Here is a 461,373-nt window from a genome sequence, read left to right as displayed (position 1 = left end):
AGCTACGGCACTTGCGTTACTTCGCCGCGGTGGCCGACACATGCCACTTCGGCCAGGCTGCGGCGTCCCTGCATGTCGCGCAGCCCGCGCTGTCGTACGCCATCCGCCAGCTCGAATCCGAGCTCGATGTCACGCTGTTCACCCGGACCACCCGGCAGGTGTCGCTGACACCGGCAGGGGAATACCTGAGGGTTCAGGCCGAACGGATCCTGGCCGGGGTGGACGACGCCGTGGACGGGGTTCGCCGAATCGCGGCCGGCCGCAGCGGGCTGGTACGTCTCGGCCTCACCGGCATCGCCGCCTTCTCGCACCTGCCGCGTATCGCGCGGGTGGTCAAGCGGGAGTTGCCGGATGTGGATCTCCGCATCTCCTCCGACATGCTCACGCCGGTTCAGTGTGAGGCCATCCGCACCGGGACTCTCGACCTCGGGGTGCTGCGTCCGCCGACAGTCGGCGAGGACATCGAGATGCGGGTCATCGACGTCGAGCCCATGGTGCTCGCGGTGTCGGTCGATCACCGCCTCGCCGTCGAGCCGGTCGTCTCCGTCACCGATCTGCGCAACGAGCCGTTCGTGATGTACGACAGCCGTGACTCCGCGGTCAACGAGGCCGCGATGAGGGCCTGTCGCGCGGCGGGCTTCGTGCCGGATCGCGCGCATGAGGCGTCCGGTACCGCGGTGCTGCTGGCCCTCGTCGCGGCGGGACTCGGGGTCTCGGTGCTCCCGGCCTCGGTGCGGTCACTACCGCTCGACGGGCTCGTCGTGCGGGATCTCGTCGACGCCGACACCGTCGAGGTCGCCCTGGCCTGGCGCGCCGGAGGCGCAGACCCCGTCATCGGTGCGGTGGCCGACGTGATCGCGGCGGCCTTCGCCATCCACCCCGGCACCGTCCGTCCCGGCACCGTCCACCCCGCTCAGGCCCGCCCGATCGATGCTGCGCTCAGCGCCAAGTTTGGAGATGGATCATGAAAATCACACGCGTAGAGGCAATTCCATTCGCGATCCCGTACGTGAAACCGCTCAAGTTCGCCTCCGGCGAGGTGTACGAGGCGAATCACGTGCTGGTGCGCGTGCACACCGATGCGGGTGTGGTCGGCGTCGCCGAGGCGCCTCCGCGCCCGTTCACCTACGGGGAGACGCAAGACGGCATCCTCGCCGTGATCAACACCATCTTCGCTCCGGCGATCGTGGGTCTCACCCTTCTCGAACGTGAGGTGGTCGCCGCCCGCCTCGCCAAGACGGTCGGCAATCCGGCCGCCAAATCCGCTGTGGACATGGCGATCTGGGATGCGCTCGGCAAAGTCCTGGGACTCCCGGTGGGTGACATGCTCGGCGGTTTCACCGACCGGATGCGCGTGAGCCACATGCTCGGTTTCGCCGAACCCGCCGCGATGGTCGCCGAAGCCGAGAAGATGGTCGAGACCTACGGAATCCACACCTTCAAGGTGAAGGTCGGCCGGCATCCCGTCACCCTCGACACCGCGGTCGTGCGCGCACTGCGCGAACGTTTCGGCGACGAGGTCGAGCTGTACGTCGACGGCAACCGTGGCTGGACCGCGGCAGAATCGCTGCGGGCGATGAGGGAGATGGCCGACCTCGACCTGCTGTTCGCCGAAGAACTCTGCGACGCAGCCGATGTGCTCGGCCGCCGGTGGCTCGTCGAGCAGCTCGACGTGCCGTTCATCGCCGACGAGTCGGTGCCGACCCCGGCCGACGTGACGCGTGAGATCCTCGGTCGCTCCGCGACCGCGATCAGCATCAAGACCGCCCGTACCGGTTTCACCACCTCGCGTCGGACCCATCACCTCGCGGAGGGGCTCGGGGTGCCGGTGGTGATGGGCAATCAGATCGACGGACAGGTCGGGACGGCTTGCGCCCTCGCCTTCGGCAGCGCCTTCGAGCTGACCTCGCGCTACGCGGGTGAACTGTCGAACTTCCTCGACATGAGCGATGACCTGCTGACCGAGTCGTTGCAGATCCGCGACGGTCACCTGCACCGGTCGACCGCACCGGGCATCGGCTTCGAGATCGACCCGGACAAACTCGAGCGCTACCGCACCGACAGCTGAACCCGAACCGCACCAATCCATTTCGTGGCAGCCCCACGAAGAACAGCAAGGAGAGATGTCATGACCACAACCGAGCACACCGACCAGGTCGCCACCGCTGCCGCTTCCGGCGCGTCCGCCACCGAGCGGTTCCACGCCGACAAGTCGCCCTTCGAGGCCGTCAAGAACACGCCGCCGGAGCGGGTGGCCACCCTCATCAACGAGGTCCTCGAAGGCGTCCACGCCACGATCCGCAAGCACAAGGTGACCTACGACGAGTACAACGCCCTCAAGGCATGGCTCATCAACGTCGGTGAAGACGGTGAGTGGCCGCTCTTCCTCGACGTGTGGGTCGAGCACGTCGTCGAGGATGTGGCGACCGAGCACCGTGAGGGCAACAAGGGCAGCATCGAGGGCCCGTACTACGTGCCGAACGCGCCCGAGCAGGGCTCCAAGGGTGCCGTGCCGATGCGCGAGAACGAGAAGGGCGATCCGCTGCTGTGGAGCGGCCAGGTCCGTTCGTGCGATGGCACCCCGCTCGCCGGTGCCAAGGTCGAGCTGTGGCACGCCGACGACGACGGCTTCTACTCGCAGTTCGCGCCGGGTATCCCGGAGTGGAACCTGCGTGCGACCTTCACCGCCGACGACGAGGGCCGCTTCGAGATCACCACGATCCGTCCGGCGCCGTACATGATCCCGACCGACGGTTCGTGCGGAAAGATGATCTCGGCAGCGGGCTGGCACCCCTGGCGTCCCGCGCACCTGCACCTCAAGGTGTCGGCGCCCGGCCACGAGCAGCTCACCGCGCAGCTGTACTTCCCCGGTGACGCGCACAACGACGACGACGTCGCCAGCGCCGTGAAGCCCGAGCTGATCCTCGACCCGAAGGAAGACGGCAAGGGCGGCTTCACGGTCGACTACGACTTCGTCCTGGATCCGGCGAAGTAATGCTGTTCCACGTGCGGATGGACGTCAACATCCCCGACGATCTCGACCCGGATGTACGTGCTGACACCGTCGCGCGGGAGAAGGCGTACTCGCAGGACCTCCAGCGCTCCGGCAAGTGGCCGCACATCTGGCGGATCGTGGGCGAGTACTCCAATTACTCGATCTTCGACGTCGAATCCAACGATGAGCTGCACACCGTGCTGTCGGGCCTGCCGTTGTTCCCGTACATGGACATCAAGGTGACGCCGCTCGCGACGCACCCGTCGGACGTCAACGCCTGACCTCGATACGGCCCTCGGGCCCACTCGGCCGGCGGGGCAGATCACACGATCCGTTCGCGCTCACTCGAAAAGGGTGAGCGCGAACGGATTTTGTGCGCTGAAGTCGTGTGTCAGCCGGCGGAGCCGAGCGTGAGAATCGTGATCTCCGGCGGCGCGAGGACGCGCACGGGCGGGCCCCAGGCCCCGGCGCCGCGGGTCGTGTACAGCGTGGTGTCGCCGACCTCGTCCAGACCGATGACCGACGGCTGTTGCAGCGGGACGAGATAGCGGATCGGCCAGAGCTGGCCGCCATGGGTGTGGCCCGAGAACTGCAGGTCGACGCCGAGGTCGGACGCTTCGACGGCTTGCTTGGGCTGATGCGCGAGCAGGAGCACGAAGTCGTCGGGCGAGGAACCGGCAAGCGCGGCAGGCAGATCCGGCTCGTACGGCTCCGGTGCGGTGGCGTCGTAGACCCCGGCGAGCTCGATGGTGGCACCGTTGCGCTCGAGCGGGACGCGGGAGTTTCTCAGCGTGCGCACCCCGTATTCCTCCCAGACGTCGAGCCACCGTCCGCCGTCGTCGGCGTAGTACTCGTGGTTGCCGCTGACCCCGAAGACGCCCAGCGGTGCCTTCAGGTCGGCGAGAGGTGCGAGGGTGTCGCGGACGTGCGGGATGGTGCCGTCGGTGAGGTCGCCGACGAGGACCACCAGGTCCGGGTGCTGCTCATTGATCTTGTCGACGACGCCGCGGGTGAACGACGCGTCGCGCGCCGGGCCGACATGGAGGTCGGACACCACGGCGATGCGCAGGCCGTCGAACTGCTCGGGTAGATCATCGAGGGTGGCGCTGACCTCGACCACCTGCGGGCGCGAGGCCTCCCACACTCCGTAGCCGGTGACCGCGAGTGCCACCACGACCACGGTCGAGGTGGCGATCCGAATCCGTCGTAGGCGGCGTCCGGCGAGCTGGGGCGTGTCCTGCACACCACCGAGGCGGCGTCGCGCCCAGCGGATCAGGTGCGCACCGAACGAGATCAGACCGATGATCGCCAAGCCGAGGAACAGGTAGAAGAAGGTCGCGAGCCAGATCAGGCCGATCGTCCCGACCGGCCGCGCCCACGACGGGTCCAGCGCGCGTCCGGACGCGAACCCGATGAGCGCGAGTGCCCACATCCCCACCAGGACGATGTCGACCACGATCGACCACGGCCGGGCCAGCGCGGTCGCGCGGACCAGCCGGCGATGCAGCCAGAAGGTGAGCAGGCCGAAGACGACCGCAGGAAACAGCGCCACGCGGGGACCCCTTGATTGTTGTGAAACGTTCGACGCCCGGGTCGGGCGGGATCGGTCCCCATTGTTCCATCGGGCGTCGTTGGTACCCTCGCGGCCATGCGCGATGTCCTGATCAGCCCGCTCGACCTGGCCGAGATGCTGCTCGGCACGCCGCCCGTGGTCCTGGACGTGCGGTGGCAGCTCGGTGACTTCGACGGTCGCGCGGCCTATCGCGAAGGCCATATCCCCGGGGCGGTCTACGTCGACCTCGACACCGAACTCGCCGCGCCTCCGTCGGGGCCGGTCGGTGGTCGCCACCCGTTGCCCGCGCCGGCAGACCTGCAAGAGGCAGCGCGACGATGGGGGATCAACGACGGCGTCCCGGTGGTGGTCTACGACGACTCGGGCAACCTGGCCGCAGCCCGCGCGTGGTGGTTGCTTCGGTGGGCCGGGGTCGCCGATGTCCGCCTGCTCGACGGCGGACTCGCGGCCTGGCGCGGCGAGGGACTGCGGACGACGACGGGCGACGGCGGCACCCCGCGTGCGGGTCGCGTGACCCTGACCCCGGATCGTCTGCCGGTGGCGACGATCGACGACGTCGCCTCGGGTCCGGCTCATCTCCTCGACGCGCGTGCCACCGAGCGGTATCGCGGTGACGTCGAGCCGGTCGATCCGCGCGCGGGTCACATTCCCGGCGCGGTGAGTGCACCGACCGCGGACAACATCGACGCAACCGGACGGTTCCGGACCGCGGACGACCTACGACGCCGCTTCGCCGGCCTCGGAGTCGACGCCGAGGCCGGCGATGTGGTGGTCTACTGCGGGTCCGGGATCAACGCGGCCCATCAGATCGCCGCGCTCGCGATCGCGGGCATCGACGCGACACTGTTCCCCGGCTCCTTCTCGCAGTGGTCATCGGATCCGGACCGGCCGGTGGCGGCGGGCGACCAGCCCTGACAGCCTCCCGTCGCCCCGCAGGGTCGTCACGGGCTACCTGAGATGCGGGCAGGGCGGGTTCTCGGCGAGCCCACACATGTTCTGATGCAGGTAGCTCGGCGCTTCGGCAGGTGCGACGTCGGCGTGCATGTTCACCAGGTTGAAGCCGAGGAAGAACACGGCGAGGATCACGTTCATCACCGCCGAGAACGCCAGGACGCGCACGACGGCCACTCCGCGGGTGATCTTGAGTCGCTCGATGCCGGCGTCGGTGATCAGCTGGTCGCCCTTGCGGCGGAACAGATACATCGACATCGACGCCACCATCACCACCGAGCCGAAGACGATGCCCTCGTACAAGGGGAACTGGTTGAGCGTGCCGGTGAAGATCGACCAGGTGTCGTTGACCCGGAGGTACGACCACAGTCCCTGGCGCTGCAGGAACTGCTCGGAGGCGGTGTCCAGGACCAGGAAGATCAGGAGCAGGGCCACGATGATGCCGGCCTTGTTGAGTCGCGGCCATCGCGCACGCGCGGCCTTCACCAGCTTGTCGATGCCGACGACGGCCAGCGGCAGGAACAGCATGTAGTCGGCCAGCTCGTAGAGGATCGGCGCCGGGGTCTCCGGGCCCTTGCTGACCCAGCCCGGCACGAACTCGCCCCAGGTGCCCATGTTGAGGAACGCCGAGTTGTACGAGAACACCGGAACCACGGCGTTGACGCCCACGTCCTGCCAGCAGGTGAGCAGCCAGCCCATCATGAAGACGCCCAGGGTGGGGAACTGCCCGTCCTTGCGGGTGCGATGCACGAGCCAGACGATCGACGCGATCACGCCGACGATGCAGATGACCTCCGACGCCCGGATGATCACCAGCGTGTGTGTGGGCACCTCGTCGGGTCCCGTCGGGATCGGGGAGAACGAGTCGGAGAAGATCCAGCGGATGAAAACGTAGGCCTGGACGGCGACGAAGACCGCGCCCAGGCGGGCGAGCCACACGATCGGCGGTGACTCCCTGGCCACGGTGACCGTTCCCGTGTCATCGGGCGAGGATTGCCCGACCGAACCCGAATCGGGTTTCTCCCCAAGTGAACTCGACATGTGATTCTCAGTCCTCCCGATGACCGGTGGTCGGTCTCATACGATTCGGATCGCGCTCTGCGGACAATTGGCGATGGCCTCTTCCGCGGCGGCCTGCTGGTCGGTTCCGATCTCCTCGGTGATCGGAGAGCTCACTCCGTCGTCGTCGAGGTCGAACAGGTCGGGGGCGACGGCGACGCAGCGTCCGTGGCCACCGCACCCGTCCTGATCGACGACGAGCTTCATCGTGCCGCCGACCATTGGATGGTCTTGTGTTGCAGATACTCTGACAGCCCGTGTGCGCCGAACTCGCGCCCGATGCCGCTGTGTTTGTAACCTCCGAACGGCCCGTCGGGCATCAGTCCGCCTCCGCCGCCGTTGACGACGACCATGCCGGTGCGGAGTTTGCGCGCAATGCCATGCGCGCGTACGGGGTCGGACGACCAGACGCCGCCGGAAAGTCCGTACGGGCTGTCGTTGGCGATCCGGACGGCCTCGGCGTCGTCGGTGAAGGGGATGACCACTCCGACGGGGCCGAAGATCTCACTCTGGGCGATCTTCATCCGGTTGTCGACACCGACGAACAGTGTCGGTTCGACGAAGAATCCCTTGTCGAGGCCGGCGGGCCGTCCACCGCCGTAGGCGATCTGGGCGCCTTCTTCCTGGCCGACGCGGATCAGCTCCTCCACCCGGGCGCGCTGTGCCTCGCGGATCAGCGGCCCCATCGCGATGGCCGGATCGGCCGGGTCGCCCACGGGGACATAATCCAGCGCCATCTTGACGCGACCGACGAGCTCGTCGTGGAGCGACTCGTGGACGAGGATGCGCGTCATCAGCGCGCACCCTTGTCCGGCGTGGGTGATGAAGCCCCCGAGCACGCTCTGCATCACCTTGTCCAGGTCGGTGTCGTCGAGCAGGATGTTCGCCGACTTGCCGCCGAGTTCCAACACCACCTTCTTCAGCGACTGTGCGCCTTGGCCATACACTTTCGCGCCCACCGTGTCGCTGCCGGTGAAGCTGACGAGGTCGACGCCGGGATGGGTGGTCAGCGCCTCACCCGCGGCGACATCGCCGGTGATGATGTTGAGCACGCCGGGCGGCAGACCGGCCGCCTCGGCGACCTCGCCGACGACCAGCGCCTCGAAGGGCGTGTAGGGCGAACACTTCAGGACGGCGGTGCATCCGGCGGCGAGCGCCGGCGCGACCTTGCACAGGTTGAGGAAGAGCGGGAAGTTGAACGGCGTGATGAGCGCGGCGACGCCGAACGGTTCACGGACGACGTAGCCCTGGCCGATGCCGTTGCCGACCATCGGGGGCAGCGGTGTCTCGAAATCGAAGGACGGCAGTACCCGGTCGACGAGATCGAGGAAGTGGTCGATGGGTGTGCCCACCTGCAAGTACTCGGCGAGCGCGCGAGTGGAGCCTGCCTCGGCGATGCTGAGGTCGACCAGCTCGGCGCGTCGACGTTGGAACTCCTCCGCCATCCGGCGCAGCACGACGCCTCGTTCGCGTACCGACATCTGGGGCCACGGGCCGTCGTCGAAGGCGGTGCGTGCCGCGGCGACAGCATCATCGACGTCGGCGACCGTTGCCTGCGGTACCGTCCCGATCACTGTCTCGGTGGCGGGATTGATCACGGTGATCGTCTCATCGCCGTGGCCGTCGACCCACTTGCCGTCGATGAAGAGCTGTCCGGTTCGCATGTGCCCCGTGTGTACATCCGACATCGCGTCGGTACCTCCCTTGCGCCGACCGGCGATCACTAGATGAGTTAGATGATTCAACCGTACAATGGGTGTGTTCATTTTCATGTCGGTTTCGGCGAAACGATGGCCGGACACGGCCGGGTGCTAGGCTGGACCAGCTCGCTGACTGGGCGGTCGGAAGGTGTGGGAATTGACCAACAACTCGTTCGACGAGGACGGATTGCCCCAGCGGATTCAGGTCCCCAAAACCGCTGAACTCATCGCGCAACAACTCCGTGGCCAGATCGTGCGGGGGATTCTGAAGCCCGGTGACATGCTTCCGCCGGAAACGGTGCTGGGGAAGCGGTTCGACGTTTCGCGGCCCACCCTGCGTGAGGCGTTCCGCATCCTCGAGAACGAGTCGCTGATCGTCGTCCGACGCGGTTCGCGCGGTGGCGTCCAGGTGGTCTCGCCGGACGTCTCGGTCGCGGCGCGCTATGTCGGACTTCTCCTCCAGATCCAGAACACCACGCTCTCCGACCTCTATGAGGCGCGCATGGTGATCGAGCCCGCCGCGGTGCGGATGCTCGCCTCGCGCCGCTCCGAGGACGACATCAAAGACCTCACCGCGGTCATCGACGAGCTCGCGGTCCTCGTCGACGCCGGTGCGGAATCGGCCGACCTCGACAAGTGGTCGACGACCGCGTTCCGCTTCCACGATCTCATCCTCGAGCGTGCGGGCAACCAGGCGATCGGGCTGATCGGCCGCGTCCTCGCCGATGTCGTCGCGACCCACATGTCACGGGTGGTGTCGCGGACGACCGACACCGACGAGGTCGCGACGCAGTTCAAGAAGACGATCCGGGCGTTCCGCAGGCTCGTCACCCTCGTCGACGCCGGCGATGCCGACGCCGCCGAGGCGCACTGGCGCCGGCACATGAACTCGGCCGCCAAGAAGATGCTGTGGGGGCGGTTCGCGACCGAGTCCGTGGTCGACCTCTTCAACTGAGCCGCCGGGGCAATCACCCGAATGGTGTAACTGATTTCACTGAATCATCTACGATGAATCGTGCGTGGCTCGCCGCTGCGCTGAACCTCACGTGGATGGGTGGGAATCATGGGAGTCGGCCTCCTCCTCGACATGGTGGAATCCGGACTGGGCGATCGGGTCGCGCTCGGGAAGGCCTCGACGGGCCTGACCCACGCCGACGTCGTCCGCACCGCGCGCGGTGGCGCCTCGGTCATCGTCGAGCAGTCGCCGTCGGAGGTCATCTACCTGGGCCGCAACGGCCCCGGCTACCCGCAGTCGTTCTTCGCCGCGGCCTGCGCCGGCGTGCCGTTCGTCCCGGTCAACTACCGGCTCGGCTCCTCGGTGCTGGCCGAGTTGATCGACGATTTCGACCACCCGCTCATCGTCGTCGAGGCGCGGTATCGCGATCTCGTCGCCGGCCGCGACCGGGTGCTCGACCTCGAGGATTTCCTCGCCGCGGCGCGGACGGCGCAGCCGCGGCCGCCCGTCGACGTCGCCGACGACGCACCCGCGGTCCTGCTCCACACGAGCGGCACGACGTCGAAGCCCAAGGTCGTGCCGCTGCGGCACGAGAACCTCCAGGCCTACGTGTTCGCCACCGTCGACTTCGCCGGCGCCGACCCCGACGAGGCCGCGCTGATCACCGTTCCGCCCTATCACGTGGCCGCGGTGGGGGCCACGCTCACCAACTTCTACGGCGGCCGCCGTGTGGTGCACCTACCCGATTTCGACTCCCGCGAATGGCTCGACATCGTTGCACGCGAATCGATCTCGTCGGCGACGGTGGTCCCGACGATGCTGGCACGCATCGTGGACACACTTGCCGGGGGCATCGCCGAGGCACCGTCGTTGCGACTGATCTCCTACGGCGGTGCACGCCTGCCGCGGCCCGTACTCGAACGCGCCATGCGCGCCTTCCCCGATGCAGGCTTCTGCAACGCCTACGGACTGACCGAGACGAGCTCGACGCTTGCCCTGCTCGGACCCGACGACCACGCCGCCGCGATCGCCTCCGATGAACCGTACATCCGCCGTCGCCTGGAAAGCGTCGGTCGCCCCGTGCCCGGTATGGAGATCGAGATCCGCGACGCGGATGGAAAACCGCTCGGCGCAGGCGAAGTCGGCTCGCTGTTCGTGCGCGGCGCACAGGTGTCGGGGTCCTACCTCGGAATCGGGTCCGTCCTGGATGCCGACGGCTGGTTCCCGACGAACGATCAGGCGTGGGTGGACGACGAGGGATACCTGTTCATCGACGGCCGCGCCGACGACACCATCATCCGGGGCGGGGAGAACATCGGTCCCGCCGAGATCGAAGACGTGTTGCTGACACATCCGGCGGTGCGCGAGACCGCGGTGATCGGCCTCCCCGACGAGGAGTGGGGCCAGCGGCTGGTGGCGGTGATCGTGCGCGACCCCGGAGCCGAGATCTCCGAAGACTCGGTGCGACAGCATGTTCGGGACAAGCTGCGTGGTTCGAGGACGCCCGACGAGGTCATCTGGGCCGACGAGCTGCCCCAGACCGCCACCGGTAAGGTGCTGCGGCGGCGCCTGGTGGAGCAGTACTCGAGATGAACACAGGAGAAGTCATGACGTTCAAACCAGGAACCCGCCTGCGCAGCCAGGTCTGCGACACCGAGATCATCGTGATCACCCCGCCGGCCGCGGAAGTCGAGCTGACCTGCGGTGGGGAGCCGGTGATCCCGGTCGGGGACGAACGGTCGGGAGCCGACATCGCACCCGGGCTCGACACCGGCACCCAGCTCGGCAAGCGGTACACCTCCGATGCCGCGCCGGGACTGGAGGTGCTCGTGACGAAGCCCGGTGCGGGCACGCTGGGCATCGGCACCACCCCGCTCGTCCTGAAGGACGCCAAGCCGCTACCGGCCAGCGACTAGGAGAACGCGACGTGAGATACGGCGAGACGAGTACTCCGCGCGACGCGGTGATCGTCGAGGCGGTCCGGACACCCATCGGCAAGCGCAACGGCTCCCTCGCGGGCGTGCACGCAGCTGATCTGTCCGCGGTGGTGTTGAACGAGTTGATGTCCCGCACCGGGATCGACCCCCAGATGGTGGACGACGTCTTGTGGGGATGCGTGACCCAGCTCGGCGATCAGTCCAGCAACATCGGCCGGTTCGCCGTGCTCGCCGCCGGCTGGCCGGATTCGGTGCCGGCCGCGACGATCAACCGGGCGTGCGGTTCGGGTCAGCAGGCGATCGAATCCGCCGCGCACGCGGTGATCGCCGGAGCGCATGAGATCGTCGTCGCCGGCGGAGTCGAGACCATGTCGCGGGTACCGCTCGGCGCCGCACGGCAGACGGGATTCCCCTACGGGCAAACAGTTCTCGACCGATATCAGACCGATGAGCTGAATCAGGGCTTCGGTGCCGAACTCATCGCCGAGAAATGGGGACTCTCGCGGCTCGTGCTCGACGAGTACGCCTCACGCTCCCATGAACTCGCCGCCGCGGCCATCGACAGTGGCGCCTTCGACACCCAGGTTGTGCCCGTCGACACCGCGGACGGGACCCTCGGCGTCGACGAAGGGCTCCGCAGAGGAACGACGCCGGAGAAGCTGGCCGCTCTGAAACCGTCGTTCCGCGACGACGGAGTCATCCACGCGGGCAATGCCTCCCAGATCTCCGACGGTGCCGCCGGGGTGGTCATCATGACCTCGGCGCGAGCAGCCGAACTCGGACTGACACCCATCGCGCGCATCGTCGCGGGATCGGTGGTGGGAGATGATCCGGTGCTGATGCTGACCGGCCCCATCCCCGCGACGCAGAAGCTCCTCGCCCGCACCGGTCTGTCGATCGACGACATCGGTGCCGTCGAGATCAACGAGGCCTTCGCCCCGGTGCCGCTCGCGTGGCTGGCGGAGCTCGGCGCCGATCCGGACCGCCTCAACCCGCTCGGCGGCGCCATCGCCGTGGGTCACCCTCTCGGCGCGTCGGGCGCGATCCTCACGACCCGGCTGATCCACCACATGCGTGACAAGGGGATCAGATTCGGCCTGCAGGCGATCTGTGAAGGCGGGGGCACGGCGAACGCCACCCTCTACGAGCTCGTCGACTGACCCACACCTGGCTTCACCGAACTGGCTTCACCGAACTTGCGTCACCGAACTTCGGGAGGAACCGCTGTGCCCACACCGTTCTACGAGTCCGACCACGCGGCTTTTCGAGAGGTCGTGCGTGATTTCGTCGCCCGCGACGTGACCCCGAACCTCGACGCCTGGGAGGAGGCCCGGTCCACCGGCCGCGAGGTGTGGAAAAGCGCAGGGGAGCTGGGCATCCTGGGTATCCGATTCCCCGAGGAGTACGGCGGCGGAGGTGTCACCGACTATCGGTTCCGGTGCGTCGTCCACGAGGAACTCGCCAGGGTCGGCGCGGCGGCACTGGGTTCGGGACTGTCGATCAACGAGGACATCGTCGGTTCGTACATCACCGAACTGGGAACCGAGGAGCAGAAACGACGCTGGCTTCCGGCGATGTCGAAGGGTGAGGTGGTCACCTCGATCGCGATGTCCGAACCCGCGATCGGCAGCGACCTCCGCGGGATGAGGACGACCGCGGTCCGCGACGGCGACGACTGGGTCATCAACGGCGCGAAGACCTTCATCACCAGCGGGTTCTCCTCCGACGTGGTGCTGACCGCGGCCCGGACCGGAACCAGGGAAGGACGGCCGCAGCTCTCGCTGATCCTCGTCCCCACCGACGTGCCGGGATTCGAGCGCGGCCGCAAGCTACGCAAACTGGGATTGCACGCGCAGGACACCGCGGAGATCTCCTTCGCCGACGTCCGGGTACCGGCAACCAATCTGGTGGGCGAAGAGGGACGGGGGTTCGCCCACCTCACCGCACAGCTGCCACTGGAACGGCTGTCCATCGCCTGGCGGGCGCTGAGCGCCGCCGAGGCGGCCCTCGACTGGACGGTCGGCTACACCCGTGAGCGCAAGGCATTCGGCAAGCGTGTCATCGACTTCCAGAACACCAGGTTCCGGCTTGCCGAGATGACCACCGAGGTGGACATCACCCGTGCGTTCCTCGAGCAGGGGGTCCACGCGCTGAACGCCGGAGAGTTCGACGCCACGCTCGGCGCCAAGGCCAAATGGTGGACCACCGAACTGCAGAACCGGATCATCAACGGCTGCCTGCAGATGCACGGCGGCTACGGGTACATGGACGAGTACCCGATCTCGCGGGCCTACGCCGACGCGCGGGTACAGACGATCGTCGGGGGGACGACCGAGATCATGAAGGAGATCATCGGCCGCGACATCGCCGGACCGGTGCCACAGAACGGGGCGACGAGCTGATGAGACTGAGCGGGAACACCTTCCTGGTCACCGGCGGCGCCTCGGGGCTCGGCGAGGCCACGGCGACCGCGATCGTCGACGCCGGCGGGCGCGTCGTCATCGTCGATCTGCCGTCCTCGGCGGGAGAGTCCGTGTCCGAACGCCTCGGTGAGGCAGCAGTTTTCGCACCGGTGGACATCACCGACGAGGACAGTGTGCGCGAGGCCCTGGACCACACGGCCGCGCATGGTCCCCTGCGGGGTGTCGTCCACTGCGCGGGACGCGGGGGTGACCGGCTGCGCATCCTCGACCGCCAGGGAGCGGCGGCACCTCTGCAGAGCTTCCGGGATGTGCTGGAGATCAACCTGATCGGCACCTACAACGTTCTCCGTCTCGCCGCGGAGCGGATCGCCACGACGGAGCCGGTGGACACCGAGCGCGGCGCGATCGTGCTCACCGCGTCGGTCGCGGCCTTCGACGGGCAGATCGGCCAGACCTCGTACACGGCGTCGAAGGCAGCCATCCACGGCATCACCCTGGTCGCCGCTCGAGACCTGGCGTCGGTGGGCATCCGGGTCAACACGATCGCGCCGGGAACCTTCGACACCCCGATGCTGGCGCGCCTGCGGTCCGATATCCGAGAGGGACTGGCGGCGTCGGTGCCGTTCCCGAAGCGGCTCGGAGCGCCCGGCGACTACGCCGACATGGCGTTGTCGTTGTTGCGGAACCCCTACGTCAACGGAGAGACGATCCGTCTGGACGGTTCGATCCGGATGGCGCCACGATGACCGGCCCGCAGGAGGTGCTGACCGAGACCCGTTCGGGCGTCCTGGTCATCACCCTCAACCGGCCCGAGCAGCGCAACGCCATGACCAAGAGCGCCGCCGAACAGATCGCCGCGGCCCTGATCCGGCTCGATGCCGACCCCGATCTGGCGGTCGGGATCTTCACCGGCGGCCCCACGACGTTCTGTGCGGGTATGGATCTCAAGCGTTTTCAGCTGGGCGAACGTCCCCTCGTGGAAGGTCGCGGCTTCGGCGGTCTGGTGCAGGCACCGCCGCGCAAACCGCTCATCGCCGCTGTCGAGGGCTGGGCGCTGGGCGGCGGGTTCGAGATGGTCCTCGCCGCGGACCTCGTGGTCGCCGGCGAGGGGGCGAGATTCGGACTGCCCGAGGTCAAACGCGGCCTGATCGCGCGAGCCGGCGGAGCCATCCGCGTGCCCCGCGTGCTCCCGAAGGCGGTGGCGCTCGAACTGTTGCTGACCGGCGAACCGATGTCTGCGGCGGCGTTGGAGAGATTCGGGTTGATCAACCGGGTCTGCCCGGATGGTGAGGCCCTGTCGGTGGCCCGCGAACTCGCGGCGGTCATCGCAGTCAACGCGCCGCTGGCAGTACGCGCGAGCAAGGCGCTCGCCACCGAGTCGCGATTGTGGTCCGACGACGAGGCCTTCGCACGACAGCTCGAGTACACCGATCCGGTGTTCGCGTCGCAGGACGCGAAAGAGGGTCCGGCGGCATTCGCCGAACGACGCGCGCCCCGCTGGACCGGACGCTGACACGCCCGTCAGCCGAGCGCGCCGCTCTCGCGGTGCGTGGTGATCTGCTCGGTGCTCAGGCCGGCCTCGAGGAGGATCTCCTCGGTGTGCTGCCCGAGCCGCGGCGCGGTTCCGCGAGGCGTCGTGGGTTCACCGTCGAAGTGGTAGGGCGGTGCGACGAGCCGGAAGCTCGAGCCGTCGTCGCGTGCCACCTCGGGAAGGTATCCGTTGTCGAGGACCTGTGTGTCGTCGTGGAGTTCGGCGACGGTCGCGGCGGCGGCCCACACGCCGGAGAAGTCGGCCAGGATGTGGCGCCACTCGTCGAGGGTGTGTTCGGCAAAGGCTTTGTCCAGCTCGGCGATGCACTCGCCGCGGTTGGTGTAGCGGGCGAGGTCGTCGGCGAATCGCTCGTCGACGATCAGGTCGACGCGATCGATCAGCGCGCACAGTTCGCCCCAGAAGCGTTGTGCCTGAAGGCAGACCAGGTTGATCCACCGGTCGTCCTTGGTGCGGTAGGCGTTGACGATCGGGTTCGGCGAGTCCGTCCGGTTCTGGCGCGGCATCTCCCCGATGTAGGGCGCCGCCGTCAGATCCGGGCTCAGCGGCCACATGCCGGTGTTGAGAAGCGAGACGTCGACGACGCCGCCCTTGCCGGTGCGTTCGCGGCGGAACAGCGCCATGCCGACAGCTCCGGCGATCGCGCTCGACCCCTGCAGGTCGTAATAGGCCGCGGGTTGCATCGTCGGACGGTCGGCGCCGGGCGGGGTGAGCTTGTGCATGGTGCCACCGGCCGACCAGGCGGCCGCGGCGTCGAATCCGCCGACATCGGTCTTCGCGCCCTTGCTGCCCCAGCCGGTGCCGCGGATGTAGACCAGCCGGGGGTTGACCGCGAGGAGGTCGTCGACGTCGACGCGGAGCTTGGTCCGTTGCTTCGGTAGGTAGCTGGTGAGGACGACATCGGCCTTCTCGACCAGTCGCAGGAGAAGATCGTGTCCGGCCTCGGTGGTGAGATCGAGTGTGATGCTGCGCTTTCCGCGATTGGGGACCTCGAGGAACGGGTTCGGGGCACCCTCTGTGCGGTTCAGTGCGTTCTGCAGGTTGCGCTGCGGGTCGCCGGTCGGGGGTTCGACCTTGATGACGTCGGCGCCGAGGTCGGCCAAGATGGCGCCGGCACCGGGCACAAAGGTCCACGCGGCGATCTCGACGACGCGGACGCCGTCGAACGGGGCTCCGGCCGTGTCCGCGGTCTCGGCCATGTCAGGACTCCTTCTCGTGGGTGCCGGTGGCGCGCAGGGCGTTCATCATCTTGACCCAGTGTGAGCGCTTCCAGCCGTCCTGGTCCTCGCCCCAGCCGATCTCGCCGTCGAACTCCCAGCGCATCAGTGCGTTGCTGCCGAGCCCGCCCTCGCACATGTGGCTCACCGAGAATCCCTCCGCGGTCATCGAACGCCCCGTCAGGTCGGTGAGGTCGACCTGCATGTGGGAGCTCCACCCCGTCTGCGGGTCACGGAAGTTCCGCATGCGCGACATGGTCTTGTCGAGGCGCTCGAACTGTCCGTCGCGCAGCAGCCAGCCGTGATTCATCGGGGACCAGCCCTGCGCGTCGCCGTCCTGCGGTCGGATGAACCCGAGGAACCCGGTCTCGGGACCGGAGTGGCCGAAGATGTACTGGATGCGTCCGCGTCCGCGCTCGCGCTCGATCTCGCGCCACCGCGGTCCGCCGGGATGGAGAACCTTGTACTCGCCGCGCAGATATTCGGGTTTCTTGCTCTGCATGTGGTGTCCGCCGCGCGGTCCCCAGGTGCGGTCACGGATGGAGTAGGAGTCTATCGGGATCGACTCTCCGCGCAGGACCAGTTCACCGACCTGATGTCCCAGTTGGTCGAGGTGGGGGCTGAACATCGCGGGCGGTTCGCCCGGGGTGAACCGCCGGGGCGGGTGAACGGCTCTGTGCTCGAACGAGATCGAGAAGTCGTTTGCCGGATCGGAGTAGCTGATGTGGTAACGCGTCAGCGGTTCGATCATCTTCACCGAGAATCCGCCGTGCGGAAACGTGATGTCGCGCAGATCGGGGTCCTCGGGCATCGGCTTGTCGGTCGCGTTGCGGTAGTAAGCGATGCGACCGAGGTCGGCGCCGCTCGGGTCCCAGACGAACACGCGCCAGGTGACGGTTCGTCGGTTGACGTCGTAGCGGGCGTGCAACCAGCCGCCGATGTGGCGTTGTGGCACGTTGAACGACCACCAGTTGGTCTCCACCCAGTACGGGTCGTCGGTGCCCGGCACGTGGTAGGTGTCGTCGTCGGGCGTGAACGGGGTGTCGGCGGTGATCTCGCTGGCGATGTGGTCGGCAGTCACAGAGCGGACGCTAGCATAGAGTTAACTGATTTAGTCTCGTTTGAGAGACTCCGTAAAACAGATAACTCATTGTGCTGTTGCCCTTGTGTCCCGTGGTGGCCACGTGCCACGATGAATTCTGTGGCGCAGCACGGTTTCGAGTGCTGTGAGCCGCCTCGGTGCGCCCCGGCGCCCGGGCGGCCGATAGCGAGGAGATGCAATGCCGTTACAGGATCACATGCAGCTGATCTCGACCGATGACCATCTGATCGAACATCCGAAGTTGTGGACGGATCGGCTCCCGGCCAAGTTTCTCGAGGCCGGGCCCAACATCATCGAGAAGGAACTCCGCCCGGGCCGTCCGCCCGCCCAGGTCTGGCGTTACGAGGACCGCATCTATCCCTACATCGGACTCAACGCGGTGGCCGGCAAGAAGCCCCAGGAGTACGGCGCCGAACCGGTGCGCTACGACGACATGCTGCCCGGGTGCTACGACCCGAAGGCCCGGATCGCGGACATGGACGTCGACGGAGTCCACGCGGCTCTGTGCTTCCCGTCTTTCCCGCGCTTCGCCGGCACCGTGTTCCTCGAGGGGGAGGACAAAGAACTCGCCCACGCCTGCGTCCAGGCCTGGAACGACTACCTTCTCGACGAATGGTGCCCGACTGCGCCCGACCGCTACATCCCGATGGTCATCCTGCCGTTGTGGGACACCGACCTGTGTATCGCCGAGATCCATCGCACCGCGGAAAAGGGTTCGCGTGCCATCGCGTTCGTCGAGAATCCGGTTCCTCTCGGGTTGCCGTCGTTCCACACCGATCACTGGGACGGGGTCTTCTCGGCCTGCGAGGAGACCGGTCAGGTGCTGTCGATCCACTTCGGTACGTCGGGCAAGCCGCCGATCACCGCACCGGAGGCGCCGATGGCCGTGATGATCGCGCTGTTCGGCTGCAACTCGATGTACGCCACCGCCGACCTGCTCTTCTCGCCGGTGTTCCACAACCATCCGAAGCTCAAGTTCGCCCTGAGTGAGGGCGGCATCGGCTGGGTGCCCTACATGCTCGAGCGCATCGACCTGACCTGGGAGAAGCACCGCTACTACCAGAACATCAACCAGACCGTCCGGCCGTCGGATCTGTTCCGCGAACACATCTTCGGATGCTTCATCGAGGACCAGCACGGTATCGACAACCGGCACGCGGTCGGAATCGACAACATCACCTGGGAATGCGACTACCCGCACAGCGACTCCAACTGGCCCAACAGCCGTAAGGTGGTCGCCGAAGCGATGCGGAACGTCCCCGACGACGAGGTCCACAAGATGGTGGAACTCAACGCCCGCAAGCTGTTCCGGTTCCCGCGGACGGATGGCTGACCCGGTGGGCGACCATGCGGGCCCGATACCACCCGAACCCGTCGACCAGATCGCCGCGGCGGACTGGACGGATCAGGACCTGCTCACACGCGATGGTGCGGGAGTGCTTCTCGACGACGAGATCGCAGCCGAACGGAAACGCGTCGAGGCCTCGAGGAGTGCCGGCGACGCGGACGCGGTGGCGGTCGGCGAGCGCCGGCTCAATCGCCTCATCGAGATCCGACGATCCCTCACCGCCGAACGGAACAATCGATGACCCTGGCCGACAGAGCCTTTGGCGTGCTCACCGACGAGGCCATCGAGCGGAGTCGCCTGCGTAACGGCGTGCCCGAGCGCATTCCGCACGCCCCGCACAACTACGAGGTGACTCCGGACGGTGTCCGTCACTTCGCCCAGGCCTACGGCGACGACAATCCGCTGTTCTGTGACCCCGAGTACGGAACGTCCACCCGCTGGGGCGGATTGATCGCGCCGCCGGCCTTTCACTACACGATGGGCGAGGATGCCGCGCCGAAGCCGGATGCGGAGACCAAGGCGTTGTTCCGGGGCGATCCGTTCGCCGGACTGGGGTCCTATCAGGCGGTGATGGAGTTCGAGTGGTGGCGTCCGCTCACCGTGGGGGATCGGCTGAACTGTCTGCGATCCCAGGTGGGCGTGGTTCCGAAGACCAGCAGCTTCGGCGGACGGTCGGCCCACGTCACGCGGGCCTTCATCTACGACAACGCCCGCGGCGAACCGTGCGTGATCCGCCGTGGGACGTGGATCAATGCCGAGCGCACGGCGTCGAAGGAGCGGAAGAAGGAAGTCCACGAGCCGTCGCCGTACACGCCGGAGCAGCTCGCCGAGATCGACGCCGCCTACGACGCCGAGGAGACTCGCGGTGCGCAACCGCGATACTGGGAGGACGTCGAGGTCGGTGAGGAGTTGCAGACCAGGGTGAAGGGTCCGCTGGTCACCACCGACGTCGTCGTGTGGCACGTCGGCTGGGGTATGCAGCTGACGCCGAACGGCGCATTCGGGCACGCCTACAAGGTGCGTAAGAAGGCGCCGGGGCTGTACCCGCCGAATGCGCTGAACATCCCCGACACCGTCCAGCGGCTGCACTGGGAACCCGAACGCGCCCGCGAGCTCGGCATCCCGACGTCGTATGACTACGGCGCCATGCGCGAGACGTGGCTGACCCACCTGTTGACCGATTGGATGGGCGACGACGGGTGGCTGTGGAAGCTGTCCGTGCAACACCGCGGCTTCAACTACATGGGTGACACCACCTGGTTGAAGGGCCACGTCGTCGACAAGCGTCAGGTGGACGGACGGGCCGAGGTCCACGTCGAACTCCACTGTGAGAACCAGCGCGGTGCCGTGACCTCACCCGCCACGGCGGTGGTACTGCTACCCACCCGCTCGGCGCCGGTCGAACTCCCCGCGCCGCCGGCAGACGATCGTGAGGGCATCCTCCACCACGAGATGGATCGGATCACCGCGCAGGGCTGAGGCCGTCCACAGAATGAGGGGAGGCGTATCGGATTCCGATACGCCTCCCCTCACTCTGTGCCCTCGGCGTCAGGGCCGCGGGTGCCCGTTGTGTGAGGAGACGCGCTTCCGGAACAGGGACTCCTGGGCCAGATTCGCCAGCAACACCTGTCCCTCGTCGTAGATCCGGCCGGTGTACAGACCCCGGCCGGACGACGTGGATTCCGGTGCGAGGTCCATCAGCATCCACCGGTTGGGGTCGCCGGGGCGGTGGACCCACACGCTGTGGTCGATGCTGGGCAGGATGCCCACCTGCTTGACCATCGGTGCCTTCGACAGTCCGGTGCACATGTCGGAGATGAACACCAGGCCGCAGATGCGGAGGTTCGGGTCGTCGGCGAGGGGTTCGGTGATCCGGATCCACAATCGGGTGGGCCAGCGGTGATAGAGGTCGCCATCGTGGGGGACTCGGACGTCGAGGTCGAGCATGCGCGGGTCCTGGGGGACCGGCGTGAGCGCGTGTGGCGGCTCGGTGGCCGGCATGTCCTCGGCCTGGTAGTCGGCACCGGGCTGGTCACGCTGGAACGACGCCGCCAGATGCAGGATGTCGACGCCGTCCTGGTGTGCCACGACGCGCCGCACCGAGTACCGGCCGCCGTCGCGTTCGCGACTGACGGTGAAGGTGATGGGTTTGGTGGCGTCACCGGGGACGAGGAAGTAACAGTGCAAGGAGTGGGCGAGACGCCCGTCGGGGATGGTCAGCGCGGCTGCCCGCAGGGCCTGCGCGGTCAGACGGCCGCCGTAGAGCCCGCGCGGATCGTCGGCGCTTGCCGGAGCGGCGACGAACACGTCGTCGCCCGCATCGACGAGGGACAAGGCCTCGGCGACAGTCGCCGCGACACCTCCGGGGGCGATGGCGGGTCCCACGACGATGTCGCTCGCCCTACCGTTGTTCCGCATCGTCATCACTCCCTGTTCTCCCGCCCGGCATCCTCACATTCCTCGGCGACGGATCAGAGCGGCAACGCCTTTGCGATCGCACCCGCGTCCACCTTCAGCTGGGAGCCGGTGACGAACCGCGACTCGTCCGAGGCCAGGTAGACGATGGCGTTGCTGACGTCGACGGGATCGACCCAGGGGACCGGAATGGCGTTGAGCACCGGGAAGGCCAGTGCCGCATCCTCTTTGCCCGGCGACTCGAGATCGGGCCGGAACATCCGGTACATTCCGTCGTTCTGCAACATGTCGGTGTCCACGTTCGTCGGATGCACCGCGTTGACGCGGATTCCGCGAGACGCCACGAGTATGGCGAAGTCGTGGACGAGCTGGGCGATGGCGCGTTTGGAGAAGCCGTAACCCGCGCCGCCGGGGCCGGTGGCCGGATTGTCGACGCTGCCGGGCGTCAGGCCGGCGACCGACCCGATGCCGATCAGCGATGCCCCGTCGCGCAGATGCGGGTAGGCGGCGTTGAACGTGTTGAGGACGCCGACGAGGTTGACGTCGACGACGTCGAGGAACGTGTTCGGCGGTGTCTGCCCGAGAGGACACACGCCGGCGTTGGCGACGACGACGTCGAGGTGTCCGAACTCCTCGACCCCCGCGGCGACGGCCTCGTCGAGGGCCGGCCGATCGCGGACATCGGCGGTGCGCACCACGATCGAGCGCCCGGTCTTCTCGACGAGCCTCACCGTCTCGTCGAGATCTTCTTGGGTCGCGAGCGGGTACGTCATGTTCTCCACCGGACGGGGTAGGTCGACACCGATGATGTCGGCGCCCTCCTCGGCGAGCCGGATCGCGTGGCTGCGGCCCTGTCCGCGTGCGACGCCGGTGACGAACGCTACTTTCCCTGCTAGCCGAGCTGACATCGGTGGCTCCTTGCGCTCCGAGTGAACGGGTTAACTCTTTTGACTATTAGACATCACGTCGCTCGGTGTCGGTGACCGTTCGACCAGAATCGGGGTCTCAGGCGGCCGAACGCTCCAGCACGTGGATGCCGCACGCCGATCCGAGGCCGATGACGTGGGCCAAACCGACACGTGCGCCGTCGATCTGGCGGTCGCCGGCCTCACCGCGCAGGTGATGGCAGATCTCCCAGACATTCGCGATACCGGTCGCGGAGATCGGATGTCCCTTGGACTCGAGGCCACCGGAGACGTTGACGGGGGTGGACCCGTCGCGCCAGGTCGCACCGCTCTCGAAGAAGTCCACCGCGCCGCCGGGTTCGCAGAGCCCGAGATTGTCGTAGTGGACCAGCTCGGCGGTGGCGAAACAGTCGTGCAGCTCCACCAGGTCGAGATCCGAGGGACCGATCCCGGCCAGCTCGTAGGCCTGCTCAGCGGCCCGGCGGGTGAGGGTGTTGACGTCGGGGAGGATCTGGCAGGCCTCTTGCCAGGGGTCGGATGTCAGCACCGACGCGGAGATCTTCACCGCACGACGACGCTGCCCGAGCGACAGCTTCGCGAGTTCGGCGTCGCTGACCAGCACGGCGGCGGCGGCGCCGTCACAGTTGGCCGAACACATCGATCGTGTGTTGGGGTACGCGATCATCACGTCGTTCTTGATCTGCTCGGCCGACATGCTCTTGGTGTATGCGGCAAGCGGATTCAATGTCGAGTGCTCATGGTTCTTCTCGGCGATGCGGGCGAACAGGTCGAGCGGGACGCCGGAGTAGTCGGCGGTGTGCAGGTACTCCATACCCACCTGGGCGAAGACCCCGGGCATCGCCTCGGTGCCGACGCGTCCGTCGAGTCCGGTCACGGCGCCGAAGCGGCCCTGCGGCGTCCACTCGTTGGCCGCCGACGGCTTCGGTCGTGAGCCGAGGAGTCCGGCGCCGGCCAGTTTCTCGACCCCGACGGCCAGTGCGTAGCGTGCCTCGCCTGCTTTGATCGCCATGACGGCCGTCCGCAACGCGGTGGCTCCGGTCGCGCACGCGTTGCTGACGTTGTAGACCGGAATCCCGGTCTGGCCGATCTGCTTCTGAAGGGCTTGCCCGAATCCGGGCGGCGCCATGATGTTTCCCGCGGTCAGCACGTCGATGTCCGACATCGTGACCCCCGCATCGGCGATCGCCGCCAGGGACGCCTCGGCCCCCAGGTCGACGACGTCGCGGTCGAGGTGCTTGCCGAACTTGGTCATGTGGATTCCCAGAATCCAGACGTTCTCCGACATCAGACCGATTCCCCCGTGTTCTCGTTGTGAGTGGGCTCGAACCCGAACCCGATTGCCTCGGTGCCGTTGTCGTCGACGCCGACCACGTGGGTCGCGAGTCTCAGGGGCATGCCCAGGGTGACGTTCTCCGGTGTCGGATCGGTGTTGATCACGTTGCCGCGCACAAAGGTTCCGCCACAATCCACGACGCCGGCCACGAAGGGCACCGGTACGCCCGGCGCGGCGAAGGAGACGATGGTGAACGTCCGCAGGGTGCCGGTGGTCGGCACGTCGACATCGATGAAGTCCGTGCCGAAGCACGACGCGCATGCGTTGCGGTGGTCGAAATACCTCGCCGCGCAGGAGGTGCACTCGTGGGCGATCAGATGGGGGGTGTCGCCGAGTACCAGGTAGTCGACGATGGGTACGGCGTTGCCGGTTGCCGGTCCGGTCGTCGGATCCGGCGGTGAGGTGACGGAGGTGGTGTCACTCATGTGTTGTTGTTCCCTTCGGGGTCAGACGTGCCGACCGCTGGCGGTCCAGAACTCGTCGCGGAGAGTGCGTTTGAGGAGTTTTCCGGTTTCGGTGCGCGGGAGGGTGTCCCGGAACTCGACGCTGCGCGGACATTTGTAGCTCGCGAGTCGCTCACGGCACCAGGCGATGAGCGCGGTGTCGAGTGAGTCGGTCTCCCGGGACGGATCGGCCGGCACCACGAGAGCTTTCACCTGCTCACCCCACTCCGGGTCCGGGACGCCGATCACCGCGGCGTCGGCCACGTCCGGGTGCGCCGACAGCACGCCTTCGATCTCGGCCGGGTAGATGTTGACCCCGCCGCTGATGATCATGTCCTTGGCACGGTCGCAGATGAACAGGTAACCGTCGTCGTCGAGGTACCCGATGTCACCGATGGTGAACGACCGCCCGCGGAAGGCCGAGCGGGTGGTCTCCGGATCGCCCCGGTATTCGAAGGTCGACGTCGCCGATTCCAGGTAGACGTTCCCGATCTCCCCGGCCGGGAGTTCGTTGCCGTCGTCGTCGAGGATGCGGATGGCCATGCCTGCCACCGCGCGCCCGACGGTTCCCGGTTTCTCCAGCCAGCGGTGGGGTTTCGCGATCGTCGCGGCACCCTCCATGCCCCCGTAGGTCTCCCAGATCACCGGACCCCACCAGTCGAACATCTGCTTCTTCACCTCGAGCGGACACGGTGCCGCCGAGTGCGCCACGACCGCCAGGCTCGACACGTCGTAACGACTGCGTACCGACTCGGGCAGGCGTAGCAGTCGGACGAATTGTGTGGGCACCATGTAGGCGGTGGTGACGCGATGCTCCTCGATCATCCGCAAGGTGTCTTCGGGGTCGAACCTGCCGCCGATCGCGAGTGCCTGGCCGACGTTGAGCGCGCCGAGATAGAAGCCCTGACAGCCGCCGTGATTCATCCCGGTGGAGACCAGGTGCACGCCGTCGAACGGCAGGAACCGGAATGCCCGCCCGAAGGTCGACATGGCGTTCGCGGCGGCTGACGGATCGAGTGCCGGGAGCGGCCGCATCACGGCCTTGGGCTTGCCGGTGGTACCCGAGGAGTACGAGATCGCCCCGCCCAGGACGCGGTCCTCGGGCATCGTGTCGGGCGCCCGCGCGATCAGGTCGTCGTAGGGCAGGAACCCGGGGATCGGGCCGCCGACAGACACGGCCAACCGGAGCGTCTCCACCTCGCCGGCCGCGCTCATCCTCTCGGCGAAGTCGGGATGGACGGCAGCCGCCGCCGCCCCCGAGTGACGGAGGATGTCGATGAATTCCGTCTGCGAGAGGGCGGGATTCAGTGCGAGATAACGAATCCCGGTCTCGGCGCACGCCAGTTGCCACACCACGGCGTCGACGTCGTTGGGCAGCGCGTAGGCGACGATGTCGCCTGCCCCGATGCCGTGGGCGCGAAGTGCGTGCGCCAGCCGGTGGGCGCATCGTGCCAGTTCGCCGAAGGTCAGGGTGCGCCCGCTCGGTGAGGCGACGATGGCCGGTTGATCGGGATGATCCTCGGCGATCCACCAGATCCCGAGTCGACGGTCCCACGGGTGTTCCACGTCTACCTCCGTCGTTGCTGCGGGCCAGCACTATCAAATAGTTGTATCAGTTAAATGTATGAGTCACCAGGGCGGTTTTCACCGGTACGTGGGCGGGTTGTTGCGGCGTGGTTGGGCCCGGCGGACGTCGGCGGGCTGGTTGCCGATGTGGGTGTAGGCCATCCCGTTCTGCAGCGCGGCGCTGCGCGTGAGGTCGAGGGATTCCCAGATGGCGCGCACCGTGCCCTGGACCGCGACGGGGTTGCGGGCGGCGATCGAGGCCGCGATCTCGTGTGCGCGCGTCCGTAAGCGGTCGCGTTCGACGACCTCGGTGACCAGCCCGAGGCGCAGCGCGGTCTCGGCGGTGATGCGCTCCTCGGTACCCATGAGCGCCCAACGCAGCACGTCGCCGAGGGGGACTCCGCGGTTGAGCATGCCTATCGGCTCGAGCGCGGAGACGATGCCACCGTTGGCGTGCGGGTCGAAGAACTCCGCGTCGTCGGAGGCGATGATGATGTCGGATTCGTTGAGGAAATACTGGGCGCCACCCGCGGCCATCCCGTGAACGGCGGCCACCACCGGCTTCCACACCCGGTGGTGGATCTTCGGCGACAGGGTGACCCCGGGATCGAAGGTGTTCCACACATTGTCCTTGGCGAACCACGACGTCCCGCCCTTGATGTCGGCGCCGGTGCAGAAGGCGCGGTCGCCGTTGGCCTGGATCACCACGGCGTGAACGGCGTCGTCGTCGCGGATGGTGCGCCAGGCCCACTCGATCTCCGTGGCCATCCGGTCGTTGAAGGAGTTCAGGGCCTCCGGCCGGTTGAGGGTGATGGTCGCAACGTGGTCGTCGGAGAGCTCGTACTCGATGGCGACGAGCGGTTCGGAGATGCCTCGCGGTGTGCTCGATTCGATGAGTTCGTCAGTCACAGAACGACTCCCGTGGTCGGTGTCGTAGGGTACGCCAATTCCTCGAATGTGGTGACAATCATACAACTCAATGTACTATTGAAACCAAGACAGGGGGAGCCGAATGCGGGGAGCGATGCGTGGGGACGCCAGTCGGACCGCGCACCTGGCGACCAGTGCTCGAGACGACCGATCAGCGAGACGAGACCGTTCTGCGAGGTGCGGTCGCAGGCCCCACCTCATCGCAACGAAAGGCGAACATCCATGACCAGCGTCGCAACCCCGACGATGTCGGTGACCAACCTGGCCGATCCGGTGATGTACTACAACCCGTACCCGCGCTACGCCTACCTGCGCGAGAACGAGCCGGTGTCGCGGGTCAAGGCGCCGATGATGGTGCGCGGCACCGGATTCATGGTCACCCGGCACGCCGACGTGGTGAACCTGCACACCGACGAGCGGTTCTCCACCGACTCGATGCGCTACGGCGGTGCGGCGCGGTTCAACTGGATGCTCCCGCAGACCCTCAAACTGCTCGGCGAGACGATGGTGTTCAAGGACGATCCCGAACACAAGCGACTGCGGACCCTGGTGCACAAGGCCTTCACGCCCAAGATGATCGCCGGCCTGTCCGACCAGGTCACCTCGATCGCCACCGAACTCGCCGACGGACTCGAACGCAAGAAGGACGTCGACCTCGTCAATGACTTCGCCGTCGAACTGCCGCTGCGTGTCATCTCCTCGATGCTGGGGGTCAACGACGCCGACCGGGCCGAGTTCCACCAGCTCGTCAACCGGATGACCGAGGACTCCGGTGGCGGGCCGATCGGCATGATCCGCAGGATGCCGGTGGCGAACAAGTTGCTCAAGTTCATCCAGCACCTCGCCGACGAGGCGCGCGCCAACCCCGCCGACAACGTCATCACCGCGATCGTCGAGGCCCGCGAGGACGGCGACCGGCTGACCGACCGTGAAGTGCTGGGCATGATCTTCCTGTTGCTGCTGGCCGGACACGACACGACGTCGAACATGATCGGCAGCAGCATGCTGGCGCTGGTGCACAACCCGGATCAGCTGACCGCGCTACGCGACGACGAGGCCCTGTGGCCGACCGCGATCGAGGAACTGCTGCGCTACACGACCCCGGTGGCGTGCGCGGCGCCGCGCATCGCCATCAAGGACCTCGAGTTCGCCGGCGCACACATCCCCAGGGGCAGTCAGGTGGTCGGCATGATCATCTCGGCCAACCGGGACAAGGAGATCTACGACGACCCGGAATCCCTCGACCTGACCCGCTCGCCGAACAAGCACATGTCATTCGCGTTCGGTGCGCACTACTGCCTCGGCCATCACCTCGCCCGCCTCGAGGCCCGGGTCGCGTTGCGCACCCTGCTCGATCGGTTCTCCACGCTCGAGGTGACCGTGCCCGATACCGATCTGCGATACAAGGCGACGTTGTCGCTGCGCGGATTGAAGTCGCTGCCCATGCGTGTCGGTGTGTGAGACCGCTCATGACCCAGACAGCCCACAAAGGCGACGCCGCAGCAGATTTCGATCATCCGATCAAGGACGAGGACATCGAGGCGGCCAAGCTGCTGCTCGGCCTCGAGGCTCCGAAGAGCATCGACGAATTCTATTCCGTGGCGACACCGGACGCCCTGAAGAACTTCACCCGGGCCTATGGCGACGACAATCCCCTCTTCACCGACCCGGCCTACGGTGCGCGGACCCGGTGGGGGAGTCAGATCGCCCCGCCGATGATGCCGATCGCACTGTCCCGTAAGTTGCTCGGGGATCCGATCCCGGAGGACATCCGACAGGCCACCAAGCGACTCTTCTCCGGTGTCCACCTGTTCGTGTCCGGGCAGACCAGCGAGTGGTTTCGCCCCGTCCTGCCCGGTGACGAGCTCTACGGCTTCGGCGGGCTCGAATCGATCGAGGAGAAGACCAGCGAGTTCGCCGGGCGCTCGGTGATCCGGGTGCTGCGTACGGTGCGCGTCAACCAGCGGGCCGAGGTGGTATCCATCGACCGCGTCATCCTCATCGCGACCGAGCGCAAGAAGTCGCGTGAGCGCGGCAAGAACATGAGTATCGAACCCGCGTCGTACACCGACGAGCAGATCGCCGAGATCGACGAGATCTATGCGGCCGAAGGCCCTCGCGGAGCGCAGAAGCGGTGGTTCGACGACGTCGAGGTAGGGGAGAAGCTGCTCCCGATGGCCAAGGGCCCGCTCACGCTCACCGACGTCATCTGCTTTCATTCCGGCGGCTACGGTTTCGCCCCCTACGGCATCGCGCACGGGCGTCTCGGCTACGAGAACCGGCAGCGCAAGCCCAAGTTCTACATCAAGAACGCGGCCGGGATACCCGATGTGGCACAACGGCTCCACTGGGAGAACGAATGGTCACAGTCGATCGGCAACCCGATGGCCTACGACTACGGGGTGACGCGCGAGTGCTGGTTGACCCACTTCGTCACCGACTGGATGGGCGACGACGGCTGGCTGGTCCGCCAGCACGACGAGATGCGGAAGTTCAACTACATCGGTGACACCCAGATCATCACCGGCGAAGTCGTCGGCAAGCGAGTCGTCGACGGCACCGGCCACGTCGACCTCGAGTTCCGGGCCACCAACCAGCGGGGCGAGGTGACCGCCCCGGCCACCGCGACGGTCGCTCTCCCCAGCCGCGAGCTGGGCCCGGTCATTCTCCCGCGCCCGTCGGAAGCGTTGGAGCGCAGCGCGGTCGAGATGATGAGCCGGCACCGCGAACTCCTGTACGGGACCGGCCCGGGCGTGAAGGCCGCGCGGTGACGGCGTCGATACATGACACTGCCGACCTCGCCGAGCTGGCCGCCCGGCGGGGCGGCGTCGCGGTCGAGACCGGCACCGACGTGGTCGCCGCCTCGATCGTCGACCGTGTCGGACTGGTGATTCTCGACCGTCCCGACCGCCGCAATGCGCTGCATCCCGGGATGTACGAGGCGGTTCCGCGACTGTTGGAGGCCTTCGCCGACGACCCCGAGATCGGCGCGGTCATGATCACCGGCACGGGCTCGACGTTCTGTGCCGGTGGCGACGTGCGCCGCAAGGTCGAGAACGCCGGCGGGACGGTGGCGGAACGGGCCGCGGGACTCACCCACAACGCCCGCATCTCGACGCTCCTGCACGACATGCCCAAGGTGACGATCGCGGCGCTGCCGGGTGCGGCGGTGGGTGCGGGCCTGTCCATCGCGCTCGCCACCGACCTGCGGATCGCGGCCTCATCGGCCAAGCTGGTCGCCGGCTGGGGCGACCTCGGATTCTCCGGGGACTTCGGCGGGACGTGGTTCCTCACCCGTCTCCTGGGACCGTCGCGAGCGGTGGAGTTCCTGACCTCCGGGGCACCCATGCTCATGCCCCAGGCCCTGGAGTGGGGGCTGGTCAACCGGGTGGTGTCCGCCGGCGAGTTCGCCGGGGCGGCCCTCGACTGGGCGTCCACCATCGCGGGTGGGCCGCGTCAGGCCTGGGCCGCCACCAAGGGCAACGTGTTGCGCGCGACGTCGATGAGTTTGTCCGAAGCGCTCCCGCTGGAGAGTGAGCAGATGGTGTTATCGGGGATGACCGACGAGCACAAGGCCGCAGTCCGTGCCTGGTTCGAAAAGGCGCAGTTGGAGAAGGCGCAGGCGCGCAACCGGGAGGGTCGATGACGGCAGCGGAGGTGACCGAGAAGTCTCCCGAGAAGAAGTCGACCGAGAAGAAGTCGACCGAGCCGACGAAGCGACCTCCGAAGGGCCTGCCCGACGAACTGCGGGCCTGGATCGTCGAGGTGACCGGTGCGCAGGACATCACTGCCAAGCAGGTGCCCGGCGGTGCCAGTCGCCAGGCGTGGTTCGTCGACGCACACGGTGTGACCGGTGGTTCACTGTTTCTCCGCTATGACCCACGAGAACCCAAGCCGGGCAGCGCCTTCCATCCACTGTCGATGGAGGCCGAGATCATGGCCGCGCTGAACGACGCGGGTGCGTGCGTGCCGCGCGTCGTCGCCTCGCACCCGTCGCTTCAGGCGGTCCTGCTCGAGCGCGTCGGGGGCGAGACCTGGTTCTATCTCATCACCGACCCGGACGAGCAGGTCGTCGTGGCCAGGGACTTCATCACCAAACTCGCAGCCATCCATCGGCTCGACCCGCGCGATCTCGCCATCGCATCGTTCGGTCCGGTGAAGTCGGTGACCGAACACCTCGACGACGAACTCGCCGGCATCCGGGCGCGGATGGAGCGCAAGTCGGCGCCCGCCCCGCTGCTCGCCTTCTGCGTCGACTGGCTCGAACGCAACAAACCCACCTACGACGGTCCGCCCGTCCTCGTTCAGGGCGACACCGGTCCCGGCAACTTCATGTACGCCGACGGCGAGGTCACCGCGATCGTCGACTGGGAATTGGCTCACCTCGGCGACCCGATGGACGACATCGCCTGGCTCTCGCTGCGCAGTGCGCAGGACCCGTTCACCCATTTCCCGGACCGCCTCGCCGAATACGAGGAGCTCACCGGCACCACGATCGACGTGCAGCGTGTCTGGTACTACCGGCTGTTGGCCGAGGCCAAGATGACGACCTTCCACGGCGGTGCCGACGATCGCCGGGGTGCTCTCGTCGTCGGCTCACCCGATGCGGGGAACAACCTGATCTACGGGATGTTCCACCGCCGGTTGCTCATCGAGGCCCTCGGGCATGCGGCCGGACTGGACATGGCGCGACTCGACTTCGCGCCCCGGCCGGGCGATGCCGCGAACCAGCACGTCTTCGAAGCCACTCTCGAGGTGTTGCGTGCCGCCGCCCGGCAGGCCGGTGACCCACTCGCCGCGCGCTGGACCAAGGGTGCGGCCCGACTGGTGAAGTACCTCAAGGAATGCGACCGGGTCGGCGACGATCTCGACAGCGACGAACGCGCCGAGCTTGCCGCACTTCTCGGAGATGAGCCGGAGAGCATCGAGGCCGGGCGTGCGGAACTGGCGCGCCGCACCATCGACGGAACGGTGGACGTCGGCGACTACGTCGCGCAGATGTGGCGATCGGTCCAGCGCGACGACTACCTGATGCGCGTCGCCTCAGGTGCGCTCTACGAACGCACCTGGCCACCGCTCACCGACGAGCACCGATCGCATCCAGAGAACCGAGCCCGGGAGCAGCAATGAGCATCGCCTTGACCGAAGACCACGTCGAACTCGGTTCGGTGGTCCGTGATTTCACCATCGAGCGCAAGGTGCGCGCCGAGGCCCGTGCTCTCCTCGACGCGCCCGAGGAACAGCGCCCCACCTTCTGGAAGGAGATCGCCGACGTCGGCTGGCTCGGTCTGCACGTCGCCGAGGAGTACGGCGGGTCGGGGTTCGGCATCGCCGAACTCGTCGTCGTCACCGAAGAACTCGGCCGGGCGGTGGCGCCGGGCCCGTTCCTGCCCACCGTGATCGCCTCGGCCGTCCTCGGGTACGCCGACGCGCAGCTGCGTGGTCGGTGGCTCCCCGGGTTGGTCGACGGATCGGTCACTGCCGGTGTCGGACTCGCGCCGTCCCTCGATGCCACCGACGACGCCGCGTCCGGAAAGGCGCGTGCGGTGCTCGGTGCGCCGCTCGCGGACATACTCCTGCTCATCGCCGGTGATGACGTACTGCTCGTCGAGTCGTCCGCGAGCGGGGTGACGGTCGAGACGAAGCCCAACCTGGACCCGACCCGTCGCTCGGGGAAGGTGACGCTGGCCGAGACCCCGGTCACCCGGATTGCCGGGATCGGTTCGACAGCATTGGCACTCACGCGAACCCTCGCCGCAGCCGAAGCCGTCGGCGGCGCGCAGGACGCACTCGAGTCGGCCGTGGCCTACGCGAAGGTCCGCGAACAGTTCGGCCGGACCATCGGATCGTTCCAGGCGGTCAAACACCATTGCGCGAACATGCTCGTCGGTGCGGAGGCCGCGACCGCGGCCGTGTGGGATGCCGCGCGGGCCGCCGACGAAGGGGTGGAGGCCTTCGGCCTCACCGCCTCATCGGCCGTCACGCTGGCGCTGCCTGCGTACTCGACCAACGCGGAGCTCAACATCCAGGTCCACGGCGGGATCGGCTTCACCTGGGAACACGACGCCCATCTCCACCTGCGTCGCGCGACGGTTCTGAAGGGACTGTTCGGCGGGCAGGAGCCGGCCCGGGACGTGTTCACGTTCGCGTCGGCGGGGATCACGCGGGCCAACAGTCTCGATCTGCCGCCCGAGGCGGAGGAGCTGCGCGTGCGCGTGCGGGCCGACATCGCCGACATCGCGGCGGCGGAAGGCGAAGCCGCACAGCGGGAGAAGCTCATCGAGACCGGGTACGTGATGCCGCACTGGCCCAAGCCGTGGGGCCGCGCCGCCGATTCCGTGGAGCAACTCGTCATCGAGGAGGAACTGGCGGCGGCGGGTGTGAAGCGTCCCGAGTACAGCATCACCGGCTGGGTCATCCTGACCCTCATCCAGCATGGGACACAGGATCAGATCGACCGCTTCGTGAAGGCGGCACTGCTCGGCGACGAGATCTGGTGCCAGCTGTTCTCCGAACCCGACGCGGGCTCGGACGCGGCAGCGGTCAAGACCCGGGCGACGCGCGTCGACGGCGGCTGGAAGATCAACGGGCAGAAGGTGTGGACCAGCGGAGCCCATCTCTGCAAGCGCGGCCTCGCCACGGTGCGGACGGATCCACAAGCACCGAAGCACAAGGGCATCACCGCGGTGCTGATCGACATGTCGGCACCTGGCGTCGAGGTCCGGCCGCTGCGTCAGATCACCGGCGGGGCCGAGTTCAACGAGGTGTTCTTCACCGACGTCTTCGTCCCCGACGCCGACGTCGTCGGCGAGCCCAACGACGGTTGGACGGTCGCCCGCGCGACCCTGGGCAACGAACGCGTCAGCATCGGCGGCGGCACGGCCGGCAGTGAGGGAGCGGCGACGTACATGCTCAAGCTCGCCGAGCGCTACGCCGACGGGCTCGAGGGATCGACGGTGAAGATCGGCGAGTTCCTCGCGGTCGAGGATGCGCTGCGCCTGCTGAACCTGCGCCGGGTGGCACGCTCGGTCGCCGACGCCGGACCGGGCCCCGAGGGAAATGTGACGAAACTGCTTCTCGCCGAACACATCAGCGACCGCGCACGGTTGTCCGCCGAACTCATCGGTCCCGACGTCGCCTTCCTCTCGGGTGCGGGCAAGATGACCGGTCTCCTGGTCCTCGCGGCACGCGGGATGTCGATCGCGGGCGGTACCTCGGAGATCACCCGTAACCAGATCGCCGAGCGCATCCTCGGGCTGCCGCGCGATCCGTTGAACAAGTGACGGCGGAGAGTCGAGGGGTGCGACAGATCCCCTCGGTCGTCGACGACGACCGCGAGTACTGGACCGCCGGCGCGGACAACGTTCTGCGGTTGCCCTACTGCGCGTCTTGTTGCCGTTGGTTCTTCCCGCCGGCGCCTGCCTGTCCCGGCTGCGCGGGGCCGGCCACCTTTCGTGACACCGGCGGCACCGGAACCGTGTTCACCTTCACCGTCAACGTGCAGCGCTACCGTCCCGACATCTCCACCCCGTACGTGATCGCGTTGATCGAGCTCGACGACCAGCCCGGTCTGCGGGTGCCGGGCAACGTCGTGGGGTGTGCCCCCGACGACGTCAAGATCGGTATGCGGGTCGTGGCGGCCTTCGAGCCTGCGACGACACGAGATGAGCCGGCCGGTGAGCTGTTCGTCCCGGTGTTCACACCGACAGACCGCGGTACCGGGGCGGAGAGACCGGAGTGACGGCACAGTGACCTCCCATCCGGAACAGGACGCCATCATCGCCGGCATCGGCATCTCCGACATCGGGCGCAAAACCGGCACGCCCGGAATCGATCTCACGATGCAGAGCGTGTCGGCCGCGATCGCCGACGCCGGGCTCGAACCGAAGGACATCGACGCGATCCTCACCCTCGGAGACGTACCCGCGGACGAGACCGCACAGCAATTGCGCATCGAGCCCAAGAGACTCGGCGGCCCCTACGGTGACGCCGGGCTCCTGGCGCCGGTGCAGCAGGCCGCGGTGGCCGTCGGCGAGAAGCGTGCCCGCCATGTCCTGGTCTATCGGACGGTGCAGATGATGGGCGGGACCGTCGACCGCCCCACACGGTCCGGAGACAAGCCCCGCCCACGGCGCGACCCCCGGCCGGTGATGAGCGATGTACCGTACCTGCTTGCTGCCGACGCATATTCGGCTGCCAACTGGCTGGCCATGCACTGCCAACGCCACATGTACGAATTCGGTACAACTCGGGAGCAACTGGGTGCGATCGCGCTGAACGCCCGGGCCAACGCGGCGCTCAACCCGGCAGCGGTCTTCCGCGACGCGATGACCATGGACGACTATCTCGGGGCCCGCACCGTGTCGACTCCTTTTGGGTTGCTGGATTGCGATGTCCCGGTGGACGGTTCGATCGCGGTTGTGGTGTCTCATCGTGACCACGAATCGTCCTCGCCGAATCCGGCCATCCACGTCGCCGCGATCGGCGGGGCGAGTGGCGTCGGTGGATGGACCCAGCGAGCGGACTACCCGAAGATGGCCGCGACCGAGGCCGCGTCGAGGCTGTGGAGCCGAACCGATCTGACCCCCGCCGATGTCGACATCGCCGAACTGTACGACGGTTTCACCTTCCTGACCCTCGCCTGGCTGGAGGCCCTCGGCTTCTGTGAAGACGGCGAGGGCGGGCCGTTCGTCGACGGCGGCGGCCGGATCCGGCGCGACGGTCAACTGCCGCTGAACACCTACGGCGGGCAGTTGTCGGCGGGCCGGATGCACGGGTACTGGGTGCTGCATGAGGCGTGCACGCAGCTGCGTGGACTCGCCGGCGACCGCCAGATCCCCAAACCACCGGAGGTTGCGGCGGTGTCGGTGGGTGGCGGTCCCATCGCCGGCTGCATGTTGTTGACACGGTGACACCAGCGAGGAGACCACAGGTGACAGGCACGGCTTCCCTGCCGGACGAGATCCGGACGACCGCGGAGAACCACGGATCCACCGAGGTCGTGTTCCACAGTGCCGTGCGTCCGGTCGACACGACAACCCTCGCGGAGTTGTACGACCAGGCTCGTGCGGTGGCTGCGGCGTTGCGCGAACACGGGATCGGTGCGGGCGACGTGATCGCCGTCCAGCTGCCGAACTGGCGGGAGTGTGTGGTCTCGCATTCGGCGGCCTGGCTCCTCGGCGCCACGGTGCTGCCGATCGTCTCGATCTACGGCCCGGCGGAACTGTCGTTCATACTCCGGCAGTCGGCGGCCAAGGTGTACATCGGTCCGGGAGCCTGGCGGGGGCGGGACTGTTCTCCTCTGTTCGACGCCGCGGCCGCGATACCGACGATGCAGAATCTGTTCGTCGTCAGGGAGTCGGGCGCCGATGCGGTGCACGGCGCCGCCGACTTCGGGCGTTTGTCGTCGCATGACTTCGCCACGTTCGAGCCCTATGAACCCGGCTCACCCGCCGAACGTGCCCTGCTCGTGTACACGTCGGGCACCACCGCGGACCCGAAGGGCGTGCAGCACAGTCACACGACGCTGCTCGCCGAGGTCAGGTCCATGGAGGAACATCGCGGCCGGGGACCTGAGGTGAGCAGTCTCGCAGTCTTCCCGTCGGGCCACATCGCCGGTGTGCTGGGCATCCTGCGGATGCTGGGCCGGGGCGCGACCACCGTCCTCATGGACGCCTGGGACCCGATGGTGGCCGCGGAACTGGTTGCGACTCATCGTATCGAGTCGTCGGCCGGTGCGCCGATTCATCTGGCCGGAATTCTCGACGCCGCAGCACAATCCGGGGCCGACGTCTCCTGCCTCACCGAATACACGACGGGCGCTGCCAATGTGGCCGCGGATCTGATCCGTCGCGCAGACGGCCTGGGTGTCCGGGCATTCCGCTGCTACGGCTCCACCGAACACCCCACCATCTCCTCTGGATCGTCGGACGACCCGCTGGAGAAGCGCGCCACCACCGACGGTCGCATCACCCCCGGTACCCGGGTGAGGGTCGTCGACGACGCCGATCAGGACGTCGAACCCGGCGTCGACGGTGAGATCCTGGTCCGTGGACCGGAACAATTCCTCGGATACACCGACGCCACGCTCGACGCGACGAGCTTCGCCGACGGCTGGTTCCGCACCGGCGACATCGGACACCTCGACGCCGACGGCTATCTCACGATCACCGACCGCAAGAAGGACATCATCGTCCGCGGGGGCGAGAACATCTCGTCGAAGGAGATCGAGGATGCACTGCTGGCGCATCCCGCCATCGCCGAGGTCGCGGCCGTGGGCATGCCCGACGAACGCTACGGCGAAAAGGTGTGCGTGTTCGTCGTCCTGCGGCCCGGAGCCGGCCTCGACCTCGACGCCATCCGGGACCACTTCACCGCCCGCGGACTGGCGCGGCAGAAGATGCCGGAACGGCTCGAGGTCGTCGATACGCTGCCCCGGACTGCAAGCGGCAAGGTGCGCAAACCCGATCTGCGTACACAGATCCGGGAGCTGATCGCGCGGTCGTAGCCCCGTCGTGGCTCGTCAGCACCGCGGCGGTAATCGAAGTCGCGTGCGACATCGATCGGCAGCTGCGACGTCGACCGATGTCGCAGTGGCGGGTTGACATCGCGTGCGACATCAATCGGCTCAGGACGCCGGTGACGCCTCCCGAAGTCTGCGCCGCAACAGCTTTCCGGCTGGGGTGCGCGGCACCTCGTCGACGAAGTCCATCGACCGCGGCTGCTTGAAGCCCGCCAGGTGGATTCGAGAATGTGCGATGAGTGCGTCGGCCACCGTGTCGCCGGCGGTCACACCTTCGGCGAGTTCGACGACTGCGTGGACCCGTTCGCCCATCTCGTCGTCGGGGAGGCCGATGACGGCGACATCGGCGACCGCGGGATGCATGATGAGTGCGCTCTCGATCTCCTGCGGGTAGATGTTGACTCCTCCGGAGAGGATGAGGTCGCTGCGCCGGTCGGACAGGTACAGGTAGCCGTCGGCATCGAGATGTCCGAGGTCGCCGATGGTCTGCCATCCGCGCTGGTTGCGGGCGCCCTCGGTCTTGGCCGGATCGTTGAGGTACCGGAACTCTCGCGTGCCGGCGAAGTAGACGGTCCCGACCTCCCCGGTGGGGAGCTCGGTGCCCGCGTCGTCGACGATGTGGACCTTGCCGTAGACCGCGCGGCCCACCGATCCGGGATGGGACAACCACTCCGGCGAGGTGATGGCCGTCATCCCGTTGCCCTCGCTGCCCGAGTAGTACTCGAACAGGACCGGTCCGAACCACTCGATCATCTGCTGCTTGACCGGCACCGGACACGGCGCGCCCGCATGCACCACGAGACGCAGACTCGTCACGTCGAACAGGGAACGCACCGCGGGATCGAGTTTGAGCATCCGCACGAACATGGTCGGCACGAACTGCGCGTGGGTGACGGAGTGTTCCTCGATCGCGCTGAGGCATTGCTGCGCATCGAACGACGGCATGACGACGACGGTCGCGCCCTGACGCTGCATCGCCAGCGACCATCCCAGTGGAGCCGCGTGATACAGCGGAGCCGGGCACAGGTAGACCGTCGACGAATCGACGCCGTAGGCGGGCATCATGTGGTCGAGACCCAGCCCCGTGCCGAACGGCGGGAAGTCGTGCGTGGGTTCGATGCCCTTCGGGCGACCGGTCGTCCCCGACGAATAGAAGAAGTAGTACCCCTCGACCGGCTCGTGGGCGACAGGCGCGGCGGGCCCCTCGACGATGCTCTCGTAGTCGAGATGCCCGTCGATGGGGCCGCCGACACCGATGGCCGTCTCGACGCCGGGCGCACCCGCGAGGATCCTCGCCGCGAGGCCGCCGACGCCCGCCCCGGAGATCAGCATGCGGGCGCCGCAGTCGTTCACCACGTATTCGGCCTCGGCCGCGGTGAGGTGCCAGTTGACGGGGGTGTACATCAGGCCGCAACGTTGTGCGGCCCAGGCGACCTCGAGGAACTCGGGCCGGTTCTCCATCACGATCGCGATGTGGTCGCCCGGAGCGAGTCCCTGTGCGGCAAAGAAGTCGGCGAGTCGTACCGAACGTCGGTCGAGGTCGGCGAAGCTGACCCGTGCCGATCCGTCGGCCAGGACGATCGCATCCTTGTCGGGATGCGCGGCGGCTATCTCGCTCAGGTTCACCGGGACTCCAACAGCGCGCACAACGCCCGGTGGTGGTGGTCGGCGTCGCCGTACAGCGCGGCATCGGCGCGTGCGCGGCGGATGTAGAGGTGCAGGTCGTGCTCCCAGGTGAAACCGATACCGCCGTGTACCTGGAGAGCTTCGCCCGCGGTCTTGCAGATCGATTCGGAGACAAACGCTTTGGCAACGCTCACGGCCTTCGCGGTCTCTTTGGTCGTCTCCTTGGACGTCGAGCGCGATTCGGCATCGAGCGACATGGCCGCGTGCAGTGTGGCTGCCCTCGACGCCTGCACCCACATGCGCATGTCGGCGCACTTGTGCTTGACCGCCTGGAAACTGCCGATCGGGACACCGAACTGTTCGCGGGCCTTCGCGTACTCCACCGAGGTCTCGAGGAGATACTCGCCGACGCCCACGAGCTCGGCACACGCGAGCACGGTCATCAGCGCGAGCGTGCGCTCGATCGCCGCGCGTGTGGAGTCCGGGCTTCCGACGATTCCATCGTGATCGACGTGGACGTCGTCGAACGTGACGTCGTCGAGCTCACGCGTGATGTCGAGGGATTCGATGCGCCGGATCTTGACCCCGGACGCATCACGCGGCACGAGGAACCGCGCGGGTCGGCCGTCGAGAACCGCATCGACGAGCAGTACGTCCGCCGCGGACGCATCGGCGACGGTGACCTTCTCGCCGGTGAGCCGGTAGCCGCCGTCGGCGGAGCGCGCGCTGGTCTGCAGCGCGTCGACGGTGGGTGATCGGTGCGGCTCGGTGAACGCCCAGGCCGCCGAGGACTCGCCCCCGATCAGCTTCTCGACCAGTGCGTCGTGGCGTTCCGGCTGACCGCTGTGCAGCAGTGCGTCGAGAACCGCGACCGTCGGCATGAACGGTGACGCCGTGACGAACCGGCCGTGTTCGATCGCGACGACAGTCAAGTCGACGACGCCTTGGCCGAGGCCGCCGAGTTCTTCGGGGGCCGCGAGCGCGGACCAGCCGAGTTCTGTTCCCTGGCGCCACAATCCGGTGTCGAATCCGGAGGGCGAATCCGCGACGGCACGTGCGGCACCGGGATGACGCTGCAATAGTGAGCGCGTCGAATCCCGGATCGCACGTTGCTCGTCGGACAACTCGAAATCCATCAATCCTCCGTGGCGAAACCTGACGTAGCGATACAGTTCACTGATTGAGACACGTCACAGTGTAGACAGAACGACATCTCCCCGGGAAGGTTTCACCGTGAGACTCGGACAGGACCCCGAACTCGACGACCTCCGCAGCCGCGTGCGCGAACTCTGCGCCGGTAACGCGCCTCGACGTCCCCACAAGGCCGGGGTCCGTGCTCCCGAGGCGTCGGAGATCCCGGCGCTGCGGGAGTGGACCGCGGAACTGTACGGCCGAGCGTTGCTGGGTGTCACCTGGCCGGTCGAGTACGGCGGACTGCCCGATCCGCATCCGCGGCACGAGGCGGTGGTCTCCGAAGAACTCGCCAGGGCCGGGGCGCCGATGCCGGTCGGCGGAGGTCTGCTCGCGGCAAGTGCCATCATCGACTTCGGTACCGAGGCGCAGAAGGCCTTCTTCCTGCCACGGATCCGATCGGGCGAACACATCTGGTGCCAGTTGTTCAGCGAACCCGGTGCGGGTAGCGATCTCGCAGGCCTGCACACGCGTGCGCGTCGGGAGGGTGACCACTTCGTCGTCGACGGCCAGAAGGTGTGGACGACCAACGGGCACCACGCCGACTGGGGTTATCTGCTGGCCCGGACCGATCCCGAGGCGCCGAAACACAAGGGCATCACGGCATTTGCCATCGACATGAAGAGTCCGGGTGTTCAGGTGCGGCCGCTGCGCGAGATCACCGGGACGGCGGACTTCAACGAGATCTTCCTCGACGGTGTCGAGGTGCCGGTGGACAACGTCATCGGTGAGGAGAACAAGGGCTGGATGGTGACCACCTCCAGCCTCGCGCGGGAGCGGTCGAGCGCAGGTGGCGGCGTCACCCTGTTCCGCGCGCTCGACGACCTGGTGGACCTCGTGTCGTCGACGACCCGCGACGACGCGCGGCTGATCGACCGAGGTGAGGTGCGCCGGGAGGTCGGCCGGCTGGCGGCTGCCGTGCAGGTCAACGCGCTCCTGTCGGCGTACGGCGAGTCGCGGGCGGTCGCCGGGACCGGTGATGCCGCCGATGCTGCGCTGTCGAAGATCTTCTTCGGCGAGACGAACCTGGCGCTGGCCGAGTACGGCATGTCGGTCCAGGCGGGCGACTCCGTCCGCGTCGAGGGTGATCCCGCCGCGCTCGCCGACGGCTGGTGGCAGGACGCGTTCCTGTATGCCCGTGCGTTCACGATCGCGGGCGGAACCAACGAGGTGCTGCGCAATCTGGTTGCCGAGCGGGGACTGGGACTGCCTCGCTGAGGTGAACTGCCAGTGGCTGACCGGGGGACGGTCGGGGCAACTCGATTCGCCATTGTGACTTGCCTCTCATGGCAGAGCTGATACCGTGCAATGAGTTAGATGGATTACCCGTTTCAGGTAGCTGATCGGGTGACCACAGGTCAGGATCGGAGCTGAGTTGACCGGGGGAGACGACAGCATCGCCGCACGCCGGGCCGCACCGCGACCCGAGCCGGATTCGTCCCAGGCGGACTTTCAAACAGGCAGCGCGGCAACGGATATCGCCGACTGGTCGGCGGGGTATGTGCGCCGCCACCCCGGCCAGTCGTTCATCACCGTCGGTGAGCAGATCAAGCTGGGGATCGAGTCCTTCCGGTATCTCTTCGCCGATCTGGTGCGCGGCCGGTTCCCGCTCGAGGCATTCATCCGCGAGTCGGTGTTCATGGCGAACACGGCACTGGTGCCGACCTTCTTCGTCGCGATCCCGATCGGGGTCACGCTCGCGATCCAGTTCAGTCTGCTCGCCGGGCAGGTCGGTGCGACGTCACTGGCCGGTGCGGCCAGCGGGCTGGCGGTCATCCGACAGGGTGCCCCGCTCGTCACCGCGCTGATGATGGCGGCAGCTGTGGGTTCGGCCATCTGCGCCGATCTCGGTTCGCGCACGATCCGCGAGGAGATCGATGCGATGCGGGTGATGGGGGTGTCGCCGGTTCGTCGTCTCGTCGTGCCGCGACTGGCGGCCGCGATGGTCGTCGGCACCGCACTCACCGGCATCGTGACCTTCGTCGGATTCGTTGCCGGATACCTGTTCAACGTCTACGTACAGGACGGTGCGCCAGGCAGTTTCGTGGCGACGTTCGCGTCCTTCGCCACCGTCGGCGACATGGTCCTGACCCTGGTCAAGGCGCTCGTGTTCGGCATGATCGTCGCGATCGTCGCGTGTCAGAAGGGGTTGAGCACCAGCGGTGGACCAGCGGCGGTCGCCAACTCGGTGAACTCGACCGTCGTCGGTTCGATCATGCTGTTGATGCTGGTCAACGTGGCCTTCACGCAGATGTACGTGATGGTCTTCCCCCGGGCGTCGTTCTGATGGGCGCGTCGAGGGCGGCAGCCCCGTACTACCCGCCCGGGGTGCGGCCGCTGATCTCGGTCTATGGCTCCGTGACGAGGCCGATCCGGCTCATCGGGCACATGTTGTCGTTCCTCGGCAGGGCGATCGTCGGCATCCCGGCGATGCTGCGCCACTATCCGAAGGAGTTCCTGCGCATCCTGTCGGATGTGACCTGGGGCAACGGCTCCCTGGTGGTCGGCGGCGGCACCGCGGGCGTCATCCTCGTCCTCGGTGCGAGCGCCGGCGCCATCGTCGGGATCGAAGGGTACAACGCGCTGCGCATGCTCGGTCTCGGGCAGGCGACCGGCTTGATCTCGGCGTCGGCGTCGACCCGTGAGCTCGCACCGATCATGGCGGCCCTGGCATTCGCCTCGCAGGCCGGATGCCGCTTCACCGCACAGCTCGGGGCCATGCGGATCACCGAGGAGATCGACGCGATGGAGACCCTCGCCATCCGTTCCGTGCCGTATCTGGTCAGCACGCGACTGGTGGCGTCGGTGATCGCGGTCATCCCGCTGTTCGTGATGTGCCTGGTCCTGAGCTACGTGGTGGTCCAGGGGGTGGTCGCACTCGCGGGCGGGGTGTCGATCGGCACGTACCAGCACTACTTCCACCTGGTGATGTCCGGACCCGACATCATCTACTCGGTCATCAAGGCGGTGGTGTTCGTGTCCATCACGACGACCATCCAGTGCTATTACGGCTACTACGCGCGCGGCGGTCCCCAGGGAGTGGGCGTCGCCGTGGGACGTGCGATGCGTCTGGGTATCAGCGCGATGATCGTCGTCAATCTACTGTTGACCCTTGCCTTCTGGGGCGTCAGTTCAGGATCGAGGCTCGGCGGGTGAGCATGCGGACGATCTCTCTCGAGTCCGAACCGGGGTCACCGTCGGACACGACGTTGCTCGTGCGCGGACTGATCGGGGTCGCGGTGATCGGCATCGTCGTGGCCGCGCTGCTCCTCAAGTCGACGGGCGCACTCGACGATCGCGTGACCGTCACCGCGCTCCTCACCGACGTCGGAGACGGCATCCCGACCAAATCCGACGTGAAATTCCGCGGCAGTCTCGTCGGCTTCGTCACCGGCGTCGAGCCGGGCGCCGACGGCGGACCCAACCGGGTGACGCTCTCACTCGATCCCGCCGGCGCACAGGGCGTTCCGGACACAGTCACCGCTAGGGTGGTACCGAGCAACGTGTTCGCGGTGTCGTCGGTGCAGCTGCTCGACCACCCCGATCGGGCCGGCCGGCCGATCCAGAGCGGCGACACCGTCCAGGCGGACACCAGTCGGTCGACCATCGAACTCCAGACCGTCCTGACCAAGCTGCGTGACATCGTCGACGCCATGGGACGCGACCGCCGCGACGACACGGTCGGCGTGCTGGCCGCGCTCGCCACCGCCACCCGTAGTCAGGGGGCCGAGATCCGCACCGCCGGTGGGCAACTCGTCACCATCATGACCGAGCTGAATCGCGCCGTCGACGACGGTGAGACCCGCTCGCGTCTGAGCGAACTGGCCACGGCCATGACAGGTCTGCAGCGTTCGGCCCCCGATCTGCTCGATGCCGTCCACCACGCCATCGTGCCGATGAAGACCATCGCCGAGAAACAGGCCGCGCTCACCGATCTGCTCAGCGCCGGACAGCACACGCTCGGCACCTCGGAAACCGCGCTGGACAACAACACCGACCGGATGATCACCATCACGAGTTCGCTCGCGCCCGTCCTCGACGTCTTCGCCGACGGCGGCCCCGCCCTGCCGCCGATCACGGTCAAGATCGCGAACCTGTCCGAGAAGTTCATGACGGAGTTCTGGGACCCGGAGAAGCAGCGCGGTACAGGTCATTTCGTGTGGGCGCTCACCCCGCACCGGATGTACTCGCGGGCGGACTGCCCGCGGTACGGCGACATGGCGGGCAACTCGTGTCAGTGGGCACCGGCAACGGTCGGGCGCCCGACGCTGCCGCAGGTGCTCCAGCCGAAGAACTACCGGCCGCCGGCCGGGCTCATGGGCGGCAACGTCGGGCCCGTCGGCAGCCGTGCCGAGATCGAAGCGCTGCGGAAGCTGTTGGGGCCGGGCGCCAATGAGGTGACCGCGCTACTGCTGGGACCGCTGCTGCGCGGAAGTGACATCAAGGTCGAGAAGCCGGGACGCAAGCCCGATCAGAAGCCCGAGGGCACGCCGGGTCAGCGGCGGACGGAGGGAGGACGATGAGTTATCGCAGGTCGATCATCTGGCTGTCGGTGTTCCTCGTCGTCGCGACGATGCTGACGTGGACGATCATCAACACCCTGCGTCGCGACATCTCCGGCCCGACGTCGGAGTACTCGGCCGTGTTCACCGATGTGTCCGGACTCCGGACCGGCGACGACGTCCGGATGGCCGGTGTGCGGGTGGGTCGTATCGACTCGATCGAACTCGACGGCAACCTCGCCCGCGTCCATTTCCGCGTCGACGCCCGGCAGGACCTGAGCGGCAACACCAAGGCCGCGGTGACCTACCAGAACATCATCGGTCAGCGTTATCTGGGATTGTCGTTGGGGCAGTTCGACTCTCCCGCGCCACTGGAGCCCGGTGACGAGATCCCGGTGGACCACACCGAGCCGTCGTTCGACATCTCCGCGCTGCTGAACGGGTTCGAGCCGTTGTTCAGCGTTCTCGACCCGGACAAGGTGAACGACCTGTCGAGCTCGCTCGTCGGGGCGCTGCAGGGTGAGACCGGCGCGATCACCCGACTGCTGGCCCAGACCTCGTCGCTGGCCGAATCCTTCGCGGGCCCGGACGCATTGCTCGGCGACGTCATCACCGACCTCGGGAAGGTGCTGACCGGACTGTCCCGCCAGACCGGCGGCATCCAGGAGGTCATCGGACGGGCCCAGGAGATCTTCGAGGCGTTCGCGGCCCACCGTGAGGATCTCGTCGGCACGGCCGACGTGATGACGGAAGTGGGTGGACGCCTCGCGGAGATAGCGTCCGACACCGCGCCGTCGATGGATGCCTTCCTCACCCGGCAGCCAGGCTTTCTCGCGCATTTCGCCGAGAAGAAGCCCGAGTTCGAATACCTGGGCGCCAACGTCCCGCTGCTCCTGAAGGGCATGGCCCGCGTCAGCCAGGAGGGCAGCTTCCTCAGTGCCTACGTCTGTGACCTCAACCCCGCCGACTTCGTACCCTTCCTCACCCCGCTGGCCCCGGCGATCGTCGCTGCGGCGACGCCCGGCGGAAAGCCGAAGTACTCACCGATCTGCCAGCCATGAAGACGTCAGGGAACCGCCGCATGACCGAACGATCGCACCGGAAGCCGATCGCCGAATGGAACTCGCTCTACCTCGGGCTCGGGGGCGTAGGCGTACTCATCCTCGTCGTCGCGCTCGTCGTCGGGATCAGTGCGATCGACGTCGGCCGGAAGAACATCGAGGCCGAGTTCGCGCAGGCAGGGGAGATCCGGAACGGCGATCAGGTGACCCTCGCCGGCGTGCCGGTGGGTGAGGTCAAGGGTTCGCGCCTCGACGGCGACCGGGTCGTCATCTCGATGAACATCGACCGCGGAGTGCGTCTCGGCAACGACACCAAGGCTGCGATCAAACTGACCACGATCCTCGGGTCGCGGTACATCGCGATCACCCCGGAGGGGTCGGGATCGCTGGCCGGCGATCGGATTCCGCTGCGCAACACCCAGGTTCCCTACGACCTGCAGGAGACGATCGAGGATGCGACCACCAACTTCGAGCAGGTCGACGCAGGCGGTCTCGCCGATGCCATGACCACGTTGTCGACGCAGCTCGAGGGGGCGCCGGCCGTGGTCCCGGAGGCCATCTCCACCGCACACACCCTGTCGGAGATCATCGCGACCCGGCGCACCCAGTTGGGCGAACTGATCACCGGCGCCGAACGCGTCACCACGGTCATCCGGAATCAGGAGAGCAACATCGGATCGTTGATGGTGCAGGGTCGGAACCTGATGGTCGAGTTGACCCGCCGCCGGGACGCCGTCACCGGGATGTTCACTGCCACCACTGCTCTCGTCGCACAGTTGCACCGCATCACCGTCGTCAACCGTCCGGCGCTTGATGCGCTCATCGAGGACCTGAACGGGATGCTCGGTGCGCTCGCCCGCCACGACGACCTGCTTCGCAACACCCTGCAGGCTCTGCCGCTCCCGGTACGCAACTTCACCAACGCGACCGGATCCGGCAACTATGTCGACTTCACCGGACCCGCAGGATTTCTCATCGACTCGTGGATGTGCGCGCTGAGTGGTCGAGCCGAACAAGTCGGACGCGCAACGTATTTCGAGGATTGCCGATGAGACGACCACGTATGCGGACCCTGGTGGTGGTGACGGCTGTCGCTGTCGCGGTCGCGGCCACGGTCGCCGCGCTCTGGAACCCGTCGGCCGGCTCACACCGGATCGTGGCCCAGTTCGACAGCGCCGCAGGCCTGTACGAGGGCAACAAGGTCGCGGTCCTGGGCATCACGATCGGCCACATCTCCGACATCAGCCCCCGCGGCACGGTCGTCGACGTCACCATGGAGGTCGACGAGGACGTGGCACTGCCGCTCGAGGTGAAGGCGGTGGCGGTGTCGTCCTCGATACTGACCGACCGGCACGTCGAACTCACCCCCGCCTACTCCGGTGGGCCGAAACTGTCGGCCGATGCGTTCCTGCCCCTCGACCGCACCCGGACCCCGATCGAATTCGACCGCCTGCTCACGATGACCGACAACCTGGCCGGTCAGCTCGGCGGCGACGGCAAGGGTGGGGGACCGATCGCCGACATGCTGACAGTGACCTCGGAGTCCCTGGACGGCAACGGTCCGGCGCTGCGCGACGCACTCGGGCAGTTGTCGAAGGCCCTGCGCACCGGTGCCGATCCGAGCGCCACCCGCGAGGCGATCGTCAGACTCGTGGACAACCTCGACGTCCTCACCGAAGCCGCGGCGAACAACGACAAGACGATCCGCGAGTTCGGCGGAAGCCTCCGTGCAATGAGCCAGGTCATCGCCGATCAGCGACTGGGCCAGGGCAACACCGGCGCGAAACTCAACGAGATCCTCGCCAAGACCTCGGAACTGCTCGAGGAGAACCGGATTCCGCTGCGGAACGCGGCGCGCGACACGACCACCGTCACCCGGACGCTCTCCGACTATCAGCGCGAGCTGTCAGAGTTCCTGAACCTGACACCGATGCTGATGAACAACGCGTACAACGCGATCGACCAGCCGAACGGCACCATCCGGGTGCACACCTTCGCCGACCGGATCCTCTTCGACCAGCAGGTCCTCAAAGAGGTCTGCAACTTGGCGAACCTGAAGGACCTCGGGTGCAACACCGGCAAGCCGCAGGATTTCGGGCCGGACTTCGGGGTGACGGCCATGCTGGCGGCGATGGCGGGGGTCGGGCAGAAATGAACGCGGTGAGGCGAATTCGTTCGACGGTGGCCGCCGCCACCGTGTTCCTGATGTGTTGTGTGCTCACCGGGTGTTCGGTGGGTCTGGGACAGATCCCGCTTCCGGCGCCAGGTACCAGCGGAGACGGCTTCACGTTGACGGCGCAGTTCGACAACGCGCTGAACCTCCCGGCGAAGGCGAAGGTTCGCCTCCTGGGCGCGGACGTGGGATTCGTGGAGTCCATGGAGGTGGACAACTACCTCGCCGATGTCGGCATGCGGATCGCCGACGGTACCCGTCTACCGGACGGGACCCGGGCCGAACTGCGTTCGGCCACACCGCTGGGTGATGTGTTCGTCGCGCTCGAGCCGCCCGCCGAACCGGAGACGGGCGCCGCCCTGCTCGATGACGGCGACGTCATCCCGGCCGACCGCACGTCGGCCGGCGCGACGGTCGAGGAAGTGCTGTCGACGGCCGCGATGCTGGTCAACGGCGGCGCGATTCGCAGTCTGACCGACATCGTCAACGGCCTCGGCGAATCGCTCGGCGACGACGGGCAGCAGCTCGGAGCGCTCGTCCGGCAGTCGACGGTGCTGGTCTCCTCGCTGTCGGAGCGCACCGGCGAGATCGAGGCCGTCCTCGGCGCGGCCAGTCGGTTGGCGTCGACGGTGTCGGCGCGGCAGCAGACCATCGACTCGGCCCTCGAGGCCGCCGGACCCGCGCTGTGGACGGTGGCGAACAACACGCAGTCGATCCTGGCGACCGTCGAACAGGTCGACCGGGTCATCCGGCAACTCGGCGCGTTCCCCTCGGTGAAGGGGACCGCCGCCGGCGGGATGATGGACGACATCAACCGGATCGCCGCGTCGCTGAACGCCGCGGCCACGGCACCCGGGGCCAGCCTCGACGCGGTCAACCGCCTCCTCGGTCCGATCGTCAAACTGACCAACGCGACTTCGGGGCACACGGATGTCGCGATCTCCCAGTTCGCAATCGGCGCCTTCGACGATCCGAATCATCGCGGTGACCCGGGGTCGCGCCTCCCGGATGTTCGTGACTGGGAGCAGTTCGTCGGATCGCTGTCGCTCACATTGATGCGATTGCGGCAGCACGTCGAGCCGGGGGCTCCGCGATGAGCGCGCGCCCCGGCTTCGTCGAGACCGGAGCACGCGGCATCGTCGCCGCGGTGGACTGGGGCCGCCGTCGTCGAAACTGGTTGTCGGTGCTGGGTCTCCTGACGATTCTTGTCGTCGGTGTCGCATACCTGATGCTCGACACCCTGCAGCGTGATCCGACCGCGTCGCACATCCGCGTCGAGGTCGAACTCGCGCAATCCGGTGGCCTGCTGCCGAATCAGGACGTGACGCTGCGCGGCGTGCCGGTCGGCCGCGTCGACGCCGTGCGCATCGACGACGACGGGGTGCACGTGGTCGCCACCATCGACGCAGGAATCAAGATCCCGGCCGACGGGGAGGTCCGGGTGTCGAGTCTGTCGCCGGCCGGCGAACAGTTCCTCGACTTCCGGCCGTCCACCGATTCGGCACCGTTCATCACCGACGGGACGGTCGTGGAGGAGAAGCGCACCACCACCCCGGTGCCGATGGCCACGCTGCTGGAGAACATGGATCCTGCTCTCGCACAGATCGACACCGACCAGCTGACGCTCATCATGGACGAGCTCGGCACCGGCGAGGAAGGCGCGCAGAAGCTGCGCGACATCGTGCGAGGAGGAACGTTCCTCGTGTCGACGCTGGATTCGGTGCTGCCACAGACCGTCAATGTCATCCGCACCAGCAAGGTCGTGCTCACCACACTCGCGGACACGGCTCCCGGTCTGCGGGCGACCGCGGGCAACCTCCGATCCTCGCTCGCCGGTGTGGGTTCCATGGACGCGGGCTTCCGCCAGATGCTCGATCAGACGCCGGCCACACTGCGCGACGTCGATCAGCTGTTCACCGACAACTCGCCGACGATGGTCCAGTTGCTGGGCAACCTCGTCACGGTGTCGCAGATGGCGTACCTGCGCGTCCCGGCACTGCGGGAGTTCTTCTTCCCGACGCAGCGCTCCGGGTCGGCACTGGACGCGATCAGCACAGCTTTCCGCGACGGCGGCCTGTGGGGCAGTGTCGACGTCTTCCCGCGCGTCCCATGCGATTACGACCTTCCGCGATCGGCGCCGTCACGACCGGACTTCCCGGAGCCATTCCTCAACACGCACTGCAAGAACACCGAACTCCTTCCGCGCGGCGCGGGTGCGGCGCCACGACCGCCGGGAGACGACACGAACCTGCCGAGACCCGGCAGCGATCCCCACGCCCGAACCGACCCGACTCCGCGTGGGCCGCAGACCATTCCGACACCGTTCGGCGGTCCGGACATCCACTTCAACTAGACCATCCGTATCCGACCGAGAGGTGAGACCGTGAGCACTGCCACGACGAACAAGACGACCGGCACCAAGACGCCACGGGGCAAGGACGTCGTGAAGAAGTCTCCCGTGGGCGGGGGCGGGTCCCGACGATCCCGTGAAGAATCGGCGGTCGACGACGTCTCGACCGGGACTGCCGCGCAGACCACCGAGATCGAGGTCGGCGACGCCGAGGCGTCGGACGCACCACAGACCACGGCGAACGAGTCCACGGCGAACGAGACCACGGCGAACGAGACCACGGCGAAGAAGGCCACGCCGCGTCGACGTCCCGTGATACGTGCGGGGCGACTGGCCGGTCTGTTGAACCCTCGCCGGATCGTCGCGGTCCTCGCGATCGTCGCCCTGCTCGCCGGTGGGGGTTACGCGGGTTGGACGCTCTACGAAAACCATGCGATCAACCAGGCCGAGCAGCAGGCCGTGGCCACCGCCAAGGACTACGCCGTCACGCTGACCAGCATCGACTCCGCCAGCATCGACCAGAACTTCACCGAGGTGCTCGGCGGTGCGACCGGGGAGTTCAAGGACATGTACTCACGATCGAGTAGTCAGCTGAAGCAGATGCTCGTCGACAACAAGGCCACCAGCAAGGGCGTCGTCATCGACGCCGGGGTGAAGTCGGCGACGACCCAGCGGGTGGTGGTCATGCTGTTCGTCGATCAGTCGATCACCAACACCGCGAGCCCGGAACCGCGCGTCGACCGAAGCCGTGTGTTGATGACCATGGAGAACGTCGACGGCCGTTGGCTGGCGAGCAAGGTGGACCTGCCGTAGGCGCGTGACGCCCGTCGGCTGTGCCGGAGGAACGCGCCGGTGCCGCCTCGGCGATCGCCGAGACAGACCGGGGTGGCTCAGCAACGGGACACCGGCGGATCGCCGGCGGGCCGCAACGCCCACGAGGGCACCCAGTGCGTGACCTTCTCCTGCCGGTCCTTGGCGGTGATCGTGTAGGTCACCTTGCCGAACCAGGCCCCCCACTCGTCCCGGCCCCACTCGGTGAGCACGCCGAGGTGCACGGACCTGATCTGCAGGCCGTCGGGGTGATACTCGCCGGTGAAGTGGGGTGCGTTGGGGTAGAGGGCGCCCAGATCGATGAGCACCGCCTTGTGGCCGACCCGCACGAACGCCGGTCGGTGTGGTTGGCCGTTGTCGCCGCCAATCCACTGCATACCCACCCGGACATTTTCGCACGGATGTTCGACTGGTGTCACCTCGCGTCGACCAGGGCCGTCCACCGGGCGAATCTCGGCCGCGCGTGTGAACATGGGTGGAACGCCGTGGGAAGTGCAGGGGGCCGACGATGGATCAGTATGTGGGATGTCTGCTCGGGGGTGCGGTGGGCGACGCGCTCGGCGGGTCGGTCGAGTTCTTGTCGCGCGATGGCATCGTCGAGCGGTTCGGGGAGCCGGGCATCACCTCGTACGCGGAGGCGTACGGCGGGCTGGGCACCATCACCGACGACACCCAGATGACCCTGTTCACCGCGGAGGGCCTGCTCAGAGCATGGGTTCGTGACTGTGCGGGAGGCGTCTCCTGTTACGCCGCCATGACCGCGCGGGCATATCTGCGGTGGTTCATCACGCAGGGCGGGCACCCGCGGCACGGCGTGCTCCCGATGAGCGAGCGATCGAGCTGGCTGATGAGCCACCGGGAACTGCACAGCCGGCGTGCCCCCGGCAACACGTGCCTCGACGCTCTACGCAGGACCATGCGGCCGGGCGAACCCGCGTCGAACGACAGCAAGGGGTGCGGCGGGGTAATGCGTGTCGCCCCGGTCGGGTTGTTCGCGGCGCGCGCGGACTGGTCGCCGGCCGGCACCTTCGATCTCGGTGCCGCTCTCGCGGGGCTGACCCACGGGCACCCGTCCGGATCACTCAGCGCAGGCGTTCTCGCGGTTCTGATCCGGGACCTCGTGACCGGCGCGACGCTCGACGAGGCCCTGGCCGAGGCGAAGGCCGTCCTGCGCGTGCGGCCCGACCACGAGGAGACCCTTGCCGCGATCGAGTCGGCGGAAGCGCTCGCCGCGTCGGACTGTTCGCACCGAGAGGCCATCGCGCGACTCGGCGAAGGGTGGGTGGGTGAGGAAGCCCTGGCGATCTCGATCTACTGCGCACTCGTCGCACGGGACTTCGAGGACGGGGTGGTGATCGCGGTCAATCACGACGGCGACTCCGACTCCACCGGAGCGATCACCGGCAATCTCCTCGGTGCCCGCGACGGCGTCGGTGTGATTCCCGATCGTTGGCTCGAGCCGCTCGAACTCCGGGACGTCATCGTCGAGATGGCAGGCGATCTCCACGATTTCCTCGACTGGGAGATCGACGATCCCGACGCCACCACCGAAGCGTCGACCGCCGGGATCACGAGCGTGCGAGAGATGACGCCGCCTCGGGTGGCGGAGAAATATTCGGGGCTCCGCCCGGTGGGCTGAGCCACGCACGACCGGCGGGGTCGGCGCCGTCGGAACCATCACGGCAGGTCAGCGACCCGGCATCCGGTTGCAGAGGTGCGCAATACGGCCGCCACGACCAGGTTGCCCTCCGGTTACAGCCATCGGATTGAGTACGGCGTATGCGAACCCCCATGCGTCCTGATCCCGGAATCCGTTTGCTCTCCGGGGCATCCGGGGTCGGGTTCATCCTCGCGATCTGCGGCTCCAATGCGATGACGCCGTTGCTGCCCGGCTACATGGACACACACGGGTTCGGGCCCGCGGCGGCGTCGGTGCTGTTCGCCACGTACTTCGCCGCACTGATCCTCATCCTGCTGATCTCGGCCCGAGGTCCCCTCATCCGTCACAGCCGAAAGGTCCTGCCCATCGCCTTTCTCGCGGCGATCGTCGGCGATCTCCTCCAGATCGTGGGCGCCTCAGTGGAGTGGCTCCTCTTCCCGGGGCGGTTTCTCACCGGCGCCTCGGTGGCACTGAGTACCGGGGCCGCCGCGGCGATCATGGTCGCTGCGCGCGGCGAGCGCGGCCGGTCGTTCATCGCGTCGGGCTCACTCATCGGTGCCGGCACCGGGCTCGTCGCCGCGATCGCGATCGCGGTGTTCCTGCCCTGGCAGCTGATCACGGTGTACGCGATCCATGCCGTGGCCATGACGATCTGTCTCGGGTTCCTGTTCGCGGGACTGCGGGCGGCACCTGATCTCCTCAGGCCCGAACTCACTGCGCCCGCGAGTGATCCGCTGCCGGTCGACGACGCCATGACTCCGGCACCCTCGTCTGCGCTCACCGGTGACCTCGACGTGGCGGTCACCACCCCGCGCAAGCGTGATCCCGGCGCCTATCTCATCGGCGCGCTGGCGTGGGCGATCGGTGCGCTCGCGGTGGGGGCGATGCCCAACGCGATCCTGGCGACCGGCGCGAGCGATTCGCTCCTCGTCGCGCAGTGCGTGGGCGGCGCGTGTCTGCTGGTGTCGATGTCCGCGAGCCTCGCCGGGGTCGGCGTGCGGATGGTCACGACCCTGCCGACCGTCGGGGCCCTGCTGGTCGTCGGCTGGTCGATCGCGGTGGTGGGTCTGGTGCTCGGCCGGCTCGAGGTGATCCTGTTGGGCACGGTCATCGGCGGCATCGGACAGGCCGGTGGTTACCGAGTGGCCTTGGCCTACATCACCGTCGGACTCTCCGCGCTCGAGCAGGGCCGTGTGGCGGCACTGTTCTCCGCGTTCGCCTACAGCGGTGCGGGCGTGATGGTGGTGCTCGACGGTATCGCCGGACAGGCCGCCGGGACGGTCGGCGGGGCCATTGCGATCGGCGTGGTCTATGCGATCGTGGCCGTGATCGCGATCGGGCTGGTGGTGCGTCGGGGACGCACGGCCAGCCCACCGGCGACAGCGGTATCGGACCGGCATGAGGTCGGCTCGGCGATCTGAGAACGCGCGATCTGAGAACAACGGTCGGCGCAGGTCAGGAGTCGATGCTGCGAAAAGCCCGCGGCAGTGCCTACGTTGGAGGTCATGACCTCTCGCACCCGACCATCACCGGCACAGGCATCGTCCGTGGGCATCTCGCGACCGATCGCCTGGCTCGTCGTGGCTCTCGCAGTGGCGCAGGTCGTCGCACCGGTCGTCCCGTTCTCCGGGGTCGGTGCCTCGCCCAACGAGTCGACGACCGACCTCCTCATCACCCCGGAGGGTTACACCTTCTCGATCTGGAGCGTCATCTATCTCCTGTCGATCGTGTTCGCGCTCGCGGTGGTGTGGAAGGGCACGGTGGTGTGGAAGGGCACGCTGGGGTGGAAGAGCGGAGGCACCGGCGACGGGCGCCGGCTGCTGGTCGACCTCGGCATCGCCTTCGCGGGCGCCGCGGTGTGGATTCTGGTGTCCGCCGCGGAGTGGACGTGGGTCACCCCGATCGTGCTGACGGTCATGACCGTCGTGCTGATCGACGCCGCCCGTATCGCCGCGGGGCCCGCCGACGATTCGGCACCCGCCTGGCTGACCAACCTCACCCGCATCCTCGTCGGCATCTATGCCGCCTGGGCGACTGCCGCGGTCTTCCAGAACTGGGCGGCAGCCATCGGTGCCGACCTCGCCGATCCGCAGTCCCTCGGCTGGCAGCTGGCCATCCTGCTGGCGTGTGCGGTCTTCGGTCTGGCGGTCACCGCCGCGTTCGGGTCCGTGTTGATCGCATACCCGCTGACCCTGATCTGGGCGTTCCTCGGGATCTTCGCGACGGCGCAGGGTGAAACGCCCGCCGTCGTCGCCGTGGCGGTCGGAACAATCGTCGCGCTCGTGGTCACCACGGTGACGATCACGTTTCTCCGGAGCCGGACTCGGCCCGATCGGCCGATCGCCACGGCCTAGGCGCGCCGACCCCGTTCTCGGCTCATTCTCGGTTCGGGCGTCAACACCCCACTGGCCCTGCAGGACGCCACCTCGAACCTCGTTGCGGCCGTCAGGGAGTCCGGGCGTGACGTGGGCGCGATGGCACTGTTCATGATCATCGCCGACGAGACCGACGACGCCGCAATGGCGAAGTGGCACGACTACCACGACAACGCCGACCTCGCCGCGCTCGGGTACATGGCCGACGAGTCCGCCGCCGACGCCGGCGCCGACGACGGTTCGACCGCCAAGACGATCTCGCTGCCCGAGGGGGCGGTGAACTTCAACATGGGCACCCTGGTCGGCTCCTACGAGACGGTTGCGAAGATGCTCGATCAGGTGGCCGAACTCGAAGGGGTCAAGGGCATCATGCTCACCTTCGACGACTTCGTCACCGGCGTGGAGGACTTCGGCACCCGAATCCAGCCGTTGCTGAAGTGCCGCGGAGCCACCTCGGCCGCAGCGTGACAGCCCGGACACTCGACGTCGCCGTCGTTCAGATCGGAGAGCTCACCGAGGACATCGCGGACAACCTGTCCCGTCTTGTCGCAGCGGTCGACTCAGCCGCAACCGGAGGCGGGTCGGAAAGCGGTGGGGCAGAGGGAGGGAGAGCAGGGTCGGCGCCCGACCTCGTGGTCCTGCCCGAACTGATCACCACGCCCTACTTCTGCACCAGTCACGACACCGACCGGACGTCGTGGGCTCAGACAATCCCCGGTGACGCGACCGCACGACTGGGCGCGCTCGCACGGGAACGCCGCTGCGCCATCGCGTTCGGCACCTACGAGCGGACCGCCGACGGGACGACACACAACTCCGTCGTCCTGATCGACTCCGCCGGTGAGATCGTCGACTGGCGGACACCCGGCGGCGGGCACATGCCCGCCTACCGCAAGCTGTCGCTACCGGCGAGCAAGGTCAGTGGTGTCGACATCGACGAGAAGTACCATTTCGCGCCCGGGCCGTCACCGGCGACGGCGGAGTTGCACGGCATCCGCATCGGTTGCGTCATCTGCTACGACCGCACATTCCCCGAGTACTGGGCGGTGGCACGCGCGCTCGGTGCCGAGGTCATGCTGGCCGTGGTGTCCTCCCTCGGCTCCCGCGAAGATCTCTTTCTGGCCGAACTGCAGACGCGCGCACTGGAATCGCAGACATGGGTCATTGCCGCGAACCGCGCGGGCCCGGAGACGCTGAACGGCGCGACCGTCGACTACTTCGGACTGTCGTGCGTCATCGCGCCCGACGGTGAGATCGTGGCCCGGGCACCCGCACATCGTTCGGGAGAGACCCTGCGCGTCACCATCGACCTCGACCGCGTCGCGCAGGTACGGGCGGCGTTGCCGTTGCGGCGTGACCGCCGCGCGGACGTGGTCTCGTTGTTCGCCGACCTCACCGCCGGTATCTGTCGGTGACACAGCACTATTCATCACAGCGGCATCCACACCACCCGCAACCACCACACCGGCATCCGCATCCGTGGCGGGTCTTCGCCGCCACCAGTGTCGGTGTGATCGCGGTGTTCGTCGCCATGAGCGGACTGACCGTGGCATTGCCGACCCTCAGTCGCGAGCTGGATGCGACGCCCGCGCAGTCGACGTGGATCCTGTTGGGCTACATGGTGGTCACCACCGCGCTGATCCTGGTGTTCGGGCGGCTCGCCGACATCATCGGCCGACGTCCGCTGTATCTGTCGGGCCTGACGGTGTTCACGCTGGCCACCGCGCTCTGTGTGGTCAGTCCTACGCCGGATCGCCGGCTCTGTTCGACGGCGCGGAACTGGCCCGGTTCGTCGGCAACCTGCAGATCGCGGGCATGGTGCTCGCGATACTCTCGGCGGTGGGAATCGCTGTCTGCCTGGCATTTCCGCGCCGGTCGATGCCCGTCGCGGAACAATCCGGTGTGCCGGTGACCGCCGGGCACGAGTCGATGAAGGAGTCCGCATGACAGACACCGCCGGTTCACCGGAGACGGTGGGAGCGCCGGACCGCGCCGAGCAGGCTGCCGACTACGCCCGGGCCGGTTTCGGGCAGGAACTGCAGCCCGGGGAGCGTCCCGCTCTCGTCCTCGTCGATCCCGCGCGCGCGTACATCGACGAGGACTGCGCGCTGTACGCCGGTGTCGAGCAGAACGTCGAGGCGATGAGGATCCTGCTGGCCTCGGCCCGCGCGGCCGGAATCCCGGTCGTGGTGACCGAGGTCCGGTTGCGCGCCGATGGCGCCGACGCGGGGGTCTTCTTCCGCAAGTCCGGGGCGTTGGTCGCCTTCTGCGAGGGCAGTCCGTTCGGTGAGTTGATCGAGGGCCTCGAACCCCGGGGCGAGGAACTGCTGGTCACCAAGAAGTATGCGAGCGCGTTCTTCGGGACGAGCCTGAACTCGTACCTCAACTCGCTCCGGATCGATACGGTGTTCCTGGCGGGGTTGTCGACCAGCGGGTGTATCCGTGCGACCGCGCTCGACACCATGCAGCACGGCTTCGTCCCGATCGTCGTCGAAGAGGCTGTGGGAGATCGCGATCCGGCAATCCACCAGGCCAACCTGTTCGACATCCAACAGAAGATGGCCGAGGTCTGGTCCCTGGCGCGGACCCAGGAGTACCTCGGAGCACTGAGCCGGAGACCACCGAACCCAGGAGGGACACGTTCATGATCACCACCGTTGTCGCCGGGAATCCCAAACCCGGTTCACGCACTCTCGACGCGGCGACGAAGCTGGTCGAGTCCTTGACCGGTGCGGCAGCCGATCACATCGTCGACGTGATCGAGCTCGGGCCGGGCCTGCTCGGGTGGGGTGACGAGAAGATCGACGCCGCAGTGGAGACCGTCCGGTCGCCGGACCTGTTGCTGAAGCCGGTGCTCGTCGAACTCGGCGCCGTGTGCCCGCTGCCCGGCCTGTACCTGATCGATTCCACCTACACCACCGACACCCGCATCGCCGACTACACCGATCGGTGGGCGTCGGCGTTGCGCCGGGTGTGATCGGCGGGATGGATGCCGCACTGTGCGGCGGAGGTGATCATCCGTTCGGTGAGTTCGTGGTCGGCGCGCTCCCGGACGGGATCGGTGAGGTCGCGGTCCCACACCGGCGATCCGCCGACGATGACGGTGCGCAGGTTGCGTAGACCGCACGCCAGCACATAGGTGGCCACGGGATCCCAGATGGGGCCGAGATGCGGCGAGCGTGGGTCGACCACCAGCAGGTCCGCGAACTTGCCCACTTCCAGGGACCCCACCCGATCGGCGACCCCGATGGCCGACGCCGATCCGATCGTGTGCAGCGCAAGCACATCCGAGGGTGTGAGCAGAGCCGGATCGCTGTGCTTGCCACGCTGCAGGAACAGGCCGGTGCGCATGTTCTCGAACGGATCGGAGACATCGGTACAGGACTGGTCGTCGACGCCCATGCCGACGGTGATCGAATCCCGCAGCAGGCGAGGCACATCGGCGATCCCCGAACCCAACCGGCCGTTGGACATCGGTTGCCACACCACCGCCGACCCGGTCTCGCGCACCCGCGCCACCATCTCCTCGGTCGGGTGGACGAAATGCCCGAAGGCGAACCCGGGGCCCAGCACGCCTGCGGCGTCGTACCAGTCGAACTTGGCCTGCTGGATCTCGATCTGTTCGGCGGTCTCCACGAAATGCGCCTGGTTGGTGATCCCGTACCGGTCCATCAGGGCGCGTTCACGTTCGGCGGTTGCCGGCGACGACGACCACTGCACCGCACCGTAGACCGAGCCACCGAGATTGCGGTCCGGGTGCACGGTCTCGAGGTGCGCCATCACCGCGTCGAATCCGGCGAAGGCATCTGTCTCGTCGAGTTGTTCGTCGTCGAGCCGCACACTGGTGACGAACCGGATGCCCGATGCGTCGAGTCCGTCGACCTGCGCGGTGACGAACTCGGCGGGATGGACACGGGCCGCCTTGAGGACCGATTGTTCGTAGTCGAACTGGGAGATGACGCGCGACTGGGTGAAGTTGTACACCGAGGTGATCCCGGACGCGAGATGGTCGAGACCGCCGGCCAAGGTCATCCAGTAGATGTCGTCGATCTCGGCGCCGAGGAGCATCCGGCCGTTGAGGCTGACCCATTCGTAGAGCGGGCTGTTCGGGGCGACGCCGCGCATGCCGCCGGTGTAGATGTGGCTGTGCGCGGACACGAAACCGGGTGCGAGGAAACAACCGTCGAGATCGTGATGGGGTAGCGGGGCGTCGGCGGGCGGTGCACCCTCGCCCATGCCGGAGATCCGGCCGTCCTCGTCGACCGACAGCCAGCCCCAGAACCAGGGCACCTCGCCGGTCACCGGCAGGATCAGCGCGTTGTGATAAGTACCGGTCATCCGGGTAGTACCTCCGGGTTCCATTCTTGTGGGTTCCATTCTTCCGGATTCCGTTCATCTCCGTTGCGGGCAAAGCGGATTCGCTGCGATGGGCCGTCGGGGTCACCACGCCAGAAGGTGACCTCCTGCAGATCGACGGCGAATCCAGTCCACGTCTCCGGTGGGGTCAGATCCGCGTGGGTGTCATCGAACTCGGCCCACCGGCGCCTGCGCTCGTCCGGTGGTCGCGACGCCAGGTCGTCGTCGTTCAGCCACGCCAGCAGCTGTAGGTAGCGGTTCCGGCGTGAAAAGACCTGCCGTAACTCGCCATCGGGAGCGCGGCGGACGTCCCCGTGGGCGACGACCTGCCGGCCCTGTTCGGGCCACGCGACCGCGATCGAGGCGCGCGGGGTGTCGGCCAGTTCGGCGACCTTCGAGGACCGCGAGTCGGTGTGGAAGTAGATCGAGGTGTCGTCGGCCTCGCTGAGGAGGACGTGCCGGACCCGCGGATATCCGTCGCGCCCACAGGTCGCCAGCGCCATGAGCGGGCGAGGGGCGTCGGGTGCGGGGAGCCACATGTTCAGCAGCACCATCGGGTCGATGGAGAGCTGATCCTCGGCCGCGCAATCGGTTCCGAAGTGTGTTCCGCTGGTGATCATCGGGGGCCGACCAGGCCGGGGTCGAAGCCGGCGATCTCGGGAAGTGCGGCGACCAGGGCGTCGACGCGCTCGTCGAAGAGCTTCGCACCGGTGTCGGCGTCGGCCCCGGTGGGGTCGCCGATCACGCCGGATTCGACGAAGTCGGTGGAGAGCCAACCGAATTTGACCTGCTTGGTGAATCCGATGTGGGTGGCGTCGGCGACCGCATCGGCCACGGCAGGCACCGCTTTGTCCATGTGCACCAGGTCGGGACGAAGATGCAACATCATCGACGTCTCGGCCCAGCCCGCATGAATCCCGAGACCGCGCTCGGTGGGGCCGGGTTGCCCCGGACCCGAGGTGAAGAATGTCTGCAGGTCGAACCGTCGGCGCAGTTCTCGTGCCGCGACCTCGATCAGGGCCGAGTTGCCGCCGTGCGCGTTGACGAACAGCAGACGCCGCGCCGGGGTCTGCGCGATCGACGCGCCGATGTCGACGATGGTCTCGAACAGCGTCGAGGCGCGTAGCCAGATCGTTCCCGGAAGCCGGGCATGTTCGTCGGACTTCGTGTAGCCGAGAGCCGGTAACAACCAGACATCCTCTCCGGCAGCGGCTCCGCGTTCGACGACCGCGGCCGCGACCGCCTCGGCCACGATGAGGTCGGTGGCGAGCGGCAGGTGTGGGCCATGCGGTTCGATGGCGCCGCTCGGCAGCACCAGGATCGAATCCCGCGACAGCGCGGTCTCGATCTGTTTGGTGGTGAGCTCGGCGTATCGCCGGGTCCCACTCGCCTCTGCTTCGGTCACATCCACCTTCCTGGGTTGAGCAGTCCCTTGGGGTCGGTCCGGCGGGCCAGTGCCCGGACGCGGTCGGCGTCGAGGTCGACGTACCACTGATGTGGGGAATGCACTCCGACGCCGAGGCTTTCGAGCGCGGCGACTCCGTCGATCACCTGCTGGGGCCCGGTGAAGATCCCGTTGAGCATCCCGAACATCATCTGGTGGCCGACCTCGAGGTGCAGCATGCCGCCGTCGTAGACGGCTTCGACCTCGTCGAGGCGGCTGACCAGTGCGTTGCCGCGGACCTCCATGTGAAACCACTTGTCGGGCTGTGCCTTCTGCAACCACCACGTCGGGTGGTTGTAGGACAGCGTCGACAGTTTCACGGTCTCGGCGATACCCTCCCGGACCGCCTCGATGCGACCGCCGCCGGCGACGAGCAGATCGGTGGCCTCCTCGAGTGCCCGGGCGTCGATGATGCCGCGCACGCTCGCCCGTCCGCGGACCAGGGCGGGGTCGTCGGGTAGGGCGTCGACGATCACCGGCCCGTCCGCCGACAGCAGCCGCGGCCCTGGTTCGATCGTCGACACCCGGAACGCGGCGTCGAAGGCCTCGCGGTGGGAACCGAAACTGGCGTAGACGCAACGCCACTGCTGTAACGGTTCGACGCGCACCGAGGCGCTCACGATGATTCCGGCGACCCCGTAGGTGTGCACGAACGGTTGCGCGTCGTCACCCTCGAGATGAACGAGCTCGGCGTCGTCGGTCGCGTACACCACGTCGAGGGCATCGACGAAACCCTCGTGGTTGCGGCCGTGCACGATCGTCCCGGTGCCGGCCGAGCCGCCACCGAGGAAGCCGCCCAGCGTCGACTGCACGGTCGACGGATACATCCAGAGCTGGCTGCCCCGGGCCCAGGCGGCCTGCTCCAGATTGATCATCCGCGCCCCGGCCGCAGCGGTGATGAATCGTTCGGTGGTGCTGTGTATCTCGGTCAGGGAGGTCATGTCGAGGACGAGCCCGCCGAACCGGGGGATCACCTGCCCGTAGTTCCCGGTGCCCTTTCCCCGGGTGGTGATCGGGACGCCGCGGGCCACCGCCGCGCGGACGATGGCAGGCACCACATCGGCTGTCCGCGGATAACACACGAGATCCGGCGTCCCGAGGTCCTGCGCGGACAGGATGGGACTCATACCCGAGCCGTCCCGCCCCGCGCGCTCGAGGGCGCGGGGCAGGGACGTGATGCCGCGCGGTCCGACGATCGCGAGCAGGTCGTCGAACAGCGCGTCCACGTCGCCGGGGCCGAAGTCGGGTCGCCCGTCGTCGGTGCTGACCGCGACCACCGGCGCGGTCATGACGGCAGGCCCACCGAGGTGTCGATGAAGCGGTTGGTGGTGACCGAATCCGGTGTCAGACCGGCTGCGGCGGGGGTGCCCTGCTTGGCGAAGATCGGTCCGGTCACGTCGATGACCCGCTGGACACGAGCGGTGTCGAAGTCGCCGACGGCACCGTCGGGGCCGTTGCTCACGAGCTTCAGGTCGGCCATGGTCTGGCGGCCGTAGTCGGCGTTGCGCTGGGAGTAGACCCAGCCGGTGTCGTACTGCTCGACCGCTTCGAGGATGACCTTGTCGGCATCCTCCGGCGAGTTCATGTAATCGACGACGCCGCGCTGCAGCACGGGCACGAGCTGTTCGAGGCAGGCGGCGTTGTCCTCCAACGCGTCTGCGCGCACCGACATCGCCGACTTGTAGGTGGGGAAGCCGACCTCGTGCACCAGCTGGTATTCGACCGGCTTCTTCCAGCCCTCGACCTCCTCCTGGTAGACCTGCGGTTCGGAGCTGGCATAACCCTGCTGGGCTGTCTTGCCGCCGTCGGAGACGAAGTTGGCCGGCGTGCCGTCGTAGCTGCCGTCGACCTGCTCGGGGGAGAGGACTCCGGCTCCGGTCAGGTAGTCCATGTAGGTGGCCCCCTCGAAGTAGAGGACCCGCGCGTTGGTGGGTTTGAGGTCGCCGATGCCCTTCGCCTGCGGGTAGGTCGCCGGATCCCACATGATCATCTGCGGACTGATGTCGAGCGGCGCCATCACCCCGATCGTCGGGTTGGCCTCCGAATTCTGGATCGCCTGATCGGTGTCGACGTAGCCGAGCAGGATCTCGGGGTCGGAGTACATCTGCGAGGTCACCGACTGGAAGCCGATGGCCGGACCGCCCGCCCGGATCTCGATGTCGACGCCGGTGTACTCGCCACGGTCGAACAGCGGACCGACGACACGCTTGTCTCCCGCGCTGATCGACGGGTCCGGGCCGAGCAGCTGGTAGAGGTGGCCGTGCTCGGCCTCGGGATTCCAGTCGGTCTGGACGATGACTTTCTCGGGACAGTTCGCGCTGAGGTCGACCGGCCCGACGGCACCGGTGTACCCGGAGGATTCGGTGGCATCACCGGAGCCGCAGGCCGCGGTGAATGCGAGGGCCGCGGCCAGGACGGCGATCCCGGTGGTCTTGGACAGGCGACGCCAGGTGGGTGTGCTCATGGGACTTCCTCTTCGGTGGCAGGGATGTGAGAGACGGGGTCGGACGGCGGTCATGGAAGTACGGCGGTCAAGGAAGTACAGCGGTCAAGGAGGGGATGGGAGGATCAAGGCTGGTACCAGCGGCCGACGACACGATTGCCGAGCCAGCCGAACAGCCAGAACACGACGACGCCGAGCAGGGACGCGAGCACGATCGAGGCGAACAGTTCTTCGGCCTGCAGCCGTGACCGGTAGTTGTCGATCAGGATGCCGATGCCGGGACTGCCCTGCTTGAAGAAGAAGTCACCGACGATCGCACCGACGACCGACAGTCCCGCCGAGATCCGCAGTCCGGCGAAGATGGCGGGCATCGCGGCCGGGAACTCGAGTTTGCGCAGGACGGTGAGCCGGCTGGGATGGCGCAGTGCGAACAGATCCCGCATCTGCCGGTCGACGGACCGGAACCCGAACAGCGTGTTGGACACGATCGGGAACAGGGAGATGAGCACGCAGACGAAAACCCGTGCACTGAAGCCGAACCCGAACCAGAAGCCGACCAGCGGGACGAGGGCCAGGATCGGGATGCACTGGAGTATCACGGCATAAGGGAACAGGGCGTTCTCCATCAGCCGCGACTGCGACATGATGACGGCCCACACGATGCCGATGACCGCGGCGATCGCCAGACCCGTCAGTGCGACCGTGGCCGTGCGGCTGAGTGCTTCCCACATGGCCTGCGCGGCCGGGCCGAAGAGTCCCTCGGTGACCACCTTGTGCGGCGGCGGCATCAGGAACCGGCGGCCGGGGTCGAGGAATGCGTAGCTGACCAGGTACCAGAGTCCGATCACGACAGCCAGCACGACGAGCGGGGCGATCACCCCGCTCACCTTCCTGCGCGGCCGTTTGCGGCCCTGCGACGTCGTCGCGACGGTCATCTCGGTGGTCGACTTGTCATCGACCGGGTCGGTGGACTTCTCGGTGCGCATGGGGGCCTCGGTGTTCGGGGTGGCCCCGGTGTTCGGGGTGGTCATGAATGTGCCTCCCGCAGTGCGCGTGAGATGCGACCGGCGATGGCACCGAACTCCGGCTCGAAACGCAGGTCCGGTGAGCGTGGGAAATCGAACGGGATCTCGAACTCGTCGACGATGGTCCCCGGGCGCCCCGACATGACCAGCACGCGGGTGGACAGGAATGCGGCCTCGGCGACCGAGTGCGTGATGAACAGGCCCGCAAAACCCTTGGCGGCGAACAACTCGGTGAGGTCGGTGCCCAGGCGTTCACGGGTGAGTTCGTCGAGTGCGGCGAACGGTTCGTCGAACAGGAACAGGTCGGGGTCGAGGGTCAGCGACCGGGCGAGGGAGACCCGCATCCGCATGCCGCCCGACAGCATGTGGGGCAGATGCTCCTCGAATCCGTTGAGTCCGACCGTGTCCAGGGCGGCCCGGACACGCTCGCGGCGATCGCCGCGCGGCATGCCGTCGAGCTCGCCGAGGAGCGCCACGTTGTCGGCGACGGATCGCCACGGTAGGAGGGTGGCGTCCTGGAACACATAGCCGATGCGTTCGGCGCCGCTCTGCATATAGCCGCCGGTGACCGTCTCCAGACCCGACGACAACCGCAGCAGCGTCGACTTTCCGCAGCCGGAAGGACCGACCACACTGACGAACTCGCCTTCGCGGACGGTCAGGCTGACATCGCGGAGCGCGTCGGTGCCGTCGGGATAGGTGAGGTCTACGTGTTCGAAACCGACGAGCGGATGACCGAGTGCCGGGCGCGCGGTCGTTGTTGATGAGCTCATCATCTCTCCATCTCGACAAGGGTTGGGGCGGTGAGGTTCTGGATGCCCCGCGTGATCGCGAGATCCTCCGGGGTGGCCGTCCACGTCGTGGTCTCGGTTCGGGAGACCGGTGTCCCGTTCACGATGACGACCCGATCGGCCGGAGCAGACGCGATCACCTCGACGAGGTCGGTCCCGCGCACCGCGAGGAGATCCGCGCGGGCCCCGACAACCGGGCCTGCGGGCTCGCAACCCAGTACCGCACGCGCATTGTCGGTGACGAGTTGCATTGCGGTGTCGGGTGATTGATGTGCCGCGGTGACCAGAAGCGACACGGTCTCCAGCGGGTCGGCTCGGCCGACGGGGTTGAACGGGTCGCGGATGTTGTCGGCACCGCCTGCGACGAGGACCCCGTGGTCGCGCAACACCTCGATGGGGGTGATGCCGCGGCGTCCGGCGGACGGGCCGGTCCGGCCCTGGAGATACAGGTTGGTGACCGGCAGCGCGATGACCGACACCGACGCCCGTGCCAGGGCTTTCGCCACACGCTCGAGGTCGTCGGGTGGAAGGGTGTCCAACCGGCAGCAATGGCCCGCGGTGCGGATGCGATCGGCCGGCCAGTCGGCGACACGGTCGGCGTAGGCCTCGATGGTCAGGTGGTCACCGTCGAGGAACTCGTCGGCGTGAAGGTCGACGCCGATCTGACGGGCCTCCGCGAGATCGAGCAGGCGGGTGAGTTCGGCGAGAGGGTCGTCGGCGACGTGCGGGGCACCGCCGAGGAGGTCGGCCCCGGCGTCGAGCGCTGCCTCGATGTGTGCCGTGGGAGTGAGTGGATTGGGGAGCACGACCACCTGGATCGACATCAGGCCGCGGAGGGAGTCGCGGACGTCGACGAGTGCCCGCACGGCACGAAGGGGATCCTCGTGCGGCAGGACGTCGGCGTGCGTCCGGACCGCGGTGGTCCCGTTGCGCAGCATGGCCGAGGTGGCCGCGAGTGCGCGGCGGCGGAACGAGTCCTCCTCGAATCGGAGGCTGCCGGCCCGCCACGAGGCGATCGCGGCGGTGAGGTCGCCCGGGGGGGATTTGATCTCGGGCCAGGACAGGGCCTTGTCGAGGTGGGCGTGGGGTTCGGCCGCGGCCGCGGTGAGGACGAACCCGTTCAGGTCGAGCCAGCCGTCGGGATGGAGCGTCGCCGCCGTGGCGGGTGACACGGCGGCCACGCGTCGCACGCCGTCGGGGTCGTGGGACAACTCGATGTCGACGACCGTGCCGTCGGGTAGCGCGCCGGTGATGCCCGGCACCGCGACTGGTTGAGCGGCCTGCATCGGTGATCCCCCGTACGAACGTGAAACCCCTTGCGGGGCTGGACGGATGCGCGCCGTCGCGCCGGTCTGCGTGTCTGTGGTCCCGCTGTGGCTGGGCGGCGGGAGTGGGATACTTCGGGTACTTGTTGACCACGTCAACATCTCCGAATATAGGAATGCGCTGTTGCCGCGACGTTAACCAGAGCTGCAGGCGTGTAACCAAAATGACCGATTCTGCTGGAAGGCAGGTGATCATGGCATTGGACGAGCCGGATCGCGCTCAGGTGTCGCTGGGTGCCGAGATCCGTCGCCGGCGTAAGCACCATGGGCTCACGCTGGCGAATCTCGCTGCGCAGGCCGGTATCTCGCATCCGTTTCTCTCGCAACTCGAACGCGGCTACGCCCGGCCGAGTATGACCACGCTGGAACGTATCGCGCGCGCGCTGGACACCACGCAGGTGAGTCTGATGCTGGCGGCCGATCCGGCACGCGCGGCGAACTCCCCGGCGTCGGCGCCCGACGGCGCACAGCTGGTGCGTTCGGGCGAGGGGGCGACTCTGCCGCAGGCCGGGGACGGCGCCGGATACGCCCGTTTGCTGGTGAACGGCGATGCCGTGTTCTACCCGCAGGAACAATCGTTGAGCCGCAGGGATTACGGGGAGCACTTCCAGCACGAGCAGGACGAGTGGTTGCATGTCGTCGCCGGTGATATCGAAGTGGACCTCGGGGGCCGATTCGTCGAATTGCACAAGGGCGACAGTCTTTATTACGCTGGCGGCATTCCCCATAGGTGGCGGCTCGTCGGTTCCGACACCGCACATCTGATCGTTGTGCAGGCGTCGTCGTAGCCTCCCACTGTGGGCGTGGTTCCTGTGGCTGGGAGTCCGGTGAGAGATCCGTGTGTCGAGGAGATCTCCGATGTCAGTGTCATCCAACGGGATTCAGAATCCCATCCGAGTCCGAGTGGTGTCGCGGCGTGCCGTGACCGAACGTGTCGACGAGTTCGTCCTCGCTGGATCCGACGGTCAGGCGCTCCCGCCGTGGACGCCGGGCTCGCACGTCGACCTGGCCACCCCGGCCGGTCCGATCCGGCAGTACTCGCTGTGTTCCGAGCCCGGTGAGACGAGCACCTACCGGATCGCCGTCGAGCGTCGCGCGGACAGTCGGGGCGGGTCGATCTCCGCGCATGACGACCTGACCGCCGGATCGGAGGTCCTGATCAGCGCTCCGCGCAATCACTTTGCCCTGACACGGGCGTTGCGGTACGTCTTCGTCGCCGGCGGTATCGGCATCACCCCCATCCTCACGCTGATCGAACAGGCGGCTCGGGCGGGCCGTCCGTGGCGACTGATCTACCTCGGGCGGACGCATGCGGAGATGGCGTTCGCCGACGAACTCCTGATGCGGCATCCCGGCGAGGTCACGATCCACGAATCGGGCCGGTCCGGGCGACTCGACCTCGGTGCTGCCCTGGACGAACTGCCCAGGGGGACGGCGGTCTATGCGTGCGGCCCGCCGGCGATGCTCGACGCTGTCGCGCTGGCGTGCGGTCCGCAACCCGCGGTGGACTCGTTCACCGAACGGTTCACCGCGGCGGTGATGTCCGCTGCGCCCGACCAGGAGTTCGAACTGTCACTTGCCTTTTCGGGTGTCACGGTCACCGTTCCGGAGGATCGGAGCATCCTCGACGTCCTGGACGAGCGTGGGGTGGTCGCACCGTCGTCGTGCCGTGAGGGGGTGTGCGGGACATGTGAGGCCGGTGTGGTGAGCGGTGAGGTGGACCATCGCGACTCGATCCTCTCACCCGAGGAACGGTCCGAGAACGAGTCGATGATGATCTGCGTATCCCGCTGCACCAGTGGTCGATTGGTCCTCGAACTGTGACCTCGGTGATGCTCGACGGAGCACTTGCGGTGATGATCGACGGGTCGACGGTCACCCGGGGGCGACTCGTCGTCGCCGACGGGGTGGTGGGGGAGGAGCACTCCGGCGAGGGCGAGATCGTCGACGTGTCCGGCTGTGTCATCACCCCGGGGCTGGTCAACGCGCACCATCACCTGCTGCAGAGTGCGTTCCGGTCCCGACCGGACGCGAGGTTCCTGCCCATGAGTGAGTGGCTGGTGCGGATGGGCCGGCGCTACAACGCAACCGGAGTCGATCCGGAGCTCACCGCTGCGGCTGCCGCGGTGGGTCTGGCCGAATCCCTGCTGTGCGGGGTGACCACCGTGGCCGATCATCACCTCACCTGGCCGCGAGATCAGGATCCGGTGGAGTTGGCGGGCGCGACGATCGGCGCGGCACGGCGGGTCGGGGCCCGGTTGGTCTTCGTCCGGGGCACCGCCCGCGACGAGCCGGACGCGGCGGCCCAGTCGGTGGTCGACATCCACGACACCCATCTGCCCGATGCGCATACCGGCGTCAGCCCGGACGGGATGATCCAGCTGGCGGTCGGGCCGTCGGGGGTGCACGCGGACGGGCCCGAGACGTTCGCGGTGTTGACCGAGGCCGCGAAGCGACTGGGTCTGCGGCGTCGAACCCAGGCCAACGAGCAGATCGACGTGCAGATCGCCGCCGAAAGGTACGGCCGCCGCCCGCTCGAACTTCTCGACGAGTGGGGCTGGCTCGAGCGCGACGTCACCGTGGCGCACCTGTGCGAGATCACCGACGCCGAGATCGATCTGCTCGCGCGGTCGGGCGCGACCGCGACACACGCACCGGGATGCGACGTGCCGATGGGCTGGGGTGTCGCACGGGTCGCCGCACTGACCGCCGCCGGTGTCCGAATGGGGCTGGGCACCAGCGGCGGCGGCAGCAACGATGCCGGTCATCTGCTCGCCGACGCCCGGCTGGCGATGCAGGTCTCGGGGCTCGTCGGCGAACCCGTTTCCGCCCGTGGGTGTCTGACGATGGCCACCGAGGGGTCGGCCGCGGGGTTGGGGCGCCCGGAACTGGGGCACCTGCGGGTCGGCGCGGCAGCCGACCTGTGTGTCTGGGACTGCTCGGACGTGTTCGACGCCGGGGTTCCGGACGCACTCGACGGTCTGTTGTGGGCAGGGCCCGGCCGCCGACCACGCGACGTCATGGTCGGAGGCCGGTGGGTGGTGCGCGACGGTGAGCTGGTGACCGTCGGATCACGAACCGTGGCCGGAGAACTCGACGCTGTTCTGAAGCGTTGACCTCTCCTGGCGCGGTGGGCCTCAGTCCGCGCAGGGCGGTGCCGGCGCGTCCTCGAAGAGCGGCTTCTTCAGGGGGAGCAGGTACACGACGTCGAGTATGACCGGGACGGTCCCGAGGTTGGTTCCCTCGTGGGTGTTCACCTTGCCTGCGGGCTCGTTGATGATCTCGCCGGTCTTGTAGACCACCGGCTTGCAGTCGGCGCCGGGGTGGGTGAGGGTGCCCTGCCGGACCAGGCCGATGAGGTTGCCGTCGTGGTAGTGCCAGCCGGTGGTGCCGCCCGGCGCGATGGTGATCTCACGAACCTCCACCTGCAGACCGTCGGGGATGAAGGGCAGCAGGTCGGCGGGGATCTCAGTCTTGGCCAGCGTGACCGCCGAGATCCCCGACGGCGGTGTGGCGTCGGCAGTCGCCGGGGACAGCAAGGTGGGTGCGAGGAGGGCGGCTGATGCGGCGACCGCCGCGAGAGTGGCACGGAGGGGGAGTCTCATCGTCTGACCGTACGCGGGCGGGGCCATTTGCGCTGACCGTATTGACCGATCCTGCTTCCACACTTGTTCGACTGAGTGAACACCCGGGGTCGAAGTGGACTGTGGAGACGGACGGGGCCACCGGCGATGACCGCGGGGGATCCTTCGCAGATCCGCGCCACGACGCACAACACCCCGCCGGCGAGTCGCCCGCGGGGTGTTGAGGTCAACTACAGAGCGAGTGCTCAGGCCAGATCGAACCGATCGTTGTTGGAGACCTTCACCCACGCCTTGACGAAGTCGTTGACGAACCGTTCGGCCGAGTCGTCCTGTGCGTAGACCTCCGCCAGTGCGCGCAGCTGCGAGTGCGAGCCGAACACCAGGTCGGACGCCGTGGCAGTCCACTTGGCTTCACCGGTGGTGCGATCGGTGCCCTCGTAGACGTTCTCGTCGGCTCCCGACTTCCACTCTGTGCTCATGTCGACGATGTTCCGGAAGAAGTCGGTCGTCAGCACGCCCGGACGATCGGTGAACACACCGTGCTGTGTGCCACCGTAATTGGCACCGAGCACGCGGAGTCCGCCGACGAGCACGGTGAGCTCGGGTGCGGTGAGATCGAGCATGTATGCGCGATCGAGCAGCAGCGACTCCAGCGGGGTCTTCTCGTCGCCCTTGCTGTAGTTACGGAAACCGTCGGCACGCGGTTCCAGTACGGCGAACGACTCGACGTCGGTGCTTTCCTGCGAGGCATCGGTGCGCCCCGGCGTGAACGGCACCGTGACGGGGAAGCCGGCCTCCTCGGCAGCCTTTTCGACTGCTGCCGCGCCACCGAGGATGATGATGTCGGCCAGCGACACCTTCTTGCCGCCGGAGGCCGAGTCGTTGAAGTCCTTCTGGACCTGTTCGAGGACCGGCAGCACCTTGGCGAGCTCACCGGGCTCGTTGATCTCCCAGTTCTTCTGCGGCTCCAGACGGATGCGTGCGCCGTTGGCGCCGCCGCGCTTGTCGGTGCTGCGGAAGCTGGCCGCCGACGCCCACGCAGTCTTGATGAGCTGAGTGCGCGAGAGCACCTCCAGCAGTGTGCTCTTCAGCGAAGCGATGTCGGCGTCGTCGATCAGCTCGTGGTCGACGGCGGGAACCGGGTCCTGCCAGATCTGCGGCTCGGGGACCCACGGCCCGAGGTAGCGCTCGACCGGTCCCATGTCGCGATGGAGCAGCTTGTACCAGGCCTTCGCGAAAGCCTCCTCGAGCTGTTCGGGATGCTCGAGCCAGCGACTCGTGATCTCGCGGTAGATCGGGTCCTCGCGGAGGGCGACGTCGGTGACCAGCATGGTCGGTGCACGTCCCGGACCACCGAAGGGGTCGGGGATGGTGCCCGCGCCCGCACCGTCTTTCGCGACGAATTGCCATGCGCCGGAGGGGCTCTTGGTCAGTTCCCACTCATAACCGTACAGATTCTTCAGGAAGCCGTTGCCCCACTTGGTGGGAGTGGAGGTCCACACGACCTCGAGGCCGCTGGTGATGGTGTCCTCGGCCTTGCCCTTGCCATAGGCGGACTTCCATCCGAGACCCTGCTGCTCGATCGGGGCGCCCTCGGGCTCCGGGCCGATGAGATCGGGATCTCCCGCACCATGGGTCTTGCCGAAGCTGTGACCGCCGACGATCAGAGCCGCGGTCTCCTCGTCGTTCATGGCCATCCGGCCGAACGTCTCGCGGATGTCCTTTGCGGCGGCAACCGGGTCCGGCTTACCATCGGGGCCTTCGGGATTCACGTAAATGAGGCCCATGGTGGTCGCGCCGAGGGGCTGCGCCAGTTCCCGCTCGCCGGAGTAGCGCTTGTCGGCACCGAGCCACGCATCTTCCGGTCCCCAGAACACCTCCTCGGGCTCCCAGATGTCCTCGCGGCCGAAGCCGAAGCCAAAGGTCTTGAAGCCCATGGACTCCAGGGCGACGTTGCCCGCGAACACCAGCAGGTCGGCCCAGGAGAGCTTGGTGCCGTACTTCTGCTTGATCGGCCACAGCAGACGCCGTGCCTTGTCCAGGTTGGCGTTGTCGGGCCAGCTGTTCAACGGCGCGAAACGCTGTGCGCCTTGACCGCCACCGCCCCGGCCGTCGAAGATGCGGTAGGTCCCGGCCGCGTGCCAGCTCATGCGGATGAACAGGCCCCCGTAGTGGCCGTAATCAGCGGGCCACCAGTCCTGCGACTGGGTCATCAGCGAGACGAGGTCGGCCTTGAGGGCTTCGACGTCGAGCTTCGCGAATTCCTTCGCGTAGTCGAAATCTTCGCCGAGCGGATTGGACAGGGAGGAATGCGCGTGTAGAAGCGAGAGGTCGATCTGCTCCGGCCACCAGTCCTTGTTGGTCAGCGGCGCATGCGCTTTCGGTTTCGGCGACGATATCGCCGGGTTCTCGCTCTCGCTGTTGCTTCGCGTCTCGGCATCGGAATTCGGTGGGCGGCTGTCAGAGGTCACGACATTCCTTTCGGGTGGTGAACTTCTCGTGCTGTGATCACGGTGTGATCAGGTCGGTGTGATCAGGTGGTGGCGGTGCCGACGCAGTCCGGACAGAGGCCCCAGTAGATGACCTCGGCCTCGTCGAGCACGAAGCCGTGGTCGTCGGAGGCGGTCAGGCACGGGGCCTCGCCGACTGCACAATCGACATCGGCGATGGCACCGCATGCGCGACAGACGACATGATGATGATTGTCGCCCGTCCGAAACTCGTAGCGCGACACCGAACCTGACGGCTGAATGCGCCGGATCAGGCCCCGCTCGGTCAGGGCATGAAGGACGTCGTAGACGGCTTGCCTAGATACGTTCGGCAGCGTCTCGCGCACCACCCCGAAGATCGTGTCGGTGTCGGCGTGGGGGTGTTGGTCGACGGCGTTCATGACCGTCACCCGCGGTTGGGTGACGCGGAGTTTTGCGGCCCGGAGTTGCTGGGCATAGACCGTTGTCGGTGCCACCTGACCCACCATAGGTGCGGAACAGTCATCCCGCACGCTTTTTCTGGAATTGATCAAAACTCCGTCAGATGTCTCACGACCATCCGATGAATCGTCGCACTCCGGTACCCGCGCCCCAGCGACGGCGAAGACGGCGGAAACCCTGCTCAGGGGCCGGAGGTGGTGGCTCTTCGGACTAGAAGGGCGGTGGGTTCGCTTTGTTCCAGCGGTCCTCGGCGCGTTGTCGGCGGCGTGTGGCGGTGGCGCGGAGATCGTCCAGAGTGGTGCGTGCGGGGTGGTCGGGTGGGCGTTTGGGCACGCGTCGTCCGAAGAGGTCGCGGCCGTTGTAGGCGTTGCCGAGGAAGATGTGGCCGGTGGGTGTGGTGAACCAGGCGTGGAGGAATTCGTCTTGGTGGTCCTGCCAGCTGGTGAAGGTTTTGATGCGGTGGTGGAACCGGCACAGGGGTTTGAGGTTGCGTTCGGTGGTGGGGCCGCCGCGGCGGGGGTCGGTGTGGTCGAACGGGTCGGTGTGGTCGAGGTCGAGGTTCCACACCGGGGCGTTGCAGCCGGGGAACACGCAGCACAGTTCGCCGGCGCGTACCAGGGCTCGCAGTTTCTTCGGCGGTGAGTAGCGGAACTCGGAATCGAGGGCAGCCGAGTCGGTGTCGCCTGGCCCGGTGTTGTTGCCCGGGTCGGGGTGGGGGTGGATGTAGGTGCGGCGGGCGTCGGCGAGCAGCGAACGGGCGGTGTCGGCGTCGAGGATGCCGTGTCCGTCGAGGAATGCCGGATCGTTGTCGACGCCGACGAGTGTGGACAGGTTCACCACGATGTGGAAAGTGGCCTGCGGTGCGGTGATGGTGCTGCGGCCGTCGCAGTCGCACGACCGGGCGGCGGGACTCGTGGCGTCATCGACGTCGGTGACGGCCTCGCTGTCAGGCTTGGCATTGGCATTGGCATTGGCATTGGCATCGGCGTCGACATCGTTGTCTGCTGTTTCGGGGTCGGGTGTGGGGGTGCAGTCGGGGCAGTGGCAGGTCAGGGTGGTGGTGCCGTGGGCGAGTGCGATGAGGGCGTCGGCGCGGCGTTGGGGCAGGGTGCGGGGGTCGCCGGGGTGCACGGTGGTGGCGATGGTGGTGAGTTGGGCGTTGAATGCTGCGCCGTCGGCCTCGGTCAGTGCTCCGCTGATGCGGGCTTGGCCGGGATGGAAGCGATCGCTGCGGACGCTGATGTTGCGGTCGTCGTGGGCGCGTTGGTTGCGTCGGCGTATGGCGTCGGGAGCCCAGGTGGCGACGATGGCGTCGACCATGGTGGTGAAGCGGGTGGTCGACATGGGTGGGCGGGCGAAGATCGCTTCGGCCAGGTGTGCGTCGACGGTCTGCATCGTCTCGAGGTCGGTGATGAGCTCGGTGCGACGTACGGCGATGAGGAAACGGTGTTTGTCGATACGTCCGCAGGCCAGACCGTGGCCGGTGAACGACAATCGGTAGCGCAGGGCGTCTCCGGCGAAGATGAGTTCTTTCGCCTGGGCCGGGGTGATGGTCAGCGCGGCGCCGATTTCGGCGATGGCTTGTTCGAGGCCGTCGGGTCCGAACTGTTCGTAGGGGTCGTCGCCGGAGGCGACGCGGGTGGCGAGAGTGTCGAAGGCGTCGATGGAACGAGTTCGCCGGTGTGGGTCTCGGCACGGCGTTCGGCGTAGTCGGATGCGAGTTCGTCGTGTTTCAGGCTGGCGGCCATCATCATCCGATAGGTGGCCGAGGCGGTCAGGCCGGCGCAGTGGACGAGTACCTCGGTCAGCTCGTTTGAGGACATCTCCTCATCGGGGCGCCAGGTGGGTTCGACGGACTCGTCGACCGGATCGGCTGATCCGGTCGAGTCGATCCCCGCCCCCAAGGTCATGCCAGGAAACTACCTGATGGCACCGACAATCCTCGGCGTTCGTCGACCGAGATCCCGGGGCGGTCACCCGGCCAGGTCGAGCGTGATCCGATCCGGGTTCAGGTAGTCGCTCGGGTCGCGGAGGTAACGAACCTCGGGCCGATGGTCGATCGACGCCAGGGCGTCGAAGAACGACTTCTCCCGGGTGGTCGCAGGAGTGGCGATCACCGGGAACCAGTCGTCGTGATGGTTGGGCACGAACATTTTCGGGCGGATCGCGTCGATGTAACGCACCGCGTCTTTCAGCCCGTTGGTGATCTCATTGAAACCCTGGATCGACCCGACGTGCAGGTCTACGGGCCCGAGGCGGCGCAGGGCCGCCAGGACTGCGGGGCCGGCGGGGTCCTGGGCGACCGGTCCCACCGAGTCGTTCCAGACGATGCGCCGGTCGCCGACGTCGAACGCGTACAGGACGGCACCGCCCTCGGGGTCGCCGAGATGTCCGGCGAGCCGGCCGAGGTCGTCGGGCTGCGGCGGGTCGGTGATAAGACGATCGCTCGGCGGGATCGGGAGGAGAGGCGGCAGATCGCCCGTCGGTGCCTTCAGCTCGGAGTGAAGGTGCGTGACCGTCGTGACGCCGATGCCCTCGAGGCCGTCGTAGGTCGCGGTGGTGCCGGGGCGCGAGCCGGCGACGGCATCGCACCGGACGCTCGACGACTCCTGCCGGAAGAACGCGCAGTGTTCTGCCGAACCCACGAGGCGGGCGCCGGAGCGGGCGGCGATCTCGACCGCATCGGCCGCGTGATCGAAGTGCGCGTGGCCGATGAAGATGTGCGACGGCTTGATCGCCGCGAGCTGTGCAGGCGTGGTCGGTACGTAATTCCGGTAGACGTTCGGCACCCAGGCGTCGACGAGAAACACCTTGCCCGCCATGGCCACGGCGAAGTTCGAGACGCCGAACCAGGAGAAGATCACGCGGTCCGCGCGTACCGCCCCGGTCTGTGCGTCGACGTTGTCGGCCCCGAAGATCGCGGCCCGTGCCTTGACGAGGTCGGAGTCGGCGCGGGCAGGGCCGGCGCCCGGAAATGCGGATCCGGCGAAGACGGTGAGGAGCAGGGCGCAGACCAGAACGACGCGACGGTGCATGATCGGGAAGTCTAGGCGCGCGGGGCAACACAGAGAACGACGGCCGCCATCGGATGGATGGTGGCCGTCGTCGGTCGGTGCGTCAAGATCAGTTGTCGATGCCGACCAGTTCCTTGGCGAGTTGCGCGAAACGGATCTCGATCGCGGAGACGACGCGCTGGCGGTTCTTGTGTGCCTCCTCGTAGGCGAGGGTGACACGCAGATCGGCCGGCTTGGTCAGCTCCTTGACCGCGGCAACCGCGTCAGCGACGTTGAGGTTGACATAGCCGTCGATCGGAAGCTCTTCGGCCTCAACGGTTCCGGTGACCTCGCGGAGCTGGTGCAGCGCGTCTGCCGTGCCCTTTGCGCCGTTGTCCCGTGCGCTTTCCTCGACCGCTTCCAGGGCGGCGTCGCGTCCTGCCGCCACGGTCTTCGAGACCGCCGTGCCCGCATTGCTGACGGCGTCACCGGCGCGCGAGGCGGTCTCGGCCGCATCGTCGACCGCGCGTCCGAAACGGTTGCGCAGTGTCTCCACGGGGTCGGGGATCTGACGCGCGAACTCGGCGGTTCGGTCGATGGCCCACGACGCGCCGATCGCCGGTGCGGTGATCGCGCGTGCTGCGACACCGCTGACCCACTGGGTAGGGCCACGACGCAGGGCTGTCGGTCCGCCGAGTGCTTCTTCGGCGAGAACGGTGGTCAGCCAGTGGACCGTGGCGGTGTGGGCGTCGATCAGGCGATCTGCCAGATCGACCAGTGCGGCGTCTTCCTGTCCGGTGGCGAGTGCCTTGAGGTACGTGGCCCGAGCGACGAGCCGCTGTTCGAGGGCGAGATCGTCGAGAAGTGCCTCGTCGAGCGGCTGGGTCTGCTCGGCGAAGGTCTTGGCCGCCGCGACGACCCGGCCCAGCACGGGACTTATGACGTCGATGAGTCCGCCGCGTTCACGAAGGGCGGCCTCGATCGACGCCGCGCGCTCACGTGCATTCTGGGCGTTCTGGGTGAGTTCCTTGCGGATGGCGTCGGTACGCGCCTGTGCCTGCCGGGTCTCGGCAATCTGGATCTCGGTGTTGGTCAGCGCGAGAATTGCGCGGAGTTGTTGCTGAACGGTGGTGGTGGAAACAGTCATCGGAGTCGAGCTCCCTTCTTCCGATGTGCGAATCGGGTGACAACTCGAGTGTTGCCACAGAACGTGCAGGTCTAACCTCTGGTACGAAATCAGTCAGGTGACTGTGATGAGAAATGCTGTGGCGCAGTCGATCTCGTGAGTTGTGAGGCGGGTCACAACGAGGCCGGCCGTGGGAGGTTTGTCCGGTATCTGAACTATGGAGACCCGGCTTCACCGGTTTCTCGCGCCCGTCGGGCCGACGTGGAGCGTTTGGGTGTGGGAGTGCCGGGTAAGCCGGTGTGATGCCGATCACGACGAAGCCGAGTGCTCACCGCTGGCGGCAGGACGGCGGCCGGTGGGCATCGACGGGCGACGCCCTGAATCGCCGACGATGACGACCGGGGATGATCCGCGTGCGCGGTCGGCGTCGTGGGGCGACGCGGGGATGACGATCGCTCGCGTGGCTGCACATCTCGGGGTCCCGATCGTCGGGGACGCGGGTGTCGGGGCGGTCGTGGTGCGGGACCTCGACGACGATTCGCGGACTGTGCGCCCGGGTGACGCGTACCTCGCCATCCCCGGAAGTCGTTGGCACGGACTTGATTTCGAGAACGAGGCGGCCGCCGCAGGTGCGGTGCTCGCGATCAGTGACCGCCCGTCGTCGGTGTTGCCCAGCCTGGTCGTCGGCGAACCACGCGCTGCGATGGGGCCGCTGGCCTCCTGGTTTCACGGCGAACCGTCGCGCGACCTTCGGGTGTTCGGGGTGACCGGCACCAACGGCAAGACCAGTACCGCCCATTTCATCGAGGCCGCACTCACCGCGGCGGGTGAGTCCGCCGGTCTGATCTCCGGCGCCCGTATCCGCGGCCCCGGATACGACCTGGTACCCGAGCGCACCACGCCGGAGGCGCCGATGCTCCAGCGCACGCTGGCGACTTTCCGCCGGCACGGCGTCACATCATGCGCCATGGAGGTCTCCTCTCACGCGGTCGACCAGCACCGTGTGGACGGCACCGGCTTCCGGGTGATGGCCTTCGCCAACCTCAGCGACGACCATCTCGACTATCACGGGTCGATGGAGGCCTATTTCGCCACCAAGGCGGAGATGTTCACCGAGGCCCGCACCCAGACCGCGGTCATCAGCATCGACGACATGTACGGCGCGCGGCTGGCGGCCGGCACCGTGCCCACCACCTGGACCTGCTCTACGCGCGACGCCTCGGCAGACGTCAGCGCCGGCGGAATCCGATGCGGGGAATCGGGCACGCGCTTCACCGTTCACACTCCGCACGGCGATGCAGACCTCCACCTGCAGGTGCTGGGACCCCACCAGGTCGCCAACGCGCTGCTGGCGATCACCTGTGTGGTGGCCGACGGTGTCGACATCACCGCCGCTGCCGAAGGGATCTCCTCGGTGACCGGTGTGGCAGGACGGTGCGAACCCGTGCACGGCGGTCAGCCCTACACGGCGATCGTGGACTACATGCACAACACCGCAGGTCAGAACGCTCTACTTCCGTACCTCAGGTCGCTGGCGCGCGGGCGCCTGATCGTGGTGATCGGCGCGACCGGCGGTCGGGACCCCGGCAAGCGCGTCCCGCTGGGAGAGGTGGCTGCGCGCCATGCCGACATCGTCGTCGTCACCGATGAAAGCCCGGAGACCGAGGACCCGGAGCTGATCAGGGCGGAGGTCCTCCGGGGTGCGCGCCGTGCCGGTTCTGCGCTGGTCGTCGAAGAACCGGATCGACGCACCGCGTTCGAGCTGGCGGTGTCGATGGCCGGGCCCGGCGACGTCGTCGTGGTCACCGGACGCGGCAGTGATCCGTTCCGGCGATACGGTCCGCACGCATCCTTCTTCGACGATCACACCGAGCTCAAACGCGCCATCACCGACTCACTCGGTGAACGGATCACCTGACGAGCGCAGACACCGAGAACGTGCGCGGCATCAGATGATGTTGTAGGTGCCGTCGTCCGCGCGCGCCACCTGTCCATGTCGCTCCAGTCGCGCGAGGTGCAACTCGGCGGTACGCCGCTCCACCGCGTCGACGAAGGGGAACTGGACGTGCGGCCGGTAGACGAGCCGGTGCGCGACGATCTCCTCCATCGTGCGGGGCTGTCCCAGGAACTCCAGGAGGCGTTCGTCGCGACGATGGATGACCCGCTCGTAGGCGTCGAGCCGTGCGCGGAAGCCGTCGGCGCCGGTGACCACACCTTTCTGATGGAACGTGCCGTACCACCGCGCGTCGATCTCCCGGACTTGCGCGATCGAGGCCAGATAATCGTCGACGCTGCTGCCGAGGTCGCCGTACATCGGGCCGAACGAGGTGAGGTCGATGTCGGCGAGGTAGAGGAAACCCGTCGGCTCGACCAGGACTCCGGAGTGGCCGGCGGTGTGGCCGGGCAGGTGGATGACTGTTGCCGTGACGCCGCCGAGCTCGAAGACATGCCCGTCGTCGACACCGATGGCGTCCGGGAAACCGGGCGTCAGCGAAAAGGTGTCACCGACCTCGGCATCGACCGCGGCGCGTTGTTCGGCGGTCAGGCCGTAGTTGTCGAGGAGGACTTCGAGTGACCGCACGCCGGGAACGTCGGAGTGATGTGCGAACTTGTCCGCGCCGAAGTGGCGCAGGCCCGCGATGTGGTCCTCGTGGGCGTGACTGATCATCACGGCATCGGCGTCGACCGGGTCGTGATCGACCTCGAGTGACGGATCGATGACCAGTGAACCCGCAGATCCGCGGACCGCGACGGTGTTGCCGTAGGGGAATGCGCCGCCATGGGCCGAGGCCAGCACGGTCACCTCGTCGTAGCGTTCCTCGGCGAAGCTGGGTGCGGCGGTCACGGAAGTCTGCGTACCCGGGAAGGGGACGTGCTGTCAACGTCGCGGTCACCCCGGAGCGCGCGTCACCGGCGCTCGGTCATCATTCCCGCGGCGGCGAAGGCCACGGCGAGGGCCAGCCCCGGACCCAGCTTCGACGTGCCCACCGAACGCAGCGCCAGGGATGAGCCGACGATGTCACCGACGTCGGCGGCAACGCCGGCGCGAGACCAGGTGCGGTCATCCGGCGCGGCTTGCCACAGGCCCGCTCCCAGTGCGACATCGCGAATCCCGATACTTCTGAACAGCAACTCCGTGCCAGGGCCGGAGTCCGGTCCCAGCCACGCGTTCGCCGCGGTGCGTGGTGCCAAGAACAATGCGGACCCGATCACGATCCTGGCTGCCGCCAACCCCCGCCCGAGACTAACTCCACCCATGTTCACAGGTCTCCACTCTTCGCATTGTCGGTACACCGATGCCTCGGCTTCGCCGAGTTCCGTTGCCGATCAGACAATTTCGTCGATACGTCTCAACGGGTCCAGGGAGGCCAGACGAAAGGTTACTTAGTTGACTACGTGTTATATGTAACATAGCATCGCACACTGTGCGCCCCATCACATCGCGCCGGGTAGGTGTGCCGCCAACGGCGTCCCCCGTCATCGGCCCTGCCCGCCCGCGCCTGTCGTGGTGGCCACGCGCGTGAGTGTCGGTGAAGTCCACCGATCGCGGACGATCGTTCCCGGATCGCTGCCTCGAACACTGCGCGACAATGCGCTGGTCGATTACCTCGTGCGCGTGCCACGGCAATCGCTGGCGACTCTGGGCCGTGCCGTCGACCTGTTCGTGGAAGTCCTCGGGTTTCTCATCGCAGACGCGATCCGTCTGCGCCTGCCCATGTTGGAGACCCTCCAGCAGACGTGGTTCTTGTTGACGGTCACCGCGTTTCCCGCAGTCCTCATCGCCCTACCCTTCGGCACCGAAATCTCTGTCCAGGTGGGATCGATCGTCAATCAGGTGGGCGCCAACTCACTGGCGGGTGCGGCGAGCGGCATAGCCGTCATCCAGCAGGGCGCCCCGATGGCCGCAGGGCTGCTCATGGGCGGTGCCGCGGCCTCGGCGATCGCCGCCGATCTCGGCTCGCGAGCGATCCGGGAAGAGATCGACGCGATGCGGGTCATGGGCGTCAATCCGATCCAGCGGCTCGTGGTACCGAGATTTCTGGCCATCGTCCTGATCTCACCGATCCTCTGCGTCGTCATCATCACCTCGGCGGTACTCGCCGGTTATGTGCTCGCGGTGAACGTGAACGATGTTGTCCCGGGGAGCTTCTGGCAGTCCTTCGGTGCGTTCGCCACCGTCGAGGACCTGTGGTTCGCCATCATCAAATCGATCGTCTTCGGCATGCTCATCGTCGTCATCGCGAGCCTGCGTGGGCTGGAGGCCAAGGGTGGTCCGCGCGGGGTCGCCGACGCGGTGAACGCCTCGGTGGTGCTCGGCTTCGTCGCCATCTTCGCGACCAACCTACTGACAACCCAGGTGCAATCGATGTTCTTTCCCGGGCAGGTGGGATGAATGAGTAGTCCGAGTACCCACGGCAGCAGGTCACTGACGGTGCGGGCCGCGCGATCCGCCTTGCGAAACGTCGCCGGAATGCGCGAGGAAACCGGCAGGTGGCTCCTGTTCACGATCCAGACGATCATCACCATCCCCATCACGCTGCGCTCCTACCGCAAGCAGACGATGAAGATGATGAACAACCTCGCATGGGGGCGAGGCTCGTTGATCGTCGACGGCGGGGTCATCTCGCTGCTCGTCGTCCTCGGGGTCGCCGTGGGCATCGCCGCGGCCATCGAGGCCTACGACTCCCTCAACCTCATCGGATTCGGTTCACTGACCGGCGTCGTCGGCGCGTTCTTCAACATCCGCGAGATCGGTCCGATCATGACCGGTATCGGGTTCGCGGCCCAGATCGGTTGCCGGATGACGGCCGAGATCGGCTCCATGCGCATCGCCGAGGAGATCGACGCCACCGAAGCGCTTGGGGTGCGGTCGATTCCATTTGTCGTCGGCACACGGTTGGTCGGCGGAATGCTGTGCGTGATCCCCGGGTACCTGCTGTCGCTCGCCATCGGGTTCTTCACGTCCAGCTTCTTCGTCAAGGTGTTCAAGGGATCTCCGGCCGGAACGTACGACCACTACTTCAGCCAGTTCCTGGAACCCGTCGAAGTCTTCTACTCACTGACCAAAGCGGTCACGTTCTGTGCGGTGGTGACCATCATCCACTGCTACTACGGCTTTTTCGCCACCGGTGGTCCCGAAGGCGTCGGACGCGCATCCGGTCGTGCGATCCGGGCAAGTCTGGTCATGATCGTCGTCCTGAATCTGGTGGTGACGGTACTTCTCTGGGGTCTGAAGCCCGAACTGGTGTTCAAGGGGTGATGATGGTCTTCTCGGGTTTTCTCCACGGCTCGCCGGCGCACCAGCGACGGCTTCTCCGGCTCACCGCCGACGTCTTCGCCGTTGTCATCGTCGTTGCCTTGCTCGTCCAGTTCGTGATCCGCCCGATGTTCGACGACGGCGATGCCGGCCTCGTCGCATTCAGGATCGACACCCCCGCGGTGGGACCCGGCATCTCGGGCGGTTCACCGGTGATCCTGCGCGGTGTGGCGGTCGGCACCGTGGTCGCCGTGCACGCGACCGGTGACGGAACGCAGCAGATGGAGGTCGAGGTGAACGAGGAGATCGCCGGACAACTGGGCTCGGACCTCGACGTCGACTTCCGCCCGCAGAACTATTTCGGTATTGCCGCGCTCAACCTAGTGCCCGGCGCGAACGGCACCGACGAGCCGCTGGTGGACGGGACCACGCTACGACGCGACACGCCTGATGACTTCACCATGTCGACGATGATCGAGCAGGGATCGATTGCCGCCGAGGGTACTTTGCAACGCACCACCACGGACGCGATTCGTCGGGCCGTTGCCTACAGTGCGTCTCTGGAACCTTTCGTCAACACCATGGTTCTGGTCGCCGAGAGTGTGTCTCGCACGCAGAAGAGACTGCCCGCACACATCATCGGGAACCTGAACAGCGTGCTCGACGTCCTCCCGCCCTTCACCGACGGTGCCACGGCCGGGATGTGGGGGATCTATGACACCGACATGCTCACCGCCTCGGTCGAGGTGCAGGACGCCTGGGCCGACGCCATGAACAAGATGGCAGGGAACTTCTTCACGATCGTCGGGAACCTGCTCACCACCAACAGGGACAACCTGCTCTCGACAGTCGCGATGGCCGAGGACGTGATCGAGGTGTTCCCCGCACTCGGCTCAGGCATCCTGACCCCGGCCGGCCTCGGCACGCTGCTCGATCAGCTGGACGGTGCGTTCGATCCTGCGCCGGGCGGTGGCCGCACTGTGAAGCTCAAACTGCAGCTGGAGAGTCTGCCCGGCCTGCAGGTGCCGGTCGCCGATCTGGCCTCGATGCTCGGAGGTCGACGATGAGCCAACGACTTTCGCACATCGACCACAGGATCTGGTGGCCGCTGACCAAATTCGTCTGCGCCGCCTTGGTCGGTGTGCTGATGGCCATTCTGATCGTGAATGCCATCCGCAATCCCAGTGAGGAATCCGGGCGGGAGTACACCGCAGAGTTCGCCGACACCTCGGGGCTACACCCGAACTCCGACGTCCGAATCCGCGGTGTCCGCGCCGGCAAGGTCACCGCCGTCGAACTCGACCAGGGACCTGAGTCGACGACGTCGCGGGTCACGTTCACCCTGTCGGACGATCACCGCATCACCGAGTCGAGTTCGGCTGCCGTCAAATACGCCAACCTCGCCGGTGTGCGCTACCTCGACGTGATCGACGCAGATGCTGACGGCCGTGAGGTCGGGCATCTTCCCGCCGACAGAACGGTCCCGTCGTTCGACATCACCCGGCTCTTCAACGGACTGCAACCAGCCCTGGAGACGCTCGGCCCGGAGGAGGTCAACGAATTCACCGGCAACGCAGTCGCTTTGCTGCAGGGAGACGGGGGTGGTCTGGAACCCATGCTCGACAGCGTCGCGAAGCTCAGCAGATACGCCGCGGACAGGGAGCGTGTGATCGTCACCCTGGCCGACAACATGGCTGCGATCTCCGACTCCCTCGGGGGTAGGTCACCCCAGATCATCGAGATACTCCGGGAACTGGAGCGCCCGGTGGTCGCGTCCCTGTCCGTCCTCGACGAAATCCCCAAGGCGGCAACCTATGGTCCTCAGTTCATGGGGGCGGTGTCGGACATCCTCATCGGGCTCGGGCTCCAACCGACAACGGACTTCGACGCCCTCATCTCGGAGTCCTTCGGATCGGTGGACGACATGCTCAGATCATTTCAACTGCTGCCCACGTTGGCCAGGGGCCTCAAGCAGCTGTCGGCTTCGGAAGAAGCGGGATCGAGGTGCTCGAAGGGCACGCTGGACCTGCCCGCGCTGCAGAACCTGATGCTGAACGAGAGCGGGGTGGTGTTGTGCCGGGCCAACTGAGACGTGGGGCCGCGCGTGTTCGGAACAGCGACCTGCTGAAAGGGCTCATCGCCGTTGTCGTCGCAGCGGTCCTGGTGGCAACCGTCGGCATCCTGTACATGAATCCGCCGAACACGAAGACGGTGTCGTTCATGACGAAGGATGCGATCTCGGTCCGGGGTGGCGAGGACGTTCGCGTCGCCGGGATCTCCGTGGGAAAGGTCGAGTCGGTCGAACTCGGCGACGACGCGGTGGAGGTGGGTCTGCAGATCGGCTCCGACACCCGGATCGGCGATGAGTCCCGCGTCGAGGTGCGGCTGCTGACCGCGGTCGGTGGGTACTTTGTGACGTTGATCCCGTTGGGGGAGACGGTTTCCGGAAACACCGTCATCCCGCTGGAGCGCGTCACCGTGCCCTATACGATCGCCGACACCCTTCAGGAACTGCCCCGGGTCACCGATAACACCGAGGGCGTCCCGGTCGAGGCCACCCTGGATGAACTGTCCCGCGGGCTCGGGTCGCATCCGGACGGCATCCGTGACGCGGTAGCGGGGATGCAGACCATCGCGCGGGTCGTCGACCGGCAGAAGAAGCAGGTGGAGTCGATCCTGTCCATGGTGGGTCGATACTCCGCGACATTCGATGAGAGCCGCGCATTCGTCTCGTCTCTCATCGACAAGGCGAACATCCTCATCTCGACCTTCCACATCCATCGGGTCGGATTCAACGAAGCCTATTTCTACCTGGGGAACGTGTTGAGCCGTCTCGGTCCGATCGGCCGTTTCTACATGAACCACCGACACCAGGTTGCGGACGCCGTACAGAAGACCAGAGATCTGGCGGGCGGGCTGCGGGATGAGATGGGCGGGCTGATCGGCAACCTGGAAACGGCGCGCGATCAGCTGATGCGCTTGGTCGAGCCGGTCGACGTCGCGGTACGAGGTGGACAGTTCGAGATCGACGCCTCGAACCTGTGCCTTCCGGTCCGAGGGAGGCAATGCTGATGATCACCAGCAGGTCGGGCCGCCTGTCCGGGCTCGCGGTCGCCGCGGTGCTGGCGTCCACAACGGCGAGCTGCGGCGTCGTCGGCGACGACAATCGGGCATCCGCGACGTACTGCGCGATGATGCCGGACTCCGTCGGGCTGTACGTCGGCAATCCGGTCACCCAGATGGGGTACCAGATCGGGACGATCACCGACATCGAAGCCGGTCCCGAGCAGGTGAAGGTGCTGTTCACCGTGGACGGGGACAGGCCGATCCCGGCGTCGGTGCAGGCGGTCACCCGGTCCAAGTCGGTCCTCGCGGATAGGTCACTGGAACTTGTCGGGTCGCCGCGGGGCGTACCGTCGCTGGTGCCCGAGAGCTGCGTGCCCCTCGCGAACAGCCATGTCCCGGAGAGTATCTCCGAGGTCGTCGGTTCCGCGGCGGACCTGATCGACGAGATCGCGCCGGATGGAGATACGCGGGCGTTGCAGGGTGCGATCACCGGATTGTCGGAATCGGTCGACGGCCTGGGGCCGGACGTGGCATCGCTGATGGAGACGGCGGCGCGCGCGGCGGAGAGCCCCGAACGCATGGTCTCCGACATCGGGAAGATCATCGCGCACATGACCCCGGTCACCGACGCCACCCTCGAGAAGTGGAGGGAGGTGGCGACGATCCTGTCGAAGATGCCCGAGTCGCTGCAGATCACCGCCGACGTACTGTGGCCGGGCACCGTGCAGATGATGCACGGAATCGCGCCGTTCCTGAACATGCTCATCGACATCCAGACCAACTACGGCGAGGAGATCTGGGCCGCAGCCGATGTCGCGGCGGATGTGCTGCACGTTGCGGCCACGAACGTCGACACGATCGAGCGGGGCCTGTCGGTACTGCCGAACCTCGCGAGTACGGCGGCTCTCGCGGCGAAGGCGATGAAAGGCAGAGGCGTGGGCTTGCGGATTGCGCCCCCGGGCATCCGTGTACCGACCGGCGATCCACGTGGCACCTGTGAGCGGATCGGTGCCGGAACCGGCACCGCGTGCTCGACGGTGCCCGGAGGAGTGCGGGTCCCCTCGATGGACCTGCTGGCAATGCTCCTCGGGATGGAGGCTTCGTGATGGTGACGAACAGGCAAGCTCGCCGAGTGTCGGCTGCACGTGTCCGGGTCGTCGTGTTGTCGATGTGCATGGTGGTGGGCGTCGCCACGGGATGCACGCTGAATCCCAATTCTATTGCCTCCCAGATTCACTCGTCAGGCCCCGGTGTCGGCATCTCGGTCATGTTCACCAACGTCAACAATGTGCCCGCAGGTGCACCGGTGACATACAACGGCACCCGCGTCGGGCGTGTGGAGTCGGTGCGTCTGGAGGCAGGCGAGGTTCGGGTCGACGCGAAGGTCGACCCGGGGCTGTGGTTCGCCGACGACGTGCGGGCGGTGGTTCGTCAGGACACAGTGCTCGGTGATCCCTACATCGCACTCGAAGGCGAACCGACCAGCGAGATCATGCGCGTGGCAGGTGGTGGGTTGGTCATTCCGACCACACGCACCACGGCGCCACCTCCCCTGGAGAACACCCTTTCGGTCGTCTCCACCTTCGTCAACGGCGGCAGCATCCAGGACATGCAGTCCACCATCAGGTCGGTGAACAACACCTTCCCCGATCTCGAGCAGACCGTGGGGGTTTCGAGGATCGTCGCGATCGACACCCGAGACCTGGCCAGAAACACCGACCGACTCGATCGGATGCTGGCAGGTATGGACGCCACGGCCCGTGCGATCATCCCGAACCTGGGAAAGCTGGAGCGCATGCTCTCGCCCGACGGGCGGCCCGAGGGCGTCTACTACTGGAGGCAGCTGATGGACGTGATGAAGGAGGTCGGAGTCCTGCTGCCGAGCGTCGGATCGGTCTACCAGGGCGGTATGTGGCTGCTCCCGCTGCTGCAAGACGTGAACGGGTCGATCGACGTCATCACCGAGGGCAGTGCCGCGGTGAGCCAGAACAGCGACAAGCTGAACGCTTTCCTGTCGGACACGTTGTTCCCTTTCATCGATCGGCCTGGTGCGCGCATCGTCTCGGTGACCTCTCCGCAGGGCAAGGAGTTACTCGACGATGTCCATCGCCTGCTGAGGATGCTGGGGGCGACCCGATGAACATCCGGAATCTGGTCTCCGTGCTGGGGATGCTGACGATCGCGGCCCTCGCGCTCGTTTACATGGGTTCGATGGGCCTGTCGGTCACCGACAATGTCGGAGTGCGCACGGCGTCGGTTCAGTTGCCGCACAGCAACAATCTGGTGGTGGGGAGCCGGGTGCTGCTGCGGGGCGAGCCGATCGGCAAGGTCACCGAGGTGACGGCCGGCGTCGACGGCGTCACCGTCGAGTGGAATTACAAGGACAGCTACGAGCTGCCCGCGGCCGTCGACCTGCGGATCGACAATCTGTCGGCGCTGGGTGAATCGTATATCGCCGTGACACCGCGGCCGGGGGGCGGACGGCTTCCCGAAGGTCAGGTGCTGAGCGGCCGAAGTGTGGTGGTACCCACCACGATCGATGAATTCTCTGCGAGGTTCACGCGGTTGCTCGAACAGGTCAACGCCGACCGCGTCAACACGATCATCGAGGCGACCAACCAGGGCCTTCCGGCGAATCAGAAGATCCTCGACAACTTCGTCCGGGCGGGTTCGCTGCTGCAGTCGACCGTGCTCACCACCCGGTCATCCTTTGAGCGACTCCTGACAAATATGCAACCTCTGTTGGCGCAGGCCGAGCAGTCCGCACCCGACATCGGGGCGTCGGGAGGTCCGCTGGCAGATTTCGGAAAGGCGATGGGCGGCTTCGTCAACACCGGACCCTGGGTCACCCAGGCGGTCAATCTTCCGTCGGGAAATGACCTGTTGCCCTACGGCCTCGACATCGGCGTCGGACCGTTCCTCGAAGACGTGCTGGCCTTCCTGACCAAGGCGTCTCCGGACATCAAGATCCTGGCCGACGCAGTCCAACCGTCGGTGTCCTCGGCAGCACGGCAACTCGGCTCTGTTGATCTGAGTCAGCTGATGAAGGCGGCGATGAGCGCATCCGGAGACGGAGACGGAATCGTAGTGCGGATCGGGGAGAAGTGACCCCCACGCGGGCGATGACAGTGCCGGGCACCACGAATCGGACAAATGCTGACCAGGAGGTGGGCGTGATGGAGCGGCCAGAGACAGAAGACACTGCGGCGACCGGGGACGAGGAGGTTGTGGCTCCGAGCGAGGAGTCGAAGGATGCCGGGTCGGCACCGGTCGAGGACACCGGGGTCGACGCGTCGACGGAACCCGCGGCACACGGTGACGAGACCGAGAGTAAAGCCGCCGCGACCGGTTCCCCCCGGGCGGTGACATGGATGCGCGGGGCAACGGGCACCTGGCCGCGGCGGTCGGTGGGCCTTCTGGTGGTGTTGCTGATCGCCGCCGTCGTCGTCTTGGCGGTCCTTCTCCGGCAGGAGTCCTCGCAAGTTGCGCAGATGAATTCAGAGTCTTCCGAGAAGAACCGGGCGCAAGAGGTAGCCCTCTCGTACGCCACTGAGGCGGCGACCATGAATTACTCCGACATCGACGCCTGGAAGAAGAACCTGACCAAGGGAACGACGCCGGAACTCACCAAGAAGCTCAGCGATGCCTCGACATCCATGGAGCAGATCATTGTGCCGCTGCAGTGGTCCTCCGAGGCAGAAGGCCTGGGAGCCGTGGTGAAGTCGGCGAAGGACGGCCAGTATGTGGTCGTCGCGTTCGTCAGCGTCGACACCAAGAACGCCCAGGCACCCGACGGTGTGAAATCGACAGCGACGTACACGGTGACACTGGACCGTGACTCCGATTGGGTGATCACCGACGTCGGAGGGGTGGAGACCGCCGTCGGCGGATGAGTCCTCCCCACAGCCCTCAGGGACGTGGCACGAGTTCCCGAACCCCTGGCGCGAGCCGACGCCCCGGACGACCATCGACCCATGGCCACATCGATGGACGCCGGTCAGGCGACGTACTGGTCGGCGGTGGTGGGAGACGAGGTGATCCCGATGTCGCGTGGACCTACACCGGCCGCTGAACGACGCCGTACCGGTGCGAGACCTGCTCTGTTTCTACGACGAGCGGGCCGAGCTCAGTGTGGAACCGTGAACGTCTCTGACCTCGATCAGGCTTGAACGCGATGTGTTCCATCCTGGGAGCGGCGAGCGGTCGTTAGCGCAGTGAATACCTGATCGGGAGGTGCTTGAGTCCACCCACGAACACTGTCGCGGCCAGTTCGGGTTCACCGGCCAACTCGATCGAGTCCAGCCTCGGAACCAATTCGCTGAAAAGGCTTTTCATCTCCATTCGGGCCAGTGCGGCGCCCAGGCAGAAGTGCACGCCGTAGCCGAACGACAGGTGCTTGTTCGGGAATCGACCGACGTCGAACACGGCCGGATCATCGAAGACCTCTTCGTCGCGGTTCCCCGAAGTGTAAGCGAGATAGACAGATTCGCCCTCGGCGATGGGTACCCCGCGGACTTCGGTGTCCTCGGCGGCGGTGCGCATGAACTCTTTGACCGGGGTGGTCCAGCGGATCATCTCCTCCACCGCGATGCCCATGAGGTCCGGGTCGCGGCGCAGCCGGTCGAGCTCACCGGGGTTCTCGATGAGCGCGCGCAGGCCCCCCGAGATCGCGTCCTTGGTGGTGTCGTGACCGGCGCTGGCCACGATCACGTAGTAGCTGGCGGTGTCGACATCCGACATGGGTTCACCATCGATGAGTCCGTTGGCGATCGCCGACGCCAGATCGGCGGTGGGCTCCGCCCGTCGCGATGCGGTCAGCTTGCTGAAGTAGTCGAAGAAGTCGATGAGAGTCGCCATCCGCTCCTCGAGCGTGGTGCCTCGCTGGTATTCGGCGTCGTCGGCGCCGAACAGCTCCTGGGTGAGCTGGTGCATCCGGGGAAAATCCTCTTCGGGCAGACCGAGCAGCGACAGGATGACGTACAGCGGGAAGTGGACCGCGACGTCTTCGACGAAGTCGCACTCGGGGCCGATGTCGCGCATCTTGTTGACGTAGCGCTTGGCCAGCTCGTCGACACGTGCCTGCAGGTCGCGCATCGCCTTGGGACGGAACCAGTCGGTGCCGATGGCGCGGACCTTCCGGTGGTGCGGGTCGTCCATGTGGATCAAGGTCTGCAATCCGGCCCCGGAGTCCAGCTGCGCCTTGGCCAGATCGTCGGCCGCGGCGGTGGTCAGCACAGGTCTCGGAGCGCTCAGCCACAGGTTGTTGTCCCGCTCGATGTCCATGATGTCGGCATGTTTGGTGACCGCGTAGAACGGCCGGTACGGCGCCCGCTCGACCCGTGCCACCGGATTGTGGGCTCGTAGATGCGCCATCGCCGCGTGTAACCGTGGCTCGTCGGCGTAGGCCGTCGGATCGGCGAAGATGTTGGCTGCCTCGTCGGTGGTGCTCGTGTTCACCGGACCGTCCTTCCTCGGGGTGTGTCGCTTTCGAGTGTCGGGGATCGACGCGGCGCAGATCGGTATATCGGTGAACTCGAGTCGATCTACGCTGAGAACATGCCGTATCGGGTACTCGCCGACGGCATCGCGGTCTCGCACCTGCTGTTTCTGCTGTACGTGACCGTCGGCGGGTTCGTGGCCTGGCGATGGCCGTGGACGATGGTGCTGCATCTGGCGACCGTCGCGTGGGGGTCGCCTCGGTGTTGGTGGGAGTGGAATGTCCACTCGCCGACGCCGAGAACCGGGCCCGCCGTCGCGCCGGGTGAAAAAGGGTTGCCGCCAGCAGGTTTCATCGACCATTACCTCACCGGGGTGATCTATCCGGACTCCGCGCTCGGCGTGGTCCGCATGCTCGTCGCGGCGTGCGTCGTCGCGTGGGTGGGGCTGTGGTGGCGGTTGCCACGTAGACGGACAGGCGCCCGTCACAGGATCGCCGACTCGGGTCAGCAGCGCTATCTGTAAATGGAGCTTTCGTGCCGGTGTGGCGATTCTGGAAAAGTCGCACATTCTGAACTGCTGATCAGCGGCTGACCGGGTAATCGCGTTTCGCGCGCCACGTGGCAAGAGGCACCGTATGATTCGGCCTCATGTTGCACGCAGGCTCTCGATCCCGATGCGGCCGAACCACTTCCACGCACGCGATGTCGTCGATCGGTGCGGTGATCGCCGCCGCAGTGCTGTTGTTCACCGGGTGTGCCGTCGGAGTGGACGGCACACCCACGGCGGCACCGGCCGACCAGCAACCGGTCGCTCCGGAGCCGGTACCGACCGTCGTCGTGCTGGATGCGTCCGACTCGATGAACACCGAGGATGCGCCGGGGCGTCGGCTCGACGCAGCGCGTGAGTCCGTGATCGCTCTTGCCGACGGCCTGCCCGACGAGACGCTGTTCGGGGTGGTGGCGTTCGGGTCGCAACTGCCGGCTCGCAGTACGCCGGCCGCACAAGGGTGCAGGGACGTGACGACGGCGGTTGCGATGGGGCCGTTGAACACGAAGGACCTGAAGGGCGACCTCGGTGAGCTCCAGGCGCAGGGCTTCACGCCCATCGCCGGAGCGCTCGAGGCGGCATTCGCGCTCCTTCCCGGCAGCGGCCGGGCGTCGGTGGTGCTCGTGTCCGACGGTGAGTCGACGTGCGCGCCGCCGCCCTGCGAGACCGCCGCCGCCCTTCATCGAGCACGCCCAGAGGTCACCATCAGCGCAGTCGGCTTCCGGACCGACGACCCGTCACTGGCGTGCGTGGCCGAGAGCGGTGGCGGCTTGTTCGTCACGGCTGACAACGCGGCACAGCTGAGCGCCCGACTCGCTGCCGCGCAGAACGCGGAGGCGGCGGCGACGCGGCTGTCGCCGACCTCGCGGGCCGGGATCTCGATCGGTCAGAGTCTTTCCGACATCCGACAGGCGAATCCGACCTTCCCGTCCGCCGGGCGGAACGACGGTGATCGCACCGTCTACGTCTGGATCGATTGCGACTACGCATTCGTCGACGACGTGCTCGTCGAGATCGCACCCGGCGACCCCCCGGGCAGCGCGGGCGCGACCATCGACGGTGTCTCCCGAGGCACCCCGGGGGCACGAGCGATCGAGCTGTACGGACAACCACTCACGGACTCCGACGGGGTGGCAGTGTTCACCGGCGACACCGCCGCCGGAACCGCCTATCGGATCGGCTACGAGGGTGGCTCCACCATCTCGGAGGGGACCGTCACCTGGGTGGTCTTGTGTCGATGCCTGCCATCGACGGGCGGCTCGGACGACGGTGGACCCGAGGTGGTCAAAGTGGTCGCCGTGGACCCGGCCGGGAAACCTGTCAACGGTTTCACGGTCGGGAATACCGGCGGGCCGTGGACGTCTTCGACGACGCAGTACTGCACCAACGCGCTGGGCGCCGCGACCACCGGTGTGTACCGATGTGGAAGCACTGCGGATTCTGCGAACGCCTGCTGGCCCAGTAACGGCCGGCTGTTGTGCACCTACGACCCGTGGGCCAAGGCCCTGACCTCATACAGCTATTCGGGGTCCTTGCCGACGCTCGAGGAGCCGAGCCCGGACGTTTTCCCGTGGGCTCTGGAACTCGCCAACGGCCAGCAATGTACGGCCCGCTCCGGTGGTGCGTGGCCCATGCCCCCGCAGGGCTTCGAGTTCGGCTACAGCTGCCGGAAGGGTTCGGACTACTCCTTCGTGCTCTACCCCTCCAGCGGGTCCGAACTCTTCGACAAGTCCGGCGCCGAGTGGACGGTCTACTTCGGTGACGGTGAGTCCACGCCCGTACCCGTGGCGGCCACCAAGGTGTATTACGCGGCTGCGCAGTGACTTCTCCGGCAGCGCAGTGTTGTGGTCGGGTTCTAGTCGCTCTCGGAGTTCCGCGGCAGCACGCCCAATAGCGATGCGGTGACGGAGGTTCGGAGGGCTTCGTCCAGTTCCATGTTGAGGATGCCGAGGGCGGGTTCGTCCGCGTAGGCGGCAAGAACGCTCGGGGGTGGCGGTACGTAGGTCGACAGTGCCCCTGCCGATACCAGGATCATCAGGCACAGTTGCTCGGCCTCGGCGCCGAGTTCGGGCAGATGGTGTCGCAACAGATCGGCCATGGCCGTGAGCTTCGCCAGCGAGGAACGCTTGTGCCGCTTGACCACATCGATCGAGACGTTGCGCTCCAGGACGCCACCTTGCGCACCGAACAGGTCGCACAGCACCGTCCGCTTCGCGAGCGTCCGGCTGAGCGTCTCGGCGACCTGGTGTGCGCGAGCTTCCAGCGGCGACTCAGCGTCGACACCTGTGGCCAGCTCGTCCGTCAGTTCATCGAGCCAGCTCCCCATCGAGGCGTCCAGCAGCTCGAGCAGTACCGCTTCGCGCGACTCGAAATAGCGCAGGACGTTCGACTTGGCCAGGCCGACCCGGCGACTGAGCTCATTGAGGGTCACATCAGCGACGGGCATCTCGTCGAGCATCGAGGCCGTGGTGTCCAGGATGGCCCGGCGACGAATCTCCCGCTGCTCTTCACTACGCGCACGCTGGAAAGTCACGCTCCCACTCTAACTTGCAGACCGCCGATCCCTTGACAGTAGACCGGCGGTCTCTTAGTGTCGGACACGTAATAGACCGGCGGTACTTAAAAGGAGACATCATGACCGACAACTGGACCGAAACGGACATCCCTGATCAGAGCGGCCGGGTGGCCGTGGTCACCGGCGCCAATACCGGGCTCGGTTTCGAGACCGCTCGGATGCTCGCCGAACACGGGGCGACGGTGGTTCTCGCCGTCCGGAATGTCGAGAAGGGCAGGAAGGCGGCCGCGCAGATGGCCGGCGATGTCAGCGTCCAGGCCCTCGACCTGACGTCACTGGACTCGATCCGATCCGCGGCGGCCGACCTGCGCGACGCCCACTCGCGCATCGATCTCCTCATCAACAACGCGGGCGTCATGTACACGCCCCGTCAGACCACCGCCGACGGTTTCGAGCTCCAGTTCGGCACCAATCACCTCGGTCACTTCGCGCTGACCGGGCTGCTGCTGGACCGGCTGCTGCCGGTGCCCGGCTCCCGAGTCGTGACGGTCAGCAGCGCCGGTCACCGAATCCGCGCCGCCATTCACTTCGACGACCTGCAGTGGGAGCGCTCGTACAGTCGCATCGGCGCGTACGGACAGGCCAAACTCGCGAACCTGATGTTCACCTACGAACTGCAGCGCCGGCTCGCATCACATGGTTCCACCATCGCCGTTGCGGCCCACCCGGGTGTGTCCAACACCGAGCTGATGCGCAATGTGCCTGCCGGGCTACGCCTTCCGGTGTCCTGGGTGGCGCCACTGCTCACCCAGCAGCCCGAGATGGGTGCCCTGCCCACGCTGCGCGCCGCCACCGACCCGGATGTCGTCGGCGGGCAGTACTACGGACCCGGTGGCCGCGGTGAGATCCGCGGGTACCCCAAACTGGTCGAATCCAGTGCGGACTCCCACGACGAGGCGGCTCAGCGGCGGCTGTGGGCAGTCAGCGAGGAGCTGACCGGGGTGACGTTCGCCCTCGACCGCAGATCAGACCGTGCCACGCGGTAGCGCGCGCCGAGGTCCCAGCAGGGGGAGCATCCACTCGTAGACAGCGTCGTCGTTGAGCAAGGTGAAGTGGTGGGCGCCGCCGATGTGCAATCCGTCGTCGACCTCGAATCCGAGGTGGCGCTTCCGGTCTCGTCCACCGCCGCTGTTGGTCAGCACCAGTCCGTCGCCGACGATACGGCCGAACGGGTGGTCGGGTCGTCGGGTCACTGTCGCTGTCACGTAGAGGTGTCGTGCGCCCTCCATCAGCGGCGGGTAATCGACGGCGGGCTGCCGAAAGGCGTCGGGATCGGTGTCGCGCCAATGATCTTCGGCGACCGCCCCGTGGAAGAGATCGCGAACTCCGGCGCTGCGACGACCGAGGAGAGTTCCGAACGGGCGGCTTGTCTTCCACAAGCGCAGAGCCGATGTCGCGCGGTGGACGCCCCGTGCCAGCGGTGCGCCGAGGTGAGGGGTCCCGAGGCACACCGTCTGGCGAACCAGCTTGGGCCAGTGCGCATCGTCGGCCACGGCGCTATGGCAAGCGCTGCGGATCACCAGGCCGCCCATCGAGTGGCCGATGAGGGTCAGGTCGGTGACCGGCACCGGCCACCACGACACCAGGTCGGTGAGCAGTTGGGCGAGATCGCGGCCGTTGTCACTGATGTGCCGTCCCGAGTTGTACCGGATCATGACCTCGGTGCTGCCGAGGTCATCGGCGAGGCGCGCGCCATATGTGGGCCGGCCTCCGCGCTCCCAGGCGAACTCGGTCTCCATCAGACCGTGCAGGAACACCGTCAGGTGTCCGGTGGCCCGGGGGAAGGCCGTGGCCAGGTCGCCCGGGGTGATCGGAACGATGGCGCCGTCGACCCGGACGGCGGTCTCCGGGGCCAGCGGGGAATTCTCGGCGGTCAGTTGATCACCGATCAATCCGTCGAGGATTCCGATCGCCACGGCGCCACGCTTGGTCTCCGACGGCACGCCACCGTGGAGGAACGCCATCGACTCGGCCAGGTCGCCGACCACGTCGACGGACGACACGATCGCCGAGTACGTGGACGTGCTGATGGCGTCGTGGATCATCTGCGCGGGACGGACCCTCGGACCCCACGCGAAGCGAAGTCCGGTGAATACGGTGTCGGCCACGGATGCATGTACGTCGGCGAGCCCGGTGACCGCCTTGGCCAGTTCTTTCCGGCCCAGAGCGGCCAGTGCGGGCAGCTCGCGACTGGGCGCATGATCGGTCGGCATATTTTGAGTGTACATCTGTAAACTCAAAACCGCTGCGCGCGGCGATCGGTGCCCCGGGTATGTGCCTCTTCTGCTCTCCCTCGCCTCACCACCCGCAGAGTCGCGACCTCCGGGTCGGGTGCGCCGTGTTCCTAGCGCCACCTATCCGAAGTGGCGGAACTGCAGAGTGCGACCATTGGGTGATGTAGATCACAATAATGGCAAAGCTGAGTGGAATGCACTCAACCTTGGTGGCGTTACAGACTCCGTAGGGCTCATACTTGAGCCTGTTGGACTAAAGAGAAAGGTGCACGCGAGTGGACAGCTTCACCCCCACCACGAAGACACAGCAAGCATTGAGCACTGCTGTGCAGGCGGCGGCCAGCGCTGGCAACCCCGACGTGCGACCGGCCCACATCCTCGTGGCACTGCTCGATCAGTCCGACGGCATCGCGTCGCCGCTGCTCAAAGCAGTGGGCGTGGACCCGTCGAGTGTTCGTATGCAGGCCCAGGCATTGGTCGATCGCATGCCGACGGTATCCGGCGCCAGCTCGACGCCTCAACTATCCCGCGAATCGATCGCGGCGATCACCGCAGCTCAGCAGCTGGCCGGTGAACTCGACGACGAGTACGTCTCGACCGAACACGTCGTCGTCGGTCTGGCGACCGGCGACTCCGACGTCGCCAAGCTCCTGCACAATGCCGGAGCCACCCCGGAGCAACTCCGCGAGGCCTTCGTCGCCGTTCGCGGTAGCGCACGGGTCACCTCGGAAGATCCCGAGTCGACGTACCAGGCACTCGAGAAGTACTCGACCGATCTGACCGCGGCAGCCCGCGAGGGCAAACTCGATCCGGTCATCGGCCGTGACACCGAGATCCGCCGCGTCGTGCAGGTCCTGTCGCGCCGGACCAAGAACAACCCGGTCCTCATCGGCGAGCCCGGCGTCGGCAAGACGGCGATCGTCGAGGGCCTGGCCCAGCGCATCGTCGCCGGCGACGTGCCGGAATCGTTGCGCAACAAGACCGTCGTGTCCCTCGACATGGGTTCGATGGTGGCCGGCGCCAAGTACCGCGGTGAGTTCGAGGAACGGCTCAAGGCCGTGCTCGACGAGATCAAGGGATCGGCCGGACAGGTCATCACCTTCATCGACGAGTTGCACACCATTGTCGGGGCCGGTGCCACCGGCGATTCGGCGATGGACGCAGGCAACATGATCAAGCCCATGCTCGCCCGCGGTGAGCTGCGCCTGGTCGGTGCCACGACCCTCGAGGAGTACCGCAAGTACATCGAGAAGGACGCCGCACTCGAGCGTCGCTTCCAGCAGGTGTACGTCGGCGAACCGTCGGTCGAAGATGCCATCGGCATCCTCCGCGGCCTCAAGGACCGGTACGAGGTGCACCACGGTGTGCGCATCACCGACTCCGCCCTGGTCGCTGCCGCAACGCTTTCCGATCGTTACATCACCTCCCGCTTCCTGCCGGACAAGGCCATCGACCTCGTCGACGAGGCCGCGTCGCGGCTGCGGATGGAGATCGACTCGCGCCCCGTCGAGATCGACGAGGTCGAGCGCATCGTCCGCCGCCTGGAGGTCGAAGAGCTCGCGCTGGAGAAGGAAACCGACGCGGCGTCGAAGGAACGTCTCGACAAGCTGCGCGCCGAACTGGCCGACCAGAAGGAGAAGCTCAACGAGCTCTCCGCCCGGTGGCAGTCGGAGAAGACCGCCATCGACGCGGTCCGCGACCTCAAGGAGGAACTGGAAAGGCTTCGCGGAGAGGCCGATCGCGCCGAACGCGACGGTGATCTCGGACGTGCCGCAGAGCTGCGCTACGGCCGGGTCCCCGGCCTGGAGAAGGAGCTCGAGGCCGCGATCGAGAAGACCGGTACCGACCCCGGCCAGGACGTGATGCTCCAGGAGGAAGTCGGCCCCGACGACGTGGCCCAGGTCGTGTCGGCGTGGACCGGAATCCCCGCCGGACGCATGCTCGAAGGCGAGACCGAGAAGCTGCTCCGCATGGAAGATGAACTGGGACACCGGGTCATCGGCCAGAAGGAAGCGGTGCAGGCCGTGTCGGACGCGGTGCGTCGCGCACGTGCCGGGGTCGCCGACCCGAACCGGCCGATCGGCTCGTTCATGTTCCTCGGCCCCACCGGCGTCGGTAAGACCGAGCTGGCCAAGGCGCTCGCGGAGTTCATGTTCGACGACGAGCGGGCGATGGTTCGCATCGACATGAGCGAATACGGCGAGAAGCACAGCGTCGCACGACTTGTCGGTGCGCCTCCGGGCTACGTCGGCTACGAGGCCGGCGGTCAGCTCACCGAGGCGGTGCGGCGTCGGCCGTACACGGTGGTCCTGTTCGACGAGATCGAGAAGGCTCACCCGGACGTGTTCGACGTGCTGCTGCAGGTGCTCGACGAAGGTCGACTCACCGATGGTCAGGGCCGGACGGTGGACTTCCGCAACACCATCCTGATCCTCACCTCGAACCTCGGTGCGGGTGGCGACAAGGACCAGGTCATGATGGCGGTGCGCTCGGCCTTCAAGCCGGAGTTCATCAACCGTCTCGACGACGTGGTCATCTTCGACCCGCTGACCCCCGAGGAACTGGTGTCGATCGTCGACATCCAGCTCGGACAGCTGAAGAAGCGGCTGGCCCAGCGTCGCCTCGATCTCGAGGTGTCGACCAAGGCCAAGGAATGGCTCGGCGCACGCGGTTTCGACCCGCTCTACGGCGCCCGTCCGCTCCGCCGGCTGGTGCAGCAGTCCATCGGCGACCAGCTCGCCAGGCAGCTGCTCGCGGGCGACATCCGCGACGGCGACGTGGTGCCGGTCAACGTCAGCGCCGACGGGGAATCGTTGGTCCTCGGCTGATCGGGTAATCCGTTCTACGACAGAGGGGCCCATCCTTCGGGGTGGGTCCCTTTGTTGTGCCCGCCCGAATCCGCGAGGTTCTTCGGGGGGCGCACCGGGCTTCGGACGGTTTTGTCGGTGGCGGGGTTTACCTTGGTGGCATCACTTGAATCGCGCTGGTCAGCAGCGTGGTTCACCGGGGGAATCGGGGTCGTGGTGGCGGTGTGGACGGATCTACCGGGCGAGTTTCTCGCCGGAGTCGATCCTGCCTACCCCCACGACGACGATTTGTCGGCGGTCATGCACGGTCTGGCCGCGACGCAGCAGGGCGCCTCGTATCTGGCGTGGTCGCAGTTCCAGATGTGCACCGTCCTCTACGACCGTCTCGTACTGGCGCGCGAGAACACCGGCCAGTATGTGATGGACGGCTACGCCGACTGTGTCGCGCGGGTGGCCCGACAGGCTGCGATCTCGCGGCCCCGGGCGGAGGCGATGATCGAGTCCGCCATCGCGTTGCGCGATCGCCTGCCGGAGGTGGGCGATACGTTGCGGGATGGCATCGTCGCCGATTGGCAGATCCGACTGATCATCTCTCGCACCGAGTTGATCGGCACCGACAGCGGAGTGCTGCCCTACCTCGATGCCGAGATCGCCTCCCTGTTGCGCAACCGAAAGGGAAAGTGGGACAAGGCACGGTTGCGGGACATGGTCGACCGGTTGGTGTTCCGGCATGATCCGCATGCGGTGCGTGACCGCCGCCGCGACGGGTTGGACCGGCGCGGGGTGTGGACCCACAACTGCGACGACGGAACCGCCGAACTCACCGGGGTGATGACCGCGGAGAACGTGCGCATCGCCGCCAAGGCCATCGATGTACTCGCTGATTCGGTGTGCCGGGATGATGGCCGCACGAAGCCACATCGCCGTTCGGATGCGATGTTCGCGTTGTTGACCGGCGCCCGGTTCGAGTGCCAGTGCCCGGGTGGTGAGTGCACCGCCACCATCCCCGATCTGGACCCGGATGTTGCATCGGTCAGTACGCAGGTGGTGATCCATGTCGTCACCGACGCGTCGACTCTCGCCGGTGGTACCGGGATCGGATTCGTCGACGAGCACGGCATCATCTCCGACGAGCACGTCCGAGATCTGGCCGCCCGGGACGATGTCACGGTCAAATCGGTCACTCCCAGGCGCACCTCGCCGATCGGTGTTGTCGCCGAGACGTCCGCGGTCGTGGTGAAGTCGGCCGAGGACGACGGAGAACTCACCGGAGAGGAACGCGCCGCCGACGATGATGTGACTGTCGTCTACCCCGGCGCGCAGTCTGCTGATCCGTATCGTCCGACGACCGCGTGCGCGGAGTTCGTGCGTGTTCGAGACGGGTACTGTACCGAACCCGGCTGTACCCGTTCGGCATTCACCGCTGATCTCGACCACGTCGAGGAATACGACCGCACCGGCCCCGCCGCCGGTGGTGCGACGTCGAGTGAGAACCTCAACGCCAAATGCCGTGCGGGGCACCTGCTCAAGACATTCGGGGACTGGATCGACCTGCAGTACCGCGACCCCGACGGCCGACTGGTCACCGAGTACATCACCCCCGAAGGCGTGGTGCTACCCGGTGACGCCGAGACTCTCGAAGACCACTTCCCGAACCTCCGTCGAATCCGGTTCGAACAAGCCGCTCAGGCACCACCGACGCCCCGAACCCTGGCGCGCGAGGAGAACCCCCGCCGCACCCGCACCCGGCTGGCCGCCAAACTCGCCCGTCGGCGGGCCGAGCGTGCCCGCAACAAACGTCTACGCGACCCCGCGGACAACCCACCACCGTTCTGAGTGTGAGCGGGGGTGGGTCAGCGGACGACCTCGCGGTGACCGGCGTCGAGGGTGCTCGAGTGCGGAGACAGCTTGCTCGACCCCACCGAGATCCGTGTGATCGGCGACAGGTGGGTCGGCGAATTCGCCCGGCCATTCCAGGGGGCTGAAGGCTGGCACGACTTCGAGTCTAACCACTCCCGTGGCGCTCATGCTGGCATCATCGCGACCATGAACCGAAGGCCACCCACTGATCCCGTCGTCGACGGTGCGCGATGAGCAGGCTGGACGCGGTCGAGTTACCGGCCGGGGCGCTGAAGGATTTTCTGGCGTCGACCGCATTCGCCGAGATGCTCGATCCGGAGGCGGAACGTTCGGCGACACGCACCCCCACCGCCCGCAAGGGGGAGCTCTCCGACGTGCTGCGCGCTCTCGACGATTACGCCGGACAACGCTTCGTCGGCCGCGAACGCGCCGGCGAAGTGATCTTCGGCGGATTGGCCGGCGGGGGATTCGGGGTTCGGCCGTCGGTCGTCGACGCGGTGCTCGACATGCTGCGACCGGTCGCCGTTCCCGCGCCCGGAGCGCCCAAGCCCGTTCCGGCAGAAGCACGATCGGCACTCGGGGTGTACGTGTACGCGCTCGTCGACCCACGGGATGCAACGGTGTTCTACGTGGGCACGGGGCGCGGCAACCGCGTCTACCACCACACCGGCGCCGCGCTCGCCGGCGTCGCCGTGGACCCCTCCGACATCATCGGAGGCATTGAGCCGGAATCGGTGTCGGCAGCCACCGAAGAACGCATCCGCGACATCGACGCCGACGGGTTCGGGGTGGAGCACTGGATTCTGCACCACGACATCGACACCCTCGAATCAGCCGGTGCGGTGGCACTTTTCGTCGAACAGGTCGCGGTCGACCTCGCCACGGTCGCACGGCTGGGACTCACCAACTCACCGGCCGGGGACAGCGCCGGGACACAACGCTTCTGGCGGGCCGAGGAACTGGTGCTGCGATTCGCGGCGCCCGTCGCACCGCCGCTGCCCGAGCCGTGTGCGCTGGTCAAGGTCGACGCCGCGGCGCGGGCCGACGCCACCGCGGAACAGATCTATGAATGGGCGCGCAGCGCCTGGCGGGCGGGCCCGCACCGCACCGTCCCCGACCTACCCGTGCTGGTCTTCGCCGACGACATCATCCGCGCCGTGCACCGCGTGCACTACTGGGAGGCGTACTCCGACGCCGAGGGCAACCTCGACCCCAAACGGTGGGTGTACACCGGGGTTCCGGACCCCGACCTGGAAACCAGGTACGTGGGTACCAGTCTGCGCGAGGTCCGGGACCAGCGCGGCGGGAAGTGGAACGCGCACGGCTGGCATCCGTACGGGCAGGTGTGACGGACGCGAAAAACCTCGTCCCCCTCACGTCCCTCCGAGGGCATATTGCCCTCGGAGGTCGCTGACGGGGACGGGCTTCGACAAGCTCAGCCGGCAGAGGGGAAGCTCAGCCGGCAGAGGGGAAGCTCAGCCGGCGCTCACGTCGGCGGGACTCGGTTCAGCGCTGGGCGCTTGCCAATGCCTCGTTGAAGGTCTTGCTCGGACGCATGACCGCGGCGGTCTTGTCCCAGTCGGGGTAGTAGTAGCCGCCGATGTCGACCTGCTCGCCCTGGACCGCGTTGAGCTCCTCGACGATCGTGTCCTCGTTGGCGGCGAGGGTCTCGGCGAGCGGCGCGAAATGCTCGGCGAGCTCGGCGTCGTCGGTCTGGTTGGCCAGCTCCTGCGCCCAGTAGAGCGAGAGGTAGAACTGGCTGCCGCGGTTGTCGAGTTCGCCGGTCTTGCGCGAGGGGCCCTTGTCGTTCTCGAGCAGCTTGCCGGTGGCGGTGTCGAGGGTCTTGGCCAGGATGACGGCGCGCTTGTCGTCGAACTTCTTGCCCACGTCCTCCAGGCTCACCGCGAGCGCCAGGAACTCGCCGAGCGAATCCCACCGCAGGTGGTTCTCCTCGATGAGCTGCTTGACGTGCTTGGGGGCCGAGCCGCCCGCGCCGGTCTCGTAGAGTCCACCGCCGGCCATGAGCGGCACGATCGACAGCATCTTGGCGCTGGTGCCCAGCTCCAGGATCGGGAACAGGTCGGTGAGGTAGTCACGCAGGATGTTGCCGGTGGCCGAGATGGTGTCCAGGCCGCGGACGACGCGCTCGAGCGTGTACCGCATCGCGCGGACCTGCGACATGATCTGGATGTCGAGGCCTTCGGTGTCGTGATCGGGCAGGTACTTGTGCACCTTCTTGATCAGCTCGTTCTCGTGGGGGCGGTACGGGTCCAGCCAGAACAGGACCGGCATACCCGAGTCACGGCACCGGTTGACGGCGAGTTTGACCCAGTCCTGGATCGGGGCGTCCTTGACGATGCACAGGCGCCAGATGTCGCCCTCTTCGACGGTCTGGGTCAGCAGCACCTCACCGGTCTCGATGTCGGTGATGTTGGCCGTTCCGCCCGCGGGGACCTCGAAGGTCTTGTCGTGCGAGCCGTACTCCTCGGCCTTCTGCGCCATCAGGCCCACGTTGGGGACGGTGCCCATGGTGGTGGGGTCGAACTGCCCGTTGGTCTTACAGAAGTTGATCATCTCCTGGTAGATGCGGGAGAAGGTCGACTCCGGGTTGACCGCCTTGGTGTCCTTGAGCCGGCCGTCGGCGCCGTACATCTTGCCGCCCGCGCGGATCATCGCCGGCATCGAGGCGTCGACGATGACATCGCTGGGGGAGTGGAAGTTGGTGATGCCGCGTGCAGAGTCGACCATCGCCAGCTCGGGACGGTGCTCGTGGCACTTGTGCAGGTCGTCGATGATCTCCTCGCGCTGTGCGCTGGGCAGCGACTCGATCTTGCTGTACAGATCGGAGAGGCCGTTGTTGACGTTGACGCCGAGTTCGTCGAACAACTCGCCGTGCTTCTCGAAAGCCTCGCGGTAAAAGACCTTGACGGCGTGGCCGAAGACGATCGGGTGCGATACGCGCATCATCGTCGCCTTGACGTGCAGCGAGAACATGACACCGGTCTTGTAGGCGTCCTCGATCTGTTCTTCGTAGAACTTGATGAGCGCCTTCTTGCTCATGAACATGCTGTCGATGACGTCACCGTCGGTCAGCGAGACCTCCGGCTTGAGCACGATGGTCTCGCCGCCGTCGGTGATCAGCTCCATCTTGACCTTGCGGTCGCCGGAGACGGTCATCGACTTCTCGCCGTGGTAGAAGTCGCCCTCGCGCATGTGCGCGACGTGGGTGCGGGAGGCCATCGACCACTCACCCATGCTGTGCGGATGCTTCCGGGCGTACTCCTTGACGGCGCGCGGCGCGCGACGGTCGGAATTACCTTCGCGGAGAACGGGATTGACCGCGCTGCCCAGGCACTTGGTGTACCGGTCGCGGATCTCGCGCTCCTCGTCGGTCTTCGGGTTGCCGGGGAAGTCGGGCAGGGCGTAACCCTTGGCCTTGAGTTCCTTGATGGCGGCGAGGAGCTGGGGGACCGAAGCGCTGATGTTCGGGAGTTTGATGATGTTGGTGTTGGGGTCCTGGGTCAGCTTGCCGAGCTCACCGAGGTTGTCGGGGACCTTCTGGTCGTCGGGCAGCAGATCGGAGAACTCGGCGAGGATGCGTGCCGCGACGGAGATGTCGGTGGTCTCGACGGCGATGCCGGCCGCCCCGGCGAACGTTCGCACCACCGGCAGGAACGCGTGGGTGGCGAGCATGGGTGCCTCGTCGGTCAGCGTATAGATGATGGTCGGCTGTTCGGCGCTCATGCGATCTGTTCTCGATTCTGTCTGGGTTTGACGGCTCTGCTGACCTTGTGGGTCCGGTTTTACCGATATCACGACGGGGGTGGACTCGTGCGACATCTACCTTGATTCTGCCCTCTCGCCAGAAATGGCGAGCGGTGTGGTCTGACCTGACACTCGATCGGGAGGTGACGGAGATCACGATCATGCGGCCGCGGCCGACGTCACGGGTGGTCGGCGGCGAAAAGGGCAGCGGTGATGCCCGGCGTGATCGGGTGCTCGCGGCGAGTGCCCGCGGCTGAACCGGGACGCTGTCGTGACCCACGCGGTGGGTGAGAGGGACTGGTCCGCGATCAGGCGTGCACGAGTTCAGCCGGAGACCGGCCTCGGCCGCCGCGTCCGGGCGCTGGTCCCTGCGGCGGACCCGACCCCGGTCGGCGGACCGATGGCTGCTCCGGGTTCGGGGCGCCGATCGGCCAAAGTGCTCGTATACCTGACGAGGAGCTCAGGCAGCCGCGCCGACGGTCTGGCGGAGTCGGATGAGACCGTCGCGGATGCGCGACTTCGCCGTGGGGAGGGCGACGCCGAGGTGCTCGGACACCTCCCGATAGGTCAGGCCGTGGAAGTAGGCGAGCTCGATGGCCTGCCGCTGCAGTGGGGTGATGGTCTCGAGGCCGGTGTGGATCAGGCGGGCGATCTCGCGACGCTCCACCGACTCGCTGACCTCGTCGACCTCCCGGGAGGTCTCGGCGATGCCGTAGTTGACGGTGCGACGCGTGGCCGCCGACTCCGAGCGGACCCGGTCGACGGCACGACGATGGGCCATCGTCAGGATCCAGGACAGGGCCGAGCCGGATTTCGGGTCGTAACCCGCGGCGCCGCGCCACACGGCGAGGAAGGTCTCCTGGGTGGCTTCCTCGCTGTAACCGGAATCGCGCAACACCCGCAGCGTCATCCCGTACACCCGATCACAGGTTGCGTCGTAGAACTGTGCGAACGCATCCATGTCGCCCGTCGCCACGCGGGCGAGGAGAGTGTTCAGATCGGTTTCATTCATCACGAAACTCCTAGCCGCAGGGACGTTGTCACGCGTTCCGGGGCGAGCGGCAGGATCGGGGGTTGCCGCGGAGCTCTCGGTGCGATGTGGTCAACGCTAGGCGGGTGGAGGGCAGAAGTGACCATCACGAGACACAACGGGATGGTTTCGCAATCTACGGTAACGGAAACATAACAGCGCCGGGGTTCGCGGGCTGTGACGTTGCCGAACGGCGATGTCGCAAGGGTGGCGTAGCGTGCTCGCTGCGAGAGGAGCACCATGCCCGACGACACCGTAGTGCTTGCCGACGGCCGCCCGCGCTGCCTGTGGGCCGGGCGTGAACCGGAGACCACCTACCACGACACCGAGTGGGGATTCCCGACGTCGGGCGACACCGCGCTGTTCGAGCGCGTCTGCCTCGAGGGCTTCCAGTCGGGCCTCAGCTGGCGCACCATTCTGATCAAGCGAGACAACTTCCGGGCGGCCTTCGCCGGATTCGACGTCGAGCGGGTTGCCCGCTACACCGACTCCGATGTGACGCGACTCCTCGGTGATGCCGGCATCGTCCGGCACCGCGGCAAGATCGAGGCCTCGATCAACAACGCGCAGCGCGCCGTGGAGCTCATCGACGAGCACGGGTCCCTGGAGTCCTATTTCTGGCAGTATGCGCCGGTCGGCGACCATGTACCGGGATCGATGACGACCTCACCGCAGTCGGTCGCGCTGTCCAAGGACCTCAAGAAGAGGGGCTGGCGGTTCGTCGGACCGACGACGATGTTCGCGCTCATGCAGGCAGTCGGGATGGTCAACGATCATGCTTACGACTGCGTCATCCGCGACGAGGTGACAGCAGCGCACGAAGCGGCACTTCGCCAGAGATTGTAGACAATCCGACGATATGTCATCATTCGAGGGATGAACGCCCAGATCGGCATCGGCATGGTGTGTCCGTTCGACATGGCCCTGGATCGCGAGCTGTGGCGCTGGATGCCCGATTCGGTGTCGCTGTACTTCACGCGCACCGGATTCATCGACGCCCCGGTCGACGTCGAACTGTGCCGCGATCTGAACAATCACGCCGAGATCGCTGCGGCTGTGAAGGCGGTGTCGTCGGTGGGGCCACGGTCCTTCGGCTACGCGTGTGCATCGGGCAGCTTCGTCTACGGAATGGCCGGGGCTCTCGAGATCTCCAACTGCATGCTCGCCGCCGGCGCCGACCGGGCTGTGACCACATCGGAGGCCCTGGTCCGTGCCCTCGACACGATGGACATCAGGACGCTGTCCGTCGCGACTCCCTACACCCCGGCACTCACCGGCCTGCTGTGCGACTTTCTCGCCGAGTCCGGGCGCGGCGTCGTGGCACAGGCCGGCCTCGGGTGCGATCACGAGATCTGGACCGTCCCGTACCACGTGACCGCGGACCTGATCCGCGCCGCCGACCATCACGACGCCGATGCCGTCTTCGTGTCGTGCACCAACCTGTGGACCTACGACATCCTCGCCGACCTCGAAGCCGAACTCGGCAAACCGGTGCTGTCGGCCAACCAGGTCACCGCCTGGGCAACACTGTGCGACGCGGGCATATTCGGCGGGGAGGTCGCGCCGGCGGGATGGTCGACGACCCATGCCCAGTCGTTGTTTGCCCGTAGCATTGCCGCATGACCTCTGACGCAGCGAAGTTCGGTGAGGCCGCGACCGCGAAGTACGTGAACCTCACCACCTATCGCAAGGACGGCACGGCGATCACCTCGCCGCTGTGGGCGGCCCCCGACGGGGACCGCCTGGTCATGTGGACCGTGGCCGATTCCTGGAAGGTCAAGCGCATCCGTCGTGACCCGCGGGTCATCGTGCAGGCCTGTGATGTCCGCGGCCGAAAGGTCATCGGCGAGCCGGTGGCGGGTACGGCCGAGGTCCTCGACGAGGCCGCCAGCGACCGGGTCAAGAAGGCGATCGCCGACAAGTACGGACTCCTCGGCCGGCTCACCATCCTCGGCAGCAAGATCCGCCGCGGCAAGCACGGCAGCGTCGGGATCGTCATCACCGCTGCACCGTCGTCCTAGGTCGCCGCATCACTTCCGAATCCTCACGCGCCATCGCGTCTGTCGACTCACCGCTGCGGTGAGTCGCGTCTTCACGCTCCGGCGTTCCGCCGGCATCGGCAGCGGACCTGCCCCGGTAAAGGCGACGTCAATAACGCCGCCGCGGGCGTATGGAAAGCGTTAACGCGCGGCTTTCCGAGTACGTCCCGGGGTGATCCTGTGTCGTGCCCATCGTCGAGGTGGGCGCCCGGCGGGCACTCCGAGCGAGTGCCCGCCGGAGGGTGTGTTCGAGGAAGTGAGAGATCCGTGGCAGATCTGATGTACGTCCTGCTCGCCGTGGCGGGGTTCGCCGTGTGCGTGCTGGCCGTCCGTGCGGTCGACGTGAGGACCAAGCAGTGACCGCCGCCGGGACTATCAACGTCGTCCTCCTGGTGTCGGCGGTGGTGACGGTCGTGTTCCTGCTCGTGGCGCTCGTGTTCCCGGAGAGGTTCTGAGCCGGTGAGTACAACTGTTGCCGGGCTCCTCCAGGTCGCGGTGCTGCTGGCCGTCCTGGCCGCGGTCTATGTCCCCCTGGGTGACTACATGGCGCGGGTCCTCTCCGGAGACCGCGACCTGGCGGGCGAGCGGCTCCTGTATCGACTCGCACGGATCGATCCGCGCGGTCAGCAGACGTGGGTGGGCTATGCCCTTGCCGTACTGGGATTCTCGCTCGTCTCGTTCCTGTTCCTGTACGTGATCCAGCGGGCTCAGGGGTTCCTGCCCTGGTCCGACGGAAAGGACGGTGTAGCACCGTCGATGGCGTTCAACACCGCCATCTCCTTTGTCAGCAACACCAACTGGCAGTCCTACTCGCCCGAGATCGTGATGAGCAACCTCACCCAGATGCTGGGCCTCACCGTGCAGAACTTCCTGTCCGCGGCGGTCGGTCTGGCGGTGGCCGTCGCGCTCATCCGCGGGATCGTCAACCGGTCCGGCAACGGTCAGCTCGGCAACTTCTGGGTCGACCTGGTGCGGATCACGGTCCGAATCCTGCTGCCGCTCAGCGTCATCGTGGCCACCCTCCTGATCACACAGGGTGTCGTCCAGTCGTGGCACACCGGAGTCGGCTTCACCGCCCTCGACGGCACCGACGCGCGCAGCCTCGTCGGACCCTTCGCGTCGCAGGAGGCCATCAAGGAACTCGGCACCAATGGCGGTGGCACGCTGTCGGCGAACTCCGCCCATCCGTTCTCCAACCCGACCCCGTTGTCGAACCTCGTGGAAATCTCTGCGCTGCTGCTCATCCCGGTATGCCTCACCCGCACCTACGGGACGTTGGTCGGCGACCGGCGCCAGGGCCTGACCCTTCTCGGTGTCATGGCGACGATCTGGACGGCGATGCTCGCCGTCGTGTGGTTCTTCGAATCCCGCACCGCCGGGGCGGCTTCGCGGGCTGCGGGCGCGATGATGGAAGGCAAGGAATTACGCTTCGGAGTTCCCGGGTCGGCACTGTTCGCGGTGTCGACGACCGGGACATCCACCGGTGCGGTCAACTCCGCCCACGACAGCTTCTCCGCGGGCGGCGGCGGCGCTGTCCTGTGGAACATGCTGCTCGGCGAGATCGCTCCCGGCGGTGTCGGATCGGGACTGTACGGAATCCTGGTGATGTCGATCATCACCGTGTTCGTGGGCGGTCTGCTGGTCGGACGGTCGCCGTCGTTCCTGGGCAAGAAGGTCGGGCAGCACGAGATCACCATGGCGGCACTGTACGTACTGGTGATGCCTGCCCTGGTGCTCGCCGGAACGGGGATCTCGGTGATCCTGGGATCGACCCCCGCGGCCCAGGGCAACAGCGGCGACCCCGGCAGCCCGGGATCGATCCACGGATTCGGCGAGGTGCTGTACGCCTACGCGTCGGCGGCCAACAACAACGGCAGCGCCTTCGGCGGCCTCACCGCGACCGGCGACTGGTTCCAGTCCTCACTCGGCGTCGCGATGCTGCTCGGTCGTTTCCTGCCGATCGTGTTCGTCCTCGCGCTGGCGGGACTGCTCGGGAGACAACGCCCGCGAGCCACCGAGCTCGTCGTGGAGACAGCGGGCGGCATCGGGGGCGACAGCACGGGCGACCCGGAGAACTCCGCTCCCGGCCAGGGGGCGGTCGCCACCGCAGTCCGGACGGCGTCGTCGACGACCGGTGTGGAGACCGAGAAGAGTGTCGCCACCGAGAAAAAAGTGTGGACCGTGTCCACCCTGCCCACCCACGGGCTCCTCTACGGAACCCTGCTGGCGTCGACCATCCTGCTCGTCGCCGGACTCACCTTCTTCCCCGCCATGGCGCTGGGACCGATTGCCGAGGCGCTACTGTGACAACCCAACTCATCGACACCGACAGTGACGACAGCGACAACGGCGACGAAGGAGCCGGCACCGCGCGCGTCGGGGAACCGGCGGAACCGAACCTGGTGGCGCGCGGCGCCTTCGACATCCGGTCGCTGCTGACCTCACTGCCGCAGGCGGTGCGCAAACTGACCCCGCGTGACCAGGCGCGGAATCCGGTGATGTTCGTGGTCTATCTGGGCGCGATCGTGACCACCGTGCTGGCGGTCGTGCGACCGTCGTGGTTCGGCGCGACGGTCGCCGCGTGGCTGTGGTTCACCGTCGTGTTCGCCAATCTCGCCGAGGCCGTGGCCGAGGGGAGAGGCCGTGCCCAGGCCGACAGTCTCCGGAAGGTCAAGCGGGACACGGTCGCCCGGCGTCTGAACGAGGACGGCTCGGCGGACGAGGTTCCGGGCAGCGAACTTCGCATCGGTGACCTCATCGTCGTCGAGGCGGGTGAGCTCATCGCCGGCGACGGCGACGTGGTCGACGGCATCGCGACGGTCGACGAATCGGCGATCACCGGCGAATCCGCCCCTGTGATAAGGGAATCGGGCGGTGACCGCTCCGCGGTCACCGGCGGCACGGTGGTGCTCTCGGACCGCATCATCGTCAAGATCACGACCTCGCCGGGGGAGACATTCGTCGATCGGATGATCGCGCTGGTCGAGGGTGCCGCCCGGAAGAAGACCCCGAACGAGATCGCCCTGGACATCCTGCTGACCAGCCTGACGGTCATCTTCCTGCTCGCGGTGATCGCGGTCGGCCCGATGCAGGAGTACGCCGGGCAATCTCCCGACCCGGTCAAACTGATAGCGCTGCTGGTGTGCCTCATCCCCACCACCATCGGGGCGCTGCTGAGTTCCATCGGGATCGCCGGGATGGACCGGCTCGTCCAGCGCAACGTACTGGCGATGTCGGGGCGTGCCGTCGAGGCGGCCGGCGACGTCGACACCCTGCTCATGGACAAGACGGGCACCATCACCTACGGCAACCGCCGTGCCACGGACCTGTTCCCGGCGCCGGGCGTCGGGGTCGAGGAACTCGCCGACGTCGCCTACCGGTGCAGTCTCGCCGACGACACGCCCGAGGGGCGCAGCATCGTCGATCTGTGCCTGGGCACCTACGGTGTCGAACCGGTCGACCGGGGCGCCGGGTTCGGGGTGGTGGCGTTCACCGCTCAGACCCGGATGAGCGGCATGGACATCGACGAGTCCGGCACACGCGTCGAGTACCGCAAGGGTGCGGCCGACGCGGTGACGTCGTGGATAGCCGCCGGCTCGGGCACGGTCGAGGCCGAGGTGATCGCCGACGTCGACCGGATCGCGAGCGCAGGCGGCACACCACTGGTGGTCGGGGTCCGCGACAGTGGGGTCGGGGGTGAGGGCGGGGTCGCGCGGGTGCTCGGTGTGATCGCGCTGTCCGACGTGGTGAAACCCGGTATGGCCCAACGCTTCGCGCAACTCCGCGCGATGGGCATCCGCACGGTGATGGTGACCGGCGACAATCCGCGGACCGCACGCGCGATCGCCGCGCAGGCAGGTGTCGACGACTTCGTCGCCGAGGCAACCCCGGAGGACAAGCTGGCATTGATCCGCAGCGAACAGGCGGGTGGGCGTCTCGTCGCGATGACCGGTGACGGGACGAACGACGCCCCCGCGCTGGCGCAGGCCGACGTGGGACTGGCGATGAACACCGGGACGTCAGCGGCCAAAGAAGCCGGCAACATGGTGGATCTGGACTCCGACCCCACCAAACTCATCGAGGTGGTGGCGATCGGCAAGCAGTTGTTGATCACCCGCGGAGCGCTGACGACGTTCTCGCTGGCCAACGACCTCGCGAAGTACTTCGCGATCCTGCCGGCGATGTTCACCGCGACCTACCCGCAGCTCGACGCACTCAACATCATGGGCCTGCACTCGGCACAGTCGGCGATCGTCTCGGCCGTGATCTTCAACGCGCTGATCATCGTCGCACTCATCCCGCTCTCGTTGCGGGGCGTGCGCTATCGACCGAGCTCGGCGTCGAAGCTGTTGGGCCGCAACCTGCTCGTCTACGGCGTCGGCGGGGTCATCACGCCGTTCGTCGGTATCTGGCTGATCGATCTCGTCGTCCGACTCGTTCCGGGAATGGGATGAACACATGAACACAGTCATCACCGGCTTCGTCCGGCAGTGCGTGGCCGCCGCCGGAATCCTGCTGGCCCTCACCCTGGTCCTCGGTGTCGCCTATCCCGCTGCGGTATGGGTCATCTCCCGGGCCAACAGTTCCGGAGCGGAGGGTTCCCAGCTCGTCGACGCGCGCGGCTGTCCCGTCGGGTCCGCGCTCATCGGCCTCGATCCGCAGGTGCCCGCGGGAGAACCGGACCCGTATCTACACGCGCGCGTCGTCGGGGCCGCGGACGAACCCATGTCGACCGGGGACCCATCCGCGTCGGCGGCGACCAACCAGGGGCCGAACAGCGAGACCCTCCTCGCGAACGTCGAGGCACGCCGAACGCTCATCGCCGAACGTGAGGGGGTGGCACCGTCGGCGGTACCCGCCGACGCGGTCACCGGGTCGGGTTCCGGTCTCGACCCGCACATCAGCCCGGCGTACGCGGAGCTGCAGGTTCCACGCCTGTCAGAGGTCACCTCCAGGTCGAGCGAGGAGATCCGCTCGATCATCGCCGAGCACACGGAGCGACGTCAGTTCGGGATTCTGGGCGAGCCTCGAGTCAACGTGCTGGAGGTGAATCTGGCCCTCGGTCACACGGTGGCTCGGTGCCACACGTCATGACCGGCGATAGAATCCGCCCATGACCTCACCGTCGGGATCGGCGGCGGCCTCCCCGGCCCGCTCGCCGGGTCGGGGATCGGCCGGCCGGAACACCACCGACCGTGGACGGTTGGTGGTGTTCCTCGGCTGTGCGCCCGGCGTGGGGAAAACCTACGAGATGCTCGCGCAGGCACGGGGGCTGGTCGACGAGGGCGTCGACGTGGTCGTCGCGGTGGTCGAGTCGCACGGCCGGGTCGCCACCGCGGCCCTGGTGGACGGACTGGAGGTGGTGCCCCGGACCCTGCGGACCCATCGGGGCACCCACCTCGAGGAGATGGACCTCGACGCGGTCCTGGCCCGACTCCCTCAGGTCGCGCTGGTCGACGAACTGGCCCACACCAACGCACCGGGCTCCCGAAATGCCAAGCGCTGGCAGGACATCGAGGACCTCCGGGACGCGGGGATCGACGTCTACTCGACGATCAACATCCAGCACCTCGAGAGCCTGAACGACGTGGTGGCGCAGATAACCGGGGTGGTGCAACGGGAAACGGTGCCCGACGACGTCGTTCGCGGCGCCGACCAACTCGAGCTCGTCGACATCGATCCGCAAGCGCTGCGGCAACGCCTCTCGGCAGGCAAGGTCTACCCGGACGGACGGGTCGAGGGTGCGCTGGCCAACTACTTCCGGCAGGGCAATCTCACCGCACTGCGCGAACTCGCGCTCCTGTGGCTGGCCGACCAGGTCGACGACAAGCTCGCCGATTATCGTGCCGCGCACGCGATCACCGACACGTGGGAGGCGCGGGAGCGGGTGGTGGTGGCGATCACCGGTGGGCCGGAATCGCCGACCCTGCTGCGTCGAGCCAGCCGCATCGCCTCCCGGTCGAGCGCGGAGTTGCTGGCCGTGCACGTGGTCCGGGGCGACGGGCTCGCCGAGTCGAGCTCCCATCTCGCCGGCCTGAAGGAGCTCGCCGCCGGCTTCGGGGCACGGATTCACTCCATCGTCGGCGACGACATCCCGGCCACCCTGCTCAATTTCGCCCGCGGGGTCAACGCCACCCAGCTGGTCCTCGGCACGTCACGGCGACCGCGCTGGAAACGGATCTTCGACGAGGGCGTCGGGGCCGCCGTGGTCAGCGACAGCGGCCGCATCGACGTGCACATGGTGACCCACGACGAGACCACCCGCCGCAGTCGCCTCGACGTGCGCAACACCCGGTTCCACCGCCCGCTGAGTTGGGTCTTCGCGGTGCTCGTGCCGCTGGCGACGACCGGGGTGCTGTGGCTGGCCGATCCGTGGCTCGGTTTCACCAGCGAATCGGCGTTGTTCTTCGTCGCGGTGCTCGCGGTGTCGATGCTCGGAGGTGTTGCCCCGGCCGCGTTGTCGGCGGTGGTGTCGGGGTTGCTCCTCAACTACTTCTTCACCGAGCCGAGATTCACCTTCACCATCAGTCAGCCGGACAACCTGATCACCATCCTGGTGATGCTCGTCATCGCCACAGCAGTTGCCGCACTAGTCGATTCGGCCACCGTGCGCCGCGCTCAGGCCCAGGACGCCGCCCGCGAGGCCGAACTGCTCGCGCTGTTCTCCAGCGTGGTGCTCGGCGGTGCCGATGTGCCGGCACTGCTGGAACGGGTGCGGGAAACCTACGGTCAGCGGGCCGTTTCGTTGATCCGGCGGACCTCGCGCGCGTCGCGAGAGGTCGCGGCCGCGGTCGGTCAGTCGCCACCGGCCGGTCCGGACGAGGCGGACACCACCTGCGTGGTGCCCGGCGGGGAGTTCGAACTCTTGTTGAGAGGCCCCAGGCTGGGCGCGCGGGACCGTCGCGTGCTGGCGGCCGTGGCCAGTCAGGCGGCCGGAGCCGTGGAACGCAACGCACTCGAAGCCGAGGCCGCGTCGGCCGAGGCGCTGGCGCGAACCGATGAGCTCCGCCGCGCGTTGTTGTCGGCGGTCGGCCACGACCTGCGTACCCCGCTCGCGGCAGCGAAGGCCGCGGTGTCGAGCCTGCGCAGCGAGGATGTCACCTTCAGTGCCGAGGACACCGCGGAACTACTGGCGACGGTGGACGAGTCGGTCGATCATCTCGCCGACCTGGTGGGAAATCTGCTCGACTCATCGCGGCTGGCGGCCGGCGCCGTGCGCCCGCGGATGGACCAGACGTTCCTGGCCGAGGTGATCCACCGCGCCGCTGCCGCAGTGCATCGTCCCGGAGCGACAACCGACCTGCGACTCGACCTCGAACATGCGTGGGCCTTCACCGATCCGGGCCTGCTCGAGCGTGTGCTGGCCAATCTCGTCGACAACGCGCGACGGCACGGCGGGGGAGATGTCGAGATCACCTCCCGACTGACCCCAGACGATCCGGCGCGGTGCGTCATCCGCGTCATCGATCACGGTCCCGGCCTGCCGGAGACCGACCGGGACGAGGTGTTCACGGCATTTCACCAGGGCGGCGACACCAACGGTGCGTCCGGTGTGGGCCTCGGTCTGTCGGTCGCGAAGGGATTCGTCACCGCGATCGGGGGAGAACTCACCGCCGAGGACACCCCGGGTGGCGGACTCACGATGGTCATCGACCTACCCGCGACGGACGAGCTCGACGCGCCGTCGCGGCGCCGGGGAGCGGCGAGATGAGTGCCGAGAAGACTCGTGTCCTCGTCGTCGACGACGAGCCGCAGTTGTTGCGGGCGTTGCGGATCAATCTCAACGCTCGCGGCTTCGCCGTCACCACCGCGGCGACCGGTACCGCGGCGTTGTCGTCGGCGGCGCGGATCCGCCCCCACGTCGTGGTACTCGACCTCGGGCTTCCCGACATCGACGGACTGACCGTGCTCGAAGGGCTGCGCGGCTGGACGACGGTCCCGGTGATCGTGTTGTCGGCCCGCACCGACGCCGCCGACAAGGTGGCCGCCCTCGATGCCGGCGCCGACGACTACGTCACGAAGCCGTTCGGCATGGAGGAGTTCCTGGCGCGGTTGCGGGCTGCGGTGCGTCGTGGGGCGGTGGCGAGCGGGACGTCGGAATCGCCGGTGGTCGACGCGGGCACCTTCGTGGTCGACCTCGCCGCCAAGCAGGTGACCCGCGACGCGGCCCCGGTCCACCTCACGCCGACCGAATGGGGGATCCTGGAGCTGCTGGTGCGGAACGAAGGGAAACTGGTGTCCCAGAAAGACATCCTGAGTTCGGTCTGGGGACCGGGGTACGACGGGCAGAGCAACTATCTCCGTGTGTATCTGGCGAGTCTGCGGCGCAAGCTCGAGACCGACCCGGCCACCCCCCGACATCTCCTCACCGAGGCCGGGATGGGCTACCGGTTCGTGCGATCGTGATCGCCGACGCCGAGATCCCGCCCGGCCTGCGCAGGCAGGAGACGCTCGGACCCCGGTGGCAGGACTGGCTCGACCGACTGCCGCGGACGGCCTCCGGTGTCCTCGCGGAGTGGGAGCTGCGCCGGGAGGGAACCGAACTGTGGCACGGCTTCGAGTCGCTGGTGATCCCGGTGACCGACCGCAGCGGGTACCCGACCGTCCTGAAGCTGGCGTACGACGGTGACGACGAAGGTGCGCAAGAGGCACTGGGACTGCAACAGTGGGGCGGAGTGGGTGCGGTGCGGATGCTGCGCGCCGATCCCCGTCGTCGGGCACTGCTCCTCGAACGGTTGGAACGGCGCGACCTCACCTCGGTCGACGACGCCGAGGCCTGTGTCGTGGTCGCGGATCTGTACGGCGCCCTGCATGTCCCGGCTCCGGGACGCATGACGCACCTGACCGCGCACCTCGAGCGCTGGCTGACGGCGATGACGAGCATGCCCCGCGACGCACCCGTACCGAGACGATTTGTGGAACAGTCGCTTTCGCTGGGCAGGGACTTCCTCTCGGACGACGCGAGTACCGGTGTGGTCATCCATGGGGATCTCCATCACGAGAACGTGCTCATGGACGGAACCGGCCGGTGGCTGGCGATCGATCCGAAACCGATGTCGGGTGACCGGCATTACGAGCTCGCGCCGATGCTGTGGAATCGACTCGACCACTATCACGACCACGACCGCGACCACACCGGAATCGATGTCCGCGACGTCATCCGCCACCGCTTCCACACCATCGTCGACGCCGCCGGGCTCGACCCCGATCGCGCCCGCGACTGGGCCATCGTCCGCATGATCCTTAACGCGCACTGGGCGATCGAGGATGCGGACCGGGTGTCGAGGGCGCTCACCGCCGCCGACCGGGAGTGGATCACCACCTGCATCACCGTGGCCAAAGCGGTCATCGAGTGAACAGTGTCCCCAGTCCGGTTGCGGCGACGGAGGTCCCGGCGAGCCGCAGACCCTGCCAGGCGGTCACCTGATTGGCCGTCAGCACCGGTTTGCCGAACTCCTCCTCGAGTCCGGTGATCCATCGCGCGGTGTGGAGTGCGGTGTCCGGGACGAGTAGTGCCCGGGCGTCGTCGCGATCTGCTGCGGCCAGCATGCCGAACAGGCCGTCGCCGTCGAGGGTTCCCGCCGCGGATGCTGTCAGGATGTCGTTCGCGCACAAGGCGATCACGTCGACACCTCCGTCGGCGAGGAAGCCGATGAACCTCGACGCCAACGGTTTCGGGTACGTCGCGGCGATCGCGACGCGGGAGATGCCGAGTTCGTGGCAGGCGTCGACGAACGCCAGCGAGGTCGACGATGCGGCCAGGCCGCAGGCGTCGGAGATGTCGGCCACCTGCCGCCGCGCGCCGTCGTATCCGTGGACGAAGCTGCCGGAGGTACACGCCCACATCAGTGCCGCCGGGGAATACGCCCGGGCTCGCCGTACGCCGTCGGCCAAGCGTGTCCGTTCGCCGACGGCCGCCATCGCTTCCACGGTGTGGGCGTCGGACCCCACCTCGGTGATCACCACCGGCAAGCGGATGTCGCGCGCCGGGGAGGCCGACTCGTTCAGGACCGACTCGTTCAGGGCCGACTCGATCAGCGCGTAGTCGTCTTCGGCGGCATGACCGGGATAGAGCATCGCGACGGTGGTTGTCACTCCCACACCTCCCGGGTAGATTGTCAACAATCTACCAACCGACGACGAGGGGGCGCATGTCGGACACGGCACGGTGGCTCGGTGCCGCCGACCTCGCAGAGGCCTACCGAACGGGCGCGCTCACGCCCGAGACGGTGGCGCTCGAGCTGCTCGACCTCATCGACGAGGTCGACCCCGCGATCAACGCATACTGCCTGCTCGACCGGGAGACGACGCTGTCCCAGGCGCGGGCGTCCGGTGCCCGCCATGCGGCCGGCACCCCGCTGAGCCCGCTCGACGGTGTTCCCGTCAGCATCAAGGACCTGCTCCTCACGAGCGGATGGCCGACCCTTCGAGGCTCGCTGATGATCCGCCCGGACCAGATGGAGTGGGACACCGATGCCCCCGCCGTGGCGCGGCTGCGTGAGGCGGGTGCGGTGATGCTGGGCAAGGTCACCACCCCGGAGTTCGGCTGGAAGGGCGTCACCGACAGCCCCCGGACGGGCATCACGCGCAACCCGTGGGACAGGATGCGGACATCCGGCGGTTCGAGCGGCGGCAGTGCGGCGGCGCTCGCCGCGGGCCTGGGTCCGCTCTCGGTGGGCACCGACGGCGGTGGATCGATACGCATACCCGCCGCCTACTGCGGTGTCGTCGGGTTCAAGGCGACACTCGGGCGGGTGCCGATGTACCCGCCGAGCCCGTTCGCCCCGGTCGCCCACGTCGGTCCGATGACCCGCGCGGTGACCGACTGCGCGCTCCTGCTGGACGTCCTGAGCGGCTACGACCCGCGCGACTGGGCGGCGCTCCCGACCCCGGCGCGCAGTGCCGTCGAGGCGGTTGCGGAGGTCGGTGACCTCTCCGGCCTGCGGGTCGGCTACAGCTCCGACCTCGGCTTCGGCTCGAATGATCCTGGCGTGCAGGCCAACACCGATCGAGCCGTCTCGGTGCTTGAGCAGCTGGGTGCGACGGTGGAGAAGGTGGACCTCGGGTGGGACGACCCGGCGTGGGCCTATCACGTGATCTGGTTCGTCGGCGCCGAGGCGGTGGTGCGGGCACTGGGGCCGGCGGCAGCCGACCGCGTCGATCCTCTGCTCCTCGAGGCCCTCGAGCGCCACCGGGACATCAGTGCGGCCGACATGGTGGATGCCACCGCGCTCCGCATGGAGATGGGCACCCAGATGGGCCGCCTGCACGAGGAATTCGACGTTCTGGTGACGCCGACGATGCCGACGGTGGCCTTCGGGGCGGGACGAACCGTGCCGGAGGGCTCGTCGTCGCCCGACTGGACGTCGTGGACTCCGTACTCGTATCCGTTCAATCTCACCGGGCAGCCGGCGATCACGGTGCCGAGCGGCTTCGTCGACGGGCTGCCGACCGGCGTGCAGTTCGTCGCCGCACGTCACCGGGACATGACAGTGCTGCGCGTGGCCGCGGCGTACGAGGCCGCTGCGGGCTTCACGATGCTGGGAGACCGTCCTTGACAGCGAACTTGTCGGCACCGGAACGGTTCATCACCGTGACGCTCGAGAAACGCGGTGTGACGGCCGTGGCGAAGATGCTCGATGCGCAGGCCCCGCGCACCGCAGCCGCGGTATGGGACGCGCTACCGCTCGGCGGGCAGGTCTTCCACGGCAAATTCGCGCGGAACGAGATCTACACCCTCCTCCCGGCGTTCGCACCGACCGAACCGGGCATGGAGAACACCACGATCACGCCGATCCCCGGCGATCTGTGCTATTTCACCTTCGACGGCGTGCTGGACAACCCGGCCTACGGGTACGAGGCGGAATCCGCGCCCGCGCAACATCGGCTGCTCGTCGATCTCGCGGTGTTCTACGGCCGCAACAACCTGCTGGTCAACGGCGACGTCGGCTGGGTGCCGGGCAACGTGTTCGCCACGATCACCGAGGGGCTCGAGGAGTTCGCGGCCGCCTGCAACGACGTCTGGATGGGTGGCGCGCGCGGCGAGAAATTGTCGTATGCGCGCCACTCACGGTAAGAAAGAGGGGATGACGGTGACGATGAAGGTTGATGCCGAAACCCCGGGTCCGGACGACCCGGGGGCGAGTCAAACCCCCGTTCACCAGCGCAAACAGGGTGGATCGGCGCGTCGTCGGGTGCTCACGCCGCTGGTGCAGGAGTCGACACCGGCGATCATCGCGCGTAAGTTGCACAACGCCATCGCCAACGGCGACTTCCCGCCCGGATCCCAGCTGACCGAGTCGGGGCTCGCCGCCGACCTGGGTGTCAGCCGCGGCCCCCTGCGTGAGGCCATGCAGCGTCTCACCGCGGAAGGGTTGCTGGTGAGCCATCGCAACCGGGGACTGTTCGTCGTCTCCATGGAGGACGACGACATCCGCGACATGTACGTCGCGCGCACCGCAGTGGAACGTGCTGCCCTGCAGCAGGTGATCGCGCATCGCGAGGACGACGCGGTGCGGGCCCTGGGTGAGGCGGTCGAGGCCATGCGTGAGTTCATCGACGAGCCCAACGGCGCCGGGATGGCGGAGGCCGACATGGGATTCCACCAGACTCTGGTGGATTTCGCAGGAAGTCAACGACTTTCGCGTCTACACGAGACGATTCTCGTGGAGACGAGGATGTGCCTTCGGGCCATGCGGGGAACGTATTCCTCGGGAAAGGATCGCATCGCAGAACACCAGATGTTGGTGGACGCCATCGCCGCGGGAGATGCCGCGGCGGCAGATGCTCTGATGATCGAGCACATGGCCGATGGGTTGCGCCGCCTGATCGGTGACGGCGCGGGTGCCGGAAACCTCCAGGCGGTGAGCGGCTGATCCCCTCGGGCCGGAATGCGCACGTGGTGTAGACGTCGGCGCATCCGGGTATATGGGTCCACCGACCTCAGGTCGAAATCCGGGCGAACGGGCGCGAAGAGTCCCCGCCGCGGAGCTCGGCGTGACGAGCGAACGGCCCTACGACATTCAGGAAGCGCAGATGAGCGAACCGACCAAGACGGACACATATGAGCGGCTGGCGCCGGACCCGGAGTCTCCCGAGGGTAGGAAGCTCCTCCGCAAGGCCATCGGCGCATCGGCGATCGGCAACGCCACCGAGTGGTTCGACTACGGCGTCTACGCCGCCGCGTCTGTCTATCTGACCCAAGCCTTCTTCCCCGGTGAACTCGGCACCATCGGCACGATGCTCGGTTTTGCGATCTCGTTCGTCCTGCGGCCGCTCGGCGGCATGATCTGGGGTCCGATCGGCGATCGCATCGGGCGCAAGTCGGTGCTGGCCATGACCATTCTGCTCATCTCGGGTGCGACCGCTCTGATCGGAATGTTGCCGACCCATGCGTCCATCGGCGTGTGGGCGCCGATCCTGCTCATCACGCTCCGCGTGGTCCAGGGATTCTCCACCGGCGGGGAATACGGCGGTGCCGCAACGTTCATGGCGGAGTACGCCCCGGACAACAAGCGCGGCAAGTACGGGTCGTTCCTCGAGGTGGGCACCCTCGCGGGCTTCTGCGGCGGCACCGTGTTCGTCCTGCTTCTCCAACTGGCGCTCACCGATTCGCAGATGGATCAGTGGGGCTGGCGCATCCCGTTCCTGTTCGCGCTGCCCATGGGCCTCATCGGGCTGTACCTGCGGGCGCAGATGGAGGACACACCGGTCTTCCAGGAGCTCGAGCAGGAAGACGAGATCACCGGCACGCCGTGGACGCGCTTCAAGGACCTGATCGTCAACTACCGCCGCCCGATCCTGATCATGTTCGGCATGGTGATCGCGCTCAACATCACCAACTACACGCTCCTGGCCTACCAGCCCACCTACCTGCAGAACACCATCAACCTGAGCGAGACATCGGCGAGCGTCGTCAACACGGTCGGGCAGCTGGTCATGATCGCCCTGGTCCCGTTGTTCGGCTGGTGGTCGGACTCCACCGGCCGCAAACCCATGTGGTGGGGTTCGCTGATCGGCCTGTTCGTCCTCGCACTACCCCTCTACTGGCTGATGGGTCAGGGATTCGTGTGGGCCATCGTGGCTTTCGTGATCCTCGGTGTTCTCTACCTCCCGCAGCTGGCGACCATCACGGCCACCTTCCCGGCGATGTTCCCCACCCAGGTCCGGTATGCGGGCTTCGCGATCTCCTACAACGTCGCGACTGCCGCCTTCGGTGGTACGGCCCCGCTGGTGAACGACGCGGTCATCGAGAACACCGGCTGGAGCCTGTTCCCGGCCGTGTACATGATGGGTGCCTGCGCGGTCGGCATGGTTGCGTTGCTGTTCCTCAAGGAGACCGTGGGCTGCTCGCTGCGCGGCACCGAGATCCCCAGCAAGGAGAACGATTTCAGTTCGCTGAAGGGGCAGAAGGTGGGGACGTAGGTCAGGGTCGGGCCGGGGTCGTCCCCAGAAGCCTCAGCGCGGCGAGGGCGTAGGCCCTCGCCGCGGTGACGAGGTCGGCGATCGCCACCGACTCGTCGGGCTGATGGGCGTCGGTGTTGATGTTCCCGGGTCCCAGCACGATCGACGGGATGCCGAGGTCGCGACTGACGAAACCGCCGTCGCAGGCGGCGCTCCAGCCGCCGACGGAGGTGACGGTCCCGGCGTCGGTGACCGAACCGACCGCCGCGGTGACCAGCGGATGGTCCGCGGCGGTGGCGAACCCGGGCATCTCCATGGTGACCCGGACGTCGACGGAGATGCCGTCGGTGTCGATACCGTTGTCGCGGATGGTTTTTCGTAATTCCTCGGCGATGACGTGCGGATCCTCGTCGGGCATCAGCCGGCGGTCGATACCGAGCGAACAGGAGGGTGCGACCACCGAGATGCCCTGTCCGCCCTGGATGGTCCCCACATTCCAGGTGCCGCAGCCGAGCAGGTCGTCGAGGGACCCGGTGAGGTGCTCGCTGTCGGCACGGATGAGCTCGACGATCGCCGCCGCGGCGTCGATGGCACTGCGACCGTCGGCGGGACGGCCGGAATGGGCGGCGCGGCCGGTCACGTCGATCTCGATGTACGACGCTCCGCGGCAACCGCGAACCACCTGCAGATCGGTGGGTTCGGCGACCACGCAGCCGAGGAAGTCATGGTCGGCGGGTCGGCTCACGAAGTCGCGGACACCGAGACCGTGCTCTTCCTCGTCGGCGGTGCACACGAGGCGCACCGGACCCGACAGTTCGACGCCGAACTCGGCGGCGCGGGACACCGCGGCCATCGCGGCGACGACCGCGGCGAGACCGCCCTTCATGTCGGTGGTGCCGCGGCCGTAGAGCCGGCCGTCGTGGGTGCGCACCGTGTACGGGTCGGCGGTCCAGTAGGGCCCGGCCGGGACGACGTCGGAGTGGCCCAGGAACATCAGTCCCGGCCCGTCGCCCCCGGTCAGGGTGGCGACCAGATTGGGACGCTGCGGCGCGGCCTCGCGGACGTCCACGGTCAGGCCCAGGGCCCGGCACGACTTCTCCAGCACCGCGACGGCCGCACCTTCGGTGCCGCCCGGGTTCTCACTGGGCGCCTCGACCAGGGCGGTGGTGAGCGCGACGAGCGCGTCCTCGTCGATAAGGCCGACGATCGCCCGCTCGGCCGGACTCAGAGCCGTCGGCTCGGGTTCTGATTCACCACTCACTGCACCATCGTCACTCACCCGGCCATCTTCTCAAGACTGGCGGTGAGACGCCGCACACCTTCGTCGATCCGGTCCGGGGTGCTCGACGCGAAGCACAGGCGCATCGAGTTGCGGAAGCGTCCACCGGGCGACAGCGCAGGTCCGGGGATGAATGCGACGCCGTCGGCGAGGGCGACCTCGAACAGCTCCCGGGTGTCGATCTCGGCGAACTCCTCGCGCAGCGTCACCCACAGGAAGAACCCGCCTTCGGGGTTGGTGGTGACCACGCGGTCGCCCAGGTGACGGGCGATGGCGTCGAGCATGGCGTCCTTGCGCTCCCGGTAGAGCGTGCGGATGCCGGCGAGATGGTCTTCGAGGCCGCCGCGGGCGATGTACTCGGCGACGATGTGCTGGTTGGGCACATTGGTGCAGGTGTCCATCGCCTGCTTGCCGTTGATGAGCAGCTGGCGCAGTGACGGGTCGGCGTCGACCCAGCCGACCCGCCATCCGGGCGCCAGGATCTTCGAGAAGGTCCGCACCGAGAAGATCAGCGGGTCGCCGGGACTGAGTGTCTGGAACGTCGGGATGTCGGTGCCGGCGAAACGCAGCAGGCCGTACGGGTCGTCGTCGATGATGACCGAACCCCACGTGTGCGCCAGCCGCAGCAGCTCGCGGCGCCGCTCCTCGGACAAGGTGACGCCCGAGGGGTTCTGGAACGTGGGGATCGTGTAGATCGCCTTGGGCGTCCGGTGGGTGCGTGCGACGAGATCCGCCAGCTGGTCGACCTGCATGCCGTCGTCGTCGACGGGGACCTCGAGCAGCTGCGCACCGTAGGACAGCGCGGTGGCGCTGCCGTTGGTGTAGGTCGGTGACTCGACGATGACCAGGTCACCCGGGTCGACGAAGAGTTTGCACGCGAGGTCGAGGCCCTGCATGCCGCCGGTGGTGATCACCAGGCGGTCGTGGGTCGACGGGTCGGGCGTGGTGGCGAGATAGTCGACGAGCAACTGCAGCAGGCGCGGCTCACCCTCGGTGGCGCCGTAGGTGAACGAGGAGTTGTCCAGGATCTCGCCGGCGATCTGCCGGAACTCGTCGGCGGGTACGGCCTCGTCGGCGGGCGAACCCATCGCGAACCGCACGATGTCGTGGGTCTGCGCTGCCAGCAGCGACGTCGACGAGTCGATCATCGACCCGACGAGGTCCTTGGCCCGGCCGGCGAGCGGCAGTGTGGGGGCGCAGTGCCGGGTCGCGTGCATGGCTTCTGGTGTTGCGGTCATGTCTTTCACCTCATCTCGTCGCCCTTCGTGGCCCGTCGCCTGCGCTCCGCGCACCTGAAGGGGATCAGTGGTCTGTCGTCATTTCCGGATCAGCTCGCGGGGGAACGAGGTGAAGCACTCGACGCCGGTCGGGCTGACCCGCACCGACTCGGAGAGTTCGAAACCGTAGTTGTCCATCCACATTCCGCAGACGATGTGGAAGGTCATGTTGGTCTCCAGGATCGACTCGTCCTCGGTGCGGATGCTGATGGTGCGCTCACCCCAGTCCGGCGGATAGCCGATCCCGATGGAATAGCCCAGGCGCGAAGGCTTCTCGAGACCGTACTTGGCGAGCGTCCAGTTCCAGGTGGAGGCGAGCTCACGGGTCGCGACCCCCGGTCTGATCGCATCGAGCACGTTCTCGAGACCTTCGGCAGTGGCCTTGGCGACATAGTCGAGGTCCTTGGCCGGGGTACCCAGCGACACCGTCCGTGCGAGTGGGCAGTGGTACCGGTTGTGCGCACCGGTCAGCTCGATGACCACCGCCTCGTCCTCGACGAACGTGCCCTGGTGCCAGGTGAGATGCGGTGTGTCGGCGGCGGCACCGGTGGGCATCATCGGCACGATCGCCGGGTAGTCGCCGCCGAACTCCTGGGTGCCGGTGATCTGGGCCTGCGAGATCGCGGCCGCCGCATCGCATTGGCGCACCCCGATGTCGATGGTGTCGATCGCGGCGCGCATCGCCTCCGAACACACCATCCCGGCCTGACGCATCAGCTGGATCTCGGCGTCGGACTTCACCGAGCGCACCCAGTTGACGAGTTCGAAGTTGTCGACGAGCTTCCACTCCGGGATGGCGTTGAACAGAGCCCGATAGGCCTTGGGCGAGAAGAAGTGTGAATCCATCTCCAGGCCGACCGAACCCGCCCGCGACGCCGGTGCGATCAGGTGCCGCTGCCGCAGTGACCACGCGACCCAGTCGAACGGGTGCAGATGCGGCCGGTGCACATAATTCTCCGGATATCCGACGATCTGCTCGTCGGGCAACCACGTCGTCCGATGTGCGCCATGGGCATCCATCTCGCGCGCATAGAAGACCATCTCGCCCTCGATGGGGACGAACAGCATCTGCGGGGTGTAGAACGACCACGCGTTGTACCCGATGAGGTAGAAGATGTTGGCCGGGTCGGTGACGATGATCGCCGACAACCCCTGACGGTCCATGAGTTCGCGGACACGCGTGAGGCGGCGTTCGTACTCGCTGTCGGTGAACAGCTGAGCACCGAGGTACATGGTCTTCTCGATTCTTGTTCAGCGGCAGGGGGACAGGGACAGCGGCAGGGGGACAGGGGCGGGGGCTCGGGGACGGGTCCGGCGGTCAGGTCCGGCGGTCAGCGTCGGATCGGGCTGGCGGTGTACTTCATGTCGAGGAACTCCTCGATACCCACGCGGCCACCCTCGCGGCCGAGTCCCGACTCCTTGACCCCGCCGAACGGGGCGGCCGGATTGGACACGGCGCCGGTGTTGACGCCGACCATACCGGCTTCCAGCGCTGCCGACAGTCGAGCGCAACGGTCGACGTCCTGACTGAACAGGTAGGCCACCAGGCCCCACGGGGTGTCGTTGGCCAGCGCGACGACCTCGTCGTCGGCGGCGGGGTCGTCGGGCTTGCCCGCGTCGCCGAACGGGATGAGTGCGGCGACGGGGCCGAAGATCTCGTTGCGCACCAGGTCGGCGTCGAGGCCGACGCCGGTCAGCACGGTCGGCGGGTAGAAGCTGCCCGGGCCGTCGGGGGCTTGTCCGCCGAGTCGTACGGTGGCGCCCTTGGCCACCGCGTCGTCGACGAGCGCCGAGACCTTCGCCACGGCCTTGGGCTCGACGAGCGGACCGACCTGGACACCCTCGGCAGCGCCGTCGCCGACCCGGAGCGCGGCCATCTTGGCGGTGAAGGCCTCGGTGAACTCGTCGATCACGCTGCGGTGCACGAAGATCCGGTTGGCAGCGGTGCAGGCCTGGCCGATGTTGCGCATCTTGGCGAGCATCAGACCGTCGACGGCGCGCGGGATGTCGGCGTCGGCGCACACGATGAACGGTGCATTGCCGCCGAGCTCCATCGACGTGCGCATGACGGTGCCTGCCGCCTGGCGCAAGAGGGTCTTGCCGACCGCGGTGGACCCGGTGAAGCTGACCTTGCGGGCGAGTCCGCTCTCCATCCACTCGGTGACGACGGTCGACGGATTGCTGGTGGTCACGACGTTGAGGACACCGGCGGGCAGACCGGCCTCGACGAGGATGTCCGTGAGCAGCAGGGTGGTGAGCGGGGTGAGCTCGGCGGGCTTGAGCACCATGGTGCAACCGGCGGCCACGGCGGGACCGATCTTGCGGGTGCCCATGGCCAGCGGGAAGTTCCACGGCGTGATCAGGATGCACGGACCGACGGGCTGCTTGCTCACCACGACGCGATGCGCACCGTCGCCGGTGGTGGTGTGATCGCCGCCGATGCGCACGGCCTCCTCGGCGAACCAGCGGAAGAACTCCGCGCCGTAGGCGACCTCGCCCTTGGCCTCGGCGAGCGGCTTGCCCATCTCGGCGGTCATCACCGACGCGATCTCGTCGACGCGATCCATGATGAGTTGGTATGCGCGGTAGAGGATCTCGCTACGGCTGCGTGGAGACGTCGCGGCCCACCCCGACTGGTGCGCGGCGGCGGTCTCGAGGGCGCGGCGGGCATCGGTGGCGTCGGCGTCGGCGACCTGCGCGAGTAGTTCCCCGGTGGCCGGGTTGAGTACGTCGAACCGGTCACCGGCGGCAGCGGGCGACCACCGGCCGTCGATGAACAGATCGGTGTGGATCCGCGAGATGGCCTCGGCGGTTGCGCTGTGCGGGGCGATGGCCGTCATGATCGGGCTCCTCCGTGGTCGTGGGTGGTGGTGGTCGGTCGGTCTGTTGTGCCGGTCAGCAATTCGGCCAGGTGGAGGCCGCGGATCTCCGGCGCTGCCCTGAGCTCACCGTCGACGGTTGTGAGATGTTCGACGGCCATCGCGCAACTGAAGCCGTCGGTGATGACCGGCCGGTACGGGTCGTCGCGCAGTGCGGGAGCCAGCCCGTTCTCGGCGACGGCCATGCTCACCTCGTAGTGGCCCTTCTCGAAGCCGAAATTGCCGGCGACGCCGCAACACCCGTCGGCGACCGTGACGCGCACGCCGAGGGCCTCCAGCGCGGCGGCGCCGACGCGTGCGCCGAAGACCGCGTACTCGTGGCAGTGGGTCTGCAGGGTGACCTCGTCGGGCAGTGCGGGTGGTTGCCATCCCGCGTCGAGCAGTGTCGGTAGGTGGGTGGCGAAACTGCGGACGCGTGCGGCGACGCGGCGCGCGGCGTCGGTTCCCACGAGTTCGGGCAGATCCTTGGCGAGCGCGGCGGCGCAGCTGGGTTCGGCGACGACGATGGGACGGTCGGTGCCGTCGTCGAGGTTCTCCGCGGTGCGGCGGAGTACCTTGCGTGCCTTGCCGAGCTGGCCCGTCGAGATCCAGGTGAGGCCGCAGCAGTTGTCGGCGGTGCAACCCACTTCCTCACCGGTGGCGCCGAGGACCCCGGCGGCCGCGGTGGCCACCTGCGGCCGGAACGCGCGGGTGAATGAGTCGACGAACAGGATGACCGACGAGGCCGGGCTGACCGGGTCGAGCGGGTCGAGGTGTGTCCGACGTGCGCGCCGGGTCGCGAAGGAGGGCATCGTGCGTCGGGGATCGATACCACCCGCGTGTGCGGCCAGGCCGCCGAGCCGCGACGTCAGTGCGCGGTTGATCAGTGGGGCCGCCACGCCCGCCGCGGAGAGCCACGCCGGCATCCAGCCGAGCGAGTAGTGCGACAGCGGACGGAGCCGACGCCGATAGTGGTGGTCGAGGAACTCCGCTTTGTAGGTCGCCATGTCGACGCCGGTCGGGCAGTCGGTGGAACAGGCCTTGCAGGACAGGCAGAGATCGAGCGCCTCGGCGACATCGGTTGAGCGCCAGCCCTCCTCGACGGTCGGAGCGGTGCGGACCATGTCCTGCAGGACGCGTGCGCGGCCGCGAGTAGAGTCCTTCTCGTCGCGGGTCGCCCGGTAACTCGGACACATCACGCCGCCGGTGTCCGCGCGGCAGCGCCCCACGCCGATGCACCCCTGGACCGCGTGCACGAACGGATCGAGCAGGGGCAGCTCAGGTGTGGCGGCCGGCCCCGATGCCCGGCGCGGTTCGCCGGGGGATGAGGAGCCGTGGCCGAGATCGAAGCTGGTCGGCCACGACCGCCGCGGGACGTCGGCGAGGGCGAGGTCGGCGGTGATCGGCGGCGGGTCGATGATGCTGCCCGGGTTGAGGATGCCTGCCGGATCCCAGATGGATTTGAACCGTGCGAAGGCCGCCATCATCGCCGGGGAGTACATGATCGGCAGCAGTGCCGAACGTGCGCGGCCGTCACCGTGTTCACCGGACAACGAACCACCATGTCGGACAACAAGTTCTGCGGCGTCGTTGCAGAATCGGTCCATGACCGCGCGGCCCTGCGCGGTGCGCAGATCGAAGGTGATGCGGACGTGCATGCAACCGGCGCCGAAGTGGCCGTACATCACACCGGTGAGACCATGACGGTCGAGGAGTTCGGTGAAGTCGTCGAGGTAGTCGGCGAGACGCTCGGGGGCGACGGCCGCATCCTCCCAGCCCGGCCAGGATTCGTAGTCGTTGCCGATGCTCTCGTCGTCGGGGTCGGCCAGCCGCGACGACAGCCCTGCTCCGTCCTCGCGGATGCGCCAGAGCGCCTTGCGGCGTGCCGGGTCCTCGACGACGGTGGCGTCGATCATCCGCCCCTGCGCGCGGAGATGGTCGAGCAGGCGCTTGGCGGTGGCCGGAACGTCGGATTCCGCCTGTGCTGCGGCGCTTTCCGAATCGACGTCGATGAACAGCCACGCCGAGCCGTCGGGGAGTCCGGCGACGGTGTCGCGGCCGCGCCGGGCGGCCATGGTGGCGACGATCTTGCGGTCGATGCCCTCGATCGCCGACGGGGCGAACGGCAGGATCGCCGGTACGTCGCGGGCGGCGTCGGCCGGGGAGTGGTACCCCACGCAGAGGAGCAGCTGCGACGTGGCGACCGGCACCAGACGGACTTTCGCGGAGACGACGATCGCGCACGTCCCCTCGCTGCCGACGAGTGCACGGGCCACGTCGAAGCCGTTCTCCGGCAGCAGTTTCGCCAGGTGGTAGCCGGAGACCTGACGTGGAATGGTCTCGAGCTGGGTGCGCAGGATCGACAGGTTGGCCGCGGCCAGTTCCCGCAGCGCGCCGGAGATCTCCGCGGCGCGGGCGGCCGCTGCGGTGTCTTCCGGATCGGTGGCCCGCAGTCCGTCGCGCGTGGCGGTGAGCAGCAGGCCCTCGGCGGTGACGAGATGGAGCTCGACCACATGATCACTGGTACGTCCGTACCGCACCGAGTGATTTCCGCAGGCGTCGTTGCCGATCGCGCCGCCGATCGTCGCACGCGATGCCGACGACGGGTCGGGTGCGAAGGTGAGCCTGCCGCCGGTCGCCTCGCGGGCGTGGGCGGCGAGCGTGGTCAGCACGATGCCTGATCCGGCCACGGCCGTCGACGATTCGGCGTCGATCGAGATCACGCGGTCGAGATGACGGGAGAGGTCGAGAACGACACCCGGGCCGATCGCGTTGCCGCCCATGGATGTTCCGCCACCGCGTGCGATCACCGGTATGCCCGCGTCGTGACACCAGGTCACGATTGTCGCCACGTCCCGATCCGTGCGCGGAAACGTCACCGCCAGTGGTGCGATGCGGTAGTTCGATGCGTCGTAGGAGTACTCGGCGAGGCGCCGGGGTGAGGCGTCGGCCTCGATACCGAGGCCGGTGAGTTCGGTTGCGATGTCCACCGTGAGCAAATCTAGCGGAGTACCGCGGCGAGGGCCGCACCGAACCGGCTGAGGCCGAGATCGATCTCCTCGGCGGTCACGACCAACGCGGGGATCAGCCGGACGACGTTGGCCGCCGGTCCGCAGGTCAGCGTCAGCAGGCCTTGGTCGGTGGTGGCCTGCTGCACCGCGGTGGCCGCCACGGCGTCGGGGGCGGTGTTGCCTGCGGCATCGGTGCTGATGAACTCGATGCCCGCCATCAGTCCGAGGCCGCGGACATCGCCGATGCCGGCGAAGGGGGCACACACCTGGCGGAGGCCGGTGAGCAACTGCTCTCCGCGCACGCGGGCGTTCTCGACGAGCCCCTCGGACTCGATGACGTCGAGGGTGGCCACGGCCGCGGCGGCCGCGACGGCGTTGCCGCCGTAGGTGCCACCCTGCGAGCCCGGCCAGGCCTTGCTCATCAGCTCGGTCGACGCCGCGATCGCCGAGATCGGGAACCCCGACGCGAGGCCTTTTGCGGTGATCAGGATGTCGGGGGTCAGCCCGTCGGCGTGCTGGTGTCCCCAGAACCTGCCGGTGCGGCCGAACCCGGCCTGCACCTCGTCGAGGATGAGGAGGATGCCGTGGCGGTCGGCCCGCTCGCGCAGGCCCTGCAGGAACCGCGGCGGTGTCGGGAGGTAGCCGCCGTCGCCGAGGACGGGCTCGATGAGGAAGGCGGCGGTGTCGTTGGGGGCCACCCGCGACTGCAGGAGGTAGTCGAGTTCGCGCAGCGCGAAGTCGACGGCGGTGTCGGTGTCCCAGCCGTAGCGGTAGGCGTAGGGGAACGGGGCCATGTGGACGCCGCTCATCAACGGTGAGAAGCCCGCCGAGAAGCGGGTTCCCGCGGTGGTCAGGCTCGCCGCGGCGACGGTGCGGCCGTGGAATCCGCCCTGGAAGACGATGATGTTGGGCTTGGCGGTGGCCATCCGGGCGAGGCGGATCGCGGCCTCGACGGCCTCGGAGCCGGAGTTGGCGTAGAACACCGAATCCAGGCCGAGGGGCAGGACGCCGCCGAGACGTTCGGTCAGCTCGAGCAGCGGGGTGTGCAGAACCGTCGTGTACTGCGCGTGGATCACCTTCGCGCATTGGGCCTGTGCGGCCGCGACGACATGCGGGTGGCAGTGCCCGGTGCTGGTGACTCCGATGCCGGTGGTGAAGTCCAGATAATCGCGGCCGTCGGTGCCGTGAATCCACGAACCGAGGGCGTGGTCGACGACGACGGGCGTCGCCTGCTTGAGGACGGGACTGAGCGAGGCGATCTGGCCGGTACGGGCTCGGGTGGCGGCGCTGGCTGTCGTCATTGCTACACCGTGACGTCCGATCGTCGGATTGTCAACAATTCGACATCGGTGCAGGTGGGTGCGTGTCGACGAGGTGTCGGGCGTCGTGTGACGTGCGTCAGGGGTGGAGTTTGTCGAGTGCCGCGCTGAGATCCCGGAGGGCGTCGAGCGCCTGGCGCCAACGGTCGGCGTCGAGGATCTCCGACAGCCGGTCGGCGGCGACGCGGTGTCCCGGATCGATGGCCCGCACGGCGGCGAGACCGGCCGCTGTGGGGGCGAGGAGTCTGGCGCGCCGATGAGCCGGGTTGTCCCGGAACTCGACGAGCCCGTCCGCGGCGAGGAGGTCGGCGGTTCGCTGCACGCTCTGGCGGGTGATGCCCATCGCCCGTGCGATCGCGGCGACCGGCAGCGGTTGTCCGAGTATCGCGCCGAGGACCTGCCATCGGGTGGCGGTGAGGCCCGCGGGCTCGGCAAGGCGTTCGGCGAGTGACAGGAACTGGCCGTTGAGGCGGAAAGCCGTCAGCGCGGAGGCCGACAGCAGGTCCTGGTGTTCGGTCACCGCTCGCCCTGCAAGGCGTAGAACCCGCTGGGGTCCTGGTGGCCGTACAGCCGGTACCACGCGTCGAGGACGGCGGGCTGGTAGACGCCGAGGAGTGCGAAGACCTCGCGGGCGAAGTCGACGGGGGCGACTGCTGCCGCGGTGATGACGCCGCGATCGGTGACGGCCGGCGCGTCGACGTAGTGTGCGGCGCCCGCATATCCGGTCGGCGTGAGCTGTTCTGGTGCGTTGCTGGTGTGGCGTCGGTCATCGAGCAGGCCGCCGCGCGCCAAACCCACTGTTGCCCCGCATATTCCGGCGACCGGGACAGTGGCATCCACCCAGCGTCGGGCCGCGTCGACGAAGGCGTCGTTGGCATCCCAGATCTGTGCGCCGGGCAGGACGAGCATTGCGCTGTCGGTTGGGGAGACCTCGGCGAGGGTGGTGTCGGGCACCATCGTGATCCCGCCGATCGTGCGGACCGGATCGTGGGTGGCGCCGACGGTCACGATCCGGAAGGCCCCGGGTTCCCGCTGGTACTCGGGATTGTTGATCCCGGCTGCCACGTAGCCGAACTCCCAGTCGGCCAGTGTCGGGTAGAGGGCGAGATGGACGGTCTTCATGATGTCTCCTCCGAACAACGGATATGACAGCATCCTGTCAAAAAAGCAGGATGCTGTCAATAGCCGTTCGGGGAGTCCTCAGGCGGACAGGCGTTGCCGGAGTGTGCGCTCGGCGGCGACGGGTGCGGTCTCCCGGATGACCATCAGGCAGCACAGGCTGATCGCCATCAGCACCGCGGCGTAGACGCCGACCGGGATGACGCTCCCGGTCGCGCTGACGATGCGGTTGGCGATCATCGGCGCGAGACCGCCGCCGAGCACCGCGCCGACCTGGAATCCGATCCCGATGCCGCTGTAGCGCTGGGTGATCGGGAAGAGCTCGGCGAAGGTGGTGAGCATCGGTCCGTAGACGAATCCGGTGAGTGCGAAGCCGATGGAGATGACCGTGACGCAGGCGGTCAGGGACCCGTCCGCGGTGACCCAGAACAGGATCGGCGCGAACGCCAGGGAGGTGACCATCCCGAATCCGATCACGGGCTTGCGGCCGAGCCGGTCGGAGAGGTGGCTGCCCAGCACGACGGTGGCGGCATGGCAGGCGAGGGCCAGCGTGCTGCCGAACACGACCGGTGAGCGGTCGAAACCGCGTCCCGGATCGCTCTCGGTCAGGAACGACAGCATGAACGTGAACAGCAGAAAGGCATAACAGTTCTGGCCGACGTTGATACCGGCCGCGAGTGCGACACGGCGCCAGTTCTCGCGGAGAACCGAGAAGGCACGGGGGCTTTCCTTCTCGACCTGCCGGGACTGGACGAAGTCCGGGGTCTCGCTGATCCTGGTGCGGGTCCACACGCCGATCGCCAGCACGATGCCACCGATCAGGAACGGGATGCGCCACCCCCACGCCAGGACCTGCTCCATCGGCATCAGCAGGACGAGCGCGAACGACAGGTTGGCGAGGATGCCGCCGACCGGCGAGCCGAGGGTGACGAACGAGCCGTACAGGCCACGACGATGCGTCGGGGCGTGTTCGGCGGCAAGCAGTGCGGCCCCGCCGATCTCACCGCCCCGGGATATCCCGTGCACCATCCGGAGGAAGATCAGGATGATCGGCGCGACGATCCCGATGGCCGTGTAGTCCGGCAGGACGCCCATGGCCAGCGTCGACCCGCCCATCAACAGGAAGGCGGCCGTCAGCGCCTTGCGGCGACCGATCTTGTCCCCGAAGTGCCCGAAGATGACCGCGCCGATGGGCGCCATCACGAATCCCACTGCGAAGGTGGCGAATCCGAGGAAGGTGCCGAACCAGGGATCGTCGACGTTGAAGTAGACCTTGTTGAACACCAGCGCGGTTGCGGTGCCGTAGATCGCGAAGTCGTAGAACTCCATGATCGTGCCGGCGCCGGACGCCACGGCGACGCGGCTGGTGCGCTCTCTACGGGGCTGTTGGGCGCGTGGAACGGAAGGTTCTAGGGTTACCACGGATCACTCCTCATCGGATGGGCGAACGCCGATCGGCTTTTCGACGTTCGTGGCTGTACTCGTGGATGACTCGATTGTGTCGGACACGCCGTGAGTTGAAATAGGGAAAAGCTTTACGGCGCCACATCATTGGCAGCGTCCATTGCGCGGCCGGTCAGGGGCTGCGGTCGCTGGGTTCCTCGTGGGGTCAGATCGCCGGCGGGCGACGCTCTCTCAGTCGGTGGTGGCGAACTCCTCATGACGGGGCAGGCGTCCCAGGGCGTCGAGGACGCGGGCGAAGTCGGCGATCCGTTGCGCGCGATAGTCGTCGACGGTGTCGGCGCCGAACGTGTAAAAGCCTGCACCGTCGGCTATTCCGCGTCGTCCCGAGTTCATGTTCGACTCGACGAGCGGCGCGGGCGCGAAGCGCTCGCCGAGTTCACCACGCAGATACTGCGAGGCGTGGAACAGGGTGTCGCAGCCGCCCCAGTCGATGAACTCGAGCAGCCCCAGTACCGCGAAGCGGGAACCGAAGCCGATCCGTACGGCGGTGTCGATGTCGGCCGCGGTCGCCACCCCCTCCTCCACCATCCGGGCCGCCTCGTTCATCACCAGGGCCTGGAGGCGGGGCACGATGTACCCGGGGGAGGCTGCGCAGCGCACCGGTGTCTTGCCGACGGAGATCAGCAGGTCGCAGGTGGTGTCCACGGTTGCCGCAGTGGTTTTCGCCCCCGGGCTCACCTCCACCAGGGGCATGAGATCGGCGGGGTTGAGCCAGTGCGCGTTGAGAAATCGTTCCGGGCCCGACAGATACCCGGCGAGGTCGTCGACCAGGAAACTCGACGTCGTCGAGGCGATGGGGACCGATCCGGCGACCATGGTCTCTATCCATGCGAACGCTTCGCGCTTGACCTCGGCCACTTCGGGGACGGCCTCGAACACGAGATCCGCGGACGCCATCGGGCTCCCGGCGTCGATCCCGCCGACGACCGTGACCCGTGCGGCGACGTCGTCGAGGAGCCGGCGCGGCAGCAGGCCGAGTGTGACCTTGTGCTCGAGGGCTGCGCGGATCGCCGAACTCACCCTCCGCAGGTAAGAATCGCCGGCGTCGCCGCGGTCACGGAGGTCGACAACCGTCACCGACACGTTCCCGAAGGCCAGCGCGGCGGCGATGCCCTGACCCATGCGGCCGGCGCCGACGACGGCGACGCGGGTCGGTGTCACCGCGAGAACCCGCCGTTGAGGAAGCTCCGCATCGCCGGTCGGTCGAGCTCGGCGAGACCCAGACTCTCCATTGTCCGGCCGCCGGCCGACGCGGGACGTCCGGTCACCGCACCGGCGACGGCGAGCAGACCGTCGATGACGGGTGCGGGCACCGATGCCCACCGCGCCACCGAGCTCAGCAACGCCAGCCCGATCTCGACGTCCTCGGTCATGTACCGATGGGTCCGCAGGTCGATGTGTTCGCGCCAGTCGCCGCTGTCCGTGAGCTTCTCGTGGGCGGCGTTGCCGTACATCCATTCGTCGCCGTCGGCGGTGTAGTGATCGGCGAGCGGGAAGTGCGGGGCGGAGTAGCCCAGTGCCTCCCGGATCGCGATCCGCTCGGCGTCGAGGGCGGAGGTGACCCGTCGGATCGAGTCCTGGGTGCCCTCGTTGTGGATATCCCACGATGGGAAGTGTTCCAGCGGACCGGCATTCATCAGGATCAGCGGCGGATGGATGATCGGCCCGGCATTCATCAGGGCGCCGCTGAGCGCATCCTCGATCCGCTCCACGGCAGGGTAGACCTCGCTCAGGGCGGCGAGCGCGCGGTCGGTGTGCCGGGCCGGGAAGACGCCGGTCGGCAGGCGCGTGGCGTAGCCGCTCACCACGACGCGGGTGTCGCCGTGCTTACGGGCGAGGTAGGGGAGGGTGCCGGTCTCGGCGAACGCCACATCCGCGGAACTGCCCGCGTCGCGAACCGCCCGGGCGAACACGACCGAGCCGAAGCTGCCCGGTGGAAGGTAGACGACCTGACCGTCGCGCAGATGGGGCGCGAGCTGCCGGGCAAGCGACTCATGAGCGAAGGCGGGCACCGGTGCGACGATCACGTCGGCGTTGGACACCGCCTCGCCGATGTCGGCGAAGACCGCGATGCCCTCGCCGTCGTCGACGCGCACCTGCCGGCGGCCACGATGATCGTCGATCTCGAGGGCCCCGCGCTCGACCAGCGGCGAGAACGCCGCGCCGTCCCGCCGCCACCACGAGACGTGGTGATCGTTCTCGCTCAGTTCCGCCGCCGCGGCATATGAGCCGTGACCTCCGCCGATCACACAGACCTTCACGAACTGTCCTCCTCGATCCACCGGCCGCCACCTGCGGCCGTTAGGTGTTGGGAGGAACGTAGGAGGGCTGTCGCCGGCTGTCCCGGCGTCGGGCGATAGAGAAAAAAGATGCCCGCGTGATGCAGGATTGTTCCGTGCCGGACGCCCTCGATTATCAGATCGTTCACGCGCTGCAGGTGGCTCCACGGGCATCGTGGGGCGTCGTCGGCGACGTCGTCGGGGTCAGTGCGGCCACCGCCGCCCGGCGGTGGGAGAGGCTGGTCGACAACGGGCTGGCCTGGATCGTGACGTATCCGGGCGCCGCGTATCTCAACACGCAATGCAGTGCATTCGTCGAGGTGCAGGTGGCGTCCCGCCGTCACGCCGTCGTCGAGGGTCTCGCACGCGATCGACATGTGGCGACGATCCAGCGCACGGCGGGCGACGGTGACCTGCTGCTGACGGTCATGGTCCCGGATCTGGGCTTTCTCGGCGACTGGGTGCAGCGTCTCGCCGAGACCGACGGTGTGGCGCGTACCAGGACGCGTGTGGTCATGCGGGTCTTCGGCGAGAGCGAACGCTGGCGGGTGCACAAGTTGACCGAAGCCGAGGAATCGGTGCTCGCCGAGCACCGTCCGGTGCATCGGCCGCTCGAACACGAGCCCGACGAGATGGACCTCCGCCTGATCGCGGCGCTGACCGAGGACGGTCGGCGCTCCGCGGTCGACCTGGCCGCGGCCAGCGGCCTGAGCGCGCCGACGGTGCGGCGCAGGCTCGCCGCGCTGGTCGCCGAACGGGTCCTCTCGATCAGATGCGAGGTCGCCCATGTCATCAGCGGGTGGCCGGTCACCGCGAACGTGTGGGCCCGCGCCTCGTCGAGATCGATCTCGGCGCTGGTGGACGCCTTGGACGACCTGCCCCAGGTGCGGGTGTGCTGCGAGGTGACGGGCACGGCGAACATCCTCATGGGGATCTGGCTGCACAACGTCGGCGAACTCTCCGAGTTCGAACAGGAACTCGAGAGCCGGGTTCCCGGACTCGTCGTCGCCGATCGCACGGTGACCCTGGAGACCCCGAAAAGGCTGGGCTCGCTGCTCGACCGATCCGGGTGCCGTACCGGATCGGTGCCGGTCCTCCTGTGACCGTCGCCTGCGGGACCGGTCGCCGGAGTCGCGTGGTGCATGCCCGTTGCCCCTACGGTGGGTGGCATGAGTCCGGAATCGCCAGTGATCGCCCTGCTGAGTGCGCCCGATGTCGCCCCGCCGCCGAACCTGGCCGAGATCGAAGAGCTTGCGACGGTGCGACACTGCACGGCCGACGACCTCGGCGAGGTGCTGCCGGGCGCCGACGTACTGGTGTTGTGGGACTTCTTCTCTCGCGCACTGCGGGACAACTGGGGGCCGGCCACGTCATCCCTGCGGTGGGTGCACGTGTGCGCCGCCGGTGTCGACTCCCTGCTCTTCGACGAACTGACGGCGTCCGACGTGGTGGTCACCAACGCGCACGGTGTCTTCGACCGTCCCATCGCCGAGTTCGTCCTCGCGTCGATCTTCGCGCGGGACAAGCGGTTACACGAATCGATGGCGCTGCAGCGGGACCATGTCTGGAAGCATCGGGAAACGGTTGCGACACATCGCACCTCCGCGCTCGTGATCGGCACCGGCGGTATCGGCCGCGCCTGCGCGAAAATGCTTCGGGCCGTGGGCATCAGCGTGGTCGGCGCGGGACGCACCGCCCGTGAGACCGACCCGGACTTCGGTCACGTCATCGCGACCACCGAACTCACCGGGCACATCGGCGACTTCGACAACGTCGTCACCATCGCCCCGCTGACCGCGCAGACCTCCGGGATGATCGATGCCCGGATGCTGGCCGCGATGAAGCCGGGCGCCCACCTGATCAACGTCGGACGTGGCGAACTGGTCGACGACGCGGCGCTGGCGGACTCGCTGCGATCGGGGCACCTCGGGGCTGCATCGCTGGATGTGTTCGCCACCGAGCCGCTGCCCGCCGAGAGCGAGTTGTGGGATCTGCCCGGCGTCGCGATCTCGGCGCACATGAGTGGAGACGCACACGGCTGGCGTGACGCGCTCGCCGATCAGGCCCTGGAGAACCTGCGACGGTACGTCGCAGCGGGCGCCGAACCGCTCGCCGAGGTGCTGGTCAACGTCGTCGACAAGGAGCGCGGCTACATATCCGGAGGCGGATGACGTCACCGGGGGCCTGCCGATAGTAGGCTGTAGCGCGATGACCACCGTCTATTTCCTGATCGCCGCAGTGGCACTGCTGGGTGCGGGCGTCCTGTTGTGGCTCGACCGGCAGCGGTCGAGCGTCGCGCGGCATCAGCGTGCGGTCTGGGGCGACGAGCACGAGTTCAAGTTCCGCGAGTCGGACACCAAACTGCGCAAGGTGTTTCGCCGCGCCACGATGAACGTCGGCGACCACATCGAGGTTCAAGATGTCGCATACGGACATTACGGCGGTGTCGAAGCAGTCGTCTTCGACCTGGCCGAGACCGCGACCGTGATCGCCGTGCGCCGCTCCTCCCCGTCACCCGTCATCGTCGACCTGCGTCACGAAGACGTGCTCGCACCCGCCGAGGACGACGTGGAACTGCTCGGCGCGATGGGCCCGCGCGTCATGTTCTCCAACAATCTCGACGTCGCGCGCCGGGTCTGTGACCGCCGGATGGTGGCACTGGCCAACAAGGCGCCCGCCTTTGTCGAGGTCCTGTGGAACGAGGGCAACTGGGCGCTGGGGTCGATGCCGGTGACCAACGATCCCGCCATGCTCAACACCGGTCTCGAGGTCGTTCGACGCTTCGCCGACCTGCTCCGCGTACTGCCGCCGGCACGCGAACCCGAGGACTCACCCGACCCCCGCGATCCGCACGGACCCACGCGGGCCGAATTCGCCGACGAGAAGACCGAATCGCTGCGCGACAAGCGCCGTCGCCAGGCCGCCGAGGGCAGCTCCGCGCCTGCCCCCACAGCAGCGGGCCCGAAGACTTCCGGGGTGCCCACCTCGACACGTAAGCCGCCGCCCGCGCCGTCCGCCGGTGGCCGGGGGATGTCCCCGATGCCCGTCCGCGGGTCCGGGACCCGGTCATCGGCAGGTGCGCCCGACGAGGCACCCCGCCGCTCCGCCGACGAGCCGAACCGCCGCTCCGCCGACGAGCCGAACCGCCGCTCCGCCGACGAGGCACCCCGCCGTGATCCCGCCGGACGGCGCGATACCGGCGAACGACCGAACCGTCATCGCAGCTGATCGGCTCGCACCCGCCGGACCGTGTTGACACCGATCGCCCCACCCCGCCAGAACCATCGAGAGTGAGTTGCCGCATGTCCGAGGTCGACCCGGCCGCCCGATCGCGGCTCGCCGAACTTGTCCGAGAACTTGCCGTCGTGCACGGCAAGGTGACCCTGTCATCGGGCAAGGAGGCCGATTACTACGTCGACCTGCGCCGGGCAACACTTCACCACGAGGCCTCCCGCCTCATCGGCAGGCTGATGCGCGAGCTCACCGCGGACTGGGACTATGACGCCGTCGGCGGACTCACCCTGGGCGCCGATCCGGTCGCGACGTCGATCATGCACGCCGACGGACGCGACATCGACTCGTTCGTCGTCCGTAAGGCCGCCAAGACCCACGGGATGCAGCGCCGAATCGAAGGACCCGACATCGTGGGCCGCAACGTGCTCGTCGTCGAGGACACCAGCACCACCGGGGCGTCGCCGTCGACGGCCGTCGAAGCGGTCCGCGAGATCGGCGGCAACGTCATCGGCGTGGCCACCGTCGTCGATCGTGCGACCGGCGCCGACAAGGTCATCACCGACCTCGGCGTGCCCTACCGCTCACTGCTCGGCCTGAGCGACCTCGGGCTCGCCTGAACCCGCCGACAGTGACCGACGCGCAGACACCGACTCCCGAGGGCGGCGAGGGCATCCCCGGCCCGACCGAGTGGCAGACCGGGCAGGTCGTCGGCGTCGGCCCGTGGGCCCTCGAACATCCCGGTGAGCCCATCCCCGACGATCCGCACCTCGACGCCGAACTGCTGGAGCAGGGCGACACCCGCAACGTCGTCGACGCGTACCGATACTGGTCACGAGAGGCCATCGTCGCCGACATCGACGCCCGTCGGCATCCGCTGCACATCGCCATCGAGAACTTCGCCCACGACGCCAACATCGGGACGGTGGTGCGCACCGCCAACGCCTTCGCGGTGGCCGCGGTGCACATCGTCGGACGACGCCGCTGGAACCGTCGCGGTGCGATGGTGACCGACCGCTACCAGCACCTGGAACATCACGAGACCGTCGGTGACCTCATCGACTGGGCCCGCAGCCGGGGGTTGGCCGTCGTGGCGGTGGACAACACGCCCGGATCACAGCCGATCGAGACCGTCGACCTGCCGCGGGAATGCGTGCTGCTGTTCGGCCAGGAAGGCCCGGGAGTCAGCGACGACGCGCAACGTCACGCCGACCTGACGGTGTCGATCGCGCAATTCGGGTCGACGCGCAGCATCAACGCGGGCGTCGCTGCCGGGATCGCGATGCACGCGTGGATCCGGCAGCACGCCGATCTCGGCCGGGCGTGGTGAGGTCGGCCTCGACCGCGGCCCGCGCCTGACGGCTCTCGGCCAACTCGGCCGGCGTGTCAGCTGGGTGAGTTCTCCGACTCGTCCGACCGCGGCATCGGTGCCTCCTCGACGATCTTCTTGCGGGACCGCACGATGCGCTTGACGATCTCGCTGATGATCGGCAGAACCGAGATGAACACGATGAACAAGAAGATGTAGTCCACGTTGTCGCGGATGAACTCGATCTGGCCGAGGAAGTAGCCCAAGAGGGTGACACCGACGCCCCACGCGATCGCACCCACGGCGTTGTACAGGAGGAAGGTCGGGTAGCGCATCTTCGCCGCACCGGCGACCAGCGGCGCGTAGGTCCGCACGATCGGGACGAAACGGGCCAGGATGATCGTGACCGGGCCGTGCTTCTCGAAGAACTCGTGCGCTTCCTCGATGTAGACCTGCTTGAGGATCTTCGCATCCGGCCTGAACAGCGAGTATCCGAGTTTCTTGCCGATCCAGTACCCCACCTGGTCGCCCAGGAACGCCGCGATCGGGATGGTGACGAGCAGCACCCACAGCGGGGCGAACGGCTCGATCTCGGCCGACTTCGCGGCGACGATAAGTCCCGCGGTGAACAGCAGGGAGTCGCCCGGCAGCAGCGGGAACAGCAGACCCGACTCGATGAACACCACCAGCAGGAGACCGGCCAGCATCCAGCCGCCGAAGGAGTTGAGCAGGTTGACCGGGTCCAGGAATCCCGGCAGCAAGGCCAGGTTGGTGGTCGTGGTGGCAAGTGCGGAGTCGATCACGGGAACCCAGACTACCTGCGCGAGACGCGGCGGCAGAATCTCCGACGCGGCGAGTGAAGCTCCCGGCATGAGATGCGCGGCCGTGTGCGCGCAGGTCCGGGCCCTGAACGGCGGCCGCGCCCGGCGCTGTGGCACCTGCCATACTGGGTGAAGTCCGGCCGCGGGAAGTCCGGCTGCTCGCCACCGAAGCACCAACCGAGGGCGAGTGAACCCGAACACCAGAGCACACCAACACCCTGGAGGATTCGTCGATGCCCATAGCAACCCCGGAGCAATACGCCGAGATGTTCGACAAGGCGAAGAAGGGTGGTTACGCATTCCCCGCGATCAACTGCACCTCGTCGTCGACGATCAACGCCGCAATCAAGGGTTTCGCCGACGCCGGCAGTGACGGGATCATCCAGTTCTCCACCGGTGGCGCCGAGTTCGGTTCCGGCCAGGGCGTCAAGGACATGGTGACCGGCGCGGTCGCGCTCGCCGAGTTCGCGCACGTCGTCGCCGCCAAGTACGACGTGCTGATCGGCCTGCACACCGATCACTGCCCCAAGGACAAGCTCGACACCTACGTCCGCCCGCTGCTGCAGATCTCGCAGGAGCGCGTCGACGCGGGTCGCAACCCGCTGTTCCAGTCGCACATGTGGGACGGCAGCGCCGTGCCGCTCGACGAGAACCTGGAGATCGCCAAGGAGCTCCTCGCCAAGGCGGGCGCGGCCAACATCATCCTCGAGATCGAGATCGGTGTCGTCGGCGGTGAAGAGGACGGCGTCGAGAACGAGATCAACGACAAGCTGTTCACCACCCCCGAGGACTTCGAGAAGACCATCGAGGCACTCGGCGCGAGCGACTCGGGCAACCGCTACCTGCTCGCCGCCACCTTCGGCAACGTCCACGGCGTCTACAAGCCGGGCAACGTCAAACTGCGCCCCGACGTGCTGAACACCGGCCAGGAAGTCGCCACCAAGAAGCTCGGCCTGAGCGAAGGCGCCAAGCCCTTCGATTTCGTCTTCCACGGTGGTTCGGGCTCGCTCAAGAGCGAGATCGACGAGGCGCTCAGCTACGGCGTGGTGAAGATGAACGTCGACACCGACACCCAGTACGCCTACAGCCGCCCGGTCGCCGGCCACATGTTCAGCAACTACGACGGTGTGCTGAAGGTCGACGGCGACGTGGGCAACAAGAAGGTCTACGACCCGCGCAGCTGGTCGAAGAAGGCCGAGACCAACATGAGCGAGCGCGTCGTCGAGGCGTGCAACGACCTCAAGTCGAGCGGCAAGTCGATCGGCGCCTGAGGCGACCCCCTCACCAACAGTTCTGCCCGCATCCCTCGACAGGGGTGCGGGCAGAACTGTTTTCGGTGACCGAGGTCTTCGGCGCGGGTTCTCGGGCGGCCGGGTTCCGGCGGCCCGGGTGTCGCCGTCAGTGCGCGTCGTGACCGCGGTGTCCGGTCTTGGTGGCACTGCGTTCCCCGCGGGTGAGGGGCGGCACGTGCTCGACGGCCCCGGCGATGGTGGCGAGGGCGCCACTGGCCGACCTTGCCGCCGACGACCACCCGTGGTCGCCGCGCGCCGCGGCGTCGAGGCGATCACGCATGCGGTCCAGCGCACTGAGCGGTGCGGCGGCCACCACGTTGCCCGGCGGGCGCCGCGCCACCACGGGGTGAGGTCGTGTCGGGGCGGTGGATCGGACCACCTGCCAGTAGGTACCCAGACGGACCAGTTCGGCGGGGGTACTCACCTCCTGCAGCCGGGGCAGCAGGACGTCCTCCTCGTCGCGGACATCCTCGCGCAGCCAACGGACGATCTCGCCGAACAACCGGTGATGCTCCTCGGAGTCCACATCGAGAGTTTCGAGTGAGGTGAACAGCTCGTTGATGGTCTGGTGCTCCTTCTCGATCTGCAACGTCAGCTTCTCGCCGTCGGGCAGACGTCGGCGGATCGCAGGCCAGAGCACGGCCTCCTCCGCGAAGGCGTGTGGGAACACGAGCCGGCACAGCTCGTTGACGACGGCTGCGCGGGCCGGGCCCGACGACGACTCGGCCTCGCCGATGAGGCGGTCGAGTTCGACGTGGTCCCTCTTCTGACGGCTGAGCACACTGTTGCGCCCACCCAGTTCTTCTTCGATCTGATCGGCCAGTGATCGGCGCATGGCTCACTCCCGTGATTGCAGCGTCGGCGGACATGACCACGCCCCGCCGAGTCTCCCGCGGGTACACACGCCGGTGGGGCTCGACGTCGCGGTCATGGCGGCGGTTACCCCGCCGTCGACGGGCGAAACCGGCCCAGAGACGACCGACGGGGAGGAGATCCTTGCCTCAGGTGGGGTTGCAGACCTTCCAGTCGTCGCCCTCGCGCTGCAGGTTGAGCGTCACCGTCTCCGGACGATCGGGAGTGTTGGTGTGCACGGCGATGACCTCGACCACGGCCATCTGCCCGCCCTCGACCACACGCACCGCGTTGATCGCCTGCGTCTGGATGAGCTCGTTACGTGCGCGCTGGGCGTCGTAGGTCCGCTGGTACGCCGCCTCGTCGAAGTCGCTGTAGAAGGCGTTCAGCTCGCCGCACGTCACCGAACGCAGAGTGGAGAGGTCACCTTCGTAGAGGGCGGTGGTGTAGTCGATGGCCACGCTCGCCGCCTCGTCGGCAGGGGGAGGGCCCTGGAGCTGGTCGTAGGCGAAGATGCCGCCGATGACGGCCGCGATCACCACGACGACGGCCGCCGCGGCGACCAGCAGACCCTTGCCGCGCTTCTTCTTCGGCGGGCGACTACCCGGGATGACCTTCGGCTCGTGGGCGGTGGTCGTCCACTCGCCGGTCGACGGTGCGACCGCACGTTGGCGCTCGGTCTCGACCCGCTCGCCTTTCGACAACGTGACCGCAGGCTCGGGCGTGGTGTCGATCCGCTCATCGGTCGACGGCGAACCGGCCCGCGCGGCGGCGGCGGCCCCGGCGGCGGCCGCCGCTCCCGCACCCGCTGCGGGGATCACCGTGGTCTCGGCGTCCGACGACTCCTCGGCTTCGGCCTCCTCGAAGTCAGTGGCGTCGGAGTCAGTGGCGTCGGAGTCAGTGGCGTCGGAGTCAGTGGCGTCGGTGGCGATCGCCGCGGTGTCGGCTGTTGCGGTGTCGGTCGAGTCGGAGTCGGTGTCGGAGTCGGTGTGAGTGTCGGTGTCGGTCTCTTCGCCGGCGGGCACCGCGATCGCTGCGGTCGGTGCTTCCGCGACATCGCCGTCGCTCTCGTCACGCTCGCTGTCGTCACGCTCGCTGTCGTCACGCTCGGTGTCGTCGGTGATGACCTCGTCGGCTGATTCCGGCTCGGGTGCTTCGGAGTCGACTGCCTCGGCCTCATCACCGGCGAGGGAGTCCTCGGCGGAGTCGTCCGCCGAGTCGTCCGCGGACTCGAACTCGGATTCGATTGTGCCGGTCTCGGTTTCGACGTCGGTCCCGGCATCGGCGTCGACGGCGGCTTCAGAATCGGCGTCGGCATCGACATCGGCTTCAGTACCGGCGTCGTTCGCGGTGGCGGTGTCCGCCGCGCCGGTTTCGTTTGCGTCGTCTCCCGAGTCGGCCTGCGAGGTCACCGCGGCAGCGCCCACCGCGGCAGCGCCGGCTGCGGCGACTCCGGCGGCGACGGCGGTCCCGGTGGAGGTCTCGTCATCGTCCTCAGTCTCGACGGTCCCGGTCTCGTCGGTCTCGGTCTCGGTCTCGTCGGTCTCGGTCTCGTCGGCCTCGTCCGCGGGGGCGGGCGCCGTCGGGTCGATGTCGTCGAGGTCCTCGAGCTCAGTGAGGTCGGGGAGATCCTCGCGTCGGATCACGGTGGTCTTGGAGTCGCTGGGACCCAGCCGCGGCTTGGGGGCGGCCGCGGCGTCGTTGTCGGCGGCATCGTTGTCGGTCGGTGTGTCAGACGGGGAGTCGCCGGGGGTGTCGTCCCCGCCGAGGGGGTCGATGTCGTCGAGATCTTCGAGGTCCTCGATCGACGGCAGGTTGGCGCGGCTGATCACCTGGGTGGCGCCGTCGATGCCCCGCCCGCCCTTCGGCTTGGGTGCTGGGCGCTCGCCACCCGTGGATTCGGGTGCCCTGCTGGATTCGGGGGCACTGCTGGACTCGGGTGCACTGCCGGACGGGGACGGGTTCCCGGTCGCCTTGTCCTGATCGGTCTGGTTCTCGGCGGTGTCGTTCTGGGTGGGATCGTCCACAGCTGGCTCGCGGCCCTCTCTGCTGGTGCTCTGTGTCACGGCGTCGATGCCGGTCGGAACAGTATCGGGGGTACGACGCTCGGTGTCTGCCCCAGAAGCGGATTCGCCTCCGGGTGCCGGCGAGGCGTCGCGTCGCGGTGCCCCTCCGGGCGCGTCCCCCGCGGGTGCACTCCCGGCCGGGGTGACGTCGGTCACCGCCGGCGGGTACGACGTCGCGGGCCGGCGGGTACGACGGTCGTCGCGTGCCTGCCGCAGCGCCGACAAGGCCTTGGTGACAGCAGTTCTCGGCCCCTGAGATCCAGGCCCCGTTGATCGAGCCAAGGACTGATCACCCCTTATTTCCCCACATCGCACGACTTCGGTCCGGCCGCCAGACGCCCTCTGGCTGGTGTGAGGCGGCAGGACCGATTGCGCCCTTCACCCTAGCGAATCGCCTCCTGATCCAGCACTAGGGCGTTCGGTCGAACGGGCGCCCCCGGACGGCGCGGTGCTTGAATAGAGGGCATGACGTCTTTCGGAGATCTCCTCGGCCCGCAACCGGTACTGCTCACCGGAGACGACGACGCCGAATCGGAACTGCTCAACGGTGCCGCCCCGGCGGAGGTCGCGGCGGCGAACCCCACCGCCTCCATCGCGTGGGCGTACCTGGCCGAAGCGGCTCTCGATTCGGCGAAGTCCGGCGACAGCGTCGACATCGGCGAGGTCATCGCCGCCTACGCCTACGCCCGCACCGGCTACCACCGCGGACTGGACCAGTTGCGTCGCCACGGCTGGAAGGGTTTCGGCCCGGTGCCGTGGAGTCACGAGCCCAACCGCGGTTTCCTGCGTTGCGTCGGTGCGCTCGCGCGCGCCGCGGAACTCGTGGGGGAGGAGGACGAGCACCTGAGGTGCCTCGACCTGCTCAACGACAGCGATCCGCGGGCGGCCGCGGAGCTCGGCCTGGTGTGATCAGACCGGCTCACGCAGACATCGCCTGATGCCGGGTACCCCGAGTGCGTCGCGCCCGCGACGTGCCTTCAACTCCCTACCCGCGCCGCTGAAGAAACGCCTGCGCCGGCTGCGCGTCTCGCTGGTGCCCATCGTGCAGTGTGCGCTCGCCGCCGGAGTGGCCTGGTGGATCGCGGTCGAGGTCTTCACCCACCCCGACCCGTTCTTCGCGCCGATCGCCGCGGTCATCTCCCTCGGGCTGTCCCTGGGTCACCGGTGGCGCCGGTCGGTCGAGCTCGTCGGCGGAGTCGCGATCGGCATCCTGATCGGAGACCTCTTCATCGGTCAGGTCGGGGAGGGGGCCTGGCAGATCATGGTCGTGGTCGCGCTGGCGATGACGGTCGCGGTCTTCCTCGACGACGGGCCGCTGATACCGATGCAGGCGGCGTCGTCGGCGGCGCTCGTCGCGACGCTGTTGCCGCCGGGCGGTGTGGCCGGTTTCCACCGCGCGCTCGATGCGCTGATCGGCGGCCTCGTCGGAATTCTCGTGGGAGCGCTGTTGCCGGTGAACCCGGCGAGCCGGGCACGCAGGGATGCCGCAGGCGTCCTGGCCACGATCCGCGACGCCGCGCGCTCGCTCGCCGTCGGGCTCCGCGAAGGTGACCCGGACAAGATCACCGCGGCGCTGGAGGCGGGGCGCGGCACCCAGGCCGCGATCAACAAGATGCGCCTGGACATGTCCGGCGGCCGCGAGGTGACCCGGATCTCCCCGCTGTACTGGGGGTCCAGAATGCGGCTGGACCGGATCTCGGCCACCGCGGATCCGATAGACAACGCAGTACGCAACTTCCGGATCATCGCGCGACGCTCACTGGCCATCACGCAGCGCGGCGGTGCCGTGCAGCCGGCGCTGATCGAGATCATCGACGATCTGGCCGGCGCATTCGAGGTGCTGCGGGCGATGATGATGGCCGACCCCGGGCAGGAACCCGACCAGGCCGAAGCCGCGCGCGTGATCCGGAGCATCGTGCGCAAGGCGCGCACAGATCTCATCACGCCCAGCGAACTGTCGGAGGCGGCCCTGCTCGCCGAGATCCGGTCGCTGCTCGTCGACCTGCTGATGACCGCCGGGCTGCGCCGGTCGTCGGCGCTCGCCACCCTGCGGAGCTGACGCCGCGGGCTGCCGCGGGTAGGGCTGTTGCCACATAGGCGAATCTCCGCAGATGCCGGCCGTAACGTGTGGCAACCACATTCGCATTCGCACCCCCGGGCCCCGCTGCCGCCGCGGAGAGTCGGCGGCCGATGGCGCTCCGGCAGTGGTCCTTATTCGTCGCCTCGTGGTGGACCTCGCTACTCGGCAACCCGGTGAACTCGCTCGCCCGTATCGGCGACGCCGATAAGCGGGACCACATCGGCGACGGAGGTGTGGTGTGGGATAGCTCGGCGAAACATCTTCTCTACGCGATTGCGCGAAAAGGCACAGGTCAGGCCCGTGTCTCGTTGTTGCTCGCGATGATTGTCGGCCGGAGCTCTGTGAAGCGATGCGGCGCGTGACAGCGCGCTTGAACGGCCTCGGATGTGACCGTTGACACGTCCTCGCGTACGGTTTAACGTATGGGCGTACGGCATTTCGATCAGAATCTCGACTTCTGAGTGAGGCGTCGAACCCCCATGACAGACCTGAGCGGCGCGCCCGCGTTGCTACTTAGCGGAGGTAACTTCCTTGGATTCATCGCCATCGCCGGCGCGAGGCACGAGCGCTTCGGCGCCGCCGGTCACCAAGTCGGACAAGAAGATGCAAAGGCGTGTCGTCGTGAGTGGCGCGCTCGGGTCGGCCCTCGAGTTCATGGATTTCACGATCTACGGAATTTTGTCGGCGACGCTGTTCCCGAAGCTCTTCTTCAGTGACCTCGGCGAGACCGGAGGCCTGCTCGCGTCGTTCGCGACATTCGGCGTCGGGTTTGCGGCTCGCCCCCTCGGTGCGATCGTCTTCGGTCATCTCGGTGACCGCATCGGCCGACGACCTGTTCTGGTGACCACGCTGTTCCTGATGGGAGGCTGCTCGATCCTCATCGGCCTGCTCCCGACCGGCAAGGGCATCGCGGTCGCGGCGATCCTGGTCGCGCTCAGGTTTATCCAGGGATTCTCGTTGGGGGGCGAGATCACCGGAAATCAGATCATGGTCATCGAGCATTCGGACGAGAACCGCCGTGGCCTGATGGCGTCGTTCGTGGCGGCTGGTTCGCCGATCAGCCAGGCGGTCTCAAATCTGCTGCTGGTCGTCCTCACCGCGGTGCTGACCGAAAGCCAGTGGGAGTCGTGGGGCTGGCGTATCCCGTTCCTCGGCAGCATTCTTCTCATCGCGGTGACCTTCTACATCCGTCGAAAGCTTGATGAGACCCCGGTGTTCCTCGCCGAGCAGGAGGCCACGGCAGGTGAAGGTGCTCGACACGGTGGTGGTCTCGCCGTGCTCGCGAGTCAGCCGCTGGAGGTGTTGAAGCTGGTGCTGGTGTGGGGCGGCCCCTCGATGAGCTACTACCTGGTGTCCGTCTATGGCCTCACCGAACTGCGAGAAACCGTCGGCCTGTCGAGCAACACAACGTTCATCATCCTGTTGATCGCAAACACCATGTCCTGCTTCTGCGTCGTCGCGGGCGGCCACATCAGTGATATTCGCGGCCGCAGGCTCCCGATGTTCGCCGGGCTGGCCGGAGCGTTTGTCGGCGTCGCACTCTTCTTCCTCCTCGGGGCACACGTGAATCTCGTGGTCCTCACCCTCATCGTCGCGCTGCCGTTGTGCTCGATTCAGCTGCTCCAGGGCGTTCAGCCGGCACTCTTCGCCGAGCAGTTCCCGACCCGCTACCGTTTCGCAGGTTCGGCCATGGGCCTGCAGTGCGCGAATCTGCTCTTCGCTGCGCCCGCACCGTTCATCGCCACGGCGGTGGCAGCGTCGGCGGGGAGCAGCAGGGCGGTCCTCTGGGTCGTGCTCCCGATCCTCGTCGTCTCGATTCTCGTGATGACCACTGTTCGCGACAACTCGCAGCATGATCTGCTCGAGATCGACGCAGATGACTCCGGTGACGACGCTCCGACCGCAGAGACGATTCCTTCGGAGCGACCGACGATGTCGGCGAATACGTGATGCGGTTCGACCCGGCGCTCACGCGCTGATCCGCTCAGGCGCACGGTGCCAGCCCGGCACGGTGCGCCTGAGCGGTTCGCGCTGGTTTGCGGGTCGACGCGCGACCAATGTCAGGCCGATCTCGTGCCAGGGCAACCTAAAGGTCCAAGCCGGAGTCTCCGAGCAGACTCGATACCGGCCGCAAGGCGGTACAGAGCACTGGCTCTGTCGATCGCCGCAGAACGAACAACGGAAGGAAACTGATGAAGTCCAAGGCTGCACTGCTGATGGAGATCCCCGGGAAGTGGGAGGTCGTCGAGGTCGACATCGACGAGCCCAAGGCGAACGAGGTGCTTCTCCGGAATGTCGCCACCGGCCTGTGTCATTCGGACGAACACCACGCCACCGGAGACAGCGAGCGGCAGCACCTTCCTTACTGTGGAGGGCACGAGGGTTCGGCGATCGTCGAAGCCGTCGGTCCGGGCGTGACCTCCGTCAAGCCCGGTGACCACGTCGTCACCGCATTCGTGCCGGGATGTGGACGATGCCGTTCGTGCGCCCGCGGGATGCAGAACCTCTGTGATCTCGGCGCCCTCATTCCGACCGGCGCGATGCTCGACGGAACCCATCGGATGCATTTCGACGGGCAGGACGTCGCACAGGCATGCTTCCTGGGCACCTTCTCGCAGATGAGCGTCGTGCCCGAGCGATGCTGCATCCCCATCGGCAAGGACATCCCGTTGACGGCTGCGGCATTCCTGGGTTGCTGTGTGCCGACGGGCTGGGGATCCGCCGTGAACGCGGGCGAGGTCGCGCCTGGCGACGTCGTCATCGTCATGGGTACTGGGGGCCTGGGCCTCAACGCTGTCCAGGGGGCGCACCATGCGGGCGCGGCTCGCGTGATCGCGGCCGATCCGATCGAGTTCCGGCGTAACAGTGCGCTGTCGTTCGGGGCAACCGACGCGGTGGCGTCCATAGACGAAGCGGCCGATCTCGCGCGTTCGTTGACCGGTGGTCAGGGCGCGGATGTCGCGATCATCACGACGAGTCTCCTGAAGGGTGAGTACATGGCCCAGGCGTTCAATTCCATCCGGAAGGCGGGGACACTCGTCGTCACCGCGGTCCCCGGTCGGGACGCGGGCACTGCCATGCTCGATCTGATCCAGTTCCCCATCTTCCAGAAGCGAATTCAGGGTTGTCTGTACGGCGCGATGTCGCCGACGACGGCGGTTCCGTTGCTGGCCGATCTCTACCGCGCGGGTCGTCTGAAACTCGACGAGTTGGCCAACAGGACGTTCACTCTGGACGAGATCAATGACGGATGGGATGCGATGTACGACGGCTCGAGCCTTCGTGGTGTCGTCTTGCATGACGCGCTGTGAGTAGAACTTCTTGATCGGAGGGGCCGGCGGGTGAACGTCGGCCCCACGATCCGGTCGTGAATGCCCTGCTGGCCGCTGTCGGTACACCAACCGATGATGTTGACGCGAGGACGGTTTCGGCACCTGCCACAACAGTCCAGGTTTGCACGCAAGGAGAGGGAATGACGGAAGTGGCGATGGACAGCGGCCGGGTGCTGATCGAGGACCGAGAGGTGGACGGAGGTCGGATACGCATCCTGCGACTCGATCGACCGGAAAAGCGGAATGCGTTGAACACGCGGCTGTTGTCCACGTTGTTGGGGGCCCTCCGGGTGTCGGCGGAGGACGCGGACATCCGGGCCATCGTCCTGGCTGCGAATGGGCCAAGCTTCTGCGCGGGCGGAGATACGAAGGAATTCGCTGTCTCGCAACATGATCGGGTTGTTGCTCGCGCGAAGATCCTGGCAGACGTTCTCGAGGCTCCGAGTAAGGCAGCGATCCCCGTCGTGTCTGCCGTCCAGGGCGCGGCATCGGGTGCGGGCGCGGCGTTGGCCCTGAGTGCGGACTTGATCATCGCCGGCCCGGGGTTCTCTCTCGCCTATCCCGAACTCCCGAAAGGGATTGTGCCGTCGATGGTCATGCCCAGTGCGATGCGGCTGGGCCGAGCGCTGGCGTTTGAACTCGTGACGACCGGGCGCCCCCTCGGCGCGGCCGAGGCGGTTGCCCGTGGCGTGGTGAACAGAGCGGTGGAGACGGATGTCGTAACCGCTGCGATCGACGTGGCGGCCGGCTATGCGTCCCTCGACCGCGATGTCCTGGCGACCACGAAGCGACTGTTCATTCGGCAGGCCGCGATGGAACCGAGCGCTGGTGTGTGCGAGGGCTTTTCTCTGCTGGCGCAGACTGCCAGCGCCACCAACTGCTACGAAGACACCTCGTTTGAGAGGGTCTGAGCGGTCTTCAGCAGATCCTCTGCGATGAGTTCGGTCTTGCCCCGCATGCGTTCGGCGGGCCCGACGATCGAGAGGGCGGTGTTGACCGGAAGACCCCGGAATATCACGGGGGTGGCCACACCTGCTTCCGCGCCCTCGATGCGACTGGTTATCCGTGTCGCGGGAATTGCCTCGACCTCGCGCCGCGCACTCTCGCGCTCCGCCGGATCTCTGAACGTCCTCTCCAGGAAGGCGTTACGGCGGCGTGGCTCCATATAGGCCAGAAAGACCTTTCCGCTGCTTCGAGGCCACATGGGGAAGCGGGTGTTGGTCGGAGGTGATGCTCGGACCATCGTGTCCGGCTCTTCCTTCGCCACGTACACGATGCTGTCGCCCACGAGGGTGACGAGCAGTGCTGTCTCGCCCCAACGCTCGGTCAGCTCCTGGAGGGCCGAACGATACGCGGCCGGGAGCACGTTGTTGCCGGCCGCCAGCAGACTCGAGATCGCCGGCCCCAGAAAGTATCGACCCGAATCCTCGCGCAGGTAACCAGTCGCGACCAGACCCTTGCACAGGCCGTGGATGGAAGACTTCGGCGCGTCAATTGATATCGCCACGTCCGCCAACCTCATTCCGCTCGGCTCGCTTGCCAGAACGCGTTCGATGATGGCCATCACTCGACTGACGGTGCGATGTTCGCCCAGTGCTCTGTCGTGCCCTGCGGCTTCGCTCGACATGTGAAGGTCCCCCTAAAGGCGCCGTGTTCCAGTGTCCGACAATGCGGCACGTCGTACGGAAGGTACCACGCAGTAGGGCGAAGTCGCCGGAACCTTCTCGGGGGTCGAAAGCCCGTCTGGAGCTGTCGATTACCTCCTGGGTGTCTGTTGACCTGGGTCACACTTCATGAGTAGCATGTTCAGCATTGCGAGTGAGCGTTCGATATTACGAACGCACCTGCCTTGCTCACACGCGACCGAGACCCTGACGCTGCTATCCGCTGCGATCGAGTCCACAGATGGAAGGATTGGCTTTGACCGATATTGCGAACGACATCGAGATCGGGTCGTCGTCGGGAGCTGACGACTTCGAAGCACAGTTGAGCGAAGCGATTCAGCTGGCGAACGTCCCCACGTTGCTGCTCGTGCTGGTCCAGTTGACCGGAGACGAACAGTGGCTGAAGGCGCCGTACCTCCCGGTGCGCAGTCGCGGCGTCGACGACAACGACACCGGTGGTCTCGAGCCGTCGATTCAGGCAGAGATCCGCCGAGGCGCCTACGAAGCGATCCTCGACTGGCGCAGGACCGGAGATATCGCTGTGCCCCGCCCCTCGGCGGACTTGCTGCTGCGGATGATGGCGGTGTCGGAGGGCTCGCCCATTCCGGAGAAGTACGCGGGGATCATGGGCGCGCGGCTCGATGCGTTCATGGATCCGCGGGAGGTGTCACTTCGGGAGAGCGTTCCCGATGGCTTCAAGGCACTGATCGTGGGCGCGGGAATGTCGGGCATCTCTGCCGCTGTGAAGTTCAAGCAAGCCGGCATTCCGTTCATCATCGTCGAGAAGCAGGACGACAGTGGCGGTGTGTGGCACTCGCACCGCTACCCCGGTTGTAGCGTGGACACCCCGAGCCATCTGTATTCCTACACCTTTGACGGTGGCGACTGGAGTCGATACTTCCCTGCGCAATCGGAGATCGCATCGTATTTCCGTGGAGTGGCAGAGAAGAACGGTATCTACGAGGAAATCCGGTTCTCGACGGAGGTTCTCTCGGCGCAGTATGACGAGACCGAGCACGTGTGGACCAGCCGCCTCCGTAATCCGGACGGTAGCGAGGAAATTGTGCGAACCACGGCACTCATCAGTGCTGTGGGCGCGTTTGCCGAACCGATCATTCCGAAGATCGAGGGCCTCGACGACTTCTCCGGGCCTGTCGTCCACACCGCTCGGTGGGATTCGACGCTCGATCTCCGAGGCAAACGGGTTGCCGTCGTGGGCACCGGCGCGAGTGCGATGCAGCTGGTCCCCGCTATTGTCGACGAAGTCGAAAGCCTCACCATCTTCCAGCGGAGCCGGCAGTGGGCCGCGCCCTTCCCGAAGTTCCGCAAGCCGGTCCCCGATCCCATTCGGTTCCTGATGCGCGAAGTTCCGCTGTACCAGTACTGGTACCGACTGCGGCTCAGCTGGATCTTCGACAGCAAGACGTATCCGTCCCTGCAAAAGGATCCGAACTGGGAGGACACGTCGCTCTCGATCAACAAGATCAACGCCGGACACCGTCGGTTCTTCGAGCGATACATCCGTGAAGAGCTGGGTGACCGCCAGGACCTCGCCGATCGCGTCATCCCCGACTACCCGCCGTACGCGAAGCGCATGTTGCTGGACAACGGATGGTTCCGCACGGTGACGCGTCCCGAGGTGACACTCGTCGACAACGCGGACGATGGTATCGACCATGTCACCGCGAACGCCATCCACACGCGCAACGGCGAGATCCACGAGGTCGATGTCATCATCTTGGCAACGGGTTACAACGTCGCCCGGATGCTGTCCACGCTGCCGATCAGTGGGCGCGATGGGCTCAGTATTCGTGAAGCGTGGGACGACACCGACCCCCGGGCTTACCTCGGCACCGTGGTCCCGGACTTCCCCAACCTCTTCGTTCTCTACGGTCCCAACACCCAGCTGGGTCACGGAGGCGCATTCATCTTCGTCATGGAATGCCAGATCGACTACGTCCTGAAGATCTTCCGCGAGATGTTCGAGGCGGGTGTCTCCGAAGTCGAATGTCGCCGGGAGATCTACGAGGAGTACAACGATGCCATTCAGGAGAGGCATCAGCAGATGATCTGGACGCTCCCGAACATCACCACCTACGTGCGAAACGGCAAGGGGCGCGTCGTCGCCAACAATCCGTGGGAGCTCGTCGAGTTCTGGGAATTGCTGGGCAAGGCCGGACTGGACGACTACGAAACGGTGGGAGAGCCGGCGAGGGTGTGATCCCACCCGTGAATTGCACTGCTGCTCAGTCGATTTCGCAGGACCGCCGCAACCGAGAAAGAATGTCGCACGTGGACGAAGAACGCCAGGACTACCCAGAAATCGTCATCGAGACCGAGGTCGGCGACGACCACGTCGGTACGTTGACCTTCGAGAGGGGCAAGTATAACTATCTCAGCGCGGAGCTCCTCGGCCGCTTGGCCGAGGGGTTCGAGGAGCTCAGCGCACGCGGGGCACGTGCGATCGTGCTCGTCGGCAGAGGCCGACACTTCTGTGCCGGCGCGGACTTCGCCAGCAATGACACCGCAGCACCTGGCGCCGCCTCCTCGCCGCTGTACGAGATGGTTCCGCGGCTCTTCGCCCGGTCGCTGCCTGTTGTCGCCGCGTTGCAGGGTGCCTCGGTGGGCGGTGGCCTGGGACTCGCGCTGGCCGCGGACTTCCGCGTCGCCGGTGCCAGCAGTCGATTCGCCGCGAATTTCTCGCGTCTCGGCTTCAGCCAGGGCTTCGCGCTGTCGTACACACTGCCGCGACTGGTGGGGATGCAGCGTGCGAGCGAACTGCTGATGACAGGGCGCACCGTGCGGGGCGAAGAGGCCTTCGCGATGGGTCTCTGCGATCGCCTCGCGGCCGACGAGGCGATTGTCGACGAGGCTCATGCTCTGGCGGCGGGGATAGCTGCGGCGGCGCCGCTCGCCGTGCACGCGATCCGGGAGCGTCTGCAAGGCGACGTCGTCGCTGAGGTCAAGCGTGCGCTCGAGCGTGACTGGCACGATCAGACGACGCTCAAGCTGACCGCCGACTTCCGGGAGGGGATCGCCGCAGCCCGCGAACGGCGGGATCCCGTGTTCACCGGTTCGTAGTCACATCGCCGAGTTCAGTGAAGTCCGGCTCGCCGAGCGCAGAACGGAGAATTCGCGTATCGGCCTGCCACGGAAGTAGAGGAAACGTATGACCGCAGAGGCGATCGGGACCGACCGCGCAAGGCTCGGGTCCACAGCGACGCTCGGAATGTTCATCGATGGCGAGGAGGTCGACTCGTCGACCGGCGCGACGGGAGATGTCTTCGATCCAGGTACCGGAGAGGTGATCGCCCGGGTCGCCCGCGGCACCGCGAGCGATGTCGACCGCGCGGTGGAAGTTGCCCGTGAGGCCTTCGACGACCAGCGTTGGCGGCGGCTCTCCGGCGCCGAACGCGGCGTCGTCCTATGGCGGGTCGCCGACCTGATCGAGTCCCGTCGTGACGAGCTCTCCCGTCTGGAAAGCCGGAATGTCGGCCTCCCGATCGCCGATGCGTTCGCCATGGTCGGCGAGGCCGCGGCAGCGTTTCGCTACTACGCCGGACTCGCGGACAAGATCCATGGGCGCACGTTGGAGATCGGTCCGGCGGAGCGGCGCGTGCACTCCTATACCCTTCGGGAGCCGATTGGCGTTGCCGGGCTCATAGCTTCGTGGAACGCGCCGCTCGTCGTGGCTGCCCAGAAGATCGCGCCGGCGCTAGCCGCGGGGTGTGCATGTGTGCTCAAACCGGCATCCGAAACACCGCTGACCGCGTTGCAGCTCGTCCGAATTCTCGAAGAGGCCGGTGTCCCCAGCGGTGTGGTCAACGTGGTGATGGGTGGTGGAGAAGCGGTGGGCTCCGCCATTGCCGCGCATCCCGGAATCGACAAGGTGTCGTTCACCGGGTCGACTGCGGTCGGGAAGTCGATCGTTCACGCCGCCACGGGAAACCTCAAGAAGTTGACCTTGGAACTCGGCGGGAAGTCGCCGGTGATCGTGCTGGCCGATGCGGAGGTCGACAAGGTCATCCCCGCGGTCGCCGCCGCGATCTTCTACAACGCCGGGCAGATCTGTACCTCGGGCACGCGTCTGTACGTACACGACGACATCTACGAAGAGGTGGTCGCCGGCGTCGGAGCGGCTGGTCGAGCACTCAAGATCGGCTACGGCACCGACCCCGGTGTCCAACTCGGGCCGCTCATCTCGGCGAAGCAACTCGCCACTGTCGATGGGTACGTCCAGAGCGGTCTCGCGGACGGGGCGCGGCTGGTGACGGGTGGATCGCCGGTGGGCGGCAAGGGGTTCTTCTTCGAACCGACCGTGCTGGCCGACGTGACTTCCGAGATGAAGGTGGTTCGCGAGGAGATCTTCGGCCCGGTCATCGGAGCGATGCGCATCCACGACGTCGAAGAAGCGATCTCGGCCGCCAACGATTCCGAGTACGGCCTCGCCGCCAGCGTGTGGACGCGCGACATCGGCTCGGCGCATGCCGTGGCACGACGCCTGCGCGCCGGCCGGGTGGGGGTCAACGTGCACCGTGCGGGAGGAATCCATGTGCCGCAAGGCGGTTACCGTCAGTCCGGGTGGGGCCGTGACGGAAGCTTCGAAGGTCTCGACGCCTATCTCGAGACCAAGTCGGTTCTGGAGGCACTCGACCGCTGAGATGACGGGATAGGCCTTCGCCGATCCGCGCAAGACAACGGTGGCGCACCTCGATGAGGTGCGCCACCGTTGTCTGTCTCTGCCGCACATCCCGGCCGGCGCCGGCATCCCGTCACCGCCGTCTATGCGACCAACGCACATATGACAAACCGCCGCCCGGCGCGCATCTGGGATGCACTGCCGGGCGGCGGTTTGTCCGTGTCGACGATTCGTCGGTCAGATCGATTCCGAGCCGGGACGTTCGGGCGCCGCCTTCAGGATCGGTCGCGCAGCGTCGCTCAGGACCCACGGGAGTCCGGTGACTTCGTACTCACCCAGTGTCGGACTCTTCACAGGCTGGTAAAGGCCTGTGCTGCGGACGAATTGGTCGTCAGCGAGGTCATGAGCGGTGTGTACCAGGGAGACGGAGAGCCCTGCTGCGAGCAATGCGCGTTCCAGCGTGTCTGCATCAGGTGCCGATTGCCACGGTAGGTCGACCAGCTCGGTGGTGGTCAGCAGCTTCGGCAGGTCGTACCCGACCGTCAGCTCGAAGCGCTGCGCTTCCGACGCGTCGTTGAGGGTCACGGCGAGTAAGCGATCAGACCCGGGAATGCGAAGGAAGAATTCACGGATTTCGTTGGCGGACGAAGGAACATCAGTTGAATCCGGGTCCGCGACATCGGCGATCTGCGCACAGATCAGTTCAGCCATCGAGAAGTCCACCGAGGTGCTCGAGGTGTGATCATCCGCCAGCGACCAGGCGAGAACCCACGTCGCGATGCCCACACTCGACAGCGGGTCGGCCCAGGGTGTGCCGACGTCCGCCATCCGCCCGCGGGCGTCTCGGCTGGCCGCGACCAGTCCGGCGAACGCGTGGATGTTGTGGCCGTACGCCCGATACTCCGACCACGCGCCGGCCCTGCCGAAGCCACTCGAGGCGATTACCAACCGCGCAGAGGTATCCGCGAAGACGGACTCGCCGTCGACGCCGAGGCGCTCCGCGCGATGCCGGCTCAGGTTGTTGAGAACGACGTCGAAGGACGCGAGATCGACGGTGTCCTCCCCGTGTCCCGTGGTGACGTCCAGTGTCTCTTTGCAGAAGTTGATGTGGTTGAAATAAGCGCTCCGATTGAGCCCCGGGACGCCGTCTGCGAACGGGCCGCGGCGGCGGTAGACGTCGAGACGCTTGGGATCCTCCAGCTTCGTGACCCGCGCACCCATCGCACCGAGCCACGCTCCGGCCAGCGGGACCGCCAGGACGTGACCCGCATCGAGAATCCGCAGCGAGCCGAGCGGAATCGCCCCAGCGGCGCCATGATCAGAGTGCTTGCCGCCAACGGTTTCGACGAGGCCCGGCAATGCACGTGCGCCCGCACCGTTGACATCGAACGGCCGCCCGGCGGAGCGTGATCGCGCGATGAACTCGCTCGCGGTGTTCACCCGGGTGCAGGGGACGCCGAAGGACTGGAGTACCTGCTCGGTTTCGGCGGCGGTACGTGTCGAAAGCCATTGCTCCAGTGTGCTGTTCACCTCAGCTGAACGGTTGCGGGCCTCCTCGAGGGTGGCGATGCCGTCCAAGGCGGGGGCGAGTGCCTTCTGAAATCCTGCCCACTGATGCTGTTCGAGAACGACGACATAGATTGCGCCGTCGGCGCAGTCGAAGAAGCCCGTCGGCGCCCCGTAGCGCGAACTGCCGCCCTGATCGGGACAGTTCGATAGCGCATGTGCCATTTCGAGGGTGAGGCCGGTGGAGATGATGGCCGCTTGTGCCGACACGTCGACATGGACGGGATGGCCCTCCGTCCTCCGCGCATGCAGGCCGTGAAGCGCGGCAGCTGCCATCACGTGGCCGGCGAGGTTCAGTCCCAGTGATCCGGCAGGGACCGTCGGCGGTTGGTCCTCGCCGATTCGGCTGTGGCCCAGGATCCCGCCGGCCGCGAGCAGGGTCATGTTGGATGCGAATCTATCGGCGCGATCCGAAGACAAACCGTAGGCGGACAACGTAACCCACACCGATCGATTGTGTGCGGTCGCGTAGGCCAGGTGATCTGCGGCGCTGCCTCCGGCCCCGCAGGGAAGTGCGCACGGGCTCTGCACGCGGTCGGTGAGAACGATGTCGATCTGCTCCCATGCCGGTGCGGCGTCGTCACGCAGCGTGCTCAGGTCGTGCACGAGTGCACCGAACTGAGCCAGGACGCGTCCGGCAATTCTCACCGCGGCCGACTCGCCCGCCGTCGCGACAGCGAGCCCTTCGAGCCAGAGGTGCTCGGGCGCTTCGGACAGCGAGGCCTCGCTGTTCGTGGGGATGGTTGTTGTCATGGTGCACATGTCCTTTCGGGCTGATTCGCTGCCGGCGGTTCGGGATCGGCCCCGTTGGGCAGGAGTCCGCGGCATGACTTCGCGTCGATCCTGAAATACAGATCACGGTTTCGCGGTGTAGAGGTTCGCGTCACTTATGTTCGGTATTGAGTATGCCAGATCGATATTACGAACGCCTAGCGTTCGTTCGGCCCGAATTTCCGTGATCGTCGGGAAGCCTCTTGGAGTGGTCCAGAAGAGAACAGCCGCCCACCGAGATGGCGGGCGGCTGCGGTTTGTGCTGGTACTTCTACGATGTCGCATCCGATGCGGACAACACCGCCGGGCGCGCGACGGGGTCCAGGCCCGCGTACCGCCGGTATTGGCTGACAGTTCGGTAAAGCCCCTCTTCCATGGAGTATCGGCTGCGGATGCCGAGATCCTTCTCGGCGCGGCTGGCGTCGTATCGGCGTGCCCACGCCATGGTGGACCCGGCCGGCAGGTCGGCGTCGCTGCCCGACAACTTCATGTCGGCGTCCGGAAGGAGTTCCCTGAGGAACCCGTATGCCTCCGCGATCGGGCGGTAGTCGCCATGGGTGAGGTACGACGGAGCGCCGAGCGCGGGACCGGCCAGGGCCTGAAGGAAGGCCTCCGCGACGTCCTCCACGTAGTGGAAGTCGAGGCTCATATCCCCGAACAGGAACTCGGCTGTCCCGGACTGCACCGCAGCGTTGTGTAACGCCTCCAGGAGCCAGGTCGTACCCGATCCGCGGCCCGCTTTCACGTGTTCACCGAAGCCGTAGACGCGGCTCAGACGCAGGCCGACGCTCTCCAGCCCGAAGTTCTCGTGGTAACGCTGGGCGAGGTGTTCGGAGAACACCTTCGACGCGCCGTACACGCCGTCCGGGTCCAGGAGGCTGTCGTCGCTGATGACCCCGTCCGCCCCTTCCGAACGTGGCCCGAACACGGTGACCGAACTGGCCCAGACAACCTTGCGGAGCTTCAGCTGTGCTGCCGTCTCGAACAAGTTCACCGTTCCGCCCGCATTGACGCGTACCGCTGCGGGGGCATTGGCCTCTGAAGCTGCGGCGACCATGGAGGCGAGATGAACCACGGAGTCGACGTCATGGGCCTCGACCGTGGATTTGAGCGCATCCGGGTCGGCGATGTCACCGACGACCACGCCGACCTTGTCGAACAGGTCACCCCCCACGAGGTAGTCGAGGAAGCCGAGGTCGGGTAGGTCGGTTGTGGCCGGTTCGCCGCGACCGCCGAAGTAGCCGTAGAGGACCACTTTTTCGCCGGCGGCCAGCAGATCCCTGACAACGTAGCTGCCCACGAATCCTGTGCCCGTCACCATCACTGTCATGTTCAGACCCTTTCGCTTGCGCGGATGGTGCTTCCGTCCGCGTTGTGGGAGTTGTGTGTCGTTGCGCTGTCGTCTGCCGGCATCGCGACTGCGGCTCGGTCGACGATACGTCGCGCTTGCGCGTATACCGGGCCGTCGACCATCCGCCCCCGGAAGGTCGTGACCCCGGGGTTGTCCGCGGTTGCTTCGAGAAGTGCTCGCGCCCAGTCGAGCTGGTCCGATGACGGGGCGTACGCGCGCTGGATCACCGGCACCTGGCTCGGATGGATCGCGGCAGTCGCGTCGAAACCGACCGCGACGGCGTCCTCGCATTCGGCCTGCAGGCCTGCGGTGTCACCGATGTCCATGTGGACGCCGTCCAGGGCGAGGAGTCCGCGCGCCTTCGCGGCGGTCAGGACGCGCGCGCGTGCGAAACGGGCGATGTCGCGGAAACTGCCGTCGTCGAAGCGAGCGGAATGACCGCCCAGCCCTGCCACCAGGTCGTCGGCGCCCCACATCAGTCCGGTGACGCAGGGGGCGTCGGCGATCTCCGAGCAGCGCTCGAGGCCGAGCGGGGTTTCGATGAGGGCGATCACCGAGACATTCTGCAAGGACGAAAGGTCCTGTGGTCCTTCGGCTTTGGCCAGCATGACCGTCTCGAGACCGCACTTGGCGACCAGATCCAGATCGGATTGGTGCTGAGGGTCGCCGGCACCGTGTATGCGCACCACGGTCCGCGCGGCTTCGTAGGTTCGGGTGCGAATCAAATCGGTGACGGCGGAACGCGCGGCGGACTTGTTCGTCGGCGATACCGCGTCCTCGAGGTCGAGGATCACCACGTCGGCCACGGCAAGTGCCTTGGTGTAACGGTCGGGTCGGTCGGCCGGGCAGAAGAGCCAGCCGGGACGAGTGGGCTGGCTGGTCATGGCATCTTCCTGACGAGAGTGGCTCGAATTGCGCGGGCGACGACGTCACCCCGCTGGTTTCGAGCCGTGTGCTCGAACGTGACGACTCCGGCGTCGGTGTGCCTACGCGATTCGCGCTTCTCGGTGACCACGGTTTCGGCGTAGATCGTGTCGCCGTGGCGCACCGGCGCCGGGAACGTGACATCGGTGAGGCCGAGATTCGCGACAATCGTCCCTTGCGTCAGCTGCGCGACGGACAGGCCGACAAGGGTCGAGAGTGTGAACATCGAGTTCACCAATCGGTCGTGGAAGGGCGCGAGCTGTTCACTCTCGGCCTGGTCGAGATGCAGCGGCTGCGTGTTCATGGTCAGCGTGGTGAAGAGGACGTTGTCGGCCTCGGTCACGGTCCGGCCGGGGCGATGGTCATAGACGACTTCGGTCTCCATCTCCTCGAACCACAACCCGCGCTGCACAAGACGGCGGCGATTGTCGGTTGTGGTGTCGTTGCGCGTGGGCGCCTTGTCGTCACTCATATCGTCGGCCTCTGTTGTTGGGCATCGCCGGTTCTGGGGCCTCGCCGGGCGTGGCTGGTGGGATGCATCGACTCTCCGATCCTTGGTGTCCGCGGTCTCGAACGCTGTCCGGATGGTCGGACTGCCTAGGCAGTGGCCATCGCAACGCTGACCCGGTTGGCATGTTGACCATCACATGCTTTCACTATACCGTACAAGCATTCGTAATCGCGAACGTAGGAGGTTGAGTGATGGACTTCGAACTCACCGAGGATCAGCAGACGATCCGGCAAGCCGTAGCCGAACTCGCAGGGAAGTTCGATGACCAGTACTGGCTGGAGAAAGACGATGCGCACGAGTTCCCGACGGAGTTCTACAACGCTTTCGCGGAGGGCGGCTGGCTCGGTATCACCACTCCCGAGGAATACGGCGGCAGCGGATATGGCATCACCGAGGCCTCGATCCTGCTCGAGGAGGTGGCCGCATCCGGTGCGGCGATGAACGGTGCCAGCTCGATGCACATGTCCATCTTCGGGATGCATCCGGTGATCCTGCACGGCTCGGAAGAGATGAAGAAGGAGAACCTGCCGCGCATTGCCACCGGCGATCTGCACGTGTGCTTCGGTGTCACCGAACCCGGCGCCGGTCTCGACACCACCAAGATCACCACCTATGCGCGGCGCGACGGCTCGGACTACGTCGTCAACGGCCGCAAGGTGTGGATCTCGAAAGCCGTCGAGTCGGAAAAGATCTTGCTGTTGACCCGCACCTCCAAGTTCGAGGATGTGGATAAGAAGACGGATGGGCTGACCCTGTTCTTCACGGATCTGGATCGTGCGCACGTCGACATCCGTCCCATCAAGAAGATGGGCCGCAATGCGGTGACCTCCAACGAGCTGTTCATCGATGATCTCAGGATTCCCGAGGAGCATCGGGTCGGCGAAGAAGGCCAGGGATTCAAGTACATCCTGGACGGTCTCAATCCCGAGCGATGCCTCATCGCCGCCGAAGCGCTGGGTACCGGGCGCGCGGCCCTGCGTCGAGCCGTTGCGTACGGGAACGAGCGCGAGGTGTTCGGGCGCCCGATCGGTATGAATCAGGGTATTCAGTTCCCCCTGGCCGATTCGCTCGCGCGTCTCGATGCGGCCGAACTGATGCTGCGCAAGGCAACCTGGCTGTATGACCGTGGCCTGCCGTGCGGGCGTGAGGCGAACACAGCGAAATACCTCTGCGCCGATGCGGCTTTCGACGCGGCCGATCGTGCCGTCCAGACCCATGGCGGTATGGGCTACTCCGAGGAGTACCACGTCGCTCGGTACTTCCGGGAGGCTCGCCTGATGCGAATCGTCCCGATCAGCCAGGAGATGATCCTCAACTTCCTCGGCTCTCACGTACTCGGCCTTCCCAGGAGCTACTGATATGTCTCAGACCTTTTCACTCGACAAACGCACTGCGATCGTCACCGGAGCGGGCGGGGGAATCGGCGCAGCCGTCGCCAAAGCGCTTGCCGCCCATGGTGCGGCGGTACTCGTCACGGACGTCGACAAAGACGCGGCGTCCGCGGTTGCCGCGGACGTCATCGCTGCCGGCGGCAGGGCGGATTCCGTCGACCTCGACGTGCGAGATGCTTCGCAGGCGAGGGTCGTCGCCGAACGGGCGGCGGCACTCGGTGACGGCACGATCAACATCGTCGTGAACAATGCCGGAGTCATTGCGCCGGCGATGTTGCCGAAGATGACGGCAGAGGCGTTCAGCCGCGTCATCGACGTACACGTCGGTGGAACCTTCACGGTCACGCAGGCCGCGCTCGACTACCTCCCGGAGGACGGTACCGGCCGCATCATCAACGTGACCTCTGCTGCGGGTCTCGTCGGCACGATCGGTCAGGTGAATTACAGTGCGGCCAAGGCCGGGATCATCGGCCTGACAAAGTCCTTCGCAAAGGAACTGGCCCGGAAGAAGGTGACCGTCAATGCGGTCGCGCCTCTGGCGGCCACGAAGATGACCGGCACGATCCGCACCGATGAGAAGCTTGCCGCCAAGACGCTTTCGCGAATTCCGCTCGGCCGGTGGGCGAATCCGGACGAGATCGCCTCGACTTTCGTCTATTTCGCGTCCGACGCCGCGTCGTACGTGACCGGACAGGTGCTGCCCGTCGACGGCGGGATGGTGATCTGATGGCGCGAGAAAAACGCCTCGTCGGGCGCGACGCGTGGATCGTCGAAGCCCTGCGGACACCGATGGGTAAGGCGAGTGCGAAGAACGGATGGTATCGGGACCTCCACCCGAATGTGATGCTCGGTGCCGTCTACCAGGCCGTCTTCGAGAAGACGGCGATCGCTCCCAGGGACTTGGAAGACATCGTCGTCGGCTGTACCTCACCATTCGGTGAGCAGTCGCGCAACGTCGCGCGCAATGCCTGGCTGCAGGCGGGATACCCCGCTGAGGTTCCGGCGACCGTGCTCGATCGTCGCTGCGGATCCGCTCAGACGGCCGTCGAGATGGGTGCAGCGCTGATCGCATCCGGTACGCATGACCTGGTGCTGAGTGGTGGTGTCGAGCACATGGGCCATATCCCGATGACCGCGGCAGGGGAAATCGAGAAGCTCTTCGGTCCCGCATGGCCGGCCGAACTGCTCGAGTCGGGCGACTTCCCGGTGATGGGCGAAGCAGCCGAACGGATCGCGGAGCAGTGGGACATCAGCCGCAAGGAGATGGACGAGTACGCGGTTCGGTCGCATCAGGTGGCTGCCGATGCGGTGGCCGCCGGTCGTTTCGAGCGAGAGATGATCCCGCTGGAACTCGACGGCGCGATCCGTACCAGTGACCAGTCGATCCGGCCGGATACCTCGGCGGCCGGCCTGGCCGGGCTGAAGACGATCTTCCGGCCCGATTCCGGGCGAGTCACGGCGGGAACGTCATCGCCGCTCACCGATGGTGCGGCCGGTGTCCTGCTGGCCTCCGATGACGCGGTGGCCCGTCACGGGCTCAACCGTCGCGCGCGAATCCTCGATCAGACCACGGTCGGCGTCGACCCGGCGATCATGCTCACCGGTCCGATTCCTGCTACGCGAAAGCTACTGGAGCGCAACGGGATGACGATGGACGACATCGACTTGGTCGAGATCAACGAGGCATTCGCATCGGTGGTACTCGCCTGGGAACGCGAGCTGAAGCCCGACATGGACCGTGTGAACGTGAACGGTGGCGCGATCGCGCTCGGACATCCTGTCGGCGCGTCGGGTTCGCGACTGTTCGCGACGCTGCTCGCCGAGATGGAGCACCGAGACCTCGAAATCGGACTGATCACGATGTGTTGTGGCGGCGGTCTCGGCACGGCCACGCTCCTGCAGCGCGTCTGAGGCCCGGGCATGATCGATCTGGCCGAGTTCATCCGTCCCGGTGACGGGGTGTGGTGGGGGCAGGGCAGCGCTGAGCCGACACCACTTGTCGATGCGCTCCTCGATACTGCCGACACGATTGGGCAGCTGTCGGGGTTCACCGGCGTGTGCTGGAACAGTCGGATTGGGCATGGGCTTCCGGAGTCCATCGAGATGACGTCCTACGGGGCGCTCGGTGAGCTTCGCCGACTGGCGCGTTCCGGTCGGCTCCGCATCGTTCCCAGTCACTACTCGGCGCTGCCGCGGATGTTCGCCGAACGCCGACTGCCGGTCGACGTCGGTCTTGTGCAGGTATCTGCGCCCGACGACGCGGGCCTGGTGACGCTGGGCACGAGTGTCGACTATATCGCAGACGCGATTCCGCATGCCCGGACACTCATCGCAGAGGTGAATCACCGAATGCCGGCGACCAGGGGCGGTCCTCGATTGCCGATGTCGGCGTTCGCGGCGGTGATTCACACCGATCGCGAGCTCGGGGAGGCGCCGGTGCGCCCGCCCGATGCGGTCGAGATGCAGATCGCCGGACACGTGGCGGGGTATGTCCAGGACGGTGACACCATCCAGGTCGGGGTCGGGTCGGTACCCGACGCCGTTCTGACGGCACTGGGAGGTCATCGAGACCTCGGCTTCCACGGCGGGATCATCACCGACGGGGTGCTGGACCTGGTGGACGGCGGGGTGATCACCGGAGCACGCAAGGAGATCGATGCCGGGGTCGTTGTCACCGGCACGGCACTGGGGAGCGCGAAGGGGTGCTACGGCCGGCTCTGCTCGCTACCGGTCGAATTCCGAGCCACCTCGCATACACATGCGCCCCAGGTGCTTTCGCAGTTGCGCTCATACGTCTCGATCAACTCCGCCATCGAGGTGGATCTGTCGGGGCAGGTGGGAGCCGAACAGGTGCGAGGTGCGGAGATCGGCGCACTCGGCGGCCAGGTGGACTTCAGCCGAGCGGCCGCGCTGACCGGGGCGCGTTCCATCATCGCGCTGCGGTCCACGGCCCCCTCGAAGACCGGCGGCACGGTGTCGACGATCGTCCCGCGCCTGAGCGGCACCGTGACGACGGGGCGCGCAGATGTCGACGTGGTGATCACCGAGCACGGCGCGGCCGAACTCACCGGCTGCACCGGTGCCGAGAAAGCAGTGCGACTGCTCGAGATCGCCGATCCCGAACACCGCGATGTCCTCGAGCGAGGGCTCGCCGAAACGTCGCTCGTCAACGTGTGAGGCCGCACCACGTGAACTTCCAGTACACCCTTACGACCATCCTTGGAGTTGCGTTGTGACCGAGACCATCGACCGGCCCGAAGCCGCCTCCCATCCGGACATCCTGTGGAATCCTGCTGCCGACGGCTCGTCCGGCCTCGAGAGATTCGCCCGATGGGTCACTGAACACCGCGGACACGACTTCGTCGACTACGATGCCCTGCACGCGTGGTCGACCGCTGCGCCGCAACAGTTCTGGGCGGATGTCGCCGACTATTTCGCCGTGGACTTCCACAGTCCGGCGGCGCAGGTGCTGACGGACACCACGATGCCCGGGGCCCAATGGTTTCCCGGGGCAACAGTCAACTATGCCGAGCATGCGCTGAGGGTCGACGTCGGTAAAGCCGACGCCGACACCGCCATCGTTTACGAACGCGAAGACGGTCTCTGTCAGGAGGTGCCGTATGGCCGGCTTCGTGCAGACGTCGCCGCACTCGTGGCGCTGCTGCGCAAATCCGGTGTCAGGCGCGGGGATCGGGTCGCCGGAGTGGTGGCCAACAGTACACATGCGATAGTCGCCTTCCTGGCTACTGCGGCACTCGGTGCGATCTGGACGGCAGCTTCTCCGGACTTCGGTGAACAGGCAATCGTCGACCGGTTCAGCCAGACCGAGCCGACGGTGCTCATCGCCGTCGACGGATACCGTTACAACGGCAAGATCTTCGACACCACCCCGACGATCCGAAAGGCACTCGCTGCAGTGCCCTCCATCTCCACGACGGTCGTCATCGACTATGTCGGCGATCGGGAACTCGAGGATGACTGGCTCGATTGGCAGACGGAGCTCGACAACCATCGTGGCAGCGAACTGTCTTTCGAGGCAGTGCCTTTCGAACACCCGCTCTGGGTGCTGTACTCCTCGGGAACGACGGGGCTGCCGAAGGGTATCGTGCACGGGCACGGCGGGATCCTGCTCGAACACCTCAAGACGTTGTCGCTGCAGATGGACCTCGACTCGCGCGACCGGTTTCTGTGGTTCACCACCACCGGCTGGATGATGTGGAACCTGCTCGTGTCCGGTCTCCTGGTGGGGACCCCTGTCGTCCTGTACGACGGCAACCCCGGCTATCCGGACATCGATCGACTGTGGCGGCTGGCGGCGGAGCATCGCGTCACCTACTTCGGGACCTCCGCTCCGTTCATCCAGGCATGTCACAAGAATGGCCTCAATCCCGGAGCGGATCATGATCTTTCGGCGATCCGGGCAATCGGATCGACCGGTTCGCCGCTGACCTCGGATGGCTTTCGCTGGATCGGTGAGAACGTCAGCGCAGATGCCCAGATCTGTTCCGTCTCAGGTGGTACCGACGTGTGCACTGCGTTCCTCGGTACTGCTCCCACGGTGCCCGTGTGGCGGGGGGAGTTGTCGTGCCGGGCGCTCGGTGCAGACATCCATGCCTTCGACGACAACGGACATGAGATCGATGGCGGCATAGGTGAGTTGGTGATCACCACGCCGATGCCCTCCATGCCCGTCTTCTTCTGGGATGACGCCGACGGCACCAGCCTTCGGGACGCGTACTACGACACGTTTCCCGGCGTGTGGCGTCACGGGGATTCGATCACGATCAGTGACCGGGGTTCCGTGGTCATCCACGGCCGTTCCGACGCGACCCTCAATCGAGGTGGGGTTCGGATGGGTACCGCCGAGTTCTACCGGGTTCTCGAGTCCCTGGACGCCGTGCGAGACTCGCTGATCGTCGACACCACGGCACTCGCCAACGACGGCGGCGAGGGGGAGCTGGTCTGTTTCGTCGTGCTGGCAGAGGGCCACGAGCTCGGCCATGTCGAGAAGGCGGTTCGTACGCTGATCCGCACACAACTCTCGCCCAGGCACGTGCCGGATCGGATCATCGCGGCGCCTGACGTGCCGCGCACGCTGAACGGGAAGAAGTGTGAGATCCCGGTCAAGAAGATTCTCGCCGGAACTCCGGTTGCGCGCGCCATCAATTCCGATGCGCTGGCGAATCCGGATGCGCTCGAGTTCTACGCCGGATTGGCGGAGTAGGCGAAACACGTTGGCCTGCAGTATTGTCCACAGCCGACCGACGGAGGTTCGTCATGCCAGATGATCGTCAGGAAATCTACGACACGATCGCCAGATACTGCCGTGGCGTCGACCGCCACGACTTCCGCCTCGTCGAGTCCACCTATCACCCGGACGCCATGGACTGTCGTGGGTCCGTTGAACGATCGGTGCCCGAGTTCATGGGTTGGCTCGGATTAACGCTGGACAAGTACAGCAGCACAATGCATTTCATCGGAAATCACCTTGCCGAGGTGGACAGGGACACGGCTCTTGCCGAGACCTATGCAATCGTCACGCATCTCGGTCCCGACGATGATGCAGGGTCGAGCTTCACATCCGGAATCCGCTATGTCGATCACCTGGAGCGTCGGTCGGGTAAGTGGGGCGTCGGCCGACGCTGGGTCGTGCGCGAATGGTTCCGCAGCGATTCCTCTCGGTTGCCGACCCCTGCTGAACGCGGCCTCGTGGCGGAGCCCTTCGACGAGCGTTTCGCCGCCGCCCGCAAGCTCCTCGACTGAAAACCGGCAGCCAACAGTCAATGCGATGAAAGGCAGGTCCATGAAGACGGAACTCGAGTTCGGTTTGATGCTCGCAGGCCAATTCAATCCGGGCGTGGACCCGCTGACCAAGCTGACCGAGGCGATCGAACAGACTCGTGCTGCCCGTTCCGGCGGGTTCGACTCGCTGTGGACCGTTCAGCACTTTCTGGCGGACCTGCAGTACTTTCAGCCGATACCGCTGCTCGCTCGGCTGGCAGCGGAGGCCGGTGACATGCATCTGGGGACATCGGTGCTGTTGGTTCCCCACTATCCGCCGGTCATCCTGGCCGAAGAGCTGGCCACCCTTGCCGTGATCACCGGCGATCGTCTCATCGTGGGTGCGGGTGCCGGGTACCGGAAGTTGGAGTTCGATGCCATCGGCGTCCCGATGCGAGAGAGATACGGGCGGCTGGAGGAGTCGATCGAGGTCCTTCGCAAGTTGTGGTCGGGAGACCAAGTGGATCATCGGGGAACCTACTACGACGTGAGTGGGGTCCAGCTGCGCATGGTGCCACCGCGCCTTGAACGCCAACCGGTGTGGCTCGGAGCCACGGGTCCCAAGGGGATCGCGAGAGCTGCACGTATCGGGGATGAGTGGCTGGCCACCAACGAGATGACCGTGGAAGACCTGCGCGTCGGACAAGACCGCTACATGGAGGCACTCCCGGATGGCGACTCGGCCGAGCAGCGGAGTTTTCCCGTCATCCGCGAGGTGCTGATCGCTCCCAGTACCGAGGAAGCGCTGGCGCTCGCCGAACCTGCACTGAGACACAAGTACGCGAACTACGCCCAGTGGGGTCATCAGACCAGGCCGGTCGAGGATCTGCTCGACTCCGCCGTCGTGGTCGGCAGCCCGGAGCACTGCGTGGAGCGGCTCGCGACGCTCATCGAGGAGACGAGATGCCGGCATCTGATTCTGCGGATGCAGTGGCCTGGTTCAAGTCACGCTGCCGCGATGCAGAGTATCGAGCTGTTCAGCACGCGCGTCGCGCCAGAACTCCGCAGCCTGGCGCGACCGTGAACGGTGACGTCGCGAAGCTCCGTCTCACCCTCGGCCAGAGGTGGCGGGTTTCTTGGCGTCGCCCATGTGTCGCGAGCGTAGAACAGCCACCAGGAGCACGGCTCCGACGATCGCGATGAACCAGCCGACCCGCTTCATCCCGTCGTCGTTCATCACGCCGCCGCTGAGCAGCTGCGTCACGACGATCGAGAGATTTGCGCCGATGAACGCGACCGTTCGATACATGCCGATCGATGCGCCGACGTTGTCGACCGAGGTGACGGTGTTGATGAGGCTCTGATTGCCGATGTTGTTGAAGCCGTTCGGAATTCCCAGGACGGCGGCGACGATGAGGAGAACCACCACCGGCGCGGTGGACTTCTCCACCGCGGCGATGAGGAGTCCCCCGATCACCAGCGCGAGCGTTCCGACGAACAGTGTCGCGCGAATGCCGTATCGCCGGTAGGTGCGTGAGCCGATCGCCGTGGCCAGCACGCCGACACCTGCCACCGGAAGCATGGTGAGGCCGGCCTGGATGGGTGTCATTCCGCGAACGGTCTGCAGCCACTGTGGAATTCCGAAGAACACGCAGTAGAAGCACACGTAGGTGAGAAGGGCGCGCACGAGTGTGGCGGACAGCGCGCCGTTGTCGGCCAGCGCGCGGACATCGATGAACGGTTCGTCGGCGCGGCGTTCGCGGACGATGAACAACGCCACGGCCACGACCGCGATGGGAAGCGCCCAATAATAGGGCGCCCCGCGCAGCGAGATGAGGAAGAGCATCAGGCTGGTCAGCCCGACGACGAACAGTCCGATGCCGGCGAAATCAAGGCCGCGCAGCTCGGCGAAGGTGGAGTCCTCGCTGCCGCCGGCGAATCCGACGTCGGCGCGCATGACCCAGACGGCGCAGATCGCGGTGACGGGAAGGTTGACCCAGAGGATGGACTGCCAGCCGAAGGCGCCGACGAGAAGGCCACCGACGGTGGGGCCCAGTGCGGCGGTCGACTGTCCACACATGACCAACGTCGCGATCGCGGTGCGCGGACTTCGGTCGTAGCGTTCGGCGTAGGCACGCAGCATCGTCATCGCGTTCGGCGTGTGCACGGAGATGCCGGTGCCGATCAAGACGTACGCAACGGTCAGAACCGCGACGTTCGGTGCGAACACACCGACAACGGAACCGGCGGCGACGAAGACGAGCCCGGCCATGAAGACACGTCGGGCACCGAAGATCGAACCGAGCCGACCTGCCATCGGGGCGCACACCGCGGTGGTGATGTACATCGCGGAGATGATCCAGGAGACGCCGTCGGCCGGTCCGAAGTCGGCGGCGATCGCGACGATCGCGATGGCGATCATCGAGGAGTTCACCGGCTGGAGGATGCCGCCGGACGCGAGCGGTCCACTTACCCGGATGGGGATCGGTGCCTGTTCGGGCGCGGCGGAGGCGGGCCGTGTCCGTGGGTACGTCACGATCCGGCTTCCTCGTCGGTCGCGCTACTCGTTGCGATGCGGCGCAACAGTCCGCCGGCGAGGAAGAGGAGTTCCCGCTCGACGTCGCTGCACGTCGTCTCCAAGGCGTCGGACAACCAGCGGCTCCGCTGGGCCCGGTCGGCTTCGAGAGTGTCGTGGCCCTTCGGGGTGATGCTGATCAGTACGGCCCGGCCGTCGTTCGGATCGGGTGTGCGGGTGACCAGATCGAGGTCTTCCAGTGATGCGACGGTTCTCGCCACAGACTGCGGCGCGACCATCTCGATGTCTGCGAGGGCTCGTGCGCTCAGCGGGCCGACGCGATCGATGTGCGCGAGGCTCTGCACCTGTGACGGCGTCAACAGATGCCGCGAACTCTGGCGGCGCATCTTGCGCACGAAGACCACGATGTCGTCTCGGAGTTGATCGGCCCTCTCGTCCACAGCTACCTTCCGCTCGGGGATTTGAACAGCATAACTGTCTAAGTGGGGGAAGTTGTGCCAAATGATTTGTTTTGTCACTCACAAAGAAGGCACCTTTGCTGATTAAGTAACGCTATTTCGGCGAACGGCTGCGGTGGCTCGCGAGTGTCGCGTTCGGCCACGTGGCTCCCGGTTCGGCCGGTTTGGACCGGGGAGCAGATGGTTGCCACATATGCGAAACCATGCATATATTGACCCGATCATGGGTCATTCACATTCGCATTCCCACACCCCCGCCGCCGGTGCTGCGGGGGAGCGGCGGCTGTGGCCGATGGTGCTGGCGGTTGCTCTCATCGGCGGATTCTTCGTGGTGGAGCTCATCGCCGGCATCCTGGTGAACTCGCTCGCCCTCATCGCCGACGCCGGGCACATGCTCACCGACGTGGTGGCACTGATCATGGGGCTGATCGCGCTGCTGCTGGGCCGGCACGGCCGGACCACCGACACCCGGAGCTTCGGCTGGCATCGCGCCGAGGTGTTCACGGCGGTCGCCAATGCGGTCCTGCTCATCGGGGTCGCGGCCTTCGTCCTGTACGAGGCCATCGAGCGCATCGGCAACGATCCCCAGGTTCCCGGCCTGACGCTGATCATCGTCGCGCTGCTGGGTCTGGCGGTGAATCTCGTCGTCATGCTCCTGCTCCGCGCCGACGCGCAGGAGTCCATCGCCGTCCGCGGCGCGTACCTCGAGGTGCTGGCCGACGCCGTCGGCAGCGTGGGGGTCCTGATCGCCGGGATCGTCGCGCTGACGACCGGGTGGGGCTACGCCGACATCGTGGTCGCGGTCCTGATCGCGCTGTGGGTGGTCCCGCGGGCGCTCCGGCTGGCGATCGAGGCGCTGCGCATACTCAACCAGCAGGCGCCCGCACACATCGACGTCGAGGCGCTGCGAGCCGATCTTGCCGGCATCCCCACCGTCGACGATGTCCACGACCTGCACGTCTGGACCCTGACCACCGGCATGGACGTTGCCACTGTGCACCTCGGCAGCAGCCGGCCGAACTCGGAGGTGCTGCCCGCGGCGCAGGCCGTCCTGGCCCGACACGGGCTCGACCACGCCACGGTGCAGGTGGACAACGACGACCAGGGACGTTGTCGTGACGAGATGACGTGGTGAGCCCGCGTCGTTGAGCCGAATATGTCGGTTATGCCTTAAATTCCCGACATGGAACGACGCGACTTTCTCGCGGTCCTCGCGGCCGGCACGGTGGGGGCTCTGACCGCGAGCACGGTGGCGGGCTGCGCTTCGCCGGTCCCGGCCGCCGAGATCACGCTCTCGGGCACCCTTCCGTCTCCGCTGCCGGCCACCCCGGCGACGCCATCGCCCTCGACTGCGGGACTGCTGCCGCCGGCCGTCGGAGCCCGCCACCCGTTGCCCGCCGAACCGATCACCGCGCTGCCGGGACGCGGACGGCACATCGCGCTCACCGTCGACGACGGCGCGAGTCCCGAGGTCATCGGGGCGTACGTGAAGTTCGCGCAGGACACCGGCGCGAGATTCACCTTCTTCGTGACCGGGTCGTTCGACGGCTGGACCGAGCATCGTGCCGAGCTGCGACCGCTCGTCGAGTCCGGCCAGATCCAGCTCGGTAACCACACCTGGAGCCATCCGGCGCTGACCGAGCTGTCGGCGCGGGGCGTCGCCGACGAGCTCGGCCGCACCAAGCGGTTCCTGAAAAACGAGTTCGGGGTCGACGGAACCCCGTACTACCGACCACCGTTCGGGTATCACGATGCGGCCGTCGATGCGGTGGCCGCCGACCTCGGCTACACGATGCCCACGCTCTGGTACGGATCGCTGTCGGATTCCGGGCTGATCACCGAGAAGTATCTGATCCAGTGCGCCCGCAAGTACTTTCGTCCGCAGTCCATCATCATCGGACACGCCAACCATGACCCGGTCACCAAGGTCTACCCGAAGCTGGTCGAGATCATCCGCCACCGAAAGCTGCGGATGGTGACGCTCGACGACTACTTCGCGACCGGACCGTAGCCGGGCGCCGGGCAGGAACGCCGGCGAGGGGCGTCCGACAGGTACGCCGAGTGACCTCGACGCAAGTCCGGGGCCGCTTTTCGCTCAGGCTGATTCGTAACGGGCGAACGACTCCCGGCCGTCGATACCGTGTCCCGGTCATGGCCACATCCACGCACACCCCCTCCCCAGCCGGCGAGACCGACGCGCAGCGCCGGAAACGACTCCGGACCGTCGTCGCCGCGAGCCTGCTCGGCACCACCGTCGAGTGGTACGACTTCTTTCTGTACGCGACGGCGGCGAGCCTCGTCTTCAACACCCTGTTCTTCCCCGATCAGAGCTCGTTCGTCGGGACGCTGCTGTCGTTCGCGACCTTCGCGGTGGGCTTCGTCGTGCGCCCCATCGGCGGGATCGTCTTCGGGCACATCGGCGACCGCATCGGACGCAAACGCACTCTCGCCATCACGATGGTGATGATGGGCATCGCGACCGCGCTGATGGGAGTGTTGCCCACCGCCGCCTCGGTCGGCGTTCTCGCGCCCATCCTGCTGTTGCTGCTGCGCGTGGTGCAGGGGTTCGCGCTGGGCGGCGAATGGGCGGGCGCGGTGCTGCTCTCCGTCGAGCACAGCCCGAACGGGAAACGAGGTCTGTTCGGCAGCATCCCGCAGATCGGGCTCGCTCTCGGCCTGGCGCTGGGCACCGGGGTGTTCGCGTTGCTGCAGGTGGTTCTCGACGACGACGCGTTCCTCACCTACGGCTGGCGGATCGCGTTCCTGGTGAGCATCGTGCTGGTCGTCATCGGGTTCGTCGTGCGCCTGAAGGTCGACGAGACGCCGGCGTTCGCCGAGGTGGCCGAGCTCGCGCAGAAGTCCTCGGCACCGATCCGCGACGTCCTGGTCCCGCCCAACACACGCAACACCGTGCTCGGCCTGCTCTCCCGCTGGGGTGAGGGATCGGCGTTCAACACCTGGGGTGTGTTCGCGATCGCCTACGCGACCACCGAACTCGACATGGAGAAGGTCCCGGTCCTGGTGGCCGTGACCATCGCCTCACTGGTGATGGCCGCCCTGCTGCCGATCTCGGGCATGCTCACCGACCGCTACGGCGCCAAACGCATCTACCTGATCGGCATCGCCGCCTACGGTGTGGCCGTCTTCCCGGTCTTCGCGCTGTTCGGCACCGCGAATCTCCTGTGGTTCACCGTGGGGCTGGTGATCGTGTTCGGCATCGTCCACGCACTGTTCTACGGCGCGCAGGGCACGCTGTACGCAAGCCTCTATCCGACGCCGGTCCGCTACACGGGTCTGTCGGTGGTCTACCAGTTCTCCGGGATCTACGCCTCCGGGCTGACGCCGCTGATCCTGACCGCGCTGATCGGCGCGGCGAGCGGCTCGCCGTGGCTGGCGGCCGGCTACCTGGTGCTCACCGCGATCATCAGCGTCGTGGCCACCGCGCTCATCCGGCGCGACGATCTGCATCTGCTCACCGGCCCCGAGGCGACGCGCACCGTCGAGCCGACGGCTGCCCGTGAGCCGGTGCCCGTCGCCTGACCCTCCGCGACCGGCGGCGAACACCCTGCGACACCGCTCGTCCGCCGACTCGCCGAGTGGTCAGGGGCGGACGAGGAGCAGGTCGGTGACGTGGCGGTAGAACGTCGACCGCTTGAGCACCCGAGGGTTCACCACACCCTCGCGTTCGACGACGATGTTGGTGCCGCCGGTCTGGCAGGCGCGACCTTTGAACCACTTGCCCGGCAACAACATTCGCTCCACCTGTGCGCGCAGGCCGGGGGCCTCGAGGGTCGGTTCGATGAGGATCGAGCGCACCTCGCCGTCGAAGAGCCGTTCGTTGTCGACGTAGGTCTCGCCGTGGAGTTTGGCGCCTTCGGCGCCGAGATGGCGGGCGCTGCCGACGATGACCGAGGCGGTGTCGTCGCGGATCAGCGGCACCGCGGTCGCGGTGCCGTGCTCGGCCAGTTCACGTGCGGCGGGACCGTGGGGCAGCCGGTAACGGCGCGTCGCCGGAGTGGCCTCGGCGGACACATAGGCGACCTCGACGTCGAGGCGCTCGGTGACCATCAACGACGCCACCACGTGGCACAGGAAGAGATCGTTCTCGTGGGCGACGGTGGGTGCGAAGCGTTCGTTGACCCGGGGTTCGACGACGAGCCGGGACACGGCGGGATCGGCCACCGCATCGGCCACAGCGGACCGGATGGCCTTCTTGTCGTCGGCGCGGCCGGCTTGGATGAGGAGGGCTATCGACACACGGATAGCGTATCCAGAGTCCCGACCCAGTACAGTTGGTCCGGTTTGGTTCAAGCGTGCCACCCAAAGGAGTACCTGACATGGCCGCGATCGTGCTTATCGGAGCCCAGTGGGGCGACGAGGGCAAAGGTAAAGCGACTGACCTCCTCGGAGGTCAGATCAACTGGGTTGTCCGCTATCAAGGCGGGAACAACGCCGGGCACACCGTCGTCCTCCCGTCTGGTGAGACCTTCGCCCTGCACCTCATCCCGTCGGGCATCCTGACACCGGGCGTGCAGAACGTGATCGGCAACGGCGTCGTCGTCGACCCGGGCGTGCTGCTCACCGAGCTCGGCGGTCTCGAAGACCGGGACGTCGACACCTCCGGCCTCCTGCTCTCGGCCGACGCCCACCTGCTCATGCCGTACCACGTCGCCATCGACAAGGTCACCGAGCGCTTCCTGGGCAACAAGAAGATCGGCACCACCGGCCGCGGTATCGGCCCCTGCTACCAGGACAAGATCGCCCGCGTCGGCGTGCGCGTGGCCGACGTCCTCGACGAGAAGATCCTGACCCAGAAGGTCGAGGCGGCGCTCGAGCTCAAGAACCAGATCCTGGTCAAGATCTACAACCGCAAGGCGCTCGACCCGGCGGAGGTCGTCGACGAGGTCCTCGGTCAGGCAGAGGGTTTCAAGCACCGCATCGCCGACACCCGCCTGCTGCTGAACCAGGCACTCGAACGCGGTGAGACGGTGCTGCTCGAGGGGTCGCAGGGCACGCTGCTCGACGTCGACCACGGCACCTACCCGTACGTCACCTCGTCGAACCCGACCGCAGGCGGTGCCGCGGTGGGTGCGGGCATCGGCCCCAACAAGATCACCACCGTCCTCGGCATCCTGAAGGCGTACACCACTCGTGTCGGTTCGGGCCCGTTCCCGACCGAGCTGTTCGACGAGTGGGGCGCCTACCTGGCCAAGACCGGCGGCGAGGTGGGCGTGACCACCGGCCGTGCGCGTCGTTGTGGCTGGTTCGACGCCGTGATCGCCCGCTACGCCACCCGCGTCAACGGCATCACCGACTACTTCCTCACCAAGCTCGACGTGCTCTCCAGCCTCGACACCGTGCCGATCTGCGTGGCCTACGAGGTCGACGGTGAGCGCGTCGAGGAGATGCCGATGACCCAGACCGGTTTCCACCACGCCAAGCCCATCTACGAGGAGATGCCCGGCTGGTGGGAGGACATCTCCCGGTGCAAGACCTTCGAAGACCTGCCCCAGAACGCGCAGAACTACATCCTGCGGCTCGAAGAGCTGTCGGGTGCACACATCTCGTGCGTCGGCGTCGGTCCCGGGCGGGACCAGACGATCGTGCGGCGCGAGATCGTCTGACCCTTCGATACGCCCCTCCGCAAGCTCCGGGGCTGCTCAGGGAGCAGGGTCGGGGTCCGGTAGCCACGCCCCGTGCAGTCCCGCGGGAACACGGATCGGTAGGTCAACGGTGGCGATCGGGCCGTCCGCCGGCGCGTCGGCGGCGAGCAGGTGGAACCGTGAACGCATGTCGGTCGGGTCGGTGCCGATGGCGCCCCAGTAGTCGCGGTCGGCACCGGGGATGAAAATCGGTTCGCCGATCGCGGCACCAGGCGTCCACACCTGCTCGGTACCGGCCGCGAGGTCGTGGAACCACAGGCTGTCGAGGTCGTCGCTGTCGGCGGGCCCCTTTGCGACACTGGCGATACGACCATGGTCGCGGGTGAGGAGCCGGTCGTCGACCCGCGGGAACTCCATGTTGGAGACCTTGTCGCTCAGAACGGTTTTGGTGATCCCGGCGTCGGGATCGACGACCGCCCGGGTCAACGCGGACGACGCGGGCGTCGGCTGGTCGCTGAAGCCACCCGGATAGGTCCACTCCACATAGTCGACGGTGACCGATCCGTCGGCGTTGTCGAAGGCGTTGGCGAAATGCCACACCCAGAACGGGTCGGTGTCGATCCAGCGGACCGGTCCGCCGTCGCGGGGGATCAACGCGATCCTGGTGCCGCGCTCCGGTTTCCAGGACAACAGTGAGCCGCCGGCCATCACGCTCTCGAAGTCGAAGAGCAGCGGACAGACGAACAACACGATGTAGCGGGAGGTCAGCGCCATGTCGTGGATCATCACCGGGGCGTCGAGGCCGTCGACGGGAGTCGGGGTACGCGTGGCCGCTCCGTCGGGTCCGACGACCGCCCACGTCAGGTACGGCGCGTCGAGAACGTAGTTGAACAGGACGAGCTCCCCGGTGGCGGGGTCGATCTTGGGGTGCGCGGTGCTCCCGACGAACATCGCGCCGTCGCAGTCGATCTTGGCGATGGTGGCCAGGTCGGCCGGCGCGAGCTGGTACGGCCGGTCGGACTCGGCCATCGCCATCAACCGGCCGCCGTGGCGCACGATGTTGATGTCGGGCAGTTCGCGCACGGTGCCCGCCAGGGCGTCGCCGACCTCGGCCGCCGACGGTGTGTAGCCGTCGGTGATGCCCGACCAGACGGCATGTCCGGCAGCCTCTTCGGCGAGCACCATCGGCGTGCGGACGAAGCGGTTGCGATAGGAGGCGCGGCCGTCGGCGAAACCGATGCGATGGACCATCGCATCGCCGTCGATGGGGTAGACGTAGGAGCCGATCGGGTCGAAGCGCAGATTGGGGCCGTTGCGCAGGTAGCTGCCGTGCAGGTCCGGCGGGATCTCGCCGGTGACCGGCAGATCGATGCGGTCGACCTCCTCGCGCTGCGGCGCGAACACACCGCTCAGGAAGGGGTTGCGGGACATGTCGACCGGCGCGGGCCGGGTCGGGATATCTGAGGTCGTCATGACAGAGCTTTCGTCGGGCACGGGTGTGCTCACAGGTTAGGGCGATCGGGCTCCTCCGGCGTCGGGGTTGGGCCCTCTCGTCCCGAATCCCGCGATCCGGCGTGATTAGCTATGGCCATGCGTGCCACGCGGGACAGCCGCGACTACGGGTCGATCCTCCTCGGGTCGGCCGACGAGAGCGGCATCAAGCAGCGGGTTCGTATCCAGACCCTGCTGACCGCGTCGATCGTGGCGGCCAACCTGTTCGGGGCCCTCGTGGCCGTGGCGCTGACCGCGGTCGGGATTCCGCAGCCCAGCGTGTTCACCTCTGAACTGTGGTGGGTCAACTTCATCGTGGTGCCGGTGTACATCACCGCCGCGTTCGTCGTCGGGATCGGCTGGGGGACCGCCGTGGGGGTCCGCGACCTGCGCTGGGCCATCCGTGACGAGCTGCCCACCAAACGCGACGCGCGCCGCACGATGCGCCTGCCCTGGCGGCTCTCACTGGTCCAGGGCCTGCTGTGGGGCGTCGCCACGGTCCTGCTCACCATCCTGTACGGGATCGTCGACCCGCAGCTGATCCCCAAGACGCTCTTCGTCGCCGGGCTGAGTGGCGTTGTGGTGGTGGCGATCTCGTATCTGTTCATCGACTTCACCCTGCGACCGATTGCGGCCGAACTCATCTCGGCGGGCCATCGCCGACGCAAGCGCACCGGTGTGCGGGCGCGATCGGTGGTCTCGTGGATGGTCGGCTCGGCGATCCCGGTCATCGGCATCCTGCTGGTGGTGGCCTTCGGTCTCGCGCGGGACGAGACGACGAAACTCGACATGTTCATCGGTGTGACGGTGCTGGCCATCACCGCCCTGTTCACCGGTCTGCTGCTGACCCTGCTGTCGAGCATGAGCATCACCGGACCGATCCGCAGCGTGCGCGCCGGGATGAACCGGATCAGTGCCGGGGATCTCGAGAACGCGCGCGTCGTGGTCTACGACGGCACCGAGCTCGGTGACCTCCAGGTGGGATTCAACGCGATGGTCGCCGGTCTGCACGAGCGGGAACGGCTGCGTGACCTGTTCGGCCGTCACGTCGGCCGCGAGGTCGCCGAGGCGGCGCTGGCGTCCAATGCCGGACTGGGCGGTTCCGAACGCCTGGTGGCAGCCCTGTTCGTCGACGTCATCGGTTCGACGAGGCTGGCCGCGACGCGGCGCCCGACCGAGGTCGTGGAGATCCTCAACAAGTTCTTCGCGGTGATCGTCCGCGCCGTCGAGCAGAACGACGGCCTGGTCAACAAGTTCGAGGGCGACGCCGTGCTCGCGATCTTCGGCGCGCCGATCGACCTCGACGACGCGGCGGGCAGCGCCCTCGCCGCGGCCCGCAGGATCGCCGACGACCTCGCCGCCGACGTCCCCGAACTCTCGGCGGGCATCGGGGTCAGTCATGGGTTGGCGGTCGCCGGGAACGTCGGTGCCATCGAGCGATTCGAGTACACCGTCATCGGCGACCCGGTCAACGAGAGCGCCCGTCTGTCGGAACTGGCGAAGCGTGATCCGCGGCGCCCGTTGGCATCAGAGCGCGCCATCGCCGCCGCCGACGACGTCGAGGCCGCCCGCTGGGAGCGGCAGGAGACCACCTCGCTGCGCGGCCGGACCGCGGAGACGACCGTGTATGCCGCGGTCGTCGACGAGGAGAGTGCCGAGATCGGGGCGGGGGAGATCGGGGCTGGGGAGATCGGGGCGGGGGAGGTCGGCGCCGCCGAGGACTGAGGTGGCGCTGCCGGCACCTGGAGGGAGCGGAGGCGGCTCGCCTCACATCTCGCGGTCGCCCTGGCCTTCGGCGAAGTCGAGGCGACGCAGCGCAAGTCGCAGGACCTCGTCGTCGATGCGGCCGGCGTCGCGCTCGGAGATGAACACCGCGCGCTGGATCTGCAGGATCTCGTTGCGGATCCGCGCACCCGCGGAGGTGGGACTCTCCCCGATCGTGTCGGGGCCGCGGCCGAGTTCTTCCCAGGCCACATTTCGCTGGGTGGTGACCCACTTGCGCAGCATGCCGAGCTGCAGACGCCGCGGATCGTCGTCGGCGAGCCCGGCGGCGAGTTCGTCGATCCTGCGCTCGGACTCGCGCGATGCCCGGTCCTGCGCGGCGGCGTAGGCGAGCCGGTCCTGAGCCTGTTCGTCGCCGGCGACACCGAGTAACCGGATCACCATGGGCAGGGTGGTGCCCTGGATCAGCAGCGTGCCGACCACGACGATGAAGGTCAGCAACAGGATCTCGGCGCGTGCGGGGAACGGTTCGGAGGCGTCGGTCTCCAGTGGGATCGCGAAGGCGGCGGCGAGGGACACCACGCCGCGCATGCCTGCCCACGAGACCACGAACACCCACGACGGTTTGGGCGTGGGTTCACGCTCGCGTATCCGTCGCGACAACAACCGCGGCAGATACGTCGCCGGATATATCCAGAGGAAACGCACCACGATGGTGGCTGTCAGGACCGCGGCGGCGTCGACGGCGACCTGCGTCCACGACTCGCCGGCGACCCCGCGGATGAGCACCGGCATCTGCAGGCCGATGAGCAGGAAGACGAATGCCTCGAGAAGCGCGTCGATCGACTTGCGCACCGCGTCGTCCTGCAGGCGGGTCGCGTAACCCAGGCGTACCGAACGCTGCCCGAGGAAAAGTCCGGCGACGACGACGGCGATCACGCCCGACGCGTGCAACTCCTCGGCGACGTAGTACGTGCCGAACGGGACCATGATGCCGATGGCGGTCTCCATGGGCGGGTCGGTCAGCCAGATCCGCACCCAGGACACCACCATGCCGATCGCCAGCCCCACGACCAGTCCGCCCAGCGCGGCGATCGCGAAGGTCAGCACTCCCTCTCCGACCGAGGTGGTGACACCGACCGCCGCCGCCAGTGCGATGCGGAACGCGGTGAGTGCGGTCGCGTCGTTGAGCAGGCTCTCCCCGCCGAGCAGCGTCATGACCCGGCGCGGCAGCCCCAGCCGCCGACCGATCGCCTGCGCAGAGACCGCATCCGGCGGCGCGACCACGGCACCGAGGACCAACGCGGCCGCGAGCGGGAGGCCGGGGACGGTGAGATGTGCGACGACTCCGACGACGACCGTGGTCACCAACGGCAACCCGACCGCCAGCAACCCGATCGCCCGGAAGTTCGCGCGGATCGCCTGATACGAACTCTCCTGTGCGGCCGAGTAGAGCAGCGGCGGCAGGATGAGGAACAGCACGAGTTCGGGGTTCAGGGTGGGTGCGGGCAGGTCGGGAATCCAGCCGATGCCGAGGCCGACGGTGACCAGCACCAGCGGCGCCGACAGGCCGTAGCGACGGCACAGGGCGGCTATCAGCACCGCGATGACCGCGACGAGCAGTAGCGATGCGCCCATTCGAGCGACTTTAATCCTGCGGCGGGCGGTAGATAATGACGTGCATGAAGATCTTCCGTCGGTCGTCCCCGCCGAGCCCCGATCACTCCGGTGCCGATTCGGCCGGTGGCCGCTGCGCCGAACTCGGTGAGATCGGGTCGGACCCCGCGCTCGATCCGGCGCCACCCTCGGGTCAGGAACGGTGCTGCGAGGAATGCGTGGCGATCGGCGAGACCCACTGGGCGCATCTGCGGAAGTGTCTGACCTGCGGACGGGTCGGCTGTTGCGATTCGAGTCCGCGGCGGCACGCGACCGCGCACTTCCACGAGACGGGTCATCCGGTGATGCGCTCGGCCGAACCGGGTGAGGCGTGGCGCTGGTGTTACGTGCACGAGGTGACGGGGTGAACCCCCGCGCCCGCAGCACGGCCCATGGCGGAGAACACTCCTCGGACGAGGGCGCCGGACCTGTACTGACGACAAGTAGGATTTGAGGATGACGTCGAACAGCGAGAGCGCGATCAGCGCAGACCAGCCGGCGCCGACGATCGGTCCGCCGGACGTTATCGGCACGCCCCTGAGCCCGACGGCGACCAAGGTGATGGTGCTCGGCGCGGGTGAGCTCGGCAAAGAGGTCGTGATCGCGTTCCAGCGGCTCGGGGTCGAGGTCGTGGCCGTCGACCGGTACGCCGATGCTCCCGGACAGCAGGTCGCCCATCACGCCGAGGTCATCGACATGACCGACGCCGACGCACTGCACGCCGTCATCGACAAGCACCGGCCGGCGTATGTGGTGCCCGAGATCGAGGCCATCGCCACCGAGGCCCTCGTCGATGTCGCCGAACATGGTATCGCCGAGGTCATCCCGACCGCGAGCGCGGTGGTGGCGACGATGAACCGCGAGGGGATTCGACGCCTCGCCGACGAAGAACTCGGGTTGCCGACGTCGCCGTACCTGTTCGCCGACACCGCCGAGGAGCTGGCCGTCGCCGCGCGGCAGATCGGATATCCGTGCGTCGTGAAGCCGGTGATGTCGTCGTCGGGCAAGGGACAGACCGTGCTGCGCGGGCCCGAAGACCTCGCCAGGGCCTGGCAGACCGCGAACACCGGCGGGCGCGTGCAGGGCAGTCGCGTCATCGTCGAGGGGTTCGTCGAATTCGACTATGAGATAACGCTTCTGACCGTCCGTGCGATCGACCCGCGGACCGGGGTGCTCGCCTCGCATTTCTGCGCCCCCATCGGGCACCGTCAGATCAACGGCGACTACGTGGAGAGCTGGCAACCGCATGAGATGAGCCCCGACGCGCACGCGTCGGCCACGTCGATCGCGGCGCGCATCGCCACCGCGCTGGGCGACGGAAAGCTCGCGGGCCGCGGCGTTTTCGGCGTCGAACTGTTCGTCAAGGGCGACGACGTCTACTTCTCCGAGGTGAGTCCCCGCCCACACGACACCGGTCTCGTCACGATGGCGACGCAGCGGTTGTCGGAGTTCGAGATGCACGCCAGGGCGATCCTCGGTCTCCCCGTCGACGTGACGCTCGCGTCACCCGGCGCCTCGGCGGTCATCTACGGTCAGCTCGACCAGAAGGCGATCGGATTCGAGAACGTGGCAGCGGCACTAGCCGTGCCCGAGACCGACATCCGGCTGTTCGGCAAGCCCGAGAGTTTCCACCGGCGACGGATGGGGGTGGTCACCGCGACCGCCGACGATGTCCCCGCCGCCCGCGAACGTGCCGTGCGCGCAGCGTCGTTGGTCACACCGGTGCCCGGCCGGGCCGCGGTCCGCAAGGCCACCACGCTGCCCCCGACCCCGCCGGCGCCGCCCCGCCGCCCGGGTCCCCCTCCCGGCCACGCCGGGCCGCCTCCCGGACCCTCGGGTCCACCGCCGGGAGCCGCGAAGGTGCCGCCGGGCCCGCCGCCCGGCCGTCCCGGCCCGCCTCCGGGCCCGCGTCCGGCGGCTCGTCCCGCCGGCGGTCCCCTCGGACCCGGCGGCCCTCGTCCCATGGCGCCCTCGGGTCCGCCGCCCCGGCCGGGCGGCGCGCCTCCGCGGCCCGCGCCCAACGGGCAGGCCCCGGTGATGACCTCGATCGTCAAGACCGGCGACGCCGCCGCCGATGCCCGCCCCGGGCCGACGCCGGCTCCGGGCGAGTAGCGGGACCACGCGCCGGTGCCGCTGTGGGGTGAGCTGCTGGTCGCAGCCGTTGTATTCGTCGGGTTGGTGGGCATCGTCGTGCCGATCCTGCCGGGGACATTGCTCATCGTCGGAGCGCTGTTCGTCTGGGCGCTGATCGTCGGGGGCTGGGCCTGGTCGGTGTTCGTGCTGGCGATGGTGGTGATCGCCGTCGGCGAGGTCATCAAGTACCTGGTGGCAGGCCGGTCGCTGCGTGCGGATGCGATCCCCAACCGCACCGTCATGGTCGGCGGGCTCGTCGGCATCATCGGGTTCTTCGTCGTCCCCGTCGTCGGATTGCTGCTCGGGTTCATCGTGGGCGCCCTGGCGTCGGAGCTGGTTCGGACCCGCAGCCCGGAGCAGGCGTGGCGCGGCGCGCTCGCCGCCCTCAAGGCCGCGGCCAAGACGATCGGTGTCGAACTCCTCTTCGCGCTGGTCGCCACCGGAATCTGGACGACCGGCGCATTCGTCTGGTGAACCCGTCTGACCTGCATGTATGATCCGTTGTGACCGCTGTCACCGATCTTTGTGTACAGTCGTGCTCCGAACGCTGTACCCGCCGGTAACACCGCCCGATGGGAACTCCAGCCGAGGGGAGGAGTGCGTGTGAACCTGCTCAGATGGAGTAAGCGGCCCGCTGCGGATGTCGAGGCCCGCAGACCGGAGGTCAACATCCTCCGGGGGCTCGTGGCGCGGGCCACCACCCCGCTGCTCCCGGACGATTATCTGCACCTGATCAACCCGTTGTGGAGCGCTCGTGAGCTCCGCGGCAAAGTGCTCGACGTCTCCACGGAGACCGACGACACCGCGACCGTCACCATCCGGACCGGTTGGGGATTCCCGGACTCCTACAAACCCGGGCAGTATGTGGGCATCGGCCTGCAGATCGGCGGCAAGTGGCATTGGCGGTCGTACTCGCTGACCTCTTTCGGGGCCAACGAGAACAAGACCATCGCGATCACGGTGAAGGCCAACCCGGACGGCTTCCTGTCGTCGCACCTGGTCGACGGGGTCAGCCCCGGGACCATCATCCGCCTGCAGTCGCCGAAGGGGGATTTCCATCTGCCCGAGCCGGTCCCGGAGAAAATCCTCTTCGTGACCGCGGGCAGCGGCATCACGCCCGTCATGGCGATGCTGCGGCAGCTGAAGTCGCACGGACAGACCCCGGACATCGTGCACATCCACTCCGCACCCACTCGCGACGACGTGATCTTCCTCGACGAGATGGAGGAGCTCGCCGACAAGGCCGACGGTTACGATCTCAACCTCCAGTTGACAAGGGAGATGGGCAAGTTCGACGTGTCGCGGCTCGACGAGTGGGTGCCGGACTGGCGGGAGCGCGAATGCTGGGCCTGCGGTCCGGTGGCATTGCTCGACGCGATGGAGTCGCACTACACAGACGGTGGTCTGCGCGACCGGTTGCACGTGGAGAGATTCGCCATCGCCCGCACCGACCACGGCGGGGAAGGTGGCACCGTGAAGTTCCTCATCTCCGACAAGGAGGCCGAGGTCGACGGCGCCACAACGCTTCTCGAAGCTGGGGAGAACCTTGGTATCCAGATGCCGTTCGGTTGCCGGATGGGTATCTGTCAGACATGTGTCGTCCCGCTCGCCGGCGGATATGTGCGTGACCTCCGCACCGGCGAGGAGCGACGCGAAGGAGAACGAATCCAGACATGCATCAGCGCCGTGTCTGGTGAATGCACCCTGGATCTGTAGGAGGCTTCATGGCCATCACCGACATCGATCAGTACGCCCACCTCACCGAGAGCGACATCGACACCCTCGGTGCCGAACTCGACGCCATCCGCCGCGACATCGAGGAGTCCCGCGGAGCGGCCGACGCCCGGTACATCCGGCGCGCCATCACCATTCAGCGGAGTCTCGCCGCCGGAGGCCGACTCGCACTGATGTTCAGCGACAAGAAGGTCGCCTGGGCGGCCGGCACCGCGATGCTGTCGCTGGCCAAGATCATCGAGAACATGGAACTCGGGCACAACGTGATGCACGGGCAGTGGGACTGGATGAACGACCCGGAGGTCCACTCGTCGTCGTGGGAGTGGGACACCACCTGCCCCAGCGTGCAGTGGAAGCACTCCCACAATTTCGTCCACCACAAGTACACGAACGTCGTCGGGATGGACGACGACGTGGGCTACGGAATCCTGCGTGTCACACGCGATCAGCCGTGGGAGTGGTGGAACATCGGGAACCCGATCTACAACTTCATGCTCGGCACGTTCTTCGAGATCGGGGTGGCCCTGCACCACCTCGAGACCGAGAAACTGCGCAACAAGGAGAAGACCTACCGGCAGGCCGCGAAGGATCTGCGTGTGATCGGCACCAAGGTGAGCAAGCAGGCCACCAAGGACTATCTGATCTTCCCGGCGCTGGCCGGGCCGAACTGGAAGACGACGATCACCGCGAACTTCACCGCGAACATCGTCCGGAACTACTGGGCGTACATGGTCATCTTCTGCGGGCACTTCCCCGACGGTGCGGAGAAGTTCACCGTCGAGGAGTTCGAGAACGAAGACCAGCCGCGCTGGTACCTGCGACAGATGCTGGGGTCGGCCAACTTCCGGGCGGGACCGCTGATGCGGTTCATGAGCGGCAACCTCAGTCACCAGATCGAGCACCACCTGTTTCCCGATCTGCCCAGCAGCCGATACGAGGAGATCGGGGTGCGGGTGCGCGAGCTGTGCGACAAGTACGACCTGCCCTACACGACGGGTTCGCTGCTCGGGCAGTACTTCCAGTCGTTCCGCACGATCGCCAAACTGGCGCTGCCGAACTCACTGCTGAAGGCGACTGCCGACGACGCACCGGAGACGGCGTCGGAGCTGCGGTTCGCGATCCGGGAGGGGATGAGCGACCACTTCGGCGTCGACCCGGCCACCGGTAAGCGGCGCGGACTCCGAACCGCGTTGCGGGAGTTGAAGAATTCGCCGGTGCGCGCGTCCGGTGTCGGGAGGGCGTGAGCGGCGTTCGGCAGAATCCGTTGCGCCACCGTAGATGTCGCGGATCGTAGCGTTCCGCGCCACGATCCGCGACATCTGCGAAGATCCTTCGGGCGTGGTTCGTCCGTGCCAGAATGGCGCTCGTGCGCATCGGAATGACGATGCCCGTGATGGAGCCGGATCTCGATGCGGAGACGCTCCACTCATGGGCCACCACCATCGACGACGGTCCGTTCAGCTCCCTGTGCTGGGGTGAACGCATCGCCTTCGACAACCCGGAATGCCTGACCTTCCTCGGCGCGCTGGCGGCGTGGACGCGGCGGGTGCCGCTGGTGATGACGGTCGTCGTCCCGCAACTGCACGACCCGGTTCTCCTCGCCAAGTCGCTGGCGACCGGCGACATGCTGTCGGGAGGGCGCCTCACCGTGGCGCTCGGGGTCGGCGGGCGACACGAGGACTACCGGGCGGTCGGCGCGGACCCGTCGACGCAGACGATGCGCCAGCTGGCCGACCGTGCCGCCACGATGAAGCGGGTGTGGTCGGGGGAGAAGCTGACCGACTCGGTGCTGCCGGTCGGTCCGGCACCGCACCGCAAGGGCGGTCCGGAACTGCACGTCGGCACCACTGGACCCAAGACCATCCGCAGCGCCGTCGGGTGGGCCGACGGCATCGCGGGCGTGACCCTTGACCTCGATACACGCAAGCAGAACGAGCTGTTCGACGTCGCGCGTTCGGCGTGGGCGGAGGCCGGCCGGGCCGCACCCCATCTCGCGACGTCGTTCTGGTTCGCGATCGGGAACGGGGACGGTCCGCGCGCCCAGGTGACCCGGCACCTGCACCACTACATGAACTGGATTCCGTCGGAGTTCGTCGACGCCATCGCGCCCACCACCGGCTGGGCGGGTACCGAGGCCGACCTCGCCGAGGTCCTGCGCCGCTTCGCCGACATCGGCACCGACGAGGTGCAGCTCATCCCGACCGGCTCCGACCTCGATCAGCTCCGCCGCGCCGCGGACGTGGCGGCGGCGTTCGCCTGAGCGACCCGACACCGGGGGAGCGGGACACGCCCCTCACGGCGTCGCGGGCGGGGTCTCCTGCGGAGATTGCTGCGGGCGCAGCATCACCAGGCACAGCACCGCGGCGGCCGCGGTGAGGACGCCCGAGAAGATCAGGCACAGATGCATGCCCTGGAGGAAGGCGTTCCCGACGGCACCCATCACGGTGGGTGTGTCGGCGCCGAGATCGAGGCCGGACACCGCGGCCAGACCCTCACCGTCGACAGCACTGACAACCCGATCCCGCATCGCGCCGTCGATCCCCGCGTCGGCGAGCTCGTCCGGGAGTGCGTTGACCGCACCCGCGGTCAGCAGGGCGCCGAGGACTGCGGGGCCGAGGGCGCCACCGACCTGACGGAACGTGTTGTTGCCCGCCGCGGCCATGCCCGCGAGGTGATAGGGCACCGAGGACACCGCGGTCGCGGTCATGGGCGCCATCACGAGTCCCATGCCGAGGCCGAGGATGATCAGTCGCCACGAGATCGAGGCGAACGAGGTCTCGGCGTCGAGGTCGAGCAGCGCGAACTGCGCCACCGCCACCATCGCGAGGCCGCCGCCGATCATGAAGCGCGCCTGGATCTGGTGCATCATCTTGCCCGCGAGCGCACCCACGGCCATCGACGCGCCGTTCATCACGGAGAGTCGCCAGCCGGCCTCGACGGTGGTCAGCTGCTGGACCATCCCGAAGTACATGCTCAGGACGAAGATGAAACCGATCAGGGCCAGGAACGAGATCATCGCGATCAGGGTCGTGACGGTGAACGCCCGGCTGCGAAACAGGTCGAGGTCGAGCATGGGACTGTCGGAGCGTCGTTCGACGACGACGAAGGTCACCGCTGCGATCACCGCCACCACGAAGGCCACGACGACCTTCGGATCGCCCAGCCCCTCGACACCGGCCTCGATGACGCCGAAGACCAGCGCGGTGACCGCGACCGCGGCGGAGATCTGGCCGGGCCAGTCGAGCCGCCGGGCGTGGGGTGCGCGCGAGTCGGGCAGGGTCGCGATCGACACGGCGAGCGCGACCAGCGCCACCGGGATCGGCATCAGGTAGATCCACCGCCAGCCCGCGGACTCGGCGACCGGACCCGCGACGAGTGAACCGAGAGTCAGCGACAGCATCAGCGACGACGCCCAGATGCCGATGAACTTGCCGCGCTCACGGAAGTCGGGCACGGCATGGCTGATCATCGCCAGGGTCGTCGGCAGGAGTGCCGCCGCGCCCGTGCCCGCGATCGCCTGACCGATCCAGACCTGCACGATCGACTGCGCGCACAGGGCGACCAGGCCGCCGATCGCGGTCAGGCTCAGGCCGACCAGATAGACCTTGCGACGCCCGTGGACGTCACCGAAGACCCCGGCGGTCAGGATGAAGGCCGCCATGGGCAGCACGAACGCGTCCTGGACCCAGGACAACTGGGCGGTCGACGCGCCGAAAGCCTCGCCGATCGCGGGCAGGCTCACCGCGACGCTGGTGATGGGCAGATAGGCGACGAAGACGCCCAGGCAGGCCATCACGATGGTCGCTGTCCGGCGCTCCGGCGGAGCCTGCAGGGTGGTGGACGTGGTCACACGCTCTCGCTTTCGATGAACTCGCTGTACTTCCACGCGTCGCCGGGTCCGGTCGGACCACGGCGGAGGCGCAGGGAATCATTGTCCGGTCGGTGCGACAGAAAAGTGCAGTCGGGTTCGGAGAACCGGAACATATCAATGTCGGAGACTGCAGCCGCATAGGATTCCTCCATCATGGACGACACAGACGGCACGATCCTCCGTGCTCTGCAGGTTTCCCCGCGGGCGTCGTTTCGGCAGCTGGGCGAGGTCGCCGGGATCTCCGAGCAGACGGCTGCGCGCCGGTACCAGGCGTTACGACGATCCGGGGTGATGCGGGTCGTCGGGATCATCCGCCCGGCGGTCCGCGGCCAGTCCGAATGGGTGGCGCGCGTGCGCTGTCGCCCCGATCGGTTGGAGCCGCTCGCCGCGTCGCTGGCCCGTCGGCGCGAGGTCGGCTTCGCCTATGTGGTGTCCGGCGGCGCCGAGATCGTCTGCGTCATCCGCGCACCGATGGGGGCCCTGGGGCACGACGTTCTGCTGAACGCGCTGTCGACCCGGGCCGCGGTGATCGACGTCCGCGTCGACCTCGTGCTGCACGCCTTCGACGTAGGGATGCCTGCATCGCGATGGACCGGCTTCGGAGGGGGCCTGACGGCGGAATCCCTGGCTCTCCTCGCCTCGCATGCCCCGGTCGAGGATGCCGCCCTCGAGGATGCTGTCGAGGAGGACGCGGATTCCGACGGCACCGCTCGCGACCAGCAACCGTCGGGCATCGCGCGCCTGACCGACGACGATGCCCCGCTGATCGACGCCCTGACGCAGGACGGGCGTCTCCCGCACCGCGAACTGGCCCGTATCTGCGGCTGGACCGTCGGGCGCGTACGGCGGCGCCTCCGCACACTCGAACGCGGTGGCGCACTGCGCTATGACGTCGAGATCCTGCCCGAACGGCTCGGGTTCCGGCTGAGTGCGACGCTGTGGCTGACCGTCGCGCCGACGGCGCTCGACCGCGTCGGAACCGCACTCGCCGCACACGACGAGGTGGCATTCGTCGCGGCGATCAGCGGTGAACACAACCTCATGGTCGCGGTGATCTGCCGCGACACCGAGGATTTCTACCGCTACCTCCGGACCGAGGTCGCCGCCGCAGAGGGGATCACGGGCTATTCGGTCAGCATCCGCGTGCGGCGTCTGAAGCAGAACGCCTCGCTGGTGGTCCAGGGTCGGCTGATCCAACCCGTGTGACCGGCGCCGGGGATCGGAGCAGGCGATCGGTGCGGCTGACCGGTGCTCGGGGGGATTCCGGTCCGCTACAGCTCGACCGGCGGATAGAGCCGGTCCATCGTGTACTGCCTGTCCCGGCGCGCCGCCCACGAGGAGAGGAGCATGCTGACCACGACGATCCCGGCGAGCACGGCGATGGCGGTCCACAGGCGGCTGTCGATCCCTCCGACGGTCAGTTGGCGAAGGCCGTTGACGGTGTAGGTCATCGGATCCACGTGATGGAGGTACTGGAAGGGTTCCGGCGTGGTGGGAACCGGATAGATTCCGCCCGCGGAGACCAGCTGGAGCATGAGGAACGCCAGGGTGACGGCCCGGCCGACCGCGATGCCGAACACCGCGTTGAACATCTGGATGATCGCGATGAACGCGGCCACGACCAGCAAGAGGAAACCGAAGGTCGCCACCGGATACTTGGCGTCGAGTCCCACGGCGAAGGTGATCACCGTGTAGAGGACCGCCGCCTGGACGAAACCGATGAAGAAGGCCGGCGAGAACGACGCGAGCACCACGCGGAGCGCGGGTATCCCACGGACGATGGCGCGGGACTGCAGCGGGGTCAGCAGCATCCAGGTGATGATGCCGCCGACGAACAACGCCAGTGACAAGAAGAACGGGGTGAATCCCGTCCCGAAGGTCGACGCCGGGTTGTCGGTGTCCTCGTCGAGTGCGACGGGTCGCGCCAGGGTGTCGGCGAGCTTCTTCTTCTGCTCGGCGTCCCAACTCGGTATCGCCTTGACCCCGTTCTCCAGACCGGATGCGAGTTCGTTTGCGCCGCTGGACAGACGGGTGGTGCCGGCGGCGAGTTGGGCCGCGCCGTCGCTGAGCTCGACCAGGCCCGAGCTCAATCGGTTCGACCCCGAATCGAGTTCGGTGACCGCGTTGCGCAGGGTGGTGATCTCCGCGCCCAGACCGCCGTTGCCCAGCAGGGACAGTGCCGACCGCAGGCCGCCCTGTGGATCGTTGAGTGCAGTGCTCAGCGTCGAGACGTCGGAGCGTACCTGGGTCAGCTGGCCGGAGGCCTGGGGTCCGAGGGCCTGTTCGGAGAGGAACTGTTCGGCCGGTGCCAGTGTGGTCGCGAGTTGCTGGACCACCGGGTCGGGGTTCGCCCGAAGCGCGGTGATCACCTGCGACAGCGCCTGATCGGCGTCGGCCTGGTCGGCGGCGAGGGTGTTCAATCGCGCGGTCACCGCCGCGGCGTTGGCTCCGATCCGGTCGGCGATCGCGGTGATCTCCGCAGGACTGAGCCCGGCGCTGCTGACGCTGCCGAGGGCGGTGAGCACCGGGTCGGTGGCACGGGTGACCGCGCCGGACAACTCGTCTATCCCGCCGGCCAGCTGGGCCGCACCGTCCTTGGCGGTGACCAGGTTGGTGGACAGTTCGTGGGCCCCGTTGTCGGCGGTGACCAGACCGGTCGCCAGTTCGTTCGCCCCGTCGGCCGCCTTCTGCAGCTGCCCGGAGATGGAGCCCACGTCGTTGAGGACGATGTCGAAGGTCTGCGCACCCACCTCTGCGCCGACCTCGTTGACGATCTGCTGGGCCGCGTCCTGGCCGATGAGGGTCGCCAGATAGTTGTTGGCGTCGTTGTAGGTGAAGATCAGATCGGCCGAGCGGGGGGATTTGCTGGTGGGTGAGGCGATCGATTCACTGAAGTCCGCGGGTAGCGTGATGGAGAAGTAGTACTTGCCCGACGCCACGCCTTCGGCGGCTTCGGATGCCGAAACCTCGTGCAGGTCAAGTGGTTTTTTCTCGACCAGTCGGGCGGCGACCTCCTCTCCGGCCTGCAGTGGCCGGCCGTCGACACTGGCCCCGGTGTCCTCGTTCACCAAGGCCACCGGGATTCGGTCGGCGTTGGCGAACGGATTCCAGAACGCCCACAGGTACATCGCGCCGTAGAGCAACGGCATGAGCATGATGACCGTGATCGCGAGCCGCGGCATCCGACCGCGGAAGTACCTCTTGATGTCACTGCCCGGAGCGAACGCGGCAATCACGATGGCTCTCCGTTTCTGTCGCCGGTTGGCTCGTGGTGTGGGGGCTCGTGGTCTGGGGGCTCGTCGTCTGGGCGCTCATGGTGTGGGGGCTGGTGGTCTGGGGCGCCGGTGTCGATCACCCGCGTGTCGGTGAGATGGTCGAGCGCGATCACGTCGCGCAGCGCGCTCTGTCCGGTGGTGGCGGCGTTGATGTCGGCGGTGATGACGGTCTGGGTGTGCCCCAGGACGACGAGACGGTCGAGGACCGCCGCGGAATCACCGATGGAGGTGAGCCGGTCCACGCCGCCGACGACGAGCAGAGGCGGCCGCCCGACGTTCGCGACCGCGATACGGAGCAGCGTCGCGGTCAGTTCGGGCAGTTCTTCGACGAAGGCATCCATCCGCGGCAGGGGGTGCTCGCCGAAGACCGGGCCGCAGATGTGTTCGAGATCGTCGCGGCCGGAACGTCGGACCCACCTGTACCACCGGGACTTCCAGCGGATCTCCTCACTGACCACGTCGCTGACCCGGATGGTCTGCGCGACCCGGTCGACCTCGTCGATGTACGCGATGGCCGCGCTGGCGAAAAGGTGCCTGGCCTGACCCGTGCGTCCGAACGCGGTGAGTGTGCCGGAGGTGGGTTTCATCCGTCCGGCGAGCGTCAGCAGCAGCGCCGTCCGGCCGCGACCGGCGCGCCCCGACAGCACGGTGACTCCGCCCTCACGGACACGGAATGTCTCGGGCCCGTAGATGTGACCCCATCCGGCGTGGACGCCGATGGCGTCGGCGTCGATGACGGTCGTGTGGTCGACCATGGCGAACCTCTCCGGCCGACGTTCCGACCACACGCGAGGAGCAGACGAGAGCGGCGTCGGACATGCTCCCGGGCCGGCTCGACGCCCCCCAATGAGCTTGCACACGCAACATAACGCAGTCCCCGTCGCGGTCGTCGGGATTTGGGAGTCGCGAGGGCGCGTGTACGCCATCGTCGTTTCCGGCCTGGGCAACCGCCGGCGCGGGGTATAGCGTCGCAGTGTGGAGTCGGCGCAGCACAGCAGCCCCGGGCTCACGCGACTGTGTGTACTCGCAGTCGTGGCCGGTGCGGTGACGGGATTCGTCGGCGGTGGTTTCCGCTGGTGCTTGGACCACCTCACGCGATGGCGGCTCGACATGCTCGACTGGTCGGCAGGTCTGGGTGTGCCCGGCTGGTTCATCCCGGTGGCGGTGACCGCCGCCGGGGCCACGGTCGGCGCTCTCGTCGTACGATTCGTACCGGAGTCGTCGGGCAGCGGCATCCAGCAGGTGGAGGCGGTCGAACGCGGAGAGGCGTCGCCTTCACCCCCACGGCTGATCCCCGCGAAGTTCCTCGGCGGTCTCGCCGCGATGGGGTCCGGACTGGTCCTCGGCCGCGAAGGTCCCACAGTGCACATGGGTGCGGTCGTCGGTTCCGAGACCGGGCGTCGAGCAGGCCTCGACGACAACGACATTCGTGCCCTACAGACCTCGATGAGCGGCGCGGGACTGGCGGTGGCGTTCACCGCTCCCGTCGGCGGGGCCCTGTTCGCACTCGAGGAGGTGTCGCGCTCGTTCCGAATGCGGGTGGTGCTCCCGACCATCCTGGGGGTCGCGGTCGCGGTGGCATGCGGTCGGTTGATCCTCGGGGACCGGCCCGACTTCGTCGTCGGCGCCGTGGCTGCACCGTCGATCGTGCTGTTGCCGGTCTTCGTGATCTTCGGGCTGCTCACCGGCCTTGTCGGAATCGCTTACACCAAGGTGACTCTTGGGGCGATCGCGGCGGTCCGCGGAATCGTCCGGGTGCCCCCGATCGCCAAGGCGACGATCATCGGAGCGATCATCGGTGCCCTGCTGGCCATCGACGCCCAAGCGGCGGGTGGCGGAGATGGCCTGGCGCAGTCGATCTTCGACGGCGGGATCGTGCTGCCGGCGATCGCGGCACTGTTGGTCGTCAGGTTCTTCGCGGGACCGCTGTCGTATGCGGCCGGAACCCCCGGTGGCCTGTTCGCGCCGATGCTCGCAATCGGTGCCCTGTGGGGTGTCCTGTTCGCGGCGGGTGTCGATGTCCTCTTCCCGCAGGCGGACTCGTCGCTGCGGGACGCGATGGTGCTGGCCGGGATGGCGGCGCTCTTCGGTGCGGTGGTACGCGCCCCGCTCACCGGACTGGTCCTCGTCATGGAGATGACCGCCACGACGACGGTCGCGGTACCGATGCTCGCGGCCACCGCGATGGCGGTTCTCGTCGCCCATCTCGCCTCGGTGCCACCGATCTACGACTCCCTGCGTGAGCAGATGCTCGCCGACCATCGGCGCCCGCCGCCTCCGGGGCCCACGACGTCCGCCGCCTGAGGGGGCAGCAGCACGAGACGATGCCATCGATGCTCGGCCAGCACGGCGCATGGACAGCCGCCGAACAGCTCGTGCCGCTGATCGTTGCTGCGGGATAGAACTTTGTTCGGTGTTTTTTCTGGGCGTTTCTTCGGGGAGTTTGTGAACGGATTCCGAGCATATTCTGGTGCAGTTGGTAACTCCCGTGACGGAAACGGTCGGTATCGAAGGTGCTGGTCTTACATCCCGGGATTCTGAACATGGTGTGGCACAACGTAATCCCTGTGGATCGTGGCGGCGATCGCCGAGATGTTCGATTACCTTGGAGTCATGCCCGATCTCGCACACCTCCTCGATTCCCTCATCGAGACGACGCTCCCCGCAGACGACTCCACCGGTCGCGCGACGTTCACCGAGCTGGATACCCTCCGCCTGATGCGTAACGCGGTTGAGCGCCAGATCGTGGTGCGCGCAGCCGAACTCGCGCGATTGCGAGTGGCTGAACGCAGCCACTCGACACTGTCGAAACTGTTGATCGAGATGGGATTCGCACCCGCGGTCGCCGCCCGCATCGTGCGGATCGCCCACGGACTCGAGCGACTCACTAGAGTCTCCGGACATGCCGCGGACGGGCGCCTATCGGCCGAGATCGTCGACGCCATCATCCGAGGGATCGCCCACATCGAACATCGGTCCCCCACAGATCTTTCCGACGACGAGGTGTCGGTCTTCGAGACCGAACTGCTCACCCAGGCCCTGTCCCGGGGCAACACCCGCCGAAGTGCTGGCCCGAGCACACACGCTCGGCAACATTGTCGCCGACGCCGACGGCGGCATTCCCGCCGCCGAGGACCGCGCACTCAACAGCGTCTCTCATACCCTCACCGACGACGGTCGCGTGGAGATCGTCGCCGACCTCACCCAGGTCGTCGGGGAGAAGTTCATCGCCATGATCGACCAACGCTCCACACCCCGACCCGAACCCGACGGCGCCGACGACCGCCGCTCAGCCGGGCAACGACGCGCCGATGCCTTCGAACTCATCCTCGACCAGGCCGTACTCGGTGCCGCCCTCGACACCGCCGGAGCGCCACGCACCCAGCTGATCCTGACCATCCCCGCCGACGCCACCGATATGGGCGCGTTGCCGTGGACCGGCACCATCACCGATGCCACCGCCCGCGCCCTCTCCTGCGACGGGACTCTGACGGAGGTGATCATCGACGGCGAGACGGTGCCGCTGCAGATGGGGCGCGACAAGCGCGTCTTCCCACCGGCGTTGCGCAAGGCTGTGATTGTGCGCGATGGGTGTTGCGTCAAATGTGGTGCACCACCGTCACATACCCAGGTACACCATCTGCGGCATTGGGCCGACGACGGGCCGACGTCGCTGGACAACGGATGTCTGCTCTGCCAGCGTTGCCACACCCAGGTCCACCACAATGGCTGGGACGCCGTCCTCGGCTTCGACCGGCATCCGTGGCTGATCCCACCGGTCGACATCGACCCACAACGCCGACCGCTACCCGCCTACAACCGCCGCACCATGCGACTCGACGACGCCGCCTGACAGACCACACTCTTGCGGCAGTATGAGCCGCATACCGGACCATACTGCCGCAACAAGCGTTCTCGAAAACCGGGACCGCGCACGATCATTGACAACTCCACAGTGTGAAGGGTCGCCACTGCCGGCCGCGAGCGAGACCGCCGGCGCCGGTTCAACCGGCAGAGGCTTCAGCTGGTCGCGATGCGGCCGTGGGTGCGCGAGTCCAACGGTACGATCAGCGGACCGCCCGAGATCGGGTCGGTCATCACATGCGCGCGGAGCCCGAAGGCCTCGCCGAGCATGTCGGCGTCGATCACGTCGGTGGGGGAGCCGGTGGTGACGATCGCCCCGTTGCGCATCACGAATAGTGAATCGCTGTACCGGGCCGCGAGATTCAGGTCGTGGAGAACCATCACGATTGTTTTTCCGTGATCGTCGCAGAGGCTGCGGACGAGGTCCAGCACGTCGATCGAATGGGCGAGGTCGAGGTACGTCGTCGGTTCGTCGAGCAGGATGAGGTCGGTGCCCTGCGCGAGGGTCAGAGCTATCCACACGCGTTGTCGCTGACCGCCGGAGAGTGCATCGAGGGTGCGGTCGGCGAGGTCGAGAGTGTCCGTCATCTCCATGGCCTCAGCGACGGCGGCCTCGTCGGTGGCGGTCGCCTGCTGGTACCACCGCTGGTGTGGGTGCCGACCACGCCCGACGAGGTCGGCGACCGTCAAACCCTCTGGCGCGATGGGATTCTGCGGCAGGATGGCGAGGGTGCGAGCGACCTGCTTGGGCCGCACCGAGGAGATGTCGTCACCGTCGAGATAGACCGTGCCCGACTTCGGTGGCAGCAGTCGGGCGAGGCATCGCAGCAGCGTCGACTTCCCGCACCCGTTGGAACCGATGATCGTGGTGACCTGACCGTCCGGAACGTCGATGGTCAGACCGTCGATGACCACCCGGTCGTCGTAGCCGACTCGAAGGTCGACACCGCGCAGACGGGCGCTACCGGTCGGCGTCCGGGTAGGCGGGTTCTGGGTCGCCGGGGTTCGGGTCTCTGGGGTTCGGGTCATGGGGTTCGGGTTCATCGGGGTCCCATCCGGGGGAGAGGTGGTCATACGCTCGCCTTTCGGGACATGGCGATCATCAGGTAGATCAGGAACGGGCCGCCGATCGCGGCGGTGACGATGCCGACCGGTAATCCGCCGGGAAGCACCGTGCGACACAACAGGTCACCGCCGAGCACCAGGGACGCACCGATCAGCCCGGACAGCAACGGCGTCGGGACGGCGGTGCCGGCGAGACGGAGTGCGATCTGCGGGGCGAGCAGCGCGACGAAGGCGATGGGCCCGGCCGCCGACACCGCGAGCGCACTCACGAGGACCGCGGTGAGGAGCAGCGTCGTGGACACCGCACCGACACGGACGCCGAGGCCGCGAGCCAGATCGGGTCCGAGGCTGAGCATGCCGATCTGGCGTGCCAATCCCACGACCACGACGATGCCGGCCACGACGCCCCCGACCACCGGCCACACATTCGACCACCCGACGTTGGCCACCGAACCGACCAGCCACACCTGGGCTCGGCCGACGTCGCGGATGTCGGCGCGGGTCAGCAGGAAATTGGTGAGCGCCTGCAACATCCAGGTCATGCCGACACCGATCAGCACGAGCCGGAACGGATTGATACCGCTGTTGGCCTTGCGGCCGGGCCACGCCAGCACGTACATGACCACCGCGGTGAGGAGCGCGCCGACCATGGCCGACACCGGGACACCGAGATCACCGAACCAGGCGCCCCAGCTCGTCGTCGAAAAGGCTATGGCCGCAACGGCAGCCGCGCTCGCCCCGGCCGTGATGCCGAGGATGTCGGGGGTCGCGAGGGGATTCTGGGCGATGAGCTGGGTGATCGAACCCGCGAGACCGAGACCGAAACCGACCAGCAGGGACACGAGTGCGCGGGGGAGCGCGACGTCGAACACCACCACGTTCTCGATGCGGGTACCGCCGCCGAGGAGGATGCGGGCGACATCGACAGGGGTGAGCGGGTAGTCGCTGACGCCGACGCTGGTCAGGAACAGCACCAGCGCGATCGCGGTGGAAACCAGTGCCACGACGAGCATTCGGGGCCGGACGACCATCGACACCGGTTCGATGGCGATGCGATAACCACCCGGATGCGGTGCCACGCCCCGGCTGTTCGCGGTCGTCGTTTTCGTGGTGGGCGTGCTCATACGGTCCCCAATCTCTGCCGGCGGACCATGAGGATCAGGAACGGTGCGCCGACCAGCGCCAGCATCACGCCCACCTGCACCTCACCGGGGCGGGCGACGATGCGGCCCAGGATGTCGCAGCCGACGAGGAGGATGCCGCCGAACAGGGCCGAATACGGGATGATCCAGCGGTAGTCGGCGCCGACGAACGCCCGCGCGACGTGCGGCACCACCAGACCGAGGAAGACGATCGGACCGCAGGCCGCGGTCGCTGCACCGATCAGGAGCGTGATCGTCAGGATGCCGAGGACTCGGATGAGTATCACGCGCGAGCCCAGCGCCTTGGTCATGTCGTCGCCGAGGCTGAGCACGTTGAGGAAGAAGCCGCTCGCCAGCGCCAGCACGAGGCCGATGAGGATGAACGGCAGGCTCGCCCAGAACACGTCGATGCCGCGGCCTGCGGTGGACCCGACACTCCAGAACCGCCACTGGTCGAGCGAATTGGTGTCGACGAGAACGATCGAGGACGTGATGGCCGTGAGCATCGCGGTCAGGCCGGTACCCGCCAGCACCAACGTCAGCGGAGACGATCCGCTCAACGCCGACAACCCGAACACGACGGTCGCGGCGATGATCGCCCCGATGAGTCCGAAGAACATGAACGCGATGGGACTGGAGATGCCCAGCACGTAGATCCCCGCGACGACGGAGCATGCGGCGCCGGCGTTGACGCCGAGTATGCCCGGATCGGCGATCGGATTGCGGGTGTGGCCCTGGGTGATCGCACCGGCCGCGCCGATGGCGAGACCCGCGGTCAGACCCAACAGGGTTCGCGGGACACGCAGATCCCAGACGATGCCGTCGACGTCGGTGTCCTTGGTGATCTCCGGCATCCGGAGGTCCAAGAGCGCGGCCCAGATCTCGGCCATCCCCGTGGTGAAGCTCGGCCAGATCTCGTCGAGCGGCACCGATCGGGAACCGAACAACACCGACGCGATGACCAGCGCCGCGAGGACCGCCAGCAGTAGCGGGATTCCGAGAACTCGGAGGGAGCGGCGCACGAAGGGTTACCTTACCAACGTCGTCCGGCGGCCCTCACGGCGCGACGCGAAGAGTGTCGTTCGTATAACGAAAGACCTGCGGATCCTGAGCGGACGCTGTGCCGGCGGTAACACTGCGATGAGCTGGGGTCGATATGCCCAGTGTTGTCAGGGAACTCGTATCAGGAGGATGGATGAATTCGTTCAAACGGGCCGTCGTCGGGATGGTGGCCGCCGCAGGAATCGCAGCAGGCACGCTGGTGGGTGCCGCACCTGCGCAGGCGGCGGTACCCAACCTTCAGATGACGGGTGGGGTCTACTGCCAGTTCGGAGCGCCGGGCACGCCGTGGAACAAGGCGTGGAGCATGACCCGGTTCATGAGGGTCACTGCGCGTGACGGCGAATTCCGCAACGTCACCTTGCAGGAGGTCAACGGTGCGACGAAGTTCAAGGCGCAGCTGAAGAAGAACGAATCGCTGACGATCAAGACCGTCTGGTTCGGCTGCTTCCCGTCCTCGATCGCCGGATATGCGATCTCCGATTACGCCGAGAACCTGACCGACAACGCCGGCTTCTGGTGGAACTTCCGACGCATCGACAATCCGTTGGACCGTTTCGGAGCGGGCTCGTCTCAGTCGTCGGCCATGTCCGGCGGCGGCACCGACGTCGCGGGCGTACCCGCGCTGCCCGTCCGCTAGTACAGACGGCTCACTCGACGACGAGGGGCGACCGGTGAGAACCGGTCGCCCCTCATCGTTTGTCGCGAGTGTCGCATCACGCCGTGGGGCGCGACACCTTGTCCGGCTCGGAGGCGGCGAGCATGTCCTCACGCTCGACGACCTTCACGCGTTCGCGGCCTTCCGCGGCCCCCAGGGCGCGCTCGTGCTCGTCGAGGCGGTACCAGCCGTCCCACGTGGTGAACGGGATGCTCTTGGACTCGAGCAGCTCGATGATCGCGTCCTCGCCCGGCTTGCTCGGATTGTTCAGGACACCGGCCTCGGAGTCCTTGAGGATGCAGTCGACGGTTTCGTTGGCGTCGCCCTTGGTGTGGCCGATCAGGCCGACGGGCCCGCGCTTGACCCAACCGGTGGTGTAGATGCCGGTCAGCTGCTCACCCTCGTCGAAGACGCGTCCGGCTTCGTTGGGGATGACGCCGGCCTGCGAGTCGAACGGGATCTCGGGCAGGTTGTCCGAGAGGTAACCGACCGCCCGGTAGACCGCGCCGACCTCCCAGTCGGTGGTCTTGCCGGTCGGCTTGACGTTGCCGGTGCCGTCGAGCTGGGTGCGCTCGGTGCGCAGACCGACGACCTTGCCGTCCTCGCCGAGGATCTCGGTGGGGCTCTCGAAGAAGTGCAGGAAAAGCTTGTGGATCGCACCCTGCTTGGGTTCGCGGATCGCGTAGTTCTCGATGATCGTGGCGACCTGGTCGGTGATCTTGGAGCCGCGGCGGGCGACGGCCGAACCCTCGTCGTAGTCGATGTCCTCGGGGTTGACGACGACCTCGATGTTGGGCGAGTGGTCGAGCTCCTTGAGTTCGAGCGGGGTGAACTTGGCCTGAGCCGGTCCGCGACGCCCGAAGACGTGCACCTCGATCGCCTTGTTGGCCTTGAGGCCCTCGTAGACGTTGGCCGGGATCTCGGTCGGCAGCAGCTCGTCGCCGGTCTTGGCCAGCACGCGCGCGACGTCGAGGGCGACGTTGCCGACGCCGATGACGGCGACCTTCTCCGCGTCGAGGGGCCAGGTGCGCGGGAAGTCGGGGTGACCGTCGTACCACGCGACGAACTGCGCGGCGCCGTAGCTGCCGTCGAGGTCGATGCCCGGGATGTCGAGAGCGCGGTCGTCGGTGGCCCCGGTGGAGAAGATCACCGCGTCGTAGTGGTCGCGCAACTCGTCGAGGGTGATGTCGGTGCCGTAGTCGACGTTGCCGAGCAGACGCACCTGCGGCTTGTCGAGCACCTTGTGGAGCGCGGTGATGATGCCCTTGATGCGCGGATGATCCGGTGCGACGCCGTAGCGGATGAGACCGAACGGTGCAGGCATGCGCTCGTAGAGATCGATGCTGACGCCGCGGTCCTTGGCGGTGTCGGACTTCATCAACGCGTCGGCGGCGTAGATCCCGGCGGGACCGGCACCGACGATCGCAACCCGCAGCGGGCGGCTGTTCTCGCTCATGGAGTAGGTGTCTTCCGTTGCTCAGCACGCACAGACGAGTAAATCTCGGTGACCCCCAGGTCGGCGCGTATGGATAAGGCCTATCCCTTCTACGGTAGGCGTTCGGTGTCCGCGACCAAAATCCGTGTGTGAGGTAACCCTCACTTGAGGATGCGTGTGGCGGCCTCTCGGCGGGTGCCGATCACTTCTTCGCGGCGGCCGCGGCGATCGGTTCGACGGCCTGCCCGGCGACCCACGGGATGGTCAGCAGGGTGGGTACCGACATGGCGCTACCGACCTCTTGCGGCAGGTAGACCACCCGGTCGGACCGGGCGACGGACAGCCGGTCGAAGGCCGCGTTCGCGCGCAGCCGGTCGTTGGAACCCTCCCAGTCCACGGCGATCACGATGTCCGCGGCGTCGAGCAGGTTGAGGTTCTCGGCGGGCAGGTCGCCGTAGAAGCCGTTGGTGATGACCTTCTCCAGCGCAGGCGGAAAGCGCAGGCCATACCCGGCGACGGTCTGTCCGCGGCCGTCGGAGGGGCCGTAGATCGAGACCCCGCCGGTCGGGCTCGCGGTGACGACGACGGCGGTCTTGCCGGCGAACTCCGGGTTCTCCGCGCGCACCCCCGCGAGGAACGCCTCGGTCTCGGCGACCTTCCGTGCGGCGAGGTCGGGTAGCCCGACGGCGGTCCCGATCTGGACGGTCTGGCTGTCCCACGGGACCTGCCAGGGCTGGAACCGTGCGGGCCGCAGGATCGTCGGTCCGGTCTTGGAAAGCAGGTCGAACTGGTCGCGGGTGGGATCGGCGCCGACCGCGGTGATCAGGTCGGGGTCGGTGGCGAGCGCCTTGGGGATCTCGTCGCCGAAGGCTCCGGAGACGTTGGACAGCACGACCGGTGCCGAGTCGCGGAGCAGTTCGGCGTTCCACGGGGCCGTGGCCTGATCGGGATCGGCGAACGGGGCGATGGTGGTCGGGGTGACGCCGAGCGCGAGGAGGGTGTCGGCGTCACCGACCCCCATCGCGGCGACACGCTTCGGCGCTCGCTCGACCACGGCAGGCGCATAGGCCTGCTGCACGGTCACCGGGATGGCGCCGGGCTCCGGCGCGGGCACCCGGGCCGAGCCGTCCGGTGATTTCTCGGCGGGTGGCGAACACGAGGTCGCGACCAGGGTGGCGGCGAGCAGTGCCAGTAGCAGTGCGAGCGGTCGGTGGTGTCGGGTGCGCATCCGGATCCTTGCTGTCGGGCGGTCGGTCGGCGCGTTCGCCGGACTTGCTTAGGGTCACCTTACTCATGGGTCGACTTACTCACCGTCGGGGTGATGTCGACGACGCCTCCGCGAGGGCCTCGCGACGTGCGCACAAGCCGGTCGGGCCGCCCCGTGGGGCGGTCGTTAGACTTCCGCCATGGCCAAAGCTGCAGGCGGGGGCCGCAAGAACACTCCGTCCCGAAAGAGCGCCGCGTCCGGCAACGTCCCGACACCGGGTGCCGACGAGGGATTCGTCGACGAGGCGCCGCCCATGTGGCGGAACGCCTGGCCGTTCTTCGTCGCCGTCGGGGTGGTCGGGATCGCGGTGCTGAGCATCGTCGTCTCGAACATCACCCGCCCGCCGGAGGAGCGCGTGGGTGACTCCGCGCAGGTCCAGTACGCCATCAACGACCACTACACCGCGCGCAACGGCCCGAACTACGCCGAGTACCGGGCGAACACGTGCGCCGCCGACCTGGCCGCGGCCGACTTCGTGACCGAGGAGCAGTTCGTCTCCGACAACAAGCAATCGCTGGCCGAGAACGGGCACATCGAGATCCCCGAGATCACCGACCTCGTGGTCGACGGTGACCGGGCGACCGCCACGGTTCATTGGCACTATGACAACACGCCCGACACCGAGAACGTCGTCGAGACGACCGTCGTGCGTGAGAACGGCGAATGGAAGGTGTGCTCCTCATGACCTATGCCGGAGATCTGAGCCCGCGTGAGGCGTGGGAGAAGCTCGAGAACAATCCCGATGCCGTCCTGGTGGACTGTCGGACGCAGGCTGAGTGGTCGTTCGTCGGGGTTCCCGATCTCGAGGTCATCGGCAAACGGCCGGTCTTCGCCGAGTGGACGACCTTTCCCGAGGGACGCCGCAACGACGACTTCGTCGAGCAGCTGCGGGATTCGGGTGTCACCGACGATCAGGAAGTGATCTTCATCTGCCGCTCGGGACATCGCTCCGTCGGTGCCGCCCAGGCGGCGACGGCCGAAGGTTTCGGCAAGGCCTACAACGTCGTCGACGGCTTCGAGGGTGCCCTCGACGAGAACGATCACCGCGGGGCGTCGGGATGGCGTGCCGAGAACCTGCCGTGGAGGCAATCGTGAGTCCTGAACTGCCCGAGGGTCTTTCGCTGGACACCATCGCGGTGCGCGGCGGTCTGGCCCGCTCGGGGTTCCATGAGACCGCCGAGGCGCTCTACCTGACCAGCGGTTACGTCTACGACTCCGCCGAGGCGGCCGAACGCGCGTTCACCGGGGAGGACGAGCGATTCGTCTACTCCCGCTACGGCAACCCGACGGTCGAGATGTTCCAGGAGCGGCTCCGTCAGCTCGAGGGCGCCGAAGCCTGTTTCGCGACCGCGAGCGGAATGGCCGCGGTGTTCGTCGCGCTCGGTGCGATCCTCAAGGCCGGCGACCGTCTCGTGGCCGCGCGCAGCCTGTTCGGTTCGTGCTTCGTGGTGTGCAACGAGATCCTGCCGCGGTGGGGCATCGAGACCGAGTTCGTCGACGGTGAGGACCTCGAGCAGTGGGAGCGTGCGCTGTCCACGCCCGCCGACGCCGTCTTCTTCGAGACCCCGTCCAACCCGATGCAGAGCCTCGTCGACGTCGCGAGGGTGTCCGAACTGGCCCATGCCGCCGGCGCGAAAGTGGTGCTGGACAACGTCTTCGCCACCCCGCTGCTGCAGCGCGGACTGGATCTGGGCGCCGACGTCATCGTGTACTCGGGCACCAAGCACATCGACGGCCAGGGGCGCGTCATGGGCGGTGCGGTCCTGGGGCCCAAGGACTACATCGACGGCCCGGTGCAGCAGCTGATGCGTCACACCGGTCCGGCGCTGAGCCCCTTCAACGCCTGGACACTGGTCAAGGGCCTCGAGACGATGCGCCTGCGCGTCGACGCCTCGGTGGCCTCGGCGCTGCGCATCGCCGAGTTCCTGGAGAGTGATCCGCGGGTGCGCTGGGTGAAATACCCGTTCCTGCAATCACATCCGCAGTACGCGCTGGCCACCTCGCAGATGTCCGGCGGCGGTACCGTGGTGACCTTCGAGCTCAACGACCACGACGGCATCGACGGCAAGAAGCGCGCCTTCGAGGTGCTCAACGCGCTGCGGATCGTCGACATCTCCAACAATCTCGGGGACTCGAAGTCGCTGATCACCCACCCGGCCACCACAACCCATCGCGCGATGGGCCCCGAGGGTCGGGCCGCGATCGGCCTCAGCGACTCGGTCGTGCGCCTGTCGGTCGGGCTCGAAGGCATCGACGACCTGCTCGGGGATCTCGATCAGGCACTGGGTTGAATCAGGCCCAGGGTTGAATCGGGCACCGGCTGGGCCGAAAGTGGCGCCGAGCCTGGCTCAGATCTCCCCGATGCCGAGAGCATTCAGCACGGTCCGTAGCTTGGCGGCGGTCTCGTCGAGCTCGGCTTGCGGGTCGGAGTGTTCGACGATGCCGCCGCCGGCCCAGGTGCGCAGGCTCCGACGATCGGCGGCGAGTTCCAGGCACCTGATGGTGACCATCCATTCGCCGTCGCCTGCGGCGTCGCACCATCCCACCGCGCCGGCGTAGAAGCCGCGATCTCCCTCGACCTCCCGGATGATCTGGGCGGCAACATCACTCGGTGTTCCGCACACCGCCGGCGTCGGTCCGAGCAGGAGTGCGAGGTCGAGGGCGGTGGTCGACCGATCGCGCAGCGTCGCGCGGATCGGGGTGGCGAGATGCCACATCTCGCCGGTGGACTCCAGCTGTGGGGTCGACGGGGCCTGCACGTCGTCGCACAGATGCGTCAGCCGCTCTCGCAGATGCTCGACGACGAAGGCGTGTTCGGCGAGGTCCTTCGCCGAGGAGGACAGCTCCTCGGCGGTTGCGCGGTCGATTCCCGGATCGGGGGATCGCGGAGCCGACCCCGCATACGGGTGACAGGTCACGGTCCGGCCCGATTTGCGGAGCAGCGCTTCGGGACTCGCGCCCAGCAGCCACGATCCCGACCCCGTTGCCGCGCCGAGATCGACACCGAAGGCGTTGTGGCCGGCGTTGCCGCCGGCGAGTGCGTCGAGCAGTTCGGCGGGTCGTACCGCGTCGTCGAGCACGATGTCGACGCTGCGTGCCAGTACCACCTTGCCGACGTCGCCGGCGACGATGCGCTTCACGGCATGCGCGACACGCTCACGGTGCTCCTCGCCGGTGGGGTGCAGGACGGTCGAGACCGCACGACGCGTCAGCGGTGCCCCGCCGGACAGGGGAGTGCCGGTCGACAGCAGCGCCTCCGGCGCCACGAGCGCCGCGGTGTCGGCGACGTCGAAGGGGATCGCGCCGGTCAGAGATCTCACCGCGCCGGACCTCAACGATGCCGACGCCTCGTCGACGTCGGTGAACGCAGCGGTCACTCCCCGGCCCCGCACGGTCCCGTGCGGGCGCGACAACACGAACACATCTGTGGGGGACACGCCCGCCACGCTACAGGTAAGTGTGCCCTAACTTCGAATCACGCTGAATGAAAATTGACACGTCAGGGCAATGTCGGCGAATCTGTGTCGTAGGTCATGAGTGCCAGTGACAAGCCCCGGCTCGCTGGCCGGCAACCCTCCTCCACGGTGGGGTGCTCCGGGTGACGACCTGGCTGCGTACCGAACCCGGACGCGGCAAGTGTGGATTCTCGAGGAGCTCTTGTCATGACCGCTGTTCTCTCAGCACCCGTTTCGTCCTCTGCTCGCGTCACGCCCGCCGACACCGCCGCTTCTCGCGGCCGGTTCATCCCGGCGCTGGCGCCGGTCGTGGGTGCCGACGTGCAGGTACCGCTCACCGACGGGCGGACCGTCGCCTACGCCAACCTCGACTACGCCGCCAGCGCACCGGCGCTTAGCGCGGTGGCGGCCGAGGTCGCCGCAGCGCTCGGCCAGTACGCCAGCGTCCATCGCGGCGCCGGTCATCTGTCGCAGCTCACCACGCGTCGCTATGAAGCGGCCCGCGACACGGTGCGGAGCTTCGTCCGCGGCCGCCCGGACGACACCGTCGTCTTCACCCGCAACACCACCGACGCGATCAATCTGGCGGCCTCCATCACCCCGGCCGACGTCGTGGTCCTCGACATCGAACACCACGCCAACCTCCTCCCGTGGTGCACGCCGAAGGACGGCCGCCGCCGCGCGCGCGTAGTCACCGCCTGCGACACCATCGAGGACACTCTCGCCGCACTGGAAGCCGAACTCGCGTCCGCGCCGGCGTCGCTGCTGGCCGTGACCGCGGCGTCGAACGTCACCGGCGAGGTCCTGCCGATCAGCAGGCTGGCCTCGATCGCGCACCGCCACGGCGCCCGCATCCTGGTCGACGCCGCGCAACTCGTCGCCCACCGGGCCCTCTCGATGGTCAGTCACGGCATCGACTACCTGGCCTTCTCCGGTCACAAGGCGTACGCGCCGTTCGGCGCCGGTGTCCTGATCGGTCGGTCGGACTGGTTCGACGCGGCCGATCCCTACCTCGCGGGCGGGGGAGCGACGCTCGACGTCGACGTGAGCGGGACCCGGCAGACGGGTACCACCTGGCACACGGGCGCGGCCCGCCACGAGGCGGGTTCGCCGAATGTGCTCGGTGCGGTGTCGATCGCCGAGGCCTGCACCGCCCTCGCCGACCTCGGACCGGAAGCGATCGGACTGCACGAGCTGCGTCTGTGCGAACGCCTCGACGCGGGGCTGGCCGCGATCGACGGCGTACGGCCGCTACGGATCTTCGCCGATTCCGCCGATCGGGTGGGGATCGCCGGCTTCGTCGTCGACGGCCTCGCCCCGCGGGTCGTCGCCGAATATCTCAGCGACGAACACGGGATCGGGGTTCGTGACGGCAAGTTCTGCGCACATCCGCTGCTCAAGCGCCTCGGCCACCCCGGGGGCGCCGTCCGCGCCAGCTTCGGCGCCGGGACCACCTCCGACGACGTCGACCGTCTCCTCGACGCGCTCACCGCACTGGCGGCTGACGCACCCACCACACGACCCGAACTCGACGAGGGATAACACTCAGATGACCATCGAACTCGACGCACCAGCGGCCCGGAACAGTGCCACCGACACCTCCACCGGCACCGCCGCCACCAACACCGTCAGCATCGGACGCCCGCAGTTCCAGATCGCCGTCGCCGGCGATCCGCTCGCGCGGACGTTCCCGCTCGTGGTGCGCCGCGAGACGCTACGGGACGCGCAGCGTGCGCGGTCGCTGCTCCGGGCCGGAAGCCACGATCCGGCGAAGTTCGTCGTCGCCCTCGAAGTCGAGGTGGCGATCGCGCCTCAGGCGGCCTCCGCGCGTGCAGCGGCAGAACATGCCGGGCGGTTCGCGGCGATCGACTCGGAGACCGTCCGGTATGTCGGAACCGTCTCCGGCCTGACGACGCTGCTCCGCGACATCTATGCCGCCGAGGTCGCCGACGCCGTGATCCTCACCCCGATCGACGGGGCGGCCACCGAACAGCGCATCCGCGAACAGGTCCTGCCGGTCTTCGAGAACGCGCGATACCGCGTCGCCTAGGCTGCGCGCGCGAAGCGATGCTTCTGTCGCCGGTCGGGTATGCGAGGTACGACGGCGAGTGCGGACCCGATCGACAAGATCACTGCTCCACCGGGACGATCCCGCCGCCACTCGTGCAGGCGCGAAGACAGTCGCCACCGACGACGTGCAGATCCTCGGTCTTCACATCACCCGCCCTCGAGCGAGACATGCTGCGGCGTGAGTTCGGGATCGGGACGGAACGACTCGAGTTGGGTTTCCTCCAGTTTGTGTACCAGCTGTTCGTACTGCCAGCGGTTGTATGCGAGGGGCGTCATCAGAATCCGCTTGGGCGCCCGGCGATAGAGAATCGGGAGAATCCGGCACATCACCGCGAACTCGATGCGCCGCATCCGAGTGAACGGGAACCCGAAGACCTCACGGACCTTCGGCCGGCTGATGGCCATGCCGCAGGTGATCGCCACCTCACCGGCGACCCGGGACATTGCCGGCCACAGTGGACGAAGTACGGCGGGCAACCCATCTGGCGCAGGAGGGGTGGCGAACAGCCTGCGTCCGACCTCCAACATGTACGTGTCCTGCAGGTCGTTCTCGAGCAGGTCGTCGTAGTAGGCCATCGCCTCGGCGTACGAGCGCGGCAGCGCCGACGCCTTCCCTGTGAACGACAACGAGCCCATCTTGTCCCACATGAGGCGATAGAAGATCTCGTTGTCCCGCTCGCCGAGCGGGTCACCGGTGATCGGCGTGTACGAATTGCGGTAGAGGAGAAACATGCTGAGATAGACCAGGTTCCAGGCGCGGGGTGAGTATGCGCTGTAGTGCTTGCCGTCTCGCCCGATGCCCTTGACCTCGCGGTGCAACGTCTTGATGCGGTCGAGGTGCCGGGCGTTGAGCTCCGCATCCCCCCACATCACGAGCTGACCCGCCGCCATCGTGCGCATGTTGCGTTCCAGCGGTCTGTTCTCGTACCTGCCGGTGGCCCACGTCGCGTTGGAGACGTCGCGCTGCATGCCCTGATCGACATAGGCCGCGGCGAACAGTCCGATCAGGCCGGTCCCGCAGAACCAGCGGAACTGCTCGTAGCGCTGCAGGGCGTGACCTTCGAGCGGCGGACCGTCGATGGTGAGGTCGTCACCCGAGTGTTCAGACCGTGGTTGCGCCATCGTCACTCCTGTGGGTTGTCTTGCTGTGGTGGGGATCTCGCCGCACATCTGGTGCGTCGGTCAGCGGACTGAGGATCACGTGGACCATGCGGCGGACAGCCGCGGGATCGTCGGCCGCCAATCCGTAGTCCGGTGTCAGCCAGACACTTCCGATGAACCTCCAGAGGACCTCAGCGATCGCTGCGGCATCGACTTCACGGTCGACACGCTCGGCGCAGTCCGCGATGTGCGCGGTGAGCAGCATGAGCTGAGGTGCCGCGATCTGCCGGTCCCTGTGCACGGCTACGGCCGTTCCGTCCTGCACCAGCCGCACCCCTATCGGATGGGTCCGCGCAACGCGGATCGCTTCCACGATCAATTCGACGAGTTGCTCACGCGGGTCGTCGATCACGCTGACGGCGTCGGCGAAATCCTCACCGATCCTCGTCAGCTCGAACGCAAAGGCCCGCCGGATCAGTTCGTCCTTCGACTCGAACCGGCGGAACACCGTCGCACGCCCCACCCCGGCATCGCGCGCGACATCGCTCATGGTCATCCGCTCGATGCCGTACAGGCCGATGCAGCGCAACGCCGCGTCCAGGATTGCGTGGTCGACGGCGTCGCCCGGCTCCGAAGGCCGATTCAGGGCGTCGACCACGAAGCGAGCGACCGACGACGTGAGACTCGACATGCAGAGAGAGTATCGCCGGTATCGAGTCGCCGCGGTCGATTGCGCTGAATCCGGGTCATCTCTCGCACAAACGGGGCCACGACTCATACGGACGTCCCGACTCCCCAGAAAGACGGAAACCGCCGACGACGTCCTCGGGGAACGTCGTCGGCGGTCTCGTAGGTGAAGCGGTGGTGTCAGCCGCGCGAGGGCTCGTTGGCCGCGTCGGGGTGCTGGGCCAGGCGGTCGATGGCCTCCTGGGCGATCTTCTCGGCCTCGGACCGGCCGACCCAACCGCCGGGCTGGACCTCCTTGCCGGGCTCGAGGTCCTTGTAGTGCTCGAAGAAGTGTGAGATCGGGCCGAGCTCGTACTCGGACACGTCGGTGATGTCCTTGATGTGGTCCCAGCGCACGTCACCGGCCGGCACGCACAGCAGCTTGTCGTCGCCGCCGGCCTCGTCGCTCATGGTGTACATCCCGACGATGCGGGCCCGCACGATGATGCCGGGGAACACCGACTCGGGGAGCAGGACCATCGCGTCGAGCGGGTCGCCGTCCTCACCGAGGGTGCCGTCGATGTAGCCGTAGTCGGCCGGGTATCCCATCGAGGTGTACAGGTAGCGGTCGAGGTAGACCTTCCCCGTCTCGTGGTCGACCTCATACTTGTTTCGGCCACCCTTGGGGATCTCGATGGTCACATCGAATTCCACTGTTCCTCCTGGCAGTCTGGATCGGAGATGCTGCGCCGGGCCGAGACGGCCGCACGCGGCTCCAACGATACTGTTAGTCCGACGACCTCGATGTTCGTACCCCTGGAAGTTCGTTTCCCTGACGGTATGCCGAGCGGGTCGCCACCGACCGTGCAGCGCGAGAGACCCGGAGGCTTTGTGGGCGCACCGACCAGACCCGCATCGACGAGCGCCGCATCGACGAGCACCGGGGGTCGCCGCGGTCGGAAACTCCTGTGGTGGACGATCGCCGCCGTGGTGATCCTGGCGCTGGCCTCGACCGCCGCGGTCGTCGTCGCCCTACGGGTGGACCGCGACCCCGCACTGCCGCCGGGAATCCCGCCGCAGCCCGCCGCGATCGCCGTCGACCCGCTGATCGACCCGGTGGCCGCCACCGCACCTGCGCCGACCCCGACCGGGGTGATCCGCGCCATCACGCCCGCCCTGCGCGATCCCGCGCTGGGGGAGCTGACCGGAATGATCACCGATTCGCTGACCGGCCAGGTCCTGTGGACGCGCAACCCGCAACGGCCACGCATCCCGGCGTCGAACGCCAAGGTCCTCTCCGCCGCGGCCTTCCTCGATGCGATGCCGCACGACCAGCGACTGACGACGACGGTGATCGCCGGTGCCGACGGACAGGTGATCCTGCGGGGCGCGGGCGATCCGACGCTGTCGGCGCAACCCGCCGACGCCGACACTTTCTACACCGACCCCGCCCGCATCGCCGACCTCGCCGACCAGATCAGGCGGACCGAGCTCCCGGTGACGTCGGTGGCGGTGGATCTGGGTGCCTTCTCCGGGCCGACGATGGACAGCACCTGGGATCGGCGCGACATCACCGGCGGCGACATCGCCCCCATCGAATCGTTGATGATCGACGGCGCCCGCCTCGAACCGCTCGACGAATACTCGCCGCGCAGTCCGACGCCGGGCATCATGGCCGGTGAGGCGCTCGCCGCCGCCCTCGGCGTCGACGGGCCGGTCACCGAGACGACCGCTCCCACCGGCGACCGCGTCATCGCCGAAGTCGAGTCCGCACCCCTGGTCACCAGGGTCAACGACATGTTGCGCCACAGCGACAACGTGCTGGCCGAGTCGCTCGCCGTCGAACTGTCGGTGTACCGCGGTGGTCCGCCGACCCACGCGGGCGGGGTCGATGCCGTCGAGCAGGTGTTGTCCTCGATGTTCCCCGAGCAGTGGCCCGGCACCACCCTGCGCGACGCCTCGGGTATCTCCTACGCCAACCGCACCACACCCGCGCTGCTCGACGCGGTCATGACGGCGGCCAGCGGACCGGGCAAACCCGCCCTGCGGCCGATGCTCGACGGGCTGCCGATCGCGGCCGGCACCGGCACCCTGGCCGACCGGTTCGGCGCCACCAACCCCGGCGCGGGCTGGGTGCGGGCCAAGACCGGAACACTCACCGGGGTCAGTTCGTTGACGGGCATAGTCCAAACGATCGACGGCCGCGTGCTGTCGTTCGCCCTGATGTCCGGCGGCACCTCACCGGCGGACGCGAGACCCGCCCTCGACGCCGTGGTGGGTCAACTGAGAGAGTGCGGGTGCCGATGACCAGGTCAGGAACCGACAGCGTGGCAGGAACCAGCGTGGCAGGGGCCGACAGCGCGGCCGCCGACAGCACGGTCACCGGGGTGCGGGTGGCCGAGGAGGACCGTCGCGAGAGCATCGGATCGCAGATCGACTGGTCGCTGGCCGCGTCGACCGCCAAGCGGCTCGTGCGCCCGGGCCCCAAGACCACCGCGTACACCTATTCGGCGGCACAGGCCGAACTCGCCGACGCCGCGACCCGCGCGGAGGCGCCGGTACGCGAGGTCACCGGTCTGGCCGACGGCCTGCGCGTTCCCGCCACCCGGGTCCTCGACCGTCCCGGATGGATCGACGCGTCGTCGATGTCGATGCGTTCGATGCTCGGGGCCGACGCCGAGGAGGCCGGTTCGTCCGGGCTGGCGGCCCGCTTCGGCGGACTCCAGGCCGGCGGCCTGCTAGCCTTCCTCTCCACGGCCATCCTCGGCCAGTACGATCCCTTCACCCCGGACCCCGAGACCGGCGAACCGGGTGTGCTGATGGTGGTGACACCCAACATCATCGGCGTCGAACGCCAGCTCAAGGTGATCCCGTCGGACTTCCGCCTCTGGGTGTGTCTGCACGAGGTCACCCACCGTGTGCAGTTCTCGGCCAACCCGTGGCTGCGCGACTACATGCAGGACAACGTCGCCACCCTGACCTCCGACGCCGGCGAATCCACCACCGAGATCGTCACCCGGATGACCAAGGCGCTCAAGGGGTCCGACGGGCCCCGCGAGAAGGGGATCATCGGTGCGATGCAACTGCTGCAGAGTCCCGAACAGTACGAGGCATTCCAGCGCATGATGGTGCTCGGCACCCTGCTCGAGGGCCACGCCGACCACGTCATGGACGCGGTGGGTCCCGCGCACGTGCCGTCGGTGGCGCGCATCCGCACCGCCTTCGACAAACGGCGCAAGGCCCCGCAGAATCCGGTGCAGCGCATCATCCGGGCGCTCATCGGCATGGATGCCAAGCTCGCCCAGTACATCCGGGGTAAGGCCTTCGTCGACGAGGTGGTCGCCACCGTCGGCATGGAGCGGTTCAACACGATCTGGACCTCGCCCGAGACGATGCCGCGCCCGGAAGAGATCGACGCACCGCAGGCATGGATTCAGCGGGTGTTGTGAGGCGGGCGGTCGCGGAATTCGCGGCCGCTCATCTCGACGGGTCGCAGGTCTGCGTGGGACTGTCCGGCGGCCCGGACTCGCTCGCGCTGACCGCGGCCGCGGTCCGCTCCGGGCTCGACGTCACCGCGCTGATCGTCGACCACGGTCTCCAGTCGGGTTCTTCCCGGGTGGCCGCCGAGGCATCGGAGGCAGCCGCGGCGCTCGGGGCGCAGACCCGGATCCTGCCGGTGAGCGTCGGCCGGCGGGGTGGCCTCGAAGCCGCCGCGCGGGAGGCCCGGTACGCCGCGCTCGACGCCGCACGCGACGACCATCCGGTTCTGCTCGCCCACACCGCCGACGATCAGGCGGAGACGGTGCTGCTGGGATTGGCCCGCGGCTCCGGTGCCCGGTCGATCGCCGGGATGCGCGAATGGAATCCGCCGTGGGGAAGGCCGTTCCTCGGGGTCCGGCGTTCGCAGACCCTGGGTGCGTGTACCGACTTCGGTCTCGCCCCTCATCACGACCCGCACAACCGTGACACGCGCTTCACCCGGGTGCGGTTGCGGGCCGAGGTCCTGCCGCTGCTCGACGATGTGCTCCACGGCGGCGTCGTCGAGGCGCTGGGTCGTACCGCAGCCGGCCTGCAGGACGACAACGACGCTCTCGACGAGTGGGCGCATCGGGTGGCGGTCGGCGCAATCCATGCCGACGGGCTCGCGGTCGATCCGCTGCGTGAGGTGCCGATGGCCGTGCGGACACGCGTCGTCCGTCGCTGGCTGTCCGGTGTCGGCGCCACCGAACCCACGCACCGCGTGATCACCGCGGTCGTCGCGCTCGTGGCTCCGGGGGCCGGCCGGGGGGCTCAGGTCGCCATCGGAGGCGACCCCGCGACGCGCCGCGTCGTCGAACTCACCGGCAATACGCTGACGGTCCGCCTCACCGCGAGGTGAGACGGACCGTCAGGTGTGCCTTGTGCAGGCGTCGCGCGCCGTCAGCGAGGGGCGCGCTGCTGTTGCTGGCGAGGGGGCTTGAACGGCGAGGTGATGGTCTGGAAGTAATGGAAGGCCGCGACCGCGAGGGACGCGCCGCCACCGACCACGACGCCGGCGATCCCTCCGATGGAAGCGCCCAGCGGGATGGCCGGCAGGCATCCGATCGCCGCTCCGAGGATGCACCCGAGGACACCGCCCACGACGACGCCGAGCGCGAGGCCGACCCACTGAGAGATCGTCATGCCGGCGCTGAACTGGCTGATCATCCGCTGCAGTGCCTCATCGTCGCGTTGCTGACGCGTTTGCGGCAGCGTTTGCGCGGCGGCGCGGACGGGTTCGACCAGGGCGGGGGACAGTTCCACCGAACGTGATACGTCCTTCGACGGAATGAGGGTCGCGTTCCCGTTCGAAATGGTGGTGTCGATGGGGAACTGTCGATTCTCGTTGCGGTAGACCAGCGGAATTCGAAGTACTTCATGGCCGATTAGATTTCGCAGGACGAGCTTTCCGTCCTCACGTGCGAACTCGCCGTTCTGCACCGACATGTTCACCGACGACGCGGTGTGCGACAGCGAGTAGGTGACCGGAAGGTCTTGCGAGGGGCGGGCTTCAGCAGTTGCTGCAAACATGGTGACGGATGCGACGGCCAGGCTGAGGATGGCGCTGAGGCGAATCCGGCTCAACGGGTTCTTGCGCAGGGGGATACGCGAGGTGGGGTGCACGGGGTCCTCTTTCTGTCCGACCAGGGCCGGGGCGAGGGGAGGGGAGGGGAAATGTGGCAGCCACGCCTAGACTGCTTGATCTGACAATGTCAGATGTCTGTTCGGTAACGAAATGGATCCGCGTGGAATGGTGCCTGTGTTGTATATTGTTACCGAGCTGTTATCTGACTATCAATTCGGCTAAACGGTGGTCTTGATCGACGCCGTGGCGATCATGTGCATTTCCTCCGCCATTTCCGCTGGTGGTTTGAACGGTTATCACGTCGGGTGTATCCGCTGCGGATCAGCACCCGTTGCCTGTGTGACCGCGAAAACATGACAAGCTGAGCACGTGCAGTTTGCCGACCCGTACGCCGCTGACATCGACGCCGTTCTGATCTCCGAGGAACGGATCAAACAGCGCACCGCCGAGCTAGCCCAGTCCGTCGCGTCGCGATACGCCGACATCGAAGAGGATCTGGTCCTCGTCGGGGTACTCAAGGGCGCGATCATGTTCATGACCGACTTCGCCCGTGCGCTGCCGATTCCGTCCCAGATGGAGTTCATGGCGGTCTCGAGCTACGGGTCGTCGACCTCCTCCTCGGGCGTCGTGCGCATCCTCAAGGACCTCGACCGCGACATCGAGGGCCGTGACGTCCTGATCGTCGAGGACATCATCGATTCCGGCCTCACGCTGTCGTGGCTGATGAAGAATCTCGCGACCCGTTCGCCACGCAGCCTCGAGGTGTGCACCCTGCTGCGCAAACCGGAGGCCGTGCGTTCGCCCGTGCGGGTCGCCGACGTGGGCTTCGACATCCCGAACGAGTTCGTCGTCGGCTACGGCCTGGACTACGCCGAGCGGTATCGCGACCTGCCCTACATCGGCCGGCTGAAGCCCGAGGTGTACTCGCAGTGACCGACGCGGCGCCGGTGTTCACCCGGACTCGGCGTCGATGCGGGTTCTTCCGGGTGAGAAGCGCGCCCACCTGCAAGGGAACGGATTCACCGGCACGATCGTTGACCGGTAGCCTCAATGTGTACGTCGATGGGAAGGACATGGGAACGGCGTAGGCGCGCAGGACCCGATCCCGCGTACCAGCTCGACCCCCACCAACTGGCATGAACCGTAAGACAGTCTTCCGCAACCTCGCCATCTTGGCGCTCATCCTGCTCGCCCTGTGGGGCTGGAGCGTGATGAGCGATTCCGGCCGCGAGTACCGCAGCGTCGACACCTCCGTCGCACTGGAACAGCTGGACAAGAAGAACACCAAGTTCGTCAGCATCGACGACCGTGAGCAACAGCTCCGCATCGAGCTCAAGACACCGGTCAAGGTCGACGACGCCGACGCCGACAAGATCAGCGCCAAGTATCCGGCGCAGGCCGGTGACCAGATCTTCGACGCCGTGCAGGGCACCGGCGCGATGTACACCACCAACGTCAACGAGCAGTCGATTCTCTGGCAGATCCTCATCTTCGTGCTGCCGATGATCTTGCTGTTCGGTCTGTTCTTCTTCGTGATGAGCCGCATGCAGGGCGGTGGACGCGGCGGCGTGATGGGCTTCGGCAAGTCGCGCGCCAAGCAGCTGACCAAGGACATGCCCAAGACGACCTTCGCCGATGTCGCGGGCGCCGACGAGGCCGTCGAGGAGCTCTACGAGATCAAGGACTTCCTCCAGAACCCGGCGCGCTACCAGGCACTCGGGGCCACGATCCCCAAGGGTGTGCTCCTGTTCGGTCCGCCCGGAACGGGCAAGACGCTGCTGGCCCGCGCGGTCGCCGGTGAGGCCGGCGTCCCGTTCTTCACCATCTCCGGGTCGGACTTCGTCGAGATGTTCGTCGGTGTCGGCGCCTCCCGTGTGCGCGACCTCTTCGAGCAGGCCAAGAACAACAGCCCGTGCATCATCTTCGTCGACGAGATCGACGCCGTCGGCAGGCAGCGCGGTGCGGGTCTCGGCGGCGGTCACGACGAGCGTGAACAGACACTCAATCAGCTGCTCGTCGAGATGGACGGCTTCGGCGAACGTTCCGGCGTCATCCTGATCGCCGCGACCAACCGGCCCGACATCCTCGATCCCGCTCTTCTGCGCCCGGGACGCTTCGACCGTCAGATCCCCGTCGGCAACCCCGACATGGCCGGTCGTCGCGCGATCCTGAAGGTGCATGCCAAGGGCAAGCCGATCGACGCCGACGCCGATCTGGACGGTCTCGCCAAGCGCACGCCGGGCATGTCCGGCGCCGACCTGGCCAACGTCGTCAACGAGGCCGCACTGCTCACCGCACGTGAGAACAAGCAGACGATCACCGCCGAGGCGCTCGAGGAGGCGGTCGACCGGGTCATCGGCGGCCCGCGCCGCAAGAGCCGGATCATCAGCGAACACGAGCGCAAGGTGGTCGCGTACCACGAGGGCGGACACACGCTGGCCGCCTGGGCGATGCCCGACCTCGACCCCATCTACAAGGTGACGATCCTCGCGCGCGGACGCACCGGCGGTCACGCCCTCGCCGTCCCCGAGCAGGACAAGGACCTGATGACGCGCTCGGAGATGATCGCGCGTCTGGTGATGGCGATGGGCGGCCGGGCGGCGGAGGAACTGGTGTTCCACGAGCCGACGACCGGCGCGTCGTCCGACATCGACCAGGCCACCAAGATCGCCCGCGCGATGGTCACCGAGTACGGCATGAGCTCCAAGCTCGGAGCCGTGCGCTACGGCCAGGACCAGGGTGATCCCTTCCTCGGACGTTCGATGGGATCGCACACCGATTACTCGGCCGAGATCGCCAGCGAGATCGACGACGAGGTGCGTCGTCTCATCGAGACCGCGCACACCGAGGCGTGGGCCATCCTCAACGAGTACCGCGACACCCTCGACGTGCTGGCCAGCCAGCTGCTCGAGAAGGAGACGCTGACCCGCAAGGATCTGGAGAAGATCTTCACCGACGTCGAGAAGCGTCCGCGGATCACGGCGTTCAACGATTTCGGTGAGCGCATCCCGAGCGACAAGCCGCCGGTGAAGACCCCGGGTGAGCTCGCGATCGAACGTGGCGAGCCGTGGCCGCCGCCGGAGCAGTCGAAGGTGCCCGAGCCGGTCGGTGCGGGGTATCCCGGCAGTCCGCAGGTGCCGGGACAGGTGCCGAACTATCCGCCGATGTACCCCGAGCCGGGTGCACAAGGCGGGCCGGCGCAGCAGGGGCACGGGTATCCGAATCCCCAGTACCCCAACCCCCAATACCCGGATCCCCAGTACCCGGATCCCCACCGGGACCCCCAGTACCCGAATCCGCAGAATTCGAGTCCCCAGAACCCGAGTCTGCAGAAGAACCCCCCGTATCCGAACCCCCCGTATCCGAACCCCCAGAACCCGAACCCCCAGAACCCGGGTTCGCAGTACCCGAGCCCCCCGACCCCCGATCAGGGTGCGGGACAGGCGGTGCCGCGTCCCGGAGGTCCGTACTCCACCGGGACCCGTCCGGATTACGGTGCCCCTCGGGACTGGTCGGCCCCGGGGTGGCCGCCCGAGCAGCCGCGCCCGCGTTCCGGCGAGAACGGAACCAACGGCTGGGGTCATCGCGCCGGTGACGTGAACGGCGGTGGGACCGGCCCGGACAGTGGCGAAGCCGGTGACGGCGGCCACCGCCCCGGCTCGTAAGGTGAGCTGAATGACGATCAGCGAGCGGCACGACGACGCCGTCCTCGAGGGGCCGCACTCGACGTTCGACCAGGCCCGTGCCGAGGCCGCAGTGCGTGAGTTGCTACTGGCCGTGGGGGAGGACCCGGATCGCGAGGGTCTGGTCCGGACCCCGACGCGTGTGGCGAACGCGTACCGGGAGATGTTCGCGGGACTCTACACAGAACCCGACGACGTTCTCGCGACCACCTTCGACGAGGATCACGACGAGCTCGTGCTGGTCAAGGACATCCCGATGTACTCGACCTGCGAGCATCACCTCGTGTCGTTCCACGGTGTCGCGCATGTGGGCTACATCCCCGGTTCCTCGGGCCGCGTGACCGGTCTGTCGAAGCTCGCGCGGCTGGTCGACCTGTACGCCAAGCGCCCGCAGGTGCAGGAGCGGCTGACCAGCCAGATCGCCGACGCCATGATGCGCAGGCTCGAGCCCCGCGGCGTGATCGTGGTGATCGAGGCCGAGCATCTGTGTATGGCGATGCGTGGCATCCGCAAGCCCGGGGCGAGCACCACGACGTCGGCGGTGCGCGGCATCTTCAAGACCAGTGCGGTGTCCCGCGGCGAAGCCCTCGACCTGATCACCCGGTGACCCAGCCGAAGGCGGTCCCTGTCGGTGGTGGGAACCACCGGACCCTCGTGATGGGCGTCCTGAACGTCACCGCCGACTCGTTCTCCGACGGCGGCCGGTATCTCGACACCGACGCCGCGATCACCCACGGACTCGAATTGGTCGCCCAGGGGGCCGATCTGATCGATGTCGGCGGCGAGTCCACCCGGCCCGGGGCTGTTCGTGTGGACCCGGATCTCGAGGCGGCGCGCGTGGCGCCGGTCATCGCGGCCCTCGCCGCACACGGCGTCGTCGTGTCGGTGGACACCATGCGCGCGCCGGTGGCAGCGGCGGCGATCGAGGCCGGCGCGGCCATCGTCAACGACGTCTCGGGCGGACGTGCCGACGACGACATGGCCCGCGTCGTCGCCGAGGCGGGTCTGCCGTGGATCCTCATGCACTGGCGCCCCTCCGGGGAGAGCGACGACCGCCGGTTCACCCACCGTTCCGGCGACGTCGACGGCTATCGCGACGTGGTCGCCGAGGTGAGCGGCGAGTTGCTGGCGCAGGTGGATGCCGCGGTGTCGGCCGGGGTCGACCCGGACTCGCTCATCCTCGATCCCGGACTGGGTTTCGCCAAGACCGCCGAGCACAACTGGGCACTGCTGCATGCGCTGCCCACCTTCATCGGCCTCGGTTTCCCGATTCTCGTCGGCGCCTCGCGCAAGCGCTTCCTGGGCACCCTGTTGGGTCGCGAGGGCGACGCGCGGTCCCCCGCGGGCCGCGACATCGCGACCGCCGCCATCTCGGCGCTCACCGCGGCTGCGGGGGCGTGGGGTGTGCGGGTCCACGACGTCGCGAGCAGCTACGACGCCGTGACAGTCGCGGCGGCCTGGCGCGCAGGCGGTTCCCGACACTCGTCACCGGCAGGAGACCCTCATGGCTGATCGGATCGAACTCCGTGGACTCAAAGTCCGCGGCAATCACGGGGTGTTCGACCACGAACGGGCCGACGGTCAGGACTTCTACATCGACGTCGTCCTCTGGCTCGACCTGCAGGCCGCGGCCGACACCGACGACCTGGCCGAGACCGTCGACTACGGGGCCCTCGCGCAACAGGTGGCCGCGATCGTCGGCGGCGAAGCCCGCAACCTGATCGAGACCGTCGGTGCCGAGGTGGCGGAGTCGATCATGGCCGATGACCGCATCAGCGCCTGTGAGGTCACCGTGCACAAGCCGTCGGCGCCGATCCCGCTGACCTTCGACGATGTCGCGGTGGTGACCCGCCGTTCCCGAAAGGGCATGCGATGAGCCGCGCGGTGCTCTCGGCCGGCTCCAACGTCGGTGATTCGATGGCGTATCTGCGTTCGGTGGTCGACGGATTCGCCGCCGATCTGGTCGCGGTGTCCTCGGTGTATTCGACACCTCCCTGGGGTGGTGTCGAGCAGGACGACTTCCTCAACATCACCCTCATCGTCGACGGCCGTCACGATGCGCGTCAGTGGCTCGGGCGGTGTGCCGAACTCGAACGATCAGCCGAGCGGACACGCGACATCCGTTGGGGGCCGAGAACTCTGGACGTCGACGTGATCTCGGTCGCCGATGCGGGAAGCGTGATCGTCTCCGACGACCCGGTCCTCACCCTGCCCCATCCCCGTGCCGCGCAACGAGCTTTCGTGCTGATCCCGTGGTTGGAGATCGAACCCGACGCGACACTGTGGACCCCCGAGGGGGAACGCGCCGTCGCCGACCTCGTCGATGAACTCGACGCCGCCGACCGGGACGCGGTGCGCTGCGTCGGCCGGGTGGCGGTCGGCCGGGAGACTGCAGGCCGGGATTCGGCAGGCCGGGAGACCGGGGGATCGGCATGAGCACACCGGATCCGCACCGCCCGGAACAGGACGACGAGGAGTCGGGACTCGGCCCCACCCGGGTCCGGGATCTGCTGGCCATCACCGGCGTGACCGCCATCGCGGCGTGGATTCTGGTGCGGTACAACTACTCCGATTTCCCGCCGCTGCCGTTGCTGGCCGGCATCGTCCTGTATGTGCTCGCGGCACTCGAGATCGTCATCGCCTTCGTCGTCCGCGCGCGGGTCGACTCGCGGAACGTGGGTCGCGCCCGGGGCCAACTGCATCCGCTGACCGCGGCGCGAGTACTGGCTCTGGCCAAGGCATCTGCCATCCTCGGTGCGATCGCCGTCGGGGTGTGGCTGGGGTTGCTCGCGTTCCTGCTCGGCCAGCACGACGTGGCGGCCGCCGACCATGATCGTCCGGGCGCCATCATCGGTTTGATCGGCGGGGCGATCCTGGTCTGTGCGGCGATGTGGCTCGAATACTGTTGCCGCGCGCCCGAGGACCCGCCCGCCGTCGGCGACGCGTGACGTTCGGTGATCGGTGTATTCGCCGACATTCGCTGATTGCTCACGGGCCAATTCGGAATTCTGGCCCTTAACATGACGGCTATCTGAGAAACTCCGCACCCGGTTGGCCGATGAATGCACCTACAGCGGGTAAGTTCACGATCATGACGACCTCGAACGGCCGTTCCGCCGACTCGCGACGCTCCAGTCGGTCGGCGGCTCAATGGCTGCTCGGTCTTTTGATCGTGCTCGCCCTGGTGGCCAGCATTCTGATGGTCTTCACCGACCGGCTGTCCATCACGGGATCCCTGGCCGTCATCGCGGCGCTGTGGGCCGCGGTGATCGGCGCGATCCTGGTGACCAAGTTCCGCCGTCAGGCCGAGAGTGCCGAGGCGAAGAGCCGTGATCTCCGGCTCGTCTACGAACTACAACTCGAACGCGAGATCGCGGCGCGACGTCAGTACGAGCTCGACGTCGAGACCACGATCCGCAAAGAGGTGACCGCCGAGTCCAACGAGGAGCTCTCCGAACTCAAGGCTCAGGTTCTGGCATTGCGGTCGAGTCTCGAGATGCTCCTCGGTGAGCCGCTGCCGGACCAGCGGGCAGCGCTGTCCAGCGAGAAGATGCGCGAGCTCGCGTCGGGACTCGACGACGACCCCCGTGCCGGCGGGCGCACCCGCAAACGGCCGTTCGGTGGTGAGTTCGGCGGCGTGCCGCCCTACGGTTCGGCGTACGCCGACGACGGTGTCCTCGCGGCCCGCGATTTCGCGGCGACCGCACCGACCGCCGACGACGGCCGACACACCGGACAGGTCGACCCGAACGAGATGACCGAGGTCATCCCGGTCATCACCGACGACGACCCGTTGTCCGGCCGGATCGCCACCGAGGTGCCGGAGGAGGAGATCGAGCGGCCTTCGACGTCGGCGCCCCGATTCCCGACCTTCGGGCGGTCGGCGACCGAACGCGACTCGGACACCGCCACGGGTGCCGACGATGTGTCCGACGCCGAGGTCGTGGACACCGAGGGCGCGGACACCCAGGGCGCGGACACCCAGGGCGCGGACACCGAGGTCGCGGCCGGGACCACCCCCGGCGCTGCCGGCGCCGGCGACGCGCCCGGCACGTATTCCGGTGAGTCCTCCTCCCTCCCGTTCTCGGGCGGCTTCTACCCCGGCACCGACACCGACACCGAGCCGGGCGGGTCGTCGAGGCCGGGTTCGATCCCGGTCGGTGAGCCGCTCTACACCGATGACACCCCGACCGACGAGTGGGCGACGGGCGACGCCGCGCCTGCCGGCCCCGATACTGCGGGGCACAACGCGGCCGATGCAGACGGCCCCGAGGCCACGCGTATCAAGGACGTGCGCCCCGAGGTCGAGATCCCCGACGCCGAGACCACCGACGCCGAGACCACCGACGCCGAGACCACCGACGCCGAGCTCGCTGAGACCGAGGTCTCCGAGCGTGGGATCGCCGCCGCCGATTCCGTCGGTGATTCCGATGTCCAGCCGCCGGCGTTCCTGGGGACGGTCGGCCGCCACGAAGGCACTCCCGGAGGCCGTACCGCGGAACACTTCGGTGGTGGTGGTCGTCGTCGCCGCGCCGCCGATGATGACGCCGAACCCGCGCATTCCGCGGGCCTGCCGGTGTCGGAACTGCTGAGCCAGTTGCGTCAGCAGACCGAGTCCTCCGGCGGCGGGCGCCGCCGCCGGAACGGCTGATCCGAACCGTCGGAACGGCTGATCCGAACCGTCGGAACGGCTGATCCGAACCGTCGGAACGGCTGATCCGAACCGTCGGAACGGCTGTCCGGGCGTCCTCGGGAATCTCTGAGACACATCATGCTTCAGGGTTGAGACGGAACGCCCGGAACGTCTGAGCGGGCGGTCAACCGCGATGGTCACCCGTTCGGGCGACTTCTGTGACGTGCCTGATCAATCGTCGGCGAGGAGTTGGACGATCGCCCTACACTTCACGAATGAGCGACGTGCTCGCCGATGGGCAGTACGGTCTGGGTGACCAGACCGCAGCGTCGCGCGTCGGGTTGCGTCTCACCGATCGCGGTACTGCGGTGAGGCAAACGCTGGTGAGTGCAGCCTTGTTTTTGCCCGTCCTCGCCTGGTGGCCGACGGTGTTGTGGCTCTTCACTTTTGATCCGCTCAACGGGACCGCGTTCCCGGAATACTATGCCGCGTTCCAGGCCGACGGGCCGGCGGTCAGCCTGATCCTGATCTGGGTGTTGACCGCACTCATGCCGTTGTACATGGTGATCGTCCTGGGGATCTGGGCTCGTGGCCCGGTTCGGTCCGCGATCGCCGTGGCGATCGGAGCGGTCGGAGCACTGGGATTCTGGGGCGGTCAGGTGCCGATACTGGTGCGATCGGGAGAGTATGCGGCGCTGACGTTCTGCTCCGATCACACCCCGGCGTTCGTGCTGATGCTGATCGTGGCGTGGTCGGTCGCCCGACGCCGCGGCTTCTGGTGGGTGCTCGCGATCCCGGTCATCGCGTTGCTGGCGATCAACGCCTACGAGGGCTGGACGTCCAACCCTCTCGATGCCTTGGTGGACCGGACCGGCAGCCTGTTGGGTGTTCCCACCGCCGAGGTGCTCGATCCGTTCTCGCCCAGGTACCGGTCGCCGTTCGACGATGTCGTGGACATCATCGCCGGGATCAGCACGCTCTGGGTCGTCGACTCGGTGTTCGGGGCGTTGTCCCGGCAGGGACGAGTGCAGGCGAGCCCACCCGAGACGTTGGGTATGCGTTGACCGAAAGGTGTTGCGCGCCTTGATCTCGGGTCGGTCAGAACTGCAGCACGATGGCCCGGACCACGGTGAATCCGATGAATCCGACGCTCAGGATCATCCCCAGGACGCACAACACCTGAGCGAGACGGGCGGCCGACGACGCCGGCCCGCGCCCGGCCAGATACCAGCCGGCCACGCCGAGCGGGAGCCCTAGACCACCGGCGACACTCATCGGCACGGCTGCGATACCGCACGCCAGGGACGCCGTGGTTCTGCGCGCCGCCGTGGCACCGGTCGGCGGCGGATCGAGTACGTGATGGTCGCGTGAGGCGATCGTGGCGGAGTGGGCGTCGGGGCCCTCGACCGTCTGCCCCGGCAGCTCGGAATACGCCGTCGCCGCGGGAAATCCGTGCCCGTGCGACGATGCGGGCCGGCGATGCTCGAGATGTGTCCGACCGTCGGGATCCGGGCCCGTCGCGGGAGGTCGGGGGCGCCGCTCAGCGGTCGGAAGCGCTTCGGTGGGCGCGTGGACCGTCGCGGCGAGGCCGGATGCGGCGGCGGGCGGCGGGAGAGGGACCGGCTGTGGCGAGACCTCGGTCGTGTTCGATGCGGCGCGCACGCGCATGGTCCGGTCGGTCGGGAGCGGATCGCCCGGCCGCTGGGAATCCGGCCGCTGGGCACCCGGTTGCTGAAAACCGGGTTGGTGAGAACCGGGTTGCCGGCTACCGGTGCCGGGATACCCGGTGGCGCGAGGCGGAGCCGGGAAGAAACCGGTCGTGTCGATGGCCGAACGCAATTCGGCAGCGAACGCACCTGCCGACGGTGGCCGGTCGCCGGGGTTCTTGGCCAGTCCGTGGCGCACCGCATCGGACACTGCCTGTGGGAGGCCCGTGCGTAGGGAAGAGACCTCCGGCGGCGGGGTGCTGAGGTGGTGATGGATCAGCATGGCTGCCGAGCGTGCAGTGAATGGGACTGTGCCGGTCAGCAATTCGAATACGCTGCAGGCAAGGGAATAGACGTCGCTGCGCGGGTCGAGAGATTCCGCGGACAGCTGCTCGGGCGAGGAGTAGGGGAAGGAGCCGATCAACAGATTGGCTGAGGTGAGTGAGGTTCCGCCATCGGTCTGGCGAGCGATCCCGAAGTCGGCCAACCGGATTCGACGCTCATCGGTGCCGGGATCGTCGGTCCCCTCCGCGCTGAGGAGGATGTTGGCGGGTTTGACGTCGCGATGGAGCAGTCCGTGGCGGTGGGCATGGTCGAGTGCGGCGCCGATCGAGTCGCTCACGGCCCCGACGTCGGAGAGGGGAAGGCCGCCCTCGTTGGCGGCGACGAGCGCCGCGGCGTCGGTGCCCGCGACGTATTGCATCGAGATCCAGAGCCGGCCGTCGACCTCGCCGCGGTCGTAGACGCTGACGATGCAGGGATGGTCGAGCTGTGCGGCGAGGTCGGCCTCGCGGGTGAACCGCGCCCGGAACGTCGGGTCGGTGGAGACATGCTCGGCGAGCACCTTGATGACGTCGCACCGGGGGAGGCGCGGGTGTTGCGCCAGGAACACCTCGCCCATCCCGCCCGCCCCGATCTTGCGCACGATCGTGTATCCGGCGAACTGCGTGCCCGGTTCCAGACTCATCTGCGGACCTTCTCTGAGGTGCGGGCCTCGCTACCGAGGGGATGGACGCTGTCGAGGGGGATGGACGGGAGAATGGTCGGACTCAGACTACGCCGGTTCGGCGCAGGTCACAGCCGTCGTCGCCCGGACGGCAGACGCGCGCCACCCATGTCGTCGTGCCGGGCCGGCGGTGACACCTGTCACAGAGGTTGGCCCCGGGCGGCGTACGGGACCTACCCTTGCTCTGCAACGTCTGGTACCCGTGCGGGCCCGCCGCAGTGAGTTCGCTCCCGCGATGTGTCCACGGCAGAGCGGGACTGGAACGAACTCTGGAGGACAGCGGTGACCTCACCGAGCGGTGATCCCGGCATGCCGTCTGCGCGGCGGGCCGGTGGCGACGACGCCTTCGGTGATTCCCCGTACCCGCATCCCGATCCTTTCCCGGGGACGTCGAATCTGCCCGCACCCGCCCGACTGACCGTGGGAATCGTGTCCGCCGGTCGTGTGGGAACCGCTCTGGGCGAAGCGCTCGAGAAGGCAGGGCACGTGGTCGGCGCAGTCGTCGCCCGCTCGCCGGAGTCCCGTCGTCGCGCCGCCCGGCGCCTGCCCGACTCGGAGATCCTCGACCTCGACGCAGTCATCGGCCGCTCGGAGTTGCTGGTGGTCAGCGTCCCCGACGCAGCACTGGAGACCGTCGTGGCGCAGATCGCGGCGTCGAACTCCCTGCGGCCGGGGACCATCGTGGTGCACACCGCCGGCGCACAGGGTGTCGGCGTCCTCGAGCCGGTCGCCCTGCGCGGGGCACTCGCACTCGCCGTGCATCCGGCGATGACCTTCGTCGGCACCGAGGACGACACGGCCCGTCTCACCAACTCGTGTTTCGCGATCACCGCGGGCGACGGGGTCGGGGAGGCCATCGCGTCGTCGCTCGTCCTGGAGATGGGCGGTGAGCCGGTCCGGATCACCGAGGACGATCGCACGCTCTATCACGCCGCACTCGCGCACGGCGCCAACCATCTGATCGCGCTGATCTCCGACGCCGTGACCGCGCTGAACGCCGCCATCGACAACTCCGGCCGCGACACCGCGACCGTCGACGGGGACGGGGGCCGGCTCGCCGAGCGCATCCTCGGTCCGCTGGTCACGGCCTCGCTGCGCAATGTGCTCGATCTCGGGCCGTCGGCGCTGACCGGTCCGGTCGCCCGAGGTGACGCGCCCGCGGTCGCCCGCCACCTCGCCGCGCTCGCCACCGTTCCCGGCGGCGCCGGCCCGCACGGCATCGTCGAGGCGTACCGCACACTCGCACGCCGCGCCGCCGAGCACACCGACGCCCCACCCGCGCTCCTGCGCCTTCTGGACCAGGCGTGACCCCCGAATGACACCACCGATCAAAGGAGATGCCGTGAGTGTCCCGACCGACGAGACACCGACCTACGCGGCCGGTCAGCTGACACTGCACCGTGAACCGGCGACGCTGACGCGCGTCACCCGTGCGTTGCGTGCGGCCGGCAAGCGTGTGGTGCTGGTCCCGACGATGGGTGCACTGCACGCCGGGCACCTGCAACTCGTCCGCGCCGCCAAGGCCAAGGGCAACACCATCGTGGTGGTCTCGATCTTCGTCAACCCGCTGCAGTTCGGCGCCGGCGAGGACCTCGACGCCTACCCGCGCACGCTCGAGGCCGACCTCGAACTCCTCGCGCCGTTGGGCGTCGAGCTGGTGTTCGCGCCGAACGCGGCGTCGATGTACCCCAACGGCCGGCGCACGACGGTGCACCCGGGTGAGGCCGGGGCGATCCTCGACGGCGTCTCGCGTCCCACGCATTTCGCCGGGATGCTGACCGTCGTGCTGAAGCTGCTCAACATCGTCGGGCCGAACGCCGCCTACTTCGGCGAGAAGGACTATCAGCAGCTCGTCCTGATCAAGCAGATGGTCACCGACCTCGATCTCGACGTCGAGATCGTCGGTGTCCCGACGGTACGCGAGTCCGACGGACTGGCCATGTCCTCGCGAAACCGCTACCTGACGCCCGAGCAGCGCGAACTCGCGACGACCCTGTCGGCGGCGCTGCTTGCCGGCGCACACGCGGCCGAGGGCGGACCGGACGCGATCGTTGCTGCAGCACAGTCGGTTCTGGCCACCGTGCCGGAGATCGAGGTCGACTACCTCGCGCTTCGCGGCCGGCAGCTCGAGGAACCGCCGGAGAAGGGTGCGGGCCGACTTCTCGTCGCCGCCCGCCTCGGCACCGCCCGCCTGATCGACAACGTCGGCGTGAGCATCGGCGGCCTCGCCGCGCTCGAAGAAGAAATCGCCTGGGCCAATGACACCACAACCACGACAGAGGGACGATGACGATGTTGCGCACCATGATGACCTCGAAGATCCACCGCGCCACCGTGACCCAGGCCGATCTGCACTACGTCGGCTCGGTGACGATCGACTCCGACCTGCTCGACGCCGCCGGTCTGCTCGAAGGTGAGCAGGTCACCATCGTCGACATCAACAACGGCTCCCGGCTGGTGACCTACGCGATCGCCGGTGAACGTGGCAGCGGTGTCATCGGGATCAACGGTGCCGCAGCGCATCTCGTTCATCCCGGCGACCTGGTGATCATCATCGCCTACGGCATGCTCGACGCCGCAGAGCTGCGCGAGTACTCGCCGAACGTCGTCTTCGTCGACGACCACAACCGCATCGTGACCACCGGCGACGATCCCGCCGACGTGCCGGAGGGGTCGGGTCTGCTCGATCCGCGCCACCTCGACACCGCGGTCTTCGCCGACGCGTCGATCTGACGTCGACGCCACCGCGAGCTCACCCCGATGCTCCTCACCGTCGACGTCGGCAACACCAACATCCATCTCGGCGTGTACGCCGGCAGCGGCGACAACGCACGCCTGGTGCGTGATTGGCGTATCCACACCGACCCGCACTACACCGCCGACGAACTCGCCTGGGCCTTCCGCGGGATGCTGGGCGCCGACGTCGAACAGGTCACCGGTGTCAGCGCGCTGTCCACCGTGCCGTCGTTGCTACGCGAACTGCGCGTCATGGTTCCCCGCTACTTCGGCAACGGCCCGCATGTGCTGCTCGAGCCGGGTGTGCGGACCGGGGTTCCGCTGCTCGTCGACAACCCCAAAGAGGTCGGCACCGACCGCGTGGCCAACTGTCTTGCGGCACACCATGAATTCGGCGGTCCCTGCATCGTGGTGGCCTTCGGTACCGCCACCGTCGTCGACGCGGTGTCGGCGAAGGGTGAGTTCCTCGGCGGCGCCATCGCTCCCGGCGTGAACCTCGCCGTCGAGGCGCTGTCGGAGCACACCGTCACCGTGCGCAAGGTCGAGTTGATGCCACCGCGCAGCGTCCTGGGCAAGAACACCGTCGAAGCCCTGCAGTCCGGGATCCTCTACGGGTTCGCCGGCCAGGTCGACGGGCTCGTCGACCGTGTCTGTGACACCGTTCCCGGCTTCGACGCCGACGACGTGACCGTGGTCGCCACCGGCTACCTCGCGCCGCTGATGTTCGACGAGTGCCGTTCGCTCACCGACCATCACCCGCATCTGACCCTCGACGGCCTGCGGCTGGTCCACGAACGGTCCAAGGCCAACCGTCGCGGCAAGTAGGGCAACACCCTCAGGTTCGCTTCGCGAGCGCCCGTTCGGTGTAGGCGGCGATCCGGTCGGTCAGTTCGGATTCCGAGAAGCCGGTGCCGGCGAGCTGATGGACCTGCGCGTCGACCGCGGCGAACGCGAGCCGCAGGTCGGCATCGGCGGACTCCGCCGACCAGCCGTCGGCGACGAGATGCTCGCCCAGCCGCCTGATCCACTGCTCGATCATCTCGGTGTACCCCGCGGCGAGACGGACCGGGTCGGCCAGCTCGCGGAGACGGCCATGCGCGCGTCCATGTGTGGAGTTCTCCCGCACTGCAACGCCGATGACCGCGTGCAGGACCTCCGGCCAGGGCCTCGAACCGACCGGGTTGTCGTCGAGGACAGCTGCCATCTTTGCTCCCGACTCCGCGAGATGGCGTGCCGCGAGTTCGTCGAAGATCGCCTGTTTGTCACCGAAGTACTGGTAGACCGAACCCACTGAGACCCCGGCCTTCTCGGCGATGCGGTTGGTTGTCATCGCCGGCCCCTCGGCGTCGAGAAGCTGAGCCGCCGCTTCGAGGATCACTTCGACGGTGAACGAAGATCGTTGTTGCCGAGGCCTTTTGCGCATGTGCTCCATCCTGGGCGAAAGCGAGTTGTCCTGCCGACCCGCCGGGCCGACGATGGATGCATGACCAACGAATCCTACAGTCGCTTTCTCCCCGAACCCTGGCGTTCGGTGGCCGCGGGGGTCGACGGCGAGTCCACCTGGTGGAGGTGGCCCGCGAGTACGGGCCGTCCGTCCGGCTCGACCGATGTCCACGTCCTACGGGCCACGCGTCCGTCGGCGCCGCTGCGGGTGTTGCTGCTCCACGGCGGCGGCGGACACAGCGGGCTGGTGTGGCCGCTGGGTGCGATCCTGGCAAACGAGGGCTACGAGGTGCTCGCGCCCGACCTTCCCCTGTACGGGCGAACGCGTGTGGCCGAACCGGGCCGCGTCCGCTATCAGGACTGGGTCGACCTCGTCGCCGATCTGATCACCGCCGAGACAGCCGACGATCCGCGTCCGCTGGTGGTCTTCGGCGCAAGTCTCGGCGGCATGCTCGCCTACGAGGTCGCGGCAGGATCCGACCGGGTCGCGGCCGTGGTCGCCACCTGTCTGCTCGATCTCGCCGGCGATCCGGCGGCACGTCGATCCGCTGCCCGTACCCCGGCACTGGCGCGCGGGATCCCGGTGATGTCGGCGGCTGCACGGATCGGGGTGCTCGCACGGTTGCGGTTCCCGATCCGCTGGGTCGCGCCGATGTCGCGGATGAGCCTCGACCCCGTGCTCGCGAAGGCCTGCATCGACGACGAACTGGGGGCGGGATCGGTGATCCCGCTGGGATTCCTGACCGACCTGATGACCCACGAGGTGCCCGCGCCGGAGGAGTACGCGGGCCCGCGTGTGGTGCTGGTTCACCCGGCAGCGGACACCTGGACCCCACCCGGGGTGAGTGTGCGGTTCGCCCGGCGGATCGCCGCACCGACCGACATCCAGCTGTTGACCGGGTGTGGCCATTTCCCGATGGAGCAGCCCGGGATCGACGAACTGGCCGGTCATCTGCGCGGGCTCGCCGACGACATCGTCACCGCGCGTCGAACGTGAGTCGGCGTCCAGCAGGCATCGCGCGTCGAGAAGATCTGACTGATCTCTCGCCATACGGACGGGCATCTGTAACCGTCTTCTCCATGTGGAGAAACCCGTGAGGGTGGTGATCGTCGGCGCGGGCATCGCAGGGTTGTGCACCGCTGCTGGGGTCGCACGGAACGGCGCGGAGGTGACGGTCGTCGAACGGTCGCCGGAGGTGCGCGGCGGCGGTTCCGGGCTGAGCCTGTTCGGCAACGGTCTGCGTGCGCTGGAGGTGCTCGGGCTGCGATCCGTGGTTCCCGACGCGCCGGCGCCGGTTGCGCCCATCGTGAGCGGAACCCGTCGCCCCGACGGGCGATGGCTCACCCGCTTCGATCGCGAGGCGCTCGCCGAGATGCGCGTCGTGCGCCGGACCGAACTGCACGAGGCGTTGCTCGGCGCCCTCCCGAACTCCGTGGAGATCCGGACCGGGACCGGGGTGAGCGGCGTTCGCGACAGGACCGTGCAGCTCGACGACGGCACCTCCATGGAGTGCGACCTGGTCGTCGGAGCCGACGGTCTCCGGAGCAGGGTGCGCGCCGCGATCGCCGACGACCCGGGGGTGGCCCGCTGCGGTTACTCGGCCTGGCGGGCCGTCACCTCGACGCCGGTCGCGCTCGACGCAGCCGGCGAGACCTTGGGACGCGGGCGACGATTCGGCATCGCGCCACTTCCCGACGGATGTGTCTACTGGTTCGCCTCCGTCTCCGACGGCGTCGTGGGCGGGGGTTCTGAGGGCGGCTTTGAGGGAGGCCTTGACGTGGTGCGACAACAGTTTTCGGGGTGGCATGCGCCGATTGCCGAGCTGCTCGACGCCACCGACCCGGAGTCCGTCGGGCACCTCCCGATCGAGCAACTGGCGCACCCCTTGCCGTCGTTCATCGGCGGTCGCTGCGTGCTCGTCGGCGATGCCGCGCACGCGATGACCCCGAACCTCGGCCAGGGAGCGAACCTGGCGATGGAGGATGCGGCCGTGCTGACGACGCTCCTCGCCCGTGCTGGCACCGACGGTGTCGGCGATGCGCCGGCCGTCTACGACCGGCTTCGGCGGCCGCGCACCCGGCGAATCGCGCGGCGCGCGGGGGTCCTCGGCCGGGTCGGTCAGCTGCGCGTGGCGCCGGCGGTGTGGGCCCGCGATCTGGCGATGCGGCTGACCCCGGACAAGGTCGTCGACGCGGAGCTGCGTCGTGTGGAGAACTGGGGACCGCCGACGGTGTGACCTTCGTCGAGGTCTGGTCCCGTGCGCGACCCTGTGGCATACTCGTCGCCGTGATCAAGAGCTGTCAGGAGTGTTGTCAGGGCTAGTCCGCATCTGCGGCTGCCCTCCTTCGCGCTCCCTGCTCAATTTTCGATCACTCGAGGACTCCCTCTCATGACCGCTTCGGTTGCGTCTTCTTCTGTTTTCTCCGGCCAGGTCTTTGCTGCGACGGCCCCGACCGTTGCCCAGGCCCCGGCCGCTCCACTGTCTGTGCAGGTCGACGACTACGCGTCGGCGGTGGCCGAGGGCGCCATCCCGGTCGACGTCCGCTCGCATCGCCGACGCAGCCTCGACGGGGCGCTGTTCGGTGCGCTCGCCATCGACGCCGTCGAGGTGCTCGACCGACTCACCCCCGGCACGTCGGAGGCGCTGCGTACCGCGAGCACCGACGCCCGCTGGATTCTGGTGAGCGAGGACGGCCACGAGGCCGAATGGCTCGCCTGGCATCTGCAGGCCCGCGGTGTTCACGGCGCGGTGTTCGTCGTCGGCGGGCACCGCCGGATGCGTCAGGCGCGCGTGAACGGCCGCATCAGTCCCGGCGAACTGGCCATCATCTCCGCGCACGAGAGCTGAGCCGCGCCGGACCTGTCGAACACCGACTGTTTCCGCCGTCACAGCCCGTGCGGCGAGTTGGGAGTCGGTGACCGGCACCGATAGGGTGCGTGTGGTGAGTGACAGCCCGACCAGCAGCGCCCCGACCGACGCCTCCGGCCGCAACGCCGACGCCCCCGGCCGGAACACCGACGTCGCCGACGAGCAGACCCCCGAGCAGCTGCGCATCCGCCGCGAGAAGCGTGAGCGCATCCTGGCGGAGGGGCGCGAGGCGTACCCGGTCTCGATTCCCCGCACCCACAGCCTCGGCGAGATCCGGGCCGCCTACCCCGACCTCGAGGCGGGCACCGAGACCGGCCGGCATGTCGGGGTCAGCGGGCGCGTGATCTTCCTGCGCAACAAGGGCAAACTGTGCTTCGCCACCCTCCAGGAGGGCGACGGCACCCAGTTGCAGGCGATGGTCAGCTTCAACGGAGTCGGCGAAGAAGCGTTGGGCCGCTGGAAGTCCGACGTGGACCTCGGCGACATCGTGTTCATCTCCGGAGAGGTCATCAGCTCGCGCACCGGCGAACTGTCGGTCATGGCCGACGACTGGCAGATGGCGTCGAAGTCGTTGCGCCCGTTGCCGGTGGCGCACAAGGACATGAACGAGGAGACGCGGGTCCGCCAGCGCTACGTCGACCTCATCATGCGCCCCGAGGCGCGCAGCATCGCGCGCACGAGGATCAAGGTGATCGCCGAACTCCGTGCGGCGCTGGACCGTCGGGGCTTCCTCGAGGTCGAGACCCCGATGCTCCAGACCCTGCACGGCGGTGCCGCGGCGCGTCCGTTCGTGACCCACTCCAACGCCTTCGACATGGACCTGTTCCTGCGCATCGCGCCCGAACTGTTCCTCAAGCGGTGCGTGGTGGGCGGCATCGAGCAGGTCTTCGAGATCAACCGCAACTTCCGCAACGAGGGCGCCGACTCCACCCATTCGCCCGAGTTCGCGATGCTCGAGACCTACCAGGCCTACGGCACCTACGACGACTCCGCTCGTATGATCCGCGAACTGGTGCAAGAGGTTTCGCAGGCGGCGCTCGGTACGCAGACCCCGACCATGCCCGACGGTTCCACCTACGACCTGTCGGGTGAGTGGACCACGCTCGAGATGTACCCCTCGCTGTCGGAGGCGCTCGGCGAGGACATCGTCCCCGCAGGCGCCGACGGCGAGACCAGCGTCGAGCAACTGCTCGCCATCGCGGCGCGGGTCGGTCTGGAGATCCCGAAGGACAAGGGTTACGGCCACGGCAAGCTCGTCGAAGAGCTGTGGGAGCACATGGTCGGTCAGAAGCTCGACCAGCCGGTGTTCGTCCGCGACTTCCCGGTCGAGACCTCGCCGCTGGTCCGCGCGCACCGCTCGGTCACCGGCGTCGTAGAGAAGTGGGACCTGTACGTGCGCGGTTTCGAGCTGGCGACCGGCTACTCCGAGCTCATCGACCCGGTCATCCAGCGCGAGCGCTTCGTCGACCAGGCCCGACTGGCGGCCGCCGGCGACGACGAGGCCATGGTCCTCGACGAGGAGTTCCTCACCGCGATGGAGTACGGCATGCCACCGACCACGGGCACCGGCATGGGTATCGACCGTCTGCTGATGGCTCTCACCGGCCTCGGCATCCGCGAGACGATCCTGTTCCCACTGGTGAAGCCCCGCACCTGACGGGATTTCGTAGCGATAGTGCGCGCTATTTCCGCTGTGGTGTCTCGGGTCATCGCTGACACTTTTGTCTCGGGACATCGCTGACAGTCATGCTGCCGGAAGTGGTTGTCGTTTGCCATGGGTGCCGGGGGTTCGACGCTGGCCTTGGTAGCGGCGAGTGGGGTCGGCGTCGAACTCACGCACAATGGTGGTGCCGCTGAAGATGACGATGTGGTTGTCGTCGCAGATGGCGTCGAGGGTGTGTCCACCCCACCGGTTGCCGACCTGGACGAAGTAGGGGCCCACAGTGATTTTGCCTTGCTTGGGGTTGACCTGTTGGCGGGTGGTGAACACTGGTGCTGGTAACGGCCGGTCGACCGGCCGGGCGTGTTCGGTGGCATGGAACGCCTCGGCCGGAGTCGCACCACGTAGCGCACGATGGGGTCGACTGTGGTTGTAATAGCCGCGGAATCGGTCGAGCATCTCGTTGAGGTCGCCGACGGTCGCCGGTGCCGGTTGGGTGTTCAGCCAGCGTTTGAGTGTGCCAGAACCGCTCGATCTTGCCGCAGGTCTGTGGGTGATACGGGCGGGAGTTGATGGTCCGGGTACCCAGCGCACGCAGATTCTTCTCCAGCGGTGTTTCGAATCCACGATGCTTACCGGTGTACACAAATCCGTTGTCAGTCAACGACATCGACGGAACACCACATTCGGTGATGCCGGCGAGCATCACCTGCCACACCAGTGTGGTGGTGGCGTCACCGGTGTCGGGGGCCAGCGCGCACAGATACCGGGAGTGGTCATCGATTGTGCCCGCGATCGCTACCGAGGTGCCGTCGCTGAGGTGCCACTCGGTCCAGTCCGACTGCCACAACTCGTTGGGGCGCTCGTAGCAGAACCGCCGCATCGACGACTTCGGCCGTTTGGCCGGCTCGGCAACAATTAGCCCGTGCCGGTGCAGAATTCGCCATACGGTTGAGCGTGAGGGCACCGAATCGGCACCCTCACGCTGCAACGTCCACACAATCGACTGCGGCCCGTGATCCAGGCCCGCGGACTGCAAACGCGTCCGCGTGGCGATCACCAGCGCCTCGACGTCGCCACCCACACGCCCCGGCTCTGTGTGCGGTCGGCGCGACCGTGGTTCGAGCCCGGCCAGCCCATCAGCGACGAAGCGGCGCCGCCACTTGTAGAACGTCTGCCGGCTGATGTTCTGCTCCCGACAGAACTCGGCCACGTTCTCGATTCCACCCGCCAACGCCGTAGCTGCACGAACGTCCATCACCGTCACCTTCTGGGCCATGAACCATGCTGGCCACGCCCTGCTCAGGTGTCAGCGATGTCCCGAGACATCACCTGTCAGCGATGTCCCGGATCAGAACAGCGCGCTATTTCCGCATTCACGCTACGGATTTCCGACGTACGGCCGTCCGGATCTGTGCCAGCACCCACGCCGGGCGGGTGGTGACGTCCTGCCAGGTGAACCGCAGGACGAGCCAGCCGTTCGCGACGACATCGCCCGAGCATCGCCCGCGCACGCGGCGATCCACGACGCCCGGCATTACGACGCTGGACGGTGTCGAGTGTCGAGATGGTCACCGTCTTGTTCAGCAGTGCGTTGTCCATCACCTTGACGCCCAGCTCGACCGACGCGTCGAGGACGGTCAGGTCGAGAGCGGTCACGGACAATCCGTCGACCTCGGTGAGATCCCTGGGATCGACAGTGCGGTGCCAGACCTTCGCGCCCTCGACGAGCGTCCCGTTCCGGCCGTGGGGTGCCACCACAACGGGCACGCCGGGAGCCTTCGGGACAAGCCCGTGCCACCACGCGGCGGCTCCGCCGGCGAGCGCTGCATCGGGGCCGGTGCGGAGTACCGCCATCCGCATCCTCATCCGGTCGTCGACGGTCCGGTCCGCCACCCGGAACACACCGCGAGCGATCCGGACCCACTAGCCGGTTCGGACGCGAAACCGGTTCCCGCCTCGCGATCCGTAGCGACAGTGCGCATATGGCGCGCATTGTCGCTACGAAATCCCGCTAGGTGAGGTTGCGCTTGAGGATCTTGCCCGCGGCGTTGCGCGGGAACTCCTCGACGAACACCACCGACCGCGGGACCTTGAAGTTCGCGAGGTGCTGCTTGGCGTAGGCGATGACCGTCTCCTCGTCGAGGTCGGTGCCCTCACGGAGCGTCAGATAAGCACGTCCCACCTCGCCGAGCCGGGCGTCGGGGACGCCGATGACGGCCGATTCGGTGACGCCCTCGAGCCGGGCGAGGGTCTGCTCGACCTCGGCGGGGTACACGTTGAACCCGCCGGAGATGTACATGTCCTTGAGGCGATCGGTGATCGTGAGATTGCCGCGTTCGTCCAGCGTCCCGATGTCTCCGGTGTGGAGCCAGCCGTCGGCATCGATGGTCTGCGCGGTGGACTCCGGGTCGTCGAGGTAGCCGACCATCACCATGTCGCCGCGGGCGAGCACCTCGCCGTCGTCGGAGAGTTTGATCTCCATACCCGGGAACGCCCGTCCGCAGGTGTTGGCGACGGTCTCGTCGTCGTCCTCCGCGGTGCACGTGGAGACGAACCCGCTCGCCTCGGTGAGGCCGTACGCCGTGATGACGGTGTCGACACCCAGGTCTTTCTGAAGACGTTCGACGAGGACGACCGGCACGATCGCCGCGCCGGTGATGACGATGCGCAGCGTGGACAGGTCGTGGTCGGCGCGTTGGGGGTCGTCGAGGATGGTCTGGAAGATCGTCGGCGCACCGGGGAAGACGGTCGCGCCCTCGTCGGACACGAGCTTCATCGCCTGCTGAGGCGAGTACACGGCCAGCGGCAGCATCGCGACGCCGAACAGGACGCACGGCAGGATGCCCGCCTTGTAGCCGAACGTGTGGAAGTACGGATTGACCATCAGGTAGCGGTCACCGGGATGCAGGCCCGCGTTGGCGCCCCAGCCGTGCGAGCCGGTGACGGTCTGACGGTGGGTCGCCAGGACACCCTTGGACTTTCCGGTGGTGCCCGAGGTGAAGAGGATGTCGGAGATGTCGTCGGGGGACACCGCCGCGGCTCGACGATCCGCCTCGGCCAAGGACTCCGCGGTCCCACGTTCGAGGAAGTCGGGCCAGTCCACCGCTCCTTCCGGCGCCGGCGCCGACTGCGACAACGGCACCCGCACCACCAGGTCCGGCATCGACCCCCGGTGGTCCCGCAGCAACTCGGCGGCGTGATCGGCACCGAGGAACTCACCCGAGACGACGACGCCCTCGGCGCCGGAACGCTCGATGATCTCGACCGCCTCGCCTGCGGTGTACCGCGTGTTCAGGGGGACGAGCGTCGCCCCGGCGTAGTGGACGCCGAGTGCGGCGATCGGCCAGTGGTAGCTGTTGGGTGACCAGACCGCGATCCGGTCGCCGGCCTCGATCCCCGAAGCCACGAGCGCGCCGGCGAAGGCGCGGACGGCGTCGTGGAACTGCGCCCACGTCAATTCGAGCTTCGGTGTCGATTCGAGCTTCGGTGTCGATTCGGGCGTCGGATGTGACGAAGGGTGCCACTGACCGTCGATGAGGGCGATACGGTCGGGCCAGCTGTGCGCGGCATGCTGCAGTGCGGCCGGAGTCGTGATCGCGGAGAGTTTCCCGAGCAGGGAGGTCTGCGCCATGCGCCCAACCTAGCACTTGCTTGGTGCGTTATGCTAGCGCACATGACCTCGATCAATCTCGCCGATCGTGCCGTCGACCTGGGCGAATGGGCGAAGACGACGCCCGATTCCGCAGCCGTGTTCGCAGCGGCCGTGCGTACCTGGCTCGACGAGAACCTGGCCGGCGATTTCGCCTCCCTGAAGGGCCGTGGCGGTCCCGGCAGTGAACACGAGTTCTTTGCCGAACGTCTCGAATGGGACCGTCACCTCGCGCGGGCCGGGTGGACCTGCATCGGCTGGCCGACCGAATACGGCGGGCGCGGCGCGACTCTCGAGCAGCGGATCATCTTCCATCGCGAATACGCCCGCGCGAATGCCCCCGCCCGCGTGAACCACCTGGGGGAGGAACTGCTCGGGCCGACGCTCATCGAGTTCGGGACCGCCGAGCAGAAGAAGCGTTTCCTCCCGCACATCGTCGACGTCACCGAGTTGTGGTCGCAGGGCTACTCCGAGCCCGGGGCCGGCTCCGACCTGGCAGGCGTCTCGACATCGGCCCGTCTCGACGACGGCAAATGGGTCATCAACGGACAGAAGATCTGGACCTCGCTCGCGCACGTCGCGCAATGGGTGTTCGTGATCGCCCGGACCGAGCAGGGTTCGCAGAGGCATGCGGGCCTGAGTTTCCTGCTCGTGCCGCTCGACCAACCCGGGATCACCGTCCGGCCGATCCAACAGCTCACCGGCACTTCCGAATTCAACGAGGTCTTCTTCGACGACGCGCAGACCGACGCCGACCTGATCGTCGGCGAACCCGGCGACGGCTGGAAGGTCGCTATGGGTCTGTTGCAGTTCGAACGCGGCGTGTCCACGCTGGGCCAGCAGGTCGGCTTCGCTCGTGAACTGGACAATCTCGTGGACGTCGCACGCGGCAACGGTGCCCTCGACGATCCCGAACTCGCCTCGAGGCTCGCCCGTGCCGACATCGGGCTGAAAGTCATGCGGGCACACGCACAACGGACGCTGGACGGCGACGTGACATCGCAAGCAGGCGCTGCGTCGGTGTCGAAGCTGTTGTGGGCCAACTGGCATCGCGATCTCGGCGAACTGGCGATGGACGTCGTCGGGGCACCGTCGCTGATCGGTCCGGCCGCGACCGCCGAGGGCAAGGTCAACGACATCGCCGACCCCGAACACGTCGAACTCGACGAATGGCAACGGCTCTACCTGTTCACCCGTGCCGACACGATCTACGGCGGCTCGAACGAGGTACAGCGCAACATCATCGCCGAGCGAGTGCTCGGCCTTCCCCGAGAGGCACGCTGACATGACCCCCACCGATCTGGGCACAGCAGATTCGCGAGTGATCTCCCCGCTGGCCACCCCGCCGGCCGAGACGCCCGGGCACAACCTGCTGCTCGGCAAGAAGGTGGTGGTCACCGCGGCGGCCGGCACCGGAATCGGCTTCGCCTCGGCGCGGCGCGCTCTGCTCGAAGGCGCCGACGTCCTGATCAGCGACTGGCACGAACGACGCCTCGGGGAGGCCGCCGCCAAGCTGTCCGCGGAATTCCCCGAACGGACCGTCACCCAGCGCACCTGCAACGTGCAGGTGACCGCCGAGGTCGACGCGCTGATCGCCGATGCCGCAACCGAACTCGGGCGCATCGACGTGCTGGTCAACAACGCCGGCCTCGGCGGTGAGACACCGGTCGCCGAGATGACCGACGAGGAATGGGATCGCGTCCTCGACATCACGTTGACCGGTACCTTCCGCGCCACCCGGGCCGCACTCCGGTACTTCGGGTCGGTCGAGCACAACGGCGTGATCGTCAACAACGCCTCGGTCCTCGGGTGGCGTGCCCAGCGCGGACAGGCGCATTACGCCGCGGCCAAGGCCGGGGTGATGGCACTGACCCGTTGTTCGGCAATCGAAGCCGCCGACGTCGGCGTCCGCATCAACGCGATCGCGCCGTCGATCGCCAAACACCCGTTCCTCGCGAAGGTCACCAGCGACGACCTGCTCGACGAGCTGGCCGCCAAGGAAGCCTACGGCCGGGCCGCCGAGGTCTGGGAGGTCGCCGCGACCGTCGCGATGCTGGCCAGCGACTACACCACCTACCTGACCGGCGAGGTCGTCTCGATCTCCAGTCAGCGAGCCTGAAACCGGTTGCCCGCCGGCACCATCCACTTGAAGGAGTCCCCATGACCACGCCGCAGGCCTACATCGTCGACGCCATCCGCACCCCCGTCGGCAAGCGCAACGGCTCGCTCGCCAAAACCCACCCCGCCGACCTCGGCGCACACATCATCTCCGCGCTCGTCGAGCGCACCGGGATCGACCCGAATGTCGTCGACGACGTGGTCTTCGGTTGCGTCGACGCCATCGGCCCGCAGGCGGGCAACATCGCGCGCACCGCATGGCTGGCTGCGGGGCTGCCCCTGGACATCCCGGGCACCACCGTGGACCGTCAGTGCGGGTCCAGCCAGCAGGCCATCCACTTCGCCGCGCAGGGCGTCATGAGCGGCACGCAGGACGTCGTCGTCGCCGGTGGCGTGCAGAACATGAGCGCCATCCCCATCTCGCAGGCCATGATCGCCGGCCAGGAGTTCGGATTCACCACTCCCACCGCCGAATCCACCGGTTGGCGCAAGCGCTTCGGGGATGCCGAGGTGTCCCAGTTCGTCGGCGCGGGCATGATGGCCGACAAGTGGGACATCAGTCGGGAGGACATGGAACGCTGGGCGCTGCAGTCACATGAGCGTGCCCGCGCCGCCATCGCCGCCGGTCGCTTCGACAACGAGAACATCCCGCTCGGAGACTGCGTCGTCGACGAATGCCCCCGCGAGACCTCGATGGAGAAGATGGCCGGGCTGCAGCCGCTCGCCGAGGGATCGCGCCTCACGGCCGCGGTCGCCTCACAGATCTCCGACGGATCGGCGGCCACACTCGTCGTATCCGAGCGGGCGCTGAAAGAGTACGGTCTCACCCCGCGCGCCCGGATCCACCACATGTCGGTGCGCGGCGACGACCCCGTCATGATGCTGTCGGCACCCATCCCGGCCACCAAATACGCCCTGGACAAGACCGGCATGTCCATCGACGACATCGACGTCGTGGAGATCAACGAGGCGTTCGCGCCAGTCGTACTGGCCTGGCTGAAAGAGACCGGCGCAGACCCGGCGAAGGTCAACCCCAACGGCGGCGCCATCGCGCTGGGTCACCCCCTCGGCGCGACCGGAGCCAAGCTCTTCGCGACCCTGCTCAACGAACTCGAACGCACCGGCGGCCGCTACGGCCTCCAGACGATGTGTGAGGGCGGCGGGACCGCCAACGTCACCATCATCGAGCGGCTGGGCTGAGCTGCGGCGGTCAGCCGCGGTGTGAAGGCGGCGGGACCGCCAACGTCACCATCATCGAGCGGCTCGGCTGAGCACCTCTTCTCAGAACTGAACACCCGAAAAACGCACGTCGAGGTCTCCCGCACGGGGGACCTCGACGTTTCGGTGCCGTCGTCGTACCCTTCGGACTACGGCCTTGCCCGCGGTGCGGTGTGATCTGGCGCATACTATGGTGTGGGACAGGCGGACATTTTTGTTCCAACGTCGCATGATCACACTGCACCACGAACTACCTTGAGGGGACCTCGATGACCAAGCCCGCTGAACACACCAGCACCGGGGCGCCCGGCGCGACGCGCGGCGTCTCGTCGGAAGCGCACACGTTGACCGAACTGGTCGAGATCCAGCGGGCCGCGTTCCTGCGGGACGGGATTCCCGACGCCGACACCCGCATCGACCGCATCACCAGGCTGGCGGCCCTGCTGCTCGACAACGCCGACGAGATCGCCGCCGCACTGGCCGAGGACTTCGGCTCACGACCGCGTGAACTGTCGCTGGCCGCCGACGTCGCGGGCTGCATGATCGACCTCGCCCACCAGCGCCGCGGCGTCAAGGACTGGATGGAAGAGTCCAAGTTCGCCAAGGTGCAGGGCCTGCTGGGTTACAAGCAGAGCGTCCGCCACGACCCGCTCGGCGTGGTGGGCATCATGGGGCCCTGGAACTTCCCGCTCCAGCTGACCATCGTGCCCGCGGGCTCGGCGTTCGCCGCGGGTAACCGTGTCCTGATGCGCCCGTCCTCGGTCACCGCGCGCACCACCGACGTCATCGCCAAGCACGCACCCAACTACTTCTCCATCGAAGAGCTCGCGGTCGTCACCTCCAAGCACGGTTCGGGTTCGGACTTCGCCAAGCTCAAGGTCGACCACATGTTCTTCACCGGCTCACCCGAGGTCGGTGCCTCGGTGGCCCAGGAGGCCGCCAAGAACCTGATCCCGGTGACCCTCGAACTCGGCGGCAAGAATCCGGCGGTCGTCGACATCGACGCCGACATCGACAAGGCCGCGACCATGCTCGCCGACGCCCGCCTGGTCAACGGCGGCCAGGTCTGCCTGTGCCCCGACTACGTCTTCGTCCCGGAGGCCAAGCTCGGCGAGTTCACCGACAAGGTCGTCGCGCGGTGGACCAAGAACTTCCCGTCGATCTATGACAACGATCAGTTCACCTCGACGATCAACCAGAAGAACTACGAGCGCATCGTCGGCCTGATCGAGGACGCCGAGAGCCTCGGCGCCACCAAGCGTCAGGTCATCCCGGGCGGCGAGCCGCTCCCGAACGCCGAGCGCCGCAAGATCCCGCCGACCCTGCTCACCGGGGTCAAGGCCGGCATGAAGATCGAGGAGGACGAGGTCTTCGGTCCGGTGCTGACGGTGTATCCCTACCGCGAACTGTCCGAGGTCATCAGCCACATCAGCTCGCACCCGCATCCGCTGACGATGTACTGGTGCGGCGACCAGAACGAGCGGTTCACCAAGCTCGCCGACAACACCCGCAGCGGCTCGATCAACGGCAACGACTTCGCCATCCACCTGTTCAGCGGTGAGCTGCCGTTCGGCGGCGTGGGACGCAGCGGCATGGGCGGTTACCACGGGAAGACGGGCTTCGAGACCTTCAGCCACGCGCGTGCGGTCGCCTTCTCGACGCTGCCGATCACGGTCGCCGAGATGATGTCGCCGCCGTTCCTGCCCAAGGACACGAAGATGACGAACAACCAGCTCAAGCTCTGGAAGTTCTTCAACACCCGCGCCATGAAGAAGGTGCGCAAGCGCCTGGGCGCCTAGGTTCGCGGGGTCTTGGCCGGGATCGTCGATGACGGTCCCGGCCAAGCGCTTGTTAGGGTGAGTGCACACTCTCAGGAGGATGCGCTTGTCACCACGTGGTCAGACCCGAGCCCGGACCGCTACCGGGCCGCAAACGCCGGCGCGTTCATCGCGCCGCGACGAGCTGTTGGCGACGGCCGCGCAGATGTTCGCCGAACAGGGCCTACGCTCGACGACGGTCCGTGACATCGCCGACGCCGCAGGCATCCTCTCGGGCAGCCTCTATCACCATTTCGACTCCAAGGAGTCGATGGTCGACGAGATCCTCCGACGATTCCTCGACGACCTCTTCGCCCGCTACCGGCAGATCGCCGGCGCCGGACGCACCGCGACCGACACCCTCCGCGGGCTCGTGATCGCGTCGTTCGAGTCCATCGACGCCGAGCGCAACGCGGTCGCGATCTATCAGGACGAGGCCAAGCGCCTCGCCGGCCAGGACCGGTTCGCCTACATCTCCGAGCGCAACACCGAGTTCCGCAAGCTGTGGCAGTCGGTGCTGCAGCGCGGCGTCGACGACGGGGAGTTCCGTGCCGACCTCGACGTCGAACTCGTCTACCGGTTCATGCGGGACACCGTCTGGGTCGCCGTGCGGTGGTATCGCCCCGGCGGTTCGATGTCGGTCGAGCTGATCGCCGACCAGTACCTGTCGGTCGTACTCGACGGCATCCTGCCGCGCTGAGGCCCGCCGCTCCGGGTCTCTCCCTCATGGGATTCCGGTGCGAGTTAGGGTAGCTTTCCTTACTCGACCGGCTGCCGTTATTGTGCGGATATGACAATTGGCGGAACCGATGTGGCCGCACCGACATCAGCGCAGGAATCCGCGGGTGTCCCCGACGATCCGAAAGCCGCCCGGACCGCCGCTCGAGCGGAGGCCAAGGCGAAGGCCGCGGCTCTCGCCGACGTCCTCGCCCCGGTGAAGACGCGGACCACCCTCGCCCAGCTCGTCCAGATCATCGCCTCGGCCGCCACCGTCGTGCCGTTCATCGGCATCGTCGAGCTCGGCCGCGCCCTCCTGGAACCGGGACCGGTCGACTCCGGACGGGTCTGGCTGGTCGTCTGGCTGGTCGTCGCCGGTCTCGCGGCGCGCGCCGCCTTCAGCTTCCTGGCCCTGGCGATCACCCATTTCGCCGACCTCGACCTGCAGGCGCAACTTCGAATCCGCATCGCCGACAAGCTCGGTCGGCTGCCGCTCGGCTGGTTCAGCCGGACGAGTTCGGGTGCGGTCCGCAAGTCGGTGCAGAACGACGTCGCCGATCTGCACTATCTCGTCGCGCACGCGACCGTCGAGGCGACCGCGGCGATCCTGTCGCCGCTGTTCGCGCTCGTCTACTGCTTCGTCCTGGACTGGCGTCTCGGTCTGCTGGCCGTCGCCACGGTGCCGCTCTACGCCCTGACGTACTCCTACATGGCGCGCGACCTGACCGCCGAGATGGAGAAGATGGACAAGGGGGTGGCGCGTATCAGCGCCACCATCGTCGAGTTCATCGCCGGTGTGGCCGTGGTGAAGACCTTCGGGCAGACGGGCAAGGCGCATCGTCGTTTCGTCGATGCCGCCGACGAGTTCAACGACGACTTCGCCGGATACATGGGCCCGATGCTGCGCGTCCAGGCCATCACGACGGTGTTGATCAGCGCACCGCTGATCCTGCTGGTCAATCTGGGCGTCGGCTACTGGTTCGTGGACTCCGGCTGGGTGACGCCGATCGAACTGGTCGGTTCGACGCTGATCGCGATGGTCCTGCCGACCGCGCTGCTGACCGTGTCGACGGCCGTGCACACCCGGCAGCAGGCCTCGGCGGCGGCGTTGCGCATCGCCGGCCTGCTCGCCGAGCCCGAGCTGGCCGTCCCGGAGAAGCCGCAGGTGCCCGCGGGCCACGACGTGCGGATCGAGAACGTGCACTTCACCTATCCGCCGCGCCTCGGCGTGCCGTCGGGTGTGAAGGCGCTCGACGGCGTCAGCGTCGAACTCGCCGAGGGCACCGTGACCGCGCTCGTGGGCCCGTCGGGCAGCGGCAAGTCGACCCTCGCCACCCTGTTGCCGCGGTTCGGCGATCCGGACTCCGGTGCCGTGCGCATCGGTGGGGTCGATGTCCGCGACATCGCGACGAGCGAGCTCTACCGCCACGTGGGATTCGTGTTGCAGGACGTGCAGCTGCTGACGATGTCGGTACGCGACAACATCCGACTCGGCCGTCCCGAGGCCTCCGACGAGCAGGTCTACGACGCGGCCCGTGCGGCGCAGATCCACGAACGCATCCTGGAACTGCCGGACGGCTACGACTCCGTCGTCGGCGACGGCGCGCATTTCTCCGGCGGTGAGGCGCAACGGATCTCGATCGCCCGCGCACTGCTGGCCGATCCCCCGATCCTGGTGCTCGACGAGGCGACCGCCTTCGCCGATCCCGAGTCGGAGGCCCAGATCCAGCAGGCGATCGGTGTCCTGATGGCAGGGCGCACCGTGCTCGTCATCGCGCACCGGCTGGGCTCGATCACCCACGCCGACAACATCGTCGTGCTCGACCGCGGTCGCGTCGTCGAACAGGGCCGTCAGGACGACCTGGTCGCCCGCGGCGGTCTGTACGCGACGATGTGGGCCAGCTACGAGGCCGGAACCAGTCGACGGGACGAGGAGATCGCGCGCGGCGCGGTCACCGCGACGAACGAGGTGACACGATGATCCGCGGTTTCTACACGATCCTGGGCTCCGAACGCGCCCGCATGGTCGTCTTCCTCAGCTGGGTCGTCGTCTACGGCGTCGCGCAGGGCCTGGCGATGCTGACGTTGGTGCCGATCGTGAAACACCTGCTCACCGGCGATCTCTCGGCCGCGGCGATGTGGTTGTGGCCGTTGGCGGTTCTCACCGTCATCTGCGCGGTCAGCGCGTACATCCAGTCCCACAAGGGCATGACCATGGCGCTGTATGCGATGCGGATGCTGCATCACCGTCTCGGTGACCACATGGTGACCCTGCCGCTCGGCTGGTTCACCCGCGACCGCATCGGTGATGTCTCCCAGATCGCGGTCAAGGGCACGATGTTCGTCGGCAGCACCGGCGCGCACTACATCACCCCGGTCGTGGTGAACACGGTCAGTTCGGTCGTCGTCGTTCTCGGGATCTGCTTCTTCGACTGGCGGATCGGGCTGTTGATGGTCGCCGGGACGCTGCTCCTGATGTATGTCGGCAAGGTGTCCAGCCGGTTCCTCTCGAAAGCCGAGGGCCGCAAGCGGGCCGAGGCCGTCAAGGTCAACAATCGGGTGCTGGAGTTCGCCCGCTGCCAGGCCGTGTTGCGTGCATTCGGCGACGCCGACTCCGCCCACGCCCCCTTGGCCGAGGCTCTCGGACAGCAGGCGCGCGTGGGCAAGTCGATGCTGTGGCGGTCGATCCTGGGCATCCTGCTCAACGGGTTGTCGGTGCAGCTCGTGTTCAGCGCCGTGCTCGCGCTCGGTGCGTGGCTGGCGGTGTCCGGCTCCATCGAGCCGGCGCTGCTGGTCGCGGTCTTCGGCCTGGCGGCGCGCTTCTTCGGCCCCATCGGCGAACTCGCCGAACTCGGATCGACGCTGCGCATGTCGACCGACGAGATCAACCGCATCACCGGTGTCCTCGACACCGACCGCATGCCCGCACCGGAGCAGCCCACACCGATCACCGAGCCCGGCGCCGTCGAACTCGACGGTGTCGCTTTCGGTTACGACGACACCCAGCAGGTGTTGCGCAACGTGTCGCTGCGCGCACGCCCGGGCACGATGACCGCGCTCGTCGGGCCGTCGGGTTCGGGCAAGTCGACGATCTTCCGGCTCATCGCCCGCTTCTACGATGTCGACGGCGGCGCCGTGAAGGTCGGCGGCGTCGACGTCCGCGAGCAGGAGACGGGCGCCCTGATGGGGCAGTTGTCCCAGGTGTTCCAGGACGTCTACCTCTTCGACGACACCCTGTGGGAGAACATCAAACTCGGCCGGCCCGACGCCACCGACGACGAGATCCGCGCGGCCGCGGAGACCGCGGGTGTCACCTCCATCGTCGAACGTCTGCCCAGTGGTTGGGACACCGTGGTCGGCGAAGGCGGTTCTGCGCTGTCCGGCGGTGAGCGGCAACGTGTCTCGATCGCACGTGCGCTCCTCAAGGATGCCCCGATCGTGCTCTTCGACGAGGCGACCAGCGCGCTCGACCCGGAGAACGAATCCCATGTCGCGGAGTCGATCCGCCGCCTGGCCGACCGCAGCACCGTGCTCGTCATCGCGCACAAGCTGTCCACGGTGATCGCCGCCGACCAGATCGTCGTGCTCGACGACCAGGGCGGTGTCGACGACATCGGCACCCACGACGAACTACTCACCCGCGGTGGGCGTTACACCGAGTTCTGGAATCAGCGCACCGCTGCGGCCGGTTGGGTGCTCACGCCATAGGGGTGAAACGCGTATGACGTTGTGCCCGGGATGCGGGCACAACGTCATACGGATCGATCAGTGCGAGAGTGCGGGCGTCAGCCCAGCGACCCCAGCGTCTTCAGCCGTTCATGGGCCTGGGTCATGATCGACTGGATGAGCTCATCGCAGCTGGGCAGGTCCTCGATCATGCCGACGGCCTGACCCGACGCCAGCACGCCTGCGCGTGTATCGCCGTCGACCAGACCGGCTTTCAGCAGCATCGGGGTGTTGCCGGCCATGATGACCTGCTGCCACGTACGCTCGCCCGACTTCTTCATCGTGCGACCGTCTTTGAGCATGGTGCTCCAGTGCATGCCGGTCATCTGCTTGAACTCGTTGGCATTTCGCGCGGCCGCGACCAGTGCCCTCACCGGGCTGCCGCTCTCGAGCGCTTCCACCAGCGGGGTGCGCAGTACGCGGTGCGGCATGCCGTCGACCTTCACCGAGACCACGGTGTCGTTGAGTCCCCGCGCCAGGTATTCCTGCTTGACCGAGTCGGGCACGGCGCTGTCGGAGGTCAGCAGGAAGCGCGTGCCCATGGCGACGCCCTGTGCTCCATATGCCAGCGAGGCGGCCAGACCGCGACCGTCGAAGAATCCGCCTGCGGCGACCACGGGCATGTCGATCCCCTTGGCCGCCAGCGCATCCAGCACCGACGGCAGCAACAGCGTGGTGGCGACGGGTCCGGTGTGGCCGCCGCCTTCGCCGCCCTGCACGATCACCGCGTCGGCACCCCATGAGGCGACCTTGACCGCGTGCTTGGCCGCACCGATCGACGGGATCACGACGATGCCGTGGTCCTTGAGCTTGGCGATGAGCTCCGGTTTGGGGGCCAGCGCGAATGACGCGACCTTCACCCCTTCGCGGATCAGCAGGTCGATCCGTTCCGGTGCGTCGGTGGCGTCGGCGCGCATGTTGACGCCGAACGGCTTGTCGGTCAGCGACTTCGTCTTCGCGATGGCGGTCTCGAGCTCGGCGAAGGTCATCGTCGCCGAGGCGAGAATTCCCAGGCCGCCGGCATTCGACGTCGCCGAGGTCAACGACGGGCCGGACACCCAGCCCATGCCGGTCTGCACGATCGGGTACTCGATGCCGACGAGCTCGGTGAACGGTGTCGTGAGTCCTGCCGCACGGGCCGGACTCGGTTGTGCGCCTGCGGGGCTGGTGGTCATCGAACTTCCTTGTTCCGAATGCCCTTGGGATCGAGCACGTCCCGGATCAACGTGAGTTCCTCGGCGGTCGGCTGCCGGGTCTCGGGAGCCTCGGCAAGTCCGGCCACCTCGAAGGACGTGTTCTCGGCGACCTCGTCGGCGGTGACGCCGGGATGCAGTGACACCGCACGCATCGTGTGGCCCTCGCCGCCGAAGTCGAACACACCGAGGTTGGTGACGACACGATGGATGTTCAGGTCGTCGAAGGCTGGGTTCTCGGGATCGACCTTGTCGAAGCCGACGCCGGACACGATGTCGACCGTGTCTCCGAAGACCCGTGCGGAGTGGCGGGGCACCCAGTAGCTCGTCGGGTGGTTGATGGTGTTGCCGGGCGCGCCGCGCACGCCGAACATCTGCCGTGTCGGCTTCTGCAGCGGTCCGAACGCCGACAGGTTCTGATTGCCGTACCGGTCGATCTGGTTGGCGCCCATCACCACATGGCGACGGCCCGACGCGACGACGTCGAAGACCTTGCGGAACGGCATCCAGCCCTCGATCGGTCCGGTCTTGCCGATCGGCGGGGTGTCGGCGAAGATCAGCGCCTCACCGTCGGTGATCAGCAGGTCGGGCTCGGTGGTGAGTCGTGCGAGGCGAGCGCCGAGCAGGGGAACCGGTGCCATCGGCGACGCCATGATCTCGCCCGCGCCGGCGAAGATGTCGGCGCAGGAGATCACGCAGTATTCGGCGCGAGTGGCTTCGACGGGTTCGGCCTGCGTCTGGGTCTCGGCGGTGCTCACTGGTCGTTCTCCTTCTGCTCGGCCTGCCACGCGGTCACTTCGCGCTGGTATGTCTCCTCGTCGACCTGGAGGAACCTGCGTGAGAACGCCTCCCAGGTGTCGGGCTCCTTGGCGCTGGCGACATAGAACTGCTGGAACTTCTCGTCGCGGCCGTAGTCACCCGCGAAGGTGAAGTGCGCACCGTTGGGTGCGTGCACGACCCGGTCGACGTTCATGCGGTTGAGCAGCAGACGCTGGTGCGGAACGGTTTTGACCAGCACCTCGGTCGACACGAGCTGATCGGTCTCGACGTATCGACGTTCGGCGGCCGCGCAGTAGAGGTCGTCGAAGTACGGGTCGACGCCGGTGTAGGCGGCGTTGCCGTGGGCGTCGGCAAGGTCGAGGTGGACGAATGCGGCGTCGAGCTTCAACGCGGGCATCGCCACCAGTGTCTGGGTCCGGCCGTCGGCGTCGGGGTAGGGCGACTCCACGGTCTTGAGCTCGCCTTCCCAGAACTTCAGGACGTCGGAGCCGAGTCCGGCCCGGATCGGTAGGAAGGGCAGGCGGGCCGCGGCGGCCTCGAGGCCGCACTTGACCATGCCCTCGTCCATCTCGCGCACCTCGATCTCACCGTTGGTGCGTGCCTTGGCGAACCACGGATCGTAGAACGGGGCGGAGTCGAGGGACACGAATCCGTAGTAGGCGCGGCGTACCTTTCCTGCGGCACAGAGCAATCCGAGGTCGGGGCCGCCGTAGGTCACCACCGTGAGGTCCTTGACCTCCGAGCGTGCGATGGCGCGGATGAGGGCCATCGGCTTGCGCCGCGATCCCCAGCCGCCGATGCCGATGGTCATGCCGTCGCGCAGCTCGGCGACGACCTCGTCGAAGGTGCTTGTCTTGTCGGTTGGCATGTCAGGCGTGTCCTCCGTTGGCAGAATTCGGACCAGAAGCATTCGAGGCGAGCGGTTTTCCGGTGGAGACGAAGGCATCGCGATGCTCGTCGGCGACGCCGGCCAGGTTCAGTTCGAAGGTGAAACCCTGTTCGAGGCGGTAGCTGGCCTTCACATCGATCGGGTCGATGTGGTTGATGGCTTCCTTGGCCGCCCGGATCACCCTGGTGTCCTTGGCGGCGATCGCCTCGGCGACCTCGAGGGCGGCGTCGAGCAGTTCTTCTCGTGGCACGACGCGGTAGACCGATCCGAAGTGCTCGAGCTGCTGGGCGGTCACGTTCTTGGCGGTGAAGTAGAGCGTGCGCATCATGTGCTGCGGCACCAGGCGCGCGAGATGTGTTGCGGCTCCGAGCGCTCCGCGGTCCACCTCGGGCAGGCCGAAGACCGCGTCGTCGGAGGCGACGATGACGTCGGCGTTGCCGACCAGGCCGATGCCGCCGCCCACGCAGAAACCGTTGACGGCGACGACAACCGGGACCGCACAGTCATAAACCGCACTGAAGGCGGCAGCGCATCCGCGGTTGGCGCCGATCAATGCGTCGAAGCCGTCGGTGGCCTGCATCTCCTTGATGTCGACGCCTGCGTTGAATCCGCGTCCCTCGGCGCGCAGGACCACCACATGGGTGGTCGGGTCCTGGCCGGCCGCGGTGATGGCGTCGGCGAGTTCGAACCATGCGGCCGACGGCAGTGCGTTGACCGGCGGATAGTCGACGGTGACCGTCACGATCCCGGATTCGGAACGTGTCGTGGTGATCGGCACGCGGGCTCCTCTCGTGGGGCTGCTCGGTGGCCGAGAGTGGCCTCCGAACGCGGACCAAGCAAGTGCTTGGTTGTTTGGTAGGGTAGCACCCATGCAGACGCAGTCACAGGCAGAGCTGGGCCTGGTAGGGAAGGTCGTGCTGGTCACCGGTGGTGCACGCGGAGTGGGGGCCGGCATCACGCGCGTGCTCGGCTCGCTGGGCGCCCGGCCGGTCATCTGCGGACGTAGTGCCGACAACCTCGCCGAGGATCTCCGCGAGGTCGATTTCGTGTCCTGCGACGTCCGCGACGCCGCCGCTGTCGAGGCGATGATCTCCGAGATCATCGATCGCGCCGGACGTATCGACGGCGTGGTCAACAATGCGGGCGGCTCGCCGTTCGCGCTGGCCGCCGATGCCTCGGTGCGGTTCGCGAGCAAGATCGTCGACCTCAACCTGCTGGCTCCACTCGCGGTGGCCCGGGCGGCCAACGCCCGCATGCAGTGCCAGCCCGAGGGTGGGGCCATCGTCAACGTCTCGAGTGTCAGCGGTCACCGGCCGTCGCCCGGGACGTCGGCGTACGGCGCGGCCAAGGCCGGCCTCGACAACCTGATGACCTCGCTGGCCGTCGAGTGGGCGCCGAAGGTGCGGGTCAACTCGGTGGTGGCCGGGCCGGTGATGACCGAACAGTCGCACCTGCACTACGGCGACGACGCCGGGGTCGCCGCCGTCGGCGAGACCATCCCGATGGGCAGGATGGCGACACCGGTCGACGTCGGTAACGCGGTGGCATTCCTGTTGTCGCCGCTCGCGGGTTACATCAGCGGTTCCACGCTCACGGTGCACGGCGGCGGTGAGAAACCGGCATTCCTCGACGCCGCGACCGCCGGTAACGCAGTCTGAATTCCCCCAGGTTTTGAGTTCCCCAGGTCTCGAAGCCCCCAGGTCTCGAAGCCTCAGGTCTCGAGTTCCCGGGTTTCACGTTTCGTGCAGTTCGAAAGGAAAAGCTTTGAGTGACAAGTTGAACGAGGGTCGCGTCGTCATCGTGACCGGCGCAGGGCAGGGCATCGGACGCGCGCACGCCCTCGCGTTCGCCGCGGACGGGGCCAAAGTGGTCGTCAACGACTACGCCGAGGATTCGGCTGCCCAGGTCGTCGACGAGATCGTCGCCGCCGGCGGCGAGGCCGTGGCATCGGTCGGCGACGTCGCCGACTGGGAGTCGGGCGGCGCGATGGTCGAGACCGCACTGAGCGCGTTCGGCCGGCTCGACGTCCTGGTCAACAACGCGGGCTTCGTACGGGACCGCATGCTGGTGTCGCTGTCCGAGGAGGAGTGGGACGCGGTCATCCGGGTGCACCTCAAGGGGCATTTCGTCGGCCTGCGGCATGCGGCCGCGCACTGGCGCGCACAGGCCAAGGCCGGGCAGACCCCGCAGGCACGCATCATCAACACCAGCTCGGGCGCCGGTCTGTACGGCTCGGTGGGGCAGGGCAATTACGTCGCGGCCAAGGCCGGTATCTCCGCCCTCACCATCCAGGCGGCCGCCGAACTGGGTTCCTACGGTGTGACCGTCAACGCGATCGCTCCCGCGGCCCGCACGCAGATGACGATGGGCGCCGGTGACGCGATGGCCGCGCAGATGGCCGCCCCGGCAGACGGTTCGTTCGACGCGATGGACCCGGCCAACATCTCCCCGCTCGTGGTCTGGCTGGGTTCGCCGGAGTCGGCGTCGGTCACCGGACGGGTCTTCGAGGTGGAGGGCGGTAAGATCTCGGTCACCGACGGCTGGCAGCGAAGCGTCGAGCGCGACAAGGGTTCCCGCTGGGAGGCCGCCGAGCTCGGACCGGTCGTCGAGGAGATCCTGGCCAAGGCGCCGGTCCCGATGCCGGTTTACGGCGCCCGGTGATCTCGGCGGCCGACCATGTCCACTGACGATCAGGCTGCCGAACGGATCGCGGCGGCCCGGGCATATGTCGACGCCCTGGTGAGCCACGATTCGTCGGGAGTGCGGTTGCATCCCGACTGCACCCGCGTCGAGTTGGGCGTACGGACCGGCCGTAACGGCTCCCACATCGCCCGGAGTCTCGCGCGTGGCCCTCAGTTCCGCCTCATCCACCGGATCTCGGACTTCACCGCGACCGCCGACGGGCACAGCGTCACAACGCGATACGTGGTGCATGTGCGCCCGAAGGCGTTACGTCTGGGCGCGCCGGTCTCGGAGACTTTCGTCGTCGACGAGGACAACCGGATCCGGGCGATCGTGGCGCGGTTCGGCCTGCCACGTCCGATGTCCGCCTGAGTTGCCCGCACACCCTCCACAAACGGACGAACTCACCACCCCTCGGGGCGGTGAGTTCGTCCGTCTGTGGAAGTTTATGCGCTCGGGGCGCGGACGACCATGGGTACGCCGGGGAAGTAGGCGGCCATCTCCGAGCGCGCCTTGCGCAGTGCGGCGGTACCGTATCCGGACTTGCGGAACTGCGGGTGGATCCAGATCCGCAGGTCGACCTCGCCGTCCTTGAGCTCACCGAAGACGAACCCCACCTTGGAGTCGCCCTCGACTGCGACGAGCCACACGGCCTCCTCCGCGTCGACGCGGTCATTGGCGGCGCTGATCTCGGAGGCGACATCTCCGGCGGGTGCACCGGAGCCGTCTCCGGCGGTACCCACCTCGTCGGTGCGCGCGGAGAACAGTTCGGCGTCGGTTGCCGGGTCGAACAGACGCAGGTTGAGGGTGTCGCCGCTGCTGGCCGGGCGTTCGGCAAGTGTGAAGGTCAGCGCACTGTTGAGGTCGTCGAGCTCGGCCTGGTTCTTGCGGCGGTCGTCCTTGGTCAGCTGGTCGAGCTTCATGTCCAGGATCGCCTCGGCCCCGAGTGTCGACTTGCCGAGCAGTTCGACGATCGCGGCGACCGCCTCGTCGTGATTCTCCGCCTCGACGATCGCATCGAGAACCTCATGGCGGCGCTCCAGCGCGGTGAGGAGTGCGTCGGCGATGTCACGGCGGGCGGTGGCGAGGTCAAGATCAGTCATGGTTCGATCCTAGGTCACGCACCGGCGGTGCGTCGTCGGCCCTGCGGCGTCGAAGCGGTGCGCCCGACGTGCCCGAATAGAACACGTTCTACTCTCGGATTCCGTCATTTTGGTGGACATTCTTCCCTGAAGATGGAACACGTCCTAGTCTGAGTGGCATGACGAACGAGGGTACGACGACCGCACCGACCGACTTCGATCACCTCCGCGGGGGCACGCATATGGGTGACCTCATGGTCGCCGCGCTGCGCCGGCACGCCGATCGCACGGTGCTCTCGCTGGGCGACACCGAGATGACCGGTGGTCAGATGGCCGCGTCGATCAGTCGCTACATCCAGGCCTTCGAGGGGCTGGGTGCGGGTACCGGCACCGCGGTCGGCCTGCTGGCGCTCAACCGGCCCGAGGTCCTGTTCGTGATCGGTGCCGGTCAGACGCAGGGGTGGCGGCGCACCGCGCTGCACCCCCTGGGCTCCCTCGACGACCACGCCTATGTGCTCGCCGACGCCGGGGTCTCGACGCTCATCATCGATCCGGTGCCGATGTTCGTCGAGCGCGCCGCGGCCCTGCTCGAGCGGGTGCCCGGACTCAAGCAGGTGCTCACACTCGGCCCGGTGCCCGAGCAACTGGCCGCCCAGGCGCGCGACGTGATCGCCGAGGCCGAGGCATACGAACCCAAACCCCTTGTCTCGGCGCACCTCTCGCCCGACCACGTCGTCTCGATCACCTACACCGGTGGCACGACCGGAAAACCCAAGGGCGTCATCGGAACGGCGCGGGCGATGTCGACGATGACCCAGATCCAGCTCGCCGAATGGGAGTGGCCGGAGCACCCGCGGTTCCTGCTCTGCACCCCGCTGTCGCATGCGGGTGCGGCGTTCTTCGTGCCGACCCTGATGAAGGGCGGATCGATGGTGGTGCTCTCGAAATTCGATCCGGCGGAGGTGCTGCGCACCATCGAGGAGCAGAAGATCACCGCCACGATGCTGGTGCCGTCGATGTTGTACGCGCTGATGGACCATCCCGATTCCCGCACACGCGACCTGTCGTCCCTCGAAACCGTGTATTACGGTGCGTCCCCGATCAATCCCGTGCGGCTCGCCGAGGCCATCGAACGATTCGGCCCGATCTTCGCGCAGTACTACGGACAGTCCGAGGCGCCGATGGTGATCAGTTACCTGGCCAAGGACGATCATCCGGGGCCGGGTGAGGACCAGCGCCGCCTGAGCAGCTGTGGGCGACCGTCGGCGTTCCTGCGCACCGCACTGCTCGGGCCCGACGACAAGCCCGTCGCGCAGGGGGAGCCCGGTGAGATCTGCGTCGCCGGGCCGCTTCTCGCCGGTGGTTACCTCGGCCTGCCGGAGCAGACCGCGGACACCTTCCGCGACGGGTGGCTGCGCACCGGCGACGTGGCCCGCGAGGACGAGGACGGCTTCTGGTTCATCGTCGACCGCACCAAGGACATGATCGTCACCGGTGGGTTCAACGTGTTCCCGCGTGAGGTCGAGGACGTCGTCGCCGAACATCCGGCGGTCGGGCAGGTCGGTGTCATCGGCGTCCCCGACGAGAAGTGGGGCGAGGCGGTGACGGCCATCGTCGTCCTGCGCGCCGACGCCGCTGCCGACGATGCCGCGAAAGCGACGATCACCGCCGAGATCCAGCAGACCGTCAAGGATCGCAAGGGTGCGGTGCAGTCGCCGAAACGGGTGATCTTCACCGAGTCGCTGCCGCTGACCGCCCTCGGAAAACCGGACAAGAAGGCGCTGCGCGCCCAGTACTGGGCCGACGCCGAGCGCCGCGTCGGCTAGGAGGTACGCCGGCTCGGCGTCTCAGGGCAGGAGAACCACACGTCCGCGGACGCCGGGCTTGGCGGCTTCCTTCTGCGCGTCGGCGACCCGGTCGAGCGGCACCGTCGCATGCACCCTGATGGGGAGGGCGCCGGCCGCGGCGCGTTCGAGTAGGTCCCCGAGACGGCCGTCGGCGTGCGCCACGACCGTGTGCACCGAGATACCGCGCTCGGGTTGCGGGGCCGCCCCGGGCTGAACGCCCACGAATCTCCCGCCGTCGCGCACCAGGGCGAGACCGGTGCTCTGCATCGCGGCCCCGTCGGCCACCGCATCCCATCGGTGGTCCGGCGAGGTCGTGAACGCGGCACCGAGCCCCCGGACGAAGGCCTCGTCGTCGGCCCGGGCGAGGCCGGTGACCTGCCAGCCGCGCTCGCCGGCGAGCGCGAGCAGGTACCCGCCGACGACCCCGGCGGCCCCGGTCACGAGCAGTCGGTTCGATTCCGGGGTGGGGGCGCCGAGCAGGTCCAACATCTGGGCCGCGGCGAGCCCGTTGATCGGGATGGTGGATGCCGCAACGAGATCCAGCGCCTCCGGCACGACGGCGAACTCAGAGGCGCCGATGACCACTTCGTCGGCGTAGGCGCCGATCTCGCGGTCGAACCCGGTCACGACACCGGCCACACGAGCGCCGGGTTCGACGCCGGTGCCGGGGCCCGATTCGATGACCGTGCCGGCGAAGTCCCAGCCGAGCCCCGCTTGCCGTCCCGGTGGGATCACTCCGCGCTGGTGGAAGACCCCTCCGGCCACCGCGAGGTCGACGGGGTTGATCGATGCTGCCGCCACCGCGATCCGGGCCTCGCCGCGCCCGGGAGCGCGGGTGGGAAGGTCGAGGATCTCGATCGAATCGGGTCCCGACGGGGCGCGGACGACCGCCGCGCGAAAGGTGTTGGTGCTCATGGACTGACTCCCTCTGGTGGCGGCGAACTCTTGCGCTCACCTGCTGCAGGCTCCACTATGGTGTGGTAACTCTCCACAGGGAAGTACGCACTTCGAAGTGCGTAACCCACCGCGGAAGGATGCCGGTATGCCCACCGAAACCGCTGCGCAGAAGCGCGCCCGGGCGCGCGCGGACTATGACGCGTTCCTCGCCGAATGCCCGAGTCGCCGGCTGCTCGATCGAATCTCGGACAAATGGGTCGCGTTGATCCTCGCCGCGCTGGGCGGAGGTGGGCCGTCTGGCGTCGAACACGGCGATGGTCCGTGTGCCATGCGGTATTCGGAGTTGTTGCGGCGCCTTGCCGGTGTCAGCGAGAAGATGCTGACGCAGACGCTGCGTTCTCTCGAACGAGACGGGCTGCTCACACGCACGGTCACGCCGACCGTCCCGGTCACCGTGACCTATGAGCTGACCGAACTGGGTCTGTCACTGCACGAGGTCATGCGGATCATGAAGGCGTGGGCCGAGTCTCACATGGATGAGGTCCTCGAGAACCGGGCGCGCCACGACGCGCGGGCCGGGTGAGGGACTCGGTGTTCACTCAGCCGTGGTAGGCGACGTCGAGCTGCTTGACCCCGTTCAGCCAGCCAGAACGCACGCGGCGGATCTCGCCGGCCCGCGAGATGTCGGGCAGGGTGTCGGCGATGGCATTGAAGATCAGGCTGAGTTCGAGGCGGGCGAGGTTGGCGCCGATGCAGAAATGGGCGCCGTTGCCGCCGAAGGACAGGTGCGGGTTGGGGTCCCGCGTGATGTCGAAGCTGAACGGGTCGTCGAAGACGTCCTCGTCGAAGTTGGCGGAGCTGTAGAACAACCCGACGCGCTGTCCGGCGGCGATGTCGACGTCGCCGATGCGGGTGTCGGACAACGCGGTCCGCTGGAATCCGTGGACGGGAGTGGACCAGCGCAGGATCTCCTCGATCGCGGTCGCCGGCCGGTCGCGTTTGTAGAGGTCCCATGCGGCGGGGTGATCGAGGAAGGCATTCATGCCGTGAGACGTCGCGTTGCGCGTGGTCTCGTTGCCCGCGGTGATGAGCAGGATGATGAAGAAACCGAACTCGATCTCGGTCATCGCCTCGCCGTCGATGTCTGCCTGGATCAGCGTGGTGATGATGTCGTCGGTGGGGTTCTTCCGACGCTCCTCGGCCATCGTGTAGGCGTAACCGAGGAGTTCGGCGTTGGCCGTCGCCGGGTCGATGGTCTGGTCGGGGTCGTCGTTGTTGATGGTCGCATCGACGAGCAGGGAGATCCGTTCGCGGTCCGCGTGGGGAATGCCGACGAGGTCCAGGATTGCTTGCAGCGGTAGATGGATGGCGACGTCGTCGACGAAGTTGCCGCCGTCTTTCGCGGCGGCCGCCTCGACGATGGCGTGTGCCGAATCGGCCAGCTTCTCCTTGAGGATCGCGACGGATCGCGGAGTGAAGATGCGCGACACGATCTTTCGCAGACGTGTGTGCTCCGGTGGATCGTGATTGATCAGGAGTGCTTTGGTGAACTCGATCTGCTCGGGGGTCACGTAGTCGGGCAGACGGAGAATGGCTCCCTTGGCGTTGGTCGACCACAACCGGCTGTTCCTGGAGATGTCGCGGACGTCGGCGTGCCGGGAGATGACCCAGAACCCGCCGTCGGTGAAGCCGGACGTCCCCGGGGGCTGCGCATTCCACCAGACCGGTGCGGTGCGCCGGAGCTCGGCGAACTCCTTGATCGGCATGCCCTGCTCCAGCAGGTCGGGGTTGGTGAAGTCGAAGCCCTCGCTGAACGGGCAGACCCCTGCGGATGCCGTCATGTCCAACCTCTTCCGTCGACGGGCGCACCAGACTGGTATGTGTGCCCGGTCACCACACCATACATCATGAACCTGAGCGTATGGTCTGCCCGCGGCGGGCCGGCGGTAGGCTCGACAACTGATGCGAACTCATGGTTGGGGTGGCCGCGTGCCGGTCAACGACGCCGAAGCGGTGTCGCGGATACTCGCGGCGACCAGGGCGACCATCGACCGCCGCGGTACGGCGACCAGCATCGCCGACGTTGCCCGCGAACTCGGCGTGACGCGGCAGACCGTGTATCGCTATTTCTCGGGCACCGAGGAACTCCTGTCGGCGACGGCGCTCGATGCTGTCGAGGGGCTGCTGGCCCGGATCGAGGCGCGCCTGGTCGGCATCGAGCGGCCGGACGCGGCGCTGGTCGAGGGGATCGCCGCGGTTCTGGAGGAACTGGAGCAGGACGATTACGTCGGATTGCTGCTCCGGTCGGACAAGCTGAGCGTCCCGGTCGTCGGAGGGTTCACATCCGACGACGCCCGGCGGTTCGCACGGGCGATGGTCGAGCGCCTCGAGGTGCCCTGGAGCGAGGCGGGTTACGACGCCGACGCGCTCGAGCTCATCACCGAGATCGTGCTGCGCACACTGCAATCCATGGTGATCGATCCCGCATCGTCCCGCAGTGGCGAGGAGATGCGGCGGTTCCTCGACACCTGGGCCGGTGCGGCGATACGGGAGCTGGCCCGTCCCGGTTCATGATCCGGGCGTGAGCGGGCTCTCCTCAGGAAACAACTCATCCTCCTGAGGGAGACAAAGGGCAATATGCCCTCGGAACCCGCTCAGGAGGATGCGAGATTGATGTCGAACACTCCGAACCGGCGGAGCGGCCGTCTCAGGAGGAAGCCGGCTCGCAGATCACGACCGGGATCGTGCGGTCTGTCCAGGCGTCGTAGGTGTCGAAGTCGGCGTAGGTGTCCACCAGGTCCGGCCACAACTGTGCCCGCTCGGCATCGGTGGCCGTGCGCGCGACAAGGTCGTGTTTGTCCTTGCCCACCTGGATGGTGACCTTCGGGTTGTCGCGCAGGTTGAGATACCAGGCCGGGTTCTTCGCCGCGCCGCCCTGGGACGCGACCACCACGAACGCGTTGCCGCGTCGAAGGTAGATCAGGGGAGCCGTGCGGGGCTGACCGGACTTACGGCCGATCGTCGTGAGCAGGCACACCGGCGCGGGTTTGCTCAACCCGGCACCGATGCGCCAGGTGCCGCCGACCCGGCCACCGCTCACCTTGTACAGCGCGGTGTTCGCCTTGGACCCCAGCTTGATGATCCTGCTGACTATGGGCGAATCCAGTTGTGCGGGTTTGTTGTCCGGGTCGAAGACGGGCATCTTGGTAGTCAGATCCGCTCGAGAATGGTGCCGGTGGCCATCGCGCCGCCCGCGCACATCGTGACAAGGGCGGTCTGGCCGTCGCGGCGTTCGAGTTCGTGCAGGGCGGTGGTGATGAGGCGAGACCCGGTGCTGCCCACGGGATGTCCGAGGGCGATCGCGCCGCCGTTCACGTTGACCCGGTCCATGTCGGCGCCGTGGACGCGAGCCCAGCTGAGGACCACGGATGCGAATGCTTCGTTGATCTCGACGATGTCGATGTCGGACAGCGACATTCCCGATTTGGCGAGCACCCGTTCGGTCGCCTGGACCGGGCCGTCGAGGTGGAAGTGGGGCTCCGAGCCGACCAGGGCCTGCGCCTTGATGCGGGCTCGCGGGGTCAGTCCGAGCGCCCGGGCCTTGTCCTCGTCCATGATCAGGACCGCGGCCGCGCCGTCGGAGATCTGCGACGACGTTCCCGCGGTGTGGATGCCGCCGTCGAGGACGGGCTTGAGAGCGGCGAGCGAGTCGAGGGTGGTGTCACGCAGGCCCTGGTCGCGGCTGACGTCGATGATGTTGCCGGTGAGCTCGCCCTCTTTGGTGCGCTCGGGCGCCTTGAAGGTCAGCACCTCTCGCTCGAAGCGGCCTTCGTCCCACGCCTGGCGTGCGAGCCGCTGACTGCGTTCGCCCAGTGCGTCGATGTCGGCGCGGGTGATGCCGCGACGTTTGGCGATGCGTTCGGCGGCCTCGAACTGGTTCGGCATGTCGACGTTCCACGAATCGGCGTGATACGGGCCGGCGTTGGTGCCCACGTTCGCCCCGAGGGGGACCACCGTCATCGTCTCGACGCCGCAGGCGATGCCGATGTCGATCGCGTCGGAGGCGATGAGCCCGGCGATCAGATGGTTGGCCTGCTGCGCCGAACCGCACTGGGCGTCGATGGTGGTGGCACCGGTCGCCTCGGGCAGACCCGCCGACAGCCACGCCTTACGCGTGATGTTGCCGGCCTGCGCGCCGGCCTGGGTGACACAGCCGCCGATCGCCTGCTCGACGAGAGCGGGATCGATCCCGGCCTTCTCGATGACGCCGCGCTGCGCGATGCCGAGCAGCTCCTCGGCGTGGAGGCCCGACAGCCAACCGCCGCGCTTGCCGATCGGCGTGCGCGCCGCTTCCACGATGACCGGAACGCCCATGGCCACTCCTTTGTTTGCCTTACCGAACCCCGAAGCGTACTCAACGACGGGGACGATCGACGGCGTCGCCGTCGACCTCTCCACCCAAGCTAGAACATGTTCTATGTTTGCGTCTACGGCGGATGTTCGGAGCCTCTGCGGTCACCGCCTGAGCCGGGTGTCGCGGTGTCGGTTGCGCACCTGCGGGATGGCGAATATGACATTGCGGAACGACCAATACGCAGGTGAGCGGCACCGGAGACGCCAAAACTAGAACAAGTTCTCGTCTGAGGGTGTCGTACGCGTCACAGTGTGCTTGAATGTGATTGAAACAGGTTCTAAATCTCACAGAGGTGGTGTGACGTGACCCAGGCCCAGAGCGCCCCGATCGGCAGCGAGCCGGCCACGGCGAATTCTGCGCAGACGAGCGCTTCCGACGTCGTCGAGAAGTGTCCGTTCATGGAGCAGGAGGGTTGGGATTTCACCAACCCCGATCTGCTCGAGCAGGGAATTCCCGTGGCGGAGTTCGCGCAACTGCGCAAGACAGCGCCGGTCTGGTGGAATGCCCAGGCTCCCGGCAAGGGTGGTGGTTTCCACGACGGCGGGTACTGGGTGATCTCCAAGCACGCCCACGTCCGCGAGATCTCGAAGAACAACGATGACTGGGAAACCAACGCCAACGGCGTCATCATGCGGTTCGACGACGAGATGACCGCTGAGCAGATCGAGATCACCAAGGCACTGCTGATCAATCACGATCCGCCGGAGCACACCCGTCTTCGCAAGCTGGTCTCCAAGCTGTTCACCCCCCGCGCGGTGCATTCACTCGAGGAGAAGCTCGATGACGCCGCTCGCGAGATCGTCACGCGCGCAGCGGAGAAGGGCAGCGGCGACTTCGTCAAGGACATCGCCGTCGACCTGCCGCTGCTGGCGATCGCCGATCTCCTCGGTGTTCCCGAGGAAGACCGCGAGAAGCTGTTCGACTGGTCGAATTCGATGATGAACGCCGACGACCCGGACTACACGACCGATCCGCAGCAGGCCAACGCCGAGATCCTCGGATACGGCTACACGATGGCCGAGGAGAAGCGTAAGAACCCGGGCGAGGACATCGTCACCACCCTGGTCAACGCCGACCTCGACGGGCAGTCGCTCGACGAGACGGAGTTCGGCTTCTTCTTCATCCTGCTGACCGTGGCCGGCAACGAGACCACGCGTAACGCCATCAGCCACGGCATGAATGCGTTCCTGGACAACCCAGACCAGTGGGAGCTGTTCAAGAAGGAGCGCCCGGCCACCGCCGTCGACGAGATCGTCCGCTGGGCCACCCCGGTCAACTGCTTCCAGCGAACTGCCAAGCGGGACACCCAGATCGGCGGCAAAGACATCGCCAAGGGCGAGCGTGTCGGCATGTTCTACGGCTCCGCGAACTACGACGAGGACGTCTTCGACGATCCGTTCTCGTTCAACATCCTGCGTGATCCCAACCCGCACGTCGGTTTCGGCGGCAACGGTGCGCACTTCTGTGTCGGCGCCAACCTCGCGCGCATGGAGATCAACCTGATGTTCAATGCGCTCGCCGACCTCGTCCCCGACATCACCAAGCTCGACGCACCGCGCCGGTTGCGTCACGGCTGGATCAACGGGATGAAGGAACTTCGCGTCGACTACGGCACGAAGTGACGTCGACCGACGGTTCACCGGCCTATCTCGGCATCGACCGGGAGAACCATCCCGCGGTCGTCGCCGGCCGGCGTTCGCGGGAGTTCGTCGAATCGCGAGACAAGCAGGCCTGGGTCGACAACTTCGCCGCCGACGCCACGGTCGAAGACCCGGTCGGTCCGTCGATGTTCGACCCCGAGGGTGTCGGATTCCATGGGCACGAGCAGATCTCGGAGTTCTGGGACAAGTCCATCGCGGCCACCGAGAGCATCGAGTTCCGCTTCGACGAGGAGATCATCTGCGGCAACGAGGTGGCCTACATCGGGTCCATCGTCACGCACATCGCCGGACACGTCTCCGAGGCCAGGGGAGTGTTCACCTATCGCGCCGATGCCGACGGCAAGTTGTCGGCGCTGCGCGCCTTCTGGGAAGTGGAGAAGACGATCCAGTCGGTGCGCACGGCCTGAGTCGTCGACGAATACCGCCGCGGGCGGGACAGATGTTCACCACATCTGTTCCGCCCGCGGTTTTCGTTGCGACGAGTTCCGCGGGCGGGGACCCTGGTCAGTACCTGCCGGCGTGGCGTCCCAGCACGCGGGCGCTGAGGGAAGGACGACGATGAGATCACTCCACCGGATTCGGAACTATGTACGGGCCATGGGTCGTGCGCGTCGTCATCGCGGCGACCTCGTCGGCCACTTCGTGCGCCGGCCGCTACTCGCCGGCGCCACCGTCGGCATGGAGTCGGCGCTGCTGCTGTCGAACAGGATGGACCCGAAGCTCAAGGAGCTCGCCGAGCTCAAGACCGCGGGTCTGGTCAGCTGCGAGTTCTGCCTCGACATCGGGTCGGCACTGGCGTCGGGCGCGGGTATCGGTGAGCAGCAAGTGCGGGACCTGCCGCGCTATCGGGATTCGACCGTCTACACCGAGGTCGAGAAACTCGTGATCGCCTACGCGGAGGCCATGACCCTGACGCCGGCCGTAGCCGACGACCTCGCCGACCTGCGTCGTCGACTGTCCGAACACTTCTCGCCGGCACAGATCGTCGAACTCGCGATGACCATCGCCTGGGAGAACCAACGCGCACGGCTCAACCAGTCGCTGGGCGTGCGTCCGACCGGTATGTCCGACGGCCTCGCCTGCGCACTCCCCGAGCGCAGTTCATAGCTGCCGGCCCAACACGCAGTTCATGGCAACGATGCGCCCCCAACGCGCATCGTTGCCATGAGTCCTGCGGCATGAGTCCTGCGATCAGTGCAGGGGCTTGTCCGCCCCGACGAGCCACATCGAGAAGTACTGCGAGCCACCGCCGTACGCATGGCCCAGCGCCTTGCGTGCGTCCGGAACCTGGTGGTCGCCCGCCTTTCCCATGACCTGGATCGCGGCCTCGGCGAAGCGGATCATGCCCGACGCGCCGATGGGGTTCGACGACAGCACGCCGCCCGAGGCGTTCAGCGGAATACGGCCACCGATCTCGGTGTCACCCGACTCGGTGAGCTTCCAGCCCTCGCCCTCGGCGACGAAACCGAGGTTCTCCAGCCACATCGGCTCGAACCAGGAGAACGGAACATAGATCTCGGCGGCGTCGATCTCCTCGAGCGGATTGCTGATACCGCCGGCCTTCCACAGTGCCGCGGCCGCATCGCGCCCGGCCTGCGGGCTCACCACGTTGCGGTGTGCGTAGGACAGCGGTTCGGTGCGCATCGCGGTGGCGTGGATCCAGGCCACCGGATCGCCCGCGGCGACGGCGTCGTCGGCGGCCTGCTCGTCGCCGATGACGACCGCACATGCACCATCGGAGGACGGGCAGGTCTCGTCGTAGCGGATCGGGTCCCAGAGCATCTGCGAGCTCATGACCTTCTCCGTGGTCTGATCCGGCTGATGCAGGTGCGCCAGCGGATTCAGTGCGCCGTTGCGCCGGTCCTTGGCCGCGACCATCGCGCCGATGTGTTCGGGCGCACCCGACTGGCGGATGTAGGAGCGCACATGCGGGGCGAAGAAGCCGCCCGCGCCGGCACCGACCGGCTTGGTGAAGGGGACCGGAATCGACAGGGCCCACATGGCATTGGATTCCGACTGCTTCTCCCAGGCGACCGCGAGCACGCGCCGGTGCACACCGGCGAAGACCAGCGACGCCGCGACGTTGGCGGTCGAACCGCCGACCGAGCCGGCCGTGTGGACGCGGATGAGTCGTTTGCCGACCGCGCCGATGGCCTCGGCCATCGCGAGTTCGGGCATCATCGAGCCCTCGAACAGATCGGGTGCCTTGCCGATGACGATCGCGTCGATGTCGTCGAGGGAGGTCTTGGAGTCGGCCAGTGCGGCGTCGATGGCCTCGCGGACCATCCCGGCCATGGTGACGTCGGACCGCTTGGCCACATAGCGTGTCTGTCCGGTGCCGAGAACGGCCGCGCGGTTCTTGTGTGCCATCAGTGCTCGCCCCCAGTGTTCGTCGATGCCGTGCTGTTGCGGTCAGCCAGGGTGACCACCATGTTCTGTTGCAGCAGCGGACCGCTGGACGCATGCGCGACGGCGGTGCCGGCGTTGCCGGTGAGGATCTCGTGCGCTGCGTAGCCGATGCGCTGCAACCCCGCGGAGAACAGCGAGTTGCCCGCCAGCGAACCGCCGGACGGATTGATGCGCACCGAGTCCGGGAGCCCGAGGGCGTTGCGGACGATGATCTCCTGGTGCGAGTAGGAGGCGTTGATCTCGGCCACGTCCACCGCGCGGCTGCGGTCGCCGAACGCGGTGTCGCCTGCGAGTTTCGTCGACGGTGAGACGGTGAGATCGCGGGCACCGAAGTTCGGGGTGTCGATCCGATGATCCCAGCCGGTGACGAACGCCGGGTTGGCCACCAGCTCACGGGCTTTGCGCTCGCTGGCGATGATGACCGCGGCCGCGGCGTCGGTGTAGGGCGCGATATCGTGGCGCCGCAACGGGTTCGCGACGTAGTCACCGGCGAGGAGGTCCTCCGCGGACCCGCCGAAGGTCCGGGCGCCGATGACGGCCATATCCTCCTCGGTCCACTTCCCGGCGTCGATGCCGGCGCGAGCCTGCAGGGCGCCGAGCGAGCGTGCGTCGGGGTGCAGCGGTGCGACGGTGTACGGGTCGGTCTGCAGTGCCAGGGTCTGATCGGTGTTCCCGGCGGTGGCCTTGCCGAAGCCGTAGGCGAGAGCCAGGTCGACCTCGCCGGTGGCGATCTTCACCCAGGCCTCGTAGAGCGCCCACGCACCGTCCATCTCCACATGGGACTCGTTGATCGGCGGCATCGCACCGATCGAGTCGATCGCGGAGATGAACGAGAATGCCCGCCCGGCAAGGTAATCCGACGACCCGCTGCACCAGAACTCGATGTCGGTGCGAGCGATGCCGAGTTCGGCGTAGAGCTTGTCGAAGCAGGGGATCAGCATCTCGACACCGTTGGTGGTGCCGTGCGTGCCGGCGATGTTGGGGCTGTGCGCGAAGCCGATGATCGCGATCGGGGGCAGTGTCATCAGAGGTGGTCCTTCATCACAGGTGATCCGTCGTCAGAGATGGTCACGGTAGGTCTCGTACTCGGCGTCGGGTTCCCCGGTGGGCGCGAAGTGGCTGATGTTGCCGATCGAGTGTTCCCACTCGTCTTCGGGAAGCCAGACGGCCTTGACGCGCATGCCCATTCGGACGTCGGAGGCCTCACAGTCCAGGATCAGGTGCAGGAACGGGATGTCGGCACCGTCGAGCAGCACATAGGCGGCCACGTACGGCGGCTTGATCCGTTGCCCCTGGAACGGCACGTTGACGATGCAGAAGGTCGTGACGATGCCGGTGTGCGGCAGTTCGACGCGTTCGGAGGCAGGCGATCCGTCGGCCGGGCTCACGCCGCGGGGCGGGAAGTACACGCGTCCGGCGTCGACTCCCGAACCGATCCGGGTGCCGATCAGCTTGCCCGCCTTCAGACCTTCGAGGTAGACCGATTCTTCTTCGTTGGCCGAGTGGGTGATCTGTGTGGTGACCGGCGTGGGGATCACGACGAGACCGGTCTCGGCTCCCTTCGGCGCGTCCGCGGTGTTGTCCGGCGCGCTCTCCGGGCTCTCGCCCGGTGCGAAGTGGATGATGTCGTCGATGCGGCCGATCCGCGCCGCGCCGAAGACCGCGTGCACCCGCATGCCGGTCGACATCTCGGCGGCCGATTCCACCGAAACCGCATGCAGCAGTGCGGTGTCTGCGCCGTCGAGCTTGATCAGGGCCCAGGCGAACGGCTTGTCCAGCGGCTGACCTTCGACCGGCTCGGGATGCCACGTCCACGTGGTCACGGTGCCGACGGTCGAGACCTCCACGAACTCGGTCGACTGCCGGCCGGTGACCGGATCGAATTCGACCGGTGGAACCGAGACCTTGCCGTCGCTGCCCTTGGACCCGATGATCCGGCCGTCACGCAGGGCGAGAGCGAACTGGCTCAGGACCGGGCCCAACGAGCGGGTGTAGGCGAAGGAGTTGGTCAACGGAGCGGTCAGGATGGGGGATTCCGGTTGGGGCACCTCGGCGACAGGACTCGTTGGCCGGGCACCCGGAGAAGCTACGCTCATGCTCACGACTCCGAGTAGAACACGTTCTAGTATTGGGCACAAGATGCATGTCAGGCCGTGGGAACGCGCGGCGTGGCGAGAAGGGGAGTGGGAGTGAAGCTCGGTCTGCAGCTCGGGTACTGGGGCGCCGATCCGATCCCGAACGCGCCGGCGCTGATCGGCGCCGCGGAGGAATGCGGGTTCGACGCGGTGTTCACCGCGGAATCGTGGGGATCGGACGCGTACACACCACTGGCCTGGTGGGGCGCGGCGACGTCGCGTATCCGCCTCGGCACCGCGGTGGCGCAGTTGTCGGCGCGCCCGCCGACCTCGCTGGCCATGCACGCGCTGACCCTCGACCACCTCTCCGGGGGCCGCCACATCGTCGGCCTCGGGGTGTCGGGGCCGCAGGTGGTGGAGGGCTGGTACGGCGAGCCGTTCGGGAAACCGTTGGCGCGCACCCGCGAATACGTGCGGGTGGTCCGGGATGTCCTCGCCCGCGCCGACAAGGTGACGAACGCGGGACCGCACTATCCGCTGCCGTATCCGGCCGACGCGCCGGGCGCCACCGGACTCGGCAAACCGCTCAAGCCGATCACGCATCCCCTGCGTGCCGATGTCCCGATCTGGTTGGGCGCGGAGGGGCCGAAGAACGTTGCGCAGACCGCCGAGATCGCCGACGGGTGGCTCGCGATCTTCTTCAGCCTCGGGCTCGCCGACCAGTACAACTCCTGGCTCGACGAGGGATTCGCGCGTCCGGGGGCGCGGCGTCGGCGAGAGGACTTCGAGGTGGCCGCGACGGTGCAGGTGGTGATCACCGACGACGTCGGCTCGGCCATCGGCCGGTACCGGCCGTCGACGGCGCTCTACGTCGGTGGAATGGGTGCCAAGGAGAAGAACTTCCACGCCGAGCTGTACAAGCGGATGGGGTACGCCGACGCGGTCGACGAGATCGTCGGCCTGTTCTTGAGCGGCAAGAAGGCCGAGGCGGTCGCCGCAGTCCCCGACGAGATGGTGCGCGAGACGATGCTCGTCGGAACCGCCGACGAGGTGCGCAGCCAGATCAAGGAGTGGGAGGCCGCGGGCGTCACGATGCTGATGGTCACCGCGCGGGACACCGACACCATCCGGGAGCTCGCGACGCTGGTCTGACTCGTCGCGGCTCGTCGTCCTTACCACGCGCCACCGACAACTTCGCGTCACCCGACCAGGTGCGACAGTGGTTGCGCGCCAATGGGTTCCGGTCTACAATCGAACGCACGATCTATCGGCTACCGGGGGGTGACCGTCATGACCACGCATATGGAGTCGGCCGACGCCGCGTCCCTGCCGGAAGCCGTGCGCCTGGCGGATGAGCTGGATCGGCTCCTCGACGAGATGCAAGCGGCGAACCTGGCGGAATGCTCCGATGCCCAGCTGGTCGATGTGGCGGTGCGGACCGAACGGGCCATCGCGCGACTGAACCACGCGGGCGACCGGCAGATCGTGGAGAGCGTCGAACGTGACCTGCCCCGCAAGACCGGCCACCGAAGCGTGACCGCGTTCATGGCCCACCGCCTGAGGATCACCGATCCGGGACGCCGCAACAGGCAACGCGCCGCGACGGCGACCTACTCGAGTCCCACCGGCGAACCTCTGGAGCCGGAGTATCCCGGTCTGGCTGCAGACTTCGCCGCCGGCCGGGTCGGTGCCGGGCATGTGCGTGCGGTCATCGATGTGCTCGAGCAGATCCCGCCGGCGACCGACCATGATGTGAAAGTCGCTGCGGAACGGCAGATGGCCGAGATCGCCGTCGACCACACCCCGGACGACATCGCCGCCCTCGGCGCACGTCTGCTGGGGTACCTCGACCCGGACGGCACCCTGGCCGATGAGACAGGGCGCAAGCGGAAACGCGCGTTGTGGATCAACCGGCAACATGCCGACGGGACGGCGAAACTCACCGCCGTGCTGACGGCGGAAATGGCCGCCCTGCTGAAGATGCTGCTCGCCGGCGGCGCCCGCGCCGGGATGAACAACCCCGATGATCCGACCTCACCGCAGGGACTCGCCGAAGATGCCGACCCTGATGCGGTGACCGCAGCGGCCGAACGTGATGACCGCACCCCGGCACAGATGAACCACGACGCCCTACACGCCGCATTGACGTCGATGTTCGCGAGTGGGGTACTGGGTTCGACGCATCGCGGCCTGCCGATGACGTTGATCGTCAAGGCCGACCTCGGCGATCTGCAGCGCGGAACCGGCATGGCCACCACGGTGACCGGCACGCTGCTGCCGATCCCCGACCTGATCAACATGGCTGCCGACATCCAGCCGTATCTGGCGATCTTCAAAGACGCCACCGCGGTGCCGTTGTACTTCGGCACCGGCAAACGCTTCGCCACGAGGGGTCAGCGCCTCGTCTCCTTCGCGCGACCCGATGGTGAGGTCTGCTCGGCACCCGGGTGCGATCAGCCCGCGGCTCAGGTGGAGATCCACCACGCCGAACAGGATTGGGCGCTGGGCGGATTGACCGACATCACCGACCTCGCCCCCGCCTGCGGGCGCCACAACCGCATGGTGGGTGCCCGGCCCGGGCAGTACACGACGAGGATGGAACGCGAAGGCCCCGAGGAAGGCCGGTGCGTGTGGCGGTTGAACGCCGAACCCGGAGCCCCACCCAACCCCGAACGGGTCAACCGGCGACCGGACATACCGCACCGATTCGCCGCCCACCTCTACGATGTGCGCCACGAGATCTACGGACCCGACACGTCCGACGATCCCGCATGTCTTTCCTCACGGGTGGTCATCGACCATCGGCCCGCCGCCGGATTCTCCCGGGTCGAAGCACGTCTCGCCGCGCTGCTCAGCGCGAACTGACTGCCGGTCCAGCACTCCCGGGCTGCGCCGCGAGGCTCACTCGCCGGTGAACTCCGGGGTGCGCTTCTCGGCGAAGGCCCGCGGACCGACCTTGGCGTCCTTGGACTTGAAGACCGAGATGCCGATCTTCGCGTCGATCTCGAAGGCGTCGAGCTCGTGCAGGCCCTCGGTGTCGCGGATGGTCTTGAGGATGCCCTGCACGGCGAGGGGCCCGTTGGCGGCGATCTTCTCTGCCAGGTCGAGGGCCTTGTCCAGGGCGGTGCCGTCGTCGACCACATGCCCGATCAGGCCGTACTCGAGTGCTTCGCGCGCGGTGATGTGGCGACCGGTCAGCAGGATGTCGCAGGCGACGGTGTACGGGATCTGCCGGACGAGGCGCACCGCGCTGCCGCCCATTGGGTACAGGCCCCAGCGCGCCTCGGAGACACCGAATTTCGCGCTTTCGCCCGCGATGCGGATGTCGGTGCCCTGCAGGATCTCGGTGCCGCCGGCGATGGCCGGACCCTCTACTGCGGCGATCAGCGGCTTGGTGAGACGACGGCCCTTGAGCAGCGCCGGCAACGACGCCGGGTTCCACGCGCCCGAGTCGACGGTGTCGCCCGGGGCGTTCTTGTTCATGCTCTTGAGATCGGCGCCCGCGCAGAAGTATCCGCCCGCTCCGGTGAGGATGGCGACGCGGATGTCGGGATCGGCGTCGACCTGATCCCACGCTTCGGTCATGATCCGCATCATCTCCGTCGACAGCGCGTTACGCGCTTCCGGGCGGTTCATCGTGACGATGAGGATGTGTCCGCGCTTCTCGACGAGGCACTCGGGAGCCTTGTCGGTGGGGGACTCGGTGGGGGTGGCTGTGGTCATCGCTGTCTCCCGGGTCATATTGCCGCTTGCTCAGAACGATAACACGTTCTAATTTTGATCCCATGGCCTATACGATCGCCGATCTCATCGAGCATGCCGTCGACCTGGTACCCGAACGCACGGCTCTGGAATCCGGAGATCGCAGTCGTTCGTATGCCGAGCTCGAGGCGCGCTCGAACGCCCTCGCCCACAAGCTGCGTGATCTGGGTGTCCAACCCGGCGACAGAGTGGGCCTGTACAGCAGGAACACCATCGAATCGGTTGAATCGATGGTCGCCATCTTCAAGGCCCGCGCGGTGATGGTGAACGTCAACTACCGGTACGTCGAGGCCGAGCTCGAGCACATCTTCACCGACTCCGGGATGAAGGTCCTCATCCACGAACGCGTCTACACGCCACGTGTGTGCAACACGTTGCCGAAATCTCCCGAACTCGAGCACCGCATCGTCATCGAGGACGGCTCGTCGGAGGAGCTGTGCTGCGAGGGCCACGGCGAGGCGATCCGATACGAGGACGCGATCGCCGAATCGTCGACCGAGCGGGACTTCGAAGAACGCAGCGACGACGACGTCTACATGCTCTACACCGGCGGCACCACCGGCAAGCCCAAGGGGGTCGTGTGGCGTCAGGTCGACGTGTGGCGCGTCCTCGGCGGTGGAATCGACTGGTATACAAGCGAACCCGTACCCGACGAGTGGCATCTCGCGAAGACCGGCGCGGAGGGTGGTCAGCTCGTCCGCTACCCGATTCCGCCGTTCATCCACGGCGGATCGCAGTGGGCGATCTTCCAGTCCCTGTTCGCCGGTGGAAAAGCCGTGGTGTACCCCGAGTTCAGCGGTGCAGCAGCGTGGGAGATCGTCGAACGGCACAAGGTCAACGTCGTGTTCATCACCGGAGATGCCATGGGGCGTCCGATGATCGAGGCCCTCGAAGACGGTCGGGAACACGACCTGTCGAGTGTCTTCTCCATCGCGTCGTCGGCCTGCCTCTTCTCGCCCAGTGTGAAAGAGCAGTTTCTCGACCGTTTTCCGAATGCCGTCATCATCGACGCGATCGGATCGTCGGAGACCGGTTTCGGGGGGCTGGGCGTCGTCGCCAAGGGCACTCCGCACACCGGTGGACCGCGGGTGAAGGCCGACACCGAGACCCACGTCCTGCGCGAGGACGGCACCCGGGTGGAGGCGGGAAGCGGTGAGGTCGGCGTGCTCGCACGGTCGGGCCATGTGCCGCTGCGCTATCACAACGATCCGGAGAAGTCGGCCAAGACGTTCCGGGTCTTCGACGGGGTGCGCTACTCGCTGCCCGGCGACAACGCCGTCCTCGAGGAGGACGGCACCATCACGATGCTCGGCCGCGGCTCGGTGTCGATCAACACCGGCGGGGAGAAAGTGTTCCCCGAGGAGGTGGAGGGCGCACTCAAGGCTCATCCCGACGTCTTCGACACTGTCGTCGTCGGTGTCGCCGACGACCGCTGGGGTCAGCGCGTCGCGGCCGTCGTCGCCACTCGCGACGGTGAGCGTCCGTCACTGGCCAGTCTCAACGAGGTGGTCCGCAAGGAACTCGCCGGCTACAAATGTCCGCGCAGCGTGTGGTTCGTCGACGAGATCAAACGTTCTCCCGCAGGAAAACCCGACTACCGGTGGGGTGCCGCGGTCACCGCGGAGCGTCCCGCCGACGAAGCGCTGTAGAGCGCCGGAAGAGAGCTGAGATCAATGCGTACTGAACTAGCCGAGAAGTTCGGCATCGAATATCCCATCTTCGGGTTCACCCCCAGCCAGGACGTGGCGGCGGCGATCAGCCGAGCCGGAGGCCTCGGTGTGCTCGGGTGCGTCCGTTTCAACGAGGCCGAGGAGCTCGACGAGGTCCTCGAGTGGATGCACGAGAACACCGACGGCAAGCCGTTCGGCGTCGACGTGGTGATGCCGGCCAAGATCCCGACCGAGGGCTCCAAGATGGACCTCGACTCGATGATCCCGCCCGAGCACCGCGCGTTCGTCGAACGCACCCTCGACGACCTGGGCGTCCCGCCGCTGCCGGACGGCGAGCGCATCAACGCCGGTGTGCTCGGCTGGCTGCACTCGGTGGCCCGCTCGCACGTCGACGTCGCGATGGAGCATCGCCGGAAGTACGGGCAGATCAAGCTGATCGCGAACGCGCTGGGGTCTCCGCCCGATGACGTGATCCAGACCGCGCACGACAACGGTGTGCTGGTGGCGGCGCTGGCCGGCGCGAAAGAGCATGCGCTGCATCATGTCGAGGCCGGTGTCGACATCGTCATCGCGCAGGGGTATGAGGGCGGCGGCCACACCGGTGAGGTCACGTCGATGATCCTGTGGCCCGACCTCGTCGACGCGGTCGGCGACACCGCGCCGGTTCTCGCGGCCGGTGGTGTCGGCAGTGGCCGTCAGATCGCCGCGGCCATCGCCCTCGGCGCGCAGGGGGTCTGGATGGGTACCTATTGGCTGACCGCGGCGGAGTACAAGCTCGGTGTGCCCGAGGGTTCTGACAAGCCGTCGACGGTCCAGCAGGCACTGCTGAAGGCGACTTCGAGGGATACGGTGCGTCGTCGTATCTATTCGGGAAAGCCTGCGCGCCTGTTGAAGACGGCGTGGACCGATGCCTGGGACGCGGCCAACGCACCCGAACCGCTGCCGATGCCGTTGCAGAACCTCCTCGTCGCCGAGGCGCATGCGCGGATCTCGGCGGCCGACAACCCCGATGTGGTCGCGATGCCGGCCGGTCAGATCGTCGGACGTTGCAACGCGATCACGCCGGTGGCCGACCTCATCGCCGACCTCGTCAGCGAGTACGACGAGGCTGTCGGCCGGATGAACAAGACGCTGGGCGGCTGACCCGCCCCGCAAACCCACCCCCGTTGGACACGTCCACCACCGAATCGGTGGTGGACGTGTCCAACGGTGGAGGGTGTGGCCGGTGGTCCCCGCGACGGTCACCTACGCGGCGACGATGAAAGCGACTCCGAGGCCGGCGAGAACAACGAACGAGCCCGTCGCGATCCCGGTGCATACATGCCTGGTCCGCCCGTGCGCGTACATTCCTACGGCGCCGGTCAGGAAGAGTAGGACGCCGAACACCAACCCCGGACCCCAGAAGAACGCAAATGCGAGCAGAGACAGCGCTGATGCTGCGACTGTGACGAATGGAGTTGCCGGACCGAAGAATCGAGTATCCAAGCGTCAGACCTCCACGAGCAGCAACACGGCGCCACTCACGCACGGTGTCACCGCTATCACCGCAGACCATTCTCGCGCACGTTTCCCCACGAACAAGAGAGTGAGTGAGAGAGTGAGGGCGGCAGCAACAATGAGCAGACGGGAGATGGTGGCCGACCACAGGTCGGCGACGTCCGGTGCTGCAAACATTGCAAACATCAACAGAACGGCTACAACCGTCTGTGCTGCGAAGGTGGCCTGGCGCGAGTCGGCAGCCGGATCGACTGGGTCGGCGGCGCAGGGCATCAGGATGATTGCCCCTTGGCGCAGGCGGCCGGGCCACGCGTTCTGTTGCGAATACCTTGGAGAATCATCGTATTCCTTCCAGTTCGGAGGATCGTCGACGCCGACCCGCTCTGCGGCTGACCTGCGCGGGAACCCAGGAGTTGACCAAGACCGGTATCTGACTCGTCAACATGACCGCCCCCATGATCGAGCGGCGTCTTATCTTTCATCACTGTGCAGGAAGGCCGGCCGCATCCGGGCATCGTCGACGCGGGCTCCTTGAAATTAGGTGGATCCTCAACGGAGCCAACTGCCGTCCACGGCAGCGTCGCCCACGCGAGATGCCAGATTCTCTTCCACCGGAGGAGAGACCGCTGTGCTGGTCGATGATGACGATATGGGCGCGTCGTCGGTCTTGATGAAGTCCACGAGGATGACAATCCCCAGTGCGGCTACGAACGTCAGGTAGGCGACCGTGATGCCGGTGCCGATCTGCCGGACCTTCCCGCGATTGACCATGAGGATGATGCCGACGAACAAGAGTATGACGTTGAAGAGAATACCGATGAGCCATAGGTAGCTGATCGACAGCAGTGCCAGCATCATCGCGGCGATTGTGACATACGGAGTGACGGGGCCGAAGAATCGGGTGTCTGGCTGTCGGCTGCTGGTTACTGTCACATCAAACCCGTGACGAGATAGAAGGGGACGGCGACTGCGACGACCACGCCTCCCCACGCGCGAGTGCGCGGATTGATGAGGAGAGCGCATCCGGCGACGAAGACAGCCGTTGTGACAGTCAGTGCTACAACGACTCTGTCGTCAGCGAACAGGAACGGGATGCCGACGATCACACACGCGAGTGTGACGGAGGCCGCCGTCTGGCCAGCGTAGGTGAGTTGGCCGGTGCTGTCGGCCGGTTCGACGTCGCGCCGCGTCTCGTCGTTCATCGAACCGCGTCACGGTGTCGGGTTGGTCCTCCCGTCACGGCGTCATCCGTAGTCATCCGACTCCTTTGATCGTGGGAGGGTTGCTTACTCCTCCGAACTCGGTCATCCCTTCGATGGGATGGGGAGGGGGCCCGTAAGCCACGGAGTCGGGATCCTTCGGGAAACGAGATAGATCCGTGCTGTACTGCCCATAACTATGCTGGAACGGAAGATCCCGCATCGGCCCGAACTCTGTGTGATCGCCTGAGTCCTCTCGGAGTAAGGCTCGTGTACGACCGTCGGGCATGTATTGGTACGTCTCCACGGATGGGAAGTTCGTTCTCTCGCCCGAGACTCTCGCCCCATCGGGACCAGGAGTAACGATGGTCTGTCCCCGCACACTCCAGCCCGCCTTGTCTGTACCCGACAGAGCCAGCGGGTCAGCCCCTTCGTAATTGATCGCCACCGTGCCGTCGGGTAGCTGGCAGGCGCGCACCATGGGTGTCCCGGTTTTCACATGGCCTCGTTCGTCAACCGAAGGGTTCTGTCGTGCCACGACCACCCCACTCTCGTAGTCGATGAAGTACGAAACCCGATTGTCCTCGGGGGCGAAGTTCGAATCGAAACCGCGGTCGTCTCCAAGATTTCTCTTGAGTTCTGAACCCATAAGGTCGGCACCTGCGATGACTCGCTCGGTCGGGATGAACAATCCAGTTGCCACGACCCCCTGTCCGGGAACGGGTTTGATCTTGATCACGCTGATCACTGGCGGAACGCCCTTGTTCTTCGGGTTGTAACTGTGGGGGTCCAGTGCGGCCGCGATCCGCCAGTCGTTGAGACTATCGGGATCACGCCCGTAGACCGTTCGGAACGCCTCACTCTGATTGGAGACCAGTCCGCTGTCGACGCCGAGTGACGCGGGCGTCAGCGCGTACAGTTCGCCAACCGCTGAACTGACGGCGCTCCCGGTTTCGGTGACTGCGCGGTCGACGGTCTCACCCAGGCTCTTCAGTTTTCCTTGTACCTCGGCGAGCGTGGTGGCGTTGAACTCGGCGCCTGCGGGGGCTCTGTCGGAACTGAAGTGCACTGAGTACTCATGGCTTGCACGATCCAGGAGGTAACCCTCGTCACCGGCAACGGTGGTGGCGTTCCGGAGTTCGGTGATGGCTCCAGCGATGTCGGCCGCGCCGGTGTTCACGGCGTGAGCCAGGTCGCCGTACTCGTCGGCCATGTTGCGTAGCCAGCGCGTGATGGACTCGGCCCGATCGTCGGCAGGCCCTCGTGCCTGTCCGGTCCACTCCGTGCGCGTCAGGTTCAGCACTGGGTTTCCCGCTTTGGGTGCTTCGAGGTCGAGGCTGGCCTTGAGCGCGAACAGGCCGTTTGCGACGAACGTCAGTGCGTCGGGCTTCCATGACATGATCTCGTCGTAGTTGGGAGTCACGTCAGCGGGGTGCCTTTGCTGCGACATCCTGGAGGATGGGTTGTGGGACTGGGTGATCGGTCAGTGCCCCGGCTCGCACGGGGTGCCCGGTCGCGTCCGCGATCCGGTCGGAGTTGTCGTCGTCGGTGTGGACGGTGGTGTTCCGGCAGTGCATCACCAATGCGGCAAAAGCGGAGACGGCATCCGAGGTGTTCGACAATGAAGTTGCGATTCTGCGGTCGGTGCTCGAGGCGAGGTGTGACATGTCATGCGTAGCGCCGCGGAACGCATCGGTCAGCGAGGCGAACGGCTGGGTTGTGTATCCAGGCCCACCATCCGTTCCAAGCCGGAGATTCCCTATTCGGGATGCGCTGTGCTCGATGGCTACTGCGGCGGTTATGAGTGCCGCAGGGTCGACGATCAGGTCCGACAAGTCCCCACCCCCACGAATCGTTGCTGAAACCTAGCACGGTGCAGTACCAGGAGTGGTGTCGTCGTTCCAGGAGGACTGCCCGAGTGATCGCAACTGTAAGGCTGGTCGGCGCCGGCGTGCGCACGGTCATCCACAGCTGCTGGCAAGGGCGTGCACGATCTACGAAATGGCGCCGTATCCGCGGCCGTCGCGGCGCCAGGTCGGCGGGTTCGGGTCGGAAGCGAGTAGGTGTTCACCGCCTTGAACGTCGAGGTCTCGGGCAACCGGTCGACGATCCGCGCTCGATGCGGCCACTGCTTTGGGCCGAGATCGCGTTGGGTCGCAGGGAATTCGGCGAGGTACGTCCGCTTCAACGAGGCCGATGAGTCCGGCGAGGTCCTCGAGTGGATGCACGAGAACACCGACGGCAAGCCGTTCGGCGTAGACGTGGTGATGCCGGCCAAGATGCGGACTGAGGGTTCCAAGATGGATCTCGACTCGATGATCCCGCCCGAGCATCGGGCGTTCGTCGAACGCACCCTCGATGACCTGGGCGTCCCGCCGTTCCGTCGCCGGATGAACAAGACGCTGCGGCTGACCCCCCCGCAAACCCTCCACCGTTGGACACGGCCACCACCGAATCGGTGGTGGCCGTGTCCATTCGTGGAGGGTTTGTGTGGGGGCATCATTGATCTAACGTCGCGAGGACCGAAATAGCGCGTGTCCACAATCAGGCTCCCAGCGATAGGGGGACGAGTCCACTAACGGAAACGGCGACGCCGATGACAGCCGCCCAGCTCCGAGCGCTCCCGCGACCGACCCACGCCAGAAGTCCCGCTATCAGCAGCCCCGCAGTCACCAAGCCTGTCCTCAGTGCAGCAACCGATACCCCGTCGACAACATACGGAACACCGAACACCGTCACCATCAACAGCATGGCCATCGCAGTCTGTGCCCAGTACACGAGTTGCGGTGCGGAGCCGACGGCTGCGTCCGTGGTGCGTTCCCTTCCCGTCATCGGCAACGCCCCTGCGGCCGGGCGATCAGAGGGCAATGGTCAATTGTCATCATCTTCGTCACGATCCTTCCGCTCGCGGGGGATTGCTGGGGGTTGGCGAGGTCGGTCATTGTCGTGATCTCGCCCGTCTGGACCGGAATCCAGTCGTTGCCGGGAGAAGCGTTTACGACCTTCTGCTCGAATCGATCCACCCGAGAATGTGGAGATGCTGGCACGGTCGGTACATACCGAAACTGCGCTCAATCAACGTAGTGCGTGACGATCGCGAACAGGGAACGGAATCCACAGGCAAGGGAAAATCCGTATGACGTTGTGCCCGGAAACCGGGCACAGAATCATACGGATCGGGGAGTGGTGTTCTCGGAACCGGTGCGGTAGGTCCGGCCGTCGCGACGCCACGTCGGCGGGTTCGGGTCGGAAGCGAGTAGGCGCTTCACCGTCTTGAACGTCGCGGTCTCGGGCAACCGGTCGACGATCCGCACCCGGTGCGGCCACTGCTTGGGTCCGAGATCGTGCTGGGCGGAGAGGAACTCGCCGAACTCGTCGGCGTCGAGCGAGTCGGCCACGATCACCGCCTCGATCTCGTCGCCGATCTCGACGGGGATGCCGTGCACGGCGACCTGTCGGATGGCGGGGTGTCGCAGCAGGATTCGTTCGATGGGGCCGGTACCGATGTTCTCACCGTCGACGCGCAACCAGTCGCCGAGCCGGCCCGCGAAGTGTAGATACCCGTCGTCGTCGACCCAGGCCAGGTCGCCGGTGTGATAGATCCCGCCCCGCATGCGCTCGGCGGTGGAGTCGGGATCGTTGTAGTACCCGCTGAAAAGACCTGGCCCGGAGGTGTTCACGATCTCACCGACCGTGCCGGCCGGTACCGGTTCGCCGGTCTCCACGTCGACGACCGCGGTCGGCGGACGGAGCGGACCCAGCGCGTCGTGCGGGGTGTCGGGTGTGCGGGTGATCGCCACGCCGCCCTCGGTGGAACCGAAACCGTCGACGACGCGACAACCGAAACGTTCGGAGAACCGTTGCCGGTCCCGCGCCGAGGCCTCGTTGCCGTACATGATCCGCAGTGAACTCGTGGCGTCGTCGGGGTGTGGGTCGGTGGCCAGGATGTAGTTCATCGGTTTGCCGACATAGTTGGCGTAGGTCACCCCGTACCGATGCACATCGGCGACGAAGCCGCGCGCGGAGAAGGTGCGCCGCAACGCAATCGACGCCCCACCGGACACCGCGACACTCCAGCCGGCGATCATCGCGTTGGAGTGGAACATCGGCATCGACAGGTACACGACGTCGTCGGGGCCGATCTCGAAACGTTCGGCGAGCATCGGGCCGCTGGTCGCGAAGGTCCGATGCGTGCACCGCACGGCCTTGGGATCCCCGGTGGTTCCCGAGGTGAAGATGAGCATCAGCAGATCGTCGGGACGGGCGTCGACGACGGGTGCGGGCACGAGGTCATCCGCGGTCAGTGCATCGCGCCACTCGTCGGTGTCGACGTCGACGACGCGCACCCCGCCGAGGTCGAGACCGGCGAGCAAATCCCGGGTGTCGCTGCCGCACAGCACCAGCTGGCAGTCGGCACGGGCGACGTCGGCGGCGAGCGCCGCACCGCGCCGGGTCGTGTTCAATCCGACGAGTACGAGGCCATGATTCGCGGCCGCCGCGAACAGCGCGCTGAACTCCGTTGTGTTGGACAGCAACACGCCGACATGCGGCGGCTGATCGGGTGACAACCAGGATCGCAGAACCGACGCGCGCACCGCGGCACCGGCCAGATGGGCGGACCACGAGGTGAACGTGTCGTCGAAATACACGCCGCGGTCATCGACACCGGTCAATCCCGCCAGCAGTTCACCGACGGTCGTCGGGGATGCCACGGTGTTCGGCGAACTCACGCCGGCGTCACCGCCAGCTCTGTTCCGATGGCACGTACTGCTGCGGTTGCCGAACCGAACGCGAACTCGTTGTGCTTGGCGCGCAGGAAGTACCGGTGCACCGGGTGGCTGGTGTCGAGTCCGACGCCGCCGTGGACATGTACGGTCGTGTGCGCGACGCGGTGGCCGGCTTCGGCCGCCCAGAACTTCGCCGTCGCAACGGCAGTCTGCAGTTCGGGTGTCGGGCCGGCGGAGTTGGCCAGCAGCCAGGCCGCCTGCGTCGTGGTGAGTGCGAGCCCCTGGGTGTCGATGTACCCGTCGGCGAGGCGCTGGGCGACCGCTTGGAACGATCCGATCGCGCGACCGAACTGTTCACGCTCACGGGCATATTCGGCTGTCAGCTCGAGGGCGCGCTCGACGACGCCTGCCTGCTCGGCGCAGCAGGCCAGGGTGGCGCGGGCCACGAGTGTGCGAACGGTCTCGGCACCGCCGTCGAGAACGGCGTCGGAGTCGACCGCCACATCGTCGAATTCGACCTGGGCGGTGGGGATCAGTCCGGTGGACGGAGTGGGTGTCACGGTGACGCCCGGCGCGTCGGCGGCCACGACGACCGCTATCGCACCTTCGGCCGCGGTCGCGGTCACCACCAACAGATCCGCGGCCTCGGCGTAGGGGACGTTGACCTTGACGCCGGTGAGCCGCGTGCCCCCGGCGGACAAAGTGGTCGACGGGGACCCGAAGTCGGGACCGAGGTCCTCTTCGACGGCGACGGTCACCACCGAACGCCCACCCGCGGCCGGTTCCAGAATGCGTTCGCGCAGGGCCTCCGAGCCGTGCGCGGCGATGATCGGCAGGGCCGTGGCGGCATGCGGCCCGAACGGTACCCGCGCGAGCGTCCGTCCGAGTTCGGTTGCGACGAGGGTGTTCTCGATGACGCTCAGATCGCCGCCGACATCGCCCACGGCGGCCGAGGACAACTCGAGCCCCAGCAGACCGGCGCTGCCGAGTTGCTGCCAGAGATCGGAGTCGATCGATGCGCGGGTGGATTCGAGGTCGGCGACGCGTTCGGGCGTGCTGACGGCGGTGGCGATGTCGCGGGCCAGGCCGCGGACGTCGTCGCCGGATTCGGGGAGGGAGAAGTCCATGGTGTGTCTCCATGTTCGGGGTCGGTGTGGTTTCGATACGCCTCGTGCTCGCTGCGCTCGCGCGGGGCTACTCAACCAGCGGGGGGCTCGCTCGGGGCCACTCAACCAGCGGGGCGGCTCGCGCGGGGCTACTCAACCAGCGAGAGTGGCCGGGTGGGTCAGCGCCGCTGATGCGGCAGACCGAGGGCGAGCATGGCGATGATGTCGCGCTGGATCTCGTTGGTGCCGCCACCGAAGGTGAGGATCAGTGATGTGCGCTGGAAGCGTTCGAGCCGTCCGTTGAGGTGTGCACCGGTACTGCCCGTCCGCAAGGTGGCCGCCGGTCCGACGACTTCCATCAGCAGCCGGTAGGCCTCGGTCGCGAACTCGGTGCCGTAGACCTTGGTCGCCGACGCATCGGCCGGGCTCGGGGCCTCTCCCGAAGCGGCGATCGAGGCGATCTTCCAGTTGATGAGTTTGAGGAACTCCACCTTCGCGTGCACCCGGGCGAGGTTCTGCTGTACCCACGGCGCGTCGATCACGCGCAGCCCGTCGGAGGTCTTGGACTGCTGAGCCCACGCGATGGTCTCGCGCAGAGCCGTCTGGATCGGCGCCGCACTGCACAGCGCGACGCGTTCGTTGTTCAGCTGGTTGGTCACCAGCGGCCAGCCGCCGCCCTCCTCGCCGACGATCGACGACGCGGGCACCCGCACGTCCTGGTAGTACGTGGCGCTGGTGTCGACACCGGACATGGTGTGCACCGGCGTGTAGCTGAACCCCTCGGCGGTGGTCGGCACGATCAGCATCGAGATGCCCTTGTGCTTCTTGCCGCCGGGCTGCAGGGTCGACGGGTCGGTGCGGCACGCCAGCCAGATGTAGTCGGCGTAGGCGATCAGACTGGTCCACATCTTCTGGCCGTTGATCACGTAGTCGTCGCCGTCGCGCACCGCGGTGGTCCGGAGCGCGGCGAGGTCGGTGCCCGCGCCGGGCTCGGAGTAACCGATGGAGAAGTGCAGCTTGCCCGCCGCGATCCGCGGGAGGAAGAAGGCCTTCTGCTCGTCGGACCCATAGTTCATGATGGTCGGCGCGACCGAGTTGATGGTGAGGAAGGGGACCGGGGCGCCCGCGATCGCCGCCTCGTCGGTGAAGATGAGCTGGTCCATCATCGAACGGTTCTGACCACCGAACTCGGTGGGCCAGCCGAGTGCGAGCCAGCCGTCGGCGCCCATCTGCTCGACGACGTCGCGATAGGCGTCGCCCTCACCGAGCTCGCCGTCGCCGCCCGAAAGGGCAGCTCGGCGTTCGTCGTTCATCAGCGTGGAGAAGTAGCTCCGCAGTTCCCTGCGGAGCTCGGCTTGTTGATCGGTGTATGCGATGCGCATCGAAACTCCGTGGGCTGGTGCGGCTAGCGTCCGGTCCCCGCTTGTGGTCAAGTTGAGAGGGAAGGTTCGTCTACTTCTGAAACACGTTCTAACCTGTTCTCGCAGCCCGAGTCAACAGGTGACCCATCGATGAGGAGAAGGTTGTCATGCGTATCAAGGCAGATTTCGACCTGTGCGAGTCCAACGCCATCTGTGTGGGGATGGCGCCGGACTTCTTCGATCTGGATGACGACGACTACCTGGTCATTCTTCAGGAGGAGATCCCCGCGGACCGCGTCGAGGAGCTGCGCCAGGTGGCGGCCAACTGCCCCAAGTCGGCGTTGTTCGTCGTCGAGGACTGACTGCGCCAAAAACTCCGATCTGTTCCATCCGGTCGCGAATCGTGCTAGAACAGGTTCTAGTTTTAGCTCAGGAGGATGTCGGGTGGGTTACTCGTTGGACGGTCGCGTCGCGGTCGTCACCGGTGCAGGTGCAGGTCTCGGTCGTGCGGAGGCCATCGGTCTCGCGGCCGAAGGAGCCGCGGTCGTCGTGAACGACCTTCCGGCCGCGCTCGATCAGAGCGACGTGCTGGACACGATCGCCGCCGCCGGCGGCCGTGCCGTCGCGGTTCCCGGCGACATCAGCGACTCGGCCACCGCAAGCGCCATACTGTCCACGGCCACAGAGCAACTCGGCTCGCTGGACATCGTCATGAGCAATGCGGGCGTGGTCCGGGACAAGATGCTGTTCAACATGACCGACGACGAGTGGGATCTGGTGGTCCGCGTGCACCTGCGCGGCCATTTCCTGCTCAATCGCAACGCGGCGTCGCACTGGCGCGCGGCGTCGAAGGCCGCGGGTGGTCCCGTCTACGGCCGGATCATCAACACCTCCTCCGAGGCCGGGCTCCTCGGCCCCGAGGGGCAGGCCAACTACGGTGCGGCCAAGGCCGGCATCACCGCTCTGACGCTGTCCGCGTCGCGCGCCCTCAAGCGGTATGGCGTGCGCGCCAACGCGATCTGCCCACGAGCGCGGACCGCGATGACCGCCGACGTCTTCGGCGATGCGCCGGCCGACGGCGTCGATCCGCTCGATCCCGAACATGTGGTCCGGCTGGTCACCTATCTCGCCGGTCCCGAGTCCGACGCCGTCACCGGTCAGGTGTTCGTCGTCTACGGCCCCAAGGTCACCCTGATGGCCGCCCCGACCGTCGACGAGGTGTTCGCCGCCGACGGTGATGCATGGACCGACGAGGATCTCGCGAAGACCCTCACGGGCTATTTCGCCGAGCGCGATCCGGGTCGCACATTCTCCGCAAGCGCTCTGGTCAACTGACCATTTCGTCTGGTTCGTGCGTGATAGGTTTCGCGATGGTGCGAGGGTGAAGGGGGAGCGCTGGTGCTGAGCAAGTTGTCAACGCCTCTCAGTGGGATCGGGGATTTCGTTGCGCTCGGCGTCGAGTCGGCGCGTGAGTTGTTCCACCGCCCGTTCCAGTGGCGGGAGACGGTGGAACAGTCGTGGGCGATCGCCCGGGTGTCGATGGTGCCGACGTTGCTCGTCGCCATCCCGTTCACGGTGCTCGTCAGCTTCACCCTGAACATCCTCCTGCGTGAGATCGGCGCCCAGGATCTGTCGGGAGCCGGAGCCGCGCTGGGCACCATCACCCAGATCGGACCGATCGTGACCGTGCTGATCGTTGCCGGTGCCGGTGCGACGGCCATCTGTGCCGACCTCGGCGCGCGGACCATCCGCGAAGAGATCGACGCGATGAAGGTGCTCGGCATCAATCCGATCCACCGCCTCGTGGTGCCGCGCATCGTGGCCTCGACCGGCGTCGCCCTGCTGCTGAACAGCCTCGTCTGCACGATCGGCATCGGCGGCGGCTTCATCTTCTCCGTCTATCTCCAGGACGTGAATCCCGGTGCGTTCGTGGCCAACCTGACTCTCCTCACCGGCTTCGGTGAGTTGATGATCTCGATGGTCAAGGCAGCCTTGTTCGGTCTGTTCGCCGGCATGGTCGGCTGCTACCAGGGGCTGAACGTCAAGGGTGGTGCGAAGGGTGTCGGCGACGCCGTCAACGAGACCGTCGTGTACTCGTTCATGGCGCTGTTCGTCGTCAACGTCGTCGTGACCGCCGTCGGACTCAAAGCAACGGCGGGCTGAGCGATGGTACTTCCGTTCACCACCCGGTTCCGCACCGCTCGCGTCGCGGCGCGGAGAGCAGGCGAGGACTGGGATCAGATCGGCGACCAGGCGCTGTTCTACTGGGACAGCATCGTGTCGATTCCGCGGGCGATCAAGCAGTACAAGAAGGAGACGCTGCGGCTCATCGCCGAGATCTCCATGGGTACCGGTGCGCTCGCCATGATCGGCGGCACCGTCGTGGTCGTCGGCTTCCTGACCCTGTTCACCGGGGGCACGATCGCGGTGCAGGGCTACAGTTCACTGGCCAACATCGGCGTCGAGGCGCTCACCGGCTTCTTCTCCGCGTTCATCAACGTGCGCATCGCGGTACCCGTCATATCCGGCATCGCGCTCGCCGCGACGATCGGCGCGGGCGCGACCGCCCAGCTCGGTGCCATGCGGGTGTCCGAGGAGATCGACGCACTCGAGACGATGGCGATCTCGTCGATCCCGTACCTGGTCAGCACCCGCATCATCGCCGGCCTCATCGCGATCATCCCGCTCTACGCACTCGCGTCGCTGGCGTCGTTCCTCGCGAGCCGCTCGGCGACGGTGTTCCTCTACGGCCAGTCGCCGGGCGTCTACGACCACTACTTCGACACCTTCCTGATCCCCTCGGACATCCTGTGGTCGTTCGTCCAGGCCATCTGCATGGCGGTCGCGGTGATGCTGATCCACACCTACTACGGATACAACGCCTCCGGCGGGCCGGTCGGCGTCGGCATCGCGGTGGGGAACGCGGTGCGGGCATCGCTCGTTGTTGTGGTCGTGATCACACTTTTGACCTCCCTCGCCATCTACGGCGCCGACGGCAAGTTCAACCTGGCGGGATGAGTCATGAGTAAGAGACAAGAGCGGTCACGAGCCACCCGACGCGGGGCCGCGGTGTTCATGGTCGCGGCTCTCCTCGCCCTGATCATCGGGGCCAGCGCGTCGTTCGCCGGTGCGTTCAAGGGCACCGAGCAGGTCACCCTCGTCGCGCCGCGGGCCGGCCTGGTGATGAACCCCGATGCCAAGGTGAAGCTGCGCGGTGTCGAGGTGGGCCGGGTCGCCGAGATCGCCGAGCGCGACGGCAACGCGATCCTCACCCTCGACATCGCCGACTCGGACATCTCCAAGATCCCGGGCAACGTGGTCGCCGACATCAAGTCGAACACCATCTTCGGCGCCAAGGCCGTCAACTTCATGGTCCCGGGAGAAGCGGAGGGCACGCTGCAGGCGGGCGCCGAGATCCCCGCGGACCGTGTCGTCGTCGAACTCAACACCGTCTTCCAGCAGCTCGTCTCGGTGCTGGCCCAACTGCAGCCGGAGAAGCTCAACGCGACGCTCGGCGCGATCGACACGGCGCTGGCGGGGCAGGGCGAGGAGATCGGCGTCGCCCTCGAACAGCTGACGACGCTGCTGGGCAAGACCAATCCGCATCTGCCGGCGCTCAATCGGCTGTTCCGCGAGGGGGCCACCGTCACCAACGTCTACGCCGACTCGATGCCCGATCTGCTGCGCACGGTCGACAACTTCACCGTCGTCGGGAACACGCTGGTGGACAACACCTCCAACCTCGACGCGCTGCTCATCAACGCGACCGGGATGGCCGACACCATCGACGGGGTCATCGCGCCGTCGAAGAAGACTCTCATCGGCGCGCTCTCGGATCTCAATCCCATTGCCGCGCTGCTCGGTTACAACGCACCCGGAATCAAGTGCTTCCTCACCGCGGGTGCCATCGCCTCCGAGGTCGCCGCCCCGTTCATGGGCGGGCGCAACGGCATGCTGATGCTCGACGCCGGTCTGCTGCCGGGCAAGGACCCCTACGAGTATCCCCACGACCTGCCCGAGGTGGGTGTCGAAGGCCCGCCGACGTGCGCGGGCGGTCTGAGTGATCCCGCAACCACCGAGCATGCACCGTTCTATGTCGGTGCAAACGCGCCGCAGCCCTACCAGCCCAGGACCAAGCCGAAGGTGAACTCGCAGAAGCTGTTCCAGATCCTGTTCGGAGAGCCGCCACGTGGATAACCGCGCACGCGCATTCCGCGCGACCCTGATCAAGCTCGGCGCCTTCACCGTCGTGATGGTGCTGGTGTTCGTGGCGTTGGTGGTGGTCTTCAGCCGCTACCGCTCCGGCGCGTCCCACGAGTACACCGCGGTGTTCACCAGTGCGTCGGCGATGAAGTCGGGCAGCAAGGTGAAGATCGCCGGGGTCGAGGTGGGCTCCGTCGGCGACGTGGAACTCAACCGCGACAACCAGGCCGTCGTCGGATTCTCCGTCGACGCGAAGTATCCGATCCCCAAGTCGGTGCGTGCACTGATCCGGTACGAGAACCTCACCGGCGACCGCTATCTCGAGCTCCAGCAGGGGACGGGCGACACCTCGACCTTCCTCGGCGGCGGCGCCCAGATCCCGGTCGCCCAGACCGAACCGGCTCTCGATCTCGACAAGCTCGTCGGCGGCTTCAAGCCGTTGTTCCGTACTCTCAACGCCGATGACGCCAACGCGCTCACCAGCTCGCTGATCGCGGTGTTCCAAGGACAGGGCGGGGCGCTCAACACCCTGCTCGCCAACACCGCGTCGTTCACCGACTCGCTCGCCGACCGTGATGAGCTCATCGGGAGCGTGATCGACAACCTCAACACGACCCTGGCCACGCTCGACGGCGACCGCGAAGGACTCGACACCAGTGTGGATCTGTTACAGCAGTTGGTGACCGGGCTCGCCGAGCAGAAGGGCACGATCGGCAACGCGCTCACCCAGACGTCGCGGGTGACCAACGGTCTCGCCGATCTGCTCGGGACCACCCGTCCCACCCTGCAGTCGATGGTGACCAACACCGGGCGGGTGTCCGAGGAGCTGCTGAACGCAGAGCCCTTCATCCGGAACCTCATCTCGCGCCTGCCGGAGGACTACAAGACCTTGTCGAACCTCGGTTCCTACGGCGCGTGGCTGCAGATCTACTTCTGCCGCCTCCGAATCCTGCTCCCCGCACCAGGCGGACAGACGATCATCTACACCTCGAACAACGTGATGGGCGACACCACCCGCGCGGGCGGAAGGTGTGACGGCTCATGAGCGTTCCTTTCAGCGGCCTGTTCAACAGTCGCAGAGCAGAATCCGACGAGGCCGACATCGCCCGTGAGCGTAAGCGCGGCCAGCGAAGCCGGGCACAGGTCGGCGTGATCGGCATCGTGGTCGTCGCGCTGGTCGTGATCACCGCGATGCAGATGGACAAGCTGCCCTACCTCGCGCCGATCAGCACCTACAGCGCCTACTTCGACGACGCGGGCGGCCTCACCAAGGCCGACATCGTGGTGGTCTCGGGTGTCCAGGTGGGAACGGTGGAGTCGGTCGAACTCGCCGGAACCGACGCCGGGACCAAGGTCAAGGTGGGCTTCCGGATGGACGACACCGTTCAGATGGGCACCGATTCCCAGGCCGCCATCCGGACCGAGACCGTTCTGGGCCGGCGCAATCTGACGGTCATCCCGCACGGTGGCGAGCGCATCAAGCCCGGCGGCTCGATCCCGGTGGGCAACACGATCTCTCCCTACTCGCTGCAGGACGCGCTCGAAGGTGCGACCGACACCATCTCGGGCACCGACACCGACCAGCTGAACGAGGCCCTCAACACCCTGACGATCACCTTCTCCGAGACGCCCGATCAGGTCCAGGGTGCGGTGAACGGCGTTGCGCGACTGTCCAAAGCCGTCGCCGACCGCGACAACGAGCTCCGTGCGCTGCTCGCCAAGGCGAATCAGGTCAGCAAGATCGTCGGCGACCGCAACGAGCAGATCAACAGGCTGCTCATCGACGCCAACGCACTCGTCGGCGAGGTCGAGATGCGCCGCTACGCGCTCAACCAGTTGATCAAGGGGATCGGCGACGTCACGACGCAACTTCGCGGCTTCATCGCCGAGAACAACGCGCAGCTGACACCGGTGCTCGAGAAGTTCGACCGCGTCGCGACGATCCTGACCGACAAGGAGAAGGAGCTGAAGGAGACCATCGACCGCCTCGGCCCGTTCGCCAACACCCTCGGCGAGGCCGTCGCGTCCGGTCCCAACTTCGATTCGCTCGTGGGCCTCAACAGTTTCGGCGACTACACCGCGATCTTCCTGAACGCGCTGCGCGGCCGCTACCCGCAGCTGTGGCAGTCGCTGATGTACTCGGGCTTCCCGCTGATCCCGGACTATTACAAAATGGGGCCGCCCGACGGCACCGACACGCCTCGCGGCCCGCTGCCCACGCCGACCTATCCCACGCCCGCACCTACGAGAGGGCGCTGACATGAGTTCCATGAGCATCGGACGCAAGGTGCTGTTCGGCGTCCTCGCCGCCGTCCTGGCCGTCGCACTCGTCGTCGTGGGCTGGAAGGTGTTCACCAAGTCGACGACCAACACGTTCACCGCGTACTTCCCGTCGGTCGCGAGCCTGTACAAAGGCGACCCGGTACGGGTGCTGGGTGTGAACGTGGGCAGTGTCTCGGCCATCATCCCGCGGGAGAACGACGTGAAAGTCGAGCTGCGCGTGGACCGCAACGTCGAGATCCCCGCGGACGCGAAGGCCGTCGTCGTCGCCCAGAGTCTGGTCTCGGGACGGTTCGTCCAGATGACGCCCGTCTATTCCGGTGGGCCGGCCATGACCGACGGCACCGACATCCCGATGGACCGCACCGCTGTCCCGATGGAGTGGGACGACATCAAGGCGCAGCTGACCCGGCTGACCGAAGCCATCGGACCCGAGGGCACCGACCCCGGCACGGCGGCCAAGGCCGTCAACGTCTTCGACGAGAACCTCGAGGGCAACGGCGAGGCGATCAACGCCTCGATCCGCGAGGTCTCCGATGTCATCGGAACGCTGGCCGCCGGCCGCGGTGATCTCTTCTCGACGATCCAGAGCCTGCAGAAGCTGACCGAGGCCCTCGCCGGCAGCCACGAGCAGCTGGTGCAGTTCAACGGCCGGATCGCCTCGGTGAGTTCGGTTCTCGCCGCCAACACCACCGAACTCGACGAAGCGCTCAAGGGCCTCGACTCGGCGATGTCGGATGTGCAGATGTTCATCGACACCAACCAGGCCGCGCTGGCGTCGGGGGTGGAGCGTCTCGCCGCATCCACCAAGATCGTCGCCGACAAGGATGAGCAGGTCCGCGGGGTGCTGCACTCGGCGCCCAACCAGCTCGCCAACTTCTACAACATCTACAACCCGCTCTCCGGTTCGCTCTCGGGCGTGTTCGGTCTGGCCAACGGCACCAACCTGATCACCCTCCTGTGCGGTTCGATGGACGCCACCAACCGGCCGGGCACGTCGATGCAGGACGTCGACAAGTGCGTGGAGATCCTGGCGCCGGTGCTGTCGTCGATCTCGATGAACTATCCGCCGTTCCTGGCCAACCCGGTGCAGGGCGCCAACGCCCTGCCGAGCCAGCTCCAATACCAGAACGACGACGTCAAGGCGCGTGCCCGCGCCAGCGTGACCCGCGCCGACAACGACACCCGACGGGCCAACCGCGGCAGCCCGCTCGGAGATCTCCTGGTGCCGTTCGGGGGGGACCGATGAGATCGGCTGGTAAGAGCGGCGGGCTCCTCGCCGGAGCGGCGGCGCTGTCGCTGGTGCTCGCCGGGTGTTCCTTCGACGGGCCCAATTCGCTGCCCATTCCCGGTGCTGCCGGCACCGGAGGCGGTTCCTATGAGGTCACCGCGCTGATCCCGTCGGCAGCGGGACTGGTCAACAACGCGCCGGTCCTCATCGACGACGCGACCGTCGGCAGCGTCGGCGACATCGAGGTCCAGGACTGGAATGCGCTGGTCACGATCCGGTTGAACCAGGGTGTCATCGTGCCGCGAGGCTCCCATGTCATGGTGGGGCTGACCAGCGTGCTGGGTTCGACGCACCTGGAGATCGTGCAACCCGCCGAACCCGAGGGCGGACGGCTCGAGGCCGGCGACGAGATCCCGCTGACCAAGTGCCCCGAGCAGTCCAACATCGTGACCGATCCGTCGGTGCCGCAGGTACCCGACATCAACGCGGCACAACAGGTCGCGTCCTGCACCTACCCCAGCACCGAGCAGGTGCTGAGCTCGCTGTCGGTGGTCCTCAACGGCGGCGGACTGTCGCAGATGGGCGACATCGTCCACGAGATGAGCCAGGTCTTCGGCGGCCGCGAGGAGCAGATCAAGAAGCTCATCCCGCGGCTGAACACCCTCGTCGGCGATCTGAACGCACAGAAGGACAACATCATTCGCGCCACCGAGGGACTCGACCGGCTCTCGCGCACGATGAACGAGCAGAAGGGCACCATCGAGCGCGCGCTCGACGCGAGCCCGCAGATCCTGCAGCTCCTCGTCGACCAGCGCCAGCAGTTCCTCGACACGCTCGCCTCGGTGTCGACGCTGTCGAAGACGGCCAACGACATCCTCGACGCCAACACCGAGGACATCGTGACGATCGTCGAGGGCATCGAACCGGCCCTCGATCAGCTGCAGGCCTCGGGGCCGGCGATGACGCAGTCGCTGAACATCCTGCTGACGTTCCCGTTCTACGAGCCGACCATCCGCACGATCGTCAAGGGTGACTTCGTCAACTCCGACCTGACGCTCGACCTCACGGTGGACCGGTTGAGCGAGACGATGTTCGCCAGCATCGGCGTCACCGGACCCGAAGGTGTCTTCGGCAAGCCCGCAGGTGCCGCCGCACGCGGACTAAACCCGTTCACCGCACCTCTGCAACCCGGCGGCGAGAGACTGCCGGACTCCGCGGAACCGGTTCCCGCGAACCTCATCCCACCGGTGCAGGTGCCCTCGCCCACGGCGCCGCCGACGGTGCCCTCGTATGCGGGAGGTGGCCGCTGATGAAGATCACTCGTTTCGTCCGGATGCAGCTGATGATCTTCGCGATCGTGACCGTCATCGCGATGGTGGTGATGGCGCTGTTCTACATCCGCGTCCCATCCATGTTCGGTGTCGGCAGCTACCAGGTGCAGCTGCTGCTCCCCACCAGTGGTGGCCTGTACCAGAACGCCAACGTCAGTTACCGCGGCGTGTACATCGGCAAGGTCGACTCGGTCGAGTTGACCGACACCGGCGTCGAGGCGACGCTGACCATCGAGAAGGGCACCGACATCCCGGCGTCGTCGACGGCCTCGGTGCGCAGCGTGTCGGCGATCGGTGAGCAGTACGTCGAGTTCACGCCCCAGCCGGAGACCGCCGACTCGGGCGAGGACACCGCCGGCTTCCTGCAGCAGGGCTCGACGATCGAGTCCGATCAGGTGCCGGTGGAGATCTCGTCGATGCTCGACCAGGCCGACCGCCTGCTCCAGCAGATCGGCGACACCCGCCTCCGCTCGCTCATGGACGAGGCGTTCGTCGCGTTCAACGGCACCGGCGAGGCACTTCAACGGCTCCTCGACTCGATGGCCCTCTTCGTCGGCGAGGCCAACAAGAACACCGACACGACGATCGAGCTCGTCGAACAGGCTGCGCCGCTGCTTGCCACCCAGTCGCGGACCGCCGACGACATCCGCTCCTGGACGCGCGACGTCACCGCCTTCACCGACCAGTTGCGGGCCAACCGCCCGGAGATCGGCGACATCCTGCGCAAGGGCCCGTCGACGGCGTCGAAGAGTCAGGAGCTCTTCGAATCGCTCGGTGGCTCCTACCCGTTGCTGGTGTCGAACCTGGGGACGATCGCCGCCTCGCAGGCTGTGTACCTGCCGAACTGGAAACAGATCCTGGTGATCTACCCACGTCTGATCAACTCGCTGATCACCGCGCTCAACTCGGGTACCAACAACTTCGGGCCCAACGTGAACTTCTCTCTGGGCTTTCAGGACCGGCCGGTCTGCAACATCGGCTTCCTGCCCAAGGAGGAGTGGCGCTGGGCGTCGGAGCAGAACGCCCGTGAGCTCCCACCGGGCATGCTGTGCCGGGTGCCGCACAACTCCAACATCGCCGTGCGCGGTGCCCGCAACTATCCGTGTGCCGAATTCCCCGGACGCCGCGCGCCCACGCCCGCGGAGTGCGCCACCGGCTACAAGCCCGAGCCGGGTTCGGTCGATCCGTTCCAGAGCGGGCTGCCCTACGGCCTGAAATGGCAGCCGGCGTCCTCCGGTACCGTGACACCGGGCACACCGAAGGACTTCGACGCGGAGCCTGCGGTCTATGCGACGACGTACGATCCGCAATCGGGCAACTTCATCGGACCGGACGGCAAGACCTACAACGCCGGGACCGGAAGTGACCAGCAAGGACAGAGCAGTACATGGCAGAAGATGATCAGCGGGACGGTCGCCCCGTGACGCCGGACGTCCCCGGCACGACGTCGACGAGCCGCACCGCCCCGAGCAACCGCACTCCGGGCGATCGCAGCACCCCGGGCGACAGCCGGAATGCGCGACGACCGGTCCGATCGGCACCGATCCGGCGCGGCAGGGGAGCGAACAAGGCGGCGCCGAAGCCGACTGCCCCGGTCGAATCCGTCGAGGAGTCGGTCGCCGGCGGTGCCGGGCCGGAGGTGCCCGTGGTCCCGGAATCGACTGCCCCGGCGGAGCCGGTGATCGCGGCGGAGCCGAAATCGGGATCGGCTGTCCCGGCGGCGTCGGAATCCGGGGCCGAACCCGACCCGTCCGAGGTCGAGAAGACGGTCAGCTACCGCGAACGCCGTCGTGCGCGGACCGCGGGAAAGCCGACCGGTTCGGGCAAGGCGGCGAAGGCCGGGAGCAAGCGGGGGATCCGCTATCGCGGGTCGGGCCGCCGGTCGCCGCGGGCGGTCATCGGCGTCGTGGTCTCTATCGTCGTCATCGTGGTGTGCGCGGTCGCCTCGGTTGTCTTCGCGCTCGGCGTCTCGCGGCAGGACGAGCTCAACGATCTGCGTGCGGAGTACTCGACCTTCGCCTCCCAGGTCCTCGTGAACCTCACCAGCATGAACCCCGACAACGTCGACAAGACGCTGACATCGGTGCAGGAGGACACGAGCGGCAAGGTCAAGCAGGAGGTCCAGAACAACATCCAGCAGGTCGCCGAACTCGTTCGCGACGGCAAGCTCGAGACCCGTTCACTGATCCTCAGTTCGGCGGTCACCAAGGCCGAGCCCGACGAGGGTTCGGTGATCATGGTCTTCGGGTGGAACCAGCGTTCGCTCGACGGCGAGGTGCCCTCCCAGGAGAAGGTGTTCCGCTGGCGCGTCGACATGACCCGGATCAACGGCGATCTGAAGATGACCGACTTCGAGTGGGTGGCGTGATGGCCGGCCGCGACAAGTTGAGCAAGGGACGCCTCGCTGTGATCGCGTTGGCTGTCCTCGTCGTGGCCGCGGTGGTGACGACGGCGTTCCTCGGACTCCGGTTCACGCAGGGTCGCGCGGTCGAGGAGGCCCGCGACTCGTCGCTGGCCGCTGCCCGCGCCTACGCGACGACGATGTTCGGCTACGACGCCAAGAACGTCAGCGAGCACATCGACCAGTCGATGAACGTGCTCACCGGCCCGGCGAAGCCCGAGTACACCAAGCTGATCACCGAGAACAATCTCGCCGCCGAAGTCCGCAAGCAGCAAGTGGTCTCGGAGGTGACGATCCAGGATGCCGGCGTAGTCACCAACACCGAGGACACCTCTCAGGTGCTGATCTTCATGAACCAGTCGGTGACCCGCGGCAACAAGGAACTCGTCAGCATCAACCCGTCCCGGCTCACCTTCGACATGAAGCGCGAGGGTGACCGCTGGCTGATCAATGCGATCGAGGTCATCACCGACGACACGTTCCGGTCCAAGATCGAGGTCGTCGAGTCCCTGCCGCCCGACGCCAAGCCTCTGCCCGGTCCGAGTTCGGCCCCGGCCGCGCCGCCGGTCGTTCCCCCGAGCGGCAGCGCCCCGGCTCCCGTTCCGACTCCCTGACCTTCACCTCGGCAAGCGCCGAAAACCCGTTGCGGCCCCGCGGAAGCGGGCGTACGTTCGCGGTTACACAGGAGAGGAGGTGGTCTGATAGTGAGTTCTCATCGGACATGTGAGGTGGCCATCCGTTAGCAGCTGACCGTGTGGCATTCGTTGTCGCACCGGAGCTGAAGACCGCTCCTCGGCGCAGACGAATCCCAGGTGGTCACCCGGCCCCCGTATCCCGACCTGGTCCGGTCGGCACCGGCCCTCCACGGGCGATGCGGGGGCCGTCCCATGTCCGGGGCCGGTCCCCCCACACTGATACCGCACGTATACCACCACGGGGTGGTGGTAACCCCTGGTGTGGGTACCCCTGGGGGGTATAGTCTGGCCGTCATGAACCCGCCGCGCGAACACCCGACTCCGACGCATCACGCTGCGTCCACCGACCACGGCGGCGCGCACAACCACCCCGGTCACGCCCCCGCAGGCAGTGATCACCCAGGCCATGATCGCCCAGGCCACGATCACCTGGGTCACGGTGATCACGTGGCGGAGTTCCGCCGGTTGTTCTGGATCATGCTCGTACTGGCGATCCCGACCGTCGCGTTCAACGACATGTTCGCCGACATCCTGGGTTATCCACTGCCCGAACAGGAATGGGTGAGGTGGGTGTCGCCGCTCATCGGCTCTGTCATCTACGCCTGGGGCGGCCGGCCGTTCCTCGTCGGTGCGGTCGGCGAGATCCGCACCGCCCGGCCCGGCATGATGCTGCTCATCGCACTCGCCATCACCGTGGCGTTCGTCGCGTCGTGGGGGTCGACCCTGCACGTGCTGGATCACGAGCTGAACTTCTGGTGGGAACTGGCCCTGCTGGTGGTGATCATGCTGCTGGGGCACTGGATAGAGATGCGTTCACTCGCCCGAACCACCTCGGCGCTCGATTCACTTGCCGCCCTGCTCCCGGACGAGGCCGAGAAGATCGTCGGCGACGAGGTCGTCCCCGTGGCACCGGTAGAGCTGGCGGTCGGCGACGTCGTACTCGTCCGGCCCGGAGGATCGGTCCCCGCCGACGGCATCATCGTCGACGGCTCGGCGAGTATGGACGAGTCGATGGTGACCGGGGAGTCGGTTCCCGTCCGCCGGGGCACCGGGGATCAGGTGGTCGCCGGAACCGTTGCCACCGACTCGGGGCTGCGCGTGCGGGTGAGCGCGACCGGCGAGGACACCGCGCTCGCCGGAATCCGACGGCTCATCGCCGATGCGCAGTCCTCGTCGTCTCGCGCTCAGCGCCTGGCCGACACCGCGGCAGGACTGCTGTTCTGGTTCGCCCTGGGAGCCGCGGTCATCACCGCGATCGTCTGGACCGCGATCGGTGAGCCCGACACCGCCGTGGTCCGCGCGATCACCGTGCTGGTCATCGCCTGCCCTCACGCGCTGGGCCTGGCGATCCCGCTGGTCGTGTCCATCGCCACCGAACGCGCAGCCCGCGCAGGTGTGCTCGTCAAGGACCGGCTCGCGCTCGAATCGATGCGCGGCGTCGACGCCGTGCTCTTCGACAAGACCGGAACCCTGACCAAGGGTCAACCGACGGTCACCGCGGTACAGCCGGCGGCCGGGCATGACCGTGACCGGGTTCTCGCGGCCGCGGCCGCAGCCGAGTCGGGCAGCGAACACCCCCTCGCCGCGGCGATCGTGCGCGCCGCCCGCAGCGAAGAACTCACCGTTGCGCGGGCACGGGACTTCTCCTCGTCACCTGCGGTCGGGGTCACCGCCGCCGTCGGCGGCCACACGATCGGTGTCGGTGGACCGCACCTGCTGGACGAACACGGCCTCGTCGAGTTGCCGATCGCGCGGGAATGGCGTGCGCAGGGTGCGATCATCCTGCACGTCATCGCCGACAGCCAGGTCATCGGTGCGATACGACTGGCCGACGAGGTTCGGCCCGAGTCCCGGGACGCCGTCGACCGGCTACATGACGAAGGCATCGAGGTCGTGATGATCACCGGCGACGCGCAGGCCGTCGCCGACGATGTCGCCGGCCGGCTGGGAATCGACCGCGTCTACGCCGGAGTGCGGCCGCAGGACAAGGCCGCCACCGTCGCCGAACTCCAGCGGGAGGGCCACAAGGTCGCCATGGTCGGCGACGGCGTCAACGACGCGCCCGCGCTCGCCCAGGCCGACGTCGGCATCGCGATCGGCGCGGGCACCGACGTCGCCATCGGCTCGGCGGGCGTCATCCTCGCCTCGTCCGACCCGCGATCGGTGCTGTCGGTCATCGAGCTCTCCCGGGCCGCATACCGAAAGATGGCCCAGAACCTCTGGTGGGCAGCCGGTTACAACCTCGTATCGGTACCTCTGGCGGCCGGAGTCCTCGCGCCGGTCGGGTTCGTCCTGCCGATGAGCGTCGGCGCGATCCTCATGTCCGCATCGACGGTGGTCGTCGCACTCAACGCGCAACTGCTCCGTCGGCTCGACCTGCGCCCCGGACACGGCTCCCACTCGTAGCAGCGTCGGAGGCAGGTAGCACGAGGCCCGGGCAGTCGCCGGCGGCGCCGATTGGCGTACCCCGCTACTCGTGAGGGCGGGCGGGGCGACCGGTGTACTGGACAGCGTCAGGGAATCAGGCGCGACGACATCGGAGATGAGGAAGCGTGATGACCACCACGAACGCCGAGCGAGATCTCGCGGCCGACTCTGGGCACATCGAAAGGTATTGGGCACCAGGCGATCCCGATTTCGGCGCCGCGGTTCCACCGCGCTTCGGCTTCGCCGACCCGCATGCTGCCGGCCTGTTCCACGGCACCGACGATCGGGTGAGGCTCACCAACCGCGGCGCGAGTGTCGCGGCCGCGACGACCCTGCGTACCGACGGCTCTGCCGAACTCCACGTCCTGGAACCCGGCACCGTCCTGGTACTTCCCGACGAGGACTCGCTCACCTATGTCCAGGCGCCGCGGGCCGCCGACGGCAGACCGGTTCTCTACGGTGCGATCTGGGTCAGCTCCGGCCGCGTGATGCCGGTGACGGTGCCGATCCCCACCCGACGAGAATTCCTGGACCAGCGTTACCTCACGCCGTGGAGCAGCGACTGGAACGGGGGCTTCGCGGACCGGCAGCTTCGCGACGCCGCCGCCGACGGGGTCTCGTTCCAGTACCGGACAGGGGGTTCGACGTTCACGGTGCACAACGCCGGATCGCGATGGATCGCGGTGGTGCACAGGTCGGGCACCGAGTACTCGGTCGCCGAATGCGGTCCGGGTGAGCGTGCGGATTTCGAGGTGTCGCCGCATGCGGCGCGTACCGAGGTGTTCTCGGTCGTCGGGCAGCGGGTGGGCGGCTCGCCGGGGCGTGGTCCCTACATGTCGGCGTCGGGGACGGTCCACCCCGGATGGGCCGGACGTCCGGGTACCGCGACGGCCTACGGTTCGGTCGTCGTCATGCTCGGTTCGCTGGTGTACAACGCACTACCCAAGCGCAACCTGTACCTGGCGTTCTCGCGTCGCCGCCGCGGGTGCGCAGGCATCCACCGCTGAGGCATCCACCGCTGGGCATTCACCGCTGGGGCGAGCGCTCAGCCGACGTGGCGTCGGAGTTTCGCGGACAGCCGGGGGACGAGGTCGCCGTCGGCGTCGACACGCTCTTCGACGTAGGCGAGGTCGCCGTCGGCGACGAGGCCGTAGAGACGTTTGCCGCCGCCGGTGCGTAGGCCCGACTCGGCCTTGATCACGACGTCGGTGGCGAGTTCCCACGTGGTCTGATTCAGCGGGGCGCCGTAGAACAGTTCGATCGAACCCTCGGCGTGCGACAGCAGCAACTCGATGGTGTCGTCCTCGCCGATCCGCCAGAAACCGGATTCGCGGAGATCGGGACGCACGAAGGTGGCGTCGTCGTCGATCACCCAGGACCGCGACTCCCAGCTCAGGAAGTTCTGGCCGTCGTGGGAGACGACGATCTGCTGTGCGAAGTGGTAGTCGGCACCGGACTCGGGGTCGTGACCCTCGCCCTCACCGCGCCAGACACCGACCAGTGGCAGCAGCGCCAGAAGGCCGGGATGAAGGTCGGCACCCAGGCGCAGGTTGGCGGTGTCGGCGGGTAGCGGAAGATCGTCCCACGTGGGGACGTTGCGCTCACGGCTGCCGGACTCGACGGCACGTGTCTCGGCCTGGTTTATCGCCTCGTCGCCGGAGCGGAGCGGTTGCGCCGCCCCGTCGGCGGAGCCGTCACCGGATGGCTCGTCACCGGATGGCTCGACACCGGAAGGCTCGACACCGGAAGGCTCGACACCGCCCAACTCGTCGCCGGACTCGCCGGCACCGGGTGGGGGTGTCACGACTCGTCGGTCACCAGGCGGTACAGGGTGTAGACACCGAACCAGGTGATCAGCACCGCGGCGAGGATCAGCAGGATTTCGAAGAAGAGGACCACGAGAGAAATTCTAACCCCGGCGTGGTCGGCCGTTGGGGGCGGGGCGCGCACGACCGCACCCGGACGTGCGGACACAACACGGCCCGGCCAACGCGCGTAGCGGTGGCCGGGCCGTGTCGAGTTCGAGCGGCATGCCGGGATCAGGTCCCGACGCCGGATCACTTGGAGACGGTGATGTCCTTCTCGTGGATTCCGGGGCCCTCGGGACTGATCGAGACGTCGCCGTTGCCCACAGCGGACAGGGCGCGAAGCGTCCAGGTGCCGGGGGCCGCGAAGAAACGGAAGTCGCCGGTGGGCGAGGCGACGACCTCGGCGGTGAACTCGCCGGTCGAGTCGAGCAGACGCACGAAGGCGCCGGCGACGGGATTACCCGAGCCGTCGGTGACCTGTCCGGTCAGGACGGTCTCCTTCTCCACGTCGACGCCTGCGGGCAGCTTCTGGCCCTGCTTGGGTGCAGCACACATAGTTGTTACTTTCCTTCTCCGAGTTCGATCGGGACACCGATCAGCGAGCCGTACTCGGTCCAGCTGCCGTCGTAGTTCTTGACGTTCTGGTGGCCGAGGAGTTCCTTGAGCACGAACCAGGTGTGGCTCGAACGCTCGCCGATACGGCAGTAGGCGATGGTGTCCTTGGACCCGTCGAGACCGGCCTCACCGTAGAGCTTCTCGAGCTCCTCGTCGGACTTGAACGTGCCGTCTTCGTTGGCGGCCTTGCTCCACGGCACGCTGATCGCGCCCGGGATGTGGCCGGGACGCTGGCTCTGCTCCTGGGGGAGGTGGGCCGGCGCCAGGATCTTGCCCGAGAACTCGTCGGGGCTGCGCACGTCGACAAGGTTCTTCACGCCGATGGCGTCGATGACCTCGTCGCGGAACGCACGGATGCTGAGGTCGGGCTCGGCGGCCTTGTACTCGGTGGCCGGGCGGCTCACCGGATCGGACGACAGCGGGCGGCCGTCGAGTTCCCACTTCTTGCGTCCACCGTCGAGCAGCTTGACGTCGTTGTGGCCGTACAGCTTGAAGTACCAGTAGGCGTAAGCGGCGAACCAGTTGTTGTTGCCGCCGTAGAGGATGACGGTGTCGTCGTTGGCGATGCCGCGCTCGGAGAGCAGCGCGCCGAACTGGTCGGCGTCGATGAAGTCGCGGCGGACCGGATCCTGCAGATCGGTCTTCCAGTCGAGCTTGACCGCGCCGGGGATGTGGCCGCCGTCGTAGGCCGAGGTGTCTTCGTCGACCTCGACGAAGACGGTCTTGTCGGCGTTGAGGTTCTGCTCAGCCCATTCGGTGCTGACCAGGACGTCGGAACGTGCCATGGCTGTGTCCTTTCCAGGGTGGATCTGTTGTGTGGAGGAATCTTCGGTGTCTGGCGGAAGTGCAGACGAGGGTGAGGCGCGAGAAGTTGCCCGCGGACTCTGATCGGGTGATGAGCGGCGGGAATGCGCATGGAAAGAGGATTGCGACCTCGACAATGACGCCCCGTCGTCATCGACGGTGCGCGCGGCACGTCTGCGATTCACAGCCGTGCGTCAGCACACCCTCAACGGCGAGTGCGACAGCAACAGTCGGCGACACGACAGAAGTCGATCGCCCGGCGGCGTGTGAGCAGGCACTCACGGCGCTGTTGCATGCCCACGAGGGTACACAGTGCCGATCAGGACTCCAACGCCCGGGGTGATTTGGCCTCAGGGGCCGGCGAAACCGGTCTGTACTGGTCAAACCATCCGGCCGGACCGGTGTGGCGGTCCGTCAGAAGTGGTCCGGGCGCACCGCGGCGGCACCCTTGTCGGCGAGAAGTTGCACGTCCCCGCCGAAGCTCTCCGCGCGCTGTGCGGTCAGCCCCCACGCCATCGGCAAGCGGGGGAGGGTTGTGCTGAACCGGTCGAGGACGGCCGCACGCATCGACGCCGGGATCTCGGCGTCGACGTGACGTTCGGGGCCGGTGTAGAAATCGGTGGCCCGGATCCTCAGGGCGCCGTCGACGACGGACAGGTCGACCGCGACGCTGACCCGGGCCTTGGGGCCGGTGTGGGCCGACGCCGACGGCGGGTCGTCGGGATCGATTCCGTCTCGCGGCGGCAGCGTGACCGTGCCGGTCAAGACCACGCCTTCGGCGCGACGGACCACTCCGTCCTGGGGCCCGCCCGCGCCCGCCTTGTCATCGGGACCGGGACTGCTGACGGTGAGGTCGATCATGCGCAGATAGCGTGCGAGAGTCAGTGCGTCGAGCCTGGTGTAGGCCGATATCGACGAGGTGTGCAGAACATCACTGCCGTCGAAACCGCCGCTTCCGGTGACGTGGAACGGTCCGAGGGTGGCGCCGAGTTCCGCTCTGCAGATGCCGAGGGCGGGGTCGCAGCCGGGCAGTTCGACGCCGCGAGCCGCGATGGTGGCGCCGTCGAACCTGCCCGCAGCGGACTGCGGGATGTACGGGAAGCCGGCCAGGGTGACCTCGGGATCGAATGGGACACGAGGGGATTCGGCGATGGCCCGGGAGAGTTGGTGTTCGCCGCGGATGGCCGACCCGACATCGACGAGGAACGCGACGCCCGCCGCGACCAGGACGGTGACGACGGTGACGACCAGGGCTCTGCGGAGGTACGGCATTCTCGGCCGATCACCCTCCCCGTCGTCTCTGTCCACCGCTTTCGTCCGACTTGTTAACTGCGAATCGGACGGTTGGCGCTATTCTGTCACCTATCCCGCACACGTTGGTAAGGCAGAGTAAACAATCGTCGACGATGTGTACGGGTGGCGTTCACGTCGAGGTGAGCGATCTGGATGGCTTGGGCGGGAACGAACGAGATCGGAGTGCCACGTGGATCTCCTGTTGTTGACGGCCGACCCCAATCCGGAGTCGGTCCTACCGTCGCTGTCGCTACTCGCGCACACGGTACGGGTGGCGCCTACCGAGGTGTCGTCGCTGATGGAGGCGGGAAACGCCGATGTGGCGCTGGTCGATGCGCGCACCGATCTGGCTGCGGCCCGGGGGCTGTGCCGCCTGCTGGGTAGCACCGGTTCCTCGGTGCCGGTGGCCGCGGTGCTGACCGAGGGTGGGCTGGTCGCGGTGAACGCCGACTGGGGCATCGACGAATTCCTGCTGCCGGCCACTGGTCCGGCCGAGCTGGACGCGCGACTCAGACTGCTGGTGGTGCGCACCCGCGGCGTCGCCGCCGAGGAGTCGTCGGGCAAGGTCACGCTGGGGGAACTGGTCATCGACGAGGGGACCTACACCGCGCGGCTGCGCGGGCGCCCCCTGGACCTGACCTACAAAGAGTTCGAACTCCTGAAGTATCTGGCGCAGAACGCCGGTCGTGTGTTCACCCGCGCCCAGCTGCTGCAGGAGGTGTGGGGATATGACTTCTTCGGCGGCACCCGCACGGTCGACGTGCACGTGCGTCGCCTCCGGGCGAAACTAGGTGCCGAGCACGAATCGCTGATCGGCACGGTCCGCAACGTCGGATACAAGGCGGTGCGCCCGACCCGCGGCCGCGCGGCCGCCGCCGATGTGCGCGACGCCGATGTCGCCGACCCCGATGTCGCCGACCCCGATGTCGCCGACTTCGACGACACCCTCGACGGTCCCGATCCCTTTGACGAGGAGCTCAGTGCCAGCGCCGGAAGCTGACGAGGTACACGTACGACGAGGGGCCCTGCCCCGGGAGGTCGCAGACTTCGCGCATCGGCTGGTGCACGCGGCGACCGCGGCGGACGGGGTGTCGCCGCTGTCCGAAGGTGCGGTCAAAGCCGTGGAGGCAGAAGAGGATTCGCCGGTCGTCCACGTGTGGTCCGATGCCGGCTACGCCAACATCGTCCCCGGCCGGGACGGGGAACCGTCGATGATCGAGGCTGTCGTCGATCCCGCTCGACGCCGGCGAGGGCACGGCCGAGCACTTCTCGACGCCGCGTTCGCCGCAGCACCCGAACCGGAGGGTGCCGGTTCTCCGGACGGTCCCGGCGTGCGCGTCTGGGCCCACGGCGATCTGCCCGGCGCCGTCGCGCTGGCGGCGGCGATGGGTCTGCAGAAACGCCGTGAGCTGCTGCAGCTGCGGCGCCCGGTCGGGCAGGGGCACGAGCTGCCCGAACTCGTCGTCGATCCGACGATCTCCCTGCGTACCTACGCCGGACCCGCCGACGACGCGGAGATCCTGCGTGTGAACAACGCGGCGTTCGACTGGCATCCCGAGCAGGGCGGGTGGTCGACCGAGGAGATCACCGAGAGGGTCACCGCGGACTGGTTCGATCCCGAGGGTCTGTTCCTCGCGTTCGACGCCGACGATCCCGACCGTCTACTCGGATTCCACTGGACAAAGATGCACGACGCCGACCTCGGTGAGGTCTACATCGTCGGGGTGGATCCTGGCGCCCAGGGTCGCGGGCTGGGACGTCTGCTGACGTTGGCCGGCCTGCATCATCTTGCGCGACAGGGAGTTTCGGAGATCAATCTCTACGTGGAGGGCGACAACACCGCCGCCCTGCACACCTACGACCGCCTGGGCTTCACCAGATACGCCGTCGACGTCGCCTACGGATGACCCCAGGGGTCGATCGCCTCGCGCAGGGCGTCGACGATGTCGCCGATGTGCGGCTCCCGGACGATCGACAGATGATCGCACTCCAGGCGCACCACCTCCAGCTCGCCGCGAGTGATGTACCGACGCCAGATGGCCGGGTCGTCACGATTCTCGCTGCCCTGCACCATCAGTACGCGTCCGTCGTACGGTCGCGGACGGTGCAGATGCCCGACGCGGACACCGAGTTCCTCGAGTGCCTGCGCGTCGGCGGCCGGTGACCTCTTGGTCAGGCCGGCCAACGGGACCCGAAGCCTCCTGCGCCACAGCTCTTTCCGTGAGACCGCGGCGAAGCCGGGTTCGATCGACGGTGCCGGGTGGGTGCGTCTGGCACGACGCATCACCCGTGGCGGCAGGAAGGTGTCCACGATGACCACCAGGTCGACGCGGTGCCCGTCGGCCCTCAGGCGGCGGGCGGTCTCCAGGGCGATGAAGCCGCCGAGGGAGTGTCCGACCAGCAGGCAGGGGCCCTCGGGCCCGAGGCGCCGGAGGTCCCGCAGATGGCGTCGAACGGCCGCGGCGACCGTCCAGTCCGGGATACCGCGGTTGTCCAGACCGTTGGGCTGGAACGCGACGACGGGGCCGACGCCGCCGAGTTCGCCGATCCGGTCGGCGAAGGGCACGAATGTCAGCGCGGACGCTCCCGCGCCGGTGAAGCAGAAGACGGGGTGCCCCGCGCCGCGGCGCAACGGCACCGTGGTCGGTGCCGGCCTCGAGCCCCGGCCGGGCCGGACGCCGGTCGTCACCGCGTCCCGGCGTGCGTCCACGAGTGCTGCCAGCTCGGCGACGGTCGGTGCGGCAGCCATTTCCGATTGTGAGACAGCCACACCGAGCGCCGAGTCCAGGGCGACCATGATCTGCTGGATCGTCATCGAGTCCGCGCCGAGTGCGTAGACGTTCTCGTTGCGGCCGACGACATCGAGTGCCAGCTCCTTCGCCCAGACGCCGGCGATCGACGACTCCAGTCGACCCTCGGGCGGTTCCGGGTTGCGGTGTGGCGCGGGTAGCGCGGCGCGGTCGACCTTCCCGCGGGCATTGCGCGGCAACTCCGAGAGCACGACGATGTGCGCGGGAATCATCCACGGCGGCAGTGCGGCACGCAGCCGGTTCCGGAGGACGGCGCCCGGCGGTGTGCGCCGGGCGCCCTCCGGTACCACATACGCGACGAGTTCGAGAGCGCCCGAGGAGGATTCGCGCGCCACGATCAGCGCGTCGGACAGGCGCGGAGGTCGAAATGCCCGATGGCATAGGTCTCCGAGGAGCCGGCCCAGTTCGTCACCGTCGCCTCGGGCGCCACCGACAGCGTCGCGGAGGCGAGTTCGCCCGTGAGTACCTCACCGGTGGTGATGATCCGACGCAACGTCGACCAGACCGGGTGGATGCGCGGAACGGTGGTGGCCGCGACGAGCGATCGCAGCAACGACGGGGTCAGGAACACGGTGTGGATGTCGCCCTCGCCGATCTTGTCCACAAGGTCGCTCGGCGTCCCCTGACGAGGGTCGCTGACCAGGACGGCGCAGCCGTTCAGCAATGAGCTCATCGCGACGTTCAATCCGCCGCCGAAGCTGATCGGCATGCAGAGCGCGACCGGCAGGCCCGGGCGCAGCCCGAACCGTTCACGCATGAACACCGCGTCGCAGAGCCACATCGACCCGGGTTGCAGGACCCCCTTGGGGGTGCCGGTGGAGCCGGAGGTGAACTGGATGTTCGCGATCTGTGGGGCGTCGCGCCCCACGTGTTCGGGCGCGCTGTCTGCGGCGCGCAGGATATCGGCCAGCCCGACAGTCGTCACCGACACCCGGGATGCACAGCGGCGCAACGTGTCCAGGTGTTCGTCGTCCGCGATGGCCAGCACGGGATGTCGGCCGTGGGTGATCAGTGAACCGAGCATCACCTCGATCCGGTCCGCGGGTAGCGCGGTGTCGAGGGCGACGAGTGTGCGGCGCGACAGGAAGACGCCGAGGACCGCGGCCACGGCATCCGGTGACAGGCCCAGCTGCACCACGACGGGCCCCGATGCGGCGGGCCCCGACCGCTCGATCCACTGCGCGATCCCGAGTGCGAGGGCGAGCAGTTCCCGGTAGCTGATCCGGCGGTCCGACGACCGGAGGGCGGTCGCATCGCCGAAGGCGGTGGCCGAGGTCGCGAACGCGTGCGCGAGGTCATCCGCGAGGTCATCGGACAGGACGGCAGCGGGCGGTGGCGCCGGGGCGTCGAAGGTCATGTGAGTGGTCGTCCTCGGGAGAAACCGGTGGCGGTGTGGGGAGCGGGAGTTGAGATTACGCGTGAACGAGCCCGACCGGGATGTTCGCGCCGGGGATGCGAAGCCCGACTGCCTTGGCCAGTTCACCCGCCGTTCACCTTCTGTCGAGAATCAGTCCATTCTCCGCACCTAGCTTTCAAAGGAACACTCCGGACCGGTCGGCCCACGCCGACGCGGAGCACGCGAACGGAAAGGCAACACCTGCGGTGAGAATCAATCGGAACGGCGCCCTGGCGTCGGTGTCGGCGATCGCGGCACTGGCTCTCGTGACGGCGTGTGGTGGCGGAGGCAGCGAGTCGACGGTGAGCGGCGAGGGCTCGACGGCGCAGCAGAAGGCCATGGAGCACTTCAGCCAGGTCCTGTCCGACGACAGCGACATCGTGCTCGACTACACCGGCAGCGGCTCGGGCGACGGCATCAAGAAGTTCATCGCCGGTGACGTCGACTTCGCCGGTTCGGATTCGGCCCTGAAGCCCGACGAGGTCACCGCGGCCAAGGCGCGTTGCAGCGGCAACGACCCGTGGCACCTGCCCCTGGTCGTGGGCCCGGTGGCCATCGCCTACAACCTCGACGGCGTCGACGATCTGAAGCTCGACCCCAGCGTCATCGCGAAGATCTTCAACGGCAAGATCACCACGTGGAACGACCCGGCCGTCGCCGCGCTCAACCCGGGCGTGGCGCTGCCGAACACCGACATCGTGCCGGTCTACCGGTCGGACAGCTCGGGCACCACCGACAACTTCCAGCGGTTCCTGCAGGCGTCGGCGCCGGCGGACTGGCCGTACGAGCACAGCAAGGAGTTCGCGCCCAAGGGCATCGGCTCCGGGGCATCGAAGTCGACCGGTGTCGGTGACACCGTGAAGAAGACCCCCGGTTCGGTCAGCTACGTCGAGTGGGGTTTCGCCACCGAGAACGAACTCGGCGTTGCCGACATCGACTTCGGCGCCGGTCCGGTCGAGCTGAACGCCGGCACCGCGGGCAAGGCACTCGATGCACTGGCCTTCGAGAACCCGGACAGCAAAGACCTCGTCGTCGACACCGATGCGCTGTTCGCATCCAAGACGCCGGGTGCCTACCCGCTGCTGCTGACCCCGTACTCGATCGTCTGCTCGGCGGGCTACGCGGACGAGGCCACCAGCGGTGCGCTCAAGGACGCCTTCACCAAGATCCTGAACGACGGTCAGACCGGACTCGAGGAGATCGGTTACGTGCCGGTGCCGCAGTCCTTCAAGACCAAGCTGCAGGGCAGCGTCGACGCGCTCGCCGGCGAGTCCGGCAACTCCTAAGTGACACAGGCTGTTCGCCTGCGCGGGGCCGCACCGGTTTGCGGCCCCGCGCACGCGGTTGAGACACTGACACGACATCTCTCGTGTCCTCGAGACGGCGGGAAGTTGCCCCGATGACCAGAGCCGAATCACAAGAAGGACGCATGACCTCGCTGAGCAAAGAGGGTGGCGCGGTCCCGCCGGAATCCGACGGACCGGCACTCACCGGGTCATCGCCCGACGAACCCCGGAACGGCAGCCTGAACTCTGCCGCCCACCACCGCGTCGCCGACCAGGTGTTCCGCAGCCTGGCCGTCGGCTCCGGCTTCGTCGTCTCCATCGTCATCGGGTTGATCGCCCTGTTCCTGCTCGCGCAGGCGATCCCCTCGCTGACGAAGAACGAAGAGAACTTCTTCACCTACACCGGTGACTGGATCACCAGCGGCAACCAGCTCGCATTCGGCATCCCGCAGCTGTTCTACGCGACTGTCGTCGTGTCGTTCATCGCGCTGCTGATCGCGATGCCCGTCGCGCTGGGTATCTCGATCTTCCTGACCGAGTACGCGCCGAAGCGCCTGGTCGGACCGATCACCTACACCGTCGACCTGCTCGCCGCGGTGCCCTCGATCGTCTACGGCCTGTGGGGCATCCTCGTGCTGGGGCCCGCCCTGGTGCCGGTGAACTCCTGGCTCGTCGCGAACCTCGGCTTCCTCCCCTTCTTCGAGAAGCCGACGCAGGTCGCCAACATGTCGACCGGCGGCACCCTGCTGACCGCAGGCATCGTCCTGGCCGTCATGATCCTGCCGATCATCACCGCGGTCACCCGCGAGGTGTTCATGCAGACCCCGAAGGGGCATCGCGAGGCCGCGCTGGCCCTCGGAGCCACCAAGTTCGAGGTCGTCAAGCTCGCCGTGGTGCCGTTCGGGTTCTCCGGCTACATCTCGGGTTCGATGCTCGGTCTCGGCCGTGCGCTCGGTGAGACGATGGCTCTGCTGCTGATCATCTCCACCGCCGGGCCGATGAACTTCAACCTGATGGAGAGCGGGGAGACCTTCGCGACCAAGATCGCGAACAACGCCGCCGAGTTCGACTCGCCCGCCAAGACCGGTGCCTACATATCGGCCGGCCTCACCCTGTTCGTCCTGACCTTCATCGTCAACGCCGCCGCCCGTGCGGTCGTCGCCGGAAAGAAGTGACCATGTCCACGTCAACCGCAGCGACGGCCCCGGTCAAGAAGCCCTCCGGTTTCACCCCGCTCGCACGGCGCCGCCGCATGACCGACACCGTCGTGAAGGCCGCCGTCATCGCGGCCGTCGTGCTCGCGCTCATCCCGCTGGTGTGGCTGGTCTCCACCCTGGTGATCCGCGGCATCGAACCGATCCTCGACATCGACTGGTGGACCTCGCCCGAACGCAAGGGCGGAGCCCTCAACGCGATCATCGGCACACTCATCCAGACCGCGCTGGCCGCCGCCATCTCGGTCCCGCTGGGTATCTTCGTGGCCATCTACCTGGTGGAGTACGCCTCCAAGAAGTCGACGCTGGCCCGCGTCACGACGTTCATGGTCGACATCCTCTCGGGCGTCCCGTCCATCGTCGCCGCGCTGTTCGTCTACGCCGTGTGGCGCACCACTCTCGGTCTGCCGCGTTCGGGCTTCGTCGTCGCGATCGCGCTGGTGCTGCTGATGCTGCCCCTGGTGGTCCGTGCCACCGAGGAGATGCTGAAGATCGTTCCGCAGGACCTGCGGGAGGCGTCCTACGCCCTGGGCATCCCCAAGTGGAAGACCATCGTCAAAGTGGTGCTGCCGACGGCCCTGTCGGGCATCGTCACCGGGGTCATGCTCGCCATCGCCCGTGTGATGGGCGAGTCCGCGCCGGTCCTCATCCTCGTCGGTGCCACCCGCGCGATGAACTGGAATCCCTTCGACGGAAACCAGCAGTCGTTGCCGCTGATGATGGTGCAGCAGTACAACAACGGGCCGGGCGCCATCGACAAGGTCTGGGGAGCGGCCCTGACCCTGGTCATCATGGTCGCCATCATCTACTTCGGCGCCAAGGCGGTGTCGAAGCTCTTCGCCCCCAAGAACTTCTGATCCTCCACCCGCATCCGGGTCATTTCCTTCCAGAACGGACTATCGCGATGGCAAAGCGCCTCGACATCAAAGACCTGAACATCTACTACGGCGACTTTCACGCGGTCAAGAACGTCACCCTCGAGGTGCCGCCGCGCTGCATCACCGCGTTCATCGGCCCGTCGGGCTGTGGAAAGTCGACGGTGCTGCGCACCCTCAACCGGATGCACGAGGTGACCCCGGGCGCTTATGCCGAGGGCAGCGTCCTGCTCGACGGCGAGGACATCTACGGTCGCAACGTCGACCCGGTGAGCGTCCGGGCCACCATCGGCATGGTGTTCCAGCGACCCAACCCGTTCCCGACCATGTCGATCCGCGACAACGTGGTCGCCGGCCTGCGACTGCAGGGCGTGCGCAACAAGGCCCAGCTCGACGAGGTGGCCGAGCAGAGCCTGCGCGGCGCCAACCTGTGGGAAGAGGTCAAGGATCGTCTCGACAAGCCCGGTGGCGGTCTGTCGGGTGGTCAGCAGCAGCGTCTCTGCATCGCGCGTGCCATCGCGGTCTCTCCCGACGTGCTCCTCATGGACGAGCCGTGTTCGGCGCTCGACCCGATCTCGACGCTCGCGATCGAGGACCTGATGGGTGAGCTGAAGAAGGAGTACACGATCGTCATCGTGACCCACAACATGCAGCAGGCCGCCCGCGTCAGCGACCAGACCGCGTTCTTCAACCTCGAAGGTGTCGGACAGCCCGGCCAGCTCGTCGAGATCAGTGACACCGAGACGATGTTCTCGAACCCGACGAAGAAGGAGACCGAGGACTACATCTCCGGTCGCTTCGGCTGAGGTGTGGTCGCGCACGTCGCGCGATCGTCGACGTGCCAGACAGTCAGCGCCAGACAGTCATCAGGGTCCGCTCATCGAGCGGGCCCTGAGCTGTCGTCACATGTTGAGCAGGAGGATGGCCAGGAGCGCGACGAGCGACGCGGTCACGCCGAGGTAGGCGATGATCGTGCGTCGGTGGGCGGATGCGGCTGCGTCGTCGTCGGTCACCGCGTTGAAGTCGGGTTCGGTCGGATAATGCTGGGCCATGCCCGCCACCCTAGCCACGACCTCGGTGCGGGGGAAACGGTCGCGCGACAAAATCGGACCGAGATCTTCACCGACGTGAAAAGAGGCCGAGATCAGTTCGCTGAACTGAATTCTCGGCCTCTTTCCGTGTGGTCTCTCGCTCGGCATGAGCACCGAGCGAGGGAGATCACCCGACGTTCTGGAACTGCTCCGGGGTCTTTCCGGTGGCGGTGAACACCACCCGACGACCGATCAGTACCGCGTGATCGGCGAAGCGCTCGTAGTAGCGGCCGAGAAGGGTCACGTCGACGGCTGCCGCGACGCCGTGCTTCCACTCCTTGTCCATGAGGACGGTGAAGAGGTGGCGGTGGAGATCGTCCATCGCGTCGTCGTCCTCCTGAAGACGCAAGGCCGCCTGCGGGTCCCGCGTCACGAGGACCTCATGGGCACTTTTCGCGAGTGTCACCGCGAGCCGGCCCATCTCCGCGAAATAGCCGTTGACCTCCTCGGGGAGTGCCTTGGCGGGATGGCGGCGACGCGCGACCTTGGCGACGTGCAGGGCGAGTGCGCCCATGCGGTCGGCGTCGGCGACGATCTGGAATCCACTGACGACGCCGCGCAGATCCCCGGCGACCGGGGCCTGCAGGGCGAGCAGTGCGAAGGACTGCTCCTCGGCGCGGGCGGTCAGCTGGCTCATCCGGTCGGTGTCCCCGATGACCTCTTCGGCGATGGCGAGGTCGGCCTGCAGCAGTGCCTGCGTGGCACGCGCCATCGCGGTGCCGGCGAGTTCACACATCTCACCGAGTACGGCGGTCAGCGCCTCGAGTTTCTCTTGGTAGGCGGTACGCATGTTCCCAGGATACGTGCGTGACCTCTACACTCCGACCCCGACCGATGAACGCACGGTGAACGTACGGTGCAGATATGCTCCCGCGGCGTGCCGGGTACCGCGGCGCGGCCGGCCAACGCCCGGAACACGCCTCAGGAACAGGTCGTGTCGCCGGCGTTGGTGATGGCGAGGTCGTTGGGCAGGTTGCCGGTGTTCTCCGCCCGGGGGAGTTGATCGACGGTGAGTGTCGCGCCGGAATCGGGCGCCGACTCGAGCGAACCGGCGAAATCGCCGCCGACGATCAGCTCGACGCCCGACTTGACCGTCCTGTCGAGCTGGACGCTCGCGCCGGGGAACATCGAGGCCAGTGTCGCGGCCGCGTCCCGCTGGCCGGGTCCGTAGCGGACCACGGTGTCATCCCGGTTCTCCGAGGCGTCGGCGACACCGCGCACGTCGAAGCCGTACGGCGTCAGCTGGTCGGAGACCTCCGCGGCCAGGCCGGTCTTCCCGGTTCCGTTGAGCACACGGACACCGACGTTGCCCGGACTCTGGGCGGTCGCGTTCACGACGCCCGGACTCTCGGACGAGCCGCGGGGTGCGCTCGGCGCCGGTGCCTTCGACGACGATGACGACGACGGCTTCTTCCGCGCCTTCTCGCCGGGGAGGGGCAGGTCGTCGATGATCGCGTTGAAGATCGCGTCGACGTCGTCGGTGCGCGGGATCTCGTTGTTCGCGCCGTCGGTCGAGGTCCCCGAGGTCGGGATCGTCAAGAACGACACCCGGCCGGCCTCGATGCCCTGCATCGACTCCGCGAGCTTGAGCAGCGACTGGGTGTTCACCCCGTCGACATAGCTGTACTCGATGAACGTGTTGACGATGCTGTTGAGCTTGTTGGGGTTCGACAGGACGTTGCCCGACAGGGACGAGCGCAGCAGCGACGACATGAACAGCTGCTGGCGTTTGATGCGGCCGTAGTCGCCGGTGCCCTCCGAGGCGATCGTGCGGGCCCGGACGTAGTTGAGGGCACGACGACCGGTGAGCTTCTGTTTGCCGGGTTTACGCAGGATCTGACCGAGTTCGTAGTCGTACAGCGGGACCGTCGAACACACCTCGACGCCGCCGATGGCGCGGACCACCTTTTCGAAGCCGTAGAAGTCCATGCCGATGAAGTGGTTGATGTTCAGGCCGCTCATCTCGGTGATGGTCCGGACCAGGCACTGCGGACCGCCGTAGAAATAGACGCTGTTGAGTTTCACGCCGTACTCGGCGGGCATCTCTGCGCCGTATGAGCCGTTGTCGTTGTCCCAGGCGTTGCACGCCGGTCGGTCGACCTGCAGGTCGCGCGGGAACGACACCGCCACCACGCGACTGCGGTTGGCCGGGATGTTCACCAGGATGATCGTGTCCGCGCGTGCGCCCTCGGCGTCGTCGGTGGTACCCGCGCCGACCTTGGCGTTCTTGCCGCCGCGTGTGTCGGTGCCGACGATCAGGTACGTCTCGTCGCCGTACTGCGCGTCCTTCTTGCGGATGTTCTTGTCCTCGGAATCGACCGCGGTGACGTTGCGCCAGTTGCCGTTCCACGACTGCAGGTAATTCCAGACGAAACCGGTCCCGACGAGTGCGGTCACACAGGCGATCGCGACCAGGATGCGACCGGTCGAGGTGGCCTTGCGGACAAGCGAGCCACGACGATCCTCGCGGGCCGCCGGGTGGCGGCGCGGGCGGGAACGGAGTTCGAGTGGGCCGGTGAGATCCGGGGTGGGCTCCAGCGGCTCCTTGGGGACGGCGCCCGCCGCCGGGGCTGCCGCGGCCAGTGGATCCTGGGCGCGGGATTCCTCGATGACCCGTTTCTCGGTGGCGCGGTCGGACAGGTCCGGTGCGGCGTCGCCGATGGTGGGGATCTTCTGGGTGACGTCGTTGCCGAAGTGATGGACCGCGGTGGGGCGATCGTCGGGGTCGGGCTGTCCGGGGTCCCGGCGGGCCCGCGGCGGAACTTCAGGCGGGGCGGAGGTGGGATGAAGGGGTGGCGGGGCGAAGCGTCGGCCGCGGGTGGTGGGCGGGGTCGCCGGGTTCGGCGCCTCGGGACGGGGAGCACCCGGTCCCGGAGCGGGTGCGCGGGGCCGCGAGGACCGCGGATCGTCCGGTCGGCCGGCGTCGGAGCGTCGGGAGGCCGGGGGCGTCTGGCCCGCGGACCGCGCCGAGGTCTCCTCGGCGTTCATCTGCTCCATCAGCTCACGGACGGTCAGACGGGTACGGCCGCGGACGAAACGGTCCGCCGAACGCGGTTCACGCAGGCTCGGATGTGCCGGCCCGGGACCGCCGTGCCCGGGCGCGGGCGCATCGGCGGGCGGGGTGCCGAACTTCTCGCGGAAGTCGTTCGCATCGCGGGAGCGTCCGGCGCGACGGCCACGACGAGAGCGGTTCGCCCCGTCCCCCGCCTCCGGATCGTCCGGTCCCGATGTCCAACGACTCAATGCACGTTCCTCATGCCCCGAGGACTGTTCGTGGACCGCACGTCGGGGCTGATCGTGGCGGTACCCCCTGCATGCACCGTGTCGGCACGGTTGCACGGCCCCGGGTGGCCCGGGACCTTCGCGTCATAGTACTGATCCGACCTGAGAAACGGACTCAGCCGTCCACGGTTGTGACGGTTTTCGCAGAGTGGTTCAACCGCCGGAGTGCATGATCTCGGCGCCCGCGGGGACGACGTCCTCGTCGGGATCGTCGAGCCAGCCGTCGGGGAGCGCGACCTTGGCAGGCGAACCCTGACGTCCGCGCGGGCCGTGACCGTCGGTCGGGAACGGGGCGTCGGCGGGGAGTTCGGCGAGCAGTTCGCGCAGTTCGTCGACGCTGCCGACGAGCGCCATCCGACGCCGGATCTCCGAGCCGGCCGGGAATCCGCGCAGGTACCACGCGACGTGCTTGCGGATCTCGCGGCAGCCCTTCATCTCGCCGTGATGGTCGACGAGGAGCTGACAGTGCCGCACCATGATCTCGGCGACCTCGCCGAGATTCGGGGGAGCGGGCGCCTGAAAACCGCCGAGTTCGGCGGCCAGCTCGGCGAACAGCCACGGCCGGCCGAGGCAGCCACGGCCGACGACCACACCGTCACATCCGGTCCGGCGCATCATCGCGACGGCGTCGGCAGGCTCGAAGATGTCGCCGTTGCCGAGGACCGGCACCGAGGTCACGTGCTCCTTGAGCCGGGCGATCTCGTCCCAGTCGGCCTCGCCGGAGTAGCGCTGCGACGCGGTGCGCGCGTGGAGAGCCACCGCGGCGGCACCCTCCTCGGCGGCGATCCGACCTGCGTCGAGGTGGGTCCGGTGCTCGTCGTCGATCCCGATCCGGAACTTCACGGTCACCGGGATGTCGGTGCCCTCGGTGGCGCGCACCGCTGCCGCGACGATCTTGCGGAACAGTGTCCGCTTGTAGGGGATCGCCGAGCCGCCGCCCTTGCGGGTCACCTTGGGTACGGGGCACCCGAAGTTCATGTCGATGTGGTCGGCGAGGTTCTCGTCGACGATCATCTTCGCGGCCTGGTAGGTGTACTCCGGGTCGACGGTGTAGAGCTGCATCGACCGGGGGTTCTCGTCGGGACCGAAGGTCGTCATGTGCATCGTGACCGGATGGCGCTCGACGAGCGCGCGGGCGGTCACCATCTCACATACGTACAGTCCGGAGACCGTGCCGGTGCGGGCGAGTTCGAGTTCACGGCACAGCGTCCGGAACGCCACGTTCGTGACCCCGGCCATCGGGGCGAGGACGACCGGGCTGGCCAGTTCGATGGAACCGATGCGCAACGCAGATCCGGCGCCTTCGGAGATCGAAGGCGCCGGAGTCGGCGTCAGGGTGGTGCTCAGGATGCCTGCTGCTCCCGCTTCTTGGCCTCGCGGGCGAGCGAGCGGTCGCGCATCTCCTCGAAGCGCACGGTGTCCTTCTCGAGCTGCTCGAGGAAGGCGGCGAGCTCCTCGCGGGTCTGCTCGCCCGCGGACGTGAAGTCCTCGCGCTCGAAGACGTTCCACTTGCGCAGGACCGGCATGATGACCTCTTCGAGGTGCTGGCGCAGGTCGTAGATGCCGTGCTTGGCCATCAGCACGCCGTGGCGACGGAAGTTGGGCATCCCGGCGCCGGGCATCTGGAAGTTGGTCACGATGTCGGTGACCGCGCGCAGCGTCTGGTCGGGCGAGATGTCCATACCCGCGCCACAGATGTTGCGGTAGAAGATCATGTGCAGGTTCTCGTCGGCGGCGATGCGCTGCAGCATCTTGTCGGCGATCGGGTCGTTGCACGCCTTGCCGGTGTTGCGGTGGCTGACGCGGGTCGCGAGCTCCTGGAAGGTCACATAGGCCACCGAGTGCAGGATGCCGAGTTCGTCGGCGTGCTCTTCGAGCTGGTCGACGCGACCGGCAGCCGCGAGCATCGGATCGTAGCCGTTGGTCATGTGGATCATCCGCGCCTCTTCGAGGGCGACGGGGTCGACGCCGCGGGTGACCACGAGGTAGTCACGCATGACGATGCCGTGCCGGTTCTCCTCCGCGGTCCAGCGGCCGACCCAATGGCCCCATGCGGAGTCCATCGAGAAGTTGTCGGCGATGACGCGGTGGTAGGACGGCAGGTTGTCCTCGGTCAGCAGGTTGGTGATCATGGCCGCCTTGGCGACCTCGTCGAGCTTCGACTGTTCGGGGTCGTAGTCGACGCCGCCGAGGGCGGCGAAATTGCGTCCCTCGTCCCACGGCACGTAGTCGTGCGGGTTCCAGTCCTTGGCGATCTTGAGGTGACGGTTGACGTTGTCCTCGGCAACCGGGGCGAGCTCCTGAAGAAGCTCGAGTTGTGTCAGCTCGCGTGCCATATAGATGTCCTCCGAACGGTGTCCGCGTGTCGTCGTGTGTATCTCGTCTGCGTCGGTTCACGGGGGACCGGCTGCCACGATCGTCTGTTCTTCGACCTCGTTGTGGTCAGGCTCGTACCCGTGAGCGAGCCATCGCGCGCCGGGTCGAGTCCCCACCGTGGCCCGACGCCACTGGTCAAACATCTAGCCTACGGGAAGATCTGGCCCACCCCAAGTCCGTACCCATGCTGTCGTGTCCGCTTCGCCCCGGTGTTACGAGCCGGGCCGGTGGCCTCCGTCACGTGTGTCGGTCACCTCCGCATCTGGGGCGTCGGCGCACCTCAGCGGGGTGTGCGGCGGGAGGCGAACATCGCCCCGGTGGTCTCCGCCCACCGGGTGGCCGGCTCGTCGATGGTGCCGAGTTCGCGGGCTTTCTCACACCAGCGCATCGCCGCCCGCCCGAACTCCAACGGGTTGTAGACGTCCTCCGCGCGACTCCACAGACCGTTCCCCGCGTAGGTGAGGATGGTGATGTTGGTGGCGGTGATGTGCGTTCCGTCGCCGGGATCGCGCATAGGGTTGTCGACCTCGCAGATCACCCGGCCCGTAGGCGCGTCGGCGACATGCCACAGCGGCGGGAACCCCGTCATGTGGCTGCCGGGGAACGCGGTCATGGTCTTCCAGATCCAGGTCCGGATCTCCTCGCGACCGCGCATCGTCCCGAGGGCGTGTTCTATGTAGTCGGCGTCGGGGGTGAACAAGTCGGCGTAGCGGTCCCAGTCGCCGCTCACCGCGACCTCGGCGACGGTGCGGCCGAAGGTGGCGAACGCCTCGTCGAGTTCGGTCGCGGTGAAGGCGATCTCGTCGGTCCCCGTCTCGTCGGTCCCGGTGTGGTCGGACACAGTCGTGTTCTCGGTGGTTTCCATCGTCGCCGATCGTAGGGTTCGGCAGGTGTCATGGGCCGGTTTTCGCCACACTCGGTAACATTCGTTCCCTACGCAGCCGCCGCACACACCATCGGTGAGGACGTCATGTACCAGGTAGGGGACCTGATCGCGGGGTACCGCGTCCTCGACGTGCTCGGTCGCGGCGGCATGGGTGAGGTCTACAAGGCCGCTCATCCGCGACTCCCGCGCGCCGACGCGCTCAAGGTCCTGCGCTCGGTCCACGCGGCCGATCCGGTCTTCCGCGCGCGGTTCGAGCGTGAGGCCGACATCGTCGCGCCGCTGCACCACCCCAACATCGTCACGGTCTTCGACCGCGGGATCTTCGAAGGTCTGCTGTGGATCGCGATGGAGTACGTGCCCGGCACCGACGCCGCCCGCATGCTCGCGGCCGAGGCGCCGCTCGACCCGCGGCTGGCGTGCACGATCATCACCGGGGTGGCCGCCGGACTCGATGCCGCGCACCGGCGCGGGGTGATGCACCGCGACATCAAGCCGGCCAACATCCTGGTGACCCCCGGCGACTCCGGCGTCGTCCCGGAGGCCATCAAGGTCACCGACTTCGGTATCGCGCAGGTGCTCGACGAGGTGACGAACCTGACCGGTACCGGGATCACCATCGGGACGATGCGCTACGCCTCGCCCGAGCAGATCGAGGGGCGTCGGGTCGACGGACGCGCCGACATCTACTCGCTCGGGGCCACCGCATACGAATTGCTCACCGGGGCGCCGCCGTTCGATTCGTCGTCGTTACACGGGCTGATGACCGCGCACATGTACCACGAACCGCCTGCGGCGAGCGGGCGCAACGGTGCGCTCCCGTCCGGCGTCGACTCGGTTCTCGCTCGTGCGATCGCGAAGGATCCGGCCCGCCGGTATCCGAGCGCAGGCGAGTTCGCCCTCGCACTGGTCGAGGCGTTCGACACCCGCGCGACCCTCATCGGACCGGGCCTGCAACCGGGGGCGGGTTCGCAACCGGTCGCGCGGCCGCCGGCGCCGCTGCCGCCGGCGCCACACCACGCGGCACCGCCGGCGCCACACCATGCGACGCCGTCCACGCCGTCCATGCCATCTACGCCGTCGTCCGCGGTGCGCGCGGGAGCGGCGGTTCCGCGCGATGTTCGGCTCGGGCCCCCGCTCGGGACCTCGGAACCGTTGCGCGCGTGGGTGTCCGGGGAGACCGGGGTGCCGGCGGGACCCGCTCCCCGGCGCCTACCGGCGGGAGGCCGGTTGCTCGCCGCGGGGGCGGCCGTCGTGCTGTTCGCCGGAATCCTCGGTGCCGGAGCCGGATTCATCCGCACCTCGGCGGCCGCTCTGGATGCCCCCGATCCGCCGGATGCCGAGGTGTCGACGTCCGCGGTGGAACTGAACTGGAACGCCGTCGCCGATGCCACGACATATGTGGTCGCGCAGAACGACGAGGTGATCTACCGGGGACCGGCGACGGCGTTCACCGCGCCGCGGCCGGTGCCCGGGCAGTACACCTATCAGGTCGCGGCACACGCCGCCGACGGCCGCACCTCGGAGTTCTCCCGCAACTCCGAGGCGGTCGAGGTGTTCATGACCTGGGACGAGCTGACGCCGATCGTCGACCTCTACCACGATCTGATCCCGGAGACTCCGTTGAGCACCAACGGATTCGACGGGATGCGATGCTGGGGCGAGGATGGTGATCTCGCGTTCGTCTCGTCCAAGCGCACCATCTCGTGCACCCGTTTTGTCGACGACGATTCCGAGGTCGCGTCCTACCGCGTGATCGTCGACCACTACGACTCGCCCGCCGAGGCGAAGGCGGCCGCCACGACGGCTTCCTACGGTGCGCGCGGCGCCGGCCACATCACCGCGCAGGGTCATGCGGGCACGCTGTATCTGTCTGATCGGGAAGGTGGCGAGGGACAGGCGATCCTCGCCTACGACGCCGGTGACCGCGCGCGTTCGGTGGTGTTCGTGACCGTGCCCGGGCAGCCGTCGTCGGCCGCGGCCGACGCGTTGAAGAGACTGCCGATCTGATGGGACATCCGGTACCGACGCAACCCCCGGGCCCGGCGACGCCGCGCGAACCGTTCTCCGGTCCGTGGCCGATCGTGCTGATCGTCGTACTCGCCGGTGCGGTCGCGGTCGGCGGATTCATCGGTGTCCGGGCGCTCGGCTCACCGGATGTGCCGCAGTCCCCGGGCGGACTCACCCTCGAGGCGCAGACCGGTCACGTGGCCGCGAGGTGGGATGCGGTGTCTGGGGCGGAGGGCTATCAGCTCGTGCGCGATGACGGACTCGTCGTCTACGAGGGTTCGCGCACCGAGGCCGTTGACGCGGAAGTGGCTGCGGGAGAACATGTCTACCGCGTGATGGCGGTCCGTTCCGGGGTCAGCTCACCGGCCGGTCCGGCGCGGACCGTGCGCACCGGGGAGAGCTGGGGGCAGTTCGCGCCGCTGGTGGCACAGTTCCCGCAGCTGCTCCCGCAGGCCCCCGGCACGTCCGCGCGGTGGCGCGACGCCGAATGCGTCCGTCGGTACTCCGGCGGGCGCGACGAGGTCGGTCCGTCGGAGACCGGGACGGGCAAGGTGCGCACCGTGTTCGTTCTCCGATGCGCCGCCGGAGCCGTCGACCGCCCGTACGGCGTGTTCTGGTTCGCCTCCAAGGATGCCCTCAACGCCGAGTACCAGCGTTCGTCGTCGACCTCGCGGCCGGTCAGCTGGAGACACGGCACCGGCCTCATCGACGAGAACGGTCGCGGGGTCTTCAAGATCACCGACGACCCCGCACAGGAACTGGCGATGATCGTGGTCCTGCGGACGCAGGCGCAGGATGTCCTGGAGACAGTCGATTCGATGCCCATCTGAGCCGGCGGCGGCGTCGTGATCTCGACTGGCGACGGGCGTGAGCCGAACTCCCTCCGGGTGTCTCAGCGGTGCGGCATGATGGCCTGAGGGGCGTCGGACGAGGAGAGCACCGGCTGGAGCGCACCGGCACGAGCCGACAACGCCCCGACTGCGAACGAGAGGTCTCATGTCATGCAGCGCTTGAGCGGTTTGGACGCGTCGTTCCTGTACCTGGAAACCAGGTCGCAGTTGATGCACGTCACCGGGCTGGTGGAGGTCGACCCCAGCACCATGCAGGGCGGATACAGCTTCGCCAAGGTGCGAGCGGAGATGGAGCGCCGGGTCGCCGCGATCCCCGCATTCCGACGCAAACTCGACAACTCGGTGTTCAACATCGATCACCCGGTCTGGATCGAGGACGAGGACTTCGACATCCAGCGTCACGTCCATCGCGTTGCGGTACCCGCGCCGGGCGGTGCGGGCGAGGTCGCCGACCTGTGCGGTCACCTCGCGGGTCAGACCCTGGACCGGGGCAAACCGCTGTGGGAGCTCTGGATCATCGAGGGACTCGCCGACGGCCGGGTGTGCGCGATGCTGCGGATGCACCATGCCAGCACCGACGGGGTGACCAGCGCGGAGATGCTCGCGCAGATGTGCACTCTCACACCGGATCCGCCGGATCTCGACGAGGCCAAGATCCGCGAGTCCGCCGGCCCGTCGTCGCGGGCGGTGATCGCGGCCACCGGTGCGGTCAACTACTTCGTGCAGCGCCCGCTGGCGATGGCCAAACTGTTGCCCCGGACGCTCGGGGTGCCGGTCGGCTGGCTGCGCCGCGCCCAACACGATTCGGCCATGCCCGCCCCGTTCCGCGCACCTCGCACGCGCTTCAATGGGCCGATCACCCCGCATCGCAGCATCGCCCTGAGTCAGCTGTCACTCGACGACGTCAAGCGGGTGAAGAACCGTTTCGGTGTCAAGATCAACGACGTGGTGCTCTCGATGGTGGGTGGCGCGCTGCGCACGTATCTGCTCGAACACGACGAACTGCCCGACAAGCCCCTCGTCGGCATGGTGCCGGTCTCGGTGCACGACGCCGACGAGTCCGACCTCGTCGTCAACGGCACCAACAAGGTGACCGGCATGTTCACGCAGCTGCCCACCGATGTCGAGGACCCGGTGACCCGGCTCGAACAGCAGGCCGAGTTCAGCCGGACCTCCAAGGAGCACCACGCGGAGATCGACGCCAACATCCTGCGGTCCTGGGCGCAGTTCGCGCCGGGTTCCACGCTGTCGGCGGCGATGAAGGTCTACGGCGACCGCAAATGGGCGCTCGCGCATCCGCCGATCTTCAACGTCCTGGTGTCCAACGTCGCCGGCCCCGACTACCCGCTGTACTTCCTCGGGTCCCGGGTCACCGCGGTGTACCCGCTGGGCCCGATCTTCCACGGACTCGGACTGAACATCACCGTCTTCTCCGCCGACGGCCACCTCAACATCGGCATCCTCGCCTGCACCGACCAGACCCCCGACGCCTGGGCGATCGCGAACGCCTTCGACGACCAGCTCAAGCAGCTGCTCACCGCCTGCGACTAGGCCCGATCTCCGGGAAGGAGCGGTCTCGCCCGGAAAAGGCCTACGCCGACGGGCCGCGCATCAGCTCGTCGAGCCAGACGCGGGCCGAGGCGTCGGAGGGGGAGCGCCAGTCGCCGCGCGGCGACAGCGAACCGCCCGAACCGATCTTGGGCCCGTTGGGCATCGCGGTGCGTTTGAACTGGTTGCCCATGAAGCGTTTGAGGAACACACCGAGCCAGTGGTCGATGGTCGCGGTGTCGTATTCGTTGCGCTTGTCCTCGGCGAGCAGATCCGACCACGGCCCGCGGCTGCGGTCACCCCACGCCTGCCGGGCCAGGTAGGAGACCTTGCTCGGACGGTAACCGAAGCGGGTGATGTGGTACAGGAAGAAGTCGTGCAGCTCGTAGGGTCCGACGGTGTCCTCGGTGCTCTGGATCTTGCCGTCGTCGCCGGCGGGCACGAGTTCGGGGGAGATGATGTCGCCGAGGATCTCGGTCAGCACGTCGGTGGTCTCATCGGAATGGTGACCACTGGTGATCATCCATCTGATGAGGTGCTGGATGAGCGTTTTCGGCACCGAGCCGTTGACGTTGTAGTGCGACATCTGGTCGCCGACACCGTAAGTGCACCAACCCAGGGCGAGTTCGGACAGGTCGCCCGTCCCCAGCACGATGGCCCCGTTGTGGTTGGCCAGCCGGAACAGGTGCGAGGTCCGCTCGCCCGCCTGCACGTTCTCGAAGGTGACGTCGTAGACCTTCTCGCCACGGGCATAGGGGTGGTCGAGGTCGGCGAGCATCTGCTCGCAGGACGGCCGGATGTCGATCTCCTTGCCGCTCACCCCGAGCGAGTTCATCAGCACGTGCGAGCGGCGCAGCGTCTGATCGCCGGTGGCGAAGCCGGGCATCGTATATCCGAGGATGTTGCTGCGCGGCAAGCCGAGTCGGTCGAAGGTGTCGACGGCGACGAGCAGGGCCAGGGTGGAGTCGAGGCCGCCGGACACACCGATCACGATCTTCTCGATGCCCGTCGACCGCAGTCGCTGGGCGAGCCCCTGCACCTGGATGGAGCGGACCTCGGCGCAACGTTCGTCACGATCGACCGAATCGGCGGGCACGTAAGGGAATCGGGGGACGATCCGACGCAGCATGTCGTCGTCGGTCAGCGCGCCGAAGTCGAACGTGATGCGGCGCAACGACTTCAACCGATCCGAGTGGTCGCCGACCTGGTCGCGCAGACTGATCATGCGCATGCGCTCCTGGCGCAACCGGTCGAGATCGATGTCGGCGGAGATGATCTGGTCGCGGGTCGCGAACTGCTCGCTGCGGGCCAGGAGTGAGCCGTTCTCGGTGATGAGTGCGTCACCGTCCCAGGCCAGATCGGTGGTCGATTCGCCGTAGCCTGCGGCGACGTAGACGTGCGCGGAGATGGTGCGGGCGGAATGTCCCGTGCACAGGTTGCGCCGGTAGGTCTCCTTGCCGACCGTGACCGGGCTGCCCGAGAGGTTCGCCAGCACGGTGGCACCGGCGAGAGCCGCCCAGGTGCTCGGCGGGATCGCGACCCAGCCGTCCTCGCAGATCTCGACGTGCAACGCGAAGCCGGGCACGTCGCCCGCCTCGAAGATGAGATCGGAGCCGAACGGGACCTCGTGCCCGTCGACGGTGACGGTCGTGGGCACCGCGTCACGTGCGGCCGAGAAGAAGCGCTGCTCGTAGAACTCGCGGTAGTTCGGCAGGTACGACTTGGGAACCACGCCGAGTACGGCGCCGTCGTGGATCACCGCCGCGCAGTTGTACAGTCCGTCACCCACGATCATCGGCAGACCCACGCAGACGACGGGCCGCAGGCCGGTGGTCGCGGCCACGACCTCGGTGAGCGCCTCGCGGCAACTGTCGATGAGTGCGTCCTGGTGGAACAGGTCGTCGACGCTGTACCCGCACAGGCCCAGCTCCGGGAAGACGACGAGGCAGGCGCCCTCGTCGGCGGCCTGCCGCACCAATTCGACGGTGCGGTGGGCGTTCACGGTGGGCTCGGCGATCGTCAGGACGGGGACCGCACCGGCGACCCGGACGAAACCGTTTGCGTAGACAGACACCCCCAACACCCTAGTTGCGTCGGTGGTGAGAGGGCGGTCTACGCGGGCGTGTCCACGCCCGGGGGGTCTACGTCTGGGGACGCCACCACGTGTCGGTCACCTCGACCGGGGTGGTGCGCTTGTGGCGGTTGCGGTGCCAGGCGGCCTCGATCTTCTCCGCCGTCTCGTCGGGGACCTCGCGGCCCTCGAGGTAGTCGTCGATGGCGTCGTAGCTCAGCCCCAGTTCGTCCTCGTCGGTCTGGCCCGCCTTCTCGTCGAGGAGGTCGGCGGTCGGGACCTTCTCCGACAACTGCGCCGGGGCACCGAGATGGCGGAGCAGGGCACGGCCCTGCCTCTTGTTCAGCCCGGACAGCGGCAGCACGTCCGCAGCCCCGTCCCCGTACTTGGTGAAGAATCCGGTGACGTTCTCGGCGGCGTGATCGGCGCCGATCACCAGCAGTCCGCGATCTCCGGCCAGGGCGTACTGCGCGACCATGCGGTGGCGTGCCTTGGCGTTGCCCTTGGTGAAGTCGGTGAGCTGCGTGCCGGTGGCCTGCCTGATCTCCTCGTTCAATGCGTCGACGCTGGAGGCCACGTTGATGGTCAGGACCTCGTCGGCGGCCACGAAGGCCACGGCCGCGGCGGCGTCGTGCTCGTCGTGTTGCACCCGGTAGGGCAGCCGCACGCCGACGAACACCGCGTCCCCGCCGTCGGCCCGGACCGTCTGGGCCGCCAGTTGTGCGAGTCGTCCGGCGAGGGTCGAGTCCACACCGCCGGAGAGGCCCAGCACATATCCCTTGGCGCCGCTCGCGCGCAGGTAGTCCGCGAGGAACGCCACGCGCCTTTCCACCTCGGCGGCCGGATCGATCGAGGGCTGCACACGCAGGGTGCCGATGATGTCTCGCTGAATCTCACGCATCCCTCAAGTGTGCCCGCCGGGGCAGGCCGTGGCTCGGTACGTGGGTCTCCCGGTGCGCCGGGTTCACTCCTCGCGGGGTATGCGGACGCCGACCAGCCGGGCCTGTGCGTCGGGCGCCAGCCCGAGCCGGTCCCACGGGTGCGAGACCTCGACCACCGCGTAGGCCGAGGTCGGAAAGCGTTCGATGTACGCGTCGGGGTCGAGGGTGAGCGCGGTCGCGGGCATCCCGGGTTCGTGTCCGACGACGAGGAGCGTGCGCGCGTGTGCCGGCGCGTGGATGCGGATCGACTCGAGGATGTCCTCGGGCGTGCCGCCGTAGAGGTCGTCGACGAAGGTGACCGGGGCGTCGATCCCGGTCTGGGCGAGGGTCTGGCGTGTGCGCGTCGACGTCGAACAGAGCACGGCGTCGACGACGAGGCCCTCGTCGGCCATCCAGCGTCCGGCCAGGGCCGCCTGCCGTCGCCCGCGTTCGGCGAGTGGGCGTTCGTGGTCGGGCGTCGCGGGCGGATAACCCGACTTGCCGTGCCGCAGCAGGATCAGCGTGCGGATGTCGCTCATGCGGCTCCGTGTGCGGTGCCGCGATCCCCGGTCACCGACGCCTCGGGGTCGGCGGAGATCATCCGCAGCACCCGGACGGTCGCGCGCCAGGCGGCTGCCTCCTGCCGGAGGAACACGGCGTGTTCCTTCTCGCCACAGGCTTCGGCCTCCTCGGCGAGGATGTCGAACTCGAGGTATTCGTCGACGGCACAGCTGATGAGTTCACCCACCGTGGTGCAGTCGGTGCAGGCCACTTCGATCGCGGCGGCATCGAGTGTGGCCAGTCGTTCCAGATCCGACCGAAAACGCATGCGTCGAATGTACGTGGAACGGCCAGGTGGTGGGGGATCCGACACCGCCGATCCGCGATTGTGCCGTGGCGGTGGGCCCACGTGCCCGCTTCGCCGCCCGTACCCTAGTGGTCGTGCACACCTGGGTACCCGCGTTGTTGGCGGTGTTGGCGGCGTTGATGATCGCGGCCGGCACCGTGCTTCGGCAGCGCGCGTCCCGGGTCAGCGGGGCGATCACCCCGGGCTGGTGGGCGGGCGCGGTCATCGCGCTGTTCGGCTTCGGGCTGCAGGCCTCGGCGCTGGGCCTCGGGTCGATCCTGCTGGTGCAGCCCCTGGTGGTGCTCGCGGTGTTGTTCGCACTGCCGCTGGAGGCCTGGGCCGACCACCGTCACCCGGCCCGCGTCGAGTGGGCGTGGGGCGGGGTGCTGGTCGCCTGTGTGGTGACGTTCCTGATCGTCTCGCGGCCCGAACCGTCGATGCGGCGTCCCGACGCCCTGCTGCTGTGGGGCACGGTCGGTGCGGTCATCGCGATCGTCGTGGCTCTCGTGATCTTCGCGCACCGGTCCACCCCGCATTACAAGGCGCTGTTCTACGGCCTCGTCGCCGGAACCATGTTCGGGGTGTCCGCCCTGCTGGTCAAGGCGGTGATCTTCCAGGTCACCCACGATCTGTGGCGAACGTTCCTGCAGCCCGAGATCTACCTGTTCGTCTTCGTGGTCGTGTGCGCGATCCTGGCCCAGCAGATGGGCTTCGGGGCGGGAGACCTGCAGACCTCGTTCCCGTCGATGACGGTCGCCGAACCGGCGGTCGCGATGGTCCTCGGTGTTCTTCTCCTCGGCGAGAACCTGCAGGTCTCGGTGCCGACCGCGATGTTCCTCGGCATCATCCTGGCGATCATGATCCGCGCGGTGTGCGAACTGGCCAAACTGTCGGCCGTGCGCGGCTGGGAGCAGGCGGTGGCCGCAGAGGAGGCCGCCGGCGTCGCCGAGCGTCCGGCGGCCTGAGGGGTCCGCGTGCTCAGCTGCCGATCAGGCCGGAGAGGTCCTCGGCCCACTCGGCTGCCTGCTTGGCGGGCTTGATCGCCGAGGAGTTGTCGTGGCGGGCGTGCTCACCGACCTGCTCCGCGCCGCGTTTGGTGAGCATCTCGGCGACGATCTCGCCGCCGCGGTTGAAGGTGTCATAGATCGAATCGCCGAGGCCGAACACGGCGAATCGCATCCCGGTCAGGTCCGGGTCGACGCTCTCGAGCTCTTCGGCGAAGGGCTCGGCGCCGGTGGGCAGCTCACCTTCGCCGTACGTCGAGCACACGATCACGAGAAAGTCTGACGGGTCGAGGTCCTCGACGGCGTACTCGCTCATGTCATAGATCGACGGGTCGTGATCGGCGGCGAGGGTGTCGGCGATGGCGTCGGCGACCAGCTCACCGTTCCCGGTCTCGGTTCCGTACAGGATGACGACCGACATGTGTAGAGCTCCTCTCGACGCCGATATATCGCCAGCGAGGGTAGCCTAACCCGCCTGTTGACGCGAAATCGCAGGTAGAGGGGGTTGGAAGAATTACTTGGATGTCCTACTATATGGTGACAGAGGCCATAGCCCCCGCACCCGCCTCCCCACATCCCCACAAAAGTCAAAGGTGTTCCCCGTGTCCGCTCCTGTTGTCCCCTCGATCCCGCACTACCTCGACGGCAAGCGCGTCACCGCCCAGGGCGGCCGCGTCGCCGACGTCTTCAACCCCAGCACCGGCGAGGTCCAGGCGCAGGTACCCCTCGCCTCGACCGACGAGGTCGCTGCCGCCATCGCCACCGCGTCGGCCGCCCAGAAGGAATGGGCCGCCTGGAACCCCCAGCGCCGGGCCCGCGTGATGATGCGCTTCGTCGACCTGGTCAACAAGAACGCCGACGAGCTCGCGACCACCCTGTCGCTCGAGCACGGCAAGACCCACGCCGACGCCCTCGGCGACATCCAGCGCGGCGTCGAGGTCATCGAATTCGCCATCGGCATCCCGCATCTCATCAAGGGTGAGTTCACCGAAGGTGCCGGCAGCGGTATCGACGTGCACTCGATCCGGCAGCCGCTCGGCGTCGTCGCCGGCATCACGCCGTTCAACTTCCCGGCCATGATCCCGCTGTGGAAGGCCGGGCCCGCACTCGCCTGCGGCAACGCCTTCATCCTCAAGCCCAGCGAGCGCGACCCGTCGGTTCCGGTTCGCCTCGCCGAATTGTTCACCGAGGCAGGGCTTCCCGACGGCGTGTTCCAGGTCGTCCACGGCGACAAGGAAGCCGTCGACGCCCTGCTGACCCACCCCGACGTCAAGGCACTCGGCTTCGTCGGCAGCTCCGACATCGCCCAGTACATCTACTCCACCGCAGCCGCCCACGGAAAGCGCTCACAGTGCTTCGGCGGCGCCAAGAACCACGCGATCATCATGCCCGACGCCAACCTCGACCAGGTCGTCGATGCGTTGATCGGCGCAGGCTACGGCAGCGCCGGCGAGCGTTGCATGGCGATCAGCGTCGCGGTGCCGGTCGGTGAGCAGACCGCAGACCGGCTGCGCGCCAAGCTGATCGATCGCGTCAACGCACTCCGCGTCGGTCATAGTCTCGACCCCAAGGCCGACTACGGCCCACTGGTCACCGCCGCCGCACTCGAGCGGGTCCGCGGTTTCATCGCCGCGGGTGCCGAGGAAGGTGCCGAGCTGGTCATCGACGGCCGCGAACGCGCCAGCAATGAGCAGACCTACGGCGACGAGGACATCTCGAAGGGCTTCTTCATCGGCCCGACGCTGTTCGACCATGTCACCAAGGACATGTCCATCTACACCGAGGAGATCTTCGGCCCGGTGCTGACGATCCTGCGGGCACACGACTACGAGGAGGCCCTCGCCCTGGCGTCGGACCACCAGTACGGCAACGGTGTCGCGATCTTCACCCAGGACGGTGACGCCGCACGGGACTTCACCGCGCGGGTCGAGGTCGGCATGGTCGGCGTGAACGTGCCGATCCCGGTTCCGGTGGCGTACTACACCTTCGGCGGCTGGAAGCGCTCGGGCTTCGGTGACCTCAACCAGCACGGCCCGGCGTCGATCCAGTTCTACACCAAGACCAAGACCGTCACCACGCGCTGGCCGTCGGGCATCAAGGACGGCGCCGAGTTCGTCATCCCGACGATGGACTGAGCGAGTTGACCACCTTCGCCGACGCCGCGGTCGCTGCGCTCGACGGTGACGAACGTGTCATCGTCGAGACCGCAGCGGGTTTCGCGGCCAAGAAGCTGGCGCCCTTCGCTCTCGAATGGGACGCCGCGAACCATTTCCCGGTCGATGAGCTGCGGGAGGCCTCCGAGCTCGGGATGGGCGCGATCTACTGCTCCGAGGACGTCGGTGGCAGTGGTCTGCGCCGTCTCGACGGTGTCCGCATCTTCGAGCAGCTCGCCTACGCCGACCCCGCCGTCGCATCGTTCCTGTCGATCCACAACATGTGCACCTGGATGGTCGACAACTACGGCACCGACGCACAGCGTTCGACGTGGGTGCCGCGGCTGGCCACGATGGAGACCATCGCGAGCTACTGCCTGACCGAGCCCGGGGCCGGTTCGGATGCGGCCGCACTGTCCACCCGCGCCGAACGATCCGGCGACGAGTATGTCCTGACCGGCGTCAAACAGTTCATCTCCGGTGCCGGGTCGTCGGATCTGTACGTCATCATGGCGCGCACCGGTGACGCGGGACCCAAGGGAATCTCCACCTTCCTGGTGGAAAAGGGTTCTCCGGGGCTGAGTTTCGGTGCACAGGAACACAAGATGGGCTGGCATGCGCAGCCCACCGCGCAGGTCATCCTCGACGAGGTGCGGGTGCCCGCCGACAACTTGCTCGGCGGCACCGAGGGCATCGGGTTCGGCATCGCGATGAACGGTCTCAACGGTGGCAGGCTCAACATCGCGGCGTCGTCGCTCGGTGGGGCGCAGGCGGCCTTCGACAAGGCGGCCTCCTACGTCGCGAGCCGGCGGGCCTTCGGCAGCGCCCTCATCGACGAGCCGACCATCCGGTTCACCCTGGCCGACATGGCGACGTCGCTGCAGGCATCGCGGCTGATGCTGTGGCAGGCGGCGGCCGCGCTCGACGCCGATGCGCCCGACAAGGTCGAACAGTGCGCGATGGCCAAACGTTTCGTCACCGACGGTTGTTACGACGTCGCCGACGCCGCGCTGCAGCTGCACGGCGGATACGGATATCTCAACGAGTACGGAATCGAGAAAATCGTCCGTGACCTCCGTGTGCATCGCATTCTGGAAGGGACCAACGAGATCATGCGCGTGGTGCTGGGCCGTTCTATCGCGTCCCGCTACCGCGACAACTGACCTCGACCCCGCACCACCACAACCACTTTCGTAGGAAGCAGAGACAATGACGACGATCGCTTTCCTCGGCCTCGGCAACATGGGCGGGCCGATGGCGGCCAACCTGGTCAAGGCCGGCCACACCGTGCGCGGGTTCGATCCGGTTCCGGAGGCGGTGAAGGTCGCCCAGGAGAACGGCATCGAGACGTTCCCGGCCGCCATCGAGACCGTCGCCGCCGCGGAGGTCGTGATCACGATGCTGCCCAACGGCGCCATCGTGAAGAAGCTCTACGACGACATCCTCCCGGCCACCCCCACCGGGGCACTGTTCATCGACTCCTCGACGATCTCCGTCGACGATGCACGCGAGATCCATCGTCGTGCGTCCGAGCACGGTTTCGCACAGGTCGACGCCCCGGTCTCCGGCGGGGTCAAGGGTGCGGTCGCCGGCACGCTGGCGTTCATGGTCGGCGGCGAGGACGAGGCGTTCTCCGCGGCACGCGGAACGCTGGACCCGATGGCGGGCAAGATCATCCACTGCGGCGGCGCAGGCGCGGGCCAGGCGGCCAAGGTGTGCAACAACATGGTGCTCGCCGTGCAGCAGATCGCGATCGGGGAGGCCTTCGTGCTCGCCGAGAAGCTCGGCCTGGACGATCAGGCCCTCTACGACGTGATCACCGGCGCCACCGGCAACTGCTGGGCCGTCGAGACCAACTGCCCTGTCCCCGGGCCGGTCCCGACCTCACCGGCGAACAACGATTTCAAACCCGGTTTCGCGACGGCACTGATGAACAAGGACCTCGGTCTGGCGATGGACGCCGTCGCCAGTACCGGCTCCCGCGCACCGCTGGGCACCCACGCCGCCCAGCTGTACCGCGCGTTCGCCGAGCAGCACTCCGACCTCGACTTCAGCGCGATCATCACCTCGCTGCACTAGGTTGCTGCTCTCGTCAGAGATCCCGTTGCGTTTGTTCCCGGCGACCGAGAACAAACGCAACGGGATCTTCTCGTCCGGCGGTTAGTGCAACCGGACGACGGGCTGGCGCGTCAAAGACGGATGGACGATCTGCATCAGCTGATCAGCAGGCAGGACGGTGTGCTCTCGGCGTCGCAGGCGATGGCGGCCGGGATGACCCGATCGTCCATCGGCCGGCGGCTCCGCGCAGGGGACTGGGTGGCCGTGGCCCGTGCCGTCTATCTGGTGGCCGGTCACCGCCGGTCGGCACGAGCGCAGGCACGGATCGCGGTGCTGTCCGTGGGGCCCGACGCCGTGCTGGGCGGGGTCGCTGCCGCATGGTGGCTGGGTCTGCGAGCAAAAGAACCGGCAAAACACCTGGTGCTCACACCGTTTCGAGGCCGTCACGCCCGTTCGTCCGCCACGGCGGTGGTGCGTCATAGGGACCTCTCCGACGCCGACGTCATGATCCGGGACGACCTTCGGGTGACCACTGCCGCTCTGAGCGTTCTCGACGCATCGGTCGAACTCGGTGTCGGCATCCTCGACTCGGCGCTGTTGTCCGGCGGGGTGACGCTCGACGACCTGAAGGCTGCCCACGCCCGCTATCCCAAGCGCCACGGGTCTCCGACGATCTCCCGTTTCTTGCATCTACTCGACGACGGAGCCCGTTCCGAGGCCGAGCGGGTCGTCGTCGGCCTGTTCGACGCCGCGGGGCTCGATGGCTGGACGTCGAACCTCCCACAGCACGGATACATCATCGACTTCGCGTTCAGCCATGCCAAGCTCGCTGTCGAGGTCGACGGGTTCGCGTTTCACCGTGACACCGAGACATTTCAGCGCGACCGGACAAAGCGCAATGCGCTGATCGGCGACGGGTGGACCGTCCTGAACTTCACGTGGGCGGACCTCATCGAACGCCCGGAGCACGTCGTCACCGCCGTTCGGCAGGCTCTCGGCCGATTCGCGGCGTGATCGCGTTGCGCTTTCACCCGGGGACCGAGCACAACCGCAACGCGACCGGCGACTCCCGCCTAGAAATCCCCGTTGTGCTTGCGCAGTGACTGGATCGCCCCGACCAGTTCGGTCATCTCGTCGTCGGACATGCCGACATCGGCGAAGACCTCGTTGTTGAGGGTTTCGGTGGCCTTCTCGACGGTCGTCCGGCCGAGGTCGGTGATCTCGACGAGCGTGGTCCGGCCATCCGTGGGGTGGGGGACGCGCCGCACGAGACCGCCCTCCTCGAGGCGACGGATCGCGTGCGTCACGCTCGTGACGTGCACCTGGAGGCGGTCGCTGGCCTTGGTGATGGGCAGCGCGCCCTGGCGGGAGAAGGCAAGCAGCCGCAGGAGCTCGAAGCGCGAGAAGCTGAGGCCGAAGGGCCGCAGGGTCGCCTCGACGCGGGCGAGCAGGATCTGGTGCGCACGCATCACCGAGGTGACCGCCACCATGCCGTCGGCGACCTCGCCCCACCCGGCCTGGGCCCAGTTTTCCCTCGCCTCGGCGATGGGGTCGAAATCCATGCTGCGCCCTGCCATGGTCACACCCTAATCTGCCGGCCCCCGAATCATCGGACACGCGGTTGGTGTTCCGCGGCGCGCCATCCGTCGATGACCGCTGTCGCGGCGGCGACCGGGTCGGCGCCTGCCGGGAAGTGTCCGGAGAGCAGCAGCAGGGCGAGTCCGTGCACTTGGGCCCACAGTGATGCGACCACGGTGTCGACGTCGGCCACACGGAACACGCCGGCCGTGATCGCCTGGGACACCCCGGAGCGCAGGGGCTCGATGGCGCGTGCCGCTGCGGCCCGTGTCTCCTCGGACGGAGTCATCCCCGAACGAGCCTCCCCGAACATCAGCTCGTAGAGGCGAGGGTTCTCGAGGGCCCACCCCACGTATGCGGTGCCGAGGTCGACGAGACCGGCGGCGTCCCTGTCATCAGCCGCCGCCTCCTGGGCGGACGCGAATGACTCGAAGGCGCGGATCAGCACGCCGCGGGCGAGTCCCTCCTTGTTGCCCAGCAGCGAGTACACCGCGGTCGTCGACGTTCCGGCGGCATGGGCGACGTCGCGCACCGACAACGCACGCAGCCCACCTTCGCCGACGACGCGTACCGCTTCGTCGAGCAGCTTGTCGCGTAGGTCGTCGGTGTGTATCCGGGGCCTTGCCATGTCGTCCATCGTTTCATAACATCGTTTCATAACGTCGTTACAGAACGAGCGGAGGCTCGCGATGCCACGTCCCCTCGCTGCCAGAACGACCAATGTGGTCCCACCGGAGGGGACCGCGCTGTTCCTCATCGGAATGCGGGTGACCCGCCCATGGCGTGTCCGTGCCTGGCTGGCCGTGTTCGCGGCGATGCCGAAGATGCTGATTCACCTCCGTCGACGCCCGGAGGCCGGGATGCTCGGTGCCCAGCTCTACCTCGGGGGTTCGCTCATGGTGCTCTCGTACTGGCGTAGTGCCGATGACATCAGGCGATTCGCCGCCGACCCCGATGCCCCGCACCTGCCGGTCTGGCGGTGGTTCAACCGTGAACTCGCCGACACCGGCTCCGTCGGGATCTGGCACGAGACCTACGTGATCGGTGAACACGAGACGGTGTCGAGCGGGATGCCCCCGTGGGGACTCGTGCGGGCCGTGGGCGGCTGTGCTGTCGACGCGAGCACGGCCACCGCCGGCCGGCGCCTCGAGCGGAGCCGGAACGGGCCGTCGGGGTAGGCGAACCATGCTCTGCCACAGCGAGAATCGACCGATCATCCCTCAGACACTGCCATTCCCGCCTCCGGAACCCGCCGCCCCGGCTTCCTCGCTCTCGCGCCGCCGGCAGGCCCCGCCCGCCTACCGGGCAGGCGGGGTGATCGTCCGGATGGTCCGGCTCGACGCTCCGGCGGTGGCGCAGCAGACGAGTGTTGCTGCGATCACGACCCTGCCTTCGACGAATCGGGTTGTCCCGTCTGCACGATCGGCAGCGCAACGGTGCCGGGGACTCGTGTCGGCCCCGCGCCGACGGGCTGCTCGGCGCAGCGAATGGCCGCGGTGGCCTTCGCCGGCGGCGTATTCGGGAGTTGCGAGCTGGGCTGGTCGCGACGGTACGGCGGGCGTTATCGGGCAGCCGGCGTTATCGGGCAGCAGGCGTGCTGGACGCCTCAGGCCGATGCTCGATGAGCATCGCCAGCGCGCCGACGATGGTGTCGACGAGCCCGGCGGCCGTGTGGTCGCCGAGGTCGCCGCGCTGCTCGTCGGCGCGCATCATGATGACCGACTCCACGAGCCGGAATGGGAGCAGGCTCCGCTTGTCGGCATCGTCGCCGAGTGCCCGCGCGGCCAACGACGCGTAGATGTCGGCCAGTTCCGCACGCGCGGACCGGAATTCGGCGAAGCGGTGGTCGCCGAGCTCGGGTAGCAGATAGAGCGCGCCGAGATTCCATCGCGAGCGGGCGAGTTGATCGACGTCGAAACGGGCGAGTTCGAGCAGACGTGACAATGCGGGGCCGTCGGCGTCGAGGAGGCCGCGCGCGTACTCGAGCGGGGCGATGACGGTCGTGTTCAGCAGTGTGGCGAGGATGTCGTCCTTGGTGCCGAAGTAGTGGTACAGCGAGGCCTGTCGGATGCCGACCGCCTCGGCGATCATCCGGGTCGAGGTCCCGGTGTAACCGTGGCGGGTGAACAACTCGGCCGCGGCGTCCAATATCTCTTCGCGTGCCGTCTCTCCCCGGCGCCGGGCGGGCACCAGGCGAGGGCGTCCGCGACCGCCGGACGGCGCGGCCGTACTCGAGGCGGTCGCCATGATTCCTCCTGTTGCTCTTGGTTCTTCGAACCCTAGCCGACCGAACCGCCCGGCGCCGGTGCCCGCGATCGACTCCGTGGCGGGCGGCTCGCGGGGCGTCTGAGGGGCATCTTCGGGTTCGTCGACCGGTGAACTGCGAGGGTTAACCGACACGTAACACGCGTTTTCGTGGGCGGAACATTTCGGTCAAGCGATAGAAATCTGGATTCGGTTACCTATCACTCGACAGAAAAAGTGCTCAACGGGGAGCTCCTCGAGAAGAAGGACCGCCGCCCATGACCTCGACACCCCAGACCTCGACACCCCAGACCTCGACACCCCAGACCTCGACACCCCAGACCTCGACATCCCAGAACTCGACACCCGGGAAGACCTTGACCGGACCCCAGAAGTCCACGGGCTCCGGCGACTTCGACGCCCACGACCTCTCCGAGTTCGGTTACGACCAGCAACTCCATCGCTCGCTCGGCAAGTTCGCGTCGTTCGCGGCGGGCTTCTCGTTCGTCTCCATTCTCACCACGATCTTCCAGCTGTTCGGTCTGGGCTTCGGCTTCGGTGGTCCCGCCTTCTTCTGGACGTGGCCGATCGTCTACGCGGGCCAGTTCCTGGTGGCGCTCTGCTTCGCCGAGATCGCTGCGCGGTACCCGATCTCGGGTGCCATCTATCAGTGGTCGCGTCGCATGGGCGGTGAGGTCATCGGCTGGTTCGGCGGCTGGTTCATGATGATCGCCCAGGTCGTCACCGCCTCGGCCGCGGCCATCGCGCTGCAGGTCGTCCTCCCGTCGATCTGGTCGGGATTTCAGATCATCGGCGACGACCCGGTCCTGACCACCACCAGCGGCGCGGCCAACGCGGTCCTCCTCGGGTCGATCCTGCTGGTCATCGTGACCGCCATCAACTGCGTCGGCGTCACCTGGATGAGCCGCGTCAACAGCATCGGCGTCGTCTGTGAGCTCGTGGGCGTCGTGGCGGTGATCCTCGCCCTGTTCACCCACGCCAAGCGCGGGCCGGACGTGGTGTTCGAGACCGGCATCCCGGGACAGCAGCCCGGTTACATCTGGGCGTTCATCGTCTCCGGCCTGATGGCGGCGTACGTGATGGTCGGTTTCGGTTCGGCCGGTGAGCTCGCCGAGGAGACCCGTGATCCCCGACGTGTCGCACCGCGCACCATCCGGATGGCCCTGACCGTGTCCGCGATCGGCGGCGGGCTGATGCTCCTCGGCGCCCTCATGGCGGCCCCGACCCTCGACGAACAACTCGCGACCGGCGGACTGCCCTACGTCCTGGATTCGGTGCTCGGCAGTTTCTGGGGCAAGGTGCTGCTCTGCGACGTCGCGGTGGCGATCTTCATCTGCACCCTCGCCATCCAGACAGCGTGCTCGCGCCTGATGTTCTCGATGGCCCGCGACGGCCGGCTGCCCTTCTCCGAGAAGCTGTCCCATGTCAACAGCCACACGGGGACCCCGATCGTCCCGTCGATCCTCATCGGCGTGTTGTGCATCGGCGTCCTGCTGGTCAACGTGGGCAACTCGGCGATCTTCGCGACCCTCGCCAGCGTGTGCATCATCCTGATCTACCTCGCCTACCTGGCGGTGACCGGCCCGATGCTCTACCGCCGGTTCCAGGGATGGCCGCACGGTGAACCGGGTGTCGATGCGGGGGGCAAGAAGCTGTTCACCATGGGCCGGTTCGGGATCGTGGTGAATGCTCTCGCGGTGATCTACGGCGGCCTGATGGTGGTCAATCTGGCATGGCCGCGGGCCGAGGTCTTCGACCCGGCGGGCGAGATGCCCATCCTGCGCTGGGCCGGACCGATCTGCATCGTCGTCACCGTTCTCGTCGGCATCGCCTGCTTCCCGCGCGGCAAGGAACATCCCAAACCCGTCACCGCCCCGCGCTGATCCCGTCATTCCCTGATCACGAGGAGAAACACCATGAGCACCATCACCGCCGGTACCGGCACCACCGCGGGCGCCCGCGAACATGCGCGGGCGCAGGCCGCGACCGTCACCGACTCCATGCCGGTGGTCCCGGCGTCGAACTGGCCGAACCCGCCCACCGGCATCGACCCCGCCGACCTGACCTGGGCCGAGACCGTCCCCGGCGGCCGCTACACCAGCAAGGTCCTGGCACGCGGAACCCGGCTGCGACTCAACGATGTCGCGGGTTCGGCGTGTGCGCACATCCTGCTGTGGCGTGCCGACGCCCCATGGGAACGCCTCAACGTGGCCGACACCGTGAAAGTGCCGTGGCAGGCCTACCTCGGCACCGGGCATCCGCTGCTCAGCGACCAGGGCCGGGTCCTGGCCACCGTCGTCGCCGACGGGTCCGGCCACCACGACGCCCTCTGCGGCACCACCACTCTCGCCGGTAACACCGCGAAATACGGTGCCGGAGAGCTCCACTCCGCCAGCCCCGCCGGACGTGAGATGTTCGTGCCGGCCGCCGCCAAACACGGTCTGACACCGGCAGATGTGGCGCCGTCGCTCTCGTTCTTCCACGGCGTGGTCGTCGATGCCGACGGGGCGCTGCGTTCGACCGGCAACGCGGGTGCCGGCACGTCCGTCGACCTGATCCTGCACCTGCCGTGTGTCATCGCCATCGTCAACACGGCCCATCCCCTCGATCCGTCACCGACCTTCGACACCACGTCCCTGGAGGTGCTGGCGTGGAAAGCGCGGGCCGACCTCGACGCGCTGCTGGCCGACGCCGACGCCGCCGATCCGGAATACCGGCGAGCTGTCGCCAACTCCGAAGACGCCTGGGCCGCAGCCCGATTCCAGGAAGCCCGATTCTGAAGAGCTCGCCCCCGGAAAGGACCACATGATGACCACCGCAGATATCAGTACCGATCTCGCCGCCATCTCCGATCTCGCCACCGCCCCGGCTGCCGAACTCGCCCTCGTGCCCGGAAGCGTCGTCCACGACGCGCAGGTCGCCGAGCGGGGCCCCTGGTCGGGTGTCGTCGCCGCCGGCGACGTCCTGACGATCGTCGACCTGGCCGGCAACCAGGCCGTCGACACCCTGTTCTATGCGGCCGACGACGTGACCAGGCGCTACTCCGCGCAATCGACGATCGCCGCGCAGGGCAACATCTTCCTCACCACCGGCACGGTGATCCGCGATCACGAGTCCCGTCCGCTGATGACGATCGTCGCCGACGAGGTGGGCAACCACGACACGGTCGGCGGCGCATGCTCGCAGGAGTCGAACACGCTGCGTTACGGCCACCACACCAAACACCAGCACGCATGTGTCGAGAACTTCCTCGTCGAGGGCAGCCGGCACGGACTCGGCAAGGCCGACCTGGTCGGCAACGTCAACTTCTTCATGAACGTGCCCGTCGACCCCGATGGTTCACTCGGTATCGTCGACGGACTGTCCGCACCCGGTAAGCGCCTGGCACTGCGCGCCGAGGTCGACACCCTTGTCCTGATCTCCAACTGTCCGCAGATCAACAACCCCTGCAACGGATTCGACCCCACCGCGGTGCGGGTCATCGTGACCCGGCCGTCCTGACCTGCCGTTGCCGCCGACACTTTCTGACGAGGGAACACACCCATGCCTGACTCCACCGTGTCCGACGCTGCCGTGTCGGAAACTGCTGTGCCCGATCCTGTTGTGTCCGATCCTGCTGTGGCCGAACCCCTTCGGCCTGCTGTGACCGTGGTCCGGTCCGGTCCGCTCACCACCATCCAGGACTGGCCCGGTCGCGCCGGTTACTGGAAGGTCGGCGTCCCTCCCTCCGGGCCGATGGACGACCTGTCCTTCCGCCTCGCGAATCTCGCGGTCGGCAATGCCGAGACCGCCCCCGGACTCGAGGCGACGCTGATGGGCCCGGCACTGCGGTTCGAGACGGACACAGTGGTCGCGGTGACGGGCGCTCCCGTCGCCGTGACCCTTGCCGGAAGAACGGTGCCGCAATGGGTTCCGCTGCGGGTGCGAGCCGGTGAGGTTCTCGACATCGGTGCGGTCGGCACGCTGGGCATGAGGGTGTACGTCGCGGTGGCGGGGGGAGTCGATGCCGAGGACTATCTCGGCAGCCGCTCCACCTTCACGATGGGCCGCTTCGGCGGACTCGACGGGCGCGCGCTCGCCGAGGGGGATCGGCTCGAGCTGATCGGCGGAGAAACAGCCGCGCCGCGTCGTATCCTCGGCGACGAGCAACCCGCCCTGACCAACAGCTGGCAGCTCGGGGTGACAGTCGGGCCGCACGGGGCTCCCGAGTTCTTCACCGAGGCCGACATCGCCGACGTGTTCGGCACCGACTACGAGGTGCACTTCAACTCCGACCGGACCGGGATCCGGCTGATCGGCCCCCAACCGCGGTGGGCGCGCAGCGACGGCGGCGAGGCCGGACTTCATCCGTCCAACATCCACGACAACGCGTATTCGGTTGGTGCGCTGGACTTCACCGGGGACACGCCGATCCTGCTGGGCCCCGACGGTCCCAGCCTCGGCGGGTTCGTCTGCCCGGTCACGGTGGTGACGGCGCAACGCTGGAAGCTCGGACAACTCAAACCGGGGGACACGATCCGCTTCGTCGCGGTCCGCAGCGAGGAAGCGGCATCACCCACCGAGATCGGCCTCGCGCGACGTGCCTGCTTCGTCGACGTCCTGTCCGGTGGCGGGGACACCGACAACGGCATCCTGGGCACCACGACGACGGCCGACGGGTCGACCGCGGTGACCTACCGCCGCAGTGGCGACGACAACATCCTCATCGAATACGGTGACATGAACCTCGATCTCGCGTTGCGGGCGCGCGTCCACGCGCTGAGCGAGCGGATTGCCGCCGAGAACCCCCGCGGCCTCATCGATCTCACGCCCGGCATCCGCTCACTCCAGGTCAAGGCCGACCCGGATGTGTGGTCGCAGAAGCAGATGCTGGAGTGGCTGACCGAATGTGAGAGTCAGTTGCCTGCGGCCGAAGACCTCGTCGTGCCCAGCCGGACCGTGCACCTGCCGCTGTCCTGGGACGACCCGGCCACGCGCGAGGCCATCGAACGCTACATGCTCGGTGTGCGATCCGACGCGCCGTGGTGCCCGTGGAACATCGAGTTCATCCGGCGGATGAACGGTCTGGACTCCGTCGACGACGTGTATCGCACCGTGTTCGACGCGAGCTACCTGGTCCTGGGCCTCGGAGATGTGTATCTCGGTGCGCCGGTCGCTGTTCCACTCGACCCGCGTCATCGTCTCGTGACGACGAAGTACAACCCGGCGCGGACGTGGACCCCGGAGAACGCGGTCGGAATCGGTGGTGCCTACCTGTGCATCTACGGCATGGAGGGCCCGGGCGGCTATCAGTTCGTCGGGCGCACGACGCAGGTGTGGAATCACCGGCATCCACGTCCCGCGCCCGGGTTCGATCGCGAACATCCTTGGCTCCTGCGGTTTTTCGACCGTATCCAGTGGTATCCGGTGAGCGCGGATGAGCTCGTCGACATGCGCGCGGACGTCGCCGCCGGTCGCGGCGACAGCACCAGGATCGTCGACGGCGTGTTCTCCCTCTCCGAGCACCAGCGCTTCCTGGACGACCATGCGGCCGACATCGCCGCCCGGCGTGCGACCATGGAGGCCGCCCGCGCCGAAGAACGTGAACGTTGGTCGCTGCAGGGCGAGTTCGCCGGTGGCGCGACCGGTACCGAGAACATCACAAGTGCCGGCAAGGCAGACGACATCGAGGAGCAGGTGGCATGAGCAGGATCGACGACGTGTACGCACGGATCGCCGAGGCGGATCGGCCGGAGGTCTTCATCGCACTGCGTCCGCACGCCGACGTGGCAGCCGAGTACGAGCGCTCCGTCGCCGCGGGCGGGCCGCTGGCCGGGGTGATCCTCGCGGTCAAGGACAACGTCGATGTCGCGGGTATACCGACGACAGCTGCCTGTCCCGGTTACGCATTCACCCCGGAGGCCGATGCGCCGGTGGTTGCGGCGCTGACCGAGGCGGGCGCCGTGGTGATCGGCAAGACCAACCTCGACCAGTTCGCCACCGGACTGGTCGGCACCCGCAGTCCGTATGGCGCGGTGCGGAACTCGCTCCGCCCCGATCGGATCTCCGGCGGCTCGAGTTCCGGGTCGGCGGTCGCCGTGGCACTCGGTTTCGCCGACATCGCGATCGGCACCGACACCGCGGGCTCCGGTCGTGTGCCCGCGGCGCTGCAGGGGATCGTCGGCATCAAGCCGACCGTGGGGGTGATCTCCACCGACGGTGTCGTGCCCGCCTGCGCCAGCTACGACGCGGTGACCATCTTCGCCGCCGAGCTCTCGTTGGCCAATCGCGCGATGGCCGCGATGGCCGCCGCCGAGGGGCCACGCCCGTTCGGGGCGTCGACGCCCTACGCCGCCCCCGAACGGCCGGTTGTCGCGGTCCCGGCCGAACTACCCGGACTCGACGAGCGATGGCGCGCGGCGTTCGCCGAGGCGATCCTGCGTGCCGAAGCCGCGGGACTGATCATCAAGACCATCGATCTCTCACCGTTCCTCGCCGCGGCCAGGTTGCTCTACGACGACGCCCTCGTCGCCGAACGCCACGACGCGGTCGGCGATTACCTCGCTTCCGTGGCCGACCCCCACGCCGCCGGTGTCGATCCGACCGTCGCCGGGATCATCACGGCGGCAGGACGTTTCTCGGCGGTCGACCTACTCCGCGCGCGTCGCCGCATGACCGAGCTGCGCGCGGAGGCGATGGCCCAGTGGGGTGACGCAACCGCACTGATGGTTCCGACCGCACCGATGCATCCGACGATCGCCGAGGTCGAGGCCGACCCGCTCGGCGTGAACTCGCGGATGGGGATCTACACCAATTTCTGCAATCTGTTCGATCTGTCCGGAATCGCCGTCCCGAGCGGCACGGTTGACGAAAATGACGGCAGTCAAGCGCAATTCGGTATCAGCTTTCTCGGCCTCGGTCACGCCGATGGCGTGCTCGTCGACGTGGCGCGCCGCTACCTCGGTGACCCGGACACGACCGCGTCGTGGGCCGAACCGGCCGACGCCGTCGAACTCGCGGTCTTCGGTGCGCACATGCGCGGTGGCCCGCTGACCCATGAGCTCAGTGAGCGCGGCGCGCGGTGGGCCGGCGAGATCACGACCACGGCGTCGTACCGGCTCGTCGCGCTCGACACGACGCCGCCCAAGCCGGGGCTGATCCGCGACCCGGCAGCCGGACGCACGATCCGGGGCGAGGTCTGGACGATGTCGCCGGCCGCTCTCGGCGAGTTCCTCGCCGCGTTGCCCGAGCCGATGATGCTCGGCAAGGTCGAGGTGGCCGCGGGGGCGACCGGGCCGTCCCGCTGGATCGTCGGATTCGGCTGTGCCGCAGATGCTGCCGAAGCGGGGACGGAACTCGACCGCGACCGTTGGTAGTCGCCCGGCGAGTTCCCCTGCGCCGTAGGACCTCTGGCGGCGCAGGAGCTGGACGTTCGTCCAGAAAGTCCGTTTCGCGCCGATTCATTCGATCGGCTACCGATCCTCGATCCGCGATGCTTAACTTACTCAGCTCGATGGGTTGGGGAGAAGAGAGTGGGACGGATGACCAGGGTGGGGCGCAACGGTATTCAGCGATCGGAGAAGGTCGCGCGGCGTGACGGCAGGAAGCAGAAGCGGCAGCACCGCGTGGCAGCCGGTGCGGCGGCACTGGCGACCGTTGCCGCGATCGGAGCGGGGCAGCTCGTCGAACCGGCACCGGCCGAGGCGGCTTTCCTACCGCCCGCGATCGAGGATTTGCGCGATTGGTCGAACGGCTTCGACCGCGGCAACCCGCTCGGCGGCCTCATCTCCGAGATCGGCAACGGTGAGCTGGCCGCCGCCATCGCAGAGCAATGGCGGATCCAGTCCTGCGTCTCCGCCGGCGCCGGCGGTGGTGCCGATTGCTCCCAGTCCAGTACCGATCTGGGCGGGCTGGGCATCGCGATCGTCCTCCCGGACCGGATCGAAGTGGTCCCGGTCATGGTCTACGACCCCGTCAAGGGGGTCTATGACTCCCTGTCCGGTTCCGTGCTGGGTGACATCGTCCGGTGGCTCGGCATCAACCTTCCGCCGGAGCTCACCGACGCCCCGGAGACCAGCGGCTCGTCCACGGTCGGCGGGAACGGCTTTCAGCTCGCGGTGGCGTTCCGGGGCGGCGACGCGACGGCGTTCTCGTACCTCCCGCTGAGCATCGCGACTGCCGGTGCGAGCGACGGGAACACCGCCAAGTCCTTCGCGCTGCTCGGCATGGCCCACGCGTGGAACACGGGTCCGCTCGACGTGACGGTCCTGGGCCAGGACACCGGCCTGACGATCCCGGGCATCAAGGGCGTCGGCTGCTACGGCGGTCTCACGGGCGCCTACGCCGACGGCGTCGGGGCGTGCGCAAACGTGTTGGGCACCTTCGACTTCCGGTACCGGCAACCCGACGGCGAGATCCAGTTCGCGCTCACCGATCCCAGCGCCTTGTTCACCGACCCCACCGGAGTCCTCGGCGGCCTCGGCCAAGAGGTCCTGACCGGTCTGCTCACCGCGATGTTGAGCGGAAGCGGAATCGACTTCGACGGTGACTGGATGTCGTTGTCCAAGGACTTCGCACGCCTGAGCGTCGGCGGCGACCACGATCTGTTCAGCGGTAACTTCCTCCGATTGACCAGCGACTACGGGTTCACCGATTCCATCACCGTGGACTGGCTGGGCTCGACGATCACCTTCCGGCCGCTGGTCGAGGTCAACGGCGAACTCCGGCCGAACCGTCTCGGGCGGCCCGTCATCGAGTTCGGGCAACTCGACACCGGCCAGATCGTTCCGATCGTGCGAATCCCGAGTTACGAGTTCCCCTTCGGCATCCCGGCGACCGATCCGATCGGCGGCGCCTCGCCGAGCGTCCTCGCGCGCACGAGCGCGGCGTCGGGCCAGGCTCCCGGCGAACCCGCGGCAACCACCGTCGACACCCACGAGGCCGCCGCACCGGACCCCGCTGCCCTGGACCCCGCTGCCCTGGACCCCGCTGCCCTGGACACCGCGGAAGTCGAGTCCGACAGCTACGTCGGCAAGCATCGGGCCGCCGATGACGGCTACGAGGGCAAGCATCGGGCGCCGGACTCCGCGCCCGCCGGCGCAGTCGGTGACGATGCCGGCGGTGGCGACCCAGACGGTGGCGACCCAGACGGTGGCGACCCAGACGGTGGCGACCCAGACGGTGGCGATGCAGGCAGTTCCGGCTCCGATGGGGACGGTTCCGACTCGGGTGGTTCCGATTCGGGTGGATCCGACTCGGGTGGTTCCGATTCGGGTGGCGCCGGCGACTCCGGCGACACGGGTTCGGACGGTGCCACGGGGTCCGGCGATGACGCCGGTTCCGACACCGACTCCGGTAGCGGTTCCGAGGAAGCGGCCGCCTGACCCGGCCGCCCACAGACCGGTGCCCCGGCGCAGGCCTCGAGCCGTGCCGGGGCACCGTCCACTTCCCGCACCGGTCCACGCCGGCGCTCGACGTTCGGCGCGGGCATGTCGTCGACCTCGTCGCCCCCCGCGATCTGCCACACCGCGTGTAACCCCGGCCGTGGTGAGCAGGGATGACTACGCTGGACCATCAGATCCCCGCTCGGCCGACGGCCGGTGGGACCACCAGGGAGGGCACCATGGCGATCGATCGGGACAAGAGCAGGGCCGTGTCGGAAGTCGTCCGCCAGCACCCGGTGATGAGCGTGGTCGCGGTGTCACCGGGCATCGCGGTGTTCGCGGTCCTGCTTCTCCTGGACCAGACCTTTCTGGCGATCCTGTTCGCCGTCCTGGCCGTCGGTGGCGGCCTCTACCTGCTAACACGCCGACGTTGAGAATGTCACCGGTCGTCAGGACCGCCCCCCGGATCCGGCGCGGCTACAGTGGTGCCCAACGAGCGGTGGCCACCGGAGCGGCGAGGGGAGTGGGGCGTGATGATCGTCGAGTCGATTCGTTCCCTCGGGCCCGGCGCCGCGGCAACCTCCCCGGCTGATCGGCGGGACGTCTGAGCATGGCCACGCGCGTCGACGCCTACATCTGGGCGATCCGTCTGACCAAGACCCGCTCCGCCGCCGCAGCGGCCTGCCGCGGTGGGCACGTCCGCGTCAACGGGGTCACCGCCAAGCCTGCGCTCAACGTCGTACCGGGCGACGAGATCCGCATCCGTCTCGCCGGGCACGAACGAGTCGTCGAGGTCACCAGGACGATCAACAAGCGGGTGTCGGCCCCGCTGGCCGCCGAGTGCTTCATCGACCGGTCGCCGCCGCCTCCGCCCAGGGAGATCCTGGCGAGCCAACCACGACGCGACCGCGGCGCGGGCCGCCCCACGAAACGTGAACGACGCCAATTGGATCGGCTGCGCGACGGGAGCCTCCTCGTCGCGTTGACGGCCGTCGTCGTACTGCTCATCGGTGCCTGTTCGTCCGACGATCCGCCGTCGGATCCGAACCGACCCAACACCCCGGAGGCCCCGGCCCAGGCGGGGTCCGGTCCGTTCTTCGGCAAGTGTGGCGGGGTGTCACTCGACGACGTCACCCGCATCACCGGCTTCGGCGGACTGACCGAGACAGTGAACAACACCTCGGTCTGCGAGTGGGACACCACCGGTTCGCGCACCGGGGCGGTCGCGTCCTTCAACTGGTACCGCGGTTCGCCGATCGGCCGTGAAGAGGCCAACGTGAAGCTGTCGCGCGACGCGACCAACAAACTCGAGATCGACGGCCATCAGGGCTTCATCGGATTCACCCAGTCTGGCCAGATCTGCGAGGTGGGGATCGGATTCGGCGCCGACTTCTTCGAATGGTCCATCCGCGGCGACGCCGCCGCCCCGCGGCCGATCGAGGAGATCTGCGACGCCGCACGCGAGTTGGCGACACTATCGATAGAGCGTGCATCGTGAGGCGGGCCATGGCGGTGCTGGTGGCGATGCTCCTCGGTGCCACGATCCTGGCCGGGTGCGCCCGCACCGTCGACGGTGAGCCGGTGCCGCTGGGTGGGGCCGGTCAGTCCGGCAGCAGCGACATCGACACCGACCAGTTCGACAAGCTGCTCCTCGAATGCGATGTGCTGCCCGACGCCATGATCGCCGACGTGGTGGCCGGCGGCGGGTTCGCCGAACGTTCCTTCAGCGGTGCCATCTGCCGGTGGCTGGTCTCCGGGGCCGCCGACGTGGTCAGCGTGACCTTCAACTGGTTCGAGTGGGGCAACGTCAACACCGAGAAGGAGACCGCCAAGAAGCTCGGTTTCCAGACCGAGAACATCAAGGTCGCCAGCCAGTCGGCGTTCACCCAGCGCAGTCCGGACCGGCCCGGGGTATGCGGCGTGACAGCTCGTGCGCCCAGCCGCGGCATCTTCACATGGTTCGTCGAACCGCGCAGTGCGCCGCAGGGCGATCCGTGCGCGGCGCCGATCAAACTGATGGAACTGTTACTGCAGGGCGGTCAGTGACCCCACCCGTGACCCTCACCCGGGGATCGGGCCGATCACCACGGTCGCCGCGACGACGAGCTCGTCGCCGGAACCTGGCATCAGCAGCCACACGGTCAGCTGGTCGTCGCTGCGGACACGGCGCACGATCAGCCGCGTGCCCGGCACGATCGGCCTCAGATATTCGATGACCACCCGGTGGGGGCCGTCGGTGAGGTCGGGATGTTCGACGAGTTCGTCCTCGACCGCCTCCAGGTAGGCGGCGTTGTTGAGGTGTTTGAACGGGTCGAAGTCGGTGATGCGCAGGACATGCTCGCGGTCGGGGGAGTTGATCTCCTCCGGCGCGGGTGCCTTCTCCGGGTTCATCGACCGCCAGCGCAGGCGATGTTCGTCGGTCATCGACGACAACATCGAGAACGCCTCGTCGGACAGCCGCGAGGGCACGCCCTGCTCGTTGACGTTGATCCAGAAGGCCTCGGTCTCGATGAGTCCCGTCGGACGGGGGTCGGGATTGAACCGGTTGGTCTCGTGTTCGGCGATGAGGCGGACCCGCATGTTGGTCCAGCGGGTCGACAGCGCACCGCACCAGCGCTGCGCGGTGACCGCTGCGGGCCAGGTGAAGGGCACGATGACGTCGATGATCGTGCGGCGGACGATCCAGAACGGGTCGGTGTGACCGAAGTCCGTGGCCTCGATGTTGTCGTTGGCGACGTCCTGGAGGTACCGGGCGACGGCGTCGAGCCGGACGCGCATGTCCTGGTCCACATCGCCCGTGCGGACCCGGTAACCGACCTCGTAGAACTGCGATCCGGGTTTGCGATCGGGTAGCGGTCCGGCGGACACTCCTGGCGTAACCTGGCTCACTCGAGTCCCTTCGATAGGTCGCAGGTATCTTTGCAGTTAAGATACAGTCAACCGCTAAACTAGAACACGTTCTACGTGTTGGATCACGAGGAAACAGCAGATGGCGCATGTGATTACCCGCCCATGTTGCAACGATGCAAGTTGCGTGAGCGTGTGTCCGGTGAACTGCATCCACCCGACGCCCGACGAGCCGGAGTTCCTCACGGCGGAGGCCCTCTACATCGATCCCGAGACCTGCATCGACTGCGGTGCCTGCATCGACGAGTGCCCGGTGGAGGCGATCCTCCCGGATGACCAGCTGACCGAACGCGACGAACCGTACCTGCAGATCAATGCGGACTACTACAAGGACCACGACGTCGAGGGCGGTCTCGTCCCGCCGCGTAAGTCGCCGCCCCTGCCCGACAAGGAACTCCACGTCGCGATCGTCGGCGCCGGCCCGGCCGCCTTCTACGCCGCCGAGGAACTGGTGCGCAAGCCCGCCATCAAGGTCGACATGTTCGAGCGGCTGCCCACCCCGTATGGATTGGTCCGCGCCGGCGTGGCCCCTGACCACAGCGCGACGAAGGGCGTCGAGAAGACCTTCGCCTCGATCGCGGCCAAGAAGAACTTCGACTACTACCTCAACGTCGAGGTCGGCAAGCACATCAGCCACGACGAGCTCGTCGCGCGCTACCACGCGGTCATCTACGCGGTGGGCGCCTCAACCGACAAGCGACTCGGCATCGACGGCGAGGACCTGCGCAACTCGGTCGCCGCGACCCAGTTCGTCGCCTGGTACAACGGGCACCCCGACTTCGCCGACCTCGACGTCGACCTCTCGTCGGAGCGCGCGGTGGTGGTCGGCAACGGCAACGTCGCCCTCGATGTGGCCCGCATCCTCGTGACCGACCCCGACGAGCTCGCCAAGACCGACATCGCCGACCACGCCCTGGCGGCGTTGCGTGAGTCAAACATCTCCGAGGTCGTCCTGCTGGGGCGTCGAGGCGTCGCCCAAGCCGCCTACACCAACAGCGAGTTCCTGGCGCTGGGAGATGTCGAGGGCGTCGACGTGGTGATCAAACCCGACGACCTGGCCCTCGACCCCGCGACCGAGGCGGCGCTGTCCGACGACACCCTCGACTCGACGATCGCCACCAAGATCCGCCTGGCCCGGGAGTTCTCCGAGCGGCCGCAGACCCCGGGCAACAAGCGCATCGTGTTCCAGTTCCTGACCTCGCCGGTAGAAATTGCCGGTGACGCCGAAGTCACTAGTCTTACGTGCGTGCGCAATGCCTATGCCGTCGCGGCCGACAGAGTCGCGGTGACCCCCACCGACCAACGGATCGACATCGAGACCGGTCTGGTCCTCCGCGCCATCGGGTACCGCGGGGTACCCGTCACCGATCTCCCGTTCGATGAGGGTCACGGTGTCGTCCCGAACACCGGGGGACGCGTGCAGACCGCCGCCGACGGCCAGGTGATGCCCGGGCTGTACGTCACCGGGTGGATCAAGCGTGGCGCGACCGGCGGGATCGGCATGAACCGCATCTGCGGTCAGGAGACCGCACACGCCGTCATCGCCGACTTCGTGGCCGCCGCCTTCGACGATCCGTCCACTTCGCGCGACGACGTCGCCGCGCTCGTCACCGACCGCGGCGCCAATCGGATCGACCTGGTCGGATGGAAGGCCATCGACGCCGCCGAGAAGGCCGCCGGCAAGGCCGCCGGCCGAGTGCGTACGAAGTTCGCCAGTGTCTCTGACTTCGAGGCGGCCGCCGCCGCCGGGGCGAAGTAACCGTGCGCATTGCGCTGCTGTCCTACCGCAGCAAGCCTCATTGCGGAGGACAAGGCGTCTACGTCCGTCATCTCTCCCGCGAGCTGGCCCTCCTCGGGCACAGCGTCGAGATCTTCTCAGGTCAGCCGTACCCGGAGTTGGATCAGGTCACGATCGACGCGGGCGTCACCGTCACCAAGGTCCCGAGCCTGGGACTCTACGACGAGCCGGACCCGTTCCGGACCCCTCGCCCGGGCGAGTACCGCGACTGGATCGACCTGCTCGAGGTGGGGTCGATGTGGACGGCCAGCTTCGGTGAGCCGCTCACGTTCAGCCTGCGAGTGGCGCGGCTGCTCAAGGAGCGTCGCGACGACTTCGACATCGTCCACGACAACCAGTGTCTCGGTTACGGATTGCTCGACATCCAGAAGGCGGGTTTCCCGCTGATCGCGACCATCCACCATCCCATCACCCGCGACCGCACCCTCGCGGTCCGCGCGGCCAAGGGATGGCGCAAGATCACCGCGTGGCGGTGGCATTCGTTCCTGCGCATGCAGGGACGCGTGTCGCGCCGGATTCCGGAGCTGCTCACCGTCTCGCGCAGCAGTGAGGTCGACATCCGCAAGGCCTTCGACATCCCGTCGGGCCGCATCACCACGATCCCGCTGGGCGTCGACACCGAGATCTTCACCCCGGGCGTCGATCGTGTGCCGGGGCGCATCGTCTGTGTCGCCAGCGCCGACGCGCCTCTCAAAGGGGTGTCGTACCTGCTGGAGGCGGTTGCCAAGCTGTCCGCCGAACGGAACGTCGAACTGGTACTGGTGTCCAAGTTGGATCCGAACGGTCCCTCCGCCAGGATGATCGAGGATCTCGCGATCTCCGACCGCGTGTCGGTGGTCTCGGGACTCGAGGACTCCGAGATCGCCGACCTCCTGGCCTCGGCCGAGGTGGCCTGTGTCCCGTCGCTGTACGAGGGATTCTCGTTGCCCGCGGTCGAGGCGATGAGCTGCGGTACCCCGCTGGTGGCCACGCGCGCCGGGGCGATCCCCGAGGTGGTCGGCACCGACGAGGAAGCCGCAGTGCTGGTGCCGCCGAGGGATTCCGGCCGGCTCGCCCAGGCGATCGGCAGGCTGCTCGACGATGCGGACCTGCGCGCACGACTCGGCGCGGGCGGGCGTCGTCGGGCCGAGGAGAACTACAGCTGGGCAGCGGTTGCCGCGAAGACGGCCGCCCACTACGAAACCGTGCTCGCCGCGTCCCGGCGGGCAACAGAAGGGACATCGAGTGCTGACAGTTGATTTCGACCGACTTGGCGTCGGACCGGGCACCAAGGCGATCGACATCGGGGCCGGGCAGGGTAGGCATTCGTTCGAGATGTTCCGTCGTGGTGCGGAGGTCATCGCCTTCGACATGTCCGAGAGCGACATGGCCGACGTCGGCGAGATGTTCGACGCGATGATGGCCGAGGGGGAGGTCCCCGCATCGGCCAAGGCGCGCGCCGAGGTCGGCGATGCGCTTCGTCTTCCCTACGCGGACAACAGCTTCGACGTCGTCCTCATGAGCGAGATCCTCGAGCACATCCCGAGCGACGAGGGCGCGATCACCGAGATGGCGCGCATTCTCAAGCCGGGCGGTGTCGCCGCGGTGACCGTGCCGCGATACTGGCCGGAGAAGGTCTGCTGGGCGCTGTCGGACGAGTACCACGAGGTCGAGGGTGGGCATGTGCGCATCTACAAGGCCTCCGAGCTCGCCGGCAAGTTGACCCGGGCCGGGCTGGAGGTCACCGGGACCGATCACGCCCACGCCCTGCATGCGCCGTACTGGTGGCTCAAATGTGCTGTCGGCGTGGAGAACAACGACAACGTCCTGGTGAAGGGCTACCACAAGCTGCTGGTCTGGGACATGATGAGCAAGCCGTGGCTGACCCGCGTCGGTGAGCAGGTGCTCAATCCGGTCATCGGCAAGTCGGTGGCCCTGTACCTGCGCAAGCCCGAGACCGTCACGACTTCATGACGGTGGCCTCATGACGGGCGCTCCGGCGGTCCCGGGTGTGGTCACGGCCGAGCAGATGCGCGCCACCGGCGCCGCGATCGTCGGCATGCAGGAGGAGTCGGGTGCACTGCCCTGGTTCCCCGGCGGCAAGACCGATCCCTGGGACCACATCGAATCCGCGATGGCGTTGTCGGTCACCGGTTTTCATGCCGAGGCCGAAGCCGCCTACGAATGGTCCCGACGCAAGCAGCGCGACGACGGCTCCTGGCCGATCCGCACGGTGTGCGGCACCGTCGAGGACGCCGGCACCGACAGCAACTTCGTCGCCTACATCGCGGTCGGGGTGTGGCACCACTACCTCATCACCGGCGACGATGCCTTCTTGCAGAAGATGTGGCCGGTGGTCTGGTCGGCCATCGACTGCGTGCTGCGGTTCCAACGCGACGACGGCGCGTTCCGCTGGGGCGGTGATCACCGGACCGGCGCGATGTTCGGCGAGGCCCTGATCACAGGTAATGCCAGCATCTTTCAGGCGCTGGACTGCGCGATCCGGATCGCCGGCGAGATGGACCAGCCCGACGAGGACTGGATCATCGCGCACACCAGGCTCGGTGACGCCATCCGCACCGACATCGTGCGAGACGACTGGGAGATCTTCACGCCGCCGTCCGAGCACTCCATGGACTGGTACTACCCGATCCTCGGTGGCGCCGTTCGCGGGCAGGACGGTCAGGAACTGATCGCCCGGCGCTGGGACGAATTCGTCGTACCCGGCAAAGGTGTGCGGTGCGTCGACCATCGTCCGTGGGTGACCGGCGCCGAAACATGCGAACTGGCACTGGCTCTCGATGCTCTGGGCGACACCGCCGACGCCATCGAGCTCATCGCCTCGATCCAGCATCTGCGCGATCCCGACGGGTCCTACTGGACCGGACTGGTTTTCGCCGACGGCAAACGCTGGCCGGTGGAGAAGAGTTGCTGGACTTCGGCAGCGGTGGTGCTGGCAGCCGACGCTGTCAGCCGGACGAGCGTGGCGAACGGCATCTTCCGGGACGTACGTCAGACGCTCGCCGCGCCGACGCCCTGATCCGCGCGAGTCCCGGTCGAAACGAAGTCGCACGCGACAACGTTCCGGAAAACCGACCTCGATCGAGGTCGGACACTCGGACCGATGTCGCGTGCGACGTCGATCCGAGTGCCGCTCCGCGCGATTACACCACCGCGGGCGCTATTCCCAGCTTGCCGGCCAGCTTCGCGAGGTAGCCGCTCGCGCGCTCCACGGAGTCGTCGGGGAGGCCGTACAGCACTGTGGTGACGCCGATGTCGCGCCACTTCTCGAGCTTCTCGGGCACGGGTTTGAAGTCGAGCACCACGATTTCGGGGTCGCCGTCGCGCCCCGCGTCGGCCCAGATCTGCTTGAGGAGTGCCACCGAGCCCTCGATGTCCTCCTCTCCCGGCGTGGTGATCCACCCGTCGGCGCTGCGGGCGATCCACTTGAAGTTCTTCTCGTTGCCCGCGGCGCCCACCTGGACCGGGATGTGGGCCTGAGTCGACTTGGGCCATGCCCAACTCGGGCCGAACTTCACGAACTCGCCGTCGAATTCGGCCTCTTCCTGCGTCCACAGAGCGTGCATCGCCTCGAGGTACTCCCGCAGCATCGTCCGGCGGCGCTTGGGCGGGACGTTGTGATCGGCCAGCTCGTCGAGGTTCCAGCCGAAGCCGACGCCCAGCGTCACCCGGCCGCCCGAGATGTGATCGAGTGTCGCGATCGTCTTGGCGAGGGTGATCGGATCGGACTGGACGGGAAGTGCCACCGCGGTGGCGAGCCGGATGCGTTCGGTGACCGCGGCCGCCGCAGCCAGCGAGGTCCACGGGTCGAGTGTGCGCATGTAACGGTCGTCGGGCAGTGTCTCGTCCCCCGTGCGGGGATGGGCGGCGTCGCGTCGTGTCGGGATGTGTCCGTGTTCGGGCACGTAGTACGACGCGAATCCCGCATCCTCGATCAGCGGCGCCAGCACGTGGGGCCGCAGCCCCCGGTCGCTGGTGAACTGCACGATCCCGAACTCCATGAGGCCCTCCGACTGCGTGGTGTGACCGTCCGGCGGACCACGAAACACGTTGCCGGACGGTTGACTGGACACCAGTCTAGGTGATGGGGGTCACCGGCACCAGGGTTTGCCGGCTGCGCTCAGCCAGTCGGGTCCGTGGACGTCCGGGGGTCGGTGTTCAGACCCGGGACGACGAAGACGTCCATGTGGTGCCGGACCTGGGCGGCGTCGTCGATGTCGATGGTTTCGCCGGGGGAGGTTCCGAGGCTGATCAACACGCGCGCAACCCATTCGGCGACCTCGGGGAGGTCGTGGCCGGGATGGATCTCGCCACGTGCGGCGGCCGCCTCGACGTAGGGGAACCAGAAGTCGGCGAGATCGGGGATCAGTTTCACCACGCCGACGCCCGCGCATTCGGCGAACTCGGTCGGTTCCTCGGTGCGGAGGCGCAGCAGCAGGGTTCCGGGATCGTCGTAGGCCCCGCGGCCGATGCGCACGCCGGCGGTGAGTTGTCCCGCGAAGTCGTCGATCGCGTCGAGTTCGGCGCGCGCGTCCCGCCAGAAGGACTCGCTGAGCCGGACGATGGTGGCCCCGATGATGGACGGTTTGTCCGGAAAGTGCCGATACAGCCACGCGCGGGACACCCCGGCGGTCTCGGCGACCTGCTGCATCGTGGTCGCGCGAATTCCCTTCTCCGCCAGCAACTTCTCCGAGGCGTCGAGTAGGCGTTCGTGGACCGCAGTGGTCGTTGCCTCGGTCACCGTCGTCTCCCGCATCGTCCGTCGAATCCACGTGGACGGCCGCATGTCCACCCTCCGCACACTAACAACCGCGTAGACAGTTCACGGAATCTGTGTACACGGGTACCCCGATCGTGTAGACAGAAATTCGAATGTGTCTACACCTGACGTGACCGCACCCGTGCGCTCACAGCGAGGGGGCCCTGCGCCTATGTCAACCACCGTGTCCTCACCGACCACCGCGATCATCGGCGCCGGCATCAGCGGCCTCACCGCGGGCAAGATGCTCACCGACTACGGTGTCCCGTACACCTGTTTCGAGAGTTCGGACCGCGTCGGGGGCAACTGGGCCTTCGGCAATCCGAACGGCCACAGCAGCGCCTACCGGTCGCTGCACATCGACACCTCGAAGCATCAGTTGTCGTTCCGGGACTTCCCGATGCCCGACGACTACCCGGACTTCCCGCACCACACCCAGATCAAGACCTACCTCGACTCCTATGCGGAGGCCTTCGATCTGAACTCCTCGATCGAGTTCACCAACGGCGTCGAACACGCCCACCGGCTCGACGGCGGAGGGTGGGAACTGGAAACCCAGCGCGGTGAGCGTCGCCGGTTCGACCTGCTCGTCGTGGCCAACGGGCATCACTGGGACCCCCGGTACCCCGACTTCCCCGGCGAGTTCGACGGAATCGAGATGCACGCTCATCACTACATCGATCCGCGGACGCCACACGACTTCATGGGCAAACGCATCCTGGTCGTCGGACTCGGGAACAGCGCCGCCGACATCGCCGTCGAACTCTCCTCGAAGGCGATGGAGAACACGCTCACCCTGTCGACGCGGTCCGGCGCGTGGATCGTGCCCAAGTACTTCGGTGGCCAGCCCGCCGACAAGTTCTATCGGACCACCCCGTACCTACCGACGTCCTGGCAGCGGAAATTCGTTCAGGTCATGCAGCCACTCACCGCCGGGCGACCCGAGGATTACGGACTGCCGACGCCGAATCACAAGTTCTTCGAGGCGCATCCGACGCAGTCCGTCGAACTTCCCCTGCGACTCGGCTCCGGCGATGTCATTCCCAAGCCGAACGTGAGTCGGCTCGACGGTTCCACTGTCCACTTCGACGACGGCACCTCCGACGACTTCGACATCATCATCTACGCAACGGGTTACAACATCACGTTCCCGTTCTTCGATCCCGAGGTCATCAGCGCCCCGGACAACCGCATCGATCTGTACAAGCGCATGTTCTACCCCGGCATCGACGACCTCGTCTTCGCCGGTTTCGCGCAGGCCGTGCCGACCCTCTTTCCCTTCGTGGAGTGTCAGGCGCGACTGATCGGCGCCTACGCGACCGGCAACTATCGGCTGCCTCCGGTGCACGAGATGCGGGAGACGATCGTCGCCGACATGCAGTACTACACCGGTCACATGCTCGACCGGCCAAGGCACACACAGCAACTCGACTATTACCTGTACGAACACAACATGCGCACCAAGGAGATCCCCGAAGGCCGGCGGCGAGCCGAAGAGCAGGGTCCGCCCGCGTGGGCCGGGGTGGCCGCGCCGGTCGCCACCGCGTCGGGGGTGACGGCATGACCACACCGAATGGGGCAGTGACCGTGCGCTTCTCGTCGTCGGGTACCGACTGCGACGCCTGGTTCTTCGCCGGAGCCGAGACCTCGCCGTTCGAGGTCGACGGCACGCGGCCGGTCGTGGTGATGGCGCACGGCTTCGCCGGGACCAAGGACGCCGGACTGGAACCGTATGCCCGGCGGCTCTCCGAAGCCGGTCTCGCGGTGTTCGCGTTCGACTATCGCGGCTTCGGGTTGTCCGGAGGGCAACCGCGACAGCAGGTCTCGATGGAACGGCAGGCCGACGACTATCGGGCGGCGATCGTGGCGGCCAAGGAGCAGCCGGGCGTCGATCCGCAACGGGTGATCCTCTGGGGCGTCTCCCAGTCCGGCGGTCATGCGCTGGCGGTCGCCGCCGATCGCACCGATGTGGCCGCGGTGATCGCCGCGATCCCGCTGGTCAACGGTCTCGCGGCGGGTCGCGTCGCATACCGCCAGGCCGGTGGGCTGGCCATCGCCAAGTCGACCGCCACGGCCGTGGCGAGTTCGCTGGCGTCGCGCCTGGGCCGCGCGCCGAAGATGATGCGCGTCGTCGGCGATCCCGGTGACCACGGTGCCGCGCTGACGGCTCCCGGTTTCAAGGAGAGCTACCTGGCCATCGCCGGGCCGTCGTGGCGAAACGAGGTGGATGCGTCGGTCGGTCTGGAGGTGGGGGCCTTTCGCGCCGACAAGTACGCCGGGCGCGTCGCAGCGCCGGTGCTCTTCCAGATCGCCGACCATGATTCGGCCGCACCCCCGCACGCCGCGGCGAAGACGGCGTTCAAGGCGCACGCCGAGGTGCGGCACTACCCCTGCGACCATTTCGACATCTTCGAGGGCAACGACTGGTTCGAGCCGAGCGTGAGCCATCAGATCGCGTTCCTGACACGGCATCTGGCGAAGACCTCCGAGCCTGCCGATGCGGGTGCCCGATGAACCGCGCGATCGTCATCGGAGGAGCGTCGGGAATCGGGCTTGCGACGGTCGACGCGCTGGCGGCCGAGGGCGTGCAGGTCATCGTCGCCGATGTGGATGCCGAACGTGCCGAGAAGGTCGCGGCCGAACGCGCCGACACCGTTCGGGCACTGCGCCTCGACGTCACCGACGAGGAGTCGGTGGCCGAGGCGTTCGACGCGGTCGGCGAGTTCGACACCGTGGTGAACTGCGCGGGCCTGTCGGACCCTGGTGCGCTGACCGAACTCGAGCTGAGCGCCTGGCGTCACACGGTCGACGTGTGCCTCACGGGCACGTTCCTGGTGATCAAACACGCCGGCCGTCGGATCGCCGACGGTGGCTCGATCACCTGCATCGCCTCGCTCAACGGTCGGCAGCCGGGCGCCGGGATGGGTTCGTACTGTGCCTCGAAGGCGGGGGTGCTGATGCTCGTCGAGGTTGCGGCCCTGGAGTTGGCGGAACGGGGGATACGGGTCAACGCCGTATCGCCGGGTCTGGTGTCGACGCCGCTGACCGAGGGCATCGGATTCGTGCCGGGTCTCACCGAGGAGTACATCGACAACACGCCACTGGGCCGCAGTGGCGAACCGGCCGAAATCGCCGACACCATCGCCTTTCTGGCGTCCGACAAGGCGCGATGGATCACCGGCGCGGCCTTCGACGTCAACGGCGGTGCCCACCTCAAGCGGTATCCCGACGTGCTGGGCAAGGTGCGGGCGCTCGCCGATCAGGGCTGAAGCCACCCGCACCGGGCCGCGTCAGACCTTCGGTGTCAGCGGTGCGCCGACCTCGCCCGAGTCACGGCGCAGCACACGCAGTGAACCCTCGGCCCGGACCTCGGTGAACTGGCCGGTTTCCAGGGCCTGGCAATAGATCTCGTAGGGCGGGCGTCCGCCGTCGGCGGGATCGGGGAAGACGTCGTGGATCAGCAGGGCGCCACCGATGCGCACCCACGGCGCCCACCCGTCGAGGTCGTTCTGTGCGGCCTCCATGCTGTGGCCGCCGTCGATGAACACGAAATCGGCGGGCTTGCCCCACATCTTCGACGCGACGGTCGACGGCGCGAGCACGCCGACCACGGTCTTCTCCAGCCCGGCGTCGAACATGGTGCGACGGAAGCGTGCCGAGGTGTCGAGCGTGCCGGTGTGCGGGTCGACGAGTGAGGTGTCGTGGTACTCCCAGCCGGGCTGGTGCTCCTCGGAACCGCGATGATGGTCGACGGTCACGATGACGGCGTCGTGGGCCTCGCCCGCGGCACCGAGGAAGACCGTGGACTTTCCGCAATACGTGCCGATCTCGATGCCGACCTTCGTCGAATCAGGTTGTGACAGAAACTCTCCGGCGATCTCGAAGAGGGTCTGTGCCTCGTCGAGCGGCATGAAACCAGGGGTCTCGTCGGCGACTCGGAGGCGTTCGGGGGACGGTGCATTCGGCGACGGTGCCGCGGGTTGTGACATGGCACCAGATCCTATCGGGTCTGTGACCGCTGCCGCGTAGGGTGAGCCACATGAAAGCTCAGGTACTCAACGCAGAGACAGGCCCGTCCGGACTCGAACTGACAGACGTCCCGGACCCGACCCCAGCAGACGGCCAGGTCGTCGTCGACGTCAAGTCCTGCGGCGTGTGCTTCCCCGACGTGCTGATGAGCCAGGGCAAGTACCAGCTGCGTGTGCCCACCCCGTTCACCCCGGGTACCGAGGTCGCCGGCGTGGTGCGCTCGGCGCCGGAGGGTTCGTCGGTGAAGGTCGGGGACAAGGTCCTCGTCGCGTCGATCGTCGGGGGCTTCGCCGAGCAGGTCGTCGCCGCGCCGGAGCAGCTGCTGCCGCTGCCCGACGGGCTCACCTTCGAGCAGGGCTCGGCGATGGGCATCAACTACCAGACCGCGCTGTTCGCGCTGAAGACCCGCGCGCACACCCAGAAGGGTGAGGTCGTCGGTGTCCTCGGCGCGGCCGGCGGTGTCGGCACCGCGTCGATCATGGTCGCCAAGGCGCTCGGCGCGAAGGTCATCGCCATCGTGCACCGCAAGGGTGCCGAGGAGCTGCTGCGCAGCGCGGGCGCCGACGAGATCGTGCAGCTCGAAGAGGGCTGGGGCACCAAGCTCAAGGAGATCGTCCCCAAGGGCGTCGATGTGATGATCGACCCGTCCGGCGGGGACGTCTTCGATGAGGCGCTGCGACAGGTCGCACCCGACGGCCGGTACGTCGTCGTCGGTTTCGCCGCGGGCGGCATCCCCTCGGTCAAGCTCAATCGCGTGTTGTTCCGCAACATCGCCGTCGTCGGCGCGGCCTGGGGCGAGTACGTGCGCACCCACCCGGACCTGCCGGCCAAGCTGCACGAGGAGCTGTCGCAGATGATCGCCGACGGCCTGTCGCCGCAGGTCAACGTGACGTACACGCTGGATCAGCTGCCCGAGGCGTTGACCGATCTGGCCGAAGGGCGGATTCTGGGGAAAGCGGTCGTCCAGATCGGCAGCTGAGGCCCCGGGGCCCGGCCGGCGACGACCCTCCAGAAGCGCCTGCACCGAAGGGACCTGCCATGTGCCGCAACATCACCGAACTCCGCGGGCTCGAACCACCGGCCACCGAAGACGAGATCGAGGCGGCGGCGAGGCAGTACGTGCGCAAGGTGAGCGGTGTGCGGCATCCGTCGCCGGCCAACGCCGAGGCCTTCGAGGCGGCGGTCGTCGCCGTCACCGCTGCCACGCGCACCCTCCTCGACGTCCTGCCGGAGCGTCGCCAGCCCCCGAAGACGGTCCCGCCGCTTCGACGCCCCGAGGTGCAGGCGCGGATCGCCGCGCGGGGATAGTCGCAACCTTCAGCAGTAGGTATCGATCAGCGATACCTACTGCTGACTGTGGATGGAACTGCCCGTTCCCCACCGAACGCTTGTTACGATCCCGGGTGGTCAGGCGGGGATGGGGGAACAAGAATGCAGGTCGGTCCGGAAATTCTGCAGGCGCTGGCGGGTGAGACCGATGCGACGGCATCGGTGATCACCGAGAATTCGTTGGCGGGCAAGGTGGTCGAGGCCTTCGCCGGTATGTCGGGTTCGACGAGCGCGTGGGCCGCGCAGGCGGCGGACACTTTCGCTGGAGACCTGGCCAAGAACCTTTCGGAAGGGTTTCGCGCATTAGCGGCAGCTGCTCGAGGTGCTGCTGAGACGTACGAGGTCTCCGACCGAGAACTCGCCGACGGCATCGAGAAGGCCTTCGCGAAGTGATTCCATCGAGGTCACGGTTGGAGGATTGGAAGTTCGACCCGATCCTGGCACTGGCAGGTGTTTTTGTGAAGAGTGGGCCTGCGATCGAGACTGCGGGCGTCGGTGTCGCACGACGCTGCGAGCAACTCCCGGCACTCAAGGCCTGGGACGGGCTCGGGCATACTGCCGCGAACGAGGCGTTCGGTAGGGCCAAGGACAACGCCGTGGTCATCGGTGACCTCGCCGAGGGGATGTCTTCGACTCTGACACAGGGGTATTGGACGCTCACCACGGCCAAGTCGAACCTCATGGGCAAGGTCGGGGCGATCGAGTCCGAGAGCTTCCTCGTGCATGACAGCTGGGCCATCACCATCAAGCCGGTGGAGATGACACAGGAAGAGGCCGACGAGCTGATTCGCCGCCGTGACGAGCTGCAGGTCGAACTGAATCCGTTTGTCACCGCGATGGGAGCCGCCGACGACTCGGTCGCGAGAACCGTCACCGCGGCCGCGGAAGCCGCGGGCTATGTGCCTCCGGTTCTCGGTGCTCCGCAGCTCCTGGCCGGACTCGGCCCACCCAAGGACGATGTGCCGGACCCCTCCACTCCTCTGGGACTCCTCCATCAGCGGTCGATCTCGGAGGCGGACGCGGCGGTGACTGTGGCGTCGAGAGCCGAAGGGGTGAACGCCAAGGGCGAACCGACCGTCAACCTGCTCATGCAGGACGGCAGCAAGAAGGTCATCACCGAGTCGAGTACGTACGCGGGTTCCTACTACGAGCGGGAGATGATGGTCGAGGAGGTCTTCGACCCCACGGGCAAGCTCGTCTCGACGACCAGGGCCTATGAACTCGACTTGGGTAACAAGGTCACCTCGATCACCTACGCGGACCAGACTCGGCTCGAGGTGGTCACCGGCGCCGACGGCTACCGTCGCGCCACCGTGTACCCGCAGGGCAAGGCGCCCGTCGAGATTCCTCCCGACAGCCCGTTCTTCACACATCCGGTGTTGACGAGTGCCGGAGGCCTGATCGCCGGCGTCGAGGCGCAGTCGGGCAACATGCTGCAGAAGTCCGTTCCGACGCTGACCAACAGCACCCTCGATGATGTCCGGTACGGAACCAAGTACGGCGGTCTCGCCCTTGCCGCGGGCGTAGCGCTCTACGATGTCGTCGCCGCGGACGGCGGTGATGCCCGATGCCAGGCCGCGGTGGCCGGACTGGGCAGCGTGCTCGGCGGTGCCGGTGGTGGCGCGGCCGGCGCGGCGATCCCGGTGCCGGGCCTGAACGTCGCCGCCGCAACGGGTCTTGAGCGCCGGCGGTTCGTGGCTGTTCGGCTACCTGGGTAATGAGCTGGGCGCGGCGGTGTGCCGATGACAGCGGCCGACGAGGGGTGGGAAGGGTTGCGACGCAAGACCCCGCTGATCGGGATCGCGACGCTCTTTCTGCTGTTCTTCGGTCTGTTCTGGGGATTTCACGGGATCGCCGCGCTGGTGGACACGCGCTACCTCGCAGCGGCGTTCTACCTGCCGGCCGGGTCGGGATGCCTGATCCTCGCCGTCAGCACCCTGGCGATCGTGGTGTGGCGTCGACGATCGGGTCTGCCGACGAGGATCGATCCGATTGGGCCGGGGGGCGTCTCGATCATGCTGCCAGTCACCTACCGTGCCGGGTACCTCGCGGTTTTCGTGCTGACACTGGTCAGCAGTGCCGTGTTCGCCTTCGGCGTGTGGACCGACCGGCTGACCTTTCCGATGACCGGGGGACAGTTCGCGCTCTTCCCGTACGTCGCGGCCGCGCTCGCCCTCTACGCGGCCGGGGCGTTACTCTTCCGCGTATCGGGACGTCTGCGCTTCCCGGAGATCCTCTGCACCCCGACAACGCTGGCCGTGCAGACGTCGAGGGTTCGCGACGAGATCGCGTGGGACGACATCGTCTCGGTGGAGCCGACCGTCTCGGGTAACTCCATGGCCATCCTCGTCGAACCACGCGACGGGGCGAAGGTGGCCGTCGAGGTGTTCTATCGGGGCCCGTTGGCGTCGTCCCCCGAGGACCCGATCGTGTGCAACGTGGACCTGTTCCCGACCGGACCCGAAGCGCTCCTGGACTTCCTCCGTTACTACCTCGACCGTCCCGAGTCGCGCGCGGAACTCGGCAACGGCCGCGCCGCCGAACGACTGCGGCAATAGGTGTCGATGAACCACCCATGGGACAGGTTGTTCAGGCTCACTCGTTTCGCGGGACTCAGCGCCGCAGCTTTCGGTGCATTCGGCCTGTTCTGGGGATACCACGGCTTGGTGGCCCTCCAGGACTCTCGACTTCTGTACGCGATGTTCTATCTGCCGGCAGCCGTGGCGTGCCTACTCGAGGCCACCCGGGTGGTGATCACCGCGATTCGCCGGACCCGATCAGGGGCGCCGCCGAAAGTCACGATGCACCGGTCCGGAGGCGCCGTGATTCGGTCGTCGCCCGCATTTCGAGCGGGCTATATCCTGTTTCTCGCGAATACGCTGGTGAGTGCCACAGTGTTCGCAGTGGGCTTTTGGACAGATCGAATGACCTTTCCGATGTCAGACGGTCAGCTCATTGTTTTCCCTTACGTTGCAGCTGGACTCGCGCTGTTCGCGGCCGCCGCTCTCGGCTGCTTCGCTTGCGGGTGTTGCGGTTTCCCGAGATCGCCTGTACCCCGGACACGTTAACAGTCCAGACGTTCAAGGTCCGCGACGAGATCGCCTGGGCCGATGTAGAGGCGATCGAACCGAGCGCGTCGGGTAACTCCATGGCGATCCTCGTCGAACCACGTGACGGGGCGAAGGTGGCCGTCGAGGTGTTCTATCGGGGCCCGTTCGCACCGTCGCCCGAGGCTCCGATCGTCAGCGTCGTGGACCTGTTCCCGACCGGACCGGAAGCCCTCCTGGACTTCCTCCGTTACTACCTCGACCGTCCCGAGTCGCGCGCGGAACTCGGCAACGGCCGCGCCGTCGAACGCCTTCAGCAGTAGGTATCGCTCAGCGATACCTACTGCTGATCCGTGCCGGCGCCCACGCGGCGCGGGATGATAACCCCAGCTCAGCGGGGTTACGCTCACCGGTGAGCGAAAATTTGGGACCCGCCGTGTGCGTCCCGATACTGTCGATGCGGTGTCCAACCACCGATCTCATCGCGCCCACCGGGCGGCGCCACGCGCGGTTCGCGTGCTCGCCCTCGCGCTGACGGCCGCCATCGTCGGCCTGCTGACCATCATCGGCGGACCGGCTCCCCGCGCTGCGGCGGCTCCCGCCGACAGCTGTGCACCCGCCGGACTGGCCTCGGCATCGGCGGCCCCGCTGAACCTGGCCGCCGCCGAGCAAGGCGGCGAGGACAAATACACCACCCCCGGCACCACGCCGGTCGACGAGATCGACGTCAGTGCACTCGAGCTGCTGAAACCGGGCACACTGTCGGTCGGCACCCTCTCCGACGCCGGACCCAGCATCTGCGTGAACGGCGCCGGAGACTTCACCGGCTTCGACAACGAGCTCCTCAAGGCCATCGCCGCGAAGCTCGGCCTGCAGGTGGAGTTCAACGGCACCGAGTTCGCCGGCCTGCTCTCGCAGGTCGCCAACAACCGCTTCGACGTCGGGTCGTCGTCGATCACCACCACCGACGACCGCCGCAAGACCGTCGACTTCACCAACGGCTACGACTTCGGCTACTTCTCGCTCGTGGCGCCGACCGGTGGACCGATCAAGGGCTTCGGCGACCTGTCGGATTCGACGCGCATCGCCGTCGTACAGGGCACGGTCCAGGACGACTACGTCGTCAACACCCTTGGACTCGACCCGGTGAAGTTCCCCGACTACGCGACGGCGTACGCCAACCTCAAGAGTGGTCAGGTCGACGCGTGGGTCGCGCCGTCGCAGCAGGCCGAGGGCGCGGTCCGTGAGGGCGACGGCACCGCGATCGTCGAGAACACCTTCAGCGTCAACAACTTCGTCGCCTGGGCGGTCGGCAAGAACAAGCCGAAGCTCGTCGAGGCACTGAACTCCGGCCTCGACGCCATCATCGAGGACGGCACGTACGCACAGCTGTACGAGGACTGGGTGCCGCGGGAACTGCCCGAAGGGTGGAAGCCCGGCAGCAAGGCGGCGCCAGTACCCGAACTCCCCGACATCGCCGCGATCGCCGCCGAGAACGCCGCAAAAGCCGGCCCCGCCGAATCAACCAAGCCGAAGGGCACGTTCGAGCAGCTCGGCAACACCTTCTTCAACTGGGAGCTCTACAAGGAGTCGTTCCCCGAGCTGATCAAGACCGGCCTGGTCAACACGCTCATCCTGTCGGTGGTGTCCGGTGTGCTCGGCACCATCCTGGGCATGATCCTGGCCCTGTGTGGCATCTCCCGGTCGCGCTGGCTGCGCTGGCCCGCCCGGGTCTACACCGACATCTTCCGGGGTCTGCCTGCGGTGGTCGTCATCCTGATCGTCGGCCTGGGCGTCGGACCGGTGGTCAAGGGGATCACCGGCAACAACCCGTACTGGCTCGGCGCCGTCGCGCTGGCGTTGCTCGCCGCGGCCTACATCGGCGAGATCTTCCGATCTGGTATCCAGAGCGTCGACGACGGCCAGCTCGAGGCGTCCCGGGCGATCGGGTTCAGCTACCGGCAGTCGATGCGACTGGTGGTGGTACCGCAGGGTGTACGACGCGTGTTGCCCGCCCTGATGAATCAGTTCATCAGCCTGATCAAGGACAGCTCGCTCGTCTACTTCCTGGGGTTGCTGGCCAGCCAGCGCGAACTGTTCGCGGTGGGCCGGGACCTCAATGCGCAGACCGGCAACCTGTCGCCGCTGGTCGCCGCGGGCATCATGTACCTGATCCTCACGGTTCCGCTGACCCACCTGGTGAACTACATCGACACCCGGCTCCGCACCGGGCGCCCGGCCGACATCCACGATGATCCGTTGCCCGTCACCATCGTCGAGAAGGGATAGGCACATGTCTGAATCCGAACAGTCCGGGCCTGGCACCACCACCGCCACACGTAAAGCGGTGTCGCTCACCGGCACCGACCTGCACCTGTCCTTCGGAAAACACCACGTGTTGCGCGGTGTCGACATCGGGGTCGCCGCAGGCACGACGACCACCGTCATCGGGCCGTCGGGTTCGGGTAAGTCGACCCTGCTGCGGGTGCTCAACCGGCTGCACGAACCCGACCAGGGCGACATCCTGCTCGACGGCCGGTCGGTGCTGAAGGACAATCCGGACGAACTGCGCCGCCGCATCGGCATGGTGTTCCAGCACTTCAACCTCTTCCCGCACAAGACCGTCGTCGACAACGTCTCGCTCGGACCGCGGAAGCTGAAGGGACTGAGCAAGGACGAGGCGCGCGAGGTCGCGATGCGTCAGCTCGAGATCGTCGGCTTGACCGAGAAGGCCGACGTGCGCCCCGCCCGGCTGTCGGGCGGCCAGCAGCAGCGTGTCGCCATCGCACGCGCTCTCGCGATGACGCCCGAGGTGATGTTCTTCGACGAGGCCACGTCCGCACTCGACCCCGAGCTCGTCAAGGGCATACTCGCGCTCATGGCAGACCTGGCGGCCGAGGGCATGACGATGGTCGTGGTCACCCACGAGATGGGATTCGCGCGCAACGTCAGTGACAACGTCCTGTTCATGGACCACGGGCAGGTCGTGGAAACCGGCGAACCCAACCAGGTCTTCGACGACGCGAAGTCAGATCGACTGCGAGCGTTCCTGTCTCAGGTGCTGTAGCGGCTCACATCCACTGAACGAGCTCGTCGGACCGGTCCGGGTGACGTTCCCGGAACCGTTCGACGACCTCGCTGATGTGATCGTGCATCAGTTTCTCGGCCTTACGTGGGCGGCCCGCGATGATCGCCTTGGCGATGTCGGCGTGGTGGTGGCTCATCGCGTCGTCCTCGGGGATGGTGTCGCGGCCCGCCCCGAGGACGTGCTCGACGACGATGTGGTCGATGGCCTGGGTCAGCAAGGTGAGTACGCGGTTGCCGGTGAGTTCGGCGATCACCGCGTGAAAGTTGTTGAGATCACTGAAGATCTCGCTCTTCTCGTGTTCTTCGACGTCGTAGTCGAGGAACCTGGCGAAGGCGGCCTCCTTCAACTTGCGGTCCTCCAGCCGGGCGACCTTGGCCGACAGCTGCGGCTCGAGGATCTTCCAGGTGTCGAAGACCTCGTCGTACGTTGCGCCGGCGAGGTGGAAGTACAACGTCGCGGTGCGCGCGAGGTAAGACGCGTTGAGCGCGCTCACGAACGGGCCTCCACCCGGACCGCGCTTGAGCGTGATCAGCCCCTGGACCTCGAGGATGCGCAGCGCCTCGCGCAGGGTCTCGCGGCTGACCGAGTAGTTGGTCAGCATGTCGCTCTCGGCGGGGAGTCGGTCGCCGCGTCGTAGGCCGAGGCTGACGATGTCGGAGACGATCGCCGCGGCAGTGGTTTCCGACGCCTTCGGGGCACGCGTTGTCTCGGACCTCGTCGAGGAATGCATCTCTCCGGGGTTGTAGATGATCGGGAGGCCGGTGCGGGCCAGTTCGCGTGTCATCGTCGATCTTTTCTCATTCGGTGGCGGCGGTCAGCGAGTCGCAGTCGGGATTCGCAGTCGGATTGCACACTACGTGGTGAACCGACCCGGACTTCGGAATTCCGTACGTGTAAACGAAACCGATGCTCGACGGGGCGGCGGATCAGTACGGGGACGATCCACCGTCGACGTTGAGGGTGGTTCCGGTGATCGCGCCACTGTGCTCGCCCAGGAGGCTCAAGGCGGCGTGCGCGACCTCATCCAGGGTCGCATGCCGGCCGGTCCTGGTCAGATCTTGGTAATTCTGCTGAGGATTCGAGTAGCGGCCCGTGTTGGCCTTGCCCGCCGACGACGACTGCGTGCGCACGCGTGTCGGGATCTCCACGTAACCGGGACACAGCGTGTTGCAGGTGATGCCGAGTTCTCCGCAGTCGAAGGCGACCGACTTCGCGAGACCGATCAGCGCGTGTTTGGCCGTCACGTAGGGGCCGATACCGGGAAGGGTGGGTAGTTTGCCTTCCACGGACGCCACCATCAGGATGCGGCCCCATCCGCCATCGATCATCTGCGGCAGCACCGCACCGGTCATGGTGACCGCGGTCATCACGTTCAGGTCGAATCCGCGTCGGAAGGCCCCGGGGTCGATCGTGTCGATGCGCCCGTACTCGCCGGTTCCACCGCCCACGTTGTTCACCAGGATCTCCACCCGGCCCAGGGTGTCCCGCACGTGTGCGGCGACCCGTTCGGGCTCTCCGTCGGCGAGGGCGTCGGATTCCACGAAGATCAGCCGGTCACCCGCGGCGGCCGCGTCCAGCAGTTCGCGGCCCTTTTCCACGCGTCGGCCTGTGACGGCGACGCGGGCTCCGGAATGCAAGAGCGCCAACGCAATCGACTTGCCGATGCCGTCGGTTCCGCCGGTGACGAGGGCGACGCGCCCGGAGTCGCTACTGGTGTTCATTCGATGTTCCTTTCTCGGGGGTCGAGGCGAAGACTAGCCCATCTCGGAAAAACATACCGATGAATTTGAGCCGTTCTGAAAATTCCTCAGTAGGAACTCTTGACACCCCGGCTGGGAACGGGGTTGAATCGCCGTCATCGAGTGATGTGCACCACTCTGATCCCCCACATTCGATCACCCAGAGGAGAAGCCGTGGAGTATGTAGTGCCGTTCGAGGATCGCGCGCGATGTGAGACCGCCCTGGTCGGCGGCAAGGGCGCGAACCTTGCCGAACTGGTCACGGCCGGTTTCGATGTGCCGGGCGGATTCGTCGTCTCGACCGAGGCCTACCGCCTGGCCCTCGAATCGGCGGGCGTAACCGAACGCATCGTTTCGCTGGTCGCGGGCATCGACTACGACAACATCGCCCACCTCGACCAGGTGACCACCGAGATCCGCCAGGTCGTCGAGGCAGTGGAGATTCCCGCCGCGATGCGCGACGAGGTTGCCCGGGCGTACTCCGCACTCGGCGACAACATCCGCGTCGCCGTCCGTTCGTCGGGTACCGCCGAGGACACCGCCGACGCCAGCTTCGCCGGCCTGCACGACACCCTTCTCGAGATCGTCGGGGTCGACGACGTCCTGAAGGCCATCCGCGACTGCTGGGCCTCGATGTGGACCGCACGCGCGGTCTCGTACCGCAAGTCCAACGGCTTCGACCATGCGACCGCCAGTATCGCGGTCGTGGTCCAGACGATGGTGCCCTCGGAGCTGTCCGGCGTCATGTTCACCGCCAATCCGCTCAACGCGCGCACCGACGAGCTGGTCATCAATGCCAGCTACGGCCTCGGTGAGGCCATCGTGTCCGGCATCGTGACCCCGGACGAATACGTCGTCTCGGGCGGCGACCTGTCCCTGCGCCGTACGCACATCGGGGACAAGGCGCTGACGATCTCGGTGCGTGCCGCGGGGAGTGGTACCGAGACCAAGGACACCCCGGAGGCCGACCGCGGCCGTCGTGCGCTGTCCGACGAGCAGATCGCCGAACTCGCGGCCCTCGGTCGGGAAGTGCAGCGTCACTACGACGGTCTGCCCCAGGACATCGAGTGGGGCTACGCCGGCGGCAAGTTCTACCTGCTCCAGGCTCGTCCGATCACCGGCGTCGACTTCACCTGGGATGAATGCGTCGATGACTGGCAGCTGGTCCCGGAGGACGATGACGCCCTGTGGACTTTCAAGTACTCCGAGCAGTACTGGACCGGCGGCATCACCCCGCTGTTCTACTCGGTGCGTGCGCGCGAGTCTCACGAGGGCATCATGCGCCTGACCGAGCTCGCCGGCTTCCGCGACCTCATCAACAAGCGCACCTACAAGTACAAGTTCGGTACTGCCTACTACAGCGTCGACTGGGATGAGCCGTTCCAGCGGTACGCGCTCCCGCGATCGGTCCGTGAGGGCGGCAGCTTCAACATCCCGGAGGACATCCGCGTCAAGACGCTTGCCGAGCCGCTCGACGTCAAGCGATGGTTCCGGATGATCTGCGCGATCAACTCGTCGCCGACCTCGGCCTTCCACAACTGGAAGAAGAACGCGCGCAGGTTCATCTTCACTCCGGAGGAGATCGATAAGGCCAACGGCCTGCAGGACGCCGAGCTGCGCAACCTGTCCGACGACGCACTGCATCGCTACGAGCGGAACCTGCAGGAACAGGCGATCCGTTTCATGGACTCGCTGTGGGTCGGTACGCATGTACAAAATCTGATGGTGTTCGGTGCATTCGGCCAGATGGTCGCCAAGTACTACAAGGGCACCAACGCGCTGATCGGCCAGGAGCTGATGAGCGGTCTGCCGACCAACCTGCAGAGCCAGGAGACCCACGAGTTCTTCCGGTTGTCGGAACTGATCCGCAACTCGGGCGAGCTTCGCCGGATCTTCGACGAGAACCCGGGTCCCGAGTTCTTCACCGCGCTCGAGGATTCCGCGGAGGGCCGAGGCTTCCTGGAGCAGTACAACGCCTTCATGGCCGAGCACGGTCACCGCGGCCACGCCGACCGCGACATCTACTTCACGCGGCGTGCCGACGACGCGAACATCGACTACGAGGCATTCCGCATGTACCTCCAGGTCGCGAACCCGACGACGCCCGCCGAGCAGGAACAGCGGGTCATCGCCAAGCGCGAGGCGGCCTTCGCCGAGGTCATGGAGTTCATCGGGCAGTCCCGCTTCGGCAAGGTCGCCCAGCAGGTCTTCAAGTTCCTCTACGACGAGGTCATCGACTTCCTCGTGCTGCGTGAGGACTGGCGGCACTACATCGACCGGATCACCTTCGCCAAGCGCAAGGCGTTCCTCGAGGTCGGTCGCCGAGCCGTCGAGCGTGGTCTGCTCGACACGGTCGAGGACGCGTTCTTCCTCAGCGAGAACGAACTGTTCGCCCTGCTCGCGGGCGGGCAGCCGGAGAAGCTGGTGCGCGCCAAGATCTCCGGTCGTCGCAAGGCCTTCGACAAGATGAACAGCCGGATGTTCACCCCGCCGATGTTGCTCCGCGGCAACGACCCGGTGGCCGAGGAATCCGACGATGCCGAGGGCGGCAACCACTTCACCGGCATCGGCACCTCCGGTGGCGTGATCGAGGGTGTCGCCCGCGTCATGCCTAGCATGTCGCAGATCGCCGAACTGCAGCCGGGCGAGATCCTGGTGTGCAACGCCACCGACCCGGGCTGGGCTCCGGTGTTCTCGATCATCGGCGGCCTGATCATCGAGACCGGCGGCATGCTCGCGCACGGCTCGTGCCTGTCCCGCGAACACGGCATCCCCGCCGTTCAGCTCGTCGGCGGCATGCGACTGATCCCGAATGGTGCGCGCGTCCGGATCAACGGCACCACCGGCCAGGTCGACATCCTGGTCGACGAGCCGGTGGCCGAGGCCCTCGAGGTCGGCGCCGGCGCCTGAGCCGACCCCCCCGTCCCGCCCTGACGACAACCCTGCCGACCAGGTGGGGCCGACAGGGCGGGGCGTCCGGCTCTCTCGACTTTCATCGCCAGATCACAGATAAGGAGACGAACCCAGAATGGGGAACGTCACGTTGTTGACCGCCGACTCCGACCGGGTGCACGACGGCTCGCATGAGCCGACCGGGGAGGAGAGCTTTCAGGAGAGTTGGTACCTGACCTTCTACGATCCGGGCACGGGTATCGGCGGGAACTACCATCTCGGGCTGCAAACCCCAAGGGGGCGAGCCGACGTCTGGAACTGGACCGTCGTGGACAACAAGGTCGCCGGGCATTTCGAGTCGCTGACCCTGCCGCTTCCGGACGGCGATCTCTCCGATCTCACACTCGGGGGCCTCGACATCACCACTGTCGAGCCGCTGCGAGCCTACGACGTGACGGCGACCTATCCCGACAGTGATCTGACCGCGACGGTCCGTTACGAGGCGTTCACCGATCCGTTCGCGTTCGGCCTCGACGGCAAGGGTGTGCAGATCGGATCGAGCCATTACGAGTCGTTCGGCCGGGTGACCGGCACGGTGTCCACCGGTGGGACGGAGACCGAGTTCTCCACCTGGGCGTTTCAGGACCATTCGTGGGGTCCGCGCAGCTGGTCGAGTCTGAGGTCGCACCGTTGGATCTGTGCGACCTTCGGCGACGACCTGTTCATGTCGGTGGCGGGTTTCGTCACAGACGCGGGCAGCCGTGTCTCGGGTTATGTGTATGACAACGGATTCCGGGCCGTCGAGCGGGTCTCGTTCGGGATGTCCGTTGATGACGACGGCTACAGTCCGACGGGCTGCGATGCCAGGATCTGGACGACGGACGGCCGCGGATACCACGTGCAGGGGCGCTCGGTGGTTGCCGACGCGAACAGCCACGACGAGGGGTTCTTCGCCGGTGACGGACTCACCGTCTTCGAAATGGGAGGACGCCTGGGTACGGGGTTGTTGGAGGTCGCCGAACTCAAGTCGCTGACTCCCGCCATGGAGGCCGCGCTCGGACGGGGTGCGGCGCGATGAGCTCGCCGACGATCGTCCTCGACGGCGTTGCGAACTTCCGTTCGCTGGGCGGGCTCCCGACGACGGACGGACGACGGGTCCGCGACGGCGTGCTCTACCGCACGGAGTCACTCGCCGGCCTCACCGATCTGGGGCGAGAACAACTCGCGGAACTGCGCATCGGGTCCATCTGCGATCTCCGCAGTCCCGGCGAGGTCGAGCGGGCGCCCATCGTCTGGCCCGACGGCCAACGGCCGCATGAGATCCCGGTCGCCACGCTCCCGGATGCGCGGGTGGCGGGCGTGGATCTGATCAGGCGTGTCCTGGCCGACACCGCCGGTGAGTACATCCAAGAGGTCCTGCTCGGTAACGCCGAGCAGATGCCCAGTGCCTTCGGGGAGAGCATGCGGGGCGTCTTCGACTCGCTGGAGGACCCGCAGCGTCGTCCGCTGGTGGTCTCCTGTGTGGCAGGCAAGGACCGGACGGGGTTCGTCACGGCGGTCATCCTGGCCACGCTCGGCGTGGAATGGGACGCCATTCTCGGTGACTACCTGCTGACCAAGGAGTTCTTCACCGCCGACCGGTTGTTCAACTCGATGGTTGTGTGGCTCGACGAGCTGCCGGATCCGATCATCACTCCGGAGGAGCTCCATGAGAGCTCGGCGCTGCCGGAGTATCTCGAGGCGTCCTTCGACGCGATCCGCGACGAGTTCGGGGGATTCGACGAGTTCCTCGCCGGCCCCTGCGGGATGGACGCCCGGCGACGCAACCGTCTGAAAGATCTGTTGCTGGAGTGAGCGATTCCTCCGTGACCGCTGCGCCATTCGACTTGACAGTTTCATCATGAGGAATACAGTGATTGGTGTCACGACTCGAAAGGAAGGTGAGGGGCGATGACCGACCGCGTTCAGGACGCGAACCGCCAGCCGCGCACACGTAGTGGTCCGCTGGCGGGTGTTCGCGTCGCCGACTTCTGCTGGATGGGAGTCGGATCGGTCGCCACGAGGCTCCTCGCGGACTTCGGTGCCGAGGTGATCAAGATCGAGAACCGCAAGCGACTCGACATGCCGCGCCGTCTGCCGATCTACAAGGGCGAGGTCCGCTCCTACGGTGAAGAGGACGCGAATCCGGACCCCGAGAAGGGCGGGCTCTTCAACAACTACGCCCGCAACAAACTCGGCATCACCCTGGACATGTCGCAGCCGCGGGGCCGCGAACTCGCCGACGAACTGATCAAGGCGTCCTCGGTCGTCACCGAGAACTTCGCGCCCGGCGTGATGGAGAAGTGGGGGCTGACCTACGAACACCTCCGCTCGCTGCGCGAGGACGTCATCTACGCACGGATGAGCGGATACGGCCACAGCGGTCCGTACCGGAACTACCGCAGCTACGGGCCGGTCATCCAGGCGGTCAGCGGTTTGTCCTTCAACAGCGGTCTGCCCGGCCGCGAGCCGTCCGGCTGGGGACTGTCCTATATGGACAATCAGGCCGCCTACTACAACTCGGCGGCGATCCTGATGGCGATCTACCACCGCAACCGCACCGGTGAGGGAACCGAGATCGATGTCTCCGCAACGGAGGTCGGTGTCAATCTCCTCGGCGCGGATCTGCTCGACACGCTGGTCAACGACCGCCCGAGCCGGCGACCCGACTTCCCGCGCGGCAACCGCCTGGAGTTCCCGCAGGCCGCACCACATGGTGTGTACCCCACCGCGGGAGACGACCAGTGGGTCGCCATCGCGGTCTTCGACGAGCAGGACTGGCGTGGCTTCGTCACCGCCCTCGGGAACCCGGAGTGGAGTGCCGACAGCCGGTTCGCCACCCAGGCTTGCCGTTTCGCTCACCAGGACGCGCTCGACGAGTACGTGGGGGAGTGGACGAGATCTCGCGACAAGTACGACGTCATGGCCCTTCTGCAGGCGGTGGGTGTGGCCTGCGGTGCGGTCCAGAACTCGGCTGACCTCGACCGCCTCGATCCCCAAATCGCAGAGTACGAAACATTTTTCGAGCTCGACCACCCGGTCATCGGGACCGCCAAGTTCGAGGGCGTCCCGGTGGAGTTCGAACGCGGCGGACCCGACAACTGGCGTTCGGCGCCGTTACTCGGCGAGGACAACGACTACGTATTCGGAACCATCCTCGGTCTCGACGAGGCCGAGCGCGCCGACCTGTCGGCGGCGGGAGTCATCTGACATGAACGCTTCACACCAATCCGGCACTCGCCCCTTCGAGGGACTGACCGTAGTCGAACTCATCGACGATCCGGCCGGGGAGTACACCGGCAAGCTGTTCGCCGATCTCGGTGCGGATGTCATCAAGGTCGAACCGCCACGCGGCGCACCGAGTCGGCATCAGGGTCCCTTCATCGGAGGCGAGGACAACCCGGACCGAAGCCTCGAGTTCTGGTCGTACGGAACCAGCAAGCGCAGCATCGTGGCCGACTCCGCCGACGAGGACGACATCGCGGTGGTCCGGGCGCTCTGCGGTCGCGCGGACATGCTCATCGTCGACCGCGAGGAGGCCGTCGAACGCTTCGGCGCCTCGTTCGACGCACTGCGCGAACGCAATCCCGGTCTGATCCTCGTGGTGATCTCGCCGTTCGGTCTCAAGGGCCCGTGGGCGGGGTATCGGACGAGCGACCTCGTCGCCCTGGCAGCGGGTGGTCTGCTGAACAGCTGCGGCTACGACGACCACTCGATTCCGCCGATCCGCCCCGGGGGCAATCAGGGCTATCAGCTGGGTGCGATCTTCGCCTATATGGCGGCGATGCTCGCCCTCGTCGAACGACAGAGCAGCGGGCAGGGACAGATCCTCGACGTGTCGATCCACGGCGCCAACGCCGTCAGCGGCGAGCTGGCCAACCCGTACTGGTTCTATCCGAAAGCCGTTGTCCAACGGCAAACCTGCCGACATGCACAACCGGTTCCGACCCAGCCGGCACTGTTCGAATGCGCCGACGGCGCCTACGTCTACCTCGCCCTGATCCTGGCCGACCAGCACATGTGGAGGGCCCTGGTGTCGTGGATGGACGAGATCGGCGTCGCCGCAGATCTCGTCGAACCGGAGTATGACTCGCTCGAGTACCGCCAGGAGCAGTTCGGTCACATCCAGCAGATGATCGAGGTCTTCTTCATGATCCAGGACTCGGCCACCGCCTACGACGAGGGACAACGACGAGGCCTGCCCGTCGGACCGCTCAAGTCCTTCGAGGAACTGCCCGCCGATCCCCAGCTCGCCGCCAGGGGGTTCTTCACCCAGGTACCCGATGGCGAAGGCGGAACCATCACCTATCCCGGTGCGCCATGGCAGTTCTCGGCCTTCTCGTCGCGGCCCGGCCGCGCTCCGCGACTCGGCGAGCACACCGACGCGGTGCGGGCCGAGGTCGCCGCCGGTACCGGCGTCCAGTCGGCGAGGGCCTGATGTCCGCGTGGAAGCCCGGGGCATGCGCGATCGTCGGCATCGGCGCCACCGAGTTCAGCTCTGACTCGGGTCGCGGGGTCCTGACCCTCGCCGCCGAGGCGTCACGCGCTGCGCTCGACGACGCGGGACTGACCCCCGCCGATGTCGACGGCATCGTGCGGTGCGACATGGACGATGTGTCGGCGCCGGCTCTTGCACACGTGCTGGGGGTCGGGGACATCGACTACTGGGGCGAGAACGGCCCCGGCGGCTCGGGCCCCGCGGCGATGATCGGCCAGGCGGTCGCCGCGATCAGCGCGGGACTCGCGACCACCGTCCTGGTCTACCGGTCGCTGAACGGCCGGTCGGGCAAACGCTTCGGGCTCGGCGCGGGTGAGGCCGTGGCGGCCGGCGGGAACAGTACCTTCGAGGAGTTCTTCGCGCCCTACGGGATGCAGACGCCCGGACAGTTCTTCGCCATGGTTGCCCGCCGCTATGCGCACGACCACGGGCTCGACGACGATCGGTTGTCGCGGGGCCTGGGCGGTTTCGCAGTCGGCTGCCGAACGCACGCCAATGCCAATCCCGATGCGGTGTTCGCCGGACGTCCGATGACCATCGATGCGTATCTCGATTCCAGGATGCTGGCGGACCCGTTGCGTCTCTTCGACTTCTGTCTCGAGACCGACGGCGGCTGCGCGGTCGTGGTGACGACGGCCGAACGTGCCCGTGATCTACGTGGTGTGCCGGCCGCGATCGCCGGTGTCGCCCAGGCGACCGGCAGCCACGTGCAGCCGGGAATGATGTACCCGGTCCTGATGCGTCCCGACATCACCGCCTGGCCGTCGCGGGAATGCGCCGCCAAACTGTACGACCGCAGCGGAATCGGACCCGACGACGTCGACGTCGCGCAGATCTACGACTGCTTCACGATCACCGCACTCCTCCAACTCGAGGACTACGGTCTGGCCGCGCCGGGGGAAGCCGTGGATCGTTGCGCGACCGGACAATTCGGCCCCGGGGGTCGACTGCCGGTGAACACGGCCGGCGGAAACCTCTCGGAGGGCTACATCCATGGACTCAATCACGTTCTCGAGGGCGTCCGGCAGATCCGCGGGACATCGACCTCCCAGCGCAAAGGCGCACGGGTGTCGCTGGTGACCTCGGCGCCGCCGCCCGGCGCGAGCGCATTGATGCTGGTGGCGTCATGACCGACATGTCCACACCGCGAGCGCAGGCGGCTCGGAGAGTCCGTTCCGGTCTCCCGCCGGTCACCGAGGACCCCGATACACGTGGATTCTTCGAGGCAGCCGCCGGGGGTCGCCTCGTGGTGGCCGAATGCGCGGAATGTCGCCGGATCATTCATCTCCCGTCCTCCTTCTGCGCCGACTGCGGTCGCCACTCGGTGTCCTGGCGTGAGGTCGCACCGCGCGGGGTGCTGCACTCCTGGACGGTGGTCGAACACCGAGTACACCCGGACTTCCCGGTTCCTTACACGTGCGTTCTCGTCGGCCTCGAGGAGGTTCCCTGGGTTCGCTTGCTCGGGCATCTCGACGGGCGCCCGGAACTGGCCGTCGGGATGCCGATGGTCGCCGAGTTCATCTCGGTCGGCGGCGTGACGATCCCGGACTGGATGCCCGCAGACACCTGAACACCATGTTCAACGCGCGGACCGGCGCTGTCGGTCTGCGCGTTTCCGTCCGCGGGAGCGGGGTGTCCGAGAGGAGAACCGATGAGCACGGAGCGACATGAGGGCCTGGCACACGCAGTGTTCGGTGCCATCGAACGGGCCGACGCCGACGACTTCCTCGACTGCTTCGCCCATGGCGCGGTGATCGTCCAGAACGGTGGAGAACCGCGTGCCGCAGCGGCGGTCGCCGCGCACATGGGGACCACTGGGCCAAGCACCACCCGGCACACCTACCTCGACATCCGCCGGCAGGTGTTCGACGGTGGATTCGTCGAAGAGCACACCGTCCGATCCGTCACCGGCGACGGTGGGATTCTCGTCCGGCACACATGCGTGGTCTGCGACGTCGACCCGGATGGACTGATCACCGAGATGCGCGAGTACCTCGACAAAGGCCAGTAGCCGATTGATCAGGAGGATTGTCCCGCTGCGTGCTTGACAAACTCCTCATGAGGAATAGGGTGATGGGTGTCATATAGGGCGGTCGGCGCGGTGCCGGCCACGGTGGGTGAAGGGAAACGATGACCGTCCACGAGGTTGCCGGCGTCGAGGTGGTCGACGAGTCGCTGTTCGCCGTCGACGAGGAAGGGCACGTGTGCCTCGTCGGTGCGCGGTGCGTCCACTGTGAGACCGTGACCTTCCCCGTTCAGGAGGGGTGCCCACGCTGCAGTGCGGCGGGGATGCAGCCGGTGAAGCTGCCTCGCACGGGCACGTTGTGGGCGTTCACGGTGCAGGGCTTCGAGCCGAAGTCGCCGTACCGGGGACTCGGCGAGTTCGAACCGTACGGGCTCGGATACGTCGACCTGGGGCCGGTGCGGGTCGAGTCTCGTCTGACGGTGAACGACCCGTCGGCCCTGAACAACGGCGACACGATGAGCCTCCGGCTCGTCCCGGCCCACCTCGACGACGACGGCCGCAGCGTCCACACCTTCGCCTTCGGGCCCGAACACCGAGGGGAACTGTCATGAGCACCCAGAACAGCGCCGAGCGGCAGTCCTCCGAGCAGCCATCGGCAGCGGGCGACGGCGTCGCGATCGTCGGAATCGGTATCCATCCGTTCGGGCGGACCCCGGACCGGAGCGGACGCGAGCAGGGCGCCGTCGCCGTGCGAAATGCGCTGGCCGACGCCGGCGTGGCCTGGTCTGACATGCAGTTCGCGTTCGGCGGAAGCCATTCCGCCGGCGACGCAGACACGCTCGTCGCCGACCTCGGACTCACCGGCCTGCCGTTCATCAACGTCTACAACGGTTGTGCCACCGGAGGTTCGGCTCTCATCAGCGCACGGAACGCGATCGCCTCCGGAGCCCACGACCTCGGCATCGTCGTCGGATTCGACAAGCATCCGCGTGGCGCGTTCAACGAGGACCCGGCCACCCTCGGACTGGGCGAGTGGTACGGGTCCACCGGGATGATGGTGACCACGCAGTTCTTCGCCATGAAGATCCAGCGGTACATGTACGACCACGGGATCAGCGAGAAGTCACTCGCCCTGGTTGCGGAGAAGGCCTTCTCGCTCGGTGCGCTCAACGAGAACGCCTGGCGGCGAAAGCCACTCACGGTCGAGGAGATCGCCGCCTCCACGATGATCAACTACCCGCTCACCCAGTACATGTTCTGCTCGCCGGGCGAGGGTGCGGTCGCGCTCGTCCTGGCGCGGGCCGATCGTGCCCACCGGTACACCTCGAATCCGATCCACCTGAAGTCGGTCGAGTTCCGGTCGCGGCGTTTCGGTTCGTTCGAGGTCTACAGCCCGTGGGCGAGCCCGGAGATGGCCGACGGACCGACGGTGGAGGCGTCGCGCGCGGCGTTCGAGAGCGCCGGCATCGCGCCGACCGACATCGACGTCGCGCAGCTGCAGGACACCGAGTCCGGGGCCGAGATCATGCACATGGCCGAGACCGGACTGTGCACTCACGGTGAGCAGGAGAAGTTGCTGGCCGACGGTGAGACGCGACTCGGCGGACGTATGCCGATCAACACCGACGGCGGTGTGCTGGCCAACGGCGAACCGATCGGTGCCACCGGTCTCCGCCAGATCTACGAGACGGCACTGCAATTGCGTGGTCAGGCCGGCGCACGCCAGGTGCCGGGAGATCCGAAAACCGGGTTCACCCACGTCTACGGGGCTCCGGGAATCAGTGCCTGCGCGGTTCTGGCCCGCTGAGGACTTCCGTTCTTTTCATCAACCGGATGCGCTCCATCCGGATGCGCACGAGTGAGGACACACAATGAGCTGGGGATTCGAAACCGACCCGGAGTATCAGCAGGATCTGGACTGGGTCGACGAGTTCGTCCGGGCCGAGATCGAGCCGGTCGACCGGGTGATCGACCACGCGTGGGACGTCCGCGACGCCCGTCGCAATGCGCTCATCAAGCCGCTGCAGCAGCGTGTCCGTGAACGCAAGCTGTGGGCCTGCCACCTCGGCCCCGAACTCGGTGGACCGGGTTACGGCCAGCTGAAGCTCGCCCTCCTGAACGAGATGCTGGGACGCACGCACTCGGGTCCGGTCGTCTTCGGTTGTCAGGCACCGGATTCCGGGAACGCCGAGATCCTCGCCCATTACGGGACCCCGGAACTCAAGGAGCGCTACCTCGAGCCGCTCATCGAGAACGAGATCGTCTCGGCCTACTCGATGACCGAGCCGCAGGGCGGATCGGACCCGACGGCCTTCGTGACCCGCGCCGAACTCGACGGCGACCACTGGGTCATCAACGGCGAGAAGTGGTTCTCCTCGCACGCCTCGTTCGCGTCGTTCCTCATCGTCATGGCCGTCACCGACCCCGACGCGGACCGGCATCACCGGGCCTCGATGTTCGTGGTCCCCGCCGACACGCCCGGTATCGAGCTCGTCCGCAACGTCGGCGTCTCGGGGCACGAGGCCATCGGCGACACGCACGCCTACATCCGTTACCACGACGTCCGCATCCCCGCCGACCATCTCCTCGGCGAGCGCGGACAGGGATTCGCGGTCGCGCAGACACGGTTGGGCGGCGGCCGCATCCATCACGCGATGCGTACCGTCGGTCTGGTCCGCGAGTCGCTCGACATGATGGTCGAGCGGGCAGTCAGCCGCCGCAGCGGCACGGGCACCCTCGCCGACCGTCAGATGGTCCAGGAGATGCTGGCCGACTCGTGGATCCAGCTGGAACAGTTCCGCCTCCTGGTCCTGCAGACGGCGTGGAAGATCGATCGTTACAAGGACTATCGCAAGGTCATCGCGGACATCTCCGCGGTCAAGGCGGCCATGCCCAAGGTGCTTCTCGACGTCGCGGGCCGAGCGGTCCAGCTGCACGGGTCGCTCGGCATCTCCACCGAGCTGCCGTTCGGGTCGTGGGTGATGGAGTCGTTCCACATGGGACTCGCCGACGGAGCGACCGAACTCCACAAGATCCAGCTCGCCAAGCAGCTCCTGAAGAACGCCGCTCCGGCACCCGGCCTCTTCCCGACGCGGCACATCCCGGCGCTGCGCGCCGACGCCGAGTCCAAGTTCGCCGGCCTGTTCGGGGAGGACTGATCGTGCCCGACCACCCCGATGCGGGTATCACCATGCCCGACACCGGCGTCGAGGTTGCGCAGGTCCGCGACGGCGAGAACCTCGACTGGCCGAAGCTCAACGCGTATCTCGCCGAACACATCGACGAAGTCGACGGCGAGCCGATCGTCGAACAGTTCCCCAACGGGTCGGCCAACCTCACGTACCGGCTTACCTACCCGGGCATCACCCTGGTGGTTCGCCGCCCGCCGTTCGGGACGGTCGCGCCCGGCGCGCACGACATGCGGCGCGAGTACAAGGTCCTCTCGCACCTCCACGCCCACTACCCGCGCGCACCGCGTGCCCTCCTGTTCAGCGATGACATCGAGATCGTCGGCGCGCCGTTTCTGGTCAGCGAGTACCGGTCGGGTGTCGTGGTGTGGAACAGCCTGCCCGACGAGATGAGCGACGCCGATGCCGGACGCCGGGTCGGCCTGGCGGTGGTCGATGCGCTCGCCGACCTGCACTCGGTCGACTACGAGGCTGCCGGCCTCGCCGACCTGGGCAAACCCGAGGGATATCTCGCGCGTCAGGTCCGCGGCTGGACCAAACGCTGGGAGGCCGTGGCCGCCGACGGTGCGGCGGTCATCGGTGAGGTCGGCGAGATCCTGGCCGCGAAACTGCCGGCCGAAGGTGCCGGGACCATCGTCCACAACGACTTCAAGGTGGACAACTGCCAGTTCTCGCGCACCGATCCGGACCAGGTGATCTCGGTCTTCGACTGGGACATGGCCACTCTCGGTGATCCGCTGACCGACCTCGGCACGCTGCTGAACTACTGGCCGGACCCGGCGAACATGACCGCGATGGCCATCCCCGGCCTCGATCGGCTCGGACTGCCCTCCAAAGCCGAGGTCGTGGAACGCTACTCCGCCACCCGCGGCGTCGACCTCGATGTGGACGACCTCCGCTGGTACGAGGCCTTCGGTTGCTGGAAGACCTCGATCATCCTGCAGCAGCTCTACGCCCGGTTCCTGCGCGGTGAATCCACCGACCCGCGTATGGGGGAGCGCGGTCGTGATGTCGTCCCGCTCGGACACCGCGCCCGAGATCTCCTCGCCGGCTGACTCTTTCCCACTCATCACCCAAACCCGGAGGTTTGAAGACGTGTACAGACCAGGCGCCAGACTGAAGAGCGCTGCATGCAGCACCGAGATCGTCGTCGTGCGCCCGCCGAAGTCCGGTGAGATCTCCTGTGGTGGAGCCGCCATGGCCGCGGCCACCGAGACCATCGAATCCGCCCCGATCGCGGACGGCTGGAATGCCGGATCGGTACTCGGCAAGCGCTATGAGGACACCGACAGCGGCCTGCAGGTCCTCGTCGTGAAGCCCGGCGACGGCACCCTCGGCATCGACGGTCGTGCGCTGACCCTCGTCGAGGCCAAGGCCCTCCCCGCATCGGACTGACCCATGGACATCACTCTGCTTCTGGAGATGGCCGCCGACGCGCATCCGGACCGGATCGCCCTCGGCAGCCGTTCGGGTGGGATCACCTATCGGCAATTCGCCGACACCGCGTGCAAGGTGGGCGGCGAGGCAGCCGACTCCGACGCCACGGCACTCGGGCTGCTCGATCTCAACGGCCCGGTGTTCCCGACGCTGCTCTTCGCCGCGGCCTACTCCGGTAAACCGCTGTGTCCGTTGAATTACCGCCTCGCCGATGACGCCCTGAACCAGGCTGTCGAACGTCTGGCGCCGGCCGTGCTCTTCGCCGGTGAGTCGATGCGGTCGAGAGTCGGCGAGTGCGACGGTGTCACGGTACGCGCCTCCGAGGAGGTCACCGCGCCAACCGGATCATCCTCTGCCCCGGACGATCTCGTCCACACCCCGGACGGTGAACGTCCCGCCGTGCTGCTGTTCACCAGCGGCACCACCGGCACCCCGAAGATCGCGGTGCTGCGCCACCGGCACCTGTGGTCCTACATCGTCTCCTCGGTGGAGTTCGGCAGCGCGGGTGAGGACGAGGCGATCCTGGTGTCGGTGCCGAACTACCACATCGCGGGCATCGCCTCGGTGCTGAGCTCGGTCTATGCCGGCCGCCGGATGGTCTACCTGAGCGCCTTCGATCCCGAGCTGTGGGTCGACACCGTGCTCACCGAGGGGATCACGCACGCGATGGTGGTGCCGACGATGCTCGGCCGCATCCTCGACGTCCTCGAGACCCGCGGCCAGACGCTGCCCACTCTGCGGCATCTCTCGTACGGCGGCGGGCGCATGCCGGTCGACGTGGTGGAGCGGGCCATGCGGTGGCTTCCCGAAGTCGGCATGGTCAACGCGTACGGGCTGACCGAGACCAGTTCCACGATCGCGGTCCTGGGTCCCGAGGATCACCGCATCGCGGCAACATCCGCCGACCCGCAGGTCCGTGCCCGCCTGGGCTCGGTCGGTCGCGCACTGCCCGGCGTCGAGATCGAGATCCGAGACGACGCGGGCGCAGCGGTGCCGGTAGGACAGGTCGGCGAGGTGCATGTGCGCGGCGAACAGGTCGCGGGTGAGTACGTCTCGCACAGCGCGGTCGCCGCGGACGGCTGGTATCCGACGCGGGATCACGGCTACCTCGACTCCGAGGGATTCCTGTTCCTCCAGGGCCGCGCCGATGACGTCATCGTCCGCGGCGGGGAGAACATCGCCCCGACCGAGATCGAGGACGTCATCGTCACCCATGACGCCGTCGACTCGGTGGCGGTCGTGGGGGTGCCCGACCAGGAGTGGGGCGAACGTGTCGAGGCCGTCGTCGTTCTGCAGCACGACGCGGGCGGCCAGGACCTGATCGCGGTCCAGATCCAGGACATGGTCCGCGCGGCCCTGCGCTCGACCCGGGTACCCGCGACCGTGCACTTCTGGGATGAGTTGCCGTTCAACGAAACCGGGAAGCTGCTTCGACGCGTCGTCCGTGACCGGCTGTCGACCACCGTCGGCGCCGGCTCGGCGACAGGAGGTGTTCGATGATCCGCACGCTCACCGATGAGGATCGGATGATCGCCGAGGTGGCCGGGGAACTGTTCGAGGGGCATCCGCGGATCCCGAAGGACGACGAGCCCCGCGCCCGCTACGACACCGCGACGTGGCGGCCGGCCGCCGACGTCGGACTGGCCTCGCTCGGCATGCCCGCCGAGGTCGACGGCATCGAGGGTTTCGCGGCCCTCGGAGAGGTCCTGATCGGCGCGGGACGCGCGCTGAGTCCGCTGCCGATTCTCGGCTCGGTCGTCACCGTCCAACAACTGATCGCGCTCGCGGTCCGCGACGAGCAGCGCGTCGGGCTGCTCACCGACCTCGTGTCGGGCGTCTCGATCGGGACCCTCGTCGCCGGTCATCGCGGGAACGCGGTCCGTGTCGAGGGCCCTGCGGACCAGCCGCGCCTGCGCGGTAGCGTAGACGCCGTGCTCGATGCTGCCTCGGCGGATCTGGTCCTCGTGACCGCCGCCGGGCCCGCCGGAGTGGTGCTGTATCGCGTCGAGCCGAGGGACGCGGGCTTCACCGCGAAGCGGACCCGATCCGTGGACCTCACGCGGGAGTACACGCGCGTCGAGCTGGACGACTGTCCCGCACAACCGGTTTCGACGGAAGACCTGGACGCTGCGCTGCGTCGCGTGGAGGATCTCGCCACCGTCGCCCGCGCGTGCGAACAGCTGGGAGCGGCGCGTCGCTGTCTCGAGATGACCACGCAGTACGTTGCCGAACGCATCCAGTTCGGACGACCCCTCGGCTCGTTCCAGGCCGTCAAGCACCAGTGCGCCGACCTCGCGGTCGCCATCGACGACGCGGAGTCCGCGGTCGTGCATGCGGTCTGGGCCGCCGACTCCTCACCCGAGGGGCTGCCGCTCGCGGCCGCGATGGCCGGTGCAGTGTGTTCACGCGTCGCGTACCGCGCCGCCGACACCGCAGTTCACCTGCACGGCGGCATTGGTTTCACCTGGGAGCACCCCGCCCACCTGTATTTCCGGCGTGCGGTCACCGACACCGCCGTATACGGCGACGAAGCCCACTTTCAGGAGCGTTTCCTCGACGCGTCCGGTGTTCGGCTGCAGCTCGACGACGCCGTGCCGTCCCCCCATCGATCCTCGCAAGAGCAAGGAGTCACCCCATGACCACAGATCAGCACATGGACACGACGGCAGGAGCTGCCGGGCGCGCCTACATCGAACGCACAGGTCTCTTCGGCCACGTCATAGACGGAAAGGTCGGGCCGTCGGCGGACGGCACGACGATGCCGGTCATCGACCCGGCCACCGGCGCGCAGATCGCCACCGCCGCCAAGGGATCGGCGGTCGACGTCGACCGTGCGGTGACCTCGGCCCGCGCCGCATTCGACGACGGCCGCTGGCGTTGCCTCGCGCCGCTGGAGAAGGAGAACCGGCTGCGCAGGCTCGCGCAGCTGATCGACCGCGATCGCACGGTCTTCGGTGACCTCGACGCCTTCGACGCGGGTCTCCTGCGTTCCTACACCGTCTTCCTCGAGGACTTCGCCGTCAACGCCACGAACTACTTCTCGGGCTGGCCGTCGAAGCTGCAGGGCACGGTGCCGCCGGTCCCGGCGGGCTTCTCGGCGCAGCACTGGCGTGAGCCGGTCGGCGTCGTGGGGATCGTCGTGCCGTGGAACGGCCCGACCGCGGTCATCGGGTTTGTCGCGGCGGCCCTCGCCGCCGGCAACAGCGTCGTGCTCAAGCCGGCCGAGAACACCCCGATGTCGGCCGTGTTGATGGGCGAGCTGGTCGCCGAGGCGGGTATCCCGGACGGGGTGTTCAACGTCGTCCAGGGACATGGGCGGGACGTGGGTGCCGCCCTCGTCGAACATCGGGATGTCAGCCTCGTGTCGTTCACCGGTTCGGTCGAGACCGGACGGATCATCGCGGCGTCGGCCGCCAAGGGACCCAAGCCGGTCTCGCTCGAACTCGGCGGTAAGAGCCCGTTCATCGTGTTCGCCGACGCCGACCTCGACGCCGCCGCGGCTGCGGCGGCTGCCGGGGTCTGGAGTGGGCAGGGGCAGATCTGCACCGCCGGTTCACGTGTGCTCGTAGACCGGTCGATCCACGACGAGTTCGTCTCCAAGGTCATCACCGCCAGCGAAAGTCTCTCCGTAGGTTCGCCGTTCGACCCGGCCACCGATCTGGGGCCCCTCGTGTCGTCGACCCAACTCGAGAGGGTCAGTGGATACGTCGAGATCGGGCGGGCCGAAGGTGCGTCGGTGGCGCTCGAGGGTGGCCGCGTCGGTGACTCGGGCTTCTTCCACTCGCCGGTCATCTTCACCGGCGTCCGCAACGACATGCGGATCGCCCAGGAGGAGATCTTCGGCCCGGTCATGTCGGTGCTGCCGTTCGACGGCGAGGCCGAGGCGGTCCGGATCGCGAATGACGTCGAGTTCGGGCTCGCCGCGGGCGTCTTCACGTCGGACGTGGGACGTTCGCAGCGGCTGGCGCAGAAACTGCGCGCCGGGACCGTGTGGATCAACACCTATCAGATGGGTTATCCGACGGTGTCATACGGCGGCGTGAAGAACTCGGGATTCGGCCGGACCCTGGGCGAGGAGATGGTGCACGAGCTGACGACCATCAAGTCGGTCTGGACGGCGTATCCCACCGAGTCCCCGGACTGAGGGCTCGCCTGGGAGTAGGGCGCGCGGGCCCGGTTTGCGCTGTGGAGCAGTGAGATCGGGGCCCGCGGTTCCGTCGTACGCATCGGGTGGCCAGGAGTCGTCGGCCAAATTAGTTATGAGGAATATTCCTCCAGAGGATTGACAGGCAGTGGGTCGTCGACTGTAATCGAAGTGGTGCGAGACACACCCCCGCCGGCGCGCCGGCGGAGATCACGGGAGGTGAGAAGGGCCGATGAGTACTGCGGAGCCGCGTGCCGAGATCGCGGCCCTGGTCGCCGACTACTGCCTCGCCTGCGATACACGTGATCACCGGCGCCTGCTGGAACTCTTCGACGCCGACGCCCGAGCCACCTACGACGACGCCGGTGAACTCCGCGGCGCCACCGGCATTGCCGCCTGGATCTGCGAGGCCACCGCACACCTCGCGTGGCAGCAGCATTCGGCGCAGGTGATGAACGTGCAGATTGACGGGACCCGCGCCGGCGCGGTGGCCTACCTGACCTCGCATCAGGTCGCCGCGGCCGACACCTCCCACGTCACCACGATGGTGAGCAGATACGACCTGGTCCTGGCGAACGCTGAAAAGTGCTGGCGGATAGTCGAACTCGATCTCGTCGTGGGATTCACCGAACAACGGCCGGCGCGGCTGGGGCCGCGTATCGGACGCACACACAAGGAAGCGACATGACAGACGTGACGATCGGGACGCCGGAGAGCGTCGCCGAGTTCGTGGATGCCGCACGCGACTGGATCGAGTCCCAGGGGCGCCGGCCCGCCGCCGGTACGCAGGCAGCGGGTTGGGGCGCGGGCAGTGACGACGTGTCGGTGTTCCACGCTCTCTCCGATGCCGAGGAGCGCGCGCTGATCGCGGAGCGGTGCGCCTGGGAGCGTGCCAAATACGCCGCCGGGTACGGAGCCGTCACCTGGCCTGTCGCCGACGGCGGGCAGGGGCTTCCCGACGAGTTCGAGGCGGCCTTCGCCGACCTCGAGTCCGCCTACGATGTGCCGGCGCCGCACGAACTGGTCGGGGTGACGATCAATCTGATCGGCCCGACGCTCCGCCTGCTGGCCTCCGGTGAACGCCTGCGTTCACTGATCACGCCGATGATGCGCGCCGAGATCCTCGCGTGCCAGTTGTTCTCCGAACCCGGTGCGGGCAGCGACCTCGCGGCGCTGGGGACGAAGGCGGTCCGGGATGACGACGAATGGATCCTCAACGGGCAGAAGGTGTGGACATCGGGAGCGCAGTTCGCCGACTGGGGTGAGATCCTCGTGCGCACCGACCCGACGGCGCCCAAGCACAAGGGCATGACCGCCTTCATGGTCCCCATGGACGCGCCTGGCGTGGAGATCCGTCCGCTGCGACAGATGACCGGGGGATCGAGCTTCAACGAGGTGTTCCTCGACAACGTCCGCCTCACCGACGATCTCCGGATCGGTGGGGTAGGCGACGGCTGGAAGGTCGGTCTGACGACGCTCGGTTTCGAGCGGGGTGCGAGTTCCGACATGTCCGCCGTCGGCGGCAGCGCACGTCAGTGCCGCGAACTGGCGGCCTGGACGGGTGCGGATCAGGATCCCGTCGCGCGCCAGCGTCTGGCCGCGGTGCTGATCGGAGATCGACTCGCCGACATCGCCGTTCACCGTGACCGGGCCGATGCGAACTCCGGTGACGCGGCTCCGGGTGCGATCGGTTCCATCCGGAAGATGCAGTGGGTCAACAGGTTGAGTGCCACCTCGGATTTTGCGCGAGCGGCATTGGGCCGACGCCTGGCGGTCGACTCCGGGGAATGGGGCACGTTCAGCTGGCATCAGCACGTCCTCGGTGCGCCCGGCTACCGGATCGCCGGCGGCTCGGATGAGATCCAGCGCAACATCATCGGCGAACGCATCCTAGGACTCCCCGCCGAACCGCGGGTCGACAAGAACACTCCCTGGTCGGCCATCCCGCGCTGAGGGTGGCCACCGAACAACACACGGAAGAGGCAACAACAATGGTCGGACACGACCTGGCGGGCAAGGTCGCCCTGGTGACCGGCGGCAGTCGCGGACTGGGCAAGGAGATGTCGTGGGCACTGGCTCGTGAGGGTGCGCACGTTATCATCGCCAGCCGCAAGGAAGAGTCCTGCCGCGAACTCGCCGAGGAGATCACCCGGGAGACCGGGGTCGACGCCGTCGGACTCGGAGTTCATGTCGGCGAATGGGATTCGGTCACCGAACTTGCCACGAACGCGTACGACGCCTTCGGTCGCGTGGACGTCCTGATCAACAACGCGGGCATCTCGCCGCTGTACCCGAGCCTCGACGAGGTGAGCGAGGCGCTGTTCGACAAGATCTTCGACGTCAACATCAAGGGCCCGTTCCGTCTGTCTTCGCTCATCGGCCCGCGCATGGCGGCCGCCGGTGGCGGTTCGATCATCAACATCTCGAGCAACGCCTCGGAGCGCCCGGCCCCGGAGTACGTGCCCTATGGCGCCGCCAAGGCTGCACTCAACTCGCTGACCAAGGGCCTCGCGGCCACCTACGGACCGGCCGTCCGGGTCAACACCATCATGTGCGGCGCGTTCTTCACCGACATCGCCAAGGGCTGGGACCGCGATGCCTTCGACGACCTTGCGTCGGCCTGGCCGATCCCGCGCGGTGGCGATCCGGCCGAGATCGTCGGCGCGGTCCTGTATTTCGCCGGTGCCTCGTCGTCCTACACGACCGGCGCACTGCTGCCCGTCGACGGCGGGCGCATGGCGATCGGCTGACCCGTCGGCACGAACCGACTTCAACGCAACAGACTGAGGTCCCCCCACGGGGCCACTGTGAGAAAGGGATTGGCATGGCAGATCTGGAAGGCAAGGTCGCACTGGTCACCGGTGCGGCACGAGGCCAGGGGCGCGCTCACTCGATCACGCTCGCCAAGGCGGGCGCGAAGGTGGTCGCGGTCGACCTGTGCGAGAACATCGATCGTGTCTACTACGATCTGGCCACGTCCGCCGACCTCGAGCAGACCGCCAAGGAGATCGAGGCCATCGGCGGCACCGTGATGGCGCGCAAAGCCGACACCCGGTCGCAGGAACAGCTCGACGAGGTGGTCCGTGAGGCACTCGATGAGTTCGGTCGCCTCGACATCGTCGTCGCGAACGCGGGCATCGGCACCACCCTCGCCAAGACCTGGGAACTGAGCGACGACGACTGGTTCAACGCCCTCGACGTCAACCTGACCGGAGTGTGGCGCACCATCAAGGCGACCGCGCCCGCGATGATCGACGGTGGCCGCGGTGGCGCCTACATCCTGACCTCATCGCTGGCGGGTCTGAAGGGCTACCAGCACCTGGCTCACTATTCGGCGTCGAAGCACGGCGTGAACGGCCTGATGAAGGTTCTCGCGAATGAGCTCGGCCCGCACAACATCCGGGTCAACTCCATCTGCCCGGGGCTGGTGAACACCGACATGATGATGAACCAGCCGACCTACGACGTCTGGCGTCCGGACCTGGAGAAGCCGACCAAGGACGACACCATGGAGCTGTTCGAGACCTTCCAGGTCCTGCCGATCAGTTACCTCGAACCCGAGGACGTCAGCGAGGCCGTCGTGTGGCTCGCATCGGACTCCTCACGTGTCATCACCGGTGTTGCCCTGACCGTCGACGGCGGCCAGATCGGCCGTGGCTGACACACGTTCCTGAACTTCCGGGGGTTCATTCCCACTCCTCCCCCGGGTCGGGGATCCCCCTAGCCCCGGGACGGGATCCCATTAGCCCCGTGGTGGGATCCCTGCGAATCGGTGTCCGCGCTCCATGGCGCGGGCACCGAAATCGTCTTCTCAGGCCTGCGGGAGGCCGAACAGGCGAGCACTGTTGCGGTAGAACGCATTTCGTAGCCAGTCGTCGCCCATGTCGAGGGCGGTGATCACCTCGAGAGCGTGGGTGTACCCGTAGGGGATGTTGGGGAAGTCGCTGCCGAACAGCACCTTGTCCCCGACGTCGGCGATACGCGCACGGAGGTCGGCGGACGTCGGGGCGAGCTCCTCGGCGAAGTCGGTGAACGCCATCGTCGTGTCGAGGTGGACGTTCGGGTACTCCTGGGCGAGGTCTCCGAACGCCTCGTACTCGGGCATGCCCATGTGCGCGATGATCAGCGGCAGCGACGGGAACCTGTGCAGCAGAGCACGAACGGGCTCCGGGCCGGTGTACCGGCCGGGGGCCGGACCCGACCCGCAGTGGATGATCACCGGCACCTGGGAGTCGGCGATCTGCGACCACACGCCGTCGAGCAGCGAGTCCATGGGGGAGTAGTCGCCGACCTGGATGTGGCTCTTGAAGACCTGTGTCCCGGCCTGGATCGCACGAGAGACGTACGCGGTGGCCGACTCCTCGGGGTAGAAGGTCGCGGTGTGCAGGCAGTCCTCGTGATTGGTGGCGAAGTCGTGTGCCCAGCCGTTGAGCCACTCGGCCATGTTCGGCTTGTGCGGATAGACCAGCGACGAGTAGGCGCGGATCCCGAACTCGCGCAACGTTGCGACCCGGACGTCCTCGTCGGCGCGGTAGGTGATCGGCCACTCCCGTCCGACCAGCGGGCCCGCCGAGTCGAAGTAGGCCCAGACCTTGTCCATGACCGGGCGCGGCATGAAATGCGTGTGGGCGTCGATGATGCCCGGTAGGCCGAGGTCAGACCAGACGGCGCGGACACGATCCGCCTCGTGGGAGCTGAACGGCACAGGGGTCTCGGGAACGGCACTGTTCACAGGTCAGACGGTACGCCCGTGACGTGGGCCCCGCGAGTGCCGTTCACCCGACCGCCGGCGAGATGAGCACCTTGCGGTGGTCGTTCGGTCGGGACAGGTCGGTGAACACCCGGTCGACGGCGTCGAGCCCCACGACGTCGCTGACGAACGTCGACGATCCGATGGCACCCTTGCCCAATTCGGCGGCCGCGGCGTCGAATTCGGATTTCGTGTAGTACGAGACGAAGTTCATCGAGACCTCCTTGACCACTCCGGCGACCGGCATGAACGTGTCCTCGCTCAGGCAGACGCCGGCGACGACGATCCGGCCGTGGGTCGCGGCCGCGTCCAGCGCGGCGGCGATCATCCCGGGTTTGCCGACGCATTCGATGACCACATCGACACCGCCGCGAACGTGGTCGGGCACTTCCTCGGGCGTGCACACCGTCGAGGCGCCCAGGTCGAGGGCTGCGGCGCGCCGGCCGGGGGAGGGGTCCGAGCACACGGCCTCGGCGGCCACGCCCCTCGACAACCAGTGCAGGACGGCCAGCCCCACCGGACCCGCGCCGAGGACCAGTGCGCGGTCCCCGGGACGGATCGATGCACGGGTGACGGCGTGCAGGCCCACGGCCAGCGGTTCGACGAGTGCGCCGTCGACCGGGTCCACGTCGTCGAGCCGGACGCTCTCGGCGGCGCCGACGACAACGAACTCGGCCAGGGCGCCGGGCAGGACGCCGAGGCCCAGCGTCCGGACCGACGGGCATCGCGCGACGTCCCCGGTCAGGCATGCCCGGCACCGGTGACAGCCGATGACCGGCATCGATGCGACGAGGTCCCCGACACCGAAGGCGCGCGAACCGCCGTCGTCGGGGCCGACGGCCACCACCTCGCCGGCGAACTCGTGCCCCATGATCGTTCCCGCGGGTAGGAACGGCGCGGTCGACAGGTCCGACCCGCACACCCCGTTGGCGCTGACGCGCAGGACCATCTCACCGGCTCCGGGAGCGGGGTCGGCCACCTCGGCGACCTCGAATCCGCCCGGTCCGGTCACAGCGGCACGCATCTCAGCCCGCCGACCAACGCACCGACGGGCCGTCGACCGCCGACTTCGGCACGATGAACACGCCCTCCGCCTCGCAGGTCACGCCCTCGTCGTCGGAGATGGTCCCGCGGGCGATGCGCTTGCGTCCGCTCTGCTCGGTGACCCACGCCTGCGCGGTGAGTGCGCCCAGCCGCGTGGGGCGCAGGTACTTGACGGTGATGGTGCCGGTGAAGCAGGCGGACTCGTAGCTCGCGGCGTTGCCGAGCAGGTGGTCGAGGATCATCGCGCACACCCCGCCGTGGACGTTGCCGGGTGGTCCCTCGTAGGCGGCGCCCAGGGTGAAGTCGGCGCGGACACCGTCGGCGGCGTGCACGACGTCGATGGGCGGTGCCAGCGCGTTGCGTACGCCGATGACGGCGTTTCCCCACGCCATCCCGGTGTTCTCGCGGGTATGACGCACTCCGTACGGTCCGTCCATCTGCCGTGTCCGCAGGTCTGCGACCACCTCGGCGATGCGGCGTCGTGCCTCGGGAAGGTCCTCCTCGGGGACCTCGGTGCGGATCACCGCATCGACGAGGTCACGAACGGTATCGGTGAGCGGTGTGTAGACGGCACGTCGACGCGCGACCTCCGCTTCGGAGATGTCCTCGAGGATGAACTCCATATATTTACCGATCAGTTGGTGTGGGATAGGTAACGAACGCTGGCGACACATACTAGAACGTGTTCTAATTCAATCACTAGAACGTGTTCTCGTTTCTGGGTTTGAGGACATCGACCCCAGGTCGACCAGCTCTCGGTGACCGATCTGAGCGGTGATCCGCACACAGCGCAGAGACACAATCACAGGAGACCCACGATGAGTGCCGACACTTTCGACCTCACCGCACGCGACGAGACCTGGGTCAGGCGGATACTGCCTGTCCTCAAGCTCGTGGCAAAAACCTACTTCCGTTCCGAGGTGCGGGGCATGGAGAAGGTGCCCGACGGTGGCGCGTTGCTGGTGTCCAACCACTCCGGCGGCCTGATGGCCTTCGACGTCCCGGTCATCAGCGTGGCCTTCGCCGAGGAGTTCGGTGCCGGACGGCCGCTGTACACGCTGGCCCACGACCTGATCTTCACCGGCTCGGGTAAAGACATCTTCGGCAAGGTCGGTTTCATCCCGGCCCACCCGCGCAATGCCGTCGCCGCACTCAAGGCCGGCGCCGCGACCATCGTGTTCCCCGGAGGCGAATGGGAGGCCCTGCGTCCCACCAGCCAGAGCGCAACCATCGACTTCCACGGCCGCACGGGCTATGTACGCACCGCCATGGAAGCGGGCGTACCGATCGTCCCGATCGTCACCATCGGCGGCCAGGAGACACAGCTCTTCCTCAACCGCGGCGAGACCCTCGCCAAGATCCTGCGCCTCGACAAGCTGCTGCGTACCGACAGCGCACCCTTCGCCTTCGGCTTCCCGTTCGGACTCACCGCGCACCTGCCCCCGAACATCCCCCTCCCGTCGAAGCTCGTCACGCAGGTGCTCGACCCGATCGACATCGCCGCGGAGTTCGGGACGAACCCCGGATACGACGAGGTGGACAAGGTGGTGCGCAAACGCATGCAACATGCCCTCGACGACCTCGCCCGTGAGCGCCGCTTCCCGGTGCTGGGCTGACCACCAAGGAGATCGACGATGATCACGACACTGCGCGATCGCGTCACGACCTACGTGTGGCTCGTTCGAACGCTCGTCCGCAGCGGATTTCTCGGTTCGCTGCGGATCGACCGCTACATCCGCATGGGACTCAACCTGCGCCGTCACGGCGGTGCGTCACCGGTGAGCGGTATCGGCCTGGCCGCCGCCCGAGATCCCAAGGGACTGGCCCTCATCGACGAGGCGGGCGACCTCACGTGGGGCGAGCTCGACGCCCGATGTGACGCACTCGCCGTCGGACTCGGCGAGCTGCCCGGCAGGCCCGTCACGACAGTCGCCATCCTGTGCCGCAACCATCGTGGCCTCATCGAGGCTCTCGCCGCGACCTCCCGGCTCGGCGCCGACGCCGTGCTTCTCAACACCGGTTTCGCCGGACCGCAACTGGCCGATGTCCTGGAGCGCGAACAGGCCGACGTGCTGATCGCCGACGACGAGTTCGAGGCGATCATCGAGCCTGCTGCGCAACGACTTCCGGATCTTCGACGCATCCATGCCTGGACCGAGGGCGACGCTGTCGACGGTGACACCGTCGATTCGCTGATCGCCGCACATGCCGGCGCACGACCTGCCCGTCCGGAACGTGCCGGCCGCATCGTGCTGCTGACCTCCGGCACCACCGGCGCCCCGAAGGGCGCGCGCCGGGGTGGCAGCACAGACATCGCCTCGCTGGCCGCCATGCTCGACCGAATCCCCTGGCGTGCAGGTGAATCCACCGTCATCGCCGCACCGATCTTCCATGCCTGGGGCTTCGGTCAGGTGGCGATCGCCGCGACCCTGACCTGCACGATGATCATGCGCCGGCGCTTCGACCCCGAGGCCACCCTCGATCTGGTTCGCGAGCACGGCGCCACGGGGCTCGCCGTGGTCCCGGTGATGCTCGAGCGCATCACCGATCTCCCGGCCGAGACCCTCGACGCCCACCCGATGCCGACACTGCGCTTCGCCACGGCGAGCGGCTCGCGGATGCGCACCGACGCACTGCTCTCCTTCCTCGATCGCTACGGCGACGTGGTCTACAACAGCTACAACGCCACCGAGGCCGGGCTCATCAGCACCGCGACCCCCCAGGACCTGCGGATCGCGCCCGACACCGCCGGTCGGCCACTGGCAGGCACCAGCATCCGCATCCTCGACGACGAGGACCGAGCACTGCCGACCGGCGAGATCGGTCGCATCGTGGTCGCGAACAACTCCGGGTTCGACGGTTACACCAGCTCCGACACCAAGAGTTTCAGTGACGGATACATGGTCTCCGGCGACGTGGGACGCCTCGACGAGAACGGCCGTCTGTTCGTGGTCGGTCGCGACGACGAGATGATCGTCTCCGGCGGCGAGAACGTCTACCCCCTCGAGGTGGAGCAGGTGATCGGTGAACTCGACGAGATCACCGAGGTCGCGGTGATCGGCGTCGACGACGACAAGTTCGGACAGCGACTGGCCGCCTACGTCGTCCGCGCCCCGCAGGCGTCCATCGGTGCCGACCAGATCTGCGGGCACGTTCGCGAACAGCTCGCCGGATTCAAGGTGCCGCGCGACGTCCACTTCCTCGACGAACTGCCCCGAAACGCCACCGGCAAGGTCCTCAAGCGCGACCTGAAACCCGCCGACTTCGAGCGAAAGGTGAGCTGAACCATGCATTCCGTGACGCATATCCACCGCACGACCCGGCCGGAGGGCGGCGAACGGATGACCGGACCCGACGCGCTGATGCTGAACATGGAGTCGCCGTCGACGCCGATGCACACGCTGAAGGTGGCCATTCTGGACACCGAGCGTCGAGGCCGGCCGCTGACTCTCGATGAGCTCGCCGACGTCCTGCCCGGCTACCTCGGGATGTTCCCGCGGGCGACGCAACGGCTGGAGTGGGCACGCGGATACAGCGCGCGACCGTTCTGGGTGCCCGACACCGACTTCGACGTGGCGCGCCACCTCGACGAGACGTGGGTCGCCGGTCCCGGTGAACGTACCGACCTCGACGCGGTGCTGTCCGAACTCGCGGTCCGGCAGCTGGACCGCAGCCATCCGTTGTGGGCACTGACCCTCGTTCACGGGCTCGCCGGTGGTCGACAGGCCATTGTGGTGCGGGTCCACCATGCCATCGCAGACGGCGTCGCCGCGCTCAACATGTTCATGGCCTCCACCGGCGGCGCCGGGGAGAAGGTCGCTCCCGCACCGATCGGTACCGGGCACGCCGGCCACGACCACCGGGCCCTCCTGCGCGCAGCACGTTCGGAATCGTGGAAGCTCCTCCGTGGGCTGCCGTCGGCCGCCTCGGCGCTTCGGCGGGCGGTGTCGGCCAAGCGCGGAGCCGCGAACGGCGAGCTGATCCCGAAGCCGCTGACGGTGCGCCGGACGAGTTTCAATGCGCGAAGTGGGGACCGACGCGTCTGCGCCTCGCGTGACATCTCACTGGCTGCGATCCAGCGCATCGCGCTGGCGGCGGGCACCACCGTGAACGGGGCACTCCACGGCGTCATCGCCGGTGCGATCCGGAACGAGCTCATCGCGCGCGGTGAGGAGCCCACCACCTCGGTGACCATCTTCGGTGTGGCCAAGGACCTCGCGTCCACTCGCGTCCACGGAAACGGGATCGCCACTGCGATGGCATACCTGAGGTCGGACCTCGCCGATCCGGTCGAGCGCATCCGGGCCACCGGCGAGAGCTGTGCGGCGACCGTGCGCTGCCGACGAGATGTCGGTTTCGAACTCACCGAGAAGCTCGCGACCTACACCGGCCGTCTCGGTCCGGTGTTCCGTGGGCTCGCCGCCCACCGCGCCCCGCGGGTGATGAACAACATCACCACTGCCAACCTGCCGGGTCCGCGCACCACGCGGTGGGTCGGGGACGTCGAGGTCGTGGACTGGATCTCGTTCGCACTCGCGATCGCGCCCGCCGACGTCAACCTCACCGCATACAGCTATGCAGGAAAGCTCAGCATGGGCCTCATCGCCACCCCCGAATCGATGCCCGACCCCGCTCGGTTCCTGTTGCGGGTGGCCGAAGCGGTCGACGAAGCAGCAGGCGCACTCGGCGTCAGCGAAATCGCACAGGAGGCCAGTTGATCGACTGGGAGTCAGGAGCAGCTCGTCTCGGATTGTTCGCCGGAGTGCTGCCGCGAGCTGTCGGAAGCTCGCGGGCGGCAGGTCGCGGCGATCCGGACGCGGGCATCCCGCCTGCGAACTGCGGGCCGCGCATGATCGGCGAGACGGCCGTCGACGAGTTGTTCATCGCGATCAACTCGGTGATACGGGACATCCCGCCCATCGAGTCGGTCGAGGACTGGGTCGCGCGGTGCGCCGACGTCGCCGACGAGTTCAGACGGTTGGGTCCGGCCGGCGTCCATCGTGAACCCGGGCCGCCACGTATCCTGTCCCGCGACCGTAAGGTCTTCGGCGCCACGTCGTTCCAGCACATCGACTACTCGGTGGACGCGCACATGCCACCTTCGGTGGCCGCCCTCGACCCCTACTCCGACGGAATCGGGTCGATGCGTGTCCTCACCCGTCGCCGTGCGGGCCGTCGCTGGCTGATCTGGGTACACGGCGCCGCGCAGGGCCGCGCCGACGATCTCTACGCCTTCCGAGCCGCACACCTCTACAACAAACTGGGCTACGACGTGGTGTTCCCGGTGCTGCCCGCGCATGGTGCCCGCCGCGTGAAGACGGTGGCCTACCCGGGTTTCGATCCGCTCGTGAACACCGTGATCACCATCCGGGCGATCGCCGAGATCCGTTCCCTGATCACGTGGATCCAGAGCCACGACCCCGCCGACATCTCCATCGCCGGAACATCTCTGGGTGGTCCGATCGCCGCCATGGTCGCGTCGATGGATGCGCGGATCAGTTCGGTGCTCGCGGTGGTGCCGATGCTGGAGATGCATGCGACCCTCGCCCACCACATGGAGCGTGGCGGTTCCAAGGGGCAGTACCTGGCGACGCTGATGCGCAGCGACCCGGTCCGTGCGGTGGCCTCGATCACCAACCCGCTGTCGGTGCAACCGGTGGCCGCCCCGGAACGGCGGATGGTGGTGGCGGCTCTCAACGACCGGGTGACGTCGGTGACGGCGGCCCAGCAACTGCACCAACACTGGGGCGGACGAATCCACTGGTACCCCGGGAGCCATGTGGGGCATGCGATCTCGACCGACATCCGGCACGCCACCGACGAGTTCCTCGGTGAACCGCCGCCACGGCCGGACCGCGATGCGCAACCCCGCCGGGCCACCAGCTGACGTCGGGGAGCGCAGAGACCAGTACGTCGTCGGCTGCCGAGGGCCGCACGCGCCGGATCACACCGCGCTGATCAGGTCGATCCTGGCGGCCACCCGAGATCTCCTCGATGTTCGCTGCCCGCTCGGCCAGGACCACGGGATGGATCGTGGTCCCGTCACGGGTTGGCCCCGGCCGACGGGCGCTCGAACCAGGTCTCGAGCTCGAAGTCCTTCTTGATGCTGCCCTGCTCGACGAGGAACGTCTTGGTGCCGGTGAGGAGTTCGACGGCACGGGCCGGAAACGGCTCCTCCGAGTACCCATCGGGGCTTTCGGCACGCCGATCTTCTTGCCCGCGAGGTCGGCCAGGGTCGTGATCGAGGGGTCCTCGGCGCCGCCGGCAGCGTTGGAGTCATCGTGATTCTGGAAGGAGTAGTCGGGTCGCCGAGACGGCGGCGGTGGATGGGACGCGCAGTCAGTCCGGAATGAGCTCGGGATTGGCGTCGGCGATGAGTTCCTCGCGGTCCTCCACCACGATGAAGCCGTTCGCGATGGCGGCGTCGGCCGCGCTGCGATAGTGCTTCTCGTACTCCTCGCGGGTTCCGTATCGAGCCGCGAGTATGTCGCCGTCGACCGGGGACGTCGACCCGAACAACAGGCAGATCCGCGACACCGGTTCTCGCACGATCCCACTCAGCACCTGGGTGGGTGCATCGACGCACGGTGTGCGGACACCGCCGAGGACATTGCCGATGTCGTCGAGCTCGAACTCCGGCTCGGCCGCCGAGGCAGTGCGCAGCTGCAACGGCTCGGCGACCGGAGGCGGATCACCGCCCTCGGACCATGCGCGCAGGTGTCGTAACGCTGCACGCAGCACGAACCGCTGCTGGCCCCGGTTCACCGGATCGGGGCAACCGAGGAACTCCTCGAAATCACCGACCTGGTGGAGATCGGCGTGCGCGGTACCGGCGATCTCCCACACCCGCAGGCGTTCGGTGTCCGGCTGGCGGACGACGTGGTAGCCGAAGTTGGTGAGCACATCGGTCTCGGTCTGGACGACGAAGACGGGTGAGTCGAGATCGGTTCGCAGAGTGGTGGGTTCACCGCTGAAGACGGTTCCCACGTCGATGCCGCTGCCGACCTCGCCCGCGGGCAGTCCGGCAGCGGCACGGCTGTGGATGAGGTATCCGTCGAACACCCCGAGTGCCGCGCCGACGGTGTTGACGTATGTGGTCAGCGCCATCGCCGACTGGGATTCACCGACTGCGAGCACGGTCTTCACCAGGAGTCCGGCGAGCGGGTGACCTTCCGTGGTGGTGTCGCGCATCGCGCGGCCGACCGTGGCGAAGATGTCGTAGCAGTACGCATCACCCGGATGGCTCAGTCCGCCATAGCGTTCGGGGTCCTTCGCGGCGAGACTCTGCGGCTCACCGGTCGCGACGCCGACCGAGCCGGCACCACCCTCGATGCCGACGTACTGCGCGGACACGCCGAGCCACGCGTACCCGGACCGTACGAGTTCGGCTGCGACATAGGAATACTCCGGGGCGGCGTCGTTGCCGCTGCTGACGTTCAGCCATTCGACGACGACACACCCGTTGAACGCGGCGGCGTCGGTGGGACGACGTACGACGATACGGGTGGTGAACTCGGCGGGCGGTGTGTGCCCGTCGCCGACGAGCCGCTCGGCGGTTCCCGACGCGGCGTACTCGGTCTCGGTGTAACCGGCGGCCGCGAGGTCGGGCAGCGGCGAGGCGCTCAGCAACGAGCACCCTTTGCCGCCGCTCAGGACGCGGAAACCGATGTGCGCGTTCATCGTTGCTGCTTCCGGTGTTTCTTGATCACCTCGCCGAACATGAAATGCATCTTCGTGCCCAACGGCCAGCCCACGTAATAGCACAGGAACAGGCTGATCTCCTCGAGCTGTTCGGGCGTGAGCTCACCGTTACCGAGGGCGGCACCCGCCTGGATCTCGGCGACGTCGATCTGTCCGGAGGCGGCGAGTGCCCCGAACAGCAGCAGTCGGCGGTCGCGGTTGCTGAGGCCCTCGCGCGACCAGACGTTGCCGAACACCTGGTCGGCGGTGTGGGCGAAGTAGTCGCCGGGGCCGTCGCTCATCTCCCAGCCGTAGACCTCGGACATCTTCTCCAGGGCGCGCTTACGTACCTCGCCGGGTGCGTCGTCGGAGATGTTGGATCGGGTCATGCGGATTCTCCTTCGAGATGGGGGACGCCGAGTCCGGGGGCAAGCTCACGCAGGGCGAGCCGGCCCAGGGGGAGATCGACCCCGAGCTCGTCTCCCAGCGCGAGGGCGAGAGACAGGTCCTTCTCGCCCAGGGTACGGACGCCGGTGAAGATGCCGTACCAGGGATCATCGGGGTCGAGTGTTGCCGTGCTCTCGCGCAGCATGATCGCGCCGGCACCGCCGGTGACGGCGTCGGTGTGACGAACGACCTTGCCCAGCTTGGTGATGTCGATCCCGGCGGCCTCGGCGAGTCGGGCGGCCTCGGTGGTGGCCGTGAACGAGATGAAGTGGAGCAGGTTACGGGCGAGCTTCATCTTGGTGCCCGCCCCGACGTCCGGTCCGGCATGGACCAGCATGTCCGCGGTGAGCGCGAACGGCTCCTTCAACTTCTCGTACGACTCACGCGGACCGCCGACCATGATCGCCAGCCGGCCCGACGCCGCGCCCATCGCACCGCCGGAGATCGGGGCGTCGAGCAGGACGACGCCGCGTGCCTCGCACTGTCGGGCCAGGTCCACCGCGGTGTCCGGCCCGATCGTCGAGTGCACGGTGATGATGGTGCCCGGGCGGGCCGCCGCGAGGAGCCCGTCGGGCCCGGCCACCACCGACCGGACCTGCTCGTCGTTCAACACGCAGACGCCGATGATGTCGGTGGCCGCGGCGAGATCGGCGAGCGAGTCCGCTGCCGCCGCTCCCTTGCCGACGACCTTCGCGATCGCCTCGGCCGACAGGTCGAAGACGGTCAGGCCACCGGCCCAGGCGGCCAGGCTGCCGGCCATCGGACCGCCGATGTTCCCGAGGCCGACATAGCCCAGGCGCACATCGCTCATGACCGGATGACCTGACCGCCGTCGACGTTGAAGATCTGGCCGGTGATCCAGCCGGCCTCGTCCGAGAGCAGGAACAGGCACATGCCGACGAGGTCCTCCGGGGTGCCGAATCGTTTGAGCGGCAACCGGTTCACGATGTCGGCGACCATCTCCTTGGGAGTGGTCGTACGGGTGGCCTCGGTGTCAATGGGGCCCGGGGCGATGGCGTTGACGCGGATGTTCTGACCGCCGAGTTCGGTGGCGAGCTGCTGGGTCAGGCCGTTGACCCCGACCTTGGCCAGACCGTAGAAGCCGCTGTACAGCCATGCGGCGGTGGAGGACTGGTTGACGATGGCGCCGCCGCCGTTGGTCATGTGCGGGTACACGGCGCGGGTGACGTTGAGTGCGCCGTCGAGGTTCACGCTCATGAACTTCTTGTAGTAGTCCCACGGGACGGTGATGAGGAAGTCGAGTTTCATGCCGCCGTAGATCGCGGCGTTGTTGACCAGGCCGTCGATGGAGCCGTAGGCGTCGACGGTGGCCTTCGCGAGCGCCTTGGCCGACTCCTCGTCGGCGACGTCGGTGCTGACATAGAGCCCACCGATGTCGGTGGCGACCTGCTTGCCCTTCTCGTCGGCGAGATCGGCGACGACGACATTGGCGCCCTCGCCGGCCAGCGCGCGGGCGTAGGCCTCACCGATACCGCCGGCGGCGCCGGTCACGATGATGGTCTTGTTCTCGAAACGTCCTGAACTCATTGTCCTGCTTTCTGTGTGGATTGTGTGGGTGGCCCCGTCGTGCCGGCCCTTCGTGTCGGGCCCGTCGCGAGCTCCTGGGAGCAGGGGGTCACGCCGGGCGCGCGACGGCCTTGGTCTCCAGGTACTCCTCGAACCCGGCGACACCCATCTCGCGACCGATGCCGGACTGTTTGAAGCCGCCGAACGGTACGTCGGCCGAGTACCAGATGCCGCCGTTGATGCCCATGGTGCCGGTGCGAACCCCGTTGACCACCTTGTTGATCCGATCTTCGTCGGTGCCATAGACCATGCCGGACAGGCCGTATGGGGAGTCGTTGGCGATGTCGATGGCGTCGTCGTCGCCGTCGTGGGCGATGATCACCAGCACCGGACCGAAGATCTCTTCCTGCGCGACCCGTGCCGAGTTGTCCAGGCCGGAGATGAGTGTCGGTTCGACGAAGAACCCGGCGGCCTTGTCCGCCGGCCGGCCGCCGCCGATCTCGATGGTGCCGCCCTCCTGCTGCGCGAGTTCGATGTAGGACTCGATGCGCTGGCGCTGTCGCGCGGAGATCACCGGACCGCAGATGGTGCCGCTGTCGGTGGGATCACCCGCGGGCAGACCCGCCAACGCATCGCGTGTGGCGGCGATCGCCTCGTCGAGCTTCTCGCGCGGGACCACCAGGCGGGTGGTGATGGCACAGCCCTGACCGGCATGGGTAACGACGTTGAAAGCGGCCATCGCGCAGGCAGATCCGATGTCGGCGTCGTCGAGCACGATGAAGGCCGACTTGCCGCCGAGTTCGAGGAACACCTTCTTCAGTGTTTCCGCGGCGGCGACCATCACCTTCTTGCCGGTCGCGGTGGAGCCGGTGAAGGAGACCAGGTCGACGCGCGGGTCGGTGCTCAGTTGCGCACCGAGTTCGTGGTCGGTGGAGGTGACGACGTTGAGAACACCGGGCGGGAAGTCGGTCTCCTCGGCGACGACCTTGCCGACGAGCGCCGCGCACCACGGGGTGTCCGGGGCGGGTTTGAGGACGACGGTGCAGCCGGCCGCGAGTGCCGGGCCGATCTTGGCGAAGTTGATCTGGTGCGGGAAGTTCCACGGGGTGATCGCGCCGACGACGCCGATGGCCTCCGACCGCAGCTCGCGGTGGTTCTTGATCCCCATGGGCTTGGCCTTGCCGAGGTCGCGACTCCACTCGTAGCTCTCGGCGAGGTCGGCGAAGTACCCGAGATCGGTCACCGGACCCTCGAACTGCGGGCCGTGGGTGAGGAACGACGGGCAGCCGACCTCGGCGATGGTGAGTTCGCGGAACTCGTCGGCGTGCGCGAGCAGCGCGTCGCGCAGTTGACGCAGGCAGTGCGCACGGAAGGCGTGGTCACGGGACCAGTCGGTGGTGTCGAAGGCGTTGCGGGCTGCGGTGATCGCGGCGTCCATGTCGGCGGCGGTGGCATCGGCTGCCTGCCCGATGACCTCCTCTGTCGCCGGGTTGACGACGTCGAAGACCCCGCCGCTGCCTGGGGTGAGTTTGCCGTCGATCAGCAGATCAGAGGCGGATGCGGGACGAAGGGTCATGAGGTGGAACTCCATCTGGACAGGTGTCTGGACTCGCGTTCAAACCTAGTGTAGCGTGGCTCACATGTCCAGCCCCGTGTCTCAGGAATCCACTCGCCGGCGCTTGACCCAGCAGCAGGCCGAAACGGTCACCCGGCTCACCGATGCCGCGGTCGACGTCCTGAACGCCGAGGGGTTCGACGGGCTGACCGTCCGTTCGGTGGCCAAGATCGCCGGCGTCGCGCCCGCCACCGCATACACCTATTTCTCGTCGAAGAGCCACCTCGTCGCCGAGGTGTTCTGGCGCCGCCTCTCGAACGGCGTCACCGAACCGGACCGGACCGCGCCGATCGCCGAACGCGTCGCGCAGGTACTGCGTGAGGTTGCGCTCGTGGTGGCGGGGGAGGGGCAGCTCGGCGGCGCGGTCACCGTGGCGCTGCTGGGTACCGACCCCGACGTCGAACACCTCCGCGTACGGATCGGCGCCTTCATCCGCCGGCGTCTCGCGGCGGCACTGGAAGAGGATCCGGAGAACCCCGGACCCCTGCTCGACGCCCTGGAGATGATCTACGCCGGCGGCCTGGTCTACGCCGGCATGGGGCACATGACCTACGAGCAGACCTCCGAACGCCTTGTCGCAGCCGCACATCTACTGATGGAGAAGTGATGACCGAAACGACATCGGTGTCGGGGATGGAGCAGCAGCTCCCCTTCGACCCGTATGCCTATGACTTTCACGAGGATCCGTATCCCACCTACCTGCGGCTCCGGTCGGAGTCGCCGGTGTACTTCAACGCGGAGCGGGATTTCTGGGCGCTCGCGAGCCATGCGGACGTCCGCGCGGGATTCCGTGACACCCAACGCCTCTCGAACAGCTGGGGCGTCTCGATGGACCCCTCGGCCTACGGTCCCGACGCGCACAAGTCGATGTCGTTCCTGGCCATGGACGATCCCAAGCACATGCGCATCCGCAAGCTGGTGTCCAAGGGGTTCACCCCGCGCCGGGTCAACGAACTCACCGGCCGCATCACCGCGCTGACGCACCAGCACTGGAGCAAGTGCCTGGACATGGGCGAATTCGACTACGTCCATGATTTCGCCGCGCTTCTGCCGATGGACGTGGTCTCGGAACTGCTCGGCGTTCCCGGAGCCGACCGCGGCCGGCTCCGCCACCAGTCCGATCTTCTCCTCCATCGCGAGGACGGGGACCTCGACCTGCCCGAGGCGGCGGTCTACGCCTACATCGAACTGCACAAATACTATTCGGAACTGATCGCCGACCGTCGGAAGAATCCCGGCGAGGACCTGGTCTCGGCGCTGATCGAAGCCGAGATCGACGACGACGAGACCGGCGAGAAGATCAGGCTCACCGAGGACGAGATCGTCGGCTTCATGGTCCTGATGGTCGTCGCCGGAAACGAGACCACCACCAAACTGCTTGCGAATGCGCTGTATTGGGGCTGGCGGAATCCCGACGAGATGGCCAAGGTGTTCGACGACCCCGAACTCGTGGTGCCGCAGTGGACCGAGGAGACGCTGCGTTACGACAACTCCACCCAGATCGTGGTGCGCCGGGTCATCGAGGATGCGCCCTACGGCGACTTCGTGATCCCCGCCGGGGATCGGGTCCTTCTGCTCGTCGGCTCCGCGAACCGCGACGAAGAGGTGTTCGGTCCGGACGCCGACCGGTATCTGATCGGGCGGGACAACGGCCAGGCGCTGATGAGTTTCGGTCTCGGCGCGCACTTCTGCCTCGGTGCGCACCTCGCGCGGCTCGAGGCCAACATCGGGCTCGGTGAGGTCGTGAGGTCGATCCGCTCCGTCGACATCGACATGGACAAGGCGGTGCGTGTGCACTCGGTCAACGTGCGCGGCTTCGCCGAGCTCCCGGTGAAGGTGACGGTGCGCTGATGGCTTTTCGTCCCCACCCCGAGCGTCGTCCGGTCCTCGTCGCGGGAGCATCGTCGGGCATCGGCGCCGCGACCGCTGAATACCTCTCCGCAGCAGGCTATCCCGTGGCTCTGGCGGCCCGCCGTGTGGAGAAACTGCAGGAACTGGCCGACAAGATCACCACCGCCGGCGGTGAAGCCGTCGCCGTGCCCCTCGACGTCACCGACGGACAGTCGGTCATCGACTGCATCGCCAAGGCGCAAGCCGCCCTCGGCGAACTCGAGATCGTGATCGCCGGTGCCGGCGATCTGGCCGTGGGGCTCTCCTACGAGACGAGTCCGGACCAGTTCGCCGATCAGGTCAACATCCACCTCACCGGCGCATATCGTATCTACCGTGCGGTGATCGGCGGCATGATCGACCGTGCGCGTGGCGATTTCGTGTTCATCGGGTCCGACGTGGCGATCCACCCCCGACCGTGGTCGTCGGCATATGTGGCGGCGAAGTCGGGTATCGACGGACTGGTCACCACCATCCAGCTCGAACTCGAGGGCACCGGCGTCCGCGCCGGTGTGGTCCGTCCGGGTCAGACACTGACCGGCATGGGGATGAACCTCGACCCCGAGACCACCGAACACATGCTCAACGACTGGATCAAGCACGGGCTGGCCCGGCACGGCAACTTCCTCTCACCCGAACACATCGCGCAGGCGGTCGCGGCCATGGTCACCATGCCGCGGGGCGCCCACATGCGATCGGTCGAGGTGGAGGCCGAGGGTGCGGTCTCGAAACAACCACGACAGGCAACACAGGAGAAGGGGACGGACTGATGACCGCCATCAGCGAATCAGGTCTGAAGCAACCGAATCGCGTCTCGGGTGGTGAGGGCGAACACGGACACCTCGACGAACTGGCCGGCGACCCCATCTCCCTGTTCTGGCGCGTGCGCGAGGAATGTGGCGACGTGGGCATGTTCCAGCTCGCCGACCGCGAGGTGGTGCTGGTATCGGGTGCGGCCGCCAACGAGGAGTTCTTCCGCGCGCCGGAAGAGGACCTCGACCAGGCCGCGGCCTACCCGTTCATGACCCCGGTGTTCGGTGAGGGCGTCGTCTTCGACACGAGTCCCGAGGAACGCTCCAAGGCGATCCACAACTCGGCGCTCAAGGGCTCCCACATGAAGCAGCACGCGGTGACGATCCCCAACGAAGCCGAGCGCATCATCGCCGAGTGGGGTGACGAAGGTGAGATCGACCTGCTCGACTTCTTCTCCGAGCTGACGCTGTACACCTCGTCGGCGTGCCTCATCGGACGAAAGTTCCGTGAGCGGTTGAACGGTCACATCGCGCACCTCTTCCACGACCTGGAGAAGGGGACCGACCCCATCGCCTACGTGGACTACAACGCCGACATCGAGAGCTTCCGCAAGCGCGACGAGGCGCGTGCCGAACTGGTGGAGTTCATCCAGGGGGTGATGGACGAGCGGATCGCGAATCCGACCGAGAACAAAGAAGATCGTGACCTGATGGACGTGCTGGTCCAGGTCGGCTTCGACGCCAACACGATCACCGGCATGTTCATCTCGATGATGTTCGCCGGGCACCACACGACGTCGGGCACCGCGGCGTGGACCCTCATCGAGCTCCTGCGCAATCCGGAGTACATGGCTCGCGTGTACGGCGAACTCGACGAGATCTACGGCGAGACGCCGGCCGGTGAACGGCCCGAGTACACCTTCGCGCACACCAGGCAGATGCCGCAGCTCGAGAACGCGCTCAAGGAGGCACTGCGGCTGCACCCGCCGCTGATCGTACTGATGCGCGTGGTGCAGAAGGACTTCCACGTGGAGGACTACCTGGTGAAGGCCGGGCAGTCGATCGCGGTCTCGCCCGCGGTCTCCAACCGGTTGCCGGAGGACTTCCCGGGCGCCGACACCTTCGATCCGGATCGTTACGAGAAGCCCCGTCAAGAGGATCTGGTCAACCGGTGGACATGGATTCCGTTCGGCGCCGGCCGGCACCGTTGCGTCGGTGCGCAGTTCGCGATCATGCAGCTCAAGGCGATCTTCTCGGTGCTCTTCCAGAACTACGAGTTCGAGATGCTCCAGCCCTCGGAGACCTACCGCAACGACCATTCCAAGATGGTCGTGCAGCTGCAGCAACCGTGCCGGGTCGCCTACCGCAAGCGGCAGGCACGCTGATGCGCGTCGAGGTCGACCTGGATCTGTGCCAGGGGCATGGCATGTGCGAGCTGGAGGCCCCCGACGTCTTCGCCGCGCGGATGGACCATGTGGAGATCCTCGACGCCGACCCAGACGAATCCCGGCGCGCCGAGGTCGAGGCCGCTGTGCAGTACTGCCCGACGCAGGCGCTGCGCATCGTCGAAGACCCGAACCCCTGACCGAACCCCCCAGCCCACATCAACGACGAGTGAAGGTGACAGACATGGCTTTTGATCGTGCCGAACTGGAAGAGATGAAGCAGCGCTGGCTCGACGCCAACATCGAGGCGGAGAAGGCCGGCGACTGGAAGCCGCTGGCGCAGTTCTACACCGAGGACGCCACCTACGGATGGAACTACGGTCCCAAGAAGGACTTCATGGCCGTCGGCCGCGACGAGATCCGCGACCTCGCACTCGGGCAGGAGATGGAGGGTCTCGAGGGTTGGGAGTACCCGTACCAGAACTGGGTGATCGACGACCGGACCGGCGACATGATCGGCTTGTGGAAGCAGGTCTACGAGGGCACCCGTGAGGACGGCTCCCACTACGCACTCGAGGGCATCCAGGGCAGCTGGTTCAAGTACGGCGGGAACTTCCAGTTCTCCTGGCAGCGAGACTTCTTCGACTACGGCAACGTGTCCGCGCTGTTCATCGAGATGATGCAGAAGAACGCGATGAGCGAGGGGATGCTCAAGCGGGTCGAGAAGTCGGCGCCGGGAAACCTGCCGGGGTGGTACGACTTCGGCAAGGCGCCCGTACCCTTCTGGTGATCTGACATGACTTCCACAGCCCCGACCTATGAAGGTCTGAGTCAGGACCAGCTCGCCGTGCTGGTGCCCGAACTTCTGCTGTCCGGGCAGATGATCGACCGCAGCGGCATGGCGCATCTCATCAGTGCCTTCGGGCGTGATGTGATGGGCACGATCGCCATCGAAGAGTGGATGGCCGCGAGTCCGGTGTACACACACCGGGTCCGGACCGCGCTCGGCATCGACGGCGACGGCGTCGAGGACATGTTCAAGTGCCTGCAACTCGACATCGGTGCGCCCCCACAGTTCATGGACTTCCGGTACCGGGTCGACGACAAGTACCACGGCTCGTTCGTTCTCGACCATTGCGGCGCGCTGCTCGACGTCGAGCCCCTCGGCGACGACTACGTCACCACCATGTGTCACGACATCGAGGACCCCACCTTCGACGCCACTGCCATCGCGACCAACCGCCGCGCCAGGATCCGGCCGGTGCATCGTCCGCCGCGTCGGCCTGCCGACCGGAAACCGCACTGCGAGTGGACGGTCACCATCGAACCGGACCGCGACGAACTGCCACTGCCACCGGACGCCGAGAAGATGTTCGCCACGCGGGCGGGACAGATCGAGCTCTCGGCCATCGATCCCTCGGCGACCGATGGATGGGTCGATTACCGCGGGCCGCTCGTGGAGGACCTGCAGTTCGTCGAATGGTCGTCGTCGGCGCTGGTGCGGATCTCCGAAGAGGTTGCGCTGCAACATCAGTTGCTGTCGCTGGGATTCCTCCTCAGCTTGCGGAGGTACGCCGAGACCGACGAACAGGTCGTCGAGATCTTCCGCAAACAGCTCATCGGCATCGCCGGCCTGGCCGCCGATCGTCTCCGGGCCGCGCTGGACCTGACCGCCGACGCGGCCGGTCTCGCCGATGTGCTGGCGGTGCATCCCTGTTTCGGCCCGCAGCGCTACACCGGGGTGACCGCGGCGGCCGACGGCGACAGCGTCGTCGTCCGCATACCGCGGGATTCCGACGCGATGGCCGACGGTGGCTGGATGTCGATCATCGACGCCGATCACCTCGAACCGCTCCAGGCGGCCGCGACGGCGGTGAACCCCCACCTGTCCGTCGAGGGCGCCACCGAGGTCGACGGTGCGCTGGAGGTTCGGATCGCGACTTCGGAGACTGCGCGGCGGGAGTCCGGCGAGGTCGCCATCGCCCGCTTCAGCGGCGGTGCGAGCTTCGAGTTCGTCGACCGCGGACGCTCGATCCCGATCACGCCGGTGAGCAGTTCGGCGTGACGACAGGGCGGGGCTGGTCACCCGGCGGCGCCGGCCTCGGCGGCCGGGTGGCCGTGGTCGCCGGTTCGACGCGCGGCATCGGCCTCGCGGTGGCCTACGCCCTGTCGGGACAGGGGGTCTCGGTGGTGGTGAACGGCCGCGACAAGGCTGCCGTCGACGACACCGTGACCGAGATCCGTGGCGGTGGCGGTTACGCGGTCGGGGTGTGCGGGTCGGCCGGCGACGACGGTGTCGCCCAGACGATGGTCGACGTCGCGCTCGAAGAGTTCGGTGCCCTGGACATCGCCATCAACTGCGCGGGAATCGCCGAGCCCCCGGGATCGACTGTCCTGACCATCGCGCCCGAGGACTTCCGCGCGCAGGTCGACGCACACCTGATGAGTGCGTTCCATCTGGTGCAGGCGTCCGGGCGGATCTTCGCCGAACAGCGTGCCGGGTCGATCGTGCTGACCGGTTCGGCAGCATCACTCGGCATGTTCGGGGGCAGCGGCTATCCCGCGGCCAAGGGCGGCGTCAACGCGCTGGCACTGGCCGCCGCCGCAGATCTCCGCGACGACGGTGTCCGGGTGAATGTGGTGATGCCCGGCGCGAAATCGCGGTTGTCGACCGGCGAGGACTACATCGCCCACATCGAAGGTCTGCACCGCCGGGGAATCCTCGACGACCTCACCCGCGACGCGGCGCTCGACCCGGCGCCACCGGAGTACGTGGCGCCGCTGTACGTATTCCTCGCCGGCGACGCAGCCGAACACATCACCGGCAACATCTTCAGCGCCGCAGGCGGTTTCATCGGACGGTTCGAATCGCAGCAGGCGAGCTTCGTCGCCTACCGCGACCACAAGGACACCTCGCCCTACAGTCTCGCAGAACTGGCCGACATCCTGGCGTGACGCCCGGTCAGGTACGGGAAGCCCTGGTGACCTGACCTCGACAACGTCAGAACGGTGGGTCGTCTGTGAGCTCCCGCGCGAGCGAGTCGGCGTGGGCTTTCTGCTCGGTGTCGCGCTGCGCGGCGTCGTGGTGCTGTTTGTCGCGCCGTTCCTTGTCGCGCCGTTCCTTGTTGCGGGCACGCTCGGCTCTCCGCCGTGCGTGTTTGGCGGCGGTGCGGTCGGTGGTGGGACGGGGTGTGCGGTCCGGCCCGATCACGCGTGGTGTGGGTGGGGCTTGGGACGCCTGTTCGAAGCGGATTCGTCGCAGGTTGGGGAACAGATCTTCGAGGGTTTCGGCCTCGCCGGGGATGGTGAACCCTTCCGGGGTGACGTATTCGGTGACCAGGCGGCCGTCGGTGTCGCGGTACTGCACATCCACCCAGTCGCCATGAGTTTTGAGCAGGTGCCCGGCCCGGCATTTGGCGTTGAGGTTCTCACTCGAGGTCTTCCCGCCCTGGCGGGGAAAGACACGATCGTATTCGACGACATGATCGACATCAGCACTGAATGCTGACCGCGTGCAACCTGGTTCGGTGCAGTAGCCGTCCCGCACACGCACAAAATCGACACACGACGCGGTCGGCCGGTACGGATCGCCGGGCTGAGAACCCGGATACACCACCACAACACCATCCCGAGCCGTGTCCGGTGCCGGTGCCGGTTCCGGTTCCGGTGCATACGACTTCGGCTGCGGCCCGGCGAGATGCTCTGTTCTCGAGGTGTCGTCGGCGTCGTCGGTGTCGGTCGTGCGGTCGGCGGCGACGATGCTTGTCGGCGGTGTCCGCACCGGGGTGACCGATCTGATGACCGCGTCCTTGCGGGCGGCGAGGTCACGGACGTGCTCGTCGCAGATGACGCCGTGACCATCCACCCAGCCCGGTCCGGAGGCCCCGGCCAGCGTGCCGGTGTCGGTGACGACGTGGATGACAACCTCGGTACCCACCGAGGCGGTGGCGGGGTCGGGGATGGTGGCGGTGCAGTCATCCTGGCCGCACAGGCAGTTGAATCCGCTGCCGGTCAGCAGGGCGAACATGGCATCGGAGCTACGTTGACTACGGGTGCGTCGGTCGTCGGCACATGCTGAATCGGCCAACGCGTGCACGGCTGTGGCGGCGATGCGGATGTTCTCCGCGGCCATCACCCCGGTGATCTCACCGGTGCCGTCGGCCAGGGTGCGAGTCCACACGCCACGTTTGTCCAGTGCTTCGCGGCGGCGTTCGCGTACCGCGTCGACATCGCAGCCGAGCACCAGGCGGTCGACCATATCCCGCAGACCGGCCGTCGACCACGACCCGGCCCGGTTACGGAGCAGGCCGGCGATCGATTCGTCGAGGACCTCGATGATCGGCCGGCTGTCGGGATCGTCGGGGTCCAGCCGGTCGCCATCGCAGACAAGGTTGGTGCGGGCGATGATGTCCTGCACCTGTTTGCGGGAGGTGATGCCCTCACGCAGCGTGGCCAACACCTGCGGTAGCCGGTCGCGCAGGCACAGTGCTTCGTTGACGAGTAGCTCTGCCTGGTAGCGGGTGATCGCGGCTTCCCGGCCGACACGGGCCACCACGTCGGCGAAACCATCTGTGATGTAGCTGTTTGCGGCGGGGGTGAACAGACGGTCACACAGGACGAGGATCGTGTCGTAACGGCACCAGGCGAGATAGGATTCCCCGGCCCGGATCGCACCCAGGGCAGCCATGTGGGATGTGGTGTCGAACTGGGCCGACCGGGCACGATCGACCCCGGCGATGAACTCGCCCGGTAGATCGGTCCATGCCGTCACGGTGACTCCGAAAGTGCTGTGGCCCGGTCTGGTTGACCGGTCATCCGATAACCACCAAGGTAGACCCGACCACCGACAAATCTGCTCGGCCATCCACAGTGCGAGTAGGTTTGTGCAGCAACATGTTTGCTCGCCACGTCATACAGATCGGGTGTGCCGGTCACCAGGGGCCTCGATCGCGGTCCTCGGCTGGCGCCTCGTCCCTACTCGGCCGGCAGAAGGATCGCGGCCGGCTGTGGGCCGGCTGGAGCCTCGGTACTATTCGGCTGGCGGGGGCGGCTCAGCAGAGGGGGCATCGGCGGGCGTCCGACTGTGTGGTCGCGCGGCCCTGCGTTCGATCCAGAACTGCGCGCCCTCGGCGATGGCATCGGTGACCGGCCCCGGCTGCCAGCCGAGGTCGCGTTCGGCCTTGCTGTGGTCCATCTCGGACATGAAATGCATGAGCCGGACCGATGGAACGGTGAGCCGCACCGGCTTTCGGGTGACCGTAGCCCGTGCGGAACCGAGTGCGCCGCAGGCATAGAGCGCGGGTTTGGTCAGTACGAGTCGGGGAGGTTCCCGGCCCGCGGTGCGCGCGGCGACGGCCACGATCTCCTCGATGTCGATCGAACGCTCGGCCACGATGTAGCGTTCGCCCACCTCGCCACGATCGGCGGCGAGCGCCAGGGCGCGGGCGGCGTCGTCGACCCCGACCGACTCGGCACGGCAGCCGCGAATGGTGAAGGGCAACTTTCCGAGCGCGGCGCCCGCGACGAACGATCCGTGCGGCGTCGGTTGCCAATCTCCCGGACCGTAGGTGTTGGCGACACACATGGCGACCCCGGGCACGGCGCCGTCCCGGGCGTAACCGAGTAGCAGGTCCTCGGCCGCGACCCGCGACTTCACGTACTCCGGAGCGTGCCCGGACCAGTTGAAGGCATCGTCCTCGGTGGCGGGGCGTCCGTGGACGCGTCCGATGGTGGCAACCGTGCTCGTGAACACGAACTTCCGCAACGGCTGCGTGGCGGCGACATCCAGCACCGCGCGCAAGGCGTCGACATTGGTGCGATACAGCGGTGCCGGATCGCGCAGCCACGCCCGCGTGTCGACGGCGCAGTGGAAGACCACATCGCAATCGTCCATCGCCGAACGCACGGCGTCGGCGTCGAACAGCTCGCCGGTGACGTGCTCGACGTCGAGGCCCGACAGGGTGCGCAGATCACTCGTGGCCCGGGTGAGGACCCGGACGGGTTCGCCGGTGTCGACGAGGTGGCGGACCAGCCGCGAGCCGAGAAATCCGTTGCCGCCGATCACCAGGCATGTCACGGCGTGAGACCTCCGGGCGCGAGATCATCGATCGCCGCCGCGCTGCGGGACAGCATGGCGTCGAACATGGCATTGCCCCGTTCAGTGGGTTGTGCTGCGGCCGAACCGAACACGATGATCATCGGGGCCTGGATCAGGTTGCCGACGTAGTCGTCCCAACACTGGTCGAGTGTGTAGTCGGCGACACCTTCGGTGACCAGTGCGCGGTGATACGACGCCACGATGCCCCGCTCGTGCCTGCGACGGTCCTCCGTCGTGAGGCTCGTGCTGAGCAGAAACGATATGTCGCGCAAGGGATTGCCCGTGGTGATGGTCTGCCAGTCGATCACCGTCACCTCTCCCGACGGGCCGAACAGGATGTTGTCGACCCGGAGGTCGCCGTGGATCAGTCCGGTGTTCTGCAGCGGCGCCACGAGCCAGGCGCCGCCCTCGCGGACCAGCCAGTCGATGGCCGCGGAACTCCGGGCGTCGGGGGAGAAGCGCTCGCGGTAGACGGCGGCCATCGGCTCGAGGATGGACTCCAGCATCTCGCGTTCGGCATCACCCGGGAGCGGCATGGCGTCGAGCAGCGTCTGGTCGTTCCACCGCGGGGCATGCAACCCCGCGGCGGCCACGGCAACCGATTCCGCCTGTGCCGGTGAGCACCCGGCGATCTGGTCGCCCTGGACGGCGGCCCCCATGTCCTCGAGCAGCAGGACGAACTCGGTGCTCGCCGCCGATATCGTGGCCGCGTAACAGCGTGGGATGGGCACCGTGAAACCGTCGGCGAGTTCCCGATAGAACCGGACCTCGTTGCGGAACACCCCCGATCCGAACTCCCGCTGCTCCGGCGCACCGGTCGCGAGCTTGGCGACCAGCGTCGGGGGCAGGTCCGTCGGTTCTGCATACTCGAGCGTCAGTCGGTACGACCCCGCCATCTGACCGGTGCCCACCGCCTGCGCGACGACCGACTCGACGGTCGCGTCGTGACCGTTCTCGGCCAGGAACGCCGACAGCCATGCCGGCGTGAGTTGTTCGGCGCTGGTGGGTATCCCGATCGTCCCTCCCGACGGAATCGCGGTCATGAGCGCATCCTTCCGGGATTCACCGGCAACCCGCCCGCGCGGTCGGGTCGTATGTCGCGATAGGCCTCCACCACGGGGGCGAGCTCGGTGGGGGTGGCGCCGTGCAGGATCACCGAGTCGACGTCGAGATCGAACTGTTCGGCGACGGTCTCGGCGCAGTCCGACGGTGAACCGGCGGCGCAGTCCGACACCCATGAGGCGGGGATGGCGTCGGCGAGCTCGACGAGCTCCTCGGCCGTGGCGGTGGCATCGATGGGACCCCGGGCACCGGCGAACGCGGCGGTGGCGCGGACACGTTCGAGGTCGACCGGATCCCATCCGTTGGCGCCCATGAGCTGATCCGGATAGCCCTGTAGGTAGGTTGCCAGTCGCCCATGGAGCCGTCGTAGCCGGTCGGTCTCGTCGAGATGGTCGCCGACCGTCGCCACGACCGACCAGATCCGGATCGACGCCGGGTCGCGGCCCGCGCGTTCGGCGGACTCCCGGACACAGGCGACGGCGCGGCGGGTCGCGTTGTCGCTGAAGTACGTGTGCAGGACGACGCCGTCGGCGATCGCACCCGCGAGCTCGAGGGTCTTGGGGCTCATCGTGACCAGCAGGATCGGCGGCGGCGCTTCCAGGTCGACGCCGAGAGTCAGCAACGGATAGGAGCCGGCCGGACCGTCGTGCCCGACCACCATCTCGCCCGCCCAGAGCCGGCGCAGGAGTCCGGTCATGTCGGCCAGCGCGGCGCCGGTGACGATCGGCAGCCCGAGGATCTGCCATTGCGGGGTGATCCCGCGTCCGAGCCCCAGCGCGAACCGCCCGCCGGACAACTCGCTGAGCGTGGCGCCCATGGTCGCGGTGACGATCGGATGCCGGGTGTTGTGATTGGTTGCGGCCGTCGCAATCCCGAGCGTCTCCGTCGCGCCGGCCAGGGCGCCGCACAGCGCGGCGGCGTCCTTGACGTTGAAGCGTTCGGAGACGAAAGCGGTTCCCAGGCCGATGTCCTCGGCGTGGCGGGCCTCGCCGGCCAGTTCGCGTGGGGTGACGGGGTGACGCGACAGCGCGTAATAGCCGAGCTCGGTGAGCTGCTCCATGACGGTCGTCAGGCGTTCGCGCCGACGGCCTCACGGTAGATACGCGATCGGGGTTCGCGAACCCACAGCGTTCCCGATCCCGCGGTGACACCCTCGGACTTGAGTGTGCGCTTGAGGATCTTGTTGGTCGCGGTGGTCGGCAGGTCGTCGGCGATGCGCACGAAGGCCGGCCACGCCTTGGGTGAGAGGTCGGCCTGCGCGGCGAGCTGGTCGGCGAACGACTCCGGAGTCAGTTCGACACCGTCCTGCAGCACCATCGCGACCATCACCGCATCGCCGACGTGTTCGTCGGGAACCGCGTACACGGCAACACGATTGACCTCGGGGATGCGCAGGAGGATGCGTTCTATCGGTCCGGCGGCCAGGTTCTCGCCATCGACCCGCATCCAGTCGCCGGTGCGGCCGGCGAGGTAGATCCAGTCGTCGGCGTCCTTGTAGGCCAGATCCCCCGACCAGTACTTGCCGTCGCGGAGTCGCTCGCTGGTGGCGTCGGCATCGTTGTAGTAACCCATGAACATGCCACCGCCGTCGACGTTGACCAGCTCGCCGATCGCCTCGTCGGCGTTGACGAGTGCGCCGGTCTCGTCGAATTCGGCGCGCGGACACTCGGTCAGCGTCGAGGCGTTGTACACCGCGACATTGGGGAAGCCCTTGCCGATCGAGCCATGGGGGGTCCCGGGCTCACGGGTGATGATGATGGCGAGCTCGGTGGAACCGAACCCGTCCCATACCGTGCAGCCGAAACGTGCTGCGAAATCATCGATGTCACGGTCGGTGGCCTCGTTGCCGAAGGCGACGCGCAGTGGGTTGTCGGCGTCGTCGGGCTTCTCCTCGGTGGCGAGGATGTAGGCGAGAGGTTTGCCCACGTAGTTCATGTAGGTCGCGTTGTAGCGGCGGATGTCGTCGAGGAAGGTCGACGCCGAGAACTTGGCGGGTGCGATCGCGGCGCCACCGCACAGGGCCACGCAGTACCCGCCCATGAGCGCGGCGCTGTGGAAGAGCGGCATCGACAGATAGCAGACGTCGCCGGGGCCGATGTCGTACTTGTCGGCGAGGACCGGACCGGCGAACGGGATCATCATGTGCGCGAACTGAACCGGCTTGGGGTTGCCGCTGGTGCCCGAGGTGAAGATCAGCATGAAGGTGTCCATCGCGGTGGGCACCGAGTGCGGCGCCAAGTCGCCTGCGGCCGAGACCATCTCGGTCCATCGGGGCGACGAGGTGTCGAGGATGGTGACGCCGGGGAGGTCCAGTCCGTCGAGCAGTGGGTGGTGCTCGGCGTCGGTGATGAGGATCTGGCAATCGGCACGGATGATGTCGGCGGCCAGGCCCTCGCCGCGACGGGTGTTGTTGATGCCGGCGGTGACATATCCGCCGAGAGCGCCTGCGGCCAGCGCGATGAGCATGTCCGGGGTGTTGCCGAGGAGGGTGCCGACGTGCATCGGACGTGAACTGTCGGCGATGGCGAGGATCGCTGCCGCTGTCTTCTCGGCGTCGCGAATGTATTCCCGCCACGTCCACTGGCGTCCCTCGTAGGTGATCGCGAGGTTGTCGTCGTCGGCGCGTGCCTGCAGGAGCTGGGTGACTGTCTCGGCCATGCGGCCAAATCTAGAACGTGTTCACCCGGCGTGTGTACAGATCTGAAAAATTGTCTACTGCGTGCCTGCCGGGGGCGTCGCGACGCCCCCGGCAGGGCAGGCTAGCGGGTGAAAGTGCCGTTTCCGGGCACGACGGTGAACGTCTTGTCGCCCTGGCCGAGGATCGTCGTGGTGAACTCGATCGGCCCCGTGCCGGTCGCGACCGCGACGCCGTCGGACGCGCGACCGTCGGTGCAGGCGGCGAACACCTCATCGCCGGACAGTCCGGTCGTCTTGTTCTGCCACGTGATGCCGACCTTGGCGTCGCTGAGGTTGGTCGAGCACGCCTGGGTGGGGTCGGTGTTCAGTGTGAACCGGGTGACGCCGGGCTCGGTGGCGGTGGCCAGGACCATCGCGGCGAATCCTCCGGTGACCCCGTTGGAACCGACGGTGATGCCCGCGTTCGGGATCTGCTCCACGCTCAGCGCGCGTTCGGCCGGTGCCGCGTACGCGGTCGCGGCCCCGGTGCTCAGTGCGCCCACTGCCGCGATCGCTCCGATGGTTGCCACAGTCTTGCGTCCCATGTGTATCTCCCGTCACTCTGGACACGTTGCGCGCCCCAGCGTACGGGAGTGATGTTGGACTCCTCAATGCGAGTTCTCCGCTGGATCGCTGATACAAGAGAGTTCATGAGCGAGCCGCACGATCCGCTGTCCGCATTCCATGTCGGTGACATCTCGCTGTCGGACGCGAGGGTGCAAGCATCGCAGAAGCTGTGTGCCCGGTTCCTCGATCACCGTGGGTTGATCGAGCTCCCCGCGCTCGCCGTGCTGTTCGACCATCTCGGCGGCATCCCGTTCCACCGCGTCCACGATGATCCCGCAGCCGCCACACTGCAGGCCCGGCTGTCGATGTCGACTCTCGGCCGCGCGGAGGTGGGTGACCTGATCTCGGGTCGTGCCGAAGTGGTGATGCACGACGACGCCTGGGGGACCACCTCGGTGGAGATCCGTACGGGTGGCGGCCGACTGTCCTGTGTGGGGACCGCCCGCAATGTGCGGGTCGGGCGGGCGCCCACGGGTACGTCCCCGACCTCGGAGATCGGGACGGCCGTGCCGGAGTGCGTCGACTGTCGGGACGTGGCGCTGCCGGAGTCGATCCCGTCATCGATGACCGGGCGTGCGGTGGTCGAGGAGATCGCGACCAAGATGCGCGAACCCGGCCCGCTCACCCAGATGCTCAACGGCCGGGTGGAGGTGCTCGACGGCGCCGCCGACCGCGACACCGGCATCCGGTTCCGCAGCGCGACCGATCCCTGGATGGGCAACATGTTCGGCACGATGCACGGCGGGGTGATCGCGACGATCGTCGGGCAGGCGGCCTCGTTCGCCGGGCAGCTCCACGCCGCACCCGGGCAGACGTACTCGCTGGGGGACATGGCGATCGGCTTCTACCGCTCGCCTGCGGTCGACGGCAGCGAGGTCATCGTCGAGGTGACGCCGATCAAGGCCGGGCGACGCATCTCGTCTTTCGAGGCCACGATGAGGTCCTACGACGACGTGCTCCTGAGTCGCGCCACCGTCGACGTCCACTACGCCTGAGCCGCACCGCCCGGAGGGCCCGGGCGGCATCGGCCGGGAAAACAATCAAGCGCGCTTGATTTGTTTCGGTCGCTGTGTGAGGGTGATCTCATGTCATCCGACCGACACTCCGCCGTGCTCGGCGTCGTCGCCGATCTCGAGGCCGAGTCCGCGCAGCTCGACGCCCTCGTGGCCGACCTCGACGATGCCGGGTGGGCCACACCGACCCCGGCCGCCGGCTGGACGATCGCCCATCAGATCGCACACCTGCGGTGGACCGACGAGGTCGCGACCCTCGCCGTCACCGACCCCGACAAGTTCGCCGAGCTGCTCACCGCGGCCGTGGGCGACAATCCGGAGAACTACGTCGACGAGGCTGCCTCTGCGGGAGCCGGTGCGCCGTCCGAGGAGCTCCTCGCCGGTTGGCGCGTCGCACGCGACCGCCTCGCCGCCGCTCTGCGCGAGGTGCCCCACGGGGTGAAGGTCCCGTGGTTCGGCCCCCCGATGTCGGCGGCCTCCATGGCCACCGCGCGGCTCATGGAGACCTGGGCGCACGGGCTCGACATCGCCGACGCACTCGGCGTGACCGTCCTGCCCACCGACAGGATCCGCAGCGTCGCGCACATCGGCGTGCGCACCCGCGACTTCGCCTACCTGGTCAACGGCAAGACCCCGCCGGCCGAGCCGTTCGGTTACGAGCTGACCGCGCCGTCGGGCGAGCTGTGGACGTGGGGCCCGTCCGACGCGGCGAACATGGTGCGGGGCCCGGCACTGGATTTCTGCTGCCTCGTCACCCAGCGCCGGGCACCGGCCGACCTGAACCTCGAGATCATCGGTGCCGACGCCGTCGAATGGTCCGGCATCGCACAGTGTTTCGCCGGCCCCCCGGGGCAGGGCCGCGCCCCGCTCGGACAGTCCTGAGCCGCGCTGCCCCTAGTGTTTTCGACATCCTCACACCACAGACAGGAGATACGGGTGCCCATTGCCAGCCCGATCTGGGAGACACCGGAACGACTCGAATTGCGTTCGACCGTGCGCAGATTCGTCGACAAGCACATTCTTCCCTTCCAAGATGAGTGGGAACGCGAAGGGTTCATCCCGCGTGAACTGCACGTCGAGGCGGCCAAGCTCGGTCTGTTCGGGCTGGGCGTCCCCGAGGAGGTGGGCGGATCCGGCGGCGACCTGATCGACGGCACGATCCTCGGTGAAGAACTGCACTACGCCGGTGCCGCGGGCGGGATCTTCGCCTCGCTGTTCACCCACGGCATCGCGCTGCCGCATCTCATCGCGGCCGGCGATCGCGACCAGATCGACCGGTGGGTCCGGCCGACGCTGGCCGGGGAGAAGATCGGCAGCCTCGCCATCACCGAGCCCGGCGGAGGCAGCGACGTCGGGCACCTCACCACCAAGGCGGTTCGCGACGGCGACCACTTCGTGGTCAACGGCGCCAAGACCTACATCACCTCCGGTGTCCGGGCCGACTTCGTGGTCGTGGCCGTACGCACCGGGGGTCCCGGTGCCGGCGGGGTCTCGCTCCTCGTCGTCGAGAAGGACACCCCCGGCTTCACCGTGACCCGCAAGCTCGACAAGATGGGCTGGCGCTGCTCGGACACCGCCGAGTTGTCCTTCGTGGACGCCCGGGTGCCTGTGTCCAATCTCGTCGGACCGGAGAACTCCGGATTCGCCCAGATCGCCATGGCTTTCGTCACCGAGCGCTCCGGTCTCGCCGTGCAGGCCTATGCCAGCGCGCAGCGATGCCTCGACGTGACCCTGCAGTGGGCCCGTGACCGCGAGACCTTCGGCAAGCCGATCATCGCGCGCCAGTCGGTGCAGGACACGCTCACCGAGATGGCGCGTCGTATCGACATCGCGCGGACCTACACCCGCGCGCTCGTCGAGCGGAAGGTCACCTCCACCGACGACCTGATCGCCGAGGTGTGTTTCGCCAAGAACACCGCCGTCGAGGCCGGGGAATGGGTGGCCAACAAGGCTGTTCAGTTGCACGGCGGACTCGGCTACATGACCGGCACCGAGGTCGAGCGGCAGTACCGCGACATGCGCATCATCGGCATCGGTGGCGGGACCACCGAGATCCTCACCGGACTGGCCGCCAAGCGGCTCGGCTACCAGGCCTGAGCCACCCGTCTGCGCACCGACACCCACCGACCACAGGAGCACCGCAATGACCGTCGAAACCAATCCGTTCGTCGAGACGCCGGAACGTGCCGAATTGCGGGCTGCCGTACGCGGTCTGGCCGCCAAGTACGGGCAGGAGTACTTCCGGGAGTGCGCCCGCACGGGCCGCAAGACCGACGAACTGTGGTCCGAGGCAGGCAAACTCGGCTTCATCGGGGTCAACCTTCCGGAGGAGTACGGCGGCGGCGGTGCGGGCATGTACGAGCTCGCGATCGTGATGGAGGAGATCGCCGCCTCCGGTACGGGTCTGCTCATGCTGGTGGTCTCACCGGCCATCTGCGGCAACGTGATCGCGCGCTTCGGGACCGACGGTCAGAAGCAACGCTGGCTGCCCGGCCTCGCCGACGGTTCGATCACGATGGCGTTCGGGATCACCGAACCCGACGCCGGGTCGAACTCGCATCAGATCACCACCACTGCGCGTCGTGACGGTTCGGACTGGCTCCTCAGCGGCCAGAAGGTCTACATCTCCGGAGTCGACCAGGCACAGGCGGTGCTGATCGTCGCGCGCACCGAGGACGCCAAGACCGGCAAACTCAAGCCCGCGCTGTTCATCGTGCCGACCGATGCGGAGAACTTCTCCTACACCATGATCGAGATGGAACTGCAGAACCCGGAGAAGCAGTTCCAGCTGTTCCTCGACGACGTCCGCCTGCCCGCCGACGCGCTCGTCGGGTCCGAGGACGCCGCCCTCAGTCAGCTCTTCGCCGGTCTCAACCCGGAGCGCATCATGGCTGCGGCGTCGGCGGTGGGGATGGGCCGGTTCGCCCTGGACAAGGCCGTCTCGTATGTCAAGGAGCGGACCGTGTGGAAGACGCCGATCGGTGCGCATCAGGCGATCGCGCACCCGCTGGCGCAGGGCAAGGTCGAGCTGGAGATGGCCAAGCTCATGATGCAGAAGGCCGCAACGCTCTACGACGCCGGTGACGACTGGGGTGCGGCCGAACCGGCGAACATGGCCAAGTACGCCGCCGCCGAGGCGTGTGTGAAGGTCGTCGATCAGGCCGTGCATTCGTTGGGCGGCAACGGATTGACCACCGAGTACGGCCTGGCGCCGATGCTGAGCCTCGCCCGCATCGCCCGCATCGCACCGGTGAGCCGGGAGATGATCCTGAACTTCGTCGCGCAGACCAGCCTCGGCCTGCCGAAGTCGTACTGAGGCAGTCGTGAGCCCGCCCACGTCGTCGGCGAATGTCCGTTCGCCGCAACAGGAACGCTCACGGTTGACCCGTCAGCGTCTGTTGGCCTCGACGGTCGACGCGCTGGCGGCCGACGGTTGGGCCGCCGCCACGGTGGCCGCCGTCGCCGAGCGTGCCGGGGTGTCCCGCGGCGCGGCGCAACATCACTTCCCGACGCGCGAAGCGCTCATCACCGCCGCGCTCGAGCAGGTCTTCGAGGACATGACGGCGGCGGCGGGCGATGACGCCGGGGTGCCGGCGGACCCGTCCGAGGGTGTGACCGTCGACCGGATCGTCGCGGCCGTCGATCGTGCGGTGACGATCTACACCGGAACCGAGTTCAAGGCCGCGCTGCAGGTGTGGGCCGCAGCGGCTTCCGACCCTGCTCTGCGGCGACTCATCCTCCCGCTGGAGGCGAAGTTCGCGCGTGCCGCCCATCAGCGGATCATGGCGGCGATGGGGGTGTCACCGCAGGACGAGAACGGCCATCGGCTCGTCCAGGCGACGCTCGATCTCGCGCGCGGGCTCGGGCTGGCCGACACGTTGTCCGATGACTCGGCCCGCCGGGCGCAGGTCGTTGCGACGTGGACCGAACAGCTCGCCGCCGCGCTGGGCGCCGGGGCGTAGTCGACCGGGCCCTCGACGACCGGGCTCTCGACGGCCGGTTCGCGACGGCCGCCGCGGGGAGGTGCCGCGGTGGGATGATGCGAGCATGCCGTTGCTCTTCACGCCGACAGCACGTGATCCGGGGGCGCGTCGACTCCTGAAGGCGTCGCGCGCCGCGGTGGCGGTGACGATCGCCGCATCGGTGGTCGCGGCGACACGTGCCGTGGCCGACGTCGGGGCAGCCATTCCCGAGGCCGCCGAGCTGGGTGCGGGCATTCTCGCCATGTGGGCGACCGTGGGTGCCGTCAAGGACACGACGGCCCGCGCCCGACTCGTCACGACCTTGTTGCTGGTGCCCGCGGGGCTCCTGGCGGCCGTGCTGGTGTGCGCGCTGCACGCATTGCCCGCCGCCCGGCCGGCCGGTTTCATACTCCTTGCCGGTCTCGCCGCCTGGGCGACGGGGTTCGGGCCGCGGGGCAGTGCCGTCGGGGTATTCGGGTTCTTCACCTACTTCTTCGGCATAGTGATGAACGTCGGATTCGGGGACCTGCCGATGCTCGGTGGGTTGGTGCTGCTGGCTGTGGGCACCGCCCTGCTCATCCGCCGTGTGCTCCTACGCGACAATCCGTCCGCTGGGATCGCCCGGTTGCTGGCCAGCACGCGAGCCGGAGCCGACGATCTCCTACGCACGGCCCTCATGCCGAACCCGGACCCGGAGAAGCTGTATCACGCGGTCGGACGGCTGTCGGCGGCGACTCGCGCGGTCGGCGACTGGCAGAGCGGCTACGAGACGAGCCGCTACCTGGACGTCGACGCGGAGACCCTCGCCCGTCGGGTGTCGGCCATGCAGGTCACCTGTGAACAGGCCGCGTACGGCATCGCCGCGGAGCATGACCCGGATGTGCTCGCCGCGGCAGCCGAGGTGCGCGGGGTGCTGAGATCGCGACCCAGGGGTCACGAGACGGGGGCGGCCGGCACGCCGACGACGGCGACCACGGGGAGCGGGGCCCGGCCGGGTACGACGAGCGGTTCCGGTACGACCAGCGGTTCCGTGCGGGCTGCGTTCGATGCGGCGGCGCGGGTGTCGTCGATCAACGTTCTCCGGCACCCGGTGTCCGCTGCGCCCCCCGGGGCCGGGGAGCACAGCGGTCCGGTCCCTGTGGGGGCGGGCTCAGGTGGGCGAAAGCCACCAGATACACGCCGGTTCGCGGTCCAGGTCATGGTGGCCACCGCCGGGGCGATCGGCGTGGGCGAGCTCATCTCGGCGAGCCGGTGGTACTGGGCGGTGCTGAGCGCATTCATGATCTTCAACGGGGTGGCGAGCAGGGGCGCGATCCTCACCAAGGCCGTCAAGAGAGTCGAGGGCACGGTGGTCGGGCTCGTCGTCGGGGTCGCTCTGGTCGTCGTGGTCGGGCACCACCCGACCGCGCAATATGTGGTGATCGTCGCCGCGGTGTTCCTCGCCTACTATCTCTTTCCGATCTCGTACATGTGGACCATCCTGTTCATCACCGTCATCGTGACGACGTCCTACGACCTGCTCGGGGTCCTGGACCCGCACATCCTGGAATGGCGCATCGAGGAAACCCTGGCCGGGGCCGCCGTCGGCACGGCCGCGACCTTCCTGGTGCTCACGACCCCCGGCGACCCGGTCCTGCCCACCCGACTGCGGAACTACTTCGACGTGCTGACGGAGACCGTGACCACGGCGCTGCAGATGGCGCAGGAGGCGCCGCGCGGGCCGGACTCTGCGGGGGACGCCGTGCCCACGGCCGACGAGTTGCTGGTCACGACCAGGCGTCTCGATGCGGCGGAGGCGTTCATCGTCGATTCCACGTCCGCCGTGTTCTTCTCTCTCGGCCGGGTCCATCGGATGATGTTCCGGCAGTTGCATCCCCACCTGCTGGCCGTCACGCGCGAAGCCCACGGCCTGGCATGGTCGGTGATGATCGACCCGCATTCCGCCCCACCGGACGAGACCGCCGACGTCGATCGACTTCGGAAGGCTGCCGAGGCGGTGCTGGCGGTCGTCGAGAACCGCGAGGATCACCAGGCCGATGACGCGATCTCCGCAGTGGCCGGAGCCGTCGAGGAGGACCCGGACGTTCGTCCTCCGACTCCGGCCGAAGCGACACCTGCGCGTCAGGTCGGCCGAATCGCGGACTCGGTGGCGATGATGGCGGTTGCGGCCAGGGCAGCGCAGCGGCGCGCCCGACGGAGATCGCTCCTCGGGCGTGCCGCTGCTGCATCCCACAGTCGGGAATTCACTCGGCGTGGATGATGACCCCGCGAATGTTCTTGCCGTCCCGCAGGTCCTGGTAGCCGTCGTTCACCTGGTCCAGGGTGTAGGTCTGGGTGATCAGCTCGTCGAGCTTGAGCTGTCCGGCGTCGTAGAGGCGCAGGAGTTTGACGATGTCGTACTGCGGGTTGGCCGAGCCGAAGAGGCTTCCCTTGATCGTCTTCTGATTGAGCGTCAGGTCGGTACCGGAGACCTGCACGGTGAGCTTCGTCGGATCGGCGAGTCCGGTGATGACGACGGTGCCGCCCTTGCCGACCACCGCGGTCGCGTTCGACACGACTTCCGCGTCCACGGTTCCCACGAGGATGAGGGCCTGATCGGCGCCCTGACCCCAGGTCAGCTCGTTGACCTTGGTGGCTGCTTCCGCGGCGTCGGCAAAGGCATGTGTCGCACCGAATTTCAGCGCGGTGTCCCGTTTCAGGTCGACCGGGTCGACGACGACGATGTACTTGGCCCCGGCCGACACCGCGCCCTGCACGGCGTTGATGCCGAGTCCGCCGATCCCGTAGATCACCACGGTGTCGCCGGCACGTACACCTCCGGAGTACACCGATGTGCCCCAGCCGGACGGCACCCCGCAGCCGACGAGCACGGCCTTGTCCAGGGGGAGCCAGTCGTCGACCTTGACCACCGAGTGCTGCGAGATGGTGGCCCGTTCGGCGAATGTGCCGAGCATGCACATGGCGCCGAAGTCGTCTGTGCCGGAATGGAACCGGAAGGTCCCGTCGGGCATGGAGCCCTCGAGGATGGTGGCGCCCATGTCGCACAGGTTCTGCCGGCCGGTCGAGCAGTAGCGGCAGGTGCCGCAGTTGGGGATGAAACTGCAGACGACGTGGTCGCCCGGCTTCACCTTGGTGACACCCGGACCCACGGCCTCGATGACGCCCGACCCCTCGTGGCCGCCGACGATGGGATAGCGCGGGGGAAGGTCGCCGTCGGTGAGATGCAGGTCGGAGTGGCACAGCCCGGCGGCGGTGTACTTGATCAGTACCTCGCCTTCACGGGGCTCGTCGAGATCGAGTTCGACAAGTTCGAACGGCTTTCCGGGCGCGGTGAGGACGGCGGCCTTGGTGGTGAGAGACATGGTGGTGGGTTCCTTGATCTTTCGGTGTTGTGTGGACGGACGTCAGAGTGCGATGTTGACCGCTTTGGTCTGGGTGTAGAGGTCGATGGCCGACGAGCCGAGTTCGCGCCCCCAGCCCGACTGCTTGTACCCGCCGAACGGCATCGCGGTGTCAAAGCCGTTGTACTGGTTCACCCAGACCGAACCGGCCTTGATCTGCCGGGCAGTGCGGTGCGCCTTGGACAGATCGGTGGTCCAGATGCCCGCGGCGAGGCCATAGATGGAATCGTTGGCGGCCGCGGCGACGCCGGTGTCGGCGTCGAATGGCAGAGCGGCGACGACCGGGCCGAAGATCTCCTCGGTCACGATGGAGAAGTGTGGTTCGACGTCGACGAACACGGTCGGCTCGATGAAGAAACCCTCATCGCCCCAACGCTTTCCGCCGGTCAGTGCACGCGCTCCGTCGGCCAGTCCGGCCGAGAGGTAACCGGAGACGCGGTCGAACTGTTCCTGGCTGACCAGCGGTCCGAGCTCGGTGGCCGGGTCGAGACCGGGGCCGATCTTGGCCTGCGACGCGGCTTCGGCGACCGCCGCGGTGAAGTCGTCGAAGATGGGCCGCTCGACGAAGAGCCGGGTGCCCGCGACGCAGCACTGGCCGTGGTTGAACATCCACGCGGCCACCGAACCGGCGACGGCCTTGTCGAAGTCGGCGTCGGCGAAGACGATGTTGGGGCTCTTGCCGCCGAGCTCCAGCGACACCTTCTTGAGATTGCCCTTGGCGGCGTCGACGATCTTCTTGCCGACCTCGGTGGACCCGGTGAAAGCGATCTTGTCGACGTCGTCGTGGGCGGCGAGCGCTGCGCCTGCCTCGCCGTAGCCGGTGACGATGTTGACCACGCCGGGCGGGAAGCCCGCCTCCTGGAAGATCTCACCGAGGAGCAGCGCGGTCAGTGGGGTCTGCTCGGCGGGCTTGAGGATGACGGTGTTGCCGGCGGCGAGTGCGGGGGCGAGTTTGAACGCGGCCATCAGGAGTGGGAAGTTCCACGGCACGATGAGCCCGCAGACGCCGACGGGCTCGCGCAGCGTATAGGCGTGGAACTCCCCGCCCGGGACGAACGGCATCGAGACGTCGACGGTCGATCCGGTGATCTTGGTGGCGAGGCCGGCGTTGTATCGGAAGATGTCCGCGGCCCACGCGGTGTCCACGGCCGCCGCGATGGTCGCCGCCTTGCCGTTGTCGAGCGCCTCGAGCTGACCGAACTCGGCCGCGCGCTCGGTGAGCAGGTCGCCGACCCGCCAGAGCAGACGTTCGCGTTCGTTTGGCTTCATGCGCGACCACGGCCCGTCGTCGAAGGCCTGCCGCGCCGCGCGCACCGCACGGTCGATGTCGGTGGCGTCCCCGTGGGCCACCGAGGTGATCGGGCGAGCGGTGGCCGGGTCGAGCGTCTCGAAGGTGGCGCCCGAGGCCGCGGGCACCCACTCGCCGCCTATCAGCATCGGGCGGTCGACGGCGACGAAGTCGCGGACTCGGCCGAGCAGGTCGACAGTGGTGGACGCGGGGGCGACAGCGGTCATGGAGAGCTCCTCGTCGAGCGGGCAGATCGCAGTGATCTGGGCCACAGATGTGACCTCACTCATTTCTGCCACCGTTCTCGGCGCCCGCCGTGTCCAGAAACTGAACACCTGCGCTGGGCGGCGGAGCGTCTCAGATGCCCAGTGCGCGCATCCGGGCGTACAGGGTGGTGCGGCTGATTCCCAGCGCCCTCGCCGCATGCACCTTGTTGCCGCGGGCGCGGTCCAGGGCCTCGACGATCGCGGTGCGTTCGGCCTGCTCCCGTCCGGACAGATGAGCCGCACGGCTCGTCGTCCGGTAGTCCGGTGGCAGGTCGGCGGGCTCGACGACGCGCGCAGACCGCGCACGGCATGACGCTGCGCCCCAGCGCAGGACAGCACCCAGTTCCGGGAAGTTGCCGGGCCAGTCGTCGCACAGCAGTGCGTCGGTGGCCAACGCCGAGAGCGTCAGCGCCGGATCGATGTCGGTGAGCACAGTGCTCGCGAGGGCGGCCAATTCGGAGGTCCGGTGACGCAGCGGCGGCAGGTCGACCTGCGTGGCACACCGCGCGATCAACGCGGCCACCCCGGGACTCGCCTGGTCGCGTGGGCCTCCGACGAGGATCAGCGGCGCCGCCTGCGAACTCGCGACCGCGACGCTCCCCAACAGCGCCACCGACCTGCCGTCGAGCAGATCGACTCCGTCGATCACCAGCGGCACTCCCAGCGAGCGGGCGCGGCCCACGTAGGCGGGGATGTCGGGCGGGCGGCCACCGATCAGCTCGTCGGCGACGTCGACGACCACCGCCGACCCGCCCGCGTCCGCGGCGAGGGCGGCGGCGTGGGTGCTGCGTCCGGTGCCGGGTTCGCCCGTGACAGCGACACTCGTCTGCGACGGTGCGCCCGTCGGTGCGGACCGGGTGGCCGGCGGCACCAAGACCGGCCGGAACCGGAACAGCGCCGCACCTCGTGCGCCGGACACCGGTTCCACCACGATCTCCACGTCGGCTCCGGAGACCAGCGTCAACGGCAGCACCGTCGGCCGCAGTGCGGGATCGCCTGCGACGATCCGCAGGGCGCCGATGTCGGCGGGGGAGAGCAGTTCGGCGGCAAGGGCATTCGTGAGCTGGAGGTCATCGCCGATGGCTGCGACCGCGACATCGCGACGCGGCGCCGCACGCTGGAACGCGTCGAGCACGCACCGCTGGTGCGCACGGGAGCGGTCGAGGAGGCGGTCGGCGATGTCGGCGACGATGCCGTTGACCACCGGCACCGCCAGCGGGTTGATGCGGTCGGCGACCTCGGACATGCAGATGATCCCGGCCAGTCGTCGGGTCGCCGGGTGGATGATCGGCTGCCCGAAACAACTGATCGACTTGAACTGCTCGAGGTAGTGCTCGGAGCTGTTGACGACGACGCCGCCGCGGGTCTCGGCGGGGGTGCCCAGCGCGGTGGTCCCGACGACGTCCTCGCCGAACGGGACCCCCGGCGTCGCGCCGATCTCGTCCAGCCTGCGCTCCACCGCGGTCCCGAAGGCCACCCGCGTCACCATCCGGCAGTCGGAGTCCACCAGCAGCAGCGACACATCGGTGTCGGCGAGCCGCGACGCGGCGGCGTCGAGCACCGGTCGCGCGGCGTCGAGCAGCGGATCGGCCGCAGCGATGTCGCGCAGCCGGGTGGGTGTGGCGTCGCCCGGCCGCACCCCCGACAACGCCGAGCGTCGCCACGACTGTTCGATGACCGTGCGCCGAGGCGTCCGGTCCGGGGTGGTGTCCACGGTGTCGATGACTCCAACGTGACACACATCACCGGTGAAGGAAAGCCTCGGCGCCGGGGCGATCGGCCCGGCGCCGACACGTATTACGGTGGTCGCCATGCGCGTGGCGACCTGGAACGTGAACTCGGTGAAGCAACGGATCCCGCGCCTGCTGCCGTGGCTGGACGAGCGCCGGCCCGACGTCGTCTGCCTGCAGGAGACCAAGCTGTCCGACGATGCATTCCATGAGGCGCTCGGCGCCGATCTGGCCGAACGCGGCTACGAGATCGCCCACGCCGGGCAGGGGCAGTGGAACGGTGTCGCCCTGCTGTCGCGGGTCGGACTCGACGATGTGCGCGTCGGCTTCGACGGGATGCCCGGGTACCCCGATCCGACGACCCTCGAGGCGCGGGCGGTGTCCGCGGTGTGCGGCGGGCTGCGGATCTACTCGCTCTACGTGCCGAACGGCCGGACCCCGGACTCCGATCACTACACCTACAAACTGGAGTGGCTCGCCGCGCTCGCCGACGCGGTGGACGAGCCGGCGACGACGCTGCTGTGCGGCGACATCAACATCGCACCCGCCGACGCCGACGTGTTCGACCCGGACGCCTACGCCGGTCACACCCACGTCACCCCACCCGAGCGGGCGGCGCTGGCGAGGTTCGGAACGCTCGGCTTGCGCGACGTGGTCCGCGACCGCTGGCCGGACGAGCGGATCTACAGCTACTGGGACTACCGTGCCGGAATGTTCCACAAGGATCTGGGGATGCGGATCGACCTGATCCTCGCCGGGTCCGCCGCCGCCGACCGCGTGGCGGCCGCCTGGATCGACCGCAAGGCGCGCAAGGGGACCAAGCCCAGCGACCACGCCCCGGTCATCGTCGACCTCGACACCGCACCCGACGGCGACATCGGCCCCGTCGTCCCGCCGCCGTCGAATCCGGCGAAACCCGCTGCGGCCAAAGTGAAACTGCCGCAGACGCCGGAGTGATCCGGGACCGGTCTCGCTGACACCGGTCGCGTGACACCCACCACGTCCGGGCCGACCGCGACTCGAGCGCCCGCGCCGCGATCGTCGACCCCGTGGTTCGGCGGTCAGAGTTCGCCGGCCCTTGATCGCGACTGCCCGTTCGGCCCGCCGATCGCGAAGTTCGCAGGCCCGACCGGGGGCACTCGTGCCTGCCGGGAGCACGCCCCGGCGGGGCCTCGACGCCGTGACCGGATGGGTGTAAGAGTGGAGAAGGTATAGCCGAGCACGAATGTCGTCGGGCCCGAGCGCACATCGCCTGTTCACCCGCAGGTGGCGCAGAGGATCCGTTTTTTGACCTGTGTAAACACGATCGGTACAGTGGATCGTCGGTGCCCGGCCCATGCTGGGCCAGTCCGCATGCCCGGCTTACGGCTCGTCTCGAGCCGGTCGACGAGAACGATGAGTACTCGGAACACGCCGCGGCACGAGGGGCTGACAAGCGAATCCGCTGTCGAGTGTATGACACGCCCGACCTCGGGGTAGCGAAAATGTACTGACCAGCACAGACGTGCTGGTGGGGCGAGTTGTGGAAGCACGGAGAATCGGTCTCGAGCCGGTTCTGCGGACTTGCCCGGAGCACCAACCACAACTGACGACAAAGAGGAATGAACACCTAGTGCCAACAATCAATCAGCTGGTCCGCAAGGGCCGCCACGACAAGGCCGCCAAGACCAAGACCGCGGCCCTCAAGGGAAGCCCGCAGCGCCGTGGTGTCTGCACCCGCGTCTACACCACCACCCCGAAGAAGCCGAACTCGGCGCTTCGTAAGGTCGCGCGTGTGCGTCTGACCAGCTCTGTCGAGGTCACCGCTTACATCCCCGGCGAAGGCCACAACCTGCAGGAGCACTCGATGGTGCTCGTCCGCGGCGGTCGTGTGAAGGACCTCCCGGGTGTGCGCTACAAGATCATCCGCGGCTCGCTCGACACCCAGGGTGTCAAGGACCGCAAGCAGGCTCGCAGCCGCTACGGCGCCAAGAAGGGGAACTGATAAGTCATGCCACGTAAAGGACCCGCTCCCAAGCGCCCCCTCATCAACGACCCCGTCTACGGTTCGCCGGTCGTGACCCAGCTGGTCAACAAGATCCTGCTGGACGGCAAGAAGTCGACCGCCGAGCGCATCGTCTACGGCGCGCTCGAGCAGGCTCGCGAGAAGACCGGCACCGATCCGGTCGTCACCCTCAAGCGCGCCCTCGACAACGTCAAGCCCACCCTCGAGGTGAAGAGCCGCCGCGTCGGTGGCGCCACCTACCAGGTGCCGATCGAGGTCAAGCCGAACCGTGCCAACACCCTCGCGCTCCGCTGGCTCGTGACCTTCAGCCGTCAGCGCCGTGAGAAGACCATGGTCGAGCGTCTCGCCAACGAGCTCCTCGACGCCTCCAACGGCCTCGGCGCTTCGGTGAAGCGTCGCGAGGACACCCACAAGATGGCCGAGGCCAACCGGGCGTTCGCGCACTACCGCTGGTAACCCGAAGCTCGCTTCGGGTTGCGCCGCAGGCGCGGCTTGAAGACAAATCAGTCTTTAGTCCGATAACTTCCCGAAGGGAATCAAGTGGCACAGGAAGTGCTCAGCGACCTGAACAAGGTGCGCAATATCGGCATCATGGCTCACATCGATGCCGGCAAGACCACCACGACCGAGCGAATCCTCTTCTACACCGGTGTGAACTACAAGATCGGTGAAACCCACGACGGTGCCTCGACCACCGACTGGATGGAGCAGGAGAAGGAGCGTGGTATCACCATCACCTCCGCGGCCGTGACCTGTTTCTGGAACAAGAACCAGATCAACATCATCGACACCCCCGGTCACGTCGACTTCACCGTCGAGGTGGAGCGCAGCCTCCGCGTGCTCGACGGCGCGGTCGCCGTGTTCGACGGCAAGGAAGGCGTCGAGCCGCAGTCCGAGCAGGTGTGGCGTCAGGCCGAGAAGTACGAAGTCCCCCGCATCTGCTTCGTCAACAAGATGGACAAGCTGGGCGCGGACTTCTACTTCACCGTCCAGACCATCAAGGACCGCCTCGGCGCCAAGCCGCTGGTCCTGCAGCTGCCGATCGGTGCCGAGGACAACTTCGACGGCGTCGTCGACCTCATCGAGCAGAAGGCCATCACCTGGCGCGGCGTCGTGCCGACCGGTGCCGAGCCGACCGTCGAGGAGATCCCGGCCGACCTCGTCGAGAAGGCTGCCGAGTACCGCGAAGCGCTGCTCGAGACGGTTGCCGAGTCCGACGAAGCTCTCATGGAGAAGTACTTCGGCGGCGAAGGGCTCACCGTCGAGGAGATCAAGGGAGCGATCCGCAAGCTGACCGTGAGCCGTGAGCTCTACCCGGTCATCTGTGGTTCGGCGTTCAAGAACAAGGGCGTCCAGCCCATGCTCGACGCCGTCATCGACTACCTGCCGTCCCCGCTGGACGTGCCGTCGGTCGAGGGTCACGCCGTGGGCGACGAGGAGGAGATCCTCTCGCGCAAGCCGTCCGCCGACGAGCCGTTCTCGGCTCTGGCGTTCAAGATCGCGGCTCACCCGTTCTTCGGCAAGCTGACCTTCGTGCGTGTCTACTCGGGCCACATCACGGCGGGCACCCAGGTGCTCAACGCGACCAAGGGCAAGAAAGAGCGCATCGGCAAGCTCTTCCAGATGCACGCCAACAAGGAAATGCCGGTCGAGGACGCCACCGCGGGCCACATCTACGCGATGATCGGTCTCAAGGACACCACCACCGGTGACACCCTCTGCGATTCGGCGAACCCGATCGTGCTCGAGTCCATGAGCTTCCCGGACCCGGTCATCAACGTCTCGATCGAGCCGAAGACCAAGTCCGACCAGGAGAAGCTGGGCACCGCGATCCAGAAGCTCGCCGAAGAGGACCCGACCTTCTCGGTCAAGCTCGACGAGGAGACCGGCCAGACCGTCATCGGCGGCATGGGCGAGCTCCACCTCGACATCCTCGTCGACCGCATGAAGCGCGAGTTCAAGGTCGAGGCGAACGTGGGCAAGCCCCAGGTCGCCTACCGCGAGACCATCCGCAAGACGGTCGAGAAGCACGAGTTCACCCACAAGAAGCAGACGGGTGGATCGGGCCAGTTCGCGAAGGTCATCGTCAAGCTCGAGCCTCTCGTGGACGCCGAGGACGGTGCGACCTACGAGTTCGTCAACGCCGTCACCGGTGGCCGCGTGCCGCGCGAGTACATCCCGTCGGTCGACGCCGGCGCCCAGGACGCCATGCAGTACGGTGTCCTCGCCGGTTACCCGCTGGTGAACCTGAAGCTCACTCTCCTCGACGGTCAGTACCACGACGTCGACTCCTCGGAGATGGCCTTCAAGATCGCCGGTTCGCAGGCCCTCAAGGAAGCTGCGAAGATGGCCAGCCCGGTCATCCTGGAGCCGATCATGGCCGTCGAGGTCACGACTCCCGAGGATTACATGGGCGATGTCATCGGCGACCTGAACTCCCGCCGTGGCCAGATCCAGGCCATGGAGGAGCGCAGTGGTGCACGTGTCGTCAAGGCACAGGTGCCGCTGTCGGAGATGTTCGGCTACATCGGAGACCTTCGGTCGAAGACCCAGGGCCGGGCAAACTACTCCATGGTGTTCGACTCGTACGCGGAAGTTCCCGCGAACGTGTCGAAGGAAATCATCGCGAAGGCCACCGGCGAGTAGTTCCGGTCCCTAGCGACATGCGCTGGCCGAACAAGCCCGGCGCAACCACGTAAGTGAAAATCCTGCTGGGATCCGCCCAGTAGAGCAACAACAGTCCAGGAGGACAATCAAGTGGCGAAGGCGAAGTTCGAGCGGACCAAGCCGCACGTGAACATCGGCACCATCGGTCACGTCGACCACGGCAAGACCACCCTGACGGCTGCCATCACCAAGGTGCTGCACGACAAGTACCCGACCCTCAACAAGAGCTTCGCGTTCGATCAGATCGACAAGGCTCCTGAGGAGAAGGCGCGCGGCATCACGATCAACATCTCGCACGTCGAGTACGAGACCGAGAAGCGTCACTACGCCCACGTCGACGCCCCCGGTCACGCCGACTACATCAAGAACATGATCACCGGTGCTGCTCAGATGGACGGCGCAATCCTCGTGGTCGCCGCCACCGACGGCCCGATGCCGCAGACCCGCGAGCACGTGCTGCTGGCCCGCCAGGTCGGTGTGCCCTACATCCTGGTCGCCCTGAACAAGGCCGACATGGTCGACGACGACGAGATCATCGAACTCGTCGAGATGGAGGTCCGCGAACTGCTGGCCGCCCAGGAGTTCGACGAGGAAGCCCCCGTCGTCAAGGTCTCGGCTCTCAAGGCCCTCGAGGGTGACCCCGAGTGGACCAAGTCGGTCGAGGAGCTCATGGCTGCCGTCGACGAGTCGATCCCGGATCCGGTTCGCGAGACCGAGAAGCCGTTCCTCATGCCCGTCGAGGACGTCTTCACCATCACCGGCCGCGGCACCGTGGTGACCGGTCGTGTGGAGCGTGGCGAGGTCAACGTGAACGAGGAAGTCGAGATCGTCGGCATCCGCGAGAAGAGCACCAAGACCACCGTCACCGGTATCGAGATGTTCCACAAGCTCCTCGATTCCGCACAGGCAGGCGACAACGCCGGTCTGCTGCTCCGCGGCCTCAAGCGTGAGGACGTCGAGCGCGGTCAGGTCATCGTGAAGCCGGGCACCACGACCCCGCACACCGAGTTCGAGGGCCAGGCATACATCCTGTCCAAGGACGAGGGCGGCCGTCACACCCCGTTCTTCAACAACTACCGTCCGCAGTTCTACTTCCGTACCACGGACGTGACCGGCGTCGTGACCCTCCCCGAGGGCACCGAAATGGTCATGCCGGGCGACAACACCGAGATGAGCGTCAAGCTCATCCAGCCGGTCGCCATGGACGAGGGCCTGCGTTTCGCCATCCGCGAGGGTGGCCGCACCGTTGGTGCGGGTCGAGTCACCAAGATCAACAAGTGATTTCACTGTGATCTGTCTGACTCACTGAGTCGAACACCTAGGCGCCCCGGCCGCGAAAGCGGTTGGGGCGCCTTTGTCGTCGCGCGCGAGATTCTGCGCTGACTTGCCTGGCGACGGTGTCGTCGGAACACATTGGTAACTTCAGTAACTGCAGTCACTGTGGTCACTGCTTGGTCTCGATGTCGGGGCCCTATGGTCACAGCCGTAGCATCGTTGATCTCCGCCGAATTACTGTTCGGCGGTGCAGTTCTCACTCAGGCCCCGCCGCATGGCCCGTCGTCGACGTGCCATCGCCTTCGTGCTCGCGGTCATCGCCGTCGTCAGCATCGTCTCCGTCAGCTCGGGCAATGCCCAGGCGGCCGCGTCGTTCGGACGATTCCACGTCAGTGGATGTGGCATGCCCACCACCCCGGTGGACATGTGGACGCGCTGGGGCAACTACAAGACGGTGATCGCCCTCGACGGCCTCCGTGCCACCCGCGACATCAGCGGCTGGCGTCGGGACACGCGTGTGCAGCGCATCGCCGATTCGGGTGTGAACGTGATCCAGCCGGTCGGTGGCCTGGCCAGCTTCTACACCGACTGGGAGGCCGCCAGCCCGGCGAACAAGGTGAAGTACCGCTACCGCTGGACCTGCCGGCTCAACACGATCGTCCGGGAGCTCGACGCCCGCGGACTCGCGGTGGGACCGCGCGGCAAGTACGCCATCATGGGGATATCGATGGGCGGCAACGCGGCGATGATCTACGGCGCCTACCACCGCCGGCGCATCTCGCACGTGTTCTCGATGTCGGGATACCTCAACCTGTCTGCGCCGACGATGCGCGAGGCGGTTCGTCTCGCGCTCATCGACGCGGGGATCGGTGCCGGCGTCGGCCCCTTCAGTGCCGACGCGATGTGGGGCCCGCCCTGGAACGAGCGGTGGAGCCGCAACGACGCACTGGTGCAGTTACCCCGGATGCGGGGGATGAGGATTCGGATCGCCGCCGGTTCGGCGACATGGGGCAACCACAACGACGAACCCGTGGCCTCGGTCAAGGGCACGCCGCTCGAGGTGGTGTCGCTCGCGCAGACCCGTTCGTTCCAGGTCGCCGCGGCGCTGCAGGGGATTCCGGTCACCACCGACTTCCCCAGCGTCGGGACACACACCTGGGGGTACTGGGAGGAGATGGTGTGGCGGGCCAAGAAGGCCCGGTGGTTCCACGACCGGTGAGCCGCGTCGCCACGCGGGTGTGACGTGACGCGCACCGAAGGCGAATCGTAGGCTGGCCGGCATGCGTGTTCTGCGTCGAACCGGGGCCCCCGACATCGCGGTCCGCGTGGCCGGCGAGACCGATCGGGGCGTCCCGGTGGTGCTCGTCCATGGGATGGCGTCGGACAACTCGACCTGGCGCCGTCTGGCCTGCGCCCTGCGGGCCCGTGGGCGTGCGGTGGTGAGTGTCGACCTACGTGGGCACGGGCGCAGCGGGCGGGCCCAGGGGGCCTACCGGCTCGACGACTTCCGCGACGACCTGACCTACGTCCTGGACACCCTCGACATCTCCACCGTCGACCTGGTCGGTCATTCACTGGGTGCCCACACCGCGCTGCGGTTCGCGATGAGCCAGCCGTCCCGGGTACGTCGACTCGTGCTCGAGGAGGTGCCGCCGATGCCGCGCGACGAGGCGGACCTGTCCGAAGGGATCGCCGTGAAGGCGACCCTCGGTGAGCAGATCCGCGGCCTGCTCGCATTGGTGCGCAACCCGTTTCCCGTCATCCGGTACGACGGACGGATGGGGGACGAGATCATCGCGGAGTTCGACGTCTCCGCGCCGCACTGGTGGTCGGGGTTGCCAGGAGTCCGGGCGGCGGCGATGGTGATCTCCGGCGGCGACAAGAGCTTCCTGCCGCCCCGGCACCTGCGGTCGCTCAGCGACGCGCTGCCCGACTCGCGGTTCGTCACGATCGAGGCCGGGCACAGCGTCCACCGCGACCGCGGTGCGGAGTTCATCTCACACGTCGAGGAGTTCCTGGCCTACTGACGCGCCTCTGCCGGGGGTTACGCGGGCTTGTTGTGCAGCGGCCGCGGGTCGATGCCGACCTTCTGCCACGCCTCGTAGGCCCACGGGACGTACAGGTATTTGAGCGGGAGCTTGTTGACCAGCGGGTTGACCGCACGCATGAGTGCCGCGAAGCGCTGGAAATTCTTCTCGCGCTTCTCATTCCACTCGAGGCCGCACACGTCACGCATCTGCTGGGGGAGCGTTCCCACGATGACGGTGCGGATGAACGCGTTGAGCGGAGCGGACAGCACCTTCCACACCGGCGCGGGAATCTTCTTGGGCCGGGGGAGGCCCTGGCGGATGTAACCCGTCGCGTAGACGATCGTCTTGTGCGGGACGAACCGGTCGAGCATGTCGTCCCAGTACTCGACGAACTCGTCGTAGGTCTGCGGCTGGCCGCGGTCGCTGACGCCGTAGAGCTGGTACCAGACCTTGCTCTCCTCGAAGATCTGCACCTTCTCGGCGTAGCTCAGCCGTCGGATGAACGTGTCGGTGATGAACAGGACCTGATCGACGAAGGTGGCGTGCGCCCAGTAGAACAGCTCGGGGTTCAGGGCGTGGTAGCGCGAGCCGTCGCTGATGGTGCCCTTGATGTCGCGATGGAAGTCGCGCACGGTCCGGCCCCACTTCTCCGGCTCGGTGCTGTAGACGGTGCGCATGACCGGGGGGCCGGTGCGCTTCGCGCGGCCGAGGAAGTCGCTGAAGATGACCGAGTGGTCGAGTACGGCCTGCCCGAGTTGTTCGATGCAGTTCTCCGTACCGGCGAGACGCTGGAACCCGAGGAGGCCCCGGTTGTCGCCGTAGAACTTCCAGACGAGTGACTCGGCCCCGAGTCGGGGTCGGACGATCTCACCGCCGGTGTCCGGGGTGTCGTCGACGATCATCGGTTCCGCCTCGCGGATACCGGCATCGAATCCCTGGTTGACTGACATGAGGGCGAGGGTAGCGCACCTGGAACAAACTGGGAAGGTTGTTCCAACGATTTCGGCGGCGGATCCGTCGCGGTGGACCGGGAGGACGAGACGAGATGGCCAACACCGGAGGCGACTCTCTGGGATTCGGTCGCCCTGGGGCGAGGGCGGTTCCCCGCTTGTTCCCCGCGGTCATTCCCGACGTGGAGGAGCTGTTGCAGACGGCCGTCGTCGTGCGGCTGCCGATGCGGACCCGCTTCCGCGGGCTGACCGCGCGCGAGACGATGGTGTTCGCCGGGCCGGCGGGCTGGGGCGAGTTCGGCCCGTTCATCGAGTACGACGACGCGGAGGCGGCGTCGTGGCTGCGCGCCGGTGTCGAGGCCGCCTATCTCGGCCCGCCCGACCCGGTGCGCGAGACGGTGCCGGTCAATGCGACGGTGCCGGCGGTACCGGCCGACGAGGTGGCCGGGCTGCTGCGGCGTTACCCGGGTGCGGGCACCGCGAAGGTGAAGGTCGCCGAACCGGGTCAGACGCTCGACGACGACGTGGCCCGGGTCGCGGCGACCCGTGAGGTGATCGGGCGGGTCCGCATCGACGCGAACGGCGGGTGGACCGTCGACGAGGCCATCGCGGCGATCCGCGCCATCGGCGACGTCGAGTATGCCGAACAGCCTTGTCGCACAGTCGAAGAGCTGGCCGCTGTCCGACGCGCTGTCGGTGTGCCGATCGCCGCGGACGAGTCCATCCGCAAGGCCGACGACCCGTTCCGGGTGGTCGCCGCCGAAGCCGCCGACGTCGCGGTGGTCAAGGTCGCGCCGCTCGGCGGGATGCGGGCGACGCTCGAACTCGCCGATGGCCTCGGCCTGGACATCGTGGTCTCGAGTGCCCTCGACAGTGCCGTCGGCATCGCGGCGGGTGTGGCCACCGCGGCGGCTCTGCCGCGTCTGGATCTCGCGTGCGGGCTCGGTACCGGATCGCTGTTCACCGCCGACGTCGCGCCGCCGTTCCTGATGCACGACGGGGTCGTCGAGCCGCGCTGGTTCGGACCGGGCCGCGCGCTCGACGTCGCTGCGCACGCCGCACCGCCCGATCGCCAGCGGTGGTGGCGGGAGAGGTTACGGCGCTGCCACCGGCTGCTCCGGAACTGACCCTCTCTGACGGGCGGTCCGCCCCCGCGCAGTAGCCGCACTTGCGGGACCCGACCGTAGGAACGATTTTTCCTCTTTGTGTCAACATGGTCTAATATGCGAGGTGGGTCACACAGGGGGCTCTCGGGCTGTAGGAGGTGGTCATGACATCGGTGGTCATGGCATCGGTACCGGCGACGGCGCCGCCATCCGGCGGCCTGTTCGACGCCCCGTGTCCGGTCCTCGACGGCGAGATCCCCGAGCAGGCGGAGGACGAACGTCACCGGATCGCCCGGATGCGGTTCGGCGGCGGCGTCGACGATCGCATCGGGTTGTACTTTGGCCAGATGGAGATCAAGACGATCATGCACCGCTCGCCGAGTCGGTACGAGTGGTCGGCGCCCGCCGAACACGACCTGCCCGCGGCCCCCAGCTCGCGTCTCGTGCCCGGGGTACGCCGTCCCGTCACACCTCGGCGGCGATGACGATGGTAGACAGCGGCACCAGGACTAGCACGACGACCCGGACGTCGACACGCAAGACGCGCAACACCGCCAGCCCTGCAGACCAGGAAGCGGCCATCCTCGCCGCCGCGGGTGCAGAGTTCGCCGAGGTCGGTGTGCGGCGGGCCAACATCGACGAGGTCGCGGCGCGTGCCGGGGTGAGTCGTAGCACCCTGTACCGGCGATTCCCCAACAAAGACGCACTGCTCTACGCCGTCGCCAACGACGCGTACGAGACCGGAATGCAGAAACTCGAGGCGTCGGTGAAGGGGCTGGGCCCCAAGGCCGCGCTGGTGGAGGCCTTCGCCGTCGGTGCCGACTGGGTGAACTCCGACCCGCTCCTGAGTCGAATCGTCCTCACCGACTCCGAGATCAAGAGCGTCACCTCGCGGATGACCTCGCTGTTCATCGACATGGTCACCGACCGCGTCGCCGCGACCCTGCGCGACGAGGGTGCGCAGATGCCCATCGAGGACCTCCTCGAGGCCGTCGAGATCCACGTGCGCCTGGTGATCTCGCTCCTGGAGACCCCGCCTTCCAACCCTGAACGCACCGAACCGCAGCGGGTCCGGGACTTCGCCGAGAAGTTCCTCGCCCCGATGATCTGGTGACCGCCCGCCCTTAGGTCCGGCGGCCGGAGGGGCGTGCTCACCGGGCCGCAACGTCCACATCCGTTTCGCATCGACCCACTCGAAGGAGAACCAATGAGCCTGCGCGACACACTGTCCCGGAAGCCCGATCACGACACCATCCGTTCCGCGGTGAAGGACAAGGTCGTCGTCATCACCGGTGGTGCACGTGGAATCGGATTCGAGACCGCCACCCAGTTGTTCGACGCCGGCGCCAAGGTCGCCATCGGCGACATCGACGGCGACGCCGTGGGCAAGGCCGCCGCCGACCTCGGTATCGAGGGCATCGAGGTCGACGTCACCAAGCGGGAGTCCTTCGACGCCTTCCTGACCGAGGTCGAGTCGCGTCTTGGTCCGATCGATGTGCTCGTGAACAACGCAGGCATCATGCCGGTCGGGCCGTTCCTCTCCTACGACGACACGATCATCCGACGCACCTTCGACATCGACGTCATCGGCGTCATCCTGGGTTGCCAGGAGGCGGCCCGCCGGATGGCGCCGCGCCGAACCGGTCACATCGTCAACATCGCCTCCACTGCCGGTCGCATCCCCACCCCCGGCCTGACCATCTACAACGGGGCCAAGTCGGCGGTGATCGAGTTCTCCGAGGCGCTCGGCGCCGAGCTCGCACCGGAGGGCATCAAGGTCAGCGCCGTCCTGCCGACCTTCACGCGCACCGCCCTGATCTCCGGCCTGCAGACCAACAAGTTCATCCAGACCGTCGAGCCGGGTGAGGTGGCCGCGGTCGTCGTGGAGACCATCGCGCGACCGGTCACCCGGGTGTACGCGCCTCGGTCGATGCGCTGGGCCGACTCCGCACCCCTCCTGCCGCAGGCGATGAAACGCCTCTCGCGCAAGCTGACCAAGCTCGACTCGATCTTCATGAACCCGGACCAGAACGCGCGCGCCGCGTACTCGAGCCGGATCCGCGGCGAGAAGGTCGACACCAAGGAGAGCGCGCGCCTGTCGTCGTGACCGGGATCGACAGGGGGCGAGCCATGGCCGGGGCTGCGGGACGCTCGGACATCGCGGCCGCGCGCGCGGCGCGACGCGGACTCCGGGACGCACTCGACGACCTGACCTCGCTGGAGGTAGATGCCGGTCTCCGGCGCAGACCACCACGACGCCGGTGGGTCGTCCTCACCCTCGGCCTGGTCGGCTCACTCGTTCTGGCCGGCGTCGCCGTGGTTGCCTGGCTCGACGCGCGAGATGCCTATTCCGACGCCGACTTCGAGCAGGCCGCCGCGGATCGCGTGGCACTGCTGATCGCGCCGGACAGTCGTGATCCGCTCCGCGCCCGCGAGATCCTGGCGGGCGCGACGGGCGCCTTCTACGAGGAGTTCGCCCAATCCGCCGACAGCTACCGCGCATTCGTCGACGCCAACGGTGCGGTGACGGAGTCGTCGGTCGAGGGGACGGGGATCTCGGCCCGCGAGGGCGACACCGCAACGGTTCTCGTCGCCGCCACCGCCGTCTTCGACAAACCCGGAGCGGCCACCGCATCGCAGCCGCGCCGGTTCCGGTTGCGGGTGCTGGTCACCCCGGACGAGGGCTCGTTGAAACTCGGGGCGGTGCAATACCTCCCATGACGTCGTCCGATACACCACGAAAGCAGTCCGATACACCGCGAAAGCCGTACGGCACACCGCGAAAGCGGTCCGATACACGGCCGGGCAGACCTTCCGAGCTGCCGGCCGGGGCACCGCCGGCCCGGCCGATGACCCGGCGGGCGGCCGGCGGCCGACTCTCGATCGCGACGGTGGCACTCGTCGTCGCCCTGGTGGCGGTGGCCGTGCTGTGGCGGGACAGCAGTGCCGGAGAATCGCTGCAGCGCAACCGGGATGAGCTCCGCGAGCGGGCGGGGACGATCGTGGCCGAGGTGTTCTCCGTCGATTCGGCCCACTGGCGAGCAGACCGGGCACGCGCGCGTGACCTCGTGGCCGGCGAGTTCGTGCAGACCTATGGGACACAGCTCGATCGGCCTCCGGAGCCGGGCACCCTCGCGGTCGCCTGGCGGCCCGAGATCGTCAGCATCGTCGAGACCGATGCCGCCGAAGGTCGGGCACTGCTACGGGTCGCGGTGACCGTGCGCGGCGAGACGGCACCCGAGGTGACCGTGAGCAGGTCGATCCTCGCCCGCTTCATCAGATCCGACGACACGTGGCTCCTGGCGGCGGCGGACGTGATCGGATGACCGGCGTGAGCGAGACCTCCACCACCCGAATCGAACTCGCCCGAGCCCGCGTCGACGCCGCGCGGCGGGCAGCGCGCACGGCTCGCATCGCCGCCGCGCCCGCGCTGCGCGAACGCGCACTCCGGCGGACGCGGATGCTGCGCGTCGGGCTCGTCGCGGTGGCGGTCGTGGTGGCCGTCCTGATCGTCGCGGCCGGCGTCCTGTTCTGGCAGATCCGTGTTCAGCACGACCAGCAGGCGCTGGAGAACGACGTGCTCGCCTCGGCCCGCGACGCCGTCACGGTGATGCTGAGCGCCGACCCCGCCGACCCCGCCGGCTATGTGGACGCGGTCGCGGGTGTCAGTACCGGACCGCAGCGCGAACGCATCGACGCCGCACGCGAAGCCCTCGCCGACGCGGTGCGCGGCCAGCGGGGACCCAGTGTCGGCCAACTGATCTCGGCCGGACTCGTGCGCGATCCGTCGTCGGACGAGATCGGCACCAGTGTCGAGGTTCTCGTCGTCGCCGACGCCACCGATCCTGTCCTGCTGGGCGGGTCACCCGATTCCGGCGCGGCGGCCGGAGAGGTCGACGCCACCGGCGAACGGGTCACCGCACTGATCACGATGACCCGCACCGACGCCGGCTGGAAGATCTCGCGAGCGGGGCGGCCATGACCTCCACCGCTCGGCGCGCGGCCGATGCTCCTCTGCTGGAGCCGCGCTGGACCCGACGGCAACGCCGCCGAACCGGACTCATGGTCGCCGGCATCGTGGTGGCACTCGTCGTCGCGGTGATCGCCGGGGTCGCGGCATCGCGACCAGGGCGGGACCCGACCGCGGCCGAGCGCGCCGCGATCCTCACCGCCACCGGCGAGGCGGTCGGCGCGGTGATGACCTTCTCGCCCGACGATCCGCCCGATCGGCGTCGACGCACCGATGCGTTGCTCACCGACCCGATCCGGTTGGAGTATCGCAACCGCGGAGCCGACGTCGTCCTGCCCGGGGCGCGGGTGTCGGGCATCGAGATGACCGGGCAGGTGGTCGGGGTCGGCCTGCACGACAACTCGTCCGACCGCGCGAAAGTGCTGGTCTTCGTCGACCAGGCCCTGTCGTCCACCCGGTCGCAAGTGTCTCCGGGCCCGGGGGGCTCGGGCGAACCCGCGGGGAGGACGACCCCTACCGCGAGGTGGGCACTTATGCGTAAGGTCGACGGGAATTGGCTGCTGTCCGACCTGCAACCGGTCGGGGACGTGACCCGTTGAGGCGCGGCACATACGGGGGCGCACACGAGATCCGGGCGCGATCGGCGTCGGCGGAGGAGAAGGGACGAGTATGAGTGGACCAGCTGCGGGCGTTGTCGTGGTCGGGGCGGGACTCGGTGGAATCCGGTTGGCGGAGAGCCTGCGCAACAACGGCTTCACCGATCCGATCACCCTGGTCGGCGCCGAGGCGCACCCACCATACGACCGCCCGCCCCTGTCGAAGTCGGTGCTGCTGGGCAAAGACGACCGCGTGGACCTCAAGCCCGAGGGGTTCTACGGCGAGGCCGACATCACGCTGCGTCTCGGAGATGCGGTGACCGCGGTGTCACCGGCCGAGGGGACCGTCGGTCTCGCCTCCGGCTCGACTCTCTCCTACGACACCCTGGTGCTCGCCACCGGCCTCGATCCGCGCCCGTTCCCCGGCCTCACCGAATCGATCGCCGGCGTGCACACGATCCGCACGTACGACGACGCCGTCGCGTTGCGCGGCGAGATCGATTCCGCGAGAACCGCAGTGGTCATCGGCGCGGGATTCATCGGGTGTGAGGTGGCGGCCAGCCTGTGCTCGCGCGGTCTGGGTGTCAGTCTCGTCGAACCGGCCCCGACGCCGCTCGCCGCAGCCCTCGGCGAGCGCATCGGTGCTCTGGTGTCGCGCCTGCACACCGCCAACGGGGTCGATCTGAGGACAGGCATCGGCGTCGAGGAGATCGTGGTCTCGCAGGGCAGGGTGAGGGCGGTGAAGCTCGCCGACGGAACCGAACTGCCGGCCGACATCGTCGTCGTCGGTATCGGCTCGACCCCCGTGACCGGCTACCTCGACGGCTCCGGGATCGAACTCGCCGCGCGCGAGTCCGGCGGCGGAATAGCCTGCGATGCAACCGGACACACCAGTGCGGAGAACGTCTACGCCCTCGGCGACGTCGCGAATTGGCGGGACGACGACGACAAGCCGGTACGGGTGGAGCACTGGAATCACACCGTCGAGCAGGCGTCGATCGTCGCTCACCAGATCACCGGCGGGGACGCGGTCACCGCATCGGTGTCGTACTTCTGGAGCGACCAGTTCGACGTGAAGATCCAGGTACTCGGTGCACCGCGCCCCGACGACGAGGTTCACGTCGTCGACGACGACGGCAAGAAGTTCGTGGCCTACTACAGCCGCGACGGCATACTCACCGGCGTCGTCGGGGCGGGCAAGGTGGGCGCGGTGATGAAGACGCGGGCCAAGCTGCAGACGCCCACCCCGATCGCGGATCTCCTCTAGCGCAGACGTGGTACCGGAGCCGACGGCGGCGGCGGTGCGGACGGCCGCCGCCGAGATCGCCGACCCGCAGCTCGCGGCCGGGCAGGCGAAGTTCTTCCAGGCCCGTCCCGGCGGCTACGGCGAAGGCGATGAATTCCTGGGACTACGCGTGCCGCAGCAACGTGCCATCGCCCGGGCCTTCCGCGGCATCGGTCCGGATGCCGTTGCCGAACTGCTGGATTCGCCGGTTCACGAGCACCGGCTCATCGCGTTGTTCCTCCTGCGGGGCGAATTCGAACAGGAACTGCGGCGCCGGGGCGGGGATGCAACGGATGCGGGTGTCGAGGTGTGGGTGAAGCTCTACCTCGACGCCGTCCGACGAGGACGGGTGAACAACTGGGACCTCGTCGACTCGTCGGCCGACTCGATCCTGGGGGAGTACTGCCGCCGGCTGGGTCGGCTCGACGCCGTCCTGCGGCACGCTCAGGACGAGGACCTGTGGCGACGCCGCGTGGGCATCATCGCCACCTTCGCGCACATCAGACACGGCGATGCGACAGCGCTTCTCGCAGTGGCTCCGCTCGTCCGCGACGATCGGCGGGACCTCATCCAGAAGGCCTTCGGCTGGATGCTGCGCGAGGTGGGCAAGCGCGTCGACGAGGCCGTCCTCCTCGGGTACCTGGAGGACAATGCCGCCGAGATGGGCCGTACCGCACTGAGTTACGCGATCGAGCATCGTTCGCCGGAGGAACGGGCGTACTTCCGATCCCTGCGCTGAGGCGGTCGGTGATGCGGGCTTTCTCAGGACTCGCGCGCCACCCGCAGTGCGGCCCAGATCATCGGGAACTGGAACGGCAGACGTGCGATGGCGACGATTCGGTATGGCAGGGGTTTGTCCCACCACAGCCGGACCATGTTGATGTTCGCGGGATACACCGCGAGGAACAGCAGCGCGGACAGCGCACCGGAGAGCCGCCGGGTCCTGGGCACCAGAAGACCCGCCCCCAGACCGATCTCGGCCACGCCGGACAGGTAGGTCAGCGTCCGCGGATCACCGGGGATCTCCTCGGGGATGATCTCGTCGAAGGGTTTGGGGGCCAGGAAGTGCAGAACCCCGATACCGAGCAGCATGCCGGCGAGGCCGCGGGCGAGCCGGTCGGGACCGAGACGGGAACGGGCTGATCGGGAACCGGGGAGGGTGGTCATGTCGCTGTTCTCCTTCGCGTGCGGCTCGATCGTGTCGTCGAGTGTCTCGACGATGCCAGAACCGGCCCGTCAGAACTCGATCTTGAGTGAGTCCGACGTCGGATGGGCCTGGCAGCCGAGGATGTAGCCGTCCTCGATGTCCTCGGGGTCGAGCGCGCCGGCATTGTCCATGTCGACGGTGCCCTCGGTGAGAGTGCAGGCACACGAGCCGCATTCACCCTCCTGGCAGGAGTAGGGGGCGTCGAGTCCGGCGGCGAGCATGACGTCGATCAGGGTGCGTTTACGGGGCCAGGTGAGTGTGTGGGTCTCGCCGTCGAGCTCCACCTCGACGGTGGCCGCCCCGGCTTGCTCCTCGTCGCTGACCTCGTCGAGTTCGACATCGGCGAACGGGTCACCCGACAGCGAGTTGTAGACCTCGGTGTGGACGTTGTGATGCGGGAAGTCTGCCTGGGCCAGGCCCTTGTGCACGGCGTCCATGAACGGTCCGGGACCACACAGGTAGGCGGTGTGGGTCGTCGAATACGGCGCGAACACCGATGCCAGCGCCGGCGCGGTGGGCAGGCCCTGCAGCGACTCGAGCCAATGGAGAACGGTGAGCCGGTCGGCGTGGGCGTGCAGCAGCTCGCGGAGTTCCTCGGCGAAGATCACGTCGTCGACGCTGCGGTTGGCGTAGAAGAACACGATGGGGCGGTCGCTCTTCTTCAGGGCCGCCTTGAGGATCGACATCACCGGGGTCACACCGCTGCCCGCGGCGATCAGGAGAAGCGGGACGTCGTAGGACTTGGGGGTGAACACCCCGGACGGCGGCAGCACCTCGACCTGGGAACCGGGGGACAGGTTGTCGCACACCCAGTTGGAGCCGTATCCGTCCACGGTTCGCTTGACGGTCACCTTGGGCCGCGGGTCGGTGAACGGCGACGACGCCAGCGAATAGCACCGGGCGACCGAGCCGGTCTTCTCGCTCGGGATGCGCAGGGTGAGGAACTGCCCCGGCTTGTAGTCGGTGAACGCGTTGGAGGACGCTTCCGGGACCTCGAAGGCGATGGACTTGGCGTCGGCCGTCTCCTCGATCACCTCGGACACCGTGAGAATCACGCTTCGGGAGCCGTGAGGGGTCACATCAGACATGTCAGCAGTTCTCCGCCGTCGAGGACCGGATGAACCGGCCCAAAATTAGAACACGTTCTACTTCAGCCTAGCGTAGCGGGCGTCGCCGCCACGAGAGGCGCTCCCGCGTACCGGTCGCATCGGGTGTGCATGACCGGCCTCGGACCAGGTTAGTCATGACAGTGCACCCACGCCGTCGGCGACCGTGCGCGCGCCGGCCTCGATGAGGGATTCGAGGTCGGCGCCGGGGTCGGCCAGCCACCGTTCATAGGCCGCCAGGGCTGCGCCGAGGCACAGCCAGCCGATGGTCTGCGGTATGTGGTCGCTCACGGATGTGCCGAGGCGCATGGCGCAGAACTCCGCGATCACATGCCGCCAATCGGCGTACATGATCATCGAATGTGCCTGCAGCGCCGGAACACCCAGTAGCAACGACATGCGCCGGCGATGGTTGTCCAGTTCCTCCGGCGGGACCCGGTTGAACGAGACGAGGGCATCGACGAGCGCCTGCGCCATCGGGACGTCGGCCGGGATCGCGGCGAGGAGGGTGCGCAGCTCGTCGAGGTGGTCGTCGAACTCCCCCCAGGGGATCTCGTTCTTCGACGAGTAGTAGCGGAACAGTGTGCGCCGGGCGATACCGGCCGCGTCGGCGATGTCGTCGACGCTGGTGTCCTCGAAACCGTGAGCGGTGAACAAACCGATCGCGAGCGCGCTGATCTGTGCCCGGGACGTGATGGGGCGTCGTCCGGGGGAGGTGCGGGCGGGTCTCGCGTCGGGGGTGTTCGGCGTCATCGAGACCTCACCCTAGGCGACCTGCGGTGTCGGTGGTCCTGTGGAGGTCCCGGCACTGCCCGTTCGGACAGTTTTCCGGCCCCCTCTGGTTTTGTGCACCGAGTGCCACTATAGTCGTGCGTGACCGTCGTCACCATCGAATTTCAAGGAGGTATGGATCATGGCCGATCAGTCCGCCGCGACCACACAGAGCTCGACCGACACCGAGCTCATCGCCGAGTCGCTCGTCGAAGAGGTGTCGATCGACGGGATGTGCGGGGTCTACTGATGTCAGCCCCGACATCGAATCCGATCTCCGGCGACCGCTCCGCGGTCGCCGGGGTCCGGTTCGACACCCTCGACGCGTGGTCGCTCAACCCGAAGGTTGCGCTGCGTCCCGAGCCCTTCGGTGCGCTGCTCTACCACTTCGGTACCCGCAAGCTCTCCTTCCTGAAGAACCTGACCGTGGTGGACATCGTGAAATCGCTTGCCGACCACGACTCCGCCGAAGCCGCACTGCTGGCCGCCGGGGTCACCCCGGCCCAGCGCCCCCTGTACGTGCAGGCGCTCACCGCGCTCGCCGACAGCGGGATGATCGTGTCCCGCACCGCCTGACTTCCGTACTTCCAGACCGAGCCTTCCGTACTTCCAGACCGAGCACAGCCCGGCTCGACGCGCGCCCGGCGGGACGACCAGCCCTCGATCCCGCCCACTGCTCGCCACAGACGTCCGGCCCGCCACACGTCCGGCTCGCCGCCCCGAATGCAAGGACCCGACGATGACGACCATCGAGATGCCGCCCACCGCAACCGAACTCATGGGTGCCATGCGTGCCCCCTCGCCGCTCCCGGACGGCGCGGTGCCCAAGGTCGGCCGCCTCGTCGACCAGTTCGAACGCGGACTCGACGCGCCGATCTGTCTGACCTGGGAACTCACCTACGCGTGCAACCTGGCCTGTGTGCACTGCTTGTCGTCCTCGGGCAAGCGGGACCCGCGTGAGCTGTCGACCGAACAGTGCAAGGCGATCATCGACGAGCTGCAGCGGATGCAGGTCTTCTACGTCAACATCGGCGGCGGCGAGCCGACGGTCCGACCGGATTTCTGGGAACTGGTCGACTACGCCACCGATCATCAGGTGGGCGTGAAGTTCTCGACCAACGGCCTGCGCATCGACAAGAAGGTGGCCGCGCGCCTCGCCGCGTCGGACTATGTCGACGTGCAGATCTCGCTGGACGGCGCGACCGCCGAGGTCAACGACGCCGTCCGTGGTCCCGGCTCGTTCGACATGGCCGTCCGCGCACTCGAGAACCTGTCCGAGGCCGGATTCGCCGACGCCAAGATCAGCGTCGTCATGACGCGGCAGAACGTCGCCCAGCTCGACGAGTTCAAAGCGCTCGCCGACCGCTACAACGCGACCCTGCGAATCACGCGGCTGCGTCCGTCGGGCCGCGGGGCCGACGTCTGGGATGATCTGCACCCGCTCCCCGAGCAGCAACGTGAACTCTACGATTGGCTTGTCGCACACGGTGATCGGGTGCTGACTGGCGACTCGTTCTTCCATCTGGCCGCGTTCGGCTCCGAGTCCGGTGGTGGACTGCCGGGGCTCAACCTGTGCGGCGCAGGCCGCGTGGTGTGCCTGATCGACCCGGTCGGCGACGTCTACGCCTGCCCCTTCGCGATCCACGAGAACTTCCTCGCCGGAAACATCCTCGCCGACGGCGGATTCCAGGAGATCTGGCAGCGTTCGGACCTCTTCGTCGAGCTCCGTGAGCCGCAGAACGCCGGCGCCTGCACCAAGTGCGCCCACTTCGACGCCTGCCGCGGCGGATGCATGGCCGCCAAGTTCTTCACCGGGTTGCCCCTGGCCGGTCCCGATCCCGAATGCGTGCAGGGTTACGGCGAAGAGCTCCTCGCCGGAGACCGGACCAAACCGACTGCGAACAAGGATCATTCGCGCGGTACCCCGCTGACCCTGATGACGCGACGCCCCGACGGCGACCTGGCCCCGGTGGCGTCGCGGCCCACCAAATCCTGTGACGAGAACCCGCTGGCCGGGTTCACGCCGGCCGCGCGGTAGAACCGCCCGCGGTACACACCGGGGCGAGCGGTGTCGGTGACGCCGACCCGAGGCCCCCGGACACGCTCGGGTCCCTCCCGGGTGCTCGAGTCGGATCAATGAGTAGGAAGAACATGGCTGCCAATCCCTGGGCGAGAAACCCCTGGTTCGAAACCGTCACCGAGGCACAGCGTCGGGCCAAGAAGCGTCTGCCGAAGTCGGTGTACGCATCTCTGGTCGCGGGCACCCAGGCCGGTGTGACCCTCGAGGACAACGTTCACGCGTTCAACGAATTGGGTTGGGCCCCACATGTCGTCGGTGCGCAGTCCGATCGTGAGATGACGACGAGTGTGATGGGGCAGGAGATCTCCTTCCCGGTCATGATCTCGCCGACCGGCGTACAGGCCGTCGACCCGGAAGGTGAGGTGGCGGTGGCCCGTGCCGCGGCCGCCCGCGGCACCGCGATGGGGTTGTCGAGCTTCGCGTCCCACTCGGTCGAGGAGGTGACGGCGGTCAACGACAAGGTCTTCTTCCAGATCTACTGGCTCGGAACCCGGGACGACATCCTCGCCCGCGCCGAGCGCGCGAAGGCGGCCGGTGCCAAGGGTCTGATCGTGACCACCGACTGGGTGTTCAACGTCGGCCGCGACTGGGGCAGCCCGGAGATCCCGGAGAAGGTCGACTTCAAGGCGCTCCTGCGTCTGGGGCCGGAGATCGCGGTGAAGCCCCGCTACGCACTCGACTGGGTCAAGGGCGGCAAGATCAACATCCCCGATCTCACCGCACCGAACCTCACCCCCCAGGGTGTCGCCGGCCCGACGTTCTTCGGCGCCTACGGCTCGTGGATGAACACTCCGCCGCCCACCTGGGAAGACCTGCAGTGGTTGCGTGAGCAGTGGGACGGGCCGTTCATGGTCAAGGGCATCACCCGGCTCGACGACGCCAAGCGTGCGGTCGACATCGGGGCGTCGGCGCTGTCGGTCTCCAACCACGGCGGCAACAACCTCGACGGCACGCCGGCCACGATCCGCCTGCTGCCCGACATCGCCGCGGCGGTCGGCAACGACATCGAGGTGCTGCTCGACGGCGGTATCCGTCGCGGTAGCGATGTCGCCAAGGCGCTCGCACTCGGTGCCCGGGCGGTGATGATCGGTCGCGCCTACCTGTGGGGGCTCGCCGCCAACGGTCAATCCGGCGTCGAGAACGTCCTGGACCTCATGCGCATGGGCCTGGACGGCGTGTTGATGGGCCTGGGCCACAAGAGTGTTCACGAACTCTCGGCCGACGACTTGATCATCCCCGACGGTTTCACGCGATCGTTCGGTCAGGCCTGAGGGCGGCAGATCGGGCCGGCTCCGCCCGGGCGAAAAGACCCTCGGAACCAGAACTAGAACATGTTACAGTTTTGCCATGGGACAGTTCGACGGCAAGGTCGTCTACATCACCGGCATCGCACGTGGTCAGGGCCGCAATCACGCGGTCCGTTTCGCCCGTGAGGGTGCCGCGATCGTGGGCCTCGACATCGCGGGTCCGATCATCGAGCACGCCACCTATCCGCCCGCAACCGCCGACGACCTCGCCGAGACCATCCGTCTCGTCGAGGGCGCCGGGGGGAAAATTATTGCGCGCCAGGGTGATACGCGCGACCTGGCCTTTCAGCAGCAGCTGGTTGCCGATGCCGTCGAACAATTCGGGCGGCTCGATCATGTGGTGGCCAACGCCGGTGTGCTGACCTGGGGCAAGGTCTGGGAGCTGACCGAGGATCAGTTCACCGACGTCGTCGACATCAACCTCGTCGGGGCGTGGAAAACGCTCAAGGCGACCATCCCGGCCATGCTCGAAGCGGGCAACGGTGGATCGATCTCGGTCATCAGTTCGGTCGCCGGACTCAAGGCGATGCCGCTACAGGCGTCGTACACCGCGTCCAAGCACGGCCTCGTCGGGCTCACACAGACGGCGGCCAAGGAGCTCGGGCACTATCGCATCCGGGTCAACAGCGTGCACCCCTATGCGGTCGACACCCCGATGGGCGTGGCCGACACCGAGGCGCACCGCATCTTCGGAATCCCCTGGGTGAACGCACATCTCACCTCGATCCTCGACTACCACCCGGTCGCGTCACTGGACGAGATCTCCGATGCGGTGCTCTACCTCGCCTCCGACAGTGCCAAGGGCATCACCGCCGCCGAGTTCCAGATCGACATGGGGCACTCGAAGGTCTGACGGCGGCCAGGAGACGCTCACAGCAGGGCCCCGGCACCGAATCGGTGCCGGGGCCCTGCCATGAGGTCCGCCGAGGGATCAGTCGGCCCAGAGGGTCGCGGGATCGGTGGCCTCGGTGGTGGGAGCGGCCGGGGTGTCCGGCGTGGTGCGCGAGAAGCGGGGAGCCACCTGCGCCTGGGTCACGCCGGCGATGTCCACCAGGTTCGAGCGGGCGGCCATGTGCGCGTCGGAGGGTGCCTCGGCGAAGGTGAGAACCGGCGACGTGCACGCGTCGGTGCCGTCGAAGATCTTGGCCCACTCGTCGCGGGTGCGGGATTTGAAGGTCTCGGTGAAGACGTCCCTGAGCTTGTCCCAGCCGGCCGTGTCGTTCTGGTCGGGCAGATCGGCGTCGGCGAGGCCGAGACCCTTCAGCAGTTCGGCGTAGAACTGCGGTTCGATCGCGCCGACGGCCATGTATTTGCCGTCGGAGGTCTCGTACACCTCGTAGTACGGGGCGCCCGTGTCGAGCAGGTTCACTCCGCGCTCATCGCTCCACAGGCCGGTGCCGCGGAACGCCCACATCATCTGTCCCAGAACAGAAGCGCCGTCGACCATGGCGGCGTCGACGACCTGTCCCTTTCCGGAGATGCCGCGCTCGAGCAGTGCGGAGAGCACACCGACGACCAGGAACATCGACCCGCCGCCGAAGTCGCCCGCGAGGTTCAGCGGGGGCACCGGGCGGTCGTCCTTGCGGCCGATCGCGTGGAGCAGACCGGTCAGCGAGAGGTAGTTGATGTCGTGGCCGGCCAGGTTGGCGCGGGGGCCGTCCTGACCCCAGCCGGTCATCCGGCCGTAGACGAGGCCGGGATTCACTGTCGCGAGATCGTCGGGGCCGAGTCCGAGCCGTTCCATCACGCCGGGGCGGAAGCCCTCGATGATCACGTCGGCCTTGGCGACGAGACCCAGGATGGTCTCGCGGTCCTTCTCGTCCTTGAGGTTCGCCTCGACGACGCGCCGCCCGCGCAACAGGGCGTCGGCGTTGACGCCGGGCTTGGGCAGCGAACCGGGGCGCTGGACGCGCACGACATCCGCACCGAGATCGGCGAGCAGCATCGCCGCGTGCGGGCCGGGGCCGATGCCGGCGAACTCGATGACCCGGATGGAGCGCAGTGGGCCGGGCTTACCGCTGTCGGGTGTGGCACTACTCGGTGTCGCACTGCTCGGAATGGCACTGCTCATAAGGGGTCCTCCTCCGGTCGTTGTACTGCCGACTGTGTCAGGCGTCACGTGTACACACCAGCATTCCACAACCGATCGAACGCTCGTCAGGGTGGTCTTGTCGGCCCTCTCGGCACGTTTTCGAGGTCATTTTTGGGCCGAGGCCGACACACTCGTGGGCACCATGGCTAGCATTGGTCGAATGACAGGTCCGTCGGCGTTGGGGCAGTGCAGCTGGCCAGACCTCGATGGGCGGGTGATCACGCTCCTCGTGCCGCTCGGCTCGGTCGAGCAGCACGGCCCTCATCTTCCGTTGGACACCGATACGCGCATCGCCGCGGCGGTCACCGACCTCGCCTGCGCGCAGGCGGGCGAGTCGGACCGTGCCGACGGGTCGCGCGAGTCGGGTCTCCTGCGCGCCCCCGATCTGAACTACGGCGCCAGCGGCGAGCACGAGGGATTCGCCGGAACCATCTCCATCGGACACGACGCCCTGCGCGGGCTGCTCATCGAGTACGGCCGCAGCGCCTGTCGGTGGGCCGAGCGCGTGGTGTTCGTCAACGGTCACGGCGGAAACATCCGAACCCTCGTCGACGCGGTCACGCGGTTGCGGTACGAAGGGCGCGATGTCGCCTGGTTCCCCTGCGCCTTCGACGGCGCCGACGCGCACGCCGGGTTCACCGAAACGTCTGTGCTGCTTCATGTCTCGCCGACGGTCGTGGATTCCTCGCGTGCGGTTGCGGGCAACCGCGAACCGGTCGGGGCGCTACTGGGCGCGATGCGCACCGGGGGTGTCGGCGCGGTGAGTCCCAACGGCGTCCTGGGTGATCCGGACGGTGCGACCGCCGAAGAGGGTGGGCGCCTGGTCGCCGAGGCCGCCGACCGTCTGTGCGGCGCGCTCGCCGCCTGGGAGGTCGACGGACAGGGACGACTCGGATGACCGCCCTCGACGATTCGACGCCACGTCCCACCCCCACCGGCCAGTGCTCCACCGACGATGATTCCGCCGGGAGTGACGCGCAAGCGGTTGGCGCACAATCGGATTCGGACTCTGCGGATTCGGGCCCTGCCGATTCGGGCCCTGCGGATTCGGACGCTGCCGAGGCGGGCGACCCCGCGGCCTCGGTGGAGACCGTGGACCTGCCCGACGGGTTCCAGGTGCAGATCGATCTGCGGTGCGCCCGTGCGGGCGACTTCCGTTATCTGGTCGGCGGATCGCCGACACGGCTGTTGCGCATGTCGGACACGGCCCTCGGCATGACCTCCGAGGACGGCCGGATCGAGGTGTGCGACAACGTGACCCGGCGCCTGGCACGTGCACTGCTCGACGCCGGTATCGCCAACCCGCGGCCGATGTTCGGTCCCACGCCGGACGACGTCACCGTCGTGATCCCGGTTCGCGACAACCAGCCCGGCGTCGACCGTCTCCTCGCCGCCCTCGACGGGTTGTCGGTGATCGTCGTCGACGACGGGTCGACGGTGCCGATCAGGGCCGACCGTCCGGGGATGCGTGTCCTGCGGTTCGACGAGAACCGCGGACCGTCGGCGGCCCGCAATGCCGGCGCGGCCGCCGCGACGACCGACTTCGTTGCCTTCCTCGATTCCGACGTCGTGCCCGACCCCGACTGGCTCACCGTGCTGCTGACGCATTTCTCCGACCCCACCGTCGGCGTGGTGGCCCCGCGCATCGTCGGCCTGCGGGCGGGCGAGGGTGTGTCATCGTCGTTGGCCGAGAGGTACGAGAACGGGTGGTCCTCGCTCGACATGGGGCCCGACGAGTCGGCGGTACGGCCCTCGACCCGGACGCCTTATGTGCCCAGTGCCGCAATGGTTGTGCGGCGCAACGCTTTCTGTGGCTTCGATGAATCGCTGCGGGTGGCCGAGGATGTCGACGCCTGCTGGCGGATGCACGCCGAGGGCTGGCGGATCCGCTACGACCCGGTCGCCCGCGTCGCTCACGACCACCGCACGGACCTCCGTTCGGTTCTGTCGCGGCGCTGCTTCTACGGAACCGGGGCCGCGCACCTGGCCTCCCGTCACGGCGAACGAGCCGCTCCGATGGTCATGTCGGTCCCGATGGCGGCGGCCGTGATCGCGCTGCTGTCGAGGACCCGTTTCGGGGCCGCGCTCGCGATGATCATCCTCACCCACCTTGCTGTCCGGATGAGAAAGCGCCTGGGCGATCTGCCCTCCGCGCCGCTGGTGTCCGCGCAGATGACCGGGCGGGCGGCGGGATTCGGACTCCTGCAGGCCGCCGACGCCATCTGCCGGCACTACTGGCCGGTGGCACTGTTACTCGCTCTCGTGTCGCGCAGGTTCCGCACACTCGCGGTGCAGGTGGCGATCGTCGAGGGGGTGGTGTCGTGGGTTCGGGACCTGATCGCCGACCCCACCAGCCCACCCACACTCGGACCTCTGCGCTACATCCTCATGCACCGCCTCGACGACCTGGCCTATGGCGCCGGGCTGTGGCAGGGAGTCATCTCCCACCGGGATCCCGAGGCGCTGCGCCCGGTCATCTCTCGATGACGGCGGGTGCCTCCCCGTCCGGCGCCGTCACCACCGCCGGACTTCCCCGTGCCGACCTCGGAACTGACGCCCTGACCGCCGATGTCGTGATCGTCGGCGCCGGTAGCGCAGGATGTGTGCTGGCAGAGAAGCTCTCGCGCGACCCCGGTCGTCAGGTCGTGCTGATCGAGCGCGGACCGTCGGGCATGCCCTCGCTCGCGGATCTCGATCTACGGCGCCTGCCCATCGACGACGCCGCCCCCTTCGCCGTCCGGCACGCCACCGATCTCGGCCCGGCGGCCGCCCGCGGCTCGGCGCTGGGCGGATCCTCCGCCGTCAACGGCGGCTATTTCCTGCGTTGGCACCCCGGCGATTTCGCCGCGTGGCCCAGCGGCTGGGAGATCGACGTCGTGGCCGCGGCGTACGACGAACTCGACGGCCCGTACGGCACGATGGGCGTCGAACCGGTGTCCGATGACGAACTCGGCGACACCGGAACGGCATTCGAACACTACTGGTCGACGCGGGTGCCCGTGCGTCCGGTGGACGAGCGCTGGCCGGTGGTGGGGCTCAACCGGGTGCTCTCCAACCGGACCGGGATGTCGCGTCGCACCTCGGCCGCGGCGTACCTCGTGCCGGCCGCGGCGCGTCGGAATCTGCTCGTGGTGACCGACTGCGAGGTGGAGGGGCTCGAGGTGGCTCGCGGACGAACCGTCACCGGGGTGCGTGCGGGCCCGTTGTCGGTGACCGCGGGCGAGGTGATCCTGTCCGCCGGGACCCTGGGTACCGCGCGCATCCTGCTCAGGTCGGGACTCGACGTGCTCGGCCTGCGGGCGGCGGGCGGTGAGTTCGGGGCGGGGGAGTTCGAGGCGGGCGAGTTCGAGGCGGGGGAGCACCGCGCGCTGGCGGTGTCGTACCGCAGGCGCGGTCCGGCGGCACCCGGCATGGTTCTGCCGACCGTGCTCCACACCGATGACGACTGCGAGATCCGTTGCTATCGAGACGATTTCGCCTCCCATATCCGCGGTGTACCCGCGCACGGGCCGATCGTCGAGGTCGCCTGCATGCGACCCTCGCCCGTGCGGATCGTCGACGACGGGCCTGTTGTGCGTCTCGCCTTCGGGGAACCGGACGGGCGGGCGGCTGCCGCGATGCGCGACGGGGCGGCCCACGTCGTCGAGATGTTGCAGGCCCCCGAGTTCGCCGACATCGTCGTGCCGGGCAGTGTGTCGGTGGCCCCTGCGGCCGGGTTCTCCCAGCACGCCTGGGGAACGATGCCGATGGGGGTGCGCACCGACTGGCTGGGCGGTGTGTACGGAACGCACGGATTGCGCATCGTCGATGCGTCCATCCTGCCCGGCGGCGGTCACAGCGGTCCGCACGCGACCGTGATGATGGTGGCCTGCCGGATCGGGGAGTTGCTGGCCGCGCGGTGATCGGTGCGCCGATCCTGCGGCGGCGCCGTCCGCGGCTCTACCCTGGGACCATGTCTGCGACGTCGCTGTCCGACCCGGCCGTCCGGGAATTCCTCGCGGCCGGTACCAGGACCGGCCATCTGGGTTTCCTCGCCTCCGACGGCCGGCCGCTGGTCGCGCCGATCTGGTTCGTCCTCGACGGCGACCGGATCGCCTTCAACACCGGGGCGACCACCGCCAAAGGTCGTGCACTGCTGCGTGATCCACGGGTGACGCTGTCGGTGGACCTGCCCGGCCCCCCGTTCGGGTTCGTCCAGGTGCAGGGCCGCGCACATATCACCGAGGATCTCGACGAGGTGCGTCGCATCGCGGCGCTGTGCGGCGGACGGTACATGGGTGCCGACCGCGCCGCGGAGTTCGGCGCCCGCAACGGCGTGCCGGGGGAACTGGGGGTGTGGATCGAACCGGACAAGGTCATCGCGAGCCTCGATGTCACCGCCTGAGCCGTCGGGCACGACGAGAGCTCGGCTCCTCACCCCGACGGCGTCGGCGCTCGTGCTTGGCGGACATCCGGCGGAACTGATCCGTGGAGAACATGCGTCGGGCGCGCATGTTCTCCACGGATTCCGGAGCCGGTCGACGTCAGCTGCTCGCGGTGCCCTCCGGGACGCTTGCGGCGGCCGCCGGTGCGGCGGTGGTGTCGGCAGGGTCTGCCGAGTCCTGCGCGACTTCGAGGTCGGTGGTCGTCGTTGCGCGCGGACCTGACCCGTAGATCAGGTGTGCCGGTATGAATTTCATGCCGACCCAGTACAGCGCCATGCCCACCGCGGCGCCCATGAACCAGGTGAAGCTCGCCTGGTAGGCGGTGCCGAAGATGACGACGCCGATCGGCAGGATCGAGGCGATGACGGTGGCGCCCACCGCGACCGGGTTCCAGCCGTTGCGGTACCAGTAGGTGCCCTCGGGCTTCATCGTGAACAGGTCGTCGACCACGATCTGCTGCTTCTTGATCAGGTAGAAGTCGGCGATGAGAATGCCGAACAGCGGACCGATCACGGCACCGAGGGTGTCCATCGTGTAGTGGATCGCCGTGGGGTTGTTGAAGAGGTTCCACGGGGTGATGAGCACCGAACCCACCGCGGCGATCATTCCGCCGGTGCGCCACGAGATCTTGGTCGGCGCCACGTTGGAGAAGTCGAAGGCGGGGGAGACGAAGTTGGCGACGATGTTGATGCCGATGGTCGCGATGGCGAAGGTGAGCACGCCGAGAACCGCCGCGGTGGTGTTGTCGATCCTGTCCACGATGTGGACGGGATCGGTGATGATGTTGCCGTCCTCGTCGGTACCGATGACCGTGGCGGCCGCGGACACGGTGCAGACCACCAGCAGGGAGAAGAAGAGGAAGTTCACCGGCAGACCCCAGAAGTTGCCCTTCTTGACCTCGCCGAAACTCCGTCCGTACCGGGAGAAGTCGCCGAAGTTGAGCATCGGTCCGGAGAAGTAGGAGACGACCAGGGCGATCGCGCTGATCATCATGGTGATCGACGACCACCCCGTCAGGCCGTCACCGACCGCCAGATCGAAACTGACGTTGTCCCAGCCGGCCTTGACGATGAGGTAACCGGCCAGCGCGATCATCACGACATACACCGCGGGGCCGCAGAAGTCGATGAACTTGCGGATGGTGTCCATGCCGTTCCAGAAGACGGCCGCCTGCAGGATCCACATGAGGACGAAGCCGGCCCAGCCGAGTGCGGACAGCCCGAGGAAGCCGTGGGTGTCCACATCGCCCCACGGTTCGAGGCCGGGCCAGAACTTCAGTGCCAGCAAGCCGAAGGCGACCGACGCCAGGTAGGTCTGGATTCCGTACCAGACCACCGCGATCACGCCACGGATGATGGCCGGGATGTTGGCGCCCTTCACACCGAAGGAGACCCGGGTCGTGACCGGGTACGGGACTCCGGCTATCTGTGACGGCTTCGCGACGAGGTTGCAGAGGATGTTGACGGCCACGATGCCCACGACCAGCGCGACGAGTACCTGCCAGGCGGCGATGCCGAGCGCGAACAGGCTCCCCGCGAAGACGTATCCGCCGACGCTGTGCACATCCGACATCCAGAACGCGAAGATGTTGTACCAGGTCCAGTTCTGGTTCTTGAGCGGTGCGAGGTCCTCGTTGGTGAGGCGCGTGTCGTAGCCGGGCTTGATGACGCTCTCGCCGGCCGCGCTGGAATGGGACGTGGTGGGTGGTGTTGGTGCGGACATGGTGTGCTCCCGGTTTTTCCGTGTCAGCGTCGGGGTCGATGGTCTGGTGCGACAGCGCTGATGGGAGAAATGTAGGAACGGATTGTTACCCCACGATGAACCAGCGGATATATTCCGGCGGGTCGGCTCAGTCGTGGCGGACGTCGAGCAGGTCCGCGGTCTCGATGATCGCGCTCTCGAGACGTCGGTGATGCCGGTGAGCGACGTCGAGGACCGACGCGGCGTCGCGATCGGCGAATGCCTCGAGCAACGCGGCGTGGTCGTCGTTGAGGGCCTGCTGGGTCTCCGGGGTCACCGAGCGCATCATCTGGAACGGTTCGG

General features: G+C 67.4%; 421 protein-coding genes, 5 pseudogenes and 1 riboswitch (2 of these 427 only partly in view). Of the genes and pseudogenes, 274 read left to right on the top strand and 152 right to left on the bottom strand.

What is annotated here, in order from left to right; translation table 11 throughout:
• The 4 genes in view from H1R19_RS19990 to catC are tightly spaced (at most 60 nt apart) and all read left to right on the top strand, a layout consistent with a single transcriptional unit that may run on beyond the window.
• Positions 1–968 carry the 3' portion of a LysR family transcriptional regulator gene (locus H1R19_RS19990; protein WP_244970774.1) on the top strand. 4 nt of this gene lie to the left of the window's left edge, so only the last 968 of its 972 coding nucleotides appear in the window; its start codon lies off the left edge, out of view; its stop codon occupies positions 966–968.
• The gene (locus H1R19_RS19985) at positions 965–2,068 is read left to right on the top strand and encodes a mandelate racemase/muconate lactonizing enzyme family protein (protein ID WP_188331335.1); all 1,104 of its coding nucleotides are present in this window, start codon (positions 965–967) and stop codon (positions 2,066–2,068) included. Before H1R19_RS19990 ends, H1R19_RS19985 begins: the two co-directional genes overlap by 4 nt.
• A gap of 60 nt (positions 2,069–2,128) precedes the next feature.
• Positions 2,129–2,995 (top strand): catechol 1,2-dioxygenase, encoded by an 867-nt coding sequence (gene catA, locus H1R19_RS19980; protein ID WP_188331334.1) that lies wholly within the window; start codon positions 2,129–2,131, stop codon positions 2,993–2,995.
• A complete protein-coding gene (catC, locus tag H1R19_RS19975) occupies positions 2,995–3,276 on the top strand; it encodes a muconolactone Delta-isomerase (protein ID WP_188331333.1) in 282 nt (93 codons plus the stop codon). Before catA ends, catC begins: the two co-directional genes overlap by 1 nt.
• Positions 3,277–3,386: 110 nt before the next feature.
• Here catC and H1R19_RS19970 read toward each other — a convergent pair whose 3' ends face one another.
• Complete coding sequence (locus H1R19_RS19970) at positions 3,387–4,547, bottom strand: metallophosphoesterase (RefSeq protein ID WP_188331332.1); 1,161 nt, start codon at positions 4,545–4,547, stop codon at positions 3,387–3,389.
• Positions 4,548–4,643: 96 nt separating this feature from the next.
• Between H1R19_RS19970 and H1R19_RS19965 the strand changes: the two genes are divergently transcribed.
• Positions 4,644–5,483 (top strand): sulfurtransferase, encoded by an 840-nt coding sequence (locus H1R19_RS19965; RefSeq protein WP_219849926.1) that lies wholly within the window; start codon positions 4,644–4,646, stop codon positions 5,481–5,483.
• A gap of 33 nt (positions 5,484–5,516) precedes the next feature.
• Here the strand turns inward: H1R19_RS19965 and H1R19_RS19960 are convergent, their stop codons facing one another.
• From H1R19_RS19960 to H1R19_RS19950, 3 genes are read right to left on the bottom strand one after another with little or no spacing between them, the layout of a single operon-like run.
• Positions 5,517–6,560 carry a spirocyclase AveC family protein gene (locus tag H1R19_RS19960; protein ID WP_188331330.1) on the bottom strand — a complete coding sequence of 348 codons (1,044 nt, stop codon included), beginning with the start codon at positions 6,558–6,560 and terminating at the stop codon, positions 5,517–5,519.
• Between the two features lie 36 nt (positions 6,561–6,596).
• Entirely contained in the window at positions 6,597–6,785 is a 189-nt protein-coding gene (locus H1R19_RS19955) for a ferredoxin (protein ID WP_188331436.1), read from the bottom strand.
• On the bottom strand, positions 6,782–8,242 hold the full coding sequence (locus H1R19_RS19950; RefSeq protein ID WP_219849924.1) for an aldehyde dehydrogenase family protein: 1,461 nt from the start codon (positions 8,240–8,242) through the stop codon (positions 6,782–6,784). Before H1R19_RS19950 ends, H1R19_RS19955 begins: the two co-directional genes overlap by 4 nt.
• Before the next feature lie 184 nt (positions 8,243–8,426).
• On the opposite strand from H1R19_RS19950, the gene H1R19_RS19945 reads away from it, so the two are divergent.
• The 7 genes from H1R19_RS19945 (at position 8,427) to H1R19_RS19915 (ending at position 15,106) form a co-directional block, all read left to right on the top strand.
• The gene (locus H1R19_RS19945) at positions 8,427–9,233 is read left to right on the top strand and encodes a FadR/GntR family transcriptional regulator (RefSeq protein WP_219849922.1); all 807 of its coding nucleotides are present in this window, start codon (positions 8,427–8,429) and stop codon (positions 9,231–9,233) included.
• 108 nt (positions 9,234–9,341) lie between these two features.
• Positions 9,342–10,826 (top strand): class I adenylate-forming enzyme family protein, encoded by a 1,485-nt coding sequence (locus tag H1R19_RS19940; protein ID WP_219849920.1) that lies wholly within the window; start codon positions 9,342–9,344, stop codon positions 10,824–10,826.
• Positions 10,827–10,840: 14 nt separating this feature from the next.
• A complete protein-coding gene (locus tag H1R19_RS19935) occupies positions 10,841–11,149 on the top strand; it encodes a hypothetical protein (RefSeq protein WP_188331326.1) in 309 nt (102 codons plus the stop codon).
• A gap of 11 nt (positions 11,150–11,160) precedes the next feature.
• Positions 11,161–12,330, top strand: a complete 1,170-nt coding sequence (locus H1R19_RS19930; protein WP_219849918.1) for a thiolase family protein — start codon at positions 11,161–11,163, stop codon at positions 12,328–12,330.
• A gap of 66 nt (positions 12,331–12,396) precedes the next feature.
• A complete protein-coding gene (locus H1R19_RS19925; RefSeq protein WP_219849916.1) occupies positions 12,397–13,572 on the top strand; it encodes an acyl-CoA dehydrogenase family protein in 1,176 nt (391 codons plus the stop codon).
• Complete coding sequence (locus tag H1R19_RS19920; protein ID WP_188331323.1) at positions 13,572–14,339, top strand: SDR family NAD(P)-dependent oxidoreductase; 768 nt, start codon at positions 13,572–13,574, stop codon at positions 14,337–14,339. The genes H1R19_RS19925 and H1R19_RS19920 overlap by 1 nt, the downstream gene beginning before the upstream one ends.
• On the top strand, positions 14,336–15,106 hold the full coding sequence (locus H1R19_RS19915; protein ID WP_188331322.1) for a crotonase/enoyl-CoA hydratase family protein: 771 nt from the start codon (positions 14,336–14,338) through the stop codon (positions 15,104–15,106). The genes H1R19_RS19920 and H1R19_RS19915 overlap by 4 nt, the downstream gene beginning before the upstream one ends.
• 8 nt (positions 15,107–15,114) lie before the next feature.
• Here the strand turns inward: H1R19_RS19915 and H1R19_RS19910 are convergent, their stop codons facing one another.
• Positions 15,115–16,341, bottom strand: coding sequence for a CaiB/BaiF CoA transferase family protein (locus H1R19_RS19910; protein ID WP_188331321.1), 1,227 nt, complete (start codon positions 16,339–16,341; stop codon positions 15,115–15,117).
• Position 16,342: 1 nt separating this feature from the next.
• A complete protein-coding gene (locus H1R19_RS19905) occupies positions 16,343–17,440 on the bottom strand; it encodes a DUF7065 domain-containing protein (RefSeq protein ID WP_188331320.1) in 1,098 nt (365 codons plus the stop codon).
• 199 nt (positions 17,441–17,639) lie between these two features.
• Between H1R19_RS19905 and H1R19_RS19900 the strand changes: the two genes are divergently transcribed.
• From H1R19_RS19900 to H1R19_RS19890, 3 genes are read left to right on the top strand one after another with little or no spacing between them, the layout of a single operon-like run.
• The gene (locus tag H1R19_RS19900; protein ID WP_219849914.1) at positions 17,640–18,794 is read left to right on the top strand and encodes an amidohydrolase family protein; all 1,155 of its coding nucleotides are present in this window, start codon (positions 17,640–17,642) and stop codon (positions 18,792–18,794) included.
• Positions 18,787–19,050: a hypothetical protein gene (locus H1R19_RS19895; protein WP_219849912.1), complete on the top strand. Its 264-nt coding sequence runs from the start codon at positions 18,787–18,789 to the stop codon at positions 19,048–19,050. Before H1R19_RS19900 ends, H1R19_RS19895 begins: the two co-directional genes overlap by 8 nt.
• Complete coding sequence (locus H1R19_RS19890) at positions 19,047–20,288, top strand: FAS1-like dehydratase domain-containing protein (protein ID WP_219849910.1); 1,242 nt, start codon at positions 19,047–19,049, stop codon at positions 20,286–20,288. The genes H1R19_RS19895 and H1R19_RS19890 overlap by 4 nt, the downstream gene beginning before the upstream one ends.
• Positions 20,289–20,357: 69 nt before the next feature.
• On the opposite strand, the gene H1R19_RS19885 is transcribed toward H1R19_RS19890, so the two are convergent.
• The 6 genes from H1R19_RS19885 to H1R19_RS19860 all read right to left on the bottom strand — a co-directional run bounded on the left by H1R19_RS19885 (position 20,358) and on the right by H1R19_RS19860 (position 26,401).
• A complete protein-coding gene (locus H1R19_RS19885; protein WP_188331316.1) occupies positions 20,358–21,227 on the bottom strand; it encodes an acyl-CoA thioesterase in 870 nt (289 codons plus the stop codon).
• 53 nt (positions 21,228–21,280) lie between these two features.
• Positions 21,281–22,132, bottom strand: a complete 852-nt coding sequence (locus tag H1R19_RS19880; protein ID WP_188331315.1) for a mycofactocin-coupled SDR family oxidoreductase — start codon at positions 22,130–22,132, stop codon at positions 21,281–21,283.
• Between the two features lie 97 nt (positions 22,133–22,229).
• The gene (locus tag H1R19_RS19875) at positions 22,230–23,435 is read right to left on the bottom strand and encodes a thiolase family protein (RefSeq protein WP_188331314.1); all 1,206 of its coding nucleotides are present in this window, start codon (positions 23,433–23,435) and stop codon (positions 22,230–22,232) included.
• The gene (locus H1R19_RS19870) at positions 23,435–23,908 is read right to left on the bottom strand and encodes a Zn-ribbon domain-containing OB-fold protein (RefSeq protein ID WP_188331313.1); all 474 of its coding nucleotides are present in this window, start codon (positions 23,906–23,908) and stop codon (positions 23,435–23,437) included. Before H1R19_RS19870 ends, H1R19_RS19875 begins: the two co-directional genes overlap by 1 nt.
• 21 nt (positions 23,909–23,929) lie before the next feature.
• A complete protein-coding gene (locus H1R19_RS19865; RefSeq protein WP_219849908.1) occupies positions 23,930–25,492 on the bottom strand; it encodes an AMP-binding protein in 1,563 nt (520 codons plus the stop codon).
• Between the two features lie 78 nt (positions 25,493–25,570).
• Positions 25,571–26,401, bottom strand: a complete 831-nt coding sequence (locus H1R19_RS19860; protein ID WP_244970773.1) for an enoyl-CoA hydratase/isomerase family protein — start codon at positions 26,399–26,401, stop codon at positions 25,571–25,573.
• 243 nt (positions 26,402–26,644) lie between these two features.
• Between H1R19_RS19860 and H1R19_RS19855 the strand changes: the two genes are divergently transcribed.
• From H1R19_RS19855 to H1R19_RS19820, 8 genes are read left to right on the top strand one after another with little or no spacing between them, the layout of a single operon-like run.
• Positions 26,645–27,883: a cytochrome P450 family protein gene (locus tag H1R19_RS19855; RefSeq protein ID WP_219849906.1), complete on the top strand. Its 1,239-nt coding sequence runs from the start codon at positions 26,645–26,647 to the stop codon at positions 27,881–27,883.
• A gap of 8 nt (positions 27,884–27,891) precedes the next feature.
• The gene (locus H1R19_RS19850; protein ID WP_188331310.1) at positions 27,892–29,193 is read left to right on the top strand and encodes an FAS1-like dehydratase domain-containing protein; all 1,302 of its coding nucleotides are present in this window, start codon (positions 27,892–27,894) and stop codon (positions 29,191–29,193) included.
• The gene (locus H1R19_RS19845) at positions 29,190–30,068 is read left to right on the top strand and encodes an enoyl-CoA hydratase/isomerase family protein (RefSeq protein WP_219849904.1); all 879 of its coding nucleotides are present in this window, start codon (positions 29,190–29,192) and stop codon (positions 30,066–30,068) included. Before H1R19_RS19850 ends, H1R19_RS19845 begins: the two co-directional genes overlap by 4 nt.
• Positions 30,065–31,552, top strand: coding sequence for a phosphotransferase family protein (locus H1R19_RS19840; RefSeq protein WP_219849903.1), 1,488 nt, complete (start codon positions 30,065–30,067; stop codon positions 31,550–31,552). The genes H1R19_RS19845 and H1R19_RS19840 overlap by 4 nt, the downstream gene beginning before the upstream one ends.
• Positions 31,549–33,705, top strand: coding sequence for an acyl-CoA dehydrogenase family protein (locus H1R19_RS19835; RefSeq protein WP_219849902.1), 2,157 nt, complete (start codon positions 31,549–31,551; stop codon positions 33,703–33,705). Before H1R19_RS19840 ends, H1R19_RS19835 begins: the two co-directional genes overlap by 4 nt.
• A 17-nt stretch (positions 33,706–33,722) precedes the next feature.
• A complete protein-coding gene (locus tag H1R19_RS19830) occupies positions 33,723–34,163 on the top strand; it encodes a Zn-ribbon domain-containing OB-fold protein (RefSeq protein ID WP_244970772.1) in 441 nt (146 codons plus the stop codon).
• Between the two features lie 7 nt (positions 34,164–34,170).
• Complete coding sequence (locus H1R19_RS19825) at positions 34,171–35,334, top strand: thiolase family protein (protein WP_219849900.1); 1,164 nt, start codon at positions 34,171–34,173, stop codon at positions 35,332–35,334.
• Between the two features lie 20 nt (positions 35,335–35,354).
• Positions 35,355–36,929 carry an AMP-binding protein gene (locus H1R19_RS19820; RefSeq protein ID WP_188331304.1) on the top strand — a complete coding sequence of 525 codons (1,575 nt, stop codon included), beginning with the start codon at positions 35,355–35,357 and terminating at the stop codon, positions 36,927–36,929.
• 120 nt (positions 36,930–37,049) lie between these two features.
• Here H1R19_RS19820 and H1R19_RS19815 read toward each other — a convergent pair whose 3' ends face one another.
• Complete coding sequence (locus H1R19_RS19815) at positions 37,050–38,570, bottom strand: AMP-binding protein (protein ID WP_219849899.1); 1,521 nt, start codon at positions 38,568–38,570, stop codon at positions 37,050–37,052.
• Positions 38,567–39,706 (bottom strand): acyl-CoA dehydrogenase family protein, encoded by a 1,140-nt coding sequence (locus H1R19_RS19810; protein ID WP_219849898.1) that lies wholly within the window; start codon positions 39,704–39,706, stop codon positions 38,567–38,569. Before H1R19_RS19810 ends, H1R19_RS19815 begins: the two co-directional genes overlap by 4 nt.
• A gap of 97 nt (positions 39,707–39,803) precedes the next feature.
• On the opposite strand from H1R19_RS19810, the gene H1R19_RS19805 reads away from it, so the two are divergent.
• The 10 genes from H1R19_RS19805 (at position 39,804) to H1R19_RS19760 (ending at position 50,660) form a co-directional block, all read left to right on the top strand.
• Positions 39,804–40,979: an acyl-CoA dehydrogenase family protein gene (locus H1R19_RS19805; protein WP_188331301.1), complete on the top strand. Its 1,176-nt coding sequence runs from the start codon at positions 39,804–39,806 to the stop codon at positions 40,977–40,979.
• 157 nt (positions 40,980–41,136) lie between these two features.
• Complete coding sequence (locus H1R19_RS19800) at positions 41,137–42,048, top strand: MlaE family ABC transporter permease (RefSeq protein WP_219849897.1); 912 nt, start codon at positions 41,137–41,139, stop codon at positions 42,046–42,048.
• Entirely contained in the window at positions 42,048–42,917 is an 870-nt protein-coding gene (locus tag H1R19_RS19795) for an MlaE family ABC transporter permease (protein WP_188331300.1), read from the top strand. The genes H1R19_RS19800 and H1R19_RS19795 overlap by 1 nt, the downstream gene beginning before the upstream one ends.
• A 2-nt stretch (positions 42,918–42,919) precedes the next feature.
• Positions 42,920–44,284, top strand: coding sequence for an MlaD family protein (locus H1R19_RS19790; RefSeq protein ID WP_219851792.1), 1,365 nt, complete (start codon positions 42,920–42,922; stop codon positions 44,282–44,284).
• Entirely contained in the window at positions 44,281–45,324 is a 1,044-nt protein-coding gene (locus H1R19_RS19785) for an MlaD family protein (protein ID WP_219849896.1), read from the top strand. Before H1R19_RS19790 ends, H1R19_RS19785 begins: the two co-directional genes overlap by 4 nt.
• 20 nt (positions 45,325–45,344) lie before the next feature.
• Positions 45,345–46,376, top strand: coding sequence for an MCE family protein (locus tag H1R19_RS19780; RefSeq protein ID WP_219849895.1), 1,032 nt, complete (start codon positions 45,345–45,347; stop codon positions 46,374–46,376).
• Positions 46,373–47,479 carry an MCE family protein gene (locus H1R19_RS19775; RefSeq protein ID WP_244970771.1) on the top strand — a complete coding sequence of 369 codons (1,107 nt, stop codon included), beginning with the start codon at positions 46,373–46,375 and terminating at the stop codon, positions 47,477–47,479. Before H1R19_RS19780 ends, H1R19_RS19775 begins: the two co-directional genes overlap by 4 nt.
• Positions 47,476–48,594, top strand: coding sequence for an MlaD family protein (locus H1R19_RS19770; RefSeq protein WP_219849894.1), 1,119 nt, complete (start codon positions 47,476–47,478; stop codon positions 48,592–48,594). Before H1R19_RS19775 ends, H1R19_RS19770 begins: the two co-directional genes overlap by 4 nt.
• Positions 48,591–49,850 carry an MlaD family protein gene (locus tag H1R19_RS19765; protein WP_219849893.1) on the top strand — a complete coding sequence of 420 codons (1,260 nt, stop codon included), beginning with the start codon at positions 48,591–48,593 and terminating at the stop codon, positions 49,848–49,850. The genes H1R19_RS19770 and H1R19_RS19765 overlap by 4 nt, the downstream gene beginning before the upstream one ends.
• A gap of 30 nt (positions 49,851–49,880) precedes the next feature.
• Complete coding sequence (locus H1R19_RS19760; RefSeq protein ID WP_188331294.1) at positions 49,881–50,660, top strand: tetratricopeptide repeat protein; 780 nt, start codon at positions 49,881–49,883, stop codon at positions 50,658–50,660.
• A gap of 77 nt (positions 50,661–50,737) precedes the next feature.
• On the opposite strand, the gene H1R19_RS19755 is transcribed toward H1R19_RS19760, so the two are convergent.
• Positions 50,738–51,055 (bottom strand): hypothetical protein, encoded by a 318-nt coding sequence (locus tag H1R19_RS19755; protein WP_188331432.1) that lies wholly within the window; start codon positions 51,053–51,055, stop codon positions 50,738–50,740.
• 131 nt (positions 51,056–51,186) lie between these two features.
• Between H1R19_RS19755 and H1R19_RS19750 the strand changes: the two genes are divergently transcribed.
• From H1R19_RS19750 to H1R19_RS19715, 8 genes and pseudogenes are all read left to right on the top strand, one after another.
• Positions 51,187–52,317 (top strand): ADP-ribosylglycohydrolase family protein, encoded by a 1,131-nt coding sequence (locus tag H1R19_RS19750; protein ID WP_219849892.1) that lies wholly within the window; start codon positions 51,187–51,189, stop codon positions 52,315–52,317.
• 152 nt (positions 52,318–52,469) lie between these two features.
• Positions 52,470–53,759 carry an MFS transporter gene (locus H1R19_RS19745; RefSeq protein ID WP_244970770.1) on the top strand — a complete coding sequence of 430 codons (1,290 nt, stop codon included), beginning with the start codon at positions 52,470–52,472 and terminating at the stop codon, positions 53,757–53,759.
• Between the two features lie 84 nt (positions 53,760–53,843).
• On the top strand, positions 53,844–54,692 hold the full coding sequence (locus H1R19_RS19740; protein WP_219849890.1) for an MFS transporter: 849 nt from the start codon (positions 53,844–53,846) through the stop codon (positions 54,690–54,692).
• A 24-nt stretch (positions 54,693–54,716) separates the two neighbouring features.
• Positions 54,717–55,181 (top strand): annotated as a pseudogene (locus H1R19_RS19735) (pyrimidine utilization protein A); the annotation flags it as partial.
• A complete protein-coding gene (locus tag H1R19_RS19730; RefSeq protein WP_219849889.1) occupies positions 55,178–56,128 on the top strand; it encodes a carbon-nitrogen hydrolase family protein in 951 nt (316 codons plus the stop codon). The pseudogene H1R19_RS19735 and the gene H1R19_RS19730, both read left to right, overlap by 4 nt.
• Positions 56,125–56,625, top strand: coding sequence for an MFS transporter (locus H1R19_RS23475; protein ID WP_372632276.1), 501 nt, complete (start codon positions 56,125–56,127; stop codon positions 56,623–56,625). Before H1R19_RS19730 ends, H1R19_RS23475 begins: the two co-directional genes overlap by 4 nt.
• Before the next feature lie 31 nt (positions 56,626–56,656).
• Positions 56,657–57,361: an isochorismatase family protein gene (locus H1R19_RS19720; RefSeq protein ID WP_188331289.1), complete on the top strand. Its 705-nt coding sequence runs from the start codon at positions 56,657–56,659 to the stop codon at positions 57,359–57,361.
• Positions 57,358–57,690 (top strand): hypothetical protein, encoded by a 333-nt coding sequence (locus H1R19_RS19715; RefSeq protein ID WP_219849888.1) that lies wholly within the window; start codon positions 57,358–57,360, stop codon positions 57,688–57,690. The genes H1R19_RS19720 and H1R19_RS19715 overlap by 4 nt, the downstream gene beginning before the upstream one ends.
• Here the strand turns inward: H1R19_RS19715 and H1R19_RS19710 are convergent.
• From H1R19_RS19710 to H1R19_RS19675, 8 genes are all read right to left on the bottom strand, one after another.
• On the bottom strand, positions 57,651–59,051 hold the full coding sequence (locus H1R19_RS19710) for an amidohydrolase family protein (RefSeq protein WP_219849887.1): 1,401 nt from the start codon (positions 59,049–59,051) through the stop codon (positions 57,651–57,653). The two genes, H1R19_RS19715 and H1R19_RS19710, sit on opposite strands and share 40 nt — an antisense overlap.
• On the bottom strand, positions 59,048–59,689 hold the full coding sequence (locus tag H1R19_RS19705; RefSeq protein WP_219849886.1) for a pyridoxine/pyridoxamine 5'-phosphate oxidase: 642 nt from the start codon (positions 59,687–59,689) through the stop codon (positions 59,048–59,050). The genes H1R19_RS19710 and H1R19_RS19705 overlap by 4 nt, the downstream gene beginning before the upstream one ends.
• On the bottom strand, positions 59,686–60,474 hold the full coding sequence (locus H1R19_RS19700; RefSeq protein WP_244970769.1) for a creatininase family protein: 789 nt from the start codon (positions 60,472–60,474) through the stop codon (positions 59,686–59,688). The genes H1R19_RS19705 and H1R19_RS19700 overlap by 4 nt, the downstream gene beginning before the upstream one ends.
• Positions 60,471–61,802, bottom strand: coding sequence for an FAD-binding oxidoreductase (locus H1R19_RS19695; protein ID WP_219849884.1), 1,332 nt, complete (start codon positions 61,800–61,802; stop codon positions 60,471–60,473). Before H1R19_RS19695 ends, H1R19_RS19700 begins: the two co-directional genes overlap by 4 nt.
• On the bottom strand, positions 61,799–62,977 hold the full coding sequence (locus H1R19_RS19690; RefSeq protein ID WP_188331283.1) for a substrate-binding domain-containing protein: 1,179 nt from the start codon (positions 62,975–62,977) through the stop codon (positions 61,799–61,801). Before H1R19_RS19690 ends, H1R19_RS19695 begins: the two co-directional genes overlap by 4 nt.
• Positions 62,978–63,081: 104 nt before the next feature.
• Positions 63,082–63,987, bottom strand: a complete 906-nt coding sequence (locus H1R19_RS19685; RefSeq protein WP_219849883.1) for an ABC transporter permease — start codon at positions 63,985–63,987, stop codon at positions 63,082–63,084.
• On the bottom strand, positions 63,984–64,754 hold the full coding sequence (locus H1R19_RS19680) for an ABC transporter ATP-binding protein (RefSeq protein WP_219849882.1): 771 nt from the start codon (positions 64,752–64,754) through the stop codon (positions 63,984–63,986). The genes H1R19_RS19685 and H1R19_RS19680 overlap by 4 nt, the downstream gene beginning before the upstream one ends.
• Complete coding sequence (locus H1R19_RS19675; protein WP_219849881.1) at positions 64,754–66,058, bottom strand: amidohydrolase family protein; 1,305 nt, start codon at positions 66,056–66,058, stop codon at positions 64,754–64,756. The genes H1R19_RS19680 and H1R19_RS19675 overlap by 1 nt, the downstream gene beginning before the upstream one ends.
• Positions 66,059–66,291: 233 nt before the next feature.
• Here H1R19_RS19675 and H1R19_RS19670 point away from each other — a divergent pair, with 233 nt between their 5' ends.
• From H1R19_RS19670 to H1R19_RS19660, 3 genes are all read left to right on the top strand, one after another.
• The gene (locus tag H1R19_RS19670) at positions 66,292–66,885 is read left to right on the top strand and encodes a helix-turn-helix domain-containing protein (protein WP_219849880.1); all 594 of its coding nucleotides are present in this window, start codon (positions 66,292–66,294) and stop codon (positions 66,883–66,885) included.
• Between the two features lie 70 nt (positions 66,886–66,955).
• A complete protein-coding gene (locus H1R19_RS19665) occupies positions 66,956–67,921 on the top strand; it encodes a PDR/VanB family oxidoreductase (protein WP_188331278.1) in 966 nt (321 codons plus the stop codon).
• 8 nt (positions 67,922–67,929) lie between these two features.
• A complete protein-coding gene (locus H1R19_RS19660) occupies positions 67,930–69,213 on the top strand; it encodes an amidohydrolase family protein (protein ID WP_223205637.1) in 1,284 nt (427 codons plus the stop codon).
• A gap of 21 nt (positions 69,214–69,234) precedes the next feature.
• Here H1R19_RS19660 and H1R19_RS19655 read toward each other — a convergent pair whose 3' ends face one another.
• The 7 genes from H1R19_RS19655 to H1R19_RS19630 all read right to left on the bottom strand — a co-directional run bounded on the left by H1R19_RS19655 (position 69,235) and on the right by H1R19_RS19630 (position 76,751).
• The gene (locus H1R19_RS19655; protein WP_188331277.1) at positions 69,235–69,702 is read right to left on the bottom strand and encodes a cupin domain-containing protein; all 468 of its coding nucleotides are present in this window, start codon (positions 69,700–69,702) and stop codon (positions 69,235–69,237) included.
• Positions 69,703–69,926: 224 nt separating this feature from the next.
• Positions 69,927–72,152, bottom strand: a complete 2,226-nt coding sequence (katG, locus tag H1R19_RS19650; RefSeq protein WP_188331276.1) for a catalase/peroxidase HPI — start codon at positions 72,150–72,152, stop codon at positions 69,927–69,929.
• A 62-nt stretch (positions 72,153–72,214) separates the two neighbouring features.
• On the bottom strand, positions 72,215–72,658 hold the full coding sequence (locus H1R19_RS19645) for a Fur family transcriptional regulator (RefSeq protein WP_188331275.1): 444 nt from the start codon (positions 72,656–72,658) through the stop codon (positions 72,215–72,217).
• A 163-nt stretch (positions 72,659–72,821) separates the two neighbouring features.
• Positions 72,822–74,162, bottom strand: coding sequence for an HNH endonuclease signature motif containing protein (locus H1R19_RS19640; RefSeq protein ID WP_244971014.1), 1,341 nt, complete (start codon positions 74,160–74,162; stop codon positions 72,822–72,824).
• A 2-nt stretch (positions 74,163–74,164) separates the two neighbouring features.
• Entirely contained in the window at positions 74,165–74,521 is a 357-nt protein-coding gene (locus H1R19_RS23315; protein ID WP_223205594.1) for a hypothetical protein, read from the bottom strand.
• Positions 74,522–74,584: 63 nt separating this feature from the next.
• Positions 74,585–75,646 carry an MBL fold metallo-hydrolase gene (locus H1R19_RS19635; RefSeq protein ID WP_219849878.1) on the bottom strand — a complete coding sequence of 354 codons (1,062 nt, stop codon included), beginning with the start codon at positions 75,644–75,646 and terminating at the stop codon, positions 74,585–74,587.
• Positions 75,647–75,734: 88 nt separating this feature from the next.
• On the bottom strand, positions 75,735–76,751 hold the full coding sequence (locus H1R19_RS19630; protein ID WP_219849877.1) for a coiled-coil domain-containing protein: 1,017 nt from the start codon (positions 76,749–76,751) through the stop codon (positions 75,735–75,737).
• 370 nt (positions 76,752–77,121) lie between these two features.
• On the opposite strand from H1R19_RS19630, the gene H1R19_RS19625 reads away from it, so the two are divergent.
• Complete coding sequence (locus tag H1R19_RS19625; protein ID WP_219849876.1) at positions 77,122–78,648, top strand: Mur ligase family protein; 1,527 nt, start codon at positions 77,122–77,124, stop codon at positions 78,646–78,648.
• A 30-nt stretch (positions 78,649–78,678) separates the two neighbouring features.
• On the opposite strand, the gene H1R19_RS19620 is transcribed toward H1R19_RS19625, so the two are convergent.
• Both H1R19_RS19620 and H1R19_RS19615 read right to left on the bottom strand, forming a co-directional pair.
• Positions 78,679–79,575, bottom strand: coding sequence for an MBL fold metallo-hydrolase (locus tag H1R19_RS19620; RefSeq protein ID WP_219849875.1), 897 nt, complete (start codon positions 79,573–79,575; stop codon positions 78,679–78,681).
• Positions 79,576–79,637: 62 nt separating this feature from the next.
• Complete coding sequence (locus H1R19_RS19615; protein ID WP_244970768.1) at positions 79,638–79,922, bottom strand: hypothetical protein; 285 nt, start codon at positions 79,920–79,922, stop codon at positions 79,638–79,640.
• Between the two features lie 376 nt (positions 79,923–80,298).
• On the opposite strand from H1R19_RS19615, the gene H1R19_RS19610 reads away from it, so the two are divergent.
• The 9 genes from H1R19_RS19610 (at position 80,299) to H1R19_RS19570 (ending at position 88,946) form a co-directional block, all read left to right on the top strand.
• Entirely contained in the window at positions 80,299–81,123 is an 825-nt protein-coding gene (locus H1R19_RS19610) for an MlaE family ABC transporter permease (RefSeq protein WP_223205633.1), read from the top strand.
• The gene (locus tag H1R19_RS19605) at positions 81,124–81,990 is read left to right on the top strand and encodes an ABC transporter permease (RefSeq protein WP_219849874.1); all 867 of its coding nucleotides are present in this window, start codon (positions 81,124–81,126) and stop codon (positions 81,988–81,990) included.
• A 2-nt stretch (positions 81,991–81,992) separates the two neighbouring features.
• On the top strand, positions 81,993–83,054 hold the full coding sequence (locus H1R19_RS19600) for an MlaD family protein (RefSeq protein WP_188331268.1): 1,062 nt from the start codon (positions 81,993–81,995) through the stop codon (positions 83,052–83,054).
• Positions 83,051–84,076, top strand: coding sequence for an MlaD family protein (locus tag H1R19_RS19595; protein WP_188331267.1), 1,026 nt, complete (start codon positions 83,051–83,053; stop codon positions 84,074–84,076). The genes H1R19_RS19600 and H1R19_RS19595 overlap by 4 nt, the downstream gene beginning before the upstream one ends.
• A complete protein-coding gene (locus H1R19_RS19590; RefSeq protein WP_219849873.1) occupies positions 84,061–85,059 on the top strand; it encodes an MlaD family protein in 999 nt (332 codons plus the stop codon). The genes H1R19_RS19595 and H1R19_RS19590 overlap by 16 nt, the downstream gene beginning before the upstream one ends.
• Positions 85,059–86,159 (top strand): MlaD family protein, encoded by a 1,101-nt coding sequence (locus H1R19_RS19585; RefSeq protein WP_219849872.1) that lies wholly within the window; start codon positions 85,059–85,061, stop codon positions 86,157–86,159. Before H1R19_RS19590 ends, H1R19_RS19585 begins: the two co-directional genes overlap by 1 nt.
• Positions 86,160–86,185: 26 nt before the next feature.
• The gene (locus H1R19_RS19580) at positions 86,186–87,193 is read left to right on the top strand and encodes an MlaD family protein (RefSeq protein WP_188331264.1); all 1,008 of its coding nucleotides are present in this window, start codon (positions 86,186–86,188) and stop codon (positions 87,191–87,193) included.
• Positions 87,190–88,161 (top strand): MlaD family protein, encoded by a 972-nt coding sequence (locus H1R19_RS19575; protein WP_219849871.1) that lies wholly within the window; start codon positions 87,190–87,192, stop codon positions 88,159–88,161. Before H1R19_RS19580 ends, H1R19_RS19575 begins: the two co-directional genes overlap by 4 nt.
• 119 nt (positions 88,162–88,280) lie before the next feature.
• Positions 88,281–88,946 carry a hypothetical protein gene (locus tag H1R19_RS19570; protein WP_188331262.1) on the top strand — a complete coding sequence of 222 codons (666 nt, stop codon included), beginning with the start codon at positions 88,281–88,283 and terminating at the stop codon, positions 88,944–88,946.
• Between the two features lie 313 nt (positions 88,947–89,259).
• On the opposite strand, the gene H1R19_RS19565 is transcribed toward H1R19_RS19570, so the two are convergent.
• Positions 89,260–90,510, bottom strand: coding sequence for a cytochrome P450 (locus tag H1R19_RS19565; protein ID WP_219849870.1), 1,251 nt, complete (start codon positions 90,508–90,510; stop codon positions 89,260–89,262).
• Positions 90,511–90,609: 99 nt separating this feature from the next.
• Here H1R19_RS19565 and H1R19_RS19560 point away from each other — a divergent pair, with 99 nt between their 5' ends.
• Positions 90,610–91,014 (top strand): DUF2784 domain-containing protein, encoded by a 405-nt coding sequence (locus H1R19_RS19560; RefSeq protein WP_219849869.1) that lies wholly within the window; start codon positions 90,610–90,612, stop codon positions 91,012–91,014.
• Positions 91,015–91,193: 179 nt separating this feature from the next.
• Positions 91,194–92,861 carry a vWA domain-containing protein gene (locus tag H1R19_RS19555; protein WP_219849868.1) on the top strand — a complete coding sequence of 556 codons (1,668 nt, stop codon included), beginning with the start codon at positions 91,194–91,196 and terminating at the stop codon, positions 92,859–92,861.
• Between the two features lie 32 nt (positions 92,862–92,893).
• Here H1R19_RS19555 and H1R19_RS19550 read toward each other — a convergent pair whose 3' ends face one another.
• A complete protein-coding gene (locus H1R19_RS19550; RefSeq protein WP_188331259.1) occupies positions 92,894–93,571 on the bottom strand; it encodes a TetR/AcrR family transcriptional regulator in 678 nt (225 codons plus the stop codon).
• A 101-nt stretch (positions 93,572–93,672) separates the two neighbouring features.
• On the opposite strand from H1R19_RS19550, the gene H1R19_RS19545 reads away from it, so the two are divergent.
• Positions 93,673–94,599, top strand: a complete 927-nt coding sequence (locus H1R19_RS19545; RefSeq protein ID WP_188331258.1) for an SDR family NAD(P)-dependent oxidoreductase — start codon at positions 93,673–93,675, stop codon at positions 94,597–94,599.
• Here H1R19_RS19545 and H1R19_RS19540 read toward each other — a convergent pair.
• On the bottom strand, positions 94,579–95,826 hold the full coding sequence (locus H1R19_RS19540) for an esterase/lipase family protein (RefSeq protein WP_188331257.1): 1,248 nt from the start codon (positions 95,824–95,826) through the stop codon (positions 94,579–94,581). The genes H1R19_RS19545 and H1R19_RS19540 overlap by 21 nt on opposite strands.
• A 296-nt stretch (positions 95,827–96,122) precedes the next feature.
• Between H1R19_RS19540 and clpB the strand changes: the two genes are divergently transcribed.
• From clpB to H1R19_RS19525, 3 genes are all read left to right on the top strand, one after another.
• The gene (gene clpB, locus H1R19_RS19535; protein WP_188331256.1) at positions 96,123–98,675 is read left to right on the top strand and encodes an ATP-dependent chaperone ClpB; all 2,553 of its coding nucleotides are present in this window, start codon (positions 96,123–96,125) and stop codon (positions 98,673–98,675) included.
• 201 nt (positions 98,676–98,876) lie between these two features.
• On the top strand, positions 98,877–100,490 hold the full coding sequence (locus H1R19_RS19530) for an HNH endonuclease signature motif containing protein (protein ID WP_188331429.1): 1,614 nt from the start codon (positions 98,877–98,879) through the stop codon (positions 100,488–100,490).
• Positions 100,491–100,753: 263 nt separating this feature from the next.
• Positions 100,754–101,863, top strand: coding sequence for a GIY-YIG nuclease family protein (locus H1R19_RS19525; protein WP_188331428.1), 1,110 nt, complete (start codon positions 100,754–100,756; stop codon positions 101,861–101,863).
• 157 nt (positions 101,864–102,020) lie between these two features.
• Here the strand turns inward: H1R19_RS19525 and H1R19_RS19520 are convergent, their stop codons facing one another.
• On the bottom strand, positions 102,021–104,258 hold the full coding sequence (locus H1R19_RS19520; protein WP_188331255.1) for an NADP-dependent isocitrate dehydrogenase: 2,238 nt from the start codon (positions 104,256–104,258) through the stop codon (positions 102,021–102,023).
• A gap of 481 nt (positions 104,259–104,739) precedes the next feature.
• Positions 104,740–105,291: an ECF RNA polymerase sigma factor SigK gene (gene sigK, locus H1R19_RS19515; protein WP_188331254.1), complete on the bottom strand. Its 552-nt coding sequence runs from the start codon at positions 105,289–105,291 to the stop codon at positions 104,740–104,742.
• Positions 105,292–105,549: 258 nt separating this feature from the next.
• On the opposite strand from sigK, the gene H1R19_RS19510 reads away from it, so the two are divergent.
• The 10 genes from H1R19_RS19510 (at position 105,550) to H1R19_RS19465 (ending at position 116,704) form a co-directional block, all read left to right on the top strand.
• Complete coding sequence (locus tag H1R19_RS19510) at positions 105,550–106,155, top strand: DNA-3-methyladenine glycosylase I (RefSeq protein ID WP_219849867.1); 606 nt, start codon at positions 105,550–105,552, stop codon at positions 106,153–106,155.
• A 30-nt stretch (positions 106,156–106,185) separates the two neighbouring features.
• Positions 106,186–106,932: a maleate cis-trans isomerase family protein gene (locus tag H1R19_RS19505; protein ID WP_219849866.1), complete on the top strand. Its 747-nt coding sequence runs from the start codon at positions 106,186–106,188 to the stop codon at positions 106,930–106,932.
• Positions 106,929–107,330 carry a PPOX class F420-dependent oxidoreductase gene (locus H1R19_RS19500; RefSeq protein WP_188331251.1) on the top strand — a complete coding sequence of 134 codons (402 nt, stop codon included), beginning with the start codon at positions 106,929–106,931 and terminating at the stop codon, positions 107,328–107,330. The genes H1R19_RS19505 and H1R19_RS19500 overlap by 4 nt, the downstream gene beginning before the upstream one ends.
• A 374-nt stretch (positions 107,331–107,704) precedes the next feature.
• Positions 107,705–107,803, top strand: a complete 99-nt coding sequence (locus tag H1R19_RS19495; protein ID WP_188331250.1) for a potassium-transporting ATPase subunit F — start codon at positions 107,705–107,707, stop codon at positions 107,801–107,803.
• A 4-nt stretch (positions 107,804–107,807) separates the two neighbouring features.
• Positions 107,808–109,655, top strand: a complete 1,848-nt coding sequence (gene kdpA / locus H1R19_RS19490) for a potassium-transporting ATPase subunit KdpA (protein WP_219849865.1) — start codon at positions 107,808–107,810, stop codon at positions 109,653–109,655.
• Positions 109,652–111,802, top strand: coding sequence for a potassium-transporting ATPase subunit KdpB (gene kdpB, locus H1R19_RS19485; protein ID WP_219849864.1), 2,151 nt, complete (start codon positions 109,652–109,654; stop codon positions 111,800–111,802). The genes kdpA and kdpB overlap by 4 nt, the downstream gene beginning before the upstream one ends.
• A 4-nt stretch (positions 111,803–111,806) precedes the next feature.
• Positions 111,807–112,442, top strand: a complete 636-nt coding sequence (locus H1R19_RS19480) for a potassium-transporting ATPase subunit C (RefSeq protein ID WP_188331247.1) — start codon at positions 111,807–111,809, stop codon at positions 112,440–112,442.
• 19 nt (positions 112,443–112,461) lie between these two features.
• Positions 112,462–115,059, top strand: a complete 2,598-nt coding sequence (locus H1R19_RS19475) for a sensor histidine kinase (RefSeq protein WP_219849863.1) — start codon at positions 112,462–112,464, stop codon at positions 115,057–115,059.
• A complete protein-coding gene (locus H1R19_RS19470; RefSeq protein ID WP_188331245.1) occupies positions 115,056–115,754 on the top strand; it encodes a response regulator in 699 nt (232 codons plus the stop codon). Before H1R19_RS19475 ends, H1R19_RS19470 begins: the two co-directional genes overlap by 4 nt.
• Positions 115,751–116,704 carry an aminoglycoside phosphotransferase family protein gene (locus H1R19_RS19465; RefSeq protein ID WP_219849862.1) on the top strand — a complete coding sequence of 318 codons (954 nt, stop codon included), beginning with the start codon at positions 115,751–115,753 and terminating at the stop codon, positions 116,702–116,704. Before H1R19_RS19470 ends, H1R19_RS19465 begins: the two co-directional genes overlap by 4 nt.
• Here the strand turns inward: H1R19_RS19465 and H1R19_RS19460 are convergent.
• Positions 116,694–117,443 carry a maleate cis-trans isomerase family protein gene (locus H1R19_RS19460; protein WP_219849861.1) on the bottom strand — a complete coding sequence of 250 codons (750 nt, stop codon included), beginning with the start codon at positions 117,441–117,443 and terminating at the stop codon, positions 116,694–116,696. The two genes, H1R19_RS19465 and H1R19_RS19460, sit on opposite strands and share 11 nt — an antisense overlap.
• A 56-nt stretch (positions 117,444–117,499) precedes the next feature.
• Between H1R19_RS19460 and H1R19_RS19455 the strand changes: the two genes are divergently transcribed.
• The 4 genes from H1R19_RS19455 (at position 117,500) to H1R19_RS19440 (ending at position 121,772) form a co-directional block, all read left to right on the top strand.
• Entirely contained in the window at positions 117,500–118,906 is a 1,407-nt protein-coding gene (locus tag H1R19_RS19455; RefSeq protein WP_219849860.1) for an amidase, read from the top strand.
• A gap of 74 nt (positions 118,907–118,980) precedes the next feature.
• A complete protein-coding gene (locus tag H1R19_RS19450; RefSeq protein WP_244971012.1) occupies positions 118,981–119,424 on the top strand; it encodes a DUF3830 family protein in 444 nt (147 codons plus the stop codon).
• 10 nt (positions 119,425–119,434) lie between these two features.
• Positions 119,435–120,223, top strand: coding sequence for a GntR family transcriptional regulator (locus tag H1R19_RS19445; RefSeq protein ID WP_188331426.1), 789 nt, complete (start codon positions 119,435–119,437; stop codon positions 120,221–120,223).
• 160 nt (positions 120,224–120,383) lie between these two features.
• Complete coding sequence (locus H1R19_RS19440) at positions 120,384–121,772, top strand: MFS transporter (protein WP_188331241.1); 1,389 nt, start codon at positions 120,384–120,386, stop codon at positions 121,770–121,772.
• 1 nt (position 121,773) lies between these two features.
• Here H1R19_RS19440 and H1R19_RS19435 read toward each other — a convergent pair whose 3' ends face one another.
• From H1R19_RS19435 to H1R19_RS19385, 11 genes are all read right to left on the bottom strand, one after another.
• Complete coding sequence (locus tag H1R19_RS19435; protein ID WP_219849859.1) at positions 121,774–123,012, bottom strand: M20 family metallopeptidase; 1,239 nt, start codon at positions 123,010–123,012, stop codon at positions 121,774–121,776.
• Positions 123,013–123,026: 14 nt separating this feature from the next.
• Positions 123,027–124,268 carry an aminotransferase-like domain-containing protein gene (locus H1R19_RS19430; RefSeq protein ID WP_219849858.1) on the bottom strand — a complete coding sequence of 414 codons (1,242 nt, stop codon included), beginning with the start codon at positions 124,266–124,268 and terminating at the stop codon, positions 123,027–123,029.
• A 78-nt stretch (positions 124,269–124,346) separates the two neighbouring features.
• Entirely contained in the window at positions 124,347–125,540 is a 1,194-nt protein-coding gene (locus H1R19_RS19425; RefSeq protein WP_219849857.1) for a M24 family metallopeptidase, read from the bottom strand.
• Positions 125,541–125,638: 98 nt separating this feature from the next.
• On the bottom strand, positions 125,639–127,147 hold the full coding sequence (locus H1R19_RS19420) for an NAD-dependent succinate-semialdehyde dehydrogenase (RefSeq protein WP_219849856.1): 1,509 nt from the start codon (positions 127,145–127,147) through the stop codon (positions 125,639–125,641).
• The gene (locus H1R19_RS19415; RefSeq protein ID WP_219849855.1) at positions 127,144–130,155 is read right to left on the bottom strand and encodes an FAD-binding and (Fe-S)-binding domain-containing protein; all 3,012 of its coding nucleotides are present in this window, start codon (positions 130,153–130,155) and stop codon (positions 127,144–127,146) included. Before H1R19_RS19415 ends, H1R19_RS19420 begins: the two co-directional genes overlap by 4 nt.
• Before the next feature lie 11 nt (positions 130,156–130,166).
• A complete protein-coding gene (locus tag H1R19_RS19410) occupies positions 130,167–131,477 on the bottom strand; it encodes an aspartate aminotransferase family protein (protein WP_188331235.1) in 1,311 nt (436 codons plus the stop codon).
• A 97-nt stretch (positions 131,478–131,574) separates the two neighbouring features.
• Complete coding sequence (locus H1R19_RS19405) at positions 131,575–132,015, bottom strand: MarR family winged helix-turn-helix transcriptional regulator (RefSeq protein WP_219849854.1); 441 nt, start codon at positions 132,013–132,015, stop codon at positions 131,575–131,577.
• The gene (locus H1R19_RS19400) at positions 132,012–132,617 is read right to left on the bottom strand and encodes a DJ-1/PfpI family protein (protein WP_219849853.1); all 606 of its coding nucleotides are present in this window, start codon (positions 132,615–132,617) and stop codon (positions 132,012–132,014) included. The genes H1R19_RS19405 and H1R19_RS19400 overlap by 4 nt, the downstream gene beginning before the upstream one ends.
• A 78-nt stretch (positions 132,618–132,695) precedes the next feature.
• Positions 132,696–133,967 carry an MFS transporter gene (locus H1R19_RS19395; protein WP_244970767.1) on the bottom strand — a complete coding sequence of 424 codons (1,272 nt, stop codon included), beginning with the start codon at positions 133,965–133,967 and terminating at the stop codon, positions 132,696–132,698.
• 282 nt (positions 133,968–134,249) lie between these two features.
• Positions 134,250–135,239, bottom strand: a complete 990-nt coding sequence (locus tag H1R19_RS19390; RefSeq protein WP_219849851.1) for a 3-hydroxybutyryl-CoA dehydrogenase — start codon at positions 135,237–135,239, stop codon at positions 134,250–134,252.
• Positions 135,236–136,339 (bottom strand): NAD/NADP-dependent octopine/nopaline dehydrogenase family protein, encoded by a 1,104-nt coding sequence (locus H1R19_RS19385; protein WP_219849850.1) that lies wholly within the window; start codon positions 136,337–136,339, stop codon positions 135,236–135,238. The genes H1R19_RS19390 and H1R19_RS19385 overlap by 4 nt, the downstream gene beginning before the upstream one ends.
• Positions 136,340–136,473: 134 nt before the next feature.
• On the opposite strand from H1R19_RS19385, the gene H1R19_RS19380 reads away from it, so the two are divergent.
• From H1R19_RS19380 to H1R19_RS19360, 5 genes are all read left to right on the top strand, one after another.
• Positions 136,474–137,460, top strand: coding sequence for an Lrp/AsnC family transcriptional regulator (locus tag H1R19_RS19380; RefSeq protein ID WP_219849849.1), 987 nt, complete (start codon positions 136,474–136,476; stop codon positions 137,458–137,460).
• Positions 137,461–137,526: 66 nt separating this feature from the next.
• Positions 137,527–138,528, top strand: coding sequence for a D-2-hydroxyacid dehydrogenase (locus H1R19_RS19375; RefSeq protein WP_188331232.1), 1,002 nt, complete (start codon positions 137,527–137,529; stop codon positions 138,526–138,528).
• A 37-nt stretch (positions 138,529–138,565) separates the two neighbouring features.
• Positions 138,566–139,585 (top strand): hypothetical protein, encoded by a 1,020-nt coding sequence (locus H1R19_RS19370; protein WP_219849848.1) that lies wholly within the window; start codon positions 138,566–138,568, stop codon positions 139,583–139,585.
• A gap of 74 nt (positions 139,586–139,659) precedes the next feature.
• Positions 139,660–140,208, top strand: a complete 549-nt coding sequence (pyrE, locus tag H1R19_RS19365; protein WP_219849847.1) for an orotate phosphoribosyltransferase — start codon at positions 139,660–139,662, stop codon at positions 140,206–140,208.
• A gap of 11 nt (positions 140,209–140,219) precedes the next feature.
• Positions 140,220–140,918, top strand: a complete 699-nt coding sequence (locus tag H1R19_RS19360) for a TrmH family RNA methyltransferase (protein ID WP_244970766.1) — start codon at positions 140,220–140,222, stop codon at positions 140,916–140,918.
• 56 nt (positions 140,919–140,974) lie between these two features.
• Here the strand turns inward: H1R19_RS19360 and H1R19_RS19355 are convergent, their stop codons facing one another.
• Positions 140,975–141,700 (bottom strand): VTT domain-containing protein, encoded by a 726-nt coding sequence (locus tag H1R19_RS19355; protein ID WP_188331229.1) that lies wholly within the window; start codon positions 141,698–141,700, stop codon positions 140,975–140,977.
• 251 nt (positions 141,701–141,951) lie between these two features.
• On the opposite strand from H1R19_RS19355, the gene fbaA reads away from it, so the two are divergent.
• Positions 141,952–142,989, top strand: a complete 1,038-nt coding sequence (gene fbaA, locus H1R19_RS19350; RefSeq protein WP_188331228.1) for a class II fructose-bisphosphate aldolase — start codon at positions 141,952–141,954, stop codon at positions 142,987–142,989.
• Between the two features lie 127 nt (positions 142,990–143,116).
• Here the strand turns inward: fbaA and H1R19_RS19345 are convergent, their stop codons facing one another.
• Together H1R19_RS19345 and H1R19_RS19340 are read right to left on the bottom strand one after the other, a co-directional pair.
• Positions 143,117–143,845, bottom strand: a complete 729-nt coding sequence (locus tag H1R19_RS19345; protein WP_188331227.1) for a hemerythrin domain-containing protein — start codon at positions 143,843–143,845, stop codon at positions 143,117–143,119.
• Positions 143,846–144,011: 166 nt separating this feature from the next.
• Positions 144,012–145,889 (bottom strand): Rv0361 family membrane protein, encoded by a 1,878-nt coding sequence (locus H1R19_RS19340; protein WP_219849846.1) that lies wholly within the window; start codon positions 145,887–145,889, stop codon positions 144,012–144,014.
• An 82-nt stretch (positions 145,890–145,971) separates the two neighbouring features.
• Between H1R19_RS19340 and H1R19_RS19335 the strand changes: the two genes are divergently transcribed.
• The 6 genes from H1R19_RS19335 (at position 145,972) to H1R19_RS19310 (ending at position 152,251) form a co-directional block, all read left to right on the top strand.
• Positions 145,972–146,184, top strand: a complete 213-nt coding sequence (locus H1R19_RS19335; RefSeq protein ID WP_219849845.1) for a hypothetical protein — start codon at positions 145,972–145,974, stop codon at positions 146,182–146,184.
• 209 nt (positions 146,185–146,393) lie between these two features.
• Positions 146,394–146,837 carry a DUF3151 domain-containing protein gene (locus H1R19_RS19330; protein WP_188331225.1) on the top strand — a complete coding sequence of 148 codons (444 nt, stop codon included), beginning with the start codon at positions 146,394–146,396 and terminating at the stop codon, positions 146,835–146,837.
• Between the two features lie 28 nt (positions 146,838–146,865).
• Entirely contained in the window at positions 146,866–147,987 is a 1,122-nt protein-coding gene (locus tag H1R19_RS19325; protein WP_188331224.1) for an FUSC family protein, read from the top strand.
• A gap of 642 nt (positions 147,988–148,629) precedes the next feature.
• Positions 148,630–149,958 carry an MFS transporter gene (locus H1R19_RS19320; protein WP_188331223.1) on the top strand — a complete coding sequence of 443 codons (1,329 nt, stop codon included), beginning with the start codon at positions 148,630–148,632 and terminating at the stop codon, positions 149,956–149,958.
• A gap of 242 nt (positions 149,959–150,200) precedes the next feature.
• Entirely contained in the window at positions 150,201–151,319 is a 1,119-nt protein-coding gene (locus H1R19_RS19315) for an NDMA-dependent alcohol dehydrogenase (protein WP_188331222.1), read from the top strand.
• Between the two features lie 161 nt (positions 151,320–151,480).
• Entirely contained in the window at positions 151,481–152,251 is a 771-nt protein-coding gene (locus H1R19_RS19310) for an enoyl-CoA hydratase/isomerase family protein (RefSeq protein WP_188331221.1), read from the top strand.
• Here H1R19_RS19310 and H1R19_RS19305 read toward each other — a convergent pair.
• Positions 152,221–152,967 carry an IclR family transcriptional regulator gene (locus tag H1R19_RS19305; protein WP_188331220.1) on the bottom strand — a complete coding sequence of 249 codons (747 nt, stop codon included), beginning with the start codon at positions 152,965–152,967 and terminating at the stop codon, positions 152,221–152,223. The two genes, H1R19_RS19310 and H1R19_RS19305, sit on opposite strands and share 31 nt — an antisense overlap.
• 293 nt (positions 152,968–153,260) lie before the next feature.
• Between H1R19_RS19305 and H1R19_RS19300 the strand changes: the two genes are divergently transcribed.
• The 3 genes from H1R19_RS19300 (at position 153,261) to H1R19_RS19290 (ending at position 157,664) form a co-directional block, all read left to right on the top strand.
• Positions 153,261–155,225 carry a flavin-containing monooxygenase gene (locus H1R19_RS19300; protein WP_223205591.1) on the top strand — a complete coding sequence of 655 codons (1,965 nt, stop codon included), beginning with the start codon at positions 153,261–153,263 and terminating at the stop codon, positions 155,223–155,225.
• A gap of 71 nt (positions 155,226–155,296) precedes the next feature.
• Positions 155,297–156,085, top strand: a complete 789-nt coding sequence (locus H1R19_RS19295; protein WP_244970765.1) for an enoyl-CoA hydratase/isomerase family protein — start codon at positions 155,297–155,299, stop codon at positions 156,083–156,085.
• A gap of 88 nt (positions 156,086–156,173) precedes the next feature.
• Entirely contained in the window at positions 156,174–157,664 is a 1,491-nt protein-coding gene (locus tag H1R19_RS19290; protein ID WP_188331217.1) for an aldehyde dehydrogenase family protein, read from the top strand.
• A gap of 216 nt (positions 157,665–157,880) precedes the next feature.
• Here the strand turns inward: H1R19_RS19290 and H1R19_RS19285 are convergent, their stop codons facing one another.
• The 4 genes from H1R19_RS19285 to H1R19_RS19270 form a co-directional block, all read right to left on the bottom strand.
• A complete protein-coding gene (locus H1R19_RS19285; RefSeq protein WP_219849844.1) occupies positions 157,881–159,962 on the bottom strand; it encodes a CoA transferase in 2,082 nt (693 codons plus the stop codon).
• Positions 159,963–160,251: 289 nt separating this feature from the next.
• Complete coding sequence (locus H1R19_RS19280) at positions 160,252–161,301, bottom strand: NAD-dependent epimerase/dehydratase family protein (RefSeq protein ID WP_219849843.1); 1,050 nt, start codon at positions 161,299–161,301, stop codon at positions 160,252–160,254.
• An 11-nt stretch (positions 161,302–161,312) separates the two neighbouring features.
• On the bottom strand, positions 161,313–162,215 hold the full coding sequence (locus H1R19_RS19275) for an HpcH/HpaI aldolase/citrate lyase family protein (protein WP_219849842.1): 903 nt from the start codon (positions 162,213–162,215) through the stop codon (positions 161,313–161,315).
• Positions 162,212–162,727 (bottom strand): MaoC family dehydratase, encoded by a 516-nt coding sequence (locus H1R19_RS19270; RefSeq protein WP_188331213.1) that lies wholly within the window; start codon positions 162,725–162,727, stop codon positions 162,212–162,214. The genes H1R19_RS19275 and H1R19_RS19270 overlap by 4 nt, the downstream gene beginning before the upstream one ends.
• 230 nt (positions 162,728–162,957) lie before the next feature.
• Here H1R19_RS19270 and H1R19_RS19265 point away from each other — a divergent pair, with 230 nt between their 5' ends.
• The 7 genes from H1R19_RS19265 to H1R19_RS19235 are packed head-to-tail and all read left to right on the top strand — an operon-like array spanning position 162,958 to position 170,962.
• Positions 162,958–164,124: an acyl-CoA dehydrogenase family protein gene (locus tag H1R19_RS19265; protein WP_188331212.1), complete on the top strand. Its 1,167-nt coding sequence runs from the start codon at positions 162,958–162,960 to the stop codon at positions 164,122–164,124.
• Position 164,125: 1 nt separating this feature from the next.
• A complete protein-coding gene (locus tag H1R19_RS19260; RefSeq protein ID WP_219849841.1) occupies positions 164,126–164,884 on the top strand; it encodes an SDR family NAD(P)-dependent oxidoreductase in 759 nt (252 codons plus the stop codon).
• On the top strand, positions 164,884–166,068 hold the full coding sequence (locus H1R19_RS19255; RefSeq protein ID WP_219849840.1) for a thiolase family protein: 1,185 nt from the start codon (positions 164,884–164,886) through the stop codon (positions 166,066–166,068). Before H1R19_RS19260 ends, H1R19_RS19255 begins: the two co-directional genes overlap by 1 nt.
• 9 nt (positions 166,069–166,077) lie before the next feature.
• A complete protein-coding gene (locus H1R19_RS19250; RefSeq protein ID WP_188331209.1) occupies positions 166,078–167,334 on the top strand; it encodes an acetyl-CoA hydrolase/transferase family protein in 1,257 nt (418 codons plus the stop codon).
• Positions 167,335–167,389: 55 nt separating this feature from the next.
• Positions 167,390–169,381, top strand: a complete 1,992-nt coding sequence (locus H1R19_RS19245) for an acetoacetate--CoA ligase (protein ID WP_244970764.1) — start codon at positions 167,390–167,392, stop codon at positions 169,379–169,381.
• A gap of 53 nt (positions 169,382–169,434) precedes the next feature.
• The gene (locus H1R19_RS19240; protein ID WP_219849838.1) at positions 169,435–169,920 is read left to right on the top strand and encodes a nuclear transport factor 2 family protein; all 486 of its coding nucleotides are present in this window, start codon (positions 169,435–169,437) and stop codon (positions 169,918–169,920) included.
• 40 nt (positions 169,921–169,960) lie between these two features.
• A complete protein-coding gene (locus H1R19_RS19235; protein ID WP_219849837.1) occupies positions 169,961–170,962 on the top strand; it encodes an LLM class flavin-dependent oxidoreductase in 1,002 nt (333 codons plus the stop codon).
• A 24-nt stretch (positions 170,963–170,986) separates the two neighbouring features.
• Here the strand turns inward: H1R19_RS19235 and H1R19_RS19230 are convergent, their stop codons facing one another.
• Together H1R19_RS19230 and H1R19_RS19225 are read right to left on the bottom strand one after the other, a co-directional pair.
• Positions 170,987–172,414: an MFS transporter gene (locus H1R19_RS19230; RefSeq protein WP_244970763.1), complete on the bottom strand. Its 1,428-nt coding sequence runs from the start codon at positions 172,412–172,414 to the stop codon at positions 170,987–170,989.
• Positions 172,411–172,854, bottom strand: coding sequence for a MarR family winged helix-turn-helix transcriptional regulator (locus H1R19_RS19225; protein WP_219849836.1), 444 nt, complete (start codon positions 172,852–172,854; stop codon positions 172,411–172,413). Before H1R19_RS19225 ends, H1R19_RS19230 begins: the two co-directional genes overlap by 4 nt.
• Before the next feature lie 241 nt (positions 172,855–173,095).
• On the opposite strand from H1R19_RS19225, the gene H1R19_RS19220 reads away from it, so the two are divergent.
• The 3 genes from H1R19_RS19220 (at position 173,096) to H1R19_RS19210 (ending at position 176,412) form a co-directional block, all read left to right on the top strand.
• The gene (locus H1R19_RS19220; RefSeq protein WP_188331204.1) at positions 173,096–174,007 is read left to right on the top strand and encodes a cation diffusion facilitator family transporter; all 912 of its coding nucleotides are present in this window, start codon (positions 173,096–173,098) and stop codon (positions 174,005–174,007) included.
• A 48-nt stretch (positions 174,008–174,055) separates the two neighbouring features.
• Positions 174,056–174,883, top strand: a complete 828-nt coding sequence (locus H1R19_RS19215) for a polysaccharide deacetylase family protein (RefSeq protein WP_219849835.1) — start codon at positions 174,056–174,058, stop codon at positions 174,881–174,883.
• A 140-nt stretch (positions 174,884–175,023) separates the two neighbouring features.
• Positions 175,024–176,412 (top strand): MFS transporter, encoded by a 1,389-nt coding sequence (locus tag H1R19_RS19210; RefSeq protein ID WP_219849834.1) that lies wholly within the window; start codon positions 175,024–175,026, stop codon positions 176,410–176,412.
• A 60-nt stretch (positions 176,413–176,472) separates the two neighbouring features.
• Here the strand turns inward: H1R19_RS19210 and H1R19_RS19205 are convergent, their stop codons facing one another.
• Positions 176,473–177,129, bottom strand: coding sequence for a hypothetical protein (locus H1R19_RS19205; protein WP_219849833.1), 657 nt, complete (start codon positions 177,127–177,129; stop codon positions 176,473–176,475).
• An 80-nt stretch (positions 177,130–177,209) separates the two neighbouring features.
• Between H1R19_RS19205 and H1R19_RS19200 the strand changes: the two genes are divergently transcribed.
• Positions 177,210–178,496, top strand: coding sequence for an adenylosuccinate synthase (locus tag H1R19_RS19200; RefSeq protein ID WP_219849832.1), 1,287 nt, complete (start codon positions 177,210–177,212; stop codon positions 178,494–178,496).
• A gap of 36 nt (positions 178,497–178,532) precedes the next feature.
• Here the strand turns inward: H1R19_RS19200 and H1R19_RS19195 are convergent, their stop codons facing one another.
• The gene (locus tag H1R19_RS19195; protein WP_219849831.1) at positions 178,533–179,948 is read right to left on the bottom strand and encodes a carotenoid oxygenase family protein; all 1,416 of its coding nucleotides are present in this window, start codon (positions 179,946–179,948) and stop codon (positions 178,533–178,535) included.
• A gap of 117 nt (positions 179,949–180,065) precedes the next feature.
• On the opposite strand from H1R19_RS19195, the gene H1R19_RS19190 reads away from it, so the two are divergent.
• The gene (locus H1R19_RS19190; protein ID WP_219849830.1) at positions 180,066–181,691 is read left to right on the top strand and encodes an adenylate/guanylate cyclase domain-containing protein; all 1,626 of its coding nucleotides are present in this window, start codon (positions 180,066–180,068) and stop codon (positions 181,689–181,691) included.
• A 42-nt stretch (positions 181,692–181,733) separates the two neighbouring features.
• Here the strand turns inward: H1R19_RS19190 and H1R19_RS19185 are convergent, their stop codons facing one another.
• Positions 181,734–183,326, bottom strand: coding sequence for a Na+/H+ antiporter (locus tag H1R19_RS19185; protein ID WP_219849829.1), 1,593 nt, complete (start codon positions 183,324–183,326; stop codon positions 181,734–181,736).
• Between the two features lie 44 nt (positions 183,327–183,370).
• Here H1R19_RS19185 and H1R19_RS19180 point away from each other — a divergent pair, with 44 nt between their 5' ends.
• The 6 genes from H1R19_RS19180 (at position 183,371) to H1R19_RS19155 (ending at position 189,471) form a co-directional block, all read left to right on the top strand.
• Entirely contained in the window at positions 183,371–183,712 is a 342-nt protein-coding gene (locus H1R19_RS19180) for a UBP-type zinc finger domain-containing protein (protein WP_188331196.1), read from the top strand.
• Positions 183,713–183,800: 88 nt separating this feature from the next.
• Positions 183,801–185,456, top strand: coding sequence for a formate-dependent phosphoribosylglycinamide formyltransferase (purT, locus tag H1R19_RS19175; protein WP_219849828.1), 1,656 nt, complete (start codon positions 183,801–183,803; stop codon positions 185,454–185,456).
• 15 nt (positions 185,457–185,471) lie between these two features.
• Positions 185,472–185,951 (top strand): DUF456 domain-containing protein, encoded by a 480-nt coding sequence (locus H1R19_RS19170; RefSeq protein WP_219849827.1) that lies wholly within the window; start codon positions 185,472–185,474, stop codon positions 185,949–185,951.
• 129 nt (positions 185,952–186,080) lie between these two features.
• Positions 186,081–187,193 (top strand): ferredoxin reductase, encoded by a 1,113-nt coding sequence (locus tag H1R19_RS19165; RefSeq protein ID WP_188331193.1) that lies wholly within the window; start codon positions 186,081–186,083, stop codon positions 187,191–187,193.
• A gap of 8 nt (positions 187,194–187,201) precedes the next feature.
• A complete protein-coding gene (locus tag H1R19_RS19160; RefSeq protein WP_188331192.1) occupies positions 187,202–188,455 on the top strand; it encodes a fatty acid desaturase family protein in 1,254 nt (417 codons plus the stop codon).
• Positions 188,456–188,568: 113 nt separating this feature from the next.
• Positions 188,569–189,471, top strand: coding sequence for an LLM class flavin-dependent oxidoreductase (locus tag H1R19_RS19155; RefSeq protein WP_223205590.1), 903 nt, complete (start codon positions 188,569–188,571; stop codon positions 189,469–189,471).
• A gap of 33 nt (positions 189,472–189,504) precedes the next feature.
• On the opposite strand, the gene H1R19_RS19150 is transcribed toward H1R19_RS19155, so the two are convergent.
• Positions 189,505–191,004, bottom strand: coding sequence for an MFS transporter (locus tag H1R19_RS19150; RefSeq protein WP_188331423.1), 1,500 nt, complete (start codon positions 191,002–191,004; stop codon positions 189,505–189,507).
• A 231-nt stretch (positions 191,005–191,235) separates the two neighbouring features.
• On the opposite strand from H1R19_RS19150, the gene H1R19_RS19145 reads away from it, so the two are divergent.
• The gene (locus H1R19_RS19145; RefSeq protein ID WP_219849826.1) at positions 191,236–192,288 is read left to right on the top strand and encodes an Lrp/AsnC family transcriptional regulator; all 1,053 of its coding nucleotides are present in this window, start codon (positions 191,236–191,238) and stop codon (positions 192,286–192,288) included.
• A 65-nt stretch (positions 192,289–192,353) separates the two neighbouring features.
• Here the strand turns inward: H1R19_RS19145 and H1R19_RS19140 are convergent, their stop codons facing one another.
• A complete protein-coding gene (locus H1R19_RS19140; protein ID WP_219849825.1) occupies positions 192,354–194,318 on the bottom strand; it encodes a YhgE/Pip domain-containing protein in 1,965 nt (654 codons plus the stop codon).
• The gene (locus tag H1R19_RS19135; RefSeq protein ID WP_244970761.1) at positions 194,315–195,112 is read right to left on the bottom strand and encodes an ATP-binding cassette domain-containing protein; all 798 of its coding nucleotides are present in this window, start codon (positions 195,110–195,112) and stop codon (positions 194,315–194,317) included. Before H1R19_RS19135 ends, H1R19_RS19140 begins: the two co-directional genes overlap by 4 nt.
• 220 nt (positions 195,113–195,332) lie before the next feature.
• Here H1R19_RS19135 and H1R19_RS19130 point away from each other — a divergent pair, with 220 nt between their 5' ends.
• Positions 195,333–196,661 (top strand): ClC family H(+)/Cl(-) exchange transporter, encoded by a 1,329-nt coding sequence (locus tag H1R19_RS19130; RefSeq protein WP_219849824.1) that lies wholly within the window; start codon positions 195,333–195,335, stop codon positions 196,659–196,661.
• Positions 196,662–196,949: 288 nt separating this feature from the next.
• Positions 196,950–198,210, top strand: a pseudogene (locus tag H1R19_RS19125) (HNH endonuclease).
• 167 nt (positions 198,211–198,377) lie between these two features.
• Here H1R19_RS19125 and H1R19_RS19120 read toward each other — a convergent pair.
• The 3 genes from H1R19_RS19120 to H1R19_RS19110 are packed head-to-tail and all read right to left on the bottom strand — an operon-like array spanning position 198,378 to position 201,450.
• Positions 198,378–199,250 carry an ABC transporter ATP-binding protein gene (locus H1R19_RS19120; protein WP_244970760.1) on the bottom strand — a complete coding sequence of 291 codons (873 nt, stop codon included), beginning with the start codon at positions 199,248–199,250 and terminating at the stop codon, positions 198,378–198,380.
• Between the two features lie 41 nt (positions 199,251–199,291).
• The gene (locus tag H1R19_RS19115) at positions 199,292–200,410 is read right to left on the bottom strand and encodes a FecCD family ABC transporter permease (RefSeq protein ID WP_219849823.1); all 1,119 of its coding nucleotides are present in this window, start codon (positions 200,408–200,410) and stop codon (positions 199,292–199,294) included.
• Complete coding sequence (locus tag H1R19_RS19110) at positions 200,407–201,450, bottom strand: FecCD family ABC transporter permease (RefSeq protein ID WP_188331185.1); 1,044 nt, start codon at positions 201,448–201,450, stop codon at positions 200,407–200,409. The genes H1R19_RS19115 and H1R19_RS19110 overlap by 4 nt, the downstream gene beginning before the upstream one ends.
• A 173-nt stretch (positions 201,451–201,623) precedes the next feature.
• Here H1R19_RS19110 and H1R19_RS19105 point away from each other — a divergent pair, with 173 nt between their 5' ends.
• Positions 201,624–202,127 carry a hypothetical protein gene (locus H1R19_RS19105; RefSeq protein ID WP_188331184.1) on the top strand — a complete coding sequence of 168 codons (504 nt, stop codon included), beginning with the start codon at positions 201,624–201,626 and terminating at the stop codon, positions 202,125–202,127.
• A gap of 76 nt (positions 202,128–202,203) precedes the next feature.
• On the opposite strand, the gene H1R19_RS19100 is transcribed toward H1R19_RS19105, so the two are convergent.
• Positions 202,204–203,601: an FAD-dependent oxidoreductase gene (locus H1R19_RS19100; protein ID WP_188331183.1), complete on the bottom strand. Its 1,398-nt coding sequence runs from the start codon at positions 203,599–203,601 to the stop codon at positions 202,204–202,206.
• 181 nt (positions 203,602–203,782) lie between these two features.
• Entirely contained in the window at positions 203,783–204,808 is a 1,026-nt protein-coding gene (locus tag H1R19_RS19095; protein ID WP_188331182.1) for an ABC transporter substrate-binding protein, read from the bottom strand.
• 178 nt (positions 204,809–204,986) lie between these two features.
• Between H1R19_RS19095 and H1R19_RS19090 the strand changes: the two genes are divergently transcribed.
• The 3 genes from H1R19_RS19090 to H1R19_RS19080 are packed head-to-tail and all read left to right on the top strand — an operon-like array spanning position 204,987 to position 207,138.
• A complete protein-coding gene (locus H1R19_RS19090) occupies positions 204,987–205,532 on the top strand; it encodes an Rv0361 family membrane protein (protein ID WP_188331181.1) in 546 nt (181 codons plus the stop codon).
• On the top strand, positions 205,529–205,942 hold the full coding sequence (locus H1R19_RS19085) for a rhodanese-like domain-containing protein (protein ID WP_188331180.1): 414 nt from the start codon (positions 205,529–205,531) through the stop codon (positions 205,940–205,942). The genes H1R19_RS19090 and H1R19_RS19085 overlap by 4 nt, the downstream gene beginning before the upstream one ends.
• Complete coding sequence (locus tag H1R19_RS19080) at positions 205,906–207,138, top strand: O-succinylhomoserine sulfhydrylase (RefSeq protein WP_219849822.1); 1,233 nt, start codon at positions 205,906–205,908, stop codon at positions 207,136–207,138. The genes H1R19_RS19085 and H1R19_RS19080 overlap by 37 nt, the downstream gene beginning before the upstream one ends.
• Before the next feature lie 57 nt (positions 207,139–207,195).
• Here H1R19_RS19080 and H1R19_RS19075 read toward each other — a convergent pair whose 3' ends face one another.
• Positions 207,196–208,269, bottom strand: a complete 1,074-nt coding sequence (locus H1R19_RS19075) for an isochorismate synthase (protein WP_188331420.1) — start codon at positions 208,267–208,269, stop codon at positions 207,196–207,198.
• A 107-nt stretch (positions 208,270–208,376) separates the two neighbouring features.
• Positions 208,377–208,492: riboswitch (SAM riboswitch) on the top strand.
• A 17-nt stretch (positions 208,493–208,509) separates the two neighbouring features.
• Between H1R19_RS19075 and H1R19_RS19070 the strand changes: the two genes are divergently transcribed.
• The gene (locus tag H1R19_RS19070; protein ID WP_219849821.1) at positions 208,510–209,844 is read left to right on the top strand and encodes an aminotransferase class V-fold PLP-dependent enzyme; all 1,335 of its coding nucleotides are present in this window, start codon (positions 208,510–208,512) and stop codon (positions 209,842–209,844) included.
• A gap of 7 nt (positions 209,845–209,851) precedes the next feature.
• Complete coding sequence (locus H1R19_RS19065; protein ID WP_244970759.1) at positions 209,852–210,352, top strand: hypothetical protein; 501 nt, start codon at positions 209,852–209,854, stop codon at positions 210,350–210,352.
• A gap of 167 nt (positions 210,353–210,519) precedes the next feature.
• Here the strand turns inward: H1R19_RS19065 and H1R19_RS19060 are convergent, their stop codons facing one another.
• From H1R19_RS19060 to H1R19_RS19050, 3 genes are all read right to left on the bottom strand, one after another.
• A complete protein-coding gene (locus H1R19_RS19060) occupies positions 210,520–211,494 on the bottom strand; it encodes an oxygenase MpaB family protein (RefSeq protein ID WP_219849820.1) in 975 nt (324 codons plus the stop codon).
• The gene (locus H1R19_RS19055) at positions 211,475–212,164 is read right to left on the bottom strand and encodes a TetR/AcrR family transcriptional regulator (RefSeq protein WP_219849819.1); all 690 of its coding nucleotides are present in this window, start codon (positions 212,162–212,164) and stop codon (positions 211,475–211,477) included. The genes H1R19_RS19060 and H1R19_RS19055 overlap by 20 nt, the downstream gene beginning before the upstream one ends.
• Positions 212,165–212,340: 176 nt before the next feature.
• Positions 212,341–212,853 (bottom strand): inorganic diphosphatase, encoded by a 513-nt coding sequence (locus H1R19_RS19050; protein WP_188331175.1) that lies wholly within the window; start codon positions 212,851–212,853, stop codon positions 212,341–212,343.
• Positions 212,854–213,030: 177 nt separating this feature from the next.
• Between H1R19_RS19050 and dacB the strand changes: the two genes are divergently transcribed.
• The 3 genes from dacB to tilS are packed head-to-tail and all read left to right on the top strand — an operon-like array spanning position 213,031 to position 216,517.
• Entirely contained in the window at positions 213,031–214,446 is a 1,416-nt protein-coding gene (gene dacB / locus H1R19_RS19045; protein WP_483401428.1) for a D-alanyl-D-alanine carboxypeptidase/D-alanyl-D-alanine endopeptidase, read from the top strand.
• On the top strand, positions 214,443–215,588 hold the full coding sequence (locus tag H1R19_RS19040) for a zinc-dependent metalloprotease (RefSeq protein WP_188331173.1): 1,146 nt from the start codon (positions 214,443–214,445) through the stop codon (positions 215,586–215,588). The genes dacB and H1R19_RS19040 overlap by 4 nt, the downstream gene beginning before the upstream one ends.
• Positions 215,585–216,517: a tRNA lysidine(34) synthetase TilS gene (gene tilS / locus H1R19_RS19035; RefSeq protein ID WP_244970758.1), complete on the top strand. Its 933-nt coding sequence runs from the start codon at positions 215,585–215,587 to the stop codon at positions 216,515–216,517. The genes H1R19_RS19040 and tilS overlap by 4 nt, the downstream gene beginning before the upstream one ends.
• Before the next feature lie 41 nt (positions 216,518–216,558).
• On the opposite strand, the gene H1R19_RS19030 is transcribed toward tilS, so the two are convergent.
• The gene (locus H1R19_RS19030) at positions 216,559–217,281 is read right to left on the bottom strand and encodes a DUF8020 domain-containing protein (protein WP_188331171.1); all 723 of its coding nucleotides are present in this window, start codon (positions 217,279–217,281) and stop codon (positions 216,559–216,561) included.
• 331 nt (positions 217,282–217,612) lie between these two features.
• Here H1R19_RS19030 and hpt point away from each other — a divergent pair, with 331 nt between their 5' ends.
• The 9 genes from hpt (at position 217,613) to H1R19_RS18985 (ending at position 226,623) form a co-directional block, all read left to right on the top strand.
• Positions 217,613–218,176 carry a hypoxanthine phosphoribosyltransferase gene (hpt, locus tag H1R19_RS19025; protein ID WP_188331170.1) on the top strand — a complete coding sequence of 188 codons (564 nt, stop codon included), beginning with the start codon at positions 217,613–217,615 and terminating at the stop codon, positions 218,174–218,176.
• A gap of 203 nt (positions 218,177–218,379) precedes the next feature.
• Positions 218,380–220,908 (top strand): ATP-dependent zinc metalloprotease FtsH, encoded by a 2,529-nt coding sequence (gene ftsH / locus H1R19_RS19020; protein WP_219849817.1) that lies wholly within the window; start codon positions 218,380–218,382, stop codon positions 220,906–220,908.
• A 10-nt stretch (positions 220,909–220,918) separates the two neighbouring features.
• Positions 220,919–221,533, top strand: coding sequence for a GTP cyclohydrolase I FolE (gene folE, locus H1R19_RS19015; RefSeq protein WP_188331168.1), 615 nt, complete (start codon positions 220,919–220,921; stop codon positions 221,531–221,533).
• Between the two features lie 50 nt (positions 221,534–221,583).
• Positions 221,584–222,438: a dihydropteroate synthase gene (gene folP / locus H1R19_RS19010; RefSeq protein WP_219849816.1), complete on the top strand. Its 855-nt coding sequence runs from the start codon at positions 221,584–221,586 to the stop codon at positions 222,436–222,438.
• The gene (gene folB / locus H1R19_RS19005; protein WP_219849815.1) at positions 222,431–222,802 is read left to right on the top strand and encodes a dihydroneopterin aldolase; all 372 of its coding nucleotides are present in this window, start codon (positions 222,431–222,433) and stop codon (positions 222,800–222,802) included. Before folP ends, folB begins: the two co-directional genes overlap by 8 nt.
• The gene (gene folK / locus H1R19_RS19000) at positions 222,799–223,362 is read left to right on the top strand and encodes a 2-amino-4-hydroxy-6-hydroxymethyldihydropteridine diphosphokinase (RefSeq protein WP_219849814.1); all 564 of its coding nucleotides are present in this window, start codon (positions 222,799–222,801) and stop codon (positions 223,360–223,362) included. The genes folB and folK overlap by 4 nt, the downstream gene beginning before the upstream one ends.
• Positions 223,359–223,874, top strand: a complete 516-nt coding sequence (locus tag H1R19_RS18995; RefSeq protein ID WP_188331165.1) for a DUF3180 domain-containing protein — start codon at positions 223,359–223,361, stop codon at positions 223,872–223,874. Before folK ends, H1R19_RS18995 begins: the two co-directional genes overlap by 4 nt.
• Before the next feature lie 143 nt (positions 223,875–224,017).
• Positions 224,018–225,577: a DUF6779 domain-containing protein gene (locus H1R19_RS18990; protein ID WP_219849813.1), complete on the top strand. Its 1,560-nt coding sequence runs from the start codon at positions 224,018–224,020 to the stop codon at positions 225,575–225,577.
• A gap of 257 nt (positions 225,578–225,834) precedes the next feature.
• Positions 225,835–226,623, top strand: coding sequence for a hypothetical protein (locus tag H1R19_RS18985; RefSeq protein ID WP_188331163.1), 789 nt, complete (start codon positions 225,835–225,837; stop codon positions 226,621–226,623).
• A gap of 34 nt (positions 226,624–226,657) precedes the next feature.
• Here H1R19_RS18985 and H1R19_RS18980 read toward each other — a convergent pair whose 3' ends face one another.
• Positions 226,658–228,232: a serine/threonine protein kinase gene (locus H1R19_RS18980; protein ID WP_219849812.1), complete on the bottom strand. Its 1,575-nt coding sequence runs from the start codon at positions 228,230–228,232 to the stop codon at positions 226,658–226,660.
• Between the two features lie 321 nt (positions 228,233–228,553).
• Here H1R19_RS18980 and H1R19_RS18975 point away from each other — a divergent pair, with 321 nt between their 5' ends.
• From H1R19_RS18975 to H1R19_RS18960, 4 genes are read left to right on the top strand one after another with little or no spacing between them, the layout of a single operon-like run.
• On the top strand, positions 228,554–229,579 hold the full coding sequence (locus tag H1R19_RS18975; RefSeq protein ID WP_219849811.1) for a Rossmann-like and DUF2520 domain-containing protein: 1,026 nt from the start codon (positions 228,554–228,556) through the stop codon (positions 229,577–229,579).
• Positions 229,580–229,586: 7 nt separating this feature from the next.
• Positions 229,587–230,561, top strand: a complete 975-nt coding sequence (gene panC / locus H1R19_RS18970; RefSeq protein WP_372632231.1) for a pantoate--beta-alanine ligase — start codon at positions 229,587–229,589, stop codon at positions 230,559–230,561.
• Between the two features lie 2 nt (positions 230,562–230,563).
• Positions 230,564–231,004, top strand: coding sequence for an aspartate 1-decarboxylase (panD, locus tag H1R19_RS18965; RefSeq protein WP_219851783.1), 441 nt, complete (start codon positions 230,564–230,566; stop codon positions 231,002–231,004).
• 27 nt (positions 231,005–231,031) lie between these two features.
• Complete coding sequence (locus tag H1R19_RS18960) at positions 231,032–231,832, top strand: type III pantothenate kinase (protein WP_219849809.1); 801 nt, start codon at positions 231,032–231,034, stop codon at positions 231,830–231,832.
• Positions 231,833–231,842: 10 nt separating this feature from the next.
• Here H1R19_RS18960 and H1R19_RS18955 read toward each other — a convergent pair whose 3' ends face one another.
• The gene (locus H1R19_RS18955; RefSeq protein ID WP_188331158.1) at positions 231,843–232,430 is read right to left on the bottom strand and encodes a TetR/AcrR family transcriptional regulator; all 588 of its coding nucleotides are present in this window, start codon (positions 232,428–232,430) and stop codon (positions 231,843–231,845) included.
• A gap of 60 nt (positions 232,431–232,490) precedes the next feature.
• On the opposite strand from H1R19_RS18955, the gene H1R19_RS18950 reads away from it, so the two are divergent.
• The 4 genes from H1R19_RS18950 to lysS all read left to right on the top strand — a co-directional run bounded on the left by H1R19_RS18950 (position 232,491) and on the right by lysS (position 236,977).
• A complete protein-coding gene (locus H1R19_RS18950; RefSeq protein ID WP_188331157.1) occupies positions 232,491–233,447 on the top strand; it encodes an alpha/beta hydrolase in 957 nt (318 codons plus the stop codon).
• A 97-nt stretch (positions 233,448–233,544) separates the two neighbouring features.
• Positions 233,545–234,687, top strand: coding sequence for an FAD-dependent oxidoreductase (locus H1R19_RS18945; RefSeq protein ID WP_219849808.1), 1,143 nt, complete (start codon positions 233,545–233,547; stop codon positions 234,685–234,687).
• Positions 234,688–234,840: 153 nt separating this feature from the next.
• Positions 234,841–235,299: a rhodanese-like domain-containing protein gene (locus H1R19_RS18940; protein ID WP_219849807.1), complete on the top strand. Its 459-nt coding sequence runs from the start codon at positions 234,841–234,843 to the stop codon at positions 235,297–235,299.
• Between the two features lie 67 nt (positions 235,300–235,366).
• On the top strand, positions 235,367–236,977 hold the full coding sequence (gene lysS / locus H1R19_RS18935) for a lysine--tRNA ligase (protein ID WP_188331154.1): 1,611 nt from the start codon (positions 235,367–235,369) through the stop codon (positions 236,975–236,977).
• Between the two features lie 87 nt (positions 236,978–237,064).
• On the opposite strand, the gene H1R19_RS23305 is transcribed toward lysS, so the two are convergent.
• The 4 genes and pseudogenes from H1R19_RS23305 to H1R19_RS18920 form a co-directional block, all read right to left on the bottom strand.
• Positions 237,065–237,574, bottom strand: coding sequence for a transposase (locus H1R19_RS23305; RefSeq protein ID WP_244970756.1), 510 nt, complete (start codon positions 237,572–237,574; stop codon positions 237,065–237,067).
• A 16-nt stretch (positions 237,575–237,590) separates the two neighbouring features.
• Positions 237,591–238,238: pseudogene (locus H1R19_RS23300) on the bottom strand (helix-turn-helix domain-containing protein); the annotation flags it as partial.
• A 77-nt stretch (positions 238,239–238,315) separates the two neighbouring features.
• Positions 238,316–238,876, bottom strand: a complete 561-nt coding sequence (locus H1R19_RS18925; protein WP_244970755.1) for a hypothetical protein — start codon at positions 238,874–238,876, stop codon at positions 238,316–238,318.
• 118 nt (positions 238,877–238,994) lie between these two features.
• The gene (locus H1R19_RS18920; RefSeq protein ID WP_188328899.1) at positions 238,995–240,614 is read right to left on the bottom strand and encodes a FadD3 family acyl-CoA ligase; all 1,620 of its coding nucleotides are present in this window, start codon (positions 240,612–240,614) and stop codon (positions 238,995–238,997) included.
• Between the two features lie 42 nt (positions 240,615–240,656).
• On the opposite strand from H1R19_RS18920, the gene H1R19_RS18915 reads away from it, so the two are divergent.
• The 7 genes from H1R19_RS18915 to H1R19_RS18885 all read left to right on the top strand — a co-directional run bounded on the left by H1R19_RS18915 (position 240,657) and on the right by H1R19_RS18885 (position 250,210).
• Positions 240,657–241,916, top strand: coding sequence for an acyl-CoA dehydrogenase family protein (locus H1R19_RS18915; protein ID WP_188328898.1), 1,260 nt, complete (start codon positions 240,657–240,659; stop codon positions 241,914–241,916).
• A 1-nt stretch (position 241,917) separates the two neighbouring features.
• Entirely contained in the window at positions 241,918–242,751 is an 834-nt protein-coding gene (locus tag H1R19_RS18910) for an SDR family oxidoreductase (protein ID WP_219849806.1), read from the top strand.
• Between the two features lie 41 nt (positions 242,752–242,792).
• Positions 242,793–243,950 (top strand): acetyl-CoA C-acetyltransferase, encoded by a 1,158-nt coding sequence (locus H1R19_RS18905; RefSeq protein WP_188328896.1) that lies wholly within the window; start codon positions 242,793–242,795, stop codon positions 243,948–243,950.
• A gap of 287 nt (positions 243,951–244,237) precedes the next feature.
• Positions 244,238–245,767: an aldehyde dehydrogenase family protein gene (locus H1R19_RS18900; protein WP_188328895.1), complete on the top strand. Its 1,530-nt coding sequence runs from the start codon at positions 244,238–244,240 to the stop codon at positions 245,765–245,767.
• Between the two features lie 85 nt (positions 245,768–245,852).
• Positions 245,853–246,485, top strand: coding sequence for a TetR/AcrR family transcriptional regulator (locus tag H1R19_RS18895; protein ID WP_223204986.1), 633 nt, complete (start codon positions 245,853–245,855; stop codon positions 246,483–246,485).
• 90 nt (positions 246,486–246,575) lie between these two features.
• Positions 246,576–248,483, top strand: coding sequence for an ABC transporter ATP-binding protein (locus H1R19_RS18890; protein ID WP_219849805.1), 1,908 nt, complete (start codon positions 246,576–246,578; stop codon positions 248,481–248,483).
• Entirely contained in the window at positions 248,480–250,210 is a 1,731-nt protein-coding gene (locus tag H1R19_RS18885; protein WP_219849804.1) for an ABC transporter ATP-binding protein, read from the top strand. The genes H1R19_RS18890 and H1R19_RS18885 overlap by 4 nt, the downstream gene beginning before the upstream one ends.
• A 77-nt stretch (positions 250,211–250,287) precedes the next feature.
• Here H1R19_RS18885 and H1R19_RS18880 read toward each other — a convergent pair whose 3' ends face one another.
• From H1R19_RS18880 to echA20, 4 genes are read right to left on the bottom strand one after another with little or no spacing between them, the layout of a single operon-like run.
• Complete coding sequence (locus tag H1R19_RS18880) at positions 250,288–251,403, bottom strand: NAD(P)H-dependent flavin oxidoreductase (RefSeq protein ID WP_188328891.1); 1,116 nt, start codon at positions 251,401–251,403, stop codon at positions 250,288–250,290.
• On the bottom strand, positions 251,400–252,179 hold the full coding sequence (locus H1R19_RS18875; RefSeq protein ID WP_188328890.1) for a CoA-transferase subunit beta: 780 nt from the start codon (positions 252,177–252,179) through the stop codon (positions 251,400–251,402). Before H1R19_RS18875 ends, H1R19_RS18880 begins: the two co-directional genes overlap by 4 nt.
• Positions 252,176–253,069 carry a CoA transferase subunit A gene (locus tag H1R19_RS18870; protein ID WP_188328889.1) on the bottom strand — a complete coding sequence of 298 codons (894 nt, stop codon included), beginning with the start codon at positions 253,067–253,069 and terminating at the stop codon, positions 252,176–252,178. Before H1R19_RS18870 ends, H1R19_RS18875 begins: the two co-directional genes overlap by 4 nt.
• Before the next feature lies 1 nt (position 253,070).
• Positions 253,071–253,868, bottom strand: coding sequence for a (7aS)-7a-methyl-1,5-dioxo-2,3,5,6,7,7a-hexahydro-1H-indene-carboxyl-CoA hydrolase (echA20, locus tag H1R19_RS18865; protein WP_188328888.1), 798 nt, complete (start codon positions 253,866–253,868; stop codon positions 253,071–253,073).
• Between the two features lie 91 nt (positions 253,869–253,959).
• Between echA20 and H1R19_RS18860 the strand changes: the two genes are divergently transcribed.
• The 3 genes from H1R19_RS18860 to H1R19_RS18850 all read left to right on the top strand — a co-directional run bounded on the left by H1R19_RS18860 (position 253,960) and on the right by H1R19_RS18850 (position 256,144).
• Entirely contained in the window at positions 253,960–254,748 is a 789-nt protein-coding gene (locus H1R19_RS18860) for an SDR family oxidoreductase (RefSeq protein ID WP_188328887.1), read from the top strand.
• Between the two features lie 106 nt (positions 254,749–254,854).
• On the top strand, positions 254,855–255,751 hold the full coding sequence (locus H1R19_RS18855; RefSeq protein ID WP_219849803.1) for an SDR family oxidoreductase: 897 nt from the start codon (positions 254,855–254,857) through the stop codon (positions 255,749–255,751).
• A gap of 15 nt (positions 255,752–255,766) precedes the next feature.
• Entirely contained in the window at positions 255,767–256,144 is a 378-nt protein-coding gene (locus H1R19_RS18850) for a DUF8021 domain-containing protein (protein ID WP_219849802.1), read from the top strand.
• Between the two features lie 74 nt (positions 256,145–256,218).
• On the opposite strand, the gene H1R19_RS18845 is transcribed toward H1R19_RS18850, so the two are convergent.
• Complete coding sequence (locus tag H1R19_RS18845; RefSeq protein ID WP_219849801.1) at positions 256,219–256,875, bottom strand: GNAT family N-acetyltransferase; 657 nt, start codon at positions 256,873–256,875, stop codon at positions 256,219–256,221.
• Between the two features lie 158 nt (positions 256,876–257,033).
• Between H1R19_RS18845 and fadD8 the strand changes: the two genes are divergently transcribed.
• Positions 257,034–258,680, top strand: coding sequence for a fatty-acid--CoA ligase FadD8 (gene fadD8 / locus H1R19_RS18840; protein ID WP_219849800.1), 1,647 nt, complete (start codon positions 257,034–257,036; stop codon positions 258,678–258,680).
• A gap of 21 nt (positions 258,681–258,701) precedes the next feature.
• Here fadD8 and H1R19_RS18835 read toward each other — a convergent pair whose 3' ends face one another.
• The gene (locus H1R19_RS18835) at positions 258,702–259,616 is read right to left on the bottom strand and encodes an NADP-dependent oxidoreductase (RefSeq protein ID WP_219849799.1); all 915 of its coding nucleotides are present in this window, start codon (positions 259,614–259,616) and stop codon (positions 258,702–258,704) included.
• A gap of 127 nt (positions 259,617–259,743) precedes the next feature.
• On the opposite strand from H1R19_RS18835, the gene H1R19_RS18830 reads away from it, so the two are divergent.
• Positions 259,744–260,181, top strand: coding sequence for a winged helix-turn-helix transcriptional regulator (locus H1R19_RS18830; RefSeq protein WP_219849798.1), 438 nt, complete (start codon positions 259,744–259,746; stop codon positions 260,179–260,181).
• A gap of 16 nt (positions 260,182–260,197) precedes the next feature.
• On the opposite strand, the gene H1R19_RS18825 is transcribed toward H1R19_RS18830, so the two are convergent.
• The gene (locus H1R19_RS18825; RefSeq protein ID WP_188328880.1) at positions 260,198–261,439 is read right to left on the bottom strand and encodes a cytochrome P450; all 1,242 of its coding nucleotides are present in this window, start codon (positions 261,437–261,439) and stop codon (positions 260,198–260,200) included.
• 121 nt (positions 261,440–261,560) lie between these two features.
• On the opposite strand from H1R19_RS18825, the gene H1R19_RS18820 reads away from it, so the two are divergent.
• On the top strand, positions 261,561–262,172 hold the full coding sequence (locus tag H1R19_RS18820) for a TetR/AcrR family transcriptional regulator (protein WP_219849797.1): 612 nt from the start codon (positions 261,561–261,563) through the stop codon (positions 262,170–262,172).
• A gap of 133 nt (positions 262,173–262,305) precedes the next feature.
• Here H1R19_RS18820 and H1R19_RS18815 read toward each other — a convergent pair whose 3' ends face one another.
• Positions 262,306–262,800, bottom strand: a complete 495-nt coding sequence (locus H1R19_RS18815; protein ID WP_219849796.1) for a nitroreductase family deazaflavin-dependent oxidoreductase — start codon at positions 262,798–262,800, stop codon at positions 262,306–262,308.
• Positions 262,801–262,808: 8 nt separating this feature from the next.
• Positions 262,809–263,972 carry a steroid 3-ketoacyl-CoA thiolase gene (locus H1R19_RS18810; RefSeq protein WP_188328877.1) on the bottom strand — a complete coding sequence of 388 codons (1,164 nt, stop codon included), beginning with the start codon at positions 263,970–263,972 and terminating at the stop codon, positions 262,809–262,811.
• Positions 263,973–264,314: 342 nt separating this feature from the next.
• Between H1R19_RS18810 and H1R19_RS18805 the strand changes: the two genes are divergently transcribed.
• The 3 genes from H1R19_RS18805 (at position 264,315) to H1R19_RS18795 (ending at position 266,780) form a co-directional block, all read left to right on the top strand.
• Positions 264,315–265,634 carry a cytochrome P450 gene (locus H1R19_RS18805; RefSeq protein WP_280527222.1) on the top strand — a complete coding sequence of 440 codons (1,320 nt, stop codon included), beginning with the start codon at positions 264,315–264,317 and terminating at the stop codon, positions 265,632–265,634.
• The gene (locus H1R19_RS18800) at positions 265,631–266,080 is read left to right on the top strand and encodes a nuclear transport factor 2 family protein (protein ID WP_188328876.1); all 450 of its coding nucleotides are present in this window, start codon (positions 265,631–265,633) and stop codon (positions 266,078–266,080) included. The genes H1R19_RS18805 and H1R19_RS18800 overlap by 4 nt, the downstream gene beginning before the upstream one ends.
• 151 nt (positions 266,081–266,231) lie before the next feature.
• Positions 266,232–266,780: a carboxymuconolactone decarboxylase family protein gene (locus H1R19_RS18795; RefSeq protein ID WP_219849795.1), complete on the top strand. Its 549-nt coding sequence runs from the start codon at positions 266,232–266,234 to the stop codon at positions 266,778–266,780.
• A gap of 84 nt (positions 266,781–266,864) precedes the next feature.
• Here the strand turns inward: H1R19_RS18795 and H1R19_RS18790 are convergent, their stop codons facing one another.
• Genes H1R19_RS18790 through H1R19_RS18780 form a run of 3 tightly spaced genes read right to left on the bottom strand, consistent with a single transcriptional unit; the run spans position 266,865 to position 270,178 of the window.
• Positions 266,865–268,043, bottom strand: a complete 1,179-nt coding sequence (locus H1R19_RS18790) for a thiolase domain-containing protein (protein ID WP_219849794.1) — start codon at positions 268,041–268,043, stop codon at positions 266,865–266,867.
• A complete protein-coding gene (locus H1R19_RS18785; RefSeq protein ID WP_219849793.1) occupies positions 268,043–269,107 on the bottom strand; it encodes a thiolase domain-containing protein in 1,065 nt (354 codons plus the stop codon). Before H1R19_RS18785 ends, H1R19_RS18790 begins: the two co-directional genes overlap by 1 nt.
• A gap of 33 nt (positions 269,108–269,140) precedes the next feature.
• The gene (locus H1R19_RS18780) at positions 269,141–270,178 is read right to left on the bottom strand and encodes an OB-fold nucleic acid binding domain-containing protein (protein ID WP_188328872.1); all 1,038 of its coding nucleotides are present in this window, start codon (positions 270,176–270,178) and stop codon (positions 269,141–269,143) included.
• 93 nt (positions 270,179–270,271) lie between these two features.
• Between H1R19_RS18780 and H1R19_RS18775 the strand changes: the two genes are divergently transcribed.
• Positions 270,272–271,309, top strand: coding sequence for an LLM class F420-dependent oxidoreductase (locus tag H1R19_RS18775; protein ID WP_219849792.1), 1,038 nt, complete (start codon positions 270,272–270,274; stop codon positions 271,307–271,309).
• Positions 271,310–271,447: 138 nt separating this feature from the next.
• Positions 271,448–273,022, top strand: coding sequence for an HNH endonuclease signature motif containing protein (locus tag H1R19_RS18770; protein WP_219849791.1), 1,575 nt, complete (start codon positions 271,448–271,450; stop codon positions 273,020–273,022).
• 36 nt (positions 273,023–273,058) lie between these two features.
• On the opposite strand, the gene H1R19_RS18765 is transcribed toward H1R19_RS18770, so the two are convergent.
• On the bottom strand, positions 273,059–273,880 hold the full coding sequence (locus H1R19_RS18765) for a crotonase/enoyl-CoA hydratase family protein (RefSeq protein WP_219849790.1): 822 nt from the start codon (positions 273,878–273,880) through the stop codon (positions 273,059–273,061).
• Positions 273,881–273,942: 62 nt separating this feature from the next.
• On the opposite strand from H1R19_RS18765, the gene H1R19_RS18760 reads away from it, so the two are divergent.
• Positions 273,943–275,568, top strand: a complete 1,626-nt coding sequence (locus tag H1R19_RS18760; RefSeq protein WP_219849789.1) for an acyl-CoA synthetase — start codon at positions 273,943–273,945, stop codon at positions 275,566–275,568.
• A gap of 24 nt (positions 275,569–275,592) precedes the next feature.
• Positions 275,593–276,732, top strand: coding sequence for an NAD(P)H-dependent flavin oxidoreductase (locus tag H1R19_RS18755; protein ID WP_188328867.1), 1,140 nt, complete (start codon positions 275,593–275,595; stop codon positions 276,730–276,732).
• A gap of 903 nt (positions 276,733–277,635) precedes the next feature.
• Here H1R19_RS18755 and H1R19_RS18750 read toward each other — a convergent pair.
• From H1R19_RS18750 to H1R19_RS23295, 5 genes and pseudogenes are all read right to left on the bottom strand, one after another.
• The gene (locus H1R19_RS18750; RefSeq protein ID WP_188328865.1) at positions 277,636–277,944 is read right to left on the bottom strand and encodes a hypothetical protein; all 309 of its coding nucleotides are present in this window, start codon (positions 277,942–277,944) and stop codon (positions 277,636–277,638) included.
• Positions 277,945–278,015: 71 nt separating this feature from the next.
• Entirely contained in the window at positions 278,016–278,288 is a 273-nt protein-coding gene (locus H1R19_RS18745) for a hypothetical protein (protein ID WP_188328864.1), read from the bottom strand.
• A 52-nt stretch (positions 278,289–278,340) separates the two neighbouring features.
• A complete protein-coding gene (locus H1R19_RS18740) occupies positions 278,341–279,708 on the bottom strand; it encodes a hypothetical protein (RefSeq protein ID WP_219849788.1) in 1,368 nt (455 codons plus the stop codon).
• A 1-nt stretch (position 279,709) separates the two neighbouring features.
• Positions 279,710–280,120 carry a hypothetical protein gene (locus H1R19_RS18735; RefSeq protein WP_188328862.1) on the bottom strand — a complete coding sequence of 137 codons (411 nt, stop codon included), beginning with the start codon at positions 280,118–280,120 and terminating at the stop codon, positions 279,710–279,712.
• Positions 280,121–280,279: 159 nt separating this feature from the next.
• A pseudogene (locus H1R19_RS23295) lies at positions 280,280–280,455 on the bottom strand (acyl-CoA synthetase); the annotation flags it as partial.
• A 7-nt stretch (positions 280,456–280,462) separates the two neighbouring features.
• On the opposite strand from H1R19_RS23295, the pseudogene H1R19_RS23290 reads away from it, so the two are divergent.
• Positions 280,463–280,663: pseudogene (locus H1R19_RS23290) on the top strand (nitronate monooxygenase); the annotation flags it as partial.
• Positions 280,664–281,452: 789 nt separating this feature from the next.
• Here the strand turns inward: H1R19_RS23290 and H1R19_RS18730 are convergent.
• From H1R19_RS18730 to H1R19_RS18720, 3 genes are all read right to left on the bottom strand, one after another.
• Positions 281,453–283,015 carry a long-chain-fatty-acid--CoA ligase gene (locus H1R19_RS18730; RefSeq protein WP_219849787.1) on the bottom strand — a complete coding sequence of 521 codons (1,563 nt, stop codon included), beginning with the start codon at positions 283,013–283,015 and terminating at the stop codon, positions 281,453–281,455.
• Positions 283,012–284,139, bottom strand: coding sequence for an acyl-CoA dehydrogenase family protein (locus H1R19_RS18725; protein ID WP_219849786.1), 1,128 nt, complete (start codon positions 284,137–284,139; stop codon positions 283,012–283,014). Before H1R19_RS18725 ends, H1R19_RS18730 begins: the two co-directional genes overlap by 4 nt.
• Before the next feature lie 158 nt (positions 284,140–284,297).
• A complete protein-coding gene (locus H1R19_RS18720) occupies positions 284,298–285,500 on the bottom strand; it encodes an acyl-CoA dehydrogenase family protein (protein ID WP_219849785.1) in 1,203 nt (400 codons plus the stop codon).
• Between the two features lie 146 nt (positions 285,501–285,646).
• Here H1R19_RS18720 and H1R19_RS18715 point away from each other — a divergent pair, with 146 nt between their 5' ends.
• From H1R19_RS18715 to H1R19_RS18650, 14 genes are all read left to right on the top strand, one after another.
• Positions 285,647–285,841 carry a ferredoxin gene (locus tag H1R19_RS18715; protein ID WP_188328858.1) on the top strand — a complete coding sequence of 65 codons (195 nt, stop codon included), beginning with the start codon at positions 285,647–285,649 and terminating at the stop codon, positions 285,839–285,841.
• Positions 285,842–285,923: 82 nt separating this feature from the next.
• Entirely contained in the window at positions 285,924–286,814 is an 891-nt protein-coding gene (locus tag H1R19_RS18710) for a 3-oxoacyl-ACP reductase (protein ID WP_188328857.1), read from the top strand.
• 63 nt (positions 286,815–286,877) lie between these two features.
• Positions 286,878–287,642 (top strand): MlaE family ABC transporter permease, encoded by a 765-nt coding sequence (locus H1R19_RS18705; protein ID WP_188328856.1) that lies wholly within the window; start codon positions 286,878–286,880, stop codon positions 287,640–287,642.
• Between the two features lie 3 nt (positions 287,643–287,645).
• Complete coding sequence (locus tag H1R19_RS18700; RefSeq protein ID WP_188328855.1) at positions 287,646–288,497, top strand: MlaE family ABC transporter permease; 852 nt, start codon at positions 287,646–287,648, stop codon at positions 288,495–288,497.
• A gap of 57 nt (positions 288,498–288,554) precedes the next feature.
• A complete protein-coding gene (locus tag H1R19_RS18695; protein ID WP_188328941.1) occupies positions 288,555–289,676 on the top strand; it encodes an MCE family protein in 1,122 nt (373 codons plus the stop codon).
• Positions 289,669–290,727 (top strand): MCE family protein, encoded by a 1,059-nt coding sequence (locus H1R19_RS18690; RefSeq protein ID WP_188328854.1) that lies wholly within the window; start codon positions 289,669–289,671, stop codon positions 290,725–290,727. The genes H1R19_RS18695 and H1R19_RS18690 overlap by 8 nt, the downstream gene beginning before the upstream one ends.
• Complete coding sequence (locus tag H1R19_RS18685; RefSeq protein ID WP_188328853.1) at positions 290,724–291,941, top strand: MCE family protein; 1,218 nt, start codon at positions 290,724–290,726, stop codon at positions 291,939–291,941. Before H1R19_RS18690 ends, H1R19_RS18685 begins: the two co-directional genes overlap by 4 nt.
• A gap of 10 nt (positions 291,942–291,951) precedes the next feature.
• Positions 291,952–293,211 carry an MCE family protein gene (locus H1R19_RS18680; protein WP_188328940.1) on the top strand — a complete coding sequence of 420 codons (1,260 nt, stop codon included), beginning with the start codon at positions 291,952–291,954 and terminating at the stop codon, positions 293,209–293,211.
• Entirely contained in the window at positions 293,208–294,503 is a 1,296-nt protein-coding gene (locus H1R19_RS18675; RefSeq protein ID WP_188328852.1) for an MCE family protein, read from the top strand. Before H1R19_RS18680 ends, H1R19_RS18675 begins: the two co-directional genes overlap by 4 nt.
• Entirely contained in the window at positions 294,503–295,948 is a 1,446-nt protein-coding gene (locus tag H1R19_RS18670; protein ID WP_219849784.1) for an MCE family protein, read from the top strand. The genes H1R19_RS18675 and H1R19_RS18670 overlap by 1 nt, the downstream gene beginning before the upstream one ends.
• Positions 295,912–296,892, top strand: coding sequence for a hypothetical protein (locus H1R19_RS18665; protein WP_244970754.1), 981 nt, complete (start codon positions 295,912–295,914; stop codon positions 296,890–296,892). The genes H1R19_RS18670 and H1R19_RS18665 overlap by 37 nt, the downstream gene beginning before the upstream one ends.
• On the top strand, positions 296,892–297,539 hold the full coding sequence (locus H1R19_RS18660) for a hypothetical protein (protein WP_188328850.1): 648 nt from the start codon (positions 296,892–296,894) through the stop codon (positions 297,537–297,539). The genes H1R19_RS18665 and H1R19_RS18660 overlap by 1 nt, the downstream gene beginning before the upstream one ends.
• Before the next feature lie 375 nt (positions 297,540–297,914).
• Entirely contained in the window at positions 297,915–300,026 is a 2,112-nt protein-coding gene (locus H1R19_RS18655) for a heavy metal translocating P-type ATPase (protein ID WP_219849783.1), read from the top strand.
• 149 nt (positions 300,027–300,175) lie between these two features.
• A complete protein-coding gene (locus tag H1R19_RS18650) occupies positions 300,176–301,054 on the top strand; it encodes a hypothetical protein (RefSeq protein ID WP_223204915.1) in 879 nt (292 codons plus the stop codon).
• Between the two features lie 38 nt (positions 301,055–301,092).
• Here H1R19_RS18650 and H1R19_RS18645 read toward each other — a convergent pair whose 3' ends face one another.
• From H1R19_RS18645 to H1R19_RS18630, 4 genes are all read right to left on the bottom strand, one after another.
• Positions 301,093–301,812: a heme-binding beta-barrel domain-containing protein gene (locus tag H1R19_RS18645; RefSeq protein WP_219851779.1), complete on the bottom strand. Its 720-nt coding sequence runs from the start codon at positions 301,810–301,812 to the stop codon at positions 301,093–301,095.
• A 292-nt stretch (positions 301,813–302,104) separates the two neighbouring features.
• The gene (locus H1R19_RS18640) at positions 302,105–302,410 is read right to left on the bottom strand and encodes a DUF1416 domain-containing protein (protein ID WP_188328848.1); all 306 of its coding nucleotides are present in this window, start codon (positions 302,408–302,410) and stop codon (positions 302,105–302,107) included.
• A 5-nt stretch (positions 302,411–302,415) separates the two neighbouring features.
• Entirely contained in the window at positions 302,416–303,255 is an 840-nt protein-coding gene (locus H1R19_RS18635; protein ID WP_219849782.1) for a sulfurtransferase, read from the bottom strand.
• A 433-nt stretch (positions 303,256–303,688) separates the two neighbouring features.
• Positions 303,689–304,546, bottom strand: a complete 858-nt coding sequence (locus tag H1R19_RS18630) for an LmeA family phospholipid-binding protein (RefSeq protein WP_188328846.1) — start codon at positions 304,544–304,546, stop codon at positions 303,689–303,691.
• A gap of 211 nt (positions 304,547–304,757) precedes the next feature.
• Here H1R19_RS18630 and H1R19_RS18625 point away from each other — a divergent pair, with 211 nt between their 5' ends.
• Together H1R19_RS18625 and mshD are read left to right on the top strand one after the other, a co-directional pair.
• Entirely contained in the window at positions 304,758–305,567 is an 810-nt protein-coding gene (locus H1R19_RS18625; protein WP_219849781.1) for a winged helix-turn-helix transcriptional regulator, read from the top strand.
• Positions 305,548–306,474 (top strand): mycothiol synthase, encoded by a 927-nt coding sequence (mshD, locus tag H1R19_RS18620; protein ID WP_244970753.1) that lies wholly within the window; start codon positions 305,548–305,550, stop codon positions 306,472–306,474. The genes H1R19_RS18625 and mshD overlap by 20 nt, the downstream gene beginning before the upstream one ends.
• Here the strand turns inward: mshD and H1R19_RS23285 are convergent.
• Complete coding sequence (locus H1R19_RS23285) at positions 306,465–307,712, bottom strand: alpha/beta fold hydrolase (protein ID WP_244970752.1); 1,248 nt, start codon at positions 307,710–307,712, stop codon at positions 306,465–306,467. The genes mshD and H1R19_RS23285 overlap by 10 nt on opposite strands.
• A 2-nt stretch (positions 307,713–307,714) precedes the next feature.
• Positions 307,715–308,734, bottom strand: a complete 1,020-nt coding sequence (locus H1R19_RS23280; RefSeq protein WP_244970751.1) for an AMP-binding protein — start codon at positions 308,732–308,734, stop codon at positions 307,715–307,717.
• A 245-nt stretch (positions 308,735–308,979) separates the two neighbouring features.
• Here H1R19_RS23280 and pstS point away from each other — a divergent pair, with 245 nt between their 5' ends.
• From pstS to pstB, 4 genes are all read left to right on the top strand, one after another.
• Positions 308,980–310,059, top strand: a complete 1,080-nt coding sequence (gene pstS, locus H1R19_RS18610; protein ID WP_188328844.1) for a phosphate ABC transporter substrate-binding protein PstS — start codon at positions 308,980–308,982, stop codon at positions 310,057–310,059.
• Between the two features lie 143 nt (positions 310,060–310,202).
• Positions 310,203–311,234, top strand: a complete 1,032-nt coding sequence (gene pstC, locus H1R19_RS18605) for a phosphate ABC transporter permease subunit PstC (protein ID WP_219849780.1) — start codon at positions 310,203–310,205, stop codon at positions 311,232–311,234.
• A gap of 2 nt (positions 311,235–311,236) precedes the next feature.
• On the top strand, positions 311,237–312,130 hold the full coding sequence (pstA, locus tag H1R19_RS18600; RefSeq protein WP_223204913.1) for a phosphate ABC transporter permease PstA: 894 nt from the start codon (positions 311,237–311,239) through the stop codon (positions 312,128–312,130).
• Positions 312,131–312,177: 47 nt separating this feature from the next.
• Positions 312,178–312,954: a phosphate ABC transporter ATP-binding protein PstB gene (pstB, locus tag H1R19_RS18595; RefSeq protein WP_188328841.1), complete on the top strand. Its 777-nt coding sequence runs from the start codon at positions 312,178–312,180 to the stop codon at positions 312,952–312,954.
• Positions 312,955–313,050: 96 nt separating this feature from the next.
• On the opposite strand, the gene H1R19_RS18590 is transcribed toward pstB, so the two are convergent.
• The 6 genes from H1R19_RS18590 to H1R19_RS18565 form a co-directional block, all read right to left on the bottom strand.
• A complete protein-coding gene (locus tag H1R19_RS18590) occupies positions 313,051–313,200 on the bottom strand; it encodes a hypothetical protein (RefSeq protein ID WP_188328840.1) in 150 nt (49 codons plus the stop codon).
• 166 nt (positions 313,201–313,366) lie between these two features.
• A complete protein-coding gene (gene phoU / locus H1R19_RS18585) occupies positions 313,367–314,029 on the bottom strand; it encodes a phosphate signaling complex protein PhoU (protein WP_188328839.1) in 663 nt (220 codons plus the stop codon).
• Positions 314,030–314,160: 131 nt separating this feature from the next.
• Entirely contained in the window at positions 314,161–316,482 is a 2,322-nt protein-coding gene (locus H1R19_RS18580) for an LCP family glycopolymer transferase (protein ID WP_188328838.1), read from the bottom strand.
• A 192-nt stretch (positions 316,483–316,674) separates the two neighbouring features.
• Positions 316,675–317,868: a tRNA dihydrouridine synthase DusB gene (gene dusB, locus H1R19_RS18575; protein ID WP_188328936.1), complete on the bottom strand. Its 1,194-nt coding sequence runs from the start codon at positions 317,866–317,868 to the stop codon at positions 316,675–316,677.
• On the bottom strand, positions 317,865–318,857 hold the full coding sequence (locus H1R19_RS18570) for an acyl-ACP desaturase (protein ID WP_188328837.1): 993 nt from the start codon (positions 318,855–318,857) through the stop codon (positions 317,865–317,867). Before H1R19_RS18570 ends, dusB begins: the two co-directional genes overlap by 4 nt.
• A 320-nt stretch (positions 318,858–319,177) precedes the next feature.
• The gene (locus H1R19_RS18565) at positions 319,178–319,762 is read right to left on the bottom strand and encodes a nuclear transport factor 2 family protein (RefSeq protein WP_188328836.1); all 585 of its coding nucleotides are present in this window, start codon (positions 319,760–319,762) and stop codon (positions 319,178–319,180) included.
• A gap of 105 nt (positions 319,763–319,867) precedes the next feature.
• On the opposite strand from H1R19_RS18565, the gene H1R19_RS18560 reads away from it, so the two are divergent.
• The 3 genes from H1R19_RS18560 to H1R19_RS18550 all read left to right on the top strand — a co-directional run bounded on the left by H1R19_RS18560 (position 319,868) and on the right by H1R19_RS18550 (position 324,192).
• Complete coding sequence (locus tag H1R19_RS18560; protein ID WP_219849779.1) at positions 319,868–321,790, top strand: serine/threonine-protein kinase; 1,923 nt, start codon at positions 319,868–319,870, stop codon at positions 321,788–321,790.
• On the top strand, positions 321,790–322,620 hold the full coding sequence (locus tag H1R19_RS18555) for a fibronectin type III domain-containing protein (protein ID WP_219849778.1): 831 nt from the start codon (positions 321,790–321,792) through the stop codon (positions 322,618–322,620). The genes H1R19_RS18560 and H1R19_RS18555 overlap by 1 nt, the downstream gene beginning before the upstream one ends.
• Before the next feature lie 171 nt (positions 322,621–322,791).
• Complete coding sequence (locus H1R19_RS18550) at positions 322,792–324,192, top strand: WS/DGAT/MGAT family O-acyltransferase (protein ID WP_188328833.1); 1,401 nt, start codon at positions 322,792–322,794, stop codon at positions 324,190–324,192.
• Between the two features lie 40 nt (positions 324,193–324,232).
• On the opposite strand, the gene H1R19_RS18545 is transcribed toward H1R19_RS18550, so the two are convergent.
• The 4 genes from H1R19_RS18545 to H1R19_RS18530 form a co-directional block, all read right to left on the bottom strand.
• Complete coding sequence (locus tag H1R19_RS18545; RefSeq protein WP_188328832.1) at positions 324,233–326,263, bottom strand: NAD(+) synthase; 2,031 nt, start codon at positions 326,261–326,263, stop codon at positions 324,233–324,235.
• A 67-nt stretch (positions 326,264–326,330) separates the two neighbouring features.
• On the bottom strand, positions 326,331–327,161 hold the full coding sequence (nadE, locus tag H1R19_RS18540; protein ID WP_219849777.1) for an ammonia-dependent NAD(+) synthetase: 831 nt from the start codon (positions 327,159–327,161) through the stop codon (positions 326,331–326,333).
• 63 nt (positions 327,162–327,224) lie between these two features.
• The gene (locus H1R19_RS18535; protein ID WP_188328830.1) at positions 327,225–327,719 is read right to left on the bottom strand and encodes a SixA phosphatase family protein; all 495 of its coding nucleotides are present in this window, start codon (positions 327,717–327,719) and stop codon (positions 327,225–327,227) included.
• Positions 327,716–328,009, bottom strand: coding sequence for a hypothetical protein (locus H1R19_RS18530; protein WP_219849776.1), 294 nt, complete (start codon positions 328,007–328,009; stop codon positions 327,716–327,718). The genes H1R19_RS18535 and H1R19_RS18530 overlap by 4 nt, the downstream gene beginning before the upstream one ends.
• Positions 328,010–328,122: 113 nt before the next feature.
• Between H1R19_RS18530 and H1R19_RS18525 the strand changes: the two genes are divergently transcribed.
• Positions 328,123–328,992, top strand: a complete 870-nt coding sequence (locus H1R19_RS18525) for a DMT family transporter (RefSeq protein WP_219849775.1) — start codon at positions 328,123–328,125, stop codon at positions 328,990–328,992.
• Positions 328,993–329,005: 13 nt separating this feature from the next.
• On the opposite strand, the gene H1R19_RS18520 is transcribed toward H1R19_RS18525, so the two are convergent.
• Positions 329,006–329,452 (bottom strand): flavodoxin domain-containing protein, encoded by a 447-nt coding sequence (locus H1R19_RS18520; RefSeq protein WP_188328827.1) that lies wholly within the window; start codon positions 329,450–329,452, stop codon positions 329,006–329,008.
• 181 nt (positions 329,453–329,633) lie between these two features.
• Between H1R19_RS18520 and H1R19_RS18515 the strand changes: the two genes are divergently transcribed.
• The 4 genes from H1R19_RS18515 to H1R19_RS18500 all read left to right on the top strand — a co-directional run bounded on the left by H1R19_RS18515 (position 329,634) and on the right by H1R19_RS18500 (position 334,256).
• On the top strand, positions 329,634–331,166 hold the full coding sequence (locus H1R19_RS18515; RefSeq protein ID WP_188328826.1) for a CoA-acylating methylmalonate-semialdehyde dehydrogenase: 1,533 nt from the start codon (positions 329,634–329,636) through the stop codon (positions 331,164–331,166).
• A 5-nt stretch (positions 331,167–331,171) separates the two neighbouring features.
• Positions 331,172–332,347, top strand: a complete 1,176-nt coding sequence (locus tag H1R19_RS18510; RefSeq protein ID WP_188328825.1) for an acyl-CoA dehydrogenase family protein — start codon at positions 331,172–331,174, stop codon at positions 332,345–332,347.
• A 46-nt stretch (positions 332,348–332,393) separates the two neighbouring features.
• Complete coding sequence (mmsB, locus tag H1R19_RS18505; protein WP_219849774.1) at positions 332,394–333,263, top strand: 3-hydroxyisobutyrate dehydrogenase; 870 nt, start codon at positions 332,394–332,396, stop codon at positions 333,261–333,263.
• Positions 333,264–333,383: 120 nt separating this feature from the next.
• Entirely contained in the window at positions 333,384–334,256 is an 873-nt protein-coding gene (locus tag H1R19_RS18500) for a type IV toxin-antitoxin system AbiEi family antitoxin domain-containing protein (protein WP_188328823.1), read from the top strand.
• Between the two features lie 59 nt (positions 334,257–334,315).
• Here the strand turns inward: H1R19_RS18500 and H1R19_RS18495 are convergent, their stop codons facing one another.
• Both H1R19_RS18495 and H1R19_RS18490 read right to left on the bottom strand, forming a co-directional pair.
• On the bottom strand, positions 334,316–334,819 hold the full coding sequence (locus H1R19_RS18495) for a MarR family winged helix-turn-helix transcriptional regulator (protein WP_188328822.1): 504 nt from the start codon (positions 334,817–334,819) through the stop codon (positions 334,316–334,318).
• Positions 334,820–334,848: 29 nt separating this feature from the next.
• Positions 334,849–335,457: a TetR/AcrR family transcriptional regulator gene (locus H1R19_RS18490; protein WP_219849773.1), complete on the bottom strand. Its 609-nt coding sequence runs from the start codon at positions 335,455–335,457 to the stop codon at positions 334,849–334,851.
• A gap of 52 nt (positions 335,458–335,509) precedes the next feature.
• Between H1R19_RS18490 and H1R19_RS18485 the strand changes: the two genes are divergently transcribed.
• Positions 335,510–335,998, top strand: a complete 489-nt coding sequence (locus H1R19_RS18485) for a DUF4188 domain-containing protein (protein ID WP_219849772.1) — start codon at positions 335,510–335,512, stop codon at positions 335,996–335,998.
• 400 nt (positions 335,999–336,398) lie between these two features.
• Here H1R19_RS18485 and H1R19_RS18480 read toward each other — a convergent pair whose 3' ends face one another.
• Positions 336,399–337,067: a TetR/AcrR family transcriptional regulator gene (locus H1R19_RS18480; protein ID WP_188328819.1), complete on the bottom strand. Its 669-nt coding sequence runs from the start codon at positions 337,065–337,067 to the stop codon at positions 336,399–336,401.
• Positions 337,068–337,342: 275 nt separating this feature from the next.
• On the opposite strand from H1R19_RS18480, the gene H1R19_RS18475 reads away from it, so the two are divergent.
• The 9 genes from H1R19_RS18475 (at position 337,343) to H1R19_RS18435 (ending at position 348,493) form a co-directional block, all read left to right on the top strand.
• On the top strand, positions 337,343–338,968 hold the full coding sequence (locus H1R19_RS18475; protein WP_244970750.1) for an amino acid permease: 1,626 nt from the start codon (positions 337,343–337,345) through the stop codon (positions 338,966–338,968).
• A 33-nt stretch (positions 338,969–339,001) separates the two neighbouring features.
• Positions 339,002–339,865: an urea amidolyase associated protein UAAP1 gene (locus tag H1R19_RS18470; RefSeq protein ID WP_219849771.1), complete on the top strand. Its 864-nt coding sequence runs from the start codon at positions 339,002–339,004 to the stop codon at positions 339,863–339,865.
• Between the two features lie 28 nt (positions 339,866–339,893).
• Complete coding sequence (locus H1R19_RS18465; RefSeq protein WP_219849770.1) at positions 339,894–340,586, top strand: urea amidolyase associated protein UAAP2; 693 nt, start codon at positions 339,894–339,896, stop codon at positions 340,584–340,586.
• Positions 340,587–340,628: 42 nt separating this feature from the next.
• Positions 340,629–342,770 carry a 5-oxoprolinase/urea amidolyase family protein gene (locus H1R19_RS18460; protein ID WP_219849769.1) on the top strand — a complete coding sequence of 714 codons (2,142 nt, stop codon included), beginning with the start codon at positions 340,629–340,631 and terminating at the stop codon, positions 342,768–342,770.
• Positions 342,767–344,440 (top strand): allophanate hydrolase, encoded by a 1,674-nt coding sequence (gene atzF, locus H1R19_RS18455; protein ID WP_188328815.1) that lies wholly within the window; start codon positions 342,767–342,769, stop codon positions 344,438–344,440. The genes H1R19_RS18460 and atzF overlap by 4 nt, the downstream gene beginning before the upstream one ends.
• A 165-nt stretch (positions 344,441–344,605) precedes the next feature.
• Positions 344,606–346,447, top strand: coding sequence for a hypothetical protein (locus tag H1R19_RS18450; RefSeq protein WP_244970749.1), 1,842 nt, complete (start codon positions 344,606–344,608; stop codon positions 346,445–346,447).
• Between the two features lie 239 nt (positions 346,448–346,686).
• Positions 346,687–346,881 (top strand): hypothetical protein, encoded by a 195-nt coding sequence (locus tag H1R19_RS18445; RefSeq protein WP_188328933.1) that lies wholly within the window; start codon positions 346,687–346,689, stop codon positions 346,879–346,881.
• A gap of 176 nt (positions 346,882–347,057) precedes the next feature.
• Positions 347,058–347,945 carry a DUF3558 family protein gene (locus tag H1R19_RS18440; protein WP_188328814.1) on the top strand — a complete coding sequence of 296 codons (888 nt, stop codon included), beginning with the start codon at positions 347,058–347,060 and terminating at the stop codon, positions 347,943–347,945.
• Positions 347,942–348,493, top strand: coding sequence for a DUF3558 domain-containing protein (locus tag H1R19_RS18435; protein WP_188328813.1), 552 nt, complete (start codon positions 347,942–347,944; stop codon positions 348,491–348,493). The genes H1R19_RS18440 and H1R19_RS18435 overlap by 4 nt, the downstream gene beginning before the upstream one ends.
• Positions 348,494–348,508: 15 nt before the next feature.
• Here the strand turns inward: H1R19_RS18435 and H1R19_RS18430 are convergent, their stop codons facing one another.
• Positions 348,509–349,336 (bottom strand): acyl-[acyl-carrier-protein] thioesterase, encoded by an 828-nt coding sequence (locus H1R19_RS18430; RefSeq protein ID WP_188328812.1) that lies wholly within the window; start codon positions 349,334–349,336, stop codon positions 348,509–348,511.
• 100 nt (positions 349,337–349,436) lie between these two features.
• Here H1R19_RS18430 and H1R19_RS18425 point away from each other — a divergent pair, with 100 nt between their 5' ends.
• From H1R19_RS18425 to H1R19_RS18410, 4 genes are read left to right on the top strand one after another with little or no spacing between them, the layout of a single operon-like run.
• A complete protein-coding gene (locus H1R19_RS18425) occupies positions 349,437–351,113 on the top strand; it encodes an FAD-dependent oxidoreductase (protein WP_188328811.1) in 1,677 nt (558 codons plus the stop codon).
• Positions 351,114–351,115: 2 nt separating this feature from the next.
• Complete coding sequence (locus tag H1R19_RS18420; protein ID WP_188328810.1) at positions 351,116–352,390, top strand: glycosyltransferase family 4 protein; 1,275 nt, start codon at positions 351,116–351,118, stop codon at positions 352,388–352,390.
• A complete protein-coding gene (locus tag H1R19_RS18415) occupies positions 352,377–353,105 on the top strand; it encodes a class I SAM-dependent methyltransferase (protein ID WP_219849768.1) in 729 nt (242 codons plus the stop codon). Before H1R19_RS18420 ends, H1R19_RS18415 begins: the two co-directional genes overlap by 14 nt.
• A gap of 10 nt (positions 353,106–353,115) precedes the next feature.
• On the top strand, positions 353,116–354,171 hold the full coding sequence (locus tag H1R19_RS18410) for a prenyltransferase (RefSeq protein WP_188328808.1): 1,056 nt from the start codon (positions 353,116–353,118) through the stop codon (positions 354,169–354,171).
• Between the two features lie 124 nt (positions 354,172–354,295).
• Here the strand turns inward: H1R19_RS18410 and H1R19_RS18405 are convergent, their stop codons facing one another.
• Both H1R19_RS18405 and H1R19_RS18400 read right to left on the bottom strand, forming a co-directional pair.
• Entirely contained in the window at positions 354,296–355,153 is an 858-nt protein-coding gene (locus H1R19_RS18405) for an LLM class F420-dependent oxidoreductase (RefSeq protein ID WP_219851773.1), read from the bottom strand.
• Positions 355,154–355,272: 119 nt separating this feature from the next.
• Positions 355,273–355,893, bottom strand: coding sequence for a TetR/AcrR family transcriptional regulator (locus H1R19_RS18400; RefSeq protein ID WP_188328807.1), 621 nt, complete (start codon positions 355,891–355,893; stop codon positions 355,273–355,275).
• A 202-nt stretch (positions 355,894–356,095) separates the two neighbouring features.
• Between H1R19_RS18400 and H1R19_RS18395 the strand changes: the two genes are divergently transcribed.
• The 3 genes from H1R19_RS18395 to H1R19_RS18385 are packed head-to-tail and all read left to right on the top strand — an operon-like array spanning position 356,096 to position 359,180.
• Positions 356,096–357,475: a flavin-containing monooxygenase gene (locus tag H1R19_RS18395; RefSeq protein WP_219851771.1), complete on the top strand. Its 1,380-nt coding sequence runs from the start codon at positions 356,096–356,098 to the stop codon at positions 357,473–357,475.
• Positions 357,472–358,425, top strand: a complete 954-nt coding sequence (locus H1R19_RS18390; RefSeq protein WP_219849767.1) for an alpha/beta hydrolase — start codon at positions 357,472–357,474, stop codon at positions 358,423–358,425. Before H1R19_RS18395 ends, H1R19_RS18390 begins: the two co-directional genes overlap by 4 nt.
• Positions 358,422–359,180 (top strand): SDR family NAD(P)-dependent oxidoreductase, encoded by a 759-nt coding sequence (locus tag H1R19_RS18385; protein ID WP_219849766.1) that lies wholly within the window; start codon positions 358,422–358,424, stop codon positions 359,178–359,180. The genes H1R19_RS18390 and H1R19_RS18385 overlap by 4 nt, the downstream gene beginning before the upstream one ends.
• Positions 359,181–359,201: 21 nt before the next feature.
• On the opposite strand, the gene H1R19_RS18380 is transcribed toward H1R19_RS18385, so the two are convergent.
• Positions 359,202–359,900 carry a class I SAM-dependent methyltransferase gene (locus tag H1R19_RS18380; protein ID WP_188328804.1) on the bottom strand — a complete coding sequence of 233 codons (699 nt, stop codon included), beginning with the start codon at positions 359,898–359,900 and terminating at the stop codon, positions 359,202–359,204.
• A 50-nt stretch (positions 359,901–359,950) separates the two neighbouring features.
• Here H1R19_RS18380 and H1R19_RS18375 point away from each other — a divergent pair, with 50 nt between their 5' ends.
• From H1R19_RS18375 to H1R19_RS18340, 8 genes are all read left to right on the top strand, one after another.
• Positions 359,951–360,919, top strand: coding sequence for an NADPH:quinone oxidoreductase family protein (locus H1R19_RS18375; RefSeq protein WP_219849765.1), 969 nt, complete (start codon positions 359,951–359,953; stop codon positions 360,917–360,919).
• A 59-nt stretch (positions 360,920–360,978) separates the two neighbouring features.
• The gene (locus tag H1R19_RS18370; RefSeq protein WP_058252418.1) at positions 360,979–361,248 is read left to right on the top strand and encodes a DUF2277 domain-containing protein; all 270 of its coding nucleotides are present in this window, start codon (positions 360,979–360,981) and stop codon (positions 361,246–361,248) included.
• 123 nt (positions 361,249–361,371) lie between these two features.
• Positions 361,372–361,662: a type VII secretion target gene (locus H1R19_RS18365; RefSeq protein WP_188328801.1), complete on the top strand. Its 291-nt coding sequence runs from the start codon at positions 361,372–361,374 to the stop codon at positions 361,660–361,662.
• A gap of 65 nt (positions 361,663–361,727) precedes the next feature.
• On the top strand, positions 361,728–362,987 hold the full coding sequence (locus H1R19_RS18360) for a hypothetical protein (RefSeq protein ID WP_219849764.1): 1,260 nt from the start codon (positions 361,728–361,730) through the stop codon (positions 362,985–362,987).
• Positions 362,988–363,011: 24 nt separating this feature from the next.
• Complete coding sequence (locus H1R19_RS18355; RefSeq protein ID WP_219849763.1) at positions 363,012–363,827, top strand: hypothetical protein; 816 nt, start codon at positions 363,012–363,014, stop codon at positions 363,825–363,827.
• Between the two features lie 470 nt (positions 363,828–364,297).
• Positions 364,298–364,639 (top strand): hypothetical protein, encoded by a 342-nt coding sequence (locus tag H1R19_RS18350; RefSeq protein WP_219849762.1) that lies wholly within the window; start codon positions 364,298–364,300, stop codon positions 364,637–364,639.
• A 139-nt stretch (positions 364,640–364,778) separates the two neighbouring features.
• Entirely contained in the window at positions 364,779–366,605 is a 1,827-nt protein-coding gene (locus H1R19_RS18345; RefSeq protein ID WP_219849761.1) for an ABC transporter substrate-binding protein/permease, read from the top strand.
• Positions 366,606–366,609: 4 nt separating this feature from the next.
• Positions 366,610–367,383, top strand: a complete 774-nt coding sequence (locus H1R19_RS18340) for an amino acid ABC transporter ATP-binding protein (RefSeq protein WP_223204909.1) — start codon at positions 366,610–366,612, stop codon at positions 367,381–367,383.
• Positions 367,384–367,387: 4 nt separating this feature from the next.
• On the opposite strand, the gene H1R19_RS18335 is transcribed toward H1R19_RS18340, so the two are convergent.
• Complete coding sequence (locus tag H1R19_RS18335; protein ID WP_219849760.1) at positions 367,388–368,188, bottom strand: FadR/GntR family transcriptional regulator; 801 nt, start codon at positions 368,186–368,188, stop codon at positions 367,388–367,390.
• A 142-nt stretch (positions 368,189–368,330) separates the two neighbouring features.
• On the bottom strand, positions 368,331–369,125 hold the full coding sequence (locus tag H1R19_RS18330; protein ID WP_219849759.1) for an SDR family NAD(P)-dependent oxidoreductase: 795 nt from the start codon (positions 369,123–369,125) through the stop codon (positions 368,331–368,333).
• Positions 369,126–369,317: 192 nt separating this feature from the next.
• Here H1R19_RS18330 and H1R19_RS18325 point away from each other — a divergent pair, with 192 nt between their 5' ends.
• From H1R19_RS18325 to H1R19_RS18230, 20 genes are all read left to right on the top strand, one after another.
• Positions 369,318–372,053, top strand: coding sequence for a PEP/pyruvate-binding domain-containing protein (locus H1R19_RS18325; protein WP_219849758.1), 2,736 nt, complete (start codon positions 369,318–369,320; stop codon positions 372,051–372,053).
• Positions 372,054–372,171: 118 nt separating this feature from the next.
• Positions 372,172–373,113, top strand: a complete 942-nt coding sequence (locus H1R19_RS18320) for a DUF7065 domain-containing protein (RefSeq protein ID WP_219849757.1) — start codon at positions 372,172–372,174, stop codon at positions 373,111–373,113.
• Positions 373,110–373,889: a tyrosine-protein phosphatase gene (locus H1R19_RS18315; RefSeq protein WP_219849756.1), complete on the top strand. Its 780-nt coding sequence runs from the start codon at positions 373,110–373,112 to the stop codon at positions 373,887–373,889. Before H1R19_RS18320 ends, H1R19_RS18315 begins: the two co-directional genes overlap by 4 nt.
• Positions 373,890–373,985: 96 nt before the next feature.
• Positions 373,986–375,284, top strand: a complete 1,299-nt coding sequence (locus H1R19_RS18310; protein WP_219849755.1) for a CaiB/BaiF CoA transferase family protein — start codon at positions 373,986–373,988, stop codon at positions 375,282–375,284.
• Between the two features lies 1 nt (position 375,285).
• Entirely contained in the window at positions 375,286–376,512 is a 1,227-nt protein-coding gene (locus H1R19_RS18305) for a CaiB/BaiF CoA transferase family protein (protein ID WP_219849754.1), read from the top strand.
• A complete protein-coding gene (locus H1R19_RS18300) occupies positions 376,512–377,702 on the top strand; it encodes a thiolase C-terminal domain-containing protein (protein ID WP_219849753.1) in 1,191 nt (396 codons plus the stop codon). Before H1R19_RS18305 ends, H1R19_RS18300 begins: the two co-directional genes overlap by 1 nt.
• Positions 377,699–378,142: a Zn-ribbon domain-containing OB-fold protein gene (locus tag H1R19_RS18295; RefSeq protein WP_244970748.1), complete on the top strand. Its 444-nt coding sequence runs from the start codon at positions 377,699–377,701 to the stop codon at positions 378,140–378,142. Before H1R19_RS18300 ends, H1R19_RS18295 begins: the two co-directional genes overlap by 4 nt.
• Before the next feature lie 81 nt (positions 378,143–378,223).
• Positions 378,224–378,583: a nuclear transport factor 2 family protein gene (locus H1R19_RS18290; protein WP_219849752.1), complete on the top strand. Its 360-nt coding sequence runs from the start codon at positions 378,224–378,226 to the stop codon at positions 378,581–378,583.
• A gap of 119 nt (positions 378,584–378,702) precedes the next feature.
• A complete protein-coding gene (locus H1R19_RS18285) occupies positions 378,703–379,149 on the top strand; it encodes a Zn-ribbon domain-containing OB-fold protein (protein WP_219849751.1) in 447 nt (148 codons plus the stop codon).
• A complete protein-coding gene (locus tag H1R19_RS18280; protein ID WP_219849750.1) occupies positions 379,146–380,345 on the top strand; it encodes a thiolase family protein in 1,200 nt (399 codons plus the stop codon). Before H1R19_RS18285 ends, H1R19_RS18280 begins: the two co-directional genes overlap by 4 nt.
• Positions 380,346–380,409: 64 nt before the next feature.
• The gene (locus H1R19_RS18275) at positions 380,410–381,696 is read left to right on the top strand and encodes an acyl-CoA dehydrogenase family protein (RefSeq protein WP_219849749.1); all 1,287 of its coding nucleotides are present in this window, start codon (positions 380,410–380,412) and stop codon (positions 381,694–381,696) included.
• A gap of 2 nt (positions 381,697–381,698) precedes the next feature.
• Entirely contained in the window at positions 381,699–382,781 is a 1,083-nt protein-coding gene (locus H1R19_RS18270; RefSeq protein WP_244970747.1) for a phosphotransferase family protein, read from the top strand.
• Positions 382,782–382,821: 40 nt separating this feature from the next.
• Positions 382,822–383,121 carry a hypothetical protein gene (locus H1R19_RS18265; protein ID WP_219849748.1) on the top strand — a complete coding sequence of 100 codons (300 nt, stop codon included), beginning with the start codon at positions 382,822–382,824 and terminating at the stop codon, positions 383,119–383,121.
• A gap of 3 nt (positions 383,122–383,124) precedes the next feature.
• Entirely contained in the window at positions 383,125–384,663 is a 1,539-nt protein-coding gene (locus H1R19_RS18260; protein WP_219849747.1) for a class I adenylate-forming enzyme family protein, read from the top strand.
• Entirely contained in the window at positions 384,660–385,802 is a 1,143-nt protein-coding gene (locus H1R19_RS18255; protein WP_219849746.1) for an acyl-CoA dehydrogenase family protein, read from the top strand. Before H1R19_RS18260 ends, H1R19_RS18255 begins: the two co-directional genes overlap by 4 nt.
• A complete protein-coding gene (locus tag H1R19_RS18250) occupies positions 385,799–387,307 on the top strand; it encodes an aldehyde dehydrogenase family protein (RefSeq protein WP_219849745.1) in 1,509 nt (502 codons plus the stop codon). The genes H1R19_RS18255 and H1R19_RS18250 overlap by 4 nt, the downstream gene beginning before the upstream one ends.
• A 232-nt stretch (positions 387,308–387,539) precedes the next feature.
• Entirely contained in the window at positions 387,540–387,995 is a 456-nt protein-coding gene (locus H1R19_RS18245; RefSeq protein ID WP_219849744.1) for a nuclear transport factor 2 family protein, read from the top strand.
• On the top strand, positions 387,992–389,260 hold the full coding sequence (locus H1R19_RS18240; RefSeq protein ID WP_219849743.1) for an acyl-CoA dehydrogenase family protein: 1,269 nt from the start codon (positions 387,992–387,994) through the stop codon (positions 389,258–389,260). Before H1R19_RS18245 ends, H1R19_RS18240 begins: the two co-directional genes overlap by 4 nt.
• A 38-nt stretch (positions 389,261–389,298) precedes the next feature.
• On the top strand, positions 389,299–390,057 hold the full coding sequence (locus H1R19_RS18235; protein ID WP_219849742.1) for an SDR family NAD(P)-dependent oxidoreductase: 759 nt from the start codon (positions 389,299–389,301) through the stop codon (positions 390,055–390,057).
• Positions 390,058–390,131: 74 nt separating this feature from the next.
• On the top strand, positions 390,132–390,968 hold the full coding sequence (locus H1R19_RS18230) for a mycofactocin-coupled SDR family oxidoreductase (RefSeq protein WP_219849741.1): 837 nt from the start codon (positions 390,132–390,134) through the stop codon (positions 390,966–390,968).
• A 150-nt stretch (positions 390,969–391,118) separates the two neighbouring features.
• Here H1R19_RS18230 and H1R19_RS18225 read toward each other — a convergent pair whose 3' ends face one another.
• From H1R19_RS18225 to H1R19_RS18215, 3 genes are read right to left on the bottom strand one after another with little or no spacing between them, the layout of a single operon-like run.
• Entirely contained in the window at positions 391,119–392,039 is a 921-nt protein-coding gene (locus H1R19_RS18225) for an amidohydrolase family protein (protein WP_219849740.1), read from the bottom strand.
• A 43-nt stretch (positions 392,040–392,082) separates the two neighbouring features.
• On the bottom strand, positions 392,083–393,081 hold the full coding sequence (locus H1R19_RS18220) for an alcohol dehydrogenase catalytic domain-containing protein (protein WP_188328795.1): 999 nt from the start codon (positions 393,079–393,081) through the stop codon (positions 392,083–392,085).
• A 1-nt stretch (position 393,082) separates the two neighbouring features.
• Positions 393,083–393,724 carry a PaaI family thioesterase gene (locus H1R19_RS18215; protein ID WP_219849739.1) on the bottom strand — a complete coding sequence of 214 codons (642 nt, stop codon included), beginning with the start codon at positions 393,722–393,724 and terminating at the stop codon, positions 393,083–393,085.
• A gap of 195 nt (positions 393,725–393,919) precedes the next feature.
• On the opposite strand from H1R19_RS18215, the gene H1R19_RS18210 reads away from it, so the two are divergent.
• The 4 genes from H1R19_RS18210 to H1R19_RS18195 are packed head-to-tail and all read left to right on the top strand — an operon-like array spanning position 393,920 to position 398,988.
• Complete coding sequence (locus H1R19_RS18210; protein ID WP_188328793.1) at positions 393,920–394,717, top strand: 1-acyl-sn-glycerol-3-phosphate acyltransferase; 798 nt, start codon at positions 393,920–393,922, stop codon at positions 394,715–394,717.
• Between the two features lie 18 nt (positions 394,718–394,735).
• The gene (locus H1R19_RS18205) at positions 394,736–396,385 is read left to right on the top strand and encodes an AMP-binding protein (RefSeq protein WP_219849738.1); all 1,650 of its coding nucleotides are present in this window, start codon (positions 394,736–394,738) and stop codon (positions 396,383–396,385) included.
• A gap of 3 nt (positions 396,386–396,388) precedes the next feature.
• A complete protein-coding gene (locus tag H1R19_RS18200; protein ID WP_244970746.1) occupies positions 396,389–397,819 on the top strand; it encodes a wax ester/triacylglycerol synthase domain-containing protein in 1,431 nt (476 codons plus the stop codon).
• Positions 397,816–398,988, top strand: a complete 1,173-nt coding sequence (locus tag H1R19_RS18195) for an alpha/beta hydrolase family protein (RefSeq protein WP_188328791.1) — start codon at positions 397,816–397,818, stop codon at positions 398,986–398,988. The genes H1R19_RS18200 and H1R19_RS18195 overlap by 4 nt, the downstream gene beginning before the upstream one ends.
• Before the next feature lie 452 nt (positions 398,989–399,440).
• Here H1R19_RS18195 and H1R19_RS18190 read toward each other — a convergent pair whose 3' ends face one another.
• From H1R19_RS18190 to H1R19_RS18170, 5 genes are all read right to left on the bottom strand, one after another.
• On the bottom strand, positions 399,441–400,781 hold the full coding sequence (locus H1R19_RS18190) for an alpha/beta hydrolase domain-containing protein (RefSeq protein ID WP_188328790.1): 1,341 nt from the start codon (positions 400,779–400,781) through the stop codon (positions 399,441–399,443).
• The gene (locus H1R19_RS18185) at positions 400,778–401,170 is read right to left on the bottom strand and encodes a carboxymuconolactone decarboxylase family protein (RefSeq protein ID WP_188328789.1); all 393 of its coding nucleotides are present in this window, start codon (positions 401,168–401,170) and stop codon (positions 400,778–400,780) included. The genes H1R19_RS18190 and H1R19_RS18185 overlap by 4 nt, the downstream gene beginning before the upstream one ends.
• Entirely contained in the window at positions 401,167–402,039 is an 873-nt protein-coding gene (locus H1R19_RS18180; RefSeq protein ID WP_219849737.1) for an NAD(P)-dependent oxidoreductase, read from the bottom strand. Before H1R19_RS18180 ends, H1R19_RS18185 begins: the two co-directional genes overlap by 4 nt.
• A complete protein-coding gene (locus H1R19_RS18175; RefSeq protein ID WP_188328787.1) occupies positions 402,036–402,776 on the bottom strand; it encodes an SDR family oxidoreductase in 741 nt (246 codons plus the stop codon). Before H1R19_RS18175 ends, H1R19_RS18180 begins: the two co-directional genes overlap by 4 nt.
• Before the next feature lie 88 nt (positions 402,777–402,864).
• The gene (locus tag H1R19_RS18170; RefSeq protein ID WP_219849736.1) at positions 402,865–404,331 is read right to left on the bottom strand and encodes an aldehyde dehydrogenase; all 1,467 of its coding nucleotides are present in this window, start codon (positions 404,329–404,331) and stop codon (positions 402,865–402,867) included.
• 64 nt (positions 404,332–404,395) lie between these two features.
• On the opposite strand from H1R19_RS18170, the gene H1R19_RS18165 reads away from it, so the two are divergent.
• From H1R19_RS18165 to H1R19_RS18130, 8 genes are read left to right on the top strand one after another with little or no spacing between them, the layout of a single operon-like run.
• Positions 404,396–404,977, top strand: a complete 582-nt coding sequence (locus H1R19_RS18165) for a TetR/AcrR family transcriptional regulator (protein WP_188328785.1) — start codon at positions 404,396–404,398, stop codon at positions 404,975–404,977.
• The gene (locus H1R19_RS18160) at positions 404,977–406,221 is read left to right on the top strand and encodes a cytochrome P450 (protein WP_219849735.1); all 1,245 of its coding nucleotides are present in this window, start codon (positions 404,977–404,979) and stop codon (positions 406,219–406,221) included. Before H1R19_RS18165 ends, H1R19_RS18160 begins: the two co-directional genes overlap by 1 nt.
• On the top strand, positions 406,221–407,030 hold the full coding sequence (locus H1R19_RS18155; RefSeq protein WP_188328783.1) for an SDR family oxidoreductase: 810 nt from the start codon (positions 406,221–406,223) through the stop codon (positions 407,028–407,030). Before H1R19_RS18160 ends, H1R19_RS18155 begins: the two co-directional genes overlap by 1 nt.
• A complete protein-coding gene (locus H1R19_RS18150; RefSeq protein WP_188328782.1) occupies positions 407,030–408,397 on the top strand; it encodes a cytochrome P450 in 1,368 nt (455 codons plus the stop codon). Before H1R19_RS18155 ends, H1R19_RS18150 begins: the two co-directional genes overlap by 1 nt.
• Positions 408,397–408,597, top strand: coding sequence for a ferredoxin (locus H1R19_RS18145; RefSeq protein ID WP_188328781.1), 201 nt, complete (start codon positions 408,397–408,399; stop codon positions 408,595–408,597). The genes H1R19_RS18150 and H1R19_RS18145 overlap by 1 nt, the downstream gene beginning before the upstream one ends.
• Positions 408,598–408,641: 44 nt before the next feature.
• The gene (locus H1R19_RS18140) at positions 408,642–409,187 is read left to right on the top strand and encodes a Cif family virulence factor (RefSeq protein WP_188328780.1); all 546 of its coding nucleotides are present in this window, start codon (positions 408,642–408,644) and stop codon (positions 409,185–409,187) included.
• Positions 409,188–409,193: 6 nt separating this feature from the next.
• Positions 409,194–410,462, top strand: coding sequence for a hypothetical protein (locus tag H1R19_RS18135; RefSeq protein ID WP_188328779.1), 1,269 nt, complete (start codon positions 409,194–409,196; stop codon positions 410,460–410,462).
• Positions 410,459–411,352, top strand: coding sequence for an SDR family NAD(P)-dependent oxidoreductase (locus tag H1R19_RS18130; protein ID WP_219849734.1), 894 nt, complete (start codon positions 410,459–410,461; stop codon positions 411,350–411,352). The genes H1R19_RS18135 and H1R19_RS18130 overlap by 4 nt, the downstream gene beginning before the upstream one ends.
• 46 nt (positions 411,353–411,398) lie before the next feature.
• Here H1R19_RS18130 and H1R19_RS18125 read toward each other — a convergent pair whose 3' ends face one another.
• The 6 genes from H1R19_RS18125 to H1R19_RS18100 form a co-directional block, all read right to left on the bottom strand.
• A complete protein-coding gene (locus H1R19_RS18125; protein ID WP_244970745.1) occupies positions 411,399–413,168 on the bottom strand; it encodes an HNH endonuclease signature motif containing protein in 1,770 nt (589 codons plus the stop codon).
• Between the two features lie 258 nt (positions 413,169–413,426).
• Complete coding sequence (locus tag H1R19_RS18120) at positions 413,427–414,473, bottom strand: NAD-dependent epimerase/dehydratase family protein (protein WP_219849733.1); 1,047 nt, start codon at positions 414,471–414,473, stop codon at positions 413,427–413,429.
• Positions 414,470–415,537 carry a phosphotransferase gene (locus H1R19_RS18115; protein WP_219849732.1) on the bottom strand — a complete coding sequence of 356 codons (1,068 nt, stop codon included), beginning with the start codon at positions 415,535–415,537 and terminating at the stop codon, positions 414,470–414,472. The genes H1R19_RS18120 and H1R19_RS18115 overlap by 4 nt, the downstream gene beginning before the upstream one ends.
• Complete coding sequence (locus H1R19_RS18110) at positions 415,534–416,616, bottom strand: TIGR03857 family LLM class F420-dependent oxidoreductase (RefSeq protein WP_219849731.1); 1,083 nt, start codon at positions 416,614–416,616, stop codon at positions 415,534–415,536. Before H1R19_RS18110 ends, H1R19_RS18115 begins: the two co-directional genes overlap by 4 nt.
• Before the next feature lie 8 nt (positions 416,617–416,624).
• Positions 416,625–418,214, bottom strand: a complete 1,590-nt coding sequence (gene fadD1 / locus H1R19_RS18105; RefSeq protein ID WP_188328775.1) for a fatty-acid--CoA ligase FadD1 — start codon at positions 418,212–418,214, stop codon at positions 416,625–416,627.
• Between the two features lie 101 nt (positions 418,215–418,315).
• Positions 418,316–418,777, bottom strand: a complete 462-nt coding sequence (locus tag H1R19_RS18100; RefSeq protein WP_219849730.1) for a hypothetical protein — start codon at positions 418,775–418,777, stop codon at positions 418,316–418,318.
• Between the two features lie 105 nt (positions 418,778–418,882).
• Here H1R19_RS18100 and H1R19_RS18095 point away from each other — a divergent pair, with 105 nt between their 5' ends.
• From H1R19_RS18095 to H1R19_RS18070, 6 genes are all read left to right on the top strand, one after another.
• The gene (locus H1R19_RS18095) at positions 418,883–419,794 is read left to right on the top strand and encodes a PaaI family thioesterase (protein WP_219849729.1); all 912 of its coding nucleotides are present in this window, start codon (positions 418,883–418,885) and stop codon (positions 419,792–419,794) included.
• A 90-nt stretch (positions 419,795–419,884) separates the two neighbouring features.
• Complete coding sequence (locus H1R19_RS18090) at positions 419,885–420,694, top strand: TIGR03084 family metal-binding protein (RefSeq protein WP_188328772.1); 810 nt, start codon at positions 419,885–419,887, stop codon at positions 420,692–420,694.
• Positions 420,695–420,748: 54 nt separating this feature from the next.
• Positions 420,749–421,909 (top strand): acyl-CoA dehydrogenase family protein, encoded by a 1,161-nt coding sequence (locus H1R19_RS18085; RefSeq protein ID WP_188328771.1) that lies wholly within the window; start codon positions 420,749–420,751, stop codon positions 421,907–421,909.
• Between the two features lie 46 nt (positions 421,910–421,955).
• Positions 421,956–423,128, top strand: a complete 1,173-nt coding sequence (locus H1R19_RS18080; protein ID WP_188328770.1) for an acyl-CoA dehydrogenase family protein — start codon at positions 421,956–421,958, stop codon at positions 423,126–423,128.
• Between the two features lie 7 nt (positions 423,129–423,135).
• Positions 423,136–423,774, top strand: a complete 639-nt coding sequence (locus H1R19_RS18075) for a TetR family transcriptional regulator (RefSeq protein WP_219849728.1) — start codon at positions 423,136–423,138, stop codon at positions 423,772–423,774.
• Positions 423,775–423,859: 85 nt separating this feature from the next.
• Entirely contained in the window at positions 423,860–426,034 is a 2,175-nt protein-coding gene (locus H1R19_RS18070; protein ID WP_219849727.1) for an FUSC family protein, read from the top strand.
• On the opposite strand, the gene H1R19_RS18065 is transcribed toward H1R19_RS18070, so the two are convergent.
• The 3 genes from H1R19_RS18065 to H1R19_RS18055 all read right to left on the bottom strand — a co-directional run bounded on the left by H1R19_RS18065 (position 426,018) and on the right by H1R19_RS18055 (position 430,470).
• Positions 426,018–427,136 carry an NDMA-dependent alcohol dehydrogenase gene (locus tag H1R19_RS18065; protein WP_188328767.1) on the bottom strand — a complete coding sequence of 373 codons (1,119 nt, stop codon included), beginning with the start codon at positions 427,134–427,136 and terminating at the stop codon, positions 426,018–426,020. The genes H1R19_RS18070 and H1R19_RS18065 overlap by 17 nt on opposite strands.
• 42 nt (positions 427,137–427,178) lie before the next feature.
• Positions 427,179–428,690: an aldehyde dehydrogenase family protein gene (locus tag H1R19_RS18060; RefSeq protein WP_188328926.1), complete on the bottom strand. Its 1,512-nt coding sequence runs from the start codon at positions 428,688–428,690 to the stop codon at positions 427,179–427,181.
• A 130-nt stretch (positions 428,691–428,820) separates the two neighbouring features.
• Positions 428,821–430,470, bottom strand: coding sequence for a sigma-54-dependent Fis family transcriptional regulator (locus H1R19_RS18055; RefSeq protein ID WP_244971006.1), 1,650 nt, complete (start codon positions 430,468–430,470; stop codon positions 428,821–428,823).
• Positions 430,471–430,540: 70 nt separating this feature from the next.
• Between H1R19_RS18055 and H1R19_RS18050 the strand changes: the two genes are divergently transcribed.
• The 7 genes from H1R19_RS18050 (at position 430,541) to H1R19_RS18020 (ending at position 438,433) form a co-directional block, all read left to right on the top strand.
• The gene (locus tag H1R19_RS18050) at positions 430,541–431,416 is read left to right on the top strand and encodes an exodeoxyribonuclease III (protein ID WP_219849726.1); all 876 of its coding nucleotides are present in this window, start codon (positions 430,541–430,543) and stop codon (positions 431,414–431,416) included.
• Positions 431,417–432,071: 655 nt separating this feature from the next.
• Positions 432,072–432,443 (top strand): 30S ribosomal protein S12, encoded by a 372-nt coding sequence (gene rpsL / locus H1R19_RS18045; protein ID WP_004020596.1) that lies wholly within the window; start codon positions 432,072–432,074, stop codon positions 432,441–432,443.
• 6 nt (positions 432,444–432,449) lie between these two features.
• The gene (rpsG, locus tag H1R19_RS18040) at positions 432,450–432,920 is read left to right on the top strand and encodes a 30S ribosomal protein S7 (RefSeq protein ID WP_188328764.1); all 471 of its coding nucleotides are present in this window, start codon (positions 432,450–432,452) and stop codon (positions 432,918–432,920) included.
• 84 nt (positions 432,921–433,004) lie between these two features.
• The gene (gene fusA, locus H1R19_RS18035) at positions 433,005–435,110 is read left to right on the top strand and encodes an elongation factor G (protein ID WP_188328763.1); all 2,106 of its coding nucleotides are present in this window, start codon (positions 433,005–433,007) and stop codon (positions 435,108–435,110) included.
• A 111-nt stretch (positions 435,111–435,221) separates the two neighbouring features.
• Positions 435,222–436,412, top strand: a complete 1,191-nt coding sequence (gene tuf, locus H1R19_RS18030; RefSeq protein WP_188328762.1) for an elongation factor Tu — start codon at positions 435,222–435,224, stop codon at positions 436,410–436,412.
• A 268-nt stretch (positions 436,413–436,680) separates the two neighbouring features.
• Positions 436,681–437,625 carry an alpha/beta hydrolase gene (locus H1R19_RS18025; RefSeq protein WP_219851762.1) on the top strand — a complete coding sequence of 315 codons (945 nt, stop codon included), beginning with the start codon at positions 436,681–436,683 and terminating at the stop codon, positions 437,623–437,625.
• Positions 437,626–437,686: 61 nt separating this feature from the next.
• Positions 437,687–438,433 (top strand): alpha/beta fold hydrolase, encoded by a 747-nt coding sequence (locus H1R19_RS18020; protein WP_219849725.1) that lies wholly within the window; start codon positions 437,687–437,689, stop codon positions 438,431–438,433.
• 17 nt (positions 438,434–438,450) lie between these two features.
• On the opposite strand, the gene H1R19_RS18015 is transcribed toward H1R19_RS18020, so the two are convergent.
• Positions 438,451–439,386, bottom strand: a complete 936-nt coding sequence (locus H1R19_RS18015) for an oxygenase MpaB family protein (protein WP_188328760.1) — start codon at positions 439,384–439,386, stop codon at positions 438,451–438,453.
• A 95-nt stretch (positions 439,387–439,481) separates the two neighbouring features.
• Between H1R19_RS18015 and H1R19_RS18010 the strand changes: the two genes are divergently transcribed.
• The 10 genes from H1R19_RS18010 (at position 439,482) to H1R19_RS17965 (ending at position 447,082) form a co-directional block, all read left to right on the top strand.
• Positions 439,482–440,513, top strand: coding sequence for an o-succinylbenzoate synthase (locus H1R19_RS18010; protein ID WP_219849724.1), 1,032 nt, complete (start codon positions 439,482–439,484; stop codon positions 440,511–440,513).
• Between the two features lie 143 nt (positions 440,514–440,656).
• Entirely contained in the window at positions 440,657–440,977 is a 321-nt protein-coding gene (locus H1R19_RS18005) for a hypothetical protein (protein ID WP_188328758.1), read from the top strand.
• Positions 440,974–441,606, top strand: coding sequence for a TetR/AcrR family transcriptional regulator (locus H1R19_RS18000; RefSeq protein ID WP_188328757.1), 633 nt, complete (start codon positions 440,974–440,976; stop codon positions 441,604–441,606). Before H1R19_RS18005 ends, H1R19_RS18000 begins: the two co-directional genes overlap by 4 nt.
• Before the next feature lie 93 nt (positions 441,607–441,699).
• Entirely contained in the window at positions 441,700–442,599 is a 900-nt protein-coding gene (locus tag H1R19_RS17995; protein ID WP_188328756.1) for an SDR family oxidoreductase, read from the top strand.
• Between the two features lie 23 nt (positions 442,600–442,622).
• On the top strand, positions 442,623–443,213 hold the full coding sequence (locus H1R19_RS17990; RefSeq protein ID WP_219849723.1) for a hypothetical protein: 591 nt from the start codon (positions 442,623–442,625) through the stop codon (positions 443,211–443,213).
• Positions 443,210–443,818, top strand: a complete 609-nt coding sequence (locus H1R19_RS17985; protein WP_308258820.1) for a hypothetical protein — start codon at positions 443,210–443,212, stop codon at positions 443,816–443,818. The genes H1R19_RS17990 and H1R19_RS17985 overlap by 4 nt, the downstream gene beginning before the upstream one ends.
• On the top strand, positions 443,815–444,474 hold the full coding sequence (locus H1R19_RS17980; RefSeq protein ID WP_219849722.1) for a hypothetical protein: 660 nt from the start codon (positions 443,815–443,817) through the stop codon (positions 444,472–444,474). The genes H1R19_RS17985 and H1R19_RS17980 overlap by 4 nt, the downstream gene beginning before the upstream one ends.
• Positions 444,471–445,061 (top strand): hypothetical protein, encoded by a 591-nt coding sequence (locus tag H1R19_RS17975; RefSeq protein ID WP_219849721.1) that lies wholly within the window; start codon positions 444,471–444,473, stop codon positions 445,059–445,061. Before H1R19_RS17980 ends, H1R19_RS17975 begins: the two co-directional genes overlap by 4 nt.
• 70 nt (positions 445,062–445,131) lie before the next feature.
• On the top strand, positions 445,132–446,325 hold the full coding sequence (locus H1R19_RS17970) for an NAD(P)/FAD-dependent oxidoreductase (protein WP_219849720.1): 1,194 nt from the start codon (positions 445,132–445,134) through the stop codon (positions 446,323–446,325).
• 7 nt (positions 446,326–446,332) lie between these two features.
• The gene (locus H1R19_RS17965) at positions 446,333–447,082 is read left to right on the top strand and encodes a DNA alkylation repair protein (RefSeq protein WP_219849719.1); all 750 of its coding nucleotides are present in this window, start codon (positions 446,333–446,335) and stop codon (positions 447,080–447,082) included.
• 23 nt (positions 447,083–447,105) lie between these two features.
• On the opposite strand, the gene H1R19_RS17960 is transcribed toward H1R19_RS17965, so the two are convergent.
• From H1R19_RS17960 to mftR, 3 genes are all read right to left on the bottom strand, one after another.
• A complete protein-coding gene (locus H1R19_RS17960) occupies positions 447,106–447,510 on the bottom strand; it encodes a DoxX family protein (protein ID WP_188328750.1) in 405 nt (134 codons plus the stop codon).
• A 69-nt stretch (positions 447,511–447,579) separates the two neighbouring features.
• Entirely contained in the window at positions 447,580–448,638 is a 1,059-nt protein-coding gene (locus H1R19_RS17955; RefSeq protein WP_219849718.1) for a ferredoxin--NADP reductase, read from the bottom strand.
• Between the two features lie 153 nt (positions 448,639–448,791).
• Positions 448,792–449,409, bottom strand: a complete 618-nt coding sequence (gene mftR, locus H1R19_RS17950) for a mycofactocin system transcriptional regulator (protein WP_188328748.1) — start codon at positions 449,407–449,409, stop codon at positions 448,792–448,794.
• Positions 449,410–449,569: 160 nt separating this feature from the next.
• Here mftR and mftA point away from each other — a divergent pair, with 160 nt between their 5' ends.
• From mftA to H1R19_RS17925, 5 genes are all read left to right on the top strand, one after another.
• Positions 449,570–449,677, top strand: coding sequence for a mycofactocin precursor MftA (gene mftA, locus H1R19_RS17945; RefSeq protein ID WP_188328747.1), 108 nt, complete (start codon positions 449,570–449,572; stop codon positions 449,675–449,677).
• Positions 449,677–450,003, top strand: a complete 327-nt coding sequence (gene mftB / locus H1R19_RS17940; RefSeq protein WP_219849717.1) for a mycofactocin biosynthesis chaperone MftB — start codon at positions 449,677–449,679, stop codon at positions 450,001–450,003. The genes mftA and mftB overlap by 1 nt, the downstream gene beginning before the upstream one ends.
• Before the next feature lie 163 nt (positions 450,004–450,166).
• Complete coding sequence (gene mftC / locus H1R19_RS17935; RefSeq protein ID WP_188328745.1) at positions 450,167–451,465, top strand: mycofactocin radical SAM maturase; 1,299 nt, start codon at positions 450,167–450,169, stop codon at positions 451,463–451,465.
• A gap of 113 nt (positions 451,466–451,578) precedes the next feature.
• Positions 451,579–452,778 (top strand): pre-mycofactocin synthase MftD, encoded by a 1,200-nt coding sequence (gene mftD / locus H1R19_RS17930; protein WP_188328744.1) that lies wholly within the window; start codon positions 451,579–451,581, stop codon positions 452,776–452,778.
• A gap of 76 nt (positions 452,779–452,854) precedes the next feature.
• Positions 452,855–453,667, top strand: a complete 813-nt coding sequence (locus H1R19_RS17925) for a mycofactocin-coupled SDR family oxidoreductase (RefSeq protein WP_219849716.1) — start codon at positions 452,855–452,857, stop codon at positions 453,665–453,667.
• Positions 453,668–453,745: 78 nt separating this feature from the next.
• Here the strand turns inward: H1R19_RS17925 and H1R19_RS17920 are convergent, their stop codons facing one another.
• Positions 453,746–454,885, bottom strand: a complete 1,140-nt coding sequence (locus H1R19_RS17920; RefSeq protein WP_223204907.1) for a CaiB/BaiF CoA transferase family protein — start codon at positions 454,883–454,885, stop codon at positions 453,746–453,748.
• A 181-nt stretch (positions 454,886–455,066) separates the two neighbouring features.
• Here H1R19_RS17920 and mftE point away from each other — a divergent pair, with 181 nt between their 5' ends.
• Genes mftE through H1R19_RS17900 form a run of 4 tightly spaced genes read left to right on the top strand, consistent with a single transcriptional unit; the run spans position 455,067 to position 459,290 of the window.
• Entirely contained in the window at positions 455,067–455,804 is a 738-nt protein-coding gene (gene mftE / locus H1R19_RS17915) for a mycofactocin biosynthesis peptidyl-dipeptidase MftE (RefSeq protein WP_219849715.1), read from the top strand.
• Positions 455,801–457,393 (top strand): mycofactocin biosynthesis glycosyltransferase MftF, encoded by a 1,593-nt coding sequence (gene mftF / locus H1R19_RS17910; protein WP_219849714.1) that lies wholly within the window; start codon positions 455,801–455,803, stop codon positions 457,391–457,393. The genes mftE and mftF overlap by 4 nt, the downstream gene beginning before the upstream one ends.
• Positions 457,390–458,808 (top strand): mycofactocin system GMC family oxidoreductase MftG, encoded by a 1,419-nt coding sequence (gene mftG / locus H1R19_RS17905; RefSeq protein ID WP_219849713.1) that lies wholly within the window; start codon positions 457,390–457,392, stop codon positions 458,806–458,808. Before mftF ends, mftG begins: the two co-directional genes overlap by 4 nt.
• A 50-nt stretch (positions 458,809–458,858) precedes the next feature.
• Complete coding sequence (locus tag H1R19_RS17900) at positions 458,859–459,290, top strand: PPOX class F420-dependent oxidoreductase (RefSeq protein WP_188328739.1); 432 nt, start codon at positions 458,859–458,861, stop codon at positions 459,288–459,290.
• Between the two features lie 139 nt (positions 459,291–459,429).
• On the opposite strand, the gene H1R19_RS17895 is transcribed toward H1R19_RS17900, so the two are convergent.
• Together H1R19_RS17895 and H1R19_RS17890 are read right to left on the bottom strand one after the other, a co-directional pair.
• Positions 459,430–461,052, bottom strand: a complete 1,623-nt coding sequence (locus tag H1R19_RS17895) for an NCS1 family nucleobase:cation symporter-1 (RefSeq protein ID WP_188328738.1) — start codon at positions 461,050–461,052, stop codon at positions 459,430–459,432.
• Between the two features lie 127 nt (positions 461,053–461,179).
• A protein-coding gene (locus H1R19_RS17890) for a GntR family transcriptional regulator (protein WP_188328737.1) crosses the window boundary here: on the bottom strand, positions 461,180–461,373 show its 3' portion. Its footprint extends 499 nt past the window's final position; 194 of the gene's 693 nt are visible here — the last part of the coding sequence; its start codon lies beyond the right edge, outside the window; its stop codon occupies positions 461,180–461,182.

This window comes from Gordonia jinghuaiqii, assembly GCF_014041935.1.
GTDB lineage: Bacteria > Actinomycetota > Actinomycetes > Mycobacteriales > Mycobacteriaceae > Gordonia > Gordonia jinghuaiqii.
Note: the sequence above shows the minus strand (reverse complement) of the source record. Positions and strands in the feature narration are given on the sequence as shown.

Excerpts from the sequence above, each read along its gene's own strand:
- H1R19_RS18790 (WP_219849794.1), bottom strand. The coding sequence starts at position 268,043 with ATGGCACACAAGAACCGCGCGGCCGTTCTCGGCACCGGACAGACACGC.
- mftB (WP_219849717.1), top strand. The coding sequence starts at position 449,677 with ATGTCAGCCCCGACATCGAATCCGATCTCCGGCGACCGCTCCGCGGTC.
- H1R19_RS19680 (WP_219849882.1), bottom strand. The coding sequence starts at position 64,754 with ATGAGCTCATCAACAACGACCGCGCGCCCGGCACTCGGTCATCCGCTC.
- H1R19_RS19370 (WP_219849848.1), top strand. The coding sequence starts at position 138,566 with ATGACCACCGTCTATTTCCTGATCGCCGCAGTGGCACTGCTGGGTGCG.
- H1R19_RS19120 (WP_244970760.1), bottom strand. The coding sequence starts at position 199,250 with ATGACCCGAACCCCAGAGACCCGAACCCCGGCGACCCAGAACCCGCCT.
- H1R19_RS18205 (WP_219849738.1), top strand. The coding sequence starts at position 394,736 with ATGATCACGACACTGCGCGATCGCGTCACGACCTACGTGTGGCTCGTT.
- H1R19_RS19285 (WP_219849844.1), bottom strand. The coding sequence starts at position 159,962 with ATGACAACAACCATCCCCACGAACAGCGAGGCCTCGCTGTCCGAAGCG.
- H1R19_RS19445 (WP_188331426.1), top strand. The coding sequence starts at position 119,435 with ATGACGGTGACGATGAAGGTTGATGCCGAAACCCCGGGTCCGGACGAC.
- H1R19_RS18565 (WP_188328836.1), bottom strand. The coding sequence starts at position 319,762 with ATGGAAACCACCGAGAACACGACTGTGTCCGACCACACCGGGACCGAC.
- H1R19_RS18080 (WP_188328770.1), top strand. The coding sequence starts at position 421,956 with ATGACCGTCGAAACCAATCCGTTCGTCGAGACGCCGGAACGTGCCGAA.
- H1R19_RS19255 (WP_219849840.1), top strand. The coding sequence starts at position 164,884 with ATGGCGCGAGAAAAACGCCTCGTCGGGCGCGACGCGTGGATCGTCGAA.
- H1R19_RS18440 (WP_188328814.1), top strand. The coding sequence starts at position 347,058 with ATGGCCACGCGCGTCGACGCCTACATCTGGGCGATCCGTCTGACCAAG.
- mftE (WP_219849715.1), top strand. The coding sequence starts at position 455,067 with ATGACAGGTCCGTCGGCGTTGGGGCAGTGCAGCTGGCCAGACCTCGAT.
- H1R19_RS18680 (WP_188328940.1), top strand. The coding sequence starts at position 291,952 with ATGAGCATCGGACGCAAGGTGCTGTTCGGCGTCCTCGCCGCCGTCCTG.
- H1R19_RS19240 (WP_219849838.1), top strand. The coding sequence starts at position 169,435 with ATGCCAGATGATCGTCAGGAAATCTACGACACGATCGCCAGATACTGC.
- H1R19_RS18495 (WP_188328822.1), bottom strand. The coding sequence starts at position 334,819 with ATGGCAGGGCGCAGCATGGATTTCGACCCCATCGCCGAGGCGAGGGAA.
- H1R19_RS18550 (WP_188328833.1), top strand. The coding sequence starts at position 322,792 with ATGCAGCGCTTGAGCGGTTTGGACGCGTCGTTCCTGTACCTGGAAACC.
- H1R19_RS19555 (WP_219849868.1), top strand. The coding sequence starts at position 91,194 with ATGTCGTCGATCGGTGCGGTGATCGCCGCCGCAGTGCTGTTGTTCACC.
- panD (WP_219851783.1), top strand. The coding sequence starts at position 230,564 with ATGTTGCGCACCATGATGACCTCGAAGATCCACCGCGCCACCGTGACC.
- H1R19_RS18390 (WP_219849767.1), top strand. The coding sequence starts at position 357,472 with ATGACCACACCGAATGGGGCAGTGACCGTGCGCTTCTCGTCGTCGGGT.
- H1R19_RS17970 (WP_219849720.1), top strand. The coding sequence starts at position 445,132 with ATGAGTGGACCAGCTGCGGGCGTTGTCGTGGTCGGGGCGGGACTCGGT.
- H1R19_RS19090 (WP_188331181.1), top strand. The coding sequence starts at position 204,987 with ATGGCCAAAGCTGCAGGCGGGGGCCGCAAGAACACTCCGTCCCGAAAG.
- H1R19_RS19600 (WP_188331268.1), top strand. The coding sequence starts at position 81,993 with ATGGTCTTCTCGGGTTTTCTCCACGGCTCGCCGGCGCACCAGCGACGG.
- H1R19_RS18980 (WP_219849812.1), bottom strand. The coding sequence starts at position 228,232 with ATGAGTCTGGAACCGGGCACGCAGTTCGCCGGATACACGATCGTGCGC.
- H1R19_RS18815 (WP_219849796.1), bottom strand. The coding sequence starts at position 262,800 with ATGCCCGTCTTCGACCCGGACAACAAACCCGCACAACTGGATTCGCCC.
- nadE (WP_219849777.1), bottom strand. The coding sequence starts at position 327,161 with ATGCGTGAGATTCAGCGAGACATCATCGGCACCCTGCGTGTGCAGCCC.
- H1R19_RS18170 (WP_219849736.1), bottom strand. The coding sequence starts at position 404,331 with ATGACCCTTCGTCCCGCATCCGCCTCTGATCTGCTGATCGACGGCAAA.
- H1R19_RS18530 (WP_219849776.1), bottom strand. The coding sequence starts at position 328,009 with ATGCGTTTTCGGTCGGATCTGGAACGACTGGCCACACTCGATGCCGCC.
- H1R19_RS18685 (WP_188328853.1), top strand. The coding sequence starts at position 290,724 with ATGAGCGTTCCTTTCAGCGGCCTGTTCAACAGTCGCAGAGCAGAATCC.
- H1R19_RS19440 (WP_188331241.1), top strand. The coding sequence starts at position 120,384 with ATGAGCGAACCGACCAAGACGGACACATATGAGCGGCTGGCGCCGGAC.
- H1R19_RS18340 (WP_223204909.1), top strand. The coding sequence starts at position 366,610 with ATGTCTGAATCCGAACAGTCCGGGCCTGGCACCACCACCGCCACACGT.
- H1R19_RS19315 (WP_188331222.1), top strand. The coding sequence starts at position 150,201 with ATGAAGTCCAAGGCTGCACTGCTGATGGAGATCCCCGGGAAGTGGGAG.
- H1R19_RS18365 (WP_188328801.1), top strand. The coding sequence starts at position 361,372 with ATGCAGGTCGGTCCGGAAATTCTGCAGGCGCTGGCGGGTGAGACCGAT.
- H1R19_RS18890 (WP_219849805.1), top strand. The coding sequence starts at position 246,576 with ATGACAATTGGCGGAACCGATGTGGCCGCACCGACATCAGCGCAGGAA.
- H1R19_RS19720 (WP_188331289.1), top strand. The coding sequence starts at position 56,657 with ATGACAGACACCGCCGGTTCACCGGAGACGGTGGGAGCGCCGGACCGC.
- H1R19_RS18385 (WP_219849766.1), top strand. The coding sequence starts at position 358,422 with ATGAACCGCGCGATCGTCATCGGAGGAGCGTCGGGAATCGGGCTTGCG.
- H1R19_RS19145 (WP_219849826.1), top strand. The coding sequence starts at position 191,236 with ATGGACGACACAGACGGCACGATCCTCCGTGCTCTGCAGGTTTCCCCG.
- H1R19_RS19210 (WP_219849834.1), top strand. The coding sequence starts at position 175,024 with ATGGCCACATCCACGCACACCCCCTCCCCAGCCGGCGAGACCGACGCG.
- H1R19_RS19070 (WP_219849821.1), top strand. The coding sequence starts at position 208,510 with ATGACCGCTGTTCTCTCAGCACCCGTTTCGTCCTCTGCTCGCGTCACG.
- H1R19_RS18320 (WP_219849757.1), top strand. The coding sequence starts at position 372,172 with ATGGGGAACGTCACGTTGTTGACCGCCGACTCCGACCGGGTGCACGAC.
- H1R19_RS19510 (WP_219849867.1), top strand. The coding sequence starts at position 105,550 with ATGCCCGACGACACCGTAGTGCTTGCCGACGGCCGCCCGCGCTGCCTG.
- H1R19_RS19855 (WP_219849906.1), top strand. The coding sequence starts at position 26,645 with ATGACCAGCGTCGCAACCCCGACGATGTCGGTGACCAACCTGGCCGAT.
- H1R19_RS19935 (WP_188331326.1), top strand. The coding sequence starts at position 10,841 with ATGACGTTCAAACCAGGAACCCGCCTGCGCAGCCAGGTCTGCGACACC.
- H1R19_RS19280 (WP_219849843.1), bottom strand. The coding sequence starts at position 161,301 with ATGGTGACGGGCACAGGATTCGTGGGCAGCTACGTTGTCAGGGATCTG.
- H1R19_RS19505 (WP_219849866.1), top strand. The coding sequence starts at position 106,186 with ATGAACGCCCAGATCGGCATCGGCATGGTGTGTCCGTTCGACATGGCC.
- H1R19_RS18310 (WP_219849755.1), top strand. The coding sequence starts at position 373,986 with ATGACCGACCGCGTTCAGGACGCGAACCGCCAGCCGCGCACACGTAGT.
- purT (WP_219849828.1), top strand. The coding sequence starts at position 183,801 with ATGACGTCGAACAGCGAGAGCGCGATCAGCGCAGACCAGCCGGCGCCG.
- H1R19_RS18520 (WP_188328827.1), bottom strand. The coding sequence starts at position 329,452 with ATGTCGGTCGTCATCCTGTACGGAACCGAGACCGGGAACGGTGAGCTG.
- H1R19_RS19520 (WP_188331255.1), bottom strand. The coding sequence starts at position 104,258 with ATGAGCGCCGAACAGCCGACCATCATCTATACGCTGACCGACGAGGCA.
- H1R19_RS19260 (WP_219849841.1), top strand. The coding sequence starts at position 164,126 with ATGTCTCAGACCTTTTCACTCGACAAACGCACTGCGATCGTCACCGGA.
- H1R19_RS18570 (WP_188328837.1), bottom strand. The coding sequence starts at position 318,857 with ATGGCACGCGAGCTGACACAACTCGAGCTTCTTCAGGAGCTCGCCCCG.
- H1R19_RS19710 (WP_219849887.1), bottom strand. The coding sequence starts at position 59,051 with ATGACCGGTACTTATCACAACGCGCTGATCCTGCCGGTGACCGGCGAG.
- H1R19_RS18060 (WP_188328926.1), bottom strand. The coding sequence starts at position 428,690 with ATGACCGCTGTCGCCCCCGCGTCCACCACTGTCGACCTGCTCGGCCGA.
- folE (WP_188331168.1), top strand. The coding sequence starts at position 220,919 with ATGACGATCAGCGAGCGGCACGACGACGCCGTCCTCGAGGGGCCGCAC.
- H1R19_RS19605 (WP_219849874.1), top strand. The coding sequence starts at position 81,124 with ATGAGTAGTCCGAGTACCCACGGCAGCAGGTCACTGACGGTGCGGGCC.
- H1R19_RS19545 (WP_188331258.1), top strand. The coding sequence starts at position 93,673 with ATGACCGACAACTGGACCGAAACGGACATCCCTGATCAGAGCGGCCGG.
- H1R19_RS19150 (WP_188331423.1), bottom strand. The coding sequence starts at position 191,004 with ATGGCCTGCCTGGGCGTCTTCGTCGCCTATCTGCCCATCACCAGCGTC.
- H1R19_RS19325 (WP_188331224.1), top strand. The coding sequence starts at position 146,866 with ATGCCGGGTACCCCGAGTGCGTCGCGCCCGCGACGTGCCTTCAACTCC.
- H1R19_RS19100 (WP_188331183.1), bottom strand. The coding sequence starts at position 203,601 with ATGAGCGAGAACAGCCGCCCGCTGCGGGTTGCGATCGTCGGTGCCGGT.
- H1R19_RS18000 (WP_188328757.1), top strand. The coding sequence starts at position 440,974 with ATGACGATGGTAGACAGCGGCACCAGGACTAGCACGACGACCCGGACG.
- H1R19_RS18640 (WP_188328848.1), bottom strand. The coding sequence starts at position 302,410 with ATGTGTGCTGCACCCAAGCAGGGCCAGAAGCTGCCCGCAGGCGTCGAC.
- H1R19_RS19850 (WP_188331310.1), top strand. The coding sequence starts at position 27,892 with ATGACCCAGACAGCCCACAAAGGCGACGCCGCAGCAGATTTCGATCAT.
- H1R19_RS19250 (WP_188331209.1), top strand. The coding sequence starts at position 166,078 with ATGATCGATCTGGCCGAGTTCATCCGTCCCGGTGACGGGGTGTGGTGG.
- H1R19_RS18825 (WP_188328880.1), bottom strand. The coding sequence starts at position 261,439 with ATGACGGCATCCGCAGGGGTCTGCCCGTTCAGCGAGGGCTTCGACTTC.
- H1R19_RS18100 (WP_219849730.1), bottom strand. The coding sequence starts at position 418,777 with ATGGGACGCAAGACTGTGGCAACCATCGGAGCGATCGCGGCAGTGGGC.
- H1R19_RS18500 (WP_188328823.1), top strand. The coding sequence starts at position 333,384 with ATGGACGATCTGCATCAGCTGATCAGCAGGCAGGACGGTGTGCTCTCG.
- H1R19_RS23315 (WP_223205594.1), bottom strand. The coding sequence starts at position 74,521 with ATGACCTTGGGGGCGGGGATCGACTCGACCGGATCAGCCGATCCGGTC.
- H1R19_RS19750 (WP_219849892.1), top strand. The coding sequence starts at position 51,187 with ATGGATCAGTATGTGGGATGTCTGCTCGGGGGTGCGGTGGGCGACGCG.
- H1R19_RS18880 (WP_188328891.1), bottom strand. The coding sequence starts at position 251,403 with ATGACCACCAGCCCCGCAGGCGCACAACCGAGTCCGGCCCGTGCGGCA.
- H1R19_RS18555 (WP_219849778.1), top strand. The coding sequence starts at position 321,790 with ATGGGACATCCGGTACCGACGCAACCCCCGGGCCCGGCGACGCCGCGC.
- mftD (WP_188328744.1), top strand. The coding sequence starts at position 451,579 with ATGGCTGCCAATCCCTGGGCGAGAAACCCCTGGTTCGAAACCGTCACC.
- H1R19_RS19630 (WP_219849877.1), bottom strand. The coding sequence starts at position 76,751 with ATGACTGTTTCCACCACCACCGTTCAGCAACAACTCCGCGCAATTCTC.
- pstC (WP_219849780.1), top strand. The coding sequence starts at position 310,203 with ATGACCTCGCTGAGCAAAGAGGGTGGCGCGGTCCCGCCGGAATCCGAC.
- H1R19_RS19470 (WP_188331245.1), top strand. The coding sequence starts at position 115,056 with ATGAGTGCCGAGAAGACTCGTGTCCTCGTCGTCGACGACGAGCCGCAG.
- H1R19_RS19655 (WP_188331277.1), bottom strand. The coding sequence starts at position 69,702 with ATGAGACTCCCCCTCCGTGCCACTCTCGCGGCGGTCGCCGCATCAGCC.
- H1R19_RS18185 (WP_188328789.1), bottom strand. The coding sequence starts at position 401,170 with ATGACCCGATCCAACATCTCCGACGACGCACCCGGCGAGGTACGTAAG.
- fadD1 (WP_188328775.1), bottom strand. The coding sequence starts at position 418,214 with ATGGCCGAGACAGTCACCCAGCTCCTGCAGGCACGCGCCGACGACGAC.
- H1R19_RS18280 (WP_219849750.1), top strand. The coding sequence starts at position 379,146 with ATGAGCACCCAGAACAGCGCCGAGCGGCAGTCCTCCGAGCAGCCATCG.
- H1R19_RS18275 (WP_219849749.1), top strand. The coding sequence starts at position 380,410 with ATGAGCTGGGGATTCGAAACCGACCCGGAGTATCAGCAGGATCTGGAC.
- H1R19_RS19450 (WP_244971012.1), top strand. The coding sequence starts at position 118,981 with ATGCTCGATGCGCAGGCCCCGCGCACCGCAGCCGCGGTATGGGACGCG.
- H1R19_RS19265 (WP_188331212.1), top strand. The coding sequence starts at position 162,958 with ATGGACTTCGAACTCACCGAGGATCAGCAGACGATCCGGCAAGCCGTA.
- H1R19_RS19705 (WP_219849886.1), bottom strand. The coding sequence starts at position 59,689 with ATGATCACCAGCGGAACACACTTCGGAACCGATTGCGCGGCCGAGGAT.
- H1R19_RS19885 (WP_188331316.1), bottom strand. The coding sequence starts at position 21,227 with ATGCGGAACAACGGTAGGGCGAGCGACATCGTCGTGGGACCCGCCATC.
- H1R19_RS18940 (WP_219849807.1), top strand. The coding sequence starts at position 234,841 with ATGACCGCTTCGGTTGCGTCTTCTTCTGTTTTCTCCGGCCAGGTCTTT.
- H1R19_RS18460 (WP_219849769.1), top strand. The coding sequence starts at position 340,629 with ATGCCTGACTCCACCGTGTCCGACGCTGCCGTGTCGGAAACTGCTGTG.
- H1R19_RS18090 (WP_188328772.1), top strand. The coding sequence starts at position 419,885 with ATGTCATCCGACCGACACTCCGCCGTGCTCGGCGTCGTCGCCGATCTC.
- H1R19_RS19635 (WP_219849878.1), bottom strand. The coding sequence starts at position 75,646 with ATGCACCGTCGCGTCGTTCTGGTCTGCGCCCTGCTCCTCACCGTCTTC.
- H1R19_RS19455 (WP_219849860.1), top strand. The coding sequence starts at position 117,500 with ATGTCGGACACGGCACGGTGGCTCGGTGCCGCCGACCTCGCAGAGGCC.
- H1R19_RS17920 (WP_223204907.1), bottom strand. The coding sequence starts at position 454,885 with ATGAGCAGTGCCATTCCGAGCAGTGCGACACCGAGTAGTGCCACACCC.
- H1R19_RS18015 (WP_188328760.1), bottom strand. The coding sequence starts at position 439,386 with ATGTCAGTCAACCAGGGATTCGATGCCGGTATCCGCGAGGCGGAACCG.
- H1R19_RS17995 (WP_188328756.1), top strand. The coding sequence starts at position 441,700 with ATGAGCCTGCGCGACACACTGTCCCGGAAGCCCGATCACGACACCATC.
- H1R19_RS17990 (WP_219849723.1), top strand. The coding sequence starts at position 442,623 with ATGGCCGGGGCTGCGGGACGCTCGGACATCGCGGCCGCGCGCGCGGCG.
- phoU (WP_188328839.1), bottom strand. The coding sequence starts at position 314,029 with ATGCGTACCGCCTACCAAGAGAAACTCGAGGCGCTGACCGCCGTACTC.
- H1R19_RS18285 (WP_219849751.1), top strand. The coding sequence starts at position 378,703 with ATGACCGTCCACGAGGTTGCCGGCGTCGAGGTGGTCGACGAGTCGCTG.
- H1R19_RS19740 (WP_219849890.1), top strand. The coding sequence starts at position 53,844 with ATGACCTCTCGCACCCGACCATCACCGGCACAGGCATCGTCCGTGGGC.
- H1R19_RS18190 (WP_188328790.1), bottom strand. The coding sequence starts at position 400,781 with ATGAACGCGCACATCGGTTTCCGCGTCCTGAGCGGCGGCAAAGGGTGC.
- H1R19_RS18020 (WP_219849725.1), top strand. The coding sequence starts at position 437,687 with ATGCGTGTTCTGCGTCGAACCGGGGCCCCCGACATCGCGGTCCGCGTG.
- H1R19_RS19215 (WP_219849835.1), top strand. The coding sequence starts at position 174,056 with ATGGAACGACGCGACTTTCTCGCGGTCCTCGCGGCCGGCACGGTGGGG.
- pstB (WP_188328841.1), top strand. The coding sequence starts at position 312,178 with ATGGCAAAGCGCCTCGACATCAAAGACCTGAACATCTACTACGGCGAC.
- H1R19_RS19670 (WP_219849880.1), top strand. The coding sequence starts at position 66,292 with ATGGCATTGGACGAGCCGGATCGCGCTCAGGTGTCGCTGGGTGCCGAG.
- H1R19_RS18785 (WP_219849793.1), bottom strand. The coding sequence starts at position 269,107 with ATGACACTGCCCCCGATCGCGATCATCGGCTTCGCGCACAGCCCCAAC.
- H1R19_RS19155 (WP_223205590.1), top strand. The coding sequence starts at position 188,569 with ATGGCGCTCGTGCGCATCGGAATGACGATGCCCGTGATGGAGCCGGAT.
- H1R19_RS18210 (WP_188328793.1), top strand. The coding sequence starts at position 393,920 with ATGAGTGCCGACACTTTCGACCTCACCGCACGCGACGAGACCTGGGTC.
- H1R19_RS19430 (WP_219849858.1), bottom strand. The coding sequence starts at position 124,268 with ATGACCGCAACACCAGAAGCCATGCACGCGACCCGGCACTGCGCCCCC.
- H1R19_RS18955 (WP_188331158.1), bottom strand. The coding sequence starts at position 232,430 with ATGCGCAAAAGGCCTCGGCAACAACGATCTTCGTTCACCGTCGAAGTG.
- H1R19_RS19625 (WP_219849876.1), top strand. The coding sequence starts at position 77,122 with ATGACGACCGGGGATGATCCGCGTGCGCGGTCGGCGTCGTGGGGCGAC.
- H1R19_RS18655 (WP_219849783.1), top strand. The coding sequence starts at position 297,915 with ATGAACCCGCCGCGCGAACACCCGACTCCGACGCATCACGCTGCGTCC.
- H1R19_RS18260 (WP_219849747.1), top strand. The coding sequence starts at position 383,125 with ATGGACATCACTCTGCTTCTGGAGATGGCCGCCGACGCGCATCCGGAC.
- H1R19_RS17900 (WP_188328739.1), top strand. The coding sequence starts at position 458,859 with ATGTCTGCGACGTCGCTGTCCGACCCGGCCGTCCGGGAATTCCTCGCG.
- H1R19_RS19915 (WP_188331322.1), top strand. The coding sequence starts at position 14,336 with ATGACCGGCCCGCAGGAGGTGCTGACCGAGACCCGTTCGGGCGTCCTG.
- H1R19_RS18630 (WP_188328846.1), bottom strand. The coding sequence starts at position 304,546 with ATGCCGTACCTCCGCAGAGCCCTGGTCGTCACCGTCGTCACCGTCCTG.
- H1R19_RS18780 (WP_188328872.1), bottom strand. The coding sequence starts at position 270,178 with ATGAGCGTAGCTTCTCCGGGTGCCCGGCCAACGAGTCCTGTCGCCGAG.
- H1R19_RS18650 (WP_223204915.1), top strand. The coding sequence starts at position 300,176 with ATGACCACCACGAACGCCGAGCGAGATCTCGCGGCCGACTCTGGGCAC.
- H1R19_RS18715 (WP_188328858.1), top strand. The coding sequence starts at position 285,647 with ATGCGTATCAAGGCAGATTTCGACCTGTGCGAGTCCAACGCCATCTGT.
- H1R19_RS18950 (WP_188331157.1), top strand. The coding sequence starts at position 232,491 with ATGACCAACGAATCCTACAGTCGCTTTCTCCCCGAACCCTGGCGTTCG.
- H1R19_RS19105 (WP_188331184.1), top strand. The coding sequence starts at position 201,624 with ATGAATTCGTTCAAACGGGCCGTCGTCGGGATGGTGGCCGCCGCAGGA.
- H1R19_RS18165 (WP_188328785.1), top strand. The coding sequence starts at position 404,396 with ATGTCCAGCCCCGTGTCTCAGGAATCCACTCGCCGGCGCTTGACCCAG.
- H1R19_RS18465 (WP_219849770.1), top strand. The coding sequence starts at position 339,894 with ATGACCACCGCAGATATCAGTACCGATCTCGCCGCCATCTCCGATCTC.
- H1R19_RS19200 (WP_219849832.1), top strand. The coding sequence starts at position 177,210 with ATGGCCGCGATCGTGCTTATCGGAGCCCAGTGGGGCGACGAGGGCAAA.
- H1R19_RS17985 (WP_308258820.1), top strand. The coding sequence starts at position 443,210 with ATGACGTCGTCCGATACACCACGAAAGCAGTCCGATACACCGCGAAAG.
- H1R19_RS19425 (WP_219849857.1), bottom strand. The coding sequence starts at position 125,540 with ATGTACCTCGGTGCTCAGCTGTTCACCGACAGCGAGTACGAACGCCGC.
- H1R19_RS18005 (WP_188328758.1), top strand. The coding sequence starts at position 440,657 with ATGACATCGGTGGTCATGGCATCGGTACCGGCGACGGCGCCGCCATCC.
- H1R19_RS19290 (WP_188331217.1), top strand. The coding sequence starts at position 156,174 with ATGACCGCAGAGGCGATCGGGACCGACCGCGCAAGGCTCGGGTCCACA.
- H1R19_RS19270 (WP_188331213.1), bottom strand. The coding sequence starts at position 162,727 with ATGAGTGACGACAAGGCGCCCACGCGCAACGACACCACAACCGACAAT.
- H1R19_RS19135 (WP_244970761.1), bottom strand. The coding sequence starts at position 195,112 with ATGGTCGACCACACGACCGTCATCGACGCCGACGCCATCGGCGTCCAC.
- H1R19_RS19875 (WP_188331314.1), bottom strand. The coding sequence starts at position 23,435 with ATGTCGGAGAACGTCTGGATTCTGGGAATCCACATGACCAAGTTCGGC.
- H1R19_RS19645 (WP_188331275.1), bottom strand. The coding sequence starts at position 72,658 with ATGGTGGGTCAGGTGGCACCGACAACGGTCTATGCCCAGCAACTCCGG.
- H1R19_RS18180 (WP_219849737.1), bottom strand. The coding sequence starts at position 402,039 with ATGAGCGATGTGCGCCTGGGCTATGTCGGCCTCGGGAACATCGGCGGT.
- H1R19_RS18725 (WP_219849786.1), bottom strand. The coding sequence starts at position 284,139 with ATGGACTTCTCCCTCCCCGAATCCGGCGACGACGTCCGCGGCCTGGCC.
- H1R19_RS19115 (WP_219849823.1), bottom strand. The coding sequence starts at position 200,410 with ATGAGCACGCCCACCACGAAAACGACGACCGCGAACAGCCGGGGCGTG.
- H1R19_RS19890 (WP_219849910.1), top strand. The coding sequence starts at position 19,047 with ATGACCCTGGCCGACAGAGCCTTTGGCGTGCTCACCGACGAGGCCATC.
- H1R19_RS19690 (WP_188331283.1), bottom strand. The coding sequence starts at position 62,977 with ATGAGCACACCCACCTGGCGTCGCCTGTCCAAGACCACCGGGATCGCC.
- H1R19_RS19835 (WP_219849902.1), top strand. The coding sequence starts at position 31,549 with ATGAGCATCGCCTTGACCGAAGACCACGTCGAACTCGGTTCGGTGGTC.
- H1R19_RS19910 (WP_188331321.1), bottom strand. The coding sequence starts at position 16,341 with ATGGCCGAGACCGCGGACACGGCCGGAGCCCCGTTCGACGGCGTCCGC.
- H1R19_RS18700 (WP_188328855.1), top strand. The coding sequence starts at position 287,646 with ATGGTACTTCCGTTCACCACCCGGTTCCGCACCGCTCGCGTCGCGGCG.
- H1R19_RS19180 (WP_188331196.1), top strand. The coding sequence starts at position 183,371 with ATGAAGATCTTCCGTCGGTCGTCCCCGCCGAGCCCCGATCACTCCGGT.
- ftsH (WP_219849817.1), top strand. The coding sequence starts at position 218,380 with ATGAACCGTAAGACAGTCTTCCGCAACCTCGCCATCTTGGCGCTCATC.
- H1R19_RS19785 (WP_219849896.1), top strand. The coding sequence starts at position 44,281 with ATGAGTTATCGCAGGTCGATCATCTGGCTGTCGGTGTTCCTCGTCGTC.
- H1R19_RS18300 (WP_219849753.1), top strand. The coding sequence starts at position 376,512 with ATGTCCGCGTGGAAGCCCGGGGCATGCGCGATCGTCGGCATCGGCGCC.
- H1R19_RS18230 (WP_219849741.1), top strand. The coding sequence starts at position 390,132 with ATGGCAGATCTGGAAGGCAAGGTCGCACTGGTCACCGGTGCGGCACGA.
- H1R19_RS18375 (WP_219849765.1), top strand. The coding sequence starts at position 359,951 with ATGAAAGCTCAGGTACTCAACGCAGAGACAGGCCCGTCCGGACTCGAA.
- H1R19_RS18745 (WP_188328864.1), bottom strand. The coding sequence starts at position 278,288 with ATGAACGACGAGACGCGGCGCGACGTCGAACCGGCCGACAGCACCGGC.
- H1R19_RS19410 (WP_188331235.1), bottom strand. The coding sequence starts at position 131,477 with ATGACGACAGCCAGCGCCGCCACCCGAGCCCGTACCGGCCAGATCGCC.
- H1R19_RS19810 (WP_219849898.1), bottom strand. The coding sequence starts at position 39,706 with ATGGATTTCGAGTTGTCCGACGAGCAACGTGCGATCCGGGATTCGACG.
- H1R19_RS19095 (WP_188331182.1), bottom strand. The coding sequence starts at position 204,808 with ATGCGCACCCGACACCACCGACCGCTCGCACTGCTACTGGCACTGCTC.
- H1R19_RS19790 (WP_219851792.1), top strand. The coding sequence starts at position 42,920 with ATGCGGACGATCTCTCTCGAGTCCGAACCGGGGTCACCGTCGGACACG.
- mftG (WP_219849713.1), top strand. The coding sequence starts at position 457,390 with ATGACGGCGGGTGCCTCCCCGTCCGGCGCCGTCACCACCGCCGGACTT.
- H1R19_RS18535 (WP_188328830.1), bottom strand. The coding sequence starts at position 327,719 with ATGAGCGACATCCGCACGCTGATCCTGCTGCGGCACGGCAAGTCGGGT.
- H1R19_RS19895 (WP_219849912.1), top strand. The coding sequence starts at position 18,787 with ATGGCTGACCCGGTGGGCGACCATGCGGGCCCGATACCACCCGAACCC.
- H1R19_RS18665 (WP_244970754.1), top strand. The coding sequence starts at position 295,912 with ATGGCAGAAGATGATCAGCGGGACGGTCGCCCCGTGACGCCGGACGTC.
- H1R19_RS18920 (WP_188328899.1), bottom strand. The coding sequence starts at position 240,614 with ATGGCGCAGACCTCCCTGCTCGGGAAACTCTCCGCGATCACGACTCCG.
- H1R19_RS19660 (WP_223205637.1), top strand. The coding sequence starts at position 67,930 with ATGCTCGACGGAGCACTTGCGGTGATGATCGACGGGTCGACGGTCACC.
- H1R19_RS18905 (WP_188328896.1), top strand. The coding sequence starts at position 242,793 with ATGACCACGCCGCAGGCCTACATCGTCGACGCCATCCGCACCCCCGTC.
- H1R19_RS19985 (WP_188331335.1), top strand. The coding sequence starts at position 965 with ATGAAAATCACACGCGTAGAGGCAATTCCATTCGCGATCCCGTACGTG.
- H1R19_RS18450 (WP_244970749.1), top strand. The coding sequence starts at position 344,606 with ATGACCAGGGTGGGGCGCAACGGTATTCAGCGATCGGAGAAGGTCGCG.
- H1R19_RS18480 (WP_188328819.1), bottom strand. The coding sequence starts at position 337,067 with ATGGCGACCGCCTCGAGTACGGCCGCGCCGTCCGGCGGTCGCGGACGC.
- H1R19_RS18985 (WP_188331163.1), top strand. The coding sequence starts at position 225,835 with ATGAGCGACGTGCTCGCCGATGGGCAGTACGGTCTGGGTGACCAGACC.
- H1R19_RS18410 (WP_188328808.1), top strand. The coding sequence starts at position 353,116 with ATGACGGGCGCTCCGGCGGTCCCGGGTGTGGTCACGGCCGAGCAGATG.
- H1R19_RS19675 (WP_219849881.1), bottom strand. The coding sequence starts at position 66,058 with ATGCAGGCCGCTCAACCAGTCGCGGTGCCGGGCATCACCGGCGCGCTA.
- H1R19_RS18695 (WP_188328941.1), top strand. The coding sequence starts at position 288,555 with ATGGTCGCGGCTCTCCTCGCCCTGATCATCGGGGCCAGCGCGTCGTTC.
- H1R19_RS18995 (WP_188331165.1), top strand. The coding sequence starts at position 223,359 with ATGAGCACACCGGATCCGCACCGCCCGGAACAGGACGACGAGGAGTCG.
- H1R19_RS19955 (WP_188331436.1), bottom strand. The coding sequence starts at position 6,785 with ATGAAGCTCGTCGTCGATCAGGACGGGTGCGGTGGCCACGGACGCTGC.
- panC (WP_372632231.1), top strand. The coding sequence starts at position 229,587 with ATGACACCACCGATCAAAGGAGATGCCGTGAGTGTCCCGACCGACGAG.
- H1R19_RS19195 (WP_219849831.1), bottom strand. The coding sequence starts at position 179,948 with ATGACGACCTCAGATATCCCGACCCGGCCCGCGCCGGTCGACATGTCC.
- H1R19_RS18870 (WP_188328889.1), bottom strand. The coding sequence starts at position 253,069 with ATGCCAACCGACAAGACAAGCACCTTCGACGAGGTCGTCGCCGAGCTG.
- H1R19_RS18160 (WP_219849735.1), top strand. The coding sequence starts at position 404,977 with ATGACCGAAACGACATCGGTGTCGGGGATGGAGCAGCAGCTCCCCTTC.
- H1R19_RS19920 (WP_188331323.1), top strand. The coding sequence starts at position 13,572 with ATGAGACTGAGCGGGAACACCTTCCTGGTCACCGGCGGCGCCTCGGGG.
- H1R19_RS18155 (WP_188328783.1), top strand. The coding sequence starts at position 406,221 with ATGGCTTTTCGTCCCCACCCCGAGCGTCGTCCGGTCCTCGTCGCGGGA.
- H1R19_RS19940 (WP_219849920.1), top strand. The coding sequence starts at position 9,342 with ATGGGAGTCGGCCTCCTCCTCGACATGGTGGAATCCGGACTGGGCGAT.
- H1R19_RS19900 (WP_219849914.1), top strand. The coding sequence starts at position 17,640 with ATGCCGTTACAGGATCACATGCAGCTGATCTCGACCGATGACCATCTG.
- sigK (WP_188331254.1), bottom strand. The coding sequence starts at position 105,291 with ATGAATGAAACCGATCTGAACACTCTCCTCGCCCGCGTGGCGACGGGC.
- H1R19_RS18765 (WP_219849790.1), bottom strand. The coding sequence starts at position 273,880 with ATGACCACAGCCACCCCCACCGAGTCCCCCACCGACAAGGCTCCCGAG.
- H1R19_RS18720 (WP_219849785.1), bottom strand. The coding sequence starts at position 285,500 with ATGCGCATCGCATACACCGATCAACAAGCCGAGCTCCGCAGGGAACTG.
- H1R19_RS19475 (WP_219849863.1), top strand. The coding sequence starts at position 112,462 with ATGACCTCACCGTCGGGATCGGCGGCGGCCTCCCCGGCCCGCTCGCCG.
- H1R19_RS19560 (WP_219849869.1), top strand. The coding sequence starts at position 90,610 with ATGCCGTATCGGGTACTCGCCGACGGCATCGCGGTCTCGCACCTGCTG.
- H1R19_RS18635 (WP_219849782.1), bottom strand. The coding sequence starts at position 303,255 with ATGGCACGTTCCGACGTCCTGGTCAGCACCGAATGGGCTGAGCAGAAC.
- H1R19_RS19330 (WP_188331225.1), top strand. The coding sequence starts at position 146,394 with ATGACGTCTTTCGGAGATCTCCTCGGCCCGCAACCGGTACTGCTCACC.
- H1R19_RS19080 (WP_219849822.1), top strand. The coding sequence starts at position 205,906 with ATGGCGTGCCGAGAACCTGCCGTGGAGGCAATCGTGAGTCCTGAACTG.
- H1R19_RS19965 (WP_219849926.1), top strand. The coding sequence starts at position 4,644 with ATGCGCGATGTCCTGATCAGCCCGCTCGACCTGGCCGAGATGCTGCTC.
- H1R19_RS19055 (WP_219849819.1), bottom strand. The coding sequence starts at position 212,164 with ATGTCGAGTCTCACGTCGTCGGTCGCTCGCTTCGTGGTCGACGCCCTG.
- H1R19_RS19060 (WP_219849820.1), bottom strand. The coding sequence starts at position 211,494 with ATGGCGCAACCACGGTCTGAACACTCGGGTGACGACCTCACCATCGAC.
- H1R19_RS19765 (WP_219849893.1), top strand. The coding sequence starts at position 48,591 with ATGAGCGCGCGCCCCGGCTTCGTCGAGACCGGAGCACGCGGCATCGTC.
- H1R19_RS23280 (WP_244970751.1), bottom strand. The coding sequence starts at position 308,734 with ATGACCTTCGACGCCCCGGCGCCACCGCCCGCTGCCGTCCTGTCCGAT.
- H1R19_RS19755 (WP_188331432.1), bottom strand. The coding sequence starts at position 51,055 with ATGCAGTGGATTGGCGGCGACAACGGCCAACCACACCGACCGGCGTTC.
- H1R19_RS17895 (WP_188328738.1), bottom strand. The coding sequence starts at position 461,052 with ATGTCCGCACCAACACCACCCACCACGTCCCATTCCAGCGCGGCCGGC.
- H1R19_RS19685 (WP_219849883.1), bottom strand. The coding sequence starts at position 63,987 with ATGACCACCCCGAACACCGGGGCCACCCCGAACACCGAGGCCCCCATG.
- H1R19_RS19540 (WP_188331257.1), bottom strand. The coding sequence starts at position 95,826 with ATGCCGACCGATCATGCGCCCAGTCGCGAGCTGCCCGCACTGGCCGCT.
- H1R19_RS19185 (WP_219849829.1), bottom strand. The coding sequence starts at position 183,326 with ATGGGCGCATCGCTACTGCTCGTCGCGGTCATCGCGGTGCTGATAGCC.
- H1R19_RS19400 (WP_219849853.1), bottom strand. The coding sequence starts at position 132,617 with ATGAAGACCGTCCATCTCGCCCTCTACCCGACACTGGCCGACTGGGAG.
- H1R19_RS19420 (WP_219849856.1), bottom strand. The coding sequence starts at position 127,147 with ATGACGGCCATCGCCCCGCACAGCGCAACCGCCGAGGCCATCTCGCGG.
- H1R19_RS18885 (WP_219849804.1), top strand. The coding sequence starts at position 248,480 with ATGATCCGCGGTTTCTACACGATCCTGGGCTCCGAACGCGCCCGCATG.
- H1R19_RS18675 (WP_188328852.1), top strand. The coding sequence starts at position 293,208 with ATGAGATCGGCTGGTAAGAGCGGCGGGCTCCTCGCCGGAGCGGCGGCG.
- H1R19_RS18370 (WP_058252418.1), top strand. The coding sequence starts at position 360,979 with ATGTGCCGCAACATCACCGAACTCCGCGGGCTCGAACCACCGGCCACC.
- H1R19_RS18425 (WP_188328811.1), top strand. The coding sequence starts at position 349,437 with ATGGCGCATGTGATTACCCGCCCATGTTGCAACGATGCAAGTTGCGTG.
- H1R19_RS18590 (WP_188328840.1), bottom strand. The coding sequence starts at position 313,200 with ATGGCCCAGCATTATCCGACCGAACCCGACTTCAACGCGGTGACCGAC.
- H1R19_RS19840 (WP_219849903.1), top strand. The coding sequence starts at position 30,065 with ATGACGGCAGCGGAGGTGACCGAGAAGTCTCCCGAGAAGAAGTCGACC.
- H1R19_RS19715 (WP_219849888.1), top strand. The coding sequence starts at position 57,358 with ATGATCACCACCGTTGTCGCCGGGAATCCCAAACCCGGTTCACGCACT.
- pstA (WP_223204913.1), top strand. The coding sequence starts at position 311,237 with ATGTCCACGTCAACCGCAGCGACGGCCCCGGTCAAGAAGCCCTCCGGT.
- H1R19_RS18795 (WP_219849795.1), top strand. The coding sequence starts at position 266,232 with ATGAGATCACTCCACCGGATTCGGAACTATGTACGGGCCATGGGTCGT.
- H1R19_RS18065 (WP_188328767.1), bottom strand. The coding sequence starts at position 427,136 with ATGTCTCTCACCACCAAGGCCGCCGTCCTCACCGCGCCCGGAAAGCCG.
- mftF (WP_219849714.1), top strand. The coding sequence starts at position 455,801 with ATGACCGCCCTCGACGATTCGACGCCACGTCCCACCCCCACCGGCCAG.
- H1R19_RS18290 (WP_219849752.1), top strand. The coding sequence starts at position 378,224 with ATGAGCACGGAGCGACATGAGGGCCTGGCACACGCAGTGTTCGGTGCC.
- H1R19_RS18660 (WP_188328850.1), top strand. The coding sequence starts at position 296,892 with ATGGCCGGCCGCGACAAGTTGAGCAAGGGACGCCTCGCTGTGATCGCG.
- H1R19_RS18095 (WP_219849729.1), top strand. The coding sequence starts at position 418,883 with ATGAGCGAGCCGCACGATCCGCTGTCCGCATTCCATGTCGGTGACATC.
- H1R19_RS19375 (WP_188331232.1), top strand. The coding sequence starts at position 137,527 with ATGAGTCCGGAATCGCCAGTGATCGCCCTGCTGAGTGCGCCCGATGTC.
- H1R19_RS17960 (WP_188328750.1), bottom strand. The coding sequence starts at position 447,510 with ATGACCACCCTCCCCGGTTCCCGATCAGCCCGTTCCCGTCTCGGTCCC.
- H1R19_RS18960 (WP_219849809.1), top strand. The coding sequence starts at position 231,032 with ATGCTCCTCACCGTCGACGTCGGCAACACCAACATCCATCTCGGCGTG.
- H1R19_RS18025 (WP_219851762.1), top strand. The coding sequence starts at position 436,681 with ATGGCCCGTCGTCGACGTGCCATCGCCTTCGTGCTCGCGGTCATCGCC.
- H1R19_RS18750 (WP_188328865.1), bottom strand. The coding sequence starts at position 277,944 with ATGATGCTGGCACTGCTGTCGATCAGCTACCTATGGCTCATCGGTATT.
- mftA (WP_188328747.1), top strand. The coding sequence starts at position 449,570 with ATGGCCGATCAGTCCGCCGCGACCACACAGAGCTCGACCGACACCGAG.
- H1R19_RS18295 (WP_244970748.1), top strand. The coding sequence starts at position 377,699 with ATGACCGACATGTCCACACCGCGAGCGCAGGCGGCTCGGAGAGTCCGT.
- H1R19_RS18845 (WP_219849801.1), bottom strand. The coding sequence starts at position 256,875 with ATGACTGATCTTGACCTCGCCACCGCCCGCCGTGACATCGCCGACGCA.
- fadD8 (WP_219849800.1), top strand. The coding sequence starts at position 257,034 with ATGACGAACGAGGGTACGACGACCGCACCGACCGACTTCGATCACCTC.
- H1R19_RS19795 (WP_188331300.1), top strand. The coding sequence starts at position 42,048 with ATGGGCGCGTCGAGGGCGGCAGCCCCGTACTACCCGCCCGGGGTGCGG.
- folK (WP_219849814.1), top strand. The coding sequence starts at position 222,799 with ATGAGCCGCGCGGTGCTCTCGGCCGGCTCCAACGTCGGTGATTCGATG.
- rpsG (WP_188328764.1), top strand. The coding sequence starts at position 432,450 with ATGCCACGTAAAGGACCCGCTCCCAAGCGCCCCCTCATCAACGACCCC.
- H1R19_RS18820 (WP_219849797.1), top strand. The coding sequence starts at position 261,561 with ATGCGAACTCATGGTTGGGGTGGCCGCGTGCCGGTCAACGACGCCGAA.
- H1R19_RS19310 (WP_188331221.1), top strand. The coding sequence starts at position 151,481 with ATGACGGAAGTGGCGATGGACAGCGGCCGGGTGCTGATCGAGGACCGA.
- H1R19_RS19770 (WP_219849894.1), top strand. The coding sequence starts at position 47,476 with ATGAACGCGGTGAGGCGAATTCGTTCGACGGTGGCCGCCGCCACCGTG.
- H1R19_RS18335 (WP_219849760.1), bottom strand. The coding sequence starts at position 368,188 with ATGACACGCGAACTGGCCCGCACCGGCCTCCCGATCATCTACAACCCC.
- mftR (WP_188328748.1), bottom strand. The coding sequence starts at position 449,409 with ATGACGCCGAACACCCCCGACGCGAGACCCGCCCGCACCTCCCCCGGA.
- H1R19_RS18240 (WP_219849743.1), top strand. The coding sequence starts at position 387,992 with ATGACAGACGTGACGATCGGGACGCCGGAGAGCGTCGCCGAGTTCGTG.
- mftC (WP_188328745.1), top strand. The coding sequence starts at position 450,167 with ATGACGACCATCGAGATGCCGCCCACCGCAACCGAACTCATGGGTGCC.
- H1R19_RS19190 (WP_219849830.1), top strand. The coding sequence starts at position 180,066 with ATGCGTGCCACGCGGGACAGCCGCGACTACGGGTCGATCCTCCTCGGG.
- H1R19_RS19500 (WP_188331251.1), top strand. The coding sequence starts at position 106,929 with ATGACCTCTGACGCAGCGAAGTTCGGTGAGGCCGCGACCGCGAAGTAC.
- H1R19_RS18150 (WP_188328782.1), top strand. The coding sequence starts at position 407,030 with ATGACCGCCATCAGCGAATCAGGTCTGAAGCAACCGAATCGCGTCTCG.
- H1R19_RS18200 (WP_244970746.1), top strand. The coding sequence starts at position 396,389 with ATGCATTCCGTGACGCATATCCACCGCACGACCCGGCCGGAGGGCGGC.
- H1R19_RS19665 (WP_188331278.1), top strand. The coding sequence starts at position 66,956 with ATGTCAGTGTCATCCAACGGGATTCAGAATCCCATCCGAGTCCGAGTG.
- H1R19_RS19960 (WP_188331330.1), bottom strand. The coding sequence starts at position 6,560 with ATGTCGAGTTCACTTGGGGAGAAACCCGATTCGGGTTCGGTCGGGCAA.
- H1R19_RS17955 (WP_219849718.1), bottom strand. The coding sequence starts at position 448,638 with ATGTCTGATGTGACCCCTCACGGCTCCCGAAGCGTGATTCTCACGGTG.
- H1R19_RS19595 (WP_188331267.1), top strand. The coding sequence starts at position 83,051 with ATGAGCCAACGACTTTCGCACATCGACCACAGGATCTGGTGGCCGCTG.
- H1R19_RS18490 (WP_219849773.1), bottom strand. The coding sequence starts at position 335,457 with ATGGACGACATGGCAAGGCCCCGGATACACACCGACGACCTACGCGAC.
- H1R19_RS18145 (WP_188328781.1), top strand. The coding sequence starts at position 408,397 with ATGCGCGTCGAGGTCGACCTGGATCTGTGCCAGGGGCATGGCATGTGC.
- H1R19_RS18070 (WP_219849727.1), top strand. The coding sequence starts at position 423,860 with ATGCCGTTGCTCTTCACGCCGACAGCACGTGATCCGGGGGCGCGTCGA.
- H1R19_RS19480 (WP_188331247.1), top strand. The coding sequence starts at position 111,807 with ATGAACACAGTCATCACCGGCTTCGTCCGGCAGTGCGTGGCCGCCGCC.
- H1R19_RS18755 (WP_188328867.1), top strand. The coding sequence starts at position 275,593 with ATGCGTACTGAACTAGCCGAGAAGTTCGGCATCGAATATCCCATCTTC.
- H1R19_RS18135 (WP_188328779.1), top strand. The coding sequence starts at position 409,194 with ATGACTTCCACAGCCCCGACCTATGAAGGTCTGAGTCAGGACCAGCTC.
- H1R19_RS18850 (WP_219849802.1), top strand. The coding sequence starts at position 255,767 with ATGTCCACTGACGATCAGGCTGCCGAACGGATCGCGGCGGCCCGGGCA.
- H1R19_RS19695 (WP_219849884.1), bottom strand. The coding sequence starts at position 61,802 with ATGACCGCGCCGGTGGTCGCGGTCAGCACCGACGACGGGCGACCCGAC.
- H1R19_RS18315 (WP_219849756.1), top strand. The coding sequence starts at position 373,110 with ATGAGCTCGCCGACGATCGTCCTCGACGGCGTTGCGAACTTCCGTTCG.
- H1R19_RS19780 (WP_219849895.1), top strand. The coding sequence starts at position 45,345 with ATGACCGAACGATCGCACCGGAAGCCGATCGCCGAATGGAACTCGCTC.
- H1R19_RS17975 (WP_219849721.1), top strand. The coding sequence starts at position 444,471 with ATGACCTCCACCGCTCGGCGCGCGGCCGATGCTCCTCTGCTGGAGCCG.
- H1R19_RS19880 (WP_188331315.1), bottom strand. The coding sequence starts at position 22,132 with ATGTCAGCTCGGCTAGCAGGGAAAGTAGCGTTCGTCACCGGCGTCGCA.
- H1R19_RS18235 (WP_219849742.1), top strand. The coding sequence starts at position 389,299 with ATGGTCGGACACGACCTGGCGGGCAAGGTCGCCCTGGTGACCGGCGGC.
- H1R19_RS18050 (WP_219849726.1), top strand. The coding sequence starts at position 430,541 with ATGCGCGTGGCGACCTGGAACGTGAACTCGGTGAAGCAACGGATCCCG.
- H1R19_RS19585 (WP_219849872.1), top strand. The coding sequence starts at position 85,059 with ATGATCACCAGCAGGTCGGGCCGCCTGTCCGGGCTCGCGGTCGCCGCG.
- H1R19_RS18915 (WP_188328898.1), top strand. The coding sequence starts at position 240,657 with ATGACCTCGATCAATCTCGCCGATCGTGCCGTCGACCTGGGCGAATGG.
- catA (WP_188331334.1), top strand. The coding sequence starts at position 2,129 with ATGACCACAACCGAGCACACCGACCAGGTCGCCACCGCTGCCGCTTCC.
- H1R19_RS18830 (WP_219849798.1), top strand. The coding sequence starts at position 259,744 with ATGCCCACCGAAACCGCTGCGCAGAAGCGCGCCCGGGCGCGCGCGGAC.
- H1R19_RS18215 (WP_219849739.1), bottom strand. The coding sequence starts at position 393,724 with ATGGAGTTCATCCTCGAGGACATCTCCGAAGCGGAGGTCGCGCGTCGA.
- H1R19_RS18140 (WP_188328780.1), top strand. The coding sequence starts at position 408,642 with ATGGCTTTTGATCGTGCCGAACTGGAAGAGATGAAGCAGCGCTGGCTC.
- H1R19_RS18860 (WP_188328887.1), top strand. The coding sequence starts at position 253,960 with ATGCAGACGCAGTCACAGGCAGAGCTGGGCCTGGTAGGGAAGGTCGTG.
- H1R19_RS18220 (WP_188328795.1), bottom strand. The coding sequence starts at position 393,081 with ATGCGTGCCGCTGTGACCGGACCGGGCGGATTCGAGGTCGCCGAGGTG.
- pyrE (WP_219849847.1), top strand. The coding sequence starts at position 139,660 with ATGTCCGAGGTCGACCCGGCCGCCCGATCGCGGCTCGCCGAACTTGTC.
- H1R19_RS18475 (WP_244970750.1), top strand. The coding sequence starts at position 337,343 with ATGACCTCGACACCCCAGACCTCGACACCCCAGACCTCGACACCCCAG.
- H1R19_RS18115 (WP_219849732.1), bottom strand. The coding sequence starts at position 415,537 with ATGACCGCGATTCCGTCGGGAGGGACGATCGGGATACCCACCAGCGCC.
- H1R19_RS18670 (WP_219849784.1), top strand. The coding sequence starts at position 294,503 with ATGAAGATCACTCGTTTCGTCCGGATGCAGCTGATGATCTTCGCGATC.
- H1R19_RS19085 (WP_188331180.1), top strand. The coding sequence starts at position 205,529 with ATGACCTATGCCGGAGATCTGAGCCCGCGTGAGGCGTGGGAGAAGCTC.
- H1R19_RS19345 (WP_188331227.1), bottom strand. The coding sequence starts at position 143,845 with ATGCGCCGATCACTGGCCGATCAGATCGAAGAAGAACTGGGTGGGCGC.
- folB (WP_219849815.1), top strand. The coding sequence starts at position 222,431 with ATGGCTGATCGGATCGAACTCCGTGGACTCAAAGTCCGCGGCAATCAC.
- H1R19_RS19220 (WP_188331204.1), top strand. The coding sequence starts at position 173,096 with ATGGGTCATTCACATTCGCATTCCCACACCCCCGCCGCCGGTGCTGCG.
- H1R19_RS18305 (WP_219849754.1), top strand. The coding sequence starts at position 375,286 with ATGAACGCTTCACACCAATCCGGCACTCGCCCCTTCGAGGGACTGACC.
- mmsB (WP_219849774.1), top strand. The coding sequence starts at position 332,394 with ATGACGACGATCGCTTTCCTCGGCCTCGGCAACATGGGCGGGCCGATG.
- H1R19_RS19950 (WP_219849924.1), bottom strand. The coding sequence starts at position 8,242 with ATGCGAACCGGACAGCTCTTCATCGACGGCAAGTGGGTCGACGGCCAC.
- H1R19_RS19305 (WP_188331220.1), bottom strand. The coding sequence starts at position 152,967 with ATGTCGAGCGAAGCCGCAGGGCACGACAGAGCACTGGGCGAACATCGC.
- H1R19_RS18900 (WP_188328895.1), top strand. The coding sequence starts at position 244,238 with ATGACCAAGCCCGCTGAACACACCAGCACCGGGGCGCCCGGCGCGACG.
- H1R19_RS18175 (WP_188328787.1), bottom strand. The coding sequence starts at position 402,776 with ATGAGTTCAGGACGTTTCGAGAACAAGACCATCATCGTGACCGGCGCC.
- H1R19_RS18470 (WP_219849771.1), top strand. The coding sequence starts at position 339,002 with ATGAGCACCATCACCGCCGGTACCGGCACCACCGCGGGCGCCCGCGAA.
- H1R19_RS19160 (WP_188331192.1), top strand. The coding sequence starts at position 187,202 with ATGGCCATCACCGACATCGATCAGTACGCCCACCTCACCGAGAGCGAC.
- H1R19_RS19040 (WP_188331173.1), top strand. The coding sequence starts at position 214,443 with ATGACCAGGTCAGGAACCGACAGCGTGGCAGGAACCAGCGTGGCAGGG.
- H1R19_RS18445 (WP_188328933.1), top strand. The coding sequence starts at position 346,687 with ATGGCGATCGATCGGGACAAGAGCAGGGCCGTGTCGGAAGTCGTCCGC.
- H1R19_RS18770 (WP_219849791.1), top strand. The coding sequence starts at position 271,448 with ATGACCACGCATATGGAGTCGGCCGACGCCGCGTCCCTGCCGGAAGCC.
- H1R19_RS18910 (WP_219849806.1), top strand. The coding sequence starts at position 241,918 with ATGACCCCCACCGATCTGGGCACAGCAGATTCGCGAGTGATCTCCCCG.
- H1R19_RS18990 (WP_219849813.1), top strand. The coding sequence starts at position 224,018 with ATGACGACCTCGAACGGCCGTTCCGCCGACTCGCGACGCTCCAGTCGG.
- H1R19_RS19775 (WP_244970771.1), top strand. The coding sequence starts at position 46,373 with ATGAGACGACCACGTATGCGGACCCTGGTGGTGGTGACGGCTGTCGCT.
- H1R19_RS18560 (WP_219849779.1), top strand. The coding sequence starts at position 319,868 with ATGTACCAGGTAGGGGACCTGATCGCGGGGTACCGCGTCCTCGACGTG.
- H1R19_RS19745 (WP_244970770.1), top strand. The coding sequence starts at position 52,470 with ATGCGTCCTGATCCCGGAATCCGTTTGCTCTCCGGGGCATCCGGGGTC.
- H1R19_RS17980 (WP_219849722.1), top strand. The coding sequence starts at position 443,815 with ATGACCGGCGTGAGCGAGACCTCCACCACCCGAATCGAACTCGCCCGA.
- H1R19_RS18250 (WP_219849745.1), top strand. The coding sequence starts at position 385,799 with ATGACCACAGATCAGCACATGGACACGACGGCAGGAGCTGCCGGGCGC.
- H1R19_RS19870 (WP_188331313.1), bottom strand. The coding sequence starts at position 23,908 with ATGAGTGACACCACCTCCGTCACCTCACCGCCGGATCCGACGACCGGA.
- folP (WP_219849816.1), top strand. The coding sequence starts at position 221,584 with ATGGGCGTCCTGAACGTCACCGCCGACTCGTTCTCCGACGGCGGCCGG.
- H1R19_RS17925 (WP_219849716.1), top strand. The coding sequence starts at position 452,855 with ATGGGACAGTTCGACGGCAAGGTCGTCTACATCACCGGCATCGCACGT.
- fbaA (WP_188331228.1), top strand. The coding sequence starts at position 141,952 with ATGCCCATAGCAACCCCGGAGCAATACGCCGAGATGTTCGACAAGGCG.
- H1R19_RS18380 (WP_188328804.1), bottom strand. The coding sequence starts at position 359,900 with ATGTCACAACCCGCGGCACCGTCGCCGAATGCACCGTCCCCCGAACGC.
- H1R19_RS18760 (WP_219849789.1), top strand. The coding sequence starts at position 273,943 with ATGGCCTATACGATCGCCGATCTCATCGAGCATGCCGTCGACCTGGTA.
- H1R19_RS19235 (WP_219849837.1), top strand. The coding sequence starts at position 169,961 with ATGAAGACGGAACTCGAGTTCGGTTTGATGCTCGCAGGCCAATTCAAT.
- H1R19_RS18245 (WP_219849744.1), top strand. The coding sequence starts at position 387,540 with ATGAGTACTGCGGAGCCGCGTGCCGAGATCGCGGCCCTGGTCGCCGAC.
- H1R19_RS18355 (WP_219849763.1), top strand. The coding sequence starts at position 363,012 with ATGACAGCGGCCGACGAGGGGTGGGAAGGGTTGCGACGCAAGACCCCG.
- atzF (WP_188328815.1), top strand. The coding sequence starts at position 342,767 with ATGAGCAGGATCGACGACGTGTACGCACGGATCGCCGAGGCGGATCGG.
- H1R19_RS19275 (WP_219849842.1), bottom strand. The coding sequence starts at position 162,215 with ATGACCAGCCAGCCCACTCGTCCCGGCTGGCTCTTCTGCCCGGCCGAC.
- H1R19_RS18485 (WP_219849772.1), top strand. The coding sequence starts at position 335,510 with ATGCCACGTCCCCTCGCTGCCAGAACGACCAATGTGGTCCCACCGGAG.
- H1R19_RS18835 (WP_219849799.1), bottom strand. The coding sequence starts at position 259,616 with ATGAGCACCAACACCTTTCGCGCGGCGGTCGTCCGCGCCCCGTCGGGA.
- H1R19_RS18330 (WP_219849759.1), bottom strand. The coding sequence starts at position 369,125 with ATGAACACCAGTAGCGACTCCGGGCGCGTCGCCCTCGTCACCGGCGGA.
- H1R19_RS18110 (WP_219849731.1), bottom strand. The coding sequence starts at position 416,616 with ATGGAGCAGCTCACCGAGCTCGGCTATTACGCGCTGTCGCGTCACCCC.
- H1R19_RS19575 (WP_219849871.1), top strand. The coding sequence starts at position 87,190 with ATGAACATCCGGAATCTGGTCTCCGTGCTGGGGATGCTGACGATCGCG.
- H1R19_RS18405 (WP_219851773.1), bottom strand. The coding sequence starts at position 355,153 with ATGGAGTTCGGGATCGTGCAGTTCACCAGCGACCGGGGGCTGCGGCCC.
- H1R19_RS18255 (WP_219849746.1), top strand. The coding sequence starts at position 384,660 with ATGATCCGCACGCTCACCGATGAGGATCGGATGATCGCCGAGGTGGCC.
- H1R19_RS18810 (WP_188328877.1), bottom strand. The coding sequence starts at position 263,972 with ATGGGCGTTCCGGTCATCGTGGAAGCGGCGCGCACGCCGATCGGCAAG.
- catC (WP_188331333.1), top strand. The coding sequence starts at position 2,995 with ATGCTGTTCCACGTGCGGATGGACGTCAACATCCCCGACGATCTCGAC.
- H1R19_RS18010 (WP_219849724.1), top strand. The coding sequence starts at position 439,482 with ATGGCCAACACCGGAGGCGACTCTCTGGGATTCGGTCGCCCTGGGGCG.
- H1R19_RS19065 (WP_244970759.1), top strand. The coding sequence starts at position 209,852 with ATGACCATCGAACTCGACGCACCAGCGGCCCGGAACAGTGCCACCGAC.